Raw genomic sequence first — 461373 nt, 5'->3', positions numbered from 1 at the left:
CACCGTTCGGAATCTCGGCGATGGCCTGGACGGCACGTTTCCGCACCGCGGCTACCGGTGAGTCGAGGCCCTCCGCCAGCAGTGCCAATCCGCCATCGCCCGATTGCGCCAGAGCCCATCGAAGGGCTCCGGCGACGTTCGGGTCCGTCTCGCTCAACGCTGCCTCGACCAGGGCTTCCACTGGCACCGGAACCTTTTCGATTGAGGACAAGGCCGCGCGCTGGCGCTTCCCGGCGCTTTCCGACCCCAAGGCCTGGAGCAGTGCAACGGTCTGGAGGACGTCCTCCCAGTCGGCGGGTTCCGCGGCACCGATTCGACGGAGTCGGGTGAGCAGCTCCGTCTCACCCGCGATGCGTTCTCGCGTCTGGCGGATGAGGTCGTCGACGAGCTCCGAGGGCGTGAAGCCGGGATCATCCAGCGCGCGCCCGACTTCACGCAGCGACAGCCCCAATGACCGCAGGCTCTCGATATGGAAGATTCGCCGGATGTCCTCGCTGGCGTACTCTCGATAGCCCGCCTCGGTACGCCCCGTCGGCCGCACCAGGCCGAGCGACTCGTAATGCCTGAGCATGCGGGCGCTGACCCCGGACCGTCGTGCCACATCACCGATCAACACTGCATTCACCCCTCCTTGCCGGTCGTGCCGAGGGCTACGATGCGCTTCGCCTCCTCGATCGCGAACTCGAATCCGGCATCCGGGTCGCGCAACAGCCGTTCCGTGGCGATCGCGTGCTGGCGCACGCGAGGGGCGGGATCCGTCATTGCGGCGCGCAGGGTCGGCAGGATCACCGTACCGAGCGCGACCAGCGCCCGGCTGAGGCTCAACTGCGTCTCACGCTCGCCGCGCCCGAGCTGTGTCGCCAACACTCCGGCCAACTCGGGTTCTGCACCTTCGGGCACGAGTACGACCGCGGTGCGCCAGGCGCTCCGCGCGACCTCGCTGTCGGCGTCGGTCAGAAGCGCCTGTGTGATCGCCGGCCACGCTTGCCGATCCCCGATCTTGGACAGCGTGTGCAACGCCTGGCTTCGTGCCTGCGCACGCGCCGAGCGGAGTTCATCGATGAGCTTCGGGACCGTCATTGATGACGTGTGGCGGGTGAGTGCCCACGTAAGCATGTCGCGCACGTAGAAGTCGGGCTCGATCGCGCATCGTTCGATGAGCTTGTCGATGAATCGCGGGTCTGGGGTCGTGCCGACCGCCAGCGTTGCCTGCAGCCGCTCCGACGAACTGCTGCTCTCCAGCCCCTGGAGAGCTCGCATCGTGTTCGTGTCCTCTTTCGGCATGGCCATCGGGGCCACCTCCTTGGCTGCAGTGAAGACCTTGTCACTGTGTCAAGGTCAAGCGGGACCACGCCGTGAGCCCGGACGTCGATCGGATCGGCCAAGCGGGATGACGTCCGGCGAAGCTCGCCGCCCACCCATCACATGCGAGCCGCCGCTATGACACCGTGCGGGCATGGCGCCACATGGTGAGGCCGAGGGCGATGCTCCACAAGGGCATCACGATGGAGGTGAGCAGCCCGTACAGCAGAACACCGGGGAAGAGTTCGGACTGGAAGAGCAGCGCGACGGCGGCCAGGAAGCTGGTGGCACCGACGAGCAGGCCGGTCCAGGCCAGCCAGGACGAGTAGCCGTCGCGGCGCAGGGCGGGCGCGAGCAGCATCAGCGGGATGGCCCACAGGATGGCGATCGAGACGAGGGAGGTGCCGCGCAGCATGGTGAAGGCGGTTTGCGCGGCGCGTTCGATGTAGGGCTGGTCGGCTGGTGCGGCGGTTGCGTAGGCGTGGGCGAGGTCCTGGCCGGTGACCCCGTCGATGGTGAAATCGGTGATGAAGACGGCCGCGCCGACCAGGACGGCGGCCAGTGCGAGGCGGCCGAGCACGACGGCGATCGGGTGCGTGAACGTGCGGGCCAGGTTGAGGATGCCGGCGGTCCACAGCAGGACGCCGAGCACGGTGCCGAGGTGGACGCCGGCGTAGAACGCGTGATGGGCGATGAAGTGCAGCGCGGCGGCCGGGTCGGCGGCGGGCAGGTCGCCGTGGGCGAACCGGAAGCCTGCGATCATCAGTGCGCCGATGATGATCGTGAAGGCGCCGAGGCGGAGTGTGGGATTACGGGTCTCGATAAGGGCTGTCGACATCATCGTCGGTTCGCCTCCTTGGGGGGAAGGGGGTGTCTGGATCCGATGCCAGCAGCTTGGCGGCCGGGCCTCATCATGTCGCCAGCCTGGAGGCGGCACCCCACTTACGCGTTCCGCCGTATGCGCGAGCATCCGCATACGCAGCAGAACGTAGGCGTCAACCGGCGCGCCCGGGGCGGACCAGGCCGGAAGGTTCGTGAGTGACGCAGGTCACTCGGCTTGCCCGTCACAACGGTGAGGTGGGCTGCATCCCGTGTGTGAGCTGCTTGCACAACAGGAGGCGCACATGAGGGTCGTGGTGGTGGGAGCCGGCTACGCGGGGACGATCGCGGCGAATCGGCTGGCCAAGAAGGTGAAGGAAGCGGAGATTACGGTGATCAATCCCCGTTCGGACTTCGTCGAGCGGGTGCGGCTGCACGAGCAGATCGCCGGGACCGGAGCCGCGGCGACCCCGCTGACGTCGATGCTGAGCGAAGGGGTCGCATGGCGGATGGGCACCGCCGACAAGATCGGCGACGGCCAGGTCATTCTCGGCGACGGGGCGAGTCTCGGCTTCGACTACCTGTTCCTCGCGGTGGGCAGCACGGTCGCACCGCTGCCGGGCACCGTTCCGGTGGGGACTTGGGAGGGCGCGGAGGAGGCGCGGGCAGCGCTGGCCGAGCTGCCCGGCGGGAGGGCGGTCACCGTCATCGGTGGCGGGCTGACGGGCATCGAGACGGCATCCGAGATCGCCTTCGGCCGACCCGACCTCCGCGTGCGGATCGTGGGACGGACGATCGCCGCGAGCCTGTCGGCAGGAGGGCAGAAGCGTGTGCGCACCGGCCTGGACCGCTTGAACGTGGAGGTCGTGGAGGACTCCGTCACGCAGATTGACTCTGGCGCCGGGGAAGGAGGAGGCGACATGGTGCGTCTGAACTCGCGCCCGCAGTTCACCTCCGACCTCACGCTGTGGGCGATCATCGGGAGCGTGCCCGACCTGGCCGCCCGCAGCGGACTTGAGGTGGACGCCGACGGGCGTGCGGTGGTCGACGAGCGCCTGCGCAGCGTGACCGACCCGCGGATCTTCGCGGTCGGAGACTGCGCGGCGGTTCCCGGCTCTCGGGCGTCCTGCGCGACGGCCATGCCTCAGGGCGTACACGCAGCGGATACGCTGGCGCGGATGATCCAAGGCCGTGAGCCCAAGCCTTACTCCATGGGGTACATCGGGCAGGCGGTGAGCCTGGGCCGGCGCGACGGTCTGCTGCAGGTCAGCCGCAGGAACGACACCGTGCGGCGGCTCTACTTCGCTGGGCGCACCGCGGCTGTGGCCAAGGAGCGAGTCTGTCGCTACGCGAGGTTCGGCGCCCGCACCGCCACCTACGCCTGGCTGTGGGGCTCGAAGTGACCGAGCAGCCGGACCCTGCGGACGAGTTCACCACGCACAGGGCCCTGCTGTTCTCGATTGCCTATGAGATCACCGGGTCGGTCGGTGTCGTGACGGCCGTCTACTGCGTCCGCAACCCGGAGAAGCTCACGGCGGTCAAGGTGTGACCCGCGCGCCTTGTCGTCTCCGACGTCCTCGGGCACGCGAGCATCGCGATCACCAAGGACGTCTACGGGCACCTTAAGGAGGGCGACAAGCGGGCAGCCACGGAGGCCATTTCGAGCGCTCTGCTGGGGCAACGGAAGCGGGTGGCTCCCAGGGCGGCTCCCAACGAGGGGAACGAGGGGAAGGAGGCCGGATGATCCGGGAAAACAAGAAAGTCCCTGGAGGTGTAATGCCTGCTCAGGGACCTTCTTTGTCTGGCGCGGCCGGGAGGACCCCGGTCAGCCCGCCGTTCGCGGTGGGTGCGTGATCGCGGGTCGCCGCCACGGCCAGTGGCCCTCCAGCTCGACCTCAAGGGAGAAGCTCAGGAACGTCCGCGCCAGCACGATCACCGCGAGCACGGGGAGCTTTCCGACCTGCACTGCCCGCACCGTGGATTGGAACCTGTTTCCTACATCCGGATAAGTACGGCTGTGACATCCACTCCATACGAGGAGCCGGCCCTAACCGGCCTGACGCTCCACATGGCGGCACCCGTTCAGCCGCGAAGATCCGACCATACGCGTGATGCAGACCTGGCGGAGGGTTCAGCGGTGGCCGACATGCCGGCTCGAGCGGACGTGCGAGCGCCGTTTCGAGCAGACGTATCAGGGCCGGTCTGGGCAGAGGTTCCGGCGGCCTGTGAAGTGCCGGCCCCGATAGAGGACTCGGCGGTCATCGAAGTGTCGCTGGGCGAGCCGGAGCGTTTCGCCGAGCTATTTGACCGGCATGCCGCGGTGCTGCACCGCTACGTCGTCCGGCGCCTCGGCCCTGACCAGGCGGAGGACGTGGTGGCCGAGACGTTCACCAGGGCGTTCGAGCAGCGGCACAAGTACGCCTTCAACCGCTCCGACGCCTTGCCGTGGCTGTACGGCATCACGACGAACATCATCGGCAGCCACCGCCGAGCGGAAGTACGCGGATACCGAGCGCTTGCCAGAACCGGAGAGGACCCCGTGGCGGTGGCCTTCGACGAGCAGGTGGCCGCCCGGGTCTCCGCTTCGGCGAACCGCGGACGGCTCGCGGCCGCTCTGGCCAAGCTGGGTCGAGGCGAGCGCGACGTACTGCTGCTGATCGCCTGGGGCGACCTCAGCTACGAGGAGGCGGCGCAGGCGCTTGGTGTGCCCATCGGCACCGTGCGGTCCCGGCTGTCCCGCGCCCGCCGCAAGGTCGTCCACGAGCTGGGCGGTAGCAACCCGACCGACGTGACCGAGGAGATCTGATGAACGATTTGGACATGGTCCGCGACCTGCGCTCGCAGGTTCGGCAGAGCGAAGAAAACGATCTCCGCGGCGCTCGGCGGCGGGTGTTGGCCTCGATGGCTCCGGAGCCACAGGGCCGTCGGCTCCCCCGTCTGGCGGTGCGCGTGGCCGCCGTTGGCGTTCTCGGCGTCACGATCACGGCCGGCGTCACGGTGGTGCAGACCCTCCGTACGGATGGCCAGGGGAAGGGAACCGCCAGTGCCCCGGCGTGGCTGCCCGTGGCGAACGTGGAGACCCTGGCCAAGCGCGCGACGGCGGCGGCGGCGAGCCAGACGGACGTGTACCCGCGAGCCGATCAGTGGGTCTACGCCAAAAGGGACTTCTACAAAAAGACACACTCGCGGTACACGACCGAAATGTGGACTCGGGGGGATGGCAAGGAAAGGGCTAAGCGAAACGAAGGCAGCAAGACGATCACGAGGCGCCAAGGCGGGGAAGATCCCCGTCTACGGTTCGACCCCGCCTACCTGCGCTCGCTGCCCTTGGAGCCGTCCGCTTTGCTGGAACGCCTGAAAAAGGACACGGCAGGTGTGATCCCCCTGCCCGACTGGGTCCTGCACATCCTTCAGGAAGGCGCCCCGGCGGCTCGCCTGCGCGCCGCTCTCTACACCGTCCTCTCGCAGTTGGACGACGTCGGCGTGGAGAAGGTGAGCGATCTGCTGGGCAGAGAAGGCGTGGGAATCTACACGGTCGACGACGAGGAGATACGCCAGGAAGTCATCATCGACCCGAACACCTATGTCCTGCTCGGGGGGCGCCGGGTCTACGTCGGCGAATCGAAGTCGGAGTCACCGTATGGCAAGTTGGCCAAGGGCGAGGTGATCTTCTCGGTGGCTCAGGTGACCGCCGGGATCGTGGACAACGCGGGGGACGTCCCGTAACGGAGGCGGTGGCCGGTGCCTGTGGCAGGGGCAGAGGCGCCGGTCGCCACCGATCAGCCAAAGTAATCCTTAATAGGACTCCAGTTCTGTTAACGAGAACGATGGGGGATGTAGCACTTAATGGCAACTGAGTTCCGTTAATCCTGCGGGTGGAGGGCGGGGACGATCCGCCAGTCACGCTGGAAGACGAGGTTGTGCAGGTCGGCGGCGGCGATGGCGCGCAGCACGGGGACGAGCTCGGCCGCCTGTTCCGCGTCGGCGACGTTGAGCGGCCACTCCCCGAGGTGGCGCCGCGCAGATGCGGATGGTGGAACGTGGCGCCGTAGTGGGCGGTCAAAGTGATCGGGGCGATGCCCGCCTCGCGCTGCCGCGGCCACGACAACCGCCAGGCGGCGAACCTGCCGCCTTGGAGGTCCCGGCGCGTACCGGTGGCCTGCAGCATGCCCGTACCAAGCAGGAGGTACTGGTCGAACTCGGCGAGAACCCGGCGGGCGGGCGCGTCGAGCAGGCGGACGGCCCGCTCGAACGCGGCTTCCTTGCCGCGCCGGGTGATCTCGCCGGCGTGGGCACCGTCGCGCAGGTCGCCGAAGTGGCGGACGAGGGCTTCCAAGGGAGCGGGCGGGGCGCCGTGCCCGCCGGTGGTCGTGGTGCTCATGGCAGGCCCTTCCGGCTGATGGCTCGGGCTATGTGATCGAGAACGGGGCTGTTTTGGCGGAGCACGTCTCCGTGCACGGCCCCCGGTGGGTGCAGCAGGCGCGCTGGAACCCCGTCGCGGCGGAGCCGGCGCGCGTAGGCGTCGACGTCGTCGCGTACCGGGTCGCGGGCGCCTACGGCGAGGACGGCGGGTGCCAGGCCTGCCAAGGACGGCGCCTCCCAGGGCGTCGAATACACCCGGGTGCCGTCCTCGTCGTAGGTGGCGGGCTGGCCGTCGCCGCGCCAGGCCCGCCAGGCTTGCCGCAGCAGGGCGGCCTGCGGGAACGCCTGGGGACTCCGGTGGTAGGACGGGCTGCTGCACGTGGGGTCGAGCGGTGGGTAGGCCAGGACCTGCGCCGTCAGCGGCAGGCCGCGCTCTCGCGCGACCAGGGCGGCGCAGGCGGCGAGCGTACCGCTGGCGCTGTCGCCGCCCACCGCGAGCGGTGCCCCCGCCGCCTGCCCGGCGGTCCAGTAAAGCGCCGTGAGAACGTCATGCACGGCTCGGGGGTGGCGGTGCCGCGGCGCGAGCCGATAGTCGACGCTGACTACTGTCCAGCCGGTGCGTTCGGCCAGGGTCGCCGTGGCGTGGTGCCACTCGGCGGCCGAACCGTGCCGCCAACTGCCGCCGTGCGCCCAGACCAGGAAGCCGGCCGGAGGGCCGTCGGCCGGGGCCGGCCGGTAGATCTGGACCGGAACGGGATCCGGCCCGGGAAGGACGAGGCGGGACCGCTGCGGGGCGCCGCTCCCGCCACGGGTCGGCGTCGATATGGCCAGGCTCATAGCTGACGCAGAGCTCCTCCGTCGATGGCCCACTCGGCGCCGGTGACCTGTGCGGCCCGGGGCGACAGGAGGTAGGCGATGACGCCGGCCACCTCATCGGGGGTGCCGATGCGCCCGGTCGGCAGGCGGCGCTCGACGCGGATGAAGTGTTCGACGGCATCCGCGGGCGGCAGGCCGAACCGCTCGGCGAGCTGTTCGGCGAAGCCGCCAGGGGCGTCGAAGAGCGCGGTGCGTGTGGGACCGGGAGAGACGACGTTGGAGCGCACCCCGGCCGGTCCAAGGGCAGCGGACAGGGATTTCGACACTGACAGCAGCGCCGCCTTGGACGCGGCGTAGTCGGCGATGGTCACGTCGGGCAGGCGGGCCGCCTCGCTGGCGACATGGACGATGCTGCCTCCCCCTGGGTTCTTCTCCAGGATCGGCAACACCGCGCGGGTGAGCCGGACGGCCGAGTGGAGGTTGAGCTCGAAGGTGGTGTGCCACTGATCGTCGTCGATGTCCGCGAAGGTGGGGCGGGAGGTGAGGGCGGCCGCGTTGTTGACCAGGCCGTCCAGCCTGCCGTGACGAGCCAGGATCTGTGAGACGGCGTAGGCCGCCGCGGCGGGGTCGGTGAGGTCGGCGCGGATGAGCTGCGAGGTGGGTGGCAGCGCGGGGGCGGCCGAGCTGCCGCGGGCGAGTGCCACAACGTGGGCTCCCTCCGCGGCGAGCAGGTGAGTGGTCGCCAGACCGATCCCGCTGGTCGCGCCCGTCACGAGAATCACCTTGCCGGAGAGCTGAAGATCCATCTTGTGCTCCTTGAAGGGCAAGAGGGGGCCGGCGGTCAGTTCTGCGTGCGGCCGTGCCGGGCACGCAGGAAGACGGCGGCGATGAGGACACCGAGGAGGACGAGGGCGGCGTTGGCGGCTATGGCGACGGTGACGCCGTGCAGGATCGCACCGGCGGACATGGCGCCCATGGTGGCCGCGGTGACGATCGCGGACATGACGGGAGTCCCCATAGTGATGCCGATCTGCTGGGACATGGATGCCAGTCCGGTGGCCAGGCCCTGCTCGTGGTCCGGCAGGCCGGCGGTGGCGGTGACCATGAAGCCGACGATGACCAGCATGTTGCCGACCCCGCCCAGGAAGGTCGCCGGCAGCATCAGCGTCATCGAGGCCGAGGTGCCGCCCAGGAAGAGCAGGACGCCGGTGAAGGCCGCCTGCAACAGCCCGCCCCCGACCAGGACGGTCAGAGTGGAGGTCCGGGAGATCAGCTTCGGCGCGAGCAGGCCCCCGGCCACGGTTCCGAGCCCCAGGACGCCGAAGGAGAGCCCGGCGGTGAGGGCCGAGAAGCCGAGCGTCTTCTGCATGTACAGCGTGAGCAGGTACACCAGGGAGGTCTCGGTGACGAAGGCGAGCAGTCCCAGCACGTTGCCCCAGGCCACGGTGCGCTTCTTCAGGACGTGCAGCGGAACCAGGGGCTGGGCGGCCCTGCGCTCGACGAAGTAGAAGGCGGCCAGCAGGGCCGCGCCGGCCAGCAGGCCCACCAGGGCGACGGGGTGGGTCCAGCCGTGCTCGCCGGCCTGGGTCAGGCCGTAGACGATGCCGAGGAGTCCGAGGGTGACGGTCAGGGCGCCGGGCAGGTCGACCTTGGGCCGGGTGGCGGGCCGGGACTCGGTGATGACGCTGGGGGCGACGATGAGCACGATGGCGGCGACGGGGACGTTGATGAAGAAGGCCCAGCGCCATGAGAGCAGGTCGGTCAGGACGCCGCCGAGGATGGCGCCGGCGGTGAACCCGGCGGACATGAGCGCGCCGTTGAGGCCGAGGGCCTTCTGCCGCAGGTGGCCGTCGGGGAAGGAAGTGGTGAGCAGGGCGAGCCCGGCCGGGGTGGCGGCGGCGGTGGCGAGTCCCTGGGCGATGCGGGCGATGATGAGGATCTCGGGGTTCGGGGCGAGCCCGCCGGCGAGTGAGGCGAGGCCGAGGAGGGCCAGGCTGCCGAGGAAGATGCGCTTGCGGCCGATCAGATCGCCGATGCGGCCGAAGAAGAGGGTGAACCCGGCGGCGCCCAGGGCGAAGGAGGTGGCGATCCACTGCAGGTCGGCCAGCGAGAAGCCGAGGGTGTCGCCGATCTCGGGCAGGGCCACGTTCAGGATCGAGAAGTCGACGGCCAGCATGAATTGGGCGACCAGCAGCACCACGAGGACGGCTTTCATGCGGCCGGTCAGCCGCTGCGGGGCCGGGGGTCTGGACACAGGCTTTGTGGTCATGGTCATGACAGGGAACTTCCTATGAGCGCTTAAACGGTTCTCTGGTTCCGTTAAGATGTGAGGGACGATAACACCGTTGGCCGCCCTAAGGGAACTGGGGTCCCAATAAGGGCATCTCTTGAGAGGGGAGTCCATATGGCCGCCGTATCGCAGCAGAGCGCCACACCGCCGCCGGGCGCCGTCCGGCCGGGTGGGCGCACCGCCCGCGTCCGCGAAGCCGTTCTTCAGGCCGCAGGAGACGTCCTGGCCGAGAAGGGATTCGACGCCCTCGACCTGGCCGAGATCGCCCGTGTCGCCGGGGTCGGGAAGACCACCGTCTACCGTCGCTGGGGCACGCCCGGCGCTCTCGCAGCCGACCTGCTCGACGACATGGCCCAGGGATCGTTGCCCCGCTCTCATACCGGCAGCGTCGAGGAGGATCTGCGGGACAACGCCCGGCTGGTCGTCAAGACCCTCACCGACCCCCGGCAGGGACGCCTGTTCAAGGCACTGATCGCCGCCTCGCTCTGCAACGACGAGGCGGCCCAGGCGCTGCACCGCTTCTACGCCGTACGCATCGACGAATGGGCCGGCTGCGTCGGCGACGCCGTCGAGCGAGGAGAGCTACCCGCCGGGACCGATCCGCGCCGGGTGATCGCAGCCGTCTCCGCGCCCCTGTACTACGCGCTGCTCAACACGGGGGAATCGCTCGATGACGCCGCCGCCGAGCGCGCCGCGGCAGGAGCGCTGGCAGCGGCGCGCGCCGGCGTCGCGTGACGGGAGCCGTGTGATGCGGGGCCGCCTCGCGGGTGGGCTTGCTCAGGGGTGGCCAAACGGCGTATGAGAACGGCTGGTGGCAGGCGCTGGCAATGCTGTGCATTACCCCGATCGCGCTGCGGGGCCCGATGGTCCTCGCCCTGGCCTACGCCCACCACGTGCGCCGTGGCCCCGCCCGCGGTCAATGGATGCCTTCATGACGCCTTCGTTCGCGGTGGTTCTGCCACATCTGGTGGCTGTCCTCGACCAGTTCGAAAGGAGGGGCTCCTGGAGACCAGCAGGGAGCGGCTTGAGCGGGTCTTCCCTGCGGACTGGGTTCGCCGTCTTCGGGATGACCTCGGTGGCTCCTGAGCAACGTCGGCCGTCCCATGCGTCGCGGCTCGTCCCTGGCAGTCCCCCCCGCAGTGCCGGTGCAGGCGCCTGCCCGCAGCCGCTCACCTTTCCTGTTGTGCGGCCCAGGCCGGCCATGGACGCGCAGCCACCGCAAGAACGTCTGTGAAGGGCGTTGCTGTATTTCGCTGCTGTACAGACATGCGAAAGGCCCTCCGGGATGATCCCGGAGGGCCTTTCACCTGCTGCGCGGCCGGGAGGACTCGAACCCCCAACCTTCTGATCCGTAGGTCCCCAAACGATCTCCAGGATCGTTCAGAACCGTTCGCCGTGCTGGTCAGCAGTCATCCGGCCGTTCAGATCCGTTCGGCCCAGTCCATGATCGTCCACATGGGTGGCTCCCAAAGCGGCTCCCAGAAAGGCTGGTGCATCAACTGCCCGCGAATCGGATCGGCCGCCAGAACTGGAACTTGTAGATCTCGGCCCGATAAATGTAACGAGGGAAGTCGGTCTCCCGATCGTTTTCCAGCGTCTTGTGCTGCGCCCGAACGAGCCAGGTGCTGTCTCGGTGGCCCAGGTCCAAGAGGCGACTCTCGGACTCGGTCCCCGAGTAGAACCCCATGAGCTGGATCTTTCCTGAGCGGAGGAAGATCTCGGTGGTCCACGAGTGATCCCAGGCCGGCTCAGTCAAGGGAGGTTCGCCACTCCACAACTCCAACCGGACGTACGGTCTTACGTCCCTGTGAGTCTGGCAGGCGAGCGCATTGGGGCCGACCTCGACCCAGTCGCCCTGTCCTTGCCACTCTTGCTCCCAGGGAGCGGTCTCCTTGCCGGTGGCGACGGTTTCGTCGACCACCATCCAGGTCCCGTCCTCGTCGTAGGCCTCCTCCACGAGGTACGAAGCTAGCTCTCCCAACGCAGTCGGTCCTTTGTCGTCTGTGATTCATCGAATCGGCCAGCATGTTCCCGAGATGGATCCAAGCAGGCGGGGACGACATTTACTGATCACTGGTATGTGGTGGGGAACGGCCAGCGGCGCGCTATTCGGTCCCGACCCCGCAAGGCCGGTCATGTTTCCTAGGGCATCCGTCAAGTGTGTGGTGGGACAGAACTGTCAATCATGTCGTGGGACTAGACAACGCGCTACGCCTGGCGTCTTTCTCAGCTCCGGCGACGAGTTCGACGAGATCCCGGTTCCCGCAGGTTCCCGCAAAGCCCCTGCCCCCGAATCACCGGAAGCGCTGACCCTGCTGTGAGTCTGAGGAGGAGAAGATGCCCGCTGACGGCACCGTGTGGGACACCCACCAGGAGAACCTGCTCGACCTGGCCAACGCCTCGGCGAGTTGGACGCGGACGCCCTCGCCGAGCTGACCCCGCAGCCGACCGTGCGGGGCAGCTGCGCGCCCGGCGCGCGCTGTGGCTCTACGCCGACTAAGCCGCCGGGCTCCTGCGGTAGGTATACCTGTTAGGAGATGTCAGGTACAGCTGGCAGCGTGGGTCGCACATTTCACAAAGGAGTTGGCAGGATGAGCGACATCGAAAAGACGCTGATAGAAATCGAGCAGCGGATGCTGGACGCTGACGCGGCCTATGACGAGAGGTTTTTCGAGGAGTACTGCGCCGATGACTTCGTAGCCATGGGAAATTACGGCATCGTGTCCAGGCAGCAAGTTCTCGACATGTACGCCAAGGGGAGCGGGAACCCGGACCGACGGAACCAGGCACACGATGTTGTGGTCAAGCCGCTCGGCGACGTAGGAGCCGTGGTGGCCTACAAACTGACAAGTACTACCGGCGACGAGACGTCCTCGTGGTACGCGTCGACGGTCTATCGCCAGACCCCCGACGGCTGGCGTGTCGTCCTCCTCCACCAGACACCCATGTAGTTTTATGGGGCTTATGTCCCATTCGCTCCTTTGTCGGGCTCCTTTGGGAAGAGCGGACGACCTACCGATCGAAGACGCGCTCGACGACGGCGGCGTTCTCGGCGGATCCGGAGCGGAAGCAGCTGTGTGATGACCAAGAGTCGTGCTGCTTCACCAGGTGATCGACTGCCTGGTGAAGGCTCTTGATCCCGAGCCGTCCGACGCGCGTAGTCGTCCGGTGAGGTTGATCAAGATCTTCGCTCCTGACTGACGTCGCTCCCTCTTGGGGACTATGAACCCTGCTTGTCCCGTAGGGAAAGGACACGAAGGGCACATCCAAGCCGAGGCGAGCCAGCGTCAGGAGTGACTGAGGACGTTGCTGTATCTCGCTGCTGTACAGACATACGAAAGGCCCCGAGATGATCCCGAAGGGCCTTTCACCTGCTGCGCGGCCGAGAGGACTCGAACCCCTAACCTTCTGATCCGTAGCAAGATCGGGGATGTCCACAGGCGTCCACCGCTGACATGAACGCCTGCTCAGAGGCGGTATCCGGCTTCCGAGATTCCAGCGATGTCCATGGTCGTCCAGGGCTGTTGTTAGCACCAGCGTTAGCAAGATCGCCCTTTATGGGACCGTAGGCGGTATCGGCGATGGCCAGCGCCCACTCCAACAGCGCTACCACCTCTGCTGGACGCCCCAACGCGTAAAGGCTCGCCAGCCAGGTTCCTGAGCATTCGTGTGGATCCTAATGGACAATTGTGAGCCTGCCCTGGGATCGTCACCACCAGGCCTTTACCTACGGCTTTTCATCGTTCTACTCTTGATCGCCATGAAACGGGTTCTGATCGTTCTTTCCGGCATAGTCGCCGCTATGCTCCCCTACGGGACAGCCCACGCGTATCCGGTTAAAAACAACACGCTCACCGCCAATGCGATCTACAGCAGCGGCGCGCTCGACACCACTGAGTGTCCGGAGAAGCCCATCAAACGGCGTAATGCGACGCTCGCCAAGTCGTACGTGAAGGCCGTCGTGAGCTGCCTCAACACCACATGGGCAGCCCAGTTCGAGAAGTCGGGCCAGTCATTCAGGGCCCCGAAGCTGAGGCTCGTCACCAAACCACCCGCCAAGTTCTGCGCGCTCAAGTGGGATCAGTCCGAGGAGGACGCGTACTACTGCGACGAGACCGAAACGATCTTCATCGTGCTCAGCAACGACCTGCTCGACGACCCTTCCGACCTGTACCTCTTCAACCTGGTGAGCATGGAATACGGCCAGCACGTTCAGACGCTCACCGACATCTACAGCGAGTGGCAGGACATCGACTTCCGCAACAAGAAGGAGTACCACGAACACTCCCGCCGCTACGCGTTGCAGTACGACTGCTTCAGCGCCGCTTTTCTTGCGAGCGTCTGGAAATCCCTCGACCGCTCCTCGGCCGACTGGAAGCTGCTGCTCTCATACGCCAAGGACTGGACCGACAAGGACCATGGGACGAGGACGAACATTGGGTACTGGATGAACCAGGGGTTCACCACGGGCGACCTGGGGGCATGCAACACCTGGGCGGCATCCGCCAAGCGCGTGGCTTAACCGACAGATGACCACGTGGGCCAGAGGTGGCGACGGACGCCCACCACGACGCCCAATGATCGTCGGCCACAACCACCCTCGGACCAAGATTGTTTGTCCTGCAGCCAATCTCTCAGATCAACGGCGTCTGACCAAGGCAAAGCACCTGGTCGGACGCCGTTTTCGAGCTGGGAGCAGAGAGCGTGGGATTCGAACCCGCGAGGAGCGTCGAGCCTCTAGCTAATCAAGGCGGTCATCTCCTCGTCGGGCAGGCGTAGCCATGCCGGGCCGGAGGACACCGAACAGACCAAGACAGGGGACGGAACGGGGAGCCCGGAGCCGATGCCGTAGAGCGTCTTCGACGCCTGTAGTGCCGTGAGCCAGGACACGAGAAGAGCACATACGTCTACCCTTCGGCTCGCGAGAACCTGAGCAGCAGAGCCTCGGCTGCTGAGATCTTCACCGAGGCGGCCGGGATGGAGCGGAGCCGCTGGGGAGCCACCCTGTTAGCAAGGGTGTTAGCGAACGGCCTGGATGATCTAGAAAGCAAGAAGGCCCGTTCCCAGGTTTTCCCTGGTCACGGGCCTTCTTTGTCTGGCGCGGCCGGGAGGACTCGAACCCCCAACCTTCTGATCCGTAGGGAAGGGCAGGCCCCTTGTCGATGGCCGGCCTGCCTGCTCAGACGGTAGATGCGGATTGGTGGAGTGTGACCATGTGAGGGGGCGTTGCTGTACGGCGCTGCTGTACAGCGCTCGTCGTGAGCCGCGGAGTGGCTGGCCGGGCGGTCACTTCACGTTCACCTTTACTCGCGCGGGCTTTGATGCACGGCACGCCCAAGATCGGCGGCTTGGAACAAATCCTCAGGATTCACGCTCTGTCGGCCCAACCTTTGGTCTCCTCACCGGCGTCGGTAACGGTTGAGAGGAGTCATGTTGGACCGCAATGACAGCTTCCGTGAGTTCGTCGCGGCGCATCAGCAGTCGCTGATGCGCACGGCATACCTGCTCACGGGAGACGCCCATCTCGCCGAGGACCTGCTGCAGAGTGTGCTGCTCAAGTTGCTCGGACGCTGGCCCAAGCTCTCGCACATCGACAGCCCGGAGGCGTACGCGCGTAAGGCTCTGCTGAACCAGCACATCTCGTGGCGGCGGCGCCGGGCAAGCACCGAGCTCCTGAGCACCGCGCCGCCGGAACGGTCCTACTCGAGCGAGAACTCCACGGTCGTACGGCTCGCCGTGCGTCAAGCACTTATGCGGTTGTCTCCGCGGCAGCGAGCGGTGATTGTGCTCCGTTTCTACGAGGACCGCACGGAACGCGAGACCGCCGAGTTGCTCAACTGCTCGATCGGCACCGTGAAGAGCCATACCCACCACGCGCTGGCCCGCTTACGCGGTCTAGCGCCCGACCTGGCACCGAAGTTCGCTGAATTGAACGACATCTAGGAGGCACGCCGATGACCTGGCTACGGGGAGTGCTGAACGACCTGGCCGACGACTCTCCCGAGGTAGACCTGGCCGAACAGACCATCAACATCTACAAGCGCAGGCGCCAGACTGTCATCTCACTGGTCGCGGCCGCGCTGGTGGTCGTCACCGCGCTCGGCACGACGGCCGTCGTACGGCTGCTGCCCACCCAGCCGGACGCTGCGACCACCCCAGGTATGGTCGCCGACCTCCCAGCCCGTGGGGTAGGCCCGCTGAGCCACGCGTACAAGACCTTCTGCAAGCCGGACAGGGGGAAGGCGCCGAAGGGCTGCCGGGACGGAGGCTGGCGGGTGGTCACGCGGGACGGGAAGGCCTACTACGTCACCGAGGCGCTTCCCAGCCTCAGCTCCGGGCGTAGCGGACTGCGGGACAGCCCACTGGCGATCAGTCGGGACGGCCGGAAGATCGCCTACTACAGCGCCAAGGAAGGGACCTTCCAGGTCCGCGACCTGGCCTCGGGCCAGAAGACGACGGCCGCCGACAAGGTGCCGAAGGGCTGGCTGGGCAGCATCTCGCGCCTGATGCTGTCGGACGACGGCCGGTTCGTGGCCTTCAGCAAGGTCCCGGACTTCAAGGACCCCGCGCTGCTCATCGACATGCGCGACAGGGTCGTCCGTCAGTTGCCGAACCGCTGGGTCCCCATCGGCCTGTCACAGGACGGCGCCACCATCACGCTTGCGGAATACTCGCCCAATTCGCAGCTGCGAACGATCTCGAACCTGTGGCTGTCCTCCTCGGCGGGCAACTCCACGTCGGTCATCTTGCCGAAGCACTACAACTTCAGCCCGCTCGCCCCCGACGGGAAGACCGTCGCGGTGATCGAGAACCGCAGCACCGCCGAGAAGCCCTGCCGTTATGGCGACCTCGCCCTCATGGACACGCTCACCGGCAAGAAGCGGAAGGCGACCGCCATCAGCGGCCTGCCCCCGGACGTCTCCCAGATCTCGCTGCGCACCTGGCTCAGCGCCGACGAGGTGACCGCTCTCACCAGGTCCGTGCGGTGCAGACCGGCATCCGAGGTGCCGGACGACGAGCCCGCGGTGGTCGACCCGCCGTACCGGACCATGACCGCCTACGCGGTGAACGTCAGGACCGGTAAGGCCAGGAAGCTCGCCACGTACAAGGCGCAGGACTTCTTCAGCATCGTCCTACCTGGGGCCCCCGGGGCGTTCTGACCTCAGGGACGATCAGGCGGCGATGTGCCTGCCTTCCGAAGGATCTCGTCCGTTTGTTCCTTCGTGTTCACCGCAGCGGCCGCGAGCAGCGTGGCGACACCAGCTGCGATCAGCACGATTGCTGGAATTCGGACGATGTTCCGTACGTCCTTGCAGCCCTTCATCCGGATCGCGTAGCCGTCGAGCGAGGTCTCCTCTGACTCGGCAAAGAATGCCGAGTCAGCGACCTGCCCGCCCAGGCTCCTGGGCTGAACCTGCCACCCCAGCCCGTCTCACATGCCGTCGCTCAATGATCTAGAAAGCAAGAAGGCCCGTTCCCAGGTTTTCCCTGGTGACGGGCCTTCTTTGTCTGGCGCGGCCGGGAGGACTCGAACCCCCAACCTTCTGATCCGTAGTCAGATGCTCTATCCATTGAGCTACGGCCGCTCGCTGACTTGAGTAAGCATAGCGGGTTCTGCGCCGTGCTCCGAACCGGATTTGCGGCGTGCCGCCCCGAGGCAGTCGCCGACCACCGCCTCATCTCGTAGTGGTGCCGTACGGGACGGGTGTTAGCCCTGGTCGCTGGCCTGTGAGGTGGGGCGACGAGGGCGACGGACGGAGGGAAAGTAGACGCGAGCTGCGAGAGGCGGCGCCAGGGAGGGCTGGGCGATGGTGCGGCCGAAGGGCCCTCCTGCGCCGCCGCAGCGCCGCGAAGGGCGGCGTACGCGTGGAACGCGGGCCAGCTCTGCGGCTCCCGGCTGGGCGGGCGGAGTGTGGGAGGCGGTCAGGCCGGGGTGGAGACCCCGACGCCGCCTCGGGTCTGCGCGCCGTACCGCTCCAACTCCTTGGCGAGGTCCAGCGGCTTGGTGCGCGCCCGGCCCGCGAGGGTCTCGTCGTCGATCAGGTCGAGCGGCACCAGCCAGGAGACCTCGAACTCCAGCCCGTCGGGATCCTTGGCGTACAGGGCCTTGGTGGTGGAGTGGTCGGACGCGCCGGCCAGGGAGTCCAGCTCACTCAGCTTGACCGCGATGCGCTGCAGTTCGGCGAGGGTGTCGACCTCCCATGCGAGGTGGTAGAGCCCGACGGCCGACCGGCCCGCCGGGGACGGTCCCGCCTGCGGGCCGAGCTCGAAGAGTCCGAGGTCGTGATCGTTCGTCGAACCTGAGGCCTGGAGGAACGCCGCCCCGGGGCCGCTCATGACGACCCGGAAGCCGAGTGCCTCCTGGTAGAACGCGACGCTCGCCGAAACGTCCCTGACGAACAGCACCGCGTGGTTGAGCCGCTGGATCGGCATGGCCCCTCCTTAATTAATTGAACTCTCAATCATTCTACGCGACGCGGCGTTCTCGGAAACTGTCGGTGGGAGGCCGTACGGTGGCCTGCGGACTGGTGCCGACGGAGGGGGCGTTTGATGATCGCTGACCGGGTCACCCAGGAGCGCGAGGCCAACCTGACCCTGTTCCGGGTCGTTCACGAAGTGGCCGTGCACCATGGCGGGCGGCCGTTCCATGAGGTGCTTCCCATCCTCCGAAGGGCCCTTCCCCCCGTCCCCGGGTTGGACGAGCCGGAGGTCCGCCGCATCGCCGAGGAGATCGCCGTCGGGCGCGACCCCTCGGGGTTGTGAGCTCCGCGGACGGGAGGGGTGTGTCGCGCCCCCGTCCTCGGCCGACGGTGCGCCGTCTTCCCTGCGGAGCACCTCACCATGCGGTGGGGTGCCGCCGTGGCGAACTCCTTCGTCAGGCGTTCAGGAGGCCGGCGGGGTCGGCGATGATCTGCTGGATCACCTGCCCGGCCGCGCCCAGAGGCGCCGCCTCGGTGCCCAGCCGGGACACCTCGACGGACGGCACGACCTCGCGCATCTCGCCGAGGCGGGCGGTCAGCGTCTCGGTCACCACGCCGCCGATCCACGGGAAGAGCGGCGCGTAGATCCCGCCGAGCACGATCCGTTCCGGATCGATGAGATTGACGGCCGAGGTGAGGGCGATGCCGAGTGCCCATCCCGCACGCTCGCAGGCGGCCAGCGCATCACTGTCGCCCGCTTCGAGCCGTCGGAGGAACTCGGCGATCCCCGTCCCGGGGCGGCCCGGCGTGCTTGGGGTGTCCGCAACGGCCGGTGCCGGGCAGCCGGGGTCCGTGCGCCGGCCGGGTCCCTGCTCGGGCCCGGAAGGGGGCGGCGGGGAGGCCGGGAGTTGGGTGGCGTCCTGCCCCGGGCCGGAGGACAGCGCCGAGGGGTCGAGACCGGCGGCGGACAGGAGGGCGTCCTGGCCGGCGTACCTTTCGAGGCATCCCTGCCCTCCGCAGTGGCAGGGCGGGCCGCCGGGTGAGACGACCACGTGCCCGAGCTCTCCGGCGAAACCGCGGAATCCCCGGAAGAGCTCGCCCCGCACGACGAGGCCCGCGCCGACGCCGATCTCGCCGGACACGTGAAGGAAGTCCCGGTGTCCGGCGCCGAACCAGAGTTCACCCAACGCCGCGAGGTTGGCCTCGTTGTCCACCCGCATCGGGAACGGCATCCGCAGCGGCGAGAGCAGCGGCACATCGCGCCATCCCAGGTTGGGCGCCCGGCGGACGGTGCCGGTCACCAGGTCCACCGTCCCGGGGACGGCGAGCACTCCACCCACAACTCTGAGCCCGATGTCCACAGCTTCGTCCACAGCCGAAAGCGCCAGATGCTGCAGGTTCTCGATGACATCCCCAGGCGATGCCAGGCGGTTGTCCACAGGCTGTGCACGGCGGAGCCGTACCGACCGGGAGAGGTCCACGACGTGCGCGGCGAGGTAGTCGACGTTGATCTCCAAGCCGATCGCGGCGACGCTCAGGCCGCTGACCTGTACTTCCATGCCGGGGCGGCCGCGCTCGCCCGCTCGCACGATGCCGGTTTCGACCACGAGTCCGGCCTCGATCAGGTCGGCGATCAGTTTCGACACCGTGGTCTTGGCGAGTCCGGTGATCTCGGCCAGCGCGGCGCGCGTCACCGAGCCGCGCGCGCTGACCTCGCCGAGGACGAGTGCCAGGTTGCGCGCGCGCATCGCGTCATGCCGGACCGCCTGAGTCATCGCACCTCTCGTTCTGCCGGGTGGGTGAACCAATCTTGACCCGTCCGCGCGTGCGGGCCGACCGTCGCGGCCTCGCCGCCCGCCCCATGACCATCGTGACTCGCCCAGGCTGGGCGCGTCGTCGTAGCCCCCGGCCCGCGCGCCCCTCATGTACACGACCGGTCCGCCGTGTGGGCTCACGTTAGGGGCGGCGGCTCTTGACCTGCTGCCTCGCCGTCCGGATATTTAGTCCATAACTAAGACTAATTCGGAGGAGTCACGTGTACACACCCACCCCCGAAGACCGTTTCACCTTCGGCCTGTGGACCGTCGGCTGGCAGGCCCGCGACCCGTTCGGCGACGCGACCAGGGCCCCGCTCGACCCGGTCGAGAGCGTTCACCGGCTGGCCGAGCTCGGCGCGTACGGTGTGACCTTCCACGACGACGACCTGCTCGCCGTCGAGCCGGACCGGGAGCGGGCGATCGCGAACTTCCGGCGGGCGCTGGACGAGACCGGGCTCAAGGTGCCGATGGCCACGACCAACCTGTTCACTCACCCCGTGTTCAAGGACGGCGCCTTCACCAGCAACGACCGCGACGTCCGCAGGTACGCCCTCCGGAAGGTCATCCGCAACATCGACCTCGCCGCCGAGCTGGGTGCGACGACGTACGTCTGCTGGGGCGGCCGTGAGGGAGCGGAGTCCGAGGCCGCGAAGGACGTCCGGGCCGCGCTCGACCGCTACAAGGAAGCCCTGGACCTGCTCTGCCAGTATGTGATCGACAAGGGCTACGACATCAGGTTCGCGATCGAGCCCAAGCCCAACGAGCCGCGCGGGGACATCCTGCTGCCGACGATCGGACACGCTCTCGCCTTCATCAACGAACTGGAGCACTCGGAGCGGGTCGGCCTCAACCCCGAAGTGGGCCACGAGCAGATGGCCGGGATGAACTTCGCACACGGCATCGCCCAGGCGCTGTGGCACGGCAAGTTGTTCCACATCGACCTGAACGGCCAGCACGGGCCGAAGTACGACCAGGACCTGATCTTCGGACACGGCGACGTGAAGAACGCGTTCTTCCTCGTCGATCTGCTGGAGTACGGCGGTTACGACGGCCCACGGCACTTCGACTACAAGCCGCTGCGCACCGAGGACGCGGCGGACGTGTGGGACTCGGCGGCGGCCAACATGCGGACCTACCTCATCCTCAAGGCGAAGGCCGCCGCGTTCCGGGCCGACCCGGAGGTCCAGGAGGCGCTGGCGAACTCCCGGGTGACCGAGTTGGCGCGGCCGACCCTGGAGCCCGGTGAGACGTACGAGGACCTGGCCGGGGACGAGTTCGACCCGGACAAGGCGGCCGAGCGCGGGTTCCACTTCACCCGGCTCAACCAGCTCGCCCTGGAGCACATCCTCGGGGTGCGCGGGTGAGCGGAGCGCTTGTCGCCGGCGTCGACTCCTCGACGCAGAGCTGCAAGGTCGTGATCAGGGACGCCCGGTCGGGCGCCCTGGTCCGCCTGGGCCGCGCGGCGCACCCCGAGGGCACCGAGGTCCACCCCGAGCGCTGGTGGGCCGCGCTCCAGGAGGCGATCGAGCGGGCCGGCGGCCTGGACGGCGTCGCCGCGATGAGCGTGGCGGGCCAGCAGCACGGCATGGTCTGCCTGGACGAGTCGGGAGATGTCGTACGGCCCGCGCTGCTGTGGAACGACACCCGCTCGGCGGGGGCCGCCCGGGACCTGGTCGATGAGCTGGGCGGCCCGGCGCGGTGGGCCGAGGCCGTCGGCAGCGTGCCCGTGGCGGCGTTCACGGTGGCCAAGCTCCGCTGGCTGGCCGAGCACGAGCCGGACAACGCACGGCGCACCGCTCGGGTGTGCCTGCCGCACGACTGGCTCACCTGGCGGCTCGCGGGCGCGTCCGGCGAGATCACGACCGATCGCGGCGACGCGTCCGGGACCGGCTACTGGTCGCCCGCCGCCGGCGCGTACCGTACCGATCTCCTGGAGCTGGCCCTCGGCGCGACGCCGGAGCTGCCCCGCGTCCTCGCACCCGCCGAGCAGGCCGGAACCCTCGCCCCGGCCCTCGGCGACGGTACGGTACGGCTCTCGCCCGGCACGGGGGACAACATGGCGGCGGCCCTCGGCGTGGGGGCGCGGCCGGGCGACGTGGTGGTGTCGATCGGCACGTCCGGCACGGCGTTCGCGGTCGCGGACACCCCGTCGAGCGACCCGAGCGGCGCGCTCGCGGGCTTCGCCGACGCCACCGGCCGGTTCCTGCCGCTGGTCTGCACGTTGAACGCGGCGCGAGTGCTCGACGCCGCCGCCCGCCTGCTGCGGGTCACCCGCGAGGAGCTCGACGAGCTCGCGTTGCAGGGCCCCCCGGGGGCGGGCGGTCTGGTGCTGGTGCCCTACCTGGAGGGGGAGCGCACGCCCAACCTGCCGGAGGCGACCGGCTCGCTGCGCGGTCTGTCGCTCGCCACCGCGACCCCGGCGCACCTGGCGCGGGCGGCGGTGGAGGGCATGCTGTGCGGGCTGGCCGACGCGCTCGACGCGCTCGGCCTGGAGCCCCGGCGGGTGCTGCTGATCGGCGGCGGAGCCCGCTCCGAGGCCGTACGGCGGATCGCGCCCACGGTCTTCGGCCATCCGGTGCTGGTGCCCGAGCCGGGGGAGTACGTGGCCGACGGGGCGGCGCGGCAGGCGGCCTGGCTGCTCGCGGGCGGGCCGGAGCCTCCGGAGTGGGCGGCGGGCGAACCGGTCCACTACGAGGGGCCGCCCACGCCCGGCCTGCGCGAACGCTACGCCGAAGCCGCGGCGACCGCCTCGGCCACAGCCCAGGTCTGACCCCGACCCCTGAGGCGACCCTGACCATGTCTCGGGGGAGGGCATCAGGGGCGGGTAGGGAGTTCTCCGGATGGTCGGGGCGGCTTTTTCGCGAGATTCTCAAAATATGGTCAAGAGGATCTATCCGCTGCTTGCCTGTGCCGGCATCGCGACCGCCGTCGCCGCGGCGGTCGTGGGGCAGATCGACCCGGATCCGTACCTCGATCCACTCAACCTCGCGCTGACCGACTACGCGGTGCTCGACCGGAGCGGCGCGACCGAGGTGGCCATGGTCGTTCTGGGCGGCGGCTCGCTCGCGCTGCTCGCCGGGATGCGGGCCGTACGGGCGCCGGTGTCGGGCTGGCCGGAGCGGCTCATGCTCGTGTGGAGCCTCGCGCTGGTGGCCGCCGCGATCATGCCGGCGTCGGCCTTCACGGAGGGGGCGAGCTGGGCGGCGCAGGTCCACCGGTACGTCTCGGTGGCCGGGTTCGTCAGCCTGCCGGCCGCGATGGCGCAGCTCGTCGGGAGGTTCGCGGCGGACGAGCGCTGGCGGGCGGTCGCCCGGCCGGTCGAGTGGCTGACGCTCGCGTCGGGCATCGGCCTCGCCGCGATGACCTATCTCGCGCTGCCCGGCCACGGCCTGATGATCGGGCTGGCGGAGCGGCTGTTCCTGGCGGTCGAGGTGGCCGTTCTCGGGGTGCTCGCCGTACAGCTCGCCCGGCTGGCGTGGAGGGACGCGTTTCTCCACCAGCCGGCCGTCGCCGGAAATGTCGTCCGCCGGGCTGACCAGGTGCTTCACCGGCTTCGCGGTATATAGGCGGTATATAGAAATTGGACCGCTTCACTGCTAGCCTTTCGGTCGATCTTTTAAAGATCGAGAAGAGGGCGCATGTCGGTGAGCAGGTCCATCGGATTCAAGATCACCTTATTACTGGTGATCCCCCTGGTCTCGCTCGTTGCGCTGTGGATCTTCTCCGCCTCGTTGACCGTGGGCGACGCGTTCCGGCTGCTCAACACCAAGACGGTTTACGACAGCCTCGGCGAACCCGCCAACGTGCTGTCCACCGAGATCGAACGCGAGTGGCTCGTCTCGGCCCAATATCTCGCTACGCGGTCCGAGTCCGACAGAGCCGACCTGGCCGCCCAGCGCGCCGTGGTGGACCGGGCGCGCGCCCGGATGCGTGAACTCGTCGCGGAGAGCAACGCGGACGCGCTGATCCTGGCCGAGGCGAGGAAGCCCTACCAGGACATGAAATCCGCGGCGGCCCGGCTGGACACCGTGCGGATGGAGTTCGACGAAGACCAGCTCGACCTGGTCAACCTGGGCGAGAACTACCAGCCCTTCCCCGACGCCGCGCAGCGCTTCTCCGTGATCGCCGCCATGGGCTCGGTCGCGACGAGCGGCCAGCAGGGGCGCAGCCTCACCTCGATCTCCGGCGCCCAGCACGTGCTGGCCAAGGAGCGGGCGCTCGTGGCCGGCGTCCTCGGGCAGGCCAGGAAGTTCACCGACGCGGAGAAGCTGCGATTCTCCGAGTACGTCACGACCCGCCGGGTGCTCTTCGCCCAGGGCCTGAACGAGCTGGACGACGAGCTGCGCGCCCCCATCGAGGTGCTCGCGAAGTCGGAGGCGTACCGGCAGCTGACGAACCTGGAGGACCGCATCCTCCAGGGCGAGGTCATGGGGCAGGTCTCGCCCGTCCTGTGGCGGTCCGTCGTCGACCGGGTGGACAACGCGTACACGAACGCGCTGAGCAAGGCCGGGGCGGTGCACATCGCGCGCACCGAGCCCGAGGCGATGGGCGCCTTCGTGCGGGCCGGGGTGGCCGGCCTGCTCGGCTTCGGCGCGGTCGCCGCCTCGCTGATCATCTCTCTGCGGATGGGACGCGGGCTCACCCGCGAGCTCGTCGGCCTGAAGGAGGCCGCGACCGAGCTGTCCGACGTCCGGCTGCCGCTGCTGGTACGGCGCCTGCGGCGCGGCGAGAAGGTGGGCGACGTCGAGGCCGAGGCGCCTCCGCTGGAGCCGACCGGCAGCACCGCCGAGGTGCGCGACGTGGCCGCCGCGTTCAGCGCCGTGCGGCACACCGCCGTGGACGCCGCGGTGGACCAGGCGCGTACGCGGGAGAGCGTCGGCCAGGCCCTGCGCAACCTCGCCCGCCGCAGCCAGGGGCTGCTGCAGCGCCAGCTCCGCCTGCTGGACGCGATGCAGCGCCGCACCTCGGACGCCGGCACGATGGAGGACCTCTTCCGGCTCGACCACCTGACCACCCGGATGCGCCGCCAGGCGGAGGGCCTGATCGTCCTCGCCGGCGGCTCGCCCGGCCGTACATGGCGCAGGCCGGTGCCCGTGGCGGACATGCTGCAGGGCGCGGTCGCCGAGGTGGAGGACTACACGCGGGTCCGGATCTATCCCATGCCCGAGGCCGGGATCTCCGGCGGCGCGGTGGCCGACATCATCCACCTGTTCGCCGAGCTGATCGAGAACGCGGTGTCCTTCTCGCCGCCGCACACCGAGGTGTCCCTGCGCGGGGAGTCGGTGGCCAGGGGATACGCCGTCGAGGTGGAGGACCGCGGGCTCGGGCTCTCCGCCGAGGAACTTCAGACGATCAATTACCGGCTGGCCAGCCCGCCCGAGCTGGACCTGGCCGACACCGACCGGCTCGGCCTCGTGGTGGTCTCCTGGCTCGCCTCCCGGCACGGCGTGCGCGTGGAGCTGCGTCCCTCGCCGTTCGGCGGGACCACCGCGATCGTGCTGCTGCCGGCGACCCTGCTGGCCGGTTCGGGCGACGACCAGGGCCAGGAGCCCGTACGGCTCGGCATCCCGGAAGGAGCGGGTACGTGACCGATCACGAGCGCTGGGACGAGGAGCTGGTCGAGGACGGCCCGGTCGTCCGCGCCTACGCCCTCACCAAGGGGCGGGTGGAGCCGACGTCGGCGGCCGCGCTCGACCTGGTCGCCGTGGTCGGTGCGACCGGGGCGACCGTGCCGTTCCACGCGGATCTGGGGCACCAGCATCTGCGGATGCTGGATCTGGTGCGCCGGGCCCGGCCGCTCGCCGACGTGGCGTCGGAGTCGGGGCTGCCGCTGAGCGTGGTCCGGGTGCTGATCGGCGACCTGCTCGACCACGGGCTGGTGCTGGTCCGGCCGCCGGCGCCGGAGTCGTCGCCCATGGAGAGCATCCTGCTTGAGGTGATCAACGGCCTGCGCGCGCTGTAGCGGGCGCAGGACCGGCTCCCCGGCCGGGTGCCGCCGGGGAGTCTCTCGCGCGGACTACTTGCGCTGGGCCGCCGTCAGCGTCTTCAGCGCGTGTTCGACGAGCGTCACGAGGACGACCTTGGCCGAGGCGCGCCGTCGTACATCACAGAGGAGTACGGGGACGTCGGGGTCGAGGTCGAGCGCCACCCGGACGTCGTCGGGCTCGTGCTTGTCGGCTTCGTCGAAGCAGTTGACCGCGACGATGAACGGCGTGCCCCGCTGCTCGAAGTAGTCGATCGACGGGAAGCAGTCGGTGAGCCGCCGGGTGTCGGCGAGGACGACCGCCCCGAGCGCACCGTAGGACAGCTCGTCCCACATGAACCAGAAGCGCTCCTGCCCGGGCGTGCCGAACAGGTAGACGACGAGACCCTCGCGGATCGTGATCCGGCCGAAGTCCATCGCCACGGTGGTGGTGGTCTTGCCCTCCACCCCGTCGACGTCGTCGACGCCGACCCCGCGGTCCGAGAGAACCTCCTCGGTGCGGAGGGGACGGATCTCGCTGATCGCGCCGACGAGCGTGGTCTTCCCCACGCCGAAGCCGCCGGCGACCAGGATCTTGAGGGCGACGGGCTCCTCAGAGGGCGCGTAGGCCATTGATCACTTCCTTGAGAATGCGCTCGCTGGGCAGCGGCGCCACTTGGGCGGGCGGTCGCACGCTGATCAGCTCATGGTCGTGCAGATCCCCGAGAAGTACGCGGACCACGCCGAGGGGCAGGTCGATCTCGGACGCGATGTCCGCGACGGACATGGGTTCCCTGGCGATCACGAGAATACGGCGTTGCTCCGGCCCAAGGGGGCCCTCGTCCGCCCGTCGTCCCTCGACGGCGGTGACGATAGAGATGAGGTCGAAGTCGTCACCGGACGAGCGGGTGCGGCCTCCTGTCAGCGCGTACGGCCGGACGATGGGACCGGCATCCTCGTCAAGCCACTGCGGTTCGGTCACGCCTCCTCCTCGGGGGCCCTCGTTATCGGCGGGGGTTGGTCGAGATGTGCTGGCCGACCCGCTTGACGAGCATGGCCATCTCGTACGCGATGTGGCCGACGTCCGCGTCGGAGGCGGCCAGCACGGCGAGGCAGGTGCCCTGCCCCGCGGCGGTCACGAACAGGTACGCCGACTCCATCTCGACGATGGTCTGCCGCACCTCGCCGCCGCCGAAGTGGCGGCCCGCGCCGCGCGCCAGGCTCTGGAAGCCCGCGGCGACGGCGGACAGGTGCTCGGAGTCCTCACGGCTGAGTCCCTGGGAGGCCCCGACGACGAGGCCGTCCGTCGACAGGATCACCGCCTGGCGGACGGCGGCGACCCTGCTGATGAGATCGTCCAGGAGCCAGTTCAGTTCGCCGGCCGATGTCACTTTGCTGGTCATTCGTCACCCTTCTCGCCATGCGTGTTTCCGGAATTGTCGTCCGCGTCCTCCCGGCCGCGTCGCGCGCCCATCTGGAAGGCCGAGAACGTCGCCCTGACCTGCTCCGGCGAGCGTTCCTCGGGCTCCGGCTGGACGGGCGCCGACAGCGGCTGGGACGTCTCGCGGAGCTGGGGGGCGATGTTGGCCTGCCGTACACGCCGGGGGAGGCCGGCGTGCGTGCCGTCCGCACCGGACCGGCGGCTCGGCAGGCTCGAGTTCTTGGGCCCACCGGGCTGCGCCGGGTCCTTGGCTCGGCTCGGCAGGTTCGTGCCCCTGGTCCGGGTCGGGAGCCCCGTCTCCGAGCCGTTCTGGACGATGCTGAGGTTGCGCACCCGGGTCTCCTCCGGGGCGCCCTCGCGCGTCGCGGCCGGCACGGGGTCGGCGCGCCGCGTCGCCGGCGTGAAGAACGGCGACCGCTCCGCGTCGCCGGGGGTCGGCGCCAGTGTCGGCGTCGGGGCCGGAAGGGGCGAGGAGCCGCCGCTCACGATGTCGGCCGCCGTCATCGCCCCGGTGACCGGAGCCGGCGTCACCGTGCCCGAGATGACGTCGCCGTCCGGCGCCGCCGAGCCGGTGATGGCCTGGGGAGTGCCGTCCTTGGCCACCAGGTCGCGCGGGACGAGGATGATCGCCGTCGTGCCGCCGTACGGCGAGGCGCGCAGCACGACGCTGATCCCGTAGCGGGTGGCGAGCCGGCTGACCACGAACAGGCCGAGCCGGTCGCTGTCGGCCAGGTCGAACTCCGGCGGCGTGGCCAGCCGCTCGTTGATGACGCCGTACTCCTCGGGCGACAGACCGAGACCTCGGTCCTCGACCTCGATCACCATGCCGTTCGCCACCAGCTCGCCGCGCACCTGCACCCGGGTCTGCGGCGGCGAGAAGATCGTCGCGTTCTCCAGGAGCTCCGCGATCAGGTGGATGAGGTCGGTGACCGCCGACCCCACCAGCGACGCGTTCGGCATCGGCAGCAGGGTGATGCGGGTGTAGTCCTCCACCTCGGCGATCGCGGCGCGTACGACGTCGACCACGGCGACCGGCTTGCGCCACGCCCGGCCCGGCGTCGCGCCGGAGAGGATGATCAGGCCCTCGGCGTGCCGGCGCATGCGCGTGGTGAGGTGGTCGAGCCGGAACAGGTCCTCCAGGCTCTCCGGGTCGCTGGCCCGCCGCTGCATCGAGTCCAGCATCGTGAGCTGGCGGTGCAGCAGGCCCTGCTTGCGCCGGGCCAGGTTGAGGAAGACCTGGTTGACGCCACGCCGGAGTGCGGCCTGGCCGACCGCCGCCTCGACCGCGGTGCGCTGCACCGAGCTGAAGGCATGCGCCAGGTCCTCGACCTCGCTGGAGCCGTGCGCCTGGATCGGCGGCACCTCGGCGTCGACGTCGACGTCCTCGCCCTTGCGCAGCCGCTCGACCACGTTCGGCAGGCGGACGTCGGCGAGTTCCAGGGCGGCGTGCTGCAGCCCGGCGAGATCACGCGCCAGGCGGCGGCCGAACCTGACCGAGAAGATGATGGTCGCGATCACCGCGATCAGGCCGACGCCGCCGGCGACCGCGATGCGGATCATGATGGTGCCGGCGACCGAGGTGGACCGCTCGTTCAGCGCGGCGGACGCCTCGATCCGCGCCTTGTCCAGCGCGCTGAACAGCGCGTTCGTGGTGCCCTTCCACTGGCGGGCGTCGGTCGGGAGCGGGCCGCCGGAGCGCACCTGGTCCACGATCCGGTCCTCGAGCCCGCTGAACTTGCTGAACAGATCGGAGGTGAGCACCTTCTCGTACGGCTCGCGCATGCCGTCCCGCAGGACGGGGCGGTTCGTCTGGTACAGGAAGCGGCGGGTCGCCACCCACTCGCTGAAGGCGTTGTGCTCCTGCTGGCTCATCTGGCCCCGCGAGAGCGCGCCGCGGATCAGGGCGTCCTCTCGCGCGGTCATCTCGTACGCGACACCCATGGCCTGCATCGCCTGGCCCTGCTCGTGGACGCCGAGGTCGGGGAGGGAGACGAGCCGCGAGTAGACGTCGAACAGGTCGTCCATCAGCTCGTTGTACGCGGTGAGCGCGTCGAGGCGGGTGTACTTGCCGAGCGCCACGGACTCGCGGATGGAGGTGAGCCGGCCGAGGCCCTTGACCAGCGTGTCGACGGGGGTGACCACGTCCTCGCCCATCGACGCGCGGGCGTCCTCGCTCTTGGCGGCCTTGGTGAACTTGTCCACCGAGTCGTTGGTCTTCTGCTGCTGGATGCTCAACGCGGTGGATGCGGTCTGCCCGGAGCTCAGCGCGTCGGCGGCGAGGGCACGCTCGGCCTGGACCTGGAGGCCGAGGTCGGTGGAGGCCACGCCGATCGAGTCGTACAGCGCGCCGGCCCGCACGAGGGCCAGGCCGTCGCCGACGGTGAGATTAAGGACAAACCCCCACAAAGCACTCAGTGTGAGCAGCGGTAGGAGCAGCAATAAGAAGATCTTGAACCGAATCGACCGGTTTCTCGAACCCATGGCCACTCCTGCAGTGCGTGGAGGTCGCGCCGCATTTATGGGGAAATGCACCTCCGGAAGATCGCACAGGAGACTAGCACCGATACAGTTCCGGCGCATTGGAGGGACCTGATGAATACTGTCATTACCGGGGCAAGCGACGGAATTGGTGCATCGGCTGCGCTGCAGCTCGCGCGCATGGGACACCGCCTCGTCCTCGTGGGCCGGACCGCGTCCAAGCTGGCGGCGGTCGCGGACCAGGTTGCCGAGGTCACGGGCGACCGGCCGGCCACGCTGACCGCGGACTTCACCTCGTTCGACGACGTCCGGCGGCTGGCCGGTCAGCTTTTGGAGCGCTCCGAGAGCATCGACGTCCTGGTCAACAACGCCGGAGTGATGTCCACGGAGCGGCAGCGCACGGCGGACGGGCACGAGCTGATGATCCAGGTGAACCACCTGTCGCCGTTCTTGCTGACGAACCTGCTGCTGGACCGGATCAGGGAGTCCTCCGGCAGGGTGGTCACCACCTGTTCGCGTGCCGCGAAGACCGGGCGCCTCGACCCCGCCGACCTCTCGCGGGAGCGCCGCCGGTGGAGCGGATGGCTCCAGTACGGCGACTCCAAGCAGGCGAACGCCCTTTTCACGGTCTCGCTCGCCGAGCGGGGGATCGCGGCCACCTGCGCGCATCCCGGTGTCATCCGCACCGGGTTCGCGCCGGGGACCTTCTTCATGAAGTTGGTGCTCCATGTGCCGGGGGTGGGGGAACCGGTCGAGGCGGGGGCCGCCAGGCTCGTCCATCTCGCCGCCCATCAGGACGGTGTGGATCATCCGGGCCGGTACTTCGCCGGGAACGCGCCCGTGGAGGCGCCCCGCCAGATGTCCGATCCGACGTTGGCTGCCGACCTCTGGACCGCCAGCCTCGCCGCCACCGGCCTCCCCGCGTCCTGACCGCCCGTCCCGGGTTGGTGGGGGACGGCCATTCCCGTGGGCCGGCGGCGTCCGCGCCGCCGGACCCTCGGGGACGGCCGCACCGTGGTCCGCGTCGTGAACATCTCTCGGGGCTGGGCCATGACAGCGGCGAAGGCCGCGACCGGACCGGGTGCGGAGGATCGGTCGGCGGCGGAGGCCGGCGTGAGGGGCGATCGCATGGGTCCCAGGGGCGGCGCCCCTGGAAAGCGGCGATCGGCCGACCCGGGCGCTCCGGCGGTGTACGTCCGACACGTCGGGGGGCGCGGTCCGGTCGCGCGGCGACCCGCGAGAGGCATGCGGGGGACGCGCGGCGGGCGACATGACGGCGACGGGCACAGGTAAGGAGCCGGACCCCGGTGCGCGGGTGGCCTACGGGGGGCGATGTAATAGCGAGCGGCGACGTCGTGGTTCCGCATTCACGGAATCCCGGCCGAATGGGAAAGTCGCTTTTCCGGCACGCGTTCCTGAAAACGCAGTCGAGTACGTCCGGTGAAATCGCCGGAAATAATGCACCGATGAGTCAAGAATTTTCGGAACATGACGTTCATGTCTCGATTTCCGGCCAGGTGTTGCGGCATCGGAACGTTTCGCGCAAGGTGTTCGTTGTCCGGGTCGACGGCACGTCGGCGCGGGTGGCGAACGTCGTCCGGGCGACCGTCAGGGGAGTATCGCCCATGATGACGTAGCGCACGTGATCGGGGTAACGTGCGCGTTCGCGGTGAAGTGAAAGACGACGGGGTGAGCAGTGGTCGGCAGGCAGGGCAGGGTGACGGGCAAGATTGGCCCGGGCCTTGTTGGTGAAGTGATGGTGCCGATCCGCGGGGGCGTCGAGGCGTTCTACGCGCATCCGAACCTTCCGGACGAGGAGATCCCGGTCGGGTCGCTCGTCGTCATTGTCGAGTATTCGCCGCCGCGTACGGTCTACGTCACGCGTGCGATCGCCTGACTCCCTGTTCCCCCCGGAAGTGGAGGCGTAGATGTCCACGGAATTCCTAGTTATCGGCGGCGCGATCGTCGTCGCGCTCATCGTCATCATCCTGTTGTTCAAGGCCATCTGGCGGGTCGCGGAGCCCAACGAGGCATTGATCATTTCTGGCCTCGGTGCCCACACGAAGAACGAACTCGCCGACAGCCTCGGTTTCAAGATCGTCACCGGTAAGGGAACCGCTGTGATCCCGGGGTTCCAGACCGCTCGCCGGATGCGCCTCGACAGCCGGGCGACCAACCTCCAGGTGTCCTGTGTGACCCAGCAGGGCATCCCCGTCCAGGTGCGCGGCGTGGTGATCTACAAGGTCGGTGACGACTTCACCAGCATCGCCAACGCCGCCCGGCGCTTCCTCGACCAGCAGGACTCGATGAACGGCGCGATCCACGAGCTGTTCACCGGCCACCTGCGCTCGATCACCGGCAACCTGACCGTCGAGGACCTCATCCTCAACCGCGAGCGGCTCACCAGCGAGACGCGCAGTTCGGCCGCCGACGAGATGAGCAAGCTGGGCCTGGTCGTCGACTCGCTGCAGATCCAGGAGATCGACGACGAGACCGGCTACATCGTCAACCTGGGCAAGCCGCACGCCGCCAAGATCGCCGCGTCGGCCCGCATCGCGGAGGCGCAGCGCGACCAGGAGGCCACCGAGGCCGAGCAGGTGGCCGCCGCGAGGAAGGCCGCCGCAGTCCGCGAGTCCCAGATCCAGCAGGCCGGTTACCAGGCCGAGGTGGACCAGGCTGCGGCGAAGGCCCGGCAGGCCGGCCCGCTTTCGGAGGCCACCGCCCGCCAGGAGGTCGTCGTCCAGGAGACCAGGGCGGCCGAGCTTGAGGCCCAGCTCTCCGAGCAGCGGCTCCAGTCCCAGGTGCGCAAGCCCGCCGACGCCAAGGCGTACGAGACCGTGACGCTGTCGCAGGCCGAGCGTGACGCCCGCATCGCGCAGGCCGAGGCCGAGGCGCGCGAGACGGAGCTCCGCGCCGCCGCCCAGGCGTCCCAGGTCAAGCAGGCCGCGGCGGCCGACGCCGAGTCCGTGCGACTCCGTGGAGAGGCCGCGGCGGCGGCGACCAAGGCGACCGGTGTCGCCGAGGCCGACGCGGCCAAGGCCAAGGGTCTGGCCCAGGCTGAGGCGGCCAAGGCGAAGGGTCTGGCCGAGGCCGAGGCGATCCGCGCCAGGTCCCAGGCGCTGGCCGAGAACCAGGAGGCCGTCATCGCCCAGCAGCTCGCCGAGAACTGGCCGCAGATCGTCGAGGCCGGGGCCAAGGCGTTCGGCAACGTGGACCACATGGTCGTGCTGAACGGCGCCCAGGGCATCGAGGAGATGCTCGCCAAGGCCCTCACGCTCGGCGGCACCGGTCTGGGCCTGGCCCGCACCCTGCTCTCCGGCGGCACGCCGGCCGGTCTCAACGGCTCGGAGCCCGATTCCAAGAAGGCCGTCGACTCCTGACGGCACGCGTTCACTGAAGGTGCGCGTTCGTCCCCGCCACCAGCGCGGGGACGGACGTCGCTTCAGCCGGAAGGGCCGCCGTAGAGGTCGTCGAGATCCAGCAGGTGTACATCATCTCTGCGGCTCGCTTCTGCGATGAGGTCCGCTGCGAATCCGGACTCACTGAAGATCGTGTACTGTGCGGCCGCGACGTCGATCTTGGTGACGGAGCGCATACGCTCCCTGAGCTTCTCCAGTCGCCGCAGGTCGTGTCCACTGCGCGGCTCCGCGGTGCATTTGGCCTCGCCCAGCAGTCGGACGCTGATCCGATCTCCGCGTGGAGAGGAGTCAGGGTCCAGCATCACCACGTCGACCTGATGGCCGCGTTGCCCGTCAGCTCCTGAGCTGATCGTCGTCTGGCCGACCTCGCCAGGCTCGGCGAAGCCCAGCCTGGCCCACCCTTGATCGGCGAGCCAGTCTCTGACGAGGTCCGCGAAATGCGGGCCGAGGATGGCGTCGCGGCCCAAGGCGGCGGCGATCTTGCCGGGCTTGGTCACGCCTTGGGCGATCTGCCGGAGGACTCCCTGATAGAGCGCTCGGTGGGTGATCCGCGGATCCTCCCGCAGCAGTCGATCATGCTCTTGGAAGAGCATGGACGCGGGGTTCAGCACGGTCGCCAGTACCCATTCGTCCAGATCGCCTGGAGCGTGGAATCCCGAGCTGGGGTGAACGGCTTCGGACAGCATCCGATAGCCGGGGACTCCCCCCACGATGGCATGCAACCGCAGGGCCGTCGGGCGATGTGTGGCGTTCCAGTATCGGGCCGCGACGCGGTGGTCGGAGGGCCGAATGAGCTTGCTGAGTGCGGCTCGTTCGTACAACGGCTTGTCGCCGGAAAGCAGGTTGGCCATAAGGGAGAAGGCCGAACCGCACAGCACGATGCGGACGGTTCCGCGCCGCTCCCGCTTGTAGCGATCGAAGGCGTTCTGGATGTAGGACGACAAGGCGGGTGTTCCGGCGAGCAGGTATGAGTGCTCGTCGATCACCATGAGCGCCGGTTCGCCGGTCTCCATAGAACGTCGAGTCAGCTGCTCCATGGCGGTTTCGATTCCGGACTTCCAGTCCTCGAACTTCAGCGGTACCGCCAGATCCAGCCAGTCCGCCACGGAAGCGGCGAAGCTGTCCAGCGCTGTGCGCGGGTCATCCTCCGCGGCCACGTGATAAAGCCCGCCGTACCGCCTGGTCAGATGATCGAGAAGGAAGCTTGGTCTGCTTCTCCATCGCATCTAACTCCACTTCGACGAAATGGGTCTAGATGAGTTGAGTCACTAACCGGAGGCAGGGGAGGCTTGGCGCAGACGGGCGTGAACTCGGCTCAATGGGCCTCGGAGCCGGTCACGTTGCCGGTTTCGGCGCGGACACGGGGCATGAGCAGCTTCGCGCCGCGGCGGCCGACGCCGAGTCCGTGCGGTTCCGCGGAAGAGGCCACGCCGGCGGCACTCCGGCGGGACTCAACGGCTCCGAGCCCAAGAACACCGTCGACACCGCCTATCTGACACGGGCGGCGCGTGCCCGCCGTCCGGGCGGGCACGCGCCCCATCGCGTACGGCCATCCGCCGGTTTCGCGGGTGGTCAACGCCAGTAGTCGCCGGGAAGCCGCACCCACATGTCCGGATTGCCGGTGAACGCTCGGGCGTCGGGTAGCCGCAGGCCGGCTCTCGCGCAGCAGTAGGCGACGGCGTGCCCCTGGTAGAGAAACGTCGTGAGGATCTCCAGGGCCGACATGCCGGAGTCCACGCTTCCGCCGCCGGGGTGGGTGTCCCAGTCTTCGGTCACGCCGTCGCGGAAGACGCCTCCCTGGTTGCCGCTCTTGGGGTTGGCGAACATGGAATAGCAGACGGTGCCCGTGGACAGCCGCTCACCGACACCGGGGGCGGACAGGGCGTAGCCGCACATCTGGCTCAGTACGCAGCCGCCGGGAACGTCGGTGATCCCGGCGAGGGCCAGCGACGCGTCCATGTCCGCGAAGGGATCTTCCATGATCTCCTCGACCTCGGCCTCGTTGGCGGGCACGGCCGCGAGGCGGCGCGCCGCCTCGGCCGCGTCGATCCCGGCCACGCAGGCCAGGCTCATGCCGTCGTCGTCCCAGCTTCCCAGGCTTGTGATCAGCCGCCGGGCCTCGGCCACCGCAGCGGTCTCCTCGGCGGACAGGCCGACACCGCCCGGCGGTGTGCCGAACAGGCCGGGGTGGCGGGTGACCAGGCTGAGCCGTCCGGGGGACCAGCCGGACATCATGGGCCGCCACGGGTCGGCCCCGGCCGAGACGAGGGCACGAGCGTTGCCCGGACGGTTCTCGAAGACGGCGTCCCACAGCGCCGTGCGGCCGTCGGACTCGGCGTCGACGTCGGTGACCCGCCGGGCCAGCTCAGCCACCACCTCGGGCGAGCCCTCCCTTGCCGCCGTCTGCAGCGCCGACTCCCAGACGTGAGGGCCGGAGTCGGGGTCCGCCCCGGCGTCGAGCCGGGCGCGGATCACGTCGAGCTTCGTCCAGTCCTGACAGTCGATGCCGGACCATCCGGACGATGAAAGGTCCATGACACTCCTCGGGGGAACGTGACGATCATGTCCCGCCCGATCATGGCGTACGAGTCCGACAGAACCCGGCTGCCTTGATGGCCCGGTCGTACGTTGTGCGGGCGTGTCGGCGGGCGCCGACCTGATCGGACGCGCCCGAAGATCCTTTGGTTCGGTGAGAAATGACGGCCTCGCTCCGCACATAGCGAGGATGTCCGCACGCAACGTGCTGGCCAACCACCGCCGCGGCGAGGTCCGTCGTCAGGCACGCAGCGTCGAGCTCGACGCCGAGATGGTCGATCTCTACGGAGCCGCTCCCGACAACGGAGTCGAGCTGACGGCCATCGGCGAGGTCTTCCGGAGCCTGCCGGACGACGACCGTGAACTGTTGTCGCTGGTCGCTTGGGAGGGGCTGGACCGCCGGCAGATCGCCACCGCGCTCGGTGTGTCGCGCAACGCCGTACGCATCAGGCTCCATCGCGCCCGGCCTTTACTCCGTCCCGGAGAACATCCCGGTGAGAGGGACGGCTGGCAGATGCGGATCGACACCAAACTCTTCAAGCCGGACCAGACCTTCGTCTGGACCATCGCCGACCTGCCCGGCGGGGGGGAGCAGCACGAGCAGCATTCTCATGAACGACCCGGTGGCGCCCTGCGTGCTCGTGCCCGACGACACCCCCAAGATGAAGGAGGTCGACTCGACGTCCCGCCGGGCGACCAAGAAGGGCGGCTCGCTCGCCGGGTTCCGGGTGGGCGAGAAGACCGTGGGCGAGGTCCTGCCGGAGATCGAGAAGCGCGGGTTGAAGGCCACCTATCTGGTCATGGCCATCCCTCCGGGCAACCCGGGCGGCTTCGGGAACTGCGCAGGCAGGACACTCCGGTCGGCGACGACTGGATCGTCTGGGAGGCGGAAGAAGAGAAGGGCGTTCCAGGGAAGGTCATCCTGCTCGTCACCGACAAGCGCTACGACAGGAACCCGGTCTACAACGGGCTGCGCGACAACGTCATCCACGATTAAGTCGCGGCCCTTCGCAGTGGCCGAGGCCGAGGCGATCCGCGCCGGGTCCGAGGCGCTGGCCGAGAACCAGGAGGCCCGTCATCGCCCAGCAGCTCGCCGAGAACTGGCCGCAGATCGTCGAGGCCGGGGCCAAGGCGTTCGGCAACGTGTGGTCTGGACGCCCCAACGAGCACAAGTCATTCTGGCCGTCGCCGGTAGCTGGTCGGGCGGCCCCGACCACCGAGCTGCTCGACAAGGCCCTGCCCGCGCAGCTCGCGAAGAGCTTTGCGGATGTTCGGGGCAGACAGGTCCAGGACGTGCTGGAGTTCGGCCACGGAACGAGCTCCAGCGGCCAACGCGTCGTAGATGCGCAGCTCGGTCTCGTTGAGATCAGCCGCCGGTCTGTCGGCGATGCCACGATGCATGACTACGGTGAAGCGGATTCCAGCGTCTCAAATGTAACCACGCTCCAGTTGTATTTGCGTGGGTTCTGGTTACATTTCCCGGGTCGTGCCTGGCCGGCGCGGGCCGGCTCAGTGGGCCTCGGAGCCGGCCGCGGTGCCGGTGCCGGTCTCGGCGCGGACACGGGGCATGAGCAGCACCGCGCCCACGATGAGCACGGCCACGACGAGCGCCGTGAGGAAGGCGTTGTGGACGGCGTCGTTGAGCGCTCCGCGGACGAAGGCCGTCACGGCCGAGCTCACACCGTCCGCACCTCCCGCGCCCTGCCCGGTCAGCACGTCGCTCGTGGCGTCGACGCTCTTCGGCAGGTGGTCACCGCCGACCGAGGCCGGGGGGTGGGCGAAGCGGTCCGACAGCGTCGCGTTGGAGACCGCGCCCAGGACGGCGGCCCCGACGGTGCTGCCGATGGAGCGGAAGAACATGTTGGTCGCCGTGACCACACCGCGGCGCTCCCACCCGACGACGGACTGCACGGCGACCATCGTCGGGCTCGACGTGAGCCCCAGGCCGACGCCGGCGATCAGGCACGCGGTCGCGACCTGCCAGATGTGTGACTCCCGGCCGAGCACGGCGCACAGTACGGCCCCGGCCACGGTGACCGCGGCGCCGATCAGCGCGGTGTCGCGGAAGCCGATGCGCATGTAGATGCGGCCGGAGACCGCCGCGGCGAGGGGCCAGCCGATGCTGAGCGCGGCCAGGGTGAAACCCGCCACCAGGGCGCCGGTGCCGAGCACGCCCTGCGCGTACGTGGGCACATAGGAGCTCAGGCCGATGGTGAGTGTGCCGATCCCCAGCGCGGCGAGGTTGGCGCCGGTCAGCACACGGTGGCGGAACACCCACAGCGGCAGGATGGGCTCGACCGCACGGCGTTCCACGAACACGAACGCGATCAGCATGGCGGCGCCGCCCGTGAAGATGACCAGGCTGACCGGCGACCCCCAGCTCCAGGCGACCCCTCCTTCGAGCAGGCCGAGGATGAGCAGGGAGGAACCGGCGGTGAGCAGCACGGCGCCCAGGTAGTCGATCCGGTGTGAGCCGCGGGCCACCTTCTCCTTGAACCGCCGGGCCAGCGTCCAGGCGGCCACGGCCCCGAGCGGCAGGTTGATGAAGAAGATCCACCGCCAGGACACGTACTCGGAGAAGATGCCGCCCAGGGTGGGTCCGACGACGGCCGAGACGCCCCAGACGCTGGCGAGGTAGCCCTGCACCCGGGCACGTTCCTCCACCGAGTACAGGTCGCCGACCAGGGTGATGCTGATCGGCTGGACGGCCCCGGCGCCGATGCCCTGGATCGCACGGAAGAGGATGAGCGCCGGCATGCTCCAGGCGACGCCGCACAGCACGGAACCGAGGAGGAATGCGGCGATGCCGAAGAACATCACCGGCTTGCGCCCGAAGACGTCCGCGAGCTTGCCGTAGATGGGCACGGTCACGGCCTGCGTGAGCAGGTAGATCGAGAACAGCCACGGAAACTGCGAGAACCCGCCGAGGTCGCCGACGACGGACGGCACCGCCGTCGCGATGATCGTGCTGTCCAGGGCCACGAGACCGGTGCACAGCATGATGGCGGCGAGCACCGGGCCACGCTCGGACCTGAACCCGATGCCGTCCTGTTTCTCGCCTGTCTTCGTGTCCACGTGGCCAAGCTCCCCTGGGCATGCCGCCATTACGGGAGTGGCCAACCGCTGGCCACTCCCGTACATTCCGCGGAACGAGATCTAGATCAGGACGTGCTGCTCCGGGTTGCCGGCGAAGCAGAACTGGGCGTTGCGGGTGAGCTTGTAGTCCGGCGCCTGCCAGGTGTGCGCGGTGGCGTCGGACCCGCGCATGTAGACGAAGTTGAAGCGGTCCGCGGAGTAGATGCGGACGCCCTCCTCCTTGCAGCGCCGGACGAGCCGGGTGTCCTCGCCCGCGTTGACCGGCTCGAACAGCATCGACCGGAGCATGTCGGCCTTGGCGACGATCGTCGCGCCCTGGATCAGGTGGGCGTAACGGTTCTCCAGGCCGGGCAGGCGGAACACGGTGACGTTCTGGTCGGGGAAGTACGTGTAGTGCGCGCCCTTGCCCACCATCTCGGCGTCCGCGTAGTCGAACGCCCGCAGCAGGTCGGACAGGTAGTGCTCGCCGTAGATGTTGTCGTCGTCCATCTTGGCGATCAGCTCGCCGTCCGCGTGCGCGATGCCGTGGTTGAGCACCTCGCCGAGCGTCCACGCCGGGTCGGCGGTCAGCACCTTCACTCCGGGGATGCCCGCGGCGAGGGCCTTGTCGCGGACCACGCCGGGGTCCTCGGAGAGGCCGTGCAGCACGAGGATCAGCTCGATGTTGCGGTGCCGCTGCCGGGCGACCTGCGCGATGGCGTGTTCGAGCTGTCCGGCCCGGTTGGTGGGCAGCACCACCGAGACCGAACGCGACCGGGACGTCACGGGGCGGCCGAGGTCGGTGAGGATCTGGTCGACCCGGTGCGAGAAGAGGTGCTTGTCGAACACCTCACGCATCGCCAGGTGCGCCTGCCGGGCGCGCAGCTCGGGGCTGTTGATGAAGTACAGCGCCCGGTTGTACGCCTCCTCCTGCGAGTGGGCGATCGGGATCAACGAGCCGAACGTCTCCTCGATGGCCCGCGACCAGCCGGAGAGCACGGTGGTCGCGCAGGCCGACAGCTCGAAGACGCGCCGTGCGCACATCGTCGGCGAGTCGATCACCGAGTTCACGTTAAGGAAGACCTTGTACATCTTGTACGCGGCCAGCATCTGCTCGTACGGCAGCTCGCCCACGATGTGGGGGCGGTACTCCGCCGGCCAGGCGTACTTGTCGTCCACGGTGCCGTTGCGGGCGAAGATGTGCAGGCCCAGCTCGCGAGCGGGGGCGAGCAGCGTCTCCATCTGCTCGCGCCGCTCGGGGTGCTTGTCGCGGAAGTACATGCCGCCGAAGACGATGTCGTACGGCCGGCCCTGCTTGGTCTGGATGGGGTTGTGGATGCGCGGCTGGGCGGCGAACTGCAGCACGCCTACCCGATCATGCCCCAAGATCTCCTGATATTTCGGGATCATGTCGCCGTCGCACGTGTACACGTAGTCGAACAGCTTGGCCGTGTCGATGAAGAAGTCGAAGTTCGGCGGGTCCTCCTTGTTCCAGAAGACCGTGGGGATGCCCTCCGACTTGCACCAGGCGATGAGGTCGCGCAGCTCCTGCTTCGGAGCGTTCGTCCCGGTCATCTGGTAGCGCCAGCGGCCCTGGTTGCCGTGCCAGGCCGACTCGCAGAACAGCACGTCCGGACGGTTCTCGGCGAAGATCTCCGGCCAGTCCGCCAGCCCGAACTCGATCTGGTCCCACTCGTACTTGAACGCGAGCCGGGAGAAGTCGTCCAGGATGACGGCCACCTTGAGGTCGGGGCGCACCACCGGTCCGTCCGGCCACTTCAACGTGGGGATCTTGACCTCGGGGCCCTTGGCCTCGGCCAGCTCGACGGCCTCGGTCACGGGAATCGGCGCCTTGGGGCTCTTCCCGGCCTTCATGGCCTTGCTCAGGTCGCGCGGCAGCCGGGCGAACTTCGTCGGCTTCGTGGCGCCGGTCAACGCCTGCGCGACCCGGTACGGCCGCTGCGTCTGGGTGGCCTTCAGCTTCCAGATGGCGTAGTCGGCCCGCGCCTCCTGGATGGCGACCTTCTTCTCCAGCTCGCGGATCCGCTGCTCGTAGCGCTCGACGACCTTGCGCTCCTCCGGCAGCCAGTTCACCGGCCCCAGGCGCTGGAATTTCGGCTCATCGGAAGGGTTCTGGTCAGACATTAAGGCCTCCTGCTCTAGCTGACGCGTCCCTTGGCGGCGGGGGAGAGGTTGTCGCCGCGCAGCCAGGCGGCGATGACGCGGGCGATCCTGGGCCCGGCCGCGCCGTCCCACAGCGGCGGAAGCTCCCCGCTCGGGGTGCTGGAGCCGTCGGCGAGGGCCTTGTCGGCGGCGGCGGGCAGCCCCGCCGGGGTGACCAGGCGGTTGGTGCCGTGCGTGACGGTGACCGGCCGCTCGGTGTTCGGCCGCACGGTCAGGCAGGGGACGCCCAGCATGGTGGTCTCTTCCTGCACGCCGCCCGAGTCGGTCACGACGAGCGCGGCGCCGCGCACCAGTGAGAGGAAGTCCACATAGCCCAGCGGATCGACGATCGAGAGGTTCTCGCGGTTCACCAGCCCGGCGTCGGCCAGCCGCTGCCGGCCGCGCGGGTGCAGCGGCACCACGACCGGGACCCGCTCGGCGACCGCGAGCACCGCGTCGACCAGCTCACGCGCCGACTCCGGGTCGTCCACGTTCGCCGGGCGGTGCAGCGTCGCCACCGCGTACCTGCCGGGCACGCCGAGCCGTGCCTGCACCGGCGCCGGGTCGAGCTTGGGCAGCGCGGAGAAGAGACTGTCGATCATCGGGTTGCCGACGAGGTGCACCCGCTCGGGGTCGACGCCCTCGCGGGCGAGGTGCGAGAGGGCTTCCGGTGAGGTGGCGAACAGGATGTCGCTCAGCGCGTCGGTGACGACGCGGTTCACCTCCTCGGGCATCTCCCGGTCGAAGGAGCGCAGGCCCGCCTCCACGTGCGCGGTCGGCACGTGCAGCTTGGCGCAGACGAGGATCGCGGCCAGCGTCGAGTTCACATCGCCGTACACGACGACGAGCGAGGGGTGGTGTTCGAGCACCACGTCTTCGAGGCCGGTCAGCAGCGCGGCCGTCTGCCGCGCGTGCGACCCGGAGCCGACGCCCAGGTTGGCGATCGGCTCGGGCAGGCCGAGGTCGGCGAAGAACACGTCCGACATCAGCGCGTCGTAGTGCTGCCCGGTGTGAACGATGCCCTGCCGTACGCCGAGCTCGTCCAGCGCCCGGACGACCGGGGCGGCCTTGACGAAGTTGGGCCGGGCACCCAACACGTGCAGGACGAGGGGGTTGTCCCTCATTGACCTCGCCTTTCATGGTGGGACTGGGGCAAACGTTGCCTATGGTACGGTCACGCCGTGGTATCCGAGGCCAAGAAACCCTCCGTGGCAGCCAAGTCGGCAAGGGCCGGGATGGGCGGCCTACTCCGCGGTTTCGTGAAGAATCCGGTGGTCGTCTCCCGCATCGTGGCGAGCAAGGTGAAGTCCGATCCGATGCGGGTCGCACAGGCGGCGGCGGACGCGATGCCGCCCGCGGTGCGCCCCATCATCGGCAAAGTCGCCTGGCCCGCCGCCCGGTACGCCAAAGTCAAGGTGCGCAAGATCGTCCGCAGGATGGCCGACGGCCCCATGGAGGCGGCGAAGATCTACTTCGACGCCGGCCGGATGAGCGACGCCGTCAAGGTGCTCAGGCCGCACATGAGGTGGCCGTTCGTCCGCCGCAGGATCGCGTTCTACCAGGGCGAGATGGCCGCCATCGGTCCCAACCCGATCCCGCCGAAGCCTCAGGTGATCATGGGGACCCGGCACGAGGGCCGGATCCTCCACATGGTCACCAACGCCCTGCCGTACACGCAGGCGGGGTACACCGTGCGGACCCACCGCATCGTCACCGCGCAGCGCAAGGCCGGGCTCGACCCGCACGTCGTGACGAGCTGGGGCTGGCCGATGCTCCAGGGCCACACCGACGCCACGTCGTACGAGGAGATCGACGACATCCCCTACCACCGGCAGCTGCCCAGCGGGGGAGACCTGCCGTTCGAGACCCGCGGGCGGCTGATCCGCGGCGCCGCCCAGGTGACCGAGCTGGTCAGGAGGCTGCGCCCGCAGGTGTTGCACGCGGCCACCGACCACCGCAACGGCTCGGTCGCGCTCGCCGTACGCGAGCGGACGAGCACGCCGGTCGTCTACGAGGTGCGCGGCTTCCTTGAGGAGACCTGGGCCTCCAGGGACCCCAAGCGGGTGGGCACCGAGCGCCACATCATGCAGCGTGAGCGCGAGGCGTTCATCATGAACGAGGCGGACGCGGTCGTGACGCTGGCCGAGACCATGGCGGCCGAGATCGTCGAGCGCGGCGTGCCGCGCGAGCGGATCCACCTCGCGCCGAACGCGGTGGACGACTCGCTGCTGACCGCCGAGTACGACGGCGCGTCCTTCCGCAGGCAGTACGGCATCGGCGACAACGAGATCGTCATCGGCTCGGTGTCGAGCATCGTGGCCTACGAGGGGTTCGCCACGCTGCTGGACGCGGCGGCGCTGCTGCGGGACGCCGGCACGCCGGTCAGGGTCCTGCTGGTCGGCGACGGCGTCGAGCGGCCGAACCTGCTCCAGCAGGTCGAGCGGCTGCGCCTGCGCGACATCGCGATCCTGCCCGGCCGGGTGGGCCCGGACGAGGCGCTCCAGGCCCAGGCGGCGATCGACATCTTCACCTGCCCGCGTGAGGACCTCCGGGTCTGCCGACTTGTTACGCCATTGAAACCCGTCGAGGCGATGGCGCTCGGCAAGCCGGTCGTGCTGAGCGATCTGCCCGCGCTTTCCGAACTCGTCGGCGGCGATGGCGCCGGGATGCTGGTGAAGGCCGGAAACCCGCGCGCGCTCGCCGACGCGGTGGCCGCGCTGCGCGACGATCCGGAGCGCCGCCGCGAGATGGGCGAGGCCGGGAAGGCCGAGGTCGCCGCGAAACGCACATGGAGCAGTCTCGCCCGGACATACCGCGCGATCTACCAATCTTTGACCTGATGATGGAAATGACGGGGACTTCGTATGTGCGGCATCAGGCACCGTTGGTGCTCACTTGAGATAGCCTTTGCCACCATGAAGTGTTGTTTCCGCCCCCAGGTCGCATCGTGAGCGAGCGAACCGGCTTCGACCTCACGGTCATCGGACTGGGATACGTGGGTATGCCGCTGGCCAAAGAGGCCACGGCGGCGGGCCTGCGGGTGGCCGGTCTGGACGTCGACCCCCGCAAGGTCGAGGCGCTGAATGCCGGTCAGTCCTACATCGACGACCTGACCGACGCCGACCTCGACGCGATGCTGGGCGGTGGGTTCACCGCCACCCTGGACGCCTCGGTGCTGGCCGAGTCGCGCACGATCGTCATCTGCGTGCCCACGCCGCTGGACGAGGACCACCGCCCCGACCTGTCGGCCGTCGAGGGCGCGACGCGCGCCGTCGCCCAGCACCTGCGGCCCGGCACCCTGGTCGTGCTGGAGTCCACCACCTGGCCCGGCACCACCGACGAGATCGCGCGGCCGATCCTGGAGAGCGCCGGGCTCGCCGCCGGCACGGACTTCCACCTCGCCTTCTCGCCCGAGCGCATCGACCCGGGCAACACGAAGTACGGCCTGCGCAACACGCCCAAGGTGGTCGGCGGCTACACCGTCGCCTGCCGCGACCGCGCCGTCGCCTTCTACAGCCAGTTCGTGGAGTGGGTCGTCCCCGTCAGCGGCACCCGCGAGGCCGAGATGGCCAAGCTGCTGGAGAACACCTACCGTCACGTCAACATCGCCCTCGTCAACGAGATGGCGATCTTCTGTGACGAGCTCGGGGTCAACCTGTGGGAGGCCATTGAGGCCGCCTCCACGAAGCCGTTCGGCTTCCAGAAGTTCCTGCCCGGCCCCGGCGTCGGCGGGCACTGCATCCCGGTCGATCCGTCGTACCTCTCCTACACGGTCCGCAAGCTCGGCTACCCCTTCCGGTTCGTCGAGCTGGCCCAGGAGATCAACGAGCGGATGCCGTCGTACGTCGTGGCTCGCGCGCAGCGGCTGCTCAACCGCGCCCGCAAGCCGGTGAACGGCTCCCGGGTGCTGCTGCTCGGCGTCACCTACAAGCCCGACATCGCCGACGAGCGGGAGACCCCCGCCGTGCCCGTCGCCGAGGCGCTCCTCGAACTCGGCGCCGAGATCGTGTTCTGCGATCCGCACGTCAAGGAGTGGGCGGTCAAGGGCAACCAGATTCCCCGGGCGGACGACCTGGCCGCGGCGGTGGCCGACGCCGACGTCACGCTGCTGCTGCAGCAGCACTCGGCGTTCGACCTCGGCGTGGTGGAGGAACGGGCCCAGCTTGTGCTCGATACTCGCGGCGTTCTGGCCACGAGCGATCGCGTCGAGCGACTGTAGGAGGGTCCGCGCGTGCACGTGCTCGTCATGACGGTGGTGCATCACCCCGAGGACGCCCGGATCCTGCACCGCCAGATCCGCGCGCTCGTCGACGCCGGTCATGAGGTCACGTATGCCGCGCCGTACTCTGCGCGCGGGGTCGTCCCACGGTCCTGGGTCAACGGGGTGGATCTGCCGCGCGCCGCCGAGCGGCGTAGGCTCACGGCGGTCCGGGCCGCCCGCAAGCTGTTCAAGAGCATGCGAGACAAGATCGACCTCGCGCTCATCCACGACCCGGAGCTGCTGCTCGCCGTCGTCGGCGTACGCGGCCGCCCGCCGGTCGTCTGGGACGTCCACGAGGACACCCCGGCCACGCTCTCCCTGAAGCCGTGGCTGCCCGCGTTCTTACGTCCGCCCACCCGGTTCCTCGCCCGGATGCTCGAAGGGGCCGCGGAACGCCGCCTGCGCCTGCTGCTCGCCGAGACGGCCTACGCGGGACGCTTCAAGCAGACGCACCTCGTCGTGCCCAACGAGACCTGGGTCCCCGACACCGTCAGCGCCCCCGGCGACGACCGGGTGGTCTACCTCGGCTGGCTGTCCGAGGCGCGCGGTGTACGCGAGGCCGTCGAGGTGGGCCGGCTGCTCCAGCCGTACCGGGTGGTCGTCGAGCTCATCGGCTACGCCGACCCGCAGAGCCGTCCGCTGCTGAACCAGGCGGTCGCCGAGGGCGTGCTCGAATGGCGCGACTTCATGCCCAACGACGAGGCGCTCAAGCGGCTGGACGGCGCGCTCGCCGGCCTCTCGCTCCTGCACGACGAGCCCAACTACCGGCACTCCATGCCCACCAAGATCGTGGAGTACATGGCGCACGGCATCCCCGTGATCACCACGCCGTCCCCGCGCGCGGTCGATCTGGTCGAGCGCTACCGCTCCGGCCTCGTCGTCCCGTGGCAGGACCCGCAGGCGGTGGCCCGGGCCGTCCTCTTCCTCCGGGACAACGCGGCGGAGCGGCACGCCATCGGCGGCCGTGGCTACGCGGCCGCGCGGGCCAACCATCACTGGCCGAACTCCGCCCGCCGCTTCGTCACCCAGCTCGAAGAGTGGGCGGGCGTCCGGCGCTGACCGTCCCCGCCGACGGGCGGATTCGATTTATCCGGTCCTGAAACGATGGGCGGTAGTGTCCTGAAGGTGCGCTGGCTCACATTGCTCCTGGGCGTCGCGATTCTCGCCGGTGTCGCCTCCGTAGTGATCGTCATGCGGCACGACCAGCCCTCCTCCAAGGTCGCCGGAGTCGGCCGCACCACGCCCGCGACCCCGCCGGGCTCCCCGGGACCGCTCACCCCGACGGCCAGCGCGTTCACCGACCCCTGCGGCACGTTCGACACCACGACACCCGCGCCGTACGCGGTGAGCGGGTACTGGCTCGTGCCGACGGCAGACCGCTGCACCTGGCGGCGCCAGCTTCAGGCCATCCACAAGGTCGGCGGCGACACCGTGGTCCGGCTCGGCTTCGGCCTGTCGCCGCGCCAGGTGAACTACCAGACCGGCGAAATCAGGGACAAGAACAGTGAGGGCCCCGACACGCGGTACGCCACCTGCGTGGAGGACGGCGTCCCCTGCGTGAAGGCGGCCGAGAAGGACCTCCAGGCGGCCAACCCCGGCAACCGGATCACCTGGACGTACGTCTACCGCACCGACGAGCAGTACGGCGACGGGATCTTCCGCTGCCCCACGATGGAACGGAAGATCGTCGTCGGCAAGTCCGTGTTCTACCGGCTGGTCGCCCCCGATGACGGTTCCGACGACGCGACCTGCGACTTCTCGTCCAAGGGGCGCAACTATCATGTGATCATCGTGTCGGCCGGAGCCGAGGACAGCCTGACCGAGTTGCTGGACCTCGGAGACCGGTTCGGCATCCAGGTCTTCCCCGCGCTGCCGCTCGCCCCGCGCGACCCCGCCAACAGCACCCGGGCCGACCCGCGCCACATCGGCACGCTGACCACCCTCACCCGGCGCATCGTGCAGGACTACGGCGCCCGGTTCGCCGACCGGCAGTCACTCGGCGGCGTCTACCAGCCGTTCGAACTGCAACTTCGCGACTGGCCCGACCCGTCCAAGGTCCAGACCCTCACGGTCTACGCCGAGCAGCACCGCATCGTCGAGCAGGAGCTGCCGGGCAAGCCCATCCTGATCAGCCCGTACATCGACGGCCGCCGCAACCAGAAGTTCACCGCCACGCCGAAGCAGGTGGCCAAGGGCTTCAAGGACCTTGCCAAGACCGGGGTGGAGATCATCGCCCCGCAGGACGGCCGGGGCACCGGCAAGGTCGGCCTCTTCTGGCCCAACTGGAAGAACAAGCAGGTCGACGACCAGCTCAAGATCGTTAACGGCGTGGGCGACAGCACGTACGCGGCCGCGTACTACGGCGGCACGCGCGACTACTACCGGGAGATGGCGCAGGCGAGGGAGGAACTCGCCTCCGAAGGCGTACAGGTCCAGCTCTGGGCCAACGTGGAGGCGTTCGAGCCGTCCACGCCGGAGCAGTCGGGCACCCCGAAGTGCGGCAGCCAGGTCCGCAGCCGTACCACCAAGCCCCGCCTCGACACCCAGGTGACGCTGGCCGGCCCGTACGTGTCGAAAGTCATCTCGTACATGTGGAGCGACTTCTTCACCTGCGGCTCGCCGTCGCTGTCCGAGGAGATCATCCAGGACTGGGACCGCCCGATCGCCGTCCAGGCGGTCCGGCAGGCCCGGCAGATCCAGGAGGGCCTGGAGGTCCGCGGCTACCACCTAGCCTCGGCCAAGGTCACGCTGAGCTGGCCCGGCATCGACACCCCCCGGGTCGTCGACTCGGCCGCGGCCGGCTGGCACGACACCACCCCGATCGAGAACCTCCCGTACGGAATCGAGAAGGTCTGGATCCCGGTCGACTGGGCGACGGTGCCGGCGGACGTGTGGGTCCGCGTCGAGGTGAGCTCCCCTGACGGCCGCAAGGCCGCCGAGCCCGTCTACTACAAGAACGCCGGCTGAGGCCGGGGCCCGCCGCGTCTGATCCGGGCGTCTCCGTGATCGAATGGAGGGATACCGGGGTGGGTGCGTTCAGGTAGCGTTCTGTACATGATCCCGCGTATCCCCGTCAGCGTGGATCTCGTCGTGCTCACGGTGAGGTCGCAGGCGCTCTGCGCGCTGGTCTGGCGGCGGGACAGGCCCCCGTACGAAGGATGCTGGGCGCTGTCCGGGGGGTTCATCCAGCTCGACGAGGACCTTCCGGCCGCCGCCGCCCGGGTGCTCGCGGAGCGCGCCGGGCTTCCGGGCGCCCCCGTCCATCTGGAGCAGCTCCAGACGTACGGGTATCCGGACCGCGACCCCCGGCAGCGCGTGGTCAGCGTGGCCTATCTGGGGCTCGCGCCCGATCTGCCGGCCTCGACCGAAGCGCACATGAGCTGGCAGTCGGTCGACTCGCTGACCCGCATGGCGTTCGACCACCGGCGCATCATGCTCGACGGCATCGAGCGGGCCAGGGCCAAGCTGGAGTACAGCCCGCTGGGCGCCGCGTTCTGCCCGCCCCAGTTCACGGTGGCGGAGCTGCGCCGCGTGTACGAGATCGTGTGGGGCAGGCCCCTGGATCCGCGCAACTTCCACCGCAAGGTCACCAAGACCGAGGGCTTCCTGATCCCCACGGGCGAGACCACCACCCGTGACGGGGGACGTCCGGCGATGCTCTACCGGCGCGGCCCCGCCCTCGTCCTGCACCCGCCGATGCTCCGCATCTAGTGCCGTGACCGGCAAGGTTTGCCCGGACGGAGCGGTGTCCAGGGTGGTGCATCGCAAGGCGGAGGAGGAGGCCGTAGCGGAGCCTACGGCCGACAATCCCGGGCCCCGCGGAAAGTCCGAGCTTGCGAGGACTTTTCGTGGGTGGGGCGTCAACGCCGCGAGGTGCCGCCCTGGGCGACGCGACGGGGCAAAGATTGGCGGGAGGGGCACTAGGCATTGCGACCAGGAGCGTCCGGAAAGCAGCCCGAAATGCCGCGGGCCGTGAGCTCGCCCGAGGCGATCGATGTGGGACGACACCGCGGCGTATCTCGCCGGATCAGACACGCGCAGGGCGACCGTGCTGTGCGGCACGGCCGCCCTTGGGCCCTCGATTCGATCATTGAGGCGCCCCTTGCCATCCGGCGAGAGACACCTGAGGGATCAGGCGGGTTTGGTCAGCCGGACCTCAAGGGTGATGCCGTCGGCCCGGACGTCGCAGGTGCGGAAGGTGCTCTCGGCGGCGAGATGCTCGAACTGGGCCCGTGAGTAGGCGCGGCGTTTGAGCATTGTCAGCGGCACTCTGGTCAGTACGGAGTTCAGCCGGTTGAGCTCCATCCTCCTGACCTCCTCACCGATGTCGGCCCCGGACGCGTCCCGGTTCAGGTCGTGGATCACCGCCGTGCCGCCGTCCCGGAGGACCCGGTGCATCTCGTTCATGGCGCGGACGGGCCGTCCGAAGTTCTTGAAGGCGGCCTGGCAGACGACCAGGTCGAAGGACGCGTCGTCGAAGGGCAGGTCGGCGGCGTCGCCCTGCTCGATCCGGACGGACACGCCGGCGCGGCGGGCCCGCTCGCTCGCGATCTCCACGAACGTGTGGCTCATGTCGAGCCCGGTCACCTCGAACCCGAGCCGCGCCATCTCGACGGCCAGGTAGCCGGGCCCCGGGGCCACCTCCAGTACGGCGGCTCCGCCGGGCAGGATCGCCGCGAGCTGCGCGGCGTATCGCCGGACGGCGGCAACTTGGGGGGCCGAGCCGCGCTGGCGGGCGTACCAGCGCGCCATCGCTCCCTCGATCCCCAGGGCCTGGGAGCGGGTGGTGTGTGTCTTCTCCATGTTCCCTCCGGTTTCGGATGTTCTTCCGAACCGGCCCGGGAAAGAGCCCGACTATTCTTACCGGTGCCACCTCGTGGCCGGGCTGCGTTCCGCAGGTTCGGTTCGAGGGCTCCCCGGCGGTCGTGTTGGCGCACGCCGCCGGGGTCGTCTTTTTCGGGGTCAGTCCGTGACGGCGCCCCTTTCCGCGAGTTCGGCGATCTCGGGCGGCCGCCGGCCCTTCTCGTGCCAGTCGCGCCACAGCACGAGGTCGGGAAACGCCCCGGAGGCGAGTTCGTCGAGCAGGGACCGGGTCCAGGCCAGCTCGGCCTCCCGGATGGCGAGGTCGTACTCCGCCTCCACGAGGAACAGCCGGGGGACCTCCCGGAGATACGCGGCCAGCGACTCCCGCTGTCCGGCGACCTCTGCCTCCAGCAGGCCCACGCGCCGCCGGAGCAGGCTCGTCACCTCGTCGGGCGGGAGTACCCCACAGACAGAGAGCGCGGCCTCGAACTTCGGCTGCTCCCGCTCCGGTGTCGCGAGAAGGTCCCGGACCCAGTCGGCCAGTTCCGCGCGCCCGGCCTCGGTGATGCGGTAGATCGTGCGCTCGGGGTGCCCGCGGTCGCGGACGCTGTCGGTCACTTCGAGGAATCCGTGCTTCTCCAAGTTGCGCACGACCGTGTAGAGCGAGCCCCACTTGACGTCCATGTCCCGGTCCTTGCCGCGGGCGCGCATCAGGGAGGCCATCTCGTACGGGTGCATCGGCCTTTCCACGACCGTCGCGAGCACGGCCAGGCCGAGCATGTTGTTCACTTTGCGGCGTTTGGCCACTCGGCACCCCCTGCTACTCGTACACGAGTATGCGTCTGCGAGTATCACGGCACAACGCATAGAGTCCACCGACATGACCGTCGTGCGTTCTGTGCTCCTGTTCGTCCTGGCCGCGGTGCTGGAGATCGGTGGAGCCTGGCTGGTATGGCAGGGCACCCGCGAGAGCCGCGGCTGGGCGTGGATCGGCGCCGGAGTGATCGCGCTCGGCCTGTACGGATTTGTCGCCACGCTCCAGCAGGACGCCAACTTCGGGCGCATCCTGGCGGCGTACGGCGGGGTGTTCGTGGCGGGCTCGCTCGCGTGGGGTATGGCGATGGACGGCTATCGGCCGGACCGGTTCGACGTCATCGGAGCCCTGATCTGCCTCGCCGGGGTCGCTGTGATCATGTACGCGCCGCGAGGCGGCTGACGCCGAAAACCCGGCAACCGACCGCTTTGTTAGGTTTGTCCGCTATGGGGACAGCCCGGGTGACGATCAGGTACGGCGGACGGGACGACGTCGAGGCGGTGCTCCGCTTCTGGGCCGAGGCGGCCGAGGGCACCGATCGGCACGATGACGCGGACAAGGTCGTCCAGCTCGTCGGGCGTGACCCGGAGGCGCTGCTGATCGCCGAAATCGACGGGACGCTGGTCGGCACGCTCGTCGCCGGGTGGGACGGCTGGCGGGCCCATCTCTACCGGCTCGCCGTGGACCCCGGGCACCGGCGCATGGGCATCGGCTCCCGCCTGATCGAGGCGGCGGAGGACCGGTTCCGGACGTTCGGGGCCTTCCGCGCGGACGCGATGGTCCTGCACGACAACGAGCTCGCCCATCGGGCCTGGTCGGCGTCCGGCTACGGGCCGCAGCCCCAGTGGGGCCGCTGGGTGAAGCACCTGTGCTGAAAGGTGGGGACATTCCCGCGGCGTCCCCCGCGCGGGTCTCGTCCGGGTCCGTACGGTCTTACACGGGGTGGCACTGAGGCAAGACCGCGCCAGGTCCGCGGGCTTCGTCAGGGGTGGACCGGCGCCCGGTTCTTAGCGTTGGCCACGTGATCGAGACGACGGACGGCCTCGCCGCGTGGGCGATGCACATCATGGAGAAGCTGGGCGGTCCGGGGGCCGGGTTGGCGATCGCGCTGGAGAACCTGTTCCCGCCGCTGCCGAGCGAGGTGATCCTGCCGCTGGCCGGGTTCACCGCGAGCCGGGGCGACCTCAGCCTCGCCGGGGCGATCTTCTGGACCACGTGCGGCTCCCTGGCGGGGGCGGTGATCCTGTACCTGCTCGGGATGCTGCTCGGCGCCGACCGGATCCGGCTGATCGCCGCCAAGATGCCGTTGTTGAGGGTCTCCGACATCGACCGTACGGAGGCCTGGTTCTATCGCCACGGCGGCAAGGCCGTGTTCCTGGGCCGGATGGTGCCGATCTTCCGCAGCCTGATCTCCATCCCCGCCGGGATAGAGCGAATGCGGCCGGCGGTCTTCCTGGCGTACACCACGCTCGGCAGCCTGATCTGGAACTGCACGTTCGTGCTGGCGGGTTACGAGCTCGGCGAGAACTGGTGGATCGTCCAGGACTACGTGGACGTGTACTCCAAGGGAGTGCTTGTCCTGGTTGTCGTGGTCATATTGGTCTTCGTGACGGTTCGGGGGGTCTCCTCGTGGCGGGGACGCCGCCGGCTCGATGACGACGGCGAGGCAGGGGCCGACTCCTGACGCGGTGCCGGGCAGTACCCCGCTCTCAGTAGGGTTAATGCTGCACAAAGGCACAGATTTGAGGAGGACGAGCATGACGACGCCGCGCTTCCGGGCCGTACTCGACACCATGCCCGCGTACAAGGCGGGCAAGGTCGTCGTCGGGCCTGACGGCAAGTCGTTCAAGCTGTCCTCGAACGAGAGCCCGTTCGGGCCGCTGCCGAGCGTGCGCGAGGCGATCGCCGAGGCGGCCGCGGAGATCCACCGCTACCCGGACCCGGCCTCGGTCGCGCTCACAGAGGCGCTCGCCGAGCGGTTCGCGGTGCCGTGTGAGCACGTCGCGCTCGGCGCGGGCTCGGTGACGCTGGCGCAGCAGCTCTTCGAGACCGTCGGAGAGCCGGGCGCCGAGGTGATCTACGCGTGGCGGTCCTTCGAGGCGTATCCGCTGCTCGCCGACCTGTCCGGGGCGACCTCGGTCCAGGTGCCGCTCAAGGACGAGGCGCACGACCTCGACGCGATGGCGGAGGCGATCACCGACGCCACCCGCATGATCTTCGTCTGCAACCCGAACAACCCGACCGGCACGGTCAAGCGCACGGCCGAGCTGGTGGAGTTCCTCGACCGCGTCCCGAGTGACGTGCTGGTGATCCTCGACGAGGCCTACTGCGAGTACGTCCGCGACGAGGACGTCCCCGACGGCCTGGCGCTCTACCGCGACCGCCCCAACGTCGCCGTACTGCGCACGTTCTCCAAGGCGTACGGGCTGGCCGGGCTGCGGGTGGGCTACCTGATCGGGCACGAGCCCGTGGTCGCCGCCGCGCGCAAGACCATGGTGCCGTTCGCGATCAACCGCCTCGCGCAGGTCGCCGCCGTCGCGTCCCTCAAGGCGGAGGGCGAGCTGCTGGAGCGGGTCGAGGCCGTGGTGAAGGAACGTGCCCGGGTCAGGGAGACGCTGATCGCCCAGGGGTGGACGATCCCGCCCACCGAGGCCAACTTCGTGTGGATGCGCCTCGGCGACCGGAGCTCCGCGTTCGCCGAGCTCTGCGCCGGGTACGGCGTGGCCGTGCGGCCCTTCGGCGCCGAAGGCGTCCGGATCTCGATCGGCGACCGGGAGGCCAACGACGCCTTCCTCGCCGCCGCCGAGGCGTTCGGCGCCTGACGCGGCACCTGAGAGGCGCCCAGGAGGCGCCGAGGATCGCTGAGAGGCGCCAGAGGGACGCCGGGGGACAGGCGGGCGGGGCCCCACACCCCGCCGCCGCCCATCGATCAGCTCGGCGCCGTTTCCACCTCGGGCACGGCCTGGGCGGCCCGGCTACGGCGCTCGGTGGACACCACCAAAGCGACGCCGATCACGATCAGGCCGCCGGCGCCGAGCATGGCCGCCGTGACGCTCTCCCCGACCACGGCCACCCCGAGCAGGACCGCCACGACCGGGTTCACGTACGCGTACGTGGACACGAGCGAGATGGGCGCGTTGCCGAGCAGCCAGACGTACGACGTGAAGCCGATCAGCGAGCCCACCAGGATCAGGTAGGCGAGCGCCGCCCAGGACCGGCCGCTGACGGCGGCCAGGTCCAGGCGCTCGCCCAGGCCGGTGCCGATGATCAGCAGACCGACGCCGCCGACGGCCATCTCCACCGTGCTCGCCGCGAACGGGTCACGCGGCATGGGGATGCGCCCCGACAGGAAGGAGCCGATCGACCACGACAGCGACGCCACCAGGATGATGACCACGCCGACGGAGTCCGATCCGGTGCCGCCGCCCAGCGAGATCCCCGCCACGCCGACGAACCCGATGAACACTCCGGCGAGCGTGAGCGCCTGCGGCCGGTCGCGGAACACCGTACGCAGCATGACCAGCCAGAGCGGGACCGACGCGACCAGGAGGGCCGCCAGCCCGCTGCCGATGTGCTGCTCGGCCACCGCGACCATGCCGTTCCCGGCGGTCAGCAGCAGCAGGCCGACCAGGGCGGCCCCGCCCAGTTCCCGTCCGGTGACGCGGAACGGCTCCCGCCCCTTGCGGAGCAGCAGCACCACGCCGAGGATCAGCGCGGCCGCGATGAAGCGCAGGCCGCCGCTCACCATGCTGGGCAGGGTCTCGATGGCGATGCGGATGCCTAGGTACGTCGATCCCCACACGATGTAGACCGTCGCCAACGCCAGCCAGACCCGCATGCCATGAGTGTTCTTCCCCATGGCTCCTTACAATAGCGGGGCGCATCCTGACTCAGCGGTTGAGTTTCTCCACGATGAGCCGGTAGAGCTGGCGCGGCCGTCCGGGGGCGGGTGTCCGGTTCGGCGGAAGCGGCCACGCGAGTCCCTCGTCGACCAACGTGCGCAGCAACCGCCGGGCCGTGCGCGGCGTCACGCCGAGCATCTTGCCCGCACTCTCGGCGTCCACCACGGTGTCGCCGCCCTCCAGTTTGGCCGCGAGGCGCGCGAGCACCTCGACGCCCTTCGGCTTGGCCGCCCCGGCCGCGTTCGGAGGCATCCTAGGCGCCGGCACCAGCGCGCGGCCCTCCCGGTCCACCGCGAAGCCCTGGGAGTTCTTGGCCCCCTGGCTGCGCCCCAGCGCGCCCCGGGCGTGCGTCTCCGCGTCGTGCGTCGTCCGGCCCATGCCGACCCCGACCTCGACGGCCAGGCCCAGCTCGTCCCTGATCTTGGCCGCGAACGGCAGCACCCGGAACCCGTCCGTCGCGGCCGCGATCGAGCCGCGCGAGGCCACCACCAGGTAGCTGTGGTCGTCGATCGGCCACACGCTGGAGTTCATCCGGTTGGCCTCCTGGACGAGCAGGCGGTGCAGCGACAGCCGTAACTCGTCCCGCCAGTAGCGGGGCGCGGCCCGCCGTACCGGCTCACGCAGCGTGGGAACCTCCACCAGCACGACCGTGAGTTGCGACTCCTCCAGCCGATGGTGCGCTCCAAGAAGTGCCGCAGTGTGTAGCGCCGTACGGATCGCGGCCGAGGTCGGGCGGATCCCCACGACGGGCAGGCCGGCGGCGGCCAGCCGCTCGGCGACGCCCGGAACGCAGGTGAGCGCCCCCGTGGACGCCCCCTGCCGGATCAGGCGCTCGTGGAACGCGGCAATCGCGCCGACGGCTCCAGGCTCGTCGCGGCAGTGCACCTCCTCCGAGGGCAGGCCGAGATCGGTGTACGCCTCGTCGATCTCCGCGCGGCTGAGCACGTCCACGCTCACCCGCCGGGGGTCGATCCGCTCGTCCATCGCAGCTTGGGCGATCGCGGCGGACAGGGCCGCGCCGCCCAGTTGCACGAACGTTGCGGGCATCGTGAGCACCCCGGCGCGCCGGGCGATCTCGTACGGCGCGGGGCTGGAGAACAGGCAGGCATCCACGTTCGGGCCGAGGCGGGTCACCTTGTCGGCCGCCTCCTGTTCGTCCCGATAGGCCGCCGCCACCAGGCGGCACGGCACAGGCGCGGCCGCATGACCCATGAGCATCACTCGCTCGACAAGATCATGCGGCCCCACCACACCGATAGTGAGATCCGGCGTCATCGTGCCCACTCGTGACCCGCGCGGATTCTCTTCCGTGCGCTCGACCAATGTCTGTCCCATCCGTGACCGTTTCCAAATTCGTTGAAGCTCTCTTTGAAACGATCGCGTCTGGCGGCCGTAATGTCACGCCCAAATTCGCCGGAATTCCGTTCTGCATAGTGGCCGGATGTGGCCAATCAGAAGGTCTCGCCAGCTCAGGTGGGTAAAATTGACCCCTGGATCAGTCGGTGGCCAAAGAGGAAATCTGGCGTTCCACATCTGCCCCGAGCGCCTGCATACGCTGCGCGAGATGGGCGTGACCGCGGTCGATGAGATAACCGGAGTCGATTGTCGTCTCGCCTTCGGCGCAGAGCCCGGCGAGCACGAGCGCGATGCCCGACCGGAGATCGTGCGCGGTGACCTCGGTGCCGCGCAGCGGCGTCGGGCCGTGCACGACGGCACGGCTGTCGTCGACCTCGATGTTGGCGCCCATCTTGTTCAGCTCGCCGGCGAGCGCGAAACGCCCGTCGAAGATCCGCTCGTGGATGTAGCTGGAGCCGTCGGCCAGGCACGCGACCGTCATCAACGGCGACTGCAGGTCGGTGGCGAAGCCCGGGTAGGTGTCGGTGATCACGTTGATCGGCCGCAGCGGACGGTCCCTGCGGACGTTCAGCACCGCGCCGTCGGTGGCGAACTCGACGCCCATCTGCTCCAGCTTCCAGCGGACCACGCCGAGGTGCTCAAGAGAGGCGCCGACCAGGTTGACCTCGCCGCCGGTGATCGCGGCGGCCATCGCGAAGACGCCGGCGTCCAGCCGGTCGGGCATCACGGTGTGCTCGACCGCGGACAGCTCGGAGACACCCTCGACGGTGATGAAGCCGGTGCCGCCGCCCTGGATCCGCGCGCCCATCCGGGAGAGCATGACGATGACGTCGAGCACCTCGGGCTCGAGGGCCGCGTTCTCGATCACGGTGGTGCCCCCGGCGAGGGCGGCCGCCATGATCAGGTTCTCGGTGCCGGTGTGCGAGGGGGTGTCCAGGTACAGCGGGGCGCCGACCAGGCCGGCCGCCTTGATGTGGATGACCGACTCACCCTCGTCCACCACCGCGCCGAGACGCTTGTAGCCGAGGTAGTGGAAGTCCAGGTTCCGGCTGCCGAGGTTGCAGCCGCCCACACCCTCGATGATCGCCTCGCCCAGCCGGTGCAGCAGGGCCGGGACGAACAGCACCGAGCCGCGGAAGCGGCGCGCGATCTCCGCCGGCAGCACCGGGCTGGTGAGCTGGGACGCGTCGATGACCAGCGTCCGCTCGGCCTCGTGGAACTGCACCTTGGCGCCGACCGCCTGGGCCAGCTCGACGGCGCGGCGAACGTCCTCGATCACGGGCACGTTACGCAGTACCGTCTGGCCCTCCGCCGCGAGGAGAGCCGCGCCGATCATGGGGAGCACGGCGTTCTTCGCCCCCTGGATGAAGGCGGTTCCGCGCAGTACGTTGCCTCCGCGCACGCGGTAACGGACCATCGATGAGACTCCTAAATCAAAGGTGGGGAACTCGCATGACGCGGCGGCCGAGAGTGACCAGAGTAGCCGCTGGGACAGGCGTTTTTAGGGGAACTACCCGCGGAAGTCGCGGCCGGTCAGCCGCTCGTACGCTTCCACGTACCGTTGCCGGGTGCGCTCGACGATCTCGTCGGGAAGGGGCGGCGGCGGCTCGTCCGACGACCGGTCCCAGCCGGACTCGGGGGAGGTCAGCCAGTTGCGGACGAACTGCTTGTCGAACGACGGCTGAGGCCGGCCCGGCTGCCACTCCTCAAGCGGCCAGAAGCGGGAGGAGTCGGGGGTGAGCACCTCGTCGCCGAGGACGAGCCCGCCGTCGGCGTCCCAGCCGAGCTCGATCTTCGTGTCGGCCAGGATGATGCCGCGCTCACGGGCGATCTCGGCACCACGCACGTAAACGTCGAGCGTGATCTGCCGCAGCCGCTCCGCGACGTCCGCCCCGACCTCCTCGACGACCTGGTCGTACGTCATCGGCTGGTCGTGCTGGCCGATAGGGGCCTTGGTCGACGGCGTGAAGATCGCCTCGGGCAGCTGGGAACCGTCGGTCAGCCCGGCGGGGAGTGAAACACCCGAGACCACGCCCTCACGGCGGTAGTCGATCAGTCCGGACCCGGTCAGGTAACCGCGCGCCACGCACTCCACCGGGACCATCCGCAGCTTGCGGCACAGGACGGCGCGGCCGGCGAACTCGGCGGGCACGTCAGTCGAGACCACGTGGTTGGGGACCACGTCCGCGAGTTGCTCGAACCACCACAGCGAGAGCTGGGTGAGGATCACGCCCTTGTCGGGGATGTCGGGCGTCAGAACATGGTCGAACGCCGAGATCCGGTCTGAGGCCACCATCAGGAGCAGCCCGTCGTCGGTCTCGTACAGATCGCGGACCTTGCCGGAGTGGAGGTGCTTCACTATGCCATTTTGTCAGTGGTTCAGACCTCTTTGCCGACCGCCCCAAACCTTCGCGCCCGCGGCGGCCGATCGGGCCCGTTCCGGCCGGACGCCGACGCGCGTCCGGCCGGAGGAGGACCCGGTTCCTACGCCTCGACGGCGCGTAGCGCGATGTCAGAGCGGTGGTGCGAGCCGCGCATCCGGATGTGCCCGGCCAGCTCGTACGCGCGTGAGCGCGCCTCGGCGAGGTCGCGTCCGGTGCCGACCACGCTCAGCACCCGGCCGCCGTTGGAGACGATCCGCCCCTCGGCGTCCAACGCCGTCCCCGCGTGCAACACGTACGCCCCGGGCACCTCCGCGTCGAGGCCCTCGATCACGTCGCCCTTGACCGGATCGGCCGGATAGTTCTCCGCCGCGACGACCACGGTCACCGCTGCGCCGTCGCGCCAGCGGAGCGGGCCGTGCCCGGCCAGCTCGCCCTTGGCACAGGCCAGCAGCAGCCCTGCGAGCGGCGTCTCCAGCCGGTCCAGCACGACCTGCGTCTCCGGGTCGCCGAACCGCGCGTTGAACTCGATGACCCGCGGCCCCTTCGACGTGAGCGCCAGGCCCGCGTAGAGCACACCCGTGTACGGCGTGCCGCGCGCGGCCAACTCGGCCACCGTGGGCCGCACGACCTCGGACATCACCTGCTCGGTCAGACCCTCCGGAGCCCACGGGAGCGGCGTGTACGCCCCCATCCCGCCCGTGTTGGGACCCGTGTCGCCGTCCCCGGCGCGCTTGAAGTCCTGCGCGGGCTGGAGCGGCACGGCCGTCTCGCCGTCGCACAGCGCGAACAGCGACACCTCGGGGCCGTCCAGGTACTCCTCGATGACGACCCGCTCGCACGCCGCGGCGTGCGCGAGCGCCTGGTCCCGGTCATCGGTCACCACCACGCCCTTGCCCGCGGCCAGGCCGTCGTCCTTCACGACGTACGGCGGGCCGAACTCGTCCAGCGCGGCCGCCGCCTCGTCCGGCGTCGTGCAGGTGAACGCACGGGCGGTCGGCACCCCGGCGGCCGTCATGACGTCCTTGGCGAAGGACTTGGACCCCTCGATCGCGGCCGGCTCCCGCGACGGGCCGAAGCACGGGATCCCGGCGGCCCGCACCGCGTCGGCGACCCCCGAGACCAGCGGCGCCTCCGGGCCGATCACCACGAGATCGGCCCCCAGCGAGACCGCGAGCTCCGACACCGCGGCGCCGTCGGTCGGCGTCACCGAGTGCAGTGTCGCCACCTGAGCGATCCCGGCGTTGCCGGGGGCGCAGTGGACTTCCGAGACGGAGGGGTCGAGCCGCAGGCCCCGGCACAGGGCATGCTCACGACCACCGGATCCAATGACTAGAACGCGCACCCGGCGAGTCTATTTGCGCTCGCTTCGCTCGCGCGGGCTAGGTGCGCCTTCAGTCGATGTCTTCCCTCGTCGCTCGGAGTCGCTGTGCTTAATTGCCTCGCTCCGCTCGGCGGTTCGGGGCGCCCGAAGTCGGCTCGTGCCCTCCTCGCTCGGGGCTCGTACCTCGCCCACTCGCTCGTCGGTTACTTCACCGCCGCGCCCCTCACGTCCCTCGCTCCCCGCTCGCTCCTCACTCCAGACACCGCCGCGCCCCTCGCGTGATGGTTAGGCCTCGGGATGATGGATGCTGCTCGCGCGGGCCGGTTTGGCGTCCTCGTCCACCTCTAAGAGGCGGCGGCTTGAACGGGGTAAGCGAGGTCGAGCGGGCGCTCACCGGCAGAGCGTGAAGTGAACGCAGACCACAGCGGTGTCATCGGTGATATGGCGGCCTTCGACCTGCTGCCAGAAGCGGATGTGGGCACGCCGCCAGTGCTCGATGTCGGTGTAACCCTCGCCCTCAGCCTGGGCGAACTCCCACGTAACCTCGCCGAACGACACGGTCGCCACAGTGGCGATCTCCACTGTGGCGAGAACATCGCCTTGGTTGCCGAGCAGGGCGAACCGCTCACCGGGGAATTCGAGCTGTTCGCCTTCCTCGCCGTATTCGACCAGCAGAGTGGCCGTGGCGGTCTTGGCGCCGGCCAGCACCAGGCCGTTGAGCTCGTCGCGCAGGGCTCCCGGGCTGCCCAGTTCAAGCGCTCGCATGTTATTCACCCGTGGCCACATTCCGTGCAGCCTATTGGAGCACCGTCTGCGGCAACACTGCGAGCAGGGCTGTACCAACACCGAGCGGTTGGTGGGATCGGTGGGCTCGGGGGTACTTGGTGGCTTTTTGTGGGGAAGTACCTGATCGCGGCGAAGGGGCTCGTTATCCTAGAGGCAGGCCAGGCAGATGTGATAGGTTAGCCCAGCTTTGCTGTGTCTCGTGGCGATTGGAGGTGGTTCGGGTGTCCTCTGGTGATCCCGTTAGTACGTGCCGGCGCACGTGCGACGTGCGCATTCCCGACCATCTGATCTCTGAGCCCGAGAGACAAGCTCACGCCTGAAAAAGGGGTGACATCGCGTCGCGCGTGGAGCGTGTCGGTTCGGGCGGGAAGGGTCCGCCATGCGCTCCTCAACCATTTTTCCGCTGATTTCACGGCACGCCCGGGTGACTCCGCCGCGGCTGGTCAAGCCCGTGCCTGACAACCCCGTGACCGACCGCTGCGTGCCGCCGAGCAGCTCGCTGATTGAATACGGCGCCTACATCGCCGGTAAGAAGGTCGAGGCCGCGGGCATCCCCGAGGCCGTCAATATGGTCCGCGCGCACAACGACGCCGGTACCGCCTCCGACGCCTACGTGTGGGTCGGCCTCTACGAGCCCGCCGCCCCCGAGGTCGAGTGGCTCGCCGAGGTCTTCGGCCTGCACCCGCTCGCTGTCGAAGACGCCATCAAGGCGCACCAGCGGCCCAAGGTCGAGCGGTACGGCGACTCCCTCTTCGTCGTGCTCAAGACCGTGGCCTTCCTCGACCACCAGACGCCCGTCGCCACGAGCGAGATCATCGCCATCGGCGAGATCATGGCGTTCGTCGGCCCCGACTTCGTCGTCACCGTACGGCACGGTGAGCAGTGCTCCCTGGCGGACGTCCGCGAGAAGCTGGAGGACGACTCCAAGCTGCTCGGGCGCGGCCCGACCGGCGTCCTCCACGCCATCGCCGACTTCGTCGTGGACAAGTACCTGTACGTCGCCGACCTGATGCAGGACGAGCTGGAGAACGTCGAGGCGGCCGTCTTCGCCGAGGTCAGCTCGCGGGACATCAACCGGATCTACCAGCTCAAGCGCGAGATGCTGGAGCTCAAGCGCGCCGTCGGGCCGCTGCAGACCCCCTTCAACGCCCTTCCTCAGCGGCGGATGATCCCCTCCGAGATGCGGGAGTACTTCCGCGACGTCGGCGACCACCTGTCCCGGGTGTGCGAGCAGGTCCAGTCGTCCAACGAGCTGTCCGACTCGATCCTGCAGGCCGCGCTCGCCCGCTCCAACGCGCTGGCGAACGAGGACATGCGCAAGATCTCGGCCTGGGTGGCCATCATCTCGGTCCCCACGATGATCGCCGGCATCTACGGCATGAACTTCGATCGCATGCCGGAGACCAAGACCGTCTGGGGCTATCCGGCGGTGATCGGCCTGATGGTGGTCGCCTGCGCCCTGCTCCATCGCGCCTTCCGCCGCAACGGCTGGCTCTGAGACCGCACCCCGACGCCCACCACCGCGCCCTGAAGGCGCGGTGACGTCAGCGTGGTCCGGCAACCCCAAGGCGCCAGGACGTTCGCGCCCCGGCCGCCCAGAGCGATTCCGACGCCGAGTGGCCGACCGCGTTCTCTGCGTGACCTTCAGAGGGGGGAATGATAGTTGCAACTATGATAGTTGTGGCTATCAAAGCTCTCCTGAGGGGGCGGATGTCGGGCAAGGGGAAGCCGGAGCGGCTGTTCGGGCGCGACACGGAGTGGCGGGAGCTGACGGAGTTCGCCTCCACGCCCACCCTCGGCGCGACGCTGGGTCTCGTCTACGGCAGGCGACGCCAGGGCAAGACCTTGATGCTCGAACTTCTCGCCCGGCAGACTTCGGGTTTCCTCTTCGCCGCCACGCAGCAGAGCGAGGCGCAGAATCTGGCCGACCTCGGCGCCGCGTACGGTGCCTTTCTCGGCCTTCGGCAGCCCCTGAGCTTCCCATCCTGGAGGGAGGCACTGGAGGAACTGTTCCGGCTGGGTGAGGACCGCGCCATCCCCGTGATCATCGACGAGTTCCCCTACTTGATCTCCGCGAGTCCGGGACTTCCCTCCTACATCCAGCAGGCGCTCAGCCCACTGAGCTTCGCCAAGGAGCGGAGCCGCACCAGGATGATCCTCTGTGGCAGTGCGTTGACCACGATGGCCGAGTTGCTCGGCGGCGGGGCTCCGCTTCGTGGGCGAGCGAGCATGGAACTGGTCGTTCGCCCGTTCCGCTACCGGGAGGCGGCGGCCTTCTGGCGGGTGTCGCACGACCCGGAGCTGGCGTTCCGGCTGCACGCGCTGCTCGGGGGAACCCCCGCATATCTCGAAATGAGCGGAGGCTCGCCCCCCTCCTCGACGGCGGACTTCGACGACTGGGTGGCGCGCCGGTTGTTGAACCCCGCCTCGGCCATGTTCCGCGAGGGCAGCCTGCTTCTGCGGGAGGAATCGTCCATCAGCGATCCGACCTCGTACGCGGCGACCCTGGCGGCCCTGAGCGCGGGAAACCATCGCCGCTCCGAGATCGCGTCGGCGCTCGGGCGTCCGAGCACCGCGCTCAGCCATCTGCTGTCGGGTCTGCGGGACATCAGCCTGATCGACCAGGTGGACGACGCGCTCCGGGAGAAGCGGAGCATGTATCGGATCGCGGAGCCGGTCGTCCGCCTTCACCAGCTTCTGATCCAGCGGCACGAGCCCGAGCTGGTGATCGGCCGGGCAGGCCGGGTCTGGGCCGGATCCGCCGACACGGTGGCCGGAAAGATCTACGGGCCGCACTTCGAGGACCTGGCCCGAGAGTGGTGCTTCGAACATGCCGATCCGGAGACGGTCGGGGGAGTGGCTGCCAGGGTCCGCCCCACCGAGATCGCCTGCCGCGAGCACCGGCAGGGACATGAGATCGACATCGTCGTGACGGAGTCTCCTTCGTTCTCGGCGGAGCGGATCACTGCGATAGGTGAGGCGAAGTGGACCAACTCGGTGACGGACGTCCCGCACCTGCAGCGGCTCGAACACCTTCGCGGGCTCCTGCCGGCCGCGAAGGTCGGTCCTCTTCCCAAGCTGCTGCTTTTCGGCCGCTCGGGGTTCACAGAGCGTCTGCGGCGGGTCGCGGACGCGCGTGTGGACGTCGAATTGGTCGACCTCGATCGTCTGTACACGGGCTCCTAGAGCCTGACCGGATCGTTCCGCAGGGTGACCTGTTCACACCTTCAGCCCTCGTCCCTCACCGCTCCACCCTTGAGGGGTGAACAACGCACTCGTCGTCATCGACGTTCAGGAGTCCTTCCGGCAGCTGCCCGACTGGGAGTTCGTGTCGCAGCCGGACATCGTCGGTCAGGTCAACCGCCTGGTCACCGCGGCCCGCGCCCAGGGCCACCTGGTGGTGTGGGTGCTCGGCTCCCGGCCAGGGGCCGGCACCGTGTTCGATCCGGCGCGGGGGTACGTCCGCCTGATGGACGGGCTTGAGCCGCGCACGGGCGAGCCGCTCATCACCAAGACCGCGCACAATGCCTTCACCACCACGAACCTGCACCAGATCCTCACCAGCCGCGGCATCCGAGGGTTGACCGTGTGCGGCATCCGTACCGAGCAGTGCTGCGAAACCACCACCCGGATCGCCTCCGACCTCGGCTTCGACGTCGTCTTCGCCACCGACGCCACCGCGACCACCCCCATCCCGCACCGCGACGCGCCGCAGGATCTGCCGTTCTCGCAGCTGGTGAGCGACCCGCGGACGCTGGGCGTCGCCGATATCGTCGCGCGCACCGAGTACGCGCTCGCAGGCCGGTTCGCCGCCATCCGCACTGTCGATGAACTGGCCGGGGCATAGGCTCGGCGGCTGTGCCCCGGGTTGTCTTCCTGCTCATTCCACGAGTGCACCTGCTCGACGTGGCCGGGCCGGCCCAGGTCTTCTCCACGGCGGCCGACCTCGGCTACGAGCACGCCCTGTCGTACGTGTCCGAAGACACGCACGTCGCCACCGTGCAAGGGCTGCCCCTGCACGCCGAGCGTGACTGGCCCCACCTGGAGCCCGACGACCTCATCATCGTGCCGGGCTGGCGCGGCCCGACCCGCATGGCCAGTGCCGACACCTTGCACCGGCTACGCGCGCATCACGCGGCCGGCGGCACCGTGGCGGGCATTTGCGCGGGCGCCGACGCACCCGGCCGGGCCGGCTTGCTCGATGGCCGCCGCTGCACCACCCACCATGCGACCCAGGACGAGCTTGCCCGCCTCTATCCGACGGCCGAGGTCGTGCGCGACGTGCTCTACGTCGAGGACGAGCGGGTGGTGACCTCGGCGGGCGTGGCCAGCGGCATCGACGTGGCGCTCCACTTGCTGAGCACCAGGCGCGGGCCGTACGCCGCCAGCCAGGTGGCCCGCGCCATGGTGGTGTACGCCCGCCGGCAGGGAGCGTCGCCACAGATCAGCGCGATGCTCCGGCACCGCAGTCACAACGACGAGACGGTGCATCACATTCAGGACCTGATCGACGCGCGTTTCACCCAGCGGCTCACGCTCTCGATGCTGGCGGACGCGGTTGGATGCAGCGAACGGACAGTCACCCGGCTCTTCCGGCAGGCGACCGGCCTTACGCCTCTGGCCTACCAGACCGCGCTGCGGCTGGAACGGGCCGAACACCTTCTCGGGCAAGGCGCGACGACTGAGACAGCCGCCCGCGAGGCCGGCTTCGGCGACCCGCGGATGCTGCGCCGCCTACGCGCCCGGATGTAGGCCCGGCAGAGGGCCCGTTCGTCGCAGCGCCTGTGCGGCCACAACGTCATCGAGACCGGGCCCGAGCCCTACCGCCAAACAGCACGGCACAGGCTATTCAGGGGCGTCCTCACGGGAGCCGAGGGAGGCGAGGCCGCTGATCGTGATGTCGATCGCCCTCTGGGCGGCGGCCCGGGTCTCCTCCCAGGAGGCCCCGCTGTGGCGGCTGGTCATGATGGCGAGCCTGGCCGCGCCGGCGAGCGCGCCGACCGCCGCGGCCGCCTCCACAGGGGCCAGTTCGCCGGGGCAGGCCTCGTACAGGGCGCGGACCACCCGCCGCTGCGTGTCGAAGAGCAGGCGGAGCGCCCGCGCCTGGAGCGCCGGGACCGACTCGATCAGGCGCTCACGCCGCGCGACCGACTCCGGCGAGCGCTCCGGTCCGGGGAAGTCGCGGTCCACGGTCTGCCGCGCGGCGCGGGCCAGGAGGTCGATCGCGGTCTCGCCGGGGCGGCGGCTCGCGATCACGTCGAGCGCCTCGGCGAGTCGCGTCTCATTGTCGTAGAAGACCACGTCTTCCTTGCTCGTGAAATAGCTGAAGAACGTTCTCGGTGAGACGTCGACGGCGGCGGCGATCTCCGCGATCGTGGTTTCGTCGAATCCCTTCTCATCGAATAGCCGCAACGACGCGTCGATCAGCGCGTTCCGTGTGCGGATCTTCTTGCGTTCCCGCAGGCCAGGAGCGTCCGACATGTTCTGAATTTACCGCATATATATCTTCATCCATTGCAACTTTGCATTAAATGTTGTTCTGTGAGGAGAGGTGAAAGCGATTTCCGCACCGCACTCCCACCGCGTCTCCCACCGCGTTCTCCTACAAGGAGCCCGTCATGACCGAGGCCACGACTCGTCCGGTGACACTCCCTCTCACGCGTGAACGCCCCTTCGATCCGCCGGACGCCCTCGGCCTGTGGCGCGACGAGGATCCCATCCGCCCGCTCGCCTACCCCGACGGCCACCAGGGCTGGCTGGTGACCGGCTACGCCGCCGCCCGCGCCATCCTCGCCGACCCGAGGTTCAGCACGCGGATCGAGTTGCTGCACACACCGTTGCCGCAGCGCGCCATGCAGTTCCGCAACACCCTGAGGCGGCCCGGGTTCTTCCTGCGGCTGGACCCGCCGGACCACACCCGCTACCGGCGGCTGCTGGCCGGGCAGTTCACCGTACGCCGGATGAAGGGGCTCGAACCGAGGATCGAGGAGATCACCCGCGACCACCTCGACGCCATGGAGCGCGCGGGCGCCCCCACCGACCTCGTCCAGGCGTTCGCGCTGCCGATCCCGTCCCTCGTGGTCTGCGAGCTGCTCGGCGTCCCGTACGCCGACAGAGAGAAGTTCCAACGCGACTCCGCGGTGCTGCTCAGCCTGAACTCCTCAGTGGAGCAGATAGAGGCCGCGATGAACGACCTGCTCGACTACCTCGACGACCTGGTGCGGCGCAAGCGGGCCGAGCCGGACGACGACCTGGTCAGCGGGCTCGCCACCGAAACCGACCTGACCGACGAGGAGCTCGCCGGCGTCACCACTCTGCTTCTCATCGCGGGCCACGAGACGACCGCCAACATGCTGGGGCTCGGCACCTTCGCCCTGCTGCGCAACCCCGAGCAGCTCGCCGCGGTGCGCGACAACCCCGAGGTGGCGGACCACGCGGTCGAGGAGCTGCTCCGCTATCTGACCGTCATCCACATCGGCCCGCTGCGCGCCGCTCTGGAGGACGTCGAGATCGACGGTCGCCTCATCAGGGCGGGCGAGTCGGTGACCATCTCGGTGGCCGCCGCCAACCGCGACCCCGAACGGTTCCCCGAGCCCGACCAGCTCGACGTCGCGCGGCCCGCGAGCGGGCACCTGACCTTCGGCCACGGCATTCACCAGTGCCTCGGTCAGCAGCTCGCCAGGACGGAGATGCGCATCGCCTATCCGGCCCTGCTGCGCCGGTTCCCCGGCCTCCGCCTCGCCATACCGGCCGAGGAGGTCCCGATGCGGACCGACATGGCAATCTATGGGGTGCACCGGTTGCCGGTCACCTGGTAGGAGAGGGGAGCGATGAAGATCATCGCGGATAGCGGTCGCTGCATCGGCGCGGGCATGTGTGTCCTCGCCCTGGGCGAGGTCTTCGACCAGAGCGAGGAGGACGGCACCGTCGTGCTGCTCGATCCCGATCCGCCCGCGTCGATGGCGGGCGAGGTCCGGCGGGCGGTGCAGCTCTGCCCGTCCGGCGCCCTGTCCCTCGCGGAGGGGGACCGGGCCGACGGCGAGAGCGATACCTGACGCGCCGGTTCGCAGGGCCGGCAGTACCGCCAGGTCTAGGCGACGGCGGTGCGGAGCGGGGGGATCGGCGAGGGCAGGGGGAGGCCGCGGGCGGCCCACAGGCGCCGCATCCGGTCCGGATAGTCGGTGACGAGGCCGGCCACGCCGAGGTCGAGCAGCCTGGCCGCCTCGTCGGGGTCGTTGACCGTCCAGACGACGACGGGCAGGCCGCGATCCGACGCGGCGGCCATCAGGGCGTCGTCGACCAGCACACGGTCGGGGGAGAGCGTGGTGGCCCCGACCGCCTCGGCCGCGGCCGCCAGGTCGCCGTCGAAGTCGGCCAGGTCGAGGCCGTTCATCCAGGCCGGAGCCTTCGTGACCTCCTCGACCAGCGCGAACCGGCGATCCACCAGCGGCCGGGCGGCCTCCAGGATGCGCCAGTCGAAGCTGAGCAGGGCGGCGTTGCCGAGCCTGCCGTGCCGGTCGAGCTCCTCCACCACCAGCTCGGTGAACTCGCGGGGATCGGCCGTCAGCTCGGGGCGCTCCGGGTCGGACTTCAGCTCGACGTGCAGCCTGACCCCGTCCGCGCCGTACGCGTCGACGAGGCCGAGCACGGAGCCCAGCGTGGGCATGTGGGTGTCGGGCAGCGGGACCTGGGTGAGCGCGAAGGGGTCGTCGGGGCGCTTCGGCAGCCGGATGCCGACGTCGAGCGTCCTGAGCTGGGCGAGCGACAGGGAGGCGATCGGTTTGCCGACATAGGGGAACATCTCGTCGCCCGGAGTGGCCATCCCGGTGTCCGCGCTGGTCACCGGCGAGACGATCAGATCGTGGGTCAGCACGATCTGACCGTCGGAACTCAGGGCGACGTCGAACTCCAGCGCGTCGACCCCGAGTTCCAGCGCGAAGGCGAGCCCGGGGAGCGTGTTCTCGGGCCGTAGCCCGCGTGCCCCCCGATGGCCGTGTATTTCAACGTGTCCATGCACAACGGCGAACCCTACTGTGTCGCACTTCGCTCCCTGTGCACCCGTACCCCGTCGGGCGCGCGTCCCCCTAAAACGTCGGGAAGTCCCGCGAATTGGGGGAAGCCCGCTCAGATCAGCGGACGGATCTGGAGGGTCTGGGTGCGGCCGGGACCGACGCCGATCGCCGAGATCGGGGCGCCGCTCATCTCCTCCAGGGCCTTGACGTAGTCCTGCGCCTTGGGCGGCAGATCCTCGAACGTCTTGGCGCCGGTGATGTCCTCCTGCCAGCCGGGCAGCTCCTCGTAGATCGGCTTGGCGTGGTGGAACTCGGTCTGCGTCATGGGGATCTCCTCGTGACGCACGCCGTCCACGTCGTACGCGACGCAGACGGGGATCCGCTCCAGCCCGGACAGCACGTCCAGCTTGGTGAGGAAGAAGTCGGTCACGCCGTTGATCCGGGTGGCGTACCGGGCGATCACCGCGTCGAACCAGCCGCAGCGGCGGTTGCGGCCCGTGGTCACGCCGTACTCGCCGCCGGTGGAGCGCAGCCAGTCGCCCATCTCGTCGGTCAGCTCGGTCGGGAACGGCCCGGAGCCGACCCGCGTGGTGTACGCCTTGAGGATGCCGATGACGCGGGTGAGCCGCGACGGCGGGATGCCCGAGCCGACGCACGCGCCGCCGGAGGTCGGCGACGAGGAGGTCACGAACGGGTAGGTGCCGTGGTCGATGTCCAGCAGCGTGCCCTGGCCGCCTTCGAGGAGGACGACCTTGCCCTCGTCCAGCGCCTTGCTCAGCACCAGCGACGTGTCGGTGATGTGCGGCTTGAGCCGCTCGGCGTACCCGAGGTACTCGTCGAGCACCTTGGCCGGGTCGAGCCCGCGCCGGTTGTAGATCTTGGTGAGGATCTGGTTCTTGTCGCCCAGCGAGATCTCGATCTTCTGCTGGAGGATGCCCGGGTCCAGCAGGTCCTGGACGCGGATGCCCATGCGATAGATCTTGTCGCCGTAGGACGGGCCGATGCCACGGCCGGTCGTGCCGATCTTGGCCTTGCCGAGGTAGCGCTCGCTGACCTTGTCGATGGCCTTGTGGTGCGGCATGATCAAGTGGGCGTTCGCCGAGATCAGCAGCCGCTCGGCGCTGATCCCGCGCTTGGCCAGACCGTCGATCTCGCTGAGCAGCACGCCCGGGTCCACCACGACGCCATTGCCGATCACCGGGACGACGTCGGGGGAGAGCACGCCCGTGGGCAGCAGGTGCAGGGCGTATTTCTGATCGCCGATGACCACGGTGTGGCCCGCGTTGTTGCCACCCTGGTAGCGAACGACGTAGTGGACGTCACCACCGAGCAGGTCGGTGGCCTTTCCCTTGCCTTCATCGCCCCATTGGGCACCTACAAGAACCACAGCCGGCATGGTCTGACTCCTGCACCACAAAACGAAAACCCCTGACGCAAGTACGACAGGGGCCTCTTGCAACCTGAGACTACCTGAGCCGGTCGGAAAAGGGGATCCGCGGGTATGGGCGTCCCGCCCCCGGCGTACGGCTCCGCCGGCTCGGGCAGGTCAGTTGCCGGCGAGGAGGCGGGCGGCCTCGGCGCTGCTGTCGCGCAGGAACTGGGCGCAGCGCTCGGCCTCGTCCTTCTCTCCGATGGCGCTCGCCGCGCGGCTCAGCGCGTGCAGGCAGCGGAGGAAGCCGCGGTTGGGGGCGTGCTCCCAGGGGACCGGGCCGTGGCCCTTCCACCCGGCTCGCCGGAGCTGGTCGAGCCCGCGGTGGTAGCCCGTGCGCGCGAACGCGTACGAGGTGACGGCGTGGCCGGCCGCGAAGTATTCCTCGGCGAGCGCCGCCCAGGCCTCGGGGTGGGCGGGGAAGCGCGCGGCCACGTCGGCCGCCTTGGCGCCGGACTCCAGCATCTGCCGGGCCTCGGCGTTCTCCGGGAGAAGTGTGGGCGGCGGACCGGCCAGGAGGTTTTCGTGCGTTTCCATCGATCGATTCTAACGAGGGGATCGCCGGATTCATCCGGGAGTGAATCTACTTTCCGCGCCGCTTTTCCATACCGCGAAGACGCGGCGACTTTTCCGTGCTCACTGAAGACGGCTCACTGAAGACGGCCCGGCGAAGGGGGCCCGTCGAAGGGGGCTCAGCGAAGACGCGGTGTCACAGGGGCGGTGCCGCGGGTGAGACGTCCGGAAACGGCGCGGCGCCGCGCCGAGCGGATCACGCCCGCTCCGCGCGACGCCTTCCGGCATCCGGCCCCGGATCAGCGAAGCTTGGTGCCCGCCGACTTGAGGTGCGCGCACGCCTCGGCGACGCGCGCGGCCATGCCCGCCTCGGCGGCCTTGCCGTACGAGCGGGGGTCGTAGACCTTCTTGTTGCCGACCTCTCCGTCGACCTTCAGCACGCCGTCGTAGTTGCGGAACATGTGGTCCGCGACCGGCCGCGTGAAGGCGTACTGCGTGTCGGTGTCGATGTTCATCTTCACCACGCCGTACGAGATGGCCTCGTGGATCTCCTCCAGCAGCGAGCCGGAGCCGCCGTGGAAGACCAGGTCGAACGGCTTGTCCTTGCCGAACTTGGCGCCGACGGCGTCCTGGATCTCCTTCAGGACGGTCGGGCGCAGCTTGACGTGGCCCGGCTTGTAGACGCCGTGCACGTTGCCGAAGGTGGCGGCCAGCAGGTAGCGGCCGCGCTCACCCAGGCCGACGGCCTCGGCGGTGGCGATCGCGTCCTGCGGCGTGGTGTACAGCTTCTCGTTGATCTCGCCGACGACGCCGTCCTCCTCGCCGCCGACGACGCCGATCTCCATCTCCATGATCACCCGAGCCGCCGCGCACTTGTCGATCAGCTCGGAGGCGATGGCGAGGTTCTCCTCCAGCGGTACGGCGGAGCCGTCCCACATGTGGGACTGGAACAGCGGCTCCTCGCCCCGGGCGACCCGCTCGCGAGAGATCTCGATCAGCGGCCGCATGAAGCCGTCCAGCTTGTCCTTCGGGCAGTGGTCCGTGTGCAGCGCCACCGTGACCGGGTACTTCGCCGCCACCACGCGGGCGTACTCCGCCAGCGCGACCGAGCCGGTCACCATGTCCTTGACCGTCGCGCCGGAGAGGAACTCCGCCCCGCCGGTCGATACCTGGATGATGCCGTCGCTCTCCGCCTCGGCGAAGCCGCGCAGCGCAGCGTTCAGGGTCTGGGACGAGGTCACGTTGATCGCCGGGTAGGCGAAGCCGCCCTCCTTGGCCCGGTCGAGCATCTCGGCGTAGACCTCTGGAGTCGCGATAGGCATCGGAAATTCATCTCCTTCTGAGACAGTTACCGGCGGTCGCAAGTATCCCGAAGCGCCCACCGATGTGTGAAGCAGGCTCCGGTCCGCGGCCCGTCTTCTTTCAGTCTTGCCTCATATCGGACCGGTAAGCTCTGGGCGTGGACGTGATCCTGAACCTCCTTGACCCGCAGTGGTGGCTGACGATGCTCGGCGCCTTCGCGACGGTCGGCGTCATCGCGATCATCTTTGCCGAGACTGGGCTGCTCGTCGGTTTCTTTTTGCCCGGCGACTCACTGCTGGTCGCGGCCGGGATCTTCAGTTCGGCCGCGGCGGCCCAGGGACTCGGCATCGAACCCCTGTCGCTGCCCACGCTGCTCATCGGAACGCCGCTGGCCGCGATCCTCGGCGCCCAGCTCGGCCATTTCCTCGGCGCGCGAGTCGGCCGCAAGCTTTTCGACAAGCCCGACTCTCGGTTGTTCAAAAAGGAGCACGTCGAAAAGGCCGAGTTCTACTTCCAGAAGTTCGGCCCGGCCAAGGCGGTGGTCGCCGCGCGGTTCATGCCGATCGTGCGCACCTTCATGAACCCCGTGGCCGGCGTTCTGGAAATGGACGCGCGCAGGTTCTTCGTGTGGAACGCGGTGGGCGGTGTCGTGTGGGTCGAGGCGCTGCTGCTGCTCGGCCACTTCCTCGGCGCCAAGGTCGAGGGCATCGACAAGTACATCCTGCCGGGTGTCTTCGTGATCGTCGTGCTGTCGCTGGTGCCGATCGTCCGCGAGGTCCTGAAGAACCGGAAGGCCGGGAACGCCGACGCCCCGAGGGGCAAGCACCACGCCCGGCGCTGACCTTTTACTTGCCGAAAGTGCGATAAATCCCCATTTGGGTCCTGTTGACCTGTTCGCGGAACCGCTACTCTCCGGTATGTGGGACGCCACAGGACTGATCCGATGGGGATCGCCCGGCTGGTACTCATCGGCCTGGCGGTCCTGCTCGTGCTGGCACTCCTCGCCGTCGGAGCGAAATCGCTCATGACGGCCCTCGGCACGGACGAGGCCGGCGCCGCCGCCACTCCCGCGGCCACCGGTGGCACGCCCTCGCCCGCAGGGACGCGTACCTCCACCGTGCAGATCGTGTGCAGCGCCGACCGATGCCCGGTGTTCGTCCGTATCCCCGGCGGAGACGTGCTGATGGACCGGGACATGACCAGAGGCGAGCAGGCCTCCTACTTCGAACCCGAGCTGGACGTGGTCCTCGGCGACGCGAGCACCGTCACCGTGCTGGAGAACGGGACCCAGCGTCCCCCGGGCGAGGCCGGGGAACGCCAGTCGTTCAAGGTCACGCGAGCCCCAGGTCCGTGAGGCCGTAGGCCGACCGGTACGGCAGGCCGGTGGCGGCCAGGTTCTCGTCGCCGCCCCGGTGGACGATCGTCGCGATGCCCACCACCTCGGCGCCCGCCTCGCGCAGCGCCTCCACGGCAGTCAGCACGGAGCCGCCCGTGGTGGTCGTGTCCTCCACCGCGAGCACGCGGCGCCCCTTCACGTCCGGCCCCTCGATGCGGCGCTGCAGGCCGTGCGCCTTGCCCGCCTTCCGTACGACGAAGGCGTCGAGCACCCGGCCGCGGGCGTGGGCGGCGTGCAGCATCGCGGTCGCGACGGGGTCCGCGCCGAGCGTCAGGCCGCCGACCGCGTCGTAGCCGAGATCCTCGGTCAGGTCGAGCATCACCCGCCCGACGAGCGGTGCCGCGACGCCGTCCAGCGTGATGCGGCGGAGATCGACGTACCAGTCGGCCTCCTTGCCCGAGGAGAGCACGACCTTGCCGTGCACGACCCCCTTCTTTTTGATCTCGTCAAGCAGCTTCTCGCGGTCGTTCATGGCGCCCAGCCTACGAGGTCACGGCCACCGCTCCGGAGGTAAGGGCCCGACATCGGTTTAGCCGGCACATGGTCGGCGGAATCATGTGCGGGACGACGCCGCGTAATCGTGAGGTAACAATGAGTGCGGGAAACCGGCAAACCGATGCAGAACTGCTGGACGCGGTGCGGGGCGGCAACGTGTCGGCCTACGCCGCCCTCTTCGACCGCCACGTCACCGCGGCCCGCGCCTTGGCCGGGCAGATGGTCGAGGGCGACGCCGAGGCCGAGGAGATCCTCTCCGAGACGTTCGCGGCCGTGCTCAACGCGATCAGGAGCGGGAGCGGCCCCGAGTCGGCCTTCCGTCCCTACCTCCTGACCGCGCTGCGCCGTACCGCCGCCGGGCAGCGCGACGAGGGCGAGCTCGGCGCCCCGTACGTGGACCCGGCGCACATGGGGCCGGAGCGGTCGCAGGTCGCCGCGGCGTACTTCTCGCTGCCGGAGCGGTGGCGCATGGTGCTGTGGCACACCGAGGTGGAGACCTGCGCGGCGGCGGAGATCGCCCCGATGCTCGGCCTGTCGGTGAAGGGCGTCGCGGCGCTCGCGTTCCGCGCGCGGGAGGGGCTGCGCCAGGCGTTCCTGCAGATCCACCTGGCCGCCGGGCCGCTTCCCGGCTGCCGCGCCACGGTGGAGAAGATGGGGGCCTACGTCCGGGGCGGTCTGAGCCGGCGGGAGACCCGCATGGTGGACGGCCACGTCGCCGACTGCGTCGGCTGCCGCACGGTCTTCCTCGAACTGTCCGACCTCGTCCAGGGGCTGCGGGTCGTCGTCGGCCCCCTCATCGCCGGGCCCTTCCTCACCGGGTATCTCGCCGCGCTGAACGGGGCGGCGGAGGGAGGCGGGATGCGGGCCGGCGGCGTGTGGGGGCGGCTGCGGCGGGTGCCGCCGGCGTACTGGGCCGTCGCCGCGGGTGCGGCCATGGCTGCCGCCGGCGGCCTGCTCCTCGCCGGCACGGTCACCGGCGGACGGCACCCCGCCGCTCAGGGCGTCCACGACCGGCGAGACGGCTCCGGCGTCGAGGGGCGCTCCGAGCCGCAGCCGGTGCCCTCGCCGCCCGCGCGCTCACCCGTGTCCGTCCCGTCGGCGCCCTCCTCTCTCATGCCGTTCACACCGGGGCGGTCGCCCGCTCCCTCGGCCACCGGCTCCGCGCGTCCCCGGACGGCCGGCGGCGGGTCGTCCTCGGGAGCGGCGACCCCCACTCCGGCGGCCGGGCGGCCGACCCTGACCAGGAAGCAGGCGCAGGCGCCCGTCCCCCGGACGGCCCGGCTCGCCGCGACCGTCGAGCCGGTCGGCGCGCTCGTGCGGGACCGGCGCGGCATCGTCGCGGTACGGCTGCGCAACACGGGGAACGCCGCCTCCGCCGAGGTAGAGGCGGCCGTGGACCTGCCCCGGGGGGTCGCCCCGGCGGCGGCGCCGGCGGGCAAGGGGCGCTCGACCGCCGCGCTGGAGGCGTCCGGCGGGTGGGCGTGCCGTACGAGCGGGACGGGGGCGCGGTGCGCGCACGACGGGCTCGCGCCGGGCCAGGCCACCTCGATCTTCCTGCCGGTGACCGTGGCCGGGGACGCGCCACGCGACCGCGGCCCCGCCGTACGCGTGCGGGCCGGGACGCTGCGGGCGGCGGCGACGTCGGCCAAGGGGGTGAGCGCGTCGGGGGCCACCGCGCGCTTCGCCGCCGACGGGCACGTGACCGGACAGGCGGTCGGCGGCGGCCTGCTGACCTGCCCCTCGAAGACGTCCGGCTGCGCGGAGAAGGTCCTCGTCGACCACGATGGCGACCCCTCAACGCGGAGCTCCAGCTCGGCCCGCCTCTCGCTGCCGAGCCGCGCCCGGGTGCTCTGGGCCGGGCTGTACTGGTCGGCGGGCAGGGAAGGGAGCTCCCCGGCCGGGGTCGTCCGGGTCCGGGCGCCGCGCTCGGCTCGCTACGTGACGGTGCGCGCCACCGAGCTGACCCGGCGGTCGTTTTCCTCGGGGACCGGCTATCTCGCGTTCGCCGACGTGACGCGCCTCGTGCGCGACGCCGGCCCGAACGGCGTGTGGTGGGTGGCGGACCCATCCATCGGGACCGTCGCACCGGCCTCTGCGAAGGCGCCCCGGCCCTCCGGATCCCCCGCTCCCAGGGCCACCGTCCCGGCTGTCTCGCCGCCCGCCTCTCCCAAGCCCGCTGTTCCTTCCCCTGCCGCTTCCGGGACCGCCGCGGGCTCTTCCGCCACCCCGGCGCCGAGCCGGAGCGGGCCCGCCGGCCGGGGGGCGGCCCGTGCCGCCGGTTCCGCGGGCCGTGCCGGATGGACGCTGGTCGTGGTCGCCTCCGATCCGCGGCAGCCGTACGGGCAGGCGGCGGTGCTGGAGACCGCGTCGCTGCTGCGGGGCGGACGTCCGCTCAACGTCACGCTCGGCGGGCTGGGGGCCGGGGGACGGGAGGCCCGGCTGGAGGTCCTGAGCTGGCCGGGGGAGGCCGGGCCGCGGCGCAACGCGGTGACGCTGCGTGGTCAGAGTCCGGTGCTCACCGTCCTGACCAGGAAGGACGCGCTGCTCTTCGGGCTGGCGGCGATCAGCGTGCCGACCCTCCCATAGTGCCTGATCTATAGCGAAATGAGGGGAAGGCAAGGCAAGGACAAACTGGTACGGTCTCCGTGAACGCCGCGGCATCGGGGCTGGGGCGCACGAGACCCCCATCGTGTCGGCGGGGCCTGAATCGTGTCGATTCACCCACGTCGCCTCATTGGCTTGATTACCCTGAGATGGCCTCGTAGAAGGGCGGTGTCGCGTGGATCGCTGCGCGTTGTTCGTTGACGCCGGCTACCTGCTGGCGGACGGCGCGCTCGCCGCGCACGGGACCCGCCACCGAGAGTCAGTTTCCTGGGACTATCCCGGCCTCCTGAAGCTGCTGACCGGTCTGTGCACGGACCGTACCGGCCTCCCGCTGCTGCGCTGCTACTGGTACGAGGCGACGGTGGAGGGCCGCCGCACGACCGATCACGACGCGCTGGCCGACCTGCCCGGCCTCAAGCTCCGCCTGGCCCGGATCCGGCCCGGCCGCCGCGAGGGCGTCGACGCCCAGGTGCACCGCGACCTGATGACGCTCGCGCGTAACAACGCCGTCTGCGACGCCGTGGTGGTCAGCGGCGACGAGGACCTGGCCCAGGTCGTCAGCGACGCGCAGGACCTCGGCATCAGGGTGACCGTGATCCACGTCGGGGTCGAGGGCGGCTGGGCGGTCTCGCGCGCCCTGCGCCAGGAGTGCGACGACCTCATCGAGGTCGGCGGCGATCAGCTCCGGCCGTATGCCACCCTGAACGCCGACCAGGCTTCCGCCCCGGGGAACGGGCCGGCGCCGGCCCTGAACGGCCAGTCCTGGCAGAACGGCTCCGGCCAGCTCGCGAGCGCCTCCTCCGGTAACGGCGCGCTGGGCGGGGGCTTCGCCAACGGCACGATGAGCCCCCTCAGCGGAAGCACGCCGAACGGCGCGTCTTCCGGTGGGAACGTCGTCGCGGGATCCGGCGGCGGTGCGGCGTCCGCTCCTTCCCCGGGAGTCGCGCACGCGCAGCCCGCCCTTCCCGCGTTCGCCGCGTACACGGCGGATCCGCAGCCCGCGCAGCTTCCCGTGCGGGCTCCGATCTCCGCGCCCGCTTCGATCGCGCCCGCCGCGTCGTCCACCTCGATGCCGAGCCCGGCCCAGACGCCTCCGCCCACCCACGCCGCGCCGCAGGCGGCGCCACCGGTTTCGTCGCCGCCCCAGAGCTCGCCCCCGGTGCAGATCTCCTCGCTCGCTCCGGCCACGCCGCCGCCGCTTCCCGCGCCCATCTCGGCGCCGCCCGGGCAGCACGCGTCGTCCGCGCCCGCACCCGCGCAGAACCTGCATTCGGGGAGTTCAGGAAGCTATTCCGGCGCGTCAGGGAGCGCCTACCCGTCGCCCGGCCCGGTGCCGCTCGGGCCGTACACGGGGCCGCAGCCCACGCACGTGGCGTCGCACAGCGCGGGCAACGCGACGACGCTCGCGGAGTCGGTGCAGTCGGCGCACAAGGAGGGGTTCGACTTCGGCGAGTCGGTCGCCCGTGACGCCCCCGTCCTGTGGCTGGAGGCGGTGCTGGCCCGCAAGCCCCGGATGCCCTCCGACCTGGAGGCCCGGCTGCTCCAGGGCTCGTCTCTCCCGATCGACTTCCTCCTCCACGAGGAGGTACGCCAAGCCCTCCGCCGCGGCTTCTGGGATGCCCTGGAGCGGGCGCGACACTGAGTCGCTCGGCGGGTCGGCGGGTCAGGTCAGGGCGTCGAAGCCGGCTCTGAGGCGGCCGACACGTTCGGCGAGGTCGGCCATGGGGCCGATGAGGTGGCCGTCGCCCGTCTTCCCGACCAGGTCGCGTACCCGGGTCAGCTCGTCTTCGACGGCGCTGAGCCGGCGGGACAACTCGGGCAGCACCTCGCCCTGCCCGGCGTCGTTTCCTTCGGACAGCTCGGAGGTCACCCGGTCGCGCAGGAGTGCGGCCTGCTCGGTGAGGCGCTGGTTCATGTAGTAGAGCTCGACGAAGACGGCGACCTTGGCGCGCAGCACCCAGGGGTCGAAGGGCTTGGTGAGGTAGTCGACCGCTCCGGCGGCATAGCCGCGGAAGGCGTAGTCGGGGGCGCTGTCCACGACGGTCAGGAAGATGATCGGGATGTTGCGGGTGCGCTCGCGCCGCTTGATGTGGGCGGCGGTCTCGAAGCCGTCCATCCCGGGCATCCGGACGTCGAGGAGGATGAGCGCGAACTCGTTGCCCAGCAGGGCCTTCAGCGCCTCCTCACCCGACCTGACCCGGACGGGGATCAGGTCGAGCGAGCTGAGGATCGCCTCCAGGGCGATCAGGTTCTCTTCGCGGTCGTCGACGAGGAGGATCTTGGCGCGGTCCGACATCGATCAGGTTCCTTCGCGGGTTTCGGGGGTGGCCTCACGGCCGCGCATCAGCCAGCCGCGCAGGCGCTCGAGCAGCCGGTCGACGTCCACCGGCTTGGGCACGTAGTCGGAGGCTCCGGAGGCGATGCTCTTCTCCCGGTCGCCGCGCATCACCTTGGCGGTCAGCGCGATGATGGGCAGGTCGGCGAACTGGGGCATCTGCCGGATGGCCGAGGTGGTGGCCCAGCCGTCCATCTCCGGCATCATGATGTCCATCAGGACGAGGGCGACGTCCTCGTTGCGTTCGAGCTGCTCGATGCCCTCGCGGCCGTTCTCGGCGTACACGACGGTCGCGCCGTGCCGTTCCAGCACGCTGGTGAGCGCGAACACGTTGCGGATGTCGTCGTCCACGATGAGGATCTTGGCTCCGTTGAGCGGGTCCTCGCCCTGCCAGTCCTGGCCGTTCATCAGCGGCGCGAGCTGGGGCACCGGCAGGTCGGTCGGCAGCGGGATCTCGGGGAGGACGTCGTCCCGCTCCCTCTCGATGAGATCGTCGCCCAGATCGGTGGCGGGCACGCCGCTGGTCGTGGCGCCGCCGTCGCGCGCGGCGAGCGGCCCGGAGTACGCCATGGGCAGGTAGAGGGTGAAGGTGCTGCCCTGGCTCGGCTCGCTGTCGACGTGGATCTCGCCGCCGAGGAGGCGGGCGATCTCCCGGCAGATGGACAGGCCGAGCCCGGTGCCGCCGTACTTGCGGCTGGTGGTGCCGTCGGCCTGGCGGAACGCCTCGAAGATCACCTCAAGCTTGTCCGGGGCGATGCCGATGCCGGAGTCGATCACCGAGAAGGCGAGGATGTTGTCCGTCGCCTGGAGCGTCTCATCGACGTACGGCACGCTCACGGGCGCGTGGCTGACCTTGAGCTTGACCTCGCCCTTGGGCGTGAACTTGATCGCGTTGGAGAGCAGGTTGCGCAGGACCTGCTGCATGCGCTGCTCGTCGGTGCGCAGCTCGCCGGGCACGGTCGGGTCGACCTCGACCGAGAACGCCAGTCCTTTGTCCTGGGCGAGCGGGGCGAAAGTGGCCTCCATGTAGTCGACCAGCCGGGGCAGCGACAGCTGCTGCGGGTGGATGTCCATGCGGCCGGCCTCGACCTTGGACAGGTCGAGGATGTCGTTGATCAACTGCAGGAGGGACGAACCGGCGCCGTGGATGGTCCGGGCGAACTCGACCTGCTGCGGGGTGAGGTTGCCCTCGGCGTTCTCCGTGAGGAGCTTGGCCAGCACGAGCAGGCTGTTCAGCGGTGTGCGCAGCTCGTGCGACATGTTGGCGAGGAACTCGGATTTGTAGCGCGAGGAGACGGCGAGCTGCTCGGCCCGCTCCTCCAGGGTGCGCCTGGCCTGCTCGATCTGGAAGTTCTGGATTTCGATCGCGCGGTTCTGCTTGGCCAGCAGCGCCGCCTTGTCCTCCAGCTCCGCGTTGGAGCGGCGCAGCTCCTCCTGCTGGCGCTGCAGCTCGTCGGAGCGCTCCTGCAGCTCGATCGCGAGGCGCTGGGACTCCTTGAGCAGGTCCTCGGTACGCGAGTTGGCGATGATGGTGTTGATCGTGACGCCGATGGTCTCGACGAGCTGGGTCAGGAACGCGAGGTGCACCTCGCTGAACTGGTTGAACGACGCCATTTCCAGGACGCCGAGCACCTGGCTCTCGAACAGGATCGGCAGGACCACGATCTGGGCCGGGGTGGACTTGCTGAGCCCGGTCTCGATCGTGATGTAGTCGCCGGGGACGTTCTCCAGGATGATCTGCTGGGCCTCCAGGGCCGCCTGGCCCACGATGCCCTCGCCGAGCGTGAACCGCTGCCGGGGGCTCGGCCCGGGCTGGATGCCGTACCCGGCGATCAGGGTGAGCTCACCGTCCACCATGAGGTAGCACGCGCCGTGGCTGGCGGACACCAACGGCGTCAGCTCGCTCATGATCAGCCGGGCGACCTCGATCAGGTCGCGGTGGCCCTGCATCAGGCGGGAGATCCTGGCCAGGTTGGACTTGAGCCAGTCCTGTTCCTGGTTGGCGTTCGTGGTGAGCCGCAGGTTGCCCACCATCGTGTTGATGTTGTCCTTCAGGTCGGCCAGCTCGCCCTCGGCCTCCGCCGTGATCGACTGGGTGAGGTCGCCTCTGGCGACCGCGCTGGTGACGGCGGCGATCGCGCGGACCTGGGTGGTGAGGCGGCCGGCCAGCTCGTTCACGTTCTCGGTGAGGCCCTTCCAGATGCCCTCGACGCCCTCGACCCGCGCCTGGCCGCCGAGGCGGCCCTCGGAGCCGACTTCGCGGGCGACGCGGGTGACCTCGGAGGCGAACGAGGAGAGCTGGTCCACCATCGTGTTGATCGTCGTCTTGAGCGCCAGGATCTCGCCCTGGGCGTCCACGTCGATCTTGCGGGTGAGGTCGCCGTTCGCGACGGCGGTGGTCACCTCGGCGATGTCGCGCACCTGGTACGTCAGGTTGTTCGCCATCGAGTTGACGTTGTCGGTGAGGTCCTGCCAGACGCCGGAGACGCCGAGGACGCGGGCCTGGCCGCCGAGTCGGCCTTCGGTGCCGACTTCGCGGGCGACGCGGGTGACCTCGTCGGCGAAGGCGGAGAGCTGGTCCACCATCGTGTTCATGGTGTCCTTCAGCTCCAGGATCTCGCCCTGGGCGTCGACGGTGATCTTCCTGGAGAGGTTGCCCTGGGCGACGGCGGTGGAGACGGCGGCGATCTGGCGGACCTGTGAGGTGAGGTTGTTCGCCATGAAGTTGACGTTGTCGGTGAGACCCTTCCAGACGCCGGAGACGCCGCGGACCTGGGCCTGGCCGCCGAGTCGGCCTTCGGTGCCGACTTCGCGGGCGACGCGGGTGACCTCGTCCGCGAACGAGGAGAGCTGGTCGACCATCGTGTTCATGGTGCTCTTCAGCTCCAGGATCTCGCCCTGGGCGTCCACGTCGATCTTGCGGGTGAGGTCGCCGTTCGCGACGGCGGTGGTCACCTGGGCGATGTTCCGCACCTGGTACGTCAGGTTCTTGGCCATCGAGTTGACGTTGTCGGTGAGGTCCTTCCAGACGCCCGAGACGCCCTTGACCTCGGCGCGGCCGCCGAGTCGGCCTTCGGTGCCGACTTCGCGGGCGACGCGGGTGACCTCGTCGGCGAAGGCGGAGAGCTGGTCGACCATCGTGTTGAGGGTGTCCTTCAGCTCCAGGATCTCGCCTTGCGCGTCGACGGTGATCTTCTTGGAGAGGTTGCCCTGGGCGACGGCGGTGGAGACGGCGGCGATCTGGCGGACCTGTGAGGTGAGGTTGTTCGCCATGAAGTTGACGTTGTCGGTGAGGTCCTTCCAGACGCCGGAGACGCCGCGGACCTGGGCCTGGCCGCCGAGTCGACCTTCGGTGCCGACTTCGCGGGCGACGCGGGTGACCTCCTCGGCGAAGGCCGAGAGCTGGTCGACCATCGTGTTCACGGTGTTCTTCAGCTCGTCCATCTCGCCGACCGCGTCGACCGTGACCGTGCGGCTGAGGTCGCCGCGAGCCACCGCGGTGGTGACGACGGCGATGTCGCGGACCTGCGCCGAGACGCGGCCGGACATCGTGTTCACCGCCTCGGTCAGGTCGCGCCAGCTCCCCGACATGCCCCGCAGGTTGGCCCGGCCGCCGAGCTTGCCCTCGGTGCCGATGTCCCTGGTGACCCGCGTCACCTCGGACGTGAAGAGCGCGAGCTGGTCCACCATGCCGTTGACGGCCTTGCCGAGCCGCCGCACCTCGCCCCGGGCGGCCCGTGAGATGTCGATGCGCCGGGAGAGGTCGCCCTTGGCGACGGCGTCGATCACGTCCGCCGCGGCGCTGACCGGCGTGACCAGCGCGTCGAGCAGGTCGTTGACGGCCTCCACGCTGTCGGCCCACTGCCCGGTGCCCGGCCCCGGCATGAGCCGCTCGGAGAACTGGCCTTCGCGCACGACCTCGCGGCGGACCCGGGACAGCTCGTTCGCGAGGTGCTCGCGCCGGTCGGCGATCTCGTTGAGGAGGAGAGTGATCTCACTCAAGATCCCCGGAGCCGCATGCGGGACGCGGCGGCGGAAGTCGCCGTCGCGCCATGAGACGAGCGTGTCGAGCAGCGGCCTCAGGTCGGATTCGGCGTAGCGGATCTCCGATTCTGCGACCTCACCGTTGGCGCGCGACATCGAGCCTCCTTCCCCTGCGGGATTTTCCGGCCGGCGGGCACGGCGAAGGGCACCGCGACTGGCACGAACCTCATGCCAGTCTGTCACGTTCCGTGGCATGTAGTCGTCTGCTTGTTTTACTAGGGTCAGGGGGAAGTGTGATAACACGGAATCGGTGACGACTACCCCACGAGCCGTGCTCGCCGCGTCTTTCGCGCCGGGCGACGAAGCCGTACCAGCCACGAGGCGGTTCACGCGCGAGGTGATGACCGCGTGGGCGGCCATGTCTGTGAGTGGCGACGCCGAGCGGCTCGCCGGCGACCTGGTGCGGGAGGCGGGCGACGGCCCGTTCGAGGTCATGTGGGTGCACCACGGCGACTCCGTGCAGGTCGAGGTGCGGGAGAAGAGCGACGTCGAGGTGCCCGAGCCGCCCACGAACGCCATCTCCTGGGGGGTCACGTTCAACGGCGCGAGCCGCACCCGGTGGGCGAGGATCGACCTCCCCGGCGGCGTCGGCCGTACCAGTGACGACTGGGTGGGCGAGCCGACGCACGGGCCGGGCTGGCTCGGCTTCCTCGCAGACGCCAGCGATCTGCTCGCCGGCACGCTCGACCCGGACATGGTCCCGGCGATCATCGCCCAGATCGTGGTCCCGAGGCTCGCGACCTGGTGCGCGGTCTACACGATGGAGCACAGGTCGGGCGAGGTGGTCCCGGCCTATCTCTGGCACGCCGACGAGGCCCAGCTGGACACGCTGCGCGAGGAGCTGGCCGAGATCGTGATGCCGCCGGGGGAGGGGCCGGCCGTGCTGCACGTGGGCGAGTGGCAGGCGCTGGCCTTCCCGCTGACCGCGCGCGGGCGGCGGCTCGGCGTCATGTGTCTGGGCCGCAGCGACCGCTTCCCGGACGAGGGGATGCAGCTCGCCGAGGACCTCTGCCGGCGGGCCGCCCTCGCGATGGACAACGCCCGGCTGTACGCGCAGCAGGCGGCGGCGAACCTGGCGCTCCAGCGCAGCCTGTTGCCGCCGGAGGAACCGCACACGCCCGGCCTGGACTCGCACGTCATCTACGAGCCGGCGGGGGAGACCAACGAGGTCGGCGGCGACTTCTACGACCTGTTCCCGGTGGGCGACGGCGTCTGGCGCTTCGCCATCGGCGACGTCTGCGGCACCGGACCGGTGGCGGCGGCGGTCACCGGCCTGGCCCGGCACGCGTTGCGCCTGCTCGCCCGGGAGGGGTACGGCGTCGCCGCCGTGGTGGCCCGGCTCAACCAGGCGATCCTGGAGGAGGGCGACCGGGCGCGGTTCCTGACGCTGCTGCACGGCGAGATCACTCGCACGGAGGGCGGCCTGGACATCAGCCTGGTGTCGGCCGGGCACCCCGAGGCGCTGCGGCTGCGGCCGAGCGGCGTGGTGGAGGCCGTGGCGTCGCCGCAGTCCCTGCTCGGCGTCTTCCCCGAGGCCGAGTTCCACGAGGAGAGCGTCCGGCTGGAGTCCGGCGACGTCCTGCTCGGGGTCACCGACGGGGTGACCGAGCGGCGCAGCGGCTCGCGGCTGCTCGACGACGACGGCGGGCTGGCCAAGCTGCTGGCCGAGTGCGTGGACCTGTCGGCGCGCGCCGTGGCCGAGCGGATCCGTCGCGCCTGCCAGGACTTCGCGCCCGAGCCGAGCGCCGACGACCTGGCTATTCTCGTGCTGCGAGCGCCCTGATCGCGAAGTCGATCTGGAGTGACATCTGGCGGATGAGCTCGGCCACCACCAGGGTGCCGTGTCCCGCGTCGTACCGGTGGATGTGGGCCTGGTGGCCGCGCCTGGCGAGCGCGTCGAGATAGCCCTCGAGCTGCCGCATCGGGCACCGCGGGTCGTTCTCCCCGGCGAGGACCAGCAGCGGCGCCTGCACCAGGTCGGCGTAGGCGATGGGGGAGCACGCGGCATACCGCTCGGGCAGCTCCTCGGGTGAACCGCCGAGCAGCGCCCGGTGGTGGGCGCGCAGCCGTTCCGTCTCGTCCTCGTACGTGGCGATGTGGTCGGCGATGGGTGACGCGGCGATGCCCGCGGCCCAGATCTTCGGCTGGGTGCCCAGGCCGAGCAGTGTGAGATAGCCGCCCCACGAGGATCCGGCGAGGACGAGCCGCTCGGGGTCGGCCACACCCCGGCGGACCGCCCATTCGCGCACGGCTGTCACGTCGGCCAGCTCGATGTGCCCGACGTCGCCGTGCAGGGCGTCGCGCCAGGCGGAGCCGTACCCGGTGGAGCCGCGGTAGTTGACCCGGATCACCGCGAACCCGCTGTCCACCCAGGCGGCGACGGCGGGCAGGAAGGCGTCGCCGTCCCGCGCGGCCGGGCCGCCGTGCAGCAGGAAGACCGTGGGGTACGGCGGGGTGCCGGTCTCGGGCCGGGAGACCAGCGCGTGGACCCGCCCGCCGGGACCCTCGATGTCGGCGTCCTCGACGGGCACCGAGGCCGGGGCCGTCCGGCCGGGGTTCATCACCACGTGGCCGTTGCTCGACCGGATCACCGGGGGCTGGGACGCGCTCGACCACGCGTACTCGACGCTGCCGTCGGGGCGTGGGGCCGCCGCCTCGATGACGCCGCGCGGTGTGTCGATGGGGGTGAGCCCGCCTCCGGTGAGGTCGTATCTCAGCAGTTCGGTGCGGCCGCGGTGGTTGTGCACGATGAGCAGGGCCCGGCCGTCGTCGTACCAGGTCGCGTCGATGTCGCCGGGCACGCGGAGCCAGATCTCGCGCAGCGCGCCGGTCTGCGGGTCCCAGACCAGCGGTTCGCGCCGGCCGCGCCGTTCGTGCAGGACGAGCAGTCTCCGGTCGCCGAGCGCGGGGGCGAACCCGACGCCGGTGAGGCCCTTGCCCGCGCCGTCGTCCAGCTCGCCGACCGTGCGGCCGTCCGCCCTGATCACGCGCAGGGCCGGGTGGCGCGAGTCGCCCTGCTCGCTGTGCTCGACGGCGATGAGGGATCCGTCGAGCGACATCGCGGCGACCGAGGCGTGCTCGGCGTGCTCGTAGATCGTGACCGGCTCCTCCTGGTCGCGGACGAGCAGGACCTGGAAGCCGTCCCCGCCGGAGCGTCCCACCGCGGCGTCGCCCGCGACGGACAGCCCGAGCCCGCCGGGGTGGCCGGGCGGCGCGTTCACGGGCACGTTGGGTCCGCCGGAGAACCGCTGGCGCATCCACCCGCCGTACTCGTCGCCGCCGGTGTCGGCGAACCACCAGATCCACTGGCCGGTGGGGTCGATGGTGCCGCGGGCGGTGCCGCCGGGGCGGTCGGTCACCTGGCGGGTGCGCCCGGTCGAGCGGTCCCAGGCGTGGATCTCCCAGGCGCCCGAGGCGTCGCTGCGGTAGACGGCCCGGTGCGGCGCCTGCCTGGCCCAGATCGGCAGGGTCATGCGCGGGGCCCGGAACCTGGCCTGCCAGCGTTCCTCGCCTTTCACGCGGCCTCCTGGATTCGGTGCCGGCGGGGTCGCGTCAAGTATGTCCCGCGAATCTGCGGAATCGCCGGAGAATGCCGGGAAGTTAAACCGGAATTTCTGGGGAAATGTCCCTTTGGCCGCAGCAGTATCAGGAGTTTCGTCGCGCCCAGGTGGTGATCCGGAAGGACGCGGTCACCCGTACCGGATCGGGCAGGTCGCGGACGCGGCCGGCCAGGGTGGCGGGGTCGGTGTGCCAGGCGCTCGGCCCCATCCCCACCACGGCCTCGACCTCCGGATGGGAGAGGTCGAGCGTGACCTCGACCGCCTCGCGTCCGGAGCGCGCGAACCGGTCGCCGAGTGCCGCCTCCAGCCGCCGTTCCTTGTCCTCGTCCACCGACAGCAGGCCCAGGCGCTCTACGAGGGGGCGCAGGTGACCGGCGTCCGGGGTCACCACCGCGAGTGTGCCCTCCGGCCGCAGCATCCGGGCGAACTCGGCGGGGTTGCGCGGCGCGAACACGTTGAGAAGCACGTCCACGCTCGCGTCGCGTACGGGGAGGGGGCGCCAGACGTCCGCGACGACGGCGCCGACGCGGGGGTGCGCCCGCGCGGCTCGTTTGATCGCGTGCCGGGAGATGTCGAGGGCGATGCCGACGGCCGCCTCGGGCAGGGCGCGGGCCAGGTAGTAGCCGGTCCCCGCCCCCGCGTCCGCGACCACGGCGGCGTCCGCGCAGAGCCGGGCGAGCCGGTCGGCGAGCGGCGCGTAGTGCCCGGCGGCGAGGAAGTCGGCGCGGGCGGCCACCATCGCGGGGGTGTCGGCCGTGCCGGGCGCCGCGGACCCGGTCAGCAGGCTGACGTATCCCTGGCGCGCGACGTCGAAGCTGTGCCCGTGACCGCACCGGACCGTGCCCCCGGCCAGCGCCAGCCTTTCCCGGCAGACCGGGCAGATCAGGTGGTCGATCACGTCGGCGAGCATGGGTCCCTTGACTTCCTCCCCACGGCTGAAGGCCGGGGAGATTCGAACCTGGAGGTCGGTGGTCGGCGCCGCACAGACCGCCTGACGGCGAGGTCTCCACGCCCTGTCACCGCAGCCCGGCGGCGAGTCCGCTTGGTTATCGCGAACGCCAAGACCCTACCAAGGGCTGGGCCGGCCCCACGGCTGAAGCCTTCGTGATGCGCGCGCGCTTCCTCCCTATTGTGGACGCCATGCCGCATGAGACGAAGATCGTGTCCGGTGTCGAGGTCGTCCCGTTGTGCGACGCCGTCGGGCCGATGGGGACGCACATCCGGAAGCCGCTGCCCGAGATGTTCCCCGGCGGGACGTTCGAGGAGGGTGAGGAGTGGATCCTCCACTTCCACTGCTATCTGCTGCGGGCGGCAGGGCGCACCATCCTCGTGGACACCGGGATCGGCGGGACCGGGTCGCCCGCGGCGAGCTGGGCGCCCGTGCCGGGGCGGCTGCCCGAGGAGCTGTCCGCCGTCGGCGTCACCCCCGAGGACGTGGACCTGGTCGTCCTCACCCATCTGCACAGCGACCACGCGAGCGGCTGCGTCGGCGGTGACGGCCCGGCCTTCCCCAATGCGCGCTATGCCGTACAACGGGCCGATCTGGACTGGGTGCGCGGGCCGATGCTCGACCAGGTCGTCGCCCCGATCCGCGACTCGCTGCAGATCCTCGACGGGACGACGGAATTGCTCCCCGGGATCACCGCCGTCCACACGCCCGGCCACACCCCGGGGCACCAGACGGTCGAGGTGGGCGATCTCGCGCTGAGCGGCGACGTGGTGCTCCATCCGGTGCAGCTCCGCGACCCCTCGATCACCTACGTCTACGACGACGACCCGGAGCTGGCGGCGCGGAGCCGGACGGCCCTCCTTGAGCGGGTCGCCGTCCTCGCCACCGGCCATTTCCCCGAGCCCTTCACACCGACGTCCGCGCGCTGACTTCCGGCACTCGGGAGGAAATCCCTACAAATCGCGTTTTTTGTGGACAAGAGGTGATATGGATTGCCGGTGGCGGCGGCGATCCGATAGTCGTTACGGCTATGCGAATCATGACGGCACTATCCGCGCTGGCTCTCCCCCTCCTTGCGATCCCGGCGCCGGCTCAGGCGGCGGCCAAGCAGGTCGGCGGGGCGACCTTCGTGGGGTACGGGGGATCCGGCGCCACGGTCTACACGTACCTGCCGGGCCGGGGATTCACCTCCACGACCAAGGTCCGCGGCCTGTTCCAGTTCTCCGCCGCGCCCGACGGCAAGAAGGTCGCCTGGATCGACGACAACGGCAGACTGCACGTGACCCAGGGGACGAAGGACGCCGTCGTGGCCAAGGGCGCCGTGGCCGGCATTCCGTGCGCCACCCCCGTCTGGTCGGCCGACTCCACCCGCATCGCGTACGCGATGACCGCGGCGGAGTCGATGGCCCCCATCGCGATCGTCGGCGCCGACGGCAAGAACCGCCGCACGATCGCCAAGACGTACGGCGTGTGCCACCTCGCCTGGTCGGCCGGCGGCCGCTACCTCGCGGGTTACGCCGGGAGCACCGACGGCGTCTTCCTCCTCGACACGACCACCGGCAAGTCCCGGCGGGCCGCGGGGATCAAGCTTGCGAACCACGTCCAGAGCCTGTCGCCCGACGGCCGCCGGGTGATCGTGAACAAGATCGGCGCGAACGCCCCCGGCGGTGACGGGACGTGGCCGCTCGCCTTCCGCCCCACGCTGGTGGACACCATGACCGGCGCGACCATCAAGCTGCCGGTCAAGGGCAGCCTCATCGGCGCGCTCTACACGAAGGACGGCCGGCTCGCGGTGCGGGTCAAGGGCGCCAAGAACAACACCATCGCGGTGCTCGACGGCAACCTGAAGGAGATCCAGCGGATCATCGAGCCCGCCGAGGCCCGCCAGTTCGGCCTGCTCGGCCTGATCTCGTAGCTTTCCGGCTTTCCGGGCGCCGCGTGACGGCTCGGGCGCGGTGGCCTGCCGGCCACCGCGCCCTGCGCCGCCGTACCCCCGGCGTCAGCCGACCGGGACGGTGACGCGGTCCCGGTCGGACGCCGGCCGGTCCTCGTCCTCTCCCTCGTCCTCGTCCTCGCCGTGGGAGAACTGCGGCAGCCACTGGAGCCATCGGGGCAGGTACCAGTTCCAGTCGCCGAGCAGCTTCATCGTCGCGGGCAGCAGCACCGCCCGCACGATCGTGGCGTCGATCAGGACCGCCACCGCCAGGCCGACCCCCAGCTGCATGAACGTCAGCAGCGACAGCGTGGCGAACGTGGCGAACACCGCGACCATGATGAGCGCCGCGCTGGTCACCACGGCGGCCGTGCTCTTGATGCCGTGCGCGACCGCGTCCTCCGTGCGCATGCCCTTGTCGTACGCCTCACGGACCCGGCTCAGGATGAAGACGTGGTAGTCCATCGAGAGCCCGAAGAGGATCACGAACAGGAACAGCGGCAGCCAGTCGGTGATCGTGCCGGTGGAGTGGAAGCCCAGCAGGCTCTCGCCGTACCCCTTCTGGAAGACCAGCACGAGCACGCCGTACGCCGCCGCGACGGACAGCAGGTTGAGCACGATGGCCTTGATCGCGACCACCAGGGAACGGAACGAGGCCAGCAGCAGGACGAACGCGAACAGCAGCACGAACCCGAACACGAGAGGCAGGCTCCGGCCGAGCTGCTCGTTGAAGTCCATCGACCCCGCCGTGGCGCCGGTCACGTGCGCGCCGGGGATGGTCGCGGGGATGACCCGCTCACGCAGCGTGCGTACGGCGTGTTCGGAGACGGCGTCGGAGCCGGTGCCCTTGATGCCGACGGCGATCCGCGCGACGGTCTTGCCGGGGTTGACCGAGACGGCGAACGGCTCGTTCGCCTCCCCGGTGGCGAACGCGCGCTTCTTGAACTCGGTGATCGCCGAGGTGATCTCCGGGGTCGTCACGTCGGCCGCCTTGAGCACGACGACGGCGGGTTCGTTGCCGCCGGGGAAGGCCGCGTCGATCCGCTTGAAGGTCTGCGCGATCGCGTAGTCGCCCTGGAGGTCGTCGATGGTCTGCGGGCCGGTCTTCAAGCCGGTGGCGGGGATCGCCAGCGCCACGAGCAGGCCGCCCGCCAGCAGGGCGGAGATCGCGGGACGGCGCAGCACCGGGCCGAGGAGCGCGCCCCAGAAGCGGCTCTCGCCGCCGCGTACGCCGAGGACGCGCCGCCAGGTGACCCGGCCGCGGGTGGCGGCGCGGACCGCCCCGTGGACCACCCGCGCGTCGATCTTGTCGCCGATGAGCGAGAGCAACGCGGGCAGCACGGTCAGCGAGCCGACCACGGCCGTCAGCACCACGAGGATCGTGCCTTCGGCGAAGCCCATGAAGACGCCGTTGCCGGTGAGGAACATCCCGGCCATGGCGACGATCACCGTGACGCCGGAGACGAGCACGGCCCGGCCCGACGTGGCGGCCGCGATCTCCATGGCCCTGCGCCGGTCGCGGCCCTTCGCCCGCTCCTCCCGCTCACGCATGATGTAGAAGAGCGAGTAGTCGACGCCGACCGCCAGGCCGATCAGCAGCATCACGTTGGTCGTGGCGTCGTCCACGTGCAGGAGGTGGCTGGTCAGGGCCAGCAACCCGGTGGCGGAGAAGATCGCCGTCATCGCGAGCGCGACCGGAACCACCGCGGCCAGCAGCGCGCCGAACGCGGCGAGCAGGATGCCCAGGGTGATCGGCAGCGACAACTGCTCGGCCCGGACGAAGTCCTTGTCGATCGCCTCGCCGATGAGCTTGTCCGAGCTCGCGCCGCCCGCCTGCTCGATCCGCAGGCCGGGGTGCGCGGCGGCCACCCCGGCCACCGCGTCGAGCACCGGCTGGACCCGTTCCTTGGCGGTGCCGCCCTCACCCTTCATGTCGAACTGGACCAGCGCCGTCCCGCCGTCCTCGGTGACCGGCGACGGCTCCTTGTCGTACGGCGTGCGCACGTGCTCGACCTGGCCGGTGGCCTCGACGGCCTTCCGCACGTCGGCGACGGCGTCGCGGAACCCCTTGTCCTTGACGGTCATGGTGCCGCTCTGCAGGAGGACGACCTCGCTCGCGACGTCCTTGAACCCGGCGCCGTCGAGGATGCGTCCGGCCTCCCGGGAGTCCCCGTTGGCGTTCTCGTAGGACTTCATCTTCGCGACGCCCACCGCGTTCCCCACGAGGACCGAGGCGATGACGAACGAGGTCCAGATCAGCAGTGCCCACCATCTGTGGCGGGCGCTCCACCCTCCGATGGACGCGGCGATGTTCCCGCGACGGCGTTTCGGCGTTTTCACACCTTGAAGGTAGGAAACGATCGGGGCCCCGGCCTCGGACCGCAAGACCAATTCGCGCTACTGCTCGCGGCGGACGTCGGTGCCGTCGCCTCCGCCTCGCGATCTAATGGACAACCCTGGGAGCCGCCTCGGGGATGCCCTGGCCGCCGCCGGCGTCATCACCGATCCCGAGGGCCGGGTGCTGCCGGCCCACATCCTGTTCAACAGCGGCACGCCGGCCGACGGCATCGTCCCCCCGGAGGAGGAGTTCGACGCATGCGGTGCCGAAAGTCCGATTAGTACGGTCTATTGGTGGAATGTCGTTGAAGAAGGGGTGACGACGACGGGCGGGAAGCCATGAGCGAGCCGGACTACCGGAGCCAGTTGGAGCGGGTGGATGCGGACCTGGCGCGGTTGCGTCAGGAGGTGAAGGAGTTGCGCCGCGAGATCGGCGAGCGCCGCGACGGCACCACCGACGCCGCCGAGATGTCCGCCTTGTTCACCAATGTGGAGCAGCAGGAGGCGCTGATCGAGGACTTCGAACTGAGGCGCCAGCACTTGCTGCGCCGCCTCGAAGAGGCCTGATCATTTCGATCGCGGACGGTATCGCCGGCGATTCCATCCCTCGACGTGCCGCTCCCACCAATTCATCGGGTCGGCTACGCGGCGTGCCGGGTCAGGAACGCCTCGATGGCGGTCACGAACCCCTCGGCGTCGTCGAGCCACGGGAAGTGTCCGCCGCCCGGCTGCACGACGAGTTCGGCGTTCGGGAACAACGCGGCGTACTCGGCGATCACCTGCGGGGCGGCGCCCAGGTCCACCTCGCCGGCGAGTACCAGCACCGGCGCCGGGAACCCGGCCAGCGCCGAGCGGGTGGCGTCCGGGTCGAACGCGCCCTCGGCGGCGAAGGCCGCCGCGGCCTGCCCGTTCCGCTGCTCGTCCTCGAGCGCCTGATGGGCCTGCGCCACCGCGTCCCACCGGCCGTAGAAGAAGGGGGTGATGGCCTCCCAGTCCTCGTCCGCGGCATCGCCCGCGATGACCGCTTCGAGGGCGGCGGACGCCGCCGGGTACCACGGTTCGGCCGCGCGGGGCCGGGTCACCTCACGCCGGATCTCCGCGGTCGGCATGAGGCCGACCGCCCTGGTGCTCGGGGTGACGAGCACGAGCCTGCCGACGCGCTCCGGGTGCCGGGCGGCGTACAGCGCCGCGAGGTTCGCGCCCGCGGAGTGCGCGACCAGGTCCATCCGTTCCAGACCCAGGTGCTCGCGCAGCGCCTCGACGTCGTCGACCTGGCGGTCACAGCGGTAGGAGTCGCTGTCCTCCGGTAACGCGGACCCGCCGGTGCCCCGGAGATCCATCACGATCAGTCGCCGATTCGCGGACAGGCCGCCGAGTTCGCCCAGGTAGGCGGACTCTCGCATCGGGCCGCCCGGCAGGCAGATCAGCGGAGTGCCCGATCCGTACTCGTGGTAGGCGAGGCTGGTTCCGTCATGTGCTGAAAAGAGAAGCATGGTCAGATCATGGCAACGGGTGCCCGAGCGAGGCGATCGATTATTCCGGTGATCGTGATGGTCGGGAACTCCCGGGCCCTGGCCCGCGCCGGCACGTGCTGCGCCGCCTCGAAGGAATACTTCGATCACAGATACTATCGCCAGCGATACTATTCGTTGCGATACTAACTGCATGGCCGACTTCATCGGGCGGGACGCGGAACTCGCCAGCCTCCAGGGTCTGCTCGACCGGGTGAAATCCGGCCCGGGCCACGCGAATCCGGGCCAGTGCGTGCTGATGCGAGGCCGGAGACGGATCGGCAAGTCGGCGCTCGCCGAGGAGTTCCTCCGCCGCAGCGGTCTGCCCCACCTGTACTTCACGGCGGCCCGGGGGAGCGCGGAACAGGAGCTGGAACAACTGCTCGCGGACGTCGCCGCCTCGTCGCTGCCCCATCGCGACCGGTTCGCCGACGCCGCCCCGGCGAACTGGAACAGCGCGCTCCAGCTCCTCGCGGACGCCGTCCCCGACGACGCTCCCTCGATCCTGGTGATCGACGAGGTCCCGTACCTGATGGAGCGGGTCGACGCCTTTGAGGGGCTGCTGCAACGCGCGTGGGACCGCTATCTCAGCCGCAAGCCCGTGCTGCTGATCCTCATCGGCTCGGATCTGGCCATGATGGAGGCGCTCAACAGTTATGAGCGGCCGTTCCACCAGCGCGGGACCGAGATGGTGATAAAGCCGCTCAATCCGGCGGACATCCAGGACATGCTGGGCCTGGACGCGACCGCCGCCCTGGACACCGCCCTCGTCACCGGAGGACTGCCGCTGGTGTGCGCCGAGTGGAGACGCGGGGCGGCGCTCTGGGAATTCCTTCACGGCGCGCTGACCAATCCTGTCTCGGCCCTGATCGTCTCCGCGGAGAGGTCGCTGGCGGCCGAGTTCCCCGGCCAGGCGATGGCGCGGGAGGTGCTGGGCGCACTCGGGAGCGGGGAGCGGACGTTCAGCAACATCGCCAGGGCGGCCGGCGGCATCGCGCACTCCACGCTCAGCAGGGCCACCGACCTGTTGGCAGCCAAGGGGGTGGTCACGTCGGAGCTGCCGCTCTCGACCCGCCCCTCCAAGGAAAGCCGCTATCGCATCACCGACCCCTACCTCCGCTTCTGGCTCCGCTTCGTCGGCCCGCACATCCCCGAGATCGAACGCCGCAGGGGCGATCTCACGCTGCGGCGGATCGCGGCGGGCTGGAGCAGCTGGCGCGGGCGGGCGATCGAGCCCCTGGTGCGCGAGGCGCTGGCCCGGCTGCTGCCCGACGACCGGCTTCCGGCGGCTGAGGCGATCGGCGCCTACTGGACGCGCAGCAATGACGTGGAGATCGACATTGTCGGAGCCGACCGCGCACCCATCGCCAGGGAGCTGCGTTTCGTCGGGTCCATCAAATGGCTGGAAAGCCCTTTTGACGACCACGACCTCCATCGGCTGATCCGGCACCGCGCCGCGCTGACCGACCGCGCGCTCCCGCTGGTCGCGGTGTCCAGGAGCGGGGTGGCCTGTTCCGGAGTGGCGGCATACGGGCCGGAGGAACTGGTCCGGGCGTGGCGGTGAGATCGAAACGGCCTCCACCGGGGCGGTGGCCACAGGAAGGCCGGTGGCGTCGGCGGTCATCTGGCACAGGAGCGGGTGGGCGGTTGCCAGGTCGGCCGGGGCGCCTGACACCATCGTGGGCGTATTGGCACACTTTGGGGGGATATTTCATGGCTTCGCCGGTTGAAGAGCTGCTGAACCGGTCGCACGCGCTCGGGTCCGACCCGCGCAACACCAACTTCGCCGGAGGCAACACCTCGGCCAAGGGCACGGCCGTCGACCCGGCGACCGGGTCCGACGTCGAGCTGATCTGGGTGAAGGGGTCGGGCGGCGACCTCGGCACGCTGACCGAGGCCGGCCTCGCCGTGCTCCGCCTGGACCGGCTGCGCGCGCTGACCGGCGTCTACCCGGGCATCGAACGCGAGGACGAGATGGTCGCCGCGTTCGAATTCTGCGCTTTCGGCAAGGGCGGCGCCGCGCCGTCCATCGACACCGCGATGCACGGCCTGGTCGAGGCCGCGCACGTGGACCACCTGCACCCCGACGCCGGCCTCGTCATCGCGGCCGCCGCCGACGGCGAGGAGCTGACCCGGCGCATCTTCGGCGACCGCGTCGTCTGGGTGCCCTGGCGGCGGCCCGGCTTCCAGCTCGGCCTGGACATCGCCGCGATCAAGGCGGAGAACCCGCAGGCCATCGGGTGCATCCTGGGCGGCCACGGCATCACCGCCTGGGCCGACACCTCCGCCCAGTGCGAGGCCAACTCGCTGGAGATCATCCGCACTGTCGAGGCGTACGTCGCCGAGCACGGCGAGCCCGAGCCGTTCGGGCCGGTGCTGCCCGGCTACGAGCCGCTGCCGGAGGAGGAGCGGCGCGCCCGCGCCGTCGCGCTGTTCCCGATCATCCGGGGGCTGGCGAGCACCGACGTGCGCCAGGTCGGCCACTTCACCGACACCCCCGCGGTCCTGGACTTCCTGTCCCGGGCCGAGCACCCGCGCCTGGCCGCGCTCGGCACCTCCTGCCCGGACCACTTCCTGCGCACCAAGATCGTCCCGATGGTGCTCGACGTGCCGGCCGGCGCGCCGATCGAGGAGGCCGTGGCGCGGCTGCGCGAGCGGCACGCCGCCTACCGCGATGAGTACCGCGCCTACTACGAGCGGCACGCCGTCCCCGGCTCGCCCGCCATGCGCGGCGCCGACCCGGCGATCGTGCTGGTCCCCGGCATCGGCATGTTCTCGTTCGGCAAGGACAAGCAGACCGCCCGGGTCGCCGGCGAGTTCTACCTCAACGCGATCAACGTGATGCGCGGCGCCGAGGCGGTCTCCACGTACGCGCCGATCCCCGAGGTGGAGAAGTTCCGCATCGAGTACTGGGAGCTGGAGGAGGCCAAGCTGCGCCGCCTGCCCGCGCCCAAGCCGCTGGCCGGGCGGATCGCCCTGGTCACCGGTGGCGGCTCCGGCGTCGGCGCCGCCACCGCGCGGCGGCTCGCCGCCGAGGGCGCCTGCGTGGTCGTCGCCGACCGTGACCTCGCCGCCGCCGAGAAGGTCGCCGCCGAGCTGGGCGCCCGCGCGTACCGGCCCTCGGACGCGGCGGTCGCCGCGGGCGTGGACGTGACCGACGAGGAGCAGATCGCCGCCGCCTTCCGGGAGGCCGTGCTGGCCTTCGGCGGCGTCGACCTGATCGTCGGCAACGCTGGCCTGTCGCTGTCGCGCTCCCTGCTGGAGACCACCGTCCAGGACTGGGACCTCCAGCACGACGTCGTGGCGCGCGGCTCGTTCCTGGTCTCCCGGGAGTCCGCCCGGATCATGATCGACCAGGGCATGGGCGGGGACATCGTCTCCATCTCGTCCTCGAACTCCGTCTCCGCCGGCCCCGACACCGTCGCGTACGGCGCGGCGAAGGCCGGCCAGGCGCACCAGGTGCGGCTGCTCGCCGCCGAGCTGGGCGAGCACGGCATCCGGGTCAACGGCGTCGACCCCGGCTGCGGTGCCGACCGGGCCGCCGCGTACGGCGGGCCGGAGGAGAAGCTCGGAGAGTCCTACGCCGAGCGGACCCTGCTCAAGCGCGAGGTGCTGCCCGAGCACGTCGCGGCGGCGGTCTTCGCGCTCACCGGCGGAGACCTGTCGCTGACCACCGGACTGCACGTCCCGGTGGACGCCGGCGTGGCGGCGGCCTTCCTCCGCTGAAACAGCGCGGATGCCACTGACACAGCGCGGACGCCACCTCTCGCGATGGGTGGCGTCCGCGCCCCGGATCTCCGCGTTCGAGGGTCGCCGGACCGGGCAGTGGGACGCCATGACGGAGGCCCGGGAGGTCCTGGACAGGCACACGGCCGCGTTCAACGCCCACGACATCGACGCGCTGCTGCGGGTCGTGAGTCCAGGGGCCGTGTGGGTCGGCCCGGAGGGCCCCGCCGAGGGGCAGGAGGAGATCGCCTCCTACATCGGGCACTTCTTCGCCGCGTTCCCCGACATACGCGCCCTGGTCTGGGAGACCGTCGACAACGGCGACCTGGCGGCCGAGGAGCTGATGATGGTGGGCACCCACGCGGGCACCTACCTGATGCCGGGAGGGCGGGCGGTCCCCGGGACCGGCCGTCCCATCCAGCTCCGCTGCTGTTTCATGTGCACGGTCGAGAGCGGGCTCATCGTCAGCATGCGCTTCTACTTCGACCAGTTGGAGCTGCTCGCCCAGCTCGGGCTGCTGCCGGGATCAGAACTCTGAGTTCTCGGGCAGCTCGAACCACACGACCTTGCCGGTGAGCGTGGGGACGGTGCCCCAGCAGCAGGAGAGCTGCCGCAGCATGTCCAGGCCCCGGCCGCGTTCGTCGTCCGGGCCCGGATCGCACGGCCGCAGCGGGGTCCGGTCGGTGTCCTCGACCTCGCACCGCAGCAGGCCGTCTGCCAGGGAGAGGGAGAGCAGGACCGGCCCGTGGGTGTGCCGCAGCGCGTTGCCGGCCACCTCGCTGACGAGCAGCTCGGCGAGGTCGATCGTCTCGTCGGGCAGGCCCCAGGCGGAGAGCCGGGCGCGGGTCACCCGGCGGGCCATGCACGTGGAGGCCAGGCGCTGCGGAAGCTCCCAGGTGGCGGTGAAGTCCGCGCCCGGCTTCGACCCGCCGGGGGCCTCGGCCGGGGCCTGCGCCGTGGCCCAGTCCTGGTCCCAGTTCACGGCCCAGCTACGTCGCGCGGAGAGCGGAGAGGCCGGCGGGACGTTCCGAACCCCCGCCGTCGCGATGTCGATGGTCATGACGTACACCCCGTGAGCTTCCGATCGGCCGGGAGACCGCGCCCGTCGGGCAGCAGCTCGCCGTTGTCGTCGAAGACCACCACGCCGTTGCAGAGCAGACCCCATCCCTGTTCCGGGTGGTACGCCACCAGGACGGCCGCCTCGTGGTCGGAGGCGTAGGCGGAAGGGCAGGAAGGTCGGTGCTCGCACATGGTCGTGTCCTTGGTAGATCCTCGCTGATCGTCATGGCCGGTCGTCGTGGTTTTCTTCCACCATCAGGATGCCGAGAGGCACCCCCAGGTCGTCAGGGGATAAACCCCCGTATGGGTACGTATTTGCATCTACGTACCTGGGCTAAGAGACGGTAATGCGCTCCGGGGCGGGGGTGAGGGACGCCGGACGCCGCCTCGCCAGGCGTCGCCCGAGTCCCTGCATCGGCAGCTCCACGAACCGGTACGTGAGCCAGCTCACGCCGCAGATGCACGCGAGGGCGGCGAGGCCGAGCCCGAGCTGGACCGGCCAGGAGAACCTGAGCGGGTTGCCGGAGATCAGCAGGAAAAGCCGCAGTACCGGCATGTGCAGCATGTAGACGGAGTAGCTGATCAACCCCAGCCAGGCCAGGGCGTACGGGATCCGGCGCCCGCGCAGGGCGTGGAAGAGCCAGAACGTGCCCCCGGCCAGCGCGACGGTCGCCAGGTTGGCCATGCCGTTGACCGTCACCGGCTTCAGGAACGGCGTCAGGCAGATCAGGAACGCGACGCCCAGGACCGGCCACATCCCCGACATCTCGCCCCGCTCCCAGCGGTAGATCACGGTGCCGGTGAACATGACCGCCAGGACCATCGCCCCCTGCCAGGGCACCCGGCTGCCGACCACGATCAGCCCGATGGCGAGGGCGCCCAACCCGAACGCCCCGGCCGTACGGACCCGACCGGCGCCGAACAGCACGCCTCCGAGGCTCGCCACGATCACCGCGAGCACGATGACCGGCACGACCGGGCCGCTGAGCAGGCCCCGGGTCGGCATGACGAACGCCACCAGCACCGACAGCGCCGCGAACGCCAGGGCGAACAGGCCGCTGCGCCGGTGCACACCGGCCACGAAAAGGGCGGTGACGAGGAGGTAGAAGACCATCTCGTAGGAAAGGGTCCACATCGGCTCGGTGAACGCCCACGAGCCGGTGACTTCCATGAGCATCGTGATGTGCCCGACGGGGTCGATGTTGGGGCGCAGCGGCTGGATCGGCATCATCGCGAGGACGACGGCGATGGTCAGGACGTACAGGGGATAGAGGCGGAACAGCCGGCCGATCCAGAACGCCCGCACGTCCCCTCTGCGCTCCAGCGAGGCGGGGATGATGTAGCCGCTGACCAGGAAGAACACCAGGACGCCGTAGTTCCCCAGGTTGAACCAGGTCGGCCGGATCTCGGGCAGGAAGCGGTAGGTCATGTGTTCGAGCAGCACCGCTGTGGCGCCCAGTCCGCGCAGGGCGTCCAGCCACCTGTATCTGGTTATGGCCACCTGATCGTCAATAGGCACTTATGTCACATTAAACGATGCTTCTCGAAGATGTCGAAAGAGTCCCCATTTGGGGAAATCGCACCAGTTCGACGAGATGCGATCAGACCTGCACGATCGGGAGAGTGCCGCTTTCGCGGCGCGGGAATCCGCGCCGCGGGCGCCTCCGCGACGGTCGCGCCAAACGGCGCGGAATTCCCCGCCCCTACCGCGTACGGCGCAGCAGCAGCGAGACGAAGCCGAAGACGTCCCGGTAGCCGTTCAACCACATGTCGCGGTGGGCCAGAGCCGCCTCGCGCGCCGCTTCGCCGTCGGGGCCGGGGTGCTCCTCGGCCCAGCGCAGCAGGGTGCCGGTCCAGGACCACTCGTACTCGTCCCACTCGCCGCGCTCGCTGGTGTGCGCGTAGACGGTCACGTAACCCGCGCCCTCCGCCCGCGCCACCGTTCCGGCGAGGTCGGCGTAGTCGTCCGGGTCGTCGACCAGAAGGGCGGCCACCTCCGGGGTGGGCGGGCTCTCCCAGAAGCCCTCGCCGACCAGGGCGAGGCCGCCCGGGCGCAGGAAACCGGCGACCGCCTCCGACGTCGGGACGAGCCCGCCGAAGGCGTGGGTCGCCCCCATGCACATGACCAGGTCGTACGGCTCCCCGCCCTCCGGACCCCCGAACTCGGTCGCGGACACCCGGTGCAGGCGGATCCGGTCGGCCACGCCCCGCTCCTTCGCCGCTTGGGCGGCGGAGTCGAGGGCGTGTGCGGAGATGTCCACACCGTCCGCCGTGGCGTCCGGACAGAGCGCCAGCGCCCGCAGTGTCCACTCCCCGCCGCCGCAGCCCAGGTCGAGGATCCGCGCGCCCTCGGGCAGCTTCGCCCGGGTGAGCAGGCGGTCGATGTGCGCCTCACTGATGGGAGAGGCGATCGGGTGGTCGCCGTGCGCGATATGGCTGATCAGGTCACGTTCCATCCGCACACTGTCTCGTGCGTTTTGCCGGGAACGCCACCGAATAACGGCATCGCCCTAATGCCGCACTTCCACGGGGTCCCCGGCACGCACCGTGCCGGGCCGGGTCACCCGCATGATCACGCCGAACTTGTTCTCGTGCGCCGCGATCAGGTGCTTCTGCAGCTCGGGCCAGCGCTCCCGGCCGTACGGGTCCCAGCTCGGCACGGCACAGCGGATGCACGGGCCCGCGTGGGCGCCGGTCACCTCCAGGACCGCCTCACCCACCGTGATCATCGTGCCCTCGGTGAAGGACTCCTCGGCGAACGCGGGCGCGTCGGTGGCGAGGTGGACGTTGGGGCGGAACCGCTCCAGCTCGACCTTCGCGCCGAGCTCCTCCTCCAGGCGGTGCAACGACGCCGCGAAGGTGACCAGCACCGTCGGGCCCCGATCCTGCTGGCCGTCCCCCGCCCGCAGCGACAGCGGCACGCCGTACGACTCCGCCAGCTCGGCGGGGAGACCGGGGTCGTCCCAGGCCCACGGCACGCCGCCGGGCGAGTAGAGCACCGGAGGGCCTGGCGGCTCGGGGGAGCCGTCGCAGGTGGCCGGGTAGGCCGCCTCCCACGCCAGCATCGGCGGCGACTGGCGCACGGTGAGCCGCTTGCCCGCATGCGCCGGCCGCTCGTCGATCAGCGCGTACGCGCGGTCGCCGGCCAGGCCTCGGTGGTCCAGGAGGGCGGCGGAGAGGCGCTCCCCGCGCAAGGACTTGACCGGCCAGCGGTGCAGGCCGTCCACGGTTCCCCGATACATGCCTTGATCCTAGGTCGTGTCTGACAAATCGCCAGATCAGCGGTGCCGGGCGAACCGGTCGGTGGCCTCGATGAGACGGTCCAGGATGCCCGGCTCGGTGTAGGCGTGTCCGGCGTCGTCGGCTATGTGGAGCTCCGACTCCGGCCATGCCCGGTGCAGATCCCAGGCGGTGACCGCCGGGGTGCACATGTCGTACCGCCCCTGGACGATGACGCAGGGGATGTGCCTGATCCGATCGACGTTCCGGATCAACTGCCCCTCGGTGAAGAAGCCGCCGTTCACGAAGTAGTGGCACTCGATCCTGGCGAACGCCACGGCGTAGTCGTCGTCCGCGTGCTTGGCGACGATCGAGGGATCGCGGCGCAGCGTGATGGTCGAGCCCTCCCAGACGCTCCACGCCCGTGCGGCGGGGATCCGTACGGCCGGGTCGGGATCGTTCAGCCGCCGGTCGAAGGCGGCGATGAGGTCGCCGCGCTCGTCCTCCGGGATCGGCGCGACGTAGCTCTCCCACAGGTCGGGATAGACCATCGAGGCGCCCTCCTGGTAGAACCAGCGCAGCTCGAACGGCCGCAGCGTGAAGACGCCGCGCAGCACCAGCTCGGACACCCGGTCGGGATGGGTCTGCGCGTACGCCAGGGAGAGCGCGCTGCCCCACGACCCGCCGAAGACCATCCAGCGGTCGATCCCCAGGAGTTCGCGGAGCCGCTCCATGTCGGCGACGAGGTTCCCCGTGGTGTTGTCCTCCAGCGACACCGCGGGGTCGGACGCGTGCGGGAGACTGCGCCCGCAGTTGCGCTGGTCGAACAGCACGATCCGGTACGCCTCCGGATCGAACTGGCGGCGGTGGTCGGCGGTGCAGCCGCCGCCCGGGCCTCCGTGCACCATGACGACGGGCTTGCCCTCCGGATTGCCGCAGATCTCCCAGTAGATCTGGTTGCCGCGGCCGACGTCGAGCAGGCCGGAGTCGTAGGGCTCGATCGGCGGATAAAGCGTCCTCATGAGCGGCCATCCTGCCGTACAAGGCGCGTGGAGCGGAGCACGCCGATCGCGACGGAGCCGATCGGGGGCGGGGCCGCGATGAGCGTCCCTTCGACGGATAGCCACGACCTCATCGGGTAGGGCCAACAAACCGGATAAATCACTCTTCGGGGGACAATATGCGGGTTCTCGTCCGGCCACACCAGATCCCCGTACGGCTGGCCACCGGGCTGTTCATGCTGAACTCGGGACTCAGCAAGGCGTCGGCGGACGAGGAGACCGCCGCCGCGCTGCACGGGATGGCGTCCGGGACCTATCCCTTCCTCAAGGACATGGAGCCGATGACCTTCGCCAAGCTGCTGTCCAAGAGCGAGATCGCGCTCGGCGTGGCGTTGCTGCTCCCGGTCGTCCCCTCCGTCGTCGCCGGGGCGGCGCTCACCGCGTTCGCCGGCGGGCTGGTGGGCCTCTACCTGAAGACGCCGGGCCTGCGCCAGGAAGGCAGCCTGCGGCCGACGCAGGAGGGCGTCGCCATCGCCAAGGACACCTGGCTGGTGGGCATCGGGGCGAGCCTCCTCTGCGAGGAGCTCGGCCGCCGCGACTGACCCGTACTTTTCACGGATCAGCCGATCTCGGACCTGACGAAGCGCACCCGCTCCTCCACCGAGCCGCGCGGCAGCGTGACCAGTTCGTACCCGTACTCCGTATACGCGGCGACCATGGAGGCGTACGTCCGCTCGGCCTCGTCGGGCGACTGCCTGCGCTCGCCGTCCCGGCGGTAGATCTCGGGCCAGGGCGGGGCGATGAAGACGCGCGGGTGGTACCGGAAGGTCCGCGCGGCGGCGTCCACGTGATCGGGCACCGCGCGCCCTTCGAGACGCAGATATCCCACGATGTCCGGCACTCCGCGGTCGAAGAAGACCGTCCCCGGCCGGCCGCGCGCGATCTGGTACGAGCGCAGTTCCCAGCAGAGCATCAGCTCGGCGAACAGCTCCGGGTCGCGCCAGGGCAGGGCGCGCCCGCCGATCGCGGTCTGGTCCTGGATGATCGCGCGTCCCGCCTCCTGCGACCGCGCGAACCCGGCGTGCTCAAGCCGGTCGATCAGGGTCGTCTTCCCCGAACCGGGCCCTCCGGTGATGACGACGAACTCCTCTGGACCTGCTGCCCTGACCGGCATCCGGCCGCCTCCTCGTTCTCACGTGGTGCGGCTTCCGGCCGCCCCGTCACAGCCAGCCGGCGTCCTGGGCCACCCGGATGGCGTCGATCTTGTTGCGTGCGCCGATCTTGGTGATCGCGCTGGTCAGGTAGTTGCGCACGGTGCCGGGGGAGAGGTGCAGCCGGGCCGCGATCTCCTCCGCCGCCGCCCCGTGGGCCGCCTCCCTGAGCACGGTCGCCTCCCGGGGAGTCAGCGGGCTGGCGCCGTACTCCATCGCGGACGCGACGAGCTCCGGATCCAGGACGCGCAGCCCCTGGGCCGTGCGGCGGATCGCGTCCGCCAACCGGTCGCCGGGGGCGTCCTTCACCAGGAACGCCTCGATGCCGGCCTGCAGGGCACGCCGTACCTGCCCGGGCTGGCCCATCGCGGTGAGCACCAGGATGCGGCAGGAGGGCAGGAGGCCGCGCAACTCGGCCGCGGCGGTGATGCCGTCCACGACGGGGAGGTCGATGTCGACGACCGCCACGTCCGGACGGGTGCGGAGCGCCTCGGGGACGATCTCGTCGCCCCGGGTCACCTCGGCGACCACCTCGATGTCCGATTCGAGGCGCAGCAACGCCGCCAGGGCCGCTCTGATCATATGCATGTCCTCGGCGAGCAGCACCTTGATCATCCGGTCACCTCCGGCCGGGAAAGCTCCGATGTCCCGGAACCGTCCGCCGTCCCCTGGGAGGACGCGTCGGGCACGGGGATCTCCATGACAAGCCGGAACCCGCTGTCGCCGACCCGCTCCGCGGCCATCGAGCCGCCGACCTGCTCCGCGCGTTCCCGCAGGCCCGCCAGCCCGCTGCCGCCGCCACTCCGGCCGCCGGCGGAAGCACCGCCGGCGGAAGCACCGGGGGCGGGTGGCGGGTCGCTGTCTCCCTCGACGCGGCCGTCGTTCACGACCTCAAGGCGTACGGCCCGGCCGCGCCGCGAGGTGGTGATCGAACAGGTCGTCGCGCGGCTGTGCCGTACGACGTTGGTGATCCCCTCGCGCACGCCCCAGGCCAGGGTCTCGCTCACGGCCTTCGGCCACTCGACGTCCACGAGGTTGACGTGGCAGCGGACGCCCGCGGCCGTGAGCAGCGCCACGCCCCGATCGACCTCCTGCGACAGCGACATCTCCCGGAATCCCCGGACCACCTGCCGTACATCCTGGGCGGCGTCCCTGGCGACCCGGACGAGCTCCTCCAGTTCACCGGCGGCCACGGCGGGGTCGCGCTCGACCAGCCGCCGCGCGAGATCGCCCTTCAGCGCGATGGCGGACAGGCTGTGCCCGAGGCCGTCGTGGAGATCACGTGAGATGCGCAGCCGCTCCTTCAGCACCGCCGCCTCGGCCAGGTCGGCGCGGGCCCGCTCCAGCTCCCTGGTCACGACCACGAGCCGGGTCACCGCGTAGATCACGAATCCGGTGACGAAAACGGTGATGGCGAAGTAGAACCCGGTCGCCAGGCTTCCGCCCGGCGGCACGGTGGTGAACACCCAGGCGTGTACGGCCATCGCACACGCCACGATCGGCAGGGCTACGGCGAACCGCAGGCGGAGCAGCACCGCGCCCATGAGGATCGGGACCATCGGGGAGATCCAGTAGTACCAGTCGTCGCCGAAGGCGAAGGCCGGCGCGTAGGCGGCCGCCGCCTGCACGAGGAGGGCCACCGGGAACCCCCGGAACGCATGTCCGCGCAGGGCGGCGCGAATATGGAGGTAGTGGGGGACGAAAAACCCGGCCATCCCGGCGACCATGATCCCGTCGTGCGGCAGGGAGCCGTACATCAGGACCGAGGCGATCAGGTTGATCGTGAACCCCACCGAGATCGTGCCGACCACGGCGACGGCGAGCCCCTGAGGCGTTATGCGCATGATGGGTTGATTATGGCCGGGCACCTACGAGCGGCGCGGCTCCCAGCGGAACCGGCGGCTGATCACCAGGAGCGCGATCGCCGCCCAGACGCTCAGGATCAGCAGGGGTACCGCCGCCGTCTGGAGGTCGCCGGCGAAGGTGCCGTCTGCGAAGGCCGCCCTGCCCACCTTGACCACCGCCGCAGTGGGCAGCAGGTCGAGGGCGGTCGTCAGCCAGCCGGGGAGAAGCTGGCCCATCGGTCCGAAGGCCCCGGCGCCCAGCCCGGCGATCATGAAGAACGGGATGCTCATCGGGGCGGCCACCTCGGCCCGGGGGATGACCGTGGTCCAGGCGGCCCCGAGCAGCGTGATCACGGCCGCGCCGAGCACCACGAAGACGGTGAACAGGACCGGGTCGCGCGGCGCGGAGGCCGAGGTGAGGCTCACCACCGCCACCGTCGTGACCAGCGCGATCAGCACGCTCTGGACCATGATGTTGAGCAGCTCGCCGCCGAGCACCGCGCCGTCCCCCAGCCCGGTGGCGCGCAGCCGCTTGAGGATGAGCTGGTCGCGCCGGGCGGTCAGCGATACCGCGCTCTGGTTGAATCCGCTGAGCGTCAGCACCACCGCCAGCATGCCGAGCAACTGGGCGGCCACCACCGAGGGGTCGCCCACGCGCAGCCGGTCCATCAGCACCGGCATGCCGATGCCGAGCCCCAGGGAGGTCAGCACGGTCGCGGTCAGCGCCTGCTTGTCCCGCCAGTAGATCCGGCCGCCGAGGCGGGCGACCGCCAGGGTCTCACGAGCCGTCATCACGCGTTCTCCTTGCTCGCCAGGTCGAGGAACAGGTCTTCGAGCGTCGCCGTACGGACCTCCAGGCCGCGCAGCCGCAGCCCGCGCTCACCGGCCCAGCCGAGGAGCGTCTGCGCGGCCACGTCGGGGTCGGGCACCCGGCAGATCACGGTGCCGCCCTCCACGGCCGTGGCCTCCACGGGCAGGTCGTGGATCTCCACGCCGGCGGGCAGCTCGAACGCCACCCGTCCGGTCTGCGCGGCGAGCGTCTCGGCCATGCCGCCGGCGGCCACGATGGCGCCCTTGTCCATGATCGCCATCCGGGAGGCGAGGCGCTGGGCCTCCTCCAGGTAGTGCGTGGTGAGCAGCACGGTGGTGCCGTGCGCCGCCAGATCCGTGACGACGTTCCAGGTGGCCTTGCGCGCCTCCGGGTCCATGCCCGTCGTCGGCTCGTCCAGGAAGAGCAGGTCGGGACGGCCCAGCGTGGCCAGCGCGAGGTCGAGCCGCCGCTTCTCGCCGCCGGAGAGCTGGCGCACCTTGGTGCCCGCCTTGGCGGTCAGCCCGGTCAGCTCCAGGGCCTCGGCGCGCGGCCGGGCGGCCGGGACGAGCTGCCGCCAGGAGTCCACCGTCTGCGCCACGGTCAGGTCGGGGAAGAAGCCCGCCTCCTGCAGCATGATCCCCGTGCTCTTGCGCACCTTGCTCCGGTCCTTCACCGGGTCGAGGCCGAGCACCCGTACGGTGCCGCCGTCGGGGCGCTGGAACCCGGCGAGGATCTCCAGCGTCGTGCTCTTGCCCGCGCCGTTCCTGCCGAGCAGGGCGAATATCTCGCCGCGGGCGACGGAGAAGGAGATTTCCCGGACCGCCTCGAAGTCGCCGTAGCTCTTCCTGAGCCCGTCCACCTGGATCGCTTCCATGGCTCCGATTCTTCGGAGCCGTGCCGCACGGCGGCAGTGAAAAATTCACGACTTGCCCCGGAACTGCCCCGGAACCGGTTCCGGCAAAGAGACCGTCCGCCCTGGCAAGGGCGGACGCGAGGCGGGTATCCGTGCCCCATGGTGCAAATCGGGTACACGATGATGACTGAGCAGACACCCGCCCGGCAGCTCGTCGACGACGTCGTCGCCGCCGAACGGGTCGGCTTCGATTACGCCGTCATCTCCGATCACTACTTCCCCTGGCTGGAGGAGATGGGACACGCGCCGTACGCGTGGTCGGTGCTGGGCGCGGCGGCCGTCTCGACGCGGCGGCTGCCGCTCATGACGTACGTCACCTGCCCGATCATGCGGTACCACCCGGTGGTGGTCGCGCAGAAGGCGGCCACGGTGGGCGTCCTGTCCGAAGGGCGGTTCACGCTCGGCCTGGGGGCGGGCGAGAACCTCAACGAGCACGTGATCGGCCGCGGCTGGCCGCCGGTCAACACCAGGCACGACATGTTCCGCGAGGCCATCGAGATCATCCAGGAGCTGTTCGAGGGCGGTTACACGAGCTATCGCGGGGCGCACTTCGACGTCGACTCGGCCCGCCTGTACGACCTGCCGGACCAGCCGGTGCCGATCGCCGTCGCCGCCTCGGGTGAGCAGTCCGTCGAGATCGCCGCCGAGTACGGGGACGGTCTGGTCGCCGTGGATCCGGACGCCGCGCTGGTCGCGAAGTTCTTCGCGGAGGGCGGCCGGGACAAGCCGGTCTACGGCCAGCTCCCGATCTGCTACGACACCGACCGGGACGCCGCCGTCGAGCGGGCCCACCGGCTGTGGCGCTGGTCGGTGGCGGGCTGGAAGGTGATGGCCGAGCTGCCCGCACCGGTGAACTTCGACGCGTACGCGGGGACCGTACGGCCCGAGGACGTCGCGGCGAAGGTGCCCTGCGGCGCGGACGTGGACGCGGTGGTGGAGGCGGTGCGCACGTACATGGACGCCGGGTTCACCCATGTCGCCCTGGTCCAGATCGGGCATCGGCACCAGAAGGGGTTCTTCGAATGGGCAGAGCGGGAGCTGCTGGCGACGCTGCGCCGCCTGTGAAGGGCCGTGAACGCCAGCAGGTTCGTCAGGGTGGAGACCGGGAGCAGCAGCGACGCCGTGTTGGCGAGGTGGGTGCACGCGTAAAGATGCGGGGTGGGGCGCACGCGCAGCCGTGACGTGGTGACGAGGACCACGGGGTCAGCAGCACGACGGTCGCGTCCAGGCTGAGCGCCGCCGTGACCACCGAGGCGACCGCGAAGACCCGGATCAGCAGGCCCCCGGGGCCGCGCGCCATGGATCTCCCTTCGCCGCGCGCAGGAGGACGTTGCGGGGAGCGCTCCGCCCGATCACGTGTCGAGGCCGGGACCGGGGACCTGAGAGGCTACGCGGAGCGATACCGCGGCCCGGGAGCAGGAGCGTCACGGGCACGCCGGAGGGGGGGCATCGAAGGATTCGGTGCTCAGACCCGCAAGCGTTCACGACTCTTGGGGCTGTGACACGGCATCGCCAGCATATGCTCAATCGTTCGCAAATCAGGAGGATCCATGGCAAATCGCCTATTTGTTGCCATTGCTGGCGCGCTGGTGGTGTCCGCGCTCGCGGGCGGCTGCGGGCGTTCGTCGTCGGGAACCACCGCGGGCGAGGGCGCGGCGGCGACGGCGGGCAAGTCCGCCAAGGATCTGGTGCCCGAAGCCGTGCGCAAGACCGGTGAGCTGCGGGTGGCCACGTCCGAGGGGTACCCCCCGATGGAGATGTACAAGAAGGGCACCCAGGAGCTCACCGGAGTCGACCCCGACCTCGGCGCCGCCATCGCCGAGAAGCTGGGCCTCAAGTTCACCATCACCAACGCCGCCTTCGACGGCCTCATCCCCGGCCTCCAGGGCGGCCGCTGGGACATCGTGATGTCGTCGATGAGCGACACCGAGGAACGGCGCGGCGCGGTCGACTTCGTCGACTACTTCAACGCCGGCGGCGCGATCATGGTCAAGAAGGGCAACCCCGAGGGCATCAAGACCCTCGACGACCTCTGCGGCAAGACGGTGGTCCTCGCCAAGGGCAGCTCCAACCTGGCCATCGGCGAGCGGCAGAACGAGAAGTGCGCCACCAAGATGAAGATCATGCAGAGCGAGGACGCCCCCACCGGCCTGCTCTCCCTGGACTCCGGCCGCGCGGTCGCCACGATCGTCGACTCGCCCGTCGCGCACATGTACGCGAACGACACCGGCAACTACGAGGTCCTCTCCGAGCAGTACGACGCCGGACCGTGGGGCATCGCGATCGACAAGCGCAACACCGGGCTGCGTGACGCCGTGGCCAAGGCGATGGGCGAGCTCCAGACCGACGGAGGCTACAAGGCCGTGCTCGACGAGTACGGCGTCGGCGCCAACGCCGTCCCCGAGGTCATGGTGAACACCGCCCCATGGAAGTGACCCCCACCGGGCAGATGCCGACCGGCGGTTCGCCGGTCGAACTGCCGATCAACGCGGTGCGGCCCCCGCGCCCCGGCCGCCTGATCGGGGCGGCCGTCGCGCTTTTCTTCATGGTCTGGCTCGCGTACACGGTCATCGTCAACGAGAACCTCCACTGGGACGTGATCGTCTCGTTCCTCACGGACGGCCGGATCCTCGGCGGCCTGTGGGTGACGATCCAGCTCACCGTCTTCTCCATGGCGATCGGCCTGGTCCTCGGTGTGCTCGCCGCGGTGATGCAGCTCTCCGACAACCCCGTGCTGCGCGGCACCTCCGGCCTCTACACCTGGTTCTTCCGCGGTACGCCGCTGCTGGTTCAGCTCATCTTCTGGTTCAACATCGGGCTGGTGTTCCCGAACTTCGGGATCGGCGTGCCGTTCGACGGGCCGAAGCTGATCGAGTGGCAGGCCAACGAGCTGATCACACCGTTCACGGCGGCGCTGCTCGGCCTCGCGATCAACGAGGGCGCGTACATGGCCGAGATCGTGCGGGCCGGCATCCGCTCGGTTGACCCCGGCCAGCGTGAGGCCGCCGAGGCGCTCGGCATGTCGCACCGGCAGGTGCTGATCCGGGTGGTGCTCCCGCAGGCGATGCGAGTGATCATCCCGCCGACCGGCAACCAGTTCATCTCCATGCTGAAGACCACGTCGATGGTCTCGGTGATCGCCGGGGCCGAGCTGCTGACCGTCGCCCAGCGCATCTACCTGGGCAACTTCGAGGTAATCGCCATGCTCATCGTGGCGTCGATCTGGTACGTCGTGCTCACCACGATCGCCAGCATCGGCCAGCACTTCATCGAGAAGCGGTTCGAGCGCGGCCACGCCGCGCTGGGGGCACGGGTCCGCCGCAACCTGCGGCCGTTCGCGAAGGAGCCGGCATGACGATCATGCAGGCCGAGCCGATGGTGAAGATCCGCTCGCTGCGCAAGCGGTTCGGCTCGGTGGAGGTGCTCAAGGGCATCGACCTCGACGTGCCGCACGGCCAGGTGGTGTGCGTGGTCGGCCCGTCCGGGTCGGGCAAGTCGACCCTGCTGCGCTGCGTCAACCGGATGGAGACAATCGACTCCGGCCGGGTCTGGGTGGACGGCGAGCTGATGGGCTACGCCGAGCGGGGCGACCGGCTGCACCTGCTTCCCCCGGCCGAGCTGTGCCGCCAGCGGCGCCCCATCGGCATGGTGTTCCAGCGCTTCCACCTGTTCCCGCACCGTACGGCGATCGAGAACGTCATGGAGGGCCCGGTCACCGTGCTCGGCGCGTCCCGGGCCGAGGCCCGGCGGCAGGCCACCGAGCTGCTGGAGCGGGTCGGCCTGGCCGACCGCGCCGACCACTACCCGTCCCAGCTCTCCGGCGGCCAGCAGCAGCGCGTCGCCATCGCCCGCAGCCTGGCGATGCGGCCCAAGCTGATGCTGTTCGACGAGCCGACCAGCGCGCTCGACCCCGAGCTGGTGCAGGAGGTGCTCGCGGTCATGCGCGACCTCGCCGCGAGCGGCATGACGATGATGGTCGTCACCCACGAGATGGGCTTCGCCCGCGAGGTCGGCGACCAACTCGTGTTCGTCGACGGTGGTGTGATCGTGGAGCAGGGAGACCCCCGCGAGGTCCTCGCCGCACCCAAGAACGACCGTTTCCGCACCTTCCTTGGGCAGGTCCTGTGAGCCGATTCGATCTCCTGATCCGCGGCGGTCTCGTGTTCGACGGCACGGGACGTCCCGGCCGCGAGGCGGACGTCGCCGCCGACGGCGGACGGCTGACCGTGCTGCCGCCCGGCGCCGCGGCGGACGCCGCCGAGGTGATCGACGCCCGCGGCCGGGCCGTCGCGCCCGGGTTCATCGACGTTCACACCCACTCCGACGGCGTGGCCCTGCTCCGCCAGGACGACCGCGAGCTGGTGCGCGCCGCGGTGATCCAGGGCGTGACCACGGAGATCGCCGGCAACTGCGGTTCCGGCCTGTTCCCGGCGCTGTCCGAGCGGGTGGACGCGATGCGGGCGGACACCCGGGTGACCTTCGGCGGCGACGTCGGCATGTACCAGGACTTCACGGGCTTCGCCGAGGCGCACGCCCGGGTGCCGAGGGCCAACCACCTGGCCTCGCTCGTCGGCCACGGCACCCTCCGCTCCGGAGTGCTCGGCCCCGTGGACCGGCCGGCGACCCCCACCGAGCTGGCCGCGATGTGCGATCTGCTCGACCGCGCCCTGTCCCAAGGCGCCGCCGGGCTCTCCACCGGCCTGATCTACACCCCGGGCACGTACGCGAGCACCGACGAGGTGGTGGCCCTCGCCGCCGTCGCCGCCCGGCACGGCAAGCCGTACGTCACCCACCTGCGCGACGAGATGTCCCGCGTGGAGGAGGCGCTGGAGGAGGCCGTCGAGATCGCCCGCCGCAGCGGCGCGCCGCTGCACGTCTCCCACCACAAGACGGCCGGCCGGTACGCCTGGGGCCGTACGGAGCGCACCCTGCCGAGGATCGCCGAGCTGCGGGCCGGCGGCATGGACGTGACCTGTGACGTGTACCCGTACACGGCGGGCAGCACGGCGCTGGCCGCGATGCTCCCGCCGTGGGCCAACGACGGCGGCCTGGCCGCGCTCACCCGCCGGCTGGGCAGCCCCGAAGAGCGGGACCGGATGCGCCGCGCCATCGCCGAGGGCGTGCCCGGCTGGGAGAACACGGTCGGCAACGGCGGCTGGGACCGCATCTCGGTCGCCTGCGCGCCGCGCAACCCGCAGACCGAGGGCAGGACCGTCGCGGAGCTGGCCGCCGCCGCGGCGGCCGACCCCCTCGACGTGGTCGCGGAGCTCCTCCTGTCCGAGGGCGGCGAGGTGACGATCATCAGCCACTCGATGATCGAGGACGACGTGCGCCGGGTGCTGGCCGCGCCGTACGCGATGATCGGTTCGGACGGCGTACCCAAGCCGGGCGGCCGGCCGCACCCGCGCTGGGCGGGAACGTTCCCGCGCGTTCTCGGACACTACGTCCGCGAGCTCGGGCTTCTCACGCTGGAGAGCGCGGTGCACAAGATGACCGGGATGGCGGCGGCCAGGTTCGGGCTCGCCGGGCGCGGTGTGATCCGCGATGGCGCGCACGCCGACCTGGTGGTCTTCGACCCGGACACGGTGGCGGACGGCGCGACCTTCACCGATCCGCTGCTGCCGCCCTCGGGCGTGGAAGCGGTCGTCGTGGGCGGCTCGGTCGTCGCCCGCGAGGGCGTGGAGACCGGCGCGCGGCCGGGCACGGTGCTGGCGCTGTGACGGTGGAGCGGAAATTGACCAGTGGGATTGATGAGGCCATGACGGTTGACGAGCGGATGCGGGCGGCGGCCGCCCGGGTCGAGGAGGTCGCCGCGTCCTGCCCCGGGACGCTCGCCGCCTGCGTGCCCGGCCTGATCGGTGTGAACGAGGACGTCGAGCTGCCGCTCGCCAGCACCGGCAAGCTGCTGCTGCTCGCCGCGGTCGCCCAAGGGGTGACCGGCGGCGAGCTCGACCCCGGCGAGCCGGTCGAGCTGGCCGAGGACGACTACGCGGCCGGATCCGGGCTGCTGATCGGTCTGTCCGCCCGGACCTGGACGATCGGGGACCTGGCGCTGCTCACCGCGTCGGTCAGCGACAACACCGCCACGAACGCGCTGCTGCGGCGGCTCGGCCTGGACCGGGTCGCCACGGTCGCGGCCGGGCTCGGGCTGGCCAGGACCCGGATCCTGGACCGGATCAGGGAGCCGCGGCTGCCCGTCCATCCCCCGACCTTCGCTCTCGGCACCGCCCAGGAGCTGGCCACCCTCGCCGCCTCCCTCGACGGTCCGGAGCCGTGGAAGCGCCTGATGCTCGGCTGGATGGCGTACAACACGGACCGCGGCCTGGTGCCCGCGCTCCTGCCGCACGAGCCCGAGGACCGGGAGATCCGCGCGGCCATGCCGTACCCGGAGGTGTGGGTGGCCAACAAGACGGGCACCGACGCGGGGACCCGAGCCGACGTGGGCCTGCTCGTCGGGACCCGCCGGGTGGGGTACGCCGTGCTGGCGCACGGACCGGAGGGCGGCGATCACGACCTGGTCCTGGCCATCCGCGAAGTGGGCCGCGCCGTCGCCGCCCTCGTCCACTGTCTCTGATTGCGCTCGCTCCGCTCGCGCGGGCTCGGGGCGCCCTCAGTCGATGTCTTCCCTCGTCACTCGGAGTCGCTGTGCTTAATTGCCGCGCTCCGCTCGGCGGTTCGGGGCGCCCGAAGTCGGCTCGTGCCCTCCTCGCTCGGGGCTCGTACCTCGCCCACTCGCTCGTCGGTTACTTCACCGCCGCGCCCCTCACGTCCCTCGCTCCCCACTCGTTCCTCAGTCCAGACACCGCCGCGCCCCGAGCGTGATGGTTGGGCACCGTAATGATGATGGTGCTCGCGCGGCTCGGGGCTGTGTCTGACTGCGCTCGCGTGGCTCGGGTCGGTTAACGCAGGGCGATGCGCATCCGGGACGAGGCGTCGCGGAGGTAGTCCAGGAAGGAGCGGAGCGCCGGGTTGGGGTTGGTCGGCCGGGACGCGGCGCCGATCCTCCGGTAGAGCTTGGGCGCGTCCACCTGGCACACCTGGATGCCGCTCGCGCCGTGCGCGCCCAGGGACGGCACCAACGCCACTCCCAGCCCGGCCCGCACCAGGCCGAGAGTCACCTCGTAGTGGTCGCTGCGGCACCGGATGGTCGGGCTGAACCCCTCCAGCGCGCTGGCGCGTTCCAGAACCGACACCGGCGTGTCCGTGCCGTACGTGGTGATCCACGGCTCGTCGGCCAGGTCGGCGAGCCGCACCCGGGGGCGCTGCCCGGCCGGGTGCCCGAGCGGCAGCACGAGCAGTTGCGGCTCGTCGAACAGGTGGGTGACCTCCACGCCCTTCGGCGGCTTCCACGGGTCGAGCGCGTGCTCGAAGACGACGAGCACGTCCAGGGCGCCCCGCTCCACGTCCGGCAGCAGATCATGCGGCTGTCCGAGGACGAGGTCCAGCTCGACGGCGGGATGCCGGGCGGTGAAGGTGGACAACGCGAGCGGCAGCAGCCGGTAGCCCGCCGAGGCGAAGAACCCGATGCGGAGCTGCCCGGCGTCGGCCCGCGCCTGGGCGAGCAGGTCCTTCTCCGCGGCTTCGATCAGGTCGAGCACCTCGTGCGCCCGGGTGGCGAGCCGCCGCCCGGCCGCGGTGAGCCGCAGGCTGTGCGCCGCGCGCTCCACCAGCCCCACCCCGGCCTCCTCCTCCAGCCGGGAGAGCTGGTGGGAGACGGCGGAGGGGGAGAGTCGCAGATTACGCGCGGCTCCGGCGATGCTCCCCGTCCTGAAGACCTCGAGAAGCACCCTCAGGCGGTGGCTGCTCAGCATTCACCCAGTATCGGTGCATCACCGGAGCAGACCGACCCCGCTGAAGCCGTCGACGCCGGGGAGCTTGGGCAGCTCGGGCTCGCCCGCCTCGGGACGCCAGTCGCCGGTGGAGACCAGACCCGGCTCCACCAGCTCGAAGCCGTCGAAGAAGCGCAGGATCTGCGTCCTGGTCCGGGGCGTGGCGTTGCCCGCCGAGGTCCGCGCGTACAGCTCGCGGCCCTCGCGCAGCGCGTCGTCGTCGAGGTCGCCGAACGAGAGGTGGCTGATGACCATCGCGCTTCCGGGGGCGAGCCGGTCGCGCAGCGTCCTGACCACCCGCTCGGCGAGGTCGTCCTCCGGGATGAAGTGCAGTACGGCGAGCATGAGCAGCCCGACCGGCCGGTCCAGGTCGAGGTGCCCGGTGACCCGCGGATCGCCGAGGATGGCCGCGGGATCCCGCAGGTCGCCGTCCATGACGATGGTCCGGGAGTTGTCCGCCAGCAGGGCGCGCCCGTGGGCCAGCACGATGGGGTCGTTGTCGACGTACACGACACGGGAGTCCGGGGCGGCGCGCAGCGCCACCTGGTGCACGTTCTCCTGTGTGGGCAGCCCGGCGCCGATGTCCAGGAACTGGCGGATCCCGGTCCCGGCCAGGAACTCCACCGCGCGGCTCAGGAAGCGCCGGTTGGCCTGCACGCCCTCCCGCACGTTCGGGGTGAGGGCGATGACCTTCTCGGCCGCTGCCCGGTCGGCGGCGAAATTGTCCTTTCCGCCCAGGAGGTAGTCATAGATCCGCGCCACGCTTGGAATGGCCGGATCGACCCCCGGGGGCGCCTGTTCCGTGGTCATCGGTCCCGCCTCGCTCTGGTTCGATCGTGTTCAGGGACGCTAGCCGATTGCCGTGCGGTATGCGATTAAACCCCCATATCGTTATATTTCGCGCAGTTCGGGGCGTGTTCCGGCCTTCTCGTGCCCCCCCGCGTGCCCCCCGCGTCCGACCGGTGCGCCGGGAAATGTGACCTGCCGGAAATGCCCGTCCTGTACGGCCAAGCACCACCGATTCGGCGCGCCCTGGGGAATGGGCGCGACCGCAAATTCAAAAGACTTGTAAAGGCATCTCTCAGTACTTCGTGTCTCGCCTGTGGAAAGGCTCCATGGCGTGTCTCCTAGATAGCCGTATTCGCCTACAGCCTTGGAGGCCGAACATGAAGAAACTGCTTTGCGTCGGTGCGCTCGCGCTCGGCGTTCTGGCGACCGGCTGCGGAACCGGCACCGACACCAGCGGAGCCAGCCCCGTCGCCGGTGAGGAGACCTCGCCCGGCGAGATGGCTCCCTCGGGGATGATGACGCCGATGCCCGTCGAGACCGGCCCCGCCAAGCTCTCGGTCATGCCGGCGAGCATCGGCAAGATCCTCGTCGGCAGCAACCAGCACACGGTCTACCTCTTCGAGAAGGACAAGAACGGCAAGTCGTCCTGCACGGACGCCTGCGCGGAGGCCTGGCCTCCGGTCCTCACCGAGGGCAAGCCCGAGGCGGGCGAGGGCATCAAGGCGAACCTCCTCGGCACCCACAAGCGCCCCGACGGCAAGATGCAGGTGACGTACAACAAGCACCCGCTGTACTACTTCATCAAGGACGAGAAGCCCGGCGACACCAAGGGCCAGAAGCTCAAGGACTTCGGCGCCGAGTGGTACGCGGTGGGACCGGACGGCAAGAAGGTGGGCTAGCGCCTCGGTTCCGAGGTTCCGGCTCCACCGGACACTCGTCGCCCCGGGCTCACCGGCCCGGGCGACGAGCTCTCCGGCCGTCGCGGGAAGCGGCGCCTGGTCCCGCCGGTCCGCCCGGCGACCGGCGCTCGGGGGCGAACCGCTACCCTGACCGTGATGTATCGATTCGTGTTCACGCAGGTCCTGAGCCGCCTCGACGCGGAGGACATCCACCATTGGACGATCAGGGCGCTCCGCCTGCTGGCGGTCCTCCCGGTCGCCAAGCGGGTGCTGCACCGGCGGCTGGCCCCCCGTGACGAGGCGCTCCGCGTCCGCGCCTTCGGAGTGCACTTCCCCGGCCCCTTCGGCCTGGCCGCCGGGTTCGACAAGAACGCCGAGTGCTTCGAGGCGCTCGCGGCCTTCGGGTTCAGCCACGTCGAGGTGGGGACCATCACCGCGCGGCCCCAGCCGGGGAACCCGCGGCCCCGCCTGTTCCGGCTGACGAAGAACCGCGCGATCATCAACAGGATGGGCTTCAACAACTCGGGAGCCCGCGCCGCCGCGGCCCGGCTGCGCCGTCCTCGCGCGGTCCCCGCCGTCGTCGGGGTGAACATCGGCAAGACCAAGGTGGTGCCCGAGGAGCGGGCCGCCGAGGACTACATGGCCAGCGCCAGGGAGCTCGCGCCTCTCGCGGACTACCTGGTCGTCAACGTCAGCTCGCCCAACACCCCCGGGCTGCGCAACCTGCAGGCCGTCGAGCTGCTCCGCCCCCTCCTTGCGAGCGTCCAGAGCGTGGCGGGCCGCACACCGTTGCTGGTCAAGATCGCGCCCGACCTCGCGGACGATGACGTGGACGCGGTCGCCGACCTGGCCGTCGAGCTGGGTCTGTCCGGCATCATCGCCACCAACACCACGATCGGGCGGCCCGGCGTCGTGAGCGACGAGGCGGGCGGGTTGTCCGGCCGCCCGCTCAAGGCCCGGTCGCTTGAGGTGCTGCGCCGGCTGCACGCCCGGGTGGGCGACCGGCTGACCCTGGTCTCCGTCGGCGGCGTCGAGGATCTCGACGACGTGTGGGAGCGCATCCTGGCCGGCGCGACCCTCGTCCAGGGATACACCGGCATGATCTACGCCGGTCCGCTGTGGGCCTCGCGCATCCACCGCGGGCTCTCCCGGAGGCTCCGGCGGCACGGCTACCGCTCGATCTCCGAGGTCGTCGGAGCGGCCGACCGCCTCGCCTGACGAGCGCTCCCTACGCGCGACGACGCCCCCGCGTCCTGAAGCAACGGGACGCGGGCCGTTCGTCGCGGAGAAGTCACCGCGCAAAGGGGCGGCCGGGGCCGATCACCCGTGACGACCCCGGCGGCCGCGGTCACATGCTGGGCCGGGTGGAGTCCGCCGTGAGGGTCATCTCGTCCACGCGCCGCATGACCTCCTGGATGTCGATGACACCCGGACGGTGCCGCCTGGCCCCGCCGCCCCGCTGCCACGGCCGCGGCCCGGCAAGCGGGCGGTACTCCACTCCGAAGGCGTCCAGCCGTTCGAGATGGCGGGTGAGCCGCTCGGTGAACTCCGGCCGGGCCGGGCCTCCCGTCCAGCTCACCTCGGCGGCGGCGCAGCCGCGCGGCCAGGCGCGGTAGTCCAGCGTCCGGCCGTCGGGGATGCGCTCGCTCCAGAGCTGGAACTGCAGGCCGGTGACCCGGGCGCGCTCCGCGTCCGCCCACGTCGCGGGGGCGGGCTCGAACGCCGCCACGTCCGCGACCGTGATGGTCTCGCCGATCGCCAGCGGCTCCTCGGCCGAGGCCGCCTCGCCGTAGTCGAAGTAGAGCGGGAAGACCGGGGTCGCCACCACCTCGTGCCCGGCGGCGGCCGCGCGGCGGCCCACCGCGGCGCCGCGCCACGGCATGACGATCGTGTCCTCGCGCAGCATCCCGCTGACGAACGCCTCGTCCCAGACGACCGCCCGTGTGCCGCGCTCGGCGAGCAGGTCGGCCAGCCGGCGCAGGAACCAGGCGTGCAGGTCGCCGGGCGAGTCCAGACCCAGCTCCGCCCGGTACGCCCTGATCTCGGCGGATGCCTCCCACGCGTCCAGCACGCACTCGTCCCCGCCGATGTGCAGGTACGGCACCTCGCCCAGCGCCTCGATGATCTCGTCGAAGACGGCGGCCAGGAAGTCCACGGTGCCCGGCAGCGGCGCGAGGATCGCGGGGGAGATGCCCCAGCGGTCCAGCACGTGGTGCCGCTCGCCCGGGGTCGCCCCCAGCGACGGGTACGCCGCGAGGATCGCCGAGGCGTGACCCGGCACGTCGATCTCGGGGACGACGGTCACCGCCCTCGCCCGCGCGTACGCGCCGATCTCGGCGAGGTCGCGGAGCGTGTAGTAGCCGCCGTGCGGCACCCCGTCGTAGGTCGGTTCCTCGTGGTAGAAACTGGTGATCGTCTGGGTCCGGTGCGAGCCGACCTCGTGCAGCAGCGGGTACGCCCTGCTCTCCAGCCGCCATCCCTGGTCGTCGGCCAGGTGCAGGTGGAGCCGGTTCAGCTTGTGCAGCGCGAGCAGGTCGATCATCCGCAGCACCTCCCGCTTCGGCAGGAAGTTCCGGGACACGTCGAGATGCGCGCCGCGCCAGGAGAACGCGGGGGAGTCCTCGACCCGCCCGCAGGACACCCGCCACTCGGTCCCCGGGAGCGCGACCGACCGGAACGCCTCCACCGGGAGTAGTTGCCGAAGCGTCTGCCCCGCGTAGAACGCCCCCGCCGCGTCCCCGGCCGCGATCAGCACCTCGTTCTCGCCGATCGTGAGCGTGTACGCCTCGGGTCCCAGGGCCGGGTCCCGGGTCACCCGCACCCGCGCGGACGCGTCGTCCCCGCGCCCGAGGTCGAGGACGGCGAGCGCGAGCCGTACGGGATCGACCAGGTCGGTGGGGCCCGACACGGCGGTGCCGGGCGTGAAGGCGAACGATCCCGGCGCACTCTCGGCCAGCCGTGGGCGAGGAATGAGGTGATCCATGGCTGAATCATGTCAAATCGCTCACTCCGCGCCCACGGGCCAGAGCCGACCGGATCAGGACACGTAGGTCGTGATGCCCTTCGCCAGCGCCGCCGCCGCCTTCTGGCGGAACTGCGGGTTCTTCATCTTGGCCGCGTCACCCGCGTTGCGCATGTTCCCGACCTCGATGAAGACCTTCGGCACGCTGGAGAGGTTCAACCCGCCGAGGTCGTTCCTGAAGTCCAGCGCGTTCTTCCCGATGTAGGTCGAGTACGGCTGGCCGGTCCCCGAGCGGAACGCGTTCCGGACCGCGATGCCCAGCCTCCGCGAGTCGTCCACCACCGGGTCCACCGGGCCGTTGATCTTCTTTGGCATGATGATGTGGAAGCCGTGCGCGCTCGCCGGGGCCCCGTCGCCGTGGATCGAGATCACGGCGTCCGCCTTGGCCTTGTTGCCGATCGCCGCCCGCTCTGTGATGCACGGGCCGACGCCGCTGTTGCCGTCGCGGGTGAGCTTGACCGTCGCGCCCTCCGCCCGCAGCAGCTTGGCCAGCCGGGTCGAGACGTCCCAGGTGAAGGCGGCCTCGGTGTACCCGCTGTTGGTCTCGGTGCCGGTCGTGTCACACGGCTTGCGCTTGGTGAGGACGTTCACCGGCTTGTTGATGACCTCGGGATGCTTGAAGTTGCCGCCGTTGTGCCCGGGATCGACGACGATGACCTTGCCTGCGAGCGGCTTCCCGACCGGGCCGGTCGGCGCCGTGGTCGCCCGCTCGGAGATCTTCCCCGTGCCGGCCGCGGCCGTGCGGCTCTGCGGCGCGGCGGGTGCCGAGGCGGCGACCTGACCGGTGGTCGCTCCGCCTGCGACGGCCTGACCCGCCGTGCCACCGCACGCGGCGACTCCCAGCCCGGAGGAGGCAAGAATCGTGGCGATGAGTGGTCGTCTGATCACGCTGAGATCCCTTCGCAGAAGTCAGCTCACCAACCTACGCGAGCTGTCCACGTGATCAGACCGTTATGTCGGCGATGCGCGGTAGATGAGGTCACCAAGCAGGTTCGGCGATCTCCTGCTTCTCGAGAAGGGCGGCCAGATCACGGGCGTCCTCGGCGTCCAGACCGAGGACCACCCGGGGCCGCCCCCACGGATGGTCGATCGAGTGGGCGACGTAACTGGCGACCGACTCCCCGCCGACCTCGCCGCTCCGCCCTCGCGTCTCCAGCCAGTGCGCCCAGGCCCGCTCCAGTTCGGCGGCGGCCCGCTGCGCGCAGGAGACCAGTTCCGGGTCACGCATGAATCCCCCCGTTGTCGCTGTGGCCGCCCACCGAGCGACCCGCCGGGGGTCGGCGTCTTGCCCCGAGTCAACACCCTCGACGAGCGGACGCCGCGCCGGTTGACCTAGCTTTGGGCATCGCTTGGAGCGGGCCCGGTGCTGTGTCGTACGACGATCTGCGGCGTGACCTCGCGCAACCGGCCGGACTTCCCCGGCTCGGTGATGCGCTGGCTGAGCAGGGCGGCCGCCGACCGGCCCATCGCCCGGCGCGGCTGGTCGACGCTGGTCAGCGACACGTGGTTGACCGCGGCCAGATGGGTGTTGTCGTAACCGATGACGGACAGGTCCTCGGGCACCCGCAGGCCCAACTCATTCGCGGCGGTGAGCACGCCCATCGCGACGATGTCGTTGGCGGCGAAGATCGCGGTCGGCCTCGGCTGCCGCTCCAGCAGCGCCCTGGCGGCCCGCCGTCCGCCTTCCTCGGTGAAGTCGCCGTGCTCCACCATGATGTACGGCGCGAGCGCGTGGCGGCGCATGGCCACCAGGTAGCCCTCGCAGCGACATCTGGCCGCCGACGACGGCGCCCCCTCGATGTGCGCGATGCGGCGGTGGCCCAGCTCGACCAGATGGTCGACCGCGAGTCGGGCGCCGAGCTGGTCGTCGTCCACCACGATGTCGACGCCGTCGAGATCGACGTCGCGCTCGCCCACCACCACGGTCGGTGTGTAGGCGGCGGCCTCGGCGAGTGTGTGGCTGGACGGGGCGACCCCCAGCAGGACCAGGCCGTCCACGCGGAGTTCGAGGAACGCCTCCACGGCCTCGTCCTCGAACGCCGGGTCCCAGCGGCCGCTGCCGATCAGCAGCCGCAGGCCGTCGCCGTGCAGGCTCTCCTGCAGGCCGTCGAGGCACTCCGCGTAGAACGGGTTGTGCAGGTCGGCGACGAGCGCGCCGACGAGGTGGGTACGGCCCTCGACCAGGCTGCGCGCCACCGCGTTCGGCCGGTAGCCCAGCTCTCTGGCGGCCTGTAACACCGCCTCCCTCCGATGTTCGCTCACGTGCGGCGATCCCCGGAGCACGAGCGACACCAGCGACTTCGAGACGCCGGCACGCTCGGCCACGTTTCGGATCGTCGGCCGTGGCCGCGGGCCGAAGCCATCGGGCAGACCCGCGGCGGGCGCGGACACGACGGCGTGCCGGGCGGTGGTCTGTATGGACGGTCCTGACATGGTTCTCCCCACACGATGCGCGGACGTGCACCTGTCTGACCAAACGATCGAGAAGCCGTAAGGGTACGGGTTTCTCTCGGCAACGCCCGTATTTGCCGGGTTATCCGCCTCGAAGGCGCGGGCACGAGCCGCTCCCCGGCGGGCATACGCCGAGCATGATCAAATCCTGCGAGGGTTCCGATCGTGCTCCGCTAGTCTGCGGTGTGTGGGCGCGATATCCCGGGCGGAAAGCGACAGGAAGACCCTGGACAGGGTGGCCGTGCGACCGGTGCGCCGCCGGCTCAGCGTCGATCGGCGTCGCGAGGAGCTGATCACCGCGGCGCTGGAGCTGTTCAGCAGGCGCGAGGCCGAGGACGTCTCGATCGACGACGTGGCCACCGCCGCTGGGGCCTCGCGAGCGCTCGTCTATCACTACTTCGGCGGCAAACAGGAGCTCTACCTCGCCTCGCTGCGCAGTGCGGCGGAGGAGCTCGAGGCCCGGCTTCGCCCCGAGGGCGCCGGGCGGCCGGTGGAACGGCTCTCCCAGGCGCTCAGCCGATATTTCGACTTCGTCGAGGAGCACGCCGCCGGTTTCGCGGCGCTGCTCAAGGGAGGCCCGGCCAACCGGGCGGGCGAGGTGGGCGAGATCGTCGAGCACGTACGGCGGCGCCTGCTCCGGATGATCATCGACGAGATGCGGGTCGCCGATCCCGGCCCGGTGCTGCGGATCACGCTCAGATCGTGGATCGCCTCGGTGGAGACCGCGGCCCTCGACTGGCTGGAGCATCGCGACATGGAGCGGTCGGAGCTGGAACGCATGCTGGTCGACCACATGATCGCGCTGCTGGAGGTCGCCGGGCGGCACGACCACCGCGTACGGGAGATCGTCACGGTCGAGTAGGCGTCCTGATCGGGACGGAAACCACCTCGGGGGGACGGTGGCGCCGGGAGGGCGGCGCCTACGGCACCTCCCGTGGCCCGTAGCGGCCACGGGCGTGCGGTGCCGTGTGATGGACGCGCTCACATCGCTGGTGTCCTTGACGCGAGCGCGCCGTCTCCCCTTGACCGGCGGACGACCTTCCCTCAGACCGGTGGACGACGCCCGGACCTACTCGGAGCGCTGCTGCGGAATCCCCGCCAGCAGCGCCCGGACCTCGGTCTCCCGGTAGCGGCGATGCCCACCCAGAGTGCGGATGGACGTCAACTTGCCCGCCTTCGCCCACCGAGTGACGGTCTTGGGGTCGACGCGGAACATGGTGGCGACCTCCGCCGGTGTGAGCAGTGGCTCGGCCTCGGGTGTACGAGCTGACATGTGTGCGGCCTCTCCTCCGTTGGACCGGCGACAGCGATCCTGCGACTTGTCCTGGCGCTTGTCACGGATGTCCCCCAACGATCCATAAGTGCGGTTTCATGGATCATTTTCGGTATCACCCGATGTGACCATACAGCCACGTAACGCGATTGGCGAGCCCTCTGGGAGCAACGCCGCGACCACGTGGTGATGTCACGCTCGGTGATTCTAGCGACACGCTTCGTGGTATCGCAGTGAAAACGGCAAACTACTCAGTTCGCAGATGTTGAGATCGAACATCCCATGACCCAATAGTGCAGGTCTGGGGGTGCGATATGGGCTTTAGTTGGCAGACTGGAGGCCCTGGATCGACCTCCAGCGAAGTACGACACGCTGGTACATGGCGAAGGCAAGTTCTTCCTGACCGTTGTCCAAACCAGTGAGCGCGGCGGCAAGCTCCGCGACTGACTGGTCGGCCTCCAGCGTCTTGTCGTCCATGAGGTGGACCAGTCCGCCGTAGTCGAGCTCCACCAGCGAGTGGGGGTGGAACTCCTCCAGCCACCTGCCGATGTCCTCGAACTCGGTGTACGCGGCGGTGTCGGGCGCGTGCCTCCTGATCACCCCGAGCGCCTTGGCCACCCTCCGGCGCGACTGGGCCATCGAGGTGACGTACAGCATGGTGCGCGCGGGGGCGGCCACGGCCTGCGCCGGCTGCTCGGCGACCTCCGCCGGCTCCCCGCCCAGCACGAGCCACCGCTCCGTCGAGTCGAAGGGGGCGAACCACGACGTCGGCACGTGCCAGGTGCTGCTCCTGATGTGCGTGCGCAACGACGTGCCCGCACGCTTGTACCGGTCGAAGTCGTCGGCCGTCTGCTCGGCGATCGCCTGCGGCACGAACCGGTGGGCCAGCTTCACCGGGGTGCTGCCGCGGAACGTGGCGAACGACAGCCAGGACCGCAGCCTGCTCTGCCACGGGCAGACGTAGAGCACGTCCTCGACTCGGCGCAGGTAGGCGTTGCGGCTCTCCTGCTCGGGAGCGGGCGCCGGCGGGACGCCGAGGATCCTGCGGACGGCCTCGCCGTGCTCCACCCCCAGCGCGCCGGCCCGGCGCGGCCGGTCGCGGGACTCGGCGTAGGCGGCCCAGATCTTCTGGTCCTGTGGGGAGAAGGCGGCCAGCGGCTCATAGACGCGGAGGTAGGCGGCATAGGGCAGCACACCTGAATCGTGCCATGAGGCCGGGGACCCTGGGGAGGGCCGTCTCGGCTTTTCATGATCCAACGGCCGCGGCACGGTTAGGCTGTGGACGGCCCGCTCCCGACCTCGGCGTCGCCCCACCCTTCGCGACGGCGGATCGGTCGGGTGGGCAGAAGGATCCGCCGTAACGGAGCGGCGGACAGAAGTGTCAGGAGCACCACCGTGATCGACGTCTTCGGGCTCTCCCACAAGGACAGCGGGCCCCTCAGCGTCACGACCGGAGCGGACCGGAACGAGTCCTCGACGGCATCCCCCAGCTCACCCGGCAGGCGAGGCCCCGGGCACGAGCAGGTCGTCTTCTGCTCGGACGAGCGCAGCGGCCTCTACGCCATCATCGCCGTCTACAGCACGGCGCTCGGTCCCGCGCTCGGCGGCACCCGGTTCTACCCGTACGAGAGCGAGCAGGCGGCGCTGGCCGACGTGCTCAACCTCTCCCGCTCCATGGCGTACAAGAACGCCCTCGCGGGGCTCGACCTCGGCGGCGGCAAGGCCGTGATCATCGGTGACCCGTCCAGGGACAAGAGCGAGGCGCTCCTGCGGGCGTACGGACGGTTCGTCGAGTCGCTCGGCGGGCGCTACTACACCGCCTGCGACGTCGGCACCTACAGCGAGGACATGGACGTCGTCGCCCGGGAGTCGTCCTATGTGACCGGGCGGACCCTGGCGCACGGCGGCGCCGGCGACTCCTCGATCCTCACCTCGTTCGGCGTCTTCCAGGGCATGCGGGCGGCCGCGGAGCACGCCTTCGGCAGCCCCACGTTGCGCGGCAGGCGGGTCGGTGTCGAGGGAGTCGGCAAGGTCGGCCGCAGGCTCGTCGACCTCCTGCTGGAGGACGGCGCCGAGGTCGTGATCTGCGACGTCAACGAGGAGGCCGTCGATCTCGTACGGCGTAGCCGGCCCTCGGTGGAGGTGGTCGCCGACACCGCCGCGCTGATCGCGTCCGACATCGACGTCTACGCTCCGTGCGCGCTCGGCGGCGCGCTGAACGAGGCCACCGTCCCGCTCCTGCGCGCGCGGGTCGTCTGCGGCTGCGCCAACAACCAGCTCGCCGACCCGGGAGTCGGAAAGCTGCTGGTGGAACGCGGCATTCTGTACGCCCCCGACTATGTGGTGAACTCCGGCGGAGTCATCCAGGTGGCCGACGAGATCGAGGGTTTCAACATGGAGCGAGCCCGGGCGAGAGCCGCCCAGATCTTCGACACGACAGCCAAAATCTTCGCCCTGGCGGCCGACGACGGTGTCCCGCCCGCGACCGCCGCGGATAGGCTGGCTGAGCGCAGAATGTCGGAAGTAGGGCGGCTTAGGGGTATCTGGCTCGGCCGCTGACCGCTGACGCCCATACGGCGTACCGAGCGGCGCGCAAAACAGGTACGGTTATAGGCGAACGAGAGACTGGCGCCTAAAGTCAGGTGGCGCCAGTGCGCGGTGCGTTAGCGACGAGGGGTCCGGTGCGACCCCGCATGAGGGGGTCGAGCCAATGGGGCGCGGCCGAGCCAAGGCCAAGCAGGTCAAGGTCGCCCGCCAGCTGAAGTACAACAGCGGCGGCACTGATCTTGAGCGTCTGCGCGCGGAGCTCGGAGTCGTGGACGAGGGCGATTCCGGCCACAGTGACGAGCATGACCCTTACGACGAGCTGGCTGATCGGTACGCCGATTACGCCATCGACGATGACGAGGGCGAGAGCAAAGACTCGTCCCGACGCCGTTAGCCGTTCCTGACAGCGTTTGAGGTGAATCACCCGGCGAGGGACCCTTCCCACGCCGGGTGACTTCACGTTGTCCAGGTCCGATCGAGCGCCCCGGCCCAGCCGGGGCGCCTTTTGGCGTCCGGGCCGGCCGACGGCCGGCCCGTGATCGCCGGGATCAGCGGTAGCGCGCCACGCCCGTGCCGGGGACGACCTCGCCGAGCACCCAGGCGGGCACACCGCGCCCGTTGAGCAGGGCCAGCGCGCGGTCGGCCTGGTCCGCGGGGACGACGGCGCACATCCCCACGCCGAGGTTGAACGTCCGGTCCATCTCGGACTGCGGGACGCCGCCGTGCCCGGCGAGCACCTCGAAGATCGCGGGCGGGGTCCAGGACCCCCGGTCCAGCAGGGCGTCGACCGTGCCGGGCAGGGAGCGGGCCAGGTTGGCGGTGAGGCCGCCGCCGGTGATGTGCGCGAAGGCGTGCACCTCGACCTCGCGGATCAGCGCGAGGCAGTCGAGCGAGTAGATGCGGGTGGGTTCGAGCAGCTCCTCGCCGAGCGTGCGGGACAGCTCGGGGAGCTCCCGCTCAAGGTCCAGGCCGGCGGTCTTGATCACATGCCTGACCAGGGAGTATCCGTTGGAGTGGATCCCGCTGGAGGCCAGGGCCAGCACCACGTCGCCGGGTCGTACCCGATCAGGCCCGAGCAGTTCGTCGGCCTCGACGACGCCCGTGCCGGCGCCGGCCAGGTCGTACTCGTCGGGGCCCATGGCACCCGGGTGCTCGGCCGTCTCGCCGCCGATGAGCGCGCAGCCCGCGAGCCGGCACCCCTCCGCGACGCCGCCGACGATGTCGGCGATGCGCTCGGGCACCACCTTGCCGCAGGCGATGTAGTCGGTCATGAACAGCGGCTCCGCCCCGCACACCACGAGGTCGTCGACGACCATGCCCACGAGGTCGATGCCGATCGTGTCGTGCTTGCCGAGCCGCTGCGCCAGCATCACCTTGGTGCCGACGCCGTCGGTCGAGGTCGCCAGCAGGGGGCGGCGGTAGCGCAGGAAGGCCGAGGCGTCGAACAGCCCGGCGAACCCGCTGGCGTCGTCCACCACCTCGGGCCGCCGTGAGCGCGCCACCCGGGACTTCATCAGCTCGACGGCCCGGTCACCGGCCTCGATGTCCACACCCGCGGCGGCGTAGCTGGTCATGTGCTCCCCTTCGTCGGTCGTGCGTGGTCGCTCGTGCGACCCGTCACAGCTGCCCTTCCAGGACGTACTTGCCGACCTGGTCCTGGTCGACAGGGATGGGGTACTCGCCGGTGAAGCAGGCACGGCAGAGCCGATCGGCCGGGATCGTGGTCGCCCGGGTCAGCCCTTCGAGGGAGATGTATCCGAGTGAGTCGGCCCCAAGGGAGGCGCGGATCTCTTCGACGGACAGCGACCCGGCGATCAGCTCGGCCCGGGTGGCGAAGTCGATGCCGTAGAAGCACGGCCACGCGACCGGCGGCGAGGAGATCCGCACGTGGACCTCCGTGGCGCCCGCCTCGCGCAGCATCTTGACGATGGCCCGCTGGGTGTTGCCGCGCACGATCGAGTCGTCCACCACGATCAGCCGCTTGCCCTGGATGACCTCGCGCAGCGGGTTGAGCTTGAGGCGGATGCCGAGCTGGCGGATCGTCTGCGACGGCTGGATGAACGTACGGCCGACGTAGGAGTTCTTCACCAGGCCCTGGCCGTACGGGATGCCGCTCTGCTCGGCGTAGCCGATGGCGGCGGGGGTGCCGGACTCGGGCGTGGGGATGACGAGGTCGGCGTCGACCGGGTGCTCCCGGGCGAGCTGGCGGCCCACCTCGACCCGGGTCGCCTGCACGCCGCGTCCCGCGATGGTCGTGTCCGGCCGGGCGAGGTAGACGTACTCGAACAGACAGCCCTTGGGCTGGGCGGCGGCGAACCGGCGGGACCGGACTCCGCGCTCGTCGATCACCAGCAGCTCGCCGGGCTCGATCTCGCGGATGAACGACGCGCCGACGATGTCGAGCGCCGCGGTCTCGGAGGCGACCACCCAGCCGCGTTCGAGCCGGCCGAGAACCAGCGGCCGGATGCCCTGCGGGTCGCGGGCGGCGAACAGGGTCGTCTCGTTCATCCAGACCAGGGAGTAGGCGCCCTTGACCTGGGGAAGCAGCTCGGCCGCCGCGTCCTCGATGGACTGCGAGCGGTCCTGCGCGAGCAGCGTCGTCAGCACCTCGGTGTCCGTCGTCGCGCGGATGGCGTCCGGCGGGAGGCGCAGCGCGAGCTCGCCGGTGTTGATCAGATTGCCGTTGTGGGCGAGCGCGAGGCCGCCGTGTTCGGTGGAGCTGAGCGTGGGCTGCGCGTTCTCCCAGACACTCGACCCGGTAGTCGAGTAGCGACAGTGTCCGATCGCGATGTGGCCGCGGAGCGTCCCGAGGATCGACTCGTCGAAGACCTGGGAGACCAGGCCCATGTCCTTGTAGATGAGGATGCGGCTGCCTTCGCTGACCGCGATGCCCGCGGACTCCTGGCCGCGGTGCTGTAGCGCGTACAGCCCGTAGTAGGTGAGTTTGGAGACATCCTCCCCGGGAGCCCACACACCGAAGACGCCGCAGGCGTCCTTGGGTGCGCGGTCGAGGGAGTCGAGGTCATGGCTCAGTCGGCCGTCGCCTTTCCGCACATGCTTGAGTCTATTTCGGCCTTCTCCCTGCTCGCGCACCCGGGTACGGAAAGTCTCGGCGAAACGATCGACGTGGCTTTGCCGTGTCGTCCGGGTTCCGTCCACACCCTCCGGGAGAGCCTTGGGTCTCCGGCATGCCCAACTCTGGTCCGGGAGAGCGACCGTGACGACACCTGACAAGCCCGCGTGGGAGCCCCAGCGTGACCAGCGGCCCGACAACGAGACCCGTCCGGACGAGCAGCGGCTGGTCCTTCCGGTGAACTCCTGGGACGAGCCCGATCTGGAGGGGTCCTGGTGGGAGCCCTCCGGATACCGGGAGCCCGACCCGGTCCGGCCCGGAGAAAACCGCTCAGCTTTCCGCGAAACCGCCGGCGATCCACCGCGTGCGGAGCACCGGCCGCCGGACGACCCTCTCGGAAGGGACACGAGTGACCGCCGTGAGCGGGGTGACCTGAGCCGCCGGGGAACGGAGGCGGGCGAGCCGGACTTCAGCGACTGGACCGACTGCGGGTTCTCCGACGATCTCGCCGCCACCGACCCGGGCTACCGCTCCTGGGCGGAGCCGGAGACCACCTGGGAGAGCCTCAAGGCGTGGGCGGCCCAGGATCCCTTGGCGAGCGAGCCTCCGTATGCGCCTGCGGCGCCCCAGCACCCGGGGGTCTCCGGTCCAGATACGAGTGACGCGACGGGGGGGCGCGATCACGCCGGGAACGGCGGATCGCCGGGCGACGCGGGCGCGTACGGCGAGGCGGCGGCAGGTCAGGGCGCTCACGCGGGGCCGGAGGCCGCGTTCGGCGGGCCGGAGGCTCACGGGTACGGCGCGCACGGCAGACACGAGGCAGCCCCGTACGGCACGCACGGAGTCCCGGAAGCGGCGGGCTACAGCCCGGACAACGGCCACGAGGCCGCCGCGTACGGCGCGTACGGCGGGCCGGAGGCCCCGGAGCAGCCGAGCCTGCCGCCCACGGCCGTTCCGTCGCAGGTCCCGCCCGCCCATGTCGCGCAGCCGCCGCAGGCCCCGCCGTACGCGGGACCGGGGACGCCGCCGGCATCTCCTTCGCCGGCCGGATCCGCCCAGATGCCGCCGCAGATCCCGTCACAGAGCGGGCCACCGGGCCGGCCGGGCGGGTCGTACGACGAGCAGCCGCCGGGGGCGCCAGGGGGATGGAACGATCCGTACGCGGGGCCCGCGAGCGGCTGGCAGACGGACCCGCACCCTGACCGGCAGCCCAAGGTCCCGATGGAAGACCGGCCCGATCTCCGGATCGGCCCCGCCGGCGACCCGTACATGGACGGCCGGTACGGCATGGGCGCGGACGTGTCCGGCCTGCCGCGCGCCGGGGCCGACGGCTCGGCCGAACCGTCGACCGGGTACCCGGCCGAAATGCCGGCGCCTTCGACCGGATGGGGGCTCCCGCCCGCCTCGCCGTACTCGCCCCAGAACCCGGACCCGGGTGCGACGCCCGTGCCGCCGTCCGCGGCGGCCCCGGTGGAGCGCGCCGTCTGTGAGCACTGCGGGATGCCGCAAGGGGGCACGGGTTCGTCCAGGCCCGGCACGGGAGCGTTCGCCGCCCAAGGATCCGGCGACGCCGGGACGGGAATCTTCGGGGCCGCGGACGTGACGACGGGGCCGATGGAGCGCCTGGGCGTCCCCGGCGCGCAGAGCACCCAGGACCGGTCCGTCTGGAGCGCGCGGCCCGCACCAGGAGAGCCGTACGCGAGTGAGGGGGCCGCGACCGGAGGAGTCCCGGCCACCGGGCACGTTCAGGCACTCAAGACGGAGAACCCGGCCGAGCCGCCCATCTGGGGACAGGACGACGGCTACATCCGCATCGTCGGCAAGGACTCGGGAACGGAGGGGCCGGAGGAGCCCCAGGGCCGTCCCGGCGAGTACGGCGAACGCTTCCCCACCCCTCCGCGGCACCCTGAGGAACGCGAGCCGTCGGAGGGTTTCGGCGGCCGGACCCCACCCGCCGGCGGCGGGCAGCCACCGTTCGGCGACCGGCCCGTCCACCCGGGCGAGCCGGGACGGCACGGCGGGGCGGTGTACTACCAGCAGCAGCCGCGGCGGCGGGGCGAGGGCCTGGGCACCGCTGCGATGGTGCTCGGCATCGTCAGCATCGTCCTGCTGTTCTTCTGCGGGGTCGGCACGCTCACGGCGGTCGCGGGCATCGTCCTCGGCGTCGTCGCGCTCACGGTCGGCTCCCACAAGGGCCGCGCGATCACGGGCATCGTCCTGAGCGTCCTGACGCTCGCCCTCGCGGCCGTGATCGGTGTCATGCTCTACAACTGGTTCCAGACCAACAAGCTCGGCGAGTGCTTCGACGTCAGGACGCATCCCACGCAGGCGTCCACGCAGCGCTGCATCGAGGAGAAGCTGAGCGAGTCGGGCCTCACCCGCTGATCCGCCGGTCCCGTCCCGGTAGCGCGCCGCCTCGCGAGGATCGCCGCGAGGCGGCGCGCTACCGCGGTTTCCGTCAGCGGAGTGGAAGGTAGGCCGACAGGTCGGCGCGTGATCCGCTCGCGGCGATGCGGCCCATCGTCAGGGCGGACTCCCAGGAGACGCGGCCGGTGGCCAGGTCCAGCCAGGTGCGCGGGTCGGTCTCGATGACGTTCGGAGGGGTGCCGCGCGTGTGGCGCGGCCCCTCCACGCACTGCACGGCCGCGTACGGCGGCACCCGAACCTCCACGGTCCGCCCAGGGGCCCGCGCGGCCAGTTCGTCCAGCAGGTGCCGTACGGCGAAGCGGGCGGCGTCCCGCAGGGGCTCGCCGCCGCTGTCGTACGCGCGGAGGACGGCGGCGACGCAGGCGGTGGACAGCGCCGTGTCCGGCCCGGTGAACGGGGGCTCCCCAAGGGCGGCGAGCTGGGCGTCGAGGGCGGTGCGGACCTTCACCAGGTCCGGTCTGCGTGGCGGCATCCGCCCATTCTCTCCGCACCGTGCCGTACGGGCTTTCGCGGTGCCACGGTGTTCAACCGACGGGCTCGGCGACGCGGGTCTCGACCGGTGCGGGTTCGGCGCGGCGGGCGCGCAGCGCGTACAGGCTCACCGGGACGCCGACCAGGACGATCGCCGCGGCGATGAGCAGCGTGAACTGGTACGCCTCCAGGAAGGTGTGCATGGACGGCCCCGTGAGGGCGCTCTGCCGGTTGCTCATGACCGCCCCGAGGATCGTGATGCCGAGCAGTCCGAACACCTCACGGGAGACGTTCAGGACCCCGGACGCCACGCCGACCCGGGTGGCGGGCATGACGCCCAGGATGACGTTGGTCAGCGGCACGAGCAGTCCGGCGCCCGCGCCGTAGAGCATGAACCAGGGCAGCAGGTCGAGATAGCCGCTGCTCTCGCTCCCGCCGGACAGCCCGGCGAAGGCGACGGCCATCAGGCCGAGCCCGGCGGCGACCGTGGGGGCGGTGCCGAATCGCGCGGCGATCCGGGGCGAGGTGGCCGCGACAACCGCCATGAGCAGGGCCATCGGCACAAAGGCCGCGCCCGCCTCCATCGGGGTGAACCCGAGGGCGTTCTGCAGGTAGATCGCGGTGAAGAAGTAGATGCCGAACACGCCGAACGACCAGAGGCCCTGCGACAGCAGGCCGCCGCTGAAGACCCGCTCGCGGAAAAGCGAGAGGTCGATCATGGGCTGGGCGGTGCGCAGCTCCGTGATCGCGAAGGCGGCCGCGGCGGCCGCCGCCACGCCGAACGCGCCGAGGATCGGCGCCGAGCCCCACCCACGCGACTCGCCCTCGATGAGCGCGTAGGTCAGGGCGGACAGCGCGATCGCCGAGAATGTCAGACCGGGCAGGTCGAGCCCGCCGGGGCGCCGCTCCTTCCTCGGCACGCGGATCGTCAGGAAGCCGAGGACCGCGGTCACCGCGCCGATCGGCAGGTTGATCAGGAAGATCCACCCCCAGTGGGTGTTCTCGCTGAGCAGGCCGCCGGTGAGCGGGCCGACGGCCAGCGCGAGGGCGCCCACGGCGCTCCAGACGCCCACGGCGGTGGCGCGCTCGCGCGGGTTGGGAAAGATCGCGGAAAGCAGGGCGAGCGCGGTCGGGGTGAGCAGCGCCGCCCCGACCCCCTGGAGCGCGCGGGCCGCGATCAGCGTCTCCTGGCCGCCCGCCAGGCCGGCCGCGACCGAGGCCACGGTGAAGACGCCGAGCCCGGCGAAGAAGACGGTCCTGGCGCCGAAGACGTCCGCGAGCCGTCCGCCGACCAGCAGCAGCCCGGCGAACACCAGGATGTACGCGCTGACGATCCATTCCAGGCCGGAGATCGTGAGCCCCAGGTCGCGCTGAATCGTCGGGAGCGCGACGTTCACCACGTTGTTGTCGAGATAGCTCATGAACGTCGCGAGTGCGACCGCGACCAGAGCCCACCATTTCCGCTGCACTTAATGACCTTCCTATACGGAGTACTTGTACGGCGTACATGTGCGGTGCATAGGAGACCTTGTACGTCGTATAGTTGTCAAGTGGGATCCGAGAAGCTGAGCAGAGAGTCCCTGGTCGAGCGGGCCGTTTTGCTCGCCGACGCCGAGGGGTTGGAAGCGGTCACCATCCGGCGTCTGGCGCAGGAGCTCGGCGTCACGCCGATGGCGCTGTACTGGCATGTCAAGAACAAGGAACAGCTCCTGAACTGCCTGGCCGACCACCTGCTGAGGGAGATCACGTCGGAGTTCGACCCCGGCGCGTCGTGGAACGTCCGGGTGCGCGTGATGGTCGAGGCGCTGGTCCGGCTGATGCGGCGGCACCGGTTCCTGCCCGGCCTGTTCGGCGTGGTCACGAAGGGCGCGGTGGAGAGCTTCTCCCGGGCGACGGACACGGTCCTCGATCTGCTCCGCCAGGCGGGGTTCACCCTCCAGGAGGGGCACCTGATCTCGACGTACCTGCTGCACAGCGCGATGACCCTGGTCGACCATGAGCCGGGCGTGCCGCCCTCCGTGCCGCCGGAGGAGGCCGCCGAGTGGCAGCGGCAGAAGCGGCTGGCCCTCGAATCCCTGCCCGCCGACCGGTACCCGTGCATCGTCGAGTACGCCAAGACGCTGGACGAGGTCGACGTCGAGCGCTACTACGCGTTCGGGCTCGACCTGCTGATCGGTGGCGTCGAGGCGATGGCCGCCCGCCGGGGCGAGGCGGGAACGGCGGTCAGCCCGGCAGGCTGACGTCGCGTGGGGTCGCGCGGGCCGGCGCGGAGAACACCGCGGCGAGCGCTGGCTGCCCGCCGTCGTCAGCGCGTACGGGCCGGCCCGGCGGCCGAGCGCGCCCGACATGCGTCTAGACGGAAAAAGGCTGATCAATGATGCAAGAGATGGACTTGTGATCTCTGATCGGTAATCCTGTGGAACGTTCGAAACGTCCCTTGAGCACCAAGAGTGTTCAGCACTCGCTCTTGCTTGAGAAAGGGACGTCTCCGTGGCTATCAAATTGCCGGGCGGGCGCACGATCGGTGTTCTGTCGGTCGGCGTTCTCGCCGGGTCTCTGTTTGCGGTGGGCGGCATGGCGACCGCCTCCTCCGCCTCCACCGCCGCCAAGGTCATCTACGGCTGCGTGAACAAGAAGTCGGGTTACGTGCGCATCGTCAACGCGACGACCACCTGTAAGCCGACCGAGTACAAGATCTACTGGAACCAGGCCGGGACCCCCGGAGCGACCGGGGCGACCGGCATCGGCGGCACCGGCGCGACCGGCCCGCAGGGTCCGCAGGGACCGCGCGGCCTCCAGGGCGAGCGCGGCCCGGCCGGCCCGCAGGGCCCGAAGGGCCAGGACGGCAAGGACGGCAGCAACGGCAAGGACGGCGCGCCCGGCGCGAAGGGCGAGAAGGGCGACCGCGGCCCGGCCGGCCTTCAGGGCGAGCAGGGCAAGCAGGGTCCGCAGGGCCCGAAGGGCGACCCCGGCACCGGCGGCTCGGTCAATCCCACGGTCGTGACCGGGGGCTTCGCGTTCGGCGGACAGGGTGGCTCCAAGACCGTTTCCTGCCCGACGGGGAAGGTCGCCACGGGTGGCGGCTTCACGATCGGGAGTGGCAGCGCCTCCGGCCAGATCTACGAGAGCGCTCCCTCCGGCAGCACGCTGAGCGGCTGGAAGATCTCCGGTAAGAACGCCGAGGGCACCGCATACGCCGTCTGCGTCTAGCGTGACTGAGGAGCGGTGGCGGAGTCGTGGCTCCGCCGCCGTGTGAAGAACGCGAAAGATCCTTCCAGGCAGGGTTCGGGAAGGATCTTTCGCCGCGGATCAGCCGGTACCTCCGGGAGACGGCACGGACGAGGGGTGGTAGCGCCCGGACAGCCGGGCCAGCTTGAGGCTGAGGTGCAGGCTCAGCCGCTCCACGCCGTCTCTGAGATCGGTCTCCGCCAGCTCCTCGACCCGCTGCAGCCGGTAGTACAGGGACGTCCGGTGCAGGCGCAGGCGGCGTGAGGTGGCCTGGGCGTTGCCGGCCAGGTCGAGGTAGGTCTCCAGCGTCTCCAGCAGCGGCCGGTGCTGGACGTCGTCGAGCAGCCGCTCCAGTCCCGGGTGGAGGTTGTCGTGGGGGACCCGGGTGAGCAGCCGGTAGACGCCGAGCCGGTCCCACTCCGCCGAGCGCCCGAGCTCCGGCACCTTCGCCGCGACCTCCGCGGCGTGCAGCGCCTCTTCGTACGACTCGACAGCGTGCGCGAGCGAGGGGCGGGGAGCCCCGATCCCGACCAGGACCGGCGTGCCCAGCGCCGCCCGCATCTCGTCGGGGAAGGAGGCGGTGCCCGCGGTGAGCAGCACGGCGTGGTCGTAGCGCACCAGGTGGAGGGGGTGGTGCCCGGCCAGGCGCCGCCGTACGGCCAGCAGCCCGCGCTCCAGCGTCAGCCGCAGCGTCTCGCCGGTGTCGGCGGTGACGGGCTTGGCGACCGCCACCGTGACGGGGGAGGCGTGCGGGAAGGCGCCCGCCTCGATCAGCGTCCTGGCGGCGTCGGCCTCCCCGCGCAGCAGCCCTCTGATCGCATCGAGCTCCCGGCGCGAGGCCAGGCCGGCGGCCAGGCTCTCGTGGAAGAGGACGAGGGCCAGCACCGGCGCGGCCGCCGCCGCGACCGCGATCTCCGGCTCCGCCATGGACGGATCGACGTCGATGAACCAGAGGAAGCCGAGCGGCCGGCCCTCGTGTCGTACGGGGACGCAGATCCGCGGCAGCAGCCCGAGCTCGGGGGCGCCGGGCGTGCGCAGGGGGCCGTTGGCATCGTGGATGCCGGCCGCCCGGAGGAACGCGCGCACCTCCGGCGTGGTGTGGCGGCGCAGGATCGAGTCCCGCCGGACGTCGTCCATCGGCCCGTCCTGCTCGCTGTACGCGACCACGCGTTGGCGGCCGTCTTCCAGCAGCAGCGGGCGATTGAGGCGCAGGGAGAGTTCGTCCACGATGCGCTGCAGATCCGCCACCCGACCTCCATCTGGGCATTCCAACATCTGTCGGACGGGTGCCCGTTGGTCTTCCCTACATGTGACCGATGATCTGCGTCAAGGTCGTATATAGCGTCTTGAATCGTGAAAGCCCCCAGAAAGCTGCTTCAGTGCCTGTTCGCGGCCATTGTCGTGGTTCCGGCGGCACTGGCGGCGACGCCCGCGTCCGCAGATCCTTCCCAAGATCCTGAGCATCCCTGGCGGCGTGACCACTGGCCCCAGACCCAGCCCTGGCAGCGCGACCAGCCCGACGAGGCACAGGTCCTGCGCGGCCGCGCCTCGCGCGTGGTCGCGCCGATCGACCCCCAGAACTGGACGAACCCCGACCACATGACGTGGGCGGACTACAAGAAGATCCCCGGCTCCGACTGGGCCGATCCCAGCAAGAAGGGGTCGGCGCGCACCTTCAAGGGAGCGCTGGTCCTACTCGACTATCCGAACCAGCCGTTCGTCGTCACCCAGCCCAAGGGGTCCACGGTCTTCGGCAACCCCAGCGCCGAGGCCCACGACGTCCCGCGCGACCAGGTCGCCCAGTTCTACCAGGACTTCCTCAACACCCCCAACGCGCTCAACAAGGGGCACACCATCCACGAGTACTGGATGGAGGATTCCGGCGGACGCTACGGGGTCGAGCTGAAGGGCTTCGGCCCGTACACCATGCCCGGGAAGTCGCACGAGTACGGGATGGAGTACCAGCGCGACGCGTGCCCGGCGGGCGACACCTGCAACAAGAACCTGCGCACCCACGGCAACGCCGCCTGGCTCGCCGACGTCGGCCAGGAGGTGGCCGACGGGTTCGACTTCGTCTTCTACGTCAGCGCCGGCCAGGACGAGTCGTCCACCTGGCAGGAGTTCGGCATGATGAAGTTCCCCACCAAGGAGGACGTCACCGACGAGTTCGGCCCGCCGGACCCGAACCTGCCGAACTGGTCCGCGACCCGGTACGTGGAGTGGACCTCCTGGGCCGCGGGATCCACGTTCTGGCCGAACGCGCGCTTCGGCGTCGACTCGGTCCAGACCGAGAGCTCCGGCATGGGCGTCTACGCCCACGAGCTGAGCCACATCATGGGCATCGCCGACAACTACAACAACCCGTACGGCACGCCGATGCGCCGGGCGTACACCGGCATCTGGGAGATGCTCAGCCGCGGCAGCTTCAACGGCCCCGGCGGCCCGCACAGCCGCTGGCTGATCCCGCCCACGGCGGGCGCGTCCATGGGCGCCCAGCACATGCTGCGCAACAAGATCAAGCTGCAGATGGTGGACGAGCGGAACGTCCTGCGCCTGTCGCGGGAGGCGCTGCGCGACTCCGGTCTCGTCGTCGCCGACGTCACGGCCCGTGCCGTGGAGCCGGGCAAGAACGGCCTGGCGGGCGTCAACGTCTCCTTCGACACCGGCGACAAGTCCACCGGATCGTGTGACGCGCGGACCAACCCGCTGTGTGACGGCGGCAACTACGACAACTACACGATCGAAGTCGTGGACCGGATGGGCACCGACTCCTTCACCCCCGACTCCGGGGTGCTCCTGGCCAAGACGAAGAACCAGGACAGCGCGCCGTTCGAGTGGGTGATCGACGCCAACCCGCAGGACATCGGGATGACCGACTACGTCCTGCCGGACGGCACCAAGGTCCCGATCACGATCGGCGACTACCGCCAGCTCTCCGACGCCCTCTTCCACGCGGGCACCGACTCCGGCAGCCAGTACGAATTCGTCGACCAGGCCAACCGGCTGCACTTCTACGTCATCGACGTGCACCGCGACGCCAATGGGACCCTGTCCTACACGGTCGCGATCCGCTCGCTGGACGGCGCGGGCCCGCAGAAGCGCGGCGTCAAGCTCGTGCCGGGCGCCGGCGTCCCCGCGGCCCAGAAGGGCGTGTCCACCTGCCGGTTCCCCCTGTTCAACACCGGCAAGGCGGCTCAGGGTGGGAACTCGCAGGACGTCAACGCGTACCTCGGCAGTGACGTCTACCGCCTGAAGGCGGAGGTCGAGGGCGCCGGCTGGACCACCATCACGCCGAACGGGCTGGCGGCCGTCGAGTTCGGCAAGCACGAGTTCGTCACCGTCCACGCCCAGCGCGCGGACGGCGGCAGCAAGCACGCCATCGTCAAGCTCACGGCCACCTCCGAGAGCGACCCCTCCAAGACCATGACCGCCACCTGCAACGTCGTCGGCCTCTGACACACGCACGGAAAGGCGCTCCCGGACCCCGTCCGGGAGCGCCTTTCCGCACCCGCCGAAGACGGGCTCTCAAGGGTGGGGAATGTTTGCGGCGGCGGCCGGTACGGGTTGGCCGTCGCCGGGAGGGGGACGGGGCGGCGGGGGTATGCCCGAAATGACCCGCGTGCCGGTCCGCGACGCGTCGTGATCCGGCGGGGAGCGGAGGGGGGCAGGGTACGTGACGCGTCCGTCGGAAGCCGGGGAAACGCTGCGCCGTGCCGCACACGATCTCCATCCGGCCTATTTCGCCCTGGTCATGGCGACCGGCATCATCTCGATCGACCTGCGCACCATAGGGATGCCCGCGTTGTCCGCGGCGCTGATGTGGGTGGCGGCCGCCGGCTACGCCGTCCTCCTCGCCCTCACCGTGTGGCGGGTCGCGGCGTTCCCCCGCAAGATCCGGCACGACCTGCACGACCTCCACCGGGGGTTCGGATTCTTCACGTTCACCGCCGGGACGAACGTGCTCGGCACCCGGCTCGCCCTGGACGGCCACGGCTCCACGGCGACGGCGCTCCTCGCCGTGGGCATGCTGTCCTGGATCCTCCTCGGCTATGCCGTGCCGTGGGCGGTGGTGCTCAGCCGCAGGGGTCAGGAGCCGCTCGGCGGGGCGGAGGGAAGCTGGTTCGTCTGGGTGGTCGGCGGCCAGTCCGTGGCCGTGCTGGCGGCGACGCTGGAACGGACGGCGGGCCCCGGGCGGGACGTGCTCGCGCTGATCGCACTCGTCTTCTGGGCCGTCTCCGTCTGCATCTACGGCCTGGTCGCGATCTGCGTCGCGCTGCGGTTGACGGTTTACGCGGTCCGGCCGGGCGATCTCACCCCGCCGTACTGGGTGGCGATGGGCGCCACCGCGATCAGCACGGTCGCCGGAGCGCAGATCGCGACCATGACGTCGGCGCCCGGGGGCCTCGGGACCCGCTTCTTCACGCCGCACGTCTCGTTGATCTTCTGGGCCTTCGGCACGTGGCTCTATCCCGCGCTCATCCTCGTCGGCTGGTGGCGGCACGTGCGGCACCGGGTCCCGCTCAGCTACGAGCCGGGATTGTGGAGCATTGTCTTCCCCCTCGGCATGTACGCCGCGGCGTGTCACAGCCTCGGCATGGTCGCCGAGATCCCCGTCCTCGTCGGGATCGGGAACGTCCAGGTGTGGATCGCGTTCGCGGCGTGGCTGCTCGGGTTCGTCGCCCTGCTGGGCCGTCTCGCGGAGGAGTACGGCCTCCGCCGGGGCCACCCGGGCCCCGGCGGATGACACAGATCAGCCGAAGATCGCGGGCAGCGGCGCGGCGTGCGTCTCCCGCAGCTCCGCGACCGGGATCTCGAAGACGCCCTCGACGGCGAGGGACGCGCCGCCGGTCGTGCCGAGGCCGTAGCAGGGGACCTCGTACCGGCCGCACAGCTCGGCCAGCGCCTCGAACGCCTCCGGCCGTACGCAGACCAGGGCGCGGGACGCCGACTCGCTGAACAGGTCGACGAACGCGTCGTCGCCGGGCAGCGACACGGTCGCGCCGACGCCCTGGGCGAGGCACGCCTCGGTGAGGGCGATGGCGAGGCCGCCGTCGGACAGGTCGTGCGAGCCCTCAAGCAGGCCGTCGCGGGCCGCCTCGACGAGCACGGACGCGAGGGCGCGCTCGGCCTCCAGATCGACGGCCGGGGGCAGCCCGCCCAGGTGGCCGTGCGTCACGTGCGCCCACTCCGACCCGCCGAACTCGTCGCGCGTGTCGCCGAGCAGCACCACGCGCAGCCCCTCGGCGGTGAACCCGGACCTGACCCGCGTGGCCACGTCCTTGATCACGCCGAGGACGCCCACGACCGGAGTCGGGTGGATCGCCGTCGAGCCGGTCTGGTTGTAGAACGACACGTTCCCGCCGGTCACCGGCACGCCGAGCGTCTTGCAGGCGTCCGCGAGGCCGCGCACGGCCTCGGCGAACTGCCACATCACCTCGGGGTCCTCCGGCGAGCCGAAGTTGAGGCAGTTCGTCACCGCCAGCGGGGCCGCGCCCGTCACCGCCACGTTCCGGTACGCCTCGGCGAGCGCGAGCTGCGCCCCGGCGTACGGGTCGAGCCGGGCGTAGCGGCCGTTCCCGTCCGTCGCCAGCGCGACGCCGCGGGTGGTCTCCTCGGCGCCGGGCATGACCTCGGAGATGCGCAGCATGCCGGAGTCGGCGGGCTGCGCGAGGACGGTGTTGCCCCGGACGTACCGGTCGTACTGGGAGGTCACCCACTCCTTGGACCCGAGGTTCGGCGAGCCGAGCAGCCGCAGCAGCGTCTCGCGCAGGTCCTCGGGGCGCGGCAGCCGTTCCGGGCCGTCGGCGTTGAGCGCGGACTGGCCGGCCGGCTCGTGGAAGGGGCGCTCGTAGACGGGGCCCTCGTCGGCGGCGGTGCCCGGCGGGATGTCGACGATCACCTCGCCGTCCCAGGTCATGACGAGCCTGCCGGTGTCGGTGACCTCGCCGATGACGGTCGCGGGCACGTCCCACTTCTCGCAGACGGCCATGAACGCCGGGATGTCCTCCGGCGTGACGACGGCCATCATGCGTTCCTGCGACTCGCTCATCAGGATCTCCTCGGGCCGCAGCGTCGGGTCACGCAGCGGAACGAGGTTGAGGTCCACGGTCATGCCGCCGGTGCCCTTGGCGGCCAGCTCGGTCGTCGCGCACGAGACGCCGGCCGCGCCGAGGTCCTGGATGCCCACGACCACGTCGGCCTGGTAGAGCTCCAGGCAGCACTCGATGAGCAGCTTCTCCATGAACGGGTCGCCGACCTGGACGGCGGGCCGCTTGGCCTGCGACTCGTCCTCGAAGGTCGCGGACGCCAGTACGGACGCGCCGCCGATGCCGTCGGCCCCGGTGCGCGCGCCGAACAGCACGACCTTGTTCCCCGGGCCGGGGGCGGTGGCGAGCTTGATCTGGTCCTTGCGCAGCAGGCCCACGCAGAGCGCGTTCACGAGGGGGTTGCCGATGTAGCAGGGGTCGAAGACGACCTCGCCGCCGATGTTGGGCAGGCCGAGGCAGTTGCCGTAGTGGCTGATGCCCTCGACGACGCCCGGAAGCACCCGCCGCGTGTCCTGCTGGTCGGCGCCGCCGAAGCGCAGCGCGTCCATGACCGCGATCGGCCGGGCGCCCATCGACATGATGTCGCGGACGATGCCGCCGACGCCGGTGGCCGCGCCCTGGTGCGGCTCCACGTACGACGGGTGGTTGTGCGACTCGATCTTGAAGGTCGCGGCCCAGCCGTCGCCGATGTCCACGACGCCGGCGTTCTCCCCCATGCCGACCAGCAGGGCGTCCGACTTCGGCGCCTTGGTGGCGAACTGGCGCAGGTGCACCTTGGACGACTTGTACGAGCAGTGCTCGCTCCACATCACCGAGTAGATCGCGAGCTCGGAGCCGGTCGGCCGACGGCCGAGGATGTCGCACACCCGCCGGTACTCGTCGTCCTTCATGCCCAGCTCGGCGTACGGCATCGGCTCATCGGGCGTGTCGGCGGCCCGCTTCACGGAGTCAAGACTCATCGGTCGCTCACCACTCCTCATGCGTTCACCAGCCTCTTGAGGATGGACGTGAAGAAGCTCCGGCCGTCCACGCTGGGGGCGCCGGTCAGCTCCTCGACGGCGTGCTCGGGGTGGGGCATGAGGCCGACGACGTTCCCGGCCTCGTTCGTGATGCCCGCGATGTCGTTGAGCGAGCCGTTGGGGTTGCCCCCGACGTAGCGGAACACGACCCGGCCGTCGCGCTCCAGGGCGGCGAGGGTCTCCGCGTCCGCGACGTAGCGGCCCTCGCCGTGCTTGATCGGCAGCACGATCTCCTGGCCGGCCGCGAAGTCGGAGGTCCAGGCGGTGTCCGCGTTCTCCACCCGGATGCCCTGGTCGCGGCAGATGTAGTGGAGGCCCTCGTTGCGAGTCAGCGCGCCGGGCAGCAGGTGCGCCTCGCAGAGGATCTGGAAGCCGTTGCAGGTGCCGAGGACCGGCAGGCCCGCGCGGGCGGCCGGGATCAGCTCGTCCATCAGCGGCGAGAACCGGGAGATCGCCCCGCAGCGCAGGTAGTCGCCGTAGGAGAACCCGCCGGGGAGGAAGACCGCGTCCACCCCCTTGAGGTCGTGGTCGGCGTGCCAGAGCGGCACCGGTTCGGCCCCTGTGAGCCGAACGGCACGGGCCGCGTCCTGGTCGTCGAGTGTTCCGGGAAAGGTGACGACGCCCACTCGGGCAGCGTTCATGACAGGTCCCCCACGGTTACCCTCCAAGGCATGGGCACGCCACGCCACCGCCTCATTCATGGGCGGCGGTCTGTGGCGGTACGCCTCAGGTTATCGGGTGAACCCAAAACCGCCCTATCTGAGGGCGGTCGATCTCCACGCGGAGGAGTGTGCGGGGTCAGACGGTGGCGAGCTGGCGGTCCAGGGTGAGGAAGCGGGAGACGGCGTCCTCGTCCCAGGCGAGCTCCTTGGTCAGCCGGACCGTGGTGCCGCGGCCCGGCGTGATGTCGAAGGAGATCTCGTCCACGACCGACTGCATGATCAGGATGCCCCGGCCGTGCTCGGCGTCTCCCGGCGGGTATTGCCGGGGGATGGCGTTGAGCCCGTGGCCGCAGTCGATGATCCGCACCTCGCAACGGCCCGCGCCGATGGCCGCGGTCACCCGGTAACGATCGGCGGGACCGCCGTGCCGTACGGCGTTGGCGCAGGCCTCCGAGGTCGCCAGGAGAATGTCGGACACGCAGCTCTCGGTCACACCCAGCGAACGCAGCGCGTCGCCGAGCACCCGGCGGACCAGGGGAATGCCGATCGCATCCCGTGGTAAAGCCAGCGAGAACTCGATGTCCACCGGACCCCTCCCGGTGTTGAAGGTCACCGTGAAAGGCTTCCCCGAGGAATCCGGGCTAACCGCAAAATGACGCGCCTGTTATTCAGTGGTCGCGCCAATGTTACGTCTTAGGTGCTTTGTCGGCTTTTTGATGTGTGGAATGTGCTGTTTTACCGGTCCACACGCACGGTGAAATCCTCGATCACCGTGTTGGCCAAAAGGGTTTCGGCCATCTTCCGGACCTCGGCGAGCGCGGCCTCGTCGGCCTCGCCCTCGATCTCCACCTCGAACCGCTTGCCCTGCCGTACGTCGTGGACGCCCGAGAAGCCCAGCCGGGGCAGCGCGCGGGCGATCGCCTGGCCCTGGGGGTCGAGAATCTCCGGCTTGAGCATGACGTCGACGATGACGCGCGCCACTGGTGTCCTCCTGGGCTGATGTCCGATGTCGCGGTCAAGGGTATCCGCAGGCGCGGGGATCGTTCCCGGCGGCCCGGAGGGACCATCTCCTCCAGGGAAAGCGCGAGCCACAGCTCCGGCAGGTGCCGGTGAGACGCGCGGCGGGCCTCCGCGACGCGATCCGCATGCCGATCTCGCGCATGCCGGACGAGCCGGCCGGGGCCGAAGCTTGGCTGACTATGATCGACGGCCTGGTTGTGCACCGCGCCGACTGAGGCTGAGTTCCTCTCGCGCCCAGCTGATGACCATGGTTCGCCCAAGGGGTTCGGGGAACGTGGAAGGGTGGGCGTCGAGAAGGGGCTTGCGCGGCGGGCAGTGGCCTCTGCCACGATGTCCGCATACGCGGCCGGTATTCACACCATGGACGCCGACCGCGTGAGGACCCGGCCGTACTCGGGTGGCGACCCCACACGCGCGCGGCCCTAGAACGCACAGGAGTGGCACGTGACAGCCGAAGCCCCTCGCGGTGCCGACGCACCCCCGGAGCTCATCCAACTGCTCACGCCGGAAGGCGAACGAGTCGAGCACCCCGACTACGACATCGAGCTGACCGCCGAGGAAGTGCGCTCGCTCTACCGGGACCTGGTCCTGGTGCGGCGCATCGACCTGGAGGCCGTCGCCCTCCAGCGGCAGGGCGAGCTCGGACTCTGGGCCTCGCTGCTCGGCCAGGAGGCCGCGCAGATCGGCTCCGGCCGGGCCCTGACCGACGCCGACATGGCGTTCCCCACCTATCGCGAGCACGCTGTGGCCTGGTGCCGCGACGTCGACCCGGTGAAGCTGCTCGGCATGTTCCGCGGCGTCAACCACGGCGGCTGGGACCCGTACGAGCACAATTTCCACCTCTACACGATCGTCATCGGCTCCCAGACGCTGCACGGCGTGGGGTACGCCATGGGCGCCCAGCGCGACGGCGCCGAGTCCGCCACGATCGTCTACTTCGGCGACGGCGCCACCTCCCAGGGCGACGTGAACGAGTCGTTCATCTGGGCGTCGGTGTTCAACGCCCCGGTGGTGTTCTTCTGCCAGAACAACCAATGGGCGATCTCCGAGCCGCTGGAGAAGCAGACGCGCATCCCCTTGTACAAGCGCGCCTCCGGCTTCGGGTTCCCCGGCATCCGCGTGGACGGTAACGACGTGTTCGCCTGCCTCGCGGTGACCCGCAAGGCGCTCGCGGACGCCCGCAACGGCCTGGGGCCGACCCTGATCGAGGCGTTCACGTACCGGATGGGCGCGCACACCACCTCCGACGACCCCACCCGCTACCGGGTCGCGGGCGAGCTGGAGGCGTGGAAGCTGAAGGACCCGATCGAGCGGGTCAAGGCGTACCTGTTCAAGAACCAGCTCGCCGACCAGGAGTTCTTCGAGAAGGTCGACGCCGAGGCCGACGCGCTCGGCAAGGATGTGCGCCGGCGCTGCCTCGAACTGCCCGATCCCGGACCCGAGGCGATGTTCGACCACGTGTACAGCGGCCCGCACGCCATGGTGGACAAGGAGCGGGAGCAGTACCTGGCATACCTGGCGAGCTTCGAGAACGGCACTGAGACGGGGACCGGCCGATGACCACACTGACCCTGGCCAAGGCGGTCAACGAGGGCCTGCGCCGCGCCATGGAGGAGGACTCCAAGGTCCTCGTGATGGGCGAGGACGTCGGCAAGCTCGGCGGCGTCTTCCGCGTCACCGACGGGCTGCAGAAGGAGTTCGGCGAGGACCGTGTCATCGACACCCCGCTCGCCGAGTCGGGCATCATCGGCACCGCCATCGGGCTGGCACTGCGGGGCTACCGCCCGGTGTGCGAGATCCAGTTCGACGGCTTCGTGTTCCCCGCCGCCGACCAGATCATCACGCAGCTCGCCAAGATGCCGCTCCGCTCGCTCGGCGCGATCAAGCTGCCCGTCGTCGTCCGCATCCCCTGCGGCGGCGGCATCGGCGCGGTGGAGCACCACTCCGAGTCGCCCGAGGCGTACTTCACGCACACCGCCGGCCTGCGCGTGATGGCCTGCTCCAACCCGGCCGACGCGTACACGATGATCCAGGACGCGGTCCGCTGCGACGACCCGATCATCTTCTTCGAGCCCAAGCGCCGTTACTGGGACAAGGCCGAGGTGGACCTCGCCGCTCCCGGCCTGCCCCTCGACCGGGCCAGGACCGTACGGCAGGGCTCGGACGTGACGCTGCTCGCGTACGGGCCGATGGTGAAGACCTGCCTCTCCGCCGCGGCCGCGGCGGAGGAGGAGGGGCGCAACATCGAGGTGATCGACCTGCGCTCGCTCAACCCGCTCGACCTGGACGTGCTCGTCGAGTCCGTGACGCGGACCGGCCGTTGCGTGGTCGTCCACGAGGCGCCGGTCTTCAGCGGCTTCGGCGCGGAGCTGGCGGCGCGGATCACCGAGCACTGCTTCTACAACCTGGAGGCCCCGGTGCTGCGTGTCGGCGGCTTCTCCACGCCCTACCCGCCGTCCCGCCTTGAGGACCACTACCTGCCCGACCTCGACCGCGTGCTCGACGCGGTGGACCGCGTCTTCGCCTACTAGGAAAGGGAGGATCCTCATGTTGCGTGAGTTCAAGCTTCCCGACGTGGGCGAGGGGCTGACCGAGGCCGAGATCGTCAAGTGGCACGTGGCCGCCGGGGACACCGTCAAGATCAACCAGACGATCGTCGAGATCGAGACGGCCAAGGCCGTGGTGGAGCTGCCGTGCCCGTACGAGGGCACCGTGTCCGCGCTGATGGTGCCCGAGGGGCAGACCGTCGAGGTCGGCACGCCGATCATCTCGGTGGAGGACGGCGCCGAGGAGCCGGGGGAGTCGATCCCGCCGGTTGAGGGCGCGGTGGAGCCGGGGATGGTCGGCGGACCGACGCCCAAGCCGGAGCGCGAGCCGGTGCTGGTCGGGTACGGCGTCATGCCCAGCACGACGACGCGCCGCCCCCGCAAGCAGCCGGCCGCCGCCCCCGCCGCGCCGACGGCGCCGGTGTCCGCGCCCGCGCCTGCCCCCGTGCCGGCGCAGCCTCAGACACCGGCCCCCGCCGTCCCTGGGCAGGGTGGCCGGGTCTCGGTGCTGGCCAAGCCACCGGTGCGCAAGCTCGCCAAGGACCTCGGGGTCGACCTGTCCACGGTGGTGGGCACCGGCCCGCAGGGGTCGATCACCCGCGACGACGTCCAGGCCGCCGTCGCCGCGCCCGTGGCGGTGCCGTACCAGGCGGCAGCCGTACCGGCGGGCGGGGAGGAGCGCATCCCGGTGAAGGGTGTGCGCAAGGCGACCGCGCAGGCCATGGTGGCCAGCGCGTTCTCCGCGCCGCACGTCACGGAGTGGCTCCAGGTGGACGTCACTGGGACGATGGAGGCCGTCCGCCGGATGCGCGAGCTGCCGGACTTCGCCGGGGTGAAGGTCTCGCCTCTGCTCCTGGTGGCCAAGGCGCTGCTCACGGCCGTGAAGCGATACCCGATCGCGAACGCCGCATGGACCGATGAGGAGATCATCGTCAAGCGGTACGTGAACCTCGGCATCGCTGCGGCCACCGAACGCGGGCTGATCGTGCCCAAGATCAAGGACGCGCACGCGATGTCCCTGCCCGAGCTGGCCCGGGCGCTGACCGAGCTGACCGAGCGGGCGCGGGCCGGGAAGTGCACGCCCGCCGAGCTGACCGGCGGAACGATCACGATCACCAACGTGGGCGTGTTCGGGGTGGACGCGGGCACGCCGATCATCAACCCCGGCGAGGTGGCGATCCTGGCGATCGGCCAGATCCGCGACATGCCGTGGGTGGTGGACGGCCAGCTCGCGGTCCGCAAGGTCGCCACGCTGGCGTTGTCGTTCGACCACCGCGTGATCGACGGCGAGCAGGGCTCCTACGTCCTCCGGGACGTGGGCGCCATGCTGGAGGACCCGCTGCGCATGCTGGCCTGGGGGTGATCGCCGCGATCCCGTGAGGGGTCACGGAACGCGTGAGGGGGCGGTCCCGCGTCGGCGGGGCCGCCCCCAAGTCGTCTCCAAGATCGAGACCAGTCGGCACCAAGCATGGCGGCCTAGCGTTTGCCATAGGCGCCCGGGAGGACGGGATCGGTGCGGATCGGATGCCGCCCCGGGCGCCATCGCGAGCCTGCGCGGCGGGGCCGTTTGTCACCCAACCCCCTTGGTCGGCCCCGTCGCGCGGCACCGGCTCATCGGAGGACAGACCGTAACGGCGGCCGCGGTCTAGGCTTCCTCTCGCAGTCACACCGCGAAGGGAACGACCATGATCCGGCACGTCGTGCTGTTCACCTGGACCGAGGACGCCACCGCCGAGCAGAAGGCGGAGGTGGCCGCGCGGCTGAACACCCTGCCGGGGATCATCCCGCAGATCAGGAGCTACGCCGTCGGCGACGACGCGGGCATCAACCCGGGCAACCACGAGTTCGCCGTGGTCGCGGACTTCGACACCGTCGAGGACTACCTGGCCTACCGGGACCACCCGACGCACCTGTCGATCATCGCCGAGCACATCAAGCCGATCCTCGCGTCCCGCGCCGCCGTGCAGTACACCGTCTGACCCTGGATAGCGCGGGCCCGGCTCAGGGCCTGGGCGGGTGATTCTCGTGTTCCATCAGGTGGCTGTCCGAGGTGGTGCCTCGGCGGGAGCCGAGGATGACGCTGAGAAGCAGCCCCACACCCCCGACGATCATGAAGATCACGCCGATCACATCGATGTGCACGGCTTTTCCGAGCACATCGGGGTCGATGGCGAACTTGAGGATCGCCCCGATCGTGAGAAAGAAGAGGCTGACCCCGATGCCCATCGCCGAACCTCCGGACAGTAAACAACGCGTATGTCACGGTCATACCCGGCTTCGGCTGATCGAAAATTCTTGAGCGCGGCCCGGCTTCAGTCGGTGGGTGGCCCATCCCGGTCGATTCACCACGCGCGACCCGGAAACGCGGCGATCGCGCGCCCCCTCTCAAGGGAGCCGCGCGATCGCCGGGTTCGGAGCCGGTACGGCTAGAAGGCCTCCTCCGGCAGTTCCATGACGTCCTGGGGCGTGGCGTCGAGCACCCGGCGCTCGGCGGCGACCCGGGGCAGGATGGTCTGCGCGAAGAACGTCGCGGCGGCCACCTTGCCGGTGTAGAAGGCGGTGTCGGCCGCGTCCGGCGCCTCGGCGCCGAGGGCCGCGAGCGCGATCTCCGCCTGGCGCAGCAGCAGCCAGGCCAGAACCACGTCGCCCAGCGCCATCAGGAACCGGGTGGTGTTGAGGCCGACCTTGTAGACCTCCTTCGGCGACTCGAGCGACGCGATCGCCCAGCCCGCCATCGTGTCGGCCATGGCCTTGACCTCGGCCGCGGCCTCGCCGAGCAGCGCCCGCTCGGCCTTCAGCCGGCCGTTGCCCGCCTCGGAGCCCACAAACGTGACGATCTCGCCGAGCAGCGAGCCGAGGGCGACACCCTGGTTCTTGAGCACCTTCCGGAAGAACAGGTCCTGGCCCTGGATCGCCGTCGTGCCCTCGTACAGCGAGTCGATCTTCGCGTCGCGGATGTACTGCTCGATCGGGTAGTCCTGCAGGAAGCCGGAGCCGCCGAGCGTCTGGAGCGAGCGGGCGAGCAGCTCGTACGACCGCTCGGAACCCACGCCCTTGACGACGGGCAGCAGCAGGTCGTTCATCGCCTCGGCGACCTCGTCCCTGCGCCCCTCGGCCTCGGCGATCTGGACGGCGTCCTGGAAGGTCGCCGTGTAGATCACCAGCGCCCGCATGGCCTCGGCGTACGACTTCTGCAGCATCAGCTCGCGGCGGACGTCCGGGTGGTGGGTGATGGTGACGCGCGGGGCGGTCTTGTCGGCGGACCGGCTCAGGTCGGAGCCCTGAACGCGGTTCTTCGCGTAGTCGAGCGCGTTCAGGTAGCCGGTGGACAGCGTCGCGATGGCCTTGGTGCCGACCATCATCCGGGCGTGCTCGATCACCATGAACATCTGGCGGATGCCGTCGTGGACGTCGCCGACGAGGTAGCCGACGGCCGGGTGCTTCTCGCCGAAGGTGAGCTCGCAGGTGGTGGACACCTTGAGGCCCATCTTCTTCTCGACGTTGGTGACGTACGCGCCGTTGCGCTCGCGCAGCTCGCCGGTCTCGAGATCGACCAGGTACTTCGGCACGAGGAACATCGACAGGCCCTTGGTGCCGGGGCCGTGGCCCTCGGGGCGAGCCAGCACGAGGTGGAAGATGTTCTCCGCCATGTCGTGCTCGGCGCTGGTGATGAAGCGCTTGACGCCCTCGATGTGCCAGGTGCCGTCCTCCTGCCGTACGGCCTTGGTCCGGCCGGCGCCCACGTCGGAGCCGGCGTCCGGCTCGGTCAGCACCATCGTCGAGCCCCAGTTGCGCTCGACGGCCAGCTCGGCGAACCGCTTCTGGTCCTCGGTGCCCAGCTCGAACAACAGCCGGGCGAACGCCGGGCCACTGCCGAACATCCAGACGGCGGGGTTGGCGCCGAGCACCAGCTCGGCCACCGACCACACGAGGCTGCGCGGGGCGGGCGTGCCGCCGAGCTCGGGCTGCAGCTCCATCCGCCACCACTCGGCGTCGACCCACGCCTGGTACGACTTCTTGAAGCTCTCGGGCATCGTGACCGTGTGCGTGGCCGGGTCGAACACCGGCGGGTGCCGGTCGGCGTCCTCGAAGGACTCGGCGAGCGGGCCGGTGGCCAGCCGGTTCACCTCGTCCAGGATGCTGCGGGCGGTGTCCTCGTCGATGTCCTGGAACGGGCCGCCGCCGAGGATCTCCCCGCGCCCGAACACCTCGAACAGGTTGAACTCCAGGTCGCGGATGTTGCTCTTGTAGTGGCCCATCTCGTGCGCTCCTCGAAACCACGACAGTCGGGGGTTACGTACTAGTCAGTAACTCTAAAGGAATGCTACCCGCCGGTAACCGGCAATATGCAAGCAATGTGGTGGTATGTCCCACAACCCATGAGCGGACGCCCGGAGCGAGGGCCGTGGCGGGGAAGCAACCGAGGAGCGAGTGGGGAGCGAGGGACGAGCGGCTCTGCGAGGGGCGCGGCGGTGTCTGGACTGAGGAGCGAGTGGGGAGCGAGGGACGAGCGGCTCTGCGAGGGGCGCGGCGGTGTCTGGACTGAGGAGCGAGTGGGGAGCGAGGGACGAGCGACCCCGAGCGACGAGGGAAGACATCGACTGAGGGCGCCCCGAGCCGCGCGAGCGGAGCGAGCGCAAATAGGTACTGTGCGACTGTGAGCCTTGACGAGCGAGCAGCGCGCTGGCAGGCGGACCTTGAGTCCTGGGCCATCCCCGGGGAGATCCTGGCGAAGGCGCCGTCCAGTCCATGGATGCATCGGGTCGCCCGCTTCGCGAGGAGGACCGACACTCTTCTCGCGGCGCCGCAGGGGCCGACGTACGAGCGGGCACGGGAGGCGCTGCCCGACGAGGGGTCGGTGCTGGACGTCGGGGCGGGCACCGGCGCGGCGAGCCTCCCGCTGCGCCCGGCGGCGCTGGTCGCCGTGGACGAGAACCGCGCCATGCTGGAGGCGCTGGCCGCGCGCGGACGCGAGAGCGGGTGCGGCACCATCCGGTTGGTCGAGGGGCGCTGGCCGGACGTGGCCGAGCGTACGCCCGTCGCCGACGTGGCCGTCTGCGCGCACGTCGTCTTCAACGTGCCCGACCTCGTGCCGTTCCTGGCCGGGCTCGACGCGCATGCGCGTCGCAGGGTGGTGCTCGAACTCCCGCGGGTCCACCCGATGACCTGGTTGAACCCGCTCTGGGTCCGTTTCCACGGCCTGACCAGGCCGGATCGCCCGACCTCCGAGGACGTGCTGGCGATTGCCCGGGAGATGGGGTTCGCGGCGGAGAGTGAGGCGCACACCGCGCTCGACGCGCCCTTCGAGTCGATCGAGGAGATGGCGTCCGCCGCGTGCCTGCGGCTCTGCCTCGACCCCGAACGGGCCCCGGAGGTGGCGCGGGCCGCCGAGGAGCTGGGGGTGTGGCCGCTCCCGCCACGGCAGTTCGTCACAATTTGGTGGGATAGCAGCAAATAAGTGGAGGTGTGTTACCTTCTCCACTGATGGGCCCTGCGGCGATCGACCGTACGGCCATCCCGGACGAGACGCGCCGTACCCGGTAAGCGAAGACGACGCACTCCCTGTGACCAGGAAGTTCAGTCTCGTACCAAGGGGGAGCCATGGCCTGGGGCCTGCTCGTCGTCGCCGGTCTGTTCGAGGTCGCGATGGCCTACTCGCTCAAGATGAGCGCCGGTTTTTCGCACCTGTGGTGGTCGGTCGGTTTCTTCGTCTTCTCGGTGCTCAGCTTCGGCCTGCTGTCGCTCGCGCTCAAGAGCCTTGAGGTCGGTACGGCATACGCCGTGTGGACCGGCATCGGCGCGGTCGGCACCGCACTTCTCGGCATCGCCCTGCTGGGGGACAACGCGTCCCTACTGAAGATCATCTCGATCGTGTTCATCATCCTGGGCGTGATCGGCCTCAACCTCGCCGGCGGCGCCGCCCACTGAGCCGCTATCGCCTGTACGCGGGCGCGGCCCCGATGGGTCGGTCGACCCGCGGCAGGCGGTCGAGCACCTCTTCGCATCTTTGGTGGTCCCGCCTTCGTGGATACGCACGGCTGACGCTCGTCCCGGGTGGCCGAAGTCGGTTGAGGCTGGCGATACCCGCACCATTGGTTGATAACCGGCTTGACAGCTTTGGTGGTGTGTCGCTTGGGTGAGTGCATGATTGAGATTCACACGATGACCGTCGACTGCGCCCGTCCGTACGAGCTGGCCGAGTGGTGGAGCACCACCCTCGGCTGGCCGCTGGTCGACTCCGAGCCCGGCGATGACGAGGTCATGCTCGACCGGCCCGACGGGCCGCCCCACCTGCTCTTCATCAGGGTCCCCGAGGGGAAGGCGACCAAGAACCGGCTCCATCTCGACGTCAACGGCGTAGACGGGGCCACCCGGGACCAGGAGGTCGAGCGTCTCGTCGGCCTGGGCGCCACACTGTACGAGGACCACCGCAACGCGGACGGCACCGGATGGGTCACGCTGCTCGACCCCGAGGGCAACGAGTTCTGCGTCTGCCGCAGCGAGGCCGAGCGCGGCTCCTGAGGGGCGTCGCCGCCCCCGCGGGCGACGCCCAGGAGCGCCGTCAGCCCCTGTCCTGCGCCCGTCGGCGCATCGACAGGGCGAGCACGGCGGTGATCAGGTAGACGAGCGCGCCACCCCACAGCGCGTCCCATGCCGCGCCGAAGACGCCCTCCCGGCCGATGACCAGCTGCACCGGGTACATCAGAACCGCGGAGCCGATGCCGGGATAGAGCGCGAACCGCCAGGGGTGGCGCAGCGACCAGCGCCGCGCCTGCTGGGTGACTCGATCGCCGTGATCCGGCTTCGCGATCGCGCCGATGGCCGCGACCAGCGTGAAGACACGGATGCCAAGGCACAGCGCCCAGGCCAGGTCGGCGGGCCCGGGGAGGATAACGCCCATCAGGAAGCCGACCCCGGCGACCGCTCCGCCCGAGATGGCGGCGGTCTTCCACGGCGCGCCGCGCAGAGCCGCTCCGGCGAGGGACATCTCGTCACGTCGAGTCAGTTCGTTCATAGCTCAAGGCTGCAACTCAGCACGCGCGTACGGCATCGGGGAGACCCCTGAGCGCACCCTGAGCCGCCCCTTTGCCCAGTACGTCCCGCCGCTAGGCTCGTCGCGTGTCTGTTTCATTCCGTACCGCCCGGCGCGAGGACGTGCCGGCCATCCTGGCGATGCTCGACGACGACCCTGTCGCCGCGGCCCGCGAGCCCGTCGAGGGGACCGACGTCATGGCCGCGTTCGAGGCCATCGACGCCGACCCCCGAAACGAGCTGATCGTGGCCGAGGAAGACGGCCTGGTGGTCGGGACATTCCAGCTCACCTTCATCCCCGGGCTGTCCCGGCGCGGGGCGGAGCGCGCCCAGATCGAGGCGGTGCGGGTGGCCACGCCGCACCGGAACCGGGGGGTCGGGCGCCGGATGATGGAGTGGGCCGTCGAACGGGCCCGCGAACGCGGCTGTCGCCTCGTCCAGCTCACGACGGACAAGGCGCGCCACGACGCCCACCGCTTCTACGCCTCGCTCGGCTTCACCGCCACCCACGAGGGCTTCAAGCTCCGCCTCTGACTCAGATGATGCGAATAGGGCATCGAGGCCCAACCGCGGAGGCGAGTCTGCGCTCGGTGGTGAGGAGTGTGCACTGCAGTGCTTCGGCCGCGGCGACGTAGGCCGCGTCATAGGACGAGAGGTTGTCGCGCAGCGCCCACATCCTGGGCAACAGGCAGTCTTCGTCGACTCTGTCGACCACGATGTCCCTCAGATCCTCGGCGGCCTCCGCGGCGGCGTCTGCCGTGATCTTCTTCCCCAGCAGGCGTCCCCGGATGACCGACATCGTCTCCGCCTTCAAATGAGGCGGCGCGGCCCATCGCGGATCGGCCGCGAGGGCCGCGCGGGCCGCCTCTCCGACTGGACCGGATCCCGTCAACGCCTCAGCGAGGACGGACGCGTCTATGACGATCACGTGTCGCTCTCCGAGCGATCCAGCCGCTCGGATCGGATGGCCGCGAGCTCCTTCGCAGCCTCCCCGACCTCGCTGCGATGAGTGCCCGGACGGTCGCCCGCGCGCTTCAGGATGTCGAGGTTCCGCGAGCGGCGAGCCTCGGTCGTCACCAATTCGAGCAGGAGTCCCTGGAGGGACATCCCGCGAGCGTTCGCCTGTTCCGCCAGGGCGTCACGGACCTCCGCCGGTACGTCCCGGATTTGAAGAGCCACCATGCATGCATTTTACATGCATTCTGTCCTTCAGGCCGGGGCGATGTCCACGAGGTTGTCGTGATAGACGGCGCCGCGGCCCATGTCGGCGTCGCGCTCGTCCACCACGGCGTTCGGGTTGGCGCCTCCCGGGCTGAGCTTGGGCCAGTGCCCCTTCGGCGCCGCCACCACGCCCGGCCGGACCCGCTCGCTGATCTCCACGTACGCCGAGAACTCGCCGTTGTCGTTGAACACCCTGGCGAGCTGCCCGTCCGTGAGCCCGCGCGCCTCGGCGTCCACGGGGTTGACCATGACCCGTGGCCCCTTGGACCGCCTGAGCAGCTCGGGGTTGTTGCTGAAGATCGTGTTGAGGAAGGTGTGCTGCGCCGGGGTGATCAGCGTCAGCTTCCCCGGCGCGGTCGTACGGGCGGTGCGTGAGGGCACGTAGCCCGCCACCCGGGGCAGGCCGGCGGCCTCGGCCAGCTCCGAGACGAACTCCAGCTTCCCGGACGGCGTCGGGAAGCCGTCGGAGAAGGGGACGAACGGGTCGGGGACCGGCAGCCGCGCCCACCCCTCCTTGCGCAGCCGCTCCAGCGTGATGCCGGGCGTCCCGCCGAGGAGCTGCTCGGCCAGTTCGAGATCGGAGTCGTACAGCGAGGGCTCGGTCAGCCCCATGTGCCGGGCGAGCCGGCGGAATGTCTCCGTCGTGGACACGCATTCGCCCTGAGGCTCGACGGCGGGCTCGTTCCACACCACGTACATGTGGCCGTAGCCGGCGTGCAGGTCGACATGCTCGGTCTGCATGGTCGCGGGCAGCACGATGTCGGCGTAGTCGACGGTGTCGGTCGGGAACTGCTCCATCACGACCGTGAACAGGTCCTCGCGCCGCATCGCCTCGCGGATGCGGTTCTGGTCGGAGGTCGAGCCGAGCGGGTTGGCGGCGTAGACCCACAGGCACTTGACCGACTCGTCCAGGCTGTCGGCCAGCCGGGTCATCGTCAGGGTGCGAACCGGCTTCTCCAGCAGGTCGTCGCGCGGGTCCACGTGCAGCGGGAAGTGCGCGGACGTCGAGTAGGAGACGCCGCCGCCCGGGTGCCGCCAGTCGCCGGTCACACCCGGGATGCAGGAGATCACCCGCATCGCCGCGCCGCCGCCCTCGTGCCGCTGGACGCCCATGGTCGCGCGGATGGCGGTGGGCCGGGTGCGCGCGAGCCGTAGGCCGAGGGCGCGGATGTCGGCCTCGGGCAGCCCGGTGATCTCGGCCACCCTGCTCGGGGGATATTTCAGGATCTCGGCGTGGAACTCGTCCCAGCCGACCGTGTGGTTCTCCAGGTAGTCGCGGTCCTCCGCGCCCTCCTCCAGCACCACGTTGAGCAGGCCGAGCGCGAGCGCGCCGTCCGTGCCCGGCCGGATCGGCAGGTGCTCGTCGGCCTGCTCCGCGGTACGGGTCCTGATCGGGTCGATCGCCACGACGTGGGCGCCGTTCGCGCGGGCGTCCTGCACGAACTTCCACATGTGGTGACCGCTGGTCAGGGTGTTCGTCCCCCACAGCAGGATCAGGCGGGACAGCGCGAACGTCTCGGGGTCCATGCCTCCGGCGGTGCCGTTGACGTAGGACGTGCCGAGGTTGCCCGCGCGCGAGCAGATGTTGAGATCGTGGTAGGACGCGCCGAGCACGTTCCAGAAGCGCCGCCCGGCCAGGCCGCCCTCGCCCTGGATGAACCCCAGCGTCCCGGTGCCCTGGTACGGCCAGATGGCCTCCCCGCCGTGCTCCGCGACGATGGCGGTCAGCCGGTCGGCGATCGTGGTGAGCGCCTCGTCCCAGCTGATCCGCTCGAATCGCCCGGAACCCTTCGGCCCGACCCGCTTCAGCGGGTGGAGGATCCGGTCGGTGGCCCGGGTGTGCTCCAGGTAGCGGTTGACCTTCACGCAGAGCGCACCGCGGGTGAAGGGGTGGTCGCGGTTGCCGCGCAGGGCGACCGCCTGGCCGTCCTTGACCGTCACCTCCCACGAGCAGGTGTCGGGGCAGTCGAGCGGGCAGGCACCGAGAACGCGCAAGTCCATGGTGGTAACTTTACGAGGCGCCTTCCAGCTCTTTCAGCAGGCCGATGTTCGCCCGGTCGTCCTCGGCGGTGCTCGGACCGGTGGAGAACCAGGCGTCGAGGATCTCGGTCAGCAGCTGCCGCGAGGTCAGGCGGAGGCTCAGCGCGAGCGCGTTCGCGTCGTTCCAGGTACGGGCACCCGCGGCGGTCGCGGCGTCCACGCACAAGGCGGCGCGTACGCCCGGTACCTTGTTCGCGGCGATCGAGGCGCCGGTTCCGGTCCAGCAGCACACGATGGCCTGGTCGGATCGGCCGGCCGCGACGTCGCGGGCCGCCTGCGCGCAGCACCAGGCCCAATCTGTCCGGCCACCGGGGGCCAATGCTCCATAGAGTGTGACTGAATGACCGCGCCGCTCCGCTTCGGTCACGATCTGTGACGCTATGCCGTCAAGGCTGTCCGAGGCGAGTGAAAGTCGCATGCATCGATTGTGGACACGGAGTGCGAAGATCGCACAGAATCGCTGGTGGTGAGGGGCATAAAGGAGAAGAACACGACGGCGGAGACTCCTGATTCCGGAGCCGTCCTCGTCGTCGAGCCTCTACTTCCCCAGCGCATCCGCCGCCCATCCGATGCCCTGCGCTTCCTGCTCAGCCTGGTCACGCTCGCCGCCGTGGTGCTGCTCGCCCTCGCTCTGCAGCGCACCCTCAACGGCCTGGAGACCGACGTCCAGGCGGGGACCGGCCGCGCGCCCGACGTGCTGTCGTCCGCCGCCGGGCTGCTCGGCGGCATCTCCGTGCTGATCGTCCCGATGGCCTTCGCCGTCGAACGGGTCTTCCACCGTGACGGCATGCGCGTCACCCAGGGGCTCATCGCCGCCATCCTCGCCCTGCTGATCTCGTACACGCTGGACGAGTGGCTGATCGGCTCCGGAGCCGAGGACCTCAAACAGCTCCTCACCGGGGGCAGGGAGGTCGAGCCGCTCAACACCGTGCTCACCCCCGCCATCGCGTACGCCACGGCGGTGCGGATGACGCGCCGGCCACGCTGGCGCACGCTGATGGCCGGGGCGATCGTGCTCGACGTGTTCGCCCTGTTCACCGCGACCAAGGTGACGGCCCTCGGCGTGATCGTCACCTATGTCGTCGGCCTCGCCGTCGGCTACGGCACGCTGTACGGCATCGGCAGTGCGAACACCCGGCCCCCGGGCAGCGCAGTGATCCACGCGCTCAGACGGCTCGGCTTCGCCCCCGTGAGCGGGCGGCGCGTCGAGGACGACGGCGCCGGCAGCCGCCGCTACCTCGTCGGCCTCGCCGGCGGCGCCCAGCTCGACGTGACGGTCCTCGACCGGGACCGGCAGGTGGCCGGCATCGCGTACCGGCTGTGGCGTCGGGTGTGGCTGCACCCGGACACGCGGCGGCGGGCGATCCGCTCGCTGCGCGCGGAGCTGGAGCGCGAGGCCCTGATGGCGTACGCCGCGCAGGCGGCGGGGGCGAACCTGCCGAGCCTCCTCGGCACCAGCGAGGTGGGCACCGAGGCGGCGCTCCTCGCGTACGAGCATGTCGGCAGCCGCCCGCTGGAGGAGCTCCGCGACGACGAGATCGACGACGCGCTGCTCGCCCAGATCTGGGAACAGGTGCGGCTGCTCCAGGCGCACCGGCTCGCCCACCGCCACCTCACCGGCGAGAGCATCCACGTGGACAAGGACGGCCGGGTGCTGCTCGTCGACGCCAGAAGCGGCGAGATCGCGGCCGGCGACCTGCTGCTCCGCCTCGACCTGGCCCAGCTCCTCGCCTATCTCGGTCTGCGCGTGGGGCCCGAGCGCTCGGTCGCCTCGGCCGCCGCCGTGTTCGGCGCGGACACGCTGGCCGGGGCGCTGCCGCTGCTGCAGCGGATCGCGCTCACCCGCGGCACCCGCGCCGCCTCCCGCAAGGAGAAGAACCTGCTGCCCGCGCTGCGCGAGCAGATCGCGGCGTTGAAGCCCCAGGTCGCGGTGGACGAGGTCCGGCTCGAACGCTTCCAGCCCCGGACGCTGGTGACGATCATCGCGAGCGCGCTCGCCGCGTACTTCCTGCTGTCCCAGCTCAGCAAGGTCAACCTGGTGTCGGTGGTGCTCACCGCGAACTGGGCCTGGGGCGGCGTGGCGCTCGTCGGCGCCGCGCTCAGCTACCTGGCCGCCGCGATCATGTTGCGTGGGTTCGTTCCGGAGCAGCTGCCGCTCGGGCGGACCATGCTGGTGCAGTTCGCCGCGTCGTTCGTCAAGCTGGTCGCGCCCGCCGCGGTCGGCGGCGTCGCGATTAACACCCGATACCTGCAGAAACGCGGCATCCCGCCCGGGCCGGCGGTGGCGAGCGTGGGCGCGTCCCAGCTCGTCGGCCTGATGTGCCACATCCTTCTGCTGCTGCTCTTCGGATATATCACCGGCACCCAGGCCGCGCCGTCCCTCACCCCGTCCCGGGGCCTGCTGATCGCGCTGCTCGCGGTCGCCGTGCTCAGCCTGATCGTGCTGGCCGTACGGCCGCTGCGCCGGTTCGTGACCGTACGACTGCGGGCGATGTTCTCCGGCGTGGTGCCCCGGCTCCTCGACGTGCTGCAGTCGCCGTCCAAGATCGTCGAGGCGCTCGGCGGGACGTTGCTGCTGACGATCGCCTTCGTGCTCTGCCTCGACGCGTGCGTACGGGCGTTCGGCGGCGATCTGAGCTTCGCCGCGATCGCCGTGGTCTTCCTCACCGCCAACGCGATCGGCTCGGCCGCGCCCACGCCGGGCGGCCTGGGAGCCGTCGAGGGCGCGCTCTCCTTCGGCCTCACCGTCGCGGGCCTGCCCGGATCGGTGTCCCTGTCGGCCGTGCTGCTGTACCGGCTGATGACGTTCTGGCTGCCCGTGCTGCCCGGCTGGGCGTCCTTCGCCTGGCTCCAGCGGCACAACGCCCTGTAGTGCGTACGGCCCGCCTCCGGTGTACCGGAGCGCGGGCCGTACAGGCAGGGGCGGGCGCGATCAGCCGGCGCTGGAGGCGGCCCAGAGGTTGATGCCGGCCTCGACGGCGTCCTTGTCGATGGCGTCCAGCTCGTCCGACGAGAAGCCGAGCCGCCGCACCGCGTCGAGACTGTCGTCGAGCTGGGCGACGCTGCTCGCGCCGATCAGCACGGAGGTCATCCGGCGGTCCCGCAGCGCCCAGGCGAGGGCCATCTGGGCGAGCGTCTGGCCGCGCTCCTTGGCGATCTCGTTGAGCGTGCGGATGTGCCGCAGCGACTCGTCCGTGAGCAGGCTCGGGTCGAGCGACTTGCCCTGCGCGGCGCGCGAGTCCCGCGGGATGCCGTTCAGGTAGCGGTCGGTCAGCATGCCCTGCGCCAGCGGAGAGAACGCGATGCAGCCCACGCCCTCCTGCTCCAGGGTGTCGAGGAGGCCGCCCTCGATCCACCGGTTGAGCATGGAGTACGACGGCTGGTGGATGAGCAGCGGCGTCCCCATCGAGCGCAGGATCTCCGCCGCCTCCTTCGTCCGCTCCGGCGAGTACGACGAGATTCCGGCGTAGAGGGCCTTGCCCGAACGCACCGCGTGGTCGAGCGCCCCCATCGTCTCCTCAAGGGGCGTCTCCGGGTCGAACCTGTGGCTGTAGAAGATGTCCACGTAGTCCAGGCCCATCCGCGAGAGCGACTGGTCCAGGCTGGACAGCAGGTACTTCCGCGACCCCCACTCGCCGTACGGCCCGGGCCACATGTCGTAGCCCGCCTTCGTCGAGATCACCAGCTCGTCGCGATATTTCGCGAAATCTTCGCGGAAGAGGCGGCCGAAGTTGATCTCGGCGGAGCCGTACGGCGGGCCGTAGTTGTTGGCCAGGTCGAAGTGGGTGACGCCGCGGTCGAACGCCCGGCGCAGGATGGCGCGCTGGGTGTCGATCGGCTTGTCGTCGCCGAAGTTGTGCCACAACCCCAGCGAGATCGCGGGCAGCTTCAGCCCGCTCCGTCCGGTCCGGTTGTACGGCATGGGGCCATAGCGGTCGGCGGCCGCGGTGTACGTCATTCGGTCACTCCAGCTCGGTCGAGGATCCAGGACAGCGCGAAGGCCTCTTCACGCCAGGCGTCGTACCGGCCGCTCCTGCCGCCGTGGCCCGCGCCCATCTCGGTCTTGAGCAGGAACGGCCCGCCCTGTGCGGTGGCACGCAGCTTGGCGATCCACTTGGCCGGCTCGTGATAGAGCACGCGGGTGTCGTTCAAACTGGTGATCGCCAGGATCGGCGGGTACGGCCTGCCGTCGATGTTCTCGTACGGGGAGTACGACTTCATATAGGCGTACACGTCCGGATTGTGCAGCGGATCGCCCCACTCGTCCCATTCGATGACGGTCAGCGGCAGCGACGGGTCCAGAATCGTGTTCAGCGCGTCCACGAACGGCACCTCGGCGACGATCCCGGCGAACTCCTCCGGCGCGACGTTGGCGACCGCGCCCATGAGCAGCCCGCCCGCGGAACCGCCCCGCGCGATGATCCGGCTGGACCAGCCCGCGGCCTTGAGGTGCCTGGCGCAGGCCACGAAGTCGGTGAACGTGTTCTTCTTCCTGGTCAGCTTGCCGTCCTCGTACCAGCCGCGGCCCATCTCGCCGCCGCCCCTGACGTGGGCCACGGCGAAGACGAACCCCCGGTCGAGCAGCGAGAGCCGGGCCACCGAGAAGTACGGGTCGATCGAGGTCTCGTAGCTGCCGTAGCCGTACAGGAGGGTGGGGGCGGGCCGCTCGGCGCCCTTCCTCATCACGATCGAGATGGGCACGCGCGTGCCGTCCTCGGCCGTCGCCCACTCGCGGAACTGCTCGTAGTCCCCGGGCTCGTACCCGCCGAGCACGGGCCTCCTCTTCAGGAGGATCAGCTCGCGCGAGGCGAGGTCGTAGTCGTAGACCGAGGGCGGCGTGATCATCGAGGTGTAGCCGAGCCGCAGCCGGGAGGTCTCGAACTCGGGGTTCCCCGACGGCGCGACGTCGTAGAGCGGCTCAGGGAACGCGATCTCGTACGGCTCGCCCCCGTCGCCCGGCAGGATCCTGATGCCGGTCAGCCCCTCCCGCCGGAAGTGCACGACGATGTGGCTCTTGAAGGCGTCCACGTCGAGCAGCCGGGTGTCCTCGCGGTGCTCGATGAGCGGCGTCCACGTGCCCGGGTCGTCGAGCGGCGCGGTGGCCAGCTCGAAGTTCCGGGCGCCGTCGTTGTGCAGGACCAGGAAGCGGTCGCCCGCGTGGTCGAGGTCGTACTCGACGCCGGTGCGGCGGGGCCGCACGACGGTGAACTCGCCGGTCGGGTCGTCCGCGTCCAGCACGCGGACCTCACTGGTGATCTTGCTGCCCGCGCTGAGGACGAGGTACCGCCGGCTGCGGGTCAGCCCGATGCCGATCCAGAACCGCTCGTCGTCCTCCTGGTAGACGAGGACGTCCTCGTCCGACCCCAGCGTGTGCCGGTGGACGCGGTACGGACGCCACGCCTCGTCGATGGTCGTGTAGAAGAACGTCGAACCGTCCGCCGACCAGGCTCCGCCGTAGAAGATGCCGGGGATCTCGTCGGGCAGGAGCTCGCCGGTGCGCAGGTCCTTGAACCGCAGCGTGAAGCGCTCGTCCCCGGAGAAGTCGGTGGAGTACGCGAGCATCGTGCCGTCCGGGCTGATGGCGCTGGTGCCGAGCGCGAAGAAGGGGCTGTCACCGGCCAGCTCGTTCCCGTCCAGGAGGACCTGCTCCCCGGGGAGAGGCTCGCCGGCCGTCACCGCGGGCGGAACGTCCCCGTCCGCGGCGATCCGGCACTGGATGCCGTACTGCTTGCCCTCTTCGGTGCGCGAGTAGTACCACCAGGCGCCCTTGCGGGTCGGGACCGACAGATCGGTCTCCTGAGTGCGGGCCTTGATCTCCTGGAAGACCTTCTCCTGCAGATCCTTCAGGTGGCCGGTCGCCTCCTGCGTATAGGCGTTCTCCGCCTCCAGGTAGGAGATCGTGTCCGCGTCGTCCTTCTTGAACAGCCACGCGTACTCGTCGATCACGGTGTCTCCGTGATGCGTGCGGGTGGTGGGGACCTTCTTCGCCACAGGCGGCATATCGCTGCTCACGGGCCGAGTCTATGGTCGGCCCCCGCGCTGTCGAGGCCCTCCGATTCGTACGGCATGGGCCTCGCCGGAGCCGCGGGCGTCGGTGATCCGTACTCGGTCACTCCGGAGGACTGCTAATCTTTTGCTGTCGGCAACGCCCGGCACAACCCCTTCCGATCACTTCGGTGATCAGGCATGGGCGCGTGCGGGACACGCCGACAACCCCTTAAAACACGCTGGTCCTGAAAAAGTGTTTGCGAGAACATCTCGGGCCTGGTAAGTTAGAGGGGTTGCCCCGGAAACGGGGCGGCTGCGATTCCTCTGGAGTTGCGCGGTTTGGGTCAAGTGCTCCGAAATGGGGCGGTTTGACACGGACCGGGCGACACGGAAGAATAGTAAACAGAAAGAACGAAGCGAATAACGCCCCGGAGCGGATGGCTCGGTTTCGAGTCTGAGGTGATGGTGGTCGCGTCCGTTTCTTGAGAACTCAACAGTGTGCTAAAAGCCAGTGCATGATGCACAACCCCGTCCTTACCTGCATCTTCGGGTGTGGGGGGATGGATTCCTTTGGTTGACATTCATGTCGAATGTTGGCCAGGAAAAACTCGAAAACATTGTTTGGAGAGTTTGATCCTGGCTCAGGACGAACGCTGGCGGCGTGCTTAACACATGCAAGTCGAGCGGAAAGGCCCTTCGGGGTACTCGAGCGGCGAACGGGTGAGTAACACGTGAGTAACCTGCCCCTGACTCTGGGATAAGCCTGGGAAACTGGGTCTAATACCGGATATGACTACTTCGGGCATCCGATGGTGGTGGAAAGTTTTTTCGGTTGGGGATGGACTCGCGGCCTATCAGCTTGTTGGTGGGGTAGTGGCCTACCAAGGCGACGACGGGTAGCCGGCCTGAGAGGGCGACCGGCCACACTGGGACTGAGACACGGCCCAGACTCCTACGGGAGGCAGCAGTGGGGAATATTGCGCAATGGGCGAAAGCCTGACGCAGCGACGCCGCGTGGGGGATGACGGCCTTCGGGTTGTAAACCTCTTTCAGCAGGGACGAAGTTGACGTGTACCTGTAGAAGAAGCGCCGGCTAACTACGTGCCAGCAGCCGCGGTAATACGTAGGGCGCAAGCGTTGTCCGGAATTATTGGGCGTAAAGAGCTCGTAGGTGGCTTGTCGCGTCTGCCGTGAAAGCTTAGGGCTTAACCCTAGGTCTGCGGTGGATACGGGCAGGCTAGAGGCTGGTAGGGGCAAGCGGAATTCCTGGTGTAGCGGTGAAATGCGCAGATATCAGGAGGAACACCGGTGGCGAAGGCGGCTTGCTGGGCCAGTTCTGACGCTGAGGAGCGAAAGCGTGGGGAGCGAACAGGATTAGATACCCTGGTAGTCCACGCTGTAAACGTTGGGCGCTAGGTGTGGGGACCTTCCACGGTTTCCGCGCCGTAGCTAACGCATTAAGCGCCCCGCCTGGGGAGTACGGCCGCAAGGCTAAAACTCAAAGGAATTGACGGGGGCCCGCACAAGCGGCGGAGCATGTTGCTTAATTCGACGCAACGCGAAGAACCTTACCAAGGTTTGACATACACCGGAAAGCCTCAGAGATGGGGCCCTCTTCGGACTGGTGTACAGGTGGTGCATGGCTGTCGTCAGCTCGTGTCGTGAGATGTTGGGTTAAGTCCCGCAACGAGCGCAACCCTTGTTCCATGTTGCCAGCACGCCCTTTGGGGTGGTGGGGACTCATGGGAGACTGCCGGGGTCAACTCGGAGGAAGGTGGGGATGACGTCAAGTCATCATGCCCCTTATGTCTTGGGCTGCAAACATGCTACAATGGCCGGTACAGAGGGTTGCGATGCCGTGAGGTGGAGCGAATCCCTAAAAGCCGGTCTCAGTTCGGATTGGGGTCTGCAACTCGACCCCATGAAGTCGGAGTCGCTAGTAATCGCAGATCAGCAATGCTGCGGTGAATACGTTCCCGGGCCTTGTACACACCGCCCGTCACGTCACGAAAGTCGGCAACACCCGAAGCCCGTGGCCCAACCGGTTTTCCGGGGGGAGCGGTCGAAGGTGGGGCTGGCGATTGGGACGAAGTCGTAACAAGGTAGCCGTACCGGAAGGTGCGGCTGGATCACCTCCTTTCTAAGGAGCATCTGGCTTCTACCGGCTTGACGTTGGTAGTTGTCCATGTCGTGTTCATCGGCGAGTGTCCGATGCGCGGCGAGCTCATTAGTGGAGCACTGGTTATTCAGTTGGTTCGGGTTTCCGGGCTGCTAGTACCGTCTGACCGTTCCTCGTTTCGAGGTTTGGTTGGGAGTGGGAACGTGGTTGTCGGGGGGCTGGGGCTGGCTGGGCACACTGTTGGGTCCTGAGGGAACGGGCGTTTGCTTGTCTCTCGTTGACGGGACCGGTCTTCTGCCATACCTGCCGGGTTTTCTGGTGTTGGTGGCGGGGTTGATTCGGTTGGCTGTTTGTTGTTTGTGAATTGCATAGTGGACGCGAGCATCTTTTGTGGCCAAGTTTTTTAGGGCACACGGTGGATGCCTTGGCATCAGGAGCCGATGAAGGACGTGGGAGGCTGCGTTAAGCCTCGGGGAGTCGCCAACCAGACGTTGATCCGGGGATGTCCGAATGGGGAAACCTAGCACCAGTTATGTGGTGTTGCCTCCGCCTGAATGTATAGGGCGGTTGGTGGTAACGCGGGGAAGTGAAACATCTCAGTACCCGTAGGAAGAGAAAACAAGAGTGATTCCGTGAGTAGTGGTGAGCGAAAGCGGATGAGGCTAAACCGTGCATGTGTGATAGCCGGCAGGCGTTGCGTGTGCGGGGTTGCGGGACCCTCTGGCAGTCTCTGCCGAGACTGCGAGAAGTGATAAACCTGTGGGATAGTCGAAGCCTCTGGGAAGGGGCGCCGTAGACCGTGAGAGCCGGGTAGACGAAATTTTGCAGGCTTCTTGAGGGGATCCCAAGTAGCACGGGGCCCGAGAAATCCTGTGTGAATCTGCCAGGACCACCTGGTAAGCCTAAATACTCCCTGATGACCGATAGTGAACGAGTACCGTGAGGGAAAGGTGAAAAGCGCCCCGGTGAGGGGTCGTGAAATAGTACCTGAAACCGTGTGCCTACAAGCCGTAGGAGCGTAGACGTCTTCGGGCGTCTGTGATGTGACTGCGTGCCTTTTGAAGAATGAGCCTGCGAGTTATGGTGTGTGGCGAGGTTAACCCGTGTGGGGGAGCCGTAGCGAAAGCGAGTCTGAATAGGGCGTTTGAGTCGCATGCTGTAGACCCGAAGCGGAGTGATCTACGCATGGGCAGGTTGAAGCGTGGGTAAGACTGCGTGGAGGACCGAACCCACCAGGGTTGAAAACCTGGGGGATGACCTGTGTGTAGGGGTGAAAGGCCAATCAAACTCCGTGATAGCTGGTTCTCCCCGAAATGCATTTAGGTGCAGCGTTGCGTGTTTCTTGCCGGAGGTAGAGCACTGGATGGCCGATGGGCCCGACAAGGTTACTGACGTCAGCCAAACTCCGAATGCCGGTAAGTGAGAGCGTGGCAGTGAGACTGCGGGGGATAAGCTTCGTAGTCGAGAGGGAAACAGCCCAGATCACCGACTAAGGCCCCTAAGCGTGTGCTAAGTGGGAAAGGATGTGGAGTTGCTGTGACAACCAGGAGGTTGGCTTAGAAGCAGCCACCCTTGAAAGAGTGCGTAATAGCTCACTGGTCAAGTGATTCCGCGCCGATAATGTAGCGGGGCTCAAGTACACCGCCGAAGTCGTGGCACTCACACGTTTGTGTGGGTGGGTAGGGGAGCGTCGTGCGACCGGTGAAGCGGCGGAGTGATCCAGCCGTGGAGGTTGTGCGAGTGAGAATGCAGGCATGAGTAGCGAATCAGAAGTGAGAAACTTCTGCGCCGGATGACCAAGGGTTCCTGGGCTAGGCTAATCCGCCCAGGGTAAGTCGGGGCCTAAGGCGAGGCCGACAGGCGTAGTCGATGGATAACGGGTTGATATTCCCGTACCCGCTGTGATGCGCCCATATCGAATCCAGTGATACTAAGGGTCCTTAACCCCTGCTGTCCTTCGGGATGGTGGTGAGGGTGAACGCCTGGCCTGATCTGGTAGTAGGTAAGCGATGGGGTGACGCAGGAAGGTAGCCCATCCCGGGCGATGGTTGTTCCCGGGGTAAGCATGTAGGGCGGCAGATAGGCAAATCCGTCTGCCATGTAGCCTGAGATGTGATGCCGAGCCGATTGTGGTGAAGTGGGTGATCCTATGCTGCCAAGAAAAGCCTCTAGTGAGTGTCGTAGCGGCCCGTACCCGAAACCGACTCAGGTGGTCAGGTAGAGAATACTAAGGCGTTCGGGTGAACTGTGGTTAAGGAACTCGGCAAATTGCCCCCGTAACTTCGGGAGAAGGGGGGCCTCTGTTGGTGTAGGAGTTTTCCTCCGAAGCTGGTGGAGGCCGCAGTGGCCAGGGGGAAGCGACTGTTTACTAAAAACACAGGTCCGTGCGAAGTCGTAAGACGATGTATACGGACTGACGCCTGCCCGGTGCCGGAACGTTAAGGGGACCGGTTAGTGTGCCTTCGGGTATGCGAAGCTGAGAACTTAAGCGCCGGTAAACGGCGGTGGTAACTATAACCATCCTAAGGTAGCGAAATTCCTTGTCGGGTAAGTTCCGACCTGCACGAATGGCGTAACGACTTCCCCGCTGTCTCAACCACAGACCCGGTGAAATTGCACTACGAGTAAAGATGCTCGTTACGCGCAGCAGGACGGAAAGACCCCGGGACCTTCACTACAGCTTGACATTGGCGTTTGGAGCGTCTTGTGTAGGATAGGTGGGAGACTGGGAAGCCTCGACGCTAGTTGGGGTGGAGTCATTGGTGAAATACCACTCTGGTCGTTTTGAACGTCTAACCCGCGCCCGTGTATCCGGGTGGGGGACAGTGTCTGGTGGGTAGTTTAACTGGGGCGGTTGCCTCCTAAAGAGTAACGGAGGCGCCCAAAGGTTCCCTCAGCCTGGTTGGTAATCAGGTGTCGAGTGTAAGTGCACAAGGGAGCTTGACTGTGAGACTGACGGGTCGAGCAGGAGCGAAAGCTGGGACTAGTGATCCGGCATCGGCTTGTGGAAGCGGTGTCGCTCAACGGCTAAAAGGTACCCCGGGGATAACAGGCTGATCTTCCCCAAGAGTCCATATCGACGGGATGGTTTGGCACCTCGATGTCGGCTCGTCGCATCCTGGGGCTGGAGTAGGTCCCAAGGGTTGGGCTGTTCGCCCATTAAAGCGGTACGCGAGCTGGGTTTAGAACGTCGCGAGACAGTTCGGTCCCTATCCGCTGCGCGCGCAGGAGACTTGAGAGAGGCTGTCCCTAGTACGAGAGGACCGGGACGGACGAACCTCTGGTGTGCCAGTTGTTCCGCCAGGAGCACGGCTGGTTGGCTACGTTCGGAAGGGATAACCGCTGAAAGCATCTAAGCGGGAAGCTCGTCTCGAGATGAGGTCTCCCACCCTTTGTGGGGTAAGGCTCCCGGTAGATGACCGGGTTGATAGGCTGGAAGTGGAAGCGCGGTAACGTGTGGAGCTGACCGGTACTAATAGGCCGAGGACTTGTCCATAGATGTTCGCGTCGACTATGCGATTCAGAGACTGCAAACAGTCCTGCCCGCTGTGATGGTGGGTGGCTGGTTGTGTGTTTCATAGGGTTACGGCGGTTATAGCGGTTGGGAAACACCCGGTTACATTCCGAACCCGGTAGTTAAGCCTTCCAGCGCCGATGGTACTGCACTCGGGAGGGTGTGGGAGAGTAGGACGCCGCCGGACAATTTTTTGTGAGGAAGGGCTACCCCTTAACAGGGGTGGCCCTTTCTTCGTTTTTCGGGGGCTGTTTTCTCGCCGGCTGGTTGGGGTTGTGGCCGCTCGCGGCTGGCGGCTTGTTGTGCGTGGTTGTGGTTGTTGGGGTCCGGTGGGGCCCTTTTTTATTGTCGGTGTTGGTCGCCGGCAGGTCTTTTCTGTGCGCGGCTGGTGGTTTCGGGGGCGGGGTTGTGGGTCGCTGGCCGGGGCTGGTGGTGGTGTCGTGTCGGCGGTGGTTTGTGTGGTGGGTGTTTTGGGGGGTCCGGTGGGGCCCCTTTTTTGTTTTGGGGCTGTTTCTTCGGTGGGGTGGTGGTGCTGCCCTTAGCCGTGCCGCAATGGTCGAGCGGCTACGGCAGTGGCTTTGTGGCGGGGGTATCCATCCCGGGAAGGAACCGCCTGGTGAGGATGTCGTGGTGCCGAATGGCTGAGACGGGGTACCAGGCGCAGGCAGAGAATGACGGAGGGAACGCTCATGGCTGATCCGCCGACGACCGGGATGTTGCACCACGTCGAGCTGTGGGTGCCGGATCTGCGCCGAGCCCTGGTCAGTTGGCAATGGCTGCTGGAAGTCATGGGCTACACGCTGTTCCAGGAGTGGCCTGAAGGCCGTAGCTGGCGGCTGGGATCCGCCTACATAGTCCTGGAGCAGTCTCCTGCCCTCACTGACGGGCGTCATGATCGCTGTCGGCCTGGCCTGAACCATCTGGCCTTCCACGTCGAGAGCCAGGTCCTGCTTGACGCTCTGGTCGAGCAGGCACCCGCGCACGGCTGGACGCTGTTGTTCCCTGAACGTCACCCCTACGCAGGCGGCGGTCAGCACTACGCCGCGTACTTGGAGGACGCGGACGGGTTCGAGGTGGAGCTCGTCGCAGGCGATTTCTGAGGTCCCGTTGTCACCCGGTGGAGACCGACACGAAGCGGGTCGGTGCCTCAGGGTGCGGTGCGTGGCTCGGCGTGCCAGGCCTGGTGCAGCACTTCTTGGAACGACGGCGCTTCAGGCATGGGCACGGTGCCGATCCGGTGTACCGGCACCCCCGGCGTCCATGAGTTCATCACCACGGCCCCGGCCAGCCGCGGCAGGTCAGCGGGCGTTACCTCCTGGACACGCTGGGGTACGCCAAGGAGATCCAGCTGGCGGCGAAGGATGGCCATCGTGGTCCCGATCAGCATCTCGGCCTCCGGCCACACCACCGCCGTGCCGTCCCAGAAGGCCAGATTCCAGATCGTCCCCTCGCTGAGCCGGCCCCGGTGGTCGACGAAGGCGGCGTCATCGAAGCCCTGCCCGACGGCCTGCCGAAGGAGGTAGGTCTTGGCCACCTCTCCGACGTGCTTCACCGCTGGGAGTACCCGTTCGTGCTCGACCACCGCCAGCGCGAGAGGGCCCTGTGGACCGTCTGCCGCCAGTCCGGTGCGTACCAGCAGTTCGGGCTCCAGATCAGTGTCGGCTGCGGTGAACTCGCCCGCCGACGAGTACACCGTGGCCGTCAGCGAGAGGTCGGCGGGTCCTGCGTCCAGGGCCTTCCGTAGAAGGGTCCGCACTCGGTCGTGGGGCAACGCGCGCCCGAACAGCTCCACAGAGGCTGAGCGCAGCCGGTCCAGGTGGAGGTCCAGTCCCCGGATCCGGCTCCCGCGTACCTGCATGGCGGTGAAGTGGGCGTAGCCCGCGAAGGCGAGCGGCGCCAACTCCGCAGCGCTCGCGGCCTGGCCGTTTCGTTGTACGACAAAAGACGGCATACCTCGCTCCAGTGGTACAGATTGCATATGCGGACGGAATGCCCGCTCACGAGGTGACGTTAGGGCGTGACATCGGTGGCAGGGTCAACCTCAGGTGGAGTGAGTCGCATGCTGATCGGGGAGTTGTCCCGGCGTACCGGGGTCAGCCGGCGGCTGCTGCGCTATTACGAGGCGCAGGGCCTGCTTGATACCGAGCGCGGTTCGAACGGCTACCGCTACTACGACGAGGAGTCAGTCGTCACTGTGCGGCAGGTGCGTGGGCTGCTGAACGCGGGCCTGTCGACCGAGGTGATCCGTTCGGTACTGCCATGTGCGCGGGGCGAGCGCCCGGACTTCGAATGGTGCGCGGAACTGTGGGACATCCTGAACGGGGAGCTCGCGGTCATGGACGAGCGCATCGACGGCCTCCAACGTAGCCGCGGCAGGCTGGCCGACTACCTGACGCGCTCCTGATCATCAGGACAGCGGAGCCGACCGTGGGTGCGCCCTTGTGGCTACCCGGGCGTCGGCTGCGTCAGTTCGGCGCGTTCCTGGGCGACGGAAAGCTCGTCACCGTGCTCGAGAATCCAGCGCCCGAGCGCCCGCATCGGGCCGTCAACCAGGCTCTCGCCCAGGTCGGTCAGGCCGTAGTCGACGCGAGGCGGGGCCGCGGAGTAGGCCCGTCGGTCGACCAGGCCGTTGGCGAGCAGGCGGTGCAACGTCTCGGTCAGCACCTTGTCGCTGATGCCGCCGATCGCGGAGCGCAGCTCGCGGCGTCGATGCGGACGCGAACGTAAGGCCGCGAGTACGACGGGATCCCATGTGTGGGCGAAGAGGTCGATGGCCGCGCGCAGGCGGCAATCGGCGACCAGTTCGTCGCAGTGCGCCTCGTGATCACTCATCCTGCCTTCTATTGTCGTGCGTTCGTCATGCACTGATCGGTGCGTAACGGGCTTACTACCGTGGCCCCAACGATCTCTGCTTGGGAGAGGGGAGAGACCGATGCGAATCGGGATCTTGGGGACCGGAACACTGGCGGAGGCGCTGGGTGAGGGCTGGGCCCGCGCAGGACATGAGCTGGTGATCGGTGGGCGGTCGCACGCCAAGGCGCGGACGTTCGCTGATCGGCTCGGCCGGGGCGTACGCGCTGTCGCGCCGCGTGAGGTGGTCACCGGACGGGATGCGGTGCTGCTCGCGGTGTCATGGGACGGCGTCGATGAGATGCTGCGAAGCGCGGGCGCGTCCGAGGGCTTGTTGGCGGGGACCCCGTTGATCGATCCCACGAATGCCGTCGAGCACGGTGTCGGTGTGTCGCTGCCCGGTCGTGGTGAGGCGATGGCTGAGCGAATCGCCGCACTCGCTCCGGGAGCGCATGTCGTCAAAGCCTTCCACCTGTTTCCGGCCGAGCAGTGGACCAGGGCGCCCGGCAAGGACGAGCGTCCGGTGACGGTGGCGATGTGCGGCGACGATCCGGCGGCGCTGCAGATGGTCAGCACGCTGGTGCGTGATGTGGGCGGGGTGCCGGCCGTTTTGGGCTCGCTGGATCGTGTCCGTCAGCTTGAGGAGGTCGCGGGCTTCGTCATCGGGCTGGCTTTCGCGGGCGTTGATCCCGCCTCCGCCGTTCCGCGTGTCCCGTCACCGGCGACGCCGCCACCTGCCACGGAATCTCTTGGGTAGGTCCGTGTCCCAGCGCGTAGTCCTGCCATGGGCTCAACGCCGATGGCGGCTCCGGACGTGACGGCCGTCCGCTTCACGCGGCCCTTCGCTGGGCCGGAGCTGTACGGCAAGGTACGCCTGAGCCCACCGTCTGCCCTGCGCCTGTGGTTCCTTGTCTGTTCTGTGCCTGCGGTTCCTAGACGTGGAGTTCGCCGGACCAGATCGTGAGGGCCTGGCCGACGAGCTCGACCCGGTCCCCCTTGACGGTCGTGCGCATCGTGCCGGTGCGCGGCGAGAGCTGCTTGGCGAGGAGGCTCTCCTGTCCCAGCTTCGCCGACCAGTAGGGTGCCAGGACGCAGTGGGCCGAACCCGTCACCGGGTCCTCCGGGACGCCGACCCGAGGGGCGAAGAATCGGGAGACGTAATCAGCCTCGTCGGCGGGGCCGGCGGGAGCGGTGACGATGACGGCTCGGACGTCGAACGCGGACAGCGCGTCGATGTCAGGGGTCAGATCGCGTACCACTTGTGACGACTCGACCTCGGCGAGGAGATCGGTACGGCCCATTCCGGTCCACCGTACGGGCACTCCGAGGGCCTCGGCCAAACCGTTCGGCGGGGTGATTTCCGACGGGGAATGCGCCGGGAAATCCATCGCTATGGAGCCGTCTTCCGACTGACTGACGGCGAGAATTCCACTCAGCGTCGTAAATTCGATCGTGTTTTCGGCGAGGCCGGTCGAATAGAGCACATGCGCTGCGGCGAGGGTGGCGTGCCCGCAGAGCGCGACCTCCACCGTCGGCGTGAACCAGCGCAGCGAGTAGCGTCCGTCGGCGTCCGGACCGAGCACGAACGCGGTTTCCGAGTGGCGCATTTCGGCGGCGACGGACTGCATCCAGGAATCGGTCGCCGAGGCTTCCAGCAAACAGACGCCCGCCGGGTTACCCTTGAAGGGTTGGTCAGTGAACGAATCGACGGTGAAGACGCGCATACGGGCGATGCTATCGACGCCTCGAATGCGGACTGGCGCGGGGGCGTACGCCAGACAAAAAGAAATGCAAGTCGGGCGTGTCGCCCGACTGGGGCCGAAATGGTTGGTTACCGTCCTTTCTATCGGGGTAGCCCAGTGCGGCCGGATCTCGGGGAGGGGATGTACGTATGGGGGCAGTGCGCAAGGTGGCGAGCTACCTTGGCCTGGGTGGCGTTGAGCAGTACGACGAGCCCTATGGCGACGAAGAATACGAGGATGACTGGATGCCGGCCTCGGAGCGGGCGGCCAGGCGCTGGCAGCCCGCGGAACAGCCCGCGCGGATCGTGATGGTGCGTCCGCAGAAGTACGACGACGCGTTGACGGTTGGACGGCACTTCCGCGAGGGCCACACGGTGGTCATGGACGTGGTCAGTATGTCGACGGCCGAGGCGACGCGGATGGTGGATTTCGCGGCCGGCCTCGCGTATGGCTGTGAGGGCCGGATCGAGCGCATCGCGGAGAAGGTCTTCCTGTTGACCCCCGCCAACGTCGAAGTCTCCATGATCTGACGCCGAGCCGGGAACCCGGGCCGTACATTCGCCCGTCCCGGCTCGGCCGTACAGCCGGTGCGCAACCAGAAGCCCAGAGATCAGGCGCCCGCCGACGCACGACCCGCAGAGACCCGAAACCCCGACGAGATCAGGCGGCCCGGGGGCCGCGGCGGAGCAGGCGGGTCAGTTCCGTGAAATCCTCGGCGGCGGCGTCGGCGCGCTTCATCGACTCTCGCGCGTGCTCGTGCAGTGCCCACACCGCGCCTTCTGCGGTCTCATGAAGCTCGGCGAGCCGGGCCTGGACGTGGTCGAGATCGGCCTGCTCCTGGACCCTGCGCCGCCACAGTAGGAATCCACCCCACAGCGCGACGGCGACCCCGGCGAGCGGGGCCGCCAGCGAGATCGCGAAGCCGACGCCGAGCAGGACGACACCGACGGCGATCAGCACGTACCCCAGCCAGTTGCCGCGCCGTTCCGGCACTGAGTCGGTGACGATGCCGTGCTCGGCCGCGTGCATGGAGTCGCGATCGGGCCCCTCGGGACGGAGGATCACCGGGTGCCCCAGCACGGGGACGGTCATCGTGTCGGGCGGCGGCTCCTGGGCGGCGCGCAGCAGCGTCTCCGCCGCCTCCTTCACCGCGGGAGCGGCGACGTGGAGGGCGAGCGCGGCCAGGTGGGGCTCGGCGCCCGGCTGGACGTCCTGGAGCAGATGGCCGCGAAGCGAGCTGAGTGGCCCCTCGTGGCCGTCCTGCCCGATCAATGCGCGGAGCACGGCGAGCGGCTCGGCGTCCGGCCACACGGAGCCAGACACGATCTTGGAGGCGGTGGCGGGCTGCCGGGAGGCGGTGATCTCGCCGCAGCGCTCGCGCAGCCGGTTCAGCCGGCCGGCGGCCCTGACCGGGGCGCAGATCTCGGGGAGCTCGGCCAGTTGGGGAAAGCCGGTGAGCGCCTGCGGCACGACCGGCGCCGGCTCATCGGGGACGAGGGCCTCCAGCCAGCGCTCGTCACCGGCCGGTACGGCCACCGCGTCGAGCTTGCGGAGCACGAAGATCTTGCCGACCGGCCCGTACGCGCCGCGCGCCGCGGCGAGCCACACCGCGCGCTGGCCGGAGGTCACCGGGTGGTCGTCGCTGAGGTCGCCGAAGGCGGTGCCGAGCCAGGAGGCGTGGATGCGGTCGCCGTGACCGGCGACGGCGAGGGCGAGGCAGAGGAACAGCGCGGTGCGTCCCTCGTCGAGACCGGCGGCGCGGGAAAGCGGCTCCATGGCGTCCTCGCCGGCGAGCGTGAGGATGAGGGCCTGGACGGCGGGGGCGAGCCAGTAGCCGGGCATGTCGGCGACGTCGGGCGGCAGGCTGGGCGCGCTCCCGTCGGCGGCGAGGTGGACCAGGAGCGCCTCAGCGTACCGATGCAGCTCGGTGGTGTCGGCGAGACCCGCGACGTCGGGGTTCTTGCTCAGGTCCATGCTCAACGCAGAACGCTCCCCGAGAAGGTGACGAAGTGCCGCCGACTGACGACCGCTCCTGGCGATGGCCACAGGTTGCGGGATCGGAGGACACTCCCTTGACCGGGTCAAGACTAGACCGTCGTGGCGGCATATCTGGACGAGACGCGCCGAACGGCGATGCGGACTTGCGCCCCGCCCGGGGCTGGTCGCTCCGGGCGGGGAGGAGCGTCACATCCGCTCGGGGACCTCGATGCCGAGCAGGTGAAGGCCCTGGAGCAGAACGCGCAGGGTCAGGGCGGAAAGGGCCAGACGCGACTGCCGTACGGTCTCGTCCTCGGCCTTGAGCACCGGGCAGCTCTCGTAGAACGACGTGAACGCCTGGGCCACGTCGAAGAGGTGGTTGCACAGCCGGTGCGGCTCGGACAGCTCGGCGACGGTCTCGACGACCGAGCCGAAGCCGAGGAGCTGCAGCGCGAGGGCGCGTTCCGCGGGCTCGCCGAGGACGATCGGCCCGTTCACCGTGGCCGGGTCGATCGAGCCGTTGCGGAAGATCGAGCGGATCCGGGCGGTGGCGTACTGCAGGTACGGCCCCGTGTTGCCGGTCAGGGCGAGCATCCGGTCGAAGTCGAAGACGTACTCGCTGTCGTGGCTGACCGACAGGTCGGCGTACTTGACCGCGCCTATGCCGACCTGCTGCGCGATCGAGCGGCGGGTGGCGGCGTCGTAGCCGCGGTCGGCGATGACGGCCTCGGCCCGGACGACGGCCTCTTCGAGCAGCTCGGTCAGCTTGACCGACTCGCCGCTGCGGGTCTTGAACATCTTGCCGTCGCTGCCCAGCACGCTGCCGATCTGGATGTGCTCGGCGCTGGTGTCGTCGGTCAGCCAGCCGGCCATGCGCGCCGAGGCGAACACCATCTGGAAGTGCAGCGACTGCGTCGCGCCCACGACGTAGAGGATGCGGTCGGCCTTCAGGTCCCGTACGCGGTACCGGATGGCGGCCAGGTCGGTGGTGGCGTAGCCGTACCCGCCGTCGCTCTTGCGGATGATCAGCGGGAGCGGCTGGTCGTCGCGCCCGGTGAAGCCGGGCGGGAAGACACACAGCGCGCCCTCGCTCATGACCGCGACGCCCGCGTGCTCCAGCTCGTCGCAGGCGTCGGTCAGCATCGGGTTGTACATGCTCTCGCCGGCGATGTCGTCGTCGGTGAGGGTGACGCCGAGCTGCCGGTAGACGCGGTTGAAGTAGCGCTGGGTGTATTCGATGAACTCGCGCCAGAGCCGGAGGGTGTCGGGGTCGCCGCCCTGCAGCATCGGCACCCGGCGGCGGGCGCGCTCCTCGAAGTCGGGGTCGCTGTCGAACTTGCGGCGGGCCTCCTGGTAGAAGGCGTTGCCGTCACCGGCGGCGAGCCGCTCCAGGGACTCCTCCTCGCCGATGTCGAGCAGGTGCTCGATCAGCATGCCGAACGGCGTGCCCCAGTCGCCGAGGTGGTTCTGCCGGATGACCCGGTCGCCGAGGTGCTCGTGGGTGCGCGCCAGCGTGTCGCCGACGATCGTGGTGCGCAGGTGCCCGACGTGCATCTCCTTGGCCGCGTTGGGCGCGGAGTAGTCGATGACGACGGTCTTGGGGGCGGGCTGCGGCACGCCGCTCCGCTCGTCAGCGAGGAGGCGGTCGGCCTGGGCGGCGATCCAGCTGTCCTCAAGGGTCAGGTTGAGGAACCCGGGGCCGCTGACATCGACGCGGATGTCGGTGGTGTCGAGCGCGTCCACCAGGGCCTGGGCGACCTCCCGTGGCGCACGTCGCAGCCGCTTGGCCAGGCTGAGCGCGACGTTCGCCTGGTAGTCGGCGAACTGGGAAGGCCTGATCAGCGGGTCTTCGCCTGAGTACTCCTGGCCGAAGGCGGTGCCCAGCGCCTGCTGGACCCGCGCGGCGAGTACGTGCTGCGGGTCGGTCATGCGCCAAGTTTATCGACGGTGGTCCACCGGTTTTCCAGGTCGCGCGGCCGTTCACCAGAGCCGATGGGATCTCGGGATCGAGGCGATCCGCTCTCCGATACGGGTGACGATCTCTCCGGAGGCGAGCCGGGCGGCCAGCTCGCAGGCGGCGGCGATGCCCGCGGCCCTGGACGAGCCGTGCGCGATGACGACGGTTCCGTTCAGGCCGAGCAGTACGGCACCGCCGGTGGCCTCGGGGTCGAGCCGGCGGTAGAGGCGGCGCAGCCGCGGACGTTGAAGCACGCCGCCGAGCCGGGCCACGGCGCTCTCGTCGATCGTCTCCCGGAGCTGGCCGAAGGCGTATTTGATGCTGCCTTCGAGGGTTTTCAACGCGACGTTGCCGGTGAAGCCGTCGGTGACCACGATGTCGGCGCGGCCGATGAGGAGGTCGTGGCCCTCCACGTTTCCGACGAAGTCGATGCCGGGCGTGGCGGAGAGCAGTTCGTGGGTCCGCTTGACGAGCTTGTTGCCTTTTCCGGCCTCCGAGCCGATCGTGAGCAGCCCGACGCGGGGGTGGGGGAGGTCGAGGGCGACCTGTGCGAAGGCCACGCCGAGGTGCGCGAACTGGACCAGCATCTCCGGCTTGGCGTCGGCGTTGGCGCCCGCGTCGAGGAGCACGGTGGGCGTCGGCAGGGTGGGCAGGGTGACCGCGATGGCCGGGCGTCCGACGCCCTGCTGCCCGCGCAGCCGCAGCTTGCCGGTGGCGACCACCCCGGCGGTCGAGCCGGCCGACACGAGGGCCGACGCGTCGCCGCGTTTCAGCAGATGGCAGGCGACCGCGATGCTGGAGCGGGGGCGGCGCAGGCTGGCGAGCGCGCCCTCGTCCATGGAGAGGGTCTCCTCGGCGCGCACGATCGGGATCTCGGAGGTCGCGTCGTGCGCGGCCAGCGTCTCGTAGAGCAGCCGCGGCTGGCCGACGAGGACCACCGGGACGCCGCGTTCCCTGACCGCCTGGACGGCTCCGGCCACGATCTCACCGGGGGCGTTGTCGCCGCCCATGGCGTCGAGGGCCACCGGAAGCCTGCCGACTGGAGCCGGGTCTGGCGCAACGCGGTCCAATCGGTTCACCTCACGAGTCTGCCACCTGCGCGGATCGTTGGCGCGAGCGTAGACCTTACGTGGGGGTGGGACGGTCAGCTGTGCCAGGGGGAGTGCACGTCGGTGACCACCCGGGACAGGATGATCTTTCCGAATCTGGCCTTCCCCGTCACCCGGATGAGCGGCCCGTCTCCCTCGTGGCCGCCCGAGACGTGGCGCTTGGAGAACAGCGCGCTGCCCTCGTCCACGATCCGCGCGTTCTCGGGGACGCGGACGATGAGCTTGCCGCAGAACGAGTCGAGTTCGAGGGTGATCTCGCGGCCGGGAAGCACGGCGTCACGCAGGTCCACGATCAGGGCGCCGAAGGTCGAGCGAAGCCGGGTGTGCCGCCCGGCGACCCAGCGGCCGCCCCGGATGACCTTGCTGAAGACCGCGGCCACCTCCTGGTGTTCGGTGGCCGGTGTCGGTGCCCGGGAGGCCTCGGTGAGATCGGGGATGTCGCGGGTCAGAGGGACGAGGTCGCCGATCGTCACGGCGCGATAGGCCGCGTCGAGCCGGTCCGCGTGCTCTGTGGAGGTGAGACGACCGGTCGCCAGCGCCTCCCCGAGGGCGGCCGCGACCCTGTCCCGGTCGGCGTCCGAGGCCCGCTGACCTGCGTCTCTGTCGCCATATGGGGTTAAGGAAGTCACATCCGCACGATACCCCTTTTCGCGATATGTCGCGAGATTTCGCCGGATGTGGCAGAACCTCACAAGGAAGTTTCCCGGGTGTGGAGCCTGCGGTGAGGCGGTCCCCTGGGGTTATATGAGAACCTCAGACGCGCGACGGGGGTAGTTGGTTTACACGGTTCCCAAAACCTACCTAGAAAGGAAGGCCGAGTGATCTTTAGCGAAGGCAGACGCGGCTTCCGGGCCTACACCACCAAACATCTCGACGAGCTTCTCGGCCGCGGCGGCCTCGACGAGCAGGCCCGACTGCGGGTGCGCGCCGTGGCGACGGTCCTGCCGTTCCGCACGAACGCCTATGTCGTCGACGAGCTGATCGACTGGTCGTCCATCCCCGACGACCCGATCTACCGGCTCGTCTTCCCGCAGGAGGACATGCTGCCCGAGGCGGACGTCTCGCGGCTGGCGGCCCTGCTGCGCGACGGCGCGCCGGCGGCGCGGGTCCAGGAGGCGGCCCGCGAGGTCCGGATGCGGCTCAACCCGCACCCTGCCGGACAGCTCGAACTCAACGTGCCCCGGGTGGACGGCGAGTCCGTCCAGGGGCTGCAGCACAAATACCCCGAGACTGTCCTGTTCTTCCCCAAGCAGGGACAGACCTGCCACGCGTACTGCACCTATTGCTTCCGCTGGGCGCAGTTCATCGGTGAGCCCGACCTCAAGATGGCCTCCGACGACATCGGCAACCTCGTCGAGTACGTCAAGGCCCACCCCGAGGTGACGAGCATCCTCTTCACCGGCGGCGATCCGATGATCATGAGCGAGGCGGTGCTCCGCCGGTACATCGAACCGCTGCTCGGGCTGGAGCAGCTCGAGTCCATCCGCATCGGCACCAAGTCCCTGGCGTACTGGCCGGACCGGTTCGTCGGCGACCCGGACTCGGACGCCACGCTCAAGCTCTTCGCCGAGGTGGTCGCCTCGGGCAAGAGCCTCGCCTTCATGGCGCACTTCTCCCACCCCCGCGAGCTCGAACCCGACGTCGTGCAGAAGGCCGTCGAGCGGATCCTGGAGAGCGGGGCGACCATCCGCACCCAGGCGCCCCTCATCCGCTCCATCAACGATCGGCCCGATGTCTGGGCTCACATGTGGCGGCGGCAGACCGCCATGGGCATGATCCCCTACTACATGTTCGTCGAGCGGGACACCGGCCCCCAGGACTACTTCGCGGTCCCCCTCGCCGACGCGCACCGTGTCTTCCGCGATGCGTACGCCCAGGTCTCCGGGCTGTGCCGTACGGTCCGGGGGCCGTCCATGTCGGCCACCCCCGGCAAGGTCTGCGTCGACGGCGTCACCGAGGTCGCCGGTCAGCGCGTCTTCGTCCTCCATTTCATCCAGGCGCGCGATCCCGAACTGGTCGGGCGTCCGTTCTTCGCCCACTACGACCCGGACGCGGTCTGGCTCGGCGACCTGAGACCGGCCTTCGCGGACCGTTTCCCCTTCGAGACCGCCGGCGCCCCCGGCCCGCTCAGCACCTGATTCCGTCCGGATTCGGCATCGAGGGTGCTCCGTCGCGGGCCCTCGTAACGGCCTGAATCATCAAGCGCGAGGAAAATCTGTTCGCCCGGCCTGGGAGACGCGTTTACCGTGCCTTTCTCCCAGGCCGGGGATCGCTTCCTTTGATATCCCGATTAAACGGGATTCCTGGTGATGACTGGAAGGTGATCTCTAGTCCTCTGATTTCCGGAAATTCCGGTCCTTTGCCCTGGTAGAGCCCTGGACCTGCCTGACGGACCGATCGCCGAGAAGGGTGATAGAAATTCCGTCCGTAGCTGAGTCCTGACCGGCGACGTACGCCGGCACACGAGGGATAAATTCCCGCTCTCGTGAAATGGGCTATGAACCGGGGGAATTATGAATCGAATCATTAAGGCTGCCGCGGTCCTCATCACCGCCGGCATCGCGGGCATGTCCGCCCTGCCGGCCCAGGCCTCGGCCGCTGACACCGGCGACGCACAGCTCGCGGCCGTCACGAGGGTGCTCGCCGACGTCCGCGCCGACGTGGTCGCCGGCGCGACCGGCTCCCTCCAGGGCCAGCTCGCCGCCGTGGCGAACATCGCGGCCCACGCGGACGCGACCGTCAACGCGACGGTGGCGGCCCAACTCGCCGCGACGGCCAACGTGGCGCTCGGCGCGGTCGCCAACGTGAACGCGAACGTGCAGGCCCAGCTCACCGCCGCCGCCGACCTGACGGCAGGCGTCTCCGCCGCGCTCGCCGCCAACGTGAACGCGAACGTGCAGGCCCAGCTCACCGCCGCCGCGAACATCTCGGCCGGCGTCGCCGCCACCCTCACCGCGAACGTCAACGCCGCCGCCCATGTCGGGGTGAACGCGCACGCATTCGTCGCGGCCCAGCTCGCCGTCGCCGCCAGCGCCGCCGCCAACGTGGCCGCCACCCTCTCCACCGCCGCCACCGTGCCCCTCTCCGCCGGTGTGGCCGTCGTCGCGGGCGTCAGGATCCCCGTCGTCGTCCTCGTGGGCGACGTCCGGGCCTTCGTCGCCGCCCGCGCCGCGCTCGCCGCCAACGTGAACGCGGCCATCAACGTCGGCCTCGTGGCGAACCTCAGCGCCCTCCTCAACGTGAACGTCTCCGTCAACGCCCTCGCCGGGGTCAGGGTGCTGGTCCCCGGCACGGCCACCACCCTCAACACGGTGAGGTCGACCTCGTCGACCGCCATCACCCGCGCCAACGGCTGGACCAGGACGGTGACCACGACCGTCGTGCCGTGGAACGCGGTGACCGTGGTCAAGAACACCGAGACCACCACCCGCACCTCCCGCACGCCGACCTACATCCGGTCCGGCAGCTGAGCGATGAGGGAGTGCTGACAAGGCACTGAGAGCACGAGAGAGCCGGTCGGCGCCATCCAGGCGCCGACCGGCTCTCTTTGTCGCCCGCCTCGGCGGCGCCGTCCCCGGCCGTGATGGAAGAGCGGGGACGGCTACCGCGACGACGGGCGCGGGATCAGATCAGTTGTACGAGCCACGTAGGCAGGTGCGCCGCCCTATCTCCGCCTGCAGCCGGGCCATCTGCCAATGCAGGTCGATGAGCTGCTCGGCGATCAGATTGAACGGAAGCTCCGAGGGGTCTTCGTCGGCCAAGTGGTCGATCGCCGTCGCGAGGTCACCCATCCCGCCCTCCGATGTCCTGGTCGAATCTACGTTCGAATCATAGTGGAACGCCGGGCCGACCGCATCAGGTTTCGTACGTCGGCGCGATATAGCCGCGGGCGAGCGTGTTCGCCGTGATGTTGAAGCCCACCACCGCGGGCGGCGTGTCCTCGTCCACCCCGAGCTTCTCGACCTTCAGCGCGTGTACGGCGAAGAGGTAGCGGTGCGGCCATCCGGGCGGTGGGGCGGCGCCGCCGTAGGTCCGCTGGCTGTAGTCGTTGCGCCCCTGCGCGGCACCCTCGGGGAGGCCCGCGAAGGCGGGGGCCGTCCCCGCGCCGGTCGGCAACTCGGTGACGTCCGCCGGGATGTCGTAGACCAGCCAGTGCCAGAACCCGCTGCCGGTGGGCGCGTCCGGGTCGAAGCAGGTCACCGCGTAGCTCTTCGTGCCCTCGGGCGCCCCCGACCAGCGCAGGTGCGGCGAGAGGTTCTGCCCGCCCATGCCCCAGTCGTTGAACACGTGGGCGTCGGACAGGCGCGCGCCGTCCCGCACGTCGTCGCTCTCGACGGTCAGGCTGGGCACCTGCGGCAGGTGATCATAGGGAATCGGCGGCTGCGTCGGCACGATCCGTCCTCCGATGGTGAGACATCATGGTTGCCTCCCATCCTGGTACGGCCGCCGCCCCGGCCGCCACTGACCGCGCTCAGCGGCCGATCAGGCCTTGTTGTACGCGGCGAGGACCTCGGTTGGGTCGCCATCCATCTTGATCTTGCCCTTGTGCAGCCAGATCACGCGGCTGCAGGTGTCCTCGATGACGTCGAGGTTGTGGGCCACGAGGAAGACCGTGCCGGCGGACTCGCGCATCTGCTTGATGCGCTTCTGGCTGCGCTTCTTGAACTCGCGGTCGCCGGTGGCCAGGGCCTCGTCGATGAGGAGGACGTCGTGGGTCTTGGCCGAGGAGATGGCGAAGCGGAGCCGCGCCCCCATGCCCGAGGAGTAGGTGGACATCGGGAACTGCACGAACTCGCCGATGCCGGAGAAGTCGACGATCTCGTCGTACTTCTCACGCAGCTCGTTCGGGGACATGCCCATGGCGTAGCAGCCGAGGACGATGTTGCGCTCGCCGGTGAGCTCCTTCATCAGGGCCGCGTTGACGCCCAGCAGGGACGGCTGGCCGTCGGTGTAGACCGCGCCCTTGTGCGGCGGGAGGAGGCCGGCGATCGCCCGCAGCAGGGTCGACTTGCCGGAGCCGTTGCGGCCGACGATGCCGATCGCCTCGCCGTGCCGGGCCACGAAGGAGACGCCCTTGACGGCGTGGACCTCCTTCATCTGGGGACGGCCCTGGCGCCGGACGATGCGCATGAGCGCGTTGGCGGCGTTGCCCTTCTGTGAGTCGCTGGCGGCGCCGTAGACCTTGTAGACGATGTGGAGGTTGTCCACGATCACCGTGGGGGTCCCGAGCTCCTGGGCGGGCTTGGGCGCCGGTGACTCCGAGGGCTTGGGCGCGGGTTTCTTCGAGGGCTTGGGCGCCGGGGATTCTTCCTGGGCCACGTGGGACGACTCCTTGGTCAGCTCAGCCACGTCCGTACCTCTCCTCGGCCCGCCAGAAGTACCAGAAGCCGACGATCAGTGCGAACACCGCCCAGAATACGCACGTTATCCAGGCCCAGCGCTCAGGGAACCTCTGGTAGATCAGCAGATCGCGCATGAACTCGATGTAGCCCGCGGCCGGGTTGAACTCCAGGGCCCAGCGGAGCACCTGCGGCAGGTTCGCGGTGCGCTCCGTGATGCTGTAGAAGACGCCGGAGGCGTACAGCCAGGTGCGGGTGATGAACGGGAGGAGCTGATTCATGTCGCGGACGAACGCGCCGACGCGGGCCATGAGCAGGCTCACGCCCATGTTGAAGACCAGTTGCAGGGCCAGCGTGACCGGGATCAGCAGCCAGAGCCAGGTGATCGGCATCCCCATGAGGAGGATGAGCAGGAAGAGCACGCCCATCGACCAGGCGAGCTGTTGCAGCTCCTGCACCGCATAGGCCAGGGGAAGAGAGGCGCGGGGGAAGTGCAGCGCCCTGATCAGCGACAGGTTCGACGAGATGGACTTCGCGCCGCCGCTCACCGTCCGCTGGGTGAAGGTGAAGACCATGACCCCGGTGATGAGGAACGCGGGGTAGTTGTCGATGTGCTTGCTCTGCCCGAGGATGACGCCGAACATCAGCCAGTAGACGGCGGCGTTGAGCAGCGGGGTGAGCACCTGCCAGAGCTGGCCGAGCGCCGACTCGGAGTACTTCGACACGTTCCTGGACGTGGCATACGTCAGGATGAAGTGCCTTCGCGTCCACAATTGGCGCAGGTACGCGGGCAGGGTGGGGCGCGCGATGGCGCGTCGCAACCCGTGGCGCTTGGCGAGCGCGGCCAGCGACTCCGGCGCCCCGCCGCCCGCCTGGGCGTCCGCGACCGCGGAATCCGGCTGGCTCATGGGATGGACTCTATTGGATGGTGATGAGTAAGAGACCGGTGATGGTCATCCGTTGGTCTCTCATGGATGTCGGCCACGACCGTCGCGGGGTGCGGGGCCGCGGCTTGGTCAAAGGTAGCCCAGCGAGTCATGGTATGGGGACAACGGCACGACGTCCGGTGCCATGAGGCGTCCGATGCCCCACCAATCGCGTCCTATGTGTACCTTATAGGGTGATTTAGGCTTCATAACGGCATTTGGCCAGGCCTTGTTGGTATGCGTATGACGCCCCGCCGACGCACGTGTGACCGAACTGCAATGCGCCAGAGACTCCTCTGGTGCGCGGAGTGAGGGATGCTCGCGAACGACTGGCAGGGTGTCAGCAGGTTTGGCCATGTGTGCAATCGAGGGAACCTCACCACCATCAGAGGGACCCCGCGGGTGACGGGGCAGGCCCGCCAACGCCCATCCTTAGAGGGAGGATCAATCCACTATGCGCGTAGCTAAGGGCGCACAGATCGTCGCCGGCACTGCGCTGCTTGCGCTGGGTGTCGCCGCGTGCGGCGGTGGCGGCAGCAGCACTGGCGGCAGCGGTGGCGGAAGCAACCCGCGCGCGGCCGACGGCACCGTCTTCATCCGCGGGTGTGAGCCCCAGACCGGCTTCGTCCCGGGCAACATCAACGAGGTGTGCGGCGGTACGATCAACCAGTTCGTCTTCGACCAGTTGATCAAGTACAACAGCGACACCGCCGCCCCTGAGCTGAGCCAGGCCGAGTCGATCGAGAGCCCGGACAACAAGGTCTGGACGATCAAGCTCAAGCCGGGCCTGAAGTGGAGTGACGGCTCGCCGGTCACCGCCAAGAACTACGTGGACGCGTGGAACTACACGGCGTACAGCCCGAACGCGCAGAACGGCGGCTGGTGGTTCGGTGGCGTCGAGGGCTACTCGGACGTGGCGACCGAGGACCCGGACGGCCCGGACGGGCCCAAGGAGGCCCCGAAGCCCAAGACCGACAAGATGTCCGGCCTTGAGGTCATCGACGACCTGACCTTCAAGGTGACGCTGACCGCTCCCGAGTCGGTGTTCCGCACTAAGCTGGGCTACACCACCTTCTCCGCGCTCCCCGATGCGTTCTTCAAGGACCCGAAGGCGTTCGTCAGCAACCCGGTCACGAACGGCGCCTTCAAGTTCGTGAAGTGGGACCACAACTCGCAGATCGTGGTTGACGCCAACCCGGACTACGCGGGCACTGAGAAGCCCAAGGTCAAGAAGATCATCTACAAGATGTACAAGGACGACGACGCGGCCTACGCGGACCTCGTCTCCAACAACCTCGACTTCACCGAGCTCATCCCGCCGTCCGCCCTCGCCGGCGACAAGTGGAAGAGCGACCTCGGCGACCGCGCCATCGAGGGCCAGCAGGGCGTCATCCAGACGGTCACCTTCCCGCTGTACGACAAGGAGTTCGGCGGCAACGCGGACTTCCGCAAGGCCGTCTCCATGGCGATCGACCGGAAGACGATCACCGAGAAGATCTTCAACAAGGGCCGCGTCCCGCTGGACGGCTGGATCTCCCCGCTGGTCGACGGCTACAAGACGCCGGGCGCCTGCGGCGAGTTCTGCGCCTACGACCCGGCCAAGGCCAAGGAGTACCTCGGCAAGGCCAAGGCCGCGGGCTACACCCCGCCCAAGGAGTACCCGATCTGGTACAACGGCGACTCCGCGCACAAGGAGTGGGTGGACGCCACGGCCAACAGCATCAACCAGGCCTTCGGCCCGGACGCCGGCGTGACCTTCGTCGGCAAGGCGGTCCCGACCTTCGCCGAGTTCCGTGACATCATCACGTCGCACAAGATGAAGGGTCTGTTCCGCACCGGCTGGCAGATGGACTACCCGCACATCGAGAACTTCCTGAACCCGCTGTTCAAGACGGGTGCGGGCTCGAACGACGGGCTGTTCAGCGACAAGGAGCTCGACGCCAAGCTGCGTGAGGCCGACACCGCGACCGACCCGGCCGACTCCATCGCCAAGTACCAGGAGGCCGAGGCCATGCTGACCAAGGAGATGAACGCCATCCCGCTGTGGTCCTTCGGTCTGCAGGCTGGCACCTCCAAGTGGGTGACCGGGGTTAAGGTCACGCCGTTCGGCGTTCTCGACCCCCTCTCCATCGCGATCAAGGAAGCGTAGGCTCGCCTCGCATGCGCCACGAGGCCGGTTCCTGACCGGGGCCGGCCTCGCTGGCTGTTTGTAATGATCACGCAACGTCACGTGATCATCACCGTCCAGCCTTCCTTCGGTCACCCGCACTCATCTACCTGCGGCATTGTGGACCGGTAGGGGATTGCGTGCACGACCTTTAGCGTCAGAGTGGAGGTGCGCATGGGCCGATATGCGATCCGGCGCCTGCTGCAACTCATACCCGTGCTCCTTGGCACGACCTTTCTCATCAATTACATGGTTTGGCAGCTTCCCGGCGACCCGTTCGCCGCGCGCTGCGGCCAGCGTCCCTGCCCGGACGCCTACATCAACGCCATGCGTGCGGAGTTCGGCCTCGACCAGCCGATCATCGTGCAGTACTGGCACTTCCTGAAGAACCTGCTGACCGGCGACCTGGGCGTCAACTTCAACAACGTCTCCGTCGCGTCGCAGCTCGCCGAGTCGTGGCCGATCACGGTCCGCCTTGGCCTGATGGCGGTCGCGATCGAGGCCGTCATCGGCATCGTGGCCGGTGTGCTCTCCGGCCTCAAGCGCGGCGGCTTCCTCGACAACGTGATTACGATCTCGACGCTGATCCTGCTGTCGCTGCCGGTCTTCGTCACCGGCTTCCTCCTGCAGTGGCTGCTCGGTGTGCAGCTCGACCTGATCAAGCCGACGGTCAGCGACGGTGCGCCGTTCGTCGAGCTGATCGTGCCGGCGTTCGTGCTGGCCAGCCTCAACCTGGCCTTCACCGCCCGATTGACCAGAACGAGCATCATCGAGAACCGCAGGTCCGACTACGTGCGGACCGCGATCGCCAAGGGCCTGTCCAACCGCCGGGTCGTGGGAGTGCACCTCCTGCGCAACTCGTTGATCCCGGCGCTGACCTTCATCGGAACCGAGGTCGGCTCCCTGATGTCCGGAGCGATCATCACCGAGGGCATCTACAACATCAACGGCATCGGCGGCCTGCTGTGGCGCGCGGTCAACGACCACGACTTCACCATCGTGGTGCCGATCGCGTCCCTGCTGGTGCTGGTCTACCTGCTCGCCAACCTGCTCGTCGACCTCCTCTACGGCGTGCTCGACCCGAGGATCCGTTATGAGTGAACCGACCGCCGCGCCCGCCTCGGCCGGAAAGCCTCGCAGCCTCTGGCAGGACACCTGGGACATCCTGAAGCACCGGAAGATCTTCTGGATCTCCTTCGTGCTGCTCCTCATGTTCCTGGTGATGGCCGCCTTCCCGTCGCTGTTCACCAGCAAGAGCCCCGAGTACGCCACGCTGGCCAAGAGCATGGAGCCGCCGAGCTCCGACGCCTGGTTCGGATACGACCTCCAGGGCCGGGACGTGTTCGCGCGCACCATCTACGGCGCCCGCACGTCGATCATCGTGGGCGTGCTCGCCACTGTGGGCACCGTCCTCCTCGGCGGCGTGGTCGGCGTGATCGCGGCGTACCGGGGCCGGTGGCTCGACTCGCTGCTGTCCCGCATCGGTGAGATCTTCCTCGGCGTGCCGTACGTGCTGGGGGCGATCATCATCCTCGGCTCGGTCGCGCCGGTGCAGTCCAACCCGGGCAAGACCATGATCATGACGGTTGTGATCGTCGTGCTGGCGGTGCTCGGCTGGCCGGTGCTGGCCCGCATCGCGCGATCCGCGGTCATCCAGGCGAAACACCAGGACTACGTGCAGGCGGCGCGGGCCCTGGGCGCCGGGCCGTTCCGGATCGTCTTCAAGCACCTGCTGCCCAACTCGCTGGCCCCGATCCTGGTGTACGCCACGATCACGGTCGGCAGCTACATCGGTGCCGAGGCGACGCTGTCGCTGCTGGGCATCGGTCTGCGCACGCCGGTCATCTCCTGGGGCATCGCGATCGCCGACCACACCCGGTACATCCGGACCGGCGCGCACGCGATGCTCTTCCCGGCCGCGTTCCTGTCCCTCTGTGTGCTCACGTTCGTCATGCTGGGCGAAGCCGTGCGCGACGCACTCGACCCCAAGCTTCGCTAGGAGGCACGTACCGTGACCGAAGTGCTTCCCGAGAGCAAGAGCAGCAAAGGCACTTACGGCGGGGCGCTGCTCGAGGTGGACAACCTCCACGTCGAGTTCCACACCCGGGCCGGTGTCGCCAAGGCGGTGAACGGTGTCACCTACAGCGTGAACGCGGGGGAGACGCTGGCCGTGCTGGGCGAGTCCGGCTCCGGCAAGAGCGTCACCGCCCAGACCATCATGGGCATTCTGGACATGCCGCCCGGCAAGATCGCCAGTGGGGAGATCCGCTTCCGCGGGACGGACCTGCTGAAGCTCCCCGAGGAGGAGCGGCGGAAGGTCAGGGGCGAGGGCATCGCCATGATCTTCCAGGACGCCCTGTCTGCGCTCAACCCGGTTTTCCCGGTCGGCTGGCAGATCGCCGAGATGTTCCGCATCCACCGTGGCATGTCCCGGGCCGACGCCAAGAAGAAGGCGATCGAGCTCATGGACCGGGTCCGCATCCCGGCCGCCAAGGAGCGGGTGAGCGACTATCCGCACCAGTTCTCCGGCGGCATGCGCCAGCGCATCATGATCGCGATGTCGATCGCGCTCGACCCCGAGGTGCTGATCGCGGACGAGCCGACCACCGCCCTGGACGTGACGGTGCAGGCGCAGATCATGGAGCTGCTCGCCGAGCTCCAGCGCGAGAGCAACATGGGGCTGATCCTGATCACCCACGACCTCGGCGTCGTCGCCGACGTCGCGGACAAGATCGCCGTCATGTACGGCGGGCGGATCGTGGAGAACGCCGAGGTCCACGATCTGTACCGCAACCCGGCACACCCGTACGCGAAGGGCCTGCTGGAGTCGATCCCCCGGGTCGACCTCAAGGGCCAGGAGCTGTACGCGATCAAGGGGATGCCGCCCAACCTGCTCGACATGCCCACGGGCTGCGCGTTCCACCCCCGCTGCCCGTACCGGCAGGAGAAGTGCGTGACCGACGTTCCCCCGCTGCACACGATCAGCGGCACGCGCAGCAGCGCCTGCCACTTCTGGAGGGAGGTCCTCGATGGCGACGCCCAGTGAGGTCGTGCTCGAAGTCCGTGACCTGGTCAAGCATTTCCCGCTGACCCAGGGCATCCTCTACAAGCGGCAGGTCGGCGCGATCAAGGCGGTCGACGGCGTCTCCTTCGAGCTGCGCCGCGGCGAGACGCTCGGCGTCGTGGGCGAGTCGGGGTGCGGCAAGTCCACCCTGGCCAAGCTCCTGATGGCGCTCGAACGCCCCACATCGGGCAAGGTCCTGGTGAACGGCAAGGACATCACCACGGCCAAGGGCGCCGAGCTCAAGCACATGCGGCGCAACATCCAGATGGTGATGCAGGACCCGTACACCTCGCTGAACCCGAGGATGACGGTCGGCGACATCATCGGCGAGCCGTTCGAGATCCACTCGGAGGTCGTGCCGAAGGGTGACCGGCGCAAGCGGGTGCAGGAGCTGCTGGAGGTCGTGGGTCTCAACCCCGACCACATCAACCGCTACCCGCACCAGTTCTCCGGCGGCCAGCGCCAGCGCATCGGCATCGCCCGGGGGCTCGCCCTCCAGCCGGAGATCATCATCTGTGACGAGCCGGTCTCCGCGCTCGACGTGTCGATCCAGGCCCAGGTGATGAACCTGCTGGACGGGCTCCAGAAGGAGTTCAACCTCGCGTACATCTTCATCGCCCACGACCTGTCGGTGGTGCGCCACATCTCCGACCGCGTCGCGGTGATGTACCTGGGCAAGATGGTCGAGGTCGGCACGGACAACCAGATTTACGACCGGCCGAGCCACCCGTACACGCAGGCGCTGCTGTCGGCCGTGCCCGTGCCCGACCCGGAGGGGCGCGAGCAGCGGGAGCGGATCATCCTGCAGGGTGACCCGCCCTCGCCGGCCAACCCGCCGTCGGGCTGCCGGTTCCGTACGCGCTGCTGGAAGGCGCAGGACATCTGCGCCGAGCAGGAGCCGCTGCTGGAGATCCGCGCGCAGTCGGGCGACCACCCGACTGCCTGCCACTTCGCCGAGGCGTCGGACGTCGTCCACGTGAGCTGACGCCGCCGCTCCACGGGTCACAGACGCCCGGCCGCCTCGATGGCGCGCCGGGCGTTTGCCATTCCCGTCCCGTACGCGTCGTCGCGGCCGCCGGGCGGCCGGAGGGAGGCACCCTGCTGGAGCGCCCGGCGCACGTCCCGGGCGGGCAGGTCGGGGTAGCGGGAGCGGATCAGCGCGGAGACGCCGGCGACGAGGGCCGCGGCGGCGCTGGTCCCGTCCGCCGTCACGTAGGAGTGGTCGCCACGGGCGCTGACGATCTCCGTGCCCGGCGCCACCAGGGAGAGGTAGCGCTGCCGGTTGGAGAAGGGCGCGGGGCGCAGCGCCTGGTCCACCGCGCCGACCGCGATGACGCCGGGATAGGCGGCGGGGAAGTTCCTGCGGTTGGCCCCCGCGCCGTCGTTGCCGGAGGACGCGATCAGCACGACCTGGCGGGACAGCGCGTACCGCACGGCACGCTCCTCGGCCGGCGAGCCCCGATAGGCGCCGCTGCCGCCGCCGAGCGACATGCTGATCACCTGCGCGCCGTGGTCCACGGCGTATCGGATGCCCCGGGCGACGGCGTCGCGGCAGGTCGTGCGCGCCGCGTCGGTCCACCGCGGGTCGTCGTCGTCCAGGGTGACCTTGATCGAGAGGATGCGCGCCTCGGGGGCGACGCCGAGCACGCCGTAGGAGCGGCTCGGGCCGTGCCCGCGCCCGGCGATCAGGGCGGCCATCGCGGTGCCGTGCTTGCCGGACGCGTCCCGCGGCGCGCTGCCGTCCGCCTTGCCGCCCGTACTGGCGCTCGGCCCGGCGCCGGTTCCCGCGTCGCAGGACGGCCCGGCCCCGGGCGCGGACGCCGTGCCGGTGAAGTCGGGGCCCTGAACGACCGCTCCGGAGAGGTCGGGGTGCCGGTCGTCGACGCCGGTGTCCAGTACGGCGATCGTGACTCCGGCGCCGCGCGTGGTCTGCCACGCCGTACGGACCTCCATCGCCTGGAGCGGCCACTGGCGGGACCGGATCGTCGTGCCGAGGTTCTCCGAGGGGCCGGCCGCGCCGGTGAGCAGGAAGGCGGCCAGCAGGATCGGCACGACGCAGAGGAGCAGCGCCGACCTCATGGCCGTGTCGGTCCTCCTCCCCGGGACGGTGGATCAAGGAGGCCGATTCTCGCACGATCCGCCCGCCGGGGCCGTGACTTCCGTGAACGAACGGTCGCTTTCGGTTATGTCAGGATGGCGCCTTATGCGGCTGCGGCGACAGCCGTACGTGCGCGCCCGGGGGCAGTCCGAGCCGCTCGGAGGCGTCCCCGGAGTTGACGGCGAGCGCGACGAGCCCCGCCGAGTCGGTGAACGCGACCAGGTCGCCCGGCGGGACCGTCGCGAACGTCTCGCGGTACGGCACGACGAGCTGGCGCCTGCCCAGCCAGACGCCGAGCGTGTCACCCGGACGCACGTTCAGGGCGGCGAGGTCCGCCCCGGTGATGGAGAGCTGCACGTTGCCGTGGCGGTCCACCGACAGCACCTCGCCCTCGACCACGCCGTCCCGCATGCGGGAGGTGGGCGCGGGCAGCGAGACCAGCCCGAGGACGTCGATCCGCGGGCCGACGTCGGACGGCCGGCGCCCGGCGCACAGATGCGCCGCCACGGGCGCGAAGATGTCCCTCCCCGGGAAGGTCGGCGAGACCGGCGTGAGGAACAGCTCCTCGTTGGCGAGTTCGTAGGCCGCCTCCGCGCCGCCCGCCGCGTGGACCGCCCAGGACAGCACGCCGTTGTCGGGGCCGAGGAACACCCGCCCGCCCGCCTCGATCGCGATGAGCCGGCGGTTGCCGCCCATGGCCGGATCGACGGCCGCGACGTGGACGCCCGCGGGCAGATAGGGCAGGGTCTGCGCCAGGATCGCCGCTCCGCGCCGCACGTCGCCCTCGTGCACGAGATGCGCGACGTCGATGATCCGAGCCTGCGGGGCTATACCGATGATCACTCCGTGGCACGCGGCGACGAAACCGTCTTCCAGCCCGTAGTCGGTGAGGAGCGTGATAACTGAGGTCACACCAGGTGACATTACGTCCGGCTCTCGGCTCTGAACACCCCGCCATACCGCGACTACCATGAGGGCGGGCCACAAGCCCGCTGAGGAGGAGAGCATGGATACTGCGCCGGTAGGCGGCGAAGGTCCCGCTCCCGAGAACGCCCCCCGACCTCAGGCACTCTCGGATCGCGATCGTCAGGTGCTCGCGTTCGAGCGCCAGTGGTGGCGCTACGCGGGAGCCAAGGAACAGGCCATCCGGGAGACCTTCGACATCTCCGCGACCCGTTACTACCAGATCCTGGGCGAACTGATCGACCGGGTCGAGGCGATGGAGCACGACCCGATGCTGGTCAAGCGCCTGCGTCGGATGCGGGCCGCGCGTCGGCGCGATCGCGCCGCCCGTCGCCTGGGCCCTTGAGCGTTTTGGGGGTATGTAGCCCGTCATGTCAGATGAGACGACGCCCGTCGAGGCGCTGATCAGGACCGAGACCGGGCGCGCCGGGCTGGCCGCCGTGCTGGAGGACCCCTCCGGCGCGGTGATCGGCCTCGACTTCGACGGCACGCTGTCGCCCATCGTGTCCGACCCCGCGTCCGCCCGGATCCACCCCGACGCCCCCGCCGTGCTCGTTCGGCTCGGCGAGCTGGTGCGCTCGGTCGTCATCGTGACCGGCCGCCCGGCCCTCCAGGCGCTCGCCCTCGGTGAGGCGTCCGACGGCCCGTCCCTCGCCGACGTGCCGGGGCTGGTCGTCCTCGGCCACTACGGCATGGAGCGATGGGAGCGCGGCGAGGTCACCGCGCCGCCCCCGCCGCCCGGCCTCGACCGCGTACGGGCCGAGCTGCCCGCCGTCACACGAGGCTTTGACGGCGTCCTGATCGAGGACAAGGGCCGGGCGGTGGCCGTGCACACCCGGACGGCGGCCGACCCCGAGGGAGCGCTGCTCGCGCTCAATGAGCCGGTGGCGAAGCTGGCCGCGGCCTCCGGGCTGATCGTCGAGCCGGGGCGGCTGGTCCTGGAGCTGCGGCCGCCCGGCATGGACAAGGGGCGGGCCCTGCGCAAGTTCCTCGCCGAGCGTGCGGCGCGCTCCGTCATGTTCTTCGGGGACGACCTCGGCGACATCGCGGCGTTCGACGCGGTGGCGACCTGCGGCCTGCCGGGGGTGCGGGTATGCAGCGGCTCGGCCGAGGTCACCCGGCTGGTTGAGCACGCCGACGCCGTCGTGGACGGCCCCGAGGGCGTCGTACGGTTCCTCGGCGCGCTCGCGTCCAGCGTCGGCTGACCTCCGGATCGGGGCGGCCCACTCGCGAAACCGGCTGAAATCAAACTGCAAACGTCGGTCTCTACGCTTTTCCCCCATGGGGAGAAAAGCACTTTCAATGGTCCTGGCCGGCCTCGCCGGCGCCGCCGTACTGGCCGCTCCTTCGGCGGCGTCGGCGACGGCCTCTGCCACCCAGAGCCTGCACCTGCGCAACGGGCTGACACTACGGATCCCGAGTTCGTGGAAGGTGTACACGGTCGACAAGGACTGGACCCGCGTGGTGACCGGCTCGTGCCCGACGGCGGGCACGAACAGGTTCGGCTTCCGCGACTCGGAATGCCACAGCTTCTGGGTGCTGGGACCGAAGGCGATCGAGATCGGTCGCGAGTACTTCGACGCGTACACGCCGGAGAGCCCGTTCTATCCAGGCAGCGACGTGGGGCCCTGCGTGTACGACAAGAAGCTGTGGCTCGGCCGGATGAGGCCCGCGGGCAAGGGACTGGCCCCGATCGGCCGCGGCCACCAGGCGTACTACCGCGCCTGGTCCGCCACGTGCGTCACGCCGAACACATCCAAGGTCAAGGGGGGTTTCACCCAGCGCGAGTGGTACCTGCCCACGTCGAAGATCCTTTTCGTCGACCAGTGGAACACGCCGGGCCTGTCCGCGATCCTCAAGCAGGCGACCTGGAGCTGAGGATCCCGCCGCAGGCCAGCAGGATCAGCGCGGGGACGAGCAGGAACGCCGTGTGCGTGCCGAACCCGTCGCCCAGGGCGCCGAGGACGAACGGCCCGCCTCCGGAGCCCAGGCTGCCCCAGATCGACGCGGCCCCGGACGCCGCGTCGGGGCGGCCCCCCGACGCGGCGATGACCCGCGACAGCGCCAGCGGGAAGTGGACCGAGATGCCGAGACCGCTGAGCGCCAGCCCGGCGTAGGCCACCGGGACCGCCGTGGCCGTCCAGAAGATCGTCCACCCGGCCAGGGTCACCGCGAGCGCGCCGAGCAGTACCGCCGAAGCCGGGTGGCGCAGCGCGAGCCGGGCGCCGCCGAACCGCCCGGCGGCGACCCCGGCGAGCATCGCGGTCAGCCCCGTGGTCGCCTGGGCCGCCGTGAGACCGGTCCGCTGGGCGAGGAGCTCGGCGGCCCACAGGTTGAACGTGAACTCCAGGGCCACACAGCACAGCAGGACCGCGCCGGCCACGTGGAAGCGCCGGCCGTACGGTCGGCGCGGCGCCCCGGCGGACGGGGCCGGCGCCGGCCCCGGCCCCGGCGCGGGGGCGGGGGCGGGGGCGGGGGCGGGCACCCAGACCCGGCCCATGGCCAGCGCGAGGACCGTGGTCGCGACGACCGGGATGTAGAGGGCCGCGCGCCACCCCAGCGCGGAGTCGGCCGCCAGGCTGAACACGTACGAGACGGCGATGCCGGAGGTGACCCCGACGGCGTTGGCCTCGCTGATCGCGGCGGGCCCGGCGGCGCCGTGGTGGTCGCTGAGGACCGCCATCGCGGCGTACAGGGACACCGAGGCCGATGCGCCGGCCAGCAGGTAGCCCAGCAGCGTCACGGGCAGCGCGTGGCCGAGCGCCACGGTGACCACGCCGATGTTCATGCCCGCGAGACCCGCCCATGTGGCGGCCCGCCGTCCGAACCGCGACGTCAGCGCGGGCAGGGCCAGCCCGGCGGCGATCCCGCCGACGGCCATGGTGGTGCCGTGCAGCCCGGCGGCGGCCTGGGAGACGCCGAGTTCTGCCCTGATCAGGGGAAGCGCGGCCGCGAGCCCGTAGAGGTACGTGGCGAAGGTGGCGAGCTGGAGGTAGATCAGCCAGGTGGGCCGATCCCTGGTGAGCCTGGCTGCCGCGACGGTTGTCATGCCCTGATCCCTGCTTTCCTGGGAAACGCCGGCAGACCGTATCACCTGCGATCAGCGGCCGACAGTCACGACAAAACGCTGAGTTGCTCCTCCAGCCACAGCCGGGGCGGGAGCGCGGTGGCCGCCGCGCGGAGCCGGGCGCACCGCTCCCTGCGCTCGTCGTCGGGCATGATGAGCGCCTCGTGCAGCGCGGCCGCGGTGCCCGAGATGTCGAAGGGGTTGACCAGCAGCGCGTCGGCGCCGAGCTCGGCGGCGGCCCCCGCCTCCCGGGAGAGCACCAGCGCGCAGTGCGGCGACAGGATCGGGCCCTCCTTGGCGACCAGGTTCATGCCGTCGCGGATCGGGTTGACCAGCAGCACGTCGGCCAGCCGGTACGCGGCGAGCGAGCGGGGGTAGTCGTCGTGCACGTTGAGGATGAGCGGGTCCCATTCGTCGGTGGCGTAGGCGTCCTCGATCTCCTTGGCGCACCGCTGCACGGCCGCCGTGTACTCGCGGTATTCCGGCAGGTCGTGACGCGAGGGGTAGGCGAAGGCCAGGTGGACCACCTTGCCGTGCCACTCGGGATGCTCCGCCAGGAACTCGCGGTAGGCCATCAGGCCGCGGACGATGTTCTTGGACAGCTCGGTGCGGTCGATGCGGACGATGAGCTGCCGGTCGCCCACCTGCTCCCTGAGCGCGGTCAGGCGCGACTCCACGTCCGGCTCGGCCGCCCTGGCCCGCAGGGCCGCGCCGTCCACGCCGAGGGCGTGCACCCCGATGCGCGTCGTCCAGCCCTCGTACGTGACCGTACGGGCGGCCCGGTCCACCCGCGCGCCCAGGATGGCGGCGCAGCAGTCCATGAACGCGTCCGCCCAGCGCGCGGTGAGGAACCCGGCGTGGTCGGCCCCGAGGATGCCGCACAGCACCTCGGCGGCGACGTCGTCGGGCAGCAGCGAGAAGTACTCGGGCGGGGCCCAGGGCGTGTGTGAGAAGTGGGAGATGCGCAGGTCCGGCCGCTCGTTCCGGAGCATGGCCGGAGCCAGCGTGAGGTGGTAGTCCTGGATCATCACCTTGGCGCCGTGCGCGGCCTCCTCGGCCAGGGCGCGGGCGAACGCCCCGTTGTACTCCTGGTAGGAGGCCCACTCCCGGCGGAAGCGCCGGTCGAAGACCGGGCTGGTCGGGGTGTTGTAGAGCAGGTGGTTGACGAACCACAGGGTCGAGTTCGCGATCGCGTTGTAGGCGCGCTGGAAGGTCGCCGGGGGGATGTCGAGCATCCGCAGCCGCCCGGTGTCGTATCCCGCCTGGTCGAGCCGCCCGCCCGGCGCGAGCCGGGCGGCGCTGCGGTCGCCGTCGGAGAGCGCGGCGCAGACCCAGAGCATGTCCGAGCCCTTGAACGCCTCGGACAGTCCGGACACGAGGCCGCCGCCGCCGCGGCGCATGGTCAGCGCGCCGTCGTCCGACAAGGTGAACGCGACGGGCCCCCGATTGGAGGCGATCAGCACGTTGCTGCTCATTACACCCGACCCTACCGGGCGGGACCAGAGAAAATCCTGATCGTCGCCAATAGGATGTAAAGGAACCGCGGGCTCCCCCGCGAGGCGGGATGAGAACAGAGATGGCACTGGACGAGACGACCGAGAACCTGGCCCGATCGGCCGCCCAGGGTGATCACCGGGCTCTCGGCGAGCTGCTGCGCCGGATCGAGCCGGACGTACTGCGGCACTGCGAACGGCTGCTGCCGTACCGGCAGGACGCGGAGGAGGCCGCGCAGGACACCCTGCTCGCGGTGGCGCGCAACATCGGCAGGTTCGAGGGCCGGGCGAAGTTCAGCACCTGGCTGCACATCGTGACCGCCAACTGCGCCCGCACCACCTACCGCTCGCTGAAGCGGCGGTCGTCGGAGCAGGCGGAGGAGCTGCCGGAGCAGCGTCCCGACCCGCGCCGGGTCAGCGTGATCGCGGGCTCGCGGCTCGACCTGCTGGACGCGATGGAGGCGCTGGAGGCGGAGAAGCCCGACCTCGCCCAGGCGCTGGTCCTGCGCGACATCTGCCAGCTCGACTACGCCGAGGTGGCCGAGCAGCTCCGCATCCCGCTCGGCACCGCGAAGTCCCGCATCCATCAGGCGCGCAAGTACGTGCAGACGGCCCTGGGCGAGGCGTACGGCTGATCGTCTTGCCTGATAGTGCGGTTGGTCTCAAATGGTGAGACGCCGGATCGGACGCCGGGGACGACAAGGTACAGTGCTAGGAAACGTCCCCGGATGATCAAGCGGGGCGCCGCCCGCGGGTCCCCGCCGGGTCACAACTGAATATTGCTCATCCAGAGGGGTGGAGGGACCGGCCCTGCGAAGCCCCGGCAACCTTCCCGGTGTCCGTACTCGTGACCACGAGGCCGGCCGGGACAGGTGCCAATTCCGGCTCGTGGCCAGGGTGGTCACGAGCGAAGATGAGGGAAAGGCCTCGCTTCATGGCGCTCGCAAGCACTGCAGACACCACTCTCGACTTCGGTCCCGCCTCCGCCCTTTCCTGTCGTGAATGCGGCACCCGCTACGAACTCGGCCCGATCTTCGCCTGTGTCGAGTGTTTCGGGCCGCTTGAGGTGGCCTACGACTTCGGCCCGGTGACCCGCGAGGAGATCGCGGCCGGCCCGGCCAACATCTGGCGATACCGCAAGCTTCTCCCCGTCCCCGTGAACGTCGAGACCCGGCCGAATCTCCAGCCCGGCTGGACCAAGCTGGTCAAGGCCGACACCCTCGCCGGCGAGCTGGGCCTCCGCTCGCTGTACGTCAAGGACGACTCGGGCAACCCCACCCACTCCTTCAAGGACCGGGTGGTGGCGATCGCCCTGGAGGCCGCGCGCAACTTCGGCTTCCACACCCTGTCCTGCTCCTCCACCGGCAACCTCGCCGGAGCGGTCGGCGCCGCGGCGGCCCGCGCCGGGCTCGACTCGTGCGTGTTCATCCCCTCCGACCTCGAAGCGGCCAAGATCACCATGGCCTCCGTTTACGGCGGCCGTCTGGTCGCCATCGACGGCATCTACGACGAGGTCAACCGGTTCTGCTCGGAGCTGATCGGCGACGAGCTCGGCGAGAAGTGGGGCTTCGTCAACGTCAACCTCCGGCCGTACTACGCCGAGGGGTCCAAGACGCTGGCGTACGAGATCGCCGAGCAGCTCGGCTGGCGGATCCCCGACCAGATCGTGGTCCCGGTGGCCTCCGGCTCCCAGCTCACCAAGATCGACAAGGGTTTCCGTGAGCTGATCAAGCTGGGACTGGTCGAGGACAAGCCCTACCGCGTCTTCGGCGCCCAGGCCGAGGGCTGCTCGCCGGTCTCCGGCGCCTACAAGGCCGGACACGACGTGGTCCAGCCGGTCAAGCCGGACACCATCGCCAAGTCGCTGGCGATCGGCAACCCGGCCGACGGGCCGTACGTGCTGGACATCGCGCGGCGCACCGGCGGCGCGGTCGAGGACGTGACCGACGGCCAGGTGGTCGAGGCGATCCGGCTGCTGGCCCGCACCGAGGGCATCTTCGCCGAGACGGCCGGCGGTGTGACCGTCGGCGTGCTGCGCAAGCTCACCGAGAACGGCCTGCTCGACCCCGAGGCCGAGACCGTCGTGCTCAACACCGGCGACGGGCTGAAGACGCTCGACGCCGTCGCGGCCGAGGCCCGGCCCGCCGCGGTCATCCGCCCCTCCCTCGCGGCATTCCGTACGGCTTTCGCCAACTGACCGCGTTTTACCGACGAAGCAACGAAAGCGAGCGAAAAATGAGCGTATCTGTGCGGATTCCGACGATTCTTCGCACGTACACGGGTGGAGCCGCGGAGGTGTCCGGCGAAGGTGGAACCCTTCGCGAGGTGCTGCAGAAGCTCGACGCCGACTATCCCGGCATCGGCGCCCGCATCCTCGACGAATCGGGTAAGATTCGGCGTTTTGTCAACGTTTATGTCGGTGAAGAGGATGTCCGTTTCGTCGAGGGGCTGGACACGGCGACCCCCGACGGCATCCAGATCTCGGTCATCCCCGCGGTCGCCGGCGGCTGACCGCCCGCGCCCTCGCGACACCCACGTGCCAGGCGCGGCACGTGGGTGTTTGCATGTTGACGTGCGGTTCTGGCTAATGGTGCTTAATGTGGACCTTATGGCGATTAGTGCAATTCTCAACTAACCAATGGTTAACCGAATATTGTCCTGATCCCGCTTTGGGCGAACGCCAAGAACGAGTTTGGGGATTGACTCTGTTGCCCTACGGCTTGACACGGGTATGGTCGAGGACGATCGACGTAACCGGGGGCCTCTTCGGTGAAGGCGGTCAGCACTGGTCTCGGTGTCTTCATTGAGATCAGGTGTTATGGATCGCGCGGGAATGGGCGTGATCTCCAGCCCAGCAAGAGGAGTCGGAAAGTGGCGCAGGGCACCGTCAAGTGGTTCAACGCGGACAAGGGCTACGGCTTCATCGCGGTAGACGGTGGTAAGGACGTGTTCGTCCATTACTCGGCAATCGTGATGGACGGGTACAAGGCCCTGGAGCAGGGGCAACGGGTGGAGTTCGACATCACGCAGGGTCAGAAGGGTCCGCAGGCCGAGGCCGTGCGCACCGTCCTTTGATTCGAGGCGGCATCTGGCGGTGCTTCGGCGGAGCACCGGCGTGGGGCCCGGTTCGCGTGGGGCGAGCCGGGCCTTCGCGTGCCCGGCGGCGCGCCCTGCGCGGGGCCTTCGGGTCCCTCGGTGTGATCCTGAAGCCGGCCCTCGCGGTCGTCGTACGACGGTCTCGCGGCTCCGCGTGGTGGGACCGTCCGTACAGGCGGGGTAGATCCATGATGCGCGACGTGCGAAAAAGCGATGCGGCCAGCTCAGGCCCGTTGCAGCTTGCACTCACATGGGTAGAGTGCTAAACAGTTCGTTGGCACTCTGATGTCGAGAGTGACAGAAACACCGGGATCGAGGCGATGGGGTCTGCGAAGGGAATGCGGGCCCGATGCCGTCGCGGGCGTCGGCTCGGTCCTCGCAAGCCACCCTGCAACTGGGAGGTCTAGCCTTATGGCAGCCAAAATGATCGCGTTTGACGAGGACGCCCGGCGCGGTCTCGAGCGCGGTATGAACCAGCTCGCTGACGCCGTGAAGGTGACTCTCGGCCCCAAGGGCCGCAACGTCGTGCTGGAGAAGAAGTGGGGCGCCCCCACGATCACCAACGATGGTGTCTCCATCGCCAAGGAGATCGAGCTCGAGGACCCGTGGGAGAAGATCGGGGCCGAGCTCGTCAAGGAAGTCGCCAAGAAGACCGACGACGTCGCGGGTGACGGCACCACCACCGCCACCGTGCTCGCCCAGGCTCTGGTACGCGAGGGCCTGCGCAACGTCGCCGCCGGCGCCAACCCGATGTCCCTGAAGAAGGGCATCGAGGCCGCCGTCGAGCGCGTCAGCGAGGAGCTCTCCAAGCTGGCCAAGGACGTGGAGACCAAGGAGCAGATCGCCTCCACGGCCACCATTTCCGCCGGCGACGCCCAGATCGGCGAGATGATCGCCGAGGCGATGGACAAGGTCGGCAAGGAAGGCGTCATCACCGTCGAGGAGAGCAACGCCTTCGGCCTCGAGCTTGAGCTCACCGAGGGTATGCGCTTCGACAAGGGCTACATCTCGGGCTACTTCGTCACCGACCCGGAGCGTATGGAGGCGGTCTTCGAGGACGCCTACATCCTCATCGTCAACTCCAAGGTCTCGGCCAACAAGGACATGCTGCCGCTGCTCGACAAGGTCGTGCAGGCCGGCAAGCCGCTGGTCATCATCGCCGAGGACGTCGAGGGCGAGGCCCTGGCCACCCTGGTCGTCAACAAGATCCGCGGCCTGTTCAAGTCCGTGGCCGTCAAGGCTCCCGGCTTCGGTGACCGCCGCAAGGCCATGCTGGGCGACATCGCCATCCTCACCGGTGGCCAGGTCATCAGCGAGGAGGTCGGTCTCAAGCTCGAGAACGCCACCCTCGACCTGCTCGGCAAGGCCCGCAAGGTCGTCATCACCAAGGACGAGACCACGATCGTGGACGGCGCCGGTGACGCCGAGCAGATCGCCGGCCGCGTGAACCAGATCCGCGCCGAGATCGACAACACCGACTCCGACTACGACCGCGAGAAGCTCCAGGAGCGTCTCGCCAAGCTGGCCGGCGGCGTGGCCGTCATCAAGGCCGGCGCGGCGACCGAGGTCGAGCTCAAGGAGCGCAAGCACCGCATCGAGGACGCCGTTCGCAACGCGAAGGCGGCCGTCGAGGAGGGCATTGTCCCCGGCGGTGGCGTGGCCCTGCTGCAGGCCGGCGCCAAGGCGTTCGACAAGCTCGAGCTCAACGGCGACGAGGCCACCGGTGCCGCGATCGTCCGCAAGGCGCTCGAGGAGCCGCTGAAGCAGATCGCCGTGAACGCCGGCCTCGAGGGCGGCGTCGTGGTGGAGAAGGTGCGCAACCTCACCCCGGGTGAGGGCCTCAACGCCGCCACCGGCGAGTACGTCAACATGTTCGAGTCGGGCATCCTCGACCCGGCCAAGGTGACGCGCTCCGCGCTGCAGAACGCCGCCTCCATCGCGGCTCTGTTCCTCACCACCGAGGCCGTCATCGCCGAGAAGCCCGAGAAGACCCCGGCCGCTCCCGCCATGCCCGGCGGCGGCGACATGGACTTCTGAGCCTGCTCGTCCACAGAGAAGGGCGGTTCCCGCAGGGGAGCCGCCCTTCTCTGTGTCATGGGCTAGGTGCCGCTGCTCCCGGGGGCGACCTTCTCGGTGAGCTTGCCGCCCTTCACGTCGACCACGAGGCACTTGACCGAGGGGTCCCGCTTCCAGGAGGAGGCGTCGGGCGGATAGAGGGAGAAGCTGGCGAGCCGGTCGAGCTTCGGGCTGTCCGCCAGGATGCGTGCCAGCCGTTTCTCGCATTCGGACGTCGCCTTGTCGCCCGCCGCGTCCGTGCCCGGCCACGCGTCGACGGACAGGACGAACTGCGTGATCACCTCGGCGTCGTGCGGTTCGGAACACGGCGTGGCGGTGACGGTGTATGAGACCTTGCCGTCGGCGATGCCGTTGAGGCAGTCGCCCTCCCGCAGTTCGGTGACGTCCATGATGCCGCGGCCGGTGATCTCGCCGGAGTCGTCCCGCTTCACCGACGTCATCAGGCCGAGGGCCATGATGAGCGCGAGGAGCAGCACCCACACGCCGGAGACCGCGAGTCCCGCGACGGCGAAACCGCGGCCCTGCTCGCGCCGCTTCTTGATCTGCACCAGGGCGATGACGCCGAGGATGACGGCGATCGGCACGCCGCCGAGGATCCCGAAGACGAGCGACGCCACGGCCAGGCCGTTGGTTTTCGCCGAGGGAGCGCCGCCCGGCGGATAGCCGCCCGGTGGGTACGCCCCGGGGCCGTAAGGGGCGCCGGCGTAGGGCGGCGGGCCGTACGGGCTGGATCCGTAGCCCTGGCCCGGTGCGCCCGGAGGGAGACCGGTGCCGGGCGTCGGAGGATAAGGGGGACCCGAGGCTGGGGGAGGACCCGGGGGAGATTCGTTCACGTGACCCCATGGTGGCCTGCCGTCCTTATCCGCGGCAAGCGGTAAATGTCAGGCATGCGGTCAGGAGGCCTGGTCCACGGCGCCCCTCCCGGGTTCAGCGGTATATAGCGAGGAACCCCGGGCGTTCACGCTCGGGAGGAATCGCTTCCCTCGCCTCGCCCGCACGCTAGTCCGCCGGGTGGCCTGGAGGTGAGATCCCTCCGGGCCACCCGGCACGCTGGTCCGTGCGTTTCTGGTTCTCGATGTACTCCTTGATGATCGACAGTGAACCGTCGCCGCAGGACGCCGCGAAGTGCGACGGTGACCAGAAATGGCCGCCTCCGGCACTTGGTAGGGAAGACCGAATGCGCGTGGAGGCCGTAGACCTGTTGACCGCACTGCGACTCTGCGGATATCCGGATTCGGTTTCCATCACGGCGACATGAACCAACCGATAATGTGTTCGACGTGAAGCTGGTGGTGCAGGTGAGGCTCCTGCCCACGCCGGAGCAGGTGGCGGCGCTGGAGGCGACGCTGCGCGCTTGCAACGACGCGGCGAACTTCGCCTCGGCGACCGCGTTCACGACCGGGGACCGGCGTGAGTACGCGTTGCGCAAGCACACCTATCGCGAGGTGAAAGCACGCGGGCTGGGGGCGCAAGCCGCCCAGCATGTGATCAAGAAGGTCGCCGACGCCTACACCACCCTGAAAGCCAACATCCGGGCGGGGAACCTGGGATCGGAAGGCTGTGCGCGCCGCATCCGGGCCGAGAGTAAACCGGTCGCCTTCCGCGCCGATGCCGCGCAGCCGTTCGACGACCGCTGCCTGTCGTGGGACCACACGGCCCGCACGGTGTCGATCTGGACCACGACAGGCCGGGTGAAGAATGTCGCGTTCGTCGGCTCGCTCGGCCAGCTCAAGATGCTCGCGGTGTACCGGAAAGGTGAGTCCGACCTGGTCTGCCGGGACGGCATGTGGTTTCTGTACGCGACTTGTGAGATCCCTGATGTTCCGGTCACCGAACCGGACGGGTTCATCGGCGTGGATGTGGGGATCGCCAACATCGCCACCACCAGCGACGGCGCCCGCCACTGCGGCAAGGGCCTGAACGCGGTCCGCCACCGCAACCGGGAGCTGCGCCGCCGACTGCAGGCCAAGGCCACCAAATCCGCCAAACGGCTGCTGAAGAAGCGCCGCCGCAGGGAGGCACGGTTCGCCGCCGACACCAACCACACCATCGCCAAGCAGATCGTGACCGAGGCAGAACGCACCGGACGCGGCATCGCCCTGGAAGATCTGGGCGGGATCCGTGACCGGGTACGGCTCCGCAAGCCCCAGCGGGTCACGCTGCATTCGTGGAGTTTCCACCAGCTCGGGTCGTTCATCGCTTACAAGGCGGCCCTGCACGGGGTCGCGGTGATCCATGTGGATCCGGCCTACACCTCCCAGACCTGCTCGGCCTGCGGGCACGTGGACAAGGCCAACCGGCCGAGCCAGGCAACCTTCTCCTGTACGTCGTGCGGCTTCGCTGAGCACGCCGACGTCAACGCAGCCCGCAACATCGCCTCGCGCGGTGTCGCGGGCTGGGCAGTGAGTCACGCTGCCGACGACGCGGCCTGAACCGTCGAAGCCATCGACGGCCAGGAGCTGCAAGCTCGCCCTTCAGGGCCGAGAAGCTGACAACCGGGTCGGCACGGCGGCCGCGCAGACGTCCCACCGTCGCGCCAGCACCTCCGGCACCCGGTCGTTCAGGCGCACCCAATCGGCGACTTCAGGCGACAAGTAGCCGAGCACCCGCAGCACGGTCGCGTGATCTGCGGTGAGATGTCGCCCGTGGATGGGTTCATAGTGCGCGATCCTGGTGCGAAGTAGTCGAACATGGTAGAGATCGCGATGAAGTGCTCCTCGTCTCCCGCTGTAGCCGGGGAACGCCTTGTGTAGCGCGGGGCGCCATAGGCGAGTCTCGTAGTCGTTGCTGTTGGCCAGAAGGTTGACCCAGAAGCCGAACATCAGGGAGGCGATGACATGCCCTGTCGTTGGAGCCGTGCGCGCTCGATCCACATCGGCTTTCGCCGAAGCGATCTTCTGTAGGGCGATGGGATCAAGAAAGAGGTTCGAAGCCGCCCACCAATCGACCCTCTCGAACAATTGCGCCAACTGGCTGTGCAAGGCATTGCGCAGCGCTACCTCCAGGCAATGGAGTGGGCCATGGAACGCGGCGGAGATCTCGATGTTCCATGCGTAGAGTCGGGTTGCTGCTAGAAGATCGTCATCGCATGCTCTGAGATAGGGCCTGAAGCGTTCGGCCGAGAACGCGTTCTGAATTCCGATCGTCACTTTCCGTCTCCCTTCCGTATGCGTCGTGCTACTATCTGTCTCGGAAGCCCCGGGATGTGCCTCTGCTGAGCAAGCGCCCCGGGGCAAGCTTTTTTCTTGCAGGTGCCCCGGATGAGCCTCTGATTCAAGCTCGCCGGGGCAAGCCCTTTCTTGGGGGATCTCGCCGCCCGGGTTCCGTTCTGTGATTTTGCCGCTACATAAAGTTAGCCCCCCGAACGTGCGTTCGGGGGGCTTTTCGGGCATCCGTATGGGGGCTATCCGGCCAGTTCGGCGGGGAGGTCCTTTTCGTGGACGACGGTCAGCGACGTGACGGCGCGGGTGAGGACCACGTACAGCCGGGCCAGGCCGCGCTCCTCGGCCGCGACGATGTCGGCGGGCTCGACGACGACGACGTGGTCGTACTCCAGACCCTTCGCGAGGGTCGCCGGGATGACGAGCAGGCGGTGGTCGCCGGTCGAGTCGGGGCCGAGGACGGCGTGCTCGACGCCCGCCTCGGACAGGGCCGTCGACGTCGCGGGAACGGCGGAGTCGGCCACGATCACGCCGATGGAGCCCGGCTGCGCGAGGGCCCGTTCGGCCGCCTGCACGATCTCGGCGCGCAGGTCGGAGGCCCGCCGTACGGAAAGGGAGCCGGCGCCGGGGCGCAGTGAGCGCGGGACGGCGAGGTCGGGCGCGACGGAGGGGAGCAGGCGCGCGGCGTAGTCGAGCACCTCGCGCGGCACGCGGAAGCCCAGCGTCAGCTCGGTGACCTCGCCCGAGGGCTGGCCCAGGTGGTCGAGCACGTCCTGCCATGAGCGGGCGGACCAGGGGGTGGTGCCCTGGGCGATGTCGCCCAGGATGGTCGCCGCGCCGTTGCGACAGCGCCGCCCGAGGGCGCGCAGCTGCATCGCGGACAGGTCCTGGGCCTCGTCGACCACGACGTGGCCGTGCGAGGGGGTGCGCTCGATGAGGTCGGCCAGCTCGTCGAGGAGGGCGGCGTCCGCCGCCGACCAGCGCGCCGACTTGTACGACCGGTACGGCTTGGGCCAGACCAGCGTCGCCTGCTCCTCCGGCGACAGGTCGGATTTGGCGGCGCGGGCGAGGAACTCGGGGTCGGACAGCAGCCGGAACAGGACCTGCTCGGGCACGAGTTTCGGCCACACCGCGTCCAGGACCTGCTTCACGGGGCGGGAGCGGGCCACGGCGTCCTGGACCCGGTCGTCGGGTGACTCGCCCCGGCGCTCCATCTGCACGAGTACGGCGTTGGCCAGCCGCTGGGCGAGAGCGGCGCGGCCGGGGCCGTACCGGGTGGTGCCGCGCAGCGAGGCGACGATCTCGCGCACCTCGTAGTCGGCCACGCGGTAACGGTTGACGCCCTTGGTGAAGAGCACGCCCTCCTCGGGCTTGTCGACGTGCAGCCAGAGGGCGCGCTTCAGCACGCCGGCCATCCGGGCGTCGCCCTTGATCGCCGCCACGACCGGGTCCTCGGGATGGTCGTGGTCGCCGAGGACGCCCGTCACGGTGGACTGGTCGACCTTCACTTCGCCCAGGGCGGGCAGCACGGAGGAGATGTAGGAGAGGAACGCGCGGTTCGGCCCGACGATCATCACGCCGGACCTGGTCAGCCGCTCGCGGTGGGTGAAGAGCAGGTAGGCCGCGCGGTGCAGGCCGACGGCGGTCTTCCCGGTGCCCGGCGCCCCCTGGACGCAGACGGTCACGCCCAGGTCGGAGCGGACGATCTCGTCCTGGTCCGGCTGGATGGTGGCGACGATGTCGCGCATGGGGCCGGTGCGGGGGCGCTCGATCTCCTCGGTGAGCAGTCTGCTCTGCCCCAGCTCGCGCCCGTCGAGGGTTTCGTCCTCGTACGCGGTGAGCGAGCCGCCCTGGTAGCCGAAGCGGCGGCGCAGCGCGACGCCCATCGAGTCGGCCGGGCTGGCCTGGTAGAACGCGCGGGAGACCGGAGCGCGCCAGTCGATCACGAGGGCCCGGCTGTCGTCGTCGTGGACGTGCCGGCGGCCGACGTAGATGGTGTCGGGGAGGTCGTCGGCCGCCGAGCGGTTGAGCCGTCCGAAGAAGAGCGGGGTGTCGGGGTGGTCGGCGAGGGCGGCGACCCGCTGGTCGAGCAGCGCCTGGAGGACCTGCTGCGAGACCCAGTCGCCGGCCGCGTCGGCGGAGAGCGACGCCGCGTGGTCGCGCATCCTCCGCAGCGCGGTACGGGAGAGGGCCAGATGGGCGCGTTCGGCGGCGAGTACGTCATCCGGCGTGGATATGTCAGGGGCGAGCTGGTGTCCGGGCATGCGAAACTCCTCGCGGGTCGGTGGTGGTTCGCCGGATGGTGACGGCGGGTAGCGAAACGCAGAAGTCTACCGGCGCCGGAATGGGCCCCCAACCGGTTTTCCCGGCCTCGGACCGGCCGTGTCGGCGCTCTCGAACGCCATTCGCGATGATCTCCTGGTAATCACCTCGATACGGTGCGAAATCGAATAAACCGACACGGCATCAATGCCGAAAAATCCCCGCAAATCGCGTGTCTTGAGCCAATGACGGGGTATGCCGCGACCGGTTGTGATGGGCACTGGTCGGCGTTGCGAGGGGGTGATGCGGTTGTCTCGAGCCCGCGGTCTTTCCTGGACCTAGGTCGTGTCTGTCAGACGCTTCCTAGGCCGTTACACAGCGCGACCGGACCGGGCCGACCCGGACCGGATCGTGAACGCAGGGGACGGCCGTGCCGTCCCACGCCGAGGAACTCCCGGCAAGGGTCACCTCGCCGGGTCCTCCTCCCCCTCGGCCAGCACCTCGTCAGCGTCGATGATCTGGTACGAGTACCCCTGCTCGGCGAGGAAGCGCTGCCGGTGGGCGGCGAAGTCCTGGTCGACGGTGTCGCGGCTGACCACGGAGTAGAACCGGGCGCCGCCGCCGTCGGCCTTCGGCCGGAGCACGCGGCCGAGCCGCTGCGCCTCCTCCTGCCGCGACCCGAAGGTGCCGGACACCTGGATCGCGATGGACGCCTCAGGCAGGTCGATCGAGAAGTTCGCGACCTTCGAGACGACCAGCACCTGGATCTCCTTGTCGCGGAACGCCTGGAACAGGCGCTCCCGCTCGCGTACCCGCGTCTCTCCCTTGATCACCGGCGCGTCCAGGTGCTCGCCCAGCTCGTCGAGCTGGTCGATGTACTGCCCGATGACGAGGACCTGCTCGCCCGCGTGCCGCCGTACGAGGGCCTCGGCGACGCGGTTCTTGGACGGGGTCGTGGCGCAGAAGCGGTAACGCTCCTCGGCCTCCGACATCGCGTAGGCCAGCCGCTCCTCGTCGCTGAGCGTGACCCGGACCTCGACGCAGTCGGCCGGGGCGATCCAGCCCTGGTTCTCCATCTCCTTCCAGGGCGCGTCGTACCGCTTCGGGCCGATCAGCGAGAACACGTCGCCCTCGCGGCCGTCCTCGCGGACCAGCGTGGCGGTGAGCCCGATTCTGCGGCGGGCCTGCAGGTCGGCGGTCATCCGGAAGATCGGCGCGGGCAGCAGGTGGACCTCGTCGTAGACCACGAGCCCCCAGTCGCGGGCGTCGAACAGCTCCAGGTGCCGGTAGACGCCCTGACGCTTGGTCGTCATGACCTGGTACGTCGCGATGGTGACCGGCCGGATCTCCTTCTTGGTGCCGGTGTACTCGCCGATCTCGTCGGCGGTCAGCGACGTCCGCTTGATCAGCTCCTGCTTCCACTGATGGGCGGAGACCGTGTTGGTGACCAGGATGAGCGTCGTCGCCTGGGCGTGCGCCATCGCCGCCGCGCCGACGATCGTCTTGCCCGCGCCGCAGGGCAGCACGACGACGCCGGAGCCGCCGTGCCAGAAGGCGTCGGCCGCCTCCTGCTGGTACGGCCGGAGCGTCCAGCCGTCCTCGGCGAGCGCGATGGCGTGGTGCTCGCCGTCGACGTAGCCGGCCAGGTCGTCGGCGGGCCAGCCCAGCTTGAGCAGTATCTGCTTGATGTTGCCGCGCTCGGAGGGGTGCACCATGACGGTCTCGGCGTCGATCCGCTCGCCCACCAAGGGCTGCACCTTCTTGGCGCGCAGCACCTCTTCGAGCACCGCCCGGTCGGTGCTGGTCAGCACGAGCCCGTGGGTGGGGTGCTTCTCCAGCCGCAACCGCCCGTAGCGGGCCATCGTCTCGACCACGTCCACCAGGAGCGCGTGCGGGACCGGATAGCGGCTGAACCCGATCAGCGTGTCCACGACCTGCTCGGCGTCGTGCCCGGCCGCGCGCGCGTTCCACAGCGCGAGCGGGGTCACCCGGTAGGTGTGGACGTGCTCGGGGGCGCGCTCCAACTCGGCGAAGGGCGCGATCGCCTTGCGGCACTCGGCCGCCCGCTCGTGGTCGACTTCGAGCAGCAGCGTCTTGTCCGACTGAACGATCAGCGGTCCGTCATTCAATGCCTGCTCCCTTGTCCGGCTACCGCCTATCAAACAAGGGATCGAGCGGAATCACTCCCAGGTTGGCTCAATCGGCCGTGGGTCACGGTGTGTCCCCGCACCCGGGTGGGCGTCATCGGCGCAGCAGTGCGGCCTCGGAAGCCAGCCGTCCGGGTGTGTAGGGCCGGGAGCACCTGCTGCGGATCCGGGAACTCAAGTCGTGGAATGCCGCCCACATTGGCCTTCGGGTCGTGCGCCCTCCGCGAGCAGCGCGTCTGCTGCGCGGTGAAAGGAGTTGTCCCCGGAAGCCGGACTAGTCGAGGTAGCCGTTCACGCCGGCCCAGATGAGCAGGCCGAACCCGATGACGAGCAGGACGACGTTGATGCCGATGGAGATCCACGTCCACTTCAGCATGCGCCGGGACGTGTCCGGCTCGGTGTCGATCTTGCTGAGCGCGACGCCGGACAGGATGGCGCCCGCGATGCCGCCGAGTGAGACGTAGCAGCTCAGCGCCAGCACGATGCTGATGACGAGGGCCACGATCGCGTGAGTGCGCGGGCCCTCCTGCCGGGGCGGGTACCCGTACGGCTGCTGGCCGTAAGGGGGCCCGTACGGCCCGGGGTGGCCCTGGTACCCGTACCCCTGCTGGCCATACGGCTGCTGCCCGTACCCCGGATCCCCGTACGGCTGCTGCCCGTAGGGCCCCTGGCCGTACTGGGAGCCGTACTGCTGGCCGAACTGGGGATCGGCCCCGTACGGATTCTGCGGGCTCTGCCACTCGTTGGGGTTCTGGCCCGGCTGGTCTGGGGTCGTCACCGTCGGTCGATCCTTTGTCGCGTCTCGCCGCAGATTGTCGGACTCCAGAAATATCACGGTATGGCGCTCCCCGTTCCGATGCTGAGGACGGCGTCGAAACGGGGAGCGCGGCGACCGCACGGGGCCGGTCGCCAATCCGGACCCCGTCGGTCAGCCGGATCATCGCCAAATCGGGCATCCGACGGCAACGGATTTAACGTCAGTTCACGTCCGCGATGCCGGTGATGCGGTGCAGCGCGAAGCGGTGGACCGCCGCCCTGGTCTCGTCGTACGCGGTCAGATAGCCGCCCTCCATCCGGGCCGGCTCCAGGATGCGGCTGGTGGCGTGCCCCTGCGAGTCGAGATAGCCGATCCATACCCGCGTCCCCTGGCGGATCGCCTCCTGGAGGGCGGTGATCGTCGCGGTCGAGGGTGAGCGCGGGACCTGCCCGCGAGGCGCGTCCGCCGGCCCGCGGCGGGCGAGGTGGGCGTCGTCTCCGGCCCTGATCGCGCGTACGGCGGCGGCCACGATGTCGGGGTCGGGCGCGGTCGCGGCCCCGCCCCGGGCGAGCGGCTGGCCCTCGGTGCGCCGGGCGTCCGCCCGCGCCACCAGCATGTCTCCCTCCAGGGACTCGGCCACGGGCGCGTAACCCATCGCCCGCAGCGCGTCCACCAGGGTCGCTCGCGACGTCTTGGACGCGAGCACGGTCGGTGCGAGCCTGCGCAGGCGCAGCACCGTCGCGCGCCGGTCGGCCACCACCTCGTCCAGGACCGCCGGGTCGTCGCAGCGGATGTACGCCGAGGCCGTGCCGACCCGGATCCGGCCGTGCCTGCGCGCCACGTCGGTGATCAGATAGCGCAGCGGCTGCGGCACCGGCGTGGTCGAATGCCGCTCAAGCGTCGCGAGGAGTTCGTCGGCCGACTGGCCCGCGTCGAGCGACCGGCGGATCGACCCCTCGCTGAATCGGTAGACGGTCGCGCCGCCCTTGGACTCGACGTCCGCCGCCAGTGCGAGCCAGCGGCCGAGGTCGCTGACGAGCGGCCCGGGGGCCACCGCGGTCAGGTCGGCCTGCAGCAGCACCCGGTCCACCGGCGTGGGCAGCAGCGGCGCGAGCAGCTCAGCCGGGCCGGCTCCGGCGCCGCCTTCCCCGGCCCCGTACGGAGGGAAGGCGCGCAGCAGCGCGCGGCCGTGGCCGGACAGGACGCCGAGCCCGGTGACGCCGATGTGCTCGGCCTCGCGCAGCGCGAACTCGGCCAGCCGGTCGCGCTGCGCGACCCGGCGGCGCGGCTGCTCCCAGGCGAGGCGGCCGATCACCGACGCCGCCGTGGGCGCGATGCCCGGGCCGGCCGCGGCGAGCACCGACAGCGTGCGCAGGCGCACCTCGGAGGCGGCCGACCGGCGCAGGTCCGGGTGCAGCGCGTTGATCGGCCGGTCGCGCTCGTCCCGCTCGCCGATGAGGCCGGGGGCGCGGTCCATGCCCGCCCAGGCGGACACGAGCACGGCCCATCTGTCCTCGGTCGCTTTGATCCGCCACGCGTCGTACGCGGAGGTGGGCAGCCACTCGCCGTCGACCGATCCGCCGGAGGAGACGAGCCCGGCCGCGTGCGCGACCTCCACCACGAGTCCGGCCGTCCATTCGGGCAGGTCAAGGAGCTGCGCCGTCCGTTTCAGATCCCGTACGGCGAGGCCGCCCGCGCGCAGGACGCCCGGCGGATCGTGACTCCAGAGCTCGCACAGCTCCTCGACGGTGCGGACGAAGGTGAACGCCTGACCGGCGGCGGTCCGGTCGGCCAGCGCCTGGTCGCGGGCGACGCCGTCGATCTCGGGCGGCCCGGGGGACAGGTCCCGGTGGAGGCGACCCTCGCGCAGGACCAGCGCCACCTCGCGCGGCAGGGCGACGGTCTCTTCGCCGGTCGCCCCCAGGAGGCCGCGGGCGAGCAGCTCCTCGATCGGCGACCGCGCGGTGGCCGTGCGGATCTCGCGCCTGGCCCCCGCGACCCGGCCGCTCGGCGGGCCCCAGGCCAGCTCGTCCAGCGCCGCCCGCGCCTGCGGGGACACCTCGGCGACCAGCCGCTCGACGGTGCCGGGCTCGGCGAGCAGCGCCGCCAGCCGTCGTACCGGAGGATCGGCCGCTTCTCCCGGGGCGATGTCGGCGAGCAGGGCGGTGAGGGCCTCGGGCGGGTGGTGCCGGAACACCTGGGTGGCGGGCGGCCCGAGACCCGCCGGCGGGTCGAGGGCTTCGGTGACCCCCGGCGCGGGCAGCAGCGCCTCGTCCGGGCCGAAGATCAGGCAGGCCGTACGCAGCCGGTCCACCGCGTCCCGGAGCGCGGCGTCCAGCGCCTGGGCCCGCCGGCGCTCCTCGGCGCGGCTCCTGTGCGGGAGCGCGCGGGTGAGGAGCGCGCGCAGGTCCCGGTACGCCGCGGGGCCGGGCTGGAGGGTCAGCGTCTCGACCACGGAGAGCGAGAACCGGTCGAGCCGGTCGAGCGCGCGGCCGATCGCGGAGGGGGTGCCGGCGCGTGCCGCCAGCCCCTCGATGTGCGGCGGGACCGGCATCATGAGCTCCGGACGGGCCGCCACCAGGGCGCGGAGCTGCTCGTCCGCGCGGCCGCGCAGCCACGCGGTGAAATCACCGCTCATCCCGTCGCTCATCCTTCTCATCGTAGGAGTACGGATACGAGGGTTTCTCCGGTGCAGGCGGCCGCTCCGAGGGCGGCCGGCCCGGCGGGGATCGCGGCTCCCCGTCGGACGCCGCGCCGGTGCCGGGCCCGTGCCGCCGCCCCGGGCCCCGGGCGGCCGGATCCAGGGCCGCCGCGTCCCCGGCGGGTCCGCCCGTTCGGTGCCGCTATATGCCGATGCGGTGCCGTGTCGGGCTTTGGCATCCTTTATCAGGTGAACTCGGTGGGATTCGACCTTGACCTGACTCTGGCGGACACGCGCGCGGCGATCGCGGCCGTGTACGAGGCGATGCTGCCGAGCCTCGCCTACCCCATCGACGTGGACGTGGTGGTCTCCCGGCTCGGGCCGCCGCTGGAGGTGGAGCTGGCCCACTGGATGCCGGAGGAGGAGGTGCCCGCCGCGGTGGCGCTGTTCCGGGAGCTGTATCCGGAGATCGCGCTGCCCGCCACGGAGCACATGCCCGGGGCGCGCGAGGCACTCGCCGCGGTCCGCCGGGTGGGCGGCCGGATCATCGTGGTCACCGGCAAGAACGTGCGCGACGCCCGGCGCACCGTGGACCTGCTGGGCTTCGACGTGGACGAGGTCGTCGGATCCGTTTTCGGCGCGGACAAGGGACGGGCTCTCGCGAGTTTCGGTGCCGGAGCATATGTTGGAGATCACGTAGCCGACATCGAAGCGGCGCGTGCCGGTGGCGCCACGAGTGTCGCGGTGGCAACCGGGGCGTTCACGGCGGATCAACTAGTCGATCATGGAGCTGACGTGGTGCTGGAGGACCTCACCCACTTCGCCGGGTGGTTCGACTCCTGGACCGCCGTCTCCCCGTTGTAAAACACGGCCGTCAAGGCGATCCACAAGCGCCCTTCGCGGGCATAACCTACATCCATTCCTTTCACGACAGTCTGAACGAGGTCACCCCTGTGCCGAGTGGCAAGGTCAAGTGGTACGACGCCGACAAGGGATTCGGCTTCCTCACCCGCGACGACGGCGGTGAGGTTTTCGTGCATTCATCGGCGCTGCCCAAGGACGTGGACGTCCTCAAACCCGGGCAGAAGGTCGAGTTCGGAGTGGCCGAGGGCCGTCGCGGCCAGCAGGCCCTGTCGGTCCGGGTTCTCGAGCAGCCGCCGACCCTCGCCAGGGCTGTGCGGGCCAAGGGCAAGCGCAAGAAGCCGGACGAGATGGTCGTCATCGTCGAGGACCTGATCAAGTTGCTCGACGACATCTCGACGTCCTATCAGAAGGGGAAGCACCCCGACACCGCGCACGCGAAGAAGGTCGCGAGCGTGCTGCGCGCCGTCGCGGACGACATCGAAGGCTGACCCTCCGCACGCCCCGCCGGGACGCCGCCCTCAGCACGGACTCGAGTGTGGGCCCAAGCATGGGCCCCAAGCACGGGCTCAGTACGGATTCGTCAGGGGCTTGGTGTCGTCCCGCCGGGGCCGCAGCGGCTCGCGCGGGATGACGGGGGTGACGTCGGGGTCCTGGTGCGGTGTCCACACCGGCCCCTGCGGCGTCTCGCCGTCCTGCGGGATCGTCGCACCGTCGCCCTGACCGTCGCCTTCACGACCGGCCGTCGCGGCCTCGCCGTCCGGCTCCGCCGGCGGCGTCCCGCCGGGCTCGGGGGCCTGCCGCGCGACGGCGGCGAGCCGGCTGCGCCGCCGTACGAGGAGCCAGACGAACGTGGCGGCGAGCGCGGCGGAGACCACGGCGAGCCCGGCCGGGCCGTGCGCGGACAGCGACATCACCAGGCCGACCAGGCCGCCGAACACCCAGGCGATCTGGAGCAGCGCCTCGGTGATGCCGAACGTGGAGGATCGCACCTCCTCGGCGACCTCCCGCTGCACGATCGCGTCCAGCGCGAGCTTGCCGAGGCCCTGGGCGAAGGCCGCCACCAGCGCCACGAGCACCGCCGTCCACAGGGTGAAGAAGACCGCGGTGACGACTGTGGCGACGGTGGCCAGGGCGAGCGTGCCGAGCACGATGACCCGAGGGGAACGTGACCGGGTCCACGAGGCGACCACCGCCCCGAGGAAGCCACCTCCGCCGGCCGCGACCGCGAGCAGGCCGAGAGTGATGTGCGGCGCCAGGCCGGGGATCTTGCCGTCCTGCACGAGGAAGAGCAGGAAGAAGACGAGGAACCCGCCCTGCACGCGGATCGCGGTGTTCGCCCACATGGACTCGCCCACCACCGGCCCGAATCGGATCAGCTCGCGCCGGAGCAGCCGTGGCCGGGCCCTCCCCTGAGTGCCGCCCTGACCGTGTTCGCCCGGCCCCCGGTCCGCGCCGTCCGGGCCGTCCGGGCCGTCCGGGCCGTCCGGCGCGTACGGGTCGTCGGGGGAGTCAGGGGTATCGGGAGCGTCGGGGGCCTCGGGGGCGAGGTCGGCTTCGAGATCCGGGGAGTCGACGTGCCGCGGCAGCCGTACCGCGGCGACTCCGGCGGCGAGGAAGAGCGCCGTGGTGGCGCGCAGGACCCAGTCGGCTCCCAGCCAGGCGGTCAGCCCGGTGGAGATCCCGGCCGCCGCACCGGCGGCGACCAGCGCGAACAGCGCCACCCGGGCGTTGGCCGCGACCAGGGTGATGTCGGCGGGCAGCACGCTCGGCATGATCGCCGCCCGCGACACGTTGTACGCCTTCGACAGGACCAGTACGGCGAGGGCGGCCGGAAAGAGCGTGAGCGCGTCGGATGGCCGGATCGCCGCCGCCATGCCCCAGCACAGAAGTCCCCGCGCGAAGAGCGTCCCCGCCATGACGTAGCGGCGGCCGGAGCGGTACCGGTCGAGCACCGGCCCCACGAAGGGCGCGACCACCGTGAACGGGATCATCGTGACCAGCAGGTAGAGCGCGACCTGGCCGCGCGCCTGGCCGACCGGCAGCTTGAAGAACAGCGCCCCCGCCAGCGCCACGGTGACGAGCGCGTCGCCCGCCGAGTGCGTGGAGGTCAGCTCGATCAGGCGGCCGAGCCCGGTACGGCCGGCCCCCTGGGCGTGGGTGAGCCTGCGCGTCGCCCGTCCCAGGCTCCGGGATCCCTGCCCGATTTTCCGTCCCGCGTGCGCGACCGACCGCGCCCCCCGCTGGGAGGCGTCGGCGGTGGCACGCGTCGCGCGACGCAGTCGGTTCCCGGCATTCCCCACGAAGAACGACTCCCTTCCCAGCCTGGGGAATTCCAGTCTTACCCACTGATCAGGGTGTCGTCTGCTCGCGGCGTGGGTGAAAATGGAGTGTGAGTCGCACCCGAACCCGAAGCACCGCAGCGGACCAGGCATGTGTTGCGGCCGTCGAACTGGCCCGAGGGGCCGCCGAGGAAATCGCCCGTCCTCAGGAGGTGGGCGCGCATCTCGGCTTCGACAATGAGGGCGACCGCATCGTCACGCACTACTTCGAGTGTCTTGATCGAGCGTACAAGGGGTGGCGCTGGGCCGTGACCGTCGTGCGCGCGTCGCGGGCGCGTGTCGTGACGGTGAGCGAGACCGTGCTGGTGCCCGGAAAGGGCGCGCTGCTCGCCCCGAACTGGATCCCGTGGAGCCGGCGGCTACGTCCCGGCGACCTCGGCGTGGGCGACCTGCTCCCGGCCGAGGCCGACGACGACCGGCTGGCGCCGGGATTCACCGCCACCGACGACGACTCCGACCGTCAGATGATCTTCGAGTACGGCCTGGGCCGGGCCAGGGTGCTCTCGGCCTTCGGCCGCGACCTCGCGGTGCGCCGCTGGCACACCGGTGACTCGGGCCCGCACAGCCCCATCGCGCACGTGGCGCCGGCCCAGTGCTCCACCTGCGGGTTCTACTGGCCGCTCGCGGGCGCGTTGCGCCTCGGGTTCGGCGTCTGCGCGAACGAGTACGCCCCGGACGACGGGCGCGTGGTCGCCGCGGATCACGGCTGCGGGGCCCACTCCGAGGCCACCAAGGTGCCCTCGATGATCGGCGACCAGCCGCCGCCGATCCTCGACGACCTCGGATACGACCTGCTGCCCGCCGAGGCGGAGGAAGAGGAGGCCGGGGCCGGGGCCCAGGGCGCGCGGCCGGGTGGCCCCGCCGAGTCCGAGGGCTCCGTGGACGAGACCGAGTCCGAGCCTCTCGGCCACTCCTGACCCGGGCCGCTCGGGCCTTCTCCGTTCGCCTCGCGCTGTTCGGGGCCGGGCCACGACGTGGCGTGGTTCGCTGTTGCTCGCCCGCGTTTTCCGCCTGATCGCGACGGTACGTGGAAGTGGGCGCCGGTTGGCTAAGGTACGTCCGGACGTGGCGGCGAGATCTGGACCTGGGGGCTCACGAGATGAACGACTCCTTCGGCACCGCGCGGATGCGCGACACCGTTCTCGCGGCGTGGACGGCCTCTCCCGCCCGGTTCCGCGAGGACGCCAACGCGGAGGAGGATTTCGCGCTCGGCGGCTACCGCGACCGGCTGGTCGTCGAGCTGGCGCAGAACGCGGCGGACGCCGCGCTGCGCGCCGGAGCGCCCGGCCACCTGCGGCTGACCCTGCGCGACGGCGTCCTCTTCGCCGCCAACACGGGAGCCCCGCTGGACGCCGAGGGCGTGGAGGGGCTGTCCACGCTGCGGGTGTCCGGCAAGAAGGACGAGACCGGCGCCGTGGGCCGGTTCGGCGTCGGGTTCGCCGCCGTCGTGTCGGTCTGCGACGCGCCGTCGATCGTCTCGCGGGAGGCCGGCGGCGTCCGCTGGTCCCGTGACGAGACGGCCGCCCTGGTCGCCGCGCGGTCCGAGCTGGCCGCCGAGCTGGCCGGGCGCGAGGGCCACGTCCCGCTGCTCCGGCTGCCCTTCCCCGCCGAGCCGGCCGACGTGCCGGACGGTTTCGACACGCTGGTACGGCTCCCGCTCCGGGACAAGGCGGCAGAGCGGGCCGTCCGGCGCATGCTGCGTGAGGCGGGCCCGGCGCTGCCGCTGGCCATGCAGGCGCTCGCCGTGATCGAGATCGAGCTGGACGGCGAGACCCGGGTGATCTCCGCCGACGGGTGGCACTCCGTCACCGCCTCCGGCTCCTTCGACGCGGCGCAGGTGGCCGAGCTGTTCGCCGACCGGCCGACCGAGGAGCGGTCCCGGCCGTACTGGCAGGTCCGCTGGGCGGTGCCGGTGGCGGCGTCCGGCGAGCCGCGCCCGCTGCCGGAGGACGTGCCGCCCGTCGTCCACGCGCCGACGCCGAGCGACGAGCCGCTCGACCTGCCCGCGCTGCTGATCGCCACGCTGCCGATGGCCACCGACCGGCGGCACGTCGCCTCCGGCCCCCTCACGGACTTCCTGGTCGAGCGGGCGGCCGACGCGTACGTCGAGCTGATGGCGTCGCTGCCGCGCACGCCGCGGCTGCTCGACCTGGTGCCGGGGCTCATCGGCAAGGGCGAGCTGGACGCCCGGATCCGCCGCGCCATCCTGCGGCGCCTGCCGGACGTTCCCCTGCTGCCGGCCGTCTCCGCGCCGGACGAGGAGCCGCGGGACGGCCGGACGGGCGCAGCCGCCCCCGTGCCCCGGACGGAGCTGCCGGACGGACGTTCCGGGTGGCTGGTGGCCGGACGCGAGGCCAGGGTCGTGGCCGGTCCGGCGGAGTTCCTGGACGCGATCGCCGAGATGGTCCCCGGGCTGCTGCCCGCCGGCTGGCCGGCCCGCCACCCCGCCCTGGCGGCCCTCGACGTACGGCGGGTGGAGCTGGCCGACGTGATCGACATGCTCTCCGGCGACGCCGTGAAGGACCGGGAACCCGCGTGGTGGCGGTCGCTGTACGAGGTGCTGCCCGCGGACGACCCGGAGGCGATCGGCGCGGTCCCCGTGCCGCTCGCGGACGGCCGGCTGGTGCGCGGGCCGCGCGGCACGCTGGTCCTGACCGACGGTTCGGCCGCCGGGGCGGGCCCGCTCGACCCGGCCGTCCTGGCGCCGCTCGGCCTGCGCGTCGTGCATCCGGACGCGGCGCACCCGCTGCTGCTGCGGCTGGGGGCGGCCGAGGCGACGCCGCGTACCGTCCTGGAGGACCCGCTCACGCACGCGGCGGTGACCGAGTCGGCGGACAGCGCCGATCCCGAGCCGGTGGCGCAGGCCGTGCTGGCGCTGGTCGAGGCGGCCGGGCTGGCGGCGGGGGAGGCCCCGTGGCTGGCCGGCCTGGCGCTGCGCGGCGCGGACGGCGAGCTGTACCCCGCGGGCGACCTGCTGCTGGCCGACGGCGCGCTGGCCACGCTGATCGACCAGGACGTGCCGTTCGGCGTCGCCGCGCCCGACCTGGTCGAGCGGTACGGCTCGCACGTCCTCGCGGCCACCGGCGTCCTGGACGGGTTCGCCGTGGTCAACGACGCCGACGTGCTGCTCGACCCCGAGGAGTGCGACCACGATCTCGACCGCGAGGACGAGTGGCTGGAGACGGTCCTCGACCTGCTGCCCGAGCTCGACGTGCCGCCCGTGGCCCGCGAGTTCACCGCCGTCCGCGACCTCGAGTACGTCGCGGAGTGGCCGTCGGCGCTCGCCCTCCTGTCCCGGCCGCCGCTGCGCACCGCCCTGCAGCCGCTGCGCGTGCTGGTGTCGGGTGAGGTCGTCGAGGTGCCGTCGTACACCTCGTGGTGGCTGAGCACCCACCCCGTGCTGGACGGCAGGCGGCCGACGTCCCTGCGGCTGCCCGGCGGTGACCCGCTGCTGTTCGGCCTGTACGGCGACGCGCCCGCCGGGGTGGACGAGGTCGCGCTGACCATGATCGGCGTTCGCTCGTCCCTGGCCGAGCTGCTGGCGTCGCACGGAGGCCCGGACGAGCTGCTCGACCTGATGGCCGACCCGTCGATCGAGGTGGACCGCGCGCAGCTCCGCGCCCTGTGGATCGCCCTCGCGGCCGTCGACCCGTCCCGGGTGCGCCCGCCGTCGGCGGTGCGTGCCGTGCTGGAGGGGGAGATCGTGGTCGCGGACGTCGAGGACGGCCGCGTCATCGACGGCACGGGCGACAGCGGGACCGAGAACGCCGGGGAGCCGGTGGTGGTCGAGGCGCCCGACCTGCTCGCTCTGGTGGCGGACCGGCCGCTGGTGCTCGCGCCGTTCGACCTGGCCGAGGCGCTGTCGGAGCTGCTCGACCTGCCGCTGGCGGGCGAGCTGGTGAGCGGCGCGGTCACGTCGTCCGGCGAGGAGCGCCCGGTGCCCCCGGAGGTGCGCTCGCTGCTGCCGACGGCCCCGTCGACGTACGTCGAGCACGGCGAGCTGCTGGTGGACGGCAGGCCGGTGCCGTGGCGCTTCTACGAGGGGAAGGTCCACGCGTCCGGCGTCGAGGGGCTGGCCCGCGGGCTGGCGTGGGCGTCCGGGCAGTGGGGCGATCGGCTCGCGGTCGCCGCGCTCCTGCGCGACCCGGGGCGGGTCCCGCTGCTGCTCGCCGAGGCGGACCTGGACTCCTGAGAACCGGGGGCTGATCTCCGAGCCCGGGGACTCCGGAGGGCCCGGACCGCTCAGGGGCGGTCGCGGCGGTCGCGGCGGCGGATGTAGGCGAGGCCGAAGAGGCCGAGGCCGAACCCCGCCGCGCAGGTCCACAGCCACCGGGTCTCCTCCGGCCGCACGATGAGCAGCACGACCAGCGCGACCAGCCACAGCGCCGTACCGATGAGGATGGTCGCGGTGTCGTTCGTCCTGATCGGCTGGAGGTCCGGCCGGGGCTGCTGGCTCACGGGACCCAAGCTTAAAGCCCCCGCAAATCGCCGGAACAGCGGAGCGGTCCGGATGCCGACGCCGGACGGCCGGCCGGCCCCGGTGACCCGTGAGGGGCGGTAAATCCGTTGCGCGAGAATCGCGGCTCTCGGTAAGCCTGTCCCAGCCGACCATGAGGAGATCACCCATGCTGACCGGAGAGCGCGTACACCTGAGGGCCCTGGAGCCGGCGGACAGCGAGCCGATGTGGCGCTGGTACCACGACCCCGAGGTCGGGCGATGGATGGAGACCGCGCCTCCGATCTCGCTCGCGCAGAACATGAAGCGGGGCGAGGAGCGGCCGCGTAACACCTTCGAGCAGATGCTCCTGGCCATCGAGACCCTGGACGAGCGGAAGCTCATCGGGTACGCCGCTCTCGGCGACACCCACTTCGTGAGCGGCGAGATCACCCTGGAGAGCTTCGCCCTCGGGGAGCGCGACCACTGGGGAGCCGGGTACGCGACCGACGCCCTGCGGGTGATCTGCCGGTACGCCTTCGAGGAGATCGGGCTGAACCGGGTGATGCTCTGGGTGGTCGCGGAGAATGCCGCGGCGGTGCGCCTGTACGAGAGGGTCGGCTTCGTCGTGGAGGGCAGGCGGCGGGAGGCGTTCCGCCGCGGCGGCAAGCGCTACGACTACCTCATGATGGGGCTCCTCGCGCACGAGCTGCGGTAGCGGTAGCGCCTGCGCCAAGGGGGCTGCCGCGAAGGGGAGATCGTTGGTCGCTGTACAGTTCCGAGAACAGGGCATCTCGCCCTAGGCCGTAAAATATGCACAAATCGGTCACGGAACCGTCACACTGATCACCAGACTCTTTTCGCAGGTGACACCACCTGCCACTCTTCGCGCGTGAGTAACAGCATGAATCCTCGGGCCACCGGCTTGCTTGATCGTTTCTTCTTCATATCCGAGCGTGGCTCGACCATCGGCCAGGAGGTGCGCGGCGGTTTCGCCACCTTCTTCACGATGGCGTACATCGTCGTGCTCAACCCCATCATCATCGGCACGGTCGCCGACAAGACCGAGCAGGTGCTCGGGGGTGGCACCCTCCCGCACACGAATCTGCCGATGATCGCGGCGGCGACCGCCTTCGCGGCCGGCATCCTGACGATCGCGATGGGCATCTTCGGCCGGGTGCCGCTGGCCATGGCGACCGGGCTCGGCCTGAACGCGTTCGTGGCCTTCGGCATCGCCACCCACATGACCTGGGCGGACGCGATGGGTCTCGTGGTCCTCGAGGGAATCGTGATCGCGATCCTGGTGCTCACCGGATTCCGGGTCGCCGTCTTCAACGCCATCCCGGCGCAGTTGAAAACGGCGATCAGCGTCGGAATCGGCTTGTTCATCGCGCTGATCGGGTTCGTCGACGCGGGCTTCGTGCGGCGCATCCCCGACGCCTCGGGCACCACCGTCCCCGTGAAGCTGGGCGCGCTCGGCAACGGGTCGCTCACCGGTTGGCCCACGCTGGTCTTCGTCGTCGGCCTGATCGTGACCGCGTTCCTCATCGCCCGCAAGTTCAAGGGCGCCATCCTCATGGGCATCGTCGGCACCACGATCCTGGCGGTCGTCGTCGAGGCGATCGGCAACATCGGTCCGCAGATGGCGCCGGGACAGCCGGTCAACCCGGACGGCTGGGCGCTGATCGTGCCCAAGCTGCCGTCGACCCTTCTGGAGCTGCCGGACCTGTCGCTGCTCGGCCAGTTCAACCTCTTCGGGAGCTTCTCGAAGATCGGCGGTGTCGCGGCGATCCTGCTCGTCTTCACCCTTCTGCTGGCCGACTTCTTCGACACCATGGGCACCGTCGTCGGCGTCGGCCGCCAGGCGGGACTGGTCGCCCCTGACGGCACCATGGAGCGGAGCCGCTCGATCCTGCTGGTCGACTCCCTCGCCGCGGCCGCCGGCGGCGCGGCCAGCGTCTCCTCGAACACCACCTACGTCGAGTCCGCCGCGGGCGTCGGTGAGGGCGCCAGGACCGGTCTGGCCAGCGTGGTCACCGGCTTCCTGTTCCTTCTCGCGATGTTCTTCGCCCCGCTGACCCAGGTTGTGCCGTCCGAGGCCGCGACCCCGGCACTGGTCATCGTCGGCTTCCTGATGATGACGCAGATCCGGGAGATCGACTTCAGCGACTACGAGATCGCGATCCCGGCGTTCCTGACGATCGTGCTGATCCCGTTCACGTACTCGATCACGGCGGGCATCGGCGCCGGGTTCATCACGTACGTGTTCATCAAGGCGCTGAAGGGCCACGCGCGGCAGATCCACCCGCTGCTCTGGGTCGTCGCCGCGCTGTTCCTCGTGTACTTCACCGTGGAGCCGATCAAGTCCGTCCTCGGTCTCTGATCCTGCCTCACCTCGTCGTACGCTGGCGCCGTACGCACGCGCGACCCCCGCGGGCCTTCCGCGAGGGTCGCGTTTTGCGTTTCTTTGACGAAGATCCGAACCGTGGAATACCGGCAAAGCCGGTATAGTTAGCAAAGGTAATGAGTCATGCTAACGAACCAACCCAAGACAGAGTCGATCGCGAATCTACGAACCGACGCCGGCCTGGCGTCCGCCCTGCGCGTCTCGCTGGCGCGGCTGAATCGGCGGCTGCGCAAGCAGGCCGCCCAGCATTCCTTGACCCCCACCCAGCTCGCGACGCTGGCCGCCGTCGAACGGCACGCCGCGATGACGCCCGGCGAGCTGGCGGAGCACGAGAAGGTGCAACCGCCCTCGATGACTCGCGTCATCGCAAAACTGGAGGAGCGCGGCCTGCTTGCGCGCAGCCCGCATCCCACGGACCGGCGACAGGTCACCGTGAGCGTGACGGCGGCCGGAGCGACGCTCCTCAAGGAGGAGCGGCGGACCAAGGAGGCATGGCTGGCCCGGCAGCTGAAGGGGCTGACGGCCGAGGAGAAGGCGACGCTGAGAGCGGCAGCGCCGATCCTGGAGAAACTCTCCAAGACCTGACGGCGGCCGGCGAGTCGAGCCGGAGCACCGCCGTCGGCGAAGCGGACGCGGGCCGGACGCCGCACAGCGGCGGGATGTTCCGGTCCCTGCGCAACTACAACTACCGGCTGTTCGCGGCCGGGGGCATCGTCTCCAACGTCGGCACCTGGATGCAGCGGACCGCCCAGGACTTGCTGGTGCTGCAGCTGAGCGGGAACAGCGGCGTGGCGCTCGGCGTGACGGTGGCGCTGCAGTTCCTGCCGGTGCTCCTGTTCGGGCTGTGGGGCGGGATGCTCGCCGACCGCTACCCGAAGCGCCCGGTGCTCATCGTGGCCCAGTCGCTCATGGGCGCGCTCGCCCTCACCATGGGGATCCTCACCCTCACCGGATCCGCCCAGGTCTGGCACGTCTACGTGATGGCGTTCGTCCTCGGTGTCATCGCGTGCGTCGAGGTGCCCACGCGGCAGTCGTTCGTCGTCGAGATGGTCGGCCGCGAGGATCTGTCGAACGCGATCGCGCTGAACAGCTCGACGTTCAACCTCGCCCGGGTTTTCGGCCCGGCGCTGGCCGGCGTGCTCATCTCCTGGATGGGCACCGGACCGATCTTCCTGCTGAACGCCGTGTCGTTCGCGGCGGTGATCGCCGGGCTCGCGCTGATGCGCAAGTCGGAGCTGCGCACCCCCGAGCCCGTGCCCCGGGCCAAGGGCCAGCTCCGCGAGGGGCTGCGGTACGTCGCGCGGAGTCCCGATCTGCTGCTGCCGATCCTGCTCGTGGGGTCGATGGCGATATTCACCCAGAGCTTCTCGACCAGCATCGCCCTCATGGCCACCGAGGTGTTCGGCGCGGGCGCGTCCTCGTTCGGTGTCGCGTCCAGCGCGTTCGCCATCGGCGCGCTCGGAGGGGCGCTGCTCGCCGCCAAGCGGGTCAGGCCGAGCCGGCGCTTCTTGATCATCGGTGCGATCTGCTTCGGCGTGTTCCAGGCCATCGCGGGCCTCGCGCCGGGCTACCCGGCGTTCCTGGCGTTCCTGATCCCCGCCGGGATGGCCGTGGTGACCGTGAACACCACCGCCAACGCCACCGTCCAGATGGGCGCGTCGCCCGAGATGCGCGGACGCGTCATGGGGATCTACGTCCTGGTCTTCACCGGCGGCGCCCCCATCGGCTCGCCGCTGGTCGGCTGGCTGGCCGAGGCGGCCGGTCCGCGGGTGTCGGTGGTCGCGGCGGGCGTCCTCAGCCTGGTCGGCGTCGGCCTCGCCGTACTGGTGACCAGGATCGTGGCCGCCCGGATGCGGCCGGAGAAGGCCCTGGACGGTGCGCCGGGCGAGACGCCCGCGAAGGAGACGGCCGCCGCGGAGCGGACGCCCGCGGGCGCGCCCACCCGCTGGCGGCTGCGCCGGGCCACGTGACCTGAGCCGGGAGCCACCGGGGGCCGTCGGCGGGCGCTTCGCCCGCCGGGCCCTCCGGGGCCCTCACGCGCGAGGGTGCGCGAGAATCGATGGGTGAGCAGGTTGTTCGTGGCGCTGTCACCGCCTGCCGGAGTGCTGGCCGAGATCGCCGCCGAGGTGGGCCCGAGGCGGGGGGAATGGCCGGGCCTGCGCTGGGTGGACGACACCCTGTGGCACGTCACGCTCGCGTTCCTCGGTGAGGTGCCCGACGCCGTACTGCCCGAGCTGGACGTACGGCTGGCCCGCGCGGCCGCGCGCCATCAGCCCATGAGGGTGTGGTTCGGCTCGGCCGGCGCGTTCCCCTCGCTCAGCAGGGCGCGGACCTTCTGGGTGGGGCTCAACACCGTCCCTTCGGATCACGAAGAGACGGAGGTTTCCCCGAGCGCCGAGAGGCATGACAGCTCGCCGGGCGCGGAAGCACGGGAAGGCCCGCGCGGGCGCTCGGGGGCGTTCGCCGAGCCGATGGTGCGGCTGGCGGCGTCGCTCGCCGCCGGGGCCCGGCGTGCCGGGGCGGCGGAGGTGGACCGGAAGCCGTTCCACCCCCACCTGACCCTGGCGCGATCACGGCACGGCGACGACCTGCGGCCGCTCGTGTCCGCGATGAGCGCGTTCCGGGGGCGCGAATGGGACGCGGACGTTGTCCATCTGGTGCGCAGCCATCTGGGATCCCATGTTCGCTATGAGCAGGTCGCGGTCTACCCACTCGGCGGACGCGATTAGGCTCCAATGCGTGGATCGTCCTCGTCGCTGGCTGCTGCCCACGGTGCTTGCGCTACTCGTGCTCATCGTGGTGATCGGAGCGTTGCTCCGCTAGCTACCAGGCGTACTCCTCCGGAGACGTCTTGAAGCCGGGGAAGATCTCGTCGATGCGGGTGAGCGCCTTCTCGTCGAGCTTGATCTCCAGGGCCTTGACCGTCCCGTCGAGCTGCTCCAGGGTGCGCGGCCCGATGATCGGGGCGGTGACGGCCTTCTGGTGGAGCAGCCAGGCCAGGCCGACGTTCGCCGGGTCCTCGCCGAGCTCGTCGCAGAACGCCTCGTAACGCTCGATCTTGTCGCGGTGCTTCTCCAGCTCCCGGACGATCGTCTCGGAGGCGGAGCGCCCCTTGTCGATCTTGCGGAGGATGCCTCCGAGCAGGCCGCCCGCGAGCGGGCTCCACGGGATCAGGCCGAGCCCGTAGTCCTCACACGCCGGGATGACCTCCAGCTCGGCGGCCCGGACGATCAGGTTGTAGTGGGACTGCTCGGAGACCAGGCCCAGCGAGTTCCGGCGGCGGGCCGACTCCTGTGCCTTGGCGATGTGCCACCCGGCGAAGTTGGACGAGCCGACGTACAGGATCTTGCCCTGCTGCTTCAGGATGTCCATGGCCTCCCAGAACTCCTCGAACGGGGTGTTCCGGTCGACGTGGTGGGCCTGGTAGAGATCGATGTAGTCGGTCTGCATGCGCTTCAGCGACGCGTCGCAGGCGCGGCGGATGTTGAGCGCCGACAGACGGCCGTCGTTGGGCCAGTCGCCCATGTCGCCGTAGAGCTTGGTGGCGATGACGGTGCGCTCGCGGCGGCCGCCGCCCTTGGCGAACCAGCGTCCGATGATGTTCTCGGTGATGCCCTCGCCCTTCTTCCACCCGTACACGTTGGCGGTGTCGAAGAAGTTGATCCCCAACTCGTGGGCGCGGTCCATGATGGCGAAGGAGTCGTCCTCCGAGGTCACGGGGCCGAAGTTCATCGTGCCGAGACAGAGCCTGCTGACTTGGAGACCTGTGCGGCCAAGCTGTCCGTAATCCATGCCCTCCACCCTAAGAACCTGGAGTGGACTCCAGTCGAGTACGTCCGGCTCGACTCGCTCGGCTCGCGGCGGAACCATGAGGATGTCCAACGAATGATCGACATAGCCTCTCGGCGTCCGCGCCGACGGCGCCGGCGCGGGTTCGGTCGGGAATGATTGGCGCATGCGGAGCGGGACGGGCAGATCGCCGATGCGGAGGACAAAGCGCGCGGACGGCACGGCCGGCAGGTGGCTGATCCGGCCGGTGGCGCCGGTGCTCGCCCTCCTCCCGGTGCTCGCGCTGTCCGTCGGAGCGCTGCCCGCCGCCGCGCGTTCCGCCTCCCCTACGGCAGCGGCTCCTCCGGCTGCGGCGGGGGCGGCGGCCGGCCGTCCGGCGGCGGGGGACGAGGGGCGGCTGCTGTTCACCTTCAAGGACCCGCGCATCGAAGAGTCCAGCGGGCTCGCCGTCTCGCCCACCCATGACGGCATCGTCTACACCCACAACGACAGCGGCGACAGCGCGCGGTTCTTCGCCGTCGGGATGGACGGGAAGACCCGGGCCACGTTCCGGCTGGCCGGCGTGACGGCGCGGGACTGGGAGGCCATGGCCGCCTCCGTGGACCCGGCGACCGGCAAGGGAATCCTCTGGTTCGCCGACATCGGTGACAACTTCGACGGCGCCTGGCCGGACGTCTCCGTCTACAAGGTGGCCGAGCCCACGACCATGCGGTCGGCGACGCTCCAGGCCACCCGTTACCGCTTCCGCTACGAGGGCGGCGCCAGGAACGCCGAAGGGATGATGATCCATCCCAAGACGGGCCGGCTGTACATCGTGAGCAAGGAGTTCTCCGGCTCCGTCTTCATCGCGCCCAAGGTGCTGCGTACCGACCGGGTGAACCTGCTCAAGCGGGTCGGACCGGCGCCGATCATGGCGACCGACGCCGCGTACGCGCCGGACGGGTCGAGCTTCGTCATCCGTACGTATTTCTCCGCCTCGCTCTATCGCGCGCCGGGCGATCTCATCGCCCGGCTTACAATGCCGCCGCTCAAGCAGGCCGAGTCCATCGCGTACACGCGGGACGGCACGGCGCTGCTGACCGGCTCGGAGGGGGTGAAGAGTCCGGTCTACCGCGTGCCGCTCCCGGCGGGCGCGGTCGCGTCGTCCGCGTCGGCGACGCCCGCCGAGGCGGTGGACGCCCCCGCCGGTACGGCCGGGGCCGGTGACAAGGGATCGGTCACCGCGTCGGGAGGCGGGCCGGATAAGGACGAGGGTGGCGGGATCCCGTTCTCGATGGTTGCGCTCTGGGTGGGGACGGCCGTCGGGGCGATCGGCATCATCGCCGTGATCGCCTACCGCACCGCCCGCTGATCGGGCTCACATCTTGGCGACGAACGGCTCGCCGCGCAGCGCGTGCTCGACCAGCTCGACCGACCGGGCCAGCCGTACCAGGCGGGCGCCCTCGCGGCGGTAGGCGTCGAGCACGGCCTCGACGGCGTGCGGCGGCAGGTGGCCCTTCAGCTCGACGGCGGCGCCGCGATAGCCGGTCCTGGCCGCCTCGATCTCCGCCTGGACGTGGTGGCGGGCCATCCGGGCGAGCGCCAGCGGGTGCCGCCTGAGCACGCCGTACGCGCGGTAGTCGGGCGGGACGGCGTCGAGCAGCCACGCCGCCGCCGACTCCTCCCAGTCGGGCGTGTCCGGCGGGCGCACCTCCGACGGCCATCCGGTGGGCAGATACACGCCGACCAGCATAACGAACATGAGTTCGATCACGAGGGCTGTCCCTCGGGGTGTCGCCTGCGCTAACTTGCGATGATGCGCGTTCTGGGGACGAAAGCCGGACGATCATGAAGGTCGGGGTGATCGGCGCAGGCATCCTCGGGCTGGCGGTCGCGCGTGAGCTCGCCTCCTCCGGCGCCGAGGTGACCGTGCTCGACAAGGAGAGCCGGGTCGCGGCACACCAGACCGGGCACAACAGCGGGGTCGTCCACGCCGGCATCTACTACGCCCCGGGATCGCTCAAGGCACGGCTGTGCCGGGACGGCGTCGCCATGCTGCGCGAATACTGCGCCGAGCACCGCCTGCCGTACGACGAGGTGGGCAAGCTGGTCGTCGCCTCGACCCGGACCGAGCTGCCCGGGCTGCGCCGGATCGCCGAGCGGGCGCGGGAGAACGGCGTTCCGGGCATCGTCGAGCTGGACGCGCTCGGGCTGCGCGAGGTGGAGCCGTTCGCGGTGGGCGCGGGGGCGGTGCACTCGCCCACCACCGCGATCACCGACTTCGCCGCCGTCGCCCGCCGTCTCGCCGAGGATGTGGTCGCCATGGGAGGCGCCGTACGGCTGTCGCATCCGGTCAGGGCGCTGTCCGAGATCGCGAGCGGCGTGGTGGTGGTCGCGGGGCGCTCCCGGTTGAGGTTCGACGCGGTGGTGTCGTGCGCGGGGCTGGGCACGGACCGGGTCGCCGCGCTCGCCGGGGCTCCGGGAGACGTGCGGATCGTGCCGTTCCGGGGCGAGTACCGGCGGCTGCGGGGCGCGGCGCGCGGCCTGGTGCGCGGGCTGATCTATCCGGTGCCCGATCCCCGCTATCCGTTCCTCGGCGTCCACCTGACCAGGCGGATCGACGGCGAGGTCCTGGTCGGCCCCAACGCGGTCATGGCCCTCGCGTTCGAGGGCTACCGGTGGCGGGATCTGTCGCCGGGTGATCTGCGCGAGATCCTCGGCTGGCCGGGCACCTGGCGGCTGGCCGGGCGGAACTGGCGCACCGGTCTGCGCGAGGTGTACGGCTCGGTGGCCCCGGACGCGTTCCTGACCGCCGCGCGGCGGTACGTCCCCATGTTGGGGCCCGCGGATTTGGAACCCGCGGAGGGAGGCGTACGGGCCCAGGCGGCCGGCCGGGACGGGCGGCTGCTCGACGACTTCGCGATCGACGTCCACGGCAGGATCGTGCTGGTCAGGAACGCGCCGTCGCCCGCCGCCACGGCGAGCCTCGCCATCGCCCGGCATGTCGTCTTAACGGCGCCTTTAGGATGATGCACCTAAAGTGCTTGATGCCCTGAACGTCATCTTCACGTTGCCTTAAGGAAATTCGGTCAACATGTCATGGTGAGCGAATTCCCAGAAGCCCGGTTGCTGATCGTTGAAGACGAGCCCAACATCCTGGAACTGCTGGCGGCCAGCCTGCGGTTCGCGGGATTCGAGGTCACTACCGCCTCCAACGGAGGCGAGGCGGTCACGGCAGCCCAGCGCCACCGGCCCGACCTGATCGTCCTCGACGTGATGTTGCCCGACATGGACGGGTTCGACATCGTCCGCCGCCTGCGAGGCGGCGGGACGCACACGCCTGTCGTCTTCCTGACCGCTCGGGACGCGACCGAGGACAAGATCCGCGGGCTCACGCTCGGCGGCGACGACTACGTGACCAAGCCGTTTAGCCTCGAAGAGGTCATCGCCCGCATCCGGGCCGTGCTGCGCCGTACGGCGGGCGACCCGATGGCGCCTCCGCCCCGGCTCAGCTTCGCGGACATCGAGCTGGACGAGGAGTCCCACGAGGTGTGGCGCGGCGGCAGCGCGATCCCGCTGTCCCCGACGGAGTTCAAGCTGCTGCGCTACTTCATGGCGAACGCGGGCCGGGTGCTGTCCAAGGCGCAGATCCTCGACCACGTGTGGGACTACGACTTCCGCGGTGACGCCGGCATCGTCGAGTCGTACGTGTCGGTGCTCCGCCGCAAGGTGGACAACACTCACCCCAGGCTCATCCACACCCTCAGGGGTGTCGGATACGTGATGCGAACCCCGCCGTCCGGCACCGTGTGACCGTGGGGGGGTGGTCGGACCGTACGCCGCTGCGGATCAAGCTGATCGCCGCGATGTTGGCGCTGGTCGCCGCGGCCCTCGCCGTCATCGGTGTCGGCAGTGTCTCGATCCTCAGCGGCTACCTCGTGGACCGGGTGGACGCGCAGCTCGACATGGTCGTGCACGACGTCGCCAGGCAGATGAAGCGCAAGCCGGTGGAGCTCGTGCGGCTGCGCACGCCCCCGGACGGCTGGATCGCCGTCTACGACCACGAGGGCGTCCTGATCGCCACCCAGGCCGGGATGTCCGTCGAGGACATGCCCGGGCCGCGTTCGCCCGTCCGGGACATGGACGTGCCGCAGACCGTCCCCGCCCGGTCGGGGAACGGCACATGGCGGGTGCGCGTCGTGAAGGAGCCCGAATCCGGCAGTGCGCTCGTCGCGATCGACCTGGCGTCCGTCCAGCAGATCACCACCCGGCTCGCGCTCATCGTGCTGCTCGGCAGCCTTCTCGTCATGGCCGTGCTCGCCGTGGTCGGCATAGTGACCGTACGGCGCAGCCTGCGTCCGCTGACCGAGATCGAACGGACGGCCGAGGCCATCGCGGGCGGCGACCTCAGCAGCCGCGTCCCCGACCGTCATCCGCGTACCGAGGTGGGACGGCTGTCCCGTTCACTGAACGGGATGCTGTCCCAGATCGAGGCGGCCTTCCAGGCCAAGGCGTCGTCGGAGGCCGCCGCGCGCGAGTCGGAGGAGCGGATGCGCCGATTCGTCGCGGACGCCTCGCACGAGTTGCGCACGCCGCTCACCTCCATCCGCGGGTTCGCCGAGTTCCACCGGAGGGTGCCGGGCAACGACGCCGGCCGCCTGATGCGGCGGATCGAGGACGAGGCCGCCCGGATGGGCCTGCTCGTGGACGACCTGCTGCTGCTCGCCCGCCTGGACCAGCAGCGTCCGCTCCAGGAGCACCCGGTGGACCTGCTCGCCATCGCCGCCGACGCCGTCTACGACGCGCGGATCCTGGCGCCGGACCGGGACATCTCCCTCCTGGTCGAGTCCGACATCGCCCTGATCGTCGAAGGTGACGAGGTACGGCTGCGCCAGGTCGTCGGCAACCTGATGACCAACGCCATGACCCACACGCCCCCGGGCACGCCGGTGACCGTACGCGCCGGGGCGGCCGGCGAGCGGGCCGTCGTCGAGGTCGCGGACAAGGGCCCCGGCATGACGGCAGAGCAGGCGGAACGTGTCTTCGAGCGCTTCTACCGGGCCGACCTGTCCCGGGCGCGCAAGGACGACGCGGCCATGCGGGCGGCCGGGGGGAGCGGCCTCGGGCTGTCCATCGTCTCGGCGATCGTCCGCGCGCACGGCGGCGGCGTGACCGTGGAGACGGCGCCCGGCGCGGGTGCGGCCTTCCGCGTCGTGCTCCCGCTCACCCCCGAGGTCCTCACCCCCGAGGACGCCCGGGAGGAGGAACCGGACCCGGCCGAGGAGACCTCGCCCGCTTCTCAGGCGACCCGCACCGAGTAGTCCCCTCCGCGCGGAGTTGCTCGCGTCCGGCGACTCGCTCAGGAGAGTCCCAGTCAGGATCGATCTCGCGGATCTTGGCCTTGGTGTCGGACCATCTCACGAACTCGCTCATCGCTGACCTTCTCTGCTCTTACGTTCGCCTCGCGCGTCGCGTGATTCTCGGTGTCGGTGTGAAATCACCCGACGGCGCAGGGAAGCCGTGCTCCGCGAGCTGGCAATGGCGCATCGTGCGGGCCGCCCGTTCGACGTCGGCCTGAGTCGCGCGCTCCCTCAGCAGCGCGAGCGCTCGCCGATCCGCGACGCGGTTGTCGCTCATGCTCGCACCATACTTTTCCGGCCCCGTGGGCCGCCGATGGAATCACCTGTTGACTCGCCTGGGGGGAAGGGCCCCTCGGCGGCGGTCATGAGATCGATCGTGGTCGCGGTTCGCAGGTGCGGCCGACTCGGTCGGGCAGAGGTGCTTGGCCGTCGTGCCGGGTGGACGACGGCCAAGCGGGGAGATCACCAGGAGGCTTGGTCAAGGCCTGGCGGTCAGGGGGAGGGGGGCGATGTGGGGGACAGGCCGGGGAAGCTTCCGTCGGGGAAGGTGCCCGCTCCCGCCGTGCCGTCCGGTACGACCACCTCGTCGCCCTCGCCGAGACCCTCGACGATCTGGACGTACTGGTCTCCTTCGACACCGGTACGCACCTGGCGGCGGACGTCCTCGCCGCCGACCCGTACGGTCACCGTCGCCGTCCCGCCCGATCCCGTCTCCACCGCACGTGCGGGGACGTAGACCGCGTTCTCGGCCGCGCCGGTCGTCACCGAAACGTACGCCGTCTGGCCGGCGAGCAGGTTCTTCGGCCCGCTGGACAGAGCGACGCGTACGCCGTACCGGACGAGCTGGTTGGCCGTCGTCGCGGTGATGTCGATGTGGGTGATGGTCCCGGCGAACTCCTGCCCGGGGTGGGTGTCCATGGTCACCGTGGCTCGCTGGCCGACCTTGAGCTTGCCGACGTCGGACTCGGTGAACAGCGCGTTCACCTGGAGCTCGTCGAGGTTGCCGAGGGTGATGAACGCGGCGCCCGCGTTCGCCGTGTCTCCGGCCTTGCCGCCGACGCTCATGACCGTTCCCCTGGACGGCGCCTTGATGGTCACTCCGGCCAGCGCCTCCTTGGCGCCCGACAGCTCGCGCTTGGCGGTGGCGACGTCGGCCTCGGCCTGCTCCACTGACACAGTCGCGCCGCCGGAGGGACCGTCTCCGTTGCGGCCCTCGCCGACGCTGCCACCCGCGCCACCCACGCCACCCGAGGACGCGCCTCCGGAGCCGCCCTTGGCCGAGCCCCCGCCGTTGGGTGTGTCGCCGCCGGAGCCGTTCGAGGCGGTGGCGCGACCGGCGGTGGGCTTCCCGGTGCCGGTGGGCGACGTCCCGGTGCCGGTCCCGCAGCCCGCGGCCGAGCCCGCCGTCGCGGACGGCTTCGCGGACGCGTTCCCGTCGCCGCTCGCCGCCGCGGAGCCGCCGCCCAGGATGCCGCCCGACGTGTCGCCGGCCGGGTTCCCACCGCCGGTGAGCATCTTGACGATGGTCTCGATGATGCCCTGGGTGATCGTCACCGTTTCCCTGACGGTCACCCGCTCGGTGACGACGACCGTCTGGGTGACGGTGACCGTGGGGACGGGCTCGGGCGCCTGGGTCGGCTCAGGCTGAGGCGCCTGGGACGGTTCGGGGGTGGGTTCGGCTCCCGAGGCCGTCGGCTCCGGGTGCGTCCCCCGTGCGGGCCGCCGTGCTTCGGATCGCCCGGGCGTGCCGGTCTTGGCGGATTCGGCCTCGGACGTCGCTGCCCCGGCCGATCCGTCCCCGCTTCGGGACGCGGACGACCCGCCTCCCCCGGCGGAGCGCCGTACGGCGTCGCGTACGGGCTCGGACGTGGAGGTGATCGTGGTCGTGGCGATCGGCGACGGCTTCGACGTTGTCGTGGAGATGGGCGTCGGACGCGAGGTGGTCGTCGAGATCGGCACCGGCGCCGTCGTCACCACTGGAACGGGGGTCACCACGATCGGGTCGGCCGCCGAGGCCGAGGGGGCGGCCGCGGAGGGCCGGGGCGAGGCCGACGCGCTCTTCCCGGGCGGGCATGAGGCCGCGGCCGAGGGCGTGGGGCCGGTGGAGGGAGTGGTGGACCGCTGGGGCAACGTCCGGTTCGGCGTGGAGGTGGTGGAGTCCGTGGAGGAGCTCTCCGCCTTCTCCGCGTTGTCGAGCGCCTCGTACGCGGCCGACAGCGCGGCGCGGGCCGCGAGGTAGCTCTCCTTGGCCTCGGTCGCGTCCACCCGGGCGAGGGCCTGTCCCGTCCGTACCTTCTGGCCGGGCTTCACGTACACCTTCCGCACCACGCCGGATGCGCCGAAGGACAGGTCACGGCTGTGCGCGTCCACGGTGTTGCCGCTCGCGGAGACGACGGAGGTGACGTCGCCGCGTCTGGCGGCCACCAACTCGATCCTCGCGGTGGGGGCGGCATCGTCGCCGCCGCCGAGGAGGTAGACGCCGCCGCAGGCGAGTACGGCGCAGGCGAGAGCCAGACCTCCTGTGCGAAGGACCTTGGGCCGAACAGTCATGCGCAAAATGGTGGTGGAGCCAGGTCATACCAGGCTCAGCCACGCCTGAGAGTTTTCTGTGCACGGCCTCGTCGCCGGACGTTTCCTGAGCTCGAAATCCGCCCAAATCGCCACGGGAGAGCGGAGCGGGCGGGAGTGAGGACTGCGGCGACGGCCCGGCGGAGCGGCTTCGTAAGGAGCGGAGCTTCCGGGCGGCGCAGCGGAATCTCCCATTTTGTCCTGTAGAGCCCGTGTCGCCGGACGTCAGGCGCGTACGAGCGGAGTTGTCAGCAAAGCTTCAGGCACGTCCGAAGTTGGCCCAAGCCCGGACCGGCAGGGTGAAGGCCCGTGAAGCTGTCGACCAGGCGCAGGGCGCTCATCGTGAATGGCACCCTCGGGGTGCTGGTGGCGGGTGGCGCGGTCGCCGCCTACCTCTCCCTCGCGGGCCCCGCCGGCCCGGCGAGCGCGTCCGGCGCCTCGACCGTGACCGTGGGGCGGGGAACGGTCCTCGACTCGGTCTCGGCCTCCGGCTCCCTGGAGAGCGCCCGGAGCGCGTCCCTCAACTTCCGCACCAGCGGGACCATCTCCTCGATCGGCGTCAAAGAGGGCCAGAAGGTCAAAAAGGGGCAGGTGCTGGCGCGGCTGGACGGCTCCTCGCAGCGCGACGATCTCGCCGCCGCGTCCGCGAGCCTCAGCGTGGCCAAGGAGCAGAACGAGAGCCAGGCGACAGCCTCCAGCTATTCGCAGTACGTGAAGGCGCTCAACTCCTACAAGAGCGCCAAGCGGGCCCTGGCGGAGACCGTCCTCACGGCGCCCTTCAGCGCCACGGTCACCACGATCAACGGTGTGGTCGGGGACAGCGCCGGATCCTCGTCCGGAGGCGGCGGTGGGGCCTCCTCCGGCGGCGGGGCGTCATCGGGCGGCGGCGGGAGCGGCGCGTCGGGTGGGAACTCGTCGGGCTCCGGACTGATCGAGCTGATCGACACCGCGAAGATGCAGATCGTCGGAAACTTCACCGAGTCCGACGTCACCAAGCTGAAGGTCGGCCAGGCGGCCACGATCTCCTTCGACGCCCTGGCGGGGGTGACCACCCAGGGCAAGGTCGGCATCATCAACCCGGTCGCCGCCACGAGCAACAACGTCGTGCAGTATCCGGTGACCGTCACCCTCACCGAGATCCCCGACGGCGTACGGCTGGGCCAGACGGCCACGATCCAGGTGGTGGTCGGCAAGGCGGAGAACGTCCTGACCGTGCCGACCTCGGTGATCACCACCGCCGGAGGCCGTACGAGCGTCACCGTGCTGCGGGACGGGCGGCAGGCCGCCCAGCCCGTGGAGGTGGGCGTCGCGGGCGACGGCGTCACGGAGATCAAGTCCGGCGTCGAGGAGGGCGACCAGGTGGTCCGTCCGGCCGTCACGCCGGGCGGGACCGGCGGATCCACCGGAGGCGGGGTCCGCCTGCAGGGAGGCTTCCCCGGCGGCGGCGGAATGCCCGGCGGCGGTGGGATGCCCGGCGGCATGACCGGGCGCGGCGGCGGATCGGGTGCCGGCAGATGAGCAGCCCGATGAACGGCCCGATGGACGGAGACCGGTACGGATCCGCCGGATCCGCGAACCGGTGGGCGGGCGAGCCGATGAGCGAACCCGCCGAGGGGACGGCGACCACGGCCGACCCGGTCCTTCTCATCCGCGACGTCACGAAGGTCTACGGCGAGGGGGAGGCGACCGTACGCGCTCTGCGCGGCGTCTCGCTGACCGTCGAGCGCGGTGACTACGTGGCGATCATGGGTGCGTCCGGCTCCGGCAAGTCCACGCTGATGAACATCATCGGTTGTCTGGACGTGCCGACCACCGGGACGTACCTGCTCGGCGGCGCCGACGTGGGCGCGCTCGACGAGGTCAGGCTGGCTCGCGTACGCAACCGGCGGATCGGGTTCATCTTCCAGTCGTTCAACCTGATCCCCCGGATGAGCGCGCTGGCGAACGTCGAGCTCCCGCTCGCCTACGGCGGCGTGCGGGCGGCCGAGCGGCGCAGACGGGCGCTCGCCGCGCTGGGCCTGGTCGGGCTTTCCGACCGGGTGGGACACCAGCCGAACGAGCTGTCCGGCGGCCAGCAGCAGCGCGTCGCGGTCGCCCGCGCGCTCGTCACCTCACCGACGCTGCTGCTGGCCGACGAGCCGACCGGCGCCCTGGACAGCACGTCCACGAAAGACATCCTGGCGATCTTCGATCGGCTGAACCTGGGCGGCAGGACGATCGTCGTGATCACCCATGAGGACGACGTGGCCGCGCACGCCAAGCGGGTCGTCCGGCTGATGGACGGCCGGATCGTCGACGACCGCAGGCAGGCGCCGGTGGACGGGCCGCCGCCGCTGATCGACGACCGATCCTCGACGGGAGCGATGAGCGAGCGATGAACGTCCTGGAGATCAGCCGGTTCGCCGTACGCGGCCTGACCGCGAACAAGATGCGCAGCGTCCTGACGATGCTCGGCATCCTCATCGGGGTCGCGGCGGTGATCCTGCTCGTCGCGGTCGGCCAGGGCTCGTCGGACTCGATCAAGCAGCGCATCCAGAGCCTGGGCGCGAACACGCTCACCGTCTCCGCGTCGTTCTCGGGCGGGTTCGGCGGCCCGGCGGGAGGTCGCGGCGGTGGCGGTGGCGGCGGCGCGGCCGGCCCGCGCACGCAGGCGCGCGGCCTCACCCTTGAGGACGCCCGCGCCATCGCCGCCTCGGGTGACGCGCCCTCCGTCAAGAGCGTCTCGCCGGTCGTGACCTCCTCGTCCGCCACGACGACGTACGAAGGGGCGAGTCACAGCATTTCCCAGGTCGTCGGTACATATCCGAGCTATTTCGAGGCGACCAACAAGCCGGTGACCTCGGGGGCGTACTTCACGAACCAGGACGTCACGGCGGTCCGCAAGGTCGTGGTCATCGGGAAGACGGTCGCCGACGAACTGTTCGGCCAGGTCGATCCGGTGGGCAAGAAGGTCAACATCCAGGGCGCCGCGTTCACGGTCGTCGGGGTGCTCAAGGAGTCCGGTTCGACCGGCGGCCAGGACGCCGACGACATCGCCGTCGCCCCGCTGCCCGCCGTACAGCAGAGCCTGACCGGGTACGGCTCGCTGGGCAGCATCGTCGTGCAGGCCACGAGCGCCGAGGCGACGGACGTGGCCGAGGCGGAGATCACCGCGATCCTCGACCAGCGGCACGACGTCACGGGGAACGCGACCGCGGACTACCGGATTCTCAACCAGGCCAGCCTGCAGGAGACGGTGACCGAGGCGACCGGGACGTTCACCGTGCTGCTCGCGGCGGTGGCGGCGATCAGCCTGCTCGTCGGCGGCATCGGCATCACGAACATCATGCTCGTGACCGTCACGGAACGGACCCGCGAGATCGGCATCCGCAAGGCGATCGGCGCTCCCCGGGGCGCGATCCTCGGCCAGTTCCTCATCGAGGCGACCCTGCTCAGCCTGGTCGGCGGCCTGCTCGGGGTCGGTGTGGCCGTCGCGGGCAGTCAGTTCACGATCGCCGGGGTGCAGCCGGTCATCGTGCCGCAGTCGATCGTGCTGGCTCTTGGCGTCTCGGTCGCCATCGGCCTGTTCTTCGGCAGCTATCCCGCCAACCGCGCCGCGAAGCTGCGCCCGATCGAGGCACTGCGCTTCGAGTGACCCCGTGCGGTGACCGAGACGAGCACCAGACCAGGAGATGAAATGAGCAGAGCGAAGGCCGGGGCGCACGAGCCCGAGGCCGAGATGCCGGCGGCGGAGCTGCTGGACACCTCGCCGTTCGGCGACGAGCCCGAGACGGAGCCGCAGGCGCGGCCGGCCAGGCGGGGGATGTCGAAGGTCACCCTCGCGCTCGGCGCCGGCGTGGTGCTCATGGCGGGCGTGCTCATCGGCATCCAGGCCCAGAAGGCGTGGGGGACGGCGTCCCCGTCCGGCGCCGCGTCCATGGCGGGGAACGGCGCCGCGCGCGGACTCGCCGGGGGCTTCGGCGGCGGCACGGGCCGTGGCTTCGGCGGCGGCATGCCCGGCGGCTTCCCCGGGGGCGGCCAGGGCTCCCAGCGGGGTCAGGGCCCGCAGGGGCAAGGCGGCCAGGACCCGCGGGGGCAGGGTGGCCAGGACCAGCCCGGCAGGGCCGGATCGTCCGGCGGCATGACCGTCGGCACGGTCAAGCTCGTGGACGGCGCCAAGGTCTACGTCCAGACCGCGGGCGGCACCATCGTCACGGTCAAGACCGACGACGACACGAAGGTGCAGGTCACCAAGGCCGGAAAGCTCGCCGATCTCAAGGTCGGCGGCCAGGTCGTCGTCACCGGCCCCACCAACGAGGAAGGCGCGGTGGACGCCACCTCGGTCGTCCAGAGCGCCAGGAACCGCTAGCGAGAGCCGGCCCTTACGCACCCCGCCGGCCCCAGCGGCAGGGACGCGGACCGACCCCCGAAAGGAGAACATCAGATGAAACCGGAGGCACGTCTGCTCGTCGTGGACGACGAGCCCAACATCAGGGAACTGCTCTCTGTGAGCTTGAGATACGCCGGCTTCGAGGTGGTGACCGCATCCGACGGCCAGGAGGCCGTCCAGATCGCCGAGCGGGTACGGCCCGACCTGATGGTGCTGGACGTCATGCTGCCCGACATGGACGGCTTCGCGGTCAGCGCCCGGCTCAGGGACGCCGGACGGCGGATCCCGGTGGTGTTCCTGACCGCGCGGGACGCCACGGGCGACAAGGTCGCCGGGCTGTCCCTGGGCGACGACTACGTGACCAAGCCCTTCAGCCTGGAGGAGGTCCTCGCCCGGATCCGGGCGGTGCTGCGCCGTACGCGCGGGGAGGGCCCCCATTCCAGCCGGTTGAAGGTCGCCGACCTGGAGATGGATGAGGAGGCGCACCAGGTCTGGCGCGGCGGCCGGCAGGTACGGCTCTCGCCCACCGAGTTCAAGCTGCTGCACTATTTCATGATCAATCAGGGCCGGGTGCTGTCGAAGGCCCAGATCCTCGACCACGTGTGGCACTACGACTTCGGCGGCGACCGCAACGTGGTGGAGTCCTACGTCTCCTATCTGCGGCGGAAGATCGACACGGTGGATCCCAAGCTCATCCACACGCTTCGCGGCGTGGGCTATGTCCTCCGTGCGCCCCGTCGCTGAGATCAAGCGGCGGCTCGCCCGCACTCCTCTCTGGCTCCGCCTGGTCGGAGCCACGCTGCTGCTGGTGACGCTCGCGATCGCGCTCACCGGCGGCTTCGCCGTGCAGTTGCTGCGCGGCTATCTGATCGACCGGGTGGACCGGCAGCTCACGGCCTTCACCCGGCCCAAGGCCGTCCCGCAGGGAGATCAGGACCGGGCGGTGCCGACCCCCGGCGGGACGCGGCCCCAGCGGCAGCCGGGCTTCTACTACATCGTTCTGCTGGACGCGCAGGGCCACGCCGTACGGACCGTGCAGGAGCCCCCGAACGTCGATCCGCCCGTCCTGCCCCGCCTCACGACCGGTGCCGCCGAGCGGATGCGCCGCACGCTGTTCACCGCCGTCTCGCGCTCCGGAGGGCAGTGGCGCGTGGTCGCCATCGGCGAGCCGGGCGGCGTCACCCGAGTCGTCGCGGTCAGCCTCGCCGAGATCGAGGGGACCGTCTCCCAACTCGTCGTCATCGTGGCCGGGGTCGGCCTCGGGGTGATCGTCGCGCTCGGCCTGGCCTGCTACTGGCTCGTACGGCGCAGCCTGCGCCCCCTCGGTGAGATCGAGCGCACCGCGCAGGCGATCGCGGGTGGCGACCTGTCCCGGCGGCTCCCGCTGCGGCACCGCCGTACGGAGATCGGACGGCTGGGCCGGGCGATCAACGGCATGCTGTCCCAGATCGAGTCGGCGTTCCGCGACCGCGAGGCGTCGGAGGCGACGGCGCGCCAGTCCGCGTACGACGCGCGGCGGTCCGAGGAGCGGATGCGCCGGTTCGTGGCCGATGCGTCGCACGAACTGCGCACCCCGCTCACGTCGATCCGGGGGTTCGCCGAGCTGTACCGGCAGGAGCGCTCCCAGGACCCGGCCGTGGTGCTGCGCCGGATCGAGGACGAGGCGGCCCGGATGGGTCTCCTGGTGGACGACCTGCTGCTGCTCGCCCGGCTGGACCAGCAGCGCCCGCTGGAACGGCGGGCCGTGGACGTGCTCAGCCTGGCGGCGGGGGCCGCGCTGGACGCGCAGACGCTGGCCCCGGATCGGGAGATCGACTTCGTCCGGCTGGACGGCTCCGACGGCCCGGTGAAGGCGCTGGGCGACGAGCCCCGACTCCGCCAGGTGATCGGCAACCTGGTGGGCAACGCGCTGCGCCACACCCCGCCCGGCACGGCCTTCCGGGTCGGGGTGGGAACGCTGCCCGGAGACGGCTCCGGCGGCGGCGAGACGGTCCTGATCGAGGTGGCCGACGAGGGACCGGGCCTGCGCGAGGAGCACGTGGAGCGCGTCTTCGAGCGGTTCTACCGCGCGGATCCGGCGCGCAGCCGCGCCGACACGGGCGGCACGGGGCTCGGCCTGTCCATCGCGGCCGCCATCGTGCAGGCGCACGGCGGCACCATCACCGCCGAGTCCCCGCCGGGCGGGGGAGCCGTCTTTCAGGTCCGTCTCCCGGCCTGCTGAGACGCGCGCGGATCCCTCCCGCGTCCGGTTCCCACCCGCACCCGGCTACCCCCGCGCCGGATCCCGCCCGCGCCCGGGTCCTCCCACGCCTCCGGTCGGACCGGTTTACAGACGATCCTCAGCGGCGCCCGATGCGGCTCCAAGTTTTCTGCGCTGAAGTGGATCGCCGTACGCGAGCGGCGCGAAACCGGAGACCGCTCGCGTCACTTCTGAGGTGAAAGGCCGGGTGGATCACCGTGCGCTTCTTGTACGCCGCCGTGGCGGTGGCATCCCTGCTGGCCGTCGCGGGCTGCGGGGGAGACAAGACGGACGCGGGCGCCGCCGCCGACGGCGACCAGCGCGCGGCGTACCTGAACTGCCTCCGCGAGAACGGCGTCACCATGCCCAGCGGACGCCCCGGCGGCCGTCCGAGCCGCGCGCCCGGCGACGACGCGGGCCCCGGGGCCGCCGCCGCGGACGGTCAGCCGGACCAGGCGGGCGCGGGCGGCCAAGGCGACGCGTCACGCCCGCGTCCGAGCCGGGGGCCGGGCGGCTTCCGCTCCATGTCCCCGGAAATGCAAAAGGCGATGGAGGCGTGCCGGTCGCTCATGCCCGAGGGCGGGCGCGGCTGGGGCGGACGCGGACCCGGCGGAGACGAGGGACGCGGTCCCGGCGCCGCCGACGTCGCGGCCATGCAACCGTTCCGCACCTGCATGAAGGACAACGGCGCCGAGGTCGCCGAGGGCAAGAACTGGCGCGATCTCGACCAGAACGACCCGAAGGTCGCCGCCGCGCTCAAGAAGTGCCGCACCCTGCTGCCCGAACCCTCCCCTCAGCCGTCGTAACGGCGATCGTCCCGCGCGTGCGGCGGCCCCGCGGGTCGCCGCAAAGCCGCAATACATCGTCTTTTATCCGGCTTTGTGCCAGAAACTTCCCGTATTTCGGCATTTAGCAGGGGCTGGTGCGGGAAGGTCCGTGGGTATGCCGGGCAGTACGGGGCTGCTTGAAGCCCTTGGAGGGCTGCGAGGCCAACTCGACCACGACCTGTTCCCCCTGGAGATCGGGGACGTCGCGGCAGACCGGCGTGCCCTCAAAGAGCTGACCGGGCAGCTCGACGACTACCTGCTGCCCCGGCTGGCCGCCATCGACGCGCCCCTGCTGGCCGTCGTCGGCGGGTCCACCGGAGCGGGCAAGTCCACCCTGGTCAACTCCATCGTCCAGGCAGACGTCACCGAGCCCGGCGTGCTCCGGCCGACCACTCTCGCGCCCACCCTCGTGGCCGGCCCCGAGGACGCGGACTGGTTCATGTCCGGCCGCGTGCTGCCCGGCCTGCCCCGGGTCACCGGGCCGGGGCAGGGCCAGCCGGGCACCCTGAAGGTGTCCGTGGTGGAGACGCTCACGCCGGGGCTGGCGCTGCTCGACGCCCCCGACATCGACTCGGTCGTCACCGCCAACCGCGAGCTGGCCGCGCAGCTCCTCGCCGCCGCCGACCTGTGGCTGTTCGTCACCACCGCCGCCCGCTACGCCGACGAGGTCCCCTGGAGCTTCCTGCGCAGCGCCAGGGAGCGCAGCACCGCCCTCGCGATCGTGCTGCAGCGGGCCCCGCAGGAGGCGATGGCCCCGATCACCGCCGACCTGGAGCGCCTGCTCCGGGAGAACGGGCTGGCCGGCACGCCCCTCTTCGGCGTTCCCGAGCTGGCCCTCCCGTCGGAGCGGGCCAGGTTGCCGGCCGAGGCCGTACGTCCGGTCACCGACTGGCTGGCCGCCCTGTCGGCCGACGCGCGCTCCCGCGCCCGAGTGGTACGCCAGACGCTGTCCGGCGCCCTGGACAGCCTCGTCGCCCGGGTGCCCGTGCTCGCCTCGCACGTGGAACGGCAGCGGGAGGGCGTCGCGACCCTGCGCGACGTCTCCGTGAAGGCGTACGACTCGGCGATGTCGGCCTTCGACGAGGGGATGCGCGACGGCTCGCTGCTCCGGGGCGAGGTGCTCGCCCGCTGGCAGGACTTCATCGGCACCGGCGACCTGATGCGCGCCCTGGAGTCCCGCGTCGGCTGGGTCCGCGACCGCGTCGTCGCCTTCGTCAGAGGACGGCCCGCCCCCGACCGGGAGCTGCGGGTGGCGCTGGAGAGCGGCATCGAGTCGCTGATCCGCTCCTCGGCGGAAGGCGCCGCCGAACGCGTCGTGGAGTCGTGGCTGACCATGCCGGCGGGTCGTGACCTGCTCGAACGCGCGGGCGTCGCCACGGCCGGACGGCTCGGCCGCGCGTCACCCGAGCTGCGCGCCACCTCCGCCGCGGAGGTGCGCGCCTGGCAGGGAGAGGTCCTCGACCTGGTACGCAGCGAGGGGGCGGACAAGCGGATCGCGGCCCGGGCCGCCTCCTACGGGGTGAACGGCCTCGGCCTGCTGCTCATGTTCGGCGCCTTCGCGTCCACCGGCGGCATCACCGGCCTGGAGATCGGCATCGCGGGTGGCACCAGCGTGCTGAGCCAGAAGCTTCTTGAGGCGATCTTCGGCGACCAGGCGGTGCGCATCCTGACCTACGAGGCGCGCCAGGCCCTGCGCCGGCGGGTCCGGGGCGTCCTGGACCGGGAGCTGGCCCGGTTCACCGACCTGCTCGACGGCATCGCCCCGGACGAGGAGATCCCGGGGCGGCTGCGCGCCGCGGCCAGAGCCGTGGAGGAGCGGAAACGGGAGATCCCGGTCGGGGCGGTCCCGGGCGGCGGGGAGAGCGGGCCCTCCGGCGGTACGCGGTGAAGCTGAAGCGGAGAAGGGCCGCGCTCACCCTGGACGACCGCCTCGCGGCGCTCGCGGAGGCGACCGACCTGGCGGAGGGGCGGCTCGGGCACCCGCTGGTCGAGCGGGCCAGGGCCGTGGTGGCCCGGGCGGGCATGCGCAGCGGGCTCTCGGTGGACCACACCGCCGTCGCCCTCGCCGGAGCGACCGGCAGCGGCAAGTCGTCGCTGTTCAACGCGCTGGCGGGCACGCCGCTCGCCGACGTGGGGGTGACCCGGCCGATGACCGCGCACGCCCAGGCCGCGCTCTGGGAAGGGGGCGGCGCGGGGCCCCTCCTGGACTGGTTCGAGGTCCCCCGGCGGCACTCGGTGGACGGCGGCGATCTCTCCGGGCTCATCCTGCTCGACCTGCCGGACCACGACTCGATCGAGCTGGCCCACCGGCTTGAGGTCGATCGCCTGGTCGCCGTCGTGGACCTGCTCGTGTGGGTGCTCGACCCGCAGAAGTACGCGGACGCCGCCGTGCACGAGCGCTATCTCCGGCCGCTGGCCCAGCACCGGGACGTCATGCTGGTCGTGCTCAACCAGATCGACCGGCTGCCGCGTCCCGCCGTCCGCCGCTGTCTGGCCGACCTTCGCGAGCTTCTGGCGGCCGACGGCCTGTCCGGTGCGCGGGTCGTGGCCGTGTCGGCGCTCACGGGCGAGGGCCTGCCGGAGCTGCGCGAGGCGTTGTCCGGCCTGGTGTCCCGCCGTACGGCGTGGGCGGAGCGGCTCGCCGCCGACGCCGCCGCGGCGGCCACCGTGCTGGCCGGGCTCGACGACGCCGCTCCCGAAACGGCCCCCGGCGCGGCGACGCTGCTCCGGAGGCTCGGTATGGTGCCGCCGCAGCGGCCGGCGGTCGAGCGTTCCGCGCGCTGGCAGGCCGGCGGGCGGCCGAGGCGGTGGGAGCGGCCGCCGCGCCGGCCGGGCGAGGCGCTCCCGGGGCGGGAAGCGGGGGAGATGCCCACGGTGCCGCCCGCCGGGCCCCCGGAAGGGAGGCGGCGGCCGGTCCGGTTGTCGCCCGGCGCCCTGGAAGAGACGCTGGTCGAGGCCCTGCAAGAGGCGGCGGCGGTGCCGCTGGTCGTCCAGTCCGTGGCCAAGGCGCACCGGCACCGGTCCGTGGCGGCGACGGGGTGGCCGGTGACCCGCTGGCTGCGGAGGCTGCGCCCCGACCCGCTCCGCCGGCTCCACATCGGAGGCGCCCCAGGTACGCCGGGACGGACGTCCGTGCCCGCGGCGACCGCCGTCCAGCGGTCGCAGGTGGACACCGCGATCCGGGAGGTGGGCGCGCGGGCCGCCCGGGAGACGCCCGAGCCGTGGGCGGCCGCCGTCCGGCACGCGGCCCGCTCACACCTCGGCGAGCTGGGGGACGAGATCGACATGGCCGTGGCCCGGACGTCCCTCGGCGCGTCGCGCCGGCCGCGCTGGTGGCAGGCCGTGGGAGCGCTGCAGTGGCTGGTCTTCGCCGTGCTGGTGACCGGGGCCGCCTGGCTCCTCGCGCTGTTCGCCGTCGCCTCGCTCATGCTGCCCCCGCCGCCCACGCCCAAGGTGGGCGAGGTGCCCTGGCCGACGGTGCTGCTGGTCGGAAGCGCGGTCGTGGGGGTGGCCGTCGCCCTGGTGAGCCGGCTGGCCGCCTGGTTGGGCGGCCGGCGCAGGGCACGCCGGGTCGCCCGCGCCCTGCGCGCGAGCATCGACGCGGTCGCCCGCCGCCTGGTGCTCGCCCCGGTGAGCGAGGAGCTGGACCGCTACCGCCGCTTCCTCGCGCTCATCACGATCGTGCGATCACGCTGAGCGGCCCGGGCGGCCCGGGCGGCCCGATGGCACGCTCAGGTGTCCGTGGCGCGCTCCGCCTGCCTGCGGGCGGCGTCCAGCGGGTCGGGCAGCGGGTCCTTCGCGGTCTCGAGCTGCCGCGGGTGGCCGCCGGTCACCTCGCTGTCCTCGGCCGCCGCCTTCGCCTCCGCGGCGGCGCGCTCGGCCTCCCTGACGGCCTCGGTCCCCGCGGAGCGTTCCCGCTCGTCGGGCTCGCGGGTCGCCGCCGAGCGGGGCAGCGCCTCGGTGAACGCCCGGGAGACCCCCTGCAGCGCCGAGGTGACCTCGCTCGGGATCACCCAGAACGTGTTGCCCTGGCCGTTGGCGAGCTGCGGGAGGACCTGGAGGTACTGGTAGGCGAGCATCTTCGGGTCGGGGTCGTTGCGGTGCACCGCCTGGAACACCTCGTCGATCGCCTGCGCCTGGCCCTCGGCCTTGAGGATCTGGGACGTACGCTCACCCTCGGCCCGCAGGATCGAGCTCTGCTTCTCACCCTCGGCGGTGAGGATCTGCGACTGCCGGAGACCTTCGGCGGTGAGGATCGCGGCACGCTTGTCCCGTTCGGCGCGCATCTGCTTCTCCATCGCCTCCTTGATGGTCTTCGGCGGGTCGATCGCCTTGATCTCGACGCGGTTCACCCGGATGCCCCACTTCCCGGTCGCCTCGTCGAGCACGCCGCGGAGCTGGCTGTTGATGGTGTCGCGCGAGGTCAGCGTCTTCTCCAGGTCCATGCCGCCGACGACGTTGCGGAGCGTGGTGACGGTGAGCTGCTCCACGCCCTGGATGAAGTTCGCGATCTCGTACGCCGCCGCCCGCGGGTCGGTGACCTGGAAATAGAGCACGGTGTCGATGTCGACGACCAGGTTGTCCTCGGTGATCACCGGCTGCGGCTGGAACGAGACCACCTGCTCGCGCAGGTCGATCAGCGGCCGCACCCGGTCCACGAAGGGGATGATGAAGTTCAGGCCGGGCCCGAGCGTCCGGTTGTACCGGCCGAGCCGCTCCACGTTGCCCGCGCGGGCCTGCGGGACGATCCGGACGGATCGCAGCACGGTGATGACCACCAGCACGGCGACGACGATTCCCGCGATCAAGGACAACTCCATGCTCACTCCTGCGTTCAATCCCGTGGGTAGACGAGGGCGGTCGCTCCCTCGATTTCGATGACGTCCACCGTGGCGCCCGCCGGGATGACGAGGGTCTCGTCGTAGGAGCGGGCCGACCACTCCTCACCGCCGATGCGTACCCGGCCGTCCCTGCCGGTCACCTCCTGGGTCACGTACGCAGGCCGGCCGACCAGGGCGGGGACGCCGAACTTGCGGGAGGGCGGCTGCCTGAGGTGGCGGCGGGCGATCGGGCGGATCCCGGCGACCCCGGCGATGGAGGCGGCGATGAAGACGATGAGCTGGAGGCCGACGGGAACCCCGATGGCGGCGACGCCCGCCGTGAGCAGGGCCGCGACGGCGATCAGTCCGAGGGCGGCGGTCAGCGTGAATATCTCGGCCACTCCCAGGCCGGCGGCCAGGATCAGCCATATGATCCACGAGTCCATTTTTTCGCCTCCAAAGCGATAAACGGATCCCGTTTCGTAGGGGTTCCTTCTTTTACGTTAACTCTGTCCGAGCGACGCCTGATGTTTCAAGGTTCGGCGGAATCATCGGGCTGATGAACGCGCGCACCGGTCCCGGCTCGCGGAGTGCGCTGCCCTTCAGCCACTCGTACCAGGAGAGTTGCCAGAAGCCCCAGCCGTTGTTCCATTCCAGCAAGCGGTCGGTGTCCGTGACGATGACCGGATCGCCGCGCAGCGCGTTGTCGTAGAACCAGGTGGCCTGGTCGGGGCGGGCGTTCACGCAGCCGTGGCTCACGTTGGCCCGCCCCTGCGCCCACACGTTGTTCTTGGCGTGGACGTATTCGCCGCTGTTGGAAATCCGCACCGCGTGGCCGATCATCACGTCGTAATATTCGGGGTCGCCTTTCTTGCGGCCCGGCGAGATCATGCGGACCGGATCGCCCTTCTCCATCGTCAGGTGGACGCCGCTGGTGGTGGTGTACTCCCTGGTGGTGGCCATGCCGGCGCTGATGGCCATGCGCTGGGCGACCTCGCCGTCCTGGCGCACCACCATCTGGTGGGTGCGCGTGTCGACCGTGCTGACCATGCGCCGCCCCACGGAGAACGCGATCGTGCGGTCCGCCGTGCCGTACGTGCCGGGGGCGGCGCGCACGCCCGCGAGGTGGGCGGTGAAGACGACGCTCTGCCGGGCCGGCCACAGCGTGCTGGTGCGGAACACGACCTGGCTGTCGCTGAACCAGTGCCACGCGCCGTCCACCGGCCCGCTGTACGACGCGGAGTACGCCCGGGTGTCGTGCTGGCCGTACTCCGCCGGGGTCGCGAGCGGGGTGGCGCGGACCTCCAGGGCCCGCTCCACCGCCCGCCTGTCCTCGACCGGCCGGTCGAACGTCAGGATGATCGGCATCCCCACGCCGACGGTCTCGTGGTCGTTCGGGGTGACGGAGAGGACGTCGAACGAGCGCCGCGGGCTCAGGGTGCGGAACCGGCCGCTGATCCGGGCGGTCGCGCCGCCGGAGGCGGCCGCCGTGGCGCTCACGACGTACTCGGTGCCGGGTGCCAGCGCCCAGTCGGACCGCCACACCGTGTGGGAGGCGTTGAAGCTGCCCGGCACGGTGACGTCCCCCGCGTGCGCGCTGAGGGCGGTCAGCGTGCCGTCGTGCGCCGTGACGACCAGCCCCTTGTCCGGCCGGACGGCCGACGCGTCCGGCGCGGGAGACATCGTGATGCGCGGCATCGCGCGCGGACGCTCCGGGGCGGTCAGGGCCGAGCAGGCGGCGAGGAGGAGCAGCGCCGCCGTCGCGAGGAGTGCCGTCGTCCATGCCGCGAACCGCATCCGCCGCCTGCCTCCTCGGTGCCCGATCCAGGTGCCGCGCCGTGGACCTTCCCGGCTCGCCGCGCCCGCCGGGACGGCTCCTCACGGCAGCGCCGGGTCGCCCGGGCGACCCGGTGAACCCTCGCCGTGACGAGGATCCACGGGCACCGACGTCGCGCTGAGTAGCAGTATAGGTACTGATCGTGACTCTAGGTCGCCGGCGTGATCCTCCCGGTGACCGCGCCGAGCGCGATGCCGCCCGGCGCGACCGCGCTGATCGTCACGGTGTCGCCGTCCTCCAGGAAGGAGCGCGTGGTGCCGTCGGCCAGCTTGATCGGCTCGGCGCCGTTCCAGGTCACCTCGATGAGCGAGCCGAACGCGCCCTCGCTGGAGATCGTGCCGCTGGCGAACAGGTCGCCCGTGCGCAGCGACGCGCCGTTGACGGTCATGTGGGCGAGCATCTGGTCGGGCGTCCAGTACATGTTGCGATACGACGGGGTCGAGATCGTCTCGCCGTTCAGCTCGACCCGCAGTGTGAGGTCGAGGCCCCACGGCGCGTCCCTGCGCAGGTAGTCCATGGGGGCCGGGTCCTGCTCGCGCCCGGCGACCCGGGCCGGGCGCAGGGCCTCCAGCGGCGTGATCCACGGCGAGACCGAGGTGGCGAACGACTTGCCGAGGAACGGGCCGAGCGGCACGTACTCCCACGCCTGGATGTCCCGCGCGCTCCAGTCGTTGACCAGGGTGACCCCGAAGACGTGGTCGTCGAACGCCCCGGCCCGCTCGCCGAGCCGGGTCGGCGCGCCCACCACGTAGCCGAGCTCGGCCTCGATGTCCAGGCGCACCGAGGGGCCGAACGACGGCCCCGGCATCCGCTGCCCGCACGGCCGCCTGATCGGGGTGCCCGAGACCACGACCGTGCCCGCGCGCCCGTGGTAGCCGACCGGGAGGTGCCGCCAGTTGGGCTTCAGCGGCTCCTCGTCCGGGCGGAAGATCCGCCCCAGGTTGGACGCGTGCTCAAGCGAGGCGTAGAAGTCCACATAGTCGGCCACCTCGACCGGCAGGTGCATCGTGACCTGGTCGAGCGGGACCAGGTGCGGCTCGACGGCCGCCCGGTTCCCGCCCGCCTCGGCGGCGAGGAGCGCCTGCAGCCGGGCGCGCGTCTCCTGCCATGCCGTACGGCCCCGGGCGAGGAAGGGGTTGAGGCTGGGCGCGGCGAACACCTCGTCGTCCAGCACGGGCGCGAGGTCGAGCACGTGGTCGCCCACGCGCACGCCCACCCGGGGCGCCTCTCCCTGGCGCGAGAAAACGCCATAGGGCAGGTTGTCCAGGCCGAAGAGCGACTCGTCCGCTCCCGGCACCCAGCTTCGCGTCACCGTCGTCCTCTTCCGTCGGAGCTGTGTGTGGTCTGTCCCGGTCGTTCTTTCCCCGCCGGTCAGCGGCGGGGCGCCCACGTCCAGGCGTATGCCGGATCCTCGCACGCCAGGGCGGCCGAGCCCAGGTCGAGCGGGCGGAACGTGTCGATCATGACGGCCATCTCGGTCGTCTCCTTGTGGCCCTGCCGTACGGCCTCGACGACGGCCTCGACCGCGCCCGGCTGCGGCCCGTGCGTGAACCCGGCCGGGTGCAGAGAGATCGAGCCGACGTCGATGCCCGAGCCCCGCCGCGCGCTGTAGTCGCCGCCGACGTAGAACATGAGCTCGTCGGAGTCGACGTTGTGGTGGTTGTACGGGATCGGCACCGCGTCCGGATCGAAGTCCAGCGGCCGGGGGCAGAACGAGCAGATCACGAAGCCCGGGCCCTCGAACGTCTGGTGCACCGGCGGCGGCGCGTGCGTCCGCTTCACGATCGGCTCGAAGTCGTGGATGTTGAACGCGTACGGGTAGAGGTAGCCGTCCCACCCGACGACGTCGAAGGGGTGGTGGGCGTAGGTCAGCCGGGTGAGCCCGCCGCGGGTCCGGACCAGCACCTGCACCTCCTCGCCGTCCACGAGCAGCGGCTCGGTGGGCGCGCGCAGGTCACGCTCGCAGTACGGCGCGTGTTCGAGGAACTGCCCGTACGCGGACAGGTAGCGCCGGGGCGGGCGGATGTGCCCGGCCGCCTCGACGACCAGCGCGGTGACCGGGCCCTCCGGGACCCAGCGGTGGATGGTGCCGGTCGGGATGACGACGTAGTCGCCCTCGCCCGCCTCGATCACGCCGTACGTGGACTCGAACCGGGCCCGGCCGCTCGCGATGTAGACGCACTCGTCGCCCATCGAGTTGCGGTAGAGGTCGCTGGGCGCGTCGGTCGCGACGTACGACATGCGGACGTCGGAGTTGCCGGCGAGCGGCTGCCGCCCGGTGACGAGGTCGCCCCCGGGGATGAGGTCCTGGGTGCGGAAGTGCCGCGGCGAGAGCGGCAGGTTCGGTGTGAGGCCGGAAGCGCCGAGATCGACGGCCTCCGCCTTCACGATCGCCGTCGGCAGGTGGCGGTGGTAGAGGAGCGACGAGTCGGACGAGAAGCCCTCCTCGCCCATGAGCTCCTCGGCGTAGAGCCCGCCGTCCGGGCGGCGGAACTGGACATGGCGCTTGCGGGGCACATCGCCCACGACACGGTAGTACGGCATTTGTCCTCCGCGTACGGAATGCGGACGTCGGTGTCCTCTATACGTACGACGATCCGGCATAGCCGTGGAGATGTCAAACCCTTTGGAGCACAAAAAGACGATTTATCCAGGCATTGCGGTTGCGACAATCGACGATGCCCCCTGATGTCGGTGTCGATGCCGATATCGAGGAGACGGGCAGGCCGCCGGGCGTCCGGCGACGCGCTCGCGCGCAGCCGTGTCCACCGCTTGTGGACAACCGCGGTGACGGGACTACTGGGCGAGGGTGTGGGCGAGGTCGCGGGCGGCCTCGGCGACACGGGGGCCGACCGCATCGATGTCGAGCAGGCCGAAGGTGACGACCCCGACCGAGGCCTCCAGCCAGGGAAGCCCGCGGAGGGGGACGGCGATCCCGCGCGCGCCCTCCTGCAACTGCCCTTCGGTGACCAGGAACGGCCGGGCCGCCGCGGTCTCCGGTTCCGCCTCGTCGCCCGCCGGCCGGGCGCCCGGGTGCGCCTGTTCCCGGGCCGCCTCCTCGCGGAGGGCCAGGATGGCGAGCCCGGCGGCTCCGCGCGTGAGCGGGTGGCGGGAGCCTTCCCGGTAGGAGAGGTGCATGTCGGTCCAGGACGGCTCGACCACGGCGACGGCGACGCCGTCCTCGCCCTCGGCCACGGTCAGATGCGCGGTGGCGCCGACCTGCTCGGCGAGCGCGCGCAGCGCGGGCAGCGCCGCCGCGCGCAGCAGGGGTTGCACGGCCTGCGCCATCACGAGCACGCCGAAGCCCAGGTGGACCCGCCCCTGCGCGTCACGCCGGGCGAACCCCTCGTTCTGCAAGGTGGTGAGCAACCGGTAGACGACAGGGCGGCTCAGCCCGAGCTCCTGGGCCAGCTCGGTGGGGGTGCGCCCCCGGTTTCCGTCGGCGAGCAGCCGCAGCAACCGCAGCCCGCGCTCCAGCGTCTGCGCCGATTCCGCCGCCATCATGGAGCGATTATCGCCACTCCACCCGCCGGACCGCCGTCCGCCCTGGCGGCCCGGGGGGTGAAGTGGCGATGACGCGGTCAGGCGAGCGGGCGGCCGCTCTGGAGCCAGACGCCGAACTCGTCGATGTTGATGAGGCCGTCACCGTCGGTGTCGACCTTGTTGATCACGGCCTGGGCGCCCTCGACGGTGATCCGCTCGCCGAGCACCTCCATGAGGCGCACCAGCTCTCCGGCCGAGATCAGGCCGTCGTCGTCGCTGTCGACGAGGTCGAACGTCGCCGCGTACTCGCTCATGTCTTTTCTCCTCGTCCGGCGGCTCGTCGGCGTCCGAGAGCGTTTCCGGCTGTCGGTTCTGGTTGGCGAGCAGCACGATAGTCGGACAAGTCGCGATCGGAGCTGTTTTGTGGCAAGCCCGGATCGGTGTCTCGTCGTCACCCCGGCCCCGGCCGTTGAGCCCTTGTCGTCCAGCCGAGGGGAGAATGTCCGGGTGCGTGTCGGGATTCTGGGACCGCTACGTGTTTCCGCGGGGGAGATCAAGGGAGCCCGGCTGCGCGCTCTGCTCGTACGGCTGGCACTCGACGCGGGACGCGTGGTCACGACGGGGCGGCTGATCGACGACCTCTGGGAGGACGACCCGCCGGAGAACCCGGTCGCCGCGCTGCAGTCGCTGGTCTCCAGGCTCAGGCGCCAGGTCGGAGGGCTCGTCTCCCACCCTTCCGGCTACCGTCTCGACGCCGAGGTGGACGCCGCGCTTTTCGAGAACCTGGCCGCGGGCGGCAGGCGGGCGCTGCGCGGCGGAGATCCGTTGGCCGCGGCCGACCTGCTCCGCGAGGCGCTGGCCTTGTGGCGCGGTGAGCCGCTGGCCGACGCCGCCGGGTCGCGCTTCGCCATCGCCGCCGTCACCCGGCTGGAGGAGATCCGGCTGCGCGCGCTCGGTGACCGGATCGAGGCCGACCTGGCGGCCGGCGTCCCCGGCGCCGCCCTCGTCGCCGAACTGCGCGACCTCGTGACGGAGCACCCGCTGCGCGAGCCGTACCACGTGCTCCTGATCAGGGCGCTGCTGGCGGCCGGGCGGCGGGCCGAGGCGCTGGCGGCGTACGAGAGGGTGCGCCTGCTGCTGGCCGAGGAACTCGGGGTCGATCCCGGCGACGATCTCCGCGCGGCCCATCGCCTGGCGCTCGGCGGCGGTCGGGAGCCGATGCGGACGCGGCGCGACAACCTGCCTGCCCGGTTCACCACGTTCGTGGGCAGAGCCGACGACGTACGCCGGGTGGGCGGGCTGCTGGAACGCCATCGGCTGGTCACCCTCACCGGCACCGGGGGCGCGGGTAAGACCCGTCTGGCGATCGAGGTGGCCGCGGGGGTGACCGAGGACGCGGTGAACCGGGAGAGCGAGGCGGAGAGCGGGCCGGGCGAGGCCTCCCTGTTCCCCGACGGCGTGTGGCTGGTCGAGCTGGCCCCGGTGGGCGCGGACGCCGTATCGGCGGTCGTGTCCAACACCGTGGGGCCGATCTCCGAGCTGGCCGAGCGGCGGATGCTCCTGGTGCTCGACAACTGTGAGCATGTCGTCGAGGCGGCGGCGGAGCTGGTGGAGCAGGTCCTGGCCGTGAGTCCCGGCGTGCGGATCCTGGCCACCAGCCGCGAACCGATCGACCTGCCCGGCGAGACCCTCCACCCCGTACGGCCGCTGGATCTCGCGCCCGCGATGGCGTTGTTCGCCGATCGGGCCGCCGCCGTCAGCCCGGACTTCGTGCTCGACGGCTCGGCCGAGGGCGACGTGGCCGCGATCTGCGCGCACCTCGACGGCGTGCCGCTGGCGATCGAGCTCACCGCGGCCCGGCTGCGTTCGCTGCCCCTGCCACGGCTGGCCGCCGTGATCGGGGACCGCCTGCTCGACCGCGGCAGCCGTACGGCACAGCGGCGGCATCGCACCCTGCGCGCGGTCATCGGCTGGAGCTGGGACCTGCTCGACGAGGAGGAGCGCACTCTGCTGGCGCGGATGTCCGTCTTCGCGGGCGGCGCCACGGCCGAGGCGGTCGAGCGGGTCTGCGGGGCCGGACTCGACGTGCTGGTCTCGCTGGTCGACAGGTCCCTGGTCCAGGTGAGCGGTGATCGCTACCGGCTGCTGGAGAGCGTCCGCGCGTTCGCCGCCGAACGGCTCGCCGGGAGCCCGTACGGGCATGGCGGCGGCCTCACCCCGGAAGCCCGAGCGGCGGCGGAAGGCGCGGAGGCGGTCGGGGCGGTCGGGGCGGTCGAGGCGGTGCGGCGGGCCCACCTGGCGTACTACCTGGAGTTCGCCGAGGCGGCCGATCCCTTGTTGCGCACCGGCGACCAGGTGCGCGTGCTGGGGGAGGTGGACGCCGAGCGCGGCAACCTCGACGCCGCCCTGCGGCACGCGGCCGCGACGGATCGGCGGGCCGCCCTGCGCATGTTCGCGGCCCGTACCTGGACCTGGATCATGCGGGGACAGCGGCGCGAGGCGGCCGAGTGGGCGGCGCCGCTCGGCGCGGGGGAGCCTCCCGAGGGGCTGGCCCCGGAGCACGCGCTGTGCCTGGTCATCCGACCCGACGAGCGGTTGGAGGACGCGTTGCGGGTGCTGCGCGGCTCGGGCCGGCCGATCGCCCTCGTGGCGTGGTCACTCGGGGACGGGCACGCCGGGGACGTCGCGGAACGGGCCGGGTCCGCGACCGAGGGTTTCCACGACCATCCGGATCCCTGGGCGCGGGCCACCTGCCGCCTGGTGCGGGGGCTCGTCACGCTGGAGTTCGTCCCCGGCGGCGCCGCGACCGCCGAGAGGCTGCTGGACGAGGCGCTGGCCGGATATCTGCGCGTCGGCGAGCGGTGGGGGCTGTCGATGGCCCGCTACTGGCTTTCGCTCGCCCTGGAGAACAGGGGCGACGCGGCGCGGGCGCTGGCGGTGCTCGAACAGGCCGCCGAGAGCGCCGCCGAGATCGGCGCGCCCCAGGTGCTGCCCGCCCCGGGGATGCTCGCCGTACGGCTGGCGCAGCTCCGGGGGCGTACGGGTGACCTGGCCGGGGCCAGGGCGGGGCTGGCGGCGGCTCGGGAGGGCGTGGAGCGGACCGGGGACGGGTCCGCCCTGGCGCGGATCGAGTACGTGCTGGGCGAGCTGGCCCGCCGGAGCGGTGATCGGGGGGAGGCGCTGCGCCGGCTGGCCTCGGCACGGGAGCTTCTCGACGGGCAGGCCGCGCCGCAGCAGTTCCGCGCCCTGCTGGAGGTGGAGCTGTCCCGGTCCGCGGAGCCCGCGGAAGGCCGCGCGCTGCTGCATGCCGCCCTCGGCCGCGAGTTCGACGACGACATCGCGAGAGCGGCGGTGTGGGAGGGCGCCGCGGAGTGGTGCCTGGCCGCCGGCGACCCGCGCCGGGCCGCAGTGTTGCTCGGTGCGGCCCGGCGGCTGCGCGGCATCGAGGAGACCGCCGACGAAGAGATCCGAGCGCTGGAACGCCGATGCGCGGACGCGCTCGGCCCGGACGGCTTCGCCGCCGCCTGGAGTTCACACCAGGGCCAGATAGGCGGCGAGTTCCTCGACTGACGAGGTGGCGACGCCGACATACCCGTCCGGACGGACCAGGACGAACCGCTCGTTCCCGTACCGCTCGTTCGGGTACGGCTCGGCGAGCCGGTAGGCGCGGATCTCCCGGCCGGGCACATCCCGGGACACCTCGTCCGGTACGGGCAGGGTCCCCGTCGACAGCAGCGTGAAGTGCGGTCCCCGGAACAGGTCGAACAGCCGCACGGGGGTTCCGTCCGCGAGCCGGTGACGTCCGTCCGGCGCCCGATCGCCGCCGCGCCGCGCCAAAGAGCCACCTCGGTAGCCGAGCTGGAGCTGCTCGGTCTTCTCGTCGCGCCGGTAGGTCTTCCCGTCGTGCAGCGCCGTGCTGAGGCCGAGCACGTGGGCGGCGATCGGCAGCCGCTCCCCCTCGTAGGTGTCCAGCAGCGCCTCCGGCCCGCCCGCCAGCACACGGGCGATCTTCCAGCCGAGGTTGTACGCGTCCTGCACGCCGGTGTTGAGCCCCTGACCGCCCGCCGGCGAATGGACGTGGGCGGCGTCGCCCGCGAGGAAGACCCGGCCGACGCGATACCGCTCCGCCATGCGGATGTTCACCCGGTACAGCGAGGCCCACAGCAGGTCGTCCACCCGAAGGCCGCGCAGCAGGGAGCGTTCGCGGAGGACCCGCCGGTAGCCGGACAGTGTCATGTCGGGCTCGACTCCGGGCCGGAGCGGGGCCATGAACTGGAAGGTGTCGGTTCCTGCCATGGGAAACAGCGAGACGATCCCCTTCCCGATCCCCTTGCCCGGCCTGACCCATACGTGGATGTGCCGCCGATCGAGACCGGAGATCCGGACGTCGCCGACGAGCATCCGCTCTTCCTCGCGGGTCTCCCCGGCGAAGCCGACGTCCAGCGCCTTGCGTACGAAGCTCCGGCCTCCGTCGGCGGCCACCAGGTAACGCGCCCGCACGGTTTCGCCGGTGCCCAGAACGGCGGTCACCCCGGCTTCGTCCTGGTGGAGGTCGACCAGCCCGGCCCCCCACTCCACCGCGCCGCCCAGCGCGGCCAGCCGCGCGCGCAGCACCTCCTCCGTACGCCACTGCGGCTGCATGATCACCATCGGGTACGGCACGGCCGCCGTGGGGGCCTTCATCTTGTGCATCCGTCCCTGGTAGACGGGCACCCGGCCGATCTTCACCCGGAGCGGCGGATAGACCGTGCCGGTCGCGACGATCTCGTCGATCACGCCGAGATCGTCGAACACCTCCAGCGTGCGCGGCTGGAGCCCCTTGCCCCTGGATCCCTCGAACGGCCGGGACGCCTTGTCGACGACGCGGAAGCGGACGCCGCGCCGGGCCAGGTCGACGGCGAGCGTCAGGCCGGTCGGCCCGGCGCCGACGATGAGGACGTCCGTGTCGTCGCCCTGCCGCTTCTTCCTCTCGCGGCCGTGCTCCGGGCGGCTGCCCGCCCGGTGGCCGCCGCCGGCCGTGCTCGTTGTGTCGCGCTCGGGCGCGTACGCGTTCGCGTGGTCCATGGCGGTCACTGTCGTGGCGCCCGCTGCCAGATCGCTGTCACGGGCGTTCGCCGTACTGTCACGGTCCGCGCCGCCGCGTTGGGGCCGCTGTCAGCGGCCGATCCGTGCGAGGAGCCACGGCCGCAGGACCGGCAGGACATGGGTGGGCTGCATGGCCTGCGTGTGGTCGAGCCCGTCCAGGACGCGTACATCCCATCCGAGGGCTTCCAGTTCGGCGCGTCGGTTGATGATCGGACCGGCCAGGCTGACGTGGACGTCGCCCCAGCGTTCGCCGTAGGAGATCTCGTCCGCCGACCCCACGAAGCACAGGCGGGGGCAGCCGATCAGCGGTTGGGCGGCTCGGTCGTCGAAGCCGCGCAGTGCCTCGTACAGGGTGACGAACTGACGGGCCTGCGGTTCTGAGATGGTCACCTCGGCGGTGTCCCAGTCGTACTCGCCGGCCGTCTGCCCGTCTCCGGGCTGTTCCGCCGGCGCCTGCCGGTCCTGCCGGTCCTGCTGGTCCTGCGGGGCGTGCGCGGCCGCGGCCGCGAGCTCGTGCGTGGCGGTGGTGACCTTCAGCATCCCGTCATAGGGCCCGCCCAGGGGTGGGAACCCGCCCATGACCAGCGCGGACAGGCGATCCGTGCGGATGGCCAGCTGGAGCCCGCTGAGGGCCAGCCACGAATATCCGTAGTAGCCGAACCGATCGGCGCCGACCGCGTCGGCGACCGCCAGCAGATCTGCCGCGACGGCATCCGGTGTCAGGGTGTCCGCCTTGGGCGTGGCCATGAGGTGGCCCTCGTAATCGAAGGCGGCGACCTGGAACGCGTCGCCGAGCCCCTCGACGAGGGAGCGGCCGAGCGCCGGGTCCGTGCCCCACTTGCGCATCTCGTCGGCTTTGGGGCCTTCGGCCGGTCGTGGGTTGACCGGGAGCAGCACCGTGGGGCCGGCGCCGTGCACCTCGATCTCGATCGTGCTTCCGTCGTGCAGTTTCACTTCGGGCATGGGGTTCTCCCCTCGTACGCCGCCAGGAGAAGCTAACTCCATATGGCATAAACTGATGGCGCGGAAGACCATACCTTATGCCATAAGGAGTTCGTTGTCGTGACCGTCTTCGCAGGCCAGGGAGATGCGGCCCGCTCGATGGCCTTGTTGTGGAGCGGGCAGGACATTCCCGCAGCCCAGGCCGGTGGCCGGCGCAGGGCGCCAGGGCCCAAACGCGCGCTGAACATCGACGTGATCGTGGAGGCGGCGATCGCGGCGGCCGACGCGGACCCCATGACGGCCGTCTCGCTGCGCGCGGTGGCCGACCGGCTCGGCTGCACCTCCATGGCGCTGTACACCTACGTGCCGGGCAAGGCGGAGCTCCTGGACCTGATGTACGACCGCGCGCACGCCGAGCTGTCCGCCCACCACGACCTGAGCGCGGGATGGCGCGCGGCGGTGACCTCCTGGGCGGGAGAGCTGAGGTCGTTCTACCTGCGGCACCCGTGGGTGCTGCAGGTGTCGCACGCCCGCCCCGTGCTGGGCCCGCACGAGCAGGCCGTCATGGAAACACTGGCCGGCATCGTCTTCCGGACGGGACTGCCCGCCGCGACGCTGCGCGGCATCGTTGCCGCGCTGTTCCACTTCGTGCGCGGCAACGCCCAGGCCGCCGCCGAATCACGGATCGCCGCGGCCGCGACCGGGATGTCCGACGAGGAGTGGTGGGCCGGCCGCTCCGCCCTGCTGGGACGCCTCGCTCCCGACTTCGCCGAACGCTTCCCCATGTCGATCCGGCTCTCGGCGCGTGAGCGGGACGCCCCCCGCCGAGACGGGGCCACGTACGTCGAGGACCAGGCCGACGAGGCGTTCGCCACCGGGCTGGCCGTCCTCCTCGAAGGAGTCGACGCCACCAGGAAGACCCGTGTCTGATGGCGCTCGCTTCGCTCGCGCGGGCTCGGGGCGCCGTAATGATGATGGTGCTCGCGAGGGGCGCGGCGGTCAAGTAACCGAGGAACGCCCGGAGCGACGAAGGAGTGAGGACGTGACGAGGGCACAAGCCGACTTCGGGCGCCCTGAGCCGCCGAGCGTAGCGAGGCCGTAAACACAGCATGGGGGAGGACCCAATATGCTGGCGCTACGTCAGTTTCATATCCCTAGAGGGAGAACTTTGCGATGTACAAGGAATTCGCCGGCGAGGTCGTGATGTGGCTGATCCCCGTCGTCGTCCTTCTGGGGCTTGCCGTCATGATCACCACGACGGCCTGACACGAGCGTCTGAACCCGGCAGTACCCCAGCAATACACGGCGGGCGGTCACCCGCTGAAGAGGCCGAGCCCTGTGAGGGCCCGGCCTCTTCGCATGTCCCGGAGGCCCGGGACCGGACCGATCGGTGCCGGGATGCCGGGCACGGCTGTCGACCTGGGGCGCGAGCGCCTCAGGGAGGAAACTCTGGGAAGATCGTCTTCTGCGAAGTTAGGAGCGATATGCCGACGTTTGCGGTAGCCGTAGCCGACCACCCTTACCCGCTGATCCGGGGAGGGGGCCTCTTTCTCATTTTCATCGGCCTGGGTTGCCTGGGAAGCTGGGCGTTCAACAAGTACTGGCTCCAGTTCCTGATCGGCGGGTTCATCACGGGGTTCACGGCGAGCGGTCTCAGCGCGCTGTTGCCCAGCCTCGGCAGCCCGTCGTTCGTGCACATCGCCGGGTTGGTCGGCGCGATCGTCATTGAGATGGGCCTGATCTATCTGGTCCTCACGAAGACCAAGGGCGCGGATGAGCGGACGCAGATCCTGAGCATCCTGTTCGTGGTCGGCTTGCACTTCCTGCCGATGGGACTCGCCCACGGCCCGCTGATCGCGATTCTGGGAGTCCTGATCGCGATCAACGCGTACGCCGGCCTGCGCCTGACCCGCGTGCCCGCTCCCGCGTTCGGTGTCGCTGACGGGCTGCTCAAGCTCGGCTTCGGCTCTGTGATGCTCTTCGCCTACCCGGTCCTGACGTTCACCTGAGCCTGACGCGTCGCGCGCGCCGGCCCCCACGTCGTCCCGAGGGATGGCCGGACGGAAACGAGTCACGATCTCCCGAGGCTTGGTACGGGTTGAGCTCATGGTGGTGCGGATTCGCCCTCGTGGAGCCGATCCCTGAGAAGCCGGGCCGGGCGGCCAACCGCGAGAAGCGCGGCTCGCGGGGTGGCCGCCTGTAAGGGGGTGAGGACCGCAGGTTCCTTGCGGCGGAGTGACCGACCCGCCAAGGTTCGCGGACACCCCGGCCCTGGTGGGTCAACTATGACAAAACCCCGCGATCTATGCATGTCGCTCAACAGTTCACAAAACTGTCAGCCCGGCGACCTTGATTCTGGCGATTTGATCATGTGATACTTCCGCGCAGGGCATCGATGATGCCTGAGGGAATTCGTAGCACTGCTGAGGCGGGGGAGAAACCGGAGGTATCCGGGCTGAAGAACGTCATAGCAGCCTGAGCCGAGTACCGGCCACGTGCCGGCCCACGTCAAAACGCTTTGGATGACGCGCGCGACGGACTTAGCGCATGCCGTCGACGTCGCGCGCGTTGGGCGCGAATTCCAGCTAGGAGAAGGTCCGAATGTCAACCGCGGTCGCCGAATCCGATCACGGCGTCAGATCCCTTCCCATCCACCGGCTGCTACCCGAACTGCTGCGGGATCCGGCCAACGTGCTGGCGGGGATCGGGGCCGACGCCGATGGGGAGATCGTCAGGTTGAGCGTGGGCCCCTTCCGGCCCTATCTGGTCAGCGATCCCGACCATGTTCAGCACGTCCTTCGCGGCAACTCGGCGAACTACGTGCGCAGCGGGTCGTTCTGGAGGCAGCTGAACCGCCTTTTCGGCGGCGGCGTCATGAGTGACGGCGAGGCGTGGGCACTGAGCCGCAACGTCCTGCAGCCGGTGTTCACCGCGCGCAACGTGAACTCGCTCATCAGTCGCATGTCCGAGGCCATCGCCGAGGGGGTCGCCGAGTGGGAGGAGGCGGTCGCCGAGGGGCAACCGATCCACGCGCCCACCCGGATCGCGAATGTCGTGAACAAGACCGTGATCAGGATCCTGTTCGCGAACAAGATCACCCTCGCGGAGGCAGAGCGGCTCGCGCCCGCCTTCGACTCGGTCGCCACGGCCACCATCTTGCGGATCGTGCTGCCGTTCGTGCCGAACGTCGTGCCGATGCCGGGCGATCGCACGTTCCGCCGGGCGCTCCAGACGGTCGACGATGTCGTCCTCCCTCTTGTTCACAAGTACGGAGGCCGGCCCACCGAGGACCAGGACATCTTCTCCGTACTCGCCCGCGCGCGGGACGACGACGGTGGCGAGCTGGACGACCGGTGGGTGCGCGACAACCTGGTGGCGATGTTCGCCACCGCGACGGAGACGACGATCGGCGCGCTCACCTGGCTCTGGCCGCTGCTCGCCCGCCATCCGGAGGTGACCTCCCGGCTGTACGAGGAGATCGACCGAGTGGTGGGGGACGGCCCGGTCGGCCCGTCCCACCTCGCGGACCTGGTGTACACCAAGCAGGTCATCCAGGAGGTGCTCCGCCTGCATCCCGTCGGGTGGCTCTTCCCCCGCGCGGTGGTCGAGCCGGAGGTGATCGGCGGGGTGCGGTTCCGGAGCGGGGACACCTTGCTGATCAGCCCGTACGTCACGCACCGGCTCACGAGGCTGTGGGACCGGCCGGAGGAGTTCGACCCGGATCGCTTCGCGCCCGAGCGGACCGCGCACCGGCACAGGTACGCCTACTTTCCGTTCGGGGGAGGCCCGCACCAGTGCCTGGGGATGCACCTCTTCAACCTCGAGTCCCAGCTCATCGTCGCGACGATCCTGAGCCGGTTCCGGCTGACGTCGTGTGTCCCGACGATCGCGACCCCCCAGGCGGCAGCCTCTCTGCGGCCTCGCGAAGAGGTCGAGATAACGCTGCGGCCCACTACCCGGCTGGAGAAGTAGGACATGGCACCATCCGTCGGCGACGCCGATGAGCTCCTGGCGGCGACCCTGAACGGGAAAACCGCCGCCGTGGCCGCGAAATGCCAGCGCGACCTGCGCGCGTGCGCCACGGAGTACCCGGATCTGTTTCCCGGCAGTCCCTTCGACGACACGCTCTTCGGCACCGTAGCGCTCGCGAACGCGTTCGGTTCCCCAGGGGAGTCGGCCGACCGGCTGCGGATCGCGTGCCGTACGGCCTTGTGGATCTTCGCGGCCGACTGGCTGATCGACTACGTGGCGAAGTCGAAACACGAGATCGACGCCATCGTGGAAGGTTGCCTGGCGGTGGCGGACGGCGACGCCCCCGGCACCCCGCTCACGCGATTCCTCGCGGACATCCGGGCCGAACTGGTGGGGGCGCCCGCGTTCGAGCCGCTGAGCACGCTCTGGCGGGACGAGCTGGAGCGGATGCTCGTCGCCATGGCGCGCGAGTGGGACTGGAAGACGGCACTCGTGGCCGGGACCGACGCGGCGCCGTCCGAGGCGCCGACGTTCGAGCAGTATCTGGACAACGCCGACAACTTCGGTTCGACGTTCGTGAACGTCTCGCACTGGATCTTCCTCGGTGAACCGGCGGCGCTCGGCCGCTTGGACGAGCTCAGGGAGGCGAGCGGCGAGGTGCAGCGGGTGCTCCGGCTGCTCAACGACCTCGCGACCTACGAGCGTGACCGCACCTGGGGCGATCTGAACGCCCAGATGCTCGGCGTCACACGTGAGTACGTCCATGAACGGGTGGCGTTCCACGCCGCCGCCGCACGTAAGCGGCTCCATCCGCTTACGGACGTCTGCCCCGGCGCGGTCGTCTACCTGGAACGGCAGATCGGCTACAGCGCCGGTTTCTATGGCATCACCGACTATTGGGGACAGCTGTGAGCATCGGCGACATGACCCTTCCGGGCGCGGTAGAGGGAGTCGACATACCGGCGGCGTCCGAGGAACTGCTCGCGGGCCTCATGTCGCGGCCGTGGGGCACGGTCTCCCCATCGGTGTACGAGACCGGGCGGCTGGTCAGCCTGGCCCCGTGGCTGACCGGCCACCGCGAGCGCGTCGACTTCCTGATCGCCGCCCAGCGGCCCGACGGCGGCTGGGGCGCTCCGGACGGGTACGGACTCGTCCCCACGCTGAGCGCGACGGAGGCGGTCCTGTGCGTGCTCGGGCGCGGTGACTCCGATATGGACCGGGCAGCCCTGACGGCGGTGGCGCGCCGAGGCCTGGAGACCCTGTCTCGAGAGCTGGCCGCCGACGTCCGGGCGCGCCCCGACATGCCGGCGATCGAGCTCATCGTGCCGTCACTGGTCGGCCGGATCAACGCGCATCTGGACGGGATGCCGGAGATGCTGCGGGCGGAGTGGGAGGACGGGGTGCCGCTTCCGCCGGACATGAGCCGCACCCGGCTCGAACTGGTCCGCGCCATGGTCAGGTCCGGCGCCGAGCTGCCGGAGAAGCTGCTGCACGCGCTCGAGGTGGCGGGCGACGCGGCGAGCGGCGCGCCGGCCGTCGCCCCCACCCCGATCGGCACCGTCGGGGCTTCGCCCGCGGCGACCGCCGCGTGGCTGGGGGACCGCGGGCTCCTCGATCCGCTCGACCCCGCACGCCGCCACCTGGAGGCCGTCGCGCGCCGGCACGGCGGCCCGGTCCCGGTGGGCCTGCCGATCACCGTGTTCGAGCGGAGCTGGGTACTGAGCTTGCTGGCCCGGGCGGGGATCCCCTGCGATGTGCCGGCGGAGATGATCGCCGACCTGCGAGCCGCGATCGGCCCCACCGGCACTCCCGCCGGATCGGGCCTGCCCGCCGACGCCGACACCACGTCCGTCTCCCTGTACGCGTTGGCGCTGCTCGGCATGCCGTACGAGCCGGAGAGCCTCCTCGCCTACGAGACTGAGACGCACTTCTGCACGTGGCGGGGTGAGCAGGGCCGCTCGTTCAGCGTCAACGCGCACGTCCTCGACGCCTTCGGGCAGTACGCGCTGAGCCGGCCGCTCGCCGCGCCGCGCTATCGGGCGGCCATGGAGAAGGTGACGGGTTGGCTGCTCGACGGGCAACGGGCCGACGGGGGGTGGGAGGACCGGTGGCACGCGTCCCCCTACTACGCGACGGCCTCCTGCGCGCTCGCGTTGCACGACTTCGGTGGCGACGCGGCGGCGCCGGCCGTACGTCGGGCCGTCCGATGGGTGCTGGAGACGCAGCGGCCGGACGGCTCGTGGGGCCGCTGGTCCGGGACGGCCGAGGAGACCGCGTACGCGATGCAGGTCCTGTTGTGTACGCGCGAGGGGGCGGGGGAGCCGGACGACGAGCCCGTCATCGAGGCGGCGGCACGGGGTTACCGGTACCTGCTGGAGGCGGACGGTGCTGAGGACGGCACGGCTCTGTGGCTTGACAAGGACCTTTACCGGCCGGATGCGATAGTTCGCGCGGCCGTTCTCGCGGCGCGGCACCTCGCGCGGGCCGCGGGGATCGAGGCCAGGTCGGAACGCGATATGCGATCGTCGGGCTAATTTTCGTATTTGCCCATATTTTGGGTGTTATGTCCGTTGTGATTTCGGCGGCTTGAGTCGGTTTCCTCGCCTTTGCTAGGGTTTCCGGGCGTTGACGTGACTCTGTTACGAGCGGTATTTCCGCCTGCGCGGTTAAATATGGGCCAATCGCCAGGAAACTCTAGAGACTTCATGCAGGGTGGGTGCTATGCGCTTCCGCAACTCCCGTGTGCGGGCGAAGGTTACAGCGCTGCTGTTGTCGCTCATCGCGCTTTGGGGCTTCGCCGCGTGGGTCACGGTGCGGGACGGTCTGAACCTTCTGTGGGTGTCCGTTTACGACACCAAGGTGTCGGAGCCGACCGAGGAACTGGTGGCCAGGCTCCAGGAGGAGCGACGGCTCTCCCTGGTCAGACTGGGGAACCCGGCGCTCGTGGGGGCCGATGTCCTGGCGGCTCAGCGTGCGCGTACGGACGCCGCGGCCGCCGAGTACCGGCGCCTCGCCGACGGCACTGACGTCCACCTGGCGGCGGGCGCCGCGCTCCAGGCGCGCATCTCCGAAACGTTCAAGCAACTGGACGAGCTGCGCTCCGACCGGCAGGCGATCGACTCGGGCCGGGCCGACCGGGCGAAGGCGCTCACCACATACTCCGAGATCATCGCGGTCTTCTTTCGGACCTACGACTCGCTGGCGACCCTCGACGACCAGGAAATCGCCAGGGATACCCGGACGCTCATCGCGTTGACCCGTGCGGCGGAAATCCTCTCGCAGGAAGACGCATTGCTCGCGGGCGCCATGGCGGCCGGACGTTTCACCGAGGCCGAGCTCACGCAGTTCACCGAGACGGTGGGCGCACAGCGGTTTTACATGGACCAGTTCTTGGTCGAATTGCAGGCTGCGGACGCCACCGCGTACAAGCAGCTCACCGGCAGCAAGGCGCTTTCGCGCGCACGCAACCTGGAGAACCTGGTCATCCGCCAGGGCAGCCCGGGCGCGGCCCCGCCGGTCAGCGCCGAGCAGTGGCGCGTGGTGGCCCAGGCCGCGCTGAAGGACGTGCAGAACGTGGTCTTCACGGCCGGTGACGCCCTGGTGGGCCGGGCCGCGCCCGTCGCCGTCGGCGTCATCGTCCGCCTCGTCCTCGCCGGCGTCCTCGGCCTCTTCGCCGTCGTCGCGTCGATCATCCTTTCGATCACCACGGCCCGCGCCCTGGTCCAGCAGTTGGAGAAGCTCCGCGACGCGGCGCTCGAACTCGCCCACGAGCGGCTGCCCGGCGTCGTCGACCGGCTCGGCCACGGCGAGAAGGTGGACGTCGCCGCCGAGGCGCCGCCCCTCCAGTTCGGCGGCGACGTCGTCGGCCAGGTCGGCCAGGCGTTCAACGCCGTCCAGGAGACCGCGATCCGCACCGCGGTCGAGGAGGCCGAGCTGCGGCAGAGCATCCGCGACATTCTGCTCAGCCTGGCCCGCCGCACGCAGTCGCTCGTCCACCGGCAGCTCACCCTGCTCGACGTCATGGAGCGGCGCGAGAACGATGAGGACGAGCTGCGCGACCTGTTCCGCGTCGACCACCTCGCCACCCGCATGCGCCGTAACGCGGAGAACCTCATCGTCCTCTCCGGCGCCTCCCCCGCCCGCGCCTGGCGCCGCGCCGTCCCGATGGTCGACGTGGTGCGCGGCGCGCTCGCCGAGGTCGAGGACTACACCCGGGTCACCGTGCTCCCGATGGGCGACGTCGAGCTGAGCGGACGCGCGGTCGGCGACGTCATCCACCTGCTCGCCGAGCTGATCGAGAACGCCGTGTCGTTCTCCCCGCCGTACACGATGGTGCAGATCAGTGGGCAGGTCGTCGCCAACGGCTACGCCATCGAGATCGAGGACCGCGGTCTCGGCATGACCGAGGAGGACCTGGCCACGGTCAACGAGCGGATCGCCGATCCCCCCGAGTTCAACCTGTCCAGCACGGCCCGCCTCGGCCTCTATGTGGTCAGCAAGCTCGCCGAGCGGCACGCCATCCGCGTGGTGCTCAAGAGCTCGCCGTACGGAGGGACGACGGCGATCGCCCTGCTTCCCCACGAGCTGATAGGCGACGGCATGAACCAGCAGAGCTCGTCCGAGTCCGCGGCCGCCGGGCGGCCGGCCGGTGAGAACGCCTTCGGCGCGGCGCACGACGAGCAGGAGAACCCCTCGTTCCCCGTCTCGCGGATCGCCCTGGTGGGCGGCCGGGAGCCGTCGGTGCAGGCCGTGCGGACGATCCCCGACGCCGCGGCGTCCCCGGCCCCGGCCGCCGACGCGCCCGACGTCACCGGCCCGCACACCGGGCCCGTGTCCGGCGCGCGACCGGAGCCGGAGCCGAACGGCGAGCAGGGGACGCCGTCCGAGTCGGCCTTCACACCGTCCGGCCTGCCGTTCCGGGTACCGCAGGCGAGCATCGCCCCCGCGCTGCGCGACGACACGCCGACCGGGGCCGCCGACGAGGACGAGGACGACGACCGTTCCCCCGAGGAGATCCGCAAGATCATGGGGTCGTTCCAGAGCGGCACCCGGCGGGGCAGGTCCGACGCGTCGAAGCTGGCCGATGAGGACACCGGCCCCTTCGACGGCCGGCCGTCGGCGTGACCGCCCCGCCCCCCAGCCGTTCACCCCGCAATAAGGAGATCTCCTGGTGACGCAGAAGACCAGCGCGTCCGCCGACCTGGCCTGGTTGCTCGACGACCTGGTCGGGCGGGTGCGCGAAGCCGAACACGGCATCGTCCTGTCCAAGGACGGCCTGCTCATGGCGTCGTCCAAGGGGCTGGACGTCGACGACGCCGAGCACCTGTCCGCGGTGGCGGCGGGCGTCCAGAGCCTCGCCTACGGCGCCAGCGAACGGTTCGGCGGCGGCAACGTTCGCCAGACCATCATCGAGATGAAGTCGGCCTACCTCATCGTCAGCGTGGCCGGCCCCGGCGCCTGCCTGGCCGTGCTGTGCGCGCAGGACGCCGACGTCGGCCTCGTGGCGTACGAGATGGCCATGCTCGTCGTCCGGGTCGGACAGTATCTGACCTCTCCCGCGCGAACCGTCGAACCCCCAGCCAGGAGCGAAGTGCCGCGATGAACATGGAGCGAAGTCCCGGAGAGTCCCCGGAGGAGTGGCTGCTCGACGAGCCGACCGTCCGCCCGTACGTGATGACGCGCGGGCGCACCGACGCGAGGGGCAAGTTCGACCTCGTGACCATCGCGGTGACGATCCGCGCCACCACGGGAGCGGAGGTCGGCCTCGACCCCGAACACCTCACCATCGCCAGGCTGTGCCGCAGGCCCCTGTCCGTGGCGGAGATCGCCGCCCACATGGACCTGCCCGCCGGGACCGTACGCGTGCTGCTCGGCGACCTGCTCGAAAAGGGCTTCGTCGCCGTCCAGCAACCCCAACCGGAGATGGACGTGCTCGACGAGAGAACTTACAGGGCGGTGCTCGATGGCCTCCGGGCACTCTGACCCACCCAAGCTGCCCAAGGCGATCAAGTTGCTGATCGCGGGCGGCTTCGGGGTCGGCAAGACCACCATGGTGGGCGCGGTGTCGGAGATCCGCCCGCTGCGCACCGAGGAGACGCTCACCGACCGCAGCGTGGGCGTGGACGACCTGTCCGGGGTGGAGGCCAAGAGCACCACCACCGTGGCGATGGACTTCGGACGCATCACCATCGGCGACGAGTTCATGCTGTACCTGTTCGGCACGCCGGGCCAGGAGCGGTTCTGGTTCGTCTGGGACGAGCTCGCCCGCGGCGCCCTCGGCGCGGTGGTGCTCGCGGACACCCGCAGGCTCGCCGACTGCTTCCCCTCCGTGGACTACTTCGAGCGCCGGGGCACACCGTTCGTCGTGGCCGTCAACTGCTTCGACGGCTCCCCGCAGTACGACCTGGACGAGGTGAAGCTCGCGCTCAACCTCGGCCCCGAGGTCCCGGTGCTGCTGTGCGACGCGCGCAGGCGCGAGTCCGGCAAGGAAGTGCTGATCACCCTCATCCAGCACGCCTACAGCAGGCGTCCGGCCGCGGCCAAGGAGGTCTCGGTCCGCTGACCGCGCGGTGGCCGTGCCGACACGGCCACCGTCCGTGACAGGGAGTGACGGGGCAGGTAGGAACGCGGCATGACCTCGCCGCGGCTCACCCTGTTCGCCGTCATCCTCACCTTCGGCACGGGAGCGGTGGACGCGGCGAGCTTCGTCCGGCTCGGCGGGGTCTTCAGCAGCGTGATGACCGGAAACCTGATCGTGGCCGGGTCCGCGATCAGCAGCGCGTCCCTTGACACGGCGCTCCACACCGTCGTGGCGCTCGCCGGGTACGTCATGGGAGCCGCGCTCGGCACACACGTCGCGGGCCGGCCCCGGCCGGACGAGCCGGTCTGGCCGGGCCGGGTCACCGTCACCCTGGCGATCGAGCTGGGGGTGATCGCGTGCTTCGCCGTCGGCTGGGAGCTGGCGGGTGAGAAGCCCGGGATCGTGGCCGAGCACGTCCTGCTCGCGCTCGCGGCGCTGGCGATGGGCATGCAGAGCGCGGCGATGCGCGGCCTCGGCGGGCGGGCCGCCCTGTCCACGACGTACCTCACCGGCACCCTGACCGGGGTGGTGGCCGCCCTGCTCACGCCCCGGGAAGGCGCGCGATTCGACCTGCGCGGCATGGCCATCCTGGCCGCCCTCACCGCCGGGGCCGCCGGCGGGGCGGCGTTCGTCTTCTTCGCCCCGGCGCTCCTTCCGGCCATCCCCCTGGCCGCGCTCACGCTGGTCGTCGTACTCGCCTGGTTCACCGGGCCGCGCGGCGCGGCGGCGGGATGATCGGCGGCTCTTCCCGTGAGCCGGGGCCCGAGATCCGGACATCCGGGTAAGGATGTTACGCGTCGTGAACGGTGTCGTACCGGTGCCGTGGGTAGGTGAACCTCCCGACCAAGCAGCGGCACCCGGCACGTGTGGCCGGCCGCGAGCGGTCGCCGAGCCGATACCGAGCCGGTGGGGGAGCATGAGCCGCCTGCGCGACGTCCAGTGGATCGATGCCCTGAGATACGCCGTCCCCGTGCTCGCGGTCGTGACGCTCGGGCTCGCGTGGGGACGCGTCCTGCCGCCCGTCCTCGTGGTCGTCGTCGCGCTGCTGCTGGCCGGGGCCGTGCTGTCCGCCGTTCACCACGCGGAGGTGGTCGCGCACCGGGTGGGCGAGCCGTTCGGGTCGCTCATCCTCGCGGTGGCGGTGACCGTCATCGAGGTGGGGCTGATCGTCAGCATGATGGTGTCCGCCGAGGGTGGGTCGGTGTCGTCGCTCGCCCGCGACACGGTCTTCGCGGCGGTCATGATCACATGTAACGGCATCGTCGGGCTCTCGCTGCTCGTCGCCACGATGCATCGTCGTGTCGCCGTGTTCAACGCGGTGGGCACCGGGAGCGCGCTCGCGACCGTGGCGACCGTGGCCACGATGTGCCTGGTGCTCCCCACCTTCACCACCACGGCGCCGGGTCCGGCCTTCTCGCCGCCGCAGCTCTGGTTCGCCGCCATCGCCTCGCTCGCGCTGTATGTCCTGTTCGTCGTCACCCAGACGATCCAGTATCGCCAGGATTTCCTGCCGGTGACCGAGGAGGGCAAGGTCATCGACGTGGTGGAGCACGACGGCCTGCCCTCGACGCGGCTGACGATGGGCAGCCTCGTCCTGTTGCTGGTGGCGCTGGTCGCCGTCGTCGGCCTGGCGAAGGTCGAGTCCCCCGCGGTCGAGGCCGCGGTGCGCGCGGCCGGGCTGCCGCAGTCGGTGGTGGGCGTCGTGATCGCGCTGCTGGTCCTGCTGCCGGAGACGCTCACCGCCCTACGGGTCGCCCGGCGGGGCCACGTGCAGATCAGCCTCAATCTCGGGTTCGGCTCGGCCATGGCGAGCATCGGGCTGACCATCCCCACCATCGCCGTCGTCTCGATCTGGCTGAGCGGGCCCCTGCTGCTCGGCCTCGGCCCGATGCAGATCGTGCTGCTGGCCCTGACGGTCGCCGTGGCCGCCCTCACGGTCGCTTCCGGGCGGGCGACCCTGCTTCATGCCGGGGTCCACCTGGTGGTGTTCGCCGCTTTCCTCTTCCTCGCGATCAGCCCCTGAGTTCCCGCCGCGCCGGCCGTCCACCTGATCCGCGACGCGAGGCCCGCGCGGCGGCGACACCCGCGTCCGCCGTGGTCAGGGCCGCGTCCGCGCCGCCGGATATCCATAAGTGGCCGCCCAGCGCAGGACATGCGAGTAGAGCAGGTCGGCCGCGCTCTCCGCGCCGGACAGGTACCACCGGTAAACCCGCCGGACGGCCTCGCCCCGATCATCGTCGCTGTCCTCCGCGCGGGCCTGGGCCTGCGCGTACAGCCGGACGAGGTCCTTGAAGGCGAAGCGACCCGCCACCCGCTCATCGAGGAGATGCGCGGCCGCGAGTCGATCGAGCAGCCGCACCGTCTGTTCCGTGCTCCGGTCCGAAGCGGCGGCGGCGGCCTCCATCGTGAAGTCCGTGCCAGGCGCGATGCCGAGCAGGCGGAACATCCGCCGCTCCTCCGGCGCCAGCGTCTCGTACGACTCGTCCAGGGCGGCGCGTACGGCTGTGCCGCTGTCTCCGGAGATCTCCAGTGCGGCGAGCCGGTTGCCCTCGGCGAGCTCCGCGGCGTAGTCGGCGATCCGCCGCAGCGGGCGATCGGCCAGGTGGGTGGCCGCGATCCGCAACGCCAACGGCAGCCGCCCGCACAGTTCGGCGACTTCCGCGACGGCCTCCGGCTCCGCCGCGACCCGCCGCTCGCCGAGGAACGAGACGAACAGGTCCCGGGCCTCCGCCGGTGTGAGGACGTCGAGCGTGATCCGCCGCGCGCCCTCCCGGACGATCAGCCCGCTGAGGCGGTTGCGGCTGGTGACGACCACGAGGCAGCCGAGGGTGCCCGGCAGCAGGGGGCGGACCTGCTCGGCGGACGCCGCGTTGTCCAGCAACACGAGCATGCGCCGGCCCGCCATGAGCGAACGGTAGAGGGCCGCGGCCTGCGCCGTGTCGGACGGTATCCGCTGAGGGGGCGTGCCCAGCGCGTGCAGCAGCGCCGTGAGCGCCTCCAGCGGACGCAACCGCGGCTCCGCGGAGTACCCGCGCAGGTTCAGGTAGAGCTGCCCGTTTGGGAACCGATGCATGATCCGCTGCGCCCAGTGCACCCCGAGGGCGGTCTTGCCGACGCCGGCGGGCCCGGCGATGACCGTGAGGGCGACCGGCGCTCCGGTCCCCCCGTGATCGCCGGCCAGCGCCTCGTCGAGCGCCTCGATCGCGTCCGCCCGGCCGGTGAAACCGTACGTGCCGACGGGGAGCTCCCGAGGGACGGGCGGCGACGACGGGCGCGGCGATGGCCAGAGGTCCACTTCGCCGCGCAGCATCGCCTCGTGCAGCAGCCGCAACTCGGGGCCCGGTTCGATGCCCAGCTCCTCCATGAGCAGGGCGCGGGTCCGGCGGAAGACCTCCAGTGCCTCGCTCTGCCGGCCGGACCGGTAGAGCGCGAGCATCAGATGGTGGCGCAGGACCTCCCGATAGGGATGCTCATCCACCAGCAGGGTCAGTTCCGGCACCACTTCGGCGTGCCGGCCGAGCGCGAGGTCGATGTCGGCCCGCTCTTCGACGGCGCGCAGGCGTTCCTCTTCGAGGCGGGCCGCGGTCTCGCGGATCAGCGGGGTCTGGGCGATGTCGCCGTACGCCTTCCCCCGCCACAGTGCCAGTGCCTCGGTGAGCAGCTCGCCCGCGCGGTTCAGGTCACCGGACTCCCGGGCCCGTCCCGCCTCGGCGGCGAGCTCGCCGAACCGGTCCGCGTCCAGCTCGCCGGGATGGACGGCCAGCAGGTAGCCGGAGCCGTGGCTGGTGATGCGCTGGGGCGCTTGGAGCGTGCGGCGCAGCCGGTGCACGTACAGGCGCAGATTCGCCGTGGCGGACGCCGGCGGCTCCTCCCACAGCGCCTCCATGAGGCGCTCCAGGGAGACCAGGGCGTTGGCGTGGCAGAGCAACGCCGCGAGCAGGGTCTGCTGCTTGGCGGCGGTCAGGCGCATCGCCTCGCCGTCGCTTCGCACGACGAGTGGGCCGAGAACCCCGAATTCCACGGCGGACTCCCTGTACTTCGAAGCCGTCGATGCAGAACGTATACGGCCGAAGTGGGATCCACAAGATCGGCTATACCGCGCGTATACCGCCTTGGTCGATGCTGTGACCTGAAGCGAACGAGATCGCGAAGGAGCGATCGGTATGCGTAAGGACGTTATCTGGCACGCCCCGGACTTCAGTTGGGGTAGAAGCGCCGGACCACAGGGCGCTCCTTGGTCCGACTGGGCGTGACGAGTCGCTCGGTTCCCGTGTCGCCGGCGGAACCGTGAACCTTCGTAGAAGGTGATCGCCTGAAGATGGCGCTGGAACCGACGACCCCCATGCCAGGCCGGGTGGCGCACCCCACCGCGCCACCCGGCCTGCAGGAAAGGACGGGCGAATGACCGCGACGGGGGAGCGCCCCGCGACGTTCCGTGACGTGCTCGCCGTGCAGGAGTACCGGAGTCTGTGGCTCTCCGGCCTGATCTCCCGTGCCGGAGACCAGCTCGCCCGGGTGGCGCTCGCCGTACTCGCCTACAGCCTGACCGGGTCCGCGACGGTGACCACGCTCACCTATGCGCTGACGTTCGTCCCCTCGCTGATCGGCGGGCCACTCCTCGGCGGCCTCGCCGACCGGTTCCCGCGCCGGCGGCTGATGATCGCCTGTGATGTGGCCAGAGCGCTGCTGGTGGGGATCATGGCCATTCCGCAGGTCCCCTTCCCGGTCCTGTGCGTGCTCCTCTTCGTCGTCCAGCTGATCGACGCGCCGGAGAAGACCGCGCGGATCGCCACCACGCCCGACGTGCTCGACGCACGGCTGTACGTCACAGGGGTCACGCTCGCTCAGATGACCTCGCAGCTCACCATGCTGGTCGGGTTCGGGGTGGGCGGCCTGATCGTCACGGCCATCGGCCCGCACGCGGCGCTGGGCCTGAACGCTCTCTCCTTCGCCCTGGCCGCGCTGGTGGTGGCGACGGGCGTCAAGGAACGGCCCGCTTCACGGACCGGCCGGGTCGTCTCACTGGGTGAGATGGCGACCGGCGTCGGTCTGATCATCAGGAATCGGAGGCTGCTCGGTCTGCTCGCGTTCGCGCTCCTGGCCACCTTCTCCATCGCCCCCGAGGGGCTGGCCGTACCGTATGCGGCCGCCCTGGGCGGCGGGACCGTCGAGGCCGGCATCCTGCTGTGCGCCATCCCCGCCGGCAGCGTGGTCGGGATGTACCTGGTCAACCGGCTGTCCGCCGGGTTGCCCGCACTGGCACCGCTGGCGGTGGCCTCCTGCCTGCCGCTCGTGGTCACCGCACTCGAACCGGGCGTAGCGGTCTCCGCCGCCGCCTGGTTCCTGACCGGTGTCATGTCGGCCTACCAAGTGATCGCCAATGCCGAGTTCGTCCGCGTCGCCCCACCGGAACGGCGCGGCCAGACGGTCGGCGTGGCCGCCTCGGCGCTCACCGCGGTGCAGGGCATCGGCGTGCTGCTCAGCGGCCCCCTCGCCGACCGCACCGGCCCGCCGGCCACGATCGCGGTGTACGGCCTGGCCGGCACGATCGTGGCCCTTCCCCTCGCGGTGGCCTGGCGCCGGGGCCGTGCCGTCGCACCCCAACCAGAGAGCCGGTAGCCGTCCGCCGCGCCACTTCCGTACGCCGAAGCGTGCGGGGCCGTAGGCTCCGCCCATGCCTCCCTCCGACTCTCGTTCTCAGCGGAAGCGGCCGAAGGAACCGGCCGCGCCCAAGATGCCCCGATCACTCGCCGTCGCGCGGTGGCCCGAACACGACCTCGAAGACGACCGCACGTACCGCTCGATGGCGTTCACGGGCATCGACCTGTCGAACCGTGATGTGGAGATCGCCGACTTCGAGGGATGCCGGCTCGTCGACACCGGCTTCGCGGGCACCCGGCTGCACCGGGCGGGATTCGTCGACGTGGAGTTCGAGCGCTGTGACCTGTCGACCATGGCGGCCAGGATGTCGACCGTGCAGCGCGGCCGGGTGTCGTCGAGCCGCTTGACCGGAACGGCCTGGACGGAGTGCGCGTTCCGCGATGTGCTGTTCGACGGGTGTCGTGCCGATCTGGCCAGGTTCAGATTCTCGACGTTCGCCGGCACCGTCTTCCGGGACTGCTCGATGCCCGAGGCCGACTTCCAGAACGCCGACCTGCGGGGCGTTCGCTTCGAGCGCTGCGACCTGACGAGGGCGCAGTTCTCCCAGGCCCAGATGGACGGAGCCCGCTTCGCCGACTGCACCCTGGTGGGGATCGGCGGCGTGACCAGCTTCAAGGGGGCGGTCGTCAGGAGCCAGGACGCCCAGGGCCTGCTCTACGTCCTGGCCGGGGCGATGGGCATCACCATCGAGGAATAGACCTGCCGGCGGCCCGGGATCCTCGGCATGCGGGTGATCGCCGGTGCCGCCGACGTGAACAGATCGCAGGTCCGCCGTCAGTCCCAACTGGTCCCGGCGGGCACCCGGAGGGTGGTGTTGATGCGGTTGAAGAAGTTCGTGATCGCCACCATCAGCACCAGGGCCCCGAGCTGCCGCTCGTCGTAGTGCTTCGCGGCCTCGGCCCAGATCTCGTCGGTGACCGCGCCGGGCCGGTCGGAGAGCCGGGTCGCGGCCTCGGTCAGTGCCAGCGCGGCCCGCTCGGCGTCGTCGAAGAACGGGCTCTCGTACCAGGCGGCGAGGGTGTGCAGCTTCTCGGAGCTGACACCGGCCTTGGCCGCGCCCGTGGCACCGGCGTGGACGCAGGCGCTGCAGCCGTTGATCTGGCTCGCGCGCAGATGCACCAGCTCAAGCGTGTGACGCGGTACGCCGCCGGCGTACACCTCCTTGAAAATGTGCTGGACGCCTGCCGTGATGTCGGGCTGGGTCGCCGCGTTCTGGATGCGTGCTGTCATCTTTCCTCCAGGGGCCGTGTCGTCGGATCGGCGGACGGCACTACGACGTCCGGCCGCGGCGGGAGGTAACGCCGGCCCGGGAGTTACCTCACCGGGGCGCGACGCGTCGTGGTAGTGACACCGCCGTACACCGAGGAGAACCGTGACCGAAGAGGAAGAGCTCGCCGCGGAGTTCGAGGCCCAGCGCTCCTATCTCCATGCGATCGCGTTCCGCATACTCGGCTCGCACGCCGACGCGGACGACGCCGTCCAGGAGGCGTGGCTGCGGCTTGCGCGGACCGGTCGCGGTGACATCGAGGACCTGCGCGGCTGGCTCACCACGGTGACCAGCCGGATCTGCCTGGACGCGCTCCGCAGACGCGGAGTGCGGGGCGAGCAGCCGCTCGAGCTCGACATCGGCGCACTCGCACGGGAGGCGGCCGGGGACTCCCGGACCGATCCCGAGGCGGAGGCCGTGCTCGCCGACTCCGTCGGCCTCGCGTTGTACGTCGTCATGGACGCTCTCACCCCGGCGGAACGGGTGTCGTTCGTGCTCCACGACGTCTTCGAGGTCCCGTTCGACGCGATCGCGGCCATCCTCGGCCGGAGCACCGCGGCCACCAAGATGCTCGCCAGCCGGGCCAGGGGGCGGCTGCGGCTGGGCGCGCCCACGGCCGATGCCAACGCTGCGGCCCGGGACGTCGTCGACGCGTTCCTGGCGGCGGTCGGCAGGGGCGACATCGCCGGACTGCTGGCCACGCTCGCCCCCGAGGTCGAGCTGCGGGCACAGGGGCCGTGGGGCACCGTCGTCATCCGCGGCGCGGGCGAGGTCGCGACCCAGGCGACGACGTTCGCACGTCGGGACGGGGTGGCGCATCCTGCGCTCGTGGACGGCGTCCCGGGCGCTCTCATCACCGTTGGCGGACGACCGGTCGTGGTCCTGGCCTTCACGGTCGAGGACGGCGCCGTCACCGCGATCAGCGTGCTGACCGCCCCGGCCCGGCTGGCCCAGATCGTCCCGTCGTGGGTCGCGTGACCGTGCGGAGGCGCGGGCGTTCCGGTGGCCGATGGCCGGGAGCCTGAACGCCCGGCGTCTCTACGTTGTCCACAGGGTTCGGGCACATGTCCACAGGCATATCCACAGGGCGGCAGCGCATTTTCCACAGCCCGTACGGCCCACGCCGGAGGGCTGTGGACCGTACGGGGGGAGCCTGTGGACGGTCAGGCGACCGGCTTGGGCTCGTCCAACTCGTCGACGGTGCGGCGGGGGCCGGTGAACCACTTGCGCGCCGAGAGGGTCCACCACAGGCCGATGCCCAGCAGCACGGCGCCCACCGCGATCGGGGCGTAGTTCACGGACGTCCAGGTGAAATCCTTGTTGCCCGGCACGCCCTCGGGCGCGATCGGCAGCACGAAGTACACCGAGATCACCGCGATCTCGATGACGGAGATCCAGCCGAGGACCTTGTACTTGCGTCCCAGCGTCCACGGGCCGGGCTGGAAGGCGTCACCGGCGCGCAGCCGGAGCCAGATGGGGATGAGGAAGGCCAGGTAGAGGCCGATCACCGCGATGGAGACCACGGCCAGGAACGCGACCGGCGTGGCCGTCCCCTCCGGGGCGTACAGCGCGGGCAGCGTGATCAGCAGCGCGACCGCGCAGCCGCCGATGATCGCGTTGACCGGCGTCCGGTTGCGATCCACCCGCGCCCAGAGCCGCCAGCCGGGGACCGCGCCGTCACGGGAGAACGCGTACGCCATGCGGGACATGGAGGTCACGCAGCTCATGCCGCAGAAGAACTGCCCGATCGTGGAGATCCCGAAGATCACCGTGGCCAGTGTGGACGAGAGCGACGAGGTGAAGATGGCGCCGACGAACCCGCCTTCGTTGTTGACGGCGGCCACGTCCGTCGCCGCGAACAGGAACGACAGCAGCAGGATCCAGCCGCCGATCGCCGAGTAGAAGATGGATTTCCACAGGCCCTGCGCCGCCGTCCTGGCCGCGCCGTGGGTCTCCTCGGAGACGTGCGCGCAGGCGTCGAAGCCGGTGATCGTGTACTGCGTGAGCAGGAATCCGAGTGGCAGGACGTAAAGCCAGAACGTGGGGCCGGAGTCGCCAGAGCCGAACCCGGAGTTGTTGAAGCGCTCGAACAGGAAGCCGACGCTCTGGTGCTCCGACGGCCCGAAGATCAGGATGAGCACGACCGCCGCCGCGCCGAACACGTGCCACCACACCGAGACGTTCTGCAGGATCGAGATCAGCCGGTGGCTGAAGATGTTGATCAGCGCGTGCAGCACCAGCACGATCGCGAACAGCAGGAACGTCTGGCGCAGCGCGTCACCGCGTGCCCAACTGTCGCTGAACCGGCCGATGGTGATGTTGAGGAACGTGGCACAGCCGTAGTCGACGCTGGCGGTCACCGCGATCAGGCCGATCAGGTTGAGCCAGCCGGTGAACCAGCCGTGGATCGGCCGCCCCAGCTTGGTCGCCCACCAGTAGATGCCGCCCGCCGTGGGATAGGCCGAGACCAGTTCGGCCAGGCAGAACCCGATGATCAGGATGAACGCCGAGATCAGCGGCCAGCCGACCGAGATCGCGAGCGGTCCGCCGTTGTTCCACGCCTGACTGAACGTCGTGAAGCAGCCGGCCAGGATCGAGATGATGGAGAAAGAGATGGCGAAGTTGGAGAACCCGCTCCAGGTGCGCGCGAGTTCCTGCTTGTAACCGAGTTCGGCGAGTCGTCGGGCGTCGTCGTCGAGGGCTTGCGCCATGTGGCCTCCTCTAACCGGTGGGGGGTGTCCGGCCGTTAACCGGTGGGGGGTGTCCGGCCGTCGCCGAGGTCCCGTACGTCCCGCATGTATGTCTTTGTGGGGATGCGGGGGTGGTCTCGGCGGCGAGGTCGAAGTCGGGCGGCGGCGGGTCGTGGACGCGGCGGCCGGGCGATCGGGACGGTGTCCCGTGCGACGGGGTGGTGAAGACCGCCCTCGACCGTCGGGTGCGTGACCGGACGGCCGACCTGACCGGTGACGAGCCCCAGCGCGTCCCGGACGAGGTCTGGCATGGGCCCGCTCCTTTGGTCTGCGTTCAGACCATTGATCCGATTGTGCGGGCCGGACGTTACGGAAATCAAGCAGTCCTGTGTGACATCTGAGGCGTGGTTGCCCGGTGGGGCATGCGGCCACCGGTCGAGGGCGGCATCGGGCGTCGGGATCGACCGCTGGCACGGGGTCTCTCCACGTAAACCGGGAAAGGAATTCGGACGGGCCCCGGCGTCAGGCGGCCTCCGGTGGAGGCCGTCGGAAAAGAGCCGTCGGATCAGGCCGGTGTCACGGTGGCAGCTCGCCGCGGGTGGGCAGACCCTGCCACGAACTGGGGCTCGCCACGGCGAAGGCGGCCACGGAGATGCCCCGTTTGAGCCGGTCGGCCGGGTGCAGCTCGTCGAGCAGCGCGCTGAGATAGCCCGCCACGAAGGCGCCGCCGACCTCGGTCGCGTCCACGGTCGTGACCGGGGCGGCCTGGGTGTCGTAACGCAGCCCGTCCACCGTCGCGCTCGCCCCCTTGGAGCCCCGGGTGACGACGAGCTCAGGGATCTGGCCGATCACCGATTCGACGAGGCCCAGCTCGTCCTGGTTGGCGAAAAGAATGTCGGCGGACGCGGCCAGTTCGGTCAGGCCCTGCCGTGCCTCGTCCAGGCTCTCCCAGAGGTACGGCCGGTGGTCGACATCCACGGAGATCGTGACTCCCGCGTCCCTGGCCAGCTTGACCGCGTGGTGGACCGCGCTCCAGGAGAACCCGCTCAGCGCGAGGGTGATGCCGGTGACGTGCAGGATCCGCGCCGACTGCACGGGCTCGGCCGGCACGTCGCCGGTGGAGAGCCGCGACCCCGCCGACCCCGCGCGGTAGTAGACGGCGTGCATGGACCGCCCGATCCGGCGTTGCCGTACGACCAGGCCGGTGGAGGCGGTCTCGTCGACCCGGACGGCGGAGACGTCCACGCCCTCCCCGCGCAGCGCGGTCAGCGCCCGGGCGCCCAGCTCGTCGGAGCTGACTCTGCCCAGCCAGCCGACGGAATGGCCCAGCCTCGCCAGCCCGACCGCCATGGTCAGCTCGGGCCCCTCAAGGTCGAGCCGGGCGGTGCCGTCGTGCCGGAGCCGGTCGGCCGACATGACGCCCAGAACCTCACCAAGTGTGAACACCTCGGCCCCGCGGTTCGGCAGCGCGTTGCCGGAAGAAGCAGTCATCTGTGTCTTTCTCCGCGATCGATCGCGATCGATGCGGAAAGCATGGCAGAGGCGACTGTGTGCGGGAAGCGATATCCGATCAAGAACGCGGTCATATGCCGCGAATCACACCTCGGTTCGTCGTGTCGTGCTCGACGGGTTTTAGATGTCCAGCAGGTCGCGGGCCGATTGCGCGGTGATGGCTGCCTGGACCCAGGCGTCGAGCCGTTCGAGGTCGGAGCACTCGCTGATGGCCGTACGGACGTCGTCGGGCACGTCGAGGCCACGCGCGGAGAGCACCGTGAAGATCGAATCGGCCCTGCCTTTCGCCTCGCCTTTGGCCACGTTGTCGCGGGCCCAGTCGCTGAGGAATTCACGGGTTTCGGTCTGCATGAGATCCTCCAGGTGCTCCCAGATCTTGTCGGGTAGCGCCGCGCGTCGGCTCGCAGCTCGGCGGGGGTAACCGCGGTGAGGTCTCCTGTTTCGACCGCCGCGTGATCGTAACGGGGGAGCGGAACGTCCAGGCTTTCGGCCAGGAGTTCGGCCGCCAGCTGGGGACGCTCGTGGAACAGGCGCACGATCGCTTCATGTTGGACGGAGGGCATGGCGAGAAGGTAGAAGTGGCAGCCTGCTTGGAATGCCGAATTTTGAGCGTCCGTAATTGAATGGTTACTTTAAGTGACCAATATAATCCGATATCAACGCCTTGGTCTGGGGCTCCTGATCGGACGCCGCGAGCCCGTCGCGCGCTGGTTCGACCGCTGTCGGTGTCCGGCACGTCGCGCCGATCGCGTTCTCAGCCCTTTCAGCCGCCGAAGGCGTCGAGCACGGTCTGGCAGAACGCCTTCAGGTCGTCGGGCCTACGGCTGGTGACCAGCGTGTTCCTCTCGTCGGAGTCGACCTGGACCTCCTGGTCCACCCAGGTGGCCCCCGCGTTGCGCAGGTCGGTCTTCAGGCTCGGCCAGGAGGTGAGCGTACGGCCGCGGACCACGTCGGCCTCGATCAGCGTCCACGGGCCGTGGCAGATGGCGGCGACCGGCTTGCCCTGGTCGAAGAACGCCCGCACGAACTCGACGGCCTTCGGTTCGGTCCGCAGCGTGTCAGGGTTGGCGACCCCGCCGGGCAGGATGAGGCCGTCGAAGTCGGACGCGGAAACCTGGTCGACCGTCGCGTCGACCGGGAACGACTCGGCCTTGTCCAGGTGATGGAAGGCCTGGATCGTGCCCGGGTCCGTGGAGATCAGCCGAGGGGTGCCGCCCGCGTGCTGCACAGCCTTCCACGGCTCGGTCAACTCGATCTGCTCGACGCCCTCCGGGGCGACGAGGAAGGCGATCGTCTTTCCCTGGATCATGTCGGCTCCCTGGTTTAACGGTGATTTCGCCGATACGCGACCGACCTGCCCGCCGATCGGGGATCTATGCGGGAACGCGGGTAGGGGAGCGGCATGCCCCTGTTCGTCGGCACCTCGGGCTGGCAGTACGCCGACTGGCGCGACCTGCTCTACACCGGCGTGCCGCAGCGGCTGTGGCTCGAACGGTACGGCGAGGTGTTCGCCACGGTCGAGAACAACAACGCGTTCTACCGCCTGCCGTCGCGCGAGACGTTCGAGTCCTGGCGCGAGCGCACCCCCGGCGACTTCGTCATGGCGGTCAAGGCCAGCCGCTTCCTCACCCACATCAAGCGGCTGAAGGACCCGGAGGAGCCGGTGGGGCGGCTGACCGGGGTGGCGGAGGGGCTCGGGCCCAAGCTCGGTCCCGTCCTGGTGCAGCTCCCGCCCACGATGTCGGTGGACTGTGAGCGGCTCCGCCACTGCCTGGCCGCCTTCCCCACGAGCGTCCGCGTGACGGTCGAGTTCCGGCACACCTCCTGGTGGACCGAGCGGGTACGCGAGACGCTGTGCGAGTTCGGCGCCGCCCTCTGCTGGGCGGACAGCCGCGGCCGATCGATGAGCCCGCTCTGGCGGACCGCGCCATGGGCCTATCTCCGGCTGCACGAGGGCCTGGCCCTGCCGTTTCCCTCATACGGTGACCGCGCGTTGCGCACCTGGCTGGAGCGGCTCGGCGACGTCCCCGACGCGTACGTCTACTTCAACAACGACCCGGGCGGCGCCGCGGTGCGGAACGCGCTGCGGTTCGCCGAGCTCGCCCGCGACGCCGGACGCGGTGTGAGTCGTACCGGCCTGCCGGACTGACGCCCCGTTCCCGCGGTGCCGACACGACCGGCGGCTCAGCGTGAGGCGGGGTGCGGGCCGGTGGTGTGCTCGACGGCCAGGCGGGTGAGCTCCACGCGGGAGCGGATGTCCAGCTTGCGGAAGATCTGCCGCAGGTGGAACGCCACCGTGTGGACGCTGATGAACATCTGCTCCGCGACCTGCCGGTTCGTCCACCCCTGGGCGACCAGCATGGATACGGCGTGCTCGGTGTCGGTGAGGCTGTCCCACCCGGTGGCCGGCCGGTCGGCGTAGCTCCAGTGGCGGTGACGCACGCCCTCCTGGCGCAGCCGGTGGCGCAGCCGCGCGGTGTCCCGCGTGGCGCCCGCCTCCTCGTACCCGGCGAGCGCGCGGTTCAGGCTCTCGATCCCCGCGGTCCGGTCGCCGGTACGGCACAGCAGCACGCCGAGGTCCTCCTCCGCCGACGCGCGGGACCAGGGGTCGGCCGCCCGTCCGGCGGCGAGGGCGAGCGCGCGCGGATCGTCGTCGAGCAGGCCGCGGGCGTGCGCGACCTCGTCGTCGAGCACGTCGGCGGGCAGGCGGTTCAGAGCGGCGCCGACCAGCTCGGCCCGCGCGCGGTCGCCCGTACGGAGCGCGAGGCGGACCAGCCAGGCGGCGCAGCCCGGTTCGACGGCGAGCACCCAGGGGTGGCGTCCCAGCGCGGAGTAGACGTCCGCGTCGGCCAGATGCTCCATGGCGGGCTCCGCGCCCTCGCCCGCCTCGATCACGCGTGCCGCCGCCACGGCGCGGATCATCTCGTCGGCGGCGGGACAGGCCCGTACGGCGAGGCGGGGGGAGCGGCCGCGGGCGTCCGCGCCGTCGTGGGCGGCCGGGCGAAGACGATCAGCGGGCCGGGACGGCTCCGGGAGGCGTTCGGCCTGGTGGCGCAGGGCCAGCCGCAGCGGGCGGGGCAGGCCGGCGAGGACGGCCCGCCAGACCAGCTCGGGACGGAAGGTGAGCATGTCTCCGGCCGCCGCCAGCAGCCCGGCCTCCAGCGCCTCCTCAAGCGCGGGGAGCAGCGTCGCGGGGCCGACCCCCAGCAGCTCGGCCACGTCTCCCGGGGAGAACGACCGGCCGAGCACGGCCGCCGCCTCCACCAGGTGCCTGGCCTCGCGGCTCAGCCGGTCCAGCCGGCGCCGCACCAGGACCCGTACGCGCTGGGGGAGCACGGGGGACACCAGCCGGGCCCGGCCGCCCGCGATCTCGATCGCGCCCTCGTCGCGCAGCCCGTCCACCAGCTCGGCGAGCAGGAACGGGTTGCCGCCCGCGCCGGAGGCGAAGTCGAGCAGGCCGGGGTCGGGGCGGGCGCACAGCATGTCGGCGATCACCCGGGCGACGGCGTCCTCCGGCAGCGGGCCGAGCGTCACCCGGCGCGCTCCCTGCCGTTCCAGCAGGTCGAACAGCCGCTCGGCGTCGTGGTCGCGACCGCCGGTGGAACGGGCGAGCAGCCAGGCGAGCGGCCGGGACGACAGCCGGCAGTGCAGTGTGCGCACCGCCATGAGCGTGGCCGGGTCCGCCCACTGGAGATCGTCGAGGGTGACCAGCAGCGGTCCGGCGGCGATCCGCTTCTCCATGTGGGTCCGCAGGCGTTCCACCCGCCTTTCCAGCGGCTCCGGCGCGGGGTCGCTCTCGCCCGGCAGGTCGTCGAAGGCGGACAGGAGCGGGTTCAGCGGGATGAGCCGGTCCAGCTCCTCGGCGCCGCCCGCGGCCAGGCCGAACCCCCGGGTGGCGGCCCGTTCCGCGGCCCGGGCGAGGAGCGTCGTCTTGCCGGTGCCGGGCTCGCCGTCGATCAGCAGGGTGGCGCGCTCGCCGGTTCCGGCCCGATCCAACAACTCGGCGACGGCGGCCAGTTCGCGTGCCCGCATCGAAAGTCCCCCGAAATGTCTAGCGATTCGCCTGGTCAGTTGATGTGACGGCTACCCGTATCCGGCACGACTACACGATCTGACGATGTGGCCGGACAGTCGCCGGGGCGACGCTCAAAAGAAGGCCCGCGCGCAGTCAGGTTGGGGGAACACCGCATGGCGAAGGCAGTCGGCATCGATCTGGGCACCACGAACTCCGTGATCGCCGCGATGGAAGGCGGGCAGCCGTCGGTGATCCCCAACGCGGAGGGATCACGGACGACCCCCTCGGTGGTCGCGTTCACCGAGCAGGGGGAGCGGCTCGTCGGCCAGCTCGCCCGCAGGCAGGCGATCCTGAACCCCAAGGGCACGATCTACTCGGCCAAGCGCTTCATCGGCCGCCGCTACGACGAGGTGACCAGCGAGATGAACGCGGTCTCCTTCGACGTGGTGGAGGGGCCGGGCGGCTCGGTGCGCTTCCAGGTGCGCACCAAGCAGTACGCCCCCGAGGAGATCTCCGCCCTCGTGCTCAGGAAGCTGATCCAGGACGCGGGGAAGTTCCTCGGCGAGAAGATCACCGAAGCCGTGATCACCGTGCCCGCGTACTTCAACGACGCCCAGCGGCAGGCCACCAAGGACGCGGGCCGGATCGCCGGCGTCGAGGTCCTGCGCATCATCAACGAGCCGACCGCGGCCGCGCTGGCGTACGGGCTGGACCGGAAGGAGAACGAGACCGTCCTCGTCTTCGACCTGGGCGGCGGCACGTTCGACGTGAGCATCCTGGACATCGGCGAGGGCGTGCTGGAGGTCCGGGCCACCTCCGGCGACACCCACCTCGGCGGCGACGACTTCGACCGCCGGATCGTGGACCACCTCGCGGACGAGTTCCAGCGGCAGGAGGGCATCGACCTCAGGCGGGACCCGCAGGCCCTGCAGCGACTGTTCGAGGCGGCCGAGAAAGCCAAGGTGGAGCTGTCGTCGGTCACCCAGACCACGGTGAGCCTGCCGTTCATCACCGCGGACGCGAACGGTCCCAAGCACCTCAACACGACGCTCATGCGCTCGACGTTCGAGCAGATCACCGCCGACCTGGTGGAGCGCTGCACCAAGCCGGTCGAGCAGGCGATGACCGATGCCAAGCTCACCGCGGACGACATCGACGAGGTCATCCTGGTCGGCGGTTCGACCCGCATCCCCGCCGTGCAGAACCTGGTACGCCGGATGACCGGCGGCAAGGACCCCAACATGACCGTCAACCCGGACGAGGTCGTCGCCGTCGGCGCGGCCGCCCAGGCGGCGATCATCAAGGGCGAGGTCAAGGACGTCCTGCTCCTGGACGTCACCCCGCTGTCCCTGGGCGTGGAGACCCTCGGCGGCGTGATGACCAAGGTCATCGAGCGGAATACGACGATCCCCGCCCGCCGTACGGAGACGTTCAGCACGGCCGACGACAACCAGGGCGCGGTGGACGTGGTCGTGCTCCAGGGCGAGCGCGAGCGGGCGGCGGACAACCGCGCCCTCGGCCGCTTCCGGCTGGAGAACATCCGCCCGGCGCCGCGCGGCACGCCGCAGATCGAGGTGACGTTCGACATCGACGCGAACGGCATCCTCAATGTCTCCGCCAAGGACAAGGACACCAGCCAGGAGCAGCGCATCACGATCAGCGAGAGCTCCAACCTGGACAAGTCCGAGGTGGACCGGATGGTCTCCGACGCCGAGCGGCACCGCGGCGAGGACGCCCGGCTGCGCGAGCTGGTCGACGCCCGCAACGAGCTGGACACCGTCACCTACACCGTCGAACGCCGGCTGAACGAGCTGGGCCAGGCCGTGCCCGTCCACGAGAAGGCGCGGGCCGAGACGCTGGTCGTGGACGCCCGGCAGGCGATCAAGGAGGAGGTGCCGCTCGACCGGCTGCGTTCCCTCACGGCCGAGTTGCAGCAGGTCTACCACGGTCTCGGTGCGTCCGCCGCCGCGCCGGGCGCCCAGGGCGAGGGCCCTCCGCCTGGCGAGGGCGGCGGAGGCGGCGACGACGTCATCGACGCCGAGTTCACCACGTCGGACTGACCATGAGCGAGCGCGAGCAGGGCCGCGCCGGCGGCCCCGACGAGACGCGAGGGGAGCCCCCGGCCGCCGAGGCCAGGGCGGAGGCGCGCCCCGAGGAGCGGGGCCGGAGCGAGACCGACGAGATGGTGGCCGACCTGGAGGGCCGGTGGCTGCGCGCCGTCGCGGAGCTCGACACCGTACGCCGCCGGATGGCCAGGGACATGGAGCGGCAGCGCCAGGAGGAGCGGGCCAGGGTGGCCGCGGAGTGGCTTCCCGTGCTCGACAACCTCGAACTCGCGCTGCGCCACGCCGGTGACGGCGCCCGCGGCTCCCATGGGGTTCCCGGGGCCGCGGACGCTCCCCGGGAGGGCGCCGGCGGAGGCGGGTTCGCCCCGCCGCCGGGCACGGGCGGTTCCGGCCACGCCGAGGCGGTCATCGAGGGCGTGCGCGCGGTCCGCGACCAGGCGGTCGCCGTACTGGCCCGGCTCGGCTTCCCGCGCCAGGAGGCGGTCGGGCAGAAGTTCGACCCCGCCGTGCACGAGGCGGTCGGCGCTGTGCCCGACCCGCACGCGCAGCCGGGGACGGTCATCGAGGTCGTACGGCCCGGCTACGGCGACGCGGACCACCTGCTGCGCCCGGCGTCCGTGGTCGTCTCCACGAAGGCGGACTGAGGGAGACCGATGGCGGCCGACTTCTACGAGGTGCTGGGCGTTCCGCGGAGCGCGAGCCAGGAGGAGATCCAGCGCGCCTACCGCAAGCTCGCCCGGTCCTACCACCCGGACGTGAACAAGGACCCGGGGGCCGAGGACCGGTTCAAGGAGATCTCCGAGGCGTACCAGGTGCTGTCCGACCCGGAGACCCGCCGGCGGTACGACGCGTTCGGCCCGGACTTCCGGCAGGTGCCGCCGGACGTGGACCCGGAGACGTGGGCCCGCGCCCGCGCGGCCGGGGCCGGGTTCGGCGCGCCCGCGTGGGACTTCGGCGGCGACTTCGCCGGAGCGGACGTCGAGGACCTGTTCGGCGGCATCTTCACCGGTCGCCGGGGCGGCCGCCGCTGGGGGCCGGTCCGGGGCGCCGACCAGGAGGCCGAGCTGGCGGTCACGGTCGAGGACGCCTACTGGGGCGCCCGCCGGACGCTCACGCTGCCGTCCGGCCGCACGGTGGACGTGACCATCCCGGCCGGGGTGACCGATGGGCAGCGCATCAGGCTGGCCGGCCAGGGCGGCCGGGGCGGCGACGGCGCGCCCTCGGGCGATCTCTTCCTCATCGTGCGGATCGCGCCCCATCCCCGCTACGAGGTGCGGGGGCGGGACATCCACGCCGTCCTTCCGCTGGCCCCGTGGGAGGCGGCGCTCGGAGCGACGGTCGCGATCGACACGCCGGGCGGGGAGGCCAAGGTGCGCGTCCCGGCCGGTACGCCGAGCGGCCGCCGCCTGAGGTTGCGCGGGCGGGGGCTGCCCAACCCGCGCGGCACGCCGGGAGACCTGCTCGCGGAGGCCAGGATCATGGTGCCGCCGGAGCTCACCGACGAGGAGCGGCGGCTGTACGAGGAGCTGTCCTCGGTCTCCCGCTTCGACCCGAGGAGCCGCCGATGACCTACCCCCTCGTCCCGGCCGGCCTACCGCGGATGGATCTGGAGACCTTCGCGCGGGCCGCCGACATGCACCCCGACCTCGTGCTGCGGCTCGTCGCGCTCGGGCTGCTCGACGCCGTCCCCGACGCGGCGGGCCGGCCGTACCTCGCGCCGTCCCAGCTCGTCGTGGTCGCCCGGATCCAGCGGCTGCGCGCCGGGTTCGCCGTCAACTACGCCTCGGTCGGCCTGGTGATCGACCTGCTCGACCGCGTCGCCGAGCTGGAGGCCGCCCTGCGCGCCCGCTCGCGTCAGACCGGAGGTTGAAGATGGACCCGAACCGCCTGACCCAGAAGTCCCAGGAGGCCCTGAACGACGCTCAGGCCGTGGCGGTGCGCCTCGGGCAGACCGAGGTCGACGGCGAGCACCTCCTGGTGGCGCTGCTCGCCCAGCCCGACGGGCTGGTGCCCCGCCTGCTCACCCGGGCCGGCGCCGACCCGGATCGGCTGCGCGGGGAGCTGGAGGAGAACCTGCGCCGCCGCCCCTCGGTGAGCGGTCCGGGCGCGACGCCCGGGCAGGTCTTCGTCACCCGGCGGCTGTCCCAGGTCCTGGACGTCGCCGACCGGGAGGCCACGCGGCTCAAGGACGAGTACGTGTCGGTCGAGCACCTGCTCCTCGCGCTGATCGACGAGGGCACGGAGACGGCGGCCGGCCGCCTGCTGCGCGAGGAGGGCCTCACCCGGGACCGGTTCCTCCAGGTTCTCACCGAGGTCAGGGGCCACCAGCGGGTCACCTCCGCGACGCCGGAGGCCGCGTATGAGGCCCTGGAGAAGTACGGCAGGGACCTGGTCGCGGACGCGGCGGCGGACAAGCTGGACCCGGTGATCGGCCGGGACTCCGAGATCCGCAGAGTGGTCCAGATCCTGTCCAGGAAGACGAAGAACAACCCGGTGCTCGTCGGTGACCCGGGGGTCGGCAAGACGGCGATCGTCGAGGGCCTGGCCCAGCGGATCGTCCGCGGGGACGTGCCGGAGGGGCTGCGCGACAAGACGATCTTCAGTCTGGACATGGGCGCCCTGATCGCCGGGGCGAAGTACCGCGGCGAGTTCGAGGAACGGCTCAAGGCCGTGCTCGGCGAGGTGAAGGCGGCCGAGGGGCGCATCCTGCTGTTCGTCGACGAGCTGCACACGGTCGTGGGCGCGGGCGCGACAGAGGGCGCCATGGACGCGGGCAACATGCTCAAGCCGATGCTCGCCCGCGGCGAGCTGCACATGATCGGCGCGACGACGGTGCAGGAGTACCGCAAGCACATCGAGAAGGACGCCGCCCTGGAGCGCAGGTTCCAGCCGGTGATCGTGGACGAGCCGTCGGTCGAGGACGCCATCTCGATCCTGCGCGGGCTGCGCGAGCGTCTTGAGGTGTTCCACGGCGTGAAGATCCAGGACAACGCGCTGGTCGCCGCGGTCGTCCTCAGCCACCGCTACATCTCCGACCGGTTCCTGCCGGACAAGGCGATCGACCTGGTGGACGAGGCGTGCGCGATGCTGCGCACCGAGATCGACTCGATGCCGGCCGAACTGGACGAGCTGACCCGCCGGGTGATGCGCCTGGAGATCGAGGAGGCGGCGCTGGCCAAGGAGACGGACCCCGCGAGCGGCGCCCGCCTTGAGGACCTGCGCGGGGAGCTGGTCGACCTGCGCGCCGAGGCCGACGCGATGCGGGCGCAGTGGGAGGCCGAGCGGCACGCGCTGCGCAAGGTGCAGGCGCTGCGCGAGGAGATGGAGACGGTACGCCGCGACGCCGAGATCGCCGAGCGCAGCTACGACCTCAACCGGGCCGCCGAACTGCGGCACGGACGGATGCCGGAGCTGGCCCGGCGGCTCGCCGCCGAGGAGGAGCAGCTGGAGGCGAAGCAGGGGCGCGGCCGGCTGCTGCGCGAGGTCGTGACCGAGGACGAGATCGCGGCGATCGTGTCGCGCTGGACGGGCGTCCCGGTCAGCCGCCTACAGGAGGGCGAGCGGGAGAAGCTGCTCCGTCTGGACGACATCCTGCATGAGCGGGTCGTCGGCCAGGATGAGGCGGTCCAGCTTGTCGCCGACGCCGTGATCCGCGCCAGGTCGGGCATCAAGGACCCGCGCCGCCCGATCGGGTCGTTCATCTTCCTCGGCCCGACCGGCGTCGGCAAGACCGAGCTGGCCAAGGCGCTGGCGGCGGCGCTCTTCGACACCGAGGACAACATGGTCCGGGTCGACATGAGCGAATACCAGGAGCGGCACACCGTGAGCCGGCTCGTCGGCGCCCCTCCCGGCTATATCGGCTACGAGGAGGGCGGCCAGCTCACCGAGGCCGTGCGGCGCAAGCCGTACTCGGTGGTGCTCTTCGACGAGATCGAGAAGGCGCACGCGGATGTGTTCAACACGCTGCTCCAGGTGCTCGACGACGGCCGGCTGACCGACGCCCAGGGCCGTACGGTCGACTTCAGGAACACCGTCATCATCATGACCTCGAACATCGGGTCGGAGTACCTGCTGGAAGGGGTCACGCCGAGCGGTGAGATCAAGCCCGAGGGGCGGGACCAGGTCATGGCCGCGCTGCGGCGGCACTTCCGGCCGGAGTTCCTCAACCGGGTGGACGACATCGTGCTGTTCAAGCCGCTGACCGAGGCGGAGATCGAGCGGATCGTGGACCTGATGTTCGGCGAGATCAGGGCCAGGCTGGCCGAGCGGCGGATGACGTTGGAAGTGAGCGAGGAGGCCCGCCGGCTGATCGCCAAGGAGGGCTACGACCCCGTGTACGGCGCGCGCCCGCTGCGGCGGTTCATCTCGCGCGAGGTGGAGACGCGGATCGGCCGGGCGCTGATCGCGGGGGACGTCGGAGACGGCGCGACGATCACGGTCGGGGTCGGCGGAGGCGAACTGGTGGTCGGATTCCGTAATCCGGGCCAGGATTAACATCCCGTTCACATTCGGGCAAAAGGTCGGAAACGGGCGGTTGCCATTCTCAGGCGTGTCGATGAAAAGCACGCTCGTGAGGGGATCGACGTGAGCTACAAGGCTGAGTACATCTGGATCGACGGCACGGAGCCCACGGCGAAGCTCAGGTCCAAGACCAAGATCGTCAAGGACGGCGCGCCGCTCCCGAACTGGGGCTTCGACGGATCCAGCACGAACCAGGCCGGCGGCCACGCCTCCGACCGCGTCCTCAAGCCCGTGTTCACCTGCCCGGACCCGATCCGCGGCGGCGACAACGTGCTGGTGCTGTGCGAGGTGCTCAACCCGGACCTGTCGCCGCACGCCAGCAACACCCGCGCGCTGCTCACCGAGGTGGCCGAGCGGTTCGCCGACCAGGAGTCGTGGTTCGGCATCGAGCAGGAGTACACCTTCTTCAAGGACGGCCGCCCGCTCGGCTTCCCGATCGGCGGCTTCCCGGCGCCGCAGGGCGGCTACTACTGCGGTGTCGGCGCCGACGAGGTCTTCGGGCGCGACGTCGTCGAGAAGCACCTCGACCTCTGCCTCGCGGCCGGCCTGGAGATCTCCGGCATCAACGCCGAGGTCATGCCCGGCCAGTGGGAGTTCCAGATCGGCCCGCTCGGTCCCGTCGAGGTCTCCGACCACATGTGGATCGCCCGCTGGCTGCTCTACCGCGTCGCCGAGGACTTCGACACCGCCGCCACGCTCGACCCCAAGCCGGTGAAGGGCGACTGGAACGGCGCCGGCGCGCACACCAACTTCTCCACCAAGGCGATGCGCGAGGCGTACGAGCCGATCATCACCGCCTGCGAGGCCCTCGCCGAGAACGCGATGGAGCACGTGCGGCACTACGGCCACGGCATCGAGGACCGGCTCACCGGCCACCACGAGACCGCTCCGTGGGACAAGTTCAGCTACGGCGTGTCCGACCGCGCCGCCTCCGTCCGCATCCCGTGGCAGGTCGAGCTCGAGCGCAAGGGCTACATCGAGGACCGCCGCCCCAACGCCAACGTCGACCCCTACGTGGTGACCCGCCTGATCGTGGACAGCTGCTGCACCGCGCTGGAGAAGGCCGGCCAGGTCTGATCCTCCGCCCGGACTCCGTACGTACGGCTCCCGCCCCACATTGGGCGGGAGCCGTACGCGTTGGTGGAATGTGCGCTTTCATGACGGAGAACCCGACCATGGTGACGCCCGCTTCCACGGCGAAGAAGGAGATCATGCAGCACGAGTACGAGGCGACGTTCCTGTCTGTCGACGTCGCAGGCCTCCGGGCCAAGCTGACCTCCCTGGGCGCCGTCCAGGCCTTCCCCCGCACCCTCCTCACCCGCAAGATCTTCGAGGGCGACACGCTCGGCAGCGGCCAGTGGCTCCGCCTGCGCGACGAGGGGACCCGCTCGACTCTCACCCTCAAGCAGGTCACGGACGCCACCACGATCAACGGCACCACCGAGATCGAGACCGAGGTCACCGACCGTGCGGCCATGGCCGAGATCCTCCGCCATCTCGGCCTGCGCGAGGTCCGCTACCAGGAGAACTACCGCGAGGAGTGGCGCCTGGACGGCATCACTGTCGATATCGACACCTGGCCCGATCTGCCGACCTTCGTCGAGATCGAAGGGCCGGACGAGGCGGCGGTCCGCCGCGGGGCATCCCTTCTGGGATTCGACTACTCCGAGGCCCGGTTCGGCAGCGTCGACGAGATCTACAAGAGCGAGATCGGTCGCGACATCCTCGCCGAACCCACCCTCCTCTTCTCCGAAGCCGGCAAGAACGAGCAGGCCTCCGGGACCCTGACCGACTGACCTTCTCGGGTGTCCCCGTACCTGTGAGACCGGCGGCCGGGCCACCGCGAGACGGCCGCCGGGGTGGCTCATTCTCGCGCCGGGACGTAACCGAGCCGCCGGACGGCGTAGGCGCGGATCGCGCCGGCGAACCAGGGAGGAAGAAGCGGGTCGATCTCCTCGATCATGGCGCGCTGGTCGGGATTGCCGGTCACGAGGTCCGCCAGCGCGTGGTAGGCCGCCGCGTCGGCCGGCCACAGCAGCCGGACCCCCTGGTAGTGCTCGGTCATGAGGTCGAGGACGGCGGCGCTGTCGGGGGCCGTTCCGCTGGAACGCGCGTCCGAGAGCCGCCGCAGCAGCCGGCGGCCCTGCGCCGCGGCCTGCTCGTGCTCCTCGCGGGTCCACCGGCCGGTGACCGCGTCCGCGCTGGCGAAGTGCTCCCCGGCGCCGGCCCCGTACCGGGCCTCGACGTCCCGCCGGAGGTCGTCCCGCCGTGCCGACAGGCCGGTGAAGAACTCCTCCTCGCTGAGGTGCGCCTGGCCGGTGAGATCGGCGATGGTGCGGTCGACGGTCGCGATGATCTCCTCAAGCCGGTCGCGGTGGGCGACGAGGTCCGCGCGGTGCCGCCGCAGCGCGGCGACCCCGTCCCGGTCGCCGTCGAGGATCCGGCCGATCTGGGTGAGCGGGACGCCCAGCTCCCTGAGGAACAGGATCCGCTGCAGGCGCAGCAGCTCCCGGCGCCCGTACCAGCGGTAGCCGTTGCTCGCCGTCCGTACGGGGCGCAGCAGCCCGATGTCGTCGTAGTGCCGCAGCGTGCGAGAGGTGAGGCCGGACATGCGGGCGACCTCGCTGATCGAGTGCTCCACACTCGCACCCTAAACGGCTGGACCTTCTCGTTACGTCAACTTCTAGCGTCGGGGGCATGAGCACGCACCCGCCCTTCACCATCTCAGACGTCCGCGTTTTCGGCGGCGGCGACCTGATCCCCGGTGTCACGCACGTCCGCGTCAGCGCCGGCCGGATCGCCGCCGTCGGCGACGCGTCCGTGATCCAGGCGGGCGACGCCGTCGTCGACGGCTCCGGCGCGACCCTCCTGCCCGGCCTCGTCGACGCGCACGTCCACCTGCTTCCGGGCTGCACACGGTTGGCGGCCGTGTTCGGGGTGACGACGGTCCTCGACATGTTCAGCAAGCCGGAGACCATCGTCCCCGAGCGGTCCGCCGTCGCCGCGTCGGTGCGCGGCGCGGGACCCGTCCACGCCGACATGCGGACGTCGAGCGTCGGCGCGACGGCTCCCGGCGGGCACCCGACCATCGCGTACGCGCCCTTCCCGTACGTCACCGGACCACGGGACGCGGCGGCCTTCGTCGCCGACCGGGTGGCCGAAGGAGCGACACACCTCAAGGTGATCTACGACGACGGCTCGGGCGCGATGCTCGACATCCCCGCGCTGGACGTCCCGACGATCGAGGCGCTGGTCACCGCCGCGCACGACAGCGGCCTGCCGGTCGTGGCGCACGCGTCCTCCGCGGCCGGGGCGGTGACGGTGGCCCGGTGCGGGGTCGACGTCCTGGCCCACGCTCCGTTCGACCGGATGACGGACGCGCAGATCCGGGACGTGGCCCGGTGCGGCGTGGCGGTCGTCGCGACGCTGAGCGTCGTCGACGGGTTCCCGGGCCAGGACGGCGTCATGCCGCTGCTGGCCCAGCCGTACCTGGCCGGGCGGCTGGGCGCTCGGTGGCGGCGCCTGATCGAGCGCCAGGCCCTGCGGTGGATGCCGCCCGAGCCGCCGGACGGCGCCGCGCAGCGGCACAACACCGTGGCGTTCCTGGAGTCGGGCCTGCGGGTGCTCGCCGGTACGGACGCCCCCAACCCCGGGCTCGTGTTCGGAGCCAGCCTGCACCGGGAGCTGCAGCACCTGGTCGACGCCGGGTTCACCCCGGGTGAGGCCCTGGCCGCCGCGACCTCGACGCCGGCCGCGGTCTTCGGCCTGGCCGACCGCGGCGAGATCGCCGCAGGGCGCCGGGCCGACCTCGTGCTCGTCGAAGGCGACCCGACGGCCGACATCGCCGCGACCCAGCGGATCCGCGACGTGTGGGTGCTCGGCCGGCGCGTCGACCCCGGCGCGTACGCCGGCAGCGAGGCCGAGCACGCGGGCGTGCGCTGGCAGCGGGACTCGACACAGAAGATCATCACGGCGATCGGGGAGATGTGGCCGGGCTTCCCGGCGCCCCAGGAGGTACGGCGCGACGACGGCGAGCCGGTGGGCCGGGTGGTGCCGACGTCCGGAGGCTGGCAGGCCATGACGATCTTCGGGGCGCCGCTCGGCGACCCCGCTGACCGCGACGAGGCCGTCGCCGTCGTTCGTGCCCGCGGGCTGGCCTGCCTGGCCGAGCCCTGGTGGGCCCGCGTCGGCGACGACCCCGCTTGGCGGGAGGCCAGGATGGTCGAGGCCGCTCCCGACCGCGTCCGGCTCCGCTGGGCCGACCCCATGATCGATCAACCGCCGTCCGGCCAGTGGTTCGGACTCGACGACCTGGACCTGTCGCTCGACCGGCCCGCCGGCTGAGCGGCCGCACTGTCCGAATGGGCCGACCGCTGGCGTGGCGGTTCCAGGCCGAGCCCGGCCAGCGCGGTCCGCCAGTCCTTCGCGACGGCCTTCTGCGCCGCGGCGAGCCGTACGGTTCCCGCGCGGACCGCCTCGTGCAGCCTGGCGGGTGGAGCCCCGGTAGATGGGAGTTCCGGAACGCGGGCCCCGCACAGTTCGGCATGCTGCCGGGCCGGTCGGTGGGCGGGCCCGGACCACCGGTGATCGATCGCCGCGCCGGGTCACTGCCTGTTCGCGCACCGTCTGGGGCGGCCCGGGGCAGGGGCGTGCGGAGCTCCGGCACGCTGACGTCCGCCGCGTGCAGCCCTGGCGCGTGGAGCCTGGCATGAGCAAGTTCGGACATGCTGCCAGACCCGCCCGGGGAGAGGCCGGATCAGCCTCGATACGTTCACTGGTCACTACCTGTCCACCCATCACTTGGGCTGCGCGTGGAGCTCTGGCACATGGGAATTCCGGCATGCGGACGCCCCGGCGTGTGGGGCCTTGTCGTGTGGGGCCCTGGCGCGTGGAGTTCGGGCATGCTGCGGGGCCGGCTCGTGGGTGGGGAAGATCACCGGGTGGCCGCCGCGATCAAGCTCGTCGATCACGGCTGGCAAGTCACGGCTCGCCGATCGCCGATCATGGATCAGGAATTGCGGCTCGCCGTTCGCGGGTCGCGGATCACCGACCGCGGATCACTGACCACGGATCACGGGAATTGTTGTTCGCGGGATCGTTGGTTACCGTCTGTCGGTCCAGCGTCGGGGGCGGAGCTTGGAATACCGGTGGAACCGCATCGACACGGTCCCGTCCCCCTGATCGATCACTTCTACCCGGTCGGGGTGGCGGGACTTCCACTTGTTGTCCGCCGCGCACAGCGGCGCGAGGTTGTCCAGGTTGGTGCGACCGGTCGGGTACCAGGGTTCGATGTGGTCGATCTCGGCCAGGTAGGCGGGGACGTCACACCCTTCACGGCAGCAGGTCCGGTACATGGCCAGGATCGCCTCCCGCTGGTCGGCCGAGGCCAGCCGGCGTGCCCGCCCGAAGTCCTTCACGATCCCGTCGGCGTCGCGGAGCACCCGCCGTAGTTCGGCGGTGTAGGCCATCCGGCGCGCATCCTCGGCCGGGATAGCCGTGCCGTCTTCCAAATACGCTGGGTCTTCTGATTGGCCGGTCAGGGTCTGCTCGGTGACGGACACATGCATCACGGTGCGCCTGCCGCCCTGCGATAGGCGGATGGCGAGGGCGTCGGCCATGCGGCGGCCGTGGCTGCGCAGGTCGGTGCTGTCGGTTTTGACTGCCAATGGTTCCAGCCAGGTTTTCAGCTGCATCTTCAACTCCGGGTCGAGCAGCCCGCTGAGACGGCCCATCCCATCGGCGGTGTCGGAGATCGTCAGGTGCTGGCGTTCGGTCTTGGCCGCCGCCCGCGCCAGCTTCCCCTGCGGGTCGATGGTCTCGATGATGGTCTGGCCGGCGCGGGCCACGTCCTCGACCGTGGACGCCGACGCCCGCGCCAACTCCACCAGGATCGGCTCCGCCAGTTCGGTTTCGGCGTCGTCCAGATGCCGGGTGGCGGACGCGATCGTCGCCGCATACCCGTAGGACAGACGGCCGGTGGCGAACAAGCGGGCGGTGTGGGGTAGGCGCGGGAGCTGCCGGGAGAGTGTGACGCGTTCTCCGGCGCGGGCGGTGCGTGACCCGGTGGCTGCTGCCAGCCATGCTCCGATCGACCGTCGCCCGAACAGGTGGTGGCCTTTCCCGGTCTCGGCTATCGGGAGGCGGGCGGCGATCGCGGCTTCGGCCAGATCGATCGCCCGCGCCAACGCGACGATCTCTGCCATCGCCACCTCGACCTCGGCACCGGCTCCAACACCGGCGCCAACACCGGCACCGGCCCCAGTGCCAGTCTCGGTCTCGGCTCCAGCCCCGGTCTTGGTTTCGCCTGGAACCTTTCCCGCAGCTGCGGCCAGCCGCTCGGCACGGGCGAGCAGGTCGATGACGTCGCGTCCGGCCAGGTTCAGGTCGGGCCAGTCCGCTACCCGGCTACCACCACCAGCAGCATCCCGGCCCGCACCGCCCTGCCCATCACCGCCGATGCCCTGGCCGTCAGTGTCCGGGTGGTCGGTGGTAGCGCCCCGGCCATCGGCGGCAGCATCGCCACCGGCCCGCCGGTCACCGCCACGCCGACCTGATCCCTGTGCGTCTGTGTCCTGCGGGGCGCGGCCCGGACGCTGCTCGTCCTGGCAGATGCGGCCCACGCCCAGCTGAGCCTCGCCCAAGCGGTGCCGGCCTTGCCCATCCGCGTCCTGTCGGCCGGAGCCGTTCCGCTGCCGATCATCCCGGTCAGCACGCAGGGGACGGTTCGCGGACGGCTTGTCGTGGGTGGGGCGGCGGCCTTGCCAGATCCCGTCCCAGGCCGACAGGTCACCACGGTCGTGCCCGGGCCGCAGTAGCTCGTCCCGACCGGAAAAGGCACCGCCATCGCTTCCGAGGCGCTGCGACCCCTCCCCACTGTCAGGCTTCTGGTCTACTGCCGCGTTCGGGAGGCCGAGTAGCCGCCGAGCCCAGGAGTGCGTCGTCTCCGACTCGCGTCGCGCACCTCGCCCGTCAGGGCGGGCCGGGTTGTGTGGGGCGGGATGAGCGGCTCCTTCGCGGCTGCCGGAGCTGCGGGCGTGATCGAGGAGCCCGGCACTGCGGGTGCGGTCGAGGAGCACCGCCCCGTAGGAGGCACCGGAGAAGCGATCGGATCCGATGAACGGCGTGTGCCGCCTGGACCCGCGCCGCTGCCGCGGGGACGTGGAAGGCGGGTCGGACGGTCGGGACGGAGGTGTGTCCTCCGGTCGGCGCGACAGCAGCACGCCACCCGAAAGCATCATCTCTTCGCACCTCCCCTCCCGGTCTGACGGTCGACCCTCTGCGAGGATATCGTTCACGCGTTCGATAGACAACTCTAAGTAGTCACACTTGCACTATTTGTGACCGTCGGGTACGGCATTCCGTTTGGTGGGTATTCGCGAGAGGTGCCGTCATGCCGCCCGAACGGGGTCTGTGGCCGGAGGGGGTGCGCAAAGGTCGGCGTCTCCGGCGTCGGCGTCATCGCTATTGGTGGGTGCTGCGTCAAGGATCGCCGACCGCCTGTTTTCGCCATGGCCCACTCCATTGCCTGGAGGTAGCGCCGCGCAATGCCTTGCGCGGTCAGTTGGCGCAATTGTTCGAGAGGGGTGATTTGTGCGCGGACGCCCTGGGGGGCGGTGGCGCGGGACTTTCCCGGAGTGTCAAGAAAGTCTTGACAGCGAGGCGATGTCAACGAATCCTTGACAGCATGACTCGTCGCATCTCGCCGGCCCAAGTCGCCGGGCTCGTGGCCGTCTCCATCCTGCTGCCGCTGTCGGGCGTCCTGGCCCTGCTGCAGGCCACGCTCGACAGCACGCTGCTGTGGGCCTTCTCCGTCGTCGCCGGCTTCACCGTCGCCGTCCTGGCGGTGGTGACGGGACTCTCCATCGCGAAACGCCTGGCCGAGTCCGCCGCCGACGCCACCCTTCCGAAGGGGCCCGCCGAGCCGAACGGGCCCGCCGAGTCGCGGTCGTAGCCGGTCCGGCGGAGCGACCGCCGAGCGGCGAACCGCGCGCCGGCCGGCCGCTGCGTCGACCTCGGCCGTTGCCGTCGGAGTGTCGTTGCCGTCGGAGTGTCGTTGCCGTCGGAGTGTCGTTGCCGTCGGAGTGTCGTTGCCGTCGGAGTGCCGTTGCCGTCGGAGTGGGGCCGTCGGAGTGCCGCTGCCGTCGGCGTGCCGGGGCTGTATCGCATGGTGAGCGGGGTCCCTGGTCAACGGGGGAGTCTTTATGGTTCACTCAACGGACCATTTTCTCTTTCTGGAACTTCCCCCGTTAGGAGTGCCTCGTGGAGGTGTCCTTCTCCCCGCACGCGCCCGCCGAGGTCCGTGCCGATCTCCTCGTCCTGCCCGCGTCCGCCGGCCCGGACCTGGGCATCGAAATCCAGCTCGCCGGCTTCGCCGGACGGCCGGGCGAGGAGCTCCTGCTGCCGCGCCGGGCCGGGGACCCGTTCCAGGCGGGCGCGGTCCTGCTGGTCGGCCTGGAGCCGGACGCCGACGAGCGGGCGGTACGGCGGGCCGTCGGCCACGCCGCGCCCAGGATGGCGGGCTTCGGCACGGTCGCGATCGCGCTGCCGTACCCGGAGGCGGTCGTCGAGGGCGTCCGGCTGGGCGGCTACCGGTTCGACCACTACAAGAGCGCGCCGGAGAACCGGGCGGTCGAGCGGCTGCTGCTGCTCGCCCCCGAGGACCGGGACGCGGTGGCCCGAGCCGAGGTGGTGGCCGAGGCGGTGACGTTCACCCGCGATCTGGTCAACACGCCGGCCGGGGACCTGGTCCCGATGACGCTGGCCCGGCGGGCCGTGGAGATGGCGGAGGAGGCGGGCCTCGACGCGCGCGTCCTCGCCGCCGACGAACTGCGCGAGGGCGGCTTCGGCGGCATCCTCGGCGTCGGCGCGGCCAGCGCCAACCCGCCGTGCCTGATCGAGGTGAGCTACCCCGGCGACGGGAAGAGCGGCGTCGTCGGCCTGGCGGGCAAGGGCATCACCTTCGACGCGGGCGGCCTCGGCATCAAGAGCCAGAAGGCCATGGCGACCATGAAGAGCGACATGGCGGGCGGCGCGACGATGCTGGCCGTGGTCCGGGCCGCGGCCCGGCTCGGCCTGCGCACCGGCGTCGTCGCGGTGGTCCCGGCGGCCGAGAACATGGTCAGCGGCTCGGCCACCCGCCCCGGCGACGTCCTGCGGCACCGCAACGGCATCACCACCGAGGTCGTCGACACCGACGCGGAGGGGCGGCTGGTCCTGGCCGACGCCCTGGCCTACCTCGCGGAGCGTCGTCCGGACGCGATCATCGACGCGGCCACGCTCACCTACTCGGTCATGCACGCCCTCGGCGAGGACATCACCGGCGTCCTCGGCAACGACCGCGCCCTGCTCGGGGCGCTCGCGGAGGCCGCGGAGACGACCGGCGAGCCCGTGTGGGAGATGCCGATGTGGCGCCCCTACCTGGAGCGCATCAAGTCGGACGTGGCCGACTTCAAGAACGACGGCGGCGCGCACGCCGACGTGATCCTGGCCGCGCTGTTCCTGGAGAACTTCACCGGCGGCGTCCCCTGGGCGCACCTGGACTTCGCGACCACGGCCTACCTGGACAAGGCGACCGACCTCGGACCCGCGGGAGCCACCGGGGCGATGGTCCGGACCCTGATCAGCTATCTCGCGAGTCGCTGAGACCGCGTTCGAGCATCGCCCTGATCACGTCCGCGGTCAGGGTGAAGTGGCGCTCCGCGATGGATCCGGCCCGTTCGGCGTCCTTCGCGGAGATCGCCTCGTACAGCGCGCGGTGCTCGTTCAGGGCCTGCTGGTACGTCTCCGGGTCGTCGTCGCCGTACGGCTCGGTCGGGAAGCCGAGGCTGACCCGCATGAGCAGGTCGCGGCTGAGCGCGTTGATCTGGGGGTTGGCCGCGGCCGTGACCACGGCCGTGTGGAACGCCGCGTCGGCCTCCTGCTCCTCGCGGAGGCTGGCCGCCCCGGCGTAGGCGTCGAGCGCGACCCGCATCGCCTCCAGGTCCGCGTCCGTACGGCGCAGTGCCGCGGCGCGGGCCGCCATGCCCTCGACCAGGCCGCGCAGGTCGAAGAGCTGCTCCAGCTCGGGCCAGCGTGGCACCAGGGTGCGCCGGACGGCCGCGGCGGTCGCCTCGGTCCAGCTCGTGCGGACGTAGGCGCCGCCGGTGCGGCCGCGCCTGATCTCGACGATGCCGACGGCCTGCAGCCGTCCGATCGCTTCGCGGATCGTGGCGCGGCTGACGTCGAGCAGCCCGGCCAGCTCGCGCTCGCCGGGCAGGCGCTGGCCGGGTAGGTAGTCGCCGATCGCGATGGCGGTCATGAGGCGGTCGGCCACCTCGGTCGCCACGGACGGCACCCGTACCGGGCCGAGCACGCCCGACGGGCGGCCGCCGTCGAGCACCTGGCCGAGGACGCGGGTCAGGTCGTCCGCGGGGGGAGCGGCGGCAGGCGCCTGTGGAGGGAGTCGGCGGGGCGGCTCGCGGTGCGCGGGCGACGGTTCCTCGGCGGGGGTCCGGGGAGTCAGCGAAAGGTCCTTTCTGCGGGCATGGCGTGGACCGCACCTTACTCGACCGGCGGATTTCAAAAAAGGTCTTGTGTCCAGGCCATTTATCCATATGCTGTCCAGACAACGGACATCTGTCTCATCTGGCGACATCTCGTCTCCCCTGTTCCCCCTTGGAGCTGCGCCTTGGCCATCCCCGAACCGACCGCGCAGGGCTTCGCGCCCTTCGGCGAGTGGCAGACCTGGTACCGGGTCACCGGCGACCTGGACTCCTCCAAGGCGCCCCTCGTCGTGCTGCACGGAGGGCCGGGCGCGGCCCACGACTACACGCTGCGGATCGCCCGCCTCGCCGAGCGCGACCGGCCCGTCGTCCACTACGACCAGATCGGCGTCGGGCTCTCCACGCACCTGCCGGAGAAGGGCGCCGGCTTCTGGACGGTGGGGCTCTTCCTCGACGAGTTGGACAACCTGCTCGCCCACCTGGGCATCGCCGACCGATACCACGTGCTCGGCCAGTCCTGGGGCGGCATGCTCGGCGCGGAGCACGCCGTACGCGTGCCGTCCGGGCTGCGCGGCCTGGTCATCGCCAACTCGCCGGCATCGATGGAGCTGTGGCGCGAGGAGTGCGACCGGCTGCGGTCCGAGCTGCCCCCGGACGTGGAGCGCACGCTCCGCGAGCATGAGGCGGCGGGTACCACGGAAAGCGCCGAGTACCGGGCGGCGGAGAAGGTGTTCAACGCGCGTCACGTCTGCACGATCGTGCCGAACCCGCCCGAGGTGCTCGCCAGCGACGCCAAGACCGCCGAGGACCCGACGGTTTACCACACCATGAACGGCCCGACCGAGTTCCACGTCGTCGGCACACTGAAGGACTGGTCGGTCGTCGACAGGCTCGACAAGATCGCCGTCCCCACCCTGCTCGTCTCCGGCCGGCACGACGAGGCGACCCCTCGCACCGTCCAGCCCTTCGCGGACCGCATCCCCGACGTCCGCTGGGAGCTGTTCGAGCACTCCAGTCACATGCCGCACATCGAGGAGGAAGAGCGCTACCTCCAGATCGTCGGCGACTTCCTCGACTCCACCGACTGATCGTGAGGGATCTCCGCATGAAGCGCATCACCGCCATCGCCGGCGCCGCACTGCTGGCCGTCGGCGTCGCCGCCTGCTCCGGGGGCGGCGGCGCCGCCACCTCCGGCACGGACACGGCCGGACAGTCCGCCCAGACCGCCTCCGCCGCCGGGTTCCAGGAGCAGCACAAGGGAGGCACGCTCCGCCTGCTGGCCAAGTCGGGCGACGGCACGCTCGACCCGCACATCAACTACAGCAACGGCAACTGGCAGGTCTTCCAGGCCCTCTACGACGGCCTGGTCTCCTTCCGTAAGGTCGGCGGCAATACGTCGTACGACATCGTCCCCGACCTCGCCGAGGAGATGCCGCAGGTCAGCGCGGACGGCAAGACGTACACCTTCAAGCTGCGCAAGGACGTGAAGTTCGCCACCGGCGAGCCGGTCACGGTGGACGACGTCGTGGCGTCGTTCCAGCGGATCTTCCGGGTCTCCGGCCCGACGTCCGGCACCTTCTACTCCGGCATCGTGGGCGCCGCGGACTGCGTGAAGAAGCCCGCGGGCTGCACCCTGGACAAGGGCGTCGTCGCCGACGCCGCGGCCAGCACCGTCACGGTCAACCTCGTCGCGGCCGACTCGGAGTTCCTCCAGAAGCTGGCGCTCCCGCACGCCGCCGTGCTGCCGAAGGGGACCCCCGACAAGGACCAGGGCACCACCCCGATCCCGGGAACCGGGCCGTACAAGGTGGAGTCGTACAACCCCAACAAGCAGATGAAGCTGGTCCGCAACCCGAACTTCACCGAGTGGTCGCGGGACGCGCAGCCGCAGGGCTACCCCGACGAGATCGACTACAACTACGGCCTCACCCCCGAGGGCGCGGTCACCGCGGTGCAGAACGGCCAGGCCGACTGGATCTTCGACCCGCTGCCCGCCGACCGGCTCACCGAGATCGGCACCACGTACGCCGAGCAGGCGCACGTGAACCCGCTCGCCGCCTTCTGGTACATCCCGGTCAACGTCAACCTCGCGCCGTTCGACAAGCCCGAGGCCAGGGAGGCGCTCCAGTGGGCGTTCGACAAGAACGCCCTGGTGAAGATGTTCGGCGGCGCGAACGTGGCGCAGCCGGCCTGCACGATCCTGCCCCCGGCCTTCCCCGGTCACGCCGACGTCTGCGACTTCCCGCAGCAGGACCTGGCCAAGGCAAAGGATCTGGTGCAGAAGTCCGGCACGTCCGGCCAGGAGGTCTCCGTCGTGGTCTCCGACGACGACGTGAGCAAGCAGATCGGCGAGTACGTCCGGAGCACCCTTGAGCAGATCGGCTACCAGGCCAAGCTGAAGGTGATCTCCACCAACATCCACTTCACCTACATCCAGAACACGAAGAACAAGGTCCAGCTCAGCGTCTCCCAGTGGTACGCCGACTACCCCGCGGCCTCGAACTTCATCAACGTCCTGCTCTCGTGCGCCTCGTTCCGCGAAGGGAGCGACGCCAGCATCAACATCTCCGGCTTCTGCGACAAGGACGTGGACGCCAAGATCGCCGAGGCGATGAAGCTGGACCAGAGCGACCCCGCCGCCGCGGGCAAGGTCTGGGGCGAGCTCGACCGCGAGCTCATGAAGCGGGGCCCGATCGTCCCGCTGTTCAACCCCAAGCAGATCGACTTCGTCTCCAAGAACGTCGGTAACTACCAGTTCCACGCGCAGTTCCACGCGCTGCTCGACCAGATGTGGGTCAAGTGACCTCCCCGGTCAGGGCCACAGCCGAGCAACCGGCGGCCGGCGCGCCGGCCGCCGGGCCGCCGGCACGGCCGTCCGCCGGGCCCTGGCGGCGGGCGCTCGGCCGGCTGCGGCACAACCGCTCCGCGATGATCGCCGGGGCCGGGCTGCTGCTCATCGTGCTCGCCTGCGTGCTCGCGCCCGTCTACGCGAACGCGATCGCGCACACCAACCCGTTCACGTCCAACGCCTCCGGCACCGTGGTCGTGAACGGCGAGCGGGTGCCCGTCCTCGCCCAGAGCACCGAGGGCCTCGGCCTGGGCGTCACCCCGGTCGGGCCGACCTGGGACCCCGGCAACTACTTCCTCGGCGCGGACAACCAGGGCCGCGACGTGATGGCGCGGCTCCTGTACGGCGGGCGCAACAGCCTGCTGATCGGCCTGTCCTCCGCGGTGCTGTGCTGCGCGCTGGCCACGGTGCTCGGCGTGCTGGCCGGATACTTCGGCGGCTGGATCGACGCGGTGCTCTCCCGCTTCTTCGACGTGATCTGGGCCTTCCCGGTCTACCTGCTGGCGATCTGCCTGTCGGTGGTGCTGCTCACCAGCGGACTGCATCTGGGGCCGATCCACATCGACGCGGGCAGCCTCGCGCTCCCCGTCGTCATCATCGCGCTGATCTACGTGCCGTACGTGGCCCGGCCGTTGCGCGGCCAGGTGATGGCGCTGCGGAACAAGGAGTTCCTGCACGCCGCCGTCGGCCTCGGCGCGTCCGACCTGCGGATCATGCGGCGCGAGGTGCTGCCGAACGTGCTGCCCACGGTCGTGGTGTTCCTGCCGCTGATGACCGCGCTCAACATGCTGACGGAGTCGGCCCTGTCGTTCCTGTCGGTGGGCGTGCAGTCGCCGGACGCGAGCTGGGGGACGATCATCAACGACGGCCTCGCCCTCCTCTACACCCGGCCCGCGATCACGATCGCGGCCGGCCTCTGCGTCGGGCTGACCGCCGTCGCGCTCAACGTCCTCGGCGACGGCGTGCGTGACGCGCTCGACCCGAACGCCCGGCTGCGGGGAGGCGCCTGATGATCGGTTACATCCTGCGCCGCTTCGGCGCCGCCCTGCTCGTGCTGTTCGCGATCAGCGTGCTGGTCTTCCTCATCTTCTTCGCCACACCCGGCGTGGACCCGGCCGCCCGCATCGCGGGCAAGAACGCCGACCCGGCCACGCTGGCCCAGGTGCGGGCGTCGTTCGGGTTCGACCGGCCGCTGCCCGTGCAGTACGCGCTGATGATGAAGCACCTGTTCATCTCGCACGACCTGACCTCGTTCGTGAACCGGGGCACCCTGGTGATCCCGCAGATCATCGAGGCGGTCCCGGTCACGCTCTCGCTCGTCGTGGGCGCGGCGGTGATCTGGATGGTCCTGGGCGTGGGCATGGGCACCCTCGCCGGGGCCATGCGCGGCACGCTGGTCGACCCGCTGGTCATGCTGCTCGGCGTCTTCGGCGTCTCGCTCCCGGTCTACTGGCTGGGCGAGGTCGTCAACCTGATCACCCAGAAGCAGCTCCACGACTCGGTCTTCTCCTGGGTGCCGCCGCTCGGCTACGTGCCCATGTCGGAGGGCATCGGCCAGTGGGCGCTGCACCTGCTCTTCCCCTGGCTCACGCTGGCCCTCCTGTACGCCGGGATCTACGCCCGGCTGCTGCGCGGCGAGCTGATCAACGCGCTGAACGAGGACTACGTGCGCACCGCCCGCGCCAAGGGCCTGTCGGAGCGGCGCATCCTCGTCAAACACGCGCTGCGCTGCTCGCTGATCCCGATCGTGTCGCTGTTCGGCCTGGACTTCGGGGCGCTGGTCGGCGGCGCGGCGCTGCTGACCGAGGTGGTCTTCGGCCTTCCGGGGGTCGGCAAGCTCACCTACCAGGCGCTGCAGAACCTCGATCTGCCCGTGATCATGGGCACGGTCCTGTACGCCGCCTTCTTCGTCGTGCTGGCCAACGCCGTGGTGGACGTCCTGTACGCCCGGCTCGACCCGAGGGTGCGCCGTGCCTGAACCGTTGCTTGAGGTCAGCGACCTGCGGATCCGCTTCGGCGGCTTCACGGCCGTCGACGGGCTGTCCTTCTCCGTACGGCCCGGCGAGGTGCTGGGCGTGGTGGGGGAGTCGGGCTCGGGCAAGAGCGTGTCGATGCTCGGCGTGCTCGGCCTGATCCGCACCCCGGGCGCCGAGGTCTCGGGGCAGGTCGTCTTCCGCGGGCGCGACCTGCTCACGCTGAAGAACGCCGAGATGCGGGCCGTACGGGGACGCGAGATCGCCATGATCTTCCAGGACCCGATGACCGCGCTCACCCCCGTGTACACGATCGGCTGGCAGATCGCCGAGCAGATCCGCGCCCACGAGAAGGTCTCCCGGCGGGCCGCCCGTGAGCGCGCGATCGAACTGCTCGGCGAGGTCGGCATCCCGGCCCCCGAGCAGCGCGTGGACGCCTACCCGCACGAGTTCTCCGGCGGCATGCGGCAGCGGGCCGTCATCGCGATGGCGCTGTCCTGCAACCCCGCCCTGCTCATCGCCGACGAGCCGACCACCGCCCTCGACGTCACCACGCAGGCGCAGATCCTCGATCTCATGCGCCGTCTGCGCGCCGATCACGGCTCGGCCGTCGTGATGATCACCCACGACATGGGTGTGGTGTCGGAGATCGCCGACGAGGTCCTCGTCATGTACGGCGGGCGGGCCGTCGAGCGGGGCAGCCGCCGCCAGGTCTTCCACGGCCCGCGCCACCCGTACACCTGGGGGCTGCTCGACTCGGTGCCGCGCGTCCGCGGCGCCCGGGCGCGCCGCCTGCCCACCATCCCCGGCACCCCGGGCGCGTCCGGACAGGGGTGCCCGTTCGCCGACCGATGCGCGCACAGCTTCGCCGCGTGCGCCGAGGTCCCGCCGCTGACCGGCGAGTCCGGCCACCTCGACGCCTGCTGGCTGCCAGAAGAGAAGAGGACGCGTTGAGCACCCTGCTGAAGGCCACGGACGTGGTCAAGCACTTCCGCGCGGGCCGCGGCCGCGTACACGCCGTGAACGGGGTCTCGCTGGAGGTCCGCGCCGGCGAGACGCTCGGCGTGGTGGGCGAGTCCGGGTGCGGCAAGTCCACGCTCGGCCGCTGCCTGGTCCGGCTCACCGACCTCACCTCGGGCACGGTGGAGTTCCAGGGGCAGGACATCACCACGCTGTCGCGCCGCGCGCTGCGCCCGCTGCGCCCGGCCATGCAACTGGTCTTCCAGGATCCCTACGCCTCGCTCAACCCGCGCCGCACGGCGGGCGACGCCGTCGCCGAGCCGCTGCGCATCCACAGGTACGGCGACGCCGCCGCGATCAGGAAGCGGGTCGCCGAGCTGTTCGACCTGGTGGGCCTGGCCCGGGCGCACCTGGACCGCTACCCGCACGAGTTCTCCGGCGGGCAGCGCCAGCGGGTCGGCATCGCCCGGGCCATCGCGCTCAACCCCAAGCTGGTCGTCGCCGACGAACCGGTCTCGGCGCTGGACGTCTCGGTGCAGGCGCAGGTGCTCAACCTCTTCGCCGACCTGCAGGAGGAGCTGGGCCTCACCTATGTTTTCGTCGCCCACGACCTGGGCGTGGTGCGGCACGTGTCCGACCGGATCGCGGTGATGTACCTGGGCGAGGTCGTCGAGGTGGCCGAGGCCGAGGAGCTCTACGCGAGCCCCGCCCATCCGTACACCAACGCCCTGCTGTCGGCCGTACCGGAGATCGACGACGGGTCGGACGCCCCGCGTCGCGAGCGCGTCGTGCTGACCGGGGACGTCCCGAGCCCCATCGACCGGCCGAGCGGCTGCTCCTTCCACCCGCGATGCCCGCTGGCGCGGGAGCGGTGCCGCACCGAACGGCCCGCCCTGCGCACGGCGGACGCCGCGGGCCGCCAGGTGGCCTGCCACTTCCCGATTTCCCCGCCGGCTCGCGGTTAGAGATGTTTACACACCTCTCCAATTGCTTGGGGCTATCTGCCACAATGATCGGCGATTGCCCCCCTTGATGTGGAGATCGTGATGACTTCGCCAGCGTCGCGTCCCGGGCTCACACGTGAGCGTGTCAGTGCCTTCGCCGACGCCATCCTGGCGATCGCGATCACACTTCTCGCGCTGGAGCTGCCCCGGCCCGAGGCCGAGGACTTCCGGGATCTGGGCGGGTTCCTCGGGGGCCACGTAAGCGCGTTCGTGGCGTTCGCCGTCGCCTTCCTGATGCTGTGGTCCATCTGGCGGGTGCACCACTCCCTGTTCGACCAGCTCGACCGACTGTCACCGGCAGTGCTCTTATTGCATCTCCCGATGCTCCTCCTGGTGGTTCTCCTGCCGTACGCGACCTCGATCTTCGGAGAGGCGAGCGCGCTGGCGGAAGACGCCACGGCAGGGCATGCGCTGGCGGTGGCCATGTTCGCCGGCACCGAGGCCGTTCTGCTTCTGTGCCAGGGAGTCATGATCGTTCTTGCGCTCAGGCAGCGTCTCCATCGACCGGACGCCGATGTGGACCGCCTGGCTACCAACGCCTGGGTCTACCTGGGGATCGGGATCTTCTGGGTCTTGACCGCCGTCATGACCGCCTGGTCCGCCGAGCTGGTCCCGTTCCTGTGGCTGGCGACCCCGCTCATCGGCGTCGGCATAGCCAGGGCCGTCAGGATTCGGCGCACCCTCGCGGCCCGTTCCTGACGGCAGGTGAGTCCGCACGCGGTGTCGCGACGGGCTTCGGCTGACCGCTGATGTGCGCGACCGTTCCGGTCGATCTGATGCGTTCGGTGAGGAAGTCCTGCTCGGCGGCGTTGCCGGTGAGTGCCAGGGCGGCCCGGTAGGCCTGGACCGCCTCGGCGTCGCGGCCGAGGCGGTGCAACAGATCCGCCTTCACGGCGTGGAGGTAGCGGTATCCGGCCAGCCGCCCGCCCTGTTCGATCGATTCGACCTCGGCCAGCGCGGCCTTCGGCCCGTGCACCATCGACACCGCCACCGCGCGGTTGAGTGCGACGACGGGTGAGGGCCAGATCCGCAGCAGCTCGTCGTAGAGAGTCAGGATCTGCGGCCAGTCGGTCCGCTCGTAGTCAGGGGCCTGGGCGTGCAGGGCCGCGATCGCGGCCTCCAGAGTGAACCGTCCGGGCGGCCCGGCGGTGAGCGCGGCGATCACGAGCCGGTCCGCCTCGGCGATCATCGCCCGGTCCCAGGCCGAGCGGTCCTGCTCCCGCAGGCGCAGCAGCCGGCCGTGGGCGTCGGTCCGGGTGGCGCGGCGCGCATGCTGGACCAGCAGCAGCGCGAGCAGTCCGGTCACCTCGCGGTCGGCGGGCAACAGGAGCCGCAGCATGCGCGCCAGGTCGAGCGCGCGCTCGGTCAGATCGTCGCGGACGAGGTCCGCTCCTGAATGGGCGGTGTGCCCGGCCGCGTAAAGCAGGTGGATGACGGTGAGCACCGCGTCGACGCGCTCGGACAGGTCGCCTTCGGACGGCACGACGTACGGGATGCGCGCGGCGGAGATCTTCTTCTTGGCCCGGGTGAGGCGGGCGGCCATCGTCGCCTCCGGCACCAGGAAGGCATGCGCGATGTCGGCGGTCGCCAGACCGCAGACCAGGCGCAGCGTGAGCGCGATGCGCGCCTCCTCGGCCAGTGCCGGGTGGCAGCAGGTGAAGATCAGCCGAAGCCGGTCATCGGGGATCGCTTCGCCGTCCGCCTCGGGCATCCCGACCTCCTCGCGTTCGAGCAGCAGCGGCAGCTTGGCCTGCAGCGTCCGCCGGCGGCGCATGGCGTTGAGCGCGTTCCGCCGGGCGACCGTGGTCAGCCACGCGCTGGGCCGGAAGGGCACGCCATCGGGTCCCCACGCTTGCAGGGCCTGGACGTAGGCGTCCTGGACGGCTTCCTCCGCGGCGTCGAGGTCGCGGGTGACCCGCACCGTCGCGGCGAGCACGTAGGCCCACTCACGACGGTGCGCGTCGGCGACCGCCCGCTCGACAGGGGTCAGCGCTCCTCCACGACGTCGAAGCCGATCAGCGGCCTGATCTCGACACCACCGTTCATGATCGGTGTCAGCTGGGCCAGCGTCAGCGCGTGATCGAGGTCGCGCGCCTCCAGGACGAAGATCCCGGCCAGCGCCTCCTTGGTCTCGATGAAGGGACCGTCCGTCACCAGGTCGCCGCGGATCGAGGTCGCCGTACCTGACTGCTCCAGGGCCAACCCGGCGACGATCCGGCCGCCTCGCTCGGCGACCCGCGCCGGCAGTTCCTCATGGGCCCGCATGACCTCCGGCGGGATGTCGGTCACGCCACCGGGCGTCTCGCGCTCGTAGATGAGCACCGCGTACTGCGCCATCACACCTGCTCCTCGCTCGTGAACACCTCTTCCAGCCACGCGCCCCACCCTTGCCGGGCCGCCGCCGCGTCGGCGTCCCCGGCGAACAGGTGGTGCGCCACGCCGACCGGCCACCCCCACGCGTCCCGGCCGTAGAAACGGTAGAGCGCGTCAGCGGACCGTACGCCGAGGAAGACCGGGGTGGCGTAATCGACCACACCTTCGATCGGCTTGAGACCGGCCGGCGTCAACCTCACCTCGTCGCCCACTTCTACCCGGTCGGAGACGCCCAACGCCCGGCGCGCCTTCGCGAAGCCCCCGGACGCGGAGGCCTCGGGCGCGTCGGCCGTGAAGTAGACCGCGTCGCGCCCGCCGAAGTGGCGCAGGTACTCGCCCAGCGAGTGATAGTAGAACGTCGTGTGCTGCCGGCAGGAGTCGAGTTCCTTGTCGTAGTCGCCGGTGATGACGCCCCTGTGGGTGAAGCTCAGCACGGTGCCCGTCCTCGCGGGCCGGAGCCGGTAGTCCAGCTCGTTGACCTCGCCGTCGCCCAACTCGGCCCGCGTGGTGAAACGCCGGGGCGGCTCCCAGACGCTCACCGTGCCGCCGCCCCTCGTCAGCCCTCGCTCGGCCCCGCCGGCCCAGGGCTCGTACTCGATCTCCCAATACCAACCAGCGGTGTGCCGGGTGAACGCCTCCCACACCACCTGCGGGCTCGCGGGTAGCTCGCCCTCCCACTCCACCGTGAACGGCTGGCCCATCTTCCCCTCCGATGTCGCTGTCCCGGCCCACCTCGGGCCGGACTCTCATCACCTACGACACGCAGGGGGGCCGGAAATCGACAACGGCGCGGAAATTCGTGCCGGAGATCCACCATCGCCAGGTCGCCCCGGCTCCGCGGCATCAAGGACCCGTGACCGCGATCAAACGCCGACCGCGTTCGTGGATCCGCACGGGCTCGGCCATCGGGGCCGGCGTGACATGACCGGCCGGATCAGGCGCCTCGCACCGCGGCGCGCCGCACGATCCGCGCCACCGGAGGAGATGTCCCAGGTGGCCCGCGGGATCGTCCGGCGCGTCCCGCGATGCGGAGGTGAGGGACGCCTCAGCCGGCTATACCGGCTAGTTCTCCCGGCCGCGTGTCTCCCGTTCGAGCCGGGCCAGATCAGACTCCATCCGCCTGATCACCCGCTGGTAGCCGTCCCATCCGTACGTCCTGATCAGTTGGGCCTTCACCCTGCGGGTCTCCTCCGCGACCATCTCCGGGCTCCGCTGCTTCAAGCCGAGCAAGGGATGGTGGGGGCGGTTCATGATGGCGATGTCCTTCCATGGCAGCGACAACGTCGTACCTATCCAGGACGCGCCGGGCGGCGAATCGGGTGACCGCCACCCGAACCTGAAGAAAACCTGGAAGAAAACCTGGAGAAAACGCCGATCAGCCCATGCCGGCGTACTGCCGCGGCCGCAGCGCCTGCGAGCGCAGCGCGGCGAGCGCGGCCGCCCGGCCCACCGTCGTGAGCTGCCACGGCTCCCGCCACGAGCAGCTGGTACGCAGATCGAGCGCGTCGAGCCGGCGCTGCAGCTCGCCCAGCGGGGCGGACAGGTCGAGCGGCGCCACCTTGGATCCCGTGGCCGAGCGCCAGCCCTCGCCGTTGACGACCTCCAGGATCCGGTCCCGCAGCTCCTCGTACGGCAGGGCCGCGCCGTCGGCGAGCAGCATCAGAGCCGCCTCGCGGACCGAGATCTCGAAGTCGTGCTCGCCCTTGGCCGGGAGCAGCAGCGTGGACGTCGCCGCCGCCCACAGGTTCTCCGGTCGCTGGACCAGCCCGCGCCCCGGCGAGGTGAGCACCAGCTTCCTCCCCGTACGGCGCAGCGCCCGCAGGTCGTGGACGGCGATCTCCCTGAGCGTGGTCAACGTCGGCACGTCGGCCTCACCGCGGACCGAGCCGGTGGTCATGGCGTCCCAGCCGAACCTGTCCAGCGACTCCGTCACCATGGCACGGGACACGTTGAACTTCTCGGTCAGCTTCACGCCCTCGACCGCCATGCCGAGCAGCCACCACAGCGGTTCCAGGTACGGCTCGGCCGGCATCGGGATGGCCGCGTGCAGCCGCACCTCGAAGGGCTGGGCCAGCTCGCGGCGGGCGTTCCCCCGGCCGAGGACCCAGCGGTTCAGCCGCTCGCCGTGGACCCGGTGCAGCCAGCAGTCGCCGCCGAGCTCGGGCCGGGGCGAGGTCAGCCAGCGCCGGGTCAGCGCCTCGCGGCCGACCGGCTCGCCCGACATGATCGCCAGTTCGAGCGCGGCCGCGCAGGCGACGTGCGCGCCCAGCTCCTCGGGCCCCATGATCGAGCTCCAGGCCAGCTCGGGGACGTCCGGCGGCAGCACACCGGTGGCCTCGAGCGCCTCCTGGTAGGCCGCGGTCCCGGCCTCCTCGCCGTCCTGGGCGTACGCCTGCAGGATCTCGGTGGTCGCCGGTGAGTCACACAGCGCGGCGTAGCGGTTCATGCCGCCCAGCCGCAGCAGCCGTCCGAGCGCCCGCGCGATCACCGGGCGGTCGCCCGTGATCTTGACCGGCAGGGTGTACCAGAGGAACTCGCACACGTCGAGCTGGCTGATCGTCTCCAGCGCCTCACCGCCCGTCAGCCACTCGACGGCGACACGGGCCGGCTCTGCGGCCTCCGGCTCGGAGCGCTCCAGCTCGGCGAGGAGCGCCGCCACGTCAGGTGCGGGCATGACTCGCAGTCTGCCGTATTGCGCCCATCGTCCGCGACGACCCATGGTCACTCGCCGCCATCCCCTCGGACCAACCATATGAGGGCCTAGATCCAGCCCTTCGAGCCGCGGATGAGCATGCGGGCGAGCCAGTCGGTGTACGGGATCACCTCGGCGGCGATCACGGGGTAGAGCCAGGCGAAGTTCGCCAGCGCGAGCAGCGCGAAGACACCGACGCCCACCGACCCGGCCAGCCGCCGCCACTGTGGCGCGGCCGCCGGTCCCAGGATCAGTCCGCAGGCCAGCACGATCGCGAGGATCATGAACGGGACCACCGGGATCATGTAGTACAGGAACATCGTCCGGTGGTCGGCGATCGCGTAGTAGAACCACGGCAGCCAGCCCACGGCGTACGACAGCAGGACCGCGCCGGCTCGCCAGTCGCGGGTCGCCACGTACCAGGCGATCATGCCGATCAGCGCGGCGAGCCCGCCGTACCAGATGATCGGGGTGCCGGTGCCGAGGATCGCCTGGGAGCAGCTGTCGGCGCCGCAGCCCTTCGGCGACTCGTAGAAGAACGCCACCGGGCGCAGCAGCAGCGGCCAGCTCCACGGCTCGGACTTGTAGTTGTGCGTCTGGTCCAGGGACGTGTGCGAGCTCAGGGTCTGCACCTGGTAGGAGATCCAGGAGCGCAGCGAGTCGAACGCGAAGAAGAAGGGGTTCCCCTGCGACGTGGCCTGGTCCCAGTGCCGGTTCCAGCCCTTGTCGGTGAAGAACCAGCCCGCGAACGAGACGATGTACACCACCCCGGGCACCACGGCCGTCCACGCGGCGGCGAGCGGCAGCTCCCGCTTGAGCGTCTCGACGTACGGCCGGTCCAGCCCGATCGCGCGGCGCGCGCCCGCGTCCCACATCAGCGTCATGATGGCGAAGGCGACGATGAAGAAGACCGTCGTCCACTTGGTCGCCAGGCCCGCGCCGAGGCACAGCCCGGCCGCGAGCCGCCATGGACGCCACCCGAGCCGGGGGCCGATGTCGAGCGAGGCGGCGGACTCGCGCCACTCGACCAGTGCCTGCCGCGCCTGGTCCCGGTCGACGACCAGGCAGGCGAAGCCGGCCAGGATCCAGAACATCAGGAAGATGTCCAGCAGCGCCGAGCGGGACAGCACGAAGTGCAGGGCGTCGAGGGAGAGCAGGAGCCCGGCCAGGCAGCCGAGCAGGGTGGACCGGGTCATCCGGCGGGCGACCCGGGCGATGATGAAGATCGACAGCGATCCGATCAGCGCGGCGGCGAACCGCCAGCCGAAGGGGTTCAACCCGAAGATCGCCTCACCGGCGCCGATCATCCACTTGCCGAGCGGCGGGTGCACCACGTACGCGGCGCAATCGCTGACCTGCGCACAAGTCTTGAAGATGCCCGTCTTGCCGGCGACCATCAGGTCGTTGGCGTTGTCGACGAACGACCGCTCGGTGCCGAACTTGATCGTCGCGTACGCGTCCTTGGCGTAGTACGTCTCGTCGAAGACGACCGCGTTGGGCGTCCCGAGACGATAAAAACGCAGGAACGCTCCGAACGCCGCCACGATCAACGGCCCGAGCCAGCCCCACAGAGGGCTGCCGGGCATCGGCGGCACCAGCCGCTCCCGCAGGGACACCGGCGCCGCGGCATCCCGATCGGATTCGGGCTGCTCGAACGCCTGATGTGAGAAGTCGGTCACGGCCACCTGGACAGACTACTGTCGAGTCCTCGTGGTGACCATGAAGTTCGGGTCTATTACCGGCATCCAACTCTTCAATGATGAACCTTTCATATGGTGGGAAACGTGCTAATTCTGGCGGGAGCTCCGATCGGCCAAGTGGGGGACGCGTCCCCCCGACTGCGGGAGGCCCTGGAGACGGCCGGTGTGATCGCCGCCGAGGACACGCGCCGGCTCCGGCGGCTCGCGTCCGACCTGGGCGTGACCCTGACCGGGCGGGTGGTCTCCTACTACGACGCCAACGAGGCCGCGCGGTCCAAGGAGCTGCTCGATGAACTGCTCCAGGGTGTGACCGTCCTCGTGATCACCGACGCGGGGATGCCCGGCGTGTCCGACCCCGGATACCGGCTCACCCGGCTCGCCGTGGAGGCGGGCGTCCGCGTCACCGCGCTGCCCGGCCCGTCCGCCGTCACCACCGCCCTCGCGATCTCCGGACTGCCCAGCGACCGGTTCTGCTTCGAGGGCTTCCCACCGCGCAAGCAGGGGGAGCGCGCCCGCCGCCTGGAGAGCCTGGCCCGCGAGGAGCGCACCATGGTGTTCTTCGAGGCGCCGCACCGCCTGCACGCCTGCCTGGCCGCCATGGCCGAGGCGTTCGGCCCCGACCGCCCCGCCGCCGTCTGCCGCGAGCTCACCAAGACCTACGAGGAGGTACGCCGGGGGCCGCTGGCCGAGTTGGCCGACTGGGCCGCGGGCGAGGTCAGGGGAGAGATCACCCTCGTCGTCGCCGGGTACGCCCCCGAGGCCACCGAGCCGGACATCGACGACCTCGCCGAGGAGGTCGCCCGGCGCGAGGACGCGGGCGTCTCCCGCAAGCAGGCCATCGCGGACGTCGCGAAGGCCGCCGGCGTCCCCAAGCGCGACCTCTACAATCGCGTCCACGGCATTACGTGATCGCCGCGCCGCCGCGGGGTCACGAGGCGGGTTCGGGCCTCCTGCGCGGCAGCCGCAGGTGGCGCAGCGAGATCGCCGCCGCGAGGCACGCGACCGGTACGGCCGGCAGCAGGTAGCGGTAGTCGAACTCCGCCGTCGCGGCCGGGGCCAGGATCATCCCCACCGCGGCGAGCCAGGGCAGCAGCACCGGCCCGCCGAGCCTGCGCCATCGGACCGCCACGCCGTACAGGCCGGCGAGCAGCAGCAGGCCGAGCACCGTGCCGGGCAGCCGCACGACCTTCTGGTAGCCGATCATGATGTCGGACCACGGCTTGACCTCGCGGGTGGCCGCCGGGCCGTTCTCGTACCGCTCGGCGTCCTTGTCCGTCGTGCCCTTGTACGACGTCCAGGTGGGCAGCTTCTGCGTGTAGTAGTTGCCGAACTGGTACTGCAGGTACGTCTTGGCGTCCGGGAACAGCGGGCGCCCCCAGCCGAAGGCGCGGAAGAAGTCCTTGCCCACGGCGGCGAGGTAGTCCCCCGGCTGCGCGAGGATCGCCTTCTTGGCGAACGCGCTCGCGTTGGCGTTGATCTCCGGGGTGAACTTCATGCCCGAGCCGAAGACGTGGAGCTGGTTCTGGTCGTCCCACCACAGGTACGCCTGCGCCGTACGGCCCCGCTCGGCGGGCGGCGTGTTGATGCACAGGAGGGCGAGCTCCAGCTCGTCGCGCTTGTCGAGCTTCATCTTGTGGCAGTCGGCGAAGAGGGCGGTCCGCATGTAGAGGATCACCCCGTCGCTGTTGGTCATCGCGAACTGCCCGTTGACCGCCTTGAACCACCCCATGTACGCCAGGACGGGCAGCGCGCAGACCGCGATCACCGCCGAGATCGGCTTCCACCCGGCCCGCTTGATCAGCAGGTAGGCCACGACCAGGGCGAGGATCGGCAGGCCGATGCTGCGGGTCAGCGCGGTCAGCGCGAGCAGCGCCCCGACCGCGACGCCCACCGGCCAGGACATCTTCCTGTGCCACAGGACGAGCGTGACCGCCGCCGTCACCAGCAGCGTGAACATCGCGTCCGACATGACGAGCTGTTCGAGCTGGATCTGGTACGCGTCGAACAGCACGGGCACGGCCGCGAGCGTCGCCCCCCAACCCGGCAGGCCGAACTTCCTGGTCAGCAGCAGGTAGATCAGCAGGCCGGAGGCCAGGCCCATCAGGTGCTGGGTGAACACCACGAACGCGAAGCTGTGCAGCGGTTGGAGCAGCAGGAGCCAGAACCCGTAACCGTCCGGGCGGATCGAGTGCGGGCGTGGGTGCAACGCCACCGAGACGTAGTCGAAGGAGTCGTTGAACCACATGGCCGGGCCGAAACCGACCATGGTGACGACGCGCAGGAGCGCCCCGAGCCCGAGGGCCACCGCGAACACCCGGTGGCGGACGAGCACGGCCAGAAGGCGCTTCCACCTGCTAACAGGGGGGGCGTCTAATGACGAAGGCTCCGCAACCGCGACCATGGGTACAGAATGCCAGCCGTTTCGGAGACTTGCCCCGGGCACCTCCGGACAGAGGGCATCATGTTAGGGCGATCACAAATGTAGACGAAGGGTTGCGACGTGGAACTGACCGTAGTCATGCCCTGCCTCAATGAGGCCGAGACCGTCGAGACCTGCGTACGCAAAGCCCTCGCCTGCATGCGTGAGAACGGCATTGACGGCGAGGTGGTGATCGCCGACAACGGCAGCACCGACGGGTCGCAGCAGCTCGCCCGCGACGCCGGAGCCCGTGTGGTCCACGTCGACGCCAAGGGGTACGGCAACGCCCTCATGGGCGGCATCCGCGCCGCGCGCGGCAAGTACGTGATCATGGGCGATGCCGACGACTCGTACGATTTCACGAACCTGATGCCGTTCGTCGAGCAGTTGCGGAACGGCGGCGAGCTGGTCATGGGCAACCGCTTCAAGGGCGGGATCGCCCCCGGCGCGATGCCGCCGCTGCACCGCTACCTCGGCAACCCCGTCCTGTCGTTCATCGGGCGGCTGTTCTTCCCCAGCGCCATCGGCGACTTCCACTGCGGGCTGCGCGGTTTCCGGCGCGACTCGATCCTGCGGCTCGGCCTGCAGACCGGCGGCATGGAGTTCGCGTCCGAGATGGTGGTGAAGGCCACCCTGCAGGGGCTCGACGTCCGCGAGGTGCCGACGACGCTGTCGCCGGACGGCCGCTCCCGCCCGCCGCACCTGCGCTCCTGGCGGGACGGCTGGCGCCACCTGCGCTTCCTGCTGCTCTACAGCCCGCGCTGGCTGTTCTTCATCCCCGGCCTGGTGCTCACCGCCATCGGCCTGATCATGGGCGCCGCGCTGACGTTCGGCCCCGTCTACATCGGCAAGCTCGCCTTCGACGTCGACACCCTGGTCGGGGCCTCCGCCATGGTGGTGATCGGCTTCCAGGCGGTGCTGTTCGCCCTGTTCACCAAGGTGTACGCCGCCGAGGAGGGCTTCCTGCCGGAGGACAGGCGGGTCCGCAAGCTCGTGGACATCGTCAGCCTGGAGAAGGGCCTCGTCGCGGGCGGCCTGCTCGCCCTCGCCGGTCTCGTCGGCCTGGTCGCGTCGCTGGCCCACTGGGGTGGCAGGGGCTTCGGAGAGCTGATCCCGGCCGAGTCGCTGCGCCTGGTCGTGCCGTCCGCGACCGCGCTCGTGATGAGCTTCCAGACCATCTTCGCGTCGCTGTTCATCAGCATCCTGGGCATCCGCCGCTCGAAGGAGACCCCGGTGGACATCGCCGCCTCCGCCGCCGAGGAGGCCGCCGAGGCCGTCAGCCGCGAGTCCTCCGAGCCCGCCGCGAAGCCCACCGCCCACTCCTGAACGACGTGCCCCGAACGGGACCGGCCCGCGGAGTCGATCGCGACTCCCGGGCACGTCCCGAGGCCGTAGCCGACCGAACAGGCCCGTCGAATATTTGAGGGAGGCATCGTCGAGGGGCCGATAGGATTTCGGCATGGCGGCTACAGGATCGAATACATCTGAGGAGTCGGCGTTCTACGTCTCGACGCCGATCTACTACGTCAACGACGCTCCTCACCTGGGCCACGCCTATACGACCGTCGCAGGCGACGTGCTCACCCGCTGGCATCGCCAGCGCGGCGAGAAGGTGTGGTACCTCACCGGCACGGACGAGCACGGTCAGAAGATCATGCGCACCGCCGAGACGAACGGCGTGTCCCCTCAGGAGTGGTGCGACAAGCTCGTCCAGGACGCCTGGAAGCCGCTCTGGGAGCACCTCGAGATCGCCAACGACGACTTCATCCGCACCACCGAGCCGCGCCACACCGAGCGCGTGCAGGAGTTCGTGCAGGATCTCTACGACAAGGGCGAGATCTACTGCGGCGGCTACAAGGGGCCCTACTGCGTCGGCTGCGAGGAATACAAGGCGCCCGGCGATCTGCTCGACGGCGACCTGTGCCCCATCCACAAGCGGCCCGTCGAGTGGCTCGAAGAGGAGAACTACTTCTTCCGCCTCTCCGCGTACGGCCCGCGGCTGCTGGATTTCTATGAGCAGAACCCCGGCTTCATCCAGCCCGCGTCCGCGCGCAACGAGGTCCTCCAGTTCGTACGTCAGGGCCTGCAGGACCTCTCGATCTCCCGCTCCACCTTCGACTGGGGCATCCCGATCCCCTGGGACTCCAAGCACGTCATCTACGTCTGGGTCGACGCGCTGCTCAACTACGTCTCCGCCGTGGGATACGGCTCCGACCAGGCGAAGTTCGACTCCACCTGGCCGGCCGACGTGCACCTCGTCGGTAAGGACATCCTGCGGTTCCACGCGGTGATCTGGCCGGCCATGCTGATGGCGAACGGCCTGCCGCTGCCGGGCAGGGTCTTCGCGAACGGCTGGCTGATGGTCGGCGGCGAGAAGATGAGCAAGTCCAACCTGACGGGCATCTCGCCGCGCCAGCTGACCGAGCACTTCGGCGTCGACGCGTACCGCTACTACTTCCTGCGGGCGATCCCGTTCGGCCAGGACGGCTCGTTCTCCTGGGAGGACTTCTCCGCCCGCTACACCTCCGAGCTCGCCAACGACTTCGGAAACCTGGCGTCCCGGGTCGCGGCCATGGTCGGCAAGTACTACGACGGCACCCTGCCGGAAGCCACGGACGCGGGCGCGGCGGAGCAGGCGGTCGCCGAGGGCCTCGCCCGGGCGGTCGCCCAGGCCGACACCATGATCGGTGACAACCTCGACTTCGCGGGCGGCATCGGCGCGATCTTCGACTTCACCAGGCAGGTCAACGGCTACCTCTCGGAGCAGGCGCCGTGGAAGGTCGCCAAGGACGAGTCGCCGGAGGGCCGGGCCCGACTGGGCACCATCCTCTACACGGCCGCCGAGTCCCTGCGGGCCGTCGCCGTCCTGCTCAACCCGATCATGCCCGGCACCGCCGAGAAGCTGTGGGCGTCCCTCGGCGCGGAGCCGCACCTCGGCCCGCTCGCCGAGCAGCGGATCGCCGACGCCGGTACCTGGGGCCGGCTGCCGGCCGGCGCCGATGTCGTCAAGGGCGAGATCCTCTTCCCGCGCCTTGAGGAGGTCAAGAGCTGACGGGCGGTAGGTTGACGGATATGTCCCGAGAGCTTCCCGTGCTGCCTGAGCCGCTGCCCGCTGAGGTGTTCGACAGCCACTGTCACCTCGACATCATGGTGGGCGACCGCAGGGCGTCCTCGGGCGACCAGGTCGCGCTCGCCGCGCAGGCGGCGGGCGCGTCGGTCGAGGCCATCCTGGCCGACGCCCGCCTGGTCGGGGTGACCCGGCTGGTGACCATCGGGTACGACCTGCGCTCGTCCCACTGGGGCGCCGAGGTCGCCGCGCGGCACGCCGACGTCTACGCGGGAGTGGCGATCCACCCCAACGAGGCCCACGCGGCCACGCCGGAGACGCTCGCCGAGATCGAGGAGCTGGCGCGGCTGCCGCACGTGCGGGCCGTGGGGGAGACCGGGCTCGACTACTTCCGCGACCGGGCCTCCCGGGACGACCAGCACGCGAGCTTCCGCGCGCACATCGAGATCGCCAAGCGCACCGGCAAGGCGCTGGTCATCCACGACCGCGACGCCCACGACGACGTGCTCGGCGTGCTGGCCGACCAGGGCGCGCCGGACGTCGTGGTCTTCCACAGCTTCTCCGGTGACGGTGAGATGGCCAAGAAATGCGCCGACGCCGGCTATTTCATGTCGTTCTCCGGGCCGGTGACGTACAAGAACGCGGAATATCTCCGTGAAGCGGCCCGGGTGGCGCCCGCCGAGCTCATCCTCGTGGAGACCGACGCGCCCTACCTTCCGCCCACCCCGCACCGAGGCAAGCCGAACGCGCCCTACCTCATCCCGCTGACCCTGCGGTGCCTGGCCGAGGTCAAGGGCGTGGACGTCACCGACCTCGCCGGCACCATCATGACCAACGGCGAAGCCGCCTTCGGCGCGTGGTGAGGAAACGGACATCATGAGCCTGCTCGGCCCTGTTGAGGTGCGCGCGCTCGCGGAGAAGCTGGGCATCCGGCCGACCAAGAAGCTCGGGCAGAACTTCGTCATCGACGGCGGCACCGTCCGCCGCATCGTCCGCGTCGCCGAGGTGACCCCGGACGACGTGGCCATCGAGATCGGGCCGGGGCTCGGCTCGCTCACCCTCGCCCTCCTCCCCGAGGTGGCCCAGGTCGTGGCGGTCGAGATCGACCCGGCGCTCGCCACCCAGCTCCCCCTGACCGTCGCCCAGATGGACCCCGAGCACGCCGACCGGCTCACCGTCGTCCACGCCGACGCGTTGAAGGTCGGCGCGGACGACCTGCCCGTGCTGCCCACCGCGTTGGTGGCCAACCTGCCGTACAACGTGTCGGTGCCGGTGCTGCTGCACCTGCTGGAGATCCTGCCGTCCCTGCGCCGCGGGCTCGTCATGGTGCAGGCCGAGGTCGCCGACCGCCTCGCCGCCACCCCCGGGTCGCGCATCTACGGCGTTCCCTCGCTCAAGGCCGCCTGGTACGCCGACGTGCGCCGCGCCGGGCCGGTGGGCCGCAACGTCTTCTGGCCTGCGCCCAACGTCGACTCCGGCCTGGTCTCCCTGGTACGACGCGACCCGCCGGAGACGTCCGCCACCCGCAGGGAGGTCTTCGCGGCCGTGGACGCCGCCTTCGCGCAGCGCCGCAAGACGCTCCGGGCCGCCCTGGCCTCCTGGGCCGGTACGGCCGCCGCCGCCGAGGAGGCGCTGGTCAGGGCGGGCGTCGAGCCGTCCGCGCGCGGGGAGCAACTCGGCATCGCCGATTTCGCCCGCATCGCCGAAAACCGCCCGCGCCGCTAGGCGGCGCGACGGGGCAAAGGCTGACGGGAGGGGCACTAGGCTCGGCTGCTGTGACTGCTACGCAGAGGGTGACGGTGCGCGTCCCGGCCAAGGTCAACCTGCAGCTCGCCGTCGGGCCGCTGCGTGACGACGGCTACCACGACCTGGTGAACGTCTTCCACGCCGTCTCGCTCTTCGACGAGGTGACGGCGACCGAGCCCGGAGCCGCCGGCGCGTTCACCGTACGCGTCGAGGGCGAGGCCGCCTCCCAGGTGCCCGCGGACGCCACCAACCTCGCGATCCGCGCCGCCGAGGCCCTCGCCAAGCACGCCGGGCAGATCGGAGCCGACGGACGTCCGTACGGCGTGGACCTGCTGATCCGCAAGGCGATCCCGGTCGCGGGCGGCATGGCCGGAGGCAGCGCCGACGCGGCGGCCGCCCTCCTCGCCTGCGACGCCCTCTGGGGGCTCGGCCTGTCCCGCGAGGAGCTCATGGAGATCGGCGCGGGCATCGGCAGCGACGTGCCGTTCGCCCTCCTCGGCGGCACGGTCGTCGGCACCGGGCGCGGCGAGCGGCTCACCCCCGTCCCGGCGACCGGGGCGTTCCACTGGGTGTTCGCTCTGGCCGACGGCGGCCTGTCCACTCCCCGGGTGTACGGCGAGTGCGACCGCATCAGGGCCGAAGCGGGCGAGGAGGTCGCGTGGCCGTCCGCCGACGAGGCCCTCATGGCCGCCCTGCGGGACGGGGACGCCCGCGCGCTCGGCGCCGCCCTCGCGAACGACCTGCAACCCGCCGCGCTCGCGCTCCGTCCGTCGCTCGCCCGGACGCTCGACGTCGGCCGGGACGCCGGGGCCCTGGGGGCGCTCGTCTCCGGTTCCGGGCCCACCTGCGCCTTCCTGGCCGCGTCCGCCGGCCATGCCCGCGAGCTCTCGGAGGCGCTGACCTCCGCCGGTGTGTGCCGTGCCGCCGTCACCGCGGACGGGCCCGTCCCCGGCGCCGAGATCGTCGCGTAGGGGCCGCCCGTACCACCCCGGATCTCCGGCGGCGCCGGGAGCGGGGCATGGGGCCGAGGCCGTTCCGCGAGACGGCCCTGACCTGGACGCTCTGTCCGGGGTTCGTCGCACGGCTCCGCGCGGAGGGCCGCCAGTGTTAACGTGATCTTCATGCATCGGCTTTCGCGCGTGGTGTTCTGGTGGCCGGAAAGGGAACGGCCATAGCGCACGCGTGATCAGGGCCGTCTCGGAGATCGGCCCGCCACCTCTCGGTTCTGGACCGGCTTCCGCGGCCCCAACCCGACAGGAGGATCCCCCGATGTCCGACCCCACTTCTCTGGCCCAGGCTGCCATGATCGCCGCTTTCGCCGATCGTGAACCGGCCGGGCACCGAGCCGGTGCTTCCTCTCGGGCCGCCGGCGACGGCCAGGACGGAGAGCGCTGATGGTGACCGCGGGACAGGTGATCGCGTTCGCGGCGGTGATACAGCTCGGCGCCATGTCTCCCGGCCCCGACTTCGCTGTCGTCGTACGGCAGGCGGCCGTCTCCGGACGGCGGGGCGGGATGGCGGCGGCGCTCGGCGTGGCCGGCGGTGTGTTCGTGTGGGCCGCCGCTGCCGCCCTCGGCGTGGCGGCCCTGCTGGCCGCGTCGGCGACCGCTTTCACGATCACGAAGATCACAGGTGCCGCATACCTGCTCTATCTGGGCGCAAGATCGCTGCAGGCGGCGTACCGGGGTTCCGAAGCGCCGCTGGAGATGACGACAGAAGCGGTCGCCGGCGGCATTCCCGACGGATTCCGTCGCGGACTGCTGTGTAACCTGCTCAATCCGAAGGCGGCGGCGTTCTTCGTCGCGTTGATGCCGCAGTTCCTCGGGAACCACCCGGCGACCGCCGACACTCTTGTGCTCTCGGCGATCGCCGTGCTGGTCACCGCGATCTGGTTCGTCGTCCTGGCCAACGTGGTCGGCTCGCTCCGCGCGTTCTTCACCCGGCGACGGGTCCGCCGCGCCCTCGACGCCGGCAGCGGAGCGGTGCTGATCGGACTGGGAGTGCGTCTGGCCGCCACCTCCACCTGAGCGCGCCACCCCCTCCGCTCGGGACGGCGGGCTCAGGCGTACGAGGGATTTTGGGGAATCGGTAGGCTGGGCAGGCGATGAATCTGGTCAACCTTGAATCGGTCTCCCACGCCTTCGGGCCCAAGCCACTGCTCACCGACGTCACGCTCGGCATCGGGCAGGGCGACCGGGTCGGCGTCGTCGGACGCAACGGTGGCGGCAAGTCCACGCTGATTTCGATCATCGCAGGGGAGCTGAAACCCGACAGCGGACGCGTCACGCACAACCGCGGCCTGCGCGTCGGCCTGCTGTCCCAGCGGGACGACTTCGACCCCGCGGTGCCGGTCGGCGACCTCGTGCTGTCCGGCCGGGCCGAGCACGAGTGGGCCGGCGACGCCACGATCAGGGAGATCCTCGCCAACCTGCTCGGCGACATCGACCTGACGACGCAGGCCGGCGCGCTGTCGGGCGGCGAGCGGCGGCGCACCGCCCTCGCGAAACTGCTCATCGACGAGCACGAGCTGATCATCCTCGACGAGCCGACGAACCACCTCGACATCGAGGCCATCGCCTGGCTCGCCGGGCACCTCGCCCAGCGCAAGTCGGCGCTGCTCGTCGTCACGCACGACCGGTGGTTCCTCGACGCGGTCGCCACCCGGACCTGGGAGGTCGTGGACGCCTCTGTCGAGCGCTACGAAGGCGGCTACGCCGCGTACGTGCTGGCCAAGGCCGAGCGCGCCCGCATCGCGCAGGCCGCCGAGGAGCGCCGCCAGAACCTCATGCGCAAGGAGATCGCCTGGCTGCGGCGCGGCCCGCCGGCCCGGACGTCCAAGCCCAAGTTCCGCATCAACGCCGCCGAGGCGCTGATCGCGAATGAGCCGCCGGCCCGCGAGACCGTCGAACTGATGAAGTTCGCCTCCGCGCGGCTCGGCAAGACCGTCTACGACCTGGAGGACGTGACCCTGCACGCCGGAGGGCCCGGCGCGGGTCCGGTCGTGCTCGACCACTCCACCTTCCAGTTCGGTCCCGGCGACCGCATCGGCCTGATCGGCGTCAACGGCTCGGGCAAGTCGTCCGTCCTGCGCCTGCTGTCCGGCTCCGTCACGCCCGACTCCGGCCGGATGGTCCGCGGCAAGACCGTACGGCTCGCGCACCTCTCCCAGGAGCTGGCCGAGCTCGACCCGTCCCGCCGCGTGCTGGAGACCGTCGAAGAGATCCGTAAGTACATCCAGGTCGGCAAGAAGGAATGGTCGGCCTCGCAGCTCCTCGAGCGCCTCGGCTTCAAGGGCGAGGCGCAGTGGAAGGTCATCGGAGACCTGTCCGGCGGCGAACGCCGCCGCCTGCAGCTCCTGCGGCTGATCATGGACGAGCCGAACGTGCTGCTCCTCGACGAGCCGACCAACGACCTCGACATCGAGACGCTCACCGAGCTGGAAGACCTGCTCGACGGATGGCCGGGCACGCTGGTCGTGGTCAGCCACGACCGCTACTTCCTTGAGCGGGTGTCCGACCGCTGTGTCGCCCTCCTCGGTGACGGCAAGCTCTCCATGCTGCCCGGCGGCGTCGACGAATACCTCGCGCGGCGTGCCACCGGCGGCGCCCTGTCCGCCCGTGCCGCGTCCTCGGGTACGGCGCCGGCTGGGCAGGCCGTACCGGCCGGGGCGGGCGCGGCGTCGGAGACGGCCGCCGACGGCTCCACCGGGGCTGCCGCTTCCGGAGGGTTGTCGGCCAAGGAGCAGCGCGAGCTGCAGAAGGAGCTGGGGCGGCTGGAGCGGCAGCTCGACCGGCTCGGCGAGCGCGAGGCGAAGCTGCACGCGCAGATGGCCGAGGCCGCGAGCGACTTCGAGCGTCTCGGCGCGCTGGACGCCGAGCTGCGCGAGGTCGCCACGCAGAAGGACGAGGTCGAGCTCGAATGGCTCGACCTCGCCGCCCGCCTCGACAGCTGACGAAACCGACCCCCGGTCCTCGTTCCCGCCTGCTCCGCTCACTGGGCAAGGCGGCGAAGCCGATCAGGCAGGGGCGGTGGTGAATCCCTTGAACGTGGCAGCGGGGAGACGCGAAAAAGGGGCCCGGCTGGCTGCCAGGCCCCTTTCCCGTCGCGGAGGGGTGCTGAGGTGTTACCTCAGCTCAGATCGTTGACAAATGGTCAGACGATCTTGCCGGACCAGAGGTTGGCCGCGGCCTTGTAGACGCCGTAGGTCTCACCGTCGAAGTACGGGGAGAAGCTGGTGTCGATGCGGCCGTTCTTGTCGGTGTCGGCCAGGCCGCTGGTCACACCGTTCAGGTAGCCGACCCGGCGGGCGCTCTGGTAGTTGAGCAGCCAGGAGGAGCCGATGGCGCCCTCACCGGTGAACGGCGACTTGATGCCCTGCAGCTCCTCGCCCTTGACCTCGGGAACCTGGACAGCGAAGGTCTTGCCGTAGCTGTACTTGAGGGTCTTGCCGGTGAAGGCGTTGTTGCCGTCCGGGTGCTGCCCGCTCGGGTAGCCGAACACGAAGACGGGCTTGCCGAGCTTCTGGTTGTAGGCCAGACCCTGCCCGCCGACGTTGTCGCCGAGGCGGCCGACGTCCTTGAGGCCGATCGCGAGCTTCTTGCCAACGATCTTGTAGCCGCGCACGCCCTGCTGCTGCTTGGTGGCCCAGAAGGTCCGCTTGAAGTACGTGTACTCGTGACGGCCGTGGCGGTCCGTGGCTGCCGGGGTGGTCGTAGCGGCCGGAGCCGGGGTGGAGGTCTCGGCCGGGGTGCTCGTAGCGGTCGGAGCCGGGGTGGAGGTCTCGGCCGGGGCGCTCGTAGCGGTCGGAGCCGGGGCGGAGGTCTCGGACGGAGTGGGACGCTCAACCTTCTTGCGGAAGTACAGCGTGCTGCCGTCGTCGCTGACGTACGAGTCCCGGTAGGAGCGGTAGTCGCTCTTGCCGATCTCGACCGCGGCGTCGGCGCCGGTGCCCTCGGCCCACGGGCCGTTGCCGGTGAGGTCCTTGCCCGGGTTCAGCTTGGCGAACTCGGACACGCTGACGGCGACCTTGTAGCCACGGTCGTGGTCGCGGCCACGGCGGTAGTCACGCCCGTGGTGGTCGCCACGGCCGTGGTGGTCGCCACGGACCTCGACGATCTTGAGGTCGGACCAGCCGGTGCTCTTGTCCTCCTGGAGCCTCCGCAGCTCCTTCTCCGCCTCGGCGCGGGTGCGGAAGACCTTCGACTCGTAGTTGCGGTCGGCGCTCACGCTCTCCGGCAGGACGCCGTTGTAGACGGTCACGAACGCGTAGTCGCGGTCGCCGTCCTCGTAGACGTCGTAGTCGTAGTGCGTGAAGGCCTGCTTGCCGACGTAGATGCCCCACGGGGTCTTCGCCTGGTAGTAACCCGGGATGAAGACCCACTTGTCGAGGGTGGCCTTGTTGGACTCGGTGTCGTACACGCAGTGGCCGGCGGTGGCGACCAGGTTGCGGTAGCCGGACTGCACCGAGGTCGCGGTGCACCAGTGCGGACGGCCGTCGCCGCCGATGAAGAACACCTTGCCCGAGGTCTTGGGCAGGTTGACGTTCTTCGACTTGGACGCCGTCTTCTTCTCGTCGCCAATGGCCGGCACGACGCCCGGCTTCGTGTCGGCCGACGGACCGCCGGTCGAGACGTGCTTGGCGTTGACCACCTTGGTCTCAACGCCGTAGGGGGTGGCGTTGATCAGGTTGGCCTTGGCCTCGCCGTACCAGAACGCGGCGACTTCCTGGGCAGCCAGGTTGGTGTTCGCCAGGGTGTCGCTGGACACGGTGTTGGTCGCCTGAGCCGGAGTGGCCAGGCCGGCGGCCAGAAGGCCGGCGGTGGCAACGAGGCCACCGAAAGCGAGAGAGCGCTTCAAGGGTTCTACTCCTTGGTCTGTCGTGGGACGCCGTCTGCGTCCCATGCGTCAGTAAAGGGATGACCAAGAAACTACCTAAGTGATTGCTGTGAGGGAAGTCGAATGAAAAGTGTGAGATCGGTGGAACCGATACGAGTGGTCGGTACGTCCTAGATATCCCGGAGGCTTTCCGATCCGTTTCTGCTGATCAACATGCGGATCCGAGACCAAGCGGCAAGTAGGCCAGGTGGATCGATCCACCCGCCGAATGTGACATGAATCACAGTTTGGGAACGGGCCTTTTCGTGTCCGGGGCGTCACGACGGCGACACGCTTGAGTGGTTCGTCTGATTTACGGGGATATGCGGCGAAAGCTGGGTGAGTCTTGCCTGGTTCCGGATTCGGGACTGCTGTGGCCGGCCTACGGGAGGGTGGCCGCTCGGCAGGGCCTCTTCTTCGCCGGTAAGCGCCGCGTTTGGCCTGGTCCCCGCCCTCATTGGGCTCGCGAATCCAGATGGGAACGGCGTCAATACGGAGGCGGGGTATATGCGGGCCGCCTTCATCGCGGTGTCGCGGCTACGTGGGCGTCAGGTGCCCGTTGCCCGAAGTGCCGTATTTCTGGTCGGCAGGCGGTCGTATACGAATCGGCCCGCGCGGGCGGGTAAACGTAACGCTCGCCTGCTTGCTTCCCAAGAAGGGGAAAAGCCGGAGCGGGGAAGGCCGTGGCCGATAGCGGACAATCCGCCGTATGCCGGTGATCTCCCACGAACATGCGAGATCCGGCGGCGTTCGAGGCGTTCTAGCGAGGACGCATGCGGCCGTCAGCCATTTCGTGGTGTGAGGTGGGACGGATCCGTACCCGGTGGAGGATCTGATCACCGAGGGCTTCATCGCATGGCCGGCGGCAATCGGCCCCGAAAGGGGATTTGAGCGATGTCAAGAGGGCCCACAGATCACCTGAGGCCGCTCGGCGTCCCCGCCGTCCCGTCGGGTTACGGCCGTACGTGCCGCGCGGTCAGGAGCCATGTGGAAAGCCGCGGAGGACGTCCCTCACGGGCCTTGCCGTCCGCCGGCCACCGTTCTGACTCTTCTCTGGCGGGGCACCCCCGTCCGGGGCGCGGAAACGAAAGAAGGGACCCGGCTGGATGCCGGGTCCCTTCTTCGCTGCGGTTGGGCTGAGGGGTTACCTCAGCTCAGATCGTTGACCAGAAGGTCAGACGATCTTGCCCGACCAGAGGTTCTTGGCCGCGTTGTAGACGCCGTACAGCTCACCGTCGAAGTACGGGGAGAAGCTGGTGTCGTAACGGTTGTTGTTGTCGGTGTCGGAGACGCCGATGGTCACACCGTTCAGGTAGCCGACGCGACGGCCGTTGTTGTAGTTCACCAGCCAGGAGGAGCCGATGGCGCCCTCACCGGTGAACGACGACTTGGTGCCGATGAGCTCCTCGCCCTTGATGGCCGGGGCCTGGACCGCGAAGGTCTTGCCGTAGGTCCACTTGAGGGTGTGGCCGGTGAAGGCGTTGTTGCCGTCCGGGTGGACGCCGCTCGGGTAGCCGAACACGAAGACGGGCTTGCCGACCTTCTGGTTGTAGGCCAGACCCTGACCGCCCACGTTGTCGCCGAGGCGACCGACGCTCTTCAGGCCGATCTGGAAGTACTTCCCGGTCACCTTGTAGTCAACGTCGTAATTGATCCAGTAGGTGCGGGCGATGTACTTGCCGTTCGCCTCGAAGTAGAACGTCTTGCCGTCGGCGGAGTCGCCGGCCTTCCAGTCAGCGGGCTTGGTGTCGCTCGTGACGTCGGTGACGCCGGTGCCCTCCTTGAAGGGACCGTTCGCGGTGGCCGTGGGGTTGAGCTTCTTCCAGTCGGTCCGCTTGACGTAGACCTTCTCGGAGCCCGGCGTGCCCTCCTTGACGACCTCGTCGGTCACGACCGGGGTGATCGTGGCGCGGCCGCGGACGGTGGAGGGGGACTTCTCGATGCGGTCCTTGTCGGCCTTGGCCTCGGCCTCGGTCTCCCAGACCTTCTCGTAGTCGCGGTCCTTGTTCACGCTCTCCGGCAGGACGCCGTCGTAGACGGTCACGAACGCGTAGTCGCGGTCGCCGTCCTCGTAGACGTCGTAGTCGTAGTGCGTGAAGGCCTGCTTGCCGACGTAGATGCCCCACGGGGTCTTCTGCTGGTAGTAACCCGGGATGAAGACCCACTTGTCCATCGTCGCGGCGTTGGACTCGGTGTCGTACACGCAGTGGCCGGCGGTGGCGACCAGGTTGCGGTAGTTCGACTGCACCGAGGTGGCCGAGCACCAGTGCGGCTTCTTGTCCGCGCCGATGAAGAACACCTTGCCGGTGGTCTTGGGCAGGTTGACGTTCTTCGACTTCGAGACGGCCTTCTTCTCGTCGCCGATCGCCGGCACGATGCCGGGCTTGCTGTCCGGAGCCGGGCCGCCCTTGGAGACGTGCTTGGCGACGATCTTGGTCTCAACGCCGTAGGGGGTGGCGTTGATCAGGTTGGCCTTGGCCTCGCCGTACCAGAACGCGGCGACCTGACGGGCGGCCTCGTTGGTGCCGGCAAGGGTGTCGGTGGCGACGTCACCGGCGGCCTGGGCGGGAGCGGCCAGGCCGGCGGCCAGGAGGCCGGCGGTGGCAACGAGGCCACCGAAAGCGAAAGTGCGCTTCATGGAGGGGAACTCCTTGGTCTGTCGTGGGACGTCAATTTGCGCCCCATGCGTCAGGAAAGGGATGGCAGGACGCTATCTGAGGGCTCCCTGTGAGGGAAGTCCGGAAAATGTCACGGATTGGTGGAACCGAATCGAGCGGTGGGGGCGTCAGACCCATAGGAATCGTTGTTTTCCCTGATCAACTTGGGCTGATCGACACCCGCTGGAGCCCCAGACCGGCTCGCCGCTTACCGCCCACTGTGAGCTAAATCACAGTCTCTCCCGAAATTTCCCCCTGGCATATCGTCATGTGACGTCGCGATTGTCCGACTTTGCGTGGGAAAAGTGAGATATAGGGCCAAGAGGAATTCAGTGCGGCCCACTGTCCGAAGTGTTGAAGGGGGCGAGCAAGGGTCGCACGCGTGCGCCCCGTTGCACTTTTCGGGGGAGAAGCCGCCCGCGAGTGTCCCGCTGACGCGCTGGGACACGGGAACACAAAAAAGAGACCCGGCTGGATGCCGGGTCTCTTCTTCGCTGCGGTTGGGCTGAGGGGTTACCTCAGCTCAGAACGTTGACCAGAAGGTCAGGCGATCTTGCCGGACCAGGAGGCGGCCGCGGCCTTGTACACACCGTAGGTCTCACCGTCGAAGTACGGGGAGAAGCTGGTGTCGTAACGGTTGTTGCCGGTGGTGTCGGAGACACCGATGGTCACACCGTTCAGGTAGCCGATACGGCGGGCGCTCTGGTAGTTCAGCAGCCAGGACGAGCCGATGGCGCCCTCACCGGTGAACGACGACTTGATGCCCTGCAGCTCCTCGCCCTTGATGGCCGGGGCCTGGACCGCGAAGGTCTTGCCGTAGCTGTACTTGAGGGTCTTGCCGGTGAAGGCGTTGTTGCCGTCCGGGTGGACGCCGCTCGGGTAGCCGAACACGAAGACGGGCTTGCCGAGCTTCTGGTTGTAGGCCAGGCCCTGACCGCCGACGTTGTCACCGAGGCGACCGACGCTCTTCAGGCCGATCTGGAAGGTCTTGCCGACGACCTGGTAGCCGTTGGCAGCCTTGGTCCAGAAGTTCCGCTTGAAGTACTTGAACTCCGGCTTCTCGGGGGCGAAGGTCTGCTTGTCGACCTTCGTCCGGAAGTACAGCGTCTTGCCGTCCCGGCTGACGTAGGAGTCCTTGTCCGAGTGGTACTCCCGGGCGCTGACCTCCCGCGGCTTGCCGGCGATGGTGCCGTCGGCGAACGGGCCGTCGCCGGTGAGGTCCTTGCCCTCGTTCAGGGCCTGGAACTCGGCCACGGTGGCGAGCTTCGCCCGGTGGTCACCCTTGACCTCGACGATGTCGAGCTTGGACCAAACGGTGCTCTTGTCGGCCTGGAGCTTCGCCTTCGCGGCCTCAGCCTCCGCCTTGGTGGCGAAGACGTCGGACCTGTAGTCCTTGTCCGCCGTCGCGCTCTCCGGCAGGACGCCGTCGTAGACGGTCACGAACGCGTAGTCGCGGTCGCCGTCCTCGTAGACGTCGTAGTCGTAGTGCGTGAAGGCCTGCTTGCCGACGTAGATGCCCCACGGCAGCTTGCCCTGGTAGTAACCCGGGATGAACACCCACTTGTCCATCGTGGCGGCGTTTGCACCGGTGTCGTACACGCAGTGGCCGGCGGTCGCGACCACGTTCTTGTACGAGGACTGAACCGAGGTGGCGGAGCACCAGTGCGGCTTCTTGTCCGCGCCGATGAAGAACACCTTGCCGGAGGTCTTCGGCAGGTTGACGTTCTTCGACTTGGCGGCGGCCTTCTTCTCGTCGCCGATCGCCGGCACGACGCCCGGCTTGCTGTCGGCCGACGGCCCGCCCTTGGAGACGTGCTTGGCGACGATCTTGGTCTCAACGCCGTAGGGGGTGGCGTTGAGCAGGTTGGCCTTGGCCTCGCCGAACCAGAACGCAGCCACCTGCTTGGCGGCCATGTTGGTGTTCGCCAGGTTGTCGCTGGACACGGTGTTGGTGGCCTGGGCCGGAGCGGCCAGACCGGCGGCCAGGAGGCCGGCGGTGGCGACGAGGCCACCGAAAGCGAGAGTGCGCTTCATGGAGGGGTTGCTCCTTGGTCTGTCGTGGGACGTCAATTTGCGTCCCATCCGTCAGTAAAGGGATGACAGGGACGTTACCAAGGGGCGGCCGCGATCAAAGCTGAAAAAATCTTGTGAATCGATGGAACCGGATGGATGGTCGGAGCCGTCAGAGATGTAGCCAGCGGTATATCCGCTGATCACCTTACTGTGTCCAGATTTCGACGCCCGTCGCTGCGGCATGCCCATGTCCTTTTCGTGTGACGTAAATCACACTTCTGGGCTGCCATTTCGGCATAATCCATCACATGGCGAATAGAGCGGTTCGTCCGCTTTGTCGTAATAAGTGAGGATTTGTCGACGCAGTAGTTCTAGTGCGCTCCGCCATCCGAGGCGTCGAAAGGGACGAGCAGGGTGTGGAGCAGAGCGGCGAGGGCGCGCTGCTCGCGCTCGCCCAGGCCGGCGAGCAGTTCGCGCTCGCGTCGCAACAGGCCGACGAAGGCCGCGTCCACCCGCTCGAGTCCCAGGGCGGTCAGCCGTACGAGGACGCCGCGCCGGTCCTCCGGGTCAGGGTGTCGCGTGACCAGCCCGGAGGCGGCCAGCCGGTCGATGCGGTTCGTCATCGTTCCCGAGGTGACCAGCGTCGCCCGCAGCAGCGCGCCCGGGCTCAGCTCGTACGGCTTGCCGGAGCGCCGTAGCGCGGTGAGCACGTCGAACTCCCAGGATTCGAGATCGTGCTCGGTGAACGCCGCACGTCGCGCGCGATCGAGGTGGCGGCTGAGCCGTGACACCCGGCTGAGCACTTCGAGGGGGGAGACGTCCAGGTCCGGGCGCTCCTGTCGCCAGGCGGCGACGAGCCGGTCCACCTCGTCTTCGCTGGCGCTGGAATGCGACATGGCGTTGATTTTAGCTCTCTTGACATCGAGAAACCGAGGCGGAGAATATCTCGACATCAAGATAAATTGGAGGATCTTCATGGGATCGGACATTTGGGACCCCGCGGTCTACCGCGCGTACGCCGACGAGCGGTCCCGGCCCTTCCGTGACCTGCTCGCCCGGGTGGCCGCGCGAAATCCCGCGTACGTGGTCGATCTCGGCTGCGGCACCGGGGAGCTGACCGCCGAACTCGCCGGGCGCTGGCCGACCGCGACCGTGCACGGCGTCGACTCCTCCGCCTCGATGATCGAGAAGGCCCCCGGCGGCGAGCGCCTCGGGTTCGAGGTCGCCGACGTGCGCGACTGGCGTCCGTCCCGCCCCGTCGATGTCATCGTGTCGAACGCGGTCCTCCAGTGGGTGCCCGAGCATCGCGAGCTGCTCGCCCGCTGGGTGACCCACCTGACCCCTGACGGATGGCTCGCCTTCCAGGTGCCCGGCAACTTCGACGCGCCCAGCCACACCGTGATCCGCGGGCTCTGCCGTACGCCGGCCTGGCGTGACGAACTGGGAGATCTCGTACGCGACGCGCCGGTCGGCGAACCGGTCGAATACCTGGAACTGCTCGCCGGGCTCGGCTGCGCCGTGGACGCCTGGGAGACCACCTACATCCACGTGCTCCCCGGCGCGGACGCCGTACTCGGCTGGGTCAAGGGGACCGCGCTGCGTCCCATGTTCAACCGGCTCTCCCCGGACCGCCACGCGGCCTTCCTCGCCGAATGCGGACGGCTGCTCGCCGAGGCGTACCCGCGCCGCCCGTACGGCACGGCCTTCCCGTTCCGCCGGATCTTCGTCGTGGCCCGGAAGAAGGAATAGGGACCGGGGGCGCGATCGGCCGAGGGCGTGATGTCACGAACGAGCGCGCGGGAGAAGCTCGCGGGACGTTCAGATGGCCGGTCAGAAGGGCCGGTGGGCGGTCCCCGGCCGAATCAGAGGGCTCAGCTTCCGTCCGCCCGCTCGGGAGCGCCGGCCTTGCTCGCCCGGCGCGCCTGCCGCTCCAGCACCTTCTGCTGCTCGCGCTGGGCCTTCTCCTGCTCCCTGAGTTCGCGTTCGCGGGCCTTTTCGCGTTCTTTCTGTTCGCGTTCGCGAGCTTTCTCCTGCTCGCGCTGGAGCTTCTCCTGCTCCTTGAGCTCGCGTTCGCGGGCCTTTTCGCGTTCTTTCTGTTCGCGTTCGCGGGCCTTCTGCTGCTCGCGCTGGAGCTTCTCCTGCTCCTTCAGATCGCGCTCCCGCACCTTGTCCTGCTCCTTGGCGTCCCGCTCGGCGGGCCGCGCCGTACGGGTGTCCGGGGGAGGGGAGAGCACCAGGCCGCGGGTGGCGGCCGTGAGCTGCGGATTGGGATCGAGACCGGTCAGGCCGTTCCAGGAGAGGTTGACCAGGTGCGCCGCGACCTCCTCGCGGCGGGGCTTGCGCACATCCAGCCACCACTGCCCGGTCAGTGCCGTCATGCCGACCAGCATCTGCGCGTACATCGGCGCGAGCTTCGGGTCGTAGCCGCGCTCCTTGAACTCGTCGGCCAGCACGTCCTCGACCTGGCTGGCGATGTCGCTGATCAGGCTCGCGAACGTGCCCGTCCCGGACGCGGCGTGCGAGTCGCGGACCAGGATGCGGAAACCTTCGCTGCTCTCCTCGATGTACTGGAGGAGGGCGAGGGCCGCCCGCTCCAGCTTGACCAGCGCGTGCGAGGCCGACAGCGCCTGCGTGACCAGGGTCAGCAGCCGCTGCATCTCCCGGTCGATGACGACGGCGTAGATGCCCTCCTTGCCGCCGAAGTGTTCGTAGACGACGGGCTTGGAAACCTTGGCGCTCGCCGCGATCTCCTCGACCGAGGTTCCGTCGAAGCCCTTCTCGGCGAAGAGCGCGCGGCCGATCTGGATCAACTGCTCGCGTCGCTCCGCGCCCGTCATACGTCGTCGAGATCGGGAGGAGTCGTTCACACGTCCCATCATGGCCTGTTTAGGTGCGTTGCCGGATTCCGGCTTCGCCGTCGCCTTGCCGTTCGGCGGGGCCGGTCGCGTCCGTACGGCTGTCGCCGGCGCCTGCGCGGAGGCGAGGGGCCGGGCGACAGCCGATGCGTGTGGAGAGGGGGTATCGGCGGGATCACCCAAGTCGTTTCGCCGCCAGCCGCTCCTCATTGGGCCAGCGCACATCGTGGGCCCATCCGGCCTTCTCGAACCAGCGGATCAGGCCCGCGCTGAGGTCGATCTGCCCCTTGAGCACGCCGTGCCTGGCGCAGGTGGGGTCGGAGTGGTGCAGGTTGTGCCAGGACTCGCCGAACGACGGGATCGCCAGCCACCACACGTTGCGCGACTTGTCGCGGACCTCGAACGCCTCCTCGCCGAAGACGTGGCAGATCGAGTTGATCGACCAGGTGACGTGGTGGAGCAGGCCGATCCGGATCAGGGTGCCCCAGAAGAACGCGGTGAGCGCTCCCTGCCAGGACCAGGTCACCAGCCCGCCGAGCACCGGCGGCAGCAGCATCGATGTGGCGGCGAGCGCCGGGAACCACCGGTGCAGCTTCATGATGTCCGGGTCCTTGACCAGGTCCGGAGCGTACTTCGCACGGTTGGTGCGCTCGGATTCGAACAGCCAGCCCATGTGCGCGTAGAGCAGCCCCTTGGACATGGACTTGAAGCCGGGGCCGAACCGCCACGGCGAGTGCGGGTCGCCCTCCTTGTCGGAGAACTTGTGGTGCTTGCGGTGGGTGGCGACCCAGTCGAGCACGGACATCTCGAGCGAGAGGCTGCCGGCGATCCCCAGGATGAGTTTCATCGTCCGCGTGGCCTTGAACGAGCCGTGCGTGAAGTAGCGGTGGTAGCCCACTGTTACTCCGAGGCCGGACACGACGTAGAAGACCGCGAAGATCGCAACATCGCTCCAGCCCAGACCCCATCCCCAGGCGAACGGCACGGCGGCGATCACGGCGAGGATGGGAGCCCCGACGACGATGCCGAAGGTGATCAGTTCGGCTCTGGTTTTCGGTTCCGGCTCGAACTCCGGCTTGGGCTGCCGTGCAGGACGCTCGGTGAGGACAGTCATGGGCTACCTCGCGAAGAAGTGGGGAAGATGTCCGGCTACGCCACCGTAACCTACGCCATCGTAAGTTAGGACTTTCGAGGCGGCGAATGTAGGGAAGGTGACTCAATCCGACCCCAACTCGTGGTGCATCCACGCCTTGTGAAAGTGCCATTAGATCTGCTAAAAGCATGCGCCCGCGGCGGTCGGGAGGCCAGGGTGCCGGGACAACCTTTGTCGCAGGTTGGATGCCCTCTGGCCGTGTTCCCGGAAGTGTACGTGTGTGCGATGGGTATTCGAATTGTGGCAATAGGTAATCAGAACTAACGTTCTATCCATGACGAGAACCCCTCGGCAGCTCGCCCGGTTTGAGGCGCTTCGCGGTCAAGCCGTCGCCCTCAGGGCGTCCGGCAAGTCCCGCGCCAGATCAAGGACCTCCTCGGCATCGGCAGCGACGGCACTCTCAACGAGTTGCTCCGGGATGCGATCCCGCCCGAATCCCCGCTGCGGGCCAACGCCAAGGACGGCAACGTCGGAGTGGACTGTCACGGCTGTCTCCGGGTTGAGGTCCGCCGTGGTGCCCGGCTCCACCGAAAGATCGAGGCATGGATCGAAGGGATCTTTCGTGCCGCATCAATCGAATCGGCAGAGCCTGCCCTCGATCGGTAAGCTAGGGCGAGGCTCCGAACCTTCACCCAGGGTTCGCGACCATCCCGGGTCGTCTAACCAGGCAGGACAACGTCTTTTGGTGTCGTTTGTAGGGGTTCGAATCCTCTCCCGGGAGCAGTAATAACAGGTTCGAAGCCTGGTCCGGTGAATCCGGGCCAGGCTTCTGCTTTTCGGCCGCCCTACGGTCCCCATGGGTGGGTGTGTGGGCGGGGGAGCCGAGGGCTCGTCCACTCGGTCGGTCCGCGGAGGACCGGCATCCCTGTTGTGGTGATTTCGGCTGATCAGGCGGGTCTTGTGGTCACTGTCCGGAGTGTCCGGCAACGTGAATATCGAGATCGCCGGCCCGATGCGGCCATCCGGGCGCTCCGCGCCACCCCGCGAGGGGTGTTCCGCGGTCACGCTGAGTGACCGTCGTGAGGGGTTGCGTTCCAGGTGGGGGCTGGATTCCGCCCTGGGGGCGCCAGGTAAGCTCACCTTGTCGAGTGGGTGACCGTGCGACGCCTCGGCGGTAGCCGTACGTGATCCTCAGGCCGACCTGTTTCAATCGCGGATCCGAGGGAGCCCCCGCAAGTGAGTGTGCCGCGCCCTGCCGCTGTCATCGTCCTCGCCGCGGGCGAGGGAACCCGGATGAAGTCGAGAACCCCCAAGGTCCTCCACGAGCTGTGCGGTCGCGCCCTGGTCGACCACATGCTCGGCGCGGCGCGAGGGCTGCGGCCCGAGCGCCTGATCGTCGTGGTCGGCCACGCCCGCGAGCGGGTCGAGGCCCATCTGGCCGAGAGCGCGCCGGACGTGCTGACGGTCGTCCAGTCCCGGCAGAACGGCACGGGCCACGCGGTGCGCACCGTCCTGGAGGCGGTGGGCACGATCAACGGCACGGTCCTCGTCACGTACGGCGACACGCCGCTGCTGCGTGAGGAGACCCTGCGCGAGCTGGTGGAGCGGCACGCCGGGGACGGCAACGCGGTCACCGTGCTGACGGCCGTGGTGCCCGACCCGACGGGGTACGGCCGGATCATCCGCGACTCCACCGGAGCGGTCCTGGAGATCGTCGAGGAGAAGGACGCCACGCCCGAACAGCGGGCGGTCGCCGAGATGAACTCGGGCGTCTACGCGTTCGACGGGCTGCTGCTCGCGGACGCGGTCAAGCGGGTGGGGGTGGCCAACGCCCAGGGCGAGGAGTACCTCACCGACGTGTTGTCGATCCTCCGTGAGGACGGCCACCGGGTGGGCGCGCACATCGCGGCCGACTACGTCGAGGTCGAGGGCGTCAACGACCGGGTCCAGCTCTCCTTCGCCCGCCGGGTGCTCAACGACCGCATCCTCAGGGACCACATGCGCGCGGGCGTCACGATCGTCGACCCGTCCAGCACGTGGATCGACGCCGGGGTGGTGATCGAGCCCGACGCGGTGATCCATCCGGACACCCAGCTCCACGGCGCGACGTCGGTGGGTGCCGGCGCGGCCGTCGGTCCGGCGAGCACCCTGACGGACACCGTCGTCGGCGAGGACGCCGTGGTGCGCAACGCGGTCTGCGAGGGCGCGGAGATCGGCGCGCAGGCGTCGGTCGGCCCGTACGCGTACCTGCGTCCCGGCACGCGTCTCGGCCGCAAGGGGAAGATCGGGACGTACGTCGAGACCAAGAACGCGTCGATCGGCGAGGGCAGCAAGGTGCCGCACCTGACCTATGTCGGGGACGCCACCATCGGCAGCGGGTCCAACATCGGCGCCGCGTGCGTGTTCGTGAACTACGACGGCGTCGAGAAGCACCACACGGTGGTGGGCGACCACGCGCGCGTGGGCAGCGACAACATGCTGGTCGCTCCGGTGCGGGTGGGCGACGGCGCCTACACGGCGGCCGGTTCTGTGATCACCAATGACGTCCCGCCCGGGGCCATGGCGGTGGCCCGGGGCAGGCAGCGCAATATCGAAGGGTGGGTCACGCGCCGCCGCGCGGGGACCTCTTCGGCCGAGGCCGCCCGGCTCGCGCTGGCGGCTCAGGAAGAGGCCGGCCAGGAATAGCCACACACGGGGCGGCGCGAGGGCCGTCCGCAGCAGTCAGCAGCAAGAGTTCGAGGCGCGGGAGACCGCGTAACTTCCCGAGGGGAATCAGCCGCCGTGGGCGTGCACAGCGAGCGAGCAAGGGGGCACAGCGAGGTGCCGCGGGTACGGATGACCGGTTGCCGGATGACGGCCGCGTGTTCGGCGAGGAGAGCGTCGTGAGTGGAAAGAAGACGGCGGGCGAGCGGAACCTGATGTTCTTCTCGGGCCGGGCGTTCCCTGAGCTGGCCGAGGAGGTGGCGTCGAACCTGGGGGTGGAGATCACCCCGACGGCGCTGCGCGACTTCGCCAACGGTGAGATCTACGTTCGCTATCTGGAGTCGGTCCGGGGTTGCGACGCGTTCGTGATGCAGTGCCACACCGCTCCGATCAATAAGTGGATCATGGAGCAGCTCATCATGGTCGACGCCCTGAAGCGGGCCTCGGCCAAGCGCATCACCGTGATCCTGCCGTTCTTCGGGTACGCCCGGCAGGACAAGAAGGGCCGGGGCCGCGAGCCGATCACGGCGCGGCTGATGGCCGACCTGTTCAAGCAGGCGGGCGCCGACCGGTTGATGTCGATCGATCTGCACACTTCGCAGATCCAGGGCTTCTTCGACGGCCCGGTGGACCACCTGTTCGCGTCGCCGGTGCTGATCGACTATCTGCGGGACAAGCTCGACCCGGCGACCACGACGATCGTCTCGCCGGACACCGGCCGGGTGCGGCTGGCCGAGCGCTGGTCGGACGCCCTGGGCACCCAGGTGGCGTTCATCCACAAGCGCCGGGACCTGGACGTGGCGAACCAGGTCAAGGTGCACGAGGTGGTCGGCCGGGTCAAGGGGCGCACCTGCGTCCTGATCGACGACATGATCGACACCGGTGGCTCGATCTGCAAGGCCGCGGACGCGCTGTACGAGCACGGCGCGACGGACGTGGTCGTCGCGGCGACGCACGCGGTGTTCTCCGACCCGGCGGTGGACCGGCTGAAGAACTCTCGGATCTCCGAGGTGGTCGTCACCAACACGCTGCCGCTGGCGGAGGACAAGCGGTTCGACAGCCTGACGGTGCTGTCGATCGCGCCGCTGCTCGCCCGGGCCATCGAGCAGGTCTTCACGGACGGCTCGGTGACCAGCCTCTTCGAGGGCGAGAGCTGATCGCCTCCTGACGGGCCGGCCCCCGCCGAAGGAGTGGTGGGGGCCGCGATTCGGGTAGGCTGCACAAGTTGCGCTCGTAACGCCTTCCGCTAGGGCGGGTGAGGGGGAGCGCGCCATCCGTAGACGATCATCCCTAGGAGATGTGCCGTGTCCGAGGTTCTCATCGCCGCCGAGCTCCGCACCGAGTTCGGCAAGGGCGCCGCTCGCAAGATCCGCCGCGCCAACAAGGTTCCCGCTGTCCTGTACGGCCACGGCACGGAGCCGCGGCACCTGACCCTGCCGGGTCACGAGCTGCTGCTGGCCCTGCGCACCGCCAACGTGCTGATCCACGTCCAGGGCGACGGCGTCGACGAGCTGGTGCTGCCCAAGGGCGTCCAGCGTGACCCGATCAAGGGCTTCGTCGAGCACGTCGACCTGCTGCTGGTCAAGCGCGGCGAGAAGGTCATCGTCGAGATCCCGGTCACCGTGGCCGGTGAGGTCATCGGCGGCGCCCTCGTCGACCAGCAGCTCGTGACGGTCTCGGTCGAGGCCGAGGCGACCCACATCCCGTCCGGCGTCGAGGTCGACGTCGACGGCAAGGACGTCGGCTTCGTGGTGACCGCGGGCGACCTGCAGCTGCCGAACGGCGTCACCCTCGCGGGCGACCCGGAGGCGCTGGTGCTGCACGTCGTCGCGCCGCAGGCGGCCGCGCTGCCGGCCGAGGGTGAGGAGGCCGCCGAGGGCGAGGCCCCGGCCGAGGCTGCCGCCGAGTAAGGAACGTTTCGCGGGAGAGGGTCCTCCACAGGATGTCCTGTGGGGGACTTCTCCATATAAGGAGACGGTGATGGAGGATCAGCGCTGGCTGGTCGTCGGCCTGGGCAACCCGGGGCCGGATTACGCCGGGAACCGGCACAACGCGGGTTTCATGGTGCTGGACGAGCTGGCCGCGCGGGCCGGTGGCCGGTTCAAGGTGCACAGGTCGCGCGCGGAGATCGTCGAGGGGCGGCTGGCGGGGGTGCCCGCGGTGCTGGCGAAGCCGCTGTCGTTCATGAACCTGTCCGGCGGCCCGGTGAAGGCGCTGGCCGACTTCTACAAGGTGACCCCGGCGCACGTGGTCGTGGTCCATGACGAGCTGGACATCCCGTACGGCGCCCTGCGGGCGAAGCTGGGCGGCGGTGACAACGGGCACAACGGCCTGAAGTCGATCACGAAGTCGCTGGCGACGCGTGACTACCTGCGGATCAGGTTCGGCATCGGCCGGCCTCCGGGGCGGATGGATGCTGCGGCGTTCGTGCTGAAGGACTTCGCGACGGTGGAGCGCAAGGATCTGCCGTTCCTGGTGGACCGGGCGGCGGACATGGTGGAGTCGCTGGTCAGGGCGGGGCTGGAGGCCACGCAGAACGCGTTCCACGCGGCCGATCTGAACCCGGTCAAGCCTCCTCGGTGACGGGGTGCGCGGCGGCGGAGCGCTCGCCGCCGCGCCAGAGCATGAGGTTCTGGAAGAGCTCGGCCTGCTCCATGGCGTCGTCGAGGGCGTGGTGGGTGTGCCGGCGGGTGGATCGCACCTCGCGAGGCATCTGCCGTTTTGTGGACCAGGCGACGGGGACGCCGGCTTTGGCGGCGTAGAGCGTCTTGATGTCGATGCACCGGGAATGCCCGAACGGCGATTGCCCGGTGAATTTCATGAAATACCAGTAAATCCACATCCAGTCGTAGGAGAGCGGGAACGCGGCCAGGACGGGCAGCGTGTTCCCGCAGACCTCGGCGATCCAGGCGGCGGCGGCGTTCATCGCCTCGGCCGGGAGCCGGCCCTCCCGGAGCAGCACGTCGCGGTCGAGGCCGCTCACGGCGAGGGCGGCGGGGTCGTAGTCGTCGCTGATCGGGCGCAGTTCGGCGTAGAACGTCGCCGCGTCCGGCGCGCACCTCTCGAACGTCCTCCCCTTCATCCGCCCGGCGACTGTCATGCCGAAACTCACCATTGAATACGGGCCGGGAATGGGGCCGTCAGCTTCGATATCGACGGATATATACGTTTCGGCTTTCACGGATTCTCCTCAAGCGTGGCCATACGGCAGATAGCATTCCGTCACTCTAGGTATGCGTTCGGTGACGGACTGATCACGGTGGGGGCGAGGCGTGCAGGAGGGCGAGCTGGCGGCGGCCGTGGGCGCGCCGGGTAACGCGCCGGGGAGGTCGTCGGCCTCTCCCGTCCCGCGGCCGCCGAGATGGGCCCTGCGGTACCGGTTCCACGCGGCCCTCCTCGACGTCGGCTGCGCCCTCCTCGCCGGGGCCGCCGCGATGGCGGCCCGGTTCGGCGAGGTTACTCCGTACGTCACCCCCTATGTCGTGATGAGCGGGCTACTGCCGCTGTTGTGGATGTGCTCGGTCGGCATAAACCGGGCGTACGAGCCGCGCCTGATCGGGGTGGGGTCGGAGGAGTTCCGCCGCATCGCCCAGTCGGGCTTCACGCTGATCGCCGCCGTCGCGATCGCCGCGTACGTGACGAAGACCGACGTGGCCCGCGGCTATGTGGTGCTCGCCCTGCCCACGATGACGGGGCTCACCCTCTGCGCCCGGTACGTGCTGCGGCGCAGGCTGCATCGCCGTTGGGCGAGGGGCGGCTGTATGCGCAGGGTCGTGGCCGTCGGCCACCGGGCCGCGATCACCGACCTGACCCGGCGGTTCCGGCGCGAGCGCTACCACGGGATGGAGATCGTCGCGGCCTGCGTGCCGTATGACGCGTTCGGCGAGGTGGAGGGCGTGCCGGTGCTCGGCGACTTCACCGACGTCCCGCTGGTGGTGGAGCAGGCGGAGGCGGACACGGTGGCGGTGCTGGCCTGCCCCGAGCTGGACGGCACGGCGCTGCGGCGGCTGGCGTGGCGGCTGGAGCGCAGCCGGACCGATCTTGTGGTCGCGCCCGCGCTGATGGAGGTGGCGGGCCCGCGCACCACGATCCGTCCGGTGGCCGGGCTGCCATTGCTTCACGTGGAACATCCGGAACTGGCCGGAATCCGGCAACTCATCAAGAACGTCTTCGACCGGGTGGTGGCGGGGACGGCGCTCGTCGTGCTGTCCCCACTGCTGATCGCCGTCGCGGTCGCCGTACGCGTGATGAGCCCGGGGCCGGCGCTGTTCCGCCAGACGCGGGTCGGCAAGGACGGCGTCGAGTTCACCATCCTGAAGTTCCGCACGATGTGGCAGGACGCGGAGGCGCGCAAGGTCGATCTGGTCAGCGACGCGGGCGGGGTGCTGTTCAAGATTCGTCGGGACCCGCGGGTCACGCCGATGGGGAGTTGGCTGCGCCGCCGCTCTCTTGACGAGCTGCCCCAGTTGATCAACGTTGTGAAGGGACACATGTCGCTCGTGGGGCCGCGACCGCCGTTGCCGGAGGAGGTCGCGCGGTACCGTGACGACGTCCGGAGGCGGCTCGTGGTGCGCCCGGGCATGACGGGCCTGTGGCAGGTGAACGGGCGATCGGACCTGTCGTGGGAGGAATCGGTGCGGCTTGACCTGCGTTACGTCGAGAGCTGGTCTCTCATGCTGGATCTGCAGATCCTGTGGAAGACGTGGTCGGCCGTGATACGCGGGGCGGGAGCTTACTGAATGGCGATGCGGGACGACCACAACCTGGCGGGCGAGCTGGCGTCGGAGGCGGGTGAACTGCTGCTGCGGCTGCGCGCCGAGCGGGGTTTCGCCGATCCGAAGGCGTTGAAGGACGCGGGAGACCGCGGGGCGCACGACTATCTGATGGAGGCGCTGCGGCGGCTCCGACCGGACGACGCCGTCCTGTCGGAGGAGGCCACGCGCGAGGAGCGGCTGGACCCCCGGAGGCTCTCGGCCGAGCGGGTGTGGATCGTCGATCCCCTGGACGGCACCCGCGAGTTCGCCGAGGAGGGCCGCTCCGACTGGGCCGTCCACGTGGCGCTGTGGGAGCGTGGCACGCTGACGGCGGGCGCGGTGGCGCTGCCGGCGCAGGGCCGGACGCTCACCACCGCCGAGCCGCCCACACTGCCGGACCGGCGGGGGCGCTTCCGCATCGCGGTCAGCCGGACCCGGCCGCCGGAGTTCGTGGCGAAGCTGGCGCACGAGCTGGGCGCCGAACTGGTGCCGATCGGCTCGGCCGGAGCCAAGATCGCGGCGGTGCTGACGGGCGAGGTCGAGGCGTACGTCCACGCGGGCGGTCAGTACGAATGGGACTCGGCCGCGCCGGTCGCGGTCGCGCTGGCGGCCGGGGCGCACGCGAGCCGGATTGACGGCTCGCCGCTCGTGTACAACCAAGCGGACCCCTTCTTGCCAGATATCCTGGTCTCCCTATCGGATGTGGCGCCAACGTTGCTCGCCGGCATCCGTGACCTGCACCGCTAGCCGTCGAAGGAATCCCTATGCTTCAGCGCGACTACACGACGTCGCAGCTCGACGTCCTGGAGGCCGAGGCGATCCACATCATGCGTGAGGTCGCGGCAGAATTCGAGCGCCCCTGTCTGCTCTTCTCCGGTGGCAAGGACTCCATCGTGATGCTCCGCGTCGCCGAGAAGGCGTTCTGGCCGGCGCCGATCCCGTTCCCTCTCATGCACGTGGACACCGGGCACAACTTCTCGGAGGTCATCGAGTTCCGCGACCGGCGCGCCGTCGAGCTGAACGCCCGGCTCGTGGTGGCCAGCGTGCAGGCGTCGATCGACGCCGGGCGGGTGGCCGAGGAGACCGGGCGGCGCGCCTCGCGCAACCGGTTGCAGACCACCACCCTGCTGGACGCCATCGAGGAACACGAGTTCGACGCCGTGTTCGGCGGCGCCCGGCGTGACGAGGAGAAGGCCCGCGCGAAGGAGCGGGTCTTCTCCTTCCGTGACGACTTCGGCCAGTGGGACCCGAAGAACCAGCGCCCCGAGCTGTGGAACCTGTACAACTCGAAGATCCGCAAGGGGGAGCACATTCGGGTGTTCCCGCTGTCGAACTGGACCGAGCTGGACATCTGGGACTACATCCGGCGTGAGGGGATCGAGATCCCGTCCATCTACTTCGCGCACACCCGCAGCGTGTTCGAGCGGGACGGCATGCTGCTCCCGGACCACGAGGTGGTGCGGCGCGACGAGGACGAGCCGCTGTTCGAGGCCACCGTCCGGTACCGCACGGTCGGTGACATGACGTGCACCGGCGCCGTGGCGTCGAACGCCGTGACGGTCGAGCAGATCATCGAGGAGATCGCGGTGACGCGGCTCACCGAGCGCGGCGCGACGCGCGCCGACGACCGGGCATCGGAGGCCGCGATGGAGGACCGCAAGAAGGAAGGCTACTTCTAATGGACATCCTTCGTTTCGCCACCGCGGGTTCGGTCGATGACGGCAAGTCCACGCTGATCGGGCGGCTGCTGTTCGACTCCAAGGCGATCTTCGAGGACCAGTTGGAGGCGGTCGAGCGGACCTCGCGCGATCGCGGCACCGAGTACACGGACCTGTCGCTGCTCACCGACGGCCTGCGCGCCGAGCGGGAGCAGGGCATCACGATCGACGTCGCGTACCGCTATTTCGCGACGCCGAAGCGGAAGTTCATCATCGCCGACACCCCCGGGCACATCCAGTACACCCGGAACATGGTGACCGGAGCCTCCACCGCCGACCTGGCGATCATCCTGATCGACGCGCGCAAGGGCGTGCTGGAGCAGTCGCGGCGGCACGCGTTCCTGACGACGCTGCTGCGGGTGCCGCACCTGGTCCTCGCGGTGAACAAGATGGACCTGGTCGACTACGCCGAGGAGCGGTTCGAGGAGATCCGTGAGGAGTTCACCTCCTTCGCGTCCAAGCTGAACGCGGCGGACCTCACATTCATCCCGATCTCGGCGCTGCACGGCGACAACGTGGTCTCCCGCTCGGAGAACATGCCGTGGTACCAGGGGTCCTCGCTGCTGCACCACCTGGAGAACGTGCACATCGCCTCCGACCGGAACCTGGTGGACGTGCGTTTCCCCGTGCAGTACGTCATCCGGCCGCACAACGCGACCAGCCAGGAGCTGCACGACTACCGCGGATACGCCGGCCAGGTGGCCGGCGGCGTGCTGAAGCCGGGCGACGAGGTCACCCACCTGCCGTCGGGGCTGTCCACCCGGATCTCGGCGATCGACACGTTCGACGGGCCGGTGGAGGAGGCGTTCCCGCCCATGTCGGTCACCCTCCGGCTGGAGGACGACATCGACATCTCGCGCGGCGACCTGATCTGCCGGCCGAACAACCAGCCGAACGCCGCCCAGGAGATCGAGGCGATGGTGTGCTGGATGGCCGACACCACGAAGCTGCAGCCCCGGTCCAAGCTGATCATCAAGCACACGACGCGCACGGCGCGGGCCCTGGTGCGCGACCTGCAGTACCGGCTTGACGTCAACACGCTGCACCGGGACGAGTCGGCGACGGCGCTCGGCCTCAACGAGATCGGCCGGGTGTCCCTGCGCGTCACCCAGCCGCTGTTCGTGGACGACTACGCGCGCAACCGGCTCACCGGCGGCTTCATCCTCATCGACGAGGCCACGAACGGCACGGTCGGCGCGGGCATGATCGTCGACGCCCGATAGATCCTTCGCCGTTCCGTGAACGGATAATTACCCAAAGCGCTAGGGTCGTCACGTTCCGTGTCCACGTAGTGGAGGGGGGATCGTGACAGACGCGCAGCCGTTGATCTTCGTGGGAGGGCTCGGCCGCAGCGGCACCACGTTGCTGGAGCGGCTGTTGGGCGAGCTCCCCGGGGCCGTGCCGCTCGGGGAGCTCGTCCATCTCTGGGCGCGTGGCGTCCACGCCGACGAGCCGTGCGGGTGCGGCGAGCCCTTCTCCCGCTGTCCCTTCTGGGGCAAGGTGGGTGATCTGGCGTTCGGGCACTGGAGTGCGGGTGAGGCCGACCGCGTGCTCCGGCTGCGGGCCCGGGTGGACCGCACCCGCCGGGTCCCGTCGCTGGCTCTCCGTGGCTTCCCGGCCTCCGGGAGCGGTCGCCGGGCGGCCGAGCTGCGCGCGTACGTGTCGGCCTACACGGCGGTCTACGCCGCGGCCGCCGAGGTGGCCGACGGCCGTTGGATGATCGACTCCAGCAAGCATGCCTCCTTGGCGTACTGCCTGGCCGCGGCGCGGGAGACACGGCCGCGGCTGCGGGTCGTCCACGTCGTACGCGATCCGCGCGCGGTGGCGGCGTCGTGGCGCAGTGACGTGACGAGGCCGGAGGACGGCCGCCCGATGACCCGGTGGGCGCCGGGGCGCACGGCCGTCCACTGGCTCGCGCAGAATCTCGCCTTCGAGCTGCTGCGCCGCCGGGGCGTGCCGGTCGTCCGGGTCCGGTACGAGGACCTGCTGCGGCGCCCGGCCGAGACGCTGCGCGACCTGACCGCGGAGCTCCGGGTGCCGTCCGGCGCGCTACCGTTCCTCGGGGACGGCGAGGCGCTGCTCGGCGTCGCGCACACCGTGTCCGGCAACCCGATGCGGTTCGCGGTGGGGCGGGTGCCGTTCAGCGAGCGCAGGGTCACGCTGCCGCTCGGTCGCCGGCTGCTGGTCACCGCGCTCACCTGGCCACTCCTGCTGCGCTACGGCTATCGCGTGGCGTCGCGGGCGGAGGCCGGGGCGTGAAGCCGTCCGTCGGCGTCGTGATCCCGACGCGCGGCGAGCGGCCCGAACTGCTCGCGGCCGCGGTGGCGGGCGTGCTCGACCAGGAGTACGACCGGCGGGTCCGGGTGGTCGTGGTGGTCGACGGCGGCGGCGTGCTGGGCCCGGCGGAGCAGATCGCCGACGTGGTGGCGGCGACCCGGGGGAGCGTCCGGGTGGTCGCTAACCGGCGCGCTCCCGGTTTGCCCGGCGCCCGCAACACCGGGATCGACGAGTTGGACACCGATCTGGTGGCGTTCTGCGACGACGACGACCGGTGGCTGCCCGGCAAGCTCGCGGCCCAGGTGACGGCGCTGGAGGGCGAGCCGGAGGCCGACTTCGCGAGCTGCGCGATCGAGGTCGCGTACGGCTCCCGCCTGGTTCCCCGGCAGGCGGGCGCCGAACGGGTCACCCGGGCCGATCTGGCCAGGTCGCGGATGGTGATGGTGCACTCCTCGACGTTCCTCTTCCGCGCGTCGGCGGGTTATCGGGCCGACGAGGGCGCTCCCGGCGGGCAGAACGAGGACTGGGATCTGGCGTTGCGGGCGGCGGCCCGGCATCCGATCGTGCACGTCGACCGGCCGCTGGTCCGGGTGCGCTGGGGCGGGTCCGGATATGTCGCCAGATGGGCGGATCGGATCGCCGGGCTGGAGTGGATGCTCGCCCGGCACGCCGACCTGGAGACGGACCCGCGCGGTGCGGCCCGCATCTACGGCCAGATGGCGTTCCACCACGCCGCGCTCGGCCGCCGCAGGGCCGCCGGCCGGTGGGCCTGGAAGGCGTTCTCGGCCCATCGCCGCGAGCCGCGCGCCGCCGTGGCGCTCGCGGTGGCCACCGGTCTCGTGCCCGCGCGGGCCGTGCTCGGCCTGCTGCACACGCGCGGCCGGGGCATCTGATGCGGACGAGGCTGGAACGGCCGGGCCGGGTCACGCCGCCGTCCCGGCAGCGCGTACGCGTCGCCGCGGTGGAGCTGGATCCGCTCGCCGAGCACGAGGTCGTGGCGCGGGTGTTCGCGGAGCTGCGCCACGGCAGGGGCGGCCACGTGCTCACTCCCAACGTGGACATCTGCCGGCTGGCCGCGCGCGACCCGGAGCTGCGCGCCCTGGTCGGGCGGGCGGACCTCGCCGTCGCGGACGGCATGCCGCTGGTGTGGGCGTCCCGGTTGCTCGGCACGCCGCTTCCGGAGCGGGTGACCGGCGCCGACCTGATTTGGGCGCTGTCCGAGGCGGCGGCCCGGCACGGCGTCCCCGTCTACCTGCTGGGCGGCCCGCCCGGCGCGGCCGAGGGGGCGGCGGTGGCGCTGCGGGCGCGCTGCCCGCGCCTCGTCGTCGCCGGGACCCAGGCCCCGCCGTACGGGTTCGAGTCGGCCCCGGGAGGTGTGGCCGCGATCCGGGACGCCCTGCGCGCCGCGGCGCCCGGGCTGGTCTTCGTCGGGCTGGGCTTCCCCAAGCAGGACCGGCTGATCGAGGTGCTGCGCGCCGATCTGCCCGGCGCGTGGTTCGTCGGCTGCGGGTCCGCCGTCGCCTTCGCGGCCGGTGCCGTACGACGTGCGCCGGAGTGGATGCGCGGCGCGGGTCTGGAGTGGCTGTTCCGGCTGCTGTCCGAGCCGGGCCGGTTGGCGCGCCGCTACCTCGTGCACGACGTGCCGTTCGCGCTGCGGCTGCTCGCCGGGTGCGCGCTCCGGCGCGCGGTCAGACGGGCGCCGACGTCAGCTCCCGGATCCGGGACACCTCGTCGGGGGTGAGCCGCTCGCGGTAGCTCGACAGGACCGCCCGCGAGTCCATGGGGCGGAACGCCGTCCTGGACAGGCCGTTCCAGGCGAACCCGGACGCGGGGGTCGCGGCGGGAGCCGTACAGGCGGCGCCGATTCGGTGGGCCGCGCGCGGCGTCCAGGGGAGACCGCACCAGGCGTAGAGGTCGCGGAAGCCCTCCAGCGGCGCGGAGGCGAGCGCCTCGTAACCGACGATCCGGATGCCGGGGTCGGCGGCGGCGAGGTCGGCCGTGACCCGGCGGGCCACCCGCCACAGGGCCGCCGCCTTGGCGATGCGGTCCTGCGAGCCGACGAGCGGGCGCAGCTCCTCGACGCAGGGGTGGTCGCGGACGAGCAGCGGCTGTTCGAGCAGCTCGTGGAAGTAGACCGTCCAGCCGAGCCGCTGCCAGCTCCCGACGAACGCCACCGGATCCCGGACCATGATGACCACCCGGCAGCCGAGCCGCCGGGAGAACCAGGCGGCGGAGAAGAGCGCGAACGGGTCGTCCAGGAGGGCGCGCCGCCGCAGCAGCCGGCCGAGCCGGAAGGCCGTGCCGTACTTGGCCATGCGGGCGAGGTCGCGTGGGCGGCGGTTGCGCCGGAGCTCGGCGAGGTGGCCGTAGCGCAGCGCGACGGTGCGCGAGAACGCCGTCAGCCAGGGCTCCTCGTCGTCGGGGCAGATGTACTGGAAGCGATGCGTCACGGAGGCGTTCAGCACGCCGGGGCAGCGTCCGGGCGGGTGCTCCGGGTTGAGCGGCTCGTTGACGTAGACGAGGCGGTCGCTCGCCGCGAGCATCTTCCCGGCCCAGCTCGTGCCGCTGCGCGGCAGCCCGGTCACCAGCAGCGGAGGGCCGTCCCCGCTCACGCGGCCATCCTCAGACTGAAGGCGGCGAGACTGTGCCGCCCGAAAGGACGCAGCCCGTAGCGGAGCGAGATCTGGGCGAGCGGCAGCAGGTTCTTCACCAGAACGCCGCCGGACCAGCCCAGGACGGCTCCCAGGGCGCCGTGCCCGGGAACGAGGAGCACGTCGAGGACGACGGTCGCGGCGACCGCGCAGGCGGTGTTGACCAGGCTCGCCGTGGTGTGCCCCGAGGCGATCAGCATCACGTCGACCATGCCGCACGCGCTGGCGATCATCATGGTGGCGGAGAGGACGAGCGCCACGGAGGTTCCCCGGGCGTATGACGCGCCGAAGATCCGCAGCAGCCACGGTGCGAGGGCCGCGTAGCCCAGCCAGACCGGCCAGGTGACCATGACGAGCCACATTGTCGCCGTCTGGTAGAGCTGTCTGGCCCGGGCCAGGTCCCCGTGGGCGAGGGCCCGGACCAGCCCCGGCTGTACGGCCTGGGCGAGCCCCTGTCCGGCGAGCTGGCCGACCACCTTGAACCGGGTGGCCGCGGTGTAGACGGCGGCGGGCGCGGGGCCGGCGAGCGCGGCGACGATCACGATGTCGAGCCGCTGGAACACCGCCTGGAGCGCGGCCGCCGCGGAACGGGGCGCGGTGTACCGCCAGAAGTGGTCCCACCGGACGGTGGAGGTGCGGCCCCTGAGCCAGCGGGCGGCGACCGCGCCGACCGGAAGGGCGGGCAGCGCCCACGCGGCGGTCAGCACGGGGACGGGCGCCCCGGCGAGCAGCCCGCCGGAGAGCAGCGCGACCTGGCCGAGCGGCTGGGCGACCCCGGTCAGGAACAGGGTGGGCCGCATGGAGCCGAGCCCGCGCGTGGCCGCGATCAGGACGTCGGCGACGGCGACCGCGGGCAGCGTCGCCGCGAGCACCGGCCACACGCCCGCCGGGACGCCGGTGAGCGGGGCGAGCGCGCCGCCGAAGACGGCGACGGCCGCGGCGGCGAGGAGCGAGAGCACCGCGACGGGGGCGAGCGCGACCAGCAGCACCGGCCGGCCGCCCGGCGCCGGATCGCGGGACGCCCCGGCCAGGACGTAGACGAGCCCGTTGCCGGTGTCCAGGCGGATGATCCCGGCCAGCATCAGGCACAGCGCCGTGGCGGCGAAGAACGCCCCGGCGTGCGCGGGCGAGAGGGACCGGGTCACCACCAGGACGACCAGGAACTGCGCCGCCGCGCCCGTGGCGGCGCACAGCAGCCCGGCCGCGCTCTTGCGGGCGAGCGGCAGATCCCGCCGCCGGGTCACCGGAGATCCGCCTCCCGGACGCCCGAGTGCCAGGACGGCTCGGCGCCCAGCCAGGGGGTGAGCAGGGCGTCCCAGGGGGCGAAGTGCTCGGACAGGCGGCGCCGTACGGACTCGGGCATGTCGGCGGCGCGCGGCCGGGCGTTGTGCCGTTCGAAGACGGGGTCGCCGATCCGGGGGAGGCCGAGGAAGTCGACGGCCCGGTCGTAGACGGGGCGGGGGTCGCGGAAGAACCTCCCGCTGTCCAGGACGAGCACCTGGTCGCGTCCGACGAGCAGTTCGAGGCGGGCGAGCTGCTCGGCGTACCGGCCGCGTGTGACGTAGGCGTGGTGCCGGTGGCTGTGGCTGGCCGAGTTGGGCGAGGCGCGCAGGCGGTGGGCCTCACCGGCGAGGCGCTCCTCCTCCAGCTCCAGGGCGCGCTCGAAGGACGGCTCGGTCTCGAAGCCCCTGGCCAGCTCATGGGCGTAGGCGGAGTAGGCGCGCTCCACCGGGTCTCTGACCAGCACGATCAGCTTGGCCCCCGGCAGGTCCCAGGCGATCCGCGCGGGGGCGAGCGGGTGGAACAGGTAGTACGGCGAGGACTCGAACGCCTGGGCCTGGTGGCCGTGCCGGCGCTCCAGCCGCCGGGCGGCCGCCTTGCGGGGAAAGTGCGCCTGGTACCAGCTCAGGCCCTTCTCGTACGCCATGTCGAAGTAGTGGACGCCCTTGTGCAGCACGGGCTTGAGGATCAGCGGATGCCGGGAGAGCGCGCGGTACAGCGAGGTGGTGCCGCACCGCTGCGCGCCGATGATCAGGAACGAGGGCAGCATCCTGCCTCCCACGGTGAGTCTGCCCGTGGTCAAGGAGACGGCGTGCGCCGAGCGCTTGAGGGTGGACTTCACAGCAGGGGCTCCAGGTAGTCGACGAGTGGGTTGAGCCAGGTCGATGCCGGGCCGAGCGGTTCGTGGCCGTCTCGGTCGTGCCGGTCGGCGAGGGTGATCAGGTAGTGCGCCGCGGTGCGCCGGGCCTCCGCCGCCGAGAGCCCGAACGGCGCGAGGAGGGGGACGGCCCGGGCCAGGCAGGCGCGGGTGGCGCTCACCGGCCCCATCCGCCGCAGGGCCCGGTGCAGGAAGTGGTGGAGCGCGTCGAAGCCGAGGGGCACGCCGGTGCCGAACCGTTCCCAGTCCCAGACGAGGAGCCGTCCGTCGGTGGCCGGGGAGACGTTCCAGGGGGCGAAGTCGCCGTGCCAGGCGTGGCCGTCCGGGTGGCCGCCCGGAGGGGGCGGCGCGCCCCCGGGCGGGGCGTCGCCGCCGAGTGAGGCGATCTCGGCGACGGCCGCGTCGAGCAGGGCGGGCGGTGCCGCCGCCGACGTGACCGGCAGTGGCGAGAGGACCAGCACGTCCATGCCGTGCCAGACGCCGTGGTGCAGCACGACCGGCACCGCGATGGTCTTCAACGGGCGGTCGGCGAGCATGCGCAGGGTGGCGCTCTCGTGCCGGATCAGCGCGCGGGCCCGCTCGGAGTCGCCGATCTTGACGAAGCCGAGCGGCTCGCGTGTCGTCCTGTCCGTCGCGGCGTGGGCGGAGAGGATCGGCTTCCGGTTGGCCCGGCGGGCGGGCCGTACCCGCAGCTCGGCGCGGATCGGGTGGCCGAACACCTCGCCCAGGTACGTCTCGATCGTGTCGGGGCCGTCGGGCACCGGCACCCGCCCGCCGCGCCCGAGGACGGCGTGCCAGCGCGTACGCGGGACGAGCCGCCGGGGGACCAGCCGGTGCGGCAGGACCGTCCGCTCGGTCGTGGTCGCGGACGGTGGGTAGAGCAGGCCGATGACCTCGTGGAGGTAGCGCAGCCGGGTCTCGGCGTCACTCATGCGCCCACCTCGCGTGCCGCGGCGCCTGCCACTGGGCCGCGTTGCGCCACAGCAGCGCGAACGAGATCAGGTAGAGACTCAGCGCGCTGACCAGGCCGTCGTAGACGAACATGTAGAAGAGCACGAGGAACATGACGAGCGTGCCCGCCTGCCCGATCGGAGACTTGTCGCTCCAGTAGCGCCGGATGGCGCCGAGGAAGAACGCGACGTACAGCGCCGCGCCGGTCAGGCCTTGCGTGATGAGCGTGAGCCAGAGCTGGCCGTCGCTGCCGAGCGGCGGGTGGCCGCAGGTCGGGCACCACGCGGTCTTGCCCGTGGTGATCGTGGAGTAGTTGCCGTACGCGTTGCGGGTGTTGCCGTAGCCGATCACGGGGGAGGTGGCGGCGGCGCGGACGGTGGACGCCATGGTGAAGGCGCGGATGTCGTTGCTGTGCGGGTTGTCCAGCCGCTGCCCCACGATCGCGCCGAGCGGGGACAGCAGCAGCGCCCCGCCGGCCAGGGCGGCGGCCACGCCGACGACGAGGGGCCGCCAGCGGAAGGCGAGGTAGGCGGCCGACAGCGCGAGCCCGATCCACAGGCCGCGGTTCAGCGAGTAGACGATGGGGATCGCGGCCAGCGGCAGCAGCACGGCGACGGCCACCCGCCGCCATCGCCCGCCGTACGTCCACCAGCCGACCACGAACCAGACGAGCAGCACCGAGATGTTGCTGCCCCAGGCGTTGGCCCACTCGAACGGCGCCTCGGGCCGGGGGGAGGCGTGCCCCAGCACGTGCTGCACCTGGCCGGCGGTCGGATGGATCAGGTTCTTGACGAAGGAGTTCCCGCCGATCCAGTCGGGCAGCAGCAGCTCGACGGGGGCGGTGAACTGGAAGCCGGGGGCGAACACCCCGAGCAGCCCGCCGGCCACGGTGGTGATGAAGAGCACGCCGAGCAGCCGGACCAGGGTGAGCTGGGGCAGCTCGTCGAGGGTGAGGTTGCCCAGATAGAGCACTGTGATGGCGAGCGCGACGTAGATGGCCAGGCGCATCAGGTAGCCGAGGATCCGGCCGGTGGACAGGTCGCCGTAGGTGCCGGGCGGGTTCGCGGCCAGGGTGACCGCGCTGATCGCGTATCCGGCCAGCAGGAGGAACCACAGGCCCATGCCCATCGGCACCTTGATCGGGCGTCTGCGCCACAGCACCACGGCCATCGGCACCGCGACCACGACGATCGACAGCCCGCCCAGGCCGAGCGCCCACCAGATCGGATAGCCGACGAGCAGGGCGGCGATCGGCCACACCGCCGGTTTCATGCGTTCTGCCTCATGGAGCGCGACGTCATGGGCAGGGTGGGCGGCACGGTGACCGCCCCGAGCACGGTCGTGCCCTGCCTGGCCAGCCGCCGTACGGTCTGGGCGACCTCGGTCGAGGTCGTCCGGCGCAGACCGAGGAGCAGGACGGCCGCGTCGGGCCGGTCGGCGGGGTCGGTGACCACGGCGACCGGCGCCAGGTGGGAGAGCGCGGCGCCGAGGCGTTCGGCGACCGGCGCCCCGGCGACCGTGCCGAGTTCGGCGACCAGCAGGCGGTGGTAGCCCTCGCCGAGAGAGGAGACCACGCCGGCCGCGAGCGAGCGGAAGGCCCCGGGGTCGGCGCGCAGCGGGATGTCGGCGAGCAGCGGGAGTGTGGTGAGGCGCTCGACGTCGGCGGGGGCGCGCAGCCGGGTGTCGAGGCGGTCGCGGGCGAACGCGGCGCCCGTCCCGGCGAGCAGGCCGAGGAAGAGGCCGCTGCCGAGGTACAACGGGGCGCTCGGGGCGCTGGGGGACGACGGGGGAAGGGCCTCGCTGATCACCGATCCCGGGGTGATCGCGATGGTCTTGAGCGCGTCGTACTTGAGGCTGAGGCTGTAGACCTGCTTGCCGAGCACGGATTGCTGGTGCTCGGCGACCACGCGCGCCGCGGTGCCGTGGGGGAGCGTGGCGACGCTCTCCGCGGCCTTGCCGAGTTCGTCGTCCACCTGGTGCAGCTGGGTGGTCAGCGCCTTCATCTGGACGGCCAGGGTGCGCGTGGCCGACAGCGTGCGGTTCTGGAGGTAGGCCTCGGCGAATGCCTGGGCGCCGGCGGCGGCCGAGACGGGGTCGCCGGCGGTGAACCAGATGGAGAGGATCGCGGAATTGGGCGGCACGTCCACGACGACCTGCTTCCGCAATTCCTCCGAATCCGTCTTTTTCAAAATTTCAGCGGCTTTGGCGGCAACTGTCGCAGAATGGGCGATTTGCGCCTCGGTATCAAGGTTGAGTGGTTCGCGCTGCCGCGAGCTCACCTGGTTGACCTGATCCTGAACGCCGGTCGGGAAGACCTGTACCTGGGCGATCGCCGCGTATTGCTTGGGTGTCACGACCAGCAGCCCGACGGCGCCCGCGACGCCCGTGAACAGGCATGACGCGACGAGTAGCCGACGGCGGCGGAGAACCGAACCGTAGTCGGCGAGATCCCTGGTGTGCGGCGGTGGAAAAGAAGATCTCACCATGTCCCCGAACTATAGGCGGGGTTGTGCTTTTCCCCATCGGATATTGAAAGATTTTCTTCCGCCGAATTGCAGCGCAATGGTGATCATTAATGCGAAATGTCCGATGGTGCGATATCACAAAGTTCCCCTCGGTCTTCCCTCGAGTAATGGCAAGGTGGCCCCCAAGGCCGTTCCAGTGAAGGGGGAAAGGTGCGGCGAACAGCGCTGATCGGACTTGCGGTACTGCTGGCGGGATGCTCGCCCGCGCCGGGCGCCCCTGTGGCGGGCGCGCGGACCGGCCCCGACAACAGGATCGGCACCCGCGAGGCGATGTCCTGCACGGTCACCGCGAAGCTCATCCCGACCTGTGGCGCGTGGTGGGGCATCGCGCCCGAGATCTTCACCGGGCGGCGGGTGGACGAGGCCACCCTGCGCGCCGAGCGGCGGATGGGGCGCCGCGCCGACATCGTGCACGTCTACCACCGGGACGGCGAGCTGTTCCCCACGCCGGCCGAGCGGGAGCTCGCCAAAGGGCGGCGGCTGCTCCTGATCAACTGGAAGCCGTCCATGACCGCGAGCTGGGCCGAGGTCGCGAGCGGCGCGGTCGACCACCGCATCGACGTCCTCGCGGCGTACATCAAGCGGACCTTCCCCGGCCGGTTCTTCCTCACCATTCACCATGAACCGGAGAACGACGTGCGGCTGGACGGCGGCTACTCCGCCGAGGACTACGTGGCGATGTACCGCCACGTCGTCACCCGGCTGCGCGGCAGGGGGGTGACCAACGCGGTCACCGTGATGACGTACATGGGCGCGCCCAACTGGGCCACCAAACCGTGGTTCGACAAGCTCTACCCGGGCGACGACGTGGTGGACTGGATCGGGCTCGACCCGTACGCCGACGGGCGGGTCCACGATTTCGCCAGCCTGGTCAACAAGACCCGGCCCGACCACCCCCAGTGGCCGGGGTTCTACCGCTGGATCCAGTCACGTTTCCCCGGCAAGCCGATCATGCTCTCCGAGTGGGGGGCCTTCGAGCGGCCGGCCATGCCGGAGTTCAAGCCGCAGTTCTTCTCCTCGGTCGCGCGGCAGATCAACGACTTCCCGCAGATCAAGGCGCTGGTCTACTTCGACTCGCCGGCAGCGCCGCGCGGCGACACGCGCTTCGACGCCACCTCCGCGGCCGACCGGGCCTTCTCCAGCCTGGCCGGTGGCCCGTACTTCAGCGGGACGCAGGTTCCCACGCGCTGACCGGCCGGTCCCGTACGGCCCGCGCCTTGGCTGCCCGCCAGACGAGGGCGGCGGCGACGCCGAAACAGGCGACGACGACCAGCAGGGGGACGTTGCCCACACCGAGGAGCTTGAGCGACGAGGCGAGCAGCACGACGGCCAGCGCCAGCCGGATCACCTGGTCCGGCGCCCACGCCGAGATCCGGGACCCGAGGTAGACACCGGGGATCGACCCGAGCAGCAGCGACGCGGTGAGATCGAGCTTGAAGTCGCCGAAGAGGATGTGGCCCGTGGCCGCGGAGGCGACGAGGGGGACCGCCTGGACGAGGTCCGTCCCGACGAGCTGGTTGGCGCGCAGGGCCGGATAGACCATCACCAGCGCGACGACGATGAGCGAGCCGGATCCGACCGAGGTCACCCCCACGATCAGGCCGCCGATCATACCGATCAGTACAGTCGGTATTGGGCGCACGACGACATCGTGCGCGGAGCGCGCGCCCACCCCCTGGCGCAGGCCCAGGAACGACTTCGCCAGCAGGCCGGTGAGCGCGAGCAGCAGGGCCACACCCAGCGCGTACTTGACGGACTGCTGCATCTGCTCGCCCTCGCCGAACAACCGGGCGGCGAACACGCCCGCGAACGCCATGGGCACCGATCCCAGGCAGAGCCAGCCCACCATGCGCAGGTTCACCGTGCCGTTGCGCAGGTGGACCAGGCCGCCCACGGGCTTCATGACCGCCGAGGCGACGAGGTCGCTGGAGACCGCCGCGAGCGGCGGCACGTTGAAGAAGAGCATCATCATCGGCGTCATCAGGGCGCCGCCGCCCATGCCGGTCAGGCCGACGATGATCGCTACCAGGAACGAGCCCGCCACCAGCGCTGGATCGATCTCCATGCGTCCCTCACCGCTCCTCGTTCCCGTCGTGAACGATCACCGCACCCAGCCTCCGGACGTCAGCAGGTTCAGCACGGCCGATATCGCGCGCTCCACCGGCATGCCGGTGGTGTTCAGGGTCAGATCGGCGTCGTCCGGCTCCTCGTACGGGTCGGAGACGCCGGTGAACTCGGGGATCAGCCCGGCCCGGGCCTTGGCGTACAGGCCCTTGCGGTCGCGGCGCTCGCACTCCTCCAGCGGCGTGGAGACGTGGACGAGCAGGAAGTCGGCGCCCACCTCCTCGGCCATCGCGCGCACCTCGTCCCGGGTGGCCGCGTACGGCGCGATGGGGGCGCAGACGGCGATGCCGCCGTGCCGGGCCACCTCGGCGGCGACGAAGCCGATCCGCCGGATGTTGTGGTCGCGGTCCTCGCGCGAGAACGTCAGCCCGGCGGACAGGAGCCGGCGGACGACGTCGCCGTCCAGGTAGGTGACGGTGCGGCCGCCCCGCTCCAGCAGGGCGTCGCGCAGCCCCCGGGCGATGGTCGACTTGCCGGAACCGGACAGGCCGGTGAAGAACACCACGAGGCCGCGGCGGTGCGGCGGGCCCGGGATGACGACCGGCGCGGGACCCGCGTAGTGCTCGGTCGCGCCGTAGTTCCGCGCCACGTGCTCGCGCAGCTCCAGGTCGATCTCGGCGTCCTCGCGCGGCGCGAGCGGCACCGCGACCACGGTCGAGCCGGGCAGCGCCGCGGACGCCTTGAGCGCCGCGCGGACCACGGCCGGGCCGCCCTCGCCGAACACGAGCGGGAGCAGCAGCACGGCGGCGTCCAGCTCCTGGGCGGTGGCGGTGATGTCGTCGATCGTGGCGGCGTCGAGCGGGCCCCGCATGGTGACCGCGAGGACCTCGCCGTCCGGCAGCTCCTTGCGGACGTCCTCGGGCGTACGGCGGAGCCGGGCGAACGGCCCGTACGCGGGGGCGTCGAGCGCCTCGACCGGCCCGGCGGCGTGGTGGCCGTCCCGCTCGCGCACCGTCATGACGGCGACGGCCGCGCCCTCGGGGTCCCGGAGCGTGACCCGCTCGCCCGCCGGGATGTCGTCGGGGAGGGCGATGGTGATCGGGTCGGGCCACGGGGTGCCGTCGGCGAGCCGCCCGCGCGTGATGACCTCGGCCACATCGGCGGCCGGGAGGAAGCCGTCCAGCGGCGCGTACGCCCCCGAGAGCAGCAGTTCCAGGTCGGCGAGCTCACGCGCGTCGGGGGTCCACTCCGTCATAGCTTCCATTTCCGATCGAATTAGTCGGATACCTACCTTAACCCGCGATCGGGGCATAGCGCAGCCCCTGGCGCGGCGTCCAAGAAGGTGACATTAACCGTTGGAGGTGGTCGTGGACGCCGCAGATGAGCGACGTTTCCGCGAGTTCGTGTCGGAGTCGTCCCCGGCGCTCATGAGACTGGGCTTTCTCCTGACCGGAGGCGATCAGCACTCCGCGGAGGATCTGGTGCAGACCGCCCTGGTCAAGGCGCTCGCCAAGTGGAGCCGCATCGACGATCCCGAGGCGTACGTCCGGCAGATCATGTACCGGCAGCGGATCAGTTGGTGGCGGGCAGACCGGAGACGGCGGGAGACGATCGTCGCCGAGCCGCCGGACAGGCCGGGAGCCGACGACATCCATCCGGCGGAGCTGCGGATCGCCCTGCGCCACGCGCTCGCCCGGCTCACACGCCGGCAGCGGGCGGTCCTGGTCCTGCGCTATCTGGAGGACCTGCCCGAGGCCGAGGTGGCGCGGATCCTGGGGTGCTCGGTCGGCACCGTGCGCAGCACCGCGCACCGCTCGCTCGCCCGCCTGCGCCGTGTCGCGCCGGAGCTCGCCGATCTGGGTGTCCTCGCGGAGCCGTCCGGCGGCTCCGGCCGTGCGCCCTCGGGCCGACCGCTGCCCGGCGCCGATTTTTCCGGCGTTTCCAGCAACGAGGTGAGGTCATGACGACCAGAGAGCTCAGGAAGACCCTGGAGGAGTGGGCCCGCGAGGCGCGCGTCCCCGCGGACCTGGCCGACCGGGCGCTGCGCGCGGGCGGGCGCCGCCGACGGTCCGCGTTCTTGGCACTGCCCGCCGCCGCCACGTGCGCCGTCGTCCTGGCGGTCGCGCTGGCGGTCACGCGCGCGGGTTCGGCGCCGTCGCCGGTGGCCGTACAGCCACGGGACGAGGTGATCCGGCTGGCGCCGGCGCACGAGCCGCCGGACAAGGTCACCGCCGGAAGATCGAGCGTCGGCAGTGTGCTCACGGACACCCGTGACTCCCCGCCACGGAAGATGATCGCCGCCGGGCGGTGGGCGGTCTCGGCGTACTGGACCAGCGAGTGGCGGAAGTCGGGTCCGGACCTGCGGGTGCGCGAGCGGACGTGGTACCTGCTCGATCCGGTGACCGCCACCTATGACGAGACGGAGTGGGGATTCCTCGACGTCTCACCCGGACTGCGCTACGCGGCGGTGCTGGAGAAGGGCCTCCCCGTAAGGAGGATCGGCGTCTTCGACATGGAGACGCGCGAGGTCCGGGCCTGGATCCCGATGGACAGGCCCGTCGGCGGAGTCGCCTGGTCGCCCGACGGTAAGAGCCTTGTGGCCACCGCCTACACGCGGCACCCGGACGAGGAGGCCGTCCCGGATGGCGCCGGTCAGCGTGTGATCGAGAGCTCCAGGACCGGCTTCTATGTGATCGACGTGGCCACCGCCACCGCCGGGGAGTTCCACCCGATGGCCCTCGACTTCGTCGACAACTCGAACCCGCGCCGCGACTTCGGGTGGAGCGACGACGGCATGCTGATCTACGAATGGGACCTCTCCCCGCGGCACAAGGTCTTCTACGACCTCAACGGGACCCCGCACGCCGCCCCGTCCGACTACGTGGTGACGGAGTCCAAGGCCGGGGTCTCGCCCGACGGCACGCTGCTGGCCGGAAGGGACGGGCTGCCGACCAAGGTGACCGAACGCGCGACGGGCAAAGTCGTCGGACGCCAGCGGGTGCTGCAACTGCTGGCGTGGGCCGACGACGACCATCTCATCGCTCTCGGCTGCGCGGGCAGGTGCGGGAACGAGTTCGCCAACGGGCTGGTGCTGGTGACCGTCGACGGCAAGGAGACCGTGTCGCTCAGCGCCAACCCGGCGCGGACCAGATCGTGGGAGCCCCTGTTCACCCTCAGGTGAGCCCGCCCCGGTGAGCCGCGCCGGTGAGCGCGTTCCGGGCGGAGCGGGCCGCGACGGGATCGGTCAGATCAGGCGGGCGAAGTGGTTCTGCGGCTTGCGCACGACCAGGGTGACCTCGTCGTGGCCCGCCGGCAGGCGACCGCCGGAGAATCGATCCACCATCCGGCAGACCGTCTCGACCAGGCTCGCGTGCGGGCCGCGGCGCGCCGCCCCGCTCGTCCTCGCGTAGTCCTCTGTGATCATCAGGCCCCGCATCAGGCAGTACGCCTGGATCCCCTCGCGCGAGCTGACCGGCTCGTAAACGGCGGGCAGCGGGCCGACGGTCTCGGCGGGGACGAAGCCCTTCCACAGCATCCGGCGCAGCCATCCCGGCGCCATTCGGTCGCAGAAGCCGTACGCGGAGCTGCGGTCCCGCAGCCGGATCAGCATCAGGCCGCCGGGGCGCAGCCCCGCGGCCATGCGGTCCAGCACGAGTTCGGCGTTGCGGACGCGTTCGAGCAGGAAGTCCACGAAGATCACGTCGTAGGAGCGCGCGGCGATCGGCACGTGCCGCAGGTCGCCCAGCGTCCAGACGTCCAGGTCCTTGCGTGCGCTGGCGTGGGCCCGCAGCATCGGGAGCTCCTCGTCGATGCCGGTGACGCGCGAGCCGAACCGCTCCATGTCGCCGTCACCGAAGATCGACGTGCTGGCGCGGCCGCAGCCGCCGACGAGGATGTCGAGCCGGCGACCGAGCTGCTCGGTCCACTGCTCGCGGATCTTCTTGCTGAAAACGTCGTCGTGGTCGGCCGAAGGCGGACGAACATCGGTCATGTCACCGATAGTAATCAATCCTGTTCAGAGCGTCGTGCATCCGGGGCGCGGCCAGCGGTTTGTCCGGGCGCGTCGGTGGGCGGGCGTAGCCTTGAGCACGTGCCCCCCGGTTCGCATCGACCGGGGGTTCGACCCGTGTCATCGTGGGGCTCTTCATGTCACTTTCCGGCTTGCTCGACCTGGTCACCGCAGAACCGACCCTCGTGGCGGCGCTCGACCAGTCCGACCACGGCGCCGATCTGATCGCGCCCGCCGCGCTGCGGCCGTTCGCCGTCGCGGCGCTCGCGCGCGCCCGGCCGGTGCTCGCCGTGACGGCCACCGCGCGTGAGGCCGAGGACCTGGCCGCCGGGCTGACGAGCCTGCTCGATGAGACCTCGGTGGCCGTGTTCCCCGCCTGGGAGACACTGCCGCATGAGCGGCTCTCGCCGCGCAGCGACACCGTCGGCCAGCGCCTCGCCGTACTGCGCCGTCTGGCCCACCCGGTGCCGGGCGACCCGACGGCGGGGCCGTTGCGCGTCGTCGTGGCGCCGGTGCGGTCGCTGCTGCAGCCGATCGTGTCCGGCCTCGGCGACCTCGCGCCCGTACGGCTGCGCTCCGGCGACGAGGCCGAGCTGGACGACGTCGTGACCCAGCTGGTGGAGAACGGCTACCACCGCGTGGACATGGTCGAGAAGCGCGGCGAGGTGGCCGTGCGCGGCGGCCTCCTCGACGTCTTCCCGCCCACCGAGGAGCACCCGCTCCGGCTCGAGTTCTGGGGCGACACGATCGAGGAGATCCGCTGGTTCCGGGTGGCCGACCAGCGTTCCCTGGAGGCGGCGCAGGACGGCCTGTTCGCCCCGCCGTGCCGCGAGCTGCTCCTCACCCCCGACGTACGCGCCCGCGCCCGCGCGCTGGCCGACGAGCACCCGGCGCTGAAGGACGTCCTCGACCAGCTCGCCGAGGGGACGCCGGTCGAGGGCATGGAGGCGCTCGCCCCGGTGCTCGCCGGCGGCATGAACCTCCTGATCGACCACATGCCGGTCAGGTCGGCGGTGTTCGTCTGCGACCCCGAGCGCATCCGGGGCCGGGCCGTCGAGCTGGTCCACACCAGCCAGGAGTTCCTGGAGGCGTCCTGGGTCACCGCCGCGGCGGGCGGCGAGGCGCCGATCGACCTCGCGGCCGCGGCGTTCCGGACGCTGGAGGAGATCCACGAGCACGCCCGGGAGCTGGGGCAGCCGTGGTGGAGCATCGCCCCCTTCGGCGAGGGCGCGGTGGTCGGCGCACAGGACGTCGAGGCGTACCGCGGCGACACCCAGCGCGCGCTGGGCGACATCAAGGGCTGGCTGGGCGGCGGCAAGGCCGTGGTGCTCCTCAGCGAGGGACACGGCCCGGCCGAGCGCATGGTCGAGCTGCTCAAGGGCGTGGACGTCCCGGCCCGCCTGGTGCCCTCCCTGGACGCCCCGCCCGTCCGCGACCTCGTCCAGGTCACGACCGGCCGTGTCGAGCACGGTTTCGTGACCGACGAGGTGGCCGTGCTGACCCACCTCGACCTGGTCGGCCAGAAGGCGTCGACCAAGGACATGCGGCGGCTGCCGTCGCGCCGCCGCAACATGGTGGACCCGCTCCAGCTCAAGGTCGGCGACCACGTCGTGCACGAGCAGCACGGCGTGGGCCGCTACATCGAGATGGTCCAGCGGACCATCCAGGGCGCCACCCGCGAATACCTCGTGATCGAGTACGCCAAGGGCGACCGCCTCTACGTTCCGACCGACCAGCTCGACGAGGTCACGCGGTACGTCGGCGGCGAGGCGCCCACGCTCAACCGCATGGGCGGCGCCGACTGGGCCAAGGCCAAGACCAAGGCAAGGAAGGCCGTCAAGGAGATCGCGGGCGAGCTGATCCGCCTCTACTCGGCCCGCATGGCCTCGCCCGGCCACGCCTTCGCCCCCGACAGTCCCTGGCAGCGTGAGATGGAGGACGCCTTCCCGTACGCGGAGACCGGCGACCAGCTTGAGGCGATCGACGAGGTCAAGCGCGACATGGAGCGCGCGGTCCCGATGGACCGGCTGATCTGCGGCGACGTCGGCTACGGCAAGACCGAGATCGCGGTGCGCGCGGCGTTCAAGGCGGTGCAGGACGGCAAGCAGGTGGCGGTGCTGGTCCCGACGACGCTGCTCGTCCAGCAGCACCTGTCCACCTTCGGCGAGCGTTTCGCCAGCTTCCCCGTCACCGTGCGGCCGGTCTCCCGGTTCCAGACCGACGCGGAGGTCAAGGAGGCCCTCGAAGGGCTCAGGGCCGGCGGGGTCGACGTCGTGATCGGCACCCACCGGCTGCTCTCGCCCGAGGTCAGGTTCAAGGACCTCGGCCTGATCATCGTGGACGAGGAGCAGCGGTTCGGCGTCGAGCACAAGGAGGCCATGAAGCACATGCGCACCCAGGTCGACGTGCTCGCCATGTCGGCGACGCCGATCCCGCGCACCCTGGAGATGGGCCTCACCGGCATCCGCGAGATGTCCACGATCCTCACCCCGCCCGAGGAGCGGCACCCGATCCTGACCTTCGTCGGGCCGTACGACGAGAAGCAGATCGCGGCGGCGATCCGGCGCGAGCTGATGCGCGACGGGCAGACGTTCTTCGTCCACAACCGGGTGCGCAGCATCGACAAGGTCGCCGCGCGGCTGCGCGAGCTGGTCCCGGAGGCGCGCATCGCGGTCGCGCACGGCCAGATGAACGAGCAGCAGCTCGAAAAGATCATGGTGGACTTCTGGGAGCGGAGCTTCGACGTCCTCGTCTCCACCACGATCGTCGAGTCTGGGCTGGACGTGCCCAACGCCAACACGCTGATCGTGGACCGGGCCGACAACTACGGCCTGTCGCAGCTCCACCAGCTCCGCGGGCGCGTCGGCCGGGGTCGCGAGCGCGGGTACGCGTACTTCCTCTACCCGCCGGAGGCGCCGCTGACCGAGACCGCCCACGAGCGGCTGGCCACGATCGCCCAGCACACCGAGATGGGCGCCGGCATGTACGTCGCGATGAAGGACCTGGAGATCCGCGGCGCGGGCAACATCCTCGGCGCCGAGCAGTCGGGCTTCATCGCGGGCGTCGGCTTCGACCTGTATGTGCGGATGATGTCCGAGGCCGTGCAGGAGCAGCGGGCCAAGCTCTCCGGCGAGGCCCAGGTGGAGGAGCGTCCCGACGTCAAGGTCGAGCTGCCGATCAACGCGCACGTGCCGCACGCGTACGTGACGTCCGAGCGGCTGCGCCTGGAGGCGTACAAGCGGATCGCCGCGATCGGCTCGGAGGACGACATCGCCGCCGTGCGCGACGAGCTCACCGACCGGTACGGCCGGCCGCCGCAGGAGGTCGACAACCTGCTGGAGGTGGCGCGCTTCCGCATCCGGGCGCGCAAGGCCGGGCTCACCGACGTGACCCTGCAGGGCCAGCAGATCAGGTTCGCCCCGGTGGTGCTGAGGGACTCCCAGCAGGTGCGGCTCCAGCGCCTCTATCCGAAGTCGATCATCAAGCAGGCGACGGAGACCCTGCTGGTGCCGGTGCCCAAGACCAAGCCCATCGGAGGGCAGCCGCTCCGTGACCTGGACCTGCTCAAATGGTGCGGGGACCTGGTCGAGGCCATGTTCCTCGAGCCCCTGCGGGTACAGTGACCCGCGGATCTGTGAAAATCGGCACAATTCCCTGGCCCGCTCGCCGGGAGGATCCCAACCTCAGGAGGATCGGAACGTGAAGTCGTATCGTGTGCGGATCACCGTCGCCGCGGGCCTGGCGGTCGCGGGTCTCGCCCTGAGCGCCTGCGGGCCCGTTCAGGCCGGCGCCGCGGCCATCGTCGGCAAGGAGCGCATCTCGTCCAGCGACCTGGACGCGAAGGTCCGCGAGTTCCGGGAGGACCTCGCCGCCCACAAGCTGTCGGAGGATCAGCTCCAGCTCGGGATGTCGGCCCCGCAGGTGATCCTTTACTACACGGCCAACGCGCGGCAGTACGCCGAGCTGGCCCAGCGCAAGAACATCTCTGTCCCCGAGAGCGAGATCGACGGCTACATCGCCGCGCGCGGCGGCCAGGCCAAGGTGGACGAGATGCTGCTGTCCGGCGGCATCCCGCGCTCCATGGGCCGCGACACCATCCGGACGGTGCTCACCCAGCAGAAGCTGATGACCCAGGTGGCCGCCGGCAACGACGAGCAGAGCATGCAGGCCGCGCTGGTCAAGGTCACCCAGGAGGCCGCCGCGGCCGTCCCGGTCACCTTCAGCCCGCGGTACGGCAAGTTCGACCTCCAGCAGGGATTCGTCCCCGACGACCGCCTCGGCGCCGTCGAGGCCGCCCCCGCCCAGTAGGCCGGTGCTCTCCACGGCATGGCACTGATCATCCTGACGACGTCGCCCCGGGTCGCCCCGGGGCTGCTGACCGGGCAGGCGTGGGCCGCGCTCGGCCGGCATCCGGTGCGCACCGGCACGGCCGACCACCCCTACCTGCCCTTCCTCGCCGAGGCGGGCATCCCGGTGGAGACGGTGACCCCCGACCCCGCCGCCCTCGCCCGTGACGCCCGTACGGACACGATCGTCTGGCTGGCCGCGCAGGACGGCGAGGAGGACTTCATGCGGGCCCTCGGGCACGCGGCGCTCGCCCTCGACGACCCGCCGGTGATCGAGGTGCTCCCCGGCTCGTACGACCTGCCGGGGGCGCGGCTGCTCGACCTCGTCCGGGTGATGGACCGGCTGCGCCGCGAGTGCCCGTGGGATCGCGAGCAGACGCACGAGTCGTTGGTGCCGTACCTCGTCGAGGAGTCGTACGAGGTCCTGGAGACGATCGAGGAGGGCGACCGGGCGGCGCTGCGCGAGGAGCTGGGCGACCTGCTGCTCCAGGTGATGTTCCACTCCCGCGTCGCCCAGGAGCGGCTTCCGGACGACGACGGCTTCGACATCGACGACGTCGCGGCCGGCATCGTCGAGAAGCTGGTTCGCCGGCACCCGCACGTCTTCGCGGACACGCGCGTGTCCGGCGCGGAGGACGTGAGCGACAACTGGGAGGTCATCAAGGCCGCCGAACGCGCGGCGAAGGGGACGCGGGAGTCGGTGGTGGCCGGTGTGCCGATGGGGCAGCCCGCGCTCTCGCTCGCCGCGCAGCTTCTGCGCCGCGCCGAGCGGGCCGGAGCCCCGGCCGATCTGGCCGAGGGGCTGCCGTCCGAGCTGGGCGCACGGCTGTTCGATCTTGTCCGGCTCGCCGCGGAGGGCGGCCTGGACCCGGAGGCGGAGTTGCGCGCGGCGGCAAGGGCGTACCGGTCCAGGGTGGAGCAGTGGGAAGCCGACCGGCGGGACGATCGGGGCGGTCGCCGTACCGAGCAGTAAGGGCCGATAGGCTCGTGAGGCAAACTGCCCGCGACATTGCTAGGAGCGATCCGTGGCTGCCATCGAGGCCGTTACCGCCCGCGAGATCCTGGACTCCCGTGGCAACCCCACGGTCGAGGTCGAGGTCCTGCTCGACGATCACAGCACCGGCCGCGCCGCGGTCCCGAGCGGCGCCTCGACGGGCCAGTTCGAGGCCGTCGAGCTGCGTGACGGCGACAAGGGGCGCTACCTCGGCAAGGGCGTCGAGAAGGCCGTCCTCGGCGTTACCGACGAGATCGCCGACGAGATCATCGGCTTCGACGCCGAGGAGCAGCGGCTGATCGACCAGACGATGATCGACCTGGACGGCACGCCCAACAAGGCCCGCCTCGGCGCCAACGCCCTCCTCGGCGTCTCGCTGGCCGTCGCGAAGGCCGCGGCCGACAGCGCCGGCCTGCCGCTCTTCCGCTACGTCGGCGGCCCCAACGCGCACGTCCTGCCCGTGCCGATGATGAACATCCTGAACGGCGGCGCGCACGCCGACACGAACGTGGACATCCAGGAGTTCATGATCGCGCCGATCGGCGCCGAGACGTTCTCCGACGCCGTGCGCATGGGCACCGAGACGTACCACGCGCTCAAGAGCGTGCTGAAGGAGAAGGGGTACGCCACCGGCCTGGGCGACGAGGGCGGCTTCGCGCCGAACCTCCCGTCGAACCGTGACGCGCTCGACCTGATCCTCGTGGCGATCGAGAAGGCCGGGTACACCCCGGGCCAGGACATCGCCCTCGCGCTCGACGTGGCCGCCTCGGAGTTCTACTCCGAGGGCGTCTACACCATCGACGGCAAGGGCCTGTCGGCCGCCGAGCTGATCTCCTTCTACGAGGACCTGGTCCGCTCGTACCCGCTGGTCTCGATCGAAGACCCGCTGGACGAGGAGGACTGGGACGGCTGGCGGGCCATCACCGCCGCCCTCGGCGCCAAGGTCCAGCTCGTCGGCGACGACCTGTTCGTCACCAACCCCGAGCGGCTCGGGCGCGGCATCCGCGAGGGCGCGGCGAACGCCCTGCTGGTCAAGGTCAACCAGATCGGCACGCTGTCGGAGACGCTGGACGCGGTCGACCTGGCCCACCGCAGCGGCTACCGCTGCATGATGAGCCACCGTTCCGGCGAGACCGAGGACACCACGATCGCCGACCTGGCGGTGGCGACCAACTGCGGCCAGATCAAGACCGGCGCCCCGGCCCGTTCCGACCGCGTCGCCAAGTACAACCAGCTCCTGCGCATCGAGGAGCTGCTCGACGACGCCGCCCGTTACGCGGGCCGGGCCGCGTTCCCCCGGTTCCAGGGCTAAGGTCGTTTCTGGACGAACGCCGCCGGCCGTACGCGTTTTGGCGCGGGGCGGGCGGCGTTCGGCGCGATGAGCCCGGATCGGGACGGTGCCCCGCTGCCGGGGCGTTCGGGAGGTGGCCGGAGTTGGCGAAGCGACCGCAGTTGACGGGACGCGCGGCGATCCTCGCGGTCGTCGTGTGCGCGATCGCGATGAGCCTCGCCTACCCCTTCCGGGAGTACATCGCGCAGCGCCGGCAGATCGCCGAGCTGGAACAGGAGCAGGCGCGGGCGCTGCAGCACCTGCGCAATCTGGAGGACCAGCGCCGCAAGCTGGAGGATCCGGAGTACATCAAGCAGCTCGCCAAGAGGCGGCTGCACTACTGCGAGCCCGACGCCAAGTGCTACGTCCTGCTCGACGGCAAGAAGGGCACGGTACCGGCGAAGGCCGAGCGCAAGCAGGCCAGCGTCGCCCCGTGGTACGAGACGATCTGGAAGTCCGTCCAGGCGGCGGACACCGCCGACGGCCAGCGGGCCGCTTCCTGAAGGAGTGTCGAGGGTGGTTGATCCGGCCGATCTGGCGGCCGTCGAGGCGCAGCTCGGGCGCCCGCCGCGCGGTGTACGTGCGGTGGCGCACCGGTGTCCCTGCGGCCTGCCCGACGTGGTGGAGTCCGCGCCCCGGCTGCCCGACGGCTCGCCGTTCCCGACGCTGTTCTACCTGACCTGCCCCAAGGCGGCGTCCGCGATCGGCACGCTGGAGTCGTCGGGGCTGATGCGCCGCATGCAGGCCAGGCTGGCCGAAGACCCGGATCTGGCCGCCGCCTACCGGGCCGCGCACGAGGACTACGTCGCGCGCCGGGACAAGGCGGCCGAGGAGGAGGGCATGGAGCCGCTCCCGCGCGACATGCAGAGCTCCGGGGGCATGCCGGAGCGGGTCAAGTGCCTGCACGCCCTCGTCGGCCACGAGCTGGCCGTCCCGGGGATCAACCCGTTCGGGCGGGAGGCGCTCGACGCGCTCCCCGACTGGTGGGCGGACGGGCCCTGCGTGAGTCCGTGCGTCGAGGAGCCGTCATGACCCGGGTCGCCGCGATCGACTGCGGCACGAACTCGGTGCGCCTGCTCATCGCCGACCTGCCCACCGGCCCCTCGGGCGGCGCCGCGCTCGGCGAGCCGGTCGACGTCGAGCGCCGGATGGAGATCGTACGGCTGGGCCAGGGGGTGGACCGCACGGGGAAGCTCGCGCCCGAAGCCCTGGAGCGGACCTTCGCCGCGATGCGCGGCTACGCGAAGCTGATCGTGGAGCACGGCGGGGGCGCGGCCGGCGTCCGTCCCGCCGACGTGATGCCGGTCCGGGTCGTGGCCACCAGCGCCACGCGGGACGCGTCCAACCGCGAGGACTTCGCGGCGGGGGTGCGTGAGATCTTCGGGGTCGATCCCGAGGTGGTGACCGGTGCCGAGGAGGCCCGCCTGTCGTTCACCGGCGCCACGCGCGGCCTGGCCGCGCTGGGGCCCGAGGCGCCCTTCCTCGTCGTGGACATCGGCGGCGGCTCGACCGAGTTCGTCGTCGGGGCGGACGCGGTGGACGGCGCCCTCTCGGTCGACATCGGCTGCGTCCGGCTGACCGAGCGCCACATCCGGCAGGACCCGCCGGAGGCGCCGGCCGTACAGGCCATGATCGGCGACATCGAGGCGGCAATGGACCGGGTCGAGGAGGCCGTGCCGGTCCGCGAGGCGCGCAGCCTGGTCGGCCTGGCCGGATCGGTCACCACGGTCGCGGGCATCGCCCTCGACCTGCCGGAGTACGATCCGGCGGCGATCCACCAGTCGCGGATCCCGGCGGAGCGGGTTCACGAGGTGAGCGCCCGGCTGCTCGCCTCCACGCACGAGGAGCGCGCCGCGATCCCGGTGATGCATCCGGGCCGGGTCGACGTCATCGGCGCGGGCGCGCTCATCCTGGACCGCATCGTGCGCAGGTACGGCTTCTCCGAGGTCGTGGTGAGCGAGCACGACATCCTCGACGGCATCGCCTGGTCGCTCGTCTGACCCGCCTACCGGCAGGTCGTGGCCTTCCTGCCGGAGCTCCGTCCGGCGTGGTGGGCGATCCGCGGTTACGCGCTGGCCCTGGCGCACGCCGCTGGTCCTGGCCAACGCGGGGGCGGCGTGGGCCGTGCTCGGCGGCGGATCCGTCTCCTGAGCCGTCCGGCAAACCCGCGAAGAAGGCCGCGGAGCCGTCGGCGCGTCCGTCGGAGCGCCGCTGACCGGGGAGAACGGCCAGAGCAGGGGCGCGGAGCTGGCACGATCGATGGCATGAGCTTCGTACCGCCTGGATCGGGTTGGCCGGGCGACCCGGCGCGGCCCGACACGCCGGTCGCCCAGGACGCCGCCGACGTCGTACGGCTCGCGGGCGAGAGCCGTACGGTCACGGAGCTGACGGCGCGGGAGTCGGTGTGCCGGGCCTGCCCGTCCCTGGTGAAGTGGCGGGAGGAGGTTGCGGACGTCAAGCGGAAGTCCTTCGCCGACCAGACCTACTGGGGGCGGCCGGTCCCCGGGTGGGGCGACGACCACCCTCGCATCCTCATCGTCGGGCTGGCCCCGGCCGCCCACGGGGGCAACCGTACGGGCCGGATCTTCACGGGGGACCGTAGCGGCGACTGGCTGTTCGCCTCGCTGCACCGGACGGGGCTGGCCGCGCAGGAGACCAGCACGCACGCGGAGGACGGGCAGCGGCTGATCGGGGCGCGGGTGATGGCGGCGGTCCGCTGCGCGCCTCCGGCGAACAAGCCGACCCCGCAGGAACGCGACACCTGCTCGCCGTGGCTGGTCAGGGAGCTGGCGCTGGTCGCGGAGTCCACCCGGGTGATCGTCGCGCTCGGCGGGTTCGCCTGGCAGGCGATGTGGCCGGCGCTGCGCGCCGCGGGGTACACCCTGCCCCGCAGCCGCCCTCCGTTCGGCCACGGGCGGGAGACCGCGGTGTCGTACGGCGAGCGCACGGTGCACCTGCTGTGCTGCTATCACCCGAGCCAGCAGAACACCTTTACCGGCCGAGTCACGGCCGAGATGCTCGACGCGGTGTTCTCACGGGCGGCGTCCCTGAGCTTGTGAACGGTTTCACGAATGTGAACTCGGTCACCCCTGAAAGTTCTGCCGTTTTTGCCCAGAGAAGATGGTCCCGATCCACTCAAAATCGGAAAAAATGGACAAATTCTTCCGGGGTGGATTGGTATCGATCAAGCGGCGTGACGTAGCCTTGTGAATGCTTTCACAAGCGATCTACACACGAAGGGCACCCGTGGTGAACCGCAAGTCAAAGCACATCCTCATCGTCGGCGGTGGATACGTGGGTCTTTACACCGGCCTGCGACTCCAGCGAACGCTCCGTCGTGAGCTGCGCGAGGGGACCGTGCGGATCACGCTCATCGACCCCCGGTCGTACATGACCTACCAGCCGTTCCTTCCGGAGGCGGCGGCCGGGAACATCTCCCCGCGCCACGTCGTCGCGCCGCTGCGCCGGGTCCTGCCCAAGATCCGCATTCTCAACGGAATGGTCTCCAAGATCCACCACGAGGCCAAGACCGTGACGTTCGAGCCTCCCGCGGGCCAGCACCAGGAGATCGAGTACGACGTCATCGTCATGGCGGTCGGCTCCATCTCGCGGACGCTGCCCATTCCCGGTCTCGAGGACGCCGCGATCGGCTTCAAGACCGTCGGTGAGGCGATCGCGCTGCGCAACCGCGTGATCGCGCTGCTCGACCGGGCCGAGACCAGCGACGACGAGGACGTGCGCCGCCGCGCGCTCACCTTCGTCGTGGTCGGCGGCGGCTTCGCGGGCATCGAGGCTCTCGCCGAGCTCGAGGACATGACCGAGGACGCGATCAAGTACTACCCGAGCATCGAGAAGAAGGACCTGAGGTGGGTCCTCATCGAGGCGTCGGACCGGATCCTGCCCGAGGTCGGCCCGGAGATGGGCAAGTGGACCGCCGAGCAGCTCCGCGAGCGCGGCATCGAGCTCAAGATGGAGACGTTCCTCCAGTCGTGCGAGCGCGGCCTGGTCAAGACCTCGGACGGTGACGAGTTCGAGTCGGCCACGATCGTGTGGACCGCCGGCGTCAAGCCGAGCCCGGTCGTCAACTCCTGCGACCTGCCCCTCGACGAGCGCGGCCGGATCAAGACCACCACCCGGCTGACGGTCGCCGCCACCAAGGACGCGTTCGCCGCCGGCGACGTGGCGGGCGTGCCCGACATGACCAACGCCGGCCAGTACTGCGCCCCGAACGCCCAGCACGCCGTACGGCAGTCGAAGGTCCTCGGTGACAACATCACCGCGTACCTGCGGGGCGGGCAGCTCGCGGACTACCGGCACAGGTACGCCGGGTCGGTCGCCGGCCTCGGCCTCTACCGCGGCGTGGCCAACGTCTACGGCGTCAAGCTGCGCGGATTCCCCGCGTGGTTCATGCACCGGACCTACCACCTGTCCCGGGTGCCCACGGTGAACCGGAAGGTCCGCGTGGTGGCCGACTGGACCCTGTCCCTCTTCTTCCGCAGGGAGACGGTGTCGCTCGGCGAGATCGAGCACCCGCGCGACGACTTCAGGGCAGCCGCCGCCACGATGCCGAAGAAGAAGTAAAACCCGCTCACCCGTACGGCGTGCGCCCCCACCTGGGGACGCGCGCCGTACGGCTTTCCATGTCCGGAAGAAGGGGAAGCGGCGTAAGGTCCAACCAGTTACAGATGAGCGATCCGTGACGTATGATCGCGGCGCCCCCGTAGCCCAATGGCAGAGGCAAGCCCCTTAAAAGGGCTCCGGTGTGGGTTCGAGTCCCACCGGGGGCACTTCTGCCTCCCCCGGGTGACGGCCCTCACGACGGTGTCCCCACGACCTGCGGGAACATGATCACTATGGATCGGCCGCGCGGAATCCCCCCGCGCGCGGGGACGCGGGTCACTCGGCGCGGACGTCGAGACCGAGGGCGGTGGCGAGGATGACGGCCTGCTGGAAGTCGATCACGGCGCCCTTGAGGTCGGCGGAGAGCGGGTCCACGGAGGACAGATCGCTGCCGCGCAGGTCGCACCGGGAGAGCGTGGCCGCGCGGAGCCAGGCGCCGGACAGGTCCACCTTGCGGAGGGTCGCCCCTTCCAACCGGGCGCCGCTGAGATCGGCCTCGCGCATCCGCAGGTCGGTGAAGGTGGCGCCGCGCAGGTCGGCGCCGGGGAGCCCGGCGAAGGACCAGTCCCCGCCCTCGACCTTGAGCAGGTCGAAGGTGCAGCCGTCGAACACGCTGCCCACCATCTTGCAGCCGGTGAAGGTGGAGTCGAAGAACGCGCACCGGACGAACGTGCAGTTGGTGAAGGCGGCGTCGGTGTGCGTGGACGCGTTGAACTTGACGCCGCGGAAGGTGCACTCGGAGAAGACGGCGCCGTGACCGAACGCCTCGGTCATGTCGACGTCGACGAAGAGGACCTGGCTGTGCTCGTGACCCGACAGGTCCTCGCTGTCCCAGTCCGCGCCGTGGACGGTGGTGAAGGTCGGCGCCGCCGGCCGACCGTACTTGCGCACGGTCACGGGTGGGCTCCTGACGTCGGGTTCGGTGGCGGGCATGATTCTGCCCCCGGGGTACGACAAAAATCGCGGGCGGCCCGGGGGCGTCGAGACAGTCGTTTCAGCTGGTTGTGTGATGCCCGAAGGGGACGGCCTTGACCAGCGTCACCTTCATCGTCCGGCCGTTGGGCAGCGCGTACGTCCGCTGCTCGCCCTCCCTGGCGCCCGTCAGCGCGACGCCCAGCGGGGAGTTGGGCGAGTACACCGGGATGTCGCCACCCACGGACTCGTCCCTGAGCCCCATGAGGAAGGTCTCAGTCTCCTCCTCGCCCTCGTAGCGGACGGTCAGCACCATGCCCGGCTCGGCGACCCCGTCGTCCGGCGGGTCCTCGCCGACCACCGCGTTCTTCAGGAGGTCCTCGATCTGGTGGATGCGCGCCTGCCGCCGCTCCCGATCCATGATCTCTTCATTGCTGTCCGGGTCGTGCGGCGTGGCGTCGTCGCCGTCGCCCGTGCGGTGCCCGAGCAGCTCGGCCAGCTCCTCTCGCAGCCGGTCGTACGCATTCTGGGTGAGCCATGTCCGCTGTGTGCTGGTCATGTCGCGCCTCCTTATCCACATAACACAAAGACACAGCCCCGGTACGGACTGTGCCCAGTGCAATTATATCTAGCTGTCAAACAATTTAAAGGTCTGATCTGGGCTACCGTTGGAGGGAATGTCGGCATCCGGTGACTCTGCGAGCGTGAGCGATGGTGGTCCTGGGGCAGCTCCTGGACATCCTCGGCACCCTCGGCGTCCGCGAGTGCCGGGGCCCGGTCGACCGGGGTGCCATGCTGCGCGGTCTGGCCCTGTACGACCCGTCCGACCCGGGGACGGCGGCGGGTGATCAGGTCATGCTCGGCGTCGGCATCGACAGCCCGGAGCGGGCCGTCCGCGTGCTGGCCGACACCGACGCCGCCGTCCTGGTGCTGCGCGCCGCCTTCTCCCTGGACGAGGGGGTCGCCCATGCGGCTCGCGACGCCGGGGTCCCGGTGGTCCGCGTCGATCCCGGCGTCTCCTGGGGACAGCTCGTCGCGGTGATCCACACGCTGGTGTTCGGCGAGCGCGCCGCGGCGAAGGCGGCCGCGCCGGGAGGCCTGTTCGACCTGGCCGACACCATCGCCGGAGCCGTCGGCGGCCCGGTGACCATCGAGGACGTCCAGGCCCGCGTGCTCGCCTACTCCCACCGGCAGCAGGACGTGGACCAGGCGCGGCTGCGCACCATCCTCGGCCGTCGCGTGCCGGACGAGACCCTGGAGGCGTTGCGCAGCCAGGGCGTGTTCGCCCACCTGGACGAGTCGGACGAGCCGCTGTTCGTGCCCGAGCTCAGCTCCGAGCTGACCGCGCGCGTCGTCGTGGCCGTGCGCGCCGGCCGCGAGCTGCTCGGCTCGGTCTGGGTCGAGGTCGACGGCCCCCTCACCCTGGGGCAGAACGCGGCGCTGGTCGCCGGGGCGCGGGTGGCCGCGACCCACCTGCTGACCACCCGCGCGAGCGCCGACCTGGAGCGCCGGGTGGAGGGCGACCTGGTGCAGAGCCTGATCGAGGGCGGCACCGACGCGCCGGCCGCGCTGCTGCGGCTCGGGCTGCCCGCGACCGACCTGCGGGTCGTCGCGCTGCGCGCCGACGGAGGAGCGGACGCGATGCTGCTCGCCGCGCGCCACGCGACCATCGGTTTCACCTGGTCGCGGCCCGGCCGCAGCGCCCTGGTCGGCGACGTGCTGTACACCGTGCTGTCCGGCGGCAAGGAGGCGGAGGCGGCGTGTGCCTGGGTGCGCGCGCTCGCGCGCGAGCTTCCCTCGGACGCGCGGGTGTGGGCGGGGGTCGGCGGTCCCGCCGACGTCTCACAGCTCCCGGCCAGCCGCAGCGAGGCCGACGAGAGCCTCGCCGTCCACATGTCGGATCCGGACGCCGAACTGCCCGTCACGTACGACGCCGTCTGGGACCGGATCCTGCTGCGCCGTCTGGCCGGCGCGGCCGCGGCGGGGCGGATGCCCACCACGGGCCCGGTCGTGGACCTGGCCCGCCACGACGCCGAGCACGGCAGCGAGTACGTTCCGACCCTGCGCGCCCTACTCCGTGCCCAGGGCGACCTGCGGGAGGCGTCGGCGCGGCTGGCGGTCCATCCCAACACGGTCCGGTACCGGCTGCGGAAGATGTCCGAGATCACCCGGCTGGACCTCGACGACCCGCGCAAGCGCCTGGCGATGATGATCGCACTTGAAGTCGGTGCGGTCATGTTCGGATAGGACAACCGCAGCCTGATCCATTGTCCGAATTTGGCAGCTCATATCTCCTTAACGGCATCCATCCTGAATGTGTCGCCTCGTGAAAGGGAGAGTTGTCGTGGCGGAGGAAAAGTCACCGCGCAGCGTCGTGGTGGTCGGGGCCGGCATGGTCGGCCTGTCGGTGGCGTGGTTCCTCCAGGAGCGAGGAGTCGAGGTCACGGTGGTCGACCGGGCCGGAGTGGCCGCCGGTGCGTCCTGGGGCAACGCCGGCTGGCTGTCGCCCGGCCTCGCCATCCCGCTGCCCGAGCCCAGCGTCCTGCGGTACGGCATGCGCTCGCTGCTCGACCGTGATGCGCCGTTGTACATTCCGACCAAGCCGGACCCGCGGCTGTGGGCCTTCCTCACCAAGTTCGCCACCCACTGCACCATGCGGCAGTGGGAGCGCGGCATGCAGTCCTACCGCCCGATCAACGCCCTGTGCCTGGACGCCTTCGACGTCCTGACCTCGAACGGCGTCGAGGCCCCCACGATCGAGGCGCCGATCATGGCCGCCTTCGAGAAGGCCGGCCAGGCGGACGACCTGCGCCGTGAGCTGGAACTGATCCTGCGTTCCGGCCAGGAGATCAGCTTCACGGAGATCCCCGGAGACAAGGTCGCCGCGGAGGTCCCGCAGATCTCGTCCAATGTCGAGTTGGCGATCCGGCTGGACGGCCAGCGCTACATCGACCCCGGCGCCTTCACCCAGTCGCTCGCGGACGCCGTGGTCGCCCGCGGCGGCCGGATCCGTACCGGCTTCACGGCGCGGAACCTGCGCCACGGCGCGCGCGGTGTCACCGTCGAGGCGTACGCGGGAGATCCGGAGCACGCGGACGCGGTCGTGATCGCGACCGGAGCGTGGCTGAACGACCTCGCCCGGCCGCTGGGTGTGCGCACCCCCGTCCAAGCCGGCCGTGGGTACTCGTTCACCGTGCCGACCGAGCAGACCGTTCCGTGCCCGATCTACTTCCCCGCCACCCGCGTCGCCTGCACGCCGTACCAGGGCCAGCTCCGGGTGGCCGGGACCATGGAGTTCCGCTCGCCCGACCACCCGCTGGACACCGGCCGGGTCGCCTCGATCATCAAGGCCAGCCGGCCGCTGCTCACGGGAGTCGACTGGTCGAAGCGGACCGACACCTGGGTCGGCCCCCGTCCCGTCACCCCCGACGGGCTTCCGCTCATCGGCGGCACTCGGGTGCCCAGCGTCTACATCGCCGGGGGCCACGGCATGTGGGGCGTCACCCTCGGCCCGGTGACCGGTCAGCTGCTCGCCGAGCAGATCGTCCTCGGCAAGCAGCCCGCCGAGCTGCGCGCCTTCAGCCCGACCCGCTGACGCGGGAGGGCCCACCCCACCGGAGCTCCTTTTCCGGGAACTCCGGTGGGGAACTCCGCACGTCTGACGATCGTTGTAAACGCCAGTGGACTGGCGTGGCGCCGGCTTGGGATGCTGGCGACGCACGCTGATCGGAGAGTCGGAGGACAGGGTGGAGAGCAGAAACCCCATATTCAGCCAGCGGGGCGCCGCCGGAGGTCAACCGGCCTGGGGCGGTCCGACGCCCAGCGTCCAGCAGCTCAACGAGATGTACACCGCGCCCTCGTACGCGCCGCCGGCTGAGCGCGCGATGACGATCGACGACGTCGTCGTGCGCGGTTTCATGACCCTCGGCACGCTCGTCCTCTCGGCGGCCGTCGCGTGGTACCTGGGCCTCGGCTGGTCCGTCGCGGCCCCCGCGATGATCGTCGGTCTGATCCTCGGGCTGATCGTCTCGTTCCGGCAGAGCACCAACCCGGCGCTCATCCTCGGGTACGCCCTCTGCTACGGCGTCGCCATCGGCGTGCTCAGCCGCACGTACGACTACGTCTTCCACGGCATCGTCCTGCAGGCCGTGCTCGGCACGATGCTGGCCTTCGGCGGCACGCTCGCCGTCTACACGCTGAAGATCTTCCGTCCCACGCCGAAGTTCACCAAGTTCGTCATCGGCGCCGCCATGGCCGCCGTCGGGCTCATGCTGGTGAACTGGATCGCCGGCTTCTTCGTGACCGGCGGCCTCGGTCTGCGGGCCGACAACCCGATCGGCTGGATCTTCAGCATCGCGATGATCCTGCTCGGCTGCTTCTTCCTGCTCCTGGACTTCGACGAGATCGAGAGCGGGGTGCGCGCGGGCGTCCCGGCGAGGTACTCCTGGTTGATGGCCTTCGGCCTGACGCTGAGCCTGGTGTGGCTTTACCTGGAGATCCTTCGATTCATCAGCTACTTCACGGACAACGACTAGTCCATATGATCAAGATTTCATAACGAAACGATGTCCGTCGAGGTCTTGTCAAGCCGGGACGGGTGAGGCAGTGTCGAGCCCAAAGGAGCCTTATCCGTGGAGGTGCTCATGACGTTGAACCACTCACCGGAGACCCAGACCAAGCTCATCGCCCGTGTTCCGACGATAACCGGACGCGACCTCCCCGAGTGGTTCCAGACGATCGACAACGGCCCGTCATTCCTGCGATGCGACGAGCGGGCCAACTGGCTCGCCGACGAGCACGGGCTCACGCACGGCTACGCGGTCGCCATCGTGCTGGAGCACGAGCGGCGTCGCAGGGGTCGGCAGTTCTGATCTCTCGCCTGCGCCCGCGCCGTCCCGGCGCGGGCGCATCATTGTGTCCATGGACGTGGACAAGGCACGCGAGTTCCTCAAGAACAATCACCGCGCAGTAATGCTCACCTGGCACGCTGACGGGCGGCCGCAGATGTCGCCCGTCAGCGTCGGCCTCGACGGCGACGGATACGCCGTCGTCAGCAGCCGCGAGACGGCGGTCAAGACCCGCAACCTGCGCCGAAACCCCCAGGTGTTCCTCACCGTCACCACCGACGCCTTCTACGGCGAATGGGTGCAGATCGCAGGCACCGCGGAGATCATCTCGCTCCCGGACGCGATGGAGCCGCTGGTGGACTACTACCGCGGCATCAGCGGCGAGCACCCCGACTGGGACGACTACCGCGCCGCGATGGAGCGGGATCGGCGGGTGATCATCCGTATCGCGATCGACCGCGCCGGTCCCGACTTCCGGGGCTGACGCTCAGCTCAGCCGCTCGACGATCATGGCCATGCCCTGGCCGCCGCCGACGCACATGGTTTCCAGCCCGATGGTCTTGTCGTGGAAGCGCAGGCTGTTGAGCAGCGTGGAGGTGAGGCGGGCGCCGGTCATGCCGAACGGGTGGCCGACCGCGATCGCGCCGCCGTTGACGTTGAGCCGGTCGATGTCGATGCCGAGCTCGCGATAGGACGGGATGACCTGGGCGGCGAAGGCCTCGTTGATCTCGACGAGGTCGACGTCGCCGATGGACATGCCGGCCCGGGCGAGCGCCTGCCGGGACGCCTCGATCGGGCCGAGGCCCATGATCTCGGGCGAGAGGCCGGTCACGCCGGTGGAGACGATCCGCGCGAGCGGCGTGATCCCGAGGGACGCCGCCTTGGTGTCGCTCATGATGACGACCGCGGCGGCGCCGTCGTTCAGCGGGCAGCAGTTGCCCGCGGTGACGGTGCCGTCGGGGCGGAAGACCGGCTTGAGCTGGGACACCGCCTCGTACGTGGTGCCCGGGCGCGGCCCGTCGTCCTTGCTCACCACGGTGCCGTCGGGCAGCGTGACCGGGGTGATGTCCGTCTCCCAGAAGCCGTTCGCGATCGCCTTCTCGGCCAGGTTCTGCGAGCGGACGCCGAACTCGTCCTGCTCCTGCCGCGAGACGCCCTTGAGGCGGGCCACGTTCTCGGCGGTCTGCCCCATCGCGAGGTAGACGTCCGGCAGCGCGCCGTCCTCGCGGGGGTCGTGCCAGTCCTGGCCGCCCTCGGCCAGCCGTGCCGTACGGGCGGCCGCTCCCGCGAAGAGGGGGTTCTGCGTGTCGGGCAGGCTGTCGGAGCTGCCCTTGGCGAACCGGGAGACGCACTCCACCCCGGCGGAGACGAAGACGTCGCCCTCGCCGGCCCGGATCGCGTGCATCGCCATCCGGGTGGTCTGCAGGGACGAGGAGCAGTAGCGGGTGATCGTGGTGCCGGGCACGCCGTCCAGCCCGAGCAGCGTCGCGACGACGCGGCCCATGTTGAAGCCCTGCTCACCGCCCGGCAGGCCGCAGCCGAGCATCAGGTCGTCGATGTTGTTCGGGTCGAGCTGGGGGACCTTGGCCAGCGCGGCGCGGACCATCTGAACGGTGAGGTCGTCCGGGCGGATGTCCTTCAGCGATCCCTTGAAAGCGCGTCCGATCGGCGAGCGGGCCGTCGCGACGATGACTGCCTCGGGCATGGGGCTCTCCTGCCTGCGTCGCGTCTGACCAACCAAGCCCTGGGCGGCATTCGTCAGACGCTCCTAGTCCTATTCTGCGGAGGTTACCCCGGGGTAGCGCGGCTGCCATCCCCCGGGGGGCCGCAAAACAGAACTTTCTACGGTCAGCCGTACATGCCGGGAGATGTGGTCGTCCCGTCCTTGATCGCGTGGAGCCCGCCCTTCTCGTCGCGCCAGATCCGCCAGCCGCTCTGGCTGCCGGTGAACCACGTGGGCGGGGTGTCGGCGGAGTCCATCCGCTTGCCGGTGGCCAGGTCGAACTCGCACAGCGCCGCGATCGAGTAGAAGCCGGGGGAGACGCCGGTGAGCTTCAGCGGCTGCGGGTCGGTCACACAGAACGACCACCCCTTGGCGCCCTTCACGTCCGCCGGCTCACCGTTGATCATGTTGAAGGCGGTGCCGGGAGCGCTGTGCTTGAGGAAGCCCAGCGTCTCCATCTTCGGCGGGAAGGCGAGCCACCAGCCCGTTCCGGGCACCTGCGCCGCGGTGATCTGGCCGACCACCCGCCCGGACTCGCCGTTCAGCCGGGCGAAGCCGCCGTACTGGCCCTGCTGGTCGACGGGGCGGACGACGGGCGAGAGCGCCGGGTTGCCGCTGGGGTAGACCCGCACCACCGACGGCCGCATCCACTCCAGGACGCCGTCCGTGAGCCGGACCGAGAACAGCCCGAACGGCGAGGTCTTCTTGGTGCGCGTGTCGGTGTACGGGGCGACGTAGCCGACCAGGGTGGTCCCGGTGGAGCCGAAGGACCAGCCGCCGGACATGTTGACGCCCTCGCCGAGCGCCTGCTCGACCGGCAACTGCCACAGCGACTTGCCGGTCTTCATGTCGTGCGCCTCCAGCACGGGGTGGGACGCGAGACGCAGCAGCACGACGCGGTTCGGATCCGACCACTCCACCTCGGCGATGCCGGGGAGCCGCCAGATCGTCTTGCCGGTCAGGGGGTCCAGCACGACGAGCCGGGCCGTGCTGAGTGCCGTGTGCTCCGACAGGCAGATGTACGGCCCGCACTGCTGGGGCCCGAACGTCGAGTGGACGGGCCTGGTCCACTTCTGCCGGCCGGTGTGGGCGTCCCTCGTGACGAGGGTGGCGTTCCACTGGCCCTGCTTGACGGGGTCGATCGCGGCGACGACGGTCTGGCTGCTCCCGGCGTCGACGATCGCGGGGGGCTGGACGCCCATGCCGGGCAGCCGGCCGGTCATCGTCGCCGGGGTCGACCAGAGCTTCCTGCCGGTCTCCTCGTCGAGCGCGACGGTCTCCAGGGTGCCGTCCGGCTTCATCGAGGTGGTCGCCGCCACGCCCGCCCCGGTGGTGATGCGGCTGACGGCGTTGACCTCGGAGTTCTGCCAGGTGGGGTACTTCTTCGCGGCGGCGGCGTCGCTCTGGGAGCAGCCGGCCAGGGCCCCGCTGGTCAGCAGGGCGGCGGAGGCGATTGTGAGGGTGACTTTCGCGTGGGGCCGGTTCATATCACTCCTACTGGGGGTGACGGCCAGGTCGCGAAAGGTGACCGGCTTCAGGCGCTCTCGGACATCGGCCCGGGACGTCGGCGGAGCAGCGTCGCCCACCGTCCCTGGGGGCCGACCGCCCGGCCGGCGACCCGGGTCGCGCTGACCTCGGTGCCGGGTTCTTCCACGGCCATTGCCGCCAAAAGGTATTGCGAACCTTCGACGCGCTGGGGCTCGGGCTCGGGCCACAAATCCAACGCGGCGCATACAGACGGTAGCACTGTGTACGCGGCCTGTAGGTAACCTCTGGCAGATGGGTGATAGCGATCGGGGCCGAACATCTCGGCAGGGTTCGTGTCGAACTCGGGTCCGAGCAGGTCGGCGAACGCGACCGTCCGGCCGCCCGCCTCCACCACCGCCACGGTCTGCGCCGCGGCGAGCTGCCGGGACCACCGGCGCGTGACCCAGCGCAGGGGCTGCGGGATGGGCCGGATCGAGCCCAGGTCCGGACACGTCCCCACGACCACCTCCACCCCGGCCTCGCGCAGCCGGCGCACCGCCTTCTGCAGGTGCCGTACGGCATGGGCGGGGAGCGTGGCGGTGGTGACATCGTTGGCGCCGACGAAGATGACCGCGATGTCGGGGTGGGCGGCGAGCGCGCGGTCCACCTGGGGGCCGAGTTCGGCGGAGGCCGCGCCCGACTGGCCGACGACGGTGAGACGCACCGGGCGTTCGGCGACGGCGGCCAGGCCGTTGGCGAGGTTGACCGCCGGGGTTTTGTCAGGGTGGGTCATACCGAGCCCGACGGAGGTCGAGTCGCCCAGCATGACCATGGTGATCGGGTCGCCCTCGAAGTCGCCGTACAGGCCGTCGGAGGCGGGGCCGTCCATGCCGTGGGGGTTGCCAACGATCCGGCGGGCGATCAGCGCCTCCGCCATGAGCAGGCCGTATGTCGCGACTCCCAGTGCCGTCAGGCCCCCGCCGCCCATCGCGGCCGCGGTGGCGATCCGGCGCGCGGCACGCGCCGCTCCCGGCGTCCAGAGCACCTGCTCTCCTGTTTGTGACGGTACCTTTTGGTAGAGAAACTAGCCCAGTTCCGGCCACCCCCTCGGGATGACGGCTTCAGGCAGGCTGACAAAGCTTCGGTAAACCAAGGCGGTCTTCGCGGTGCGCGTACACGATTCACTGATCGAGCTCATAGGTGACACCCCGCTCGTCCGGCTGCGCAAGGTCACGGCGGGGCTGCCCGCGCAGGTGCTCGCCAAAGTCGAATATTTCAACCCCGGTGGGTCGGTGAAGGACCGGATCGCGCTGCGGATGGTCGAGGCCGCGGAGCGGAGCGGCGCGCTGAAGCCCGGCGGCACGATCGTCGAGCCGACCTCCGGCAACACGGGCGTCGGCCTGGCCATCGTGGCGCAGGAGAGGGGCTACAAGTGCCTGTTCGTCTGCCCGGACAAGGTCGCCCAGGACAAGATCGCGGTGCTCCGGGCGTACGGCGCCGAGGTCGTGGTCTGCCCGACGGCCGTCTCGCCCGATCACCCCGACTCCTACTACTCGGTGTCGGACCGGCTGGCGCGTGAGACGCCGAACGCGTGGAAGCCCGACCAGTACTCCAACCCGGAGAACCCGGCCAGCCACTACCTGTCGACCGGTCCGGAGATCTGGGAGCAGACCGAGGGGCGGATCACCCACTTCGTCGCCGGCGTCGGCACGGGCGGCACGATCAGCGGCACCGGTCGCTACCTCAAGGAGGTCTCGGGCGGCCGGGTCAAGGTCATCGGGGCCGACCCCGAGGGCTCGGTCTACTCCGGAGGCACCGGCCGGCCGTACCTGGTGGAGGGCGTGGGCGAGGACATCTGGCCCGCCACCTACGACACGACGATCTGCGACCAGGTGATCGCGGTCTCGGACCGCGACTCGTTCGCGATGACCCGCCGCCTCGCCCGCGAGGAGGCGCTGCTGGTCGGCGGCTCCTGCGGCATGGCCGTGGTGGCCGCGCTTCGGGTCGCCCGCAACGCCGGGCCGGACGACGTCGTGGTCGTGCTGCTGCCCGACAGCGGCCGCGGCTACCTCTCCAAGATCTTCAACGATGAGTGGATGGCCGACTACGGCTTCCTCACGACGTCCACGGACGAGGGCCTGGTCGGCGACGTGCTGAGCCGCAAGAGCGCGGGGCTGCCCGAGTTCGTCCACGTCCACCCGCACGAGCCGGTCGGCACGGCCATCTCGATCATGCGCGAGTACGGCGTCTCCCAGCTTCCCGTCATGAAGGAGGAGCCCCCGGTCATGGCGGCCGAGGTGGTCGGCTCGATCATCGAGCGCGACCTGTTGGAGGGCCTCTACCGCGGGAAGGTCTCCTCCGACGACCCGCTGGGCGACCACATGTCCGCGCCGCTCCCGATGATCGGCTTCGGCGAGCCGGTCTCGCGGGCGGTCGAGGCGCTGGAGAAGGCGGACGCGGCCGTGGTCCTCGACGACGGCAAGCCGGTCGGCCTGCTCACCCGTCAGGACCTGCTCGCGTTCCTCGCGTCGAACTGACGCGTCCGGCGGGGCGACGAGATCGAGCCGGACGAACGAGTGGGACGTCGGGCTGAACTACTTGGGAAGGTTGCGTTCGCGATGAACGAGGGTTTCGAGACGCTGGCCATTCACGCCGGCCAGGAGGCCGATCCGCACACCGGGGCCGTCGTGCCGCCGATCTACGCGGTCTCCACGTACAAGCAGGACGGCGTGGGCGGGCTGCGCGCGGGCTACGAGTACAGCCGGTCGGCCAACCCGACCAGGACCGCGCTGGAGGAGTGCCTGGCCGCTGTCGAGGGAGGCGCCCGCGGGCTGGCGTTCGCCTCCGGGCTCGCCGCCGAGGACACCCTGCTGCGGACCGTGTGCGCCCCCGGCGACCACGTCCTGATCCCGGACGACGCCTACGGCGGCACGTTCCGGCTGTTCGCCAAGGTCCTGGAGCGGTGGGGCGTGGCGTACGAGCCGGTGTCGATCGGCGACGTGGACGCCGTCCGCGCCGCGGTGCGCCCCGAGACCAAGGTGATCTGGGTGGAGACGCCCACCAACCCGCTGCTCGGCATCGCCGACATCGCCGGGCTGGCGTCGGTCGCCCACGACGCGGGGGCGCTGCTCGCCGTGGACAACACCTTCGCCTCGCCGTACCTGCAGCAGCCGATCGGGCTCGGCGCGGACGTGGTGATCCACTCGACCACCAAGTACGTCGGGGGCCACTCGGACGTGGTCGGCGGCGCGCTGGTGGCGGCGTCGGCCGAGCTGGGTGAGCGGCTCGCCTACCACCAGAACGCCATGGGCGCGGTGGCCGGGCCGTTCGACGCCTGGCTGACGCTGCGCGGGCTCAAGACGCTCGCCGTGCGGATGGAGCGGCACTGCGACAACGCCGAGCGGGTGGTCGAGCTGCTGACGTCCCACCCGAAGGTGACGCAGGTGCTCTACCCGGGGCTGCCCGAGCACCCGGGCCACGAGGTCGCGGCCAAGCAGATGCGGCGTTTCGGCGGGATGGTGTCGTTCCGGGTCGCCGGAGGCGAGCAGGCCGCGGTCGAGGTGTGTAACCAGGCGAAGCTGTTCACGCTCGGTGAGTCCCTCGGCGGCGTCGAGTCGCTGATCGAGCACCCGGGACGGATGACGCACGCGTCGGCCGCCGGGTCGCCGCTGGAGGTGCCCGCCGACCTGGTCCGCCTGTCTGTCGGCATCGAGACGGCCGACGACCTGCTCGCCGACCTGTCCCGGGCGCTCGGCTGACGATCAGAACCTGCTTCGTGGATCTCTGCTGTAGCGAGGATCGGCCGGATGGATGCCTCGCAGTAGGCCGAAAAGATCCACGAAGCACTTCCTAGTGTCGTGACCGAGGCACTAGCGCGTCGAGGCGAAGAAGACCATCAGGAAGAGGATCACCAGCCAGATCACGGCGGCGATGCCGCCCATGGCGGCGATCCTGCCGATCTGCACCCTGGCGTCGTCCTCCGGGCTCTCGCTTGACAGAGCCCGGATGGCGGCGCCCTGGTCTCGCTCGATGAAGACCATGAGCACGCCAGCGACAACGAAGAGCGTCATCGACGCCGAGAGCCACGGCGCGCCCAGGTCGCTGCCGCCGAGGATCAACCCGGTGATGAACACGCCCAACGTCAGCACCCCGAAGAGCCGGGTGCTCCGCCGCAGGTAGCGCAGGACACCGAGGTCACGCGTGCGGATGTAACGAGGAACGGAACTCGTCACTGCGGTCAGCGGGCCGATGGCGAAGATCGCGAATCCGACGTGCAGCCATAGCAGCACCTTGTCCAAAACCGACATGTGGCCGAGGCTATCTCGTCAGGTGATCGGATCGGGAGCAGGGCCGCCGCCGGGACCGTCGCGCCGTCGCTATCGGGCCCGGCGGCTGCGCAGGAAGTCGCTGACCACGTACTCGCCGAGCCGGTCGGCGCTGGGGGAGAAGACCCGGCCCCCGTTGCGCCGGGCGACCTCGTCGACGAAGTCGCGCAACCGCTCGTCGGCGGCCAGCATGAACACGTTGATTGTCGCCCGCCGCCGGGTCATCTTGTCGACCTCGGCGAGGGTGAGTTCGAGGGTCTCCGGGGACGGCGGCCAGTCGAAGCGGGGGACGCCGTTGCGCATCAGGTGGGCCGTGGGCTCGCCGTCGGTGACGACCAGCACGACCGGCTCGAAGTCCGGGTGCCGGTCCAGGTGGCGGCCGGCGATCAGCAGCGCGTGGTGCAGGTTCGTGCCCTGGACCATGTCCCATTCCAGCCCGGCCAGTTCGTCGGCCCGCAGCACCCGCGCGTAGTTCGAGAAGCCGATGATCTGCACGGCGTCCTGCGGGAACTTCGAGGCCACCAGCGCCTGCAGGGCCAGCGCCGTCTGCTTGGCCGCCGCCCAGGTGCCCCGCAGGGCCATCGAGTACGACAGGTCCACCAGCAGGCAGACCGCCGCCGCCGACCGGCGTTCGGTCTCCACGACCTCGAAGTCGTCCACGGAGAGGGAGATCGGGGCGCCGCCGCCGCGCCGTACGGCGTTGACGATCGTGCGGACCACGTCGACGGGCTGCTCGTCGCCGAACCGCCAGGGGCGGGTGGAGCCGGTCAGCTCGCCGGCGGCACCGGCGTCCCGCTGGTCGTGGTCGCCGCGGCGGCTGGACTCCAGCGAGGAGAAGGCGCGGCGGAGCGCGGTCTCGCCGAGCCGGCGTACGGCCTTGGGCGTGAGTTCGAGTTTGCCGCGGTGGCGGCGGAGGTATCCCTGGGACTCCAGCTCGCGCTCGATCCGGCGGAGGGCCTCCAGGTCGTCGACCGCGGACCGGCCGAGCGCGCGGCGGACCGCCTCCTCGTCGACGTCGTCCAGCCGGGCCCCCGGGTAGTCCTGCCGGAGGGCCGACTCCAGCTCGCCGAGGTCGGCCAGCTCCTGCAGGGCCGTCACGGCGTCGCCCATGCCCATCGGGGTCTCGCCGGAGAACCGCTCGGGGGTGTCCCAGGCGAGGTCGGGGCGGCGGGCGTAGAGGCTCTCGCCGAGCCGGCGCATCTGCTCCGACAGTCCGGCCTGCTCCAGGGTCTGCTCGATCAACCCGGCCAGCTCGGCCCGCTGCTCGGGGGTGAGCGACGCCAGCAGCCGTTGCGCCGCCGCGGCCCGGCGGGCGAGTTGGTCGACGAGCTCCTCAAGGTTGCGCGGATTTTCCGGGAACATGTCCCCGTATTTCCGCATAAATTCCGCGAAGTCGTGGGGGGTGTGTTGTCCGCGGGCGTCCCGTTCGAGCATGTCGGTGAGGTCGGCCAGCATGTGGCGGACCCGCTCCATGGCGGCGGGGTCGGGGTTCGCCAGGGCGTCGCGCATGCCGCGGAACCGGCTGTCGAGGATCTCCCTGCGCAGCAGGTCGCGCAGCTCCTCGAAGGTGCGCCGCGCTTCCGGAGAGCGCCAGTCGTAGGAGGCCAGCTCGCGGATCGCCCGCGAGGTGTCCGAGGGCAGCGCGTCGAGGAGCGCCTCACGGAAGCCCGTGTCCTCCGAGGGGGCGGCGCCGGGCTCTCGCCGCAGCTCGGCCCGCTCCTGCCCGATCGCCTTGTCGAGCAGGGCACGGGCCTGTTCCAGCGTCCCGTCGAGCCGGGACCCCGAGCGCAGCTCGCGACGGCGGTGCCGCACCTGGCGGAGCAGGTCGTCGAGCCCGCGCCGCTCCGGGGCGCCGGGCAGGCCGCGCCGCAGCAGGTCGCGCAGCGCGTCGAGAGGCGTGGCCCCGGAGAGGACGGCGTCGCCCATCTCGTCCAGGGCCTCACGTACGTCGTATGGCGGAGCCAGTGGATCAGGCCCGTCGTGATACTCCCCGTACCGGTAAGCCACGCCACCACGCTACCCGCTACGCGGCCGGTTCTCCGGTCCCCGGATCGGCAGAGAAGCCTCAGAAACCGACGGCCTGGCCGCCCCTTGCGGCACATGAGAGAGCGGCGCGGGCGGGAGTGAGGACCGCAGCGAAGGCCCAGCGAAGCGGGCTTCGTGAGGACCGGAGCTTCCGGACGGCGCAGCGAACGTCCACCACGGGAACCGCGTCTGTCCGGGAGCGGGTCACCCGCAGGTGTCGCCCTGGCAGGGGTAGATCTCGCGGATCTCCATCAGCTCGCGGCTCGCCTTCATATAGTCCACCTTCACCTGGATCGTCTTGAGCGCGCGCAGCGCGCGGGTGAGGTCGGCGGCCGTGCAGCGCCGCGTGCCGACGCCGTTCCGGTCGGTCGTGGTGGGCTGCTGCGAGTTGTCGGCGCAGGACCGCCCGGTGCGGTAGAAGACCACCATCCCGTTGTACGGCAGCGCGATCGGGGCACCCGCCTTCTTCATGAAGGAGTAGCCCATGTTCGGCACCCGCTTCACCTTGTAGGGCGTGAACGTCACGGCGCCCCGCCCTCCGGAGGCCATGCCGAACGCGCTCGTGGGGGCGTCCAGCGGGTTCAGGATCTCGCGCACCCGGGTCGCGGCGCCGGTGGCCGGGTCGTACGTGACCACGACCGGGACGGGGCCGAGGCTGAGCGTGAACGACAGGTCCTTGCCGGTGCAGCGGGTGGTGCCGATTCCCTTGGCGTCGATCGCGACGGAGCCCTCGGTCTCCTTGAGGTCGCAGGCGGTGGTGACCCGGCGATAGTCCAGCGACGATCCGTACGCCATCCGTAGTTCCTTGGCGGAGGCGATCGGCAGGAGGCGGTACCGCGTGCCCGTACGCGTCGCCTTCCTCGGGCTGACGATCATCGCGCCCGCGCCGTCGGGGCGGGCGAAGCCGTAGACGGTGCGGGTGGAGGCTGCCTGGACGGCGCCGGCCGCGCTCGTGGCCCGCTGGGCCGTGGCGCCCTCGGCGGCCTGGGCGCCGGAGGTCAGGGCGACCGCGACCAGGGCGGCGACCGAGAGCGGGACGCGGCCTTGGCTGATCATGATGGGGGCTCCTCTGCTCTTCAGCGATCGTTGCGCTGATTGAGATGGCCCCGTCGCCGGAAAGGTTGTGCGGCGAAGGTCACGATCAGGTCATGTCCGGTAGACGCTGCCCCCGGCCGACTCGTCCTTGGAGAGGCGGCGCATGAGATACAGGCCTTCGAGGGCGAACTCCAGGGTCGCCGCGGCGTGGCCGGGGGACTCGTCGCCCTCGCCCATGCCCAGCGCCGACATGATCCGCGACAGGCCCTCCACCCGGCCGATGCGGCGCAGCAGCTCGGTGGCGGGCACCAGCTCGCCGGACTCCACCTGTGCGCCGTCGGAGAACCGGGTGAGCAGCGCGGACAGGTCGATCCCGCCCAACGAGCCACGGAACGTTTCGGCGGTCGCCCGGCGCAGCAGGTGGGCGAGAATCTCGACCTCGCGTCCCTCCTCGCTCACCTCGAACTCGACCTTCCCGCGCAGCGTGTGGACGACGCCGGGCAGGTCGCACACCCGGGCCACGGCGCGCTCCTCGCCCACCAGCGCGGCCCGTCGTACGGCCGAGGCGGCGGCGGTCTCGGCGGCGGCGATCGAGAACCGCGCGGAGACGCCGGAGCGGGCGTCCACCGCGGTGGACTCGCGTACCAGCCGGGTGAAGCGGGCGATGACCTCGACAAGATGGTCGGGCAGGTCGGCGCCGAGCTCGCGCAGCCCGGCCTCCTGCCGGATCAGGACCAGCTCGTCGGCGATCGTGCGGGGATAGTGCGTACGGATCTCCGCGCCGAACCGGTCCTTGAGCGGCGTGATGATGCGGCCGCGGTTGGTGTAGTCCTCGGGGTTGGCGCTGGCGATGAGCAGGATGTCGAGCGGCAGGCGCAGGTTGTACCCCCGGACCTGGATGTCGCGCTCCTCCAGCACGTTGAGCAGCGAGACCTGGATCCGCTCGGCGAGGTCGGGCAGCTCGTTGACCGAGAAGACGCCCCGGTTGGTGCGCGGCACGAGGCCGTAGTGGACGGTTTCGGGGTCGCCGAGGGTGCGGCCTTCGGCGATCTTGATGGGGTCCACGTCGCCGATGAGGTCGCCCACCGAGGTGTCCGGGGTGGCGAGCTTCTCGCCGTAGCGGTCGTCGCGGTGCCGCCAGGACACGGGCAGGTCGTCGCCGTGCGCGGCGGCCAGCCGCCGGCACCGTACGCAGACCGGGGCGTAGGGATGGTCGTTGATCTCGCAGCCCTTGACCACCGGCGTCCACTCGTCGAGCAGCCCGGCGACGGTGCGGATCAGCCGGGTCTTGCCCTGGCCGCGCTCGCCGAGGAGGACCAGGTCGTGGCCCGCGATCAGCGCGCGTTCCAGGTGCGGGAGCACGGAGTCGTCGAAGCCGACGATGCCGGGGAACCGCGGCTCGCCCGAGCGCAGCCGGGCGAGGAGGTTCTCGCGGATCTCGGCTTTCACGGTCCGATGGGCGTGTCCACTCTCGCGCAGCTCGCGCAGAGTGCTGGGAGCAGGTGCGGGCGATTCGTGCACGGAGTCGAGACTACGTCGCGGCCGGGAGATCCGGCACCCGGGTAGGCGTCGGGATCTCGACTATTGCGTGACGCCCGTTGTGCGTTGAACCCCCCGCAGTGGGGAGAATCGGGCAAGAGGGCAATTCGGGACACTATGGTGACCTGGGAGTGTCGACAGGAGGGGGCGAGACGATGGCGGTTTTGACAAGCCGATTCGCCGATGGTCTCGCCGTTGGCACGGATCTCGTGGAGACGGCCGAGGCCGCCATCCGGCAGGCCCTCGCCGGGCTGTCCGGACGGCCCGATTTGGTGTGCTTCTTCATCTGCGGGGACGATGCCGACGACGTCACGCGGGCCGGACAGCGCGCCATGTCCCTGGTTTCGGACGCGCACGTGATCGGGTGCAGCGCCACCGGCGTGATCGGAGACGCGCAGGGGGTGGAGCTCCGGCCGGCGGTGAGCGCGTGGGCCGCCTCCCTCGGCGACGCCGAGGTGACGACCTTCGCCCTGGAGACGCTCCGCACCGAGGACCGTTTCGTGGTCATCGGCCTGCCAGAACGCGGGCCGGAGGACAAGGTCGCCATCCTGCTGGCCGACCCCTACAGCTTCCCGACGGACGCGTTCGTCGAGCACTCGGCCGAGGTGCTCGGCAACCTGCCGATCACCGGCGGCCTCGCCAACGCCCTGGCCGGCCGCGACTCGGTACGCCTCTTCGCGGACGGCGAGACGTACACGGAGGGCGCCATCGGGGTCATCCTGGGCGGGCCGGTGAAGGTGAGCACCGTGGTGAGCCAGGGCTGCCGCCCGATCGGGCCGACGATGGTGGTCACCCGGGCCGAGGAGAACCTGCTGCTCGAACTGGCCGGCCAGCCGGCGCTCGCCCGGCTCGAGGACATCGTGAGCGGGCTCGGCGAGGCGGACCGCGAGCTGGTCGCCTCCGGGCTCCAGATCGGCCTCGCCATGGACGAGTACGCCGAACGCCACGAACGCGGAGACTTCCTCATCAGGGGTGTGCTCGGCATCGACCCCGAGCGGGAGGCGGTCGCCATCGGGGACGTCGTGGAGATCGGCCGGACCGTCCGCTTCCAGGTCAGGGACGCCGAAACCGCGGACGAGGACCTCTACCACACGCTCGACGAGCACGTGAACACCGGCGGCCGGGTGGACGGCGCGCTGCTGTTCTCCTGCAACGGGCGCGGGTCGGCCATGTTCGGCTCGGCCGACCACGACGCCCTCGCCGTACGGGACACGCTGGGGCCCATCGGCGTGGCCGGGTTCTTCGCCGCCGGAGAGCTGGGTCCGGTGTCCGGGCAGAACCACGTGCACGGATTCACCGCATCCATCCTGGTCTTCTCGTCGTAGGCCGGGCCTGACAGACCGCGCCGATCCGCCGAAGGCGCGGCCGGGCGTTGCCGGGGGCTCTGGGGCGGCTTTCGCGGCGCGGCGGGCGTTTCGCGATGGCGAGACCGCCGGCCAGGCAGGTCAGCGGGATGGCGGGGATGACATAGCGGACATCGAACTGGCTCAGGAACGGTGGCGCCAGGGTGAGTACGGCCGCGGCCAGCGCGGGCAGCAAAGCGTCATGGCGCCGTCTCACCACAGCCGTGCCGAGCGCGCCTCCGAGCAGCAGCATGAGCAGCGGAAACGGTAGATATCCGAATCGCTGGTAGGCGCGCAGCCACCCCGCGAACGGCTCGATGATCCGCGTCGCCGCGGGGCCGCCCTGGTAGGACTCCGCGGTCTTCCGGACCGAGTCGTGAAGCGGACGCTCTTCGAAGGGGAACCAGTAGGGGTTGGTCTTCTTGACGGACAGGCTCCTGGCCGTCGTGCGTTCCCAGCGCAGCAGTCGCCGAAGGTCGGTGCCCACGGCGGCGAGGTAGTCGCCCGGTTGCGCCGCGATGGCCGCGTGGGCGAACCTCCCGGCCAGAAGGTTCTTGTCGACCCCGCGAGGCAGGGCATGAAGCGGAGACCATGAACTCCACAGCCAGAACGCGGGCGCCGGACGGCCGGACACCGGAGTGCGTGGGCAGAGCACGGCCAGCCTGGGTTCCGGCCGCACCGCGTCACAGTCGGCGAAGGTCATCGTGCGGGCCCAGAGGAAGAGCCCGTCCGCCCTGGTCAGGCCGAACGTGCCCGTCTTCGCGTACGTCCAGCCCGCGTACGCGGTCAGCAGGCTGGACCCCGCCACGACAAAACTGAGCAGGCACCGCCACCCGGTACGGCGCAGCAGCAGATATCCCGCCGCCGGCACGAGCAGGAGCACGCCGATCGTCCTGGTGAGCCCGGCGACTCCCAGCAGCGTCCCGCCGATCGCCGCCGTCGCCGGGGTGACCTTTGTCAGCAGTACCAGGATCCCGCTCACCACGAGGACGGTGAACAGCGCGTCCGCCATGACCATGTGTTCGAGCAGGATCACGAACTCGTCGTAGAGCAACGGCGTGATGACGACCGTCGCGGTCCATCCGGACAGCCCGCGCCGTCGCAGCAGCGCGTAGACACCGACCCCTGCCGCCAGGCCGAGGACGTGCTGCACGGCCGCCACCAGGGCGAGGCTGCGCGCCGGTCCGAGGGCGGCGAGGGCCAGCGGGTACCCGAGCGGCCGGTAGGGGCTGGGGACAGGGTCGGCCGCCGCGGCCAGATAGGAGAACGAGTCGGCCCAGAACCAGAGCACCGGCTGATATCCGACCATCGCCAGCACGCGTAACGCGACGGCGGGCACCAGCACCACGATCAGCGCGAAATGCCGGTCCCGTGTCGGGTTTTCCTGGCCGATGCCGCTGTTTTCGGGCAGCGCAAAGACAGCTGACGACATGGATCCCCCCAGGCGCGAGGCGGCCGGAATCTTTACGCGGGACCTCATGTCTCGCGCCGGCCGGCACCCTCTACTCGCTCTTGCCGCTACTTGGCGAAAGGGTTCACGAGAGTTACAGCTGTGGGAGACCCGAGGTCACGCGCGGGCGAGCCGTTCCAGCCGTTCGTGCAGGTGGTCCACGTAGTCCTCGGACTCGGGCTTCATCAGGACGCTGCGCAGGATCCGGGCCCCGTCGGCGTCCCGGACGATCTCCGGATGCCGGGCCGCCATGGCCTCCGCGCTGACCCGGAGCGTGCTCACGAAGATCGGATCCTCGGCGTCCGCCATGCCCTCCTGGAGGATCCGGGCGCTTTCCGCGTCGATCCGGCTCAGCGCGGCGGGCTCGGTCACCGGGAAGTAGCCGACGATGTCCAGCTCCGGCCGCTGGTACAGCTCCAGGTGCGCGGACTTCTCGATCAGGTCGGCCCAGCGCAGCGCCGCGCGCCGTCCGGCGGCCAGGGCCGCGCCCAGCCCGTCCCGGGTGGGTGGGAGGAGCTGGAAGGTGAGCCACAGGGCGGCCGCGGCGGCGCCCGCCCGGGAGCACTCCAGGCTGATCTCCCCGAGGTGCAGCTCCTCCGAGGTGAAGTAGGTGTACGGCGAGTCGTGGAGGTAGAAGCGGCCCACCGACGGGTCGCGGAACAGCACCGCGCCGCAGCCGTACGGCTGGAGCCCGTGCTTGTGCGGGTCCACCACCACCGAGTCGCACTGGGCGATCGCCCGCCATGGGGCCGCGGGCAGGCCCTCCGGCCCGTCCGCGCCGGCCAGCAGGGTGAAGAAGCCGCCGTAGGCGGCGTCCACGTGGATCCGTACGCCGTGCCGCTCGCGCAGGGCGAGCGCCTCGTGGACGGGATCGACCGCTCCGAGCCCCGTCGTGCCCGTGGTGAGAACCACGGTGCCGACCCGCCCCTCGCGCAGCAGTTCCTCCAGGGCGTCGAGGTCCATCGCGCCCCGCGCGTCCACCGGGACCGGGTGCCCCTCGACGCCGAGGACGCCGCACATGCGGCTGTGCGTGTAGTGGGCCTCGGTGCTGTAGGCGACGCCCCGGCCGGGGTGCAGCTCCCTGGCCACGAAGAGCGCCTCCAGGTTGGCGATGGTGCCGCTGGTGGTGAGGTGCCCCAGATGGGTGTCGAACCCGAACATCGTCGCCAACTGGGCGACCACCTCGCGCTCCATGGCGGCGGTGGCCGGGCCGCCGTCCAGCGCGTGGTTGTTGGGGTTGATCAGCATGGCGGCCAGGTAGCCCACGACCGCGGCCGGGTGCGGCGGCTTGAGCATCTGCCCGGCGTACCGGGGGTGGAAGAACGGGTAGTTGTCCCGCAGCCGCTCGCTGAACAGCGCGAACGCAGCGCCGAAGCGCTCGTCGTCGACCAGCAGCGAGGGATGCGGCGTGACCTGCCCGAAGGCGCGGGACCAGGTTTCGCTGGCGGTCACGGCCTGGTCGAGCCAGTGTCGCAGGTCCATGGAGCGCTCCTGACGGGTCGGGTCCGGCCATGCCGCCGCGGCGGGCCGTCCAGGTTTCCTGTAACGGTCGGTACGGCTTCGTCCAAGCATGGTCGTATTCGGACGGACGACCAAGGAGAGACACCGGTGCGCCTGAAACAGAAGGGATTGGCGGACATCGCCGATGATCCCGAGGCATTCGAAGCCTTCTACCGGCGCCATTTCGAAGCCGTGACCCGGTTCCTCGGGAGGCGGGTCGGGGACCCCCACGCGGTTGCCGACCTCACGGCCGAAGTGTTCCTCGCGGTGTTCGACTCCGCGCACACCTACCGCCCGGGAAAGGGCAGCGAGATCGCCTGGTTGTACGGCGTCACGCGCAACACCCTCCTGGCCGAGCGGCGCCGCTCGGCCAGGGAGCTGCGCGCGAACAGCCGCATCGCGGGGCGCCGGCTGCTCCAAGGCGACGACATCGCGCGCCTGGAGGAGCGGATCGACGCGGAGTCACCGGCCCGGCGCGCCATGGACGCCATGGCCGGGCTGCCGGAGAACGAGCGGGCCCTCATGGAACTGGTGGCCGTGGACGGCCTCAGCCCGGCGGAGGCGGCGGCCGCCCTCGGCATCCGCCAGGGAACGGCCCGCGTCCGGCTCCACCGCGCGCGCCGCGCGCTCCAGAAGATCCCCGGCGTCGTGCCGCCACTCGTCATGGAAGGACAGCGATGAACGACAATTTCGAAGACCGCCTGCTCGCCGAGCTCAAGACCGAGATGGCCGCCCGGCGGGAGGCGCGGCCCGCTCCTGCCAGCGCGCGCCGGGCGACCGGCCGCCGGTTCTTCGCCGCCGCCGGAGTCCTCGGGGTCGCCGCGGCCGCGGCGGTCGCCGTGCCGATGGTGATGGGCTCCGGCACCCCCGCGTACGCGCTGACGAAGCACCCCGACGGCACGATCAACCTCAAGATCAACGAACTCCGGGACCCGGACCAGGTCGAGAAGGACCTGGCCGGCATGGGCATCACGGCCGACGTCACCTACCTGCCCCTGGGCAAGCATTGCGGCAACACCCGGGTCACGCCGGTGAAGGGCGACGATCCCTCGTTCACACCGGAGGAACTCTCGAGCAAGGACCCGGTGGTTGAGGCGAGCGTCCGGAAGAAGATGGAGGGCACGCCCTCCTACAAGGCCATCCAGCCAAAGGACGGCATCACGATCCATCCGGAGTACATCAAGCCCGGACAGGTCGTGGTGATCGAGGTGGCGGAGAACCAGGTGAAGCCGACCGGCAAGCCCGGGGTCGAATGGCAGATGAGAGGCCAGCTGTCGGACGGTCCCGCCAAGCCGTGCCAGGTGGCCGACCAGCCCGACGCGTTCGAGGTCGGCGACGCCACCCCTCCGCCCGGTAGCTGACCGTTCCCCGCGGCGCCGTCCCTCCCGCGTGAGCCCTGTGCGACACGGGGTGGGTGGGCCGCATGGCGACCGGTGTCCGAATGGCAGACTTCCGCCATGGGTGTCCCACAGGTGTCGTACGACGACGTCGTCGCCGCACGCAAGGTTCTCGACGGGGTGATCGTGCAGACCCCGGTCGTACAGTCCCGGGTGCTGTCCGAGATGCTCGGCGGCCCGGTCCGTCTCAAGTGCGAGAACCTCCAGCGCGCCGGATCCTTCAAGGTGCGCGGCGCGTACGTCAGGATCGCGCGGCTCACCGACGAGGAGCGGGCCAGGGGCGTGGTCGCCGCCAGCGCGGGAAACCACGCCCAGGGGGTCGCGTTCGCCTCCGGGCTGCTGGGGGCGAAGTCGGTCGTCTACATGCCCGAGGGCGCTCCGCTGCCCAAGATCGAGGCCACCCGGGCGTACGGCGCGGACGTCGTCTTCGCGGGGCAGACGGTGGACGTGGCGCTCCAGGCCGCCAAGGAAGACGCGGAACGGTCGGGGGCGGTGTTCATCCACCCCTTCGACCACCCCGACGTGGTGGCCGGGCAGGGCACGATCGGCCTGGAGATCCTGGAGCAGTACCCCGAGGTCGGCACGATCGTGCTGCCGATCGGCGGCGGCGGCCTCGCCGCGGGCGTGGCGCTCGCGGTGAAGTCGCTGCGCCCGGGCATCAGGATCGTCGGCGTCCAGGCGGAGCGGGCGGCGGCCTACCCCGAGTCGCTCGCCGCCGGCCATCCGGTGATGGTGGAGCCCATGTCCACGATGGCCGACGGCATCGCGGTCGGCCGTCCGGGGGAGCTGCCGTTCGAACTGATCCACTACCTGGTGGACAGCGTCGTGACGGTCACGGAGGAGTCCCTGTCCCGGGCGCTGCTGCTCTGCCTCGAACGCTCGAAGCTGGTCGTGGAGCCCGCGGGGGTCGCCGGGGTGGCCGCCCTGCTCGACCACCCGCACGCGTTCGAGCCGCCGGTGGTGGCGGTGCTGTCCGGCGGCAACATCGACCCGCTGCTGCTGGCCAAGGTCTTACGGCACGGCCTCGCGGCGGCGGGCCGCTATCTCGCGTTCCGGATCCGGCTGACCGACCGGCCCGGCGCTCTGGCGGCGCTGCTGACCCGGCTCGCCGACCTCGGCGCGAACGTGCTCGACGTGGTGCACGAGCGGGTCGCGCCGCGCCTGCACCTGGACGAGGCCGAGGTCCTGCTCCAGTTGGAGACCCGGGGGCCCGCGCACTGCGACGAGGTCCTCGCCGCGCTGCGCCGCGACGGCTACAAACTCACCTTCGGCTAGGGGGTGCCGCACGTGGTGGCGCCCGGGAGGTCCCCGTCGATCAGCCCTTGTTCGTGACCATCTTGGCGGTGAAGTCCTTCAGGAACTCCAGGGCGGCGAGGCCGCCGGAACTGTTGTTCCACAGGTCGTTGCGCACGGTCACGACGCGGTCGTTCTTGACGGCGTCCAGTGACCGCCAGGTGGGCGAGGACTTGGCCTGCGCGAGCGCGGTGTCCGCCTCGGGGTTCAGGGCGCTGATGAAGACGTGGTCCACGTCGATCTCGTCCAGGCGCTCCATGCTCAGGGTCGCGCCGTGGCCGCCCTTCTCCACATCCACGATCTTCGGGAATCCGTAGCCCAGCTCGCCGAGGAGCTGCGCGGACTGCAGGCCGCGGTACATCGGGGTCGGGCCGTCGGTGCCCCAGCGGATGAGCACCGCCTTGCGCCCGGCGACGTCGCCGAGCGACGACTTGACCGTGGCCAGCTCGGCCTCCACGTCGGAGACGAGCTTGGTCGCCACCTCGGCCCGGCCGAACGCCGTTCCGGCCTCAGTGACGATGTCGCGCCAGGGCCGGAACTGCGCCGCGGGATCGCCGATCACGACGGTCGGGGCGATGCGGCTCAGCTCCTTGTACGCCGCCTCGTCCACGCCGGTCGCGCTGCCCACAATCATGTCGGGGCCCGTCTTCGCCAGGGCCTCGTAGTTGACCTCCCGTACGTTGCCGACGACGGGCACGTCCTTCACCTTGTCGGCGAGGTAGGGGTTGGGCGTCTCCAGGCCGCGCGTCGTCGTGACGCCGACGGGCGTGATGCCCGCCGCGATCGCGAAGTCGAGCGCCTCGTCGCCGAGCACGGCCACGCGCTTGGGCGCGGCCGGGACCTGGCTGGTGCCGTACGCGTGGGCGGCCTGGCGGGTGTCGCCCGCGCCGGCGGCGCCGGACGTCTCGCCGCCACCGCACGCGGTGAGCGACAGCGTCGCCAGCGCGCCCGCCGCGAGCGCCGTCCGCATCCTGGCGGCCTTCCACATTTTCATCAGGTCGTCTCCTCAGCTCGTCGGTTTTCGGTAAGGGGGATCAAGAGGTGCCGGTGCGGCGTACGGCCAGTGGCACGGAGGCGGGGATGACCAGCGGTGCGCCCGAGTGCGGGTCGGCCACCACGTGCGCCTCGACGCCGAAGACGGCGCGCAGCGTCTCGGGGGTGATCACCTCGTCGGGCGTCCCGTCGGCGGCGATCCGGCCCCGTTCCATGGCGATCACCCGGTCGGCGTACCGCGCGGCCTGGTTGAGGTCGTGCAGGACGAGCACGATCGTCCGCCCGGCCGAGACGTTGAGCTCGACGAGGAGGTCGAGCACCTCGGCCTGGTGGCCGATGTCGAGGTACGTCGTCGGCTCGTCGAGCAGCACCGTGTCGGTCCGCTGCGCGAGGGCCATCGCGATCCACGCCTTCTGCCGCTGGCCGCCGGACAGCTCGTCGACCGGCCGCCCGGCGAACGCCGTCATGTTGGTACGCTCCAGCGCCTCGCGGACGGCGGCCTCGTCGGCCTCCGACCACTGCCTGAGCCACTTCTGGTGCGGGTAGCGGCCCCGCGCGACCAGGTCGGCGACGGTGAGCCCCTCGGGCGCCGACGGCCCCTGCGGCAGCACGCTGAGCCGCCGGGCGATCTCCCGGGTCGAGAGCGTCGCGGTGTCCCGGCCGTCCAGGACGACGGTGCCCTCGCTGGGCAGCAGCCGGGACAGCGCCCGGAGCAGGGTCGACTTGCCGCAGCCGTTGGCGCCGATGATCGCGGTGATCCGGCCCCTCATCAGGGCGAGGTCCAGCCCGTCGATCACCTCGTGGCCCCGGTAGCCCACCACCAGGCCGCGCGCGCCGAGCGCTTCGTCATCCATCGGTACTCCTTGAGCCGCGCTTCATCAGCAGGTAGACGAGCCAGGGGCCGCCGGCCAGGGCGGTGACGATCCCTACGGGGATCTCCGCGTCGCCGGCGAGCTGCCGTCCGGCGAAGTCGGCGGCCACCGCGAGCAGCGCGCCGAAGATCGCGGACGTGACCAGGCCGCCGTCGGGCCTGCCGATCAGCCGCCGGGCGATCTGGGGCGCGACGAGCGCGATGAACGCGACCGGCCCGGCGACCGCGACGGACGCGGCCGCGGCCAGCACGCCGGTCCCGACGAGCAGGAGCCGGGAACGTTCCAGGGGCAGTCCGAGCGCGCGGGCGACGCCGTCGCCGAGCGAGAGGGTGCGCAGCCGGGCGGCGAGCCCGGTCGCGAGCGGCAGCGTCACGGCGAGTCCGGCCGCGAGCACCGCGACCTGCTCCCAGCCGAGGCCGTTGAAGCCGCCCAGGGTCCAGTTGTGCGCCCGCTCGGCGGTGTGCACCTCGGCGAGCATGAGGACGTACGACGTGCCGCCGGTGACGCACGCGTTGACCCCGATGCCGACCAGGATCAGCCGCATCCCGTTGATCCCGCGCCGGTACGCCAGGAGGTAGACGGCGGCGGTGGCCACGGCGGCCCCGGCGAAGGCGCCCCCGGTCAGTGCCGCCGTACCGGTGAGGCCGAGGGTCATCAGGACGACGGTGACGAGCGCGGCGCCGGTCTCGACGCCGAGGACGTCGGGGCTGGCGAGCACGTTCCTGGCGAGCGTCTGGAAGACGGCGCCGGAGAGTCCGAGCAGCGCGCCCGCCAGCGCCCCGCCGACCGCGCGGGGCAGGCGGAACCGCTGCACGATGTACGACTGGCCGCCCGAGCCGCCGAAGATCGCGTCCACGACCTGGTCGAACCGCAGCGGATAGTCGCCGAAGCAGATCGACGCGACGGCCAGCGCCAGCAGGACGGCCAGCGCGGCGGAGGCGACGAGCAGGGCGCGCGGGGCCAGCCGGGCGGAGAACCCGGGCCCGCGTACGGCGCGGCCCAGGGCCCGATCGAGAGCGCGGTCAAGAGCGCGGCCGAGGGCCGGGTCCGCGGCGGGGTCCACCGCGCCGCGGTCGAGGGACGCCGTCACAGCTCGCGCACCGTCCTTCTGCGGACGAACCAGATGAACACCGGAGCACCCACCGCGGCGGTGATGGCGCCCACCTGAACCTCCGAGGGGATCGCGACCACCCGGCCCACGATGTCCGCCCCGAGTAGCACGAGCGGCCCGAGCAGCGCGGAGTACGGCAGGACCCGGCGGTGGTCGGGGCCGGCCAGCGCCCGGGCGACGTGCGGCACGGTCAGCCCGACGAACCCGATCGGCCCGACGGCGGCGACGGCCGTGCCGGAGAGCAGGACGACGGCGAGCGCGGCGGCGGCCCGGACCAGGCGCACCCGCTGCCCGAGGGAGCGGGCGACATCGGCGCCCATGGACAGGGCGTTGAGGCCGCGGATGACGCCGAACGCGAGCAGAGCGCCGGCCGCGAGGAACGGCGCCGCGGCGAGCAGCAGGTCCGCCTTCGCCCCGGCGAGCGAGCCGACGCTCCAGAAGCGGAACTCGTCGAAGGCCGTCGAGTCGGCGTAGAGCACCAGCGAGGTGGCCGAGCCGATGAAAGCGCTGATCGCGGCGCCGGCGAGGGCCAGCTTGACCGGCGTGGCGCCGTCCCGGCCGCGTGAGCCGACCAGCCAGACGGCGGCGCTGACGAGGGCGGCCCCGGCGAACGCGAACCCGACGTGGGCCCGGAAGTCCAGCAGCCCGAAGACGTAGATCGCCACGACGACGCCGAAGGCGGCGCCCGCGTGGACGCCGAGGATGCCCGGGTCGGCGATCGGGTTGCGCGTCAGGCCCTGCATGACCGCCCCGGACAGCCCGAGCGCGGCGCCGATGACGAGGCCGGCGACGGTCCGGGGGATCCGCAGCTCCCAGATCACGTTGTTGTAGAACCCGCCTCCCGGCGAGAACACCGCGCTCAGCACGCTGTCCGGCGGGATGAACCGGCTGCCCACGCCGATCGACAGCATCGCCACGACGCCGACGGCGATCGCGAGGGCCACGAGCCCCGACACCGCCGTCGTCGCAGACCCTCGGGAGGGCATCCCAAAATCACCCCATAGCCCGGCAACAAGGACAGGAACAAAGGTAAGGCTAACCTAATTTCCTGTCGAGTGATCCGGGCGGGGTCCCGCTATGTGCTTATGAGTGGTCCGGCGGTCAGCCCAGCGTGGGGCGGGTCGGCTGGTAGAGCCACGCGTCGAACAGCGGCCCCAGCTTCTTGCCGGAGGTCTGCTCGGCCATGGCGATGAACTGGGCCGTCGTGGCGTTTCCGTACTTGTACGTCCCCGTCCACTTCTTGATCAGCGTGAAGAACGTGGTGTCGCCGATCTTCTGGCGCAGGGCGTGCAGCGCCAGCGCGCCCCGGGTGTAGACCGCGTCGTTGAACAGGTCCTCGGGCCGGGGCTTGCCCGGCGGGTAGGTCCACATCGCGTTGGTCTTGTTGGCGTACGCGTTGCGGAACATCTGCTCGGCGGTCGCCCCGCCCGTGTGCTCGGACCACAGCCACTCGGCGTACGTGGCGAAGCCCTCGTTCAACCACAGGTCCTGCCAGCGCTTGACGCTCACGCTGTCGCCGAACCACTGGTGCGCCAGCTCGTGCGCGATGATGCCGGTGTCGGGCGTGAAGCCGCCGTAGATGGGCTTGGTCTGGTTCTCCAGGGCGTACCCGGCGTTGAAGTCGTCGATCACTCCGCCGGTCGAGGAGAACGGGTACGGCCCGAAGACGGTCGCCCAGTAGTCGGTGATCTCGGCGGTCTTCGTATACAGGGTGTCGAGCGCGTCGCGGTACTTCGGGTCGGTCGCCGCGTAGACCGGGATGCCGCCGGGAGAGGTGCCGGTGCGCACGTCGAACTTCCCGGTGGTCATGGTCGCGAGGTAGCTCGCCATGGGGTGCTTCTCACGCCAGACGAACGTCGTCTTCCCGCCGCTCGTCTTGGGCGGGGCCGTCTGCTCGCCGTTGGCGATCGCGGTCACGCCCTGCGGAACGGTGATCTCGAAGTCGTATGTGGCCTTGTCGGACGGGTGATCGTTCGACGGGAACCACGTCTTGGCCCCGTCGGGTTCGGAGGTCACGAACGACCCGTCCGGCGTCGGGATGAACCCGTACGTGCCCAGGTTGGAGGAGTTGCGCACCGGGTCGGGCACCCCGGAGTAGTGGACCGTGACCGTGAAGGGCGCGTTCTTGACGATCATCGTCGGCGCGGTGACGACCAGCTCGTCGCCCTCGCGGGCGAACCTGGCCTCCGAGCCGCCCACGGTCACCTGGCTCACCGTGAATCCGTGCAGGTCCAGGTCGAACCGTGACAGGTTCTGCACGGCCGTGGCCTGGATCTGGGCGCTCCCCGCGAGCAGCTTGGACGCCGGATCGTAGGACAGCTTCAGCGTGTAGTGCCCGACGTCGTACCCCCCGTTGCCGTCGAGCGGGAACGCCGGGTCGCCGATGCCGGGAGCGCCCACCGTGTCGGAACGCTCCAGAGGGGCGCCGGGCGAGGCCGCGGCCCCGCCACCGGAGGCACTGCCGCCGTGGGCGGGAGCCGTCACGGCTCCCTCGGAGGGCGCGCACCCGATCACCGAGATCAGGGCGAGCGTGGCGAACGTGGTGGTCAGTCGGCGTGCGGCCATCATCGAGCCAGCGTATGCGAGGGAGCGGGCACCCTGGGAGACCTGGTGCCCGGCAACGGCGCGGCCGGTCGTCAGGCGTCCACGACGAGGGTTCCCGCGGTCTTGTCGTGCAGTGCCTGCTTCCTGGCGTCGACCACGATCCAGCCGAGGTCGATGATCCAGAGGCAGCACAGCCACGCCAGCACGACCTCGGTGAGCTGCCGGACGGCGGCCTGTCCCACGCCGATGCGCTCGCCGTTCTCGCGCACGACGCGCATCCCGAAGATCTTCTTGCCCGGTGTCTGGCCCTTCCAGTACGCGTGGAAGAGCCAGTAATAGAGGAAGCCGACGATGCTCGCCAGATAGGTGTGGGTGACGTCGACGAGGGTCACCGTGCCGTTCTGCGGGTGTTTGACGATGTGCCACGACGTCCACACGAGCGGCGAGGAGATGATCGCCACGATGACGATGTCGAAGATGCCGGCGAACAGACGACGCCAGCGTCCGGCGAGCGAGGGAGCCGCGGGCCCCAGGGGTGGCGGCTCCCACGGAGTCCGCGGCTCGGGTCGCGGTTCGCCTTCAGGCGGAAACGGTGGTTCCATGCCCCTTTGGTCACCTGGCTCCGCCCGCCCGAAAGCCCCAGCGGGGCAAAATCGCTAAAGGATTCCGCGCAGCGCCTGCTCGCGCTCGATCGCCTCGAAGAGCGCCTTGAAGTTGCCCTTGCCGAAACCGAGCGACGGGGCGGGCTCGTTGAGCGGGAACTTGACCTTGCGGGTGCCGTCGGCCACCACCTTCGACATCAGCGTCACGATGGCCAAAGTGTGCAATACATGACAAAATCGGTAGACAATCTGCCCAGTCATCACTCGCGGATCTGGGAGCACGTTGTGACGATCGATCAGCTCGATGTACGGCTCATCTCCATGCTCGCCGCCGAGCCGCGCATCGGGGTCCTCGAGTGCTCCCGGCGGCTCAACGTGGCCCGCGGCACCGTCCAGGCCCGGCTCGACCGCATGGTGGCGCGCGGCGTGATCACCGGATACGGCCCCGACATCGATCCCGCCGCCCTCGGGTACGGCGTGACGGCCTTCGTGACGCTGCAGATCAGGCAGGTCAGCGGGCACAGCCCGGTCGCCGACCGGCTCGCCCTCGTGCCCGAGGTGCTGGAGGTCCACACCATCACCGGCGGCGGCGACATGCTGTGCCGCGTGGTCGCCCGCAGCAACGCCGACCTCCAGCGCGTCATCGACCTCATCGTCGACGTGGACGGCGTCGTGCGCACATCGTCGGTGATCGCGCTGGACTCGCCCGTGCCGTACCGGGTCCTGCCGCTCGTCGCCGCCGCCAACCGGGGTGAGAACCGGATCTGAGCACGGGGCCCATGACCGGGGATCGGCCCGGGGATGAGGGCTGTGGACCAGAACGCGCGACATCGTTATGGATCATTTACCGTTGAATGGTTCGCCCAGCTCTCGCCTGGGCAGCGAGAGCGTGAGCAACCGGGGGTAATACGTGGAGACCGAGGAGATTCCGGAGCAGCCGTCCGAGCCTGAGCCGCCGTCCCGGCCGACGGGGAAGCGGCCGAGGCGGCGGTTCCTCCGGATCGCCCTGATCGCCTTCGGCGCCTGCGTGGCCGCGGTGGTCGGCCTGTTCGCCATCGCGTGGGTGATGACGCCGATCCCCGACACGACCCAGGACGACGCCACCGCGCAGGGGTCGGTGATCTACTACCGGAACGGCAAGACCGTCCTCGCCACCGAGGGCACCAACCGCAAGAACGTCCCGCTCAGCGAGGTGCCCGAGCCGGTCAGGCAGGCCGTCATCGCCGCCGAGAACCGGACGTTCTACAGCGACAACGGCGTCTCCCTCAGTGGCACCGTGCGGGCGCTGTGGTCGACCGTCACCGGCAAGCAGCTCCAGGGCGGCTCGACGATCACCCAGCAGCTCGTCCGCAACTACTACAGCGGCCTCAGTCAGGAACGTTCCATCGAGCGCAAGCTCAAGGAGATCTTGATCGCCCTGAAGGTGGATCGGTCCAAGTCCAAGGACTGGGTGCTGGAGCAGTACCTCAACACGATCTACTTCGGCCGCGGTGCGTACGGCATCCAGGCCGCGTCCCAGGCGTACTTCAACAAGAACGCGCGCGACCTGACCCCGGCCGAGGGCGCCTACCTCGCCGCGGTGATCCAGCAGCCGTCCCGCTTCGCGACTCCCAAGGGCGACGATCTCGACGCGGCCAAGGCGCGCTGGCAGGGGGTCGTCGACGGCATGGTCCAGACCCGGGCGATGACGGCCGAGCAGGCCACGGCCCTCACCTTCCCCACGCTGGCCAAGCAGAAGCCCCTGCTCACCCGCAACGCCAAGAACGGCTACATGGTCGAGCAGGTGATCGCCGAGCTGCACCGGCTCGGCTACACCGACGAGGACATCCAGCAGGGCGGCCTCAAGATCACCACGACCTTCGACAAGAAGCTGATGAAGCTCGCCGAGGAGTCGGTGAAGGCGGTCCTGCCCGACAACACGCCCAAGAAGGTGCGGACCGGCCTCGCCGCCGTCGATCCCCGCACCGGCGAGGTCCTCGCGTTCTACGGCGGCGACAGCTACACGGCCAACCAGTACGACAACGCCTTCTCCGCCAAGGTCCAGGCCGGCTCGACCTTCAAGCCGTACACGCTGGCCGCCGCGCTGGAGAACGGCTTCAGCCTGACCAACCGGGTCAACGGCAACTCGCCGATGCGGATCGCCTCGGCCTCCATCCCCAACTCGGGCGGTCAGTCGTACGGCTCGGCCATCGACCTGGTGCAGGCCACCCGCAACTCGGTGAACACCGCGTTCGTGGACCTCGGCCAGCAGGTCGGCCTCGGCAAGGTCGCCAAGGCGGCCGAGGCGGCGGGCATCCCCGAGAGCCAGCTCGCCCAGCACGAGGCCGCCGCCACGTTCCCGCTCGGCGTCGCCTCGGTGAGCGCCGTACAGCAGGCGTCCGGATTCGCCACGTTCGCGGCGGAGGGCGTCCACCACGACGCCCACGTGATCCGCTCGATCACCGACGCCAACGGCAAGAAGCGGAAGGTCACCACTCCCGGCGCGCAGGCGTTCAGCGCGGACACCGCCGCCGACACGACGTACGCGCTGCAGCAGGTGGTGCGCGGCGGCACCGGCACCGGGGCGCAGCTGCCGGACCGCCCGGTCGCCGGGAAGACCGGCACCACCGACAAGTCGGCCGCGGCCTGGTTCACCGGGTACGTCCCGCAGCTTTCGGTCGCGGTCAACATGTTCCGCGACGACAACAAGCCCGTCGAGGTCCCCGGATACGGCGCGCTGTACGGCGGCACGTTGCCGACCCAGATCTGGAAGCGCTTCATGAGCGAGGCGATGGACGGCAAACCCGTCAAGGACTTCCCGGCGCCGGCGTCGTACTACTACGGCGGCTACAACTCCTACGACCCGTACGGGTCGTACGGCGGCTACGACCGTTTCGGCGACGGGTACGACCGCTTCGGCCAGGGCGGCGACCGCTTCGGCCAGGGTGGCGACACCGCGACGCCGAACCCCGACCCGGGGGCCACCGATCCGGGCTCCCCGGGCGGGACCCCCGGTGGCGGCGAGACCACCGGCCCCGGAGGCCCCGGGAACGGAGGCGGCGGCCCGGGCACCGGCGGCCAAGGGCCGGGTGGCACAGGCGACGGCGGCCAAGGGACAGGCGGCACAGGCGGCGGCGGCCCGGGAGGCGGTGGCACCGGAGGCGGCACGACGGAGCCGCCGGGGAACGGCGGCGACATCGAGGCGCCGCCCGACCAGCCGATCCAGTGACCACCGGCCCGGCCGGCGAGGGAGCCGCTGAGAGCGGCCGGTGACCGTGCGGCCGGCCGCCGGTGTTTCCTCATCGGGCGGCGTCGCGCGACCGTGGGCCGGCCGGGGAGCTACGTCGCGCGCGTCACCGGGCCAGCTCGGCCTTCAGCTCCTCCGGGGTCGTGACGGGCGCGCGGCAGGCGAACCGGCGGCACACGTACGCCGCGGGCGCTCCGTCCACCGTCGGCCGGCCTTCGAGCAGCGGGACCTCGACGTCCCGCCCGGCCGCGCCGCCGTCGGCGGGCTCCCCGAGCGCGACCACCAATCCGGGGACGGTGGACATGAGGGCGGCGCGGTGCAGCGCCTTCGTCCGCGGGTCGTCCGCCGGGCCGACGATCGCCACCTCGGCCAGGCCGTGCAGCGCCGCCTCGGCCACCGCCAGCCCCCACCCGGCGAACCTCGCGTACTTCCCGGCCAGGACGGTGACCGTGCCCAGCGCCTCCTCGGCGGCCTCCCGATGCCGGGACGAGCCGGTGAGAGCGGCGTAGGAGAGCAGTGCCCCCGCCGCCGCGAACCGGCCGGACGGCGTGGCGTTGTCCGTCGGGTCCTGCGGACGCTGGAAGAGCCGCTCGCCGTCGTCCGCCGTGTCGAAGAACCCGCCCGACCCGTCGGAGAACCGGGTCAGCAGCGTGTCGAGCAGCTCACCGGCCAGCGTGAACCAGCGCGTCTCGCCGGTCACCCCGTAGAGGGCGAGCAGGCCCTCGGCCACGTCGCCGTAGTCCTCCAGCACGCCCGCGTTCCGCCCCGCCCGGCCGTCCCGGGACGTACGCAGCAGCCGTCCGTCGTCCACGTGCACCCGGGCGAGGAGCTCGGCCGCCGCCGTGGCCGCCTCGACGAGATCGGGCCGCTCGAACAGCGCCCCGGTCTCGGCCAGCGCCGCGATCGTCAGGCCGTTCCACGCCGCCACCACCTTGTCGTCCCGACCGGGGCGCGGCCGCCTCGCGCGCGCCGCCAGCAGTGCCGTACGGACCCGGTCGAGGCGGGCCCGGTCGCCGGGGTCGGCGCGGAGCTGGAGGACCGAGGTGCCGTGCTCGAACGTGCCGGTCACCTCGAAGACGGAGGCCGCCCAGGAACCGTCGTCGTCCCCGAGGACCTCGCGGAGCTGGGCGGGGGTCCAGACGTAGAAGAGGCCCTCGCCGTGCCTGCCGTCCAGGTCGGCGCTGTCCGCGTCCAGCGCCGAGGCGAATCCGCCCTCGGGCGTCCGCATCTCGCGCAGTAGCCAGTCCGCCGTCTCCAGGGCCACCCGCCGGGCGAGCGGCGAGCCGGTCGCCCGCCACCAGTGGGTGTACACGCGCAGCAGGAGGGCGTTGTCGTACAGCATCTTCTCGAAGTGGGGCACGACCCATTCGGCGTCCACCGAGTAGCGCGCGAAGCCCCCGCCGAGCTGGTCGTACATGCCGCCCCTGGCCATCGCGTCCATGGTCTTCTCGGCCATGGCGAGGGCGTCCGGGGTTCCGTGCCGGAGCAGGAACTCCAGCACCATGGAGGGCGGGAACTTGGGCGCGCCGCCGAAGCCGCCGTTGCGGGGGTCGAAGCCGCCCGCCAGGTCGCGTACAGCCTGCTCCAGTGTGGCGGCGGTGGGCAACGGGCCGGACGGCAGCCGGGCCTGCTCGTTGAGCGCCTCGACGATCTTCGCTCCCTGCTGTACGACGGCGTCGCGCTCGTTCTGCCAGGCCTGGGAGACGCTGTGCAGCAGCCGCTGGAACTGCGCGCGCGGGAAGTACGTCCCCGCGTAGAACGGATGACCGTCCGGGGTGGCGAAGACGGTCATCGGCCAGCCGCCCTGTCCCGTCATCGCCTGGGTCGCGGTCATGTAGACCGCGTCGACGTCGGGTCGTTCCTCCCGGTCCACCTTGATGTTGACGAACCGCTCGTTCATCAACTCCGCGGTCGCCCGGTCCTCGAACGACTCATGCGCCATCACATGGCACCAGTGGATGTCAAGAAGCGGGTAACCAATGGCAAGACGAATACCCGACTGAGATCATCAGGGGCACGTCTCGCCTACTCGCTTCTTGCATCGCCTCCTCTCCCCATGGCCACCAATCCACAGGATTGTCGGCGTGCTGGAGGAGGTAGGGAGAAGTCTCGCTACCAAGCCGGTTCATACCGCCAGCCTCTCACAGCGTCAGAATAGGACGACGCGGGTGAGGATCACATGGTGCTTGTCTCGGCCGTCGTCCTCACGCACGAGACGGTGTTCTCCTGCCGACGGCGGAGGATCTCGTCCATGGTCGTGGTGCGCAGCGTCCCGGCTTCCGTGGCCGCGCGGATGTGCTCACGGTCCGGATCGCTGTCAGAGATCCCGCCGATGGTCCTGGGGACTCTCGGTCGCTCGTTCGCGACCTCTACGGCAACCACCTCCGCCCGAGCGCGTTCCAGCTGACGGCACCGGCCTCCCCCGCGAGGAGCGGGTCGGCGAAGGTGATGACATCGGCGACGAGGTTCCGGAAGAGCTGCGGATAGGAGTCCCCAGCCACGCCCTGCTTCCTCCGCCACACGGAGTAAGGGGTCTGCCGGCTGTCCGGCAGGTCCAGGATCACGTCAGAGAGCCTTTTCATGGCCACGCCGCGATGGGACGCCGTTCTTTCCAAGGCCGCGCGCACGGACGGGCCGTCGAGGTTGTGACGGCCGGTGAGTTGCCAGATGTCCGCGTAGTCCCGGTCGCGGGTGTTCATGCTGGAGCGTTCCAAAGCAGTCGATATCTTCTCTGCCAGTACGTTCTCGATGGGGTAGCCGAGGAGCGGGAAGCCGCCGTCGCCGATCAGTGTGGGGTAGGCGATCGTCTCGGGTCCAGGCGTGATGGGATCGCCGAAGCTCACGTCCAGTTGGAGGCGAGCGCGTGACCTGCCCAGCAGTGCGGGGACGATCACCCGCACGCCTCCGTAGAGATCGTCCTCGCGGATGGCGGAGGTGCGGATCGCCGTAACGTCGAAGCGCAGCCCGTCTCCTGCCTCTGTCGACGCGATGGAGACGACTCGGGAGAGGACGCTCTGTTCGTCGTTCGCGAATCCGCGCCCCAGCAGGTCGATGTCGCGAGTGACCCGGCGTGCGCCGAAGGCCGCGAGGAGCAGCCCGCCTAATCAGTGTTAGCGAGTCGCCTTGCGGCAGACTCGGTGGTTGGTAGCCATCCGGCGGGTGAGCACTTCTGGTCCCTGGACTTGGAGTCCTGCTGAAAGACAGTGCCCCCGCTGGTTGGCCGGGAGAGTTGATCGCTGCTGGGATGTCGTTGCCCACTGACGGTGTCGGTGTGAGCACTGCTTGATTAGGTCGCTGATGGTTCTCCCGCCGGCTGCTGCTTGTGATCGTGTTCTGGGTGGGGAGAGCTGTTGCGACTGTTCGTTGGGGATGACTGGGCCGAGGCGCATCACGATGTGGAGGTGATGGATGCCTCGGGCCGCCGGTTGGCCAAGGCCCGCCTGCCCGAGGGCGTGGCGGGGATGGCCCGGCTGCACGCGATGATCGCCGAGCAGATCGGTGAGGCCGCGGATGAGGATGTGGAGGTACTGGTCGGGATCGAGACCGATCGGGGTCCGTGGGTGCTGGCGCTGGTCGCGGCCGGTTACACGGTGTTCGCGGTCAACCCGTTGCAGGCCGCCCGCTACCGCGAGCGGCTGGGCACCTCGGGCGCCAAGAGCGACGCGGCCGACGCGCACATGCTGGCCGACATGGTCCGCACCGACTCCCACCAGCTGCGCCCGATCGCCGGCGACAGCGCGCAAGCGGAGGCGATCAAGGTCGTCGCCCGCACCCACAAGACGCTGATCTGGGAACGGACCCGAGCCGGGCAGCGGCTGCGGCATGCGCTGCGCGAGTACTTCCCCGCTGCCCTGACCGCATTTGAGGATCTGGACGCCGCAGAGGCCCTCGATCTGCTGGCCAAGGCCCCTGACCCTGCCTCGGCCGCGAAACTGACAGTCGGCCAGATCAGTGCGGCCCTCAAGCGCGCCCGCCGCCGCGGCGACCTTGCCGCACGAGCCGGCGAGATCCAGGCGGCGCTGCGTACCGAGCATCTGGGCCAGCCCGAGGTGGTCGCCACGGCCTATGCGATGTCGGTACGAGCATTGGTCGCGGTCCTGGTCGTCATCGGCCAGCAGGTCAAGACCCTGCAGGGGCAGGTGGAGGAGTGGTTTGGCCGGCACCCGGCCGCTGAGATCATCGTCTCCCAGCCCGGGCTGGGACCGATCCTCGGCGCCCGGGTGCTCGCAGAGTTCGGCGACGACCGTGACCGCTATGCCAGCGCCAAAGCCCGAAAGAACTACGCGGGCACCAGTCCTATCACCCGGGCCTCGGGCAAGAAGAAGAGTGTCCTGGCCCGGTTCGTACACAACGACCGGCTCATCGATGCCCTGATGACCCAGGCCTCGGTGGCGCTGCGTGCCTCGCCCGGTGCCCGCGCTTACTACGACAAGCAACGCGCCCGTGGAGTCGGTTACAACACCGCCCTGCGCCAGCTCGCCAACCGGCTCGTCGGCATCTTGCACGGCTGCCTGAAAACCGGCACGCTCTACGACGAAGCAACCGCTTGGTCGCATCACGTCCAGAGTGCTACGGCTTGACATTCAAGCTCCTGGGATGTCTTTCAGAATGAACTGCCCAGCCATCTGGGACGAACTGAGCCGGCGGAGGAAGCCTTCGAGGGCGTACAACGTGATCAAATCGTCGGTGTTGCGGCCCTCGCGCCGCGAGATTGCGCAGGGCGTTGTAGGCGAGACCTTCCGGCGTGTCACGTGGGGGGTTGGGGGACATCAGTCGAGCACCACCTGAATCGCGTTCCGTAGGGGGCCCGCGCCGCCGAGAAGTTCCGCATACCCCAGCAGGTCGCTGGGTGAGGTCCCGCGGCGTCGCAGGTAGGACCGAAGAGCCCGCAGGGCGACCTGATCGCCGACGATGTGACGCAATCGCATGCAGTCGACCACGGTCCGTGACGCAGAATAGATTCTCACGAGCTCGCCCGGAGCCGCCGCCCAATTTTCGATCCCTTCCTCGAAAGTCCCCTCGGCGAACCGGTGGACGCGCACCAGGGGGTACGTGATCCGGGGAAGTGGCCCGCCGCGCGGGACCGCGAGGTTGACCTCACCGGGGATCTCGTCGGTGAGGTCGTGGACGGTCAGCGCCGTCTCCAGGCAAAGAACCCCGTGGGGGACCCGGGTGCAGGCCGCGAGCAGATCGACATGCATGGTGAGCGGCGCGTCACTCTTGCGGTACACACCCCGGCTCAACTCCCAGATCAGCCCCGCCTCGCGAAGGCGTGCGAGGGCGTTGGATCCGATGCCGCCCTCCCTGGCCTGGGCGGCGGTGAACGTGGGGCCGAGACGGTCGAGACGTCGCGCCGACACGGAGTGCTTGGGATCGATCACGATTCAAAGTAACACCATGTTGTCAGAGGTGGCGTTACTTTTGAATGTGGATCCCCTGAGGTGGGGGGATGTGTTCTCGGGGCGGCACGGCGTAGGCTCACGGGGCGTGAGCTTGGATTTGGATTTCGCCGTCCGGCACGCGGGCCGGAAGGCGGACGAGTTGACGCGTCGCGACGTGGCGCGGGTGTTGCTGGCGGTGCCTTCGGGGCATGCCCTCGTCGCCCTTCCGGATCTGAGGCGCGAGCTGCTGGCCGCGGGAAACCCGCTGTCGGTCCCGTTCTGGGAGTCCGCCAAGGCGACGCTGTCCAGCATCGAGTCCGGCGTGGCGACGGTCGGCGACGTCCAGCGCTGGCTCGAATCGACGGGCAGTGAGCCGATTCTGCTCACCCGCAGCTACTTCGTCTGGCCGGAGGAGAGCGAGCGCGGGCCGGTCGCGACCGAGATGCACGCGCGCATGGTCGCCTACCTCGAAGAGTGCGTCGCGTCCGGCAAGATCGACGTGGACGCGCTGGCCGCGGGCGACGTGGACGCCCGGCACGCGTACGAGGAGCTGCAGGAGCGTTGGCTGGGCACGCCGCTGCCGGACGGCCGGGTGCCGGGCACGGCGGTCAGCGAGGAGCAGGAGGAGGAGCTGTTCGCCGCCTGGGACGAGGAGGAGGCGTACGCGCTGGGCGAGCTCCGCCGGGTCCTGGCCGAACTGCCCGAGCCGCCGCTGCCCGCGAAGGAGCTGCGCTCCGCCGCTGTGCGGCTGCGCGTGACGCTCACCGAGGACAGCTATCCGGGCAACGTGCTGCGGGCCTGCGCCGGGTTCGACGACGGCGTGCTCCCCGACCGTGACGAGGACCTCTGGCTGGCGGTGGCGGCGGGCATCGCCTCGCCGGTGTCGGATCTGCCCGACGAGGAGGACGCCGCCCGGTTCTTCGACCTGGACGGAGAGCTGAGCCACGAGGACTCGATCCTCGCCTCGCTCTGTGCCATCAACCATGCCGACTGGCTCGCGACGGTCACCACGCTGGCGAGGTACGGCCCCGGCGCACTGGCCTCGCCGGAGCGGATCGCACGCTTCATCGCCGACTCGGAGGACGTCGCCCAGGACATCGAGGACGTCCTGACCGAGCCGGAGGATCTGGAGGCGACGGAGATGCTGTTCACCGCCGTCACTCCGCTGTGGGCGCATCTCGGCATCGTGGACAAGGCCGAGGTGTTCACCCCGCTCGGCTGGTGGGGCCTGCCGAAGGCGCTGGAGCGCGCCTGGTCGGCGGACTGATCACCCGGCCGGGACGCCGGGCGGTCACTCCGCCAGCAGGTCGCGGTACTCCGGATGGAGCTCGATGTAACGGGCGACGAACGAGCAGCGCGGCTCGACCGTCCGCCCGTCCTCCCGCACCTGGTCGAGGGCGCCGCCGACGAGACGGCCGCCGAGCCCCCTGCCCTCGTACTCCTTGCGGATCTCGGTGTGGGTGAAGACGACCGTGTCGCCGCGCAGGACGTACTCCGCGAAACCGACGACCTCGCCGTCGAGCCGGAGCTCGTACCGGCAGGCCGCCGGGTCGTGGATCACTTCCGACGCTCTTCAAACCTCGCGCACGGGGAAGGCGGCGGGCTGCTCGCGCTCGTACGGCACCTCGATCTTGCGCATCTGCCTGTTCATGGACTTGATCAGGAAGAAGAGGGCGAAACCGATGGCCGCCACGATGATGAAACCGATGAGACCCGGGCCGATGGCCAGGTCGGTTGCGGTGGTTGGAGTCACGCTTCCAGCTTACGAGCAGGCAGGGGTGACCTCCGCGTGGATCCCCGTGAAGAGGTCGTCCTCCGGCAGCGTCGTGTCCACCAGCGACCGGGCGAGGTGGTAGTCCTCGGTCGGCCAGACCTCCTGCTGGATCTCGCGCGGGCAGACGAACCAGAACCCGTCGGGGTCGACCTGGGTGGCGTGCGCGATCAGGGCCTCGTCGCGGATCTCGAAGTAATCGGCGCAGGGCACCTTGGTGGTGACCTCCCACTTCTGCGGGCGGTCCTCCCACCGGGCGATCCAGTCGGCGTACGGCGAGCCCATGCCGCGCGCGTTCATCGCCTCGTGCAACGCCTCGAACCGGTCCTTGCTGAACCCCATGTGGTAGTAGAGCTTCAGCGGCTGCCAGGGCTCGCCGGTGCCGGGGTACTTGTCGGGGTCGCCCGCGGCCTCGAACGCCTCCACCGAGACCCGGTTGGTCATGATGTGGTCGGGGTGCGGGTAGCCGCCGTTGTCGTCGTACGTGAGGATCACGTGCGGGCGGAACTCGCGGACCATCGCGACCAGCGGCGCGGCGGCCACCTCGAGCGGCTGCACGGCGAAGCACCCGTCGGGAAGGGGCTCGCTCTCGTCCTCGGGCAGGCCCGAGTCGACGAAGCCCAGGAAACGCTGCTCCACGCCGAGGATCTCGCGCGCGCGTTCCATCTCCAGGCGGCGTACCTCGCCGATGTTCTCCACGATCTCCGGACGGTCCATCTTCGGGTTGAGGACCGAGCCGCGCTCGCCACCGGTACACGTGGCGACGAGGACGTCCACACCTTCTCGCACGTAGCGGGCCATCGTGGCGGCGCCCTTGCTCGACTCGTCGTCGGGGTGCGCGTGAACGGCCATCAACCTCAGCGGTGCACTCACGGCTCTCCTCAATGTGTCCAGTCAGCTCCCCGAAGAGGTTAGCTTCTGGAGGGGGCGAGACCCCCGGGTTGGACAATTGTTTCGGACAACACCGTATGACCCCAGGGAGATTCCGCGATGGCCGCCGAATCCAGCAGCAGGCACGGCGACGGAGCCCGCGACGCCGGTGACAGTACCGGTGCGCCCGTCGTCGCGCCCATCCTCGGCACGCCCGACGACTTCCCCGAGCGGCCGCGCCTGCAAGGGCGCGCGCGGATCCTGACGTACATGGTGATCGGCGCGTTCGTCGTCGTCATGGCGGGTGGCTGGGGGTACGTCATGATGGCCGCGCGCGGCAACCCGGACGTGCGCGGCGACGTGATCACGTACGACGCGAGCGCGTCCGACTCCGCCGTGGTCACCTTCTCCGTGCACAAGCCCACCGACAGCGAGGCGAGCTGCCGGTTGCGGGCCGTCGACGTGAACCACACCGAGGTCGGCAGCAAGGAGGTGACCATCCCGAAGGGGAGGTCGGACCTCACGCTCACCGAGCGGCTGAGGACAAGTTCGCAGGCCACGAGCGTGCTCGTTCAGTACTGCGATCTCGTATAGTGGAATCTTTGGGGAAGCGTTCGAAGGCGTTAACTTGTAAGCCTTTCGAGTCACTTAGAGGAATCAAGGAGAGCCCGTGGCCGTCTCCCAGAACGACAACGTCACCTGGCTGACGCAAGAGGCGTACGACCGCCTCAAGGAGGAGTACGAGTACCTTTCCGGCCCGGGTCGCACGGATATCGCGAAGAAGATCGAAGCCGCTCGTGAAGAGGGCGACCTCAAGGAGAACGGCGGCTATCACGCCGCCAAGGACGAGCAGGGCAAGATGGAGGCCCGGATCTTCCATCTTCGCCAGATCCTGGACAGCGCCAAGGTCGGCGAGGCGCCCCGCGCCGAGGGTGTCGTCGGCCCCGGGATGACCGTGACGATCCGATTCGTGGGTGACGACGACGAGGTGACGTTCCTGCTCGCCTCCCGCGAGGAGAGCGGAGCGCCCATCGACGTTTACTCGCCGAAGTCGCCGCTCGGCTCCGCCATCAACGGCAAGAAGGTCGGGGAAAAGGCGATGTACACCCTGCCGAACGGCCGTCAGAACGAGGTGGAGATCCTCGACGCCGTTCCGTACGTCGGCAACTAGGGCGCGGCCTCGCCCACACCTGCTTCGGAACCCGTCGGCACGTCTTCGTGCCGGCGGGTTCCGGCATGTACGGCGATTGCGGTATTCGCCCCCGTACGGCAGTCTCGTTGATCGAGCTCGACGATCCCTTCCTGGAGCGGGCTCACGGGGCGGAGAAGGGGTGGCATGGTTCTCGACCGGCGCGCGCGGTCCTCGTTCCGGACGAGTGTCGCCCGGGTCGTGTCCGAGACCAGGCAGGACCTGGCCTATCGGCCGAGGATGGCCCGCCGCCGACGGATGCCCCGCGCGGCCGTCCCCATCATCGGGGCGCTCCTGGTCTCCGTGTTCACCGCCGACCTGGTGGTGCTCAGCCGCGACCCCGGCACACCCCCGCCCGTACGGCGGGAGGCGACGCGGGCCGGCGCCGAGGAGCGCGGCCGGCACGTGGCGTCGGCCGAGCAGGTCAAGGAGACGACGCCGGCGGTGACGCCGCTGAAGAAGCTGCGTGACCCGCACCTGTTCGTGGTGGCCCGCACGTCGCTCTCCCCGGCAGTCGTGGCGAAGGTCCGCGCGGTGAAAGGCGTGGTCGCGGCCGAGGTGACCGACGCCGCCGACGTCATGATGGACGGCAAGCGGGTGCAGACCCTGGGGGTGGACCCCTCGACATTCCGCCCCTTCACGCCGAAGACGACGGCGAAGGCGGACGCCCTGTGGAACAACATCGCCGCCGGCGAGGTCGCGGTCTCCTTCGACCTCGGCCAGGACGGCGGCATCAAGCTGGGCTCGACGGTGCCCGCGGGCGGGCGGCACCAACTGCGGGTCGGCGCGTACGCCACGATGGGCATGGGTTCGATCGCGGCCGTGGTGTCCCGGCCGACCGCGCGGTCGCTCGGCATCCCCGAGGGCAACGCCCTCGTCCTCAGCGCGCCCAAGGTCGACTCGGGCAAGCTGCGCAAGGTGCTGCGGAAGATCCTGCCCAAGGGCAGCCAGGTCGCGGCGATCAACCCGGTGGTCGTCCTGCCACCCGGCCGGACCACCTCGCAGAAGACCTGGCCGGTGAGCGCCTTCATGTCGGTCGACCAGCTCAAGGTCGCGCTCCAGGCCGCGGTCAGCAAGCTGGGCCGCCCGTACGTGTGGGGCGCCGAGGGCCCGAACAGCTTCGACTGCTCGGGCCTGGTCCAGTGGGCGTACCGCCAGGCCGGGGTCCGGATGCCGCGGGTCACCCACCAGCAGTGGGCGACCGGCCCGCAGGTGCCGCTCTCCCAGGCGCAGCCGGGCGACCTCCTGTTCTGGCGGAACGACCCGACCAACCCCAACTACATCTCGCACGTCGCGATCTACTGGGGCAACGGCAAGATGCTGAACGCGCCGCGTACGGGCGACGTCGTCAAGATCGCCCCGGTCTACACCCGGAACCTGGCCGGGGTGGTCCGGGTCAGCCCCTGGGTCGCCGCCCGCGTCCGCTGACCCTTACGTCCGCGCCGAGCGGCCGCGTGCGCTGCGGGCCTACGGCACGCGGCCTACGGCACGCGGCCCCTCGCGTCCGCCGCGCCCCGGTCAGGCGAGCTTCACGGTCATCGGGTCCAGCCCCCCGGTCGGGGTCAGCCCGGCCTTGGCGATGCGCTCGGAGAATCCGGCCTGCTGGCCGTAGACCCAGAGCGGGATGGCGGGCAGATCCCTGACCAGCAGCGCCTCGGCCTGCTGGTAGAGCTTGATCGCCTTGGCCGAGGACCGCTGCCGGTCGGCTGAGCGCAGCAGCGCGTCGAACCGGGGGTTGCGGTAGTCGCCGTCGTTGGCCACCCCGTTCGAGGCGTACATGGGGGCGAGTACGTTCTGGATGTGCGGGTAGTCGAGCTGCCAGCCCGCCCGGAACATACCGTCCAGCCGTCCGCCGGTCACGGCGTCCCGGAAGGCGCTGAAGGTCCGCAGCGACTTGGGGACCACCTTCACCTTGCCGCCGAGCGTCTTGGTCACGCTCTCGGCGACGCGCTTGACCCAGTCGCCGTGCGCGCTGTCGGCGTTGTAGTACAGCGGGAGAACGGCCGGCGGCCGGAATCCCGACGTGAGGGCCTTCGCCAGATATTCGCGCGCCTTGGTCGGGTTGTACGCACATACCTGCCCGCAGGAGTCGCTCCTGCTGCCTTCGGCGGTGGGCGGGACGAAGGAGTGGGCGGGGACGCGACCGCCTTCGAAGACCTCCCGGGTGATCGTCTCCCGGTCGATCGCCATCGAGATGGCCTTGCGGAAGTCGGTGTTCGCCGCGACCTTCGCGGGGAAGGTGATCACCTGGTTGATGTGGCCCGGCCGGCTGATCACCCGCCCGTCCAGATCCTTCTTGAACGTCGCGAGCTTCGTCGAGGGGATCAGGCTGGTGAAGTCGATGTCACCGGAGCGCAGGGCGGCGTAGAGCGCGTTCTCGTCCCGGTACGTCCGGTAGACGATCCTGGCGACGGCCGGCTTGGCCCCGGGGTAGCCGTCGAACCGCTCCACCACGCTCTCCGACGAGAGCGACCACGAGACGACCCGGAACGGGCCGTTGCCGATCGGCTTCCTCCGGAAGCTCGCCGGGCTCTTCAGAATCGAATCGGGGAGCGGGGAGAAAGCGAGCATGCTGAGCTTCTTCACGAAGACGCCGAGCGGCCTGGACAGCGTGATGGTGAACGTGTGGTCGCCGGTCACCTTGAGTCCGGACATCTTCCGCTTGCCGTACCCCTCGATCTCCTCGAAGAGGAAGGAGCTGTTCGTCTTTGCCGAGGCGACCTGGTTCCACGCCTCGACGAAGTTGCGCGCCTTGACCTCGGTTCCGTCGTGGAACTTCCAGCCGTTGCGCAGGGTGACCTGGAAGACCCGGTTGTCCTGCGTCGTGATCGACTTGGCGACCGCGTAGCGGGATCGGGACGTGCCGGGCACATACTCCGTCAGTCCGGTGAAGAGCGCGTCCAGCGGCTCGGAGACGCAGGGGTCCACGGTTCCGAGGTTCGGGAGGTCGTACCCCGCACAGGTCCCTACGGTGATCTCTGAGGTGCCGGCGTGCGCGGTTCCGGCCAGTGCCGTGCCGGACAGCAAGGTAAGGGCCGCGACGGCGGCGAGTCTCCGACGAGACATTTCTGGCCTCCAGTGGCGATTTCCGGTGAAAATCCGGTTGATCACCTTATGAGGCAGGTCAGAATTCCGTCCTGACATCAGGGCCGCGACTTGGTCACGATTTCAGTGTCATGGGCCGGCGGTCACGGGTCAGAGGGGGAGGCCGCCTTCGAGGAGCGCCAGGGCCTCGTCGACCGCGTCGGGCAGGGAGCGGGCGGTGCCCGCGGTGCCCCAGCTGTACAGCGCCGGGAGCATCGCGCCGAGCACGGCCCCGGCGAAGGTCCGCACGGCCGGGGAGGTCCGCTCCCGGCCGGTGCGCTCGGCGATCACCTCGGCCATCACGTCCACCGTGGAGAGCAGGTTGTCGAGGCTGCGGGCGCGTACGGCCGGGATGTTCATCATCAGGCGGATGCGGAGGCGGACGTCCTCCAGCTCCGGCTCCGGCACCTGTGCGAAGGCCGTGCGGATCCCCTGGCGGATGGCGGCGATCGGGGGCAGCTCCGCGGGCTGCGCCCGGATCACCGCCGCGATCAGGGGGTCGTAGTCGTCCTGGATGATCAGGTCTTCCTTGGTCGGGAAGTACCGGAAGAACGTGCTCGGAGACACCTCGGCCGCCTCCGCGATCTGCTCGACGGTGGTGGCCTCGTACCCCTGCTCGGTGAACAGCCGGAGGGCGTGCTCCTGGATCGCCCGGCGGGTCTTGGCCTTCTTGCGCTCGCGCAGGCTCAGGACGGTCCGCTCCGGGGAGTCCGCGATCCGGTCAGCGCGCTGAGGTGAGCTCATGCTCCGATTTTGCCGTCTTCCGCGCGGGGCGGGGAATGAAGATCCACACCAGTACGGCGACGAGCAGGGACGCGGCGGCGCACAGCAGGATCACGACGTCCATCCCGGAGACGAACGCCTCGCGGGCGACGCGCAGGAGTGCCGGGTCGCCGAGCGCCACCGCCGCCGTGACCGAGTCCCGGGCCGCCGGCGGTGCCCCGGACGGCAGGCCCGCGGCGTAGACGGCGGAGAGGAGGCTGCCGAGGGCCGCGACGCCCAGGGCGCTGCCGACCTGGCGCAGGGTCTGGAGCGTGGCGGAGCCGGAGCCGGAGCGCTCCTCGGGCAGCGTGGCGAGCACGCCGTCCATCGCGGGGACCATCGTGAGGCCGATCCCGGCGCCGACCACGGTCAGCCAGGCGGCGACGAATCCGTACGACGAGGTGACCGAGGTGGCGGCGCCGACGGCGAAGCCGGCCGTGAGGACCAGCAGGCCCGCGGTCATGACGGAGCGCAGCCCGAGGCGCTGGACCAGCCGTTCCCCGGCCAGGCCACCGGCCATCAGCCCGGCCACCATGGGGATCAGCCGGACGCCGGTGCCGAACGCGTCGTGGCCCAGGACGACCTGGAAGTGCTGCGGCACCACGAAGAGCAGGCCGGACATGCCGAGGCTGACGATGGTGGCGCCGACCGCACCCCACAGGAAGACCCGGCTGCGGAAGAACGCGAGGTCCATCATGGGCGCGGCGGCCCGCCGCTCGACGGCGACGAAGGCCGCGAGCAGGGCGACGCCCGCGGCGATGCTCGCCAGCACCGTCGGGTCGCGCCAGCCGTCGATCGGGGCCTGGATGACGCCGTACACGAGGGCGGCGAGGCCGGTCACGGACAGCAGCGCGCCCGGGAGGTCGAGCCGGGAGCCGGACGGGTCGCGGGACTCGGGCAGGAGCACGGCCGTCGCCACCAGACTGACCAGCACGACGGGGATGTTGACCAGGAAGATGGAGCCCCACCAGTAGTGGTCGAGCAGGTAGCCCCCGACGACGGGGCCGAGCGGCAGCCCGAGCGCCATGGCGGCGCTCCACGCGGCGATCGCCTTGCCGCGTTCCTCGGGGCCGAAGATGCTGGGCAGGATCGACATCGACAGCGGCATGATCAGGGCCGCTCCCGCGCCCATGAGCGCCCGCGCCGCGATGAGCGCGCCGGTGCCGTCCGCGAAGCTCGCGACCACGGACGCGACGCCGAACGCCGCGAGACCGGTCAGAAGGACGCGCTTTCGTCCGAACCGGTCGCCGAGGGCGCCCGCCGGGAGCATCAGCGCCGCGAACGGCACCATGTACGCGTCGATGATCCACTGCAGCTCGCCGGTGGTGGCCTTGAGGTCGGTGGCCAGCGTCGGCAAGGCCACGTTGAGGATCGTCGCGTCCAGCCCGAGGACCAGGACGCTGAGGACGAGCGCGCCGAGGGCCCACCAGCGCGCAGAAATGAGAGTCGCCATGAAATGAGAGTAACTCTCATAAGAGAGGGGCTGTCAATTCCTGGCCTGGCGGCGAATGTGGGTGTAATCTTGATTACATGGATAAGGAAGAGCAGGTACGGAGCTGGTTCGCCGGTCGGCTGCCAGAGGGATGGTTCACCGAGGCGCCCGAGATCGTGCTCGACCGCGAGGAGATCGCCGTCGTCGGCGCCGTCCCTCCGCTGACGGTGGCGGGTGGGCTGCCCGAATTGGAGCGTTCCGCCGCCCTGGAGGGCTATGTGGAGCGGTTCCGTGAGGAGACCAGGGAACGCCGCATCGAGATCGCCCGCGAGGCCGAGCGCCAGTTCCGGAGGAAGGTCGCCTGGGGTGTCGTCGTCGAGGGGCGCAGAGTGATGTTCACCACGTTGTCGGTGCCCGTCATGACCCGGCTACGGCAGCCGGAGCGACAGGTCCTCGACACTCTTGTCGCCGCGGGGGTCGCGCGCAGCCGCAGCGACGCCCTCGCCTGGTGCGTACGTCTCGTGGGGCGGCACACCGACACGTGGCTCGCTGACCTGCGGGATGCCCTCCAGCATGTGGATCGGATCCGCTCCGAGGGGCCCGATCACGTGGACTAAACCAATGCAGAAAATGGCCTAGACCAGTTTCCGTGGCCTATACCAATATCGCGCGAGGGAGATGATCCGGCGCTCGGAACTCGTTTCTTTAATGTGTCGTCATGTGGGTAGGCTCCTCGAACCGTCATGGCTCCTGCCTGGACAAACATCCATTCCGGGGCCGTGTGGGACCTGAATGCCGCCGAATATAGGCCGTGGTCTACGCCAATTGGATTCGGTGGCCGTTCGTCGTCAATGATGATTTGGTCCTTCGAGAAAAAGGAGCCGGTTCCGTGTCCGTATCAGCAGAGGTACGCGTCCCGACGACTCATGCCGAGCTGGCCGCCTGGGTGAGAGAGATCGCCGAGCTGACCCAGCCTGACCGGGTCGAATGGTGCGACGGTTCCGAGGCCGAGTGGACTCGCCTGACGAACCTGCTCGTCAAACAGGGCACTCTCACGCGGCTTGCCCAGCGGCCCAACAGCTTCCTCGCGACCTCCGACCCCAGCGACGTCGCCCGGGTCGAGGACCGCACGTTCATCTGCTCGGAGCGCGCCGAGGACGCGGGACCGACGAACAACTGGATCGCCCCCGGCGAGATGCGCCGTACGTTCGGCGAGCTCTTCAAGGGATGCATGCGTGGCCGCACGATGTATGTCGTGCCGTTCTGCATGGGCCCGCTGGGCGGCACGATCTCCCAGCTCGGCGTGGAGATCACCGACTCGCCGTACGTCGCGGTCTCGATGCGGATCATGACGCGCATGGGCGATGAGGCGCTGCGCCTGATCGAGGAGCGCGGCGACTTCGTCAAGGCCGTCCACTCCGTCGGCGCCCCGCTGGCCGAGGGGCAGCAGGACGTGCCGTGGCCGTGCAGCGACACCAAGTACATCAGCCACTTCCCGGAGACCCGGGAGATCTGGTCGTACGGCTCCGGTTACGGCGGCAACGCCCTGCTGGGCAAGAAGTGCTACGCGCTGCGGATCGCCAGCGTGATGGCCAGGGACGAGGGCTGGCTGGCCGAGCACATGCTCATCCTCAAGCTCACCCCGCCGAAGGGCGAGGCGCGGTACGTCGCGGCGGCCTTCCCGTCGGCGTGCGGCAAGACCAACCTCGCGATGCTCCAGCCCACGATCCCGGGCTGGAAGGTCGAGACGATCGGCGACGACATCGCATGGATGCGGTTCGGCCCCGACGGCCGGCTGTACGCGATCAACCCGGAGGCCGGGTTCTTCGGCGTCGCCCCCGGGACCGGCGAGACCACCAACGCCAACGCGGTCGAGACCCTCTGGGGCAACAGCATCTTCACGAACGTCGCGCTGACCGACGACGGCGACGTGTGGTGGGAGGGCCTGACCGATGAGCCCCCGGCCCACCTCACCGACTGGAAGGGCCGTTCCTGGACGCCGGACTCCGACGAGCCGGCCGCGCACCCGAACGCGCGCTTCACCACCCCGGCCGGGCAGTGCCCGACGATCGCGCCGGAGTGGCAGGACCCGGCCGGTGTGCCGATCTCGGCGATCCTGTTCGGCGGGCGCCGGGCGACCGCCGTCCCGCTGGTCACCGAGTCGCTGAGCTGGCAGCACGGCGTCTTCCTCGGCGCCAACGTGGCCTCGGAGAAGACGGCCGCGGCCGAGGGCAAGGTCGGGGAGCTGCGCCGCGACCCGTTCGCGATGCTGCCGTTCTGCGGCTACAACATGGGCGACTACTTCGCCCACTGGATCGAGGTCGGCAAGAAGGCCGACCCGGAGAAGCTGCCGCGCATCTACTACGTCAACTGGTTCCGGAAGGGCGCCGACGGCCGCTTCCTGTGGCCCGGGTTCGGCGAGAACAGCCGGGTGCTGAAGTGGATCGTCGGCCGGCTGAACGGCGAGGAGGAGGCGGTGCCGAGCCCGATCGGCAACCTGCCCGCCGCGCTGGACGCCGAGGGCCTGGACGTCTCCGAGAGTGACCTGGCCGAGCTGCTCCGCGTCGACCCCGAGGTCTGGCGCGAGGAGGCCGCGCTGGTGCCGAGCTTCTTCGAAACCTTCGGGGACAACCTGCCCAAGGAGCTCTGGGAGGAGTACCGGGCCCTCGTCGCGCGGCTCGGCTAACTGGGAATTGCCCGTTTTGGGATGTTAGCGGCGGATTATCGCGGATAGCGTGTGAAACGTGCAGGGGCTACGGTGCGTGGACGGATCATACCTTACCGTTAATCCAGTGCCATGCCGGGACAGGCTCGGCGTCCCCTACGAGGTGACGTTGGACCTGTACCGGGATGGCCTGCCGTACGGGACGGTCGGGGAGCGGTGCGGCTGGTTTCTGGCGAGGCTGGCCAGGGTGATCGCGGACGCGAGAGCGGACGGCGGACCCCAGGCCGGCGAGTGGCCGGATCCGGAGGACCGCTTCCCCGACGGGGAGGGCGAGCTCTTCGCCTTCCGCTACCGCAGCAAGGTGGACGTGGTCGGCGGCGGCGAGATGCGCTGCCAGGTGCGGACGCTGCCGTCGTGGGTGCCCGCGCGCCCGCGCCGCCGCGGCGCGCCGCTGGGCGAGTGGCAGGTCGTCCGCCGGGCCTTCCTGGAGGCGTGGGGCGCCGGCGGCGTCGGCCTGCGCGCCGAGCTGACCTCGGGCCGGCTGGCCGCGTTCGTGGACGGTCTCGTGGGCGACGCCGAGGAGCGGCTCGGCTCGGGGTTCGAGATGGAACCCAACAGCAATCTCGTGAACGGAGCAGTCCGGTTCTCGCGGCCCTGATAATTGACGGAGCCATCGGGTCGCGAAGGAAGAGGGCTTTGCATGGGCGTGCGCGATCTCGTGTACAAGCTGTACGAGCGCAGGCTCGAGCGGAAGCTCTCCGGACCCGGCAGCACGGCACAGATCCCCCGGCATGTGGGCGTCATCGTCGACGGCAATCGGCGCTGGGCCAGGGCGATGGGCCTGCGCGACGTGAACCGCGGGCACCAGAAGGGCGCCGACAAGATCAGTGAACTCCTGGGGTGGTGCCGGGAGGCGGGCGTCGAGTACGTGACGCTGTGGCTGCTCTCGACCGACAACCTCTCCCGGGACCAGGCTGAGTTGCAGCCGTTGCTCCAGGTGATCGAGGGTCTGGTGCGCGACCTCGTCGAGCAGGGGTGGCACGTCAATCCGATGGGTTCCCTTGATCTGCTGCCCGATCACACGGCTCGTGTCCTGAAAGATGCAAAAGAAGCTACATCGCACCGCCCTGGCCTGATTGTGAACGTGGCCGTTGGGTATGGAGGAAGACGTGAGATCGCTGATGCGGTGCGCTCTCTCCTCCAGGAGCACGCGAGCAAGGGCGCGAGCATCGAGGACCTCGTCGAGGTCCTCGACGTCGAGCACATCGCGGAGCATCTCTACACGCGCGGGCTGCCCGACCCGGACCTCGTCATCCGGACGTCGGGAGAGCTGCGACTCTCCGGATTCCTGCTCTGGCAGAGCGCCCACTCCGAGTTCTACTTCTGTGAGGCCTACTGGCCTGACTTCCGCAGGGTCGACTTCCTGCGGGCGCTCCGCTCATACGCCGCGCGGCACCGTCGGTACGGTTCCTGAAACGGCACGTGAACGCTCCCTTTCGGTCACAGTCCAAGTATTGGGATCAAAGGGAACGTTACGTACCGTAGTGGGAGAGGGCCTGTCCTTGATCGTGAGGGGGGCCGGAATCCCGGCCCGCTTCCGCAGGGCACGGGCCCGGTCCGTTGACCACCATCACGGCAGGGCGCCCCACCTCGGCGCCCGGGGGAGAACGCGTGGCACAGTCCTCGAGTAACCCGACCCGCACCTACATCCTTGACACCTCCGTCCTGCTCGCCGACCCGGCGGCGATGAGCCGCTTCGCGGAGCACGAGGTCGTCATCCCGGTCGTCGTCGTCACGGAGCTGGAGGCCAAGCGGCACCATCCGGAACTCGGCTACTTCGCCCGTGAGGCGTTGCGTTTCCTCGACGACCTCAGGGTGCGGTACGGGCGCCTGGACGAGCCCATGCCGATCGGCGAGGGCACGATCCGGGTGGAGCTCAACCACAGCGACCCGTCGCTGCTTCCCGCGGGGTTCCGGCTCGGTGACAACGACACCCGGATCCTCACCGTCGCCCAAAACCTGGCGGCGGAGGGCTGCGAGGTGGTGCTCGTCTCGAAGGACCTGCCCATGCGCGTCAAGGCCGCCTCGATCGGCCTGGTCGCGGAGGAGTACCGCGCCGGCATGGTGGTCGAGTCCGGCTGGACCGGCATGGCCGAGCTCCAGGTGACCACCGAGGACGTCGAGGCCCTCTTCGAGAACGGCACCGCCGACCTGGAGGAGGCGCGCGAGCTCCCCTGCCACACCGGCCTGCGGCTGCTCTCCAGCCGCGGCTCCGCGCTCGGCCGCGTGATGCCGGACAAGTCCGTACGGCTGGTCCGCGGCGACCGCGAGGTCTTCGGGTTGCACGGGCGGTCCGCCGAGCAGCGGATCGCCCTCGACATCCTCATGGACCCCGAGGTGGGCATCGTCTCCATGGGGGGACGCGCGGGTACCGGCAAGTCGGCCCTGGCCCTCTGCGCGGGCCTGGAGGCCGTCCTGGAGCGCCGCCAGCACCGCAAGGTCATCGTCTTCCGCCCGCTGTACGCGGTGGGCGGCCAGGAGCTCGGCTACCTCCCGGGTTCGGAGAACGAGAAGATGGGCCCCTGGGCGCAGGCCGTCTACGACACCCTCGGCGCGGTGACCACGCCCGAGGTGATCGAGGAGGTCCTGGACCGAGGGATGCTGGAGGTCCTCCCGCTCACCCACATCCGCGGCCGGTCGTTGCACGACGCGTTCGTGATCGTGGACGAGGCCCAGTCGCTGGAGCGGGGCGTGCTCCTCACCGTGCTCTCGCGCATCGGCGCCAACTCGCGGGTCGTGCTCACCCACGACATCGCCCAGCGCGACAACCTCCGCGTCGGACGGCACGACGGCGTGGTCGCGGTGGTCGAGAAGCTCAAGGGGCATCCGCTGTTCGCGCACATCACGCTCACCAGGTCCGAGCGGTCGCAGATCGCCGCCCTGGTGACCGAGATGCTGGAGGACATCACCTGCTGACGTGATCCTTGGCCGGGGAGGCGGGGCGGGCAACCGTCTCGCCTCCCCGCCGGCGCGCGTTCCGGGGTCAGGGCGGGAGGTGGCCGTTGAGCGGGGCCAGGTCCCAGTACTCCCGGCAGGTGTGGATCTTCAGGTTCCCGCTGCCGCGCTGGGCGATCTCCACCGCCCAGATCTCCGGGCGCAGCCGTGCCGTACAGGTGATCTGGGCCATCGCGATCCGGGACATCTTCGGCCCGCTGACGAACACCCGCAGCCGCAGCCCGGCGCTGTCCGGGTCGTTGCGCAGGTTCGGGTCGGACGTGTACCGCACGAGCTGGACCTGGGCCAGCCGCATCCGCGACAGGGTGGTGCCGACGCCGCTCGGCGGGCGCCGGCCGGCGCCGAAGAGGGCGGAGAGCACGTCATTGACGTGGCCGGAGGCCGCGGCCACGCTGATCGGCTCCAGCCGTCCGGACCGGACGAGATAGACGCGCACGATCGTCGAGTCCCCGCTGATGACCGGGGGCGGCCCCTTGTCGTTGACCCCGGTCGGGCTCACCCCGCACCCCGCGACCGCGACGAGGAGCAGGGCGGCCAGTGCGGCGCGGGCGGCGGCACGGTGCGCGGCCCCCATGAGCGGACGCGGTGAGAGGACGCGGTGCGCCGCCCCAATGAGCGGCCGCGACGGGGCGGCGCGGTTCGAGGCGGTGTGGTCCGGGGCGGGGCGGTTCACGACGGGGTGGTTCATGGCACGGGGATCCACAACGTGAAGAGGGTGCCGGGCTCACACCGCTTGACGTCGATGGTGCCGCGGTGCAGTTCGGCGTTCGCCTTGGCGATGGCGAGCCCCAGGCCGCTGCCGACGCTGCGGGTCCGGCCCGCGCCCGCCTTGTAGAAGCGTTCGAAGACGTGGGGGAGTGAGCGCTCGGGAATGCCCCCTCCGTGGTCCCGTACGGTCACCTGGAGGCCGCTGGGCCGCACCCGGGCGCTCACCAGCACCGGCGGCGCCCCGTGGTGCAGGGCGTTGCCGACGAGGTTCGCGACGATCACGTCGAAGCGCCGGGGGTCGAGGGAGAACGTCAGCCCGATCGGGACCGTGAGCTGCACCCGGTCGCTCCAGCCGCGCACCTCCAGGCAGTCGGCCAGGGTGTCGCCCACGTCCACGTGATCGCGGCGCAGCACGGCGGCCCCGGAGTCGAACCGGCTGACCTCGATCAGGTGCTCCACGAGCAGCTTGAGCCGGTCGATCTCCCGGAGCACGATGCGCACCGCCTCGCCCGCGTCGTCCGGAAGGCCCTCCGCCTCCTCGGAGAGCATGTCCGTCACGGCGGTCATCGCGGTGAGCGGGGTGCGCAGCTCGTGCGAGACGTCGGCGACGAAGCGCCGGGACATCGTCTCCAGCGTGCGCAGCTCCGACACCTTCCCCTCCAGCGCCTCCGCGGTCTCGTTGAAGATGCCGGTCAGCTCGGCCAGTTCGTCCTTGCCGCGGACGGGCAGCCGGATGTGCAGCTCGCCCGCCCCGAGCATCCGGGCGGCGTCCCCGAGCCGGCGCACCGGGAGCAGGACCTGCCGGGCCGACAGCAGGGCCACGGTGAGCGCGATGGCCAGCGTGATCCCGGCGGCCTGGAGGAGCGAGGCGCGCAGCCGGTTAAGCACGCCCTCCTCGTCGCTCAGCGAGACGAAGACGTACGTGCTGAGCCCGGTGGCGCGTACGACGCCGATCTGGTTGGCGCGGTGGATCTGGGTGGCGACCAGCAGCCACGGATGCCCCTTCAGCCGGAGTCGCTGGGAGACCAGGCGTCTGGTGGCCTGCCATCGGAGCTGGTCGGGCACGTCGTCCATGGTGAAGGGCGACCCCCGGCTGGCGCGGCTGTGGCCCCCGTAGGAGACGAGGACGACGCGGTCGGGGCCGTTGAGCGCGTTGACCAGGTCGCCGAGGTCGTCGTCGGTGACCGTGGAGTCGCTCGGCCACACCACGTCGCTGGCGCCGACCGGGAGCGAGACCCGCGACAGCGTCTCGCGCACGTCGGAGATCGAGGTGCGCTCCACCCTGTCCAGCAGCTCTCTGCCCACGAGCTGGTAGCCGAGCCCGGCCACCGCCGCGGACGCGGTGATCGCCACCAGCAGGAAGGTCACCACCAAGCGGCCGCGCAGGCCGGTGGGAAACCAGCTCACGGGGGGCTGAAGCGGTACCCGAAGCCGCGGACGGTGTGGATGAAGACCGGATCGGCCGGAACCGGCTCTATCTTGGCCCTGATCCGCTGCACGCACGCGTCGACGAGGCGCGAGTCCGCGACGTGGGAGTGGTCCCACACCGTGCGCAGCAGATAGCGGCGGTTGAGCACCTGGCCCGGGTGGCGGACCAGTTCGAGCAGGAGGCGCAGCTCCGTCGGGGTGAGATGGATCTCGCGTCCCTTGAGCGTCACCTTCAGCGCGCCCCGGTCCACGAGCAGGTCGCCGAAGCTGATGCGGTCGGACGAGGCGGACTCCAGCCGCCGCAGGACGGCCCGGATGCGCGCGTCGAGCACTCGCGGCTCGACCGGCTTGACCACGTAGTCGTCCGCGCCGGCCTCAAGTCCGACGACCACGTCGAGATCGTCGCCCCGCGCGGTGAGGAGGATGATCGGCAGGGAGTCCATCCGGCGGATGCGGCGGCACACCTCGACCCCGTCGATGCCGGGCAGCATCACGTCGAGGATCACGATCTCGGGGCGCCGCGCCCGCACGTGCGCCAGGGCCTCCTCGCCTGTCGCGTACGCGGTGACGGAGTGGCCCTGGCGGGTGAGCGCGAGCTCGAGCCCCGTGCGTACGGAGGGGTCGTCTTCGACCAGGAGGATGCCAGCCACGCGGACATTATGGCCTGTATGTCGGGAATTCCCGGAGGTGTCATGAAACCGTAACGCGGCACGGACATGGCCAGGACGAACAGCCTGCATGCTCGCGGAAAGGGTCCTCCCTTCGGTGCGGGGGTCCGAGGGGCGGACCCTGTGACGAAAATCACACAACCGAGGAAAGTCCATTTCCGGGGGGTTAGGGCAAAGAATTCGCCATCGGAGTTCCTTGTTCCGGTTGCACGACACCCCGGGGGACACGGCAAGCTCATAGGTCGTGAGTTCAGGTCAGCGGCTTAAGGAGCGCCCGTCGCGCTCCCGTTCCCAGCGTCGGTCGGGCACAGGCCTGCTGACTCCTAAACGCGTGGTCATCCTCGTCGTGTCCCTGGTTCTGGTCGGCGCGGGCACCACCTACGTCGTGCGCACGGCCATCGAGAACGCCAACACGCCGTCCAATCCGCTCGCCCTTCCCGACATCCTCGCCGGCGACCCCGCCTACGCCAATCCCGAGATCGACGCGATGAAGGCGCAGGCCGCGCAGAAGCTCAAGGGCGACAAGCTGAAGGAAGCCCGCGACGGCCAGAAGCCCGACCTGGACCCCGTGAAGATCGCGAAGAAGGCACCGGGCGGCGGCGGGTTCAACCCGGCCGACTTCCCGCCCGGCTCCACCCCCGACCCCGGCAGCAACAAGGCCCTCGGCCGGCAGATGGCCGCCGCGCGCGGCTGGGGCGACGCCGAGTGGGGCTGCCTGGAACGCCTCTGGGACAGGGAGAGCCACTGGAACGAGCGGGCCATGAACCGCTACAGCGGCGCCTACGGCATCCCGCAGTCGCTGCCGGGCAGCAAGATGGCCAGCGCCGGCGCCGACTGGCAGAGCAACGCCGCCACGCAGATCAAGTGGGGTCTCGGCTACATCGCCGGCCGCTACAAGACGCCCTGCGGCGCGTGGGGCCACTCCCAGTCCGTCGGCTGGTACTGACCGGCGCGCGGCCCCACCCGTCCACCGGCCCCGGCCTGGGCAAAGATCCCTTCGACGCGCCCTAGTCCTGGTCAGGTTTGGTCGACCTTTCGGCAAGTCGGCAGAGACCCGTGGTACCGGCCGGGCACCCTTGGCCTCATGGGTGTGAAGGTCAGTGTTGTGGTCTCCACGTGCGACGCCGCACCGGCGAGCGACGCCTTCGACGCATGCGTGCGCTCCGTCCTGGAGCAGTCGCTGCCCGCGGACCGGTACGAAGTGATCTTCGCGGACGACGGGTCCACCGACGGCACCCGCGAGCGGCTCGACGCACTCGCGGCGACGCGCAAGAACGTACGCGTGCTGCACCTGGACCACAGCGGCGGGTCCGCTCGGGGCCGCAACGCCGCCCTGTCCCTCGTACAGGGCGACTACGTCTACTTCATGAACCAGCACGACCGGCTGGAGCACAGCGCCCTGCAGAACATGTACGGCATGGCCGTACGCGCCGGGGCGGATGTGCTCGTCGGCAGGCTCGTGGGCGAGGGGACGCCGCTCTCGGCGTTCACCGGCAGCCGGGAGCGCGCCGACATCATCCGGGACCGCCTGCTGGCGCTGCCGACGGCGCACAAGCTGTTCCGCATGGGCTTCCTCGCCGGGAACCAGATCGGGTTCCCGGACCGCCCGCTGGCCGAGGAGGCGTTCGTCGCCCACGCGTATCTCGCCGCCACGGCCATCTCCATCCACGCCGGGCAGATCTGCTGCCGCGTCGCCGCCCGGCGCGAGGACCCGCGGGAGGATCCGGCCGCGCTGGTCGCCGGGCTGCGGACCATCCTCGACATCGTCGAGGCGTACACGCCGCCGGGGCAGCGGCGCGACCGGATGCAGGCGCACTGGTTCCGCGTGCTCGGTCTTCGCCGCCTCGGCGGCGCGCGGTTCGAGGCGATGGGCGAGCACCGCCGGACCGTCCTGTTCACCCGGCTGCGAGAACTCGCCGCCGAGCGCCTGCCCGACCGGCTCGACGTGTACCTGCCGGTCCACCTGCGGGCGCGGGCCGCGCTGCTGCGCGCCGGGCGGCAGGAGGAGCTGGCCCGGCTCGTCGCCGCCTCGCGCGGGACCCGGCTGAGCGCCGAGCTGCAGGAGGTGCGCTGGGACCAGAGCGTGTTCACCATGGACCTGGCCGTCGAGATCGTCGACGCGGGCGGCGCGCCGCTGCGGTTCCACGCCGAGAACGGCCGCCTCTACTGGCGGCCGTCCATCCCGCTCAAGGGCCTGCTGTCCCCCGAGATGGCCGACGTGACCGAGGCGGCCCGCCGGGCGCGCATGGAGGTCTACGTCCGGGACACGGAGTCCGGCGTCACCTACTTCCTCCCGGTGACGAGCACGGTCCAGCACGCCCGCGACGGTGACGGCGTCCGGGTCTGGGCGGCGGGCCAGGCCCGGCTCGACATCGGCTCCGCCGCGCTCGGACGGCCGCTGCGTCCCGGCCTGTGGGAGGTGCACGTGCGGATGCGCGGCGTCCACCCGGCCCGCACCCGGGTGGCGCGGGCCGAGGCGCCGATGAACTGCGCGGGCATCCTCGCCGACTATCCCCGGCGACTGGTCGTGCCGTGCTGGTCCGGGCGGGGCGACCTCAGCGTCTGCGTAGAGCCGAGGTCGTTCTCCGAGTCCATCGCGCTGGTGTCGCCCCGGGCGTCGGTGACCCACAGCGACGACGACGTCTACGTCGTCGTGCCGGTGCCGTACGTGCCGCCGAGCGGCGGGCCCGCGGTCGAGCTGGTGCTGCGCCAGCTCGGCGGCCGGGGCAGGGATATGACCGTCCCCGCGCTGGTCGAGCCCGGCGTCCCCGGCCGGCTGCCCGGCCAGCTCGTCGCCAAGGTGCCCGTACGCCGGCTGGGCGGCGAGGGCTGCCTCGGCCCCGGCGCGTGGCGGCCGGGGCTGCGGATGGAGGGCAAGGACGTCGATCTCCGCTTCACCCTGGAGGTCGGGCTGCGGGGGCACGTCCGGGTGCGGCCGGCCGACGCCCGGCCGACGCCGTCGCTGCTGCGCCGGATCGCCGCGCGGATCCCGGGCCACGCCGCCAGTTGAGCGCGGCTACGCCTCGCACAGGTGGGCGACCAGGGCCGCGCGGAACTCGGCCGGCTTCTCGACGTGCGGGCTGTGGCCGGAGCCGGGGATCGCGACCTCGCGGTAGTTCCCATAGCGGTCGAGCACGGCGCGCGTCTGGGTGACCATCGGCTGGGCGGGCGTGCCGTCCCAGTCGGGCACCGCGCCGATCGCCCCCAGGTGGGCCAGGTCGAACAGGGACGTGTCGGAGACGATGACGTCCTCGGCGCCCCTGATCCACAGGATGGGCGGCTTGGGGTCGATCGTGTGCAGGTCGTCGATCCGGAAGTACGTCGGCGCCATCGTGTTGAGCACGCCCCGCTTGCCCGGCGCGACGCCCGGCCAGGCGGTCGCGGCGACGCTGTCGCCCGGGTAGTGGTCCTCGCCCAGCCGGGTGGACAGCATCGACTCGACGTAGGCGTCCTCGTCCTCGCCCAGATCGGCGCCGGGCACCACGTACGCGGTGCGAAGCACGGAGCGCGGCGACAGCGGCGAGTCCGCCGACCGGTCCCCGGCCCGGAGCGCCGCCACGAAGTCCGGGCTCGCCGTGCCGCCGCCTGAGCCGGCGCCGTCCGGGTGGGTGAGGACGCCGTCCGGACCGGTCGTCCCGCCGAACCCGTACGGCGAGACCGGGTTGACGAGAGTGGCGCTCCTGACCGCCTCGGGCCGGTCACGGAGCGCCTGGAGGACGACGCCGCCGCCCATGCTCCAGCCGATCAGATGGGCGGGGCCGATCACGTCGAGGAGCGCCAGGACGTCGTCGGAGTAGTCCCGCGGCCCCCGCGTGGCGTCCACCGGCGCCGGGTCGGAGTCGCCGAACCCGCGCAGGTCGACCGCGAGCGGGCGCAGGCCGCCGGCGTCCGGCGATTCGGCGAGCGCCGCCATGGTGGGACGCCAGAAGGTGCTCGACGAGACGTTCCCGTGGATGAAGAGCACGGGCTCGCCGGTCGTTCCCGGGACGGAGAGGACGTTGAGTGTCGTACGCGGGGTGCTGATCCGCTCGGCGGAGATCATGGTGCGGCTCCAGGTGGTTGGGGGTCGGGGTGTCGGATCGTCGCGTCCCTCAGGACTCCTGACCGGCGTCGGCCAGGGACGCGCCGCGGGGGCCGGAGGTCGGCTCGATGGCGGTCAGGTCGCGATCGCGGGTCTCCTTGGCGACGACGACCGCGATCACCGTGAGCACCGCCGAGCCGGCGACGTAGAGGGCGATCGGCAGACCGGAGTCGTACTTCTGGAGCAGCGCGACCGCGATGATCGGCGCGAGGGCGCCGGCCACGATGGAGGCGAGCTGGTAGCCCACGGACACTCCGGAGTAGCGCATCCTCGTGGCGAACAGCTCGGAGAAGAACGCGGCCTGCGGGCCGTACATCGCTCCGTGGAAGAGCAGGCCGACGGTGACCGCGATCGTCGTCAGGGCGAAGGAGCCGCTGTCGATCAGCGGGAAGAACGCGAACGCCCAGAGGCCGACGCCCACCGCGCCGATCAGGTACACGGGGCGGCGGCCCAGCCGGTCGGAGAGCGCGCCCCACATCGGGATGGTGACGAAGTGGATCGCGGAGCCGATCAGCACCGCGTTGAGCGCGGTCTGCTTGGGCATGTCCGCGGCGGTGGTGGCGTACACGAGGATGAACGCGGTGATCACGTAGTACGAGACGTTCTCGGCGAGCCGCGCGCCGATCGCCACCAGGACGTCGCGACGGTGATGGCGCAGCACCTCGCGGATCGGGGCCTTCTGCGAGGGAGGCTGGTTGGCCAGCGCCTCCTTGAACACGGGCGACTCGGTGACGGTGAGCCGGATCCACAGTCCGACCAGCACGAGCAGGCCGGAGAGCAGGAACGGGATCCGCCAGCCCCAGGCGAGGAACGTCTCGTCGGACTGGACCGCCGCGAGCAGCGCGAGCACCGCGGTCGCCAGCAGGTTCCCGCCCGGCGCGCCCGCCTGCGGCCAGGAGGCCCACAGGCCGCGCCGCGCGGGGTCGCCGTGCTCGGAGACCAGCAGGACCGCGCCGCCCCACTCGCCGCCGAGGGCGAAGCCCTGGACCAGCCGCAGCGCGGTGAGCAGCAGTGGCGCCGCGGCGCCGAGCGTGGCGTACGTCGGCAGGCAGCCGATCAGGACGGTCGCGCCGCCCATCAGCAGGAGGCTGACCACGAGCAGCTGCTTGCGGCCCAGCCGGTCGCCGTAATGGCCGAAGACCAGGCCGCCGAGCGGCCGGGCGACGAAGCCGACGGCGTACGTGAGGAACGCGAGCAGCGTGCCGGTCAGTGCGTCCTCGGCCGGGAAGAAGAGCTTGTTGAACACGAGCGCGGCGGCCGAGCCGTAGAGGAAGAAGTCGTACCACTCGATCGTGGTGCCGATCAGGCTGGCGCCGACCACCTTGGTGATCGGGGTCCGTGTTTCGTTGGCCACGGGGAGCTCCTCAAGGTCGGGGGGTCCGGCCAACATATGTTGTGACGAATATCACTCCTATGGCCGACTCGCACATACCTCAGGCGTCGGTTATGTGGCTCCGCAGGCGGTGCAGCCGCAGGGCGAGCTGGATCTCCAGGGCGCGCTCCGGCTCCTGCCAGTCGGCCCCGAGGAGCTGGGCCACCCGGTCGAGCCGCTGGGTGACCGTGTTCACGTGGATGTGCAGCGCGTCGGCCGTACGGGACAGGGAGCCGCCCGCGCCGAAGTACGCGGTCAGCGTCCTGATCAGCGCCGTGCCGCGCCGCCCGTCGTAGTCCAGGACCGGGCCGAGTGCGGAGCCGAGGAAGCCCGGGACGTCCCGCCCCTCGCCCATCAACAGGCCGACGAAGCCGAGCTCGTCCGCGCTCGCGCCGTCGCCGTCCCGCCCGAGCGCGATCAGCGCGTCGGCGCAGCGCTGCGCCTCCCGGTACGCGTCGGGCACCCCCGAGGCGACGGTCTCGGGGTCCTTCTCGGCGGCGGATCCGGAGGCGGCGGCGCGGGCGGCTCCGGCGGTGGCGGGCCGGCCGAGCGACGAACTGAGCTCACGGGCGACGCGGCGCGCGACGGCGCCCGGCGCGTCTCCCGGCACCAGCAGCACGACCTCGTCGCCGCGCGCCGCCGCCAGGCCGTGGGCGAGCGTCGCGTGCGACGACGCCCAGAAGGCGGCGCGTTCCCGCTGCCCCTCGTGGCGGGCGACGACGAGCACGTGCGGCAGGTCGAGGTCCACGCCCAGCCGGCGTGCCCGTTCGCCGAGCCCGGTGAGGTCGGGCCGGGAGATCAGGTCGTCGAGCAGCTCGCCGCGCACCCGCCCCTCGGCCTCGGCCACGCTCCGCCGGAAGAGCAGCAGCAGCGCGGTGACGATCGCGCCACGCTCCAGGATGCGCTGGTCGGCCGCGGCCACCGGCTGCTCGGTCCGCAGCACCAGCGTGCACACCGGCGCCGCCCCCACGTCCACCGATGCGACGTACGCGCCGCCGCGTTTCACCGTACGGCCGAGCGCGCGCGAGGAGCGGGCGGCGTCGAACACGCCGCTGTCGAGGTCGGCGGCCTCGCCGACCAGCGGGCGGCCCTCGTCGTCGAGGACCGTGACGGTGCCGCCGAGCACCTCGGTGACCACGGCGGCGACGTCCTCGACCCCGCCGCCGCGCAGCACCAGCCCGGTCATCCGGTCGTGCGCGTCGGCGGCGCGCTCGATGGCCTCACTGTGCGCGCTGATCAGGCTGTTGGCCTCGCTCAGCTCGGCGAGCGCGGACCGGGTCTCCTGGAGCAGTCGCGCGGTGTCGATCGCGACGGCCGCGTGCGCGGCCAGCGAGCAGAGCAGCGCCACCTCCTCCTGCACGAAGGGGCGCGCGCTGCGGTTGGCGGCGAACAGCACCCCGATGACCTGGGTGCCGAGCCGCAGCGGCACGCCGAGGATGGCCACCAGGCCCTCCTCGTGCACCGCCTCGTCGATGGTGTTCGTGTGTCGCAGCCGCTCGTCCGCGAAGTAGTCCGCCGTGTTGTACGGCGTGCCCGACTCGGCGACCAGCCCGCCGAGGCCCGCGCCCATGGCGAGCCGCAGCCGCCGGAAGCGCGCCGAGATCGAGCCGTCGGTGACCCGCATGTAGGTGTCGCCGCGCTCCGGGTCGTGGAGCGTCATGTACGCGATGTCGGTGGACAGCAGCCGCCTGGCCCGCTGCACGATCGCCGCCAGCACGGCGTCGAGGTCGGTCAGCCCGGCCAGGTCACCGGCGGTGTCGAAGAGGGCCGACAGCTCCGCCTCCCGCCTGGCCCGCCTGCGCAGCATGGCCCGCACCTTCAGGGCCGCGAACTTGTCCTCTTCGAGCTCGGCGGTGTCGAGGCCGGCCGCGCGGGCCTGGAGCACCGGCCCCTCGAACTCCACGGCCGAGGCCTCCCGCGCGAGGAGTTCGAGATAGGGGTTCAATTAGTGCGCGCTCCATCCTCCGTCGAGCGGGACCGAGGCTCCCGTGATGAACGAGCCCTGTGGACCGCAAAGATAGGCCACCAGCTCGGCGACTTCGTCCGGCTCCACCAGTCGCTTGATCGCGGCCGGGGCCAGCATGATCTGCTCGACCACCTCGTCCGGGCCGATGCCGTGCGTCCGCGCCTGCGCCGCGATCTGGTTCTCCACCAGTGGGGTGCGCACGTACGCGGGATTCACGCAGTTGGAGGTGACGCCGTGGGACGCGCCTTCGAGCGCGATGACCTTGGAAAACCCCTCCAGGGCGTGCTTGGCCGTCACGTACGCGGACTTGTACGGCGAGGCGCGCAGGCCGTGGACGGAGGAGATGTTGACGAACCGCCCCCAGCCGCGTTCGTACATGCCGGGCAGGACGGCGCGGGCGATCAGGAAGGGCGCCTCGACCATCACCTTCAGGATCTTGGCGAAGATCTCGGGCGGAAACTCCTCGATCGGGGCGACGTGCTGGAAGCCCGCGTTGTTGACCACGATGTCCGCCGAGATGTCCGCCCGGATGCCGGTTGAGGCGTCCGCCCAGGTGTCCAGGAAACCGGGGTCGGAGAGGTCCACCGCGACCGCGGTGCCGTCCGTCTCGGCGGCGACTTCGGCGGCGCTCTCGGCGTTCATGTCGGCGACCACCACGTGGGCCCCCGCCGCGGCGAGCCGGAGCGCGCACGCCCTGCCGATGCCACTGCCCCCACCCGTGACCAGGGCCGTGCGGCCCTCAAGGCTCGTCATGCCGATCAACCCTAGGAATCCCGGGGCGACCGGCCCATGGTGGCCGTGGACATATATGGCCCCTCTTCTATGTGGCTTCGTCGCGCCCGTCGCCTGAGGGGGTGGACGGCGCCGTATCCGCCGCGGCGGTCAGGGTCGCACCGCGCCGGGTGTCACCGCGGCGTTGCTCCATCTACGTTCAACGTAGTATCTTGCGGCGGTTCCACCGCACGGGTCGCGTATGGCGCGCATCCGACTGATCTGGAGATTTCATGCGTCGTGTCACGTGGTTGCTTTCACTTGCCCTCATATCGGGGTGTGCCGCCGAACAGGCCGCCGCTCCGGCTTCCACGAAGGGGCCGGATCCGCGGCCCAGGATGGAGCAGATCAGGGCCGACTGCATGAAGCAGCGCGGCTTCAAGTACGTCGCCTACGTCGAACCGAAGCGGCCGGAGCCCGACCTGAGTACGTACGAGGCGATGAAGACCTATCGCCAGAAGTACGGTTTCGGGGTGTTCGCCCAGTTCGTCGACCCGAAGGATCCCTTGACCGGGAGCGTGGAAACCGCCTCAGGCCTCGACGACCCGAACCGGCTGATCGCGCAGAAGCTGAACGCCTCCCAGCTCGATGCCTACAACAAGGCGAAGGACGGCTGCTACGGGAAGGCCGTCAAGGAGGTGCTGCACAAGAAGGCGGACTCAAGGCTGGAAGGGCTCATGCTCCAAGGAGGGGCCAGGGACGACCTGGAGGAGGCCGAGATCAACGGCGACTCCGAGCTGGTCGCGCTCATTCCGGCCTTCGCCGACTGCCTCGTGGCCAAGGGGCAACGGGTGCCGTCGGCCATGCTGCCGACCGCGATGGCCAAGAGAGGGTTTGACGCCTTCTGGGACCGGCTTGACGCGCTGGGCGACAAGGAGTCCAAGGGTGCGCCGCGGGACCTCACTCCGGCGCAGGCCAGGCCGTACCTGGATCGGGAGATCAAGGCCGCGCTGGAGGACCTGGAGTGCGGCAAGGAGTTCTACACCCGCTACGCCCCGAAGGAGGCCTCGATCGACGCCCGGGTGGAGGCGGAGTACGGTCCGCTGTTCTGACGCTGACCCCGATTGCCCGGCCGCCCCTCTGTCGGGCAGGTTGATCTCGCCGAGCCAGGCGCGTGGGCCCGAGCCCGGACTTGACCACGTCGGCGAAACTCGACCGACTTCCCGTGCCGGTCGGGGCCGCACCGCTCCGGGTGTCACCGCGGCGTTGCTCTATCTACGTTCAACGTAGTATCTTGATCGTTGTCGAGAAGATCGACAGCGGCCGGGGGCCAGGTGCGCTGCTCCACGCTCGCTGGGCTGCTCGGCAGGCGTCACCTTTGTGGGGAACCGTGGTGCATCCGCGCCGCGACCGGAGATCGCCGCCGCTCCGGGGCGGTGGCGATCTCTGTCGCCTGCGGTGAGCGGCTGATCGAATCGCGTCGGGGTTCGGCCTGCCGTCGGTGTGCCTCGTCCTTGTCGCGGCCGTTCCGCCGCACGGGTCGCGCACGGCGCGCGTCCGACTGACCTGGAGATTCCATGCGTCGTGTCACGTGGGTGCTGTCGCTTGCCTTCATATCAGGGTGTGCCGCCGAACAGGCCGCCGCTCCCATCCTCACGAAGGGGCCGGACCCGCGGCCCAAGATGGAACAGATCGATCGACGCCCGGGTATGGGCCGAGTACGGCCCACTGGTCGGACGCTGACCCCGATCGCCCGGCCACCCGCCTGCCCCCCGCCTGCCCCCCGGCGGAGCGCAGGCCACGTCCGGGGGCGTCCGCGTCCGTGGGCGCGGTGATTCTTCGGATGCTCCCTAATCTCGATCGCGGGTTGAGCGATCCGCCGGCTGCTCGGGCCGGGTCATGGACAGGACGTCGAGGACCTCGTCGAGCTGCTTCTCGGTGAGGGCGCCGTCGGCCACGTGACCGCGTTCGACGACCACCTGCCGGATCGTCTTGCGTTCGGCGAGGGCCTGCTTGGCGATCCTGGCCGCCTCCTCGTAGCCCACGTAGCGGTTCAGCGGCGTGACGATCGACGGCGACGACTCGGCGTACTCCCTGAGCCGCTCCACGTTGGCGGTGATCCCGCGTACGCACCGCTCGGCCAGTAGCCGGGAGACGTTCGCGAGCAGCCGGATCGACTCCAGGATGTTCCGGGCCATCACCGGGAGCATCACATTGAGCTCGAAGGAGCCGGACGCGCCCGCCATCGTGACCGTCGCGTCGTTGCCGACGACCTGCGCGGCGACCATGGTGACCGCCTCCGGGATCACCGGGTTCACCTTGCCCGGCATGATCGACGACCCGGGCTGGAGATCGGGCAGGTTGATCTCGCCGAGCCCGGCGCGCGGGCCCGAGCCCATCCAGCGCAGATCGTTCGCGATCTTGTTGAGGGAGACGGCGACGACCTTGAGCGCGCCCGAGAGCTCGACCAGCGCGTCCCGCGCGCCCTGCGCCTCGAAGTGGTCCCTGGCCTCGGTGAACGGCAGGCCGGTCGCGCGGCCCAGCTCCTCGATCACGGCCGCGGCCCAGCCGGGGTCCGGGGTGTTGATGCCGGTGCCGACGGCGGTGCCGCCCAGCGGCAGCTCGGCGAGCCGGGGGAGCACCGCCTGGATGCGCTCGATGCCGAGCTCCATCTGCGTGGCGTACCCACGGAACTCCTGACCGAGGGTGACCGGCGTGGCGTCCATCAGGTGGGTCCGCCCGGACTTCACGACGTCGGCGAACTCGACCGACTTCTCCTCCAGCGCGGTCGCCAGGTGTTCCAGCGCGGGTGTCAGGTCGTGGGTGACCGCCTGCGTGGCGGCGACGTGGATCGAGGACGGGAACACGTCGTTGGACGACTGCGCGGCGTTGACGTGGTCGTTGGGGTGGACCGGCCGTCCCAGCCGCTCCGCGGCCAGCGTCGCGATCACCTCATTGGTGTTCATGTTCGACGACGTGCCGGAGCCGGTCTGGAACACGTCCACCGGGAACTGGTCGTTCCACCGCCCGGCCGCGACCTCCTCCGCCGCCTCGCGTACGGCCCGGGCCATGTCCTCGTCGAGGACGCCGTACGCGGCGTTGACCGTGGCGCAGGCGGCCTTGATGCGCCCGAGCGCCGAGATGTGCGCGGGGTCCAGGCCCCGGCCGGAGACGGGGAAGTTCTCCACCGCCCGCTGCGTCTGCGCCCCCCACTTGGCTGAGGCGGGCACCCGAACCTCACCCATGGAGTCGTGCTCGATCCGGAAGTCGTTCATGTTCCTGTCCTATCAAGAGCCCGTCGGCGCCGTTCCGCCCGCCCGGCGGCAGGTCCGTCTCGGCGGCCGAACTCCTCCTTGACTGGCCTGTGGAATTTGTTGATCGTGAAACTTGACGAGGCCCCAGGGACGGGCCGTCCGGCGCGGCCGGACACGACGCCGTGAAGCGAGGGACGGATCGCGGCGGCCGGGCGGACGGCCGGCTGGGGCACCGAGCCGCCGATCTGAAAGGGAGACATGGATTTCGTCGACACTGTGCGGAACGCGCCGGCGCGGGCGCTCCCCGTCGAGGAATACCAGGCCGAGTTCGCCGAGGTGTACGCGTCGGTGACCGAGCCGGCGCTCAAGCTGGAGCGCGCCCAGCATTTCGACGAGGAGGACTTCCCCAGCTGGGTCGCGTTCCTTGAGGGCGACTGGAACCGCTCCCTCGCGCTCCTCCGGGAAACCCGGGACGCCCTCGTCGGCTACTACCGCGGCCACGCCGAGTTCCGGCGGGTCCGGATCGCCGAGAGCCCGCTGACGCCGTACATGCGATGGGAGATGCACGCCTTCGTCGAGCGGGTGGCGGCGGGGGAGCGGATCAGGGTCCTGTCCGCCGCCGAAGTGGCCGATCTGGAGTATTCCGGACCGCTCCCCGAACTGGTGATCCTCCGCCCGGACCGGATGTACGAGGTGCTCTACGACGCGGGAGGCGTGCACACGGGCGCGCGGCGCATCACCGATCCCGAGGTGGTGGCGTACGCGCGCGGCGTGGTGTCCTCCCTCTTCGGCCGCGGCGAGGAGCTGACGGCGTTCTTCGCCCGCGAGGTCGCTCCGGCGCCCTGTTGATCAGCCGTGCCGGAGCGACCCCACTGCCCCCGCCCGGCCGTACGCCGGCGGTGTAGCGGTGCTGCGTACGCTGCTCGAACCCGAACTGCCCCCGATCAACACCCTCTTCCTGGCCTCCCGCGCGGGCGCGGCGCATCCGGCCGCCCGCGCGGTCCACGGCCACCTGCTCCTTCAAGGGTCCCTATGGTCAGGATGACCGGGCATCGTGGAGCTCAGACGCTCCCTGGTCAGCCGCGCAGGGCCGTCATCACGATGACGACCAGGACGAGGAACGCGACGACCGCGAGACCCATCAGCAGGAGCACGCGGATCCGCCCGGTCCGGTTGGGCGCCGGAGTGGCGTGCATGGCGAACAGGTCGGTGCCGAGGCCGCCGCGCCCCGGGGGGACGGGGCCCGGCAGGTGCGTAACCGGCGTCGGGGAGCCGGGCGGCGTCGGGCCCTGGACGCGCGGCGCCTGGCCGGGCAGCAGACCGCCGACGGTCGTGTCGTTGCGTCCGCTCCGGTCCACGGCCTTCGCCGCCGGGCTTCCCGGAACCGGGGGGCGGGCGGGCGCCGGGATTCCGGTGCCTCCCGGCGCGTTCCCCGGCGCGTTCCCCGCCGCGGCGGGGAACGCGGGCCGGCCCGGCGGGCTCTGAGGGGAGGCCGGGCGGGCCGAGGCGGGCGGCGGGGGAAGCCGGAGCCCGGCCTTCGGCCGGATGACCAGCATGGTCTTGTCGGCGTCGACATCCTCGGCCGGCTCAGGGGGAGAGCTCGGGGCCGGTGGTTCCGGGCGAGGGGCCGGGGCCGGTGGTTCCGGGCGAGGGCTCGGGGCCGGTGATTCGGCGGCCCTCGTGGGCCGCTCCCGCTCCAGCCGACGTACCGGAGGCGTGGCGGCAGGCGACGCGTTGATGGGCGTGTCGGCGACCGTGCGCAGCATCGCCGCCGCCCGCTCGGACGTGAGCCGCAGCGTGTGGTCCTTCTCCAGCAGGCCGTCGAGGACGGGACGGAGCGGACCGGCCTGGGTCGGCGGGTCGGCCGACTCGGTCATCAGCGCGCTCAACGTCTCCGCGACCGACGCCCGCTCGTACGCGGCACGGCCCTCGACGGCGAAGTACAGGGTCGCGCCGAGCGACCAGAGGTCGGACTCGGGCCCGGCGTGGTCGCCGCGGGCGCGTTCGGGCGATGTGTAGCCGGGGGAGCCGATCACCATGCCGGTTCTGGTCAGCGCGCTGTCGCCCTCCGACTTGGCGATGCCGAAGTCGGTGAGCACGACCCGTCCGGTGTCGGTGATCAGCACGTTGCTCGGCTTCACGTCGCGGTGCAGGATGCCCTGGGCGTGCGCGGCGCGCAGCGCGTCGAGCAGTTCGTAGCCGACCTCGGCCACCAGGCGGGGCGGCAGCGGCCCCTCGTCCTCGATGACCTGTTCCAGCGACCTGCCCTCGACGAGCTCCATGATGATCCACGGGCTGCCGTCGATCTCGATGGCGTCGTAGACGGTGGCGACCGAGGGATGGCTGATCCGGGCGGCCGCACGGCCTTCACGGATCATGCGTTCCCGGAGCTCCCGTCGCTGTTCGGCGCCGAGGGACGGATCCTGGCGGATCTCCTTGACGGCGACGTCGCGCCCGAGCGTTCGGTCGAAGGCCCGCCAGACGGTGCCCATCGTGCCGCGCCCCAGCATTGTGATCAGTTCGTACCGGTCGCTGAGCAGCCTGCTCCCCATGGCATGAAAGATATCTATTCCACCCCGGGGAGCGCTTTCGGGTCAGTTGAGAAAACTCTTCGGCCAGAATCGCCGGGGCAGAAGTATCTGGACCACCAGCCGCAGCACGCGCGGCGCCGAGCTTCCCGACATCGGCCGCTCGGCCGGCTTGCGGTGGACGCCTTCGGCGGGGCGGCGCCGCTGTACGGGCACCTCGGCCGAGTCCTCACGGGGCTCGCGCTGGAACGCGTGCGGCGGCGTGCGCGGCGTCGGACGCGACTCGGCGCGGTGCTGTCCCCGGTGGGTGGGGCGGCGGACCGCAGGCGGCAGAGCCGCGGGTGAGGGCCGCGCCGGCCGGTGGGTGATCGGCTCCTCGCTGGTGCCGCCCGCCGCGATCCGGGCCAGCGCCACCGCGGCCCGCACCCCGTCGAGCCGCGCGTCCGGGTTGATCTGCAGCAGGCCGCGCAGGACCGGGGCGAGGGGGCCGGCCCGCTCCATCGGGATCGGTGCGCCGCTGGTGAGCGCGGCCAGCGCGGCGGCGGCGGTGCGCCGGCCGTGCAGGCCGCGTCCTTCGACGGCGGTGTACAGCGTGGCCCCGAGCGACCACAGGTCGGCGGCCGGGCTCGCCTTGGCCCCGAGCACCCGCTCGGGGGCGATGTATCCGGCGGAGCCCAGCACGATGCCCGCCTGCGTGATCGAGACGTCGCCTTCGAGCGCGGCCAGTCCGAAGTCGGTGAGTACGGCCCGGTCGTCGGTCACGAGCACGTTGCTCGGCTTCACGTCGCGATGCAGGATGCCCTTCGCGTGGACGGCGCGGAGCGCGCCGAGCACCTGCCGCCCGATCTCGGCCACCCGCTGGGGCGGCAGCGGGCCGACCCGCCGGACCAGCTCCTCCAGCGACTGCGCCCGGAGGAGCTCCATCACGATCCAGGGGCGGTCGTCCTCGGTGATGACGTCGAACACCGTGATGACCGACGGGTGGGCGACCATCGCGGTGGCCCGGCCCTCGCGCTCGGTCCGCGCGCACAGCTCGGCGCGCAGATCTTCGTCCAGGACGAGCGGGAGCCGTACCTCCTTGACCGCGACCTCGCGGTCGAGCAGCTCGTCGCGCGCCCGCCAGACCGTGCCCATGCCCCCGCGCCCGACCGGCTCGACAAGCCGATACCTCGCGGCGAGCTGGTATCCGGACGGCGCACGCATGGGTGGCAGCTTACCGATTTGTGTAATGCGACCAGTAGAGACCATGCCGCGAAATTGTTGAGATCTTTTGTCAGATCTCCTGACTGAGATTATGACAGGACGCGGCGTCCGGAACGGCCTCTCCGGCCACCGGGCGGGAGGACACCCGACCTTCCCCGCCGGCGAGGACCCCGTGGGTGCTCTCACCAGCGAAAACAAGCCGACGGGCGAGCGGTCCGGACGTCGGCCGAGCCCGCTGCCGGCGCCGATGTGATCGGCGCCGGCAGCGGGGCGAGGACGCCGTTACTTGACGCCGTTGCGGGTGGGGACGCCGACGAAAGTGGCGCCGCCGTCCTGCTGTCGCTGGTCGAAGAAGTCGTTGCCCTTGTCGTCGACGACGATGAAGGCGGGGAAGTCGACGACCTCGATCTTCCAGACGGCCTCCATGCCGAGCTCGGGGTACTCCAGGACCTCGACCTTCTTGATGCAGTCCTGGGCGAGCCGCGCGGCCGGGCCGCCGATGGAGCCCAGGTAGAACCCGCCGTACTGCTGGCACGCCTCGGTGACCTGGCGGGAGCGGTTGCCCTTCGCCAGCATGACGAACGAGCCGCCCGCCGCCTGGAAGCGCTCCACGTACGAGTCCATGCGCCCGGCCGTCGTCGGGCCGAACGAGCCGGAGGCGTACCCCTCGGGGGTCTTGGCCGGGCCGGCGTAGTAGACGGCGTGGTTCTTCAGGTACTCGGGCATCTCCTCGCCCGCGTCCAGCCGCTCGGCGATCTTCGCGTGGGCGATGTCGCGGGCGACGACGAGGGGTCCGGTGAGGGAGAGCCGCGTCTTGACCGGATACTTCGTGAGCTCGGCGAGGACCTCCGGCATCGGGCGGTTGAGGTCGACGCTGACCACGTCGTCCGAGAGCTGCTCGTCCGTCGTGTCGGGCAGGAACCGGGCGGGGTCGGTCTCCAGCTTCTCCAGGAAGACGCCCTCCGGGGTGATCTTGGCCAGGGCCTGCCGGTCGGCGCTGCAGCTCACCGCGATGGCGACCGGGCAGGACGCGCCGTGGCGCGGCAGCCGGATCACGCGCACGTCGTGGCAGAAGTACTTGCCGCCAAACTGGGCGCCGATGCCGAGCTTCTGGGTGAGTTCGAAGACCTTCTTCTCCATCTCGAGATCGCGGAAGCCGTGCCCGCTGGTCGAGCCCTCGGTGGGGATGGTGTCGAGGTAGCGGGCCGAGGCGTACTTCGCGGTCTTGAGCGCGAACTCGGCGCTGGTGCCGCCCACCACGATCGCCAGGTGGTACGGCGGGCAGGCGGCGGTGCCGAGCGAGCGGATCTTCTCCTCCAGGAACTGGAGCATCCGCTTCTCGTTCAGGACGGCCTTGGTCTCCTGGTAGAGGAACGACTTGTTCGCCGAGCCGCCGCCCTTGGCCATGAACAGCAGCTTGTACTCGTCGGCGTGCCCGTTGGGGTCCTCGGCGTACAGCTCGATCTGGGCGGGGAGGTTGTCGCCGGTGTTCTTCTCCTCCCACATGGTCAGCGGCGCCATCTGGGAGTAGCGCAGGTTCAGCTTGGTGTAGGCGTCGTACACGCCCCGGCTGATGTGCTCGGCGTCCCGGCCGTCGGTGAGGACGTGCCGGCCCCGCTTGCCCATGACGATCGCGGTGCCGGTGTCCTGGCACATCGGCAGCACGCCGCCGGCGGAGATGCTCGCGTTCTTCAGCAGGTCGAGGGCGACGAACCGGTCGTTGCCGCTGGCCTCGGGGTCATCGATGATCTTGCGGAGCTGGGCGAGGTGAGAAGACCGCAGATAGTGCGAGATGTCGTGGACGGCGGCCTCGGTGAGCAGGCGCAGCGCCTCCGGATCGACCTCAAGGAACCTGCGGCCGGCCGCCTCGGTGATCCGTACCCCCTCCGTGGTGATCAGACGGTATTCCGTCTCGTCCGTGCCAAGCGGCAGCAGGTCGGTGTAGTCGAACTCGGGCATCGTCTTCGATCCTCTGGTGTCTCGCCGGTTCCTCCGAGCGGAGGATATGCCCGCGGGCGCGCGGGCGTGGCCGAGGGGGCCGCCCGCCAGTACGCGGAGCGAGTCCGAGCAGGATGCCCGCGACGACCACGGCGGCCCCGCCGACATCCGCGAGCGAGGGCACACCGAGACCGAGCACCACCGAGGTCACGAGGGCGCCGATCGGGATCATCCCGGCGAACAGCCCCGCGCGGTCCGGACCGAGGCGGGGGAGCGCGCTGTACCAGAGGAAGAACGCCACGGCGGTCACGATCACCGCCTGGTAGCCGATGCCGAGCGCCTCGGCCGCGGTCGGCATCCGCAGCATCGCTGTCCCGTCCAGCGCGAGCCCGATGACCAGCAGGTACGGCACGGCGAGCGCCGCGGAGTAGGCCGAGACCCGGACGGCGCCCAGCTTCGGCAGCAGCGGGAGGGCGAGCAGGGAGAACAGCGCCTCGCAGGCGAGCGCGCCCAGCGACCAGAGCAGGCCGCGCAGGTTGCCGCTGCCGAGGCCGGTGGCCAGGGTGGCCCCCGCCATGACGACGAGCGCCGAGGCGACGATCCGCGGGGAGGGCGCCGATCGTGCGCCGCCCGCGAACAGCGGGCCGAGCAGGGCCAGCGTCACGGGCGTCGCGCCGAGGACGGTCCCGGCCAGCGTCGGGCCCGCCGCGATCGCCGCCTCGATGAGGCAGAGGTTGAAGAGCGCCAGCCCCGTCAGGGAGAGCGCCGAGAGCAGCGCGAACTCCCGTGCCGTGAGCCGCGGGAGGGAGAGGCCGCGGGCGCGGGCGGCGGCGAGCAGGATGGCCGCGGCGACGGCGTAGCGCAGGGCCTGCCCGCCGTACACCGGGTAGGTCGAGATGAGGTCGGACACCGCGGTCAGGGTGCCCACCAGGAACATTCCGGCCGTCGCCCGGGTCGCCGCCGGCCCGAGCGCGGTGCGGGTGCTGGTTTCCGTCGTCACGATTGGCGATGCTAGGAAGGCAATGGCTCTCTCAGAGAGTCCAATCAGATGGAAAAATCGAGGACCAATTGGCCGATCTTCATCTCGTCGTCGATCGGAGCCGGGGTGGCCTGGCCGGGCAGATCGCCAGGGAGCTCCGGGAGTCGATCCGCTCGGGCCGGCTCGACCGGGGCGCGCGGCTGCCTCCCAGCCGCGATCTCGCCAGGGACCTCGGGCTGTCCCGGGGCGTCGTCGTCGAGGCGTACGAGCAGCTCGTCGCGGAGGGCTTCCTGGAGGCGCGGGTCGGCGCGGGCACCCGGGTCGCCGCCGGGCCGGTGTCGCGGCCCGAGGAAGGCGCCGCGGAGCCCGGGGCGAGCCACGACGGCCGCCGCCCGACGACTCCGGACCTGACCGCCTTCCCGAGGCAGGCGTGGCTGGCCGCGATGCGCCACGTGCTGGCGACCCTGCCCGGCGACTGCCTCGACTACGGCGACCCGGGCGGAGTGGCCGAGCTGCGCGAGGAGCTGGCCGGCTACCTGCGCCGGGTGCGCGCGGCGGACGCGGACACCGGGCGGGTGGTCGTCGTCACCGGCGTCGCCCAGGGGTTGAGCCTGGTCGTGCGGGCGCTCGCCGAGTCGGAAGCCGAAGTGGGAAGCCTGGTCGCGAGAGGCGAAACCGGAAGCCTGGCCTCGGAAGGCGAGGCAGGAGGGTCGGCCGCGCCCGTCGTGGCCGAGGCCGGCGGCGGCGGTCCGATCCTGCTCGCGGTCGAGGAGCCGACGAGCCCCCGGCAGCTCCCGCTGCTCCGGCGGGCCGGCGCGCGCCTGGTCGGGGTGCCGGTCGACGCCGAGGGCATCGACGTGGCGGCGCTCGCCGGGACGGGGGCGCGGGCGGTGCTGCTCACCCCGGCCCACCACTACCCGACGGGGGTCGTGCTGTCGCCGCGCCGCCGGGCCGAGCTGATCGCCTGGGCCGCCGACACCGGCGCGATCATCCTGGAGGACGACTACGACGCCGAGTTCAGGTTCGACCGGGAGCCGATCGGCTGCCTCCAGGGACTCGCTCCCGACCGCGTCGTCCTCGCCGGGAGCGTGAGCAAGTCTCTGGCCCCGGGTCTGCGGCTGGGCTGGCTCGTGGCGCCCCCGGCCATCGCCGCCGCCGTACGGCGGGCGCGGGGAGAGCTCGATCTCGGCTCTCCGGTGATCGACCAGTACGTGCTGGCCCGGTTCATGCGGACCGGCGGGTACGACCGGCACCTGCGGCGGATGCGCAGGGAGTACCGGCGGCGGCGGGACGCGCTCGTCCGGGCCCTGGCGGAGCACCTGCCCGAGCTGAGGGTGCACGGCATCTCCGCCGGGTTGCACCTGTACGCGGAGCTGCCCGGCGGGTGGGACGCGCGGCGCGTGGGGGAGGCGGCCCGCGCCTGCGGCCTCGCCGTCGATCCGCTCCCGTCCGCCCTGGTGATCGGCTTCGCCCGGCTCTCCGAGCACCGGATCGCCGACGCCGTACGCGAGCTGAGGGCGCGGACAGATGGTCAGAATGTCTGGACATATCCTTGACCTGAACGTACGCCGACCGGGATGTTGGACGGGCGGCACGATGCGGATCTCCCGTGCCGCGCGGGCCGCTCGACGAGGAGACGAGATGACGTACATTCCCGCGGGTTCCGCGCCCTCCGGGCCATGGAGTCTGGAGATCACGCCCGAGCTGGCGGGCTGGGTGCACACCGGCCTGCGCGTCGTCGAGCTCGGGGACGAGCCGGTCGAGTTCGCGACCGGCCCCGAGGAGATGCTGGTCGTTCCTCTCGCCGGGGCCTGCGAGGTCGTGGCGGACGGCGTCCGGCTGGAGCTCGCCGGGCGGCGTTCGGTCTTCCAGGGGGTCACCGACTTCGCGTACCTGCCGATCGAGGCGTCGGTGCGCCTCGTCGGCGAGGGTCGGATCGCCCTGCCGGCCGCGCGTGCCACCCGGCGGCTCCCCGTCCGGTACGGCCCGGCCGACGCGGTGCCGGTCGAGACGAGGGGCGGGGGAGCGGCCACCCGGCAGGTCAACAACTTCTGCGCCCCGGAGGCGTTCGAGTGCGACCGGCTGATGGCGGTCGAGGTGATCACGCCCGGCGGCAACTGGTCGTCGTACCCGCCGCACAAGCACGACACGCCCGGCGGCCACGAGGCCGTGCTGGAGGAGATCTACTACTTCGAGGGCGGGCCCGGTTACCAGCGCGTCTACAGCTCGCCGGGAAACCCCATCGACGTGCTCGCCGAGGTCGGCTCCGGCGACGTCGTGCTCGTGCCGTACGGGTATCACGGGCCCTCGATGGCGTCCCCCGGGTACGACCTCTACTACCTCAACGTCCTCGCCGGGCCGGGCGAGCAGCGGTCCATGGCGTTCTCGGACGATCCCCGGCACGCGTGGATCCGCGAGTCCTGGAACCGCTGACCGCTCGCGCGACCACGAGGACGCCGGGTCACGTGGCCGAGGACGCGGGCGCCGGCGTGCGGGGCTGGAAACCGCGCGCCAACAGGATGATCACCGCCGCCAGTGCGAGCGGCGCGGCGAACGCGACCCGGTAGTCGGCGGCCTCGGCGATGCCTCCGACCAGGGCTGCTCCCACGATGAAGCCGACATAGTTGAACATGTTGACCCGCGCGATGGCCACGCCGGATCCGGCCGGGTCGAGCCGCCCGGCCGCCGAGAACGACTGCGGGGCGACCACCGACAGGCCGATCCCGGTGAGGGCGAAGCCCGCGATGGCGAGCGGCTGGGTGGGCGCGGCCACGATCGCGACGAAGCCGGCGGTGGCGACCGCGCCGCCGATCCGGACGATCGCCGCCGGGCCGTACCTCCGGACGGCGAGGTCGCCGCCCACCCTGACCAGGAACGTCGTCGCCTGGTACGCGCCCAGCGCCAGCGGCACCACGGACGCCGACGCGTGCATGACCTTGTCCATGAAGACCGAGCCGAAGTTGGAGATCGACGCGTCGCCCACGAAGAGGAAGGCCATCGCCAGGCACAGCGGGATGATCGGCTTCCAGGGGAATCGCGTCTCGGCGCGCATGGCCTCGGGGGCCGTGCGCTCCTCCTCCGGACGGCAGAGCCAGCGTGCGGCGACGACCGCGACGGCGGCGCCGGGCGCCATGACGATCGCGAAGGTGGCCCAGAGGTCCAGGCCCAGCTCGGCGGCGGCCGACGCCCACAGCGCGCCGAGGACGGCGGCCGCGCTCCACAGCGCGTGGAACCCGGTCAGTATGGCCCGGCCGTACCGGCGCTCGACCGCGACGCCCTGCATGTTCATGGCCGCGTCCACGCCGCCGAGGCTGATGCCGAACAGCGCGAGGGTCACCATGAAGAGGGGGACCGTGGGGGCGAGGCCGGCCAGCACCACGGCGGCGCACGTCAGCGGCTGGAAGGTGCGCAGGATTCGCCGGCTGCCGAAACGCGCGGTGAGCGTGCCGGCCAGCACGCTGCCCGCGCCCGCGATCACCGGGACGATGAGCAGCAGGATCGTCAGCTCGCCGTCGCTCAGCCCGTGCTTGCGCTGAAGCCCGGCGACCTGTGTGAGCAGGGTCGCGAACGTGAGCCCCTGGACGAAGAAGATGGCGAACGTGGCCAGCCGCGCCTGGCGGTCGCGTTCGGTGGGGCGCGATGGGGGCGATGGCGGCGTGGACGTCGGCAACGCGGCCTCCGAGGGGGGAAACGTGAGGGGGGTTCAGGTTATGGCTCGCCGATCACGCGGTCAATGGTCGCTACAAGTGCCGTCGGTCCCGCACATCACGGCCCTTCGCCCTGCCTCGACAGGGGGGAGAGGGCGTCGCACGGCGGGCGTGCGGCGTCCGGGGAGGAGACGGGGTTGTGCGTAGAAGGGACGGCCCGGACGGAGGAATCCCTGGCGGCGGCGTGCCGGACAGGAACGCGCGGAAACGATGCCCGCCCGGCCTGGTCCCTTCGGGCGCGGCAGCGCTTAGTCTCGACATGTGAGCTTCGAGTCCCGCGCGAGTAACTTCATCTCCGCATTCCTGGGCTCCGGCCCGTCCGGAGCCACCGGACCGGCCGGTACCTCTCCGTCCGAGCTGCGGGCGTCCGACGCCGACAGGGAACAGGTGATCGGCATCCTGCGAGACGCCCTCACCGACGGGCGGCTCACCCTCACCGAGCACGAGGAGCGGGTGGAACGCGCCTACACCGCCCGCACGCTGGGCGAGCTCGTCGGGCTCACGGCGGACCTCGTCCCGCCGGAGCGCCAGCCGTTCCTCATGGACGGCCGTCCCGTCGTCGCCCTCTTCCGTACGGAAAACCGCGGCGGCCGCTGGGTCGTGCCCTCGGAAGTGCCGGTCACCTCGCTCGGCGGACGGGTCACGATGGACCTGTGCGAGGCGCTACTGCAGTCCCGCCATGTGGTCGTGCGGCTCGCGGTGATGGCCGGGACCGTGACCCTCGTCGTCCCGGAGGGGGTCCGCGTTGTCAGCGCGCCGGACGCCCGGATCAAGACGTTCCACGACGAGGTACGGCTGCCGCCGGGCGCGACCGACCACGCGCCGGACGCGCCCGTCATCGAGCTCGTGGGCTTCGTTTACGGCGGGAAGGTCATCGCCCGGTCGCCGAAACGCCCCAAGAAGGGGTTGTTCCGCCGGTCCTGACCCGGCGGAACAGGTCCCGATCCTGTCGGGAATCCGGGTCTCAGGTCAGACGGCGGTGTCGAAGTTGATCGCGCTGTAGGCGCTCAGCTTCCAGAGCTGATGCTCGCTCTCGATCTTGCGGATCGTGCCGGAACGGCCCCGCATCACCAGCGAGTTCGTCACGGCGGCCCCGCCCTGGTAGCGGACGCCCGGCATCAGTTCGCCGTCCGTGATGCCGGTCGCGGCGAAGAACACGTCGTCGGAGCGGACCAGGTCGTCCATGGTCAGCACCTGGTCGAGGTCGAGACCGGCGTCGAGGGCCTTCCTGCGCTCCTCGTCGTCGCGCGGCCAGAGCTTGCCCTGGATGACGCCGCCCATGCACTTCAGCGCGCAGGCCGCGACGATGCCCTCGGGCGTGCCTCCGATGCCCAGCATCAGGTCGACGCCGGTGCCGGCGCGGGCGGCCATGATGGCTCCCGCCACGTCGCCGTCCGTGATGAACCTGATCCGCGCGCCGGTCTCGCGGATCTCCTTGACGATGCTCTCGTGCCGGGGCCGGTCCAGGATCACGACCGTCACGTCGGACGGCTTGGCGCCCTTGGCCCGCGCCACGGCGCGGATGTTGTCCGCGACCGGGGCGTCGATGTCCACGGCGTCCGCCGCGTCGCGGCCGGTCACCAGCTTCTCCATGTAGAACACGGCGGACGGGTCGTACATCGAGCCGCGCTCGCTGACCGCGATGACGGAGATCGCGTTGTTCATGCCGAGGGAGCACAGGCGGGTGCCGTCGATCGGGTCCACCGCGACGTCGCACTCGGGGCCGGTGCCGTCGCCCACGTCCTCGCCGTTGTAGAGCATGGGGGCGTTGTCCTTCTCGCCCTCGCCGATCACGACGACGCCCTTCATGGACACCGTGTTGATCAGCTGTCGCATGCCGTTGACGGCGGCTCCGTCCGCACCGTTCTTGTCGCCGCGGCCCACCCACCGTGCCGCCGCCATCGCGGCCGCCTCGGTGACGCGGACCAACTCCAGGGCGAGGTTGCGGTCGGGCGCGCGCTCCCCGGTCGCCAGCGCTGCCGGTACGTGATCAGCCATCGTTCCCCTTAAATGTGGCGTCGTAAGAGTTGATGTTAGTGGCGTATGCCGTTCTTGTCCGATTGGTCTGGACCGGTTGCCGCAGGCAGGAGGGCATTTCCGTCGCTGCCGACGCCGGGCGGGCGGCGCGGGATATGGTCGCCGAATGAGCAGCGACACGGAGCCGTCGGTCACCGCCCGCACGTCGGAGCGGGGCGCCGCCACAAGGACCGCGCTCCTCGAAGCGGCCAGGGAGGCCTTCATCACCTGCGGTTTCGCCGAGACCGGCGTGACAGATGTGGTGGCACGGGCCGGGGCCAGTGTCGGCAGCCTTTATCACCATTTTTCGGGGAAGGCCGACCTTTACCTGACGTTGTTCGAAGATTTCCAGAGCCGGCAGACGCAGCGGACCCGGCACGCCATCCAGGAGGCCAGGTCCCGGGGCGCGTCCGAGCCGATGTCCCTGTTTCTCGCCGGCGCCCGGGCCTACCTCGACGGCTGCCTCGCCGAGCGCGACCTCACCGCGCTGTTCCTCCGCGGAGACGGCCCGACCGGGTTCGAGGTCGTGATGCGGGACCGGCTGCGCCAGTGGACCCGGCGCAGCGCGGCGCTCTTCGAGCACGAGGACGCCCTCGTCCTCGTCGTCACCGGCGCCCTCGCGGCCGTCGTCCAGGAGGTGACCCTCTCCGAGGACGAGGAGCGCGCCCGCGTGATCGCGGAGCAGGCGCTCACCCTCATCGGCCGCATCCACTGACCTCGCCCCGGATCTCCGGCGCGATGAGCCGAGAGATGTCCTTCCACATCGCTTTGCTGTCAGTCTTGACACGATTTGCCCCTCCGGTTCCCCTCAAAGCGTGGATGTGCTTCCCGAATCGGAATTCCCCGCGCTGTACAAGGCGGCCGACCGGGCGGCGATGGCCGGCCAGCGCCGCCTGGTCGTCGCGACAGCCGTCCGGCTGCTGTCCCTGGTCATCGCCGCGATCTTCGGCTCGCTGAGTGTCGTCATCGGAAGTTTGGACGCCGCGGGAACGGTCGCCGCGAGCGCGATGGGGGCGGCCCTCGTGACCGAGGTCTACCTGCTCACGACCCGACCGGAGCGCCAGTGGTACGAGGCCCGAGCGGCCGCCGAATCCGCCAAAACCCTGGCCTGGAGATACCTGGTCGGGGGCCAGCCCTTCGACGTCGACGAGAACGATCACGGCGCCGACCAGCTCCTGCTGCGCAGGTACAGCGGGATCACGGCGACCCTGCACGGGTTCGCGCCGGTCCCGGTGTCCGACACGGACGCGCAGGTGACCGAGGGGATGCGCCAGGTCCGGGCGCTCTCCCTCGACGAGCGGAAGCGGCACTACATGATCGGGCGGCTCGACGATCAGCGGGCCTGGTACGCCGCGAAGGCGACCAGGCACGAACGGCAGGCGGGCCGGTGGCTTATCGCGCTCGCCCTGCTTGAGGCATTCGGCCTGGTCGCGGCGGTGTTGAAGTCGGCGCAGGCGCTGGACCTCGATCTGCCCGGCATTCTCGGCGCGGTCGCCGCCGCCGGAGTGGCGTGGCTGCAGACCCGCCAGCACCAGCAGCTCGCGAACGCGTACTCCATCGCCGCGCTCGAGGTCGGCGCCATCGTGTCGCGGGCCGACTGGCCCACCACGGAGAGCGAATGGGCGCACTTCGTGGATGAGGCCGAGGAGGCGATCTCTCGAGAGCACATGCTGTGGGGTGCCTCTCATAGCTGACGATAAATGCCAGGAAGAAGGAACCTAAACACCTTTTGGTGGCTTATGTCGGGAAATACTCGATAATTTCGGTCCGAAGTTTGGCGATTCAGTCAAGCGACCGGATGGCGACCGAATAGAGTTGGCAGCTTGTCTGGACCTGATGTCGCCCTCGGCGATAGCGTGACCGCGTTAGCGCCCGGCGCGACACCTGTCCGCACCGGGCTACCTGCACATTGAACGGTTAAGACCATGAAAACTGCCGCTGAGAAGCAGACGGGCGTTGCTTCAGACATCAGGGACCTCAGGGAAGTTCCGCTGTCCCTCGTCCGTGAGACCGAAATCGACCGTGTCGTGCGCAGGCTGGTCCCCGACTCCCCGGATATCGAGCGCGTTTCCGTCGCCGCCTTCAACTCCTCCATCTGACCTGAGGATCTGTCCTGAGGAGGGCCGCCGTGAGCGGGCCCTTGGTGCCGTTCCGGCAGTTCGTGCTCAAGGTCCACAGCCGTTGTGACCTGGCGTGCGATCACTGCTACGTCTACGAGCACGCGGATCAGAGCTGGCGTGGCCGTCCGCGCGCGATGTCACCCGAGACCGTCTCGGGGTCGGTGCTGCGCATCGCCGAGCACGTCAAACAGCACGGCATCGAGCGGGTGCACGTCGTGCTGCACGGTGGCGAGCCTCTCCTCGTGGGCGCCGCGCGGCTCGGGGAGATCGCCAGAGAACTGCGGGGGCGGCTCGACGGCCTCTGCGAGCTCGATCTGCGGATCCACACCAATGGAGTCCGGCTCGACGAGCGCTTCTGTGACGTCTTCGCGGAGCACCATGTCAAGGTCGGGATCTCTCTTGACGGTGATCGGGCGGCCAACGACCGCCACCGCCGCTACGCCGACGGCCGGAGCAGTTACGACCAGGTCGTCAGGGCCGTCGGCCTGCTCCGCGAGCGTCCCGAGCTGTACGCGGGGCTGCTCTGCACGATCGACGTCGCCAACGACCCCGTCGCCGTCTACCGGGGCCTGGCCGAGTTGCAGCCGCCGCGCGTCGACTTCCTGCTCCCACACGCGACCTGGGACAACCCTCCGCCGCGACCGTCACCTACGGCGTACGCCGACTGGCTGATCGCGATCTTTGACCTCTGGTTCGACGCAGGCCGGACGGTCGACGTCAGGATCTTCGAGTCGATCATCAGGACCTCGCGTGGTGATCCGAGCCTGACCGAGTCGCTCGGCCTCCAGCCGTCCGATCTGGTCGTCATCGAGACCGACGGCGCGTACGAGCAGGCGGACTCGCTCAAGACGGCCTTCGCGGGAGCGCCCGAGACCGGGCTGCACGTCCTGACCGACACGCTTGACGACGTGGCCCGCCACACCGGGATCGCCGCCCGCCAACTGGGGCTGGACGGATTGTGCGACGCCTGCCGTGCCTGTCCCGTGGTGGAAAGCTGCGGCGGCGGCTTGTACGCCCACCGCTATCGCACCGGGTCGGGATACGCCAACCCCAGCGTTTTCACCGCCGACCTCCTTAAATTGATCACCCATGTCCGAGGCAGGACCACGATGCCGACGCACGCGCTTCCGTACTCCACCGTCGACGCGCTCGCCGCGGGATATGGAGGGGAGGACGATGTGACCCGGCTGGCGGAGACGCAGCGCAGCGTGCGCCGCGCGCTGCTCGCCGCGGTGAGCGCGGCGGGCAGGAGCGTCCCGGAGGCGTGGGACGCCCTGGTCGGGCTCGACGCCGATCATCCTGAGGCGGTCGAGGCCGTGCTGGCCCACCCATACGTCCGGGTCTGGGCGGCGGAGTGCCTGCGCGATGGCGGCGATGTGGACCACCTGCGCAACATCGCCGCAGCGGCCGCCGTCCGGGCGGGCACCGACCTCACGCTCGACATCGCGGTCCGTGACGGCTCGGCGCACCTGCCCTCGATCGGCACGATCGACGGGCTCTCCGGCCGTACGGCACGGCTCGTGGTAGAGGGCGGTTCGTTCGCCGTCGAGGGGAACGAGCAGGGCGACTGGCGGCCCACGTGGCGGCTCAAGGCGGGCGACTTCTCCGTCGCGCTGGAGGACGCCGACCCCTATCGCGACCGTCACCAGTGGGCCGCCGCGCCGCGTCTCGGTGAGCGGGATGTGGCGGCCTGGCAGGAGATGTTCGAGCAGGCCTGGCGGATGATCGATGCCGAGCACGCGCCGTACGCGCCGGGGCTACGGGCCGGGCTCACCACGCTGACCCCACTCGCGCCCGGACCGTCGGGACGCGACGTGAGCTCCACCGCGCGGCACGCCTTCGGCGCGGTCGCCGCCGCGCTGCCGGCGGACCCCGCGACGCTCGCGCTCCTTGTGATCCATGAGTTTCAGCACGTCAAGATGGGCGCTGTGCTGGACATTCTCGACCTCTACGACGAGAGCGACAACCGGCTCTACTACGCGCCCTGGCGGGACGATCCCCGCCCCCTTGAGGGGCTGCTCCAGGGCACCTACGCGCATGTCGCGGTCACGGACTTCTGGCGGGTACGCCGCCAGAGCGCCCCGGGCCAGGGAGACACGCACTTCGCGCGCTGGCGCGCGCACACCGCGGAGGCCATTGAAACGCTCGCGGCCTCCGGGGCGATGACCCCGTTGGGAGACCTGTTCGTGGCGGGAATGCGGCGGTCGGTCACGCCCTGGCTGAGCGAGCCCGTCCCACCGGCGGCCGAAGTGGCGGCGGCACGGTCAGCGCGGGACCATCACGCCAAATGGATTATCCGCACGGGGAATCGCTGACGCCTGTCCGCCACGCAAGGTAACGTCCTTGCAGCTTTCCTTTCGGGACTTTTCTCACGTAGGTCGGGTTCCTATAGTTGAGTGTCCCGGAGGGAAGGAGGCGAATGACCGCGCCACGACCCGACGGGGATGCCCATGAACCGTATTTCTTCCTGAGTTACGCGCACGTCCCGCCGTATGACGCCACCGATGGCACCGATTCCAACCGGTGGGTGGAGAAGCTCTTCAGAGAGCTTTGCCAGCACATCATGCACCTGACGGAGGTCCCCTCGGGGGCGGCCGGATACATGGATCGCGAATTACGGACAGGCGACAACTGGAAAGAGAAGATTTCGGAGCACCTTTCCACCTGCCGTGTCTTCGTGCCGCTCTATTCCCCGCGTTACTTCGAGAGCGAGCAGTGCGGCAAGGAGTGGGCGGCCTTTCTGGACCGCGGTCGCGGCCGCTCCGACCCGGGGCTGCCGACTCCGGCCGCCATCGTCCCCGCGATATGGACCCCCGTACGGCTGACCGCGATGCCCGCGGCTGCGCAGGCGATCCAGTTCAACCACGTCGACCTTGGCACGCGCTACGTCGAGGAGGGCTTCTACGGGATCATGAAGCTGGCCAGGTATCGGACCCATTACCAGGCCGCCACCATGGAACTGGCGAAACGGATCGTCGCCGTCGCACGGAGCTCGCCCATGCCCCGGGGGCACATCCCTGACTACACCGCCGTGCCGAGCGCGTTCGATGACCACACCCCGGAACGGCCGATCACCGTCACGGTCTTGGCCCCCGACGAGGATCACCTGCCTCCGGACCGCAGGCCGTACCACTACGGGCGGAAGCCCCAGGAGTGGGATCCCTTCCGTACGTCCAACGGGGCCCGCCCGCTGGCCGACCACGCGGTGGATTTGGCCCGCGCGCGTGGATACCTGCCGGAAGTGGGAGCGCTCGCCCAACACGCCGAGGCGCTCTCGGCGGAGGAGCCCCGCTCGCCCGCGGTGATGCTCGTCGATCCGTGGGCCACCACCATGGACGACTGCCGTGAATCCCTCCGGGGCATCGACCTCCCCGGGCGCCGGTGGATCACCGTGATGGTGCCCTGGAACAGGGACGACACGCAGACCATGGCCAACGAGGCGCGGCTGAAGGCATGCCTGCGAGAGACGCTCGGCAACAAGCTCGCCGAGCCGGAGGCGGTGCCCGACGTCCCCACGCTCGACTCGTTCAGATACACGCTGCCAGAGGTCCTGAACAGGGCGTCACAGCACTACTTGAAGCGGGCTCCCGCCTATCCGCCGGCGGGGCCGTCGACCGACAGGCCGAGGCTGATCGGGCCGGAGGAGTGATCATATGAGTGAGGGCCAGATCGTCACCTTCTACTCCTACAAGGGCGGCACCGGGCGGACGATGGCGTTGGCCAACGCGGCGTGGATCCTGGCGAGCAGCGGTCTGCGGGTGCTGGTCGTCGACTGGGACCTCGAGTCGCCGGGACTGCACAAATTCTTCCGGCCCTTTCTCGAACCTGGGATCGCGGGCGCAACCACCGGTGTGATCGACCTCATCACCAACTATCAGTGGGCCGCCATCAGGAACGAGGAACGCCCGGGCGACTGGCACAGGGGGTACGCGCGGGTCGAGCCGCACGCCGTCTCCCTCGACTGGGCGCATTTCCCCGAGGGAGGCACGCTCGACCTCATCTTCGCGGGGCGGCAGAACCGGGACTACTCCTCCCTGGTGTCCAATTTCGACTGGGACAACTTCTATGACCGGCAGGGTGGCGGCCAGTTCTTCGACGCACTGCGCGCCGACATGAAGGAGTGCTACGACTACACCCTCATCGACAGCCGTACCGGCCTGAGCGACATCGCGGAGATCTGCACCGTCCAGATGCCGGACGTCCTCGTCACCTGCTTCACCTTGTCCGACCAGGGCATCGACGGCGCGTCGGCGGTCGCCAGGCACATCGACGAGCGTTACCGCGCCAGGGACATCCGGATCCTGCCCGTCCCGATGCGGGTGGACATCGGCGAGAAGGAGAAGTGCGACGCGGGCCGCAGCCTCGCCCGCCGGAAGTTCGACCGGTTCCCCAATGGGATGTCCGCCGAGGACCGCAACCACTACTGGGGCGCGGTCGAGGTGCCGTACATGCCCTTCTACGCCTTCGAGGAGACGCTGGCCACGTTCGGTGACGAGCCGAATCGCCCCGGGTCGATGCTCGCCGCGTTCGAACGGCTCACCTCCGCGATCACCAGCGGGGCGGTCCCGTCGTTTCCGCCGATGGACGAAGCACTCCGAATACGGCATCTCGATCTGTTCGTTCGCAGGCACGCCGGGCTGCACACCGACGTGCACCTCTATTACGCGTCCGAGGACCGGATGTGGGCCGACTGGATCGCTGCGGTCCTGGAACGCCACGGCTACCGTGCCGTGCTCACCGGAATCGACATGGAAGGAGCGCCCGAGCCGCACGCGGACGCGGCACGGGTGATCACCGTGCTCTCCAACGCCTTCCTGCGGGTGCCCGGCGCCGCCTCGATCTGGTCCAGGCTGACCGCCGCCGATTCAGCGGGCCGGGGTGAGCTGGTCCCGATCCGCGTCTCGGAGGCACGCTTCCCTTCGCCGTTTGGCGACCGCGCGCTGACCGACCTCACCCGCATCGGGGAGAAGTCCGCGGCGAGCACGCTGCTGAAGGTGCTC

General features: G+C 70.3%; 408 protein-coding genes, 3 tRNA genes, 3 rRNA genes, 2 pseudogenes and 2 riboswitches (2 of these 418 only partly in view). Of the genes and pseudogenes, 223 read left to right on the top strand and 193 right to left on the bottom strand.

Features of this window, described 5'->3' with window-relative positions:
• From ACQP1V_RS41990 to ACQP1V_RS41980, 3 genes are all read right to left on the bottom strand, one after another.
• A protein-coding gene (locus ACQP1V_RS41990) for a MerR family transcriptional regulator (RefSeq protein WP_433417192.1) crosses the window boundary here: on the bottom strand, positions 1-625 show its 5' portion. Its footprint begins 389 nt before the window's first position; the window shows 625 of its 1014 coding nt (coding positions 1-625); it begins with the start codon at positions 623-625; its stop codon lies beyond the left edge, outside the window.
• Positions 622-1290: a HEAT repeat domain-containing protein gene (locus ACQP1V_RS41985; protein ID WP_433417189.1), complete on the bottom strand. Its 669-nt coding sequence runs from the start codon at positions 1288-1290 to the stop codon at positions 622-624. The genes ACQP1V_RS41990 and ACQP1V_RS41985 overlap by 4 nt, the downstream gene beginning before the upstream one ends.
• Positions 1291-1438: 148 nt before the next feature.
• Positions 1439-2140: a hypothetical protein gene (locus tag ACQP1V_RS41980; RefSeq protein ID WP_433417186.1), complete on the bottom strand. Its 702-nt coding sequence runs from the start codon at positions 2138-2140 to the stop codon at positions 1439-1441.
• A gap of 286 nt (positions 2141-2426) precedes the next feature.
• Here ACQP1V_RS41980 and ACQP1V_RS41975 point away from each other — a divergent pair, with 286 nt between their 5' ends.
• The gene (locus tag ACQP1V_RS41975) at positions 2427-3524 is read left to right on the top strand and encodes an NAD(P)/FAD-dependent oxidoreductase (protein ID WP_433417183.1); all 1098 of its coding nucleotides are present in this window, start codon (positions 2427-2429) and stop codon (positions 3522-3524) included.
• Complete coding sequence (locus ACQP1V_RS41970; protein WP_433417180.1) at positions 3521-3670, top strand: hypothetical protein; 150 nt, start codon at positions 3521-3523, stop codon at positions 3668-3670. The genes ACQP1V_RS41975 and ACQP1V_RS41970 overlap by 4 nt, the downstream gene beginning before the upstream one ends.
• A gap of 276 nt (positions 3671-3946) precedes the next feature.
• On the opposite strand, the gene ACQP1V_RS41965 is transcribed toward ACQP1V_RS41970, so the two are convergent.
• Complete coding sequence (locus ACQP1V_RS41965; RefSeq protein ID WP_433417178.1) at positions 3947-4096, bottom strand: hypothetical protein; 150 nt, start codon at positions 4094-4096, stop codon at positions 3947-3949.
• A gap of 255 nt (positions 4097-4351) precedes the next feature.
• Between ACQP1V_RS41965 and ACQP1V_RS41960 the strand changes: the two genes are divergently transcribed.
• Together ACQP1V_RS41960 and ACQP1V_RS41955 are read left to right on the top strand one after the other, a co-directional pair.
• A complete protein-coding gene (locus ACQP1V_RS41960; RefSeq protein ID WP_433417175.1) occupies positions 4352-4927 on the top strand; it encodes an RNA polymerase sigma factor in 576 nt (191 codons plus the stop codon).
• The gene (locus ACQP1V_RS41955; protein WP_433417172.1) at positions 4927-5847 is read left to right on the top strand and encodes a CU044_5270 family protein; all 921 of its coding nucleotides are present in this window, start codon (positions 4927-4929) and stop codon (positions 5845-5847) included. The genes ACQP1V_RS41960 and ACQP1V_RS41955 overlap by 1 nt, the downstream gene beginning before the upstream one ends.
• Positions 5848-5984: 137 nt before the next feature.
• Here the strand turns inward: ACQP1V_RS41955 and ACQP1V_RS41950 are convergent, their stop codons facing one another.
• Positions 5985-6224, bottom strand: coding sequence for a hypothetical protein (locus ACQP1V_RS41950; RefSeq protein ID WP_433417169.1), 240 nt, complete (start codon positions 6222-6224; stop codon positions 5985-5987).
• A gap of 29 nt (positions 6225-6253) precedes the next feature.
• Between ACQP1V_RS41950 and ACQP1V_RS41945 the strand changes: the two genes are divergently transcribed.
• Positions 6254-6538, top strand: coding sequence for a hypothetical protein (locus ACQP1V_RS41945; protein ID WP_433417166.1), 285 nt, complete (start codon positions 6254-6256; stop codon positions 6536-6538).
• On the opposite strand, the gene ACQP1V_RS41940 is transcribed toward ACQP1V_RS41945, so the two are convergent.
• The 3 genes from ACQP1V_RS41940 to ACQP1V_RS41930 are packed head-to-tail and all read right to left on the bottom strand — an operon-like array spanning position 6499 to position 9553.
• Positions 6499-7320: an alpha/beta hydrolase gene (locus ACQP1V_RS41940; protein WP_433417163.1), complete on the bottom strand. Its 822-nt coding sequence runs from the start codon at positions 7318-7320 to the stop codon at positions 6499-6501. The genes ACQP1V_RS41945 and ACQP1V_RS41940 overlap by 40 nt on opposite strands.
• Complete coding sequence (locus ACQP1V_RS41935) at positions 7317-8105, bottom strand: SDR family NAD(P)-dependent oxidoreductase (RefSeq protein WP_433417160.1); 789 nt, start codon at positions 8103-8105, stop codon at positions 7317-7319. The genes ACQP1V_RS41940 and ACQP1V_RS41935 overlap by 4 nt, the downstream gene beginning before the upstream one ends.
• Before the next feature lie 35 nt (positions 8106-8140).
• Positions 8141-9553 (bottom strand): MFS transporter, encoded by a 1413-nt coding sequence (locus ACQP1V_RS41930; RefSeq protein ID WP_433417157.1) that lies wholly within the window; start codon positions 9551-9553, stop codon positions 8141-8143.
• A gap of 150 nt (positions 9554-9703) precedes the next feature.
• On the opposite strand from ACQP1V_RS41930, the gene ACQP1V_RS41925 reads away from it, so the two are divergent.
• Positions 9704-10324 (top strand): TetR/AcrR family transcriptional regulator, encoded by a 621-nt coding sequence (locus ACQP1V_RS41925; RefSeq protein WP_433417154.1) that lies wholly within the window; start codon positions 9704-9706, stop codon positions 10322-10324.
• 760 nt (positions 10325-11084) lie between these two features.
• Here ACQP1V_RS41925 and ACQP1V_RS41920 read toward each other — a convergent pair.
• Positions 11085-11570, bottom strand: a complete 486-nt coding sequence (locus tag ACQP1V_RS41920; protein ID WP_433417151.1) for a hypothetical protein — start codon at positions 11568-11570, stop codon at positions 11085-11087.
• A 610-nt stretch (positions 11571-12180) separates the two neighbouring features.
• On the opposite strand from ACQP1V_RS41920, the gene ACQP1V_RS41915 reads away from it, so the two are divergent.
• The 4 genes from ACQP1V_RS41915 (at position 12181) to ACQP1V_RS41900 (ending at position 16749) form a co-directional block, all read left to right on the top strand.
• The gene (locus ACQP1V_RS41915; protein WP_433417148.1) at positions 12181-12540 is read left to right on the top strand and encodes a nuclear transport factor 2 family protein; all 360 of its coding nucleotides are present in this window, start codon (positions 12181-12183) and stop codon (positions 12538-12540) included.
• An 809-nt stretch (positions 12541-13349) separates the two neighbouring features.
• The gene (locus tag ACQP1V_RS41910; RefSeq protein WP_433417145.1) at positions 13350-14111 is read left to right on the top strand and encodes a neutral zinc metallopeptidase; all 762 of its coding nucleotides are present in this window, start codon (positions 13350-13352) and stop codon (positions 14109-14111) included.
• Between the two features lie 908 nt (positions 14112-15019).
• Positions 15020-15532, top strand: a complete 513-nt coding sequence (locus tag ACQP1V_RS41905) for a SigE family RNA polymerase sigma factor (protein WP_433417142.1) — start codon at positions 15020-15022, stop codon at positions 15530-15532.
• A gap of 11 nt (positions 15533-15543) precedes the next feature.
• Entirely contained in the window at positions 15544-16749 is a 1206-nt protein-coding gene (locus tag ACQP1V_RS41900; RefSeq protein ID WP_433417140.1) for a hypothetical protein, read from the top strand.
• Between the two features lie 350 nt (positions 16750-17099).
• On the opposite strand, the gene ACQP1V_RS41895 is transcribed toward ACQP1V_RS41900, so the two are convergent.
• Positions 17100-17175, bottom strand: a tRNA-Arg gene (locus tag ACQP1V_RS41895).
• A 337-nt stretch (positions 17176-17512) separates the two neighbouring features.
• A complete protein-coding gene (locus ACQP1V_RS41890; RefSeq protein WP_433417137.1) occupies positions 17513-18022 on the bottom strand; it encodes a VOC family protein in 510 nt (169 codons plus the stop codon).
• A gap of 117 nt (positions 18023-18139) precedes the next feature.
• On the opposite strand from ACQP1V_RS41890, the gene ACQP1V_RS41885 reads away from it, so the two are divergent.
• Positions 18140-18352, top strand: a complete 213-nt coding sequence (locus ACQP1V_RS41885; RefSeq protein ID WP_067137957.1) for a hypothetical protein — start codon at positions 18140-18142, stop codon at positions 18350-18352.
• Between the two features lie 112 nt (positions 18353-18464).
• On the opposite strand, the gene ACQP1V_RS41880 is transcribed toward ACQP1V_RS41885, so the two are convergent.
• Positions 18465-19784 carry an ROK family protein gene (locus ACQP1V_RS41880; RefSeq protein WP_433417134.1) on the bottom strand — a complete coding sequence of 440 codons (1320 nt, stop codon included), beginning with the start codon at positions 19782-19784 and terminating at the stop codon, positions 18465-18467.
• A gap of 260 nt (positions 19785-20044) precedes the next feature.
• On the opposite strand from ACQP1V_RS41880, the gene xylA reads away from it, so the two are divergent.
• The 5 genes from xylA to ACQP1V_RS41855 all read left to right on the top strand — a co-directional run bounded on the left by xylA (position 20045) and on the right by ACQP1V_RS41855 (position 25788).
• Complete coding sequence (gene xylA, locus ACQP1V_RS41875; RefSeq protein ID WP_433417132.1) at positions 20045-21190, top strand: xylose isomerase; 1146 nt, start codon at positions 20045-20047, stop codon at positions 21188-21190.
• Positions 21187-22596 (top strand): xylulokinase, encoded by a 1410-nt coding sequence (xylB, locus tag ACQP1V_RS41870; RefSeq protein ID WP_433417130.1) that lies wholly within the window; start codon positions 21187-21189, stop codon positions 22594-22596. The genes xylA and xylB overlap by 4 nt, the downstream gene beginning before the upstream one ends.
• Positions 22597-22702: 106 nt before the next feature.
• The gene (locus tag ACQP1V_RS41865; RefSeq protein ID WP_433417127.1) at positions 22703-23392 is read left to right on the top strand and encodes a DUF998 domain-containing protein; all 690 of its coding nucleotides are present in this window, start codon (positions 22703-22705) and stop codon (positions 23390-23392) included.
• 78 nt (positions 23393-23470) lie between these two features.
• On the top strand, positions 23471-25414 hold the full coding sequence (locus tag ACQP1V_RS41860; RefSeq protein ID WP_433417124.1) for a sensor histidine kinase: 1944 nt from the start codon (positions 23471-23473) through the stop codon (positions 25412-25414).
• Positions 25411-25788, top strand: a complete 378-nt coding sequence (locus ACQP1V_RS41855; RefSeq protein WP_387414122.1) for a DUF742 domain-containing protein — start codon at positions 25411-25413, stop codon at positions 25786-25788. The genes ACQP1V_RS41860 and ACQP1V_RS41855 overlap by 4 nt, the downstream gene beginning before the upstream one ends.
• 54 nt (positions 25789-25842) lie before the next feature.
• On the opposite strand, the gene ACQP1V_RS41850 is transcribed toward ACQP1V_RS41855, so the two are convergent.
• The 4 genes from ACQP1V_RS41850 to ACQP1V_RS41835 are packed head-to-tail and all read right to left on the bottom strand — an operon-like array spanning position 25843 to position 29635.
• Positions 25843-26421 carry a GTP-binding protein gene (locus ACQP1V_RS41850; protein WP_433417122.1) on the bottom strand — a complete coding sequence of 193 codons (579 nt, stop codon included), beginning with the start codon at positions 26419-26421 and terminating at the stop codon, positions 25843-25845.
• The gene (locus tag ACQP1V_RS41845; protein ID WP_387414126.1) at positions 26402-26770 is read right to left on the bottom strand and encodes a DUF742 domain-containing protein; all 369 of its coding nucleotides are present in this window, start codon (positions 26768-26770) and stop codon (positions 26402-26404) included. The genes ACQP1V_RS41850 and ACQP1V_RS41845 overlap by 20 nt, the downstream gene beginning before the upstream one ends.
• Positions 26771-26792: 22 nt before the next feature.
• On the bottom strand, positions 26793-27191 hold the full coding sequence (locus tag ACQP1V_RS41840; RefSeq protein WP_067137768.1) for a roadblock/LC7 domain-containing protein: 399 nt from the start codon (positions 27189-27191) through the stop codon (positions 26793-26795).
• Positions 27188-29635: a nitrate- and nitrite sensing domain-containing protein gene (locus ACQP1V_RS41835; protein WP_433417119.1), complete on the bottom strand. Its 2448-nt coding sequence runs from the start codon at positions 29633-29635 to the stop codon at positions 27188-27190. Before ACQP1V_RS41835 ends, ACQP1V_RS41840 begins: the two co-directional genes overlap by 4 nt.
• Positions 29636-29821: 186 nt before the next feature.
• Between ACQP1V_RS41835 and ACQP1V_RS41830 the strand changes: the two genes are divergently transcribed.
• The gene (locus ACQP1V_RS41830) at positions 29822-30637 is read left to right on the top strand and encodes an SDR family NAD(P)-dependent oxidoreductase (protein WP_433417116.1); all 816 of its coding nucleotides are present in this window, start codon (positions 29822-29824) and stop codon (positions 30635-30637) included.
• A gap of 565 nt (positions 30638-31202) precedes the next feature.
• Here ACQP1V_RS41830 and ACQP1V_RS41825 read toward each other — a convergent pair.
• Positions 31203-31349 carry a hypothetical protein gene (locus ACQP1V_RS41825; RefSeq protein WP_387414133.1) on the bottom strand — a complete coding sequence of 49 codons (147 nt, stop codon included), beginning with the start codon at positions 31347-31349 and terminating at the stop codon, positions 31203-31205.
• A 75-nt stretch (positions 31350-31424) separates the two neighbouring features.
• Between ACQP1V_RS41825 and ACQP1V_RS41820 the strand changes: the two genes are divergently transcribed.
• Both ACQP1V_RS41820 and ACQP1V_RS41815 read left to right on the top strand, forming a co-directional pair.
• Positions 31425-31604 carry a hypothetical protein gene (locus tag ACQP1V_RS41820; protein ID WP_387414135.1) on the top strand — a complete coding sequence of 60 codons (180 nt, stop codon included), beginning with the start codon at positions 31425-31427 and terminating at the stop codon, positions 31602-31604.
• Between the two features lie 31 nt (positions 31605-31635).
• Positions 31636-33087 (top strand): flotillin family protein, encoded by a 1452-nt coding sequence (locus ACQP1V_RS41815; protein WP_433417112.1) that lies wholly within the window; start codon positions 31636-31638, stop codon positions 33085-33087.
• Positions 33088-33149: 62 nt separating this feature from the next.
• Here the strand turns inward: ACQP1V_RS41815 and ACQP1V_RS41810 are convergent, their stop codons facing one another.
• Together ACQP1V_RS41810 and ACQP1V_RS41805 are read right to left on the bottom strand one after the other, a co-directional pair.
• Entirely contained in the window at positions 33150-34283 is a 1134-nt protein-coding gene (locus tag ACQP1V_RS41810; RefSeq protein WP_433417109.1) for an AAA family ATPase, read from the bottom strand.
• Positions 34284-34698: 415 nt separating this feature from the next.
• A complete protein-coding gene (locus ACQP1V_RS41805) occupies positions 34699-35661 on the bottom strand; it encodes an ankyrin repeat domain-containing protein (RefSeq protein WP_387418318.1) in 963 nt (320 codons plus the stop codon).
• A gap of 103 nt (positions 35662-35764) precedes the next feature.
• On the opposite strand from ACQP1V_RS41805, the gene ACQP1V_RS41800 reads away from it, so the two are divergent.
• The gene (locus ACQP1V_RS41800) at positions 35765-36658 is read left to right on the top strand and encodes an RNA polymerase sigma factor (protein WP_433417106.1); all 894 of its coding nucleotides are present in this window, start codon (positions 35765-35767) and stop codon (positions 36656-36658) included.
• 176 nt (positions 36659-36834) lie between these two features.
• Here ACQP1V_RS41800 and ACQP1V_RS41795 read toward each other — a convergent pair whose 3' ends face one another.
• The 4 genes from ACQP1V_RS41795 to wecB all read right to left on the bottom strand — a co-directional run bounded on the left by ACQP1V_RS41795 (position 36835) and on the right by wecB (position 42023).
• The gene (locus tag ACQP1V_RS41795; protein WP_433417104.1) at positions 36835-37062 is read right to left on the bottom strand and encodes a helix-turn-helix domain-containing protein; all 228 of its coding nucleotides are present in this window, start codon (positions 37060-37062) and stop codon (positions 36835-36837) included.
• Positions 37063-37170: 108 nt separating this feature from the next.
• Positions 37171-38736: an MDR family MFS transporter gene (locus ACQP1V_RS41790; protein ID WP_433417101.1), complete on the bottom strand. Its 1566-nt coding sequence runs from the start codon at positions 38734-38736 to the stop codon at positions 37171-37173.
• Between the two features lie 81 nt (positions 38737-38817).
• On the bottom strand, positions 38818-40881 hold the full coding sequence (locus ACQP1V_RS41785) for a glycosyltransferase family protein (RefSeq protein ID WP_433417099.1): 2064 nt from the start codon (positions 40879-40881) through the stop codon (positions 38818-38820).
• A 14-nt stretch (positions 40882-40895) separates the two neighbouring features.
• Positions 40896-42023, bottom strand: a complete 1128-nt coding sequence (gene wecB / locus ACQP1V_RS41780; RefSeq protein ID WP_433417096.1) for a non-hydrolyzing UDP-N-acetylglucosamine 2-epimerase — start codon at positions 42021-42023, stop codon at positions 40896-40898.
• Positions 42024-42158: 135 nt separating this feature from the next.
• Here wecB and ACQP1V_RS41775 point away from each other — a divergent pair, with 135 nt between their 5' ends.
• From ACQP1V_RS41775 to ACQP1V_RS41755, 5 genes are all read left to right on the top strand, one after another.
• Entirely contained in the window at positions 42159-43739 is a 1581-nt protein-coding gene (locus ACQP1V_RS41775) for a glycosyltransferase family 4 protein (RefSeq protein WP_387418324.1), read from the top strand.
• A 107-nt stretch (positions 43740-43846) separates the two neighbouring features.
• Positions 43847-45118: a nucleotide sugar dehydrogenase gene (locus ACQP1V_RS41770; RefSeq protein WP_387418325.1), complete on the top strand. Its 1272-nt coding sequence runs from the start codon at positions 43847-43849 to the stop codon at positions 45116-45118.
• A gap of 12 nt (positions 45119-45130) precedes the next feature.
• On the top strand, positions 45131-46219 hold the full coding sequence (locus ACQP1V_RS41765) for a glycosyltransferase (RefSeq protein ID WP_387418326.1): 1089 nt from the start codon (positions 45131-45133) through the stop codon (positions 46217-46219).
• Between the two features lie 66 nt (positions 46220-46285).
• A complete protein-coding gene (locus tag ACQP1V_RS41760) occupies positions 46286-48127 on the top strand; it encodes a DUF4434 domain-containing protein (RefSeq protein WP_433417092.1) in 1842 nt (613 codons plus the stop codon).
• An 87-nt stretch (positions 48128-48214) separates the two neighbouring features.
• Complete coding sequence (locus ACQP1V_RS41755) at positions 48215-48871, top strand: NUDIX hydrolase (protein WP_067137789.1); 657 nt, start codon at positions 48215-48217, stop codon at positions 48869-48871.
• Positions 48872-49291: 420 nt separating this feature from the next.
• Here the strand turns inward: ACQP1V_RS41755 and ACQP1V_RS41750 are convergent, their stop codons facing one another.
• Together ACQP1V_RS41750 and ACQP1V_RS41745 are read right to left on the bottom strand one after the other, a co-directional pair.
• Positions 49292-49963, bottom strand: a complete 672-nt coding sequence (locus ACQP1V_RS41750) for a class I SAM-dependent methyltransferase (RefSeq protein ID WP_433417090.1) — start codon at positions 49961-49963, stop codon at positions 49292-49294.
• A 159-nt stretch (positions 49964-50122) separates the two neighbouring features.
• Positions 50123-50770: a PadR family transcriptional regulator gene (locus ACQP1V_RS41745; protein WP_433417087.1), complete on the bottom strand. Its 648-nt coding sequence runs from the start codon at positions 50768-50770 to the stop codon at positions 50123-50125.
• Positions 50771-50843: 73 nt separating this feature from the next.
• Here ACQP1V_RS41745 and ACQP1V_RS41740 point away from each other — a divergent pair, with 73 nt between their 5' ends.
• The 4 genes from ACQP1V_RS41740 (at position 50844) to hisC (ending at position 53599) form a co-directional block, all read left to right on the top strand.
• Positions 50844-51179, top strand: coding sequence for a YnfA family protein (locus ACQP1V_RS41740; protein WP_066934578.1), 336 nt, complete (start codon positions 50844-50846; stop codon positions 51177-51179).
• Positions 51180-51223: 44 nt separating this feature from the next.
• Positions 51224-51652 carry a GNAT family N-acetyltransferase gene (locus ACQP1V_RS41735; protein ID WP_433417084.1) on the top strand — a complete coding sequence of 143 codons (429 nt, stop codon included), beginning with the start codon at positions 51224-51226 and terminating at the stop codon, positions 51650-51652.
• A gap of 146 nt (positions 51653-51798) precedes the next feature.
• On the top strand, positions 51799-52461 hold the full coding sequence (locus ACQP1V_RS41730; RefSeq protein ID WP_433417081.1) for a DedA family protein: 663 nt from the start codon (positions 51799-51801) through the stop codon (positions 52459-52461).
• Between the two features lie 73 nt (positions 52462-52534).
• Positions 52535-53599 carry a histidinol-phosphate transaminase gene (hisC, locus tag ACQP1V_RS41725; RefSeq protein ID WP_433417078.1) on the top strand — a complete coding sequence of 355 codons (1065 nt, stop codon included), beginning with the start codon at positions 52535-52537 and terminating at the stop codon, positions 53597-53599.
• A 107-nt stretch (positions 53600-53706) separates the two neighbouring features.
• Here hisC and ACQP1V_RS41720 read toward each other — a convergent pair whose 3' ends face one another.
• From ACQP1V_RS41720 to ACQP1V_RS41695, 6 genes are all read right to left on the bottom strand, one after another.
• Positions 53707-54636, bottom strand: a complete 930-nt coding sequence (locus ACQP1V_RS41720) for an EamA family transporter (protein ID WP_433417075.1) — start codon at positions 54634-54636, stop codon at positions 53707-53709.
• A 31-nt stretch (positions 54637-54667) separates the two neighbouring features.
• Positions 54668-55954 carry a transcriptional regulator gene (locus ACQP1V_RS41715; protein WP_433417072.1) on the bottom strand — a complete coding sequence of 429 codons (1287 nt, stop codon included), beginning with the start codon at positions 55952-55954 and terminating at the stop codon, positions 54668-54670.
• A gap of 220 nt (positions 55955-56174) precedes the next feature.
• Positions 56175-57452, bottom strand: a complete 1278-nt coding sequence (gene murA, locus ACQP1V_RS41710) for a UDP-N-acetylglucosamine 1-carboxyvinyltransferase (RefSeq protein ID WP_387416396.1) — start codon at positions 57450-57452, stop codon at positions 56175-56177.
• Positions 57453-57545: 93 nt separating this feature from the next.
• Positions 57546-58394 carry a phosphoribosylaminoimidazolesuccinocarboxamide synthase gene (locus tag ACQP1V_RS41705; RefSeq protein WP_387416395.1) on the bottom strand — a complete coding sequence of 283 codons (849 nt, stop codon included), beginning with the start codon at positions 58392-58394 and terminating at the stop codon, positions 57546-57548.
• A gap of 125 nt (positions 58395-58519) precedes the next feature.
• Positions 58520-59761, bottom strand: a complete 1242-nt coding sequence (gene purD, locus ACQP1V_RS41700) for a phosphoribosylamine--glycine ligase (RefSeq protein WP_433417069.1) — start codon at positions 59759-59761, stop codon at positions 58520-58522.
• Between the two features lie 369 nt (positions 59762-60130).
• Positions 60131-60505, bottom strand: a complete 375-nt coding sequence (locus ACQP1V_RS41695) for an ASCH domain-containing protein (protein ID WP_433417066.1) — start codon at positions 60503-60505, stop codon at positions 60131-60133.
• A gap of 472 nt (positions 60506-60977) precedes the next feature.
• Between ACQP1V_RS41695 and ACQP1V_RS41690 the strand changes: the two genes are divergently transcribed.
• The 4 genes from ACQP1V_RS41690 to ACQP1V_RS41675 all read left to right on the top strand — a co-directional run bounded on the left by ACQP1V_RS41690 (position 60978) and on the right by ACQP1V_RS41675 (position 65278).
• On the top strand, positions 60978-62024 hold the full coding sequence (locus ACQP1V_RS41690) for a magnesium and cobalt transport protein CorA (protein ID WP_433417064.1): 1047 nt from the start codon (positions 60978-60980) through the stop codon (positions 62022-62024).
• Positions 62025-62206: 182 nt separating this feature from the next.
• On the top strand, positions 62207-63712 hold the full coding sequence (locus tag ACQP1V_RS41685) for an AAA family ATPase (RefSeq protein ID WP_433417061.1): 1506 nt from the start codon (positions 62207-62209) through the stop codon (positions 63710-63712).
• A gap of 76 nt (positions 63713-63788) precedes the next feature.
• Complete coding sequence (locus ACQP1V_RS41680) at positions 63789-64373, top strand: cysteine hydrolase family protein (protein ID WP_433417059.1); 585 nt, start codon at positions 63789-63791, stop codon at positions 64371-64373.
• 11 nt (positions 64374-64384) lie between these two features.
• Positions 64385-65278 carry a GlxA family transcriptional regulator gene (locus ACQP1V_RS41675; protein ID WP_433417056.1) on the top strand — a complete coding sequence of 298 codons (894 nt, stop codon included), beginning with the start codon at positions 64385-64387 and terminating at the stop codon, positions 65276-65278.
• A gap of 93 nt (positions 65279-65371) precedes the next feature.
• Here the strand turns inward: ACQP1V_RS41675 and ACQP1V_RS41670 are convergent, their stop codons facing one another.
• The gene (locus tag ACQP1V_RS41670) at positions 65372-66007 is read right to left on the bottom strand and encodes a TetR family transcriptional regulator (RefSeq protein ID WP_433417054.1); all 636 of its coding nucleotides are present in this window, start codon (positions 66005-66007) and stop codon (positions 65372-65374) included.
• 137 nt (positions 66008-66144) lie between these two features.
• Here ACQP1V_RS41670 and ACQP1V_RS41665 point away from each other — a divergent pair, with 137 nt between their 5' ends.
• The gene (locus tag ACQP1V_RS41665; RefSeq protein WP_387416388.1) at positions 66145-67344 is read left to right on the top strand and encodes a cytochrome P450; all 1200 of its coding nucleotides are present in this window, start codon (positions 66145-66147) and stop codon (positions 67342-67344) included.
• 12 nt (positions 67345-67356) lie between these two features.
• Positions 67357-67581 (top strand): ferredoxin, encoded by a 225-nt coding sequence (locus tag ACQP1V_RS41660; protein WP_433417051.1) that lies wholly within the window; start codon positions 67357-67359, stop codon positions 67579-67581.
• A gap of 35 nt (positions 67582-67616) precedes the next feature.
• On the opposite strand, the gene ACQP1V_RS41655 is transcribed toward ACQP1V_RS41660, so the two are convergent.
• From ACQP1V_RS41655 to fbaA, 4 genes are all read right to left on the bottom strand, one after another.
• A complete protein-coding gene (locus ACQP1V_RS41655) occupies positions 67617-68543 on the bottom strand; it encodes a glycerophosphodiester phosphodiesterase family protein (RefSeq protein WP_433417049.1) in 927 nt (308 codons plus the stop codon).
• A gap of 107 nt (positions 68544-68650) precedes the next feature.
• On the bottom strand, positions 68651-69934 hold the full coding sequence (locus ACQP1V_RS41650) for an adenylosuccinate synthase (protein ID WP_067137828.1): 1284 nt from the start codon (positions 69932-69934) through the stop codon (positions 68651-68653).
• Between the two features lie 150 nt (positions 69935-70084).
• The gene (locus ACQP1V_RS41645; protein WP_387416386.1) at positions 70085-70504 is read right to left on the bottom strand and encodes a DUF3151 domain-containing protein; all 420 of its coding nucleotides are present in this window, start codon (positions 70502-70504) and stop codon (positions 70085-70087) included.
• Positions 70505-70779: 275 nt separating this feature from the next.
• Positions 70780-71802, bottom strand: a complete 1023-nt coding sequence (fbaA, locus tag ACQP1V_RS41640) for a class II fructose-bisphosphate aldolase (protein ID WP_067137831.1) — start codon at positions 71800-71802, stop codon at positions 70780-70782.
• Between the two features lie 137 nt (positions 71803-71939).
• On the opposite strand from fbaA, the gene ACQP1V_RS41635 reads away from it, so the two are divergent.
• Together ACQP1V_RS41635 and ACQP1V_RS41630 are read left to right on the top strand one after the other, a co-directional pair.
• Positions 71940-72623: a DedA family protein gene (locus ACQP1V_RS41635; protein ID WP_387416385.1), complete on the top strand. Its 684-nt coding sequence runs from the start codon at positions 71940-71942 to the stop codon at positions 72621-72623.
• A 102-nt stretch (positions 72624-72725) separates the two neighbouring features.
• A complete protein-coding gene (locus ACQP1V_RS41630; protein WP_067137836.1) occupies positions 72726-73136 on the top strand; it encodes a hypothetical protein in 411 nt (136 codons plus the stop codon).
• Here the strand turns inward: ACQP1V_RS41630 and pyrE are convergent.
• Positions 73114-73650, bottom strand: coding sequence for an orotate phosphoribosyltransferase (pyrE, locus tag ACQP1V_RS41625; RefSeq protein WP_067137838.1), 537 nt, complete (start codon positions 73648-73650; stop codon positions 73114-73116). The genes ACQP1V_RS41630 and pyrE overlap by 23 nt on opposite strands.
• A gap of 119 nt (positions 73651-73769) precedes the next feature.
• Between pyrE and ACQP1V_RS41620 the strand changes: the two genes are divergently transcribed.
• A complete protein-coding gene (locus ACQP1V_RS41620; RefSeq protein WP_433417045.1) occupies positions 73770-76259 on the top strand; it encodes a zf-HC2 domain-containing protein in 2490 nt (829 codons plus the stop codon).
• Positions 76260-76452: 193 nt separating this feature from the next.
• A complete protein-coding gene (locus ACQP1V_RS41615) occupies positions 76453-77919 on the top strand; it encodes an NYN domain-containing protein (protein ID WP_433417043.1) in 1467 nt (488 codons plus the stop codon).
• 21 nt (positions 77920-77940) lie between these two features.
• On the opposite strand, the gene ACQP1V_RS41610 is transcribed toward ACQP1V_RS41615, so the two are convergent.
• Both ACQP1V_RS41610 and ACQP1V_RS41605 read right to left on the bottom strand, forming a co-directional pair.
• Positions 77941-78573: a response regulator gene (locus ACQP1V_RS41610; RefSeq protein ID WP_433417040.1), complete on the bottom strand. Its 633-nt coding sequence runs from the start codon at positions 78571-78573 to the stop codon at positions 77941-77943.
• 3 nt (positions 78574-78576) lie between these two features.
• On the bottom strand, positions 78577-82752 hold the full coding sequence (locus ACQP1V_RS41605; protein ID WP_433417037.1) for a HAMP domain-containing protein: 4176 nt from the start codon (positions 82750-82752) through the stop codon (positions 78577-78579).
• Between the two features lie 154 nt (positions 82753-82906).
• On the opposite strand from ACQP1V_RS41605, the gene ACQP1V_RS41600 reads away from it, so the two are divergent.
• A complete protein-coding gene (locus ACQP1V_RS41600) occupies positions 82907-84439 on the top strand; it encodes a SpoIIE family protein phosphatase (RefSeq protein ID WP_387416380.1) in 1533 nt (510 codons plus the stop codon).
• On the opposite strand, the gene ACQP1V_RS41595 is transcribed toward ACQP1V_RS41600, so the two are convergent.
• Positions 84414-86129, bottom strand: coding sequence for a prolyl oligopeptidase family serine peptidase (locus ACQP1V_RS41595; RefSeq protein WP_433426122.1), 1716 nt, complete (start codon positions 86127-86129; stop codon positions 84414-84416). The genes ACQP1V_RS41600 and ACQP1V_RS41595 overlap by 26 nt on opposite strands.
• A 172-nt stretch (positions 86130-86301) precedes the next feature.
• Positions 86302-87126: a putative RNA methyltransferase gene (locus ACQP1V_RS41590; protein WP_433417034.1), complete on the bottom strand. Its 825-nt coding sequence runs from the start codon at positions 87124-87126 to the stop codon at positions 86302-86304.
• 230 nt (positions 87127-87356) lie between these two features.
• Between ACQP1V_RS41590 and ACQP1V_RS41585 the strand changes: the two genes are divergently transcribed.
• Both ACQP1V_RS41585 and ACQP1V_RS41580 read left to right on the top strand, forming a co-directional pair.
• A complete protein-coding gene (locus tag ACQP1V_RS41585) occupies positions 87357-88094 on the top strand; it encodes an MBL fold metallo-hydrolase (RefSeq protein WP_433417031.1) in 738 nt (245 codons plus the stop codon).
• Positions 88095-88204: 110 nt separating this feature from the next.
• Positions 88205-89080, top strand: coding sequence for a hypothetical protein (locus tag ACQP1V_RS41580; RefSeq protein WP_157570587.1), 876 nt, complete (start codon positions 88205-88207; stop codon positions 89078-89080).
• An 84-nt stretch (positions 89081-89164) separates the two neighbouring features.
• Here the strand turns inward: ACQP1V_RS41580 and ACQP1V_RS41575 are convergent, their stop codons facing one another.
• The gene (locus tag ACQP1V_RS41575) at positions 89165-91438 is read right to left on the bottom strand and encodes an MMPL family transporter (RefSeq protein ID WP_433417027.1); all 2274 of its coding nucleotides are present in this window, start codon (positions 91436-91438) and stop codon (positions 89165-89167) included.
• Between the two features lie 106 nt (positions 91439-91544).
• Between ACQP1V_RS41575 and ACQP1V_RS41570 the strand changes: the two genes are divergently transcribed.
• Positions 91545-91778, top strand: coding sequence for a hypothetical protein (locus ACQP1V_RS41570; RefSeq protein ID WP_433417024.1), 234 nt, complete (start codon positions 91545-91547; stop codon positions 91776-91778).
• Entirely contained in the window at positions 91775-92002 is a 228-nt protein-coding gene (locus ACQP1V_RS41565) for a hypothetical protein (protein WP_067137854.1), read from the top strand. Before ACQP1V_RS41570 ends, ACQP1V_RS41565 begins: the two co-directional genes overlap by 4 nt.
• Positions 92003-92076: 74 nt before the next feature.
• Here the strand turns inward: ACQP1V_RS41565 and ACQP1V_RS41560 are convergent, their stop codons facing one another.
• Positions 92077-92928, bottom strand: coding sequence for an alpha/beta fold hydrolase (locus ACQP1V_RS41560; RefSeq protein WP_433417021.1), 852 nt, complete (start codon positions 92926-92928; stop codon positions 92077-92079).
• A gap of 172 nt (positions 92929-93100) precedes the next feature.
• Between ACQP1V_RS41560 and ACQP1V_RS41555 the strand changes: the two genes are divergently transcribed.
• From ACQP1V_RS41555 to ACQP1V_RS41545, 3 genes are all read left to right on the top strand, one after another.
• Positions 93101-94510: an ATP-binding protein gene (locus ACQP1V_RS41555; RefSeq protein ID WP_433417019.1), complete on the top strand. Its 1410-nt coding sequence runs from the start codon at positions 93101-93103 to the stop codon at positions 94508-94510.
• A gap of 149 nt (positions 94511-94659) precedes the next feature.
• Complete coding sequence (locus ACQP1V_RS41550; protein ID WP_433417016.1) at positions 94660-96672, top strand: bifunctional aldolase/short-chain dehydrogenase; 2013 nt, start codon at positions 94660-94662, stop codon at positions 96670-96672.
• 10 nt (positions 96673-96682) lie between these two features.
• On the top strand, positions 96683-97210 hold the full coding sequence (locus ACQP1V_RS41545; RefSeq protein WP_433417013.1) for a nuclear transport factor 2 family protein: 528 nt from the start codon (positions 96683-96685) through the stop codon (positions 97208-97210).
• Here the strand turns inward: ACQP1V_RS41545 and ACQP1V_RS41540 are convergent.
• From ACQP1V_RS41540 to pip, 6 genes are all read right to left on the bottom strand, one after another.
• Complete coding sequence (locus ACQP1V_RS41540; protein ID WP_433417010.1) at positions 97199-97732, bottom strand: ATP-binding protein; 534 nt, start codon at positions 97730-97732, stop codon at positions 97199-97201. The two genes, ACQP1V_RS41545 and ACQP1V_RS41540, sit on opposite strands and share 12 nt — an antisense overlap.
• Positions 97729-97923: a DUF5999 family protein gene (locus tag ACQP1V_RS41535; RefSeq protein WP_067137868.1), complete on the bottom strand. Its 195-nt coding sequence runs from the start codon at positions 97921-97923 to the stop codon at positions 97729-97731. Before ACQP1V_RS41535 ends, ACQP1V_RS41540 begins: the two co-directional genes overlap by 4 nt.
• A gap of 142 nt (positions 97924-98065) precedes the next feature.
• Positions 98066-99250, bottom strand: a complete 1185-nt coding sequence (locus tag ACQP1V_RS41530; protein WP_433417007.1) for an acyltransferase family protein — start codon at positions 99248-99250, stop codon at positions 98066-98068.
• A gap of 184 nt (positions 99251-99434) precedes the next feature.
• Positions 99435-100187: an SAM-dependent methyltransferase gene (locus tag ACQP1V_RS41525; RefSeq protein WP_433417004.1), complete on the bottom strand. Its 753-nt coding sequence runs from the start codon at positions 100185-100187 to the stop codon at positions 99435-99437.
• 54 nt (positions 100188-100241) lie between these two features.
• A complete protein-coding gene (locus ACQP1V_RS41520) occupies positions 100242-100973 on the bottom strand; it encodes an MOSC domain-containing protein (RefSeq protein WP_433417001.1) in 732 nt (243 codons plus the stop codon).
• Between the two features lie 36 nt (positions 100974-101009).
• A complete protein-coding gene (pip, locus tag ACQP1V_RS41515) occupies positions 101010-101972 on the bottom strand; it encodes a prolyl aminopeptidase (protein WP_433416998.1) in 963 nt (320 codons plus the stop codon).
• Positions 101973-102130: 158 nt separating this feature from the next.
• Here pip and ACQP1V_RS41510 point away from each other — a divergent pair, with 158 nt between their 5' ends.
• A complete protein-coding gene (locus tag ACQP1V_RS41510) occupies positions 102131-102553 on the top strand; it encodes a hypothetical protein (protein WP_387416366.1) in 423 nt (140 codons plus the stop codon).
• Positions 102554-102570: 17 nt separating this feature from the next.
• Here ACQP1V_RS41510 and ACQP1V_RS41505 read toward each other — a convergent pair whose 3' ends face one another.
• Genes ACQP1V_RS41505 through ACQP1V_RS41485 form a run of 5 tightly spaced genes read right to left on the bottom strand, consistent with a single transcriptional unit; the run spans position 102571 to position 106691 of the window.
• A complete protein-coding gene (locus ACQP1V_RS41505; protein WP_433416995.1) occupies positions 102571-103125 on the bottom strand; it encodes an AAA family ATPase in 555 nt (184 codons plus the stop codon).
• Between the two features lie 46 nt (positions 103126-103171).
• A complete protein-coding gene (locus ACQP1V_RS41500) occupies positions 103172-103777 on the bottom strand; it encodes a response regulator transcription factor (protein ID WP_433416993.1) in 606 nt (201 codons plus the stop codon).
• Positions 103774-105006 (bottom strand): sensor histidine kinase, encoded by a 1233-nt coding sequence (locus ACQP1V_RS41495; RefSeq protein WP_433416990.1) that lies wholly within the window; start codon positions 105004-105006, stop codon positions 103774-103776. The genes ACQP1V_RS41500 and ACQP1V_RS41495 overlap by 4 nt, the downstream gene beginning before the upstream one ends.
• A gap of 24 nt (positions 105007-105030) precedes the next feature.
• Entirely contained in the window at positions 105031-105798 is a 768-nt protein-coding gene (locus ACQP1V_RS41490; RefSeq protein WP_433416988.1) for an ABC transporter permease, read from the bottom strand.
• Positions 105798-106691 (bottom strand): ABC transporter ATP-binding protein, encoded by an 894-nt coding sequence (locus ACQP1V_RS41485; RefSeq protein ID WP_433416985.1) that lies wholly within the window; start codon positions 106689-106691, stop codon positions 105798-105800. The genes ACQP1V_RS41490 and ACQP1V_RS41485 overlap by 1 nt, the downstream gene beginning before the upstream one ends.
• Before the next feature lie 138 nt (positions 106692-106829).
• On the opposite strand from ACQP1V_RS41485, the gene ACQP1V_RS41480 reads away from it, so the two are divergent.
• The 6 genes from ACQP1V_RS41480 (at position 106830) to ACQP1V_RS41455 (ending at position 113304) form a co-directional block, all read left to right on the top strand.
• Complete coding sequence (locus ACQP1V_RS41480; RefSeq protein WP_433416982.1) at positions 106830-107795, top strand: TIGR03557 family F420-dependent LLM class oxidoreductase; 966 nt, start codon at positions 106830-106832, stop codon at positions 107793-107795.
• 485 nt (positions 107796-108280) lie between these two features.
• Positions 108281-109165 (top strand): ABC transporter substrate-binding protein, encoded by an 885-nt coding sequence (locus tag ACQP1V_RS41475; RefSeq protein ID WP_433416979.1) that lies wholly within the window; start codon positions 108281-108283, stop codon positions 109163-109165.
• Positions 109156-110085, top strand: a complete 930-nt coding sequence (locus ACQP1V_RS41470) for an amino acid ABC transporter permease (RefSeq protein ID WP_433416976.1) — start codon at positions 109156-109158, stop codon at positions 110083-110085. The genes ACQP1V_RS41475 and ACQP1V_RS41470 overlap by 10 nt, the downstream gene beginning before the upstream one ends.
• Positions 110082-110858 carry an amino acid ABC transporter ATP-binding protein gene (locus ACQP1V_RS41465; RefSeq protein WP_387416358.1) on the top strand — a complete coding sequence of 259 codons (777 nt, stop codon included), beginning with the start codon at positions 110082-110084 and terminating at the stop codon, positions 110856-110858. Before ACQP1V_RS41470 ends, ACQP1V_RS41465 begins: the two co-directional genes overlap by 4 nt.
• Positions 110855-112450 carry an N-acyl-D-amino-acid deacylase family protein gene (locus ACQP1V_RS41460; RefSeq protein ID WP_433416973.1) on the top strand — a complete coding sequence of 532 codons (1596 nt, stop codon included), beginning with the start codon at positions 110855-110857 and terminating at the stop codon, positions 112448-112450. The genes ACQP1V_RS41465 and ACQP1V_RS41460 overlap by 4 nt, the downstream gene beginning before the upstream one ends.
• Before the next feature lie 38 nt (positions 112451-112488).
• Positions 112489-113304 (top strand): serine hydrolase, encoded by an 816-nt coding sequence (locus tag ACQP1V_RS41455; RefSeq protein WP_433416970.1) that lies wholly within the window; start codon positions 112489-112491, stop codon positions 113302-113304.
• 325 nt (positions 113305-113629) lie between these two features.
• On the opposite strand, the gene ACQP1V_RS41450 is transcribed toward ACQP1V_RS41455, so the two are convergent.
• Both ACQP1V_RS41450 and ACQP1V_RS41445 read right to left on the bottom strand, forming a co-directional pair.
• Complete coding sequence (locus tag ACQP1V_RS41450) at positions 113630-114541, bottom strand: LysR family transcriptional regulator (RefSeq protein ID WP_387416355.1); 912 nt, start codon at positions 114539-114541, stop codon at positions 113630-113632.
• A gap of 18 nt (positions 114542-114559) precedes the next feature.
• The gene (locus ACQP1V_RS41445; RefSeq protein WP_387416354.1) at positions 114560-115369 is read right to left on the bottom strand and encodes an SAM-dependent methyltransferase; all 810 of its coding nucleotides are present in this window, start codon (positions 115367-115369) and stop codon (positions 114560-114562) included.
• Positions 115370-115725: 356 nt separating this feature from the next.
• Between ACQP1V_RS41445 and ACQP1V_RS41440 the strand changes: the two genes are divergently transcribed.
• Complete coding sequence (locus ACQP1V_RS41440) at positions 115726-116247, top strand: COG4315 family predicted lipoprotein (RefSeq protein WP_433416966.1); 522 nt, start codon at positions 115726-115728, stop codon at positions 116245-116247.
• A 156-nt stretch (positions 116248-116403) separates the two neighbouring features.
• Positions 116404-117465: a quinone-dependent dihydroorotate dehydrogenase gene (locus tag ACQP1V_RS41435; RefSeq protein ID WP_433416963.1), complete on the top strand. Its 1062-nt coding sequence runs from the start codon at positions 116404-116406 to the stop codon at positions 117463-117465.
• 130 nt (positions 117466-117595) lie between these two features.
• Here the strand turns inward: ACQP1V_RS41435 and ACQP1V_RS41430 are convergent, their stop codons facing one another.
• The 4 genes from ACQP1V_RS41430 to ACQP1V_RS41415 form a co-directional block, all read right to left on the bottom strand.
• Positions 117596-119230, bottom strand: coding sequence for a beta-N-acetylhexosaminidase (locus ACQP1V_RS41430; protein WP_433416960.1), 1635 nt, complete (start codon positions 119228-119230; stop codon positions 117596-117598).
• A gap of 54 nt (positions 119231-119284) precedes the next feature.
• Positions 119285-120157, bottom strand: a complete 873-nt coding sequence (locus tag ACQP1V_RS41425) for an N-acetylmuramoyl-L-alanine amidase (RefSeq protein WP_433416958.1) — start codon at positions 120155-120157, stop codon at positions 119285-119287.
• 91 nt (positions 120158-120248) lie between these two features.
• A complete protein-coding gene (locus tag ACQP1V_RS41420; RefSeq protein ID WP_387416349.1) occupies positions 120249-120497 on the bottom strand; it encodes a hypothetical protein in 249 nt (82 codons plus the stop codon).
• Positions 120498-120601: 104 nt separating this feature from the next.
• Complete coding sequence (locus ACQP1V_RS41415; protein ID WP_387416348.1) at positions 120602-121702, bottom strand: LacI family DNA-binding transcriptional regulator; 1101 nt, start codon at positions 121700-121702, stop codon at positions 120602-120604.
• A 253-nt stretch (positions 121703-121955) separates the two neighbouring features.
• Between ACQP1V_RS41415 and ACQP1V_RS41410 the strand changes: the two genes are divergently transcribed.
• Positions 121956-122582, top strand: coding sequence for a TetR/AcrR family transcriptional regulator (locus ACQP1V_RS41410; protein WP_433416956.1), 627 nt, complete (start codon positions 121956-121958; stop codon positions 122580-122582).
• 207 nt (positions 122583-122789) lie between these two features.
• Here the strand turns inward: ACQP1V_RS41410 and bldC are convergent, their stop codons facing one another.
• Both bldC and ACQP1V_RS41400 read right to left on the bottom strand, forming a co-directional pair.
• A complete protein-coding gene (bldC, locus tag ACQP1V_RS41405; RefSeq protein WP_013133571.1) occupies positions 122790-122993 on the bottom strand; it encodes a developmental transcriptional regulator BldC in 204 nt (67 codons plus the stop codon).
• Positions 122994-123314: 321 nt separating this feature from the next.
• Positions 123315-124187: a hypothetical protein gene (locus tag ACQP1V_RS41400; RefSeq protein ID WP_387416346.1), complete on the bottom strand. Its 873-nt coding sequence runs from the start codon at positions 124185-124187 to the stop codon at positions 123315-123317.
• 201 nt (positions 124188-124388) lie between these two features.
• Between ACQP1V_RS41400 and ACQP1V_RS41395 the strand changes: the two genes are divergently transcribed.
• Together ACQP1V_RS41395 and ACQP1V_RS41390 are read left to right on the top strand one after the other, a co-directional pair.
• The gene (locus tag ACQP1V_RS41395) at positions 124389-125552 is read left to right on the top strand and encodes a Leu/Phe/Val dehydrogenase (RefSeq protein WP_387416345.1); all 1164 of its coding nucleotides are present in this window, start codon (positions 124389-124391) and stop codon (positions 125550-125552) included.
• A gap of 151 nt (positions 125553-125703) precedes the next feature.
• Positions 125704-125934, top strand: coding sequence for a DUF3073 domain-containing protein (locus tag ACQP1V_RS41390; protein ID WP_067137901.1), 231 nt, complete (start codon positions 125704-125706; stop codon positions 125932-125934).
• 154 nt (positions 125935-126088) lie between these two features.
• Here the strand turns inward: ACQP1V_RS41390 and purM are convergent, their stop codons facing one another.
• A complete protein-coding gene (purM, locus tag ACQP1V_RS41385; protein ID WP_433416952.1) occupies positions 126089-127114 on the bottom strand; it encodes a phosphoribosylformylglycinamidine cyclo-ligase in 1026 nt (341 codons plus the stop codon).
• Positions 127115-127157: 43 nt separating this feature from the next.
• Complete coding sequence (purF, locus tag ACQP1V_RS41380; RefSeq protein ID WP_067137905.1) at positions 127158-128594, bottom strand: amidophosphoribosyltransferase; 1437 nt, start codon at positions 128592-128594, stop codon at positions 127158-127160.
• Between the two features lie 163 nt (positions 128595-128757).
• On the opposite strand from purF, the gene ACQP1V_RS41375 reads away from it, so the two are divergent.
• Positions 128758-130998 carry a hypothetical protein gene (locus ACQP1V_RS41375; RefSeq protein ID WP_433416949.1) on the top strand — a complete coding sequence of 747 codons (2241 nt, stop codon included), beginning with the start codon at positions 128758-128760 and terminating at the stop codon, positions 130996-130998.
• Positions 130999-131071: 73 nt separating this feature from the next.
• Here ACQP1V_RS41375 and ACQP1V_RS41370 read toward each other — a convergent pair whose 3' ends face one another.
• Together ACQP1V_RS41370 and ACQP1V_RS41365 are read right to left on the bottom strand one after the other, a co-directional pair.
• The gene (locus tag ACQP1V_RS41370) at positions 131072-131512 is read right to left on the bottom strand and encodes a sterol carrier family protein (protein ID WP_433416946.1); all 441 of its coding nucleotides are present in this window, start codon (positions 131510-131512) and stop codon (positions 131072-131074) included.
• A 52-nt stretch (positions 131513-131564) separates the two neighbouring features.
• Positions 131565-132980: an MFS transporter gene (locus ACQP1V_RS41365; protein ID WP_433416943.1), complete on the bottom strand. Its 1416-nt coding sequence runs from the start codon at positions 132978-132980 to the stop codon at positions 131565-131567.
• A gap of 81 nt (positions 132981-133061) precedes the next feature.
• On the opposite strand from ACQP1V_RS41365, the gene ACQP1V_RS41360 reads away from it, so the two are divergent.
• Positions 133062-133751: a TetR/AcrR family transcriptional regulator C-terminal domain-containing protein gene (locus ACQP1V_RS41360; RefSeq protein WP_433416940.1), complete on the top strand. Its 690-nt coding sequence runs from the start codon at positions 133062-133064 to the stop codon at positions 133749-133751.
• Positions 133752-134001: 250 nt separating this feature from the next.
• Positions 134002-134721 (top strand): hypothetical protein, encoded by a 720-nt coding sequence (locus tag ACQP1V_RS41355; protein WP_433416937.1) that lies wholly within the window; start codon positions 134002-134004, stop codon positions 134719-134721.
• 99 nt (positions 134722-134820) lie between these two features.
• Here the strand turns inward: ACQP1V_RS41355 and ACQP1V_RS41350 are convergent, their stop codons facing one another.
• The gene (locus ACQP1V_RS41350) at positions 134821-135987 is read right to left on the bottom strand and encodes a PucR family transcriptional regulator (RefSeq protein ID WP_433416934.1); all 1167 of its coding nucleotides are present in this window, start codon (positions 135985-135987) and stop codon (positions 134821-134823) included.
• A 105-nt stretch (positions 135988-136092) separates the two neighbouring features.
• Between ACQP1V_RS41350 and ACQP1V_RS41345 the strand changes: the two genes are divergently transcribed.
• Positions 136093-138195, top strand: a complete 2103-nt coding sequence (locus ACQP1V_RS41345; protein WP_433416931.1) for a M6 family metalloprotease domain-containing protein — start codon at positions 136093-136095, stop codon at positions 138193-138195.
• Between the two features lie 217 nt (positions 138196-138412).
• Positions 138413-139483, top strand: a complete 1071-nt coding sequence (locus ACQP1V_RS41340; RefSeq protein WP_433416929.1) for a tellurite resistance/C4-dicarboxylate transporter family protein — start codon at positions 138413-138415, stop codon at positions 139481-139483.
• 6 nt (positions 139484-139489) lie between these two features.
• Here the strand turns inward: ACQP1V_RS41340 and purL are convergent, their stop codons facing one another.
• The 4 genes from purL to purS all read right to left on the bottom strand — a co-directional run bounded on the left by purL (position 139490) and on the right by purS (position 143448).
• Positions 139490-141766, bottom strand: a complete 2277-nt coding sequence (gene purL / locus ACQP1V_RS41335) for a phosphoribosylformylglycinamidine synthase subunit PurL (RefSeq protein WP_433416926.1) — start codon at positions 141764-141766, stop codon at positions 139490-139492.
• Positions 141763-142446 carry a phosphoribosylformylglycinamidine synthase subunit PurQ gene (gene purQ / locus ACQP1V_RS41330; protein ID WP_387416333.1) on the bottom strand — a complete coding sequence of 228 codons (684 nt, stop codon included), beginning with the start codon at positions 142444-142446 and terminating at the stop codon, positions 141763-141765. The genes purL and purQ overlap by 4 nt, the downstream gene beginning before the upstream one ends.
• 157 nt (positions 142447-142603) lie before the next feature.
• On the bottom strand, positions 142604-143080 hold the full coding sequence (locus tag ACQP1V_RS41325; protein WP_245658482.1) for an ATP-binding protein: 477 nt from the start codon (positions 143078-143080) through the stop codon (positions 142604-142606).
• A 122-nt stretch (positions 143081-143202) separates the two neighbouring features.
• Complete coding sequence (gene purS / locus ACQP1V_RS41320; protein ID WP_387416332.1) at positions 143203-143448, bottom strand: phosphoribosylformylglycinamidine synthase subunit PurS; 246 nt, start codon at positions 143446-143448, stop codon at positions 143203-143205.
• A gap of 483 nt (positions 143449-143931) precedes the next feature.
• Between purS and pdhA the strand changes: the two genes are divergently transcribed.
• From pdhA to ACQP1V_RS41300, 4 genes are all read left to right on the top strand, one after another.
• Positions 143932-145047, top strand: coding sequence for a pyruvate dehydrogenase (acetyl-transferring) E1 component subunit alpha (gene pdhA, locus ACQP1V_RS41315; RefSeq protein ID WP_067137922.1), 1116 nt, complete (start codon positions 143932-143934; stop codon positions 145045-145047).
• A complete protein-coding gene (locus ACQP1V_RS41310; RefSeq protein WP_387416330.1) occupies positions 145044-146018 on the top strand; it encodes an alpha-ketoacid dehydrogenase subunit beta in 975 nt (324 codons plus the stop codon). The genes pdhA and ACQP1V_RS41310 overlap by 4 nt, the downstream gene beginning before the upstream one ends.
• Positions 146019-146034: 16 nt before the next feature.
• Positions 146035-147396: a dihydrolipoamide acetyltransferase family protein gene (locus ACQP1V_RS41305; RefSeq protein WP_433416921.1), complete on the top strand. Its 1362-nt coding sequence runs from the start codon at positions 146035-146037 to the stop codon at positions 147394-147396.
• A 322-nt stretch (positions 147397-147718) separates the two neighbouring features.
• Entirely contained in the window at positions 147719-148012 is a 294-nt protein-coding gene (locus tag ACQP1V_RS41300; protein WP_387416328.1) for a Dabb family protein, read from the top strand.
• 22 nt (positions 148013-148034) lie between these two features.
• Here ACQP1V_RS41300 and ACQP1V_RS41295 read toward each other — a convergent pair whose 3' ends face one another.
• Both ACQP1V_RS41295 and ACQP1V_RS41290 read right to left on the bottom strand, forming a co-directional pair.
• The gene (locus ACQP1V_RS41295) at positions 148035-148259 is read right to left on the bottom strand and encodes a hypothetical protein (RefSeq protein WP_067137932.1); all 225 of its coding nucleotides are present in this window, start codon (positions 148257-148259) and stop codon (positions 148035-148037) included.
• A 200-nt stretch (positions 148260-148459) separates the two neighbouring features.
• Positions 148460-150292: an acyl-CoA dehydrogenase gene (locus ACQP1V_RS41290; protein WP_433416918.1), complete on the bottom strand. Its 1833-nt coding sequence runs from the start codon at positions 150290-150292 to the stop codon at positions 148460-148462.
• Positions 150293-150690: 398 nt separating this feature from the next.
• Here ACQP1V_RS41290 and ACQP1V_RS41285 point away from each other — a divergent pair, with 398 nt between their 5' ends.
• The 3 genes from ACQP1V_RS41285 to ACQP1V_RS41275 all read left to right on the top strand — a co-directional run bounded on the left by ACQP1V_RS41285 (position 150691) and on the right by ACQP1V_RS41275 (position 152555).
• On the top strand, positions 150691-151491 hold the full coding sequence (locus ACQP1V_RS41285; protein ID WP_433416916.1) for a class I SAM-dependent methyltransferase: 801 nt from the start codon (positions 150691-150693) through the stop codon (positions 151489-151491).
• A 39-nt stretch (positions 151492-151530) separates the two neighbouring features.
• Positions 151531-151593: riboswitch (guanidine-III (ykkC-III) riboswitch) on the top strand.
• 41 nt (positions 151594-151634) lie between these two features.
• Positions 151635-151961, top strand: coding sequence for a DMT family transporter (locus tag ACQP1V_RS41280; RefSeq protein WP_067137939.1), 327 nt, complete (start codon positions 151635-151637; stop codon positions 151959-151961).
• A gap of 216 nt (positions 151962-152177) precedes the next feature.
• On the top strand, positions 152178-152555 hold the full coding sequence (locus ACQP1V_RS41275; protein ID WP_433416912.1) for a VOC family protein: 378 nt from the start codon (positions 152178-152180) through the stop codon (positions 152553-152555).
• 40 nt (positions 152556-152595) lie between these two features.
• Here the strand turns inward: ACQP1V_RS41275 and ACQP1V_RS41270 are convergent, their stop codons facing one another.
• Positions 152596-153048 (bottom strand): hypothetical protein, encoded by a 453-nt coding sequence (locus ACQP1V_RS41270; protein ID WP_067137946.1) that lies wholly within the window; start codon positions 153046-153048, stop codon positions 152596-152598.
• A 104-nt stretch (positions 153049-153152) separates the two neighbouring features.
• Here ACQP1V_RS41270 and ACQP1V_RS41265 point away from each other — a divergent pair, with 104 nt between their 5' ends.
• Positions 153153-153599: an N-acetyltransferase family protein gene (locus ACQP1V_RS41265; protein ID WP_433416909.1), complete on the top strand. Its 447-nt coding sequence runs from the start codon at positions 153153-153155 to the stop codon at positions 153597-153599.
• Position 153600: 1 nt separating this feature from the next.
• Here ACQP1V_RS41265 and ACQP1V_RS41260 read toward each other — a convergent pair whose 3' ends face one another.
• Genes ACQP1V_RS41260 through ACQP1V_RS41245 form a run of 4 tightly spaced genes read right to left on the bottom strand, consistent with a single transcriptional unit; the run spans position 153601 to position 156744 of the window.
• The gene (locus ACQP1V_RS41260; protein WP_433416906.1) at positions 153601-153993 is read right to left on the bottom strand and encodes a type II toxin-antitoxin system VapC family toxin; all 393 of its coding nucleotides are present in this window, start codon (positions 153991-153993) and stop codon (positions 153601-153603) included.
• On the bottom strand, positions 153990-154247 hold the full coding sequence (locus tag ACQP1V_RS41255) for a hypothetical protein (protein ID WP_387416322.1): 258 nt from the start codon (positions 154245-154247) through the stop codon (positions 153990-153992). The genes ACQP1V_RS41260 and ACQP1V_RS41255 overlap by 4 nt, the downstream gene beginning before the upstream one ends.
• A gap of 27 nt (positions 154248-154274) precedes the next feature.
• Positions 154275-156287, bottom strand: coding sequence for a molybdopterin-containing oxidoreductase family protein (locus ACQP1V_RS41250; protein ID WP_433416903.1), 2013 nt, complete (start codon positions 156285-156287; stop codon positions 154275-154277).
• Positions 156288-156297: 10 nt separating this feature from the next.
• Positions 156298-156744: an RpiB/LacA/LacB family sugar-phosphate isomerase gene (locus tag ACQP1V_RS41245; RefSeq protein ID WP_067137949.1), complete on the bottom strand. Its 447-nt coding sequence runs from the start codon at positions 156742-156744 to the stop codon at positions 156298-156300.
• Between the two features lie 48 nt (positions 156745-156792).
• Here ACQP1V_RS41245 and ACQP1V_RS41240 point away from each other — a divergent pair, with 48 nt between their 5' ends.
• Positions 156793-159198, top strand: a complete 2406-nt coding sequence (locus tag ACQP1V_RS41240; RefSeq protein ID WP_433416900.1) for a lysylphosphatidylglycerol synthase transmembrane domain-containing protein — start codon at positions 156793-156795, stop codon at positions 159196-159198.
• Between the two features lie 60 nt (positions 159199-159258).
• Here ACQP1V_RS41240 and mgrA read toward each other — a convergent pair whose 3' ends face one another.
• Positions 159259-160284: an L-glyceraldehyde 3-phosphate reductase gene (mgrA, locus tag ACQP1V_RS41235; RefSeq protein ID WP_433416897.1), complete on the bottom strand. Its 1026-nt coding sequence runs from the start codon at positions 160282-160284 to the stop codon at positions 159259-159261.
• On the bottom strand, positions 160281-162338 hold the full coding sequence (locus ACQP1V_RS41230; protein WP_433416894.1) for a S9 family peptidase: 2058 nt from the start codon (positions 162336-162338) through the stop codon (positions 160281-160283). Before ACQP1V_RS41230 ends, mgrA begins: the two co-directional genes overlap by 4 nt.
• Positions 162339-162932: 594 nt before the next feature.
• Between ACQP1V_RS41230 and ACQP1V_RS41225 the strand changes: the two genes are divergently transcribed.
• From ACQP1V_RS41225 to ACQP1V_RS41210, 4 genes are all read left to right on the top strand, one after another.
• Positions 162933-164454, top strand: a 16S ribosomal RNA gene (locus ACQP1V_RS41225).
• 371 nt (positions 164455-164825) lie between these two features.
• Positions 164826-167929: ribosomal RNA gene (locus ACQP1V_RS41220) — 23S ribosomal RNA — on the top strand.
• A gap of 88 nt (positions 167930-168017) precedes the next feature.
• Positions 168018-168134: ribosomal RNA gene (gene rrf / locus ACQP1V_RS41215) — 5S ribosomal RNA — on the top strand.
• The 16S, 23S and 5S rRNA genes sit together here, the layout of an rRNA operon.
• Positions 168135-168636: 502 nt before the next feature.
• Positions 168637-169047, top strand: coding sequence for a VOC family protein (locus tag ACQP1V_RS41210; protein WP_433219836.1), 411 nt, complete (start codon positions 168637-168639; stop codon positions 169045-169047).
• Between the two features lie 47 nt (positions 169048-169094).
• On the opposite strand, the gene ACQP1V_RS41205 is transcribed toward ACQP1V_RS41210, so the two are convergent.
• Positions 169095-169898 (bottom strand): aminotransferase class IV family protein, encoded by an 804-nt coding sequence (locus ACQP1V_RS41205; RefSeq protein WP_433416891.1) that lies wholly within the window; start codon positions 169896-169898, stop codon positions 169095-169097.
• A gap of 108 nt (positions 169899-170006) precedes the next feature.
• Between ACQP1V_RS41205 and ACQP1V_RS41200 the strand changes: the two genes are divergently transcribed.
• A complete protein-coding gene (locus tag ACQP1V_RS41200) occupies positions 170007-170351 on the top strand; it encodes a MerR family transcriptional regulator (protein WP_067139795.1) in 345 nt (114 codons plus the stop codon).
• Positions 170352-170392: 41 nt separating this feature from the next.
• Here ACQP1V_RS41200 and ACQP1V_RS41195 read toward each other — a convergent pair whose 3' ends face one another.
• Positions 170393-170779 carry a winged helix-turn-helix transcriptional regulator gene (locus tag ACQP1V_RS41195; RefSeq protein ID WP_433416888.1) on the bottom strand — a complete coding sequence of 129 codons (387 nt, stop codon included), beginning with the start codon at positions 170777-170779 and terminating at the stop codon, positions 170393-170395.
• A 100-nt stretch (positions 170780-170879) separates the two neighbouring features.
• Between ACQP1V_RS41195 and ACQP1V_RS41190 the strand changes: the two genes are divergently transcribed.
• Positions 170880-171554 carry an NADPH-dependent F420 reductase gene (locus ACQP1V_RS41190; protein ID WP_433416885.1) on the top strand — a complete coding sequence of 225 codons (675 nt, stop codon included), beginning with the start codon at positions 170880-170882 and terminating at the stop codon, positions 171552-171554.
• A gap of 175 nt (positions 171555-171729) precedes the next feature.
• Here the strand turns inward: ACQP1V_RS41190 and ACQP1V_RS41185 are convergent, their stop codons facing one another.
• Positions 171730-172521, bottom strand: coding sequence for a PhzF family phenazine biosynthesis protein (locus ACQP1V_RS41185; protein ID WP_433416882.1), 792 nt, complete (start codon positions 172519-172521; stop codon positions 171730-171732).
• Between the two features lie 167 nt (positions 172522-172688).
• Between ACQP1V_RS41185 and ACQP1V_RS41180 the strand changes: the two genes are divergently transcribed.
• The gene (locus ACQP1V_RS41180) at positions 172689-173069 is read left to right on the top strand and encodes a cell division protein SepF (protein ID WP_387408976.1); all 381 of its coding nucleotides are present in this window, start codon (positions 172689-172691) and stop codon (positions 173067-173069) included.
• 130 nt (positions 173070-173199) lie between these two features.
• On the opposite strand, the gene ACQP1V_RS41175 is transcribed toward ACQP1V_RS41180, so the two are convergent.
• The 4 genes from ACQP1V_RS41175 to ACQP1V_RS41160 form a co-directional block, all read right to left on the bottom strand.
• A complete protein-coding gene (locus tag ACQP1V_RS41175) occupies positions 173200-174513 on the bottom strand; it encodes a hypothetical protein (protein WP_433426120.1) in 1314 nt (437 codons plus the stop codon).
• Positions 174514-174723: 210 nt separating this feature from the next.
• A complete protein-coding gene (gene argS / locus ACQP1V_RS41170; RefSeq protein ID WP_387408977.1) occupies positions 174724-176445 on the bottom strand; it encodes an arginine--tRNA ligase in 1722 nt (573 codons plus the stop codon).
• A 51-nt stretch (positions 176446-176496) separates the two neighbouring features.
• A complete protein-coding gene (plsX, locus tag ACQP1V_RS41165) occupies positions 176497-177543 on the bottom strand; it encodes a phosphate acyltransferase PlsX (RefSeq protein ID WP_387408978.1) in 1047 nt (348 codons plus the stop codon).
• A gap of 74 nt (positions 177544-177617) precedes the next feature.
• On the bottom strand, positions 177618-178211 hold the full coding sequence (locus ACQP1V_RS41160) for a DUF1707 SHOCT-like domain-containing protein (protein ID WP_433416877.1): 594 nt from the start codon (positions 178209-178211) through the stop codon (positions 177618-177620).
• A 189-nt stretch (positions 178212-178400) separates the two neighbouring features.
• On the opposite strand from ACQP1V_RS41160, the gene ACQP1V_RS41155 reads away from it, so the two are divergent.
• Both ACQP1V_RS41155 and ACQP1V_RS41150 read left to right on the top strand, forming a co-directional pair.
• Entirely contained in the window at positions 178401-179720 is a 1320-nt protein-coding gene (locus ACQP1V_RS41155; protein ID WP_433416874.1) for a KamA family radical SAM protein, read from the top strand.
• Between the two features lie 375 nt (positions 179721-180095).
• On the top strand, positions 180096-181052 hold the full coding sequence (locus ACQP1V_RS41150) for a hypothetical protein (RefSeq protein WP_433416871.1): 957 nt from the start codon (positions 180096-180098) through the stop codon (positions 181050-181052).
• Positions 181053-181211: 159 nt separating this feature from the next.
• Here ACQP1V_RS41150 and ACQP1V_RS41145 read toward each other — a convergent pair whose 3' ends face one another.
• From ACQP1V_RS41145 to ACQP1V_RS41130, 4 genes are all read right to left on the bottom strand, one after another.
• Positions 181212-181373, bottom strand: coding sequence for a hypothetical protein (locus tag ACQP1V_RS41145; RefSeq protein WP_169806678.1), 162 nt, complete (start codon positions 181371-181373; stop codon positions 181212-181214).
• 64 nt (positions 181374-181437) lie between these two features.
• Entirely contained in the window at positions 181438-181974 is a 537-nt protein-coding gene (locus ACQP1V_RS41140; RefSeq protein WP_067139821.1) for a YbhB/YbcL family Raf kinase inhibitor-like protein, read from the bottom strand.
• A 90-nt stretch (positions 181975-182064) separates the two neighbouring features.
• Positions 182065-182796: an ABC transporter ATP-binding protein gene (locus ACQP1V_RS41135; RefSeq protein WP_433426118.1), complete on the bottom strand. Its 732-nt coding sequence runs from the start codon at positions 182794-182796 to the stop codon at positions 182065-182067.
• Between the two features lie 127 nt (positions 182797-182923).
• Entirely contained in the window at positions 182924-183829 is a 906-nt protein-coding gene (locus ACQP1V_RS41130) for an ABC transporter permease (RefSeq protein ID WP_433416867.1), read from the bottom strand.
• A gap of 472 nt (positions 183830-184301) precedes the next feature.
• Between ACQP1V_RS41130 and ACQP1V_RS41125 the strand changes: the two genes are divergently transcribed.
• The 5 genes from ACQP1V_RS41125 to ACQP1V_RS41105 all read left to right on the top strand — a co-directional run bounded on the left by ACQP1V_RS41125 (position 184302) and on the right by ACQP1V_RS41105 (position 190063).
• Positions 184302-185996, top strand: coding sequence for a peptide ABC transporter substrate-binding protein (locus ACQP1V_RS41125; protein WP_433416864.1), 1695 nt, complete (start codon positions 184302-184304; stop codon positions 185994-185996).
• A 192-nt stretch (positions 185997-186188) separates the two neighbouring features.
• On the top strand, positions 186189-187115 hold the full coding sequence (locus ACQP1V_RS41120) for an ABC transporter permease (RefSeq protein ID WP_067139831.1): 927 nt from the start codon (positions 186189-186191) through the stop codon (positions 187113-187115).
• The gene (locus ACQP1V_RS41115) at positions 187108-188013 is read left to right on the top strand and encodes an ABC transporter permease (RefSeq protein WP_433416860.1); all 906 of its coding nucleotides are present in this window, start codon (positions 187108-187110) and stop codon (positions 188011-188013) included. The genes ACQP1V_RS41120 and ACQP1V_RS41115 overlap by 8 nt, the downstream gene beginning before the upstream one ends.
• A 12-nt stretch (positions 188014-188025) precedes the next feature.
• Entirely contained in the window at positions 188026-189060 is a 1035-nt protein-coding gene (locus ACQP1V_RS41110) for an ABC transporter ATP-binding protein (RefSeq protein WP_433416857.1), read from the top strand.
• Complete coding sequence (locus ACQP1V_RS41105; protein ID WP_067139837.1) at positions 189044-190063, top strand: ABC transporter ATP-binding protein; 1020 nt, start codon at positions 189044-189046, stop codon at positions 190061-190063. Before ACQP1V_RS41110 ends, ACQP1V_RS41105 begins: the two co-directional genes overlap by 17 nt.
• Positions 190064-190080: 17 nt before the next feature.
• On the opposite strand, the gene ACQP1V_RS41100 is transcribed toward ACQP1V_RS41105, so the two are convergent.
• A complete protein-coding gene (locus ACQP1V_RS41100) occupies positions 190081-191157 on the bottom strand; it encodes a S8 family serine peptidase (RefSeq protein WP_433416854.1) in 1077 nt (358 codons plus the stop codon).
• Positions 191158-191266: 109 nt separating this feature from the next.
• Positions 191267-192088, bottom strand: a complete 822-nt coding sequence (locus tag ACQP1V_RS41095; RefSeq protein WP_387408991.1) for an SAM hydrolase/SAM-dependent halogenase family protein — start codon at positions 192086-192088, stop codon at positions 191267-191269.
• A 94-nt stretch (positions 192089-192182) separates the two neighbouring features.
• Here ACQP1V_RS41095 and ACQP1V_RS41090 point away from each other — a divergent pair, with 94 nt between their 5' ends.
• The 3 genes from ACQP1V_RS41090 (at position 192183) to ACQP1V_RS41080 (ending at position 194017) form a co-directional block, all read left to right on the top strand.
• Positions 192183-192485: a DUF3263 domain-containing protein gene (locus ACQP1V_RS41090; protein ID WP_066951230.1), complete on the top strand. Its 303-nt coding sequence runs from the start codon at positions 192183-192185 to the stop codon at positions 192483-192485.
• Between the two features lie 25 nt (positions 192486-192510).
• Positions 192511-193344, top strand: coding sequence for a trehalose-phosphatase (otsB, locus tag ACQP1V_RS41085; RefSeq protein WP_433416851.1), 834 nt, complete (start codon positions 192511-192513; stop codon positions 193342-193344).
• A gap of 76 nt (positions 193345-193420) precedes the next feature.
• On the top strand, positions 193421-194017 hold the full coding sequence (locus ACQP1V_RS41080) for a hypothetical protein (protein WP_433416848.1): 597 nt from the start codon (positions 193421-193423) through the stop codon (positions 194015-194017).
• Here ACQP1V_RS41080 and ACQP1V_RS41075 read toward each other — a convergent pair.
• Entirely contained in the window at positions 193995-195188 is a 1194-nt protein-coding gene (locus ACQP1V_RS41075; RefSeq protein WP_433416846.1) for an MFS transporter, read from the bottom strand. The genes ACQP1V_RS41080 and ACQP1V_RS41075 overlap by 23 nt on opposite strands.
• A gap of 65 nt (positions 195189-195253) precedes the next feature.
• On the bottom strand, positions 195254-196681 hold the full coding sequence (locus ACQP1V_RS41070) for an alpha,alpha-trehalose-phosphate synthase (UDP-forming) (protein WP_433416843.1): 1428 nt from the start codon (positions 196679-196681) through the stop codon (positions 195254-195256).
• A gap of 101 nt (positions 196682-196782) precedes the next feature.
• On the opposite strand from ACQP1V_RS41070, the gene ACQP1V_RS41065 reads away from it, so the two are divergent.
• The 5 genes from ACQP1V_RS41065 to groL all read left to right on the top strand — a co-directional run bounded on the left by ACQP1V_RS41065 (position 196783) and on the right by groL (position 201832).
• The gene (locus tag ACQP1V_RS41065) at positions 196783-197334 is read left to right on the top strand and encodes an RNA polymerase sigma factor (RefSeq protein WP_067139860.1); all 552 of its coding nucleotides are present in this window, start codon (positions 196783-196785) and stop codon (positions 197332-197334) included.
• Between the two features lie 145 nt (positions 197335-197479).
• A riboswitch (SAM riboswitch) is annotated at positions 197480-197619 on the top strand.
• A gap of 14 nt (positions 197620-197633) precedes the next feature.
• Positions 197634-198896 carry a threonine synthase gene (thrC, locus tag ACQP1V_RS41060; RefSeq protein WP_433416839.1) on the top strand — a complete coding sequence of 421 codons (1263 nt, stop codon included), beginning with the start codon at positions 197634-197636 and terminating at the stop codon, positions 198894-198896.
• Positions 198897-198934: 38 nt separating this feature from the next.
• Positions 198935-199210 (top strand): MoaD/ThiS family protein, encoded by a 276-nt coding sequence (locus ACQP1V_RS41055; RefSeq protein WP_433416836.1) that lies wholly within the window; start codon positions 198935-198937, stop codon positions 199208-199210.
• A 360-nt stretch (positions 199211-199570) separates the two neighbouring features.
• Positions 199571-199774, top strand: coding sequence for a cold-shock protein (locus ACQP1V_RS41050; RefSeq protein ID WP_067139867.1), 204 nt, complete (start codon positions 199571-199573; stop codon positions 199772-199774).
• 432 nt (positions 199775-200206) lie between these two features.
• Entirely contained in the window at positions 200207-201832 is a 1626-nt protein-coding gene (gene groL, locus ACQP1V_RS41045; protein ID WP_433416833.1) for a chaperonin GroEL, read from the top strand.
• A 62-nt stretch (positions 201833-201894) separates the two neighbouring features.
• Here groL and ACQP1V_RS41040 read toward each other — a convergent pair whose 3' ends face one another.
• Both ACQP1V_RS41040 and ACQP1V_RS41035 read right to left on the bottom strand, forming a co-directional pair.
• The gene (locus ACQP1V_RS41040) at positions 201895-202488 is read right to left on the bottom strand and encodes a DUF4190 domain-containing protein (protein WP_433416830.1); all 594 of its coding nucleotides are present in this window, start codon (positions 202486-202488) and stop codon (positions 201895-201897) included.
• A 382-nt stretch (positions 202489-202870) separates the two neighbouring features.
• Positions 202871-203116 carry a transposase gene (locus tag ACQP1V_RS41035; protein WP_433416827.1) on the bottom strand — a complete coding sequence of 82 codons (246 nt, stop codon included), beginning with the start codon at positions 203114-203116 and terminating at the stop codon, positions 202871-202873.
• A gap of 35 nt (positions 203117-203151) precedes the next feature.
• Between ACQP1V_RS41035 and ACQP1V_RS41030 the strand changes: the two genes are divergently transcribed.
• On the top strand, positions 203152-204303 hold the full coding sequence (locus tag ACQP1V_RS41030; RefSeq protein ID WP_433416824.1) for an RNA-guided endonuclease InsQ/TnpB family protein: 1152 nt from the start codon (positions 203152-203154) through the stop codon (positions 204301-204303).
• 42 nt (positions 204304-204345) lie between these two features.
• Here the strand turns inward: ACQP1V_RS41030 and ACQP1V_RS41025 are convergent, their stop codons facing one another.
• The 5 genes from ACQP1V_RS41025 to ACQP1V_RS41005 all read right to left on the bottom strand — a co-directional run bounded on the left by ACQP1V_RS41025 (position 204346) and on the right by ACQP1V_RS41005 (position 212848).
• A complete protein-coding gene (locus ACQP1V_RS41025) occupies positions 204346-205020 on the bottom strand; it encodes a hypothetical protein (protein ID WP_433416821.1) in 675 nt (224 codons plus the stop codon).
• Positions 205021-205274: 254 nt separating this feature from the next.
• A complete protein-coding gene (locus ACQP1V_RS41020; protein ID WP_433416818.1) occupies positions 205275-207296 on the bottom strand; it encodes a HelD family protein in 2022 nt (673 codons plus the stop codon).
• Between the two features lie 462 nt (positions 207297-207758).
• Entirely contained in the window at positions 207759-209423 is a 1665-nt protein-coding gene (locus ACQP1V_RS41015) for a DNA repair helicase XPB (protein WP_387409000.1), read from the bottom strand.
• Positions 209424-209715: 292 nt separating this feature from the next.
• Entirely contained in the window at positions 209716-210219 is a 504-nt protein-coding gene (locus ACQP1V_RS41010) for a hypothetical protein (protein ID WP_387409001.1), read from the bottom strand.
• Between the two features lie 199 nt (positions 210220-210418).
• Entirely contained in the window at positions 210419-212848 is a 2430-nt protein-coding gene (locus tag ACQP1V_RS41005) for a helicase-associated domain-containing protein (RefSeq protein ID WP_433416814.1), read from the bottom strand.
• A 240-nt stretch (positions 212849-213088) separates the two neighbouring features.
• On the opposite strand from ACQP1V_RS41005, the gene ACQP1V_RS41000 reads away from it, so the two are divergent.
• On the top strand, positions 213089-213703 hold the full coding sequence (locus ACQP1V_RS41000; RefSeq protein WP_433416811.1) for an HAD family hydrolase: 615 nt from the start codon (positions 213089-213091) through the stop codon (positions 213701-213703).
• An 89-nt stretch (positions 213704-213792) separates the two neighbouring features.
• Complete coding sequence (locus ACQP1V_RS40995; RefSeq protein ID WP_433416808.1) at positions 213793-214191, top strand: cold-shock protein; 399 nt, start codon at positions 213793-213795, stop codon at positions 214189-214191.
• Positions 214192-214269: 78 nt separating this feature from the next.
• On the opposite strand, the gene ACQP1V_RS40990 is transcribed toward ACQP1V_RS40995, so the two are convergent.
• Entirely contained in the window at positions 214270-216003 is a 1734-nt protein-coding gene (locus tag ACQP1V_RS40990; protein ID WP_433416805.1) for an MFS transporter, read from the bottom strand.
• 89 nt (positions 216004-216092) lie between these two features.
• Here ACQP1V_RS40990 and ACQP1V_RS40985 point away from each other — a divergent pair, with 89 nt between their 5' ends.
• Complete coding sequence (locus ACQP1V_RS40985; protein WP_433416802.1) at positions 216093-216959, top strand: DUF3027 domain-containing protein; 867 nt, start codon at positions 216093-216095, stop codon at positions 216957-216959.
• Positions 216960-217141: 182 nt separating this feature from the next.
• Positions 217142-220234 (top strand): sacsin N-terminal ATP-binding-like domain-containing protein, encoded by a 3093-nt coding sequence (locus tag ACQP1V_RS40980; protein WP_433416799.1) that lies wholly within the window; start codon positions 217142-217144, stop codon positions 220232-220234.
• 50 nt (positions 220235-220284) lie between these two features.
• Here the strand turns inward: ACQP1V_RS40980 and ACQP1V_RS40975 are convergent, their stop codons facing one another.
• A complete protein-coding gene (locus ACQP1V_RS40975; RefSeq protein WP_433416797.1) occupies positions 220285-220500 on the bottom strand; it encodes a DUF2530 domain-containing protein in 216 nt (71 codons plus the stop codon).
• A 167-nt stretch (positions 220501-220667) separates the two neighbouring features.
• Here ACQP1V_RS40975 and ACQP1V_RS40970 point away from each other — a divergent pair, with 167 nt between their 5' ends.
• The 5 genes from ACQP1V_RS40970 (at position 220668) to ACQP1V_RS40950 (ending at position 225613) form a co-directional block, all read left to right on the top strand.
• Complete coding sequence (locus ACQP1V_RS40970) at positions 220668-221195, top strand: GNAT family N-acetyltransferase (RefSeq protein WP_432868630.1); 528 nt, start codon at positions 220668-220670, stop codon at positions 221193-221195.
• A gap of 186 nt (positions 221196-221381) precedes the next feature.
• The gene (locus ACQP1V_RS40965; RefSeq protein ID WP_433426116.1) at positions 221382-222860 is read left to right on the top strand and encodes an NCS2 family permease; all 1479 of its coding nucleotides are present in this window, start codon (positions 221382-221384) and stop codon (positions 222858-222860) included.
• Positions 222861-223007: 147 nt separating this feature from the next.
• Entirely contained in the window at positions 223008-223469 is a 462-nt protein-coding gene (locus ACQP1V_RS40960) for a MarR family winged helix-turn-helix transcriptional regulator (protein WP_067139902.1), read from the top strand.
• 74 nt (positions 223470-223543) lie between these two features.
• On the top strand, positions 223544-224854 hold the full coding sequence (locus tag ACQP1V_RS40955) for an MFS transporter (protein ID WP_433416794.1): 1311 nt from the start codon (positions 223544-223546) through the stop codon (positions 224852-224854).
• A 93-nt stretch (positions 224855-224947) separates the two neighbouring features.
• Positions 224948-225613, top strand: a complete 666-nt coding sequence (locus ACQP1V_RS40950) for a 2'-5' RNA ligase family protein (RefSeq protein WP_433416790.1) — start codon at positions 224948-224950, stop codon at positions 225611-225613.
• 94 nt (positions 225614-225707) lie between these two features.
• Here ACQP1V_RS40950 and ACQP1V_RS40945 read toward each other — a convergent pair whose 3' ends face one another.
• A complete protein-coding gene (locus ACQP1V_RS40945; RefSeq protein ID WP_433416787.1) occupies positions 225708-226676 on the bottom strand; it encodes an aldo/keto reductase in 969 nt (322 codons plus the stop codon).
• A 190-nt stretch (positions 226677-226866) separates the two neighbouring features.
• Between ACQP1V_RS40945 and ACQP1V_RS40940 the strand changes: the two genes are divergently transcribed.
• A complete protein-coding gene (locus ACQP1V_RS40940; protein WP_433416785.1) occupies positions 226867-228024 on the top strand; it encodes a hypothetical protein in 1158 nt (385 codons plus the stop codon).
• Between the two features lie 6 nt (positions 228025-228030).
• On the opposite strand, the gene ACQP1V_RS40935 is transcribed toward ACQP1V_RS40940, so the two are convergent.
• Positions 228031-228426 carry a hypothetical protein gene (locus ACQP1V_RS40935; protein ID WP_433416782.1) on the bottom strand — a complete coding sequence of 132 codons (396 nt, stop codon included), beginning with the start codon at positions 228424-228426 and terminating at the stop codon, positions 228031-228033.
• 74 nt (positions 228427-228500) lie between these two features.
• Here ACQP1V_RS40935 and lhgO point away from each other — a divergent pair, with 74 nt between their 5' ends.
• The 3 genes from lhgO (at position 228501) to ACQP1V_RS40920 (ending at position 231973) form a co-directional block, all read left to right on the top strand.
• Positions 228501-229682, top strand: coding sequence for an L-2-hydroxyglutarate oxidase (gene lhgO / locus ACQP1V_RS40930; protein ID WP_433416779.1), 1182 nt, complete (start codon positions 228501-228503; stop codon positions 229680-229682).
• Positions 229683-229751: 69 nt separating this feature from the next.
• A complete protein-coding gene (locus tag ACQP1V_RS40925) occupies positions 229752-230465 on the top strand; it encodes a response regulator transcription factor (protein ID WP_433416776.1) in 714 nt (237 codons plus the stop codon).
• A gap of 2 nt (positions 230466-230467) precedes the next feature.
• Positions 230468-231973, top strand: coding sequence for a sensor histidine kinase (locus ACQP1V_RS40920; RefSeq protein WP_433416773.1), 1506 nt, complete (start codon positions 230468-230470; stop codon positions 231971-231973).
• Positions 231974-232103: 130 nt separating this feature from the next.
• Here the strand turns inward: ACQP1V_RS40920 and ACQP1V_RS40915 are convergent, their stop codons facing one another.
• Entirely contained in the window at positions 232104-232289 is a 186-nt protein-coding gene (locus tag ACQP1V_RS40915) for a hypothetical protein (RefSeq protein ID WP_433416770.1), read from the bottom strand.
• Between the two features lie 215 nt (positions 232290-232504).
• Positions 232505-234562: an efflux RND transporter periplasmic adaptor subunit gene (locus ACQP1V_RS40910; RefSeq protein ID WP_433416767.1), complete on the bottom strand. Its 2058-nt coding sequence runs from the start codon at positions 234560-234562 to the stop codon at positions 232505-232507.
• Positions 234563-234889: 327 nt separating this feature from the next.
• On the opposite strand from ACQP1V_RS40910, the gene ACQP1V_RS40905 reads away from it, so the two are divergent.
• The 9 genes from ACQP1V_RS40905 to ACQP1V_RS40865 all read left to right on the top strand — a co-directional run bounded on the left by ACQP1V_RS40905 (position 234890) and on the right by ACQP1V_RS40865 (position 245711).
• Positions 234890-236098: an efflux RND transporter periplasmic adaptor subunit gene (locus ACQP1V_RS40905; RefSeq protein WP_433416765.1), complete on the top strand. Its 1209-nt coding sequence runs from the start codon at positions 234890-234892 to the stop codon at positions 236096-236098.
• A gap of 77 nt (positions 236099-236175) precedes the next feature.
• A complete protein-coding gene (locus ACQP1V_RS40900; protein WP_387409333.1) occupies positions 236176-236958 on the top strand; it encodes an ABC transporter ATP-binding protein in 783 nt (260 codons plus the stop codon).
• Positions 236955-238214 (top strand): ABC transporter permease, encoded by a 1260-nt coding sequence (locus ACQP1V_RS40895; protein ID WP_433416762.1) that lies wholly within the window; start codon positions 236955-236957, stop codon positions 238212-238214. The genes ACQP1V_RS40900 and ACQP1V_RS40895 overlap by 4 nt, the downstream gene beginning before the upstream one ends.
• A 42-nt stretch (positions 238215-238256) precedes the next feature.
• Positions 238257-238928, top strand: a complete 672-nt coding sequence (locus tag ACQP1V_RS40890) for a hypothetical protein (RefSeq protein ID WP_433416759.1) — start codon at positions 238257-238259, stop codon at positions 238926-238928.
• A 75-nt stretch (positions 238929-239003) separates the two neighbouring features.
• Complete coding sequence (locus tag ACQP1V_RS40885; RefSeq protein WP_387409019.1) at positions 239004-239693, top strand: response regulator transcription factor; 690 nt, start codon at positions 239004-239006, stop codon at positions 239691-239693.
• Complete coding sequence (locus ACQP1V_RS40880) at positions 239677-241170, top strand: ATP-binding protein (protein ID WP_433416756.1); 1494 nt, start codon at positions 239677-239679, stop codon at positions 241168-241170. The genes ACQP1V_RS40885 and ACQP1V_RS40880 overlap by 17 nt, the downstream gene beginning before the upstream one ends.
• Positions 241171-241406: 236 nt before the next feature.
• Positions 241407-241994 (top strand): hypothetical protein, encoded by a 588-nt coding sequence (locus ACQP1V_RS40875; RefSeq protein WP_433416753.1) that lies wholly within the window; start codon positions 241407-241409, stop codon positions 241992-241994.
• 136 nt (positions 241995-242130) lie between these two features.
• The gene (locus tag ACQP1V_RS40870; RefSeq protein WP_433416750.1) at positions 242131-243903 is read left to right on the top strand and encodes an ABC transporter; all 1773 of its coding nucleotides are present in this window, start codon (positions 242131-242133) and stop codon (positions 243901-243903) included.
• Positions 243900-245711: a GTPase gene (locus ACQP1V_RS40865; protein WP_433416747.1), complete on the top strand. Its 1812-nt coding sequence runs from the start codon at positions 243900-243902 to the stop codon at positions 245709-245711. Before ACQP1V_RS40870 ends, ACQP1V_RS40865 begins: the two co-directional genes overlap by 4 nt.
• A gap of 35 nt (positions 245712-245746) precedes the next feature.
• Here the strand turns inward: ACQP1V_RS40865 and ACQP1V_RS40860 are convergent, their stop codons facing one another.
• The 7 genes from ACQP1V_RS40860 to ACQP1V_RS40830 form a co-directional block, all read right to left on the bottom strand.
• Positions 245747-246835: an SPFH domain-containing protein gene (locus ACQP1V_RS40860; protein ID WP_067139949.1), complete on the bottom strand. Its 1089-nt coding sequence runs from the start codon at positions 246833-246835 to the stop codon at positions 245747-245749.
• A 14-nt stretch (positions 246836-246849) separates the two neighbouring features.
• Positions 246850-247281, bottom strand: a complete 432-nt coding sequence (locus tag ACQP1V_RS40855; protein WP_433416744.1) for an NfeD family protein — start codon at positions 247279-247281, stop codon at positions 246850-246852.
• A gap of 52 nt (positions 247282-247333) precedes the next feature.
• Positions 247334-248632, bottom strand: a complete 1299-nt coding sequence (locus ACQP1V_RS40850; protein WP_433416741.1) for an Ig-like domain-containing protein — start codon at positions 248630-248632, stop codon at positions 247334-247336.
• Between the two features lie 188 nt (positions 248633-248820).
• On the bottom strand, positions 248821-249984 hold the full coding sequence (gene fahA, locus ACQP1V_RS40845) for a fumarylacetoacetase (protein WP_433416738.1): 1164 nt from the start codon (positions 249982-249984) through the stop codon (positions 248821-248823).
• Positions 249985-250043: 59 nt separating this feature from the next.
• A complete protein-coding gene (locus tag ACQP1V_RS40840; RefSeq protein WP_387409027.1) occupies positions 250044-251216 on the bottom strand; it encodes a homogentisate 1,2-dioxygenase in 1173 nt (390 codons plus the stop codon).
• Positions 251217-251468: 252 nt separating this feature from the next.
• Positions 251469-252176 carry an IclR family transcriptional regulator gene (locus ACQP1V_RS40835; RefSeq protein WP_433416734.1) on the bottom strand — a complete coding sequence of 236 codons (708 nt, stop codon included), beginning with the start codon at positions 252174-252176 and terminating at the stop codon, positions 251469-251471.
• A 77-nt stretch (positions 252177-252253) separates the two neighbouring features.
• A complete protein-coding gene (locus ACQP1V_RS40830; protein ID WP_387409029.1) occupies positions 252254-252469 on the bottom strand; it encodes an EF-hand domain-containing protein in 216 nt (71 codons plus the stop codon).
• Positions 252470-252662: 193 nt separating this feature from the next.
• On the opposite strand from ACQP1V_RS40830, the gene ACQP1V_RS40825 reads away from it, so the two are divergent.
• Complete coding sequence (locus ACQP1V_RS40825) at positions 252663-255725, top strand: BTAD domain-containing putative transcriptional regulator (protein ID WP_433416730.1); 3063 nt, start codon at positions 252663-252665, stop codon at positions 255723-255725.
• Here the strand turns inward: ACQP1V_RS40825 and ACQP1V_RS40820 are convergent.
• Together ACQP1V_RS40820 and ACQP1V_RS40815 are read right to left on the bottom strand one after the other, a co-directional pair.
• Positions 255687-257219, bottom strand: a complete 1533-nt coding sequence (locus ACQP1V_RS40820) for an FAD-dependent monooxygenase (protein ID WP_433416727.1) — start codon at positions 257217-257219, stop codon at positions 255687-255689. The genes ACQP1V_RS40825 and ACQP1V_RS40820 overlap by 39 nt on opposite strands.
• Positions 257220-257309: 90 nt before the next feature.
• Complete coding sequence (locus tag ACQP1V_RS40815) at positions 257310-258203, bottom strand: alpha/beta hydrolase (RefSeq protein WP_433416724.1); 894 nt, start codon at positions 258201-258203, stop codon at positions 257310-257312.
• A 99-nt stretch (positions 258204-258302) separates the two neighbouring features.
• On the opposite strand from ACQP1V_RS40815, the gene ACQP1V_RS40810 reads away from it, so the two are divergent.
• The 11 genes from ACQP1V_RS40810 (at position 258303) to ACQP1V_RS40760 (ending at position 270757) form a co-directional block, all read left to right on the top strand.
• Positions 258303-259112 (top strand): TetR/AcrR family transcriptional regulator C-terminal domain-containing protein, encoded by an 810-nt coding sequence (locus ACQP1V_RS40810; protein ID WP_433416721.1) that lies wholly within the window; start codon positions 258303-258305, stop codon positions 259110-259112.
• A gap of 554 nt (positions 259113-259666) precedes the next feature.
• On the top strand, positions 259667-260191 hold the full coding sequence (locus ACQP1V_RS40805) for a DUF6609 family protein (protein ID WP_433416718.1): 525 nt from the start codon (positions 259667-259669) through the stop codon (positions 260189-260191).
• Between the two features lie 592 nt (positions 260192-260783).
• On the top strand, positions 260784-262154 hold the full coding sequence (locus ACQP1V_RS40800; protein ID WP_433416715.1) for a cytochrome P450: 1371 nt from the start codon (positions 260784-260786) through the stop codon (positions 262152-262154).
• A 3-nt stretch (positions 262155-262157) separates the two neighbouring features.
• Positions 262158-263066, top strand: a complete 909-nt coding sequence (locus tag ACQP1V_RS40795) for a terpene synthase family protein (protein ID WP_433219697.1) — start codon at positions 262158-262160, stop codon at positions 263064-263066.
• 11 nt (positions 263067-263077) lie between these two features.
• Complete coding sequence (locus tag ACQP1V_RS40790; RefSeq protein WP_433416712.1) at positions 263078-264688, top strand: prenyltransferase/squalene oxidase repeat-containing protein; 1611 nt, start codon at positions 263078-263080, stop codon at positions 264686-264688.
• Between the two features lie 187 nt (positions 264689-264875).
• On the top strand, positions 264876-267278 hold the full coding sequence (locus ACQP1V_RS40785; protein WP_433416709.1) for a sensor histidine kinase: 2403 nt from the start codon (positions 264876-264878) through the stop codon (positions 267276-267278).
• A 46-nt stretch (positions 267279-267324) separates the two neighbouring features.
• Positions 267325-267756 (top strand): roadblock/LC7 domain-containing protein, encoded by a 432-nt coding sequence (locus tag ACQP1V_RS40780; RefSeq protein ID WP_433416706.1) that lies wholly within the window; start codon positions 267325-267327, stop codon positions 267754-267756.
• Positions 267753-268136 (top strand): DUF742 domain-containing protein, encoded by a 384-nt coding sequence (locus ACQP1V_RS40775; RefSeq protein ID WP_433416703.1) that lies wholly within the window; start codon positions 267753-267755, stop codon positions 268134-268136. Before ACQP1V_RS40780 ends, ACQP1V_RS40775 begins: the two co-directional genes overlap by 4 nt.
• Positions 268117-268716 (top strand): GTP-binding protein, encoded by a 600-nt coding sequence (locus ACQP1V_RS40770; RefSeq protein WP_387409041.1) that lies wholly within the window; start codon positions 268117-268119, stop codon positions 268714-268716. The genes ACQP1V_RS40775 and ACQP1V_RS40770 overlap by 20 nt, the downstream gene beginning before the upstream one ends.
• Before the next feature lie 69 nt (positions 268717-268785).
• Complete coding sequence (locus ACQP1V_RS40765; protein WP_433416700.1) at positions 268786-269469, top strand: YoaK family protein; 684 nt, start codon at positions 268786-268788, stop codon at positions 269467-269469.
• A 181-nt stretch (positions 269470-269650) separates the two neighbouring features.
• A complete protein-coding gene (locus ACQP1V_RS40760) occupies positions 269651-270757 on the top strand; it encodes a calcium:proton antiporter (RefSeq protein ID WP_433416697.1) in 1107 nt (368 codons plus the stop codon).
• A gap of 75 nt (positions 270758-270832) precedes the next feature.
• Here the strand turns inward: ACQP1V_RS40760 and ACQP1V_RS40755 are convergent, their stop codons facing one another.
• Positions 270833-272755: a BTAD domain-containing putative transcriptional regulator gene (locus ACQP1V_RS40755; RefSeq protein WP_433416694.1), complete on the bottom strand. Its 1923-nt coding sequence runs from the start codon at positions 272753-272755 to the stop codon at positions 270833-270835.
• Positions 272756-273135: 380 nt separating this feature from the next.
• Between ACQP1V_RS40755 and ACQP1V_RS40750 the strand changes: the two genes are divergently transcribed.
• Entirely contained in the window at positions 273136-274353 is a 1218-nt protein-coding gene (locus ACQP1V_RS40750) for an MFS transporter (RefSeq protein ID WP_433416691.1), read from the top strand.
• Between the two features lie 55 nt (positions 274354-274408).
• Positions 274409-275092: a pentapeptide repeat-containing protein gene (locus ACQP1V_RS40745; protein WP_433416688.1), complete on the top strand. Its 684-nt coding sequence runs from the start codon at positions 274409-274411 to the stop codon at positions 275090-275092.
• 77 nt (positions 275093-275169) lie between these two features.
• On the opposite strand, the gene ACQP1V_RS40740 is transcribed toward ACQP1V_RS40745, so the two are convergent.
• Entirely contained in the window at positions 275170-275625 is a 456-nt protein-coding gene (locus ACQP1V_RS40740) for a carboxymuconolactone decarboxylase family protein (protein ID WP_387409047.1), read from the bottom strand.
• Positions 275626-275767: 142 nt separating this feature from the next.
• Between ACQP1V_RS40740 and ACQP1V_RS40735 the strand changes: the two genes are divergently transcribed.
• Positions 275768-276640 (top strand): sigma-70 family RNA polymerase sigma factor, encoded by an 873-nt coding sequence (locus ACQP1V_RS40735; protein ID WP_433416685.1) that lies wholly within the window; start codon positions 275768-275770, stop codon positions 276638-276640.
• A gap of 185 nt (positions 276641-276825) precedes the next feature.
• Here ACQP1V_RS40735 and ACQP1V_RS40730 read toward each other — a convergent pair whose 3' ends face one another.
• The 5 genes from ACQP1V_RS40730 to ACQP1V_RS40710 all read right to left on the bottom strand — a co-directional run bounded on the left by ACQP1V_RS40730 (position 276826) and on the right by ACQP1V_RS40710 (position 281173).
• The gene (locus ACQP1V_RS40730) at positions 276826-278373 is read right to left on the bottom strand and encodes an amino acid permease (RefSeq protein WP_433416683.1); all 1548 of its coding nucleotides are present in this window, start codon (positions 278371-278373) and stop codon (positions 276826-276828) included.
• Between the two features lie 35 nt (positions 278374-278408).
• On the bottom strand, positions 278409-278663 hold the full coding sequence (locus ACQP1V_RS40725; protein WP_433416680.1) for a hypothetical protein: 255 nt from the start codon (positions 278661-278663) through the stop codon (positions 278409-278411).
• Between the two features lie 265 nt (positions 278664-278928).
• Positions 278929-279843 carry a sugar kinase gene (locus tag ACQP1V_RS40720; RefSeq protein WP_433416677.1) on the bottom strand — a complete coding sequence of 305 codons (915 nt, stop codon included), beginning with the start codon at positions 279841-279843 and terminating at the stop codon, positions 278929-278931.
• 141 nt (positions 279844-279984) lie between these two features.
• Positions 279985-280215: a hypothetical protein gene (locus tag ACQP1V_RS40715; RefSeq protein ID WP_433416674.1), complete on the bottom strand. Its 231-nt coding sequence runs from the start codon at positions 280213-280215 to the stop codon at positions 279985-279987.
• Positions 280216-280627: 412 nt separating this feature from the next.
• A complete protein-coding gene (locus ACQP1V_RS40710; protein WP_433416671.1) occupies positions 280628-281173 on the bottom strand; it encodes a type 1 glutamine amidotransferase domain-containing protein in 546 nt (181 codons plus the stop codon).
• A 93-nt stretch (positions 281174-281266) separates the two neighbouring features.
• On the opposite strand from ACQP1V_RS40710, the gene ACQP1V_RS40705 reads away from it, so the two are divergent.
• Positions 281267-282013, top strand: a complete 747-nt coding sequence (locus tag ACQP1V_RS40705) for a DUF72 domain-containing protein (RefSeq protein ID WP_433416668.1) — start codon at positions 281267-281269, stop codon at positions 282011-282013.
• Between the two features lie 35 nt (positions 282014-282048).
• On the opposite strand, the gene ACQP1V_RS40700 is transcribed toward ACQP1V_RS40705, so the two are convergent.
• Entirely contained in the window at positions 282049-283896 is a 1848-nt protein-coding gene (locus tag ACQP1V_RS40700; RefSeq protein WP_433416666.1) for an AAA family ATPase, read from the bottom strand.
• Positions 283897-284052: 156 nt separating this feature from the next.
• Here ACQP1V_RS40700 and dnaK point away from each other — a divergent pair, with 156 nt between their 5' ends.
• The 7 genes from dnaK to ACQP1V_RS40665 all read left to right on the top strand — a co-directional run bounded on the left by dnaK (position 284053) and on the right by ACQP1V_RS40665 (position 292262).
• Complete coding sequence (gene dnaK / locus ACQP1V_RS40695) at positions 284053-285939, top strand: molecular chaperone DnaK (RefSeq protein WP_433416663.1); 1887 nt, start codon at positions 284053-284055, stop codon at positions 285937-285939.
• A 2-nt stretch (positions 285940-285941) separates the two neighbouring features.
• Entirely contained in the window at positions 285942-286589 is a 648-nt protein-coding gene (locus ACQP1V_RS40690) for a nucleotide exchange factor GrpE (RefSeq protein WP_433416660.1), read from the top strand.
• A gap of 9 nt (positions 286590-286598) precedes the next feature.
• Positions 286599-287513: a DnaJ C-terminal domain-containing protein gene (locus ACQP1V_RS40685; RefSeq protein WP_433416657.1), complete on the top strand. Its 915-nt coding sequence runs from the start codon at positions 286599-286601 to the stop codon at positions 287511-287513.
• Positions 287510-287815: a chaperone modulator CbpM gene (locus ACQP1V_RS40680; RefSeq protein WP_433416654.1), complete on the top strand. Its 306-nt coding sequence runs from the start codon at positions 287510-287512 to the stop codon at positions 287813-287815. Before ACQP1V_RS40685 ends, ACQP1V_RS40680 begins: the two co-directional genes overlap by 4 nt.
• 2 nt (positions 287816-287817) lie before the next feature.
• Positions 287818-290439, top strand: coding sequence for an ATP-dependent chaperone ClpB (gene clpB / locus ACQP1V_RS40675; RefSeq protein ID WP_433416651.1), 2622 nt, complete (start codon positions 287818-287820; stop codon positions 290437-290439).
• 90 nt (positions 290440-290529) lie between these two features.
• Positions 290530-291543, top strand: a complete 1014-nt coding sequence (gene glnII, locus ACQP1V_RS40670) for a glutamine synthetase (protein WP_067140050.1) — start codon at positions 290530-290532, stop codon at positions 291541-291543.
• Positions 291544-291623: 80 nt separating this feature from the next.
• A complete protein-coding gene (locus ACQP1V_RS40665) occupies positions 291624-292262 on the top strand; it encodes a class IV adenylate cyclase (protein WP_433416648.1) in 639 nt (212 codons plus the stop codon).
• 68 nt (positions 292263-292330) lie between these two features.
• Here ACQP1V_RS40665 and ACQP1V_RS40660 read toward each other — a convergent pair whose 3' ends face one another.
• On the bottom strand, positions 292331-293107 hold the full coding sequence (locus ACQP1V_RS40660) for a MerR family transcriptional regulator (protein WP_433416645.1): 777 nt from the start codon (positions 293105-293107) through the stop codon (positions 292331-292333).
• Positions 293108-293163: 56 nt separating this feature from the next.
• Between ACQP1V_RS40660 and ACQP1V_RS40655 the strand changes: the two genes are divergently transcribed.
• Positions 293164-294810 (top strand): amidohydrolase family protein, encoded by a 1647-nt coding sequence (locus ACQP1V_RS40655; protein ID WP_433416642.1) that lies wholly within the window; start codon positions 293164-293166, stop codon positions 294808-294810.
• 758 nt (positions 294811-295568) lie between these two features.
• Here the strand turns inward: ACQP1V_RS40655 and ACQP1V_RS40650 are convergent.
• A complete protein-coding gene (locus ACQP1V_RS40650) occupies positions 295569-296669 on the bottom strand; it encodes a DUF222 domain-containing protein (protein WP_433416639.1) in 1101 nt (366 codons plus the stop codon).
• Here ACQP1V_RS40650 and ACQP1V_RS40645 point away from each other — a divergent pair.
• From ACQP1V_RS40645 to ACQP1V_RS40635, 3 genes are all read left to right on the top strand, one after another.
• Complete coding sequence (locus ACQP1V_RS40645) at positions 296574-297020, top strand: hypothetical protein (RefSeq protein WP_433426154.1); 447 nt, start codon at positions 296574-296576, stop codon at positions 297018-297020. The two genes, ACQP1V_RS40650 and ACQP1V_RS40645, sit on opposite strands and share 96 nt — an antisense overlap.
• Positions 297021-298150: 1130 nt before the next feature.
• Positions 298151-298417: a hypothetical protein gene (locus ACQP1V_RS40640; protein WP_433416636.1), complete on the top strand. Its 267-nt coding sequence runs from the start codon at positions 298151-298153 to the stop codon at positions 298415-298417.
• Positions 298418-298725: 308 nt separating this feature from the next.
• Complete coding sequence (locus ACQP1V_RS40635; RefSeq protein ID WP_067135261.1) at positions 298726-300108, top strand: leucyl aminopeptidase; 1383 nt, start codon at positions 298726-298728, stop codon at positions 300106-300108.
• Here the strand turns inward: ACQP1V_RS40635 and ACQP1V_RS40630 are convergent.
• The gene (locus tag ACQP1V_RS40630) at positions 300086-300844 is read right to left on the bottom strand and encodes a FadR/GntR family transcriptional regulator (RefSeq protein ID WP_433416634.1); all 759 of its coding nucleotides are present in this window, start codon (positions 300842-300844) and stop codon (positions 300086-300088) included. The genes ACQP1V_RS40635 and ACQP1V_RS40630 overlap by 23 nt on opposite strands.
• 288 nt (positions 300845-301132) lie before the next feature.
• Between ACQP1V_RS40630 and ACQP1V_RS40625 the strand changes: the two genes are divergently transcribed.
• From ACQP1V_RS40625 to ACQP1V_RS40595, 7 genes are all read left to right on the top strand, one after another.
• The gene (locus ACQP1V_RS40625) at positions 301133-302035 is read left to right on the top strand and encodes a proline iminopeptidase-family hydrolase (protein ID WP_433416631.1); all 903 of its coding nucleotides are present in this window, start codon (positions 301133-301135) and stop codon (positions 302033-302035) included.
• 17 nt (positions 302036-302052) lie between these two features.
• A complete protein-coding gene (locus ACQP1V_RS40620) occupies positions 302053-303750 on the top strand; it encodes an ABC transporter substrate-binding protein (RefSeq protein WP_433416629.1) in 1698 nt (565 codons plus the stop codon).
• Positions 303747-304805, top strand: a complete 1059-nt coding sequence (locus tag ACQP1V_RS40615) for an ABC transporter permease (protein ID WP_433416626.1) — start codon at positions 303747-303749, stop codon at positions 304803-304805. Before ACQP1V_RS40620 ends, ACQP1V_RS40615 begins: the two co-directional genes overlap by 4 nt.
• On the top strand, positions 304805-305773 hold the full coding sequence (locus ACQP1V_RS40610; protein WP_067135271.1) for an ABC transporter permease: 969 nt from the start codon (positions 304805-304807) through the stop codon (positions 305771-305773). Before ACQP1V_RS40615 ends, ACQP1V_RS40610 begins: the two co-directional genes overlap by 1 nt.
• Positions 305766-306722 carry an ABC transporter ATP-binding protein gene (locus ACQP1V_RS40605; RefSeq protein ID WP_387409070.1) on the top strand — a complete coding sequence of 319 codons (957 nt, stop codon included), beginning with the start codon at positions 305766-305768 and terminating at the stop codon, positions 306720-306722. The genes ACQP1V_RS40610 and ACQP1V_RS40605 overlap by 8 nt, the downstream gene beginning before the upstream one ends.
• On the top strand, positions 306719-307693 hold the full coding sequence (locus ACQP1V_RS40600) for an ABC transporter ATP-binding protein (RefSeq protein WP_433416623.1): 975 nt from the start codon (positions 306719-306721) through the stop codon (positions 307691-307693). The genes ACQP1V_RS40605 and ACQP1V_RS40600 overlap by 4 nt, the downstream gene beginning before the upstream one ends.
• Before the next feature lie 81 nt (positions 307694-307774).
• The gene (locus ACQP1V_RS40595; RefSeq protein WP_433416620.1) at positions 307775-308431 is read left to right on the top strand and encodes a TMEM175 family protein; all 657 of its coding nucleotides are present in this window, start codon (positions 307775-307777) and stop codon (positions 308429-308431) included.
• Here the strand turns inward: ACQP1V_RS40595 and ACQP1V_RS40590 are convergent.
• The 6 genes from ACQP1V_RS40590 to ACQP1V_RS40565 form a co-directional block, all read right to left on the bottom strand.
• Positions 308397-309668, bottom strand: coding sequence for an RNA polymerase sigma factor (locus ACQP1V_RS40590; protein ID WP_433416617.1), 1272 nt, complete (start codon positions 309666-309668; stop codon positions 308397-308399). The two genes, ACQP1V_RS40595 and ACQP1V_RS40590, sit on opposite strands and share 35 nt — an antisense overlap.
• A 50-nt stretch (positions 309669-309718) precedes the next feature.
• Positions 309719-310069, bottom strand: a complete 351-nt coding sequence (locus tag ACQP1V_RS40585) for a YciI family protein (protein WP_433416614.1) — start codon at positions 310067-310069, stop codon at positions 309719-309721.
• Entirely contained in the window at positions 310069-310806 is a 738-nt protein-coding gene (locus ACQP1V_RS40580; protein ID WP_433416611.1) for an SRPBCC family protein, read from the bottom strand. The genes ACQP1V_RS40585 and ACQP1V_RS40580 overlap by 1 nt, the downstream gene beginning before the upstream one ends.
• A 361-nt stretch (positions 310807-311167) precedes the next feature.
• Positions 311168-311356 carry a hypothetical protein gene (locus tag ACQP1V_RS40575; RefSeq protein ID WP_387409078.1) on the bottom strand — a complete coding sequence of 63 codons (189 nt, stop codon included), beginning with the start codon at positions 311354-311356 and terminating at the stop codon, positions 311168-311170.
• A gap of 124 nt (positions 311357-311480) precedes the next feature.
• Positions 311481-312779: a hypothetical protein gene (locus ACQP1V_RS40570; RefSeq protein WP_433416608.1), complete on the bottom strand. Its 1299-nt coding sequence runs from the start codon at positions 312777-312779 to the stop codon at positions 311481-311483.
• An 86-nt stretch (positions 312780-312865) separates the two neighbouring features.
• Positions 312866-314482, bottom strand: a complete 1617-nt coding sequence (locus tag ACQP1V_RS40565) for a dolichyl-phosphate-mannose--protein mannosyltransferase (RefSeq protein WP_433416605.1) — start codon at positions 314480-314482, stop codon at positions 312866-312868.
• Positions 314483-314569: 87 nt separating this feature from the next.
• Between ACQP1V_RS40565 and rsmI the strand changes: the two genes are divergently transcribed.
• Positions 314570-315406, top strand: coding sequence for a 16S rRNA (cytidine(1402)-2'-O)-methyltransferase (gene rsmI, locus ACQP1V_RS40560; RefSeq protein WP_433416602.1), 837 nt, complete (start codon positions 314570-314572; stop codon positions 315404-315406).
• Positions 315407-315425: 19 nt separating this feature from the next.
• On the opposite strand, the gene ACQP1V_RS40555 is transcribed toward rsmI, so the two are convergent.
• Positions 315426-316829 carry a hypothetical protein gene (locus ACQP1V_RS40555; RefSeq protein ID WP_433416599.1) on the bottom strand — a complete coding sequence of 468 codons (1404 nt, stop codon included), beginning with the start codon at positions 316827-316829 and terminating at the stop codon, positions 315426-315428.
• Positions 316830-316997: 168 nt separating this feature from the next.
• Here ACQP1V_RS40555 and ACQP1V_RS40550 point away from each other — a divergent pair, with 168 nt between their 5' ends.
• The 7 genes from ACQP1V_RS40550 (at position 316998) to ACQP1V_RS40520 (ending at position 325681) form a co-directional block, all read left to right on the top strand.
• The gene (locus ACQP1V_RS40550) at positions 316998-318242 is read left to right on the top strand and encodes a glycosyltransferase (protein WP_067135290.1); all 1245 of its coding nucleotides are present in this window, start codon (positions 316998-317000) and stop codon (positions 318240-318242) included.
• 133 nt (positions 318243-318375) lie between these two features.
• Positions 318376-319968: a methionine--tRNA ligase gene (gene metG, locus ACQP1V_RS40545; RefSeq protein WP_433416596.1), complete on the top strand. Its 1593-nt coding sequence runs from the start codon at positions 318376-318378 to the stop codon at positions 319966-319968.
• Between the two features lie 20 nt (positions 319969-319988).
• Complete coding sequence (locus tag ACQP1V_RS40540) at positions 319989-320846, top strand: TatD family hydrolase (protein WP_433416593.1); 858 nt, start codon at positions 319989-319991, stop codon at positions 320844-320846.
• Positions 320847-320859: 13 nt separating this feature from the next.
• Positions 320860-321708: a 16S rRNA (adenine(1518)-N(6)/adenine(1519)-N(6))-dimethyltransferase RsmA gene (gene rsmA, locus ACQP1V_RS40535; RefSeq protein WP_433416590.1), complete on the top strand. Its 849-nt coding sequence runs from the start codon at positions 320860-320862 to the stop codon at positions 321706-321708.
• Between the two features lie 50 nt (positions 321709-321758).
• A complete protein-coding gene (locus tag ACQP1V_RS40530) occupies positions 321759-322700 on the top strand; it encodes a 4-(cytidine 5'-diphospho)-2-C-methyl-D-erythritol kinase (RefSeq protein ID WP_433416587.1) in 942 nt (313 codons plus the stop codon).
• A gap of 423 nt (positions 322701-323123) precedes the next feature.
• Positions 323124-323756 (top strand): LysE family translocator, encoded by a 633-nt coding sequence (locus tag ACQP1V_RS40525; RefSeq protein ID WP_433416584.1) that lies wholly within the window; start codon positions 323124-323126, stop codon positions 323754-323756.
• A gap of 77 nt (positions 323757-323833) precedes the next feature.
• Positions 323834-325681 carry an ABC-F family ATP-binding cassette domain-containing protein gene (locus ACQP1V_RS40520; RefSeq protein ID WP_433416581.1) on the top strand — a complete coding sequence of 616 codons (1848 nt, stop codon included), beginning with the start codon at positions 323834-323836 and terminating at the stop codon, positions 325679-325681.
• 200 nt (positions 325682-325881) lie between these two features.
• On the opposite strand, the gene ACQP1V_RS40515 is transcribed toward ACQP1V_RS40520, so the two are convergent.
• From ACQP1V_RS40515 to ACQP1V_RS40500, 4 genes are all read right to left on the bottom strand, one after another.
• A complete protein-coding gene (locus ACQP1V_RS40515) occupies positions 325882-327585 on the bottom strand; it encodes a hypothetical protein (RefSeq protein WP_433416578.1) in 1704 nt (567 codons plus the stop codon).
• A gap of 1192 nt (positions 327586-328777) precedes the next feature.
• On the bottom strand, positions 328778-330241 hold the full coding sequence (locus tag ACQP1V_RS40510) for a trypsin-like serine peptidase (protein ID WP_433416575.1): 1464 nt from the start codon (positions 330239-330241) through the stop codon (positions 328778-328780).
• Between the two features lie 562 nt (positions 330242-330803).
• On the bottom strand, positions 330804-332294 hold the full coding sequence (locus ACQP1V_RS40505) for a trypsin-like serine peptidase (protein WP_433416572.1): 1491 nt from the start codon (positions 332292-332294) through the stop codon (positions 330804-330806).
• Between the two features lie 350 nt (positions 332295-332644).
• Positions 332645-333169: a MarR family winged helix-turn-helix transcriptional regulator gene (locus ACQP1V_RS40500; protein ID WP_433416569.1), complete on the bottom strand. Its 525-nt coding sequence runs from the start codon at positions 333167-333169 to the stop codon at positions 332645-332647.
• A gap of 79 nt (positions 333170-333248) precedes the next feature.
• On the opposite strand from ACQP1V_RS40500, the gene ACQP1V_RS40495 reads away from it, so the two are divergent.
• Complete coding sequence (locus tag ACQP1V_RS40495) at positions 333249-334022, top strand: trans-aconitate 2-methyltransferase (protein WP_433416566.1); 774 nt, start codon at positions 333249-333251, stop codon at positions 334020-334022.
• A 122-nt stretch (positions 334023-334144) separates the two neighbouring features.
• Here ACQP1V_RS40495 and ACQP1V_RS40490 read toward each other — a convergent pair whose 3' ends face one another.
• Together ACQP1V_RS40490 and ACQP1V_RS40485 are read right to left on the bottom strand one after the other, a co-directional pair.
• The gene (locus tag ACQP1V_RS40490; RefSeq protein ID WP_433416563.1) at positions 334145-335149 is read right to left on the bottom strand and encodes a TetR family transcriptional regulator; all 1005 of its coding nucleotides are present in this window, start codon (positions 335147-335149) and stop codon (positions 334145-334147) included.
• A 154-nt stretch (positions 335150-335303) separates the two neighbouring features.
• Positions 335304-336242 carry an acyl-CoA desaturase gene (locus ACQP1V_RS40485; RefSeq protein WP_433416560.1) on the bottom strand — a complete coding sequence of 313 codons (939 nt, stop codon included), beginning with the start codon at positions 336240-336242 and terminating at the stop codon, positions 335304-335306.
• A 687-nt stretch (positions 336243-336929) separates the two neighbouring features.
• On the opposite strand from ACQP1V_RS40485, the gene ACQP1V_RS40480 reads away from it, so the two are divergent.
• The 5 genes from ACQP1V_RS40480 (at position 336930) to pth (ending at position 341507) form a co-directional block, all read left to right on the top strand.
• A tRNA-Gln gene (locus ACQP1V_RS40480) sits at positions 336930-337002 on the top strand.
• Positions 337003-337457: 455 nt separating this feature from the next.
• Positions 337458-338906, top strand: coding sequence for a bifunctional UDP-N-acetylglucosamine diphosphorylase/glucosamine-1-phosphate N-acetyltransferase GlmU (glmU, locus tag ACQP1V_RS40475; RefSeq protein WP_387409098.1), 1449 nt, complete (start codon positions 337458-337460; stop codon positions 338904-338906).
• A gap of 197 nt (positions 338907-339103) precedes the next feature.
• Positions 339104-340081 carry a ribose-phosphate diphosphokinase gene (locus ACQP1V_RS40470; protein WP_433219579.1) on the top strand — a complete coding sequence of 326 codons (978 nt, stop codon included), beginning with the start codon at positions 339104-339106 and terminating at the stop codon, positions 340079-340081.
• 147 nt (positions 340082-340228) lie between these two features.
• Positions 340229-340834: a 50S ribosomal protein L25/general stress protein Ctc gene (locus ACQP1V_RS40465; RefSeq protein WP_433416557.1), complete on the top strand. Its 606-nt coding sequence runs from the start codon at positions 340229-340231 to the stop codon at positions 340832-340834.
• A 70-nt stretch (positions 340835-340904) separates the two neighbouring features.
• Positions 340905-341507 (top strand): aminoacyl-tRNA hydrolase, encoded by a 603-nt coding sequence (pth, locus tag ACQP1V_RS40460; RefSeq protein ID WP_387409101.1) that lies wholly within the window; start codon positions 340905-340907, stop codon positions 341505-341507.
• On the opposite strand, the gene ACQP1V_RS40455 is transcribed toward pth, so the two are convergent.
• The gene (locus ACQP1V_RS40455; RefSeq protein ID WP_433416554.1) at positions 341491-342024 is read right to left on the bottom strand and encodes an exonuclease; all 534 of its coding nucleotides are present in this window, start codon (positions 342022-342024) and stop codon (positions 341491-341493) included. The genes pth and ACQP1V_RS40455 overlap by 17 nt on opposite strands.
• A gap of 268 nt (positions 342025-342292) precedes the next feature.
• Between ACQP1V_RS40455 and ACQP1V_RS40450 the strand changes: the two genes are divergently transcribed.
• From ACQP1V_RS40450 to ACQP1V_RS40420, 7 genes are all read left to right on the top strand, one after another.
• Entirely contained in the window at positions 342293-343663 is a 1371-nt protein-coding gene (locus ACQP1V_RS40450; protein ID WP_433426114.1) for a sugar transferase, read from the top strand.
• The gene (locus ACQP1V_RS40445) at positions 343664-344425 is read left to right on the top strand and encodes a 3'(2'),5'-bisphosphate nucleotidase CysQ (RefSeq protein WP_433416551.1); all 762 of its coding nucleotides are present in this window, start codon (positions 343664-343666) and stop codon (positions 344423-344425) included. It abuts the gene before it with no gap.
• Positions 344426-344442: 17 nt separating this feature from the next.
• Positions 344443-345357, top strand: coding sequence for a sulfate adenylyltransferase subunit CysD (gene cysD, locus ACQP1V_RS40440; protein WP_387409103.1), 915 nt, complete (start codon positions 344443-344445; stop codon positions 345355-345357).
• On the top strand, positions 345357-346619 hold the full coding sequence (gene cysN, locus ACQP1V_RS40435; RefSeq protein ID WP_433416548.1) for a sulfate adenylyltransferase subunit CysN: 1263 nt from the start codon (positions 345357-345359) through the stop codon (positions 346617-346619). The genes cysD and cysN overlap by 1 nt, the downstream gene beginning before the upstream one ends.
• Before the next feature lie 82 nt (positions 346620-346701).
• Entirely contained in the window at positions 346702-347655 is a 954-nt protein-coding gene (locus tag ACQP1V_RS40430) for a sulfotransferase (RefSeq protein WP_433416545.1), read from the top strand.
• Complete coding sequence (locus ACQP1V_RS40425) at positions 347652-348566, top strand: glycosyltransferase family 2 protein (protein WP_433416542.1); 915 nt, start codon at positions 347652-347654, stop codon at positions 348564-348566. The genes ACQP1V_RS40430 and ACQP1V_RS40425 overlap by 4 nt, the downstream gene beginning before the upstream one ends.
• Complete coding sequence (locus ACQP1V_RS40420) at positions 348566-349414, top strand: WecB/TagA/CpsF family glycosyltransferase (protein ID WP_433416539.1); 849 nt, start codon at positions 348566-348568, stop codon at positions 349412-349414. The genes ACQP1V_RS40425 and ACQP1V_RS40420 overlap by 1 nt, the downstream gene beginning before the upstream one ends.
• On the opposite strand, the gene ACQP1V_RS40415 is transcribed toward ACQP1V_RS40420, so the two are convergent.
• From ACQP1V_RS40415 to ACQP1V_RS40385, 7 genes and pseudogenes are all read right to left on the bottom strand, one after another.
• On the bottom strand, positions 349362-350285 hold the full coding sequence (locus tag ACQP1V_RS40415) for a sulfotransferase (RefSeq protein ID WP_433416536.1): 924 nt from the start codon (positions 350283-350285) through the stop codon (positions 349362-349364). The two genes, ACQP1V_RS40420 and ACQP1V_RS40415, sit on opposite strands and share 53 nt — an antisense overlap.
• Entirely contained in the window at positions 350282-351568 is a 1287-nt protein-coding gene (locus tag ACQP1V_RS40410) for a lipopolysaccharide biosynthesis protein (protein ID WP_433416533.1), read from the bottom strand. Before ACQP1V_RS40410 ends, ACQP1V_RS40415 begins: the two co-directional genes overlap by 4 nt.
• Positions 351565-352446: a sulfotransferase domain-containing protein gene (locus ACQP1V_RS40405; RefSeq protein ID WP_433416530.1), complete on the bottom strand. Its 882-nt coding sequence runs from the start codon at positions 352444-352446 to the stop codon at positions 351565-351567. Before ACQP1V_RS40405 ends, ACQP1V_RS40410 begins: the two co-directional genes overlap by 4 nt.
• The gene (locus ACQP1V_RS40400) at positions 352443-353414 is read right to left on the bottom strand and encodes a hypothetical protein (protein ID WP_433416527.1); all 972 of its coding nucleotides are present in this window, start codon (positions 353412-353414) and stop codon (positions 352443-352445) included. Before ACQP1V_RS40400 ends, ACQP1V_RS40405 begins: the two co-directional genes overlap by 4 nt.
• Positions 353407-354705, bottom strand: coding sequence for a hypothetical protein (locus ACQP1V_RS40395; RefSeq protein ID WP_433416524.1), 1299 nt, complete (start codon positions 354703-354705; stop codon positions 353407-353409). Before ACQP1V_RS40395 ends, ACQP1V_RS40400 begins: the two co-directional genes overlap by 8 nt.
• Positions 354702-355598 carry a hypothetical protein gene (locus ACQP1V_RS40390; protein WP_433426152.1) on the bottom strand — a complete coding sequence of 299 codons (897 nt, stop codon included), beginning with the start codon at positions 355596-355598 and terminating at the stop codon, positions 354702-354704. Before ACQP1V_RS40390 ends, ACQP1V_RS40395 begins: the two co-directional genes overlap by 4 nt.
• Positions 355599-355676: 78 nt before the next feature.
• A pseudogene (locus ACQP1V_RS40385) lies at positions 355677-355919 on the bottom strand (Wzz/FepE/Etk N-terminal domain-containing protein); the annotation flags it as partial.
• Positions 355920-356108: 189 nt separating this feature from the next.
• Between ACQP1V_RS40385 and ACQP1V_RS40380 the strand changes: the two are divergent.
• The gene (locus tag ACQP1V_RS40380; protein WP_433416521.1) at positions 356109-357149 is read left to right on the top strand and encodes a glycoside hydrolase family 26 protein; all 1041 of its coding nucleotides are present in this window, start codon (positions 356109-356111) and stop codon (positions 357147-357149) included.
• Here ACQP1V_RS40380 and ACQP1V_RS40375 read toward each other — a convergent pair.
• Both ACQP1V_RS40375 and cysC read right to left on the bottom strand, forming a co-directional pair.
• Entirely contained in the window at positions 357121-358023 is a 903-nt protein-coding gene (locus ACQP1V_RS40375; RefSeq protein ID WP_387409114.1) for a sulfite exporter TauE/SafE family protein, read from the bottom strand. The two genes, ACQP1V_RS40380 and ACQP1V_RS40375, sit on opposite strands and share 29 nt — an antisense overlap.
• A 36-nt stretch (positions 358024-358059) precedes the next feature.
• Entirely contained in the window at positions 358060-359286 is a 1227-nt protein-coding gene (gene cysC / locus ACQP1V_RS40370; RefSeq protein ID WP_433416518.1) for an adenylyl-sulfate kinase, read from the bottom strand.
• Positions 359287-359389: 103 nt separating this feature from the next.
• Between cysC and ACQP1V_RS40365 the strand changes: the two genes are divergently transcribed.
• Together ACQP1V_RS40365 and ACQP1V_RS40360 are read left to right on the top strand one after the other, a co-directional pair.
• Positions 359390-359986: a SigE family RNA polymerase sigma factor gene (locus ACQP1V_RS40365; protein WP_433416515.1), complete on the top strand. Its 597-nt coding sequence runs from the start codon at positions 359390-359392 to the stop codon at positions 359984-359986.
• Positions 359983-361203: a hypothetical protein gene (locus tag ACQP1V_RS40360; RefSeq protein WP_433416513.1), complete on the top strand. Its 1221-nt coding sequence runs from the start codon at positions 359983-359985 to the stop codon at positions 361201-361203. The genes ACQP1V_RS40365 and ACQP1V_RS40360 overlap by 4 nt, the downstream gene beginning before the upstream one ends.
• A gap of 63 nt (positions 361204-361266) precedes the next feature.
• Here the strand turns inward: ACQP1V_RS40360 and ACQP1V_RS40355 are convergent, their stop codons facing one another.
• Positions 361267-362013 (bottom strand): class I SAM-dependent methyltransferase, encoded by a 747-nt coding sequence (locus tag ACQP1V_RS40355; protein ID WP_387409118.1) that lies wholly within the window; start codon positions 362011-362013, stop codon positions 361267-361269.
• Positions 362014-362168: 155 nt separating this feature from the next.
• On the opposite strand from ACQP1V_RS40355, the gene mfd reads away from it, so the two are divergent.
• The 10 genes from mfd (at position 362169) to ACQP1V_RS40305 (ending at position 373488) form a co-directional block, all read left to right on the top strand.
• Positions 362169-365654 (top strand): transcription-repair coupling factor, encoded by a 3486-nt coding sequence (mfd, locus tag ACQP1V_RS40350; protein WP_433416509.1) that lies wholly within the window; start codon positions 362169-362171, stop codon positions 365652-365654.
• Positions 365655-365730: 76 nt separating this feature from the next.
• On the top strand, positions 365731-366339 hold the full coding sequence (locus tag ACQP1V_RS40345; protein ID WP_433416506.1) for a hypothetical protein: 609 nt from the start codon (positions 365731-365733) through the stop codon (positions 366337-366339).
• A gap of 18 nt (positions 366340-366357) precedes the next feature.
• Positions 366358-367350, top strand: coding sequence for a MazG family protein (locus ACQP1V_RS40340; RefSeq protein ID WP_433416503.1), 993 nt, complete (start codon positions 366358-366360; stop codon positions 367348-367350).
• 52 nt (positions 367351-367402) lie between these two features.
• Positions 367403-368683 (top strand): phosphopyruvate hydratase, encoded by a 1281-nt coding sequence (gene eno, locus ACQP1V_RS40335; protein WP_433416501.1) that lies wholly within the window; start codon positions 367403-367405, stop codon positions 368681-368683.
• 122 nt (positions 368684-368805) lie between these two features.
• The gene (locus tag ACQP1V_RS40330) at positions 368806-369204 is read left to right on the top strand and encodes an FtsB family cell division protein (RefSeq protein ID WP_387409123.1); all 399 of its coding nucleotides are present in this window, start codon (positions 368806-368808) and stop codon (positions 369202-369204) included.
• A gap of 13 nt (positions 369205-369217) precedes the next feature.
• Positions 369218-369733: a DUF501 domain-containing protein gene (locus ACQP1V_RS40325; protein WP_433416498.1), complete on the top strand. Its 516-nt coding sequence runs from the start codon at positions 369218-369220 to the stop codon at positions 369731-369733.
• Positions 369730-370701, top strand: a complete 972-nt coding sequence (locus tag ACQP1V_RS40320; RefSeq protein ID WP_433416495.1) for an exopolyphosphatase — start codon at positions 369730-369732, stop codon at positions 370699-370701. The genes ACQP1V_RS40325 and ACQP1V_RS40320 overlap by 4 nt, the downstream gene beginning before the upstream one ends.
• Positions 370702-370965: 264 nt before the next feature.
• Positions 370966-371760, top strand: coding sequence for a uracil-DNA glycosylase (locus ACQP1V_RS40315; RefSeq protein WP_433416494.1), 795 nt, complete (start codon positions 370966-370968; stop codon positions 371758-371760).
• A gap of 151 nt (positions 371761-371911) precedes the next feature.
• Entirely contained in the window at positions 371912-373282 is a 1371-nt protein-coding gene (locus tag ACQP1V_RS40310; RefSeq protein ID WP_433416491.1) for an NAD(P)/FAD-dependent oxidoreductase, read from the top strand.
• A gap of 133 nt (positions 373283-373415) precedes the next feature.
• Positions 373416-373488: transfer RNA gene (locus ACQP1V_RS40305), tRNA-Leu, on the top strand.
• A gap of 109 nt (positions 373489-373597) precedes the next feature.
• On the opposite strand, the gene ACQP1V_RS40300 is transcribed toward ACQP1V_RS40305, so the two are convergent.
• Together ACQP1V_RS40300 and ACQP1V_RS40295 are read right to left on the bottom strand one after the other, a co-directional pair.
• The gene (locus ACQP1V_RS40300; RefSeq protein ID WP_433416488.1) at positions 373598-374218 is read right to left on the bottom strand and encodes a pentapeptide repeat-containing protein; all 621 of its coding nucleotides are present in this window, start codon (positions 374216-374218) and stop codon (positions 373598-373600) included.
• A gap of 97 nt (positions 374219-374315) precedes the next feature.
• Entirely contained in the window at positions 374316-374792 is a 477-nt protein-coding gene (locus tag ACQP1V_RS40295) for a GreA/GreB family elongation factor (RefSeq protein WP_433416485.1), read from the bottom strand.
• Between the two features lie 152 nt (positions 374793-374944).
• Between ACQP1V_RS40295 and ACQP1V_RS40290 the strand changes: the two genes are divergently transcribed.
• From ACQP1V_RS40290 to ACQP1V_RS40270, 5 genes are all read left to right on the top strand, one after another.
• The gene (locus ACQP1V_RS40290; protein WP_387409131.1) at positions 374945-376480 is read left to right on the top strand and encodes a PucR family transcriptional regulator; all 1536 of its coding nucleotides are present in this window, start codon (positions 374945-374947) and stop codon (positions 376478-376480) included.
• Positions 376481-376547: 67 nt separating this feature from the next.
• A complete protein-coding gene (locus ACQP1V_RS40285; protein WP_387409132.1) occupies positions 376548-377828 on the top strand; it encodes an NAD(P)/FAD-dependent oxidoreductase in 1281 nt (426 codons plus the stop codon).
• Positions 377829-377979: 151 nt separating this feature from the next.
• A complete protein-coding gene (locus ACQP1V_RS40280) occupies positions 377980-378768 on the top strand; it encodes a Bax inhibitor-1/YccA family protein (protein WP_387409133.1) in 789 nt (262 codons plus the stop codon).
• A gap of 108 nt (positions 378769-378876) precedes the next feature.
• Positions 378877-379104 (top strand): DUF4287 domain-containing protein, encoded by a 228-nt coding sequence (locus ACQP1V_RS40275; RefSeq protein ID WP_067135593.1) that lies wholly within the window; start codon positions 378877-378879, stop codon positions 379102-379104.
• Between the two features lie 49 nt (positions 379105-379153).
• Entirely contained in the window at positions 379154-379564 is a 411-nt protein-coding gene (locus ACQP1V_RS40270; RefSeq protein WP_433416480.1) for a PPOX class F420-dependent oxidoreductase, read from the top strand.
• Between the two features lie 3 nt (positions 379565-379567).
• Here the strand turns inward: ACQP1V_RS40270 and ACQP1V_RS40265 are convergent, their stop codons facing one another.
• The 3 genes from ACQP1V_RS40265 to ACQP1V_RS40255 all read right to left on the bottom strand — a co-directional run bounded on the left by ACQP1V_RS40265 (position 379568) and on the right by ACQP1V_RS40255 (position 383315).
• Positions 379568-380785: an acetyl-CoA C-acetyltransferase gene (locus ACQP1V_RS40265; RefSeq protein WP_433416477.1), complete on the bottom strand. Its 1218-nt coding sequence runs from the start codon at positions 380783-380785 to the stop codon at positions 379568-379570.
• 143 nt (positions 380786-380928) lie between these two features.
• On the bottom strand, positions 380929-382290 hold the full coding sequence (locus ACQP1V_RS40260) for a PQQ-binding-like beta-propeller repeat protein (protein ID WP_433416474.1): 1362 nt from the start codon (positions 382288-382290) through the stop codon (positions 380929-380931).
• Between the two features lie 47 nt (positions 382291-382337).
• Positions 382338-383315, bottom strand: coding sequence for an SGNH/GDSL hydrolase family protein (locus tag ACQP1V_RS40255; RefSeq protein ID WP_387409137.1), 978 nt, complete (start codon positions 383313-383315; stop codon positions 382338-382340).
• Between the two features lie 121 nt (positions 383316-383436).
• Between ACQP1V_RS40255 and ACQP1V_RS40250 the strand changes: the two genes are divergently transcribed.
• On the top strand, positions 383437-384807 hold the full coding sequence (locus tag ACQP1V_RS40250) for a cystathionine beta-synthase (protein ID WP_433416470.1): 1371 nt from the start codon (positions 383437-383439) through the stop codon (positions 384805-384807).
• An 81-nt stretch (positions 384808-384888) separates the two neighbouring features.
• Positions 384889-386028 carry a cystathionine gamma-synthase gene (locus tag ACQP1V_RS40245; RefSeq protein ID WP_433416467.1) on the top strand — a complete coding sequence of 380 codons (1140 nt, stop codon included), beginning with the start codon at positions 384889-384891 and terminating at the stop codon, positions 386026-386028.
• Between the two features lie 111 nt (positions 386029-386139).
• On the opposite strand, the gene ACQP1V_RS40240 is transcribed toward ACQP1V_RS40245, so the two are convergent.
• The 4 genes from ACQP1V_RS40240 to ACQP1V_RS40225 all read right to left on the bottom strand — a co-directional run bounded on the left by ACQP1V_RS40240 (position 386140) and on the right by ACQP1V_RS40225 (position 391176).
• The gene (locus ACQP1V_RS40240) at positions 386140-386577 is read right to left on the bottom strand and encodes a DUF2269 family protein (RefSeq protein ID WP_433416465.1); all 438 of its coding nucleotides are present in this window, start codon (positions 386575-386577) and stop codon (positions 386140-386142) included.
• Positions 386578-386646: 69 nt separating this feature from the next.
• Positions 386647-388602 (bottom strand): hypothetical protein, encoded by a 1956-nt coding sequence (locus tag ACQP1V_RS40235; protein WP_433416462.1) that lies wholly within the window; start codon positions 388600-388602, stop codon positions 386647-386649.
• A 222-nt stretch (positions 388603-388824) separates the two neighbouring features.
• A complete protein-coding gene (locus ACQP1V_RS40230) occupies positions 388825-389676 on the bottom strand; it encodes a hypothetical protein (protein ID WP_433416459.1) in 852 nt (283 codons plus the stop codon).
• A 90-nt stretch (positions 389677-389766) separates the two neighbouring features.
• The gene (locus ACQP1V_RS40225) at positions 389767-391176 is read right to left on the bottom strand and encodes a sigma 54-interacting transcriptional regulator (RefSeq protein WP_433416456.1); all 1410 of its coding nucleotides are present in this window, start codon (positions 391174-391176) and stop codon (positions 389767-389769) included.
• Positions 391177-391349: 173 nt separating this feature from the next.
• Here ACQP1V_RS40225 and ACQP1V_RS40220 point away from each other — a divergent pair, with 173 nt between their 5' ends.
• Entirely contained in the window at positions 391350-392519 is a 1170-nt protein-coding gene (locus ACQP1V_RS40220) for an FIST signal transduction protein (RefSeq protein WP_067135376.1), read from the top strand.
• Here ACQP1V_RS40220 and ACQP1V_RS40215 read toward each other — a convergent pair.
• Entirely contained in the window at positions 392488-393969 is a 1482-nt protein-coding gene (locus ACQP1V_RS40215; protein ID WP_433416453.1) for a hypothetical protein, read from the bottom strand. The genes ACQP1V_RS40220 and ACQP1V_RS40215 overlap by 32 nt on opposite strands.
• A 135-nt stretch (positions 393970-394104) precedes the next feature.
• Positions 394105-395469: a pyridoxal phosphate-dependent decarboxylase family protein gene (locus tag ACQP1V_RS40210; protein WP_433416451.1), complete on the bottom strand. Its 1365-nt coding sequence runs from the start codon at positions 395467-395469 to the stop codon at positions 394105-394107.
• Positions 395470-395595: 126 nt separating this feature from the next.
• Here ACQP1V_RS40210 and ACQP1V_RS40205 point away from each other — a divergent pair, with 126 nt between their 5' ends.
• The 3 genes from ACQP1V_RS40205 to ilvA all read left to right on the top strand — a co-directional run bounded on the left by ACQP1V_RS40205 (position 395596) and on the right by ilvA (position 398159).
• Entirely contained in the window at positions 395596-396168 is a 573-nt protein-coding gene (locus ACQP1V_RS40205; protein WP_433416448.1) for an RNA polymerase sigma factor, read from the top strand.
• Positions 396165-396848 carry a hypothetical protein gene (locus tag ACQP1V_RS40200; protein WP_433416445.1) on the top strand — a complete coding sequence of 228 codons (684 nt, stop codon included), beginning with the start codon at positions 396165-396167 and terminating at the stop codon, positions 396846-396848. The genes ACQP1V_RS40205 and ACQP1V_RS40200 overlap by 4 nt, the downstream gene beginning before the upstream one ends.
• 96 nt (positions 396849-396944) lie before the next feature.
• Entirely contained in the window at positions 396945-398159 is a 1215-nt protein-coding gene (gene ilvA, locus ACQP1V_RS40195; RefSeq protein WP_067135383.1) for a threonine ammonia-lyase, read from the top strand.
• Positions 398160-398199: 40 nt separating this feature from the next.
• On the opposite strand, the gene ACQP1V_RS40190 is transcribed toward ilvA, so the two are convergent.
• The 7 genes from ACQP1V_RS40190 to ACQP1V_RS40160 all read right to left on the bottom strand — a co-directional run bounded on the left by ACQP1V_RS40190 (position 398200) and on the right by ACQP1V_RS40160 (position 404506).
• Positions 398200-399171, bottom strand: a complete 972-nt coding sequence (locus tag ACQP1V_RS40190) for an iron-siderophore ABC transporter substrate-binding protein (protein ID WP_433416442.1) — start codon at positions 399169-399171, stop codon at positions 398200-398202.
• Positions 399172-399211: 40 nt separating this feature from the next.
• Positions 399212-400024 (bottom strand): ABC transporter ATP-binding protein, encoded by an 813-nt coding sequence (locus ACQP1V_RS40185; RefSeq protein ID WP_433416440.1) that lies wholly within the window; start codon positions 400022-400024, stop codon positions 399212-399214.
• Positions 400017-401132 (bottom strand): FecCD family ABC transporter permease, encoded by a 1116-nt coding sequence (locus ACQP1V_RS40180; RefSeq protein WP_433416438.1) that lies wholly within the window; start codon positions 401130-401132, stop codon positions 400017-400019. The genes ACQP1V_RS40185 and ACQP1V_RS40180 overlap by 8 nt, the downstream gene beginning before the upstream one ends.
• Positions 401129-402139, bottom strand: a complete 1011-nt coding sequence (locus ACQP1V_RS40175) for a FecCD family ABC transporter permease (RefSeq protein WP_433416436.1) — start codon at positions 402137-402139, stop codon at positions 401129-401131. Before ACQP1V_RS40175 ends, ACQP1V_RS40180 begins: the two co-directional genes overlap by 4 nt.
• Positions 402140-402254: 115 nt before the next feature.
• Positions 402255-403721, bottom strand: a complete 1467-nt coding sequence (locus ACQP1V_RS40170; RefSeq protein WP_433416433.1) for a M1 family metallopeptidase — start codon at positions 403719-403721, stop codon at positions 402255-402257.
• Between the two features lie 68 nt (positions 403722-403789).
• A complete protein-coding gene (locus ACQP1V_RS40165) occupies positions 403790-404299 on the bottom strand; it encodes an RDD family protein (protein ID WP_387409154.1) in 510 nt (169 codons plus the stop codon).
• Between the two features lie 54 nt (positions 404300-404353).
• The gene (locus tag ACQP1V_RS40160; protein WP_433416430.1) at positions 404354-404506 is read right to left on the bottom strand and encodes a hypothetical protein; all 153 of its coding nucleotides are present in this window, start codon (positions 404504-404506) and stop codon (positions 404354-404356) included.
• Between the two features lie 78 nt (positions 404507-404584).
• Here ACQP1V_RS40160 and ACQP1V_RS40155 point away from each other — a divergent pair, with 78 nt between their 5' ends.
• Both ACQP1V_RS40155 and ACQP1V_RS40150 read left to right on the top strand, forming a co-directional pair.
• Entirely contained in the window at positions 404585-405067 is a 483-nt protein-coding gene (locus ACQP1V_RS40155) for an Lrp/AsnC family transcriptional regulator (RefSeq protein WP_433416427.1), read from the top strand.
• Positions 405068-405209: 142 nt separating this feature from the next.
• A complete protein-coding gene (locus tag ACQP1V_RS40150; protein ID WP_433416426.1) occupies positions 405210-407507 on the top strand; it encodes a transglycosylase domain-containing protein in 2298 nt (765 codons plus the stop codon).
• Positions 407508-407631: 124 nt separating this feature from the next.
• Here the strand turns inward: ACQP1V_RS40150 and ACQP1V_RS40145 are convergent.
• Together ACQP1V_RS40145 and ACQP1V_RS40140 are read right to left on the bottom strand one after the other, a co-directional pair.
• A pseudogene (locus tag ACQP1V_RS40145) lies at positions 407632-409654 on the bottom strand (thioredoxin domain-containing protein).
• 240 nt (positions 409655-409894) lie between these two features.
• The gene (locus ACQP1V_RS40140; protein ID WP_433426112.1) at positions 409895-410620 is read right to left on the bottom strand and encodes a nucleotidyl transferase AbiEii/AbiGii toxin family protein; all 726 of its coding nucleotides are present in this window, start codon (positions 410618-410620) and stop codon (positions 409895-409897) included.
• A 255-nt stretch (positions 410621-410875) separates the two neighbouring features.
• Between ACQP1V_RS40140 and ACQP1V_RS40135 the strand changes: the two genes are divergently transcribed.
• Positions 410876-412105, top strand: coding sequence for an IS110 family transposase (locus ACQP1V_RS40135; RefSeq protein ID WP_433416423.1), 1230 nt, complete (start codon positions 410876-410878; stop codon positions 412103-412105).
• A gap of 189 nt (positions 412106-412294) precedes the next feature.
• Here the strand turns inward: ACQP1V_RS40135 and ACQP1V_RS40130 are convergent, their stop codons facing one another.
• On the bottom strand, positions 412295-412906 hold the full coding sequence (locus tag ACQP1V_RS40130; protein ID WP_433416420.1) for a type IV toxin-antitoxin system AbiEi family antitoxin domain-containing protein: 612 nt from the start codon (positions 412904-412906) through the stop codon (positions 412295-412297).
• 106 nt (positions 412907-413012) lie between these two features.
• Here ACQP1V_RS40130 and ACQP1V_RS40125 point away from each other — a divergent pair, with 106 nt between their 5' ends.
• Positions 413013-414173: a hypothetical protein gene (locus ACQP1V_RS40125; protein WP_387409161.1), complete on the top strand. Its 1161-nt coding sequence runs from the start codon at positions 413013-413015 to the stop codon at positions 414171-414173.
• A 24-nt stretch (positions 414174-414197) separates the two neighbouring features.
• Here ACQP1V_RS40125 and ACQP1V_RS40120 read toward each other — a convergent pair whose 3' ends face one another.
• The 3 genes from ACQP1V_RS40120 to mca are packed head-to-tail and all read right to left on the bottom strand — an operon-like array spanning position 414198 to position 415550.
• Positions 414198-414467: a GNAT family N-acetyltransferase gene (locus ACQP1V_RS40120; protein ID WP_433416417.1), complete on the bottom strand. Its 270-nt coding sequence runs from the start codon at positions 414465-414467 to the stop codon at positions 414198-414200.
• A 12-nt stretch (positions 414468-414479) separates the two neighbouring features.
• Positions 414480-414659, bottom strand: coding sequence for a hypothetical protein (locus ACQP1V_RS40115; protein WP_387409163.1), 180 nt, complete (start codon positions 414657-414659; stop codon positions 414480-414482).
• A 9-nt stretch (positions 414660-414668) separates the two neighbouring features.
• Positions 414669-415550 (bottom strand): mycothiol conjugate amidase Mca, encoded by an 882-nt coding sequence (mca, locus tag ACQP1V_RS40110; protein WP_433416414.1) that lies wholly within the window; start codon positions 415548-415550, stop codon positions 414669-414671.
• A 117-nt stretch (positions 415551-415667) separates the two neighbouring features.
• Here mca and ACQP1V_RS40105 point away from each other — a divergent pair, with 117 nt between their 5' ends.
• The 3 genes from ACQP1V_RS40105 to ACQP1V_RS40095 all read left to right on the top strand — a co-directional run bounded on the left by ACQP1V_RS40105 (position 415668) and on the right by ACQP1V_RS40095 (position 418164).
• Positions 415668-416141 carry a DUF4307 domain-containing protein gene (locus ACQP1V_RS40105; RefSeq protein WP_433416411.1) on the top strand — a complete coding sequence of 158 codons (474 nt, stop codon included), beginning with the start codon at positions 415668-415670 and terminating at the stop codon, positions 416139-416141.
• A 76-nt stretch (positions 416142-416217) separates the two neighbouring features.
• Positions 416218-416718, top strand: coding sequence for a transcription elongation factor GreA (gene greA, locus ACQP1V_RS40100; protein WP_433416408.1), 501 nt, complete (start codon positions 416218-416220; stop codon positions 416716-416718).
• 165 nt (positions 416719-416883) lie between these two features.
• A complete protein-coding gene (locus ACQP1V_RS40095; RefSeq protein WP_387409166.1) occupies positions 416884-418164 on the top strand; it encodes a C40 family peptidase in 1281 nt (426 codons plus the stop codon).
• Between the two features lie 90 nt (positions 418165-418254).
• Here ACQP1V_RS40095 and ACQP1V_RS40090 read toward each other — a convergent pair whose 3' ends face one another.
• The 3 genes from ACQP1V_RS40090 to ACQP1V_RS40080 all read right to left on the bottom strand — a co-directional run bounded on the left by ACQP1V_RS40090 (position 418255) and on the right by ACQP1V_RS40080 (position 422035).
• Positions 418255-419802, bottom strand: a complete 1548-nt coding sequence (locus ACQP1V_RS40090) for an ABC transporter substrate-binding protein (RefSeq protein WP_433416404.1) — start codon at positions 419800-419802, stop codon at positions 418255-418257.
• A 129-nt stretch (positions 419803-419931) separates the two neighbouring features.
• A complete protein-coding gene (locus ACQP1V_RS40085; RefSeq protein ID WP_433416401.1) occupies positions 419932-420564 on the bottom strand; it encodes a TetR family transcriptional regulator in 633 nt (210 codons plus the stop codon).
• Positions 420542-422035: a DHA2 family efflux MFS transporter permease subunit gene (locus ACQP1V_RS40080; protein ID WP_433416398.1), complete on the bottom strand. Its 1494-nt coding sequence runs from the start codon at positions 422033-422035 to the stop codon at positions 420542-420544. Before ACQP1V_RS40080 ends, ACQP1V_RS40085 begins: the two co-directional genes overlap by 23 nt.
• Positions 422036-422112: 77 nt before the next feature.
• Here ACQP1V_RS40080 and ACQP1V_RS40075 point away from each other — a divergent pair, with 77 nt between their 5' ends.
• The 5 genes from ACQP1V_RS40075 (at position 422113) to ACQP1V_RS40055 (ending at position 427655) form a co-directional block, all read left to right on the top strand.
• The gene (locus ACQP1V_RS40075; protein WP_433416395.1) at positions 422113-422631 is read left to right on the top strand and encodes a hypothetical protein; all 519 of its coding nucleotides are present in this window, start codon (positions 422113-422115) and stop codon (positions 422629-422631) included.
• A 272-nt stretch (positions 422632-422903) separates the two neighbouring features.
• Positions 422904-424700: a phosphoenolpyruvate carboxykinase (GTP) gene (locus ACQP1V_RS40070; protein ID WP_433416392.1), complete on the top strand. Its 1797-nt coding sequence runs from the start codon at positions 422904-422906 to the stop codon at positions 424698-424700.
• 106 nt (positions 424701-424806) lie between these two features.
• Positions 424807-425337, top strand: coding sequence for a hypothetical protein (locus tag ACQP1V_RS40065; protein ID WP_433416389.1), 531 nt, complete (start codon positions 424807-424809; stop codon positions 425335-425337).
• A gap of 42 nt (positions 425338-425379) precedes the next feature.
• Positions 425380-426153 (top strand): isoprenyl transferase, encoded by a 774-nt coding sequence (locus tag ACQP1V_RS40060; protein ID WP_066938244.1) that lies wholly within the window; start codon positions 425380-425382, stop codon positions 426151-426153.
• Between the two features lie 197 nt (positions 426154-426350).
• Positions 426351-427655, top strand: coding sequence for a PhoH family protein (locus ACQP1V_RS40055; protein ID WP_433416387.1), 1305 nt, complete (start codon positions 426351-426353; stop codon positions 427653-427655).
• A gap of 67 nt (positions 427656-427722) precedes the next feature.
• On the opposite strand, the gene ACQP1V_RS40050 is transcribed toward ACQP1V_RS40055, so the two are convergent.
• Genes ACQP1V_RS40050 through ACQP1V_RS40040 form a run of 3 tightly spaced genes read right to left on the bottom strand, consistent with a single transcriptional unit; the run spans position 427723 to position 430480 of the window.
• Positions 427723-428382 (bottom strand): hypothetical protein, encoded by a 660-nt coding sequence (locus tag ACQP1V_RS40050; protein ID WP_433416384.1) that lies wholly within the window; start codon positions 428380-428382, stop codon positions 427723-427725.
• Positions 428379-429809 carry an ATP-binding protein gene (locus ACQP1V_RS40045; RefSeq protein ID WP_433416381.1) on the bottom strand — a complete coding sequence of 477 codons (1431 nt, stop codon included), beginning with the start codon at positions 429807-429809 and terminating at the stop codon, positions 428379-428381. Before ACQP1V_RS40045 ends, ACQP1V_RS40050 begins: the two co-directional genes overlap by 4 nt.
• Entirely contained in the window at positions 429806-430480 is a 675-nt protein-coding gene (locus tag ACQP1V_RS40040; RefSeq protein ID WP_066938252.1) for a response regulator transcription factor, read from the bottom strand. Before ACQP1V_RS40040 ends, ACQP1V_RS40045 begins: the two co-directional genes overlap by 4 nt.
• A gap of 349 nt (positions 430481-430829) precedes the next feature.
• Here ACQP1V_RS40040 and ACQP1V_RS40035 point away from each other — a divergent pair, with 349 nt between their 5' ends.
• The gene (locus ACQP1V_RS40035) at positions 430830-431444 is read left to right on the top strand and encodes a lytic transglycosylase domain-containing protein (protein WP_387409176.1); all 615 of its coding nucleotides are present in this window, start codon (positions 430830-430832) and stop codon (positions 431442-431444) included.
• Between the two features lie 138 nt (positions 431445-431582).
• A complete protein-coding gene (locus ACQP1V_RS40030) occupies positions 431583-433508 on the top strand; it encodes a glycosyltransferase (protein WP_433416378.1) in 1926 nt (641 codons plus the stop codon).
• A 6-nt stretch (positions 433509-433514) separates the two neighbouring features.
• Here the strand turns inward: ACQP1V_RS40030 and ACQP1V_RS40025 are convergent, their stop codons facing one another.
• Genes ACQP1V_RS40025 through ACQP1V_RS40010 form a run of 4 tightly spaced genes read right to left on the bottom strand, consistent with a single transcriptional unit; the run spans position 433515 to position 438670 of the window.
• Positions 433515-434540, bottom strand: a complete 1026-nt coding sequence (locus ACQP1V_RS40025; RefSeq protein ID WP_433416375.1) for an alpha/beta fold hydrolase — start codon at positions 434538-434540, stop codon at positions 433515-433517.
• Positions 434541-434589: 49 nt separating this feature from the next.
• Positions 434590-435969 carry an MFS transporter gene (locus tag ACQP1V_RS40020; protein ID WP_433416372.1) on the bottom strand — a complete coding sequence of 460 codons (1380 nt, stop codon included), beginning with the start codon at positions 435967-435969 and terminating at the stop codon, positions 434590-434592.
• A gap of 43 nt (positions 435970-436012) precedes the next feature.
• On the bottom strand, positions 436013-437896 hold the full coding sequence (locus tag ACQP1V_RS40015) for a helix-turn-helix domain-containing protein (RefSeq protein WP_433416369.1): 1884 nt from the start codon (positions 437894-437896) through the stop codon (positions 436013-436015).
• On the bottom strand, positions 437897-438670 hold the full coding sequence (locus tag ACQP1V_RS40010) for a 3-hydroxybutyrate dehydrogenase (protein ID WP_433416366.1): 774 nt from the start codon (positions 438668-438670) through the stop codon (positions 437897-437899). It abuts the gene before it with no gap.
• A 356-nt stretch (positions 438671-439026) separates the two neighbouring features.
• Between ACQP1V_RS40010 and ACQP1V_RS40005 the strand changes: the two genes are divergently transcribed.
• The gene (locus ACQP1V_RS40005) at positions 439027-439740 is read left to right on the top strand and encodes a hypothetical protein (RefSeq protein ID WP_433416363.1); all 714 of its coding nucleotides are present in this window, start codon (positions 439027-439029) and stop codon (positions 439738-439740) included.
• A gap of 738 nt (positions 439741-440478) precedes the next feature.
• Here the strand turns inward: ACQP1V_RS40005 and ACQP1V_RS40000 are convergent.
• Positions 440479-441903 (bottom strand): class II fumarate hydratase, encoded by a 1425-nt coding sequence (locus tag ACQP1V_RS40000; RefSeq protein ID WP_433416360.1) that lies wholly within the window; start codon positions 441901-441903, stop codon positions 440479-440481.
• 237 nt (positions 441904-442140) lie between these two features.
• On the opposite strand from ACQP1V_RS40000, the gene ACQP1V_RS39995 reads away from it, so the two are divergent.
• The gene (locus ACQP1V_RS39995) at positions 442141-442731 is read left to right on the top strand and encodes a DUF6879 family protein (protein ID WP_387409184.1); all 591 of its coding nucleotides are present in this window, start codon (positions 442141-442143) and stop codon (positions 442729-442731) included.
• 58 nt (positions 442732-442789) lie between these two features.
• Positions 442790-442927, top strand: coding sequence for a hypothetical protein (locus ACQP1V_RS39990; RefSeq protein ID WP_433416358.1), 138 nt, complete (start codon positions 442790-442792; stop codon positions 442925-442927).
• A 31-nt stretch (positions 442928-442958) separates the two neighbouring features.
• Here ACQP1V_RS39990 and ACQP1V_RS39985 read toward each other — a convergent pair whose 3' ends face one another.
• The 4 genes from ACQP1V_RS39985 to ACQP1V_RS39970 form a co-directional block, all read right to left on the bottom strand.
• Complete coding sequence (locus ACQP1V_RS39985; protein ID WP_433416355.1) at positions 442959-444434, bottom strand: serine/threonine-protein kinase; 1476 nt, start codon at positions 444432-444434, stop codon at positions 442959-442961.
• A 42-nt stretch (positions 444435-444476) separates the two neighbouring features.
• Positions 444477-445613: a serine/threonine-protein kinase gene (locus ACQP1V_RS39980; protein ID WP_433416352.1), complete on the bottom strand. Its 1137-nt coding sequence runs from the start codon at positions 445611-445613 to the stop codon at positions 444477-444479.
• 282 nt (positions 445614-445895) lie between these two features.
• The gene (locus tag ACQP1V_RS39975) at positions 445896-447572 is read right to left on the bottom strand and encodes a fumarate hydratase (RefSeq protein ID WP_387409188.1); all 1677 of its coding nucleotides are present in this window, start codon (positions 447570-447572) and stop codon (positions 445896-445898) included.
• Positions 447457-448551: a DMT family transporter gene (locus tag ACQP1V_RS39970; RefSeq protein WP_387409189.1), complete on the bottom strand. Its 1095-nt coding sequence runs from the start codon at positions 448549-448551 to the stop codon at positions 447457-447459. Before ACQP1V_RS39970 ends, ACQP1V_RS39975 begins: the two co-directional genes overlap by 116 nt.
• A 68-nt stretch (positions 448552-448619) precedes the next feature.
• On the opposite strand from ACQP1V_RS39970, the gene ACQP1V_RS39965 reads away from it, so the two are divergent.
• Both ACQP1V_RS39965 and iolB read left to right on the top strand, forming a co-directional pair.
• Positions 448620-450086 carry a PLP-dependent aminotransferase family protein gene (locus ACQP1V_RS39965; protein WP_433416347.1) on the top strand — a complete coding sequence of 489 codons (1467 nt, stop codon included), beginning with the start codon at positions 448620-448622 and terminating at the stop codon, positions 450084-450086.
• An 85-nt stretch (positions 450087-450171) separates the two neighbouring features.
• Positions 450172-450963, top strand: coding sequence for a 5-deoxy-glucuronate isomerase (gene iolB / locus ACQP1V_RS39960; protein WP_433416344.1), 792 nt, complete (start codon positions 450172-450174; stop codon positions 450961-450963).
• A gap of 28 nt (positions 450964-450991) precedes the next feature.
• Here the strand turns inward: iolB and ACQP1V_RS39955 are convergent, their stop codons facing one another.
• Positions 450992-452200 carry an MFS transporter gene (locus ACQP1V_RS39955; RefSeq protein WP_433416341.1) on the bottom strand — a complete coding sequence of 403 codons (1209 nt, stop codon included), beginning with the start codon at positions 452198-452200 and terminating at the stop codon, positions 450992-450994.
• 298 nt (positions 452201-452498) lie between these two features.
• Here ACQP1V_RS39955 and ACQP1V_RS39950 point away from each other — a divergent pair, with 298 nt between their 5' ends.
• Positions 452499-453161: a DUF1707 SHOCT-like domain-containing protein gene (locus ACQP1V_RS39950; protein WP_433416338.1), complete on the top strand. Its 663-nt coding sequence runs from the start codon at positions 452499-452501 to the stop codon at positions 453159-453161.
• 45 nt (positions 453162-453206) lie between these two features.
• On the opposite strand, the gene glpX is transcribed toward ACQP1V_RS39950, so the two are convergent.
• Positions 453207-454235: a class II fructose-bisphosphatase gene (gene glpX / locus ACQP1V_RS39945; RefSeq protein ID WP_067135469.1), complete on the bottom strand. Its 1029-nt coding sequence runs from the start codon at positions 454233-454235 to the stop codon at positions 453207-453209.
• 145 nt (positions 454236-454380) lie between these two features.
• Here glpX and ACQP1V_RS39940 point away from each other — a divergent pair, with 145 nt between their 5' ends.
• The 6 genes from ACQP1V_RS39940 to fxsT all read left to right on the top strand — a co-directional run.
• Positions 454381-454968, top strand: a complete 588-nt coding sequence (locus ACQP1V_RS39940; RefSeq protein ID WP_433416335.1) for a TetR/AcrR family transcriptional regulator — start codon at positions 454381-454383, stop codon at positions 454966-454968.
• A 100-nt stretch (positions 454969-455068) separates the two neighbouring features.
• Complete coding sequence (locus tag ACQP1V_RS39935; protein WP_433416332.1) at positions 455069-455947, top strand: DUF4231 domain-containing protein; 879 nt, start codon at positions 455069-455071, stop codon at positions 455945-455947.
• A gap of 231 nt (positions 455948-456178) precedes the next feature.
• Positions 456179-456352 (top strand): hypothetical protein, encoded by a 174-nt coding sequence (locus ACQP1V_RS39930; protein ID WP_433416330.1) that lies wholly within the window; start codon positions 456179-456181, stop codon positions 456350-456352.
• A 29-nt stretch (positions 456353-456381) separates the two neighbouring features.
• Positions 456382-458688 (top strand): FxsB family cyclophane-forming radical SAM/SPASM peptide maturase, encoded by a 2307-nt coding sequence (locus ACQP1V_RS39925; RefSeq protein ID WP_433416327.1) that lies wholly within the window; start codon positions 456382-456384, stop codon positions 458686-458688.
• Positions 458689-458792: 104 nt separating this feature from the next.
• Positions 458793-460022 (top strand): TIR-like protein FxsC, encoded by a 1230-nt coding sequence (locus ACQP1V_RS39920; RefSeq protein ID WP_433416324.1) that lies wholly within the window; start codon positions 458793-458795, stop codon positions 460020-460022.
• A 4-nt stretch (positions 460023-460026) separates the two neighbouring features.
• Positions 460027-461373, top strand: partial view of an FxSxx-COOH system tetratricopeptide repeat protein gene (gene fxsT, locus ACQP1V_RS39915; protein ID WP_433416321.1) — the 5' portion only. The gene runs 2541 nt beyond the window's last position; the window shows 1347 of its 3888 coding nt (coding positions 1-1347); the start codon lies at positions 460027-460029; the stop codon falls past the right edge of the window.

This window comes from Microtetraspora malaysiensis (assembly GCF_050947145.1).
GTDB classification, from domain to species: Bacteria; Actinomycetota; Actinomycetes; order Streptosporangiales; family Streptosporangiaceae; genus Microtetraspora_A; species Microtetraspora_A malaysiensis.
The sequence above is the reverse complement of the archived record's forward strand: the minus strand, read 5'-3'. Positions and strand labels throughout refer to the sequence as shown.

Coding starts and splice junctions, on each gene's coding strand:
- ACQP1V_RS40885 (WP_387409019.1), top strand. CDS start 239,004: ATGAAACCGGAGGCACGTCTGCTCGTCGTGGACGACGAGCCCAACATC.
- ACQP1V_RS40785 (WP_433416709.1), top strand. CDS start 264,876: ATGCGCTTCCGCAACTCCCGTGTGCGGGCGAAGGTTACAGCGCTGCTG.
- ACQP1V_RS41935 (WP_433417160.1), bottom strand. CDS start 8,105: ATGGATCTTCAGCTCTCCGGCAAGGTGATTCTCGTGACGGGCGCGACC.
- ACQP1V_RS40000 (WP_433416360.1), bottom strand. CDS start 441,903: ATGAACGACTTCCGGATCGAGCACGACTCCATGGGTGAGGTTCGGGTG.
- ACQP1V_RS41900 (WP_433417140.1), top strand. CDS start 15,544: ATGACCTGGCTACGGGGAGTGCTGAACGACCTGGCCGACGACTCTCCC.
- ACQP1V_RS40580 (WP_433416611.1), bottom strand. CDS start 310,806: ATGGGCCAGCCGTTCACGGTGGAGTGGGAGGGCGAGCTACCCGCGAGC.
- ACQP1V_RS40970 (WP_432868630.1), top strand. CDS start 220,668: ATGCTGACCGGAGAGCGCGTACACCTGAGGGCCCTGGAGCCGGCGGAC.
- ACQP1V_RS40715 (WP_433416674.1), bottom strand. CDS start 280,215: ATGCAGACCGAAACCCGTGAATTCCTCAGCGACTGGGCCCGCGACAAC.
- ACQP1V_RS40650 (WP_433416639.1), bottom strand. CDS start 296,669: ATGGCAGAGATCGTCGCGTTGGCGCGGGCGATCGATCTGGCCGAAGCC.
- ACQP1V_RS40835 (WP_433416734.1), bottom strand. CDS start 252,176: ATGATGGCGGCGGAATCGGCGCAGACGCTGGAGCGCGGGCTGCGGTTG.
- dnaK (WP_433416663.1), top strand. CDS start 284,053: ATGGCGAAGGCAGTCGGCATCGATCTGGGCACCACGAACTCCGTGATC.
- ACQP1V_RS40685 (WP_433416657.1), top strand. CDS start 286,599: ATGGCGGCCGACTTCTACGAGGTGCTGGGCGTTCCGCGGAGCGCGAGC.
- ACQP1V_RS40595 (WP_433416620.1), top strand. CDS start 307,775: ATGACTTCGCCAGCGTCGCGTCCCGGGCTCACACGTGAGCGTGTCAGT.
- ACQP1V_RS41090 (WP_066951230.1), top strand. CDS start 192,183: ATGGATACTGCGCCGGTAGGCGGCGAAGGTCCCGCTCCCGAGAACGCC.
- ACQP1V_RS40170 (WP_433416433.1), bottom strand. CDS start 403,721: ATGATGGCCGCACGCCGACTGACCACCACGTTCGCCACGCTCGCCCTG.
- ACQP1V_RS41470 (WP_433416976.1), top strand. CDS start 109,156: ATGGAAGTGACCCCCACCGGGCAGATGCCGACCGGCGGTTCGCCGGTC.
- ACQP1V_RS41310 (WP_387416330.1), top strand. CDS start 145,044: ATGACCACACTGACCCTGGCCAAGGCGGTCAACGAGGGCCTGCGCCGC.
- ACQP1V_RS40725 (WP_433416680.1), bottom strand. CDS start 278,663: ATGCCAGACCTCGTCCGGGACGCGCTGGGGCTCGTCACCGGTCAGGTC.
- ACQP1V_RS41115 (WP_433416860.1), top strand. CDS start 187,108: ATGAGTGAACCGACCGCCGCGCCCGCCTCGGCCGGAAAGCCTCGCAGC.
- ACQP1V_RS41585 (WP_433417031.1), top strand. CDS start 87,357: ATGCCGCATGAGACGAAGATCGTGTCCGGTGTCGAGGTCGTCCCGTTG.
- mgrA (WP_433416897.1), bottom strand. CDS start 160,284: ATGACGTACACCGCGGCCGCCGACCGCTATGGCCCCATGCCGTACAAC.
- ACQP1V_RS40455 (WP_433416554.1), bottom strand. CDS start 342,024: ATGACAGTCGCCGGGCGGATGAAGGGGAGGACGTTCGAGAGGTGCGCG.
- ACQP1V_RS40585 (WP_433416614.1), bottom strand. CDS start 310,069: ATGGCGCAGTACGCGGTGCTCATCTACGAGCGCGAGACGCCCGGTGGC.
- ACQP1V_RS41055 (WP_433416836.1), top strand. CDS start 198,935: ATGAGCGTATCTGTGCGGATTCCGACGATTCTTCGCACGTACACGGGT.
- ACQP1V_RS41305 (WP_433416921.1), top strand. CDS start 146,035: ATGTTGCGTGAGTTCAAGCTTCCCGACGTGGGCGAGGGGCTGACCGAG.
- ACQP1V_RS40805 (WP_433416718.1), top strand. CDS start 259,667: ATGCCGACGTTTGCGGTAGCCGTAGCCGACCACCCTTACCCGCTGATC.
- ACQP1V_RS40915 (WP_433416770.1), bottom strand. CDS start 232,289: ATGAGCGACAACCGCGTCGCGGATCGGCGAGCGCTCGCGCTGCTGAGG.
- ACQP1V_RS41660 (WP_433417051.1), top strand. CDS start 67,357: ATGAAGATCATCGCGGATAGCGGTCGCTGCATCGGCGCGGGCATGTGT.
- ACQP1V_RS40190 (WP_433416442.1), bottom strand. CDS start 399,171: ATGAAAATGTGGAAGGCCGCCAGGATGCGGACGGCGCTCGCGGCGGGC.
- metG (WP_433416596.1), top strand. CDS start 318,376: ATGGCGGCTACAGGATCGAATACATCTGAGGAGTCGGCGTTCTACGTC.
- ACQP1V_RS41390 (WP_067137901.1), top strand. CDS start 125,704: ATGGGGCGCGGCCGAGCCAAGGCCAAGCAGGTCAAGGTCGCCCGCCAG.
- ACQP1V_RS40495 (WP_433416566.1), top strand. CDS start 333,249: ATGGGATCGGACATTTGGGACCCCGCGGTCTACCGCGCGTACGCCGAC.
- ACQP1V_RS41370 (WP_433416946.1), bottom strand. CDS start 131,512: ATGCCGCCACGCAGACCGGACCTGGTGAAGGTCCGCACCGCCCTCGAC.
- ACQP1V_RS40080 (WP_433416398.1), bottom strand. CDS start 422,035: ATGGCGACTCTCATTTCTGCGCGCTGGTGGGCCCTCGGCGCGCTCGTC.
- ACQP1V_RS41480 (WP_433416982.1), top strand. CDS start 106,830: ATGGTGCAAATCGGGTACACGATGATGACTGAGCAGACACCCGCCCGG.
- bldC (WP_013133571.1), bottom strand. CDS start 122,993: ATGTCAGCTCGTACACCCGAGGCCGAGCCACTGCTCACACCGGCGGAG.
- ACQP1V_RS41590 (WP_433417034.1), bottom strand. CDS start 87,126: ATGCTCGCCGACGTGATCGACCACCTGATCTGCCCGGTCTGCCGGGAA.
- ACQP1V_RS41280 (WP_067137939.1), top strand. CDS start 151,635: ATGGCCTGGGGCCTGCTCGTCGTCGCCGGTCTGTTCGAGGTCGCGATG.
- ACQP1V_RS40360 (WP_433416513.1), top strand. CDS start 359,983: ATGACGACCAGAGAGCTCAGGAAGACCCTGGAGGAGTGGGCCCGCGAG.
- ACQP1V_RS40060 (WP_066938244.1), top strand. CDS start 425,380: ATGGGCGTGCGCGATCTCGTGTACAAGCTGTACGAGCGCAGGCTCGAG.
- ACQP1V_RS40010 (WP_433416366.1), bottom strand. CDS start 438,670: ATGACGAGCCTTGAGGGCCGCACGGCCCTGGTCACGGGTGGGGGCAGT.
- ACQP1V_RS40315 (WP_433416494.1), top strand. CDS start 370,966: ATGAGCTTCGTACCGCCTGGATCGGGTTGGCCGGGCGACCCGGCGCGG.
- ACQP1V_RS40820 (WP_433416727.1), bottom strand. CDS start 257,219: ATGGACCACGCGAACGCGTACGCGCCCGAGCGCGACACAACGAGCACG.
- ACQP1V_RS40075 (WP_433416395.1), top strand. CDS start 422,113: ATGGATAAGGAAGAGCAGGTACGGAGCTGGTTCGCCGGTCGGCTGCCA.
- lhgO (WP_433416779.1), top strand. CDS start 228,501: ATGAAGGTCGGGGTGATCGGCGCAGGCATCCTCGGGCTGGCGGTCGCG.
- ACQP1V_RS41815 (WP_433417112.1), top strand. CDS start 31,636: ATGTCCACGGAATTCCTAGTTATCGGCGGCGCGATCGTCGTCGCGCTC.
- ACQP1V_RS41670 (WP_433417054.1), bottom strand. CDS start 66,007: ATGTCGGACGCTCCTGGCCTGCGGGAACGCAAGAAGATCCGCACACGG.
- ACQP1V_RS40830 (WP_387409029.1), bottom strand. CDS start 252,469: ATGAGCGAGTACGCGGCGACGTTCGACCTCGTCGACAGCGACGACGAC.
- ACQP1V_RS40955 (WP_433416794.1), top strand. CDS start 223,544: ATGTTCCGGTCCCTGCGCAACTACAACTACCGGCTGTTCGCGGCCGGG.
- ACQP1V_RS40620 (WP_433416629.1), top strand. CDS start 302,053: ATGAAGCGCATCACCGCCATCGCCGGCGCCGCACTGCTGGCCGTCGGC.
- ACQP1V_RS40260 (WP_433416474.1), bottom strand. CDS start 382,290: ATGAACCGGCCCCACGCGAAAGTCACCCTCACAATCGCCTCCGCCGCC.
- ACQP1V_RS41975 (WP_433417183.1), top strand. CDS start 2,427: ATGAGGGTCGTGGTGGTGGGAGCCGGCTACGCGGGGACGATCGCGGCG.
- ACQP1V_RS40275 (WP_067135593.1), top strand. CDS start 378,877: ATGACGTTGAACCACTCACCGGAGACCCAGACCAAGCTCATCGCCCGT.
- ACQP1V_RS41805 (WP_387418318.1), bottom strand. CDS start 35,661: ATGGACCTTTCATCGTCCGGATGGTCCGGCATCGACTGTCAGGACTGG.
- ACQP1V_RS41420 (WP_387416349.1), bottom strand. CDS start 120,497: ATGCGTGACCCGGAACTGGTCTCCTGCGCGCAGCGGGCCGCCGCCGAA.
- ACQP1V_RS41150 (WP_433416871.1), top strand. CDS start 180,096: ATGAATCGAATCATTAAGGCTGCCGCGGTCCTCATCACCGCCGGCATC.
- ACQP1V_RS41270 (WP_067137946.1), bottom strand. CDS start 153,048: ATGAACGAACTGACTCGACGTGACGAGATGTCCCTCGCCGGAGCGGCT.
- iolB (WP_433416344.1), top strand. CDS start 450,172: ATGACGTACATTCCCGCGGGTTCCGCGCCCTCCGGGCCATGGAGTCTG.
- ACQP1V_RS40085 (WP_433416401.1), bottom strand. CDS start 420,564: ATGAGCTCACCTCAGCGCGCTGACCGGATCGCGGACTCCCCGGAGCGG.
- ACQP1V_RS40485 (WP_433416560.1), bottom strand. CDS start 336,242: ATGACTGTCCTCACCGAGCGTCCTGCACGGCAGCCCAAGCCGGAGTTC.
- ACQP1V_RS40540 (WP_433416593.1), top strand. CDS start 319,989: ATGTCCCGAGAGCTTCCCGTGCTGCCTGAGCCGCTGCCCGCTGAGGTG.
- ACQP1V_RS41145 (WP_169806678.1), bottom strand. CDS start 181,373: ATGGGTGACCTCGCGACGGCGATCGACCACTTGGCCGACGAAGACCCC.
- ACQP1V_RS40745 (WP_433416688.1), top strand. CDS start 274,409: ATGCCTCCCTCCGACTCTCGTTCTCAGCGGAAGCGGCCGAAGGAACCG.
- ACQP1V_RS41785 (WP_433417099.1), bottom strand. CDS start 40,881: ATGTCTGACCAGAACCCTTCCGATGAGCCGAAATTCCAGCGCCTGGGG.
- ACQP1V_RS39940 (WP_433416335.1), top strand. CDS start 454,381: ATGAGCAGCGACACGGAGCCGTCGGTCACCGCCCGCACGTCGGAGCGG.
- ACQP1V_RS40510 (WP_433416575.1), bottom strand. CDS start 330,241: ATGAAGCGCACTTTCGCTTTCGGTGGCCTCGTTGCCACCGCCGGCCTC.
- ACQP1V_RS41750 (WP_433417090.1), bottom strand. CDS start 49,963: ATGGAGAAGACACACACCACCCGCTCCCAGGCCCTGGGGATCGAGGGA.
- ACQP1V_RS40570 (WP_433416608.1), bottom strand. CDS start 312,779: ATGCCCGCACCTGACGTGGCGGCGCTCCTCGCCGAGCTGGAGCGCTCC.
- ACQP1V_RS41245 (WP_067137949.1), bottom strand. CDS start 156,744: ATGCGACTTTCACTCGCCTCGGACAGCCTTGACGGCATAGCGTCACAG.
- ACQP1V_RS40900 (WP_387409333.1), top strand. CDS start 236,176: ATGAGCGAACCCGCCGAGGGGACGGCGACCACGGCCGACCCGGTCCTT.
- ACQP1V_RS40270 (WP_433416480.1), top strand. CDS start 379,154: ATGGACGTGGACAAGGCACGCGAGTTCCTCAAGAACAATCACCGCGCA.
- purL (WP_433416926.1), bottom strand. CDS start 141,766: ATGAGGAGTGGTGAGCGACCGATGAGTCTTGACTCCGTGAAGCGGGCC.
- ACQP1V_RS40850 (WP_433416741.1), bottom strand. CDS start 248,632: ATGCGGTTCGCGGCATGGACGACGGCACTCCTCGCGACGGCGGCGCTG.
- ACQP1V_RS41500 (WP_433416993.1), bottom strand. CDS start 103,777: ATGATCAAGGTGCTGCTCGCCGAGGACATGCATATGATCAGAGCGGCC.
- ACQP1V_RS41200 (WP_067139795.1), top strand. CDS start 170,007: ATGCTGATCGGGGAGTTGTCCCGGCGTACCGGGGTCAGCCGGCGGCTG.
- ACQP1V_RS41735 (WP_433417084.1), top strand. CDS start 51,224: ATGGGGACAGCCCGGGTGACGATCAGGTACGGCGGACGGGACGACGTC.
- purM (WP_433416952.1), bottom strand. CDS start 127,114: ATGACCAGCTACGCCGCCGCGGGTGTGGACATCGAGGCCGGTGACCGG.
- ACQP1V_RS40980 (WP_433416799.1), top strand. CDS start 217,142: ATGAACGACTCCTTCGGCACCGCGCGGATGCGCGACACCGTTCTCGCG.
- ACQP1V_RS40860 (WP_067139949.1), bottom strand. CDS start 246,835: ATGGAGTTGTCCTTGATCGCGGGAATCGTCGTCGCCGTGCTGGTGGTC.
- ACQP1V_RS41715 (WP_433417072.1), bottom strand. CDS start 55,954: ATGACGCCGGATCTCACTATCGGTGTGGTGGGGCCGCATGATCTTGTC.
- ACQP1V_RS40295 (WP_433416485.1), bottom strand. CDS start 374,792: ATGACCAGCACACAGCGGACATGGCTCACCCAGAATGCGTACGACCGG.
- ACQP1V_RS40290 (WP_387409131.1), top strand. CDS start 374,945: ATGGTGGTCCTGGGGCAGCTCCTGGACATCCTCGGCACCCTCGGCGTC.
- ACQP1V_RS41755 (WP_067137789.1), top strand. CDS start 48,215: ATGATCCCGCGTATCCCCGTCAGCGTGGATCTCGTCGTGCTCACGGTG.
- ACQP1V_RS41035 (WP_433416827.1), bottom strand. CDS start 203,116: ATGGAAACCGAATCCGGATATCCGCAGAGTCGCAGTGCGGTCAACAGG.
- ACQP1V_RS41510 (WP_387416366.1), top strand. CDS start 102,131: ATGCGGGTTCTCGTCCGGCCACACCAGATCCCCGTACGGCTGGCCACC.
- ACQP1V_RS41415 (WP_387416348.1), bottom strand. CDS start 121,702: ATGTCAGGACCGTCCATACAGACCACCGCCCGGCACGCCGTCGTGTCC.
- ACQP1V_RS40710 (WP_433416671.1), bottom strand. CDS start 281,173: ATGATCCAGGGAAAGACGATCGCCTTCCTCGTCGCCCCGGAGGGCGTC.
- ACQP1V_RS39930 (WP_433416330.1), top strand. CDS start 456,179: ATGAAAACTGCCGCTGAGAAGCAGACGGGCGTTGCTTCAGACATCAGG.
- argS (WP_387408977.1), bottom strand. CDS start 176,445: ATGACCGACCCGCAGCACGTACTCGCCGCGCGGGTCCAGCAGGCGCTG.
- ACQP1V_RS41435 (WP_433416963.1), top strand. CDS start 116,404: ATGTATCGATTCGTGTTCACGCAGGTCCTGAGCCGCCTCGACGCGGAG.
- ACQP1V_RS40175 (WP_433416436.1), bottom strand. CDS start 402,139: ATGCCCTCCCGAGGGTCTGCGACGACGGCGGTGTCGGGGCTCGTGGCC.
- ACQP1V_RS40210 (WP_433416451.1), bottom strand. CDS start 395,469: ATGGACCTGCGACACTGGCTCGACCAGGCCGTGACCGCCAGCGAAACC.
- ACQP1V_RS41980 (WP_433417186.1), bottom strand. CDS start 2,140: ATGTCGACAGCCCTTATCGAGACCCGTAATCCCACACTCCGCCTCGGC.
- ACQP1V_RS41130 (WP_433416867.1), bottom strand. CDS start 183,829: ATGAGCCAGCCGGATTCCGCGGTCGCGGACGCCCAGGCGGGCGGCGGG.
- ACQP1V_RS40680 (WP_433416654.1), top strand. CDS start 287,510: ATGACCTACCCCCTCGTCCCGGCCGGCCTACCGCGGATGGATCTGGAG.
- ACQP1V_RS40445 (WP_433416551.1), top strand. CDS start 343,664: ATGGCGATGCGGGACGACCACAACCTGGCGGGCGAGCTGGCGTCGGAG.
- ACQP1V_RS40945 (WP_433416787.1), bottom strand. CDS start 226,676: ATGGATTACGGACAGCTTGGCCGCACAGGTCTCCAAGTCAGCAGGCTC.
- ACQP1V_RS41505 (WP_433416995.1), bottom strand. CDS start 103,125: ATGCCGGTCAGGGCAGCAGGTCCAGAGGAGTTCGTCGTCATCACCGGA.
- ACQP1V_RS39995 (WP_387409184.1), top strand. CDS start 442,141: ATGGATTTCGTCGACACTGTGCGGAACGCGCCGGCGCGGGCGCTCCCC.
- murA (WP_387416396.1), bottom strand. CDS start 57,452: ATGGTCCGTTACCGCGTGCGCGGAGGCAACGTACTGCGCGGAACCGCC.
- ACQP1V_RS40005 (WP_433416363.1), top strand. CDS start 439,027: ATGGAGCAGATCAGGGCCGACTGCATGAAGCAGCGCGGCTTCAAGTAC.
- ACQP1V_RS41450 (WP_387416355.1), bottom strand. CDS start 114,541: ATGCTGAGCAGCCACCGCCTGAGGGTGCTTCTCGAGGTCTTCAGGACG.
- ACQP1V_RS41620 (WP_433417045.1), top strand. CDS start 73,770: ATGAGTGCGGGAAACCGGCAAACCGATGCAGAACTGCTGGACGCGGTG.
- ACQP1V_RS41695 (WP_433417066.1), bottom strand. CDS start 60,505: ATGCGAGCGCTTGAACTGGGCAGCCCGGGAGCCCTGCGCGACGAGCTC.
- ACQP1V_RS41065 (WP_067139860.1), top strand. CDS start 196,783: ATGGCACTGGACGAGACGACCGAGAACCTGGCCCGATCGGCCGCCCAG.
- ACQP1V_RS41565 (WP_067137854.1), top strand. CDS start 91,775: ATGAGCGAGCCGGACTACCGGAGCCAGTTGGAGCGGGTGGATGCGGAC.
- ACQP1V_RS41595 (WP_433426122.1), bottom strand. CDS start 86,129: ATGACCCTGCCGATCTGGGCCAGGCAGGCGCCGCACCGGGCCGTCTAC.
- ACQP1V_RS40165 (WP_387409154.1), bottom strand. CDS start 404,299: ATGGAACCACCGTTTCCGCCTGAAGGCGAACCGCGACCCGAGCCGCGG.
- ACQP1V_RS41020 (WP_433416818.1), bottom strand. CDS start 207,296: ATGCCCGGACACCAGCTCGCCCCTGACATATCCACGCCGGATGACGTA.
- ACQP1V_RS40855 (WP_433416744.1), bottom strand. CDS start 247,281: ATGGACTCGTGGATCATATGGCTGATCCTGGCCGCCGGCCTGGGAGTG.
- ACQP1V_RS39920 (WP_433416324.1), top strand. CDS start 458,793: ATGACCGCGCCACGACCCGACGGGGATGCCCATGAACCGTATTTCTTC.
- ACQP1V_RS41070 (WP_433416843.1), bottom strand. CDS start 196,681: ATGAGCAGCAACGTGCTGATCGCCTCCAATCGGGGGCCCGTCGCGTTC.
- ACQP1V_RS41465 (WP_387416358.1), top strand. CDS start 110,082: ATGACGATCATGCAGGCCGAGCCGATGGTGAAGATCCGCTCGCTGCGC.
- ACQP1V_RS41925 (WP_433417154.1), top strand. CDS start 9,704: ATGGCCGCCGTATCGCAGCAGAGCGCCACACCGCCGCCGGGCGCCGTC.
- ACQP1V_RS41885 (WP_067137957.1), top strand. CDS start 18,140: ATGATCGCTGACCGGGTCACCCAGGAGCGCGAGGCCAACCTGACCCTG.
- ACQP1V_RS41795 (WP_433417104.1), bottom strand. CDS start 37,062: ATGCATCGTGGCATCGCCGACAGACCGGCGGCTGATCTCAACGAGACC.
- ACQP1V_RS41540 (WP_433417010.1), bottom strand. CDS start 97,732: ATGACCATCGACATCGCGACGGCGGGGGTTCGGAACGTCCCGCCGGCC.
- ACQP1V_RS41080 (WP_433416848.1), top strand. CDS start 193,421: ATGGGGAGAAAAGCACTTTCAATGGTCCTGGCCGGCCTCGCCGGCGCC.
- ACQP1V_RS41075 (WP_433416846.1), bottom strand. CDS start 195,188: ATGACAACCGTCGCGGCAGCCAGGCTCACCAGGGATCGGCCCACCTGG.
- ACQP1V_RS40050 (WP_433416384.1), bottom strand. CDS start 428,382: ATGAACCACCCCGTCGTGAACCGCCCCGCCCCGGACCACACCGCCTCG.
- ACQP1V_RS40520 (WP_433416581.1), top strand. CDS start 323,834: ATGAATCTGGTCAACCTTGAATCGGTCTCCCACGCCTTCGGGCCCAAG.
- ACQP1V_RS40185 (WP_433416440.1), bottom strand. CDS start 400,024: ATGGATGACGAAGCGCTCGGCGCGCGCGGCCTGGTGGTGGGCTACCGG.
- ACQP1V_RS41100 (WP_433416854.1), bottom strand. CDS start 191,157: ATGAGGTCGGCGCTGCTCCTCTGCGTCGTGCCGATCCTGCTGGCCGCC.
- ACQP1V_RS41985 (WP_433417189.1), bottom strand. CDS start 1,290: ATGGCCATGCCGAAAGAGGACACGAACACGATGCGAGCTCTCCAGGGG.
- ACQP1V_RS40245 (WP_433416467.1), top strand. CDS start 384,889: ATGAACGAGGGTTTCGAGACGCTGGCCATTCACGCCGGCCAGGAGGCC.
- cysN (WP_433416548.1), top strand. CDS start 345,357: ATGGACATCCTTCGTTTCGCCACCGCGGGTTCGGTCGATGACGGCAAG.
- ACQP1V_RS40765 (WP_433416700.1), top strand. CDS start 268,786: ATGACCTCGCCGCGGCTCACCCTGTTCGCCGTCATCCTCACCTTCGGC.
- ACQP1V_RS41915 (WP_433417148.1), top strand. CDS start 12,181: ATGAGCGACATCGAAAAGACGCTGATAGAAATCGAGCAGCGGATGCTG.
- cysD (WP_387409103.1), top strand. CDS start 344,443: ATGCTTCAGCGCGACTACACGACGTCGCAGCTCGACGTCCTGGAGGCC.
- ACQP1V_RS41740 (WP_066934578.1), top strand. CDS start 50,844: ATGACCGTCGTGCGTTCTGTGCTCCTGTTCGTCCTGGCCGCGGTGCTG.
- ACQP1V_RS41105 (WP_067139837.1), top strand. CDS start 189,044: ATGGCGACGCCCAGTGAGGTCGTGCTCGAAGTCCGTGACCTGGTCAAG.
- ACQP1V_RS41645 (WP_387416386.1), bottom strand. CDS start 70,504: ATGGAAACGCACGAAAACCTCCTGGCCGGTCCGCCGCCCACACTTCTC.
- ACQP1V_RS40895 (WP_433416762.1), top strand. CDS start 236,955: ATGAACGTCCTGGAGATCAGCCGGTTCGCCGTACGCGGCCTGACCGCG.
- hisC (WP_433417078.1), top strand. CDS start 52,535: ATGACGACGCCGCGCTTCCGGGCCGTACTCGACACCATGCCCGCGTAC.
- ACQP1V_RS40525 (WP_433416584.1), top strand. CDS start 323,124: ATGGTGACCGCGGGACAGGTGATCGCGTTCGCGGCGGTGATACAGCTC.
- ACQP1V_RS41255 (WP_387416322.1), bottom strand. CDS start 154,247: ATGGTGGCTCTTCAAATCCGGGACGTACCGGCGGAGGTCCGTGACGCC.
- ACQP1V_RS41570 (WP_433417024.1), top strand. CDS start 91,545: ATGGACAACCCTGGGAGCCGCCTCGGGGATGCCCTGGCCGCCGCCGGC.
- ACQP1V_RS41830 (WP_433417116.1), top strand. CDS start 29,822: ATGAATACTGTCATTACCGGGGCAAGCGACGGAATTGGTGCATCGGCT.
- ACQP1V_RS41580 (WP_157570587.1), top strand. CDS start 88,205: ATGACGGCACTATCCGCGCTGGCTCTCCCCCTCCTTGCGATCCCGGCG.
- pip (WP_433416998.1), bottom strand. CDS start 101,972: ATGAGGACGCTTTATCCGCCGATCGAGCCCTACGACTCCGGCCTGCTC.
- ACQP1V_RS41180 (WP_387408976.1), top strand. CDS start 172,689: ATGGGGGCAGTGCGCAAGGTGGCGAGCTACCTTGGCCTGGGTGGCGTT.
- thrC (WP_433416839.1), top strand. CDS start 197,634: ATGGCGCTCGCAAGCACTGCAGACACCACTCTCGACTTCGGTCCCGCC.
- ACQP1V_RS40815 (WP_433416724.1), bottom strand. CDS start 258,203: ATGCCCGAAGTGAAACTGCACGACGGAAGCACGATCGAGATCGAGGTG.
- ACQP1V_RS40760 (WP_433416697.1), top strand. CDS start 269,651: ATGAGCCGCCTGCGCGACGTCCAGTGGATCGATGCCCTGAGATACGCC.
- ACQP1V_RS40965 (WP_433426116.1), top strand. CDS start 221,382: ATGAATCCTCGGGCCACCGGCTTGCTTGATCGTTTCTTCTTCATATCC.
- ACQP1V_RS41890 (WP_433417137.1), bottom strand. CDS start 18,022: ATGCCGATCCAGCGGCTCAACCACGCGGTGCTGTTCGTCAGGGACGTT.
- ACQP1V_RS41545 (WP_433417013.1), top strand. CDS start 96,683: ATGCCACTGACACAGCGCGGACGCCACCTCTCGCGATGGGTGGCGTCC.
- ACQP1V_RS41275 (WP_433416912.1), top strand. CDS start 152,178: ATGATTGAGATTCACACGATGACCGTCGACTGCGCCCGTCCGTACGAG.
- ACQP1V_RS41005 (WP_433416814.1), bottom strand. CDS start 212,848: ATGAGCGACGGGATGAGCGGTGATTTCACCGCGTGGCTGCGCGGCCGC.
- ACQP1V_RS41295 (WP_067137932.1), bottom strand. CDS start 148,259: ATGGGCATCGGGGTCAGCCTCTTCTTTCTCACGATCGGGGCGATCCTC.
- ACQP1V_RS40025 (WP_433416375.1), bottom strand. CDS start 434,540: ATGATCTCCGCCGAGCGGATCAGCACCCCGCGTACGACACTCAACGTC.
- ACQP1V_RS40490 (WP_433416563.1), bottom strand. CDS start 335,149: ATGGGACGTGTGAACGACTCCTCCCGATCTCGACGACGTATGACGGGC.
- ACQP1V_RS40940 (WP_433416785.1), top strand. CDS start 226,867: ATGCGGAGGACAAAGCGCGCGGACGGCACGGCCGGCAGGTGGCTGATC.
- ACQP1V_RS40105 (WP_433416411.1), top strand. CDS start 415,668: ATGGCCGCCGAATCCAGCAGCAGGCACGGCGACGGAGCCCGCGACGCC.
- ACQP1V_RS41560 (WP_433417021.1), bottom strand. CDS start 92,928: ATGCTTCTCTTTTCAGCACATGACGGAACCAGCCTCGCCTACCACGAG.
- ACQP1V_RS40840 (WP_387409027.1), bottom strand. CDS start 251,216: ATGCCGTACTACCGTGTCGTGGGCGATGTGCCCCGCAAGCGCCATGTC.
- ACQP1V_RS41720 (WP_433417075.1), bottom strand. CDS start 54,636: ATGGGGAAGAACACTCATGGCATGCGGGTCTGGCTGGCGTTGGCGACG.
- ACQP1V_RS41210 (WP_433219836.1), top strand. CDS start 168,637: ATGGCTGATCCGCCGACGACCGGGATGTTGCACCACGTCGAGCTGTGG.
- ACQP1V_RS41455 (WP_433416970.1), top strand. CDS start 112,489: ATGACGGTTGACGAGCGGATGCGGGCGGCGGCCGCCCGGGTCGAGGAG.
- ACQP1V_RS40340 (WP_433416503.1), top strand. CDS start 366,358: ATGGCACTGATCATCCTGACGACGTCGCCCCGGGTCGCCCCGGGGCTG.
- ACQP1V_RS41495 (WP_433416990.1), bottom strand. CDS start 105,006: ATGCGCATAACGCCTCAGGGGCTCGCCGTCGCCGTGGTCGGCACGATC.
- ACQP1V_RS40285 (WP_387409132.1), top strand. CDS start 376,548: ATGTGTCGCCTCGTGAAAGGGAGAGTTGTCGTGGCGGAGGAAAAGTCA.
- ACQP1V_RS40020 (WP_433416372.1), bottom strand. CDS start 435,969: ATGTTGGCCGGACCCCCCGACCTTGAGGAGCTCCCCGTGGCCAACGAA.
- ACQP1V_RS41445 (WP_387416354.1), bottom strand. CDS start 115,369: ATGACCACGGAACAGGCGCCCCCGGGGGTCGATCCGGCCATTCCAAGC.
- ACQP1V_RS40420 (WP_433416539.1), top strand. CDS start 348,566: ATGCGGACGAGGCTGGAACGGCCGGGCCGGGTCACGCCGCCGTCCCGG.
- ACQP1V_RS41475 (WP_433416979.1), top strand. CDS start 108,281: ATGGCAAATCGCCTATTTGTTGCCATTGCTGGCGCGCTGGTGGTGTCC.
- ACQP1V_RS40030 (WP_433416378.1), top strand. CDS start 431,583: ATGGGTGTGAAGGTCAGTGTTGTGGTCTCCACGTGCGACGCCGCACCG.
- ACQP1V_RS41430 (WP_433416960.1), bottom strand. CDS start 119,230: ATGGATCACCTCATTCCTCGCCCACGGCTGGCCGAGAGTGCGCCGGGA.
- ACQP1V_RS41650 (WP_067137828.1), bottom strand. CDS start 69,934: ATGCCGGCTGTGGTTCTTGTAGGTGCCCAATGGGGCGATGAAGGCAAG.
- ACQP1V_RS40750 (WP_433416691.1), top strand. CDS start 273,136: ATGACCGCGACGGGGGAGCGCCCCGCGACGTTCCGTGACGTGCTCGCC.
- ACQP1V_RS41850 (WP_433417122.1), bottom strand. CDS start 26,421: ATGGCCTACGCGCCCTCTGAGGAGCCCGTCGCCCTCAAGATCCTGGTC.
- ACQP1V_RS40740 (WP_387409047.1), bottom strand. CDS start 275,625: ATGACAGCACGCATCCAGAACGCGGCGACCCAGCCCGACATCACGGCA.
- ACQP1V_RS40775 (WP_433416703.1), top strand. CDS start 267,753: ATGAACATGGAGCGAAGTCCCGGAGAGTCCCCGGAGGAGTGGCTGCTC.
- ACQP1V_RS40870 (WP_433416750.1), top strand. CDS start 242,131: ATGCCGGGCAGTACGGGGCTGCTTGAAGCCCTTGGAGGGCTGCGAGGC.
- ACQP1V_RS41550 (WP_433417016.1), top strand. CDS start 94,660: ATGGCTTCGCCGGTTGAAGAGCTGCTGAACCGGTCGCACGCGCTCGGG.
- ACQP1V_RS40310 (WP_433416491.1), top strand. CDS start 371,912: ATGCTTTCACAAGCGATCTACACACGAAGGGCACCCGTGGTGAACCGC.
- ACQP1V_RS41290 (WP_433416918.1), bottom strand. CDS start 150,292: ATGGGCCACTACAAGAGCAACATCCGCGACCTGGAGTTCAACCTGTTC.
- ACQP1V_RS40730 (WP_433416683.1), bottom strand. CDS start 278,373: ATGGCGCAAGCCCTCGACGACGACGCCCGACGACTCGCCGAACTCGGT.
- ACQP1V_RS40770 (WP_387409041.1), top strand. CDS start 268,117: ATGGCCTCCGGGCACTCTGACCCACCCAAGCTGCCCAAGGCGATCAAG.
- ACQP1V_RS41175 (WP_433426120.1), bottom strand. CDS start 174,513: ATGGACCTGAGCAAGAACCCCGACGTCGCGGGTCTCGCCGACACCACC.
- purQ (WP_387416333.1), bottom strand. CDS start 142,446: ATGAACGCTGCCCGAGTGGGCGTCGTCACCTTTCCCGGAACACTCGAC.
- ACQP1V_RS41955 (WP_433417172.1), top strand. CDS start 4,927: ATGAACGATTTGGACATGGTCCGCGACCTGCGCTCGCAGGTTCGGCAG.
- ACQP1V_RS40090 (WP_433416404.1), bottom strand. CDS start 419,802: ATGTCTCGTCGGAGACTCGCCGCCGTCGCGGCCCTTACCTTGCTGTCC.
- ACQP1V_RS40375 (WP_387409114.1), bottom strand. CDS start 358,023: ATGGAGATCGATCCAGCGCTGGTGGCGGGCTCGTTCCTGGTAGCGATC.
- ACQP1V_RS41535 (WP_067137868.1), bottom strand. CDS start 97,923: ATGTGCGAGCACCGACCTTCCTGCCCTTCCGCCTACGCCTCCGACCAC.
- ACQP1V_RS41520 (WP_433417001.1), bottom strand. CDS start 100,973: ATGTATCGGGGAACCGTGGACGGCCTGCACCGCTGGCCGGTCAAGTCC.
- ACQP1V_RS40890 (WP_433416759.1), top strand. CDS start 238,257: ATGAGCAGAGCGAAGGCCGGGGCGCACGAGCCCGAGGCCGAGATGCCG.
- ACQP1V_RS40355 (WP_387409118.1), bottom strand. CDS start 362,013: ATGACCGATGTTCGTCCGCCTTCGGCCGACCACGACGACGTTTTCAGC.
- ACQP1V_RS41120 (WP_067139831.1), top strand. CDS start 186,189: ATGGGCCGATATGCGATCCGGCGCCTGCTGCAACTCATACCCGTGCTC.
- ACQP1V_RS40665 (WP_433416648.1), top strand. CDS start 291,624: ATGACGGAGAACCCGACCATGGTGACGCCCGCTTCCACGGCGAAGAAG.
- ACQP1V_RS40220 (WP_067135376.1), top strand. CDS start 391,350: ATGGCGGTTTTGACAAGCCGATTCGCCGATGGTCTCGCCGTTGGCACG.
- ACQP1V_RS41610 (WP_433417040.1), bottom strand. CDS start 78,573: ATGTCGGACCGCGCCAAGATCCTCCTCGTCGACGACCGCGAAGAGAAC.
- ACQP1V_RS41940 (WP_433417163.1), bottom strand. CDS start 7,320: ATGAGCCTGGCCATATCGACGCCGACCCGTGGCGGGAGCGGCGCCCCG.
- ACQP1V_RS41490 (WP_433416988.1), bottom strand. CDS start 105,798: ATGACGGCTCGTGAGACCCTGGCGGTCGCCCGCCTCGGCGGCCGGATC.
- ACQP1V_RS41525 (WP_433417004.1), bottom strand. CDS start 100,187: ATGGAACGTGACCTGATCAGCCATATCGCGCACGGCGACCACCCGATC.
- ACQP1V_RS41905 (WP_433417142.1), top strand. CDS start 15,020: ATGTTGGACCGCAATGACAGCTTCCGTGAGTTCGTCGCGGCGCATCAG.
- fbaA (WP_067137831.1), bottom strand. CDS start 71,802: ATGCCTATCGCGACTCCAGAGGTCTACGCCGAGATGCTCGACCGGGCC.
- ACQP1V_RS40790 (WP_433416712.1), top strand. CDS start 263,078: ATGACCCTTCCGGGCGCGGTAGAGGGAGTCGACATACCGGCGGCGTCC.
- wecB (WP_433417096.1), bottom strand. CDS start 42,023: ATGAGGGACAACCCCCTCGTCCTGCACGTGTTGGGTGCCCGGCCCAAC.
- ACQP1V_RS41250 (WP_433416903.1), bottom strand. CDS start 156,287: ATGGACTTGCGCGTTCTCGGTGCCTGCCCGCTCGACTGCCCCGACACC.
- ACQP1V_RS40925 (WP_433416776.1), top strand. CDS start 229,752: ATGGTGAGCGAATTCCCAGAAGCCCGGTTGCTGATCGTTGAAGACGAG.
- ACQP1V_RS40505 (WP_433416572.1), bottom strand. CDS start 332,294: ATGAAGCGCACTCTCGCTTTCGGTGGCCTCGTCGCCACCGCCGGCCTC.
- glpX (WP_067135469.1), bottom strand. CDS start 454,235: ATGGCTGATCACGTACCGGCAGCGCTGGCGACCGGGGAGCGCGCGCCC.
- clpB (WP_433416651.1), top strand. CDS start 287,818: ATGGACCCGAACCGCCTGACCCAGAAGTCCCAGGAGGCCCTGAACGAC.
- ACQP1V_RS41125 (WP_433416864.1), top strand. CDS start 184,302: ATGCGCGTAGCTAAGGGCGCACAGATCGTCGCCGGCACTGCGCTGCTT.
- ACQP1V_RS40400 (WP_433416527.1), bottom strand. CDS start 353,414: ATGAGTGACGCCGAGACCCGGCTGCGCTACCTCCACGAGGTCATCGGC.
- otsB (WP_433416851.1), top strand. CDS start 192,511: ATGTCAGATGAGACGACGCCCGTCGAGGCGCTGATCAGGACCGAGACC.
- ACQP1V_RS40910 (WP_433416767.1), bottom strand. CDS start 234,562: ATGACTGTTCGGCCCAAGGTCCTTCGCACAGGAGGTCTGGCTCTCGCC.
- ACQP1V_RS40720 (WP_433416677.1), bottom strand. CDS start 279,843: ATGACTGCTTCTTCCGGCAACGCGCTGCCGAACCGCGGGGCCGAGGTG.
- ACQP1V_RS41630 (WP_067137836.1), top strand. CDS start 72,726: ATGGGGATCGCCCGGCTGGTACTCATCGGCCTGGCGGTCCTGCTCGTG.
- ilvA (WP_067135383.1), top strand. CDS start 396,945: ATGGGTGTCCCACAGGTGTCGTACGACGACGTCGTCGCCGCACGCAAG.
- ACQP1V_RS40215 (WP_433416453.1), bottom strand. CDS start 393,969: ATGTCGTCAGCTGTCTTTGCGCTGCCCGAAAACAGCGGCATCGGCCAG.
- ACQP1V_RS41485 (WP_433416985.1), bottom strand. CDS start 106,691: ATGGAAGCGATCCAGGTGGACGGGCTCAGGAAGAGCTACGGCGACTTC.
- ACQP1V_RS40395 (WP_433416524.1), bottom strand. CDS start 354,705: ATGAAACCGGCGGTGTGGCCGATCGCCGCCCTGCTCGTCGGCTATCCG.
- ACQP1V_RS39980 (WP_433416352.1), bottom strand. CDS start 445,613: ATGCGTGCGCCGTCCGGATACCAGCTCGCCGCGAGGTATCGGCTTGTC.
- ACQP1V_RS40200 (WP_433416445.1), top strand. CDS start 396,165: ATGAACGACAATTTCGAAGACCGCCTGCTCGCCGAGCTCAAGACCGAG.
- rsmI (WP_433416602.1), top strand. CDS start 314,570: ATGGTGGGAAACGTGCTAATTCTGGCGGGAGCTCCGATCGGCCAAGTG.
- ACQP1V_RS39985 (WP_433416355.1), bottom strand. CDS start 444,434: ATGGGGAGCAGGCTGCTCAGCGACCGGTACGAACTGATCACAATGCTG.
- ACQP1V_RS40655 (WP_433416642.1), top strand. CDS start 293,164: ATGAGCACGCACCCGCCCTTCACCATCTCAGACGTCCGCGTTTTCGGC.
- ACQP1V_RS41440 (WP_433416966.1), top strand. CDS start 115,726: ATGAAGAAACTGCTTTGCGTCGGTGCGCTCGCGCTCGGCGTTCTGGCG.
- ACQP1V_RS41195 (WP_433416888.1), bottom strand. CDS start 170,779: ATGAGTGATCACGAGGCGCACTGCGACGAACTGGTCGCCGATTGCCGC.
- ACQP1V_RS41190 (WP_433416885.1), top strand. CDS start 170,880: ATGCGAATCGGGATCTTGGGGACCGGAACACTGGCGGAGGCGCTGGGT.
- ACQP1V_RS40640 (WP_433416636.1), top strand. CDS start 298,151: ATGACTCGTCGCATCTCGCCGGCCCAAGTCGCCGGGCTCGTGGCCGTC.
- ACQP1V_RS41300 (WP_387416328.1), top strand. CDS start 147,719: ATGATCCGGCACGTCGTGCTGTTCACCTGGACCGAGGACGCCACCGCC.
- ACQP1V_RS41555 (WP_433417019.1), top strand. CDS start 93,101: ATGGCCGACTTCATCGGGCGGGACGCGGAACTCGCCAGCCTCCAGGGT.
- ACQP1V_RS40700 (WP_433416666.1), bottom strand. CDS start 283,896: ATGCGGGCACGCGAACTGGCCGCCGTCGCCGAGTTGTTGGATCGGGCC.
- pyrE (WP_067137838.1), bottom strand. CDS start 73,650: ATGAACGACCGCGAGAAGCTGCTTGACGAGATCAAAAAGAAGGGGGTC.
- groL (WP_433416833.1), top strand. CDS start 200,207: ATGGCAGCCAAAATGATCGCGTTTGACGAGGACGCCCGGCGCGGTCTC.
- ACQP1V_RS40265 (WP_433416477.1), bottom strand. CDS start 380,785: ATGCCCGAGGCAGTCATCGTCGCGACGGCCCGCTCGCCGATCGGACGC.
- rsmA (WP_433416590.1), top strand. CDS start 320,860: ATGAGCCTGCTCGGCCCTGTTGAGGTGCGCGCGCTCGCGGAGAAGCTG.
- ACQP1V_RS40960 (WP_067139902.1), top strand. CDS start 223,008: ATGCTAACGAACCAACCCAAGACAGAGTCGATCGCGAATCTACGAACC.
- ACQP1V_RS41840 (WP_067137768.1), bottom strand. CDS start 27,191: ATGACCAGCAAAGTGACATCGGCCGGCGAACTGAACTGGCTCCTGGAC.
- ACQP1V_RS40705 (WP_433416668.1), top strand. CDS start 281,267: ATGCCCCTGTTCGTCGGCACCTCGGGCTGGCAGTACGCCGACTGGCGC.
- ACQP1V_RS41665 (WP_387416388.1), top strand. CDS start 66,145: ATGACCGAGGCCACGACTCGTCCGGTGACACTCCCTCTCACGCGTGAA.
- ACQP1V_RS40795 (WP_433219697.1), top strand. CDS start 262,158: ATGGCACCATCCGTCGGCGACGCCGATGAGCTCCTGGCGGCGACCCTG.
- ACQP1V_RS40230 (WP_433416459.1), bottom strand. CDS start 389,676: ATGATCAGCCAAGGCCGCGTCCCGCTCTCGGTCGCCGCCCTGGTCGCG.
- ACQP1V_RS40800 (WP_433416715.1), top strand. CDS start 260,784: ATGTCAACCGCGGTCGCCGAATCCGATCACGGCGTCAGATCCCTTCCC.
- ACQP1V_RS41205 (WP_433416891.1), bottom strand. CDS start 169,898: ATGCCGTCTTTTGTCGTACAACGAAACGGCCAGGCCGCGAGCGCTGCG.
- cysC (WP_433416518.1), bottom strand. CDS start 359,286: ATGGAAGCTATGACGGAGTGGACCCCCGACGCGCGTGAGCTCGCCGAC.
- pth (WP_387409101.1), top strand. CDS start 340,905: ATGGAGGATCAGCGCTGGCTGGTCGTCGGCCTGGGCAACCCGGGGCCG.
- ACQP1V_RS40320 (WP_433416495.1), top strand. CDS start 369,730: ATGACCCGGGTCGCCGCGATCGACTGCGGCACGAACTCGGTGCGCCTG.
- ACQP1V_RS41880 (WP_433417134.1), bottom strand. CDS start 19,784: ATGACTCAGGCGGTCCGGCATGACGCGATGCGCGCGCGCAACCTGGCA.
- ACQP1V_RS40095 (WP_387409166.1), top strand. CDS start 416,884: ATGGTTCTCGACCGGCGCGCGCGGTCCTCGTTCCGGACGAGTGTCGCC.
- ACQP1V_RS41185 (WP_433416882.1), bottom strand. CDS start 172,521: ATGCGCGTCTTCACCGTCGATTCGTTCACTGACCAACCCTTCAAGGGT.
- ACQP1V_RS40610 (WP_067135271.1), top strand. CDS start 304,805: ATGATCGGTTACATCCTGCGCCGCTTCGGCGCCGCCCTGCTCGTGCTG.
- ACQP1V_RS40690 (WP_433416660.1), top strand. CDS start 285,942: ATGAGCGAGCGCGAGCAGGGCCGCGCCGGCGGCCCCGACGAGACGCGA.
- ACQP1V_RS41865 (WP_433417127.1), top strand. CDS start 22,703: ATGGTCAAGAGGATCTATCCGCTGCTTGCCTGTGCCGGCATCGCGACC.
- ACQP1V_RS40575 (WP_387409078.1), bottom strand. CDS start 311,356: ATGAACCGCCCCCACCATCCCTTGCTCGGCTTGAAGCAGCGGAGCCCG.
- ACQP1V_RS39975 (WP_387409188.1), bottom strand. CDS start 447,572: ATGCCCGAGTTCGACTACACCGACCTGCTGCCGCTTGGCACGGACGAG.
- mfd (WP_433416509.1), top strand. CDS start 362,169: ATGTCACTTTCCGGCTTGCTCGACCTGGTCACCGCAGAACCGACCCTC.
- ACQP1V_RS41910 (WP_433417145.1), top strand. CDS start 13,350: ATGAAACGGGTTCTGATCGTTCTTTCCGGCATAGTCGCCGCTATGCTC.
- ACQP1V_RS40500 (WP_433416569.1), bottom strand. CDS start 333,169: ATGTCGCATTCCAGCGCCAGCGAAGACGAGGTGGACCGGCTCGTCGCC.
- ACQP1V_RS40240 (WP_433416465.1), bottom strand. CDS start 386,577: ATGTCGGTTTTGGACAAGGTGCTGCTATGGCTGCACGTCGGATTCGCG.
- ACQP1V_RS41605 (WP_433417037.1), bottom strand. CDS start 82,752: ATGTCGCGCGCCAACGGTGAGGTCGCAGAATCGGAGATCCGCTACGCC.